The sequence below is a fragment of the Bartonella sp. AA78NXGY genome (assembly GCF_042197005.1).
In the GTDB taxonomy this organism is placed as follows: domain Bacteria; phylum Pseudomonadota; class Alphaproteobacteria; order Rhizobiales; family Rhizobiaceae; genus Bartonella.
Window position 1 is genome coordinate 1 of the sequence record NZ_JBHIRI010000001.1, and the last position, 329,990, is coordinate 329,990.

Annotated in this window: 238 protein-coding genes, 5 tRNA genes and 5 pseudogenes; 114 read left to right on the forward strand and 134 right to left on the reverse strand. The window is 37.4% G+C overall.

Annotation, left to right across the window (positions count from 1 at the left end):
• The first annotated feature begins 145 nt into the window (after positions 1-145).
• The 6 genes from ACFINL_RS00005 to ACFINL_RS00030 all read left to right on the forward strand — a co-directional run bounded on the left by ACFINL_RS00005 (position 146) and on the right by ACFINL_RS00030 (position 5,443).
• The gene (locus ACFINL_RS00005) at positions 146-289 is read left to right on the forward strand and encodes a TrwH protein (protein WP_273790050.1); all 144 of its coding nucleotides are present in this window, start codon (positions 146-148) and stop codon (positions 287-289) included.
• Positions 286-987, forward strand: coding sequence for a virB8 family protein (locus tag ACFINL_RS00010; protein WP_375606007.1), 702 nt, complete (start codon positions 286-288; stop codon positions 985-987). Before ACFINL_RS00005 ends, ACFINL_RS00010 begins: the two co-directional genes overlap by 4 nt.
• Positions 988-1,000: 13 nt before the next feature.
• Positions 1,001-1,807 (forward strand): P-type conjugative transfer protein VirB9, encoded by an 807-nt coding sequence (gene virB9 / locus ACFINL_RS00015; protein WP_375606008.1) that lies wholly within the window; start codon positions 1,001-1,003, stop codon positions 1,805-1,807.
• Positions 1,807-2,964, forward strand: a complete 1,158-nt coding sequence (gene virB10, locus ACFINL_RS00020) for a type IV secretion system protein VirB10 (protein ID WP_375606219.1) — start codon at positions 1,807-1,809, stop codon at positions 2,962-2,964. Before virB9 ends, virB10 begins: the two co-directional genes overlap by 1 nt.
• On the forward strand, positions 2,939-4,000 hold the full coding sequence (virB11, locus tag ACFINL_RS00025) for a P-type DNA transfer ATPase VirB11 (protein WP_375612249.1): 1,062 nt from the start codon (positions 2,939-2,941) through the stop codon (positions 3,998-4,000). Before virB10 ends, virB11 begins: the two co-directional genes overlap by 26 nt.
• Positions 4,001-5,167: 1,167 nt before the next feature.
• Complete coding sequence (locus ACFINL_RS00030) at positions 5,168-5,443, forward strand: hypothetical protein (RefSeq protein WP_375612248.1); 276 nt, start codon at positions 5,168-5,170, stop codon at positions 5,441-5,443.
• A 1,893-nt stretch (positions 5,444-7,336) separates the two neighbouring features.
• Here ACFINL_RS00030 and ACFINL_RS00035 read toward each other — a convergent pair.
• The 7 genes from ACFINL_RS00035 to rimM all read right to left on the reverse strand — a co-directional run bounded on the left by ACFINL_RS00035 (position 7,337) and on the right by rimM (position 13,474).
• The gene (locus ACFINL_RS00035) at positions 7,337-8,116 is read right to left on the reverse strand and encodes a succinate dehydrogenase iron-sulfur subunit (RefSeq protein WP_005774220.1); all 780 of its coding nucleotides are present in this window, start codon (positions 8,114-8,116) and stop codon (positions 7,337-7,339) included.
• A gap of 14 nt (positions 8,117-8,130) precedes the next feature.
• Positions 8,131-9,975, reverse strand: coding sequence for a succinate dehydrogenase flavoprotein subunit (sdhA, locus tag ACFINL_RS00040; protein WP_375620955.1), 1,845 nt, complete (start codon positions 9,973-9,975; stop codon positions 8,131-8,133).
• Between the two features lie 6 nt (positions 9,976-9,981).
• Complete coding sequence (gene sdhD, locus ACFINL_RS00045; RefSeq protein WP_375612246.1) at positions 9,982-10,368, reverse strand: succinate dehydrogenase, hydrophobic membrane anchor protein; 387 nt, start codon at positions 10,366-10,368, stop codon at positions 9,982-9,984.
• Positions 10,369-10,386: 18 nt separating this feature from the next.
• Positions 10,387-10,788, reverse strand: coding sequence for a succinate dehydrogenase, cytochrome b556 subunit (sdhC, locus tag ACFINL_RS00050; RefSeq protein WP_375606014.1), 402 nt, complete (start codon positions 10,786-10,788; stop codon positions 10,387-10,389).
• Between the two features lie 495 nt (positions 10,789-11,283).
• Entirely contained in the window at positions 11,284-11,724 is a 441-nt protein-coding gene (gene rplS / locus ACFINL_RS00055) for a 50S ribosomal protein L19 (protein WP_375612245.1), read from the reverse strand.
• Between the two features lie 209 nt (positions 11,725-11,933).
• On the reverse strand, positions 11,934-12,632 hold the full coding sequence (trmD, locus tag ACFINL_RS00060; protein ID WP_375612244.1) for a tRNA (guanosine(37)-N1)-methyltransferase TrmD: 699 nt from the start codon (positions 12,630-12,632) through the stop codon (positions 11,934-11,936).
• 284 nt (positions 12,633-12,916) lie between these two features.
• The gene (gene rimM / locus ACFINL_RS00065; RefSeq protein ID WP_375612243.1) at positions 12,917-13,474 is read right to left on the reverse strand and encodes a ribosome maturation factor RimM; all 558 of its coding nucleotides are present in this window, start codon (positions 13,472-13,474) and stop codon (positions 12,917-12,919) included.
• A 132-nt stretch (positions 13,475-13,606) separates the two neighbouring features.
• Between rimM and ACFINL_RS00070 the strand changes: the two genes are divergently transcribed.
• Together ACFINL_RS00070 and ACFINL_RS00075 are read left to right on the forward strand one after the other, a co-directional pair.
• Positions 13,607-14,428 carry a SapC family protein gene (locus ACFINL_RS00070; protein WP_375612242.1) on the forward strand — a complete coding sequence of 274 codons (822 nt, stop codon included), beginning with the start codon at positions 13,607-13,609 and terminating at the stop codon, positions 14,426-14,428.
• Positions 14,429-14,431: 3 nt separating this feature from the next.
• A complete protein-coding gene (locus ACFINL_RS00075) occupies positions 14,432-15,400 on the forward strand; it encodes a tyrosine recombinase XerC (RefSeq protein WP_375648813.1) in 969 nt (322 codons plus the stop codon).
• Positions 15,401-15,418: 18 nt separating this feature from the next.
• On the opposite strand, the gene ACFINL_RS00080 is transcribed toward ACFINL_RS00075, so the two are convergent.
• Entirely contained in the window at positions 15,419-15,691 is a 273-nt protein-coding gene (locus ACFINL_RS00080; protein WP_375612716.1) for a BolA family protein, read from the reverse strand.
• A gap of 124 nt (positions 15,692-15,815) precedes the next feature.
• On the opposite strand from ACFINL_RS00080, the gene ACFINL_RS00085 reads away from it, so the two are divergent.
• The 3 genes from ACFINL_RS00085 to cobT all read left to right on the forward strand — a co-directional run bounded on the left by ACFINL_RS00085 (position 15,816) and on the right by cobT (position 19,529).
• On the forward strand, positions 15,816-16,436 hold the full coding sequence (locus ACFINL_RS00085) for a J domain-containing protein (protein WP_375612239.1): 621 nt from the start codon (positions 15,816-15,818) through the stop codon (positions 16,434-16,436).
• Positions 16,437-16,638: 202 nt separating this feature from the next.
• The gene (gene cobS / locus ACFINL_RS00090; RefSeq protein WP_375612717.1) at positions 16,639-17,619 is read left to right on the forward strand and encodes a cobaltochelatase subunit CobS; all 981 of its coding nucleotides are present in this window, start codon (positions 16,639-16,641) and stop codon (positions 17,617-17,619) included.
• Positions 17,620-17,633: 14 nt separating this feature from the next.
• The gene (gene cobT / locus ACFINL_RS00095; protein WP_375648819.1) at positions 17,634-19,529 is read left to right on the forward strand and encodes a cobaltochelatase subunit CobT; all 1,896 of its coding nucleotides are present in this window, start codon (positions 17,634-17,636) and stop codon (positions 19,527-19,529) included.
• A 49-nt stretch (positions 19,530-19,578) separates the two neighbouring features.
• Here the strand turns inward: cobT and ACFINL_RS00100 are convergent.
• The 3 genes and pseudogenes from ACFINL_RS00100 to rpmB form a co-directional block, all read right to left on the reverse strand.
• A pseudogene (locus tag ACFINL_RS00100) lies at positions 19,579-19,725 on the reverse strand (HaeIII family restriction endonuclease); the annotation flags it as partial.
• A 1,162-nt stretch (positions 19,726-20,887) separates the two neighbouring features.
• Positions 20,888-21,571 carry a VUT family protein gene (locus ACFINL_RS00105; protein WP_375612236.1) on the reverse strand — a complete coding sequence of 228 codons (684 nt, stop codon included), beginning with the start codon at positions 21,569-21,571 and terminating at the stop codon, positions 20,888-20,890.
• Between the two features lie 120 nt (positions 21,572-21,691).
• Positions 21,692-22,009, reverse strand: coding sequence for a 50S ribosomal protein L28 (gene rpmB / locus ACFINL_RS00110; protein ID WP_375648827.1), 318 nt, complete (start codon positions 22,007-22,009; stop codon positions 21,692-21,694).
• A 296-nt stretch (positions 22,010-22,305) separates the two neighbouring features.
• Here rpmB and ACFINL_RS00115 point away from each other — a divergent pair, with 296 nt between their 5' ends.
• The 3 genes from ACFINL_RS00115 to ACFINL_RS00125 all read left to right on the forward strand — a co-directional run bounded on the left by ACFINL_RS00115 (position 22,306) and on the right by ACFINL_RS00125 (position 25,844).
• The gene (locus ACFINL_RS00115) at positions 22,306-23,088 is read left to right on the forward strand and encodes an SURF1 family protein (RefSeq protein ID WP_375648834.1); all 783 of its coding nucleotides are present in this window, start codon (positions 22,306-22,308) and stop codon (positions 23,086-23,088) included.
• Between the two features lie 620 nt (positions 23,089-23,708).
• Positions 23,709-25,328: a bifunctional phosphoribosylaminoimidazolecarboxamide formyltransferase/IMP cyclohydrolase gene (gene purH, locus ACFINL_RS00120; protein ID WP_375638442.1), complete on the forward strand. Its 1,620-nt coding sequence runs from the start codon at positions 23,709-23,711 to the stop codon at positions 25,326-25,328.
• Positions 25,329-25,691: 363 nt separating this feature from the next.
• The gene (locus ACFINL_RS00125) at positions 25,692-25,844 is read left to right on the forward strand and encodes a DUF1127 domain-containing protein (protein ID WP_375612232.1); all 153 of its coding nucleotides are present in this window, start codon (positions 25,692-25,694) and stop codon (positions 25,842-25,844) included.
• A 926-nt stretch (positions 25,845-26,770) separates the two neighbouring features.
• On the opposite strand, the gene ACFINL_RS00130 is transcribed toward ACFINL_RS00125, so the two are convergent.
• The 3 genes from ACFINL_RS00130 to htpX form a co-directional block, all read right to left on the reverse strand.
• On the reverse strand, positions 26,771-28,516 hold the full coding sequence (locus ACFINL_RS00130) for a heparinase II/III family protein (RefSeq protein WP_375612721.1): 1,746 nt from the start codon (positions 28,514-28,516) through the stop codon (positions 26,771-26,773).
• A 64-nt stretch (positions 28,517-28,580) separates the two neighbouring features.
• Positions 28,581-29,945, reverse strand: coding sequence for an RsmB/NOP family class I SAM-dependent RNA methyltransferase (locus ACFINL_RS00135; RefSeq protein WP_375648839.1), 1,365 nt, complete (start codon positions 29,943-29,945; stop codon positions 28,581-28,583).
• 47 nt (positions 29,946-29,992) lie between these two features.
• Positions 29,993-31,039, reverse strand: a complete 1,047-nt coding sequence (htpX, locus tag ACFINL_RS00140; protein WP_375612229.1) for a zinc metalloprotease HtpX — start codon at positions 31,037-31,039, stop codon at positions 29,993-29,995.
• Positions 31,040-31,122: 83 nt separating this feature from the next.
• On the opposite strand from htpX, the gene ACFINL_RS00145 reads away from it, so the two are divergent.
• Positions 31,123-31,338: a DUF1674 domain-containing protein gene (locus tag ACFINL_RS00145; RefSeq protein WP_375612228.1), complete on the forward strand. Its 216-nt coding sequence runs from the start codon at positions 31,123-31,125 to the stop codon at positions 31,336-31,338.
• 135 nt (positions 31,339-31,473) lie between these two features.
• Here ACFINL_RS00145 and rpsP read toward each other — a convergent pair whose 3' ends face one another.
• From rpsP to ACFINL_RS00165, 4 genes and pseudogenes are all read right to left on the reverse strand, one after another.
• Positions 31,474-31,848, reverse strand: coding sequence for a 30S ribosomal protein S16 (gene rpsP, locus ACFINL_RS00150; protein ID WP_375612227.1), 375 nt, complete (start codon positions 31,846-31,848; stop codon positions 31,474-31,476).
• Positions 31,849-31,864: 16 nt separating this feature from the next.
• Positions 31,865-32,193 (reverse strand): annotated as a pseudogene (locus ACFINL_RS00155) (chorismate mutase).
• A gap of 24 nt (positions 32,194-32,217) precedes the next feature.
• Positions 32,218-33,786, reverse strand: coding sequence for a signal recognition particle protein (ffh, locus tag ACFINL_RS00160; protein ID WP_375612251.1), 1,569 nt, complete (start codon positions 33,784-33,786; stop codon positions 32,218-32,220).
• Between the two features lie 230 nt (positions 33,787-34,016).
• Positions 34,017-34,673, reverse strand: coding sequence for a carbonic anhydrase (locus ACFINL_RS00165; protein WP_375612226.1), 657 nt, complete (start codon positions 34,671-34,673; stop codon positions 34,017-34,019).
• 266 nt (positions 34,674-34,939) lie between these two features.
• On the opposite strand from ACFINL_RS00165, the gene ACFINL_RS00170 reads away from it, so the two are divergent.
• Positions 34,940-39,649, forward strand: coding sequence for an NAD-glutamate dehydrogenase (locus ACFINL_RS00170; protein ID WP_375648844.1), 4,710 nt, complete (start codon positions 34,940-34,942; stop codon positions 39,647-39,649).
• 883 nt (positions 39,650-40,532) lie between these two features.
• On the opposite strand, the gene ACFINL_RS00175 is transcribed toward ACFINL_RS00170, so the two are convergent.
• The 4 genes from ACFINL_RS00175 to ACFINL_RS00190 all read right to left on the reverse strand — a co-directional run bounded on the left by ACFINL_RS00175 (position 40,533) and on the right by ACFINL_RS00190 (position 45,968).
• Complete coding sequence (locus ACFINL_RS00175) at positions 40,533-41,636, reverse strand: DUF2125 domain-containing protein (RefSeq protein ID WP_375649248.1); 1,104 nt, start codon at positions 41,634-41,636, stop codon at positions 40,533-40,535.
• 682 nt (positions 41,637-42,318) lie between these two features.
• Positions 42,319-43,065, reverse strand: coding sequence for a glutamine amidotransferase (locus ACFINL_RS00180; RefSeq protein WP_375606037.1), 747 nt, complete (start codon positions 43,063-43,065; stop codon positions 42,319-42,321).
• Between the two features lie 147 nt (positions 43,066-43,212).
• Positions 43,213-44,772, reverse strand: coding sequence for a heme biosynthesis protein HemY (locus ACFINL_RS00185; RefSeq protein ID WP_375642816.1), 1,560 nt, complete (start codon positions 44,770-44,772; stop codon positions 43,213-43,215).
• 11 nt (positions 44,773-44,783) lie between these two features.
• Positions 44,784-45,968: a hypothetical protein gene (locus ACFINL_RS00190; protein WP_375648847.1), complete on the reverse strand. Its 1,185-nt coding sequence runs from the start codon at positions 45,966-45,968 to the stop codon at positions 44,784-44,786.
• A 307-nt stretch (positions 45,969-46,275) separates the two neighbouring features.
• On the opposite strand from ACFINL_RS00190, the gene tsaD reads away from it, so the two are divergent.
• From tsaD to ACFINL_RS00205, 3 genes are all read left to right on the forward strand, one after another.
• A complete protein-coding gene (gene tsaD, locus ACFINL_RS00195) occupies positions 46,276-47,370 on the forward strand; it encodes a tRNA (adenosine(37)-N6)-threonylcarbamoyltransferase complex transferase subunit TsaD (protein ID WP_375645297.1) in 1,095 nt (364 codons plus the stop codon).
• 695 nt (positions 47,371-48,065) lie between these two features.
• Positions 48,066-48,500: an EVE domain-containing protein gene (locus ACFINL_RS00200; RefSeq protein WP_375620936.1), complete on the forward strand. Its 435-nt coding sequence runs from the start codon at positions 48,066-48,068 to the stop codon at positions 48,498-48,500.
• A 904-nt stretch (positions 48,501-49,404) separates the two neighbouring features.
• Positions 49,405-50,085, forward strand: a complete 681-nt coding sequence (locus ACFINL_RS00205) for a response regulator transcription factor (RefSeq protein ID WP_375648850.1) — start codon at positions 49,405-49,407, stop codon at positions 50,083-50,085.
• Positions 50,086-50,985: 900 nt separating this feature from the next.
• On the opposite strand, the gene ACFINL_RS00210 is transcribed toward ACFINL_RS00205, so the two are convergent.
• From ACFINL_RS00210 to argH, 5 genes are all read right to left on the reverse strand, one after another.
• Positions 50,986-51,756, reverse strand: a complete 771-nt coding sequence (locus ACFINL_RS00210) for a class I SAM-dependent methyltransferase (protein WP_375612730.1) — start codon at positions 51,754-51,756, stop codon at positions 50,986-50,988.
• Positions 51,757-51,978: 222 nt separating this feature from the next.
• Positions 51,979-54,408, reverse strand: coding sequence for a TIGR02302 family protein (locus ACFINL_RS00215; RefSeq protein WP_375628587.1), 2,430 nt, complete (start codon positions 54,406-54,408; stop codon positions 51,979-51,981).
• A gap of 126 nt (positions 54,409-54,534) precedes the next feature.
• Positions 54,535-55,815 carry a diaminopimelate decarboxylase gene (gene lysA, locus ACFINL_RS00220; RefSeq protein ID WP_375648862.1) on the reverse strand — a complete coding sequence of 427 codons (1,281 nt, stop codon included), beginning with the start codon at positions 55,813-55,815 and terminating at the stop codon, positions 54,535-54,537.
• A gap of 8 nt (positions 55,816-55,823) precedes the next feature.
• Positions 55,824-56,003 (reverse strand): LPS translocon maturation chaperone LptM, encoded by a 180-nt coding sequence (locus tag ACFINL_RS00225; RefSeq protein WP_375612216.1) that lies wholly within the window; start codon positions 56,001-56,003, stop codon positions 55,824-55,826.
• Between the two features lie 51 nt (positions 56,004-56,054).
• Complete coding sequence (gene argH / locus ACFINL_RS00230; protein WP_375612215.1) at positions 56,055-57,455, reverse strand: argininosuccinate lyase; 1,401 nt, start codon at positions 57,453-57,455, stop codon at positions 56,055-56,057.
• Between the two features lie 32 nt (positions 57,456-57,487).
• On the opposite strand from argH, the gene ACFINL_RS00235 reads away from it, so the two are divergent.
• Positions 57,488-58,183, forward strand: a complete 696-nt coding sequence (locus ACFINL_RS00235) for a TlpA disulfide reductase family protein (protein WP_375612214.1) — start codon at positions 57,488-57,490, stop codon at positions 58,181-58,183.
• A gap of 2 nt (positions 58,184-58,185) precedes the next feature.
• Here the strand turns inward: ACFINL_RS00235 and ACFINL_RS00240 are convergent, their stop codons facing one another.
• From ACFINL_RS00240 to ACFINL_RS00270, 7 genes are all read right to left on the reverse strand, one after another.
• On the reverse strand, positions 58,186-58,662 hold the full coding sequence (locus ACFINL_RS00240) for a YaiI/YqxD family protein (protein ID WP_273790302.1): 477 nt from the start codon (positions 58,660-58,662) through the stop codon (positions 58,186-58,188).
• 30 nt (positions 58,663-58,692) lie between these two features.
• Entirely contained in the window at positions 58,693-59,547 is an 855-nt protein-coding gene (locus tag ACFINL_RS00245) for a YihY/virulence factor BrkB family protein (RefSeq protein WP_375612213.1), read from the reverse strand.
• A 411-nt stretch (positions 59,548-59,958) separates the two neighbouring features.
• Positions 59,959-60,888: a prephenate/arogenate dehydrogenase family protein gene (locus ACFINL_RS00250; protein WP_375612212.1), complete on the reverse strand. Its 930-nt coding sequence runs from the start codon at positions 60,886-60,888 to the stop codon at positions 59,959-59,961.
• A gap of 1,956 nt (positions 60,889-62,844) precedes the next feature.
• Positions 62,845-63,885, reverse strand: a complete 1,041-nt coding sequence (gene holA / locus ACFINL_RS00255; RefSeq protein ID WP_375648870.1) for a DNA polymerase III subunit delta — start codon at positions 63,883-63,885, stop codon at positions 62,845-62,847.
• 4 nt (positions 63,886-63,889) lie between these two features.
• Complete coding sequence (locus tag ACFINL_RS00260) at positions 63,890-64,684, reverse strand: ABC transporter ATP-binding protein (RefSeq protein ID WP_273790094.1); 795 nt, start codon at positions 64,682-64,684, stop codon at positions 63,890-63,892.
• Positions 64,677-65,573, reverse strand: coding sequence for an ABC transporter permease (locus ACFINL_RS00265; RefSeq protein ID WP_375612210.1), 897 nt, complete (start codon positions 65,571-65,573; stop codon positions 64,677-64,679). The genes ACFINL_RS00260 and ACFINL_RS00265 overlap by 8 nt, the downstream gene beginning before the upstream one ends.
• Positions 65,574-65,636: 63 nt before the next feature.
• Positions 65,637-66,614 (reverse strand): ABC transporter substrate-binding protein, encoded by a 978-nt coding sequence (locus ACFINL_RS00270; protein WP_375620923.1) that lies wholly within the window; start codon positions 66,612-66,614, stop codon positions 65,637-65,639.
• 186 nt (positions 66,615-66,800) lie between these two features.
• Here ACFINL_RS00270 and ACFINL_RS00275 point away from each other — a divergent pair.
• Positions 66,801-66,875 (forward strand) — tRNA-Gly (locus ACFINL_RS00275).
• Between the two features lie 1,664 nt (positions 66,876-68,539).
• On the opposite strand, the gene thiD is transcribed toward ACFINL_RS00275, so the two are convergent.
• A complete protein-coding gene (gene thiD / locus ACFINL_RS00280; protein ID WP_375648877.1) occupies positions 68,540-69,394 on the reverse strand; it encodes a bifunctional hydroxymethylpyrimidine kinase/phosphomethylpyrimidine kinase in 855 nt (284 codons plus the stop codon).
• A 128-nt stretch (positions 69,395-69,522) separates the two neighbouring features.
• Between thiD and ACFINL_RS00285 the strand changes: the two genes are divergently transcribed.
• The 3 genes from ACFINL_RS00285 (at position 69,523) to ACFINL_RS00295 (ending at position 73,586) form a co-directional block, all read left to right on the forward strand.
• A complete protein-coding gene (locus ACFINL_RS00285; RefSeq protein WP_375611308.1) occupies positions 69,523-70,329 on the forward strand; it encodes a lysophospholipid acyltransferase family protein in 807 nt (268 codons plus the stop codon).
• A gap of 692 nt (positions 70,330-71,021) precedes the next feature.
• Positions 71,022-72,119, forward strand: coding sequence for a D-alanyl-D-alanine carboxypeptidase family protein (locus ACFINL_RS00290; protein ID WP_375611309.1), 1,098 nt, complete (start codon positions 71,022-71,024; stop codon positions 72,117-72,119).
• Positions 72,120-72,524: 405 nt separating this feature from the next.
• Positions 72,525-73,586 (forward strand): CobW family GTP-binding protein, encoded by a 1,062-nt coding sequence (locus ACFINL_RS00295; RefSeq protein ID WP_375648883.1) that lies wholly within the window; start codon positions 72,525-72,527, stop codon positions 73,584-73,586.
• A gap of 892 nt (positions 73,587-74,478) precedes the next feature.
• Here ACFINL_RS00295 and ACFINL_RS00300 read toward each other — a convergent pair.
• The 3 genes from ACFINL_RS00300 to ACFINL_RS00310 form a co-directional block, all read right to left on the reverse strand.
• Positions 74,479-75,228 (reverse strand): L,D-transpeptidase family protein, encoded by a 750-nt coding sequence (locus ACFINL_RS00300; protein ID WP_375611311.1) that lies wholly within the window; start codon positions 75,226-75,228, stop codon positions 74,479-74,481.
• 40 nt (positions 75,229-75,268) lie between these two features.
• A complete protein-coding gene (locus ACFINL_RS00305) occupies positions 75,269-76,225 on the reverse strand; it encodes an acetyl-CoA carboxylase carboxyltransferase subunit alpha (protein ID WP_375611312.1) in 957 nt (318 codons plus the stop codon).
• Between the two features lie 78 nt (positions 76,226-76,303).
• Positions 76,304-77,242, reverse strand: a complete 939-nt coding sequence (locus ACFINL_RS00310; RefSeq protein WP_375611313.1) for a site-specific tyrosine recombinase XerD — start codon at positions 77,240-77,242, stop codon at positions 76,304-76,306.
• A gap of 260 nt (positions 77,243-77,502) precedes the next feature.
• On the opposite strand from ACFINL_RS00310, the gene ACFINL_RS00315 reads away from it, so the two are divergent.
• From ACFINL_RS00315 to ACFINL_RS00330, 4 genes are all read left to right on the forward strand, one after another.
• The gene (locus ACFINL_RS00315) at positions 77,503-78,135 is read left to right on the forward strand and encodes a shikimate kinase (protein ID WP_375611463.1); all 633 of its coding nucleotides are present in this window, start codon (positions 77,503-77,505) and stop codon (positions 78,133-78,135) included.
• The gene (gene aroB, locus ACFINL_RS00320; protein WP_375611314.1) at positions 78,110-79,243 is read left to right on the forward strand and encodes a 3-dehydroquinate synthase; all 1,134 of its coding nucleotides are present in this window, start codon (positions 78,110-78,112) and stop codon (positions 79,241-79,243) included. Before ACFINL_RS00315 ends, aroB begins: the two co-directional genes overlap by 26 nt.
• A gap of 416 nt (positions 79,244-79,659) precedes the next feature.
• The gene (locus tag ACFINL_RS00325) at positions 79,660-80,055 is read left to right on the forward strand and encodes an MliC family protein (protein WP_375611315.1); all 396 of its coding nucleotides are present in this window, start codon (positions 79,660-79,662) and stop codon (positions 80,053-80,055) included.
• A gap of 17 nt (positions 80,056-80,072) precedes the next feature.
• Positions 80,073-80,465: an MliC family protein gene (locus tag ACFINL_RS00330; RefSeq protein WP_375611316.1), complete on the forward strand. Its 393-nt coding sequence runs from the start codon at positions 80,073-80,075 to the stop codon at positions 80,463-80,465.
• Between the two features lie 16 nt (positions 80,466-80,481).
• Here ACFINL_RS00330 and mnhG read toward each other — a convergent pair whose 3' ends face one another.
• From mnhG to ACFINL_RS00365, 7 genes are all read right to left on the reverse strand, one after another.
• Positions 80,482-80,892, reverse strand: coding sequence for a monovalent cation/H(+) antiporter subunit G (mnhG, locus tag ACFINL_RS00335; protein WP_375648889.1), 411 nt, complete (start codon positions 80,890-80,892; stop codon positions 80,482-80,484).
• Entirely contained in the window at positions 80,889-81,170 is a 282-nt protein-coding gene (locus tag ACFINL_RS00340) for a K+/H+ antiporter subunit F (protein WP_375606068.1), read from the reverse strand. The genes mnhG and ACFINL_RS00340 overlap by 4 nt, the downstream gene beginning before the upstream one ends.
• Complete coding sequence (locus tag ACFINL_RS00345; protein WP_375629083.1) at positions 81,167-81,652, reverse strand: Na+/H+ antiporter subunit E; 486 nt, start codon at positions 81,650-81,652, stop codon at positions 81,167-81,169. The genes ACFINL_RS00340 and ACFINL_RS00345 overlap by 4 nt, the downstream gene beginning before the upstream one ends.
• Complete coding sequence (locus tag ACFINL_RS00350) at positions 81,649-83,271, reverse strand: monovalent cation/H+ antiporter subunit D (protein ID WP_375648896.1); 1,623 nt, start codon at positions 83,269-83,271, stop codon at positions 81,649-81,651. Before ACFINL_RS00350 ends, ACFINL_RS00345 begins: the two co-directional genes overlap by 4 nt.
• The gene (locus ACFINL_RS00355; RefSeq protein ID WP_273790150.1) at positions 83,271-83,612 is read right to left on the reverse strand and encodes a Na+/H+ antiporter subunit C; all 342 of its coding nucleotides are present in this window, start codon (positions 83,610-83,612) and stop codon (positions 83,271-83,273) included. Before ACFINL_RS00355 ends, ACFINL_RS00350 begins: the two co-directional genes overlap by 1 nt.
• Positions 83,612-86,533: a monovalent cation/H+ antiporter subunit A gene (locus ACFINL_RS00360; protein ID WP_375639901.1), complete on the reverse strand. Its 2,922-nt coding sequence runs from the start codon at positions 86,531-86,533 to the stop codon at positions 83,612-83,614. The genes ACFINL_RS00355 and ACFINL_RS00360 overlap by 1 nt, the downstream gene beginning before the upstream one ends.
• Positions 86,534-86,761: 228 nt before the next feature.
• Positions 86,762-87,259 carry a BA14K family protein gene (locus tag ACFINL_RS00365; RefSeq protein WP_375648902.1) on the reverse strand — a complete coding sequence of 166 codons (498 nt, stop codon included), beginning with the start codon at positions 87,257-87,259 and terminating at the stop codon, positions 86,762-86,764.
• Positions 87,260-87,426: 167 nt separating this feature from the next.
• Between ACFINL_RS00365 and ACFINL_RS00370 the strand changes: the two genes are divergently transcribed.
• Positions 87,427-88,524 carry a carboxynorspermidine decarboxylase gene (locus tag ACFINL_RS00370; protein WP_375620959.1) on the forward strand — a complete coding sequence of 366 codons (1,098 nt, stop codon included), beginning with the start codon at positions 87,427-87,429 and terminating at the stop codon, positions 88,522-88,524.
• A gap of 54 nt (positions 88,525-88,578) precedes the next feature.
• Positions 88,579-89,817 carry a saccharopine dehydrogenase NADP-binding domain-containing protein gene (locus tag ACFINL_RS00375; protein WP_375648908.1) on the forward strand — a complete coding sequence of 413 codons (1,239 nt, stop codon included), beginning with the start codon at positions 88,579-88,581 and terminating at the stop codon, positions 89,815-89,817.
• 1,131 nt (positions 89,818-90,948) lie between these two features.
• Here ACFINL_RS00375 and lpdA read toward each other — a convergent pair.
• From lpdA to ACFINL_RS00415, 8 genes are all read right to left on the reverse strand, one after another.
• Complete coding sequence (gene lpdA, locus ACFINL_RS00380) at positions 90,949-92,355, reverse strand: dihydrolipoyl dehydrogenase (RefSeq protein WP_375648914.1); 1,407 nt, start codon at positions 92,353-92,355, stop codon at positions 90,949-90,951.
• Positions 92,356-92,386: 31 nt separating this feature from the next.
• Positions 92,387-93,598, reverse strand: a complete 1,212-nt coding sequence (gene odhB, locus ACFINL_RS00385; RefSeq protein WP_375611324.1) for a 2-oxoglutarate dehydrogenase complex dihydrolipoyllysine-residue succinyltransferase — start codon at positions 93,596-93,598, stop codon at positions 92,387-92,389.
• A gap of 32 nt (positions 93,599-93,630) precedes the next feature.
• Complete coding sequence (locus ACFINL_RS00390) at positions 93,631-96,630, reverse strand: 2-oxoglutarate dehydrogenase E1 component (protein WP_375648920.1); 3,000 nt, start codon at positions 96,628-96,630, stop codon at positions 93,631-93,633.
• Between the two features lie 163 nt (positions 96,631-96,793).
• Entirely contained in the window at positions 96,794-97,696 is a 903-nt protein-coding gene (gene sucD / locus ACFINL_RS00395) for a succinate--CoA ligase subunit alpha (RefSeq protein ID WP_375648926.1), read from the reverse strand.
• A 3-nt stretch (positions 97,697-97,699) separates the two neighbouring features.
• Positions 97,700-98,896 carry an ADP-forming succinate--CoA ligase subunit beta gene (gene sucC / locus ACFINL_RS00400; RefSeq protein WP_375612755.1) on the reverse strand — a complete coding sequence of 399 codons (1,197 nt, stop codon included), beginning with the start codon at positions 98,894-98,896 and terminating at the stop codon, positions 97,700-97,702.
• A gap of 86 nt (positions 98,897-98,982) precedes the next feature.
• Entirely contained in the window at positions 98,983-99,945 is a 963-nt protein-coding gene (gene mdh, locus ACFINL_RS00405) for a malate dehydrogenase (protein WP_375611328.1), read from the reverse strand.
• Positions 99,946-100,234: 289 nt separating this feature from the next.
• Complete coding sequence (gene zapE, locus ACFINL_RS00410) at positions 100,235-101,434, reverse strand: cell division protein ZapE (RefSeq protein WP_375648931.1); 1,200 nt, start codon at positions 101,432-101,434, stop codon at positions 100,235-100,237.
• Positions 101,435-101,532: 98 nt separating this feature from the next.
• Positions 101,533-102,078: an AprI/Inh family metalloprotease inhibitor gene (locus ACFINL_RS00415; RefSeq protein WP_375620904.1), complete on the reverse strand. Its 546-nt coding sequence runs from the start codon at positions 102,076-102,078 to the stop codon at positions 101,533-101,535.
• 225 nt (positions 102,079-102,303) lie between these two features.
• On the opposite strand from ACFINL_RS00415, the gene dapF reads away from it, so the two are divergent.
• From dapF to ACFINL_RS00450, 7 genes are all read left to right on the forward strand, one after another.
• Entirely contained in the window at positions 102,304-103,155 is an 852-nt protein-coding gene (gene dapF / locus ACFINL_RS00420) for a diaminopimelate epimerase (RefSeq protein WP_375611331.1), read from the forward strand.
• Positions 103,155-104,438, forward strand: a complete 1,284-nt coding sequence (gene mtaB / locus ACFINL_RS00425; RefSeq protein WP_375648937.1) for a tRNA (N(6)-L-threonylcarbamoyladenosine(37)-C(2))-methylthiotransferase MtaB — start codon at positions 103,155-103,157, stop codon at positions 104,436-104,438. The genes dapF and mtaB overlap by 1 nt, the downstream gene beginning before the upstream one ends.
• Before the next feature lie 14 nt (positions 104,439-104,452).
• Positions 104,453-105,706 (forward strand): signal recognition particle-docking protein FtsY, encoded by a 1,254-nt coding sequence (gene ftsY / locus ACFINL_RS00430; RefSeq protein ID WP_375611333.1) that lies wholly within the window; start codon positions 104,453-104,455, stop codon positions 105,704-105,706.
• A complete protein-coding gene (locus ACFINL_RS00435; protein ID WP_375639861.1) occupies positions 105,703-106,389 on the forward strand; it encodes a septation protein A in 687 nt (228 codons plus the stop codon). Before ftsY ends, ACFINL_RS00435 begins: the two co-directional genes overlap by 4 nt.
• A 62-nt stretch (positions 106,390-106,451) precedes the next feature.
• Complete coding sequence (gene gloB / locus ACFINL_RS00440; protein ID WP_375629105.1) at positions 106,452-107,213, forward strand: hydroxyacylglutathione hydrolase; 762 nt, start codon at positions 106,452-106,454, stop codon at positions 107,211-107,213.
• A 2-nt stretch (positions 107,214-107,215) separates the two neighbouring features.
• Positions 107,216-107,713: a hypothetical protein gene (locus ACFINL_RS00445; protein WP_375620898.1), complete on the forward strand. Its 498-nt coding sequence runs from the start codon at positions 107,216-107,218 to the stop codon at positions 107,711-107,713.
• A gap of 195 nt (positions 107,714-107,908) precedes the next feature.
• Entirely contained in the window at positions 107,909-108,376 is a 468-nt protein-coding gene (locus tag ACFINL_RS00450; RefSeq protein ID WP_375648941.1) for a hypothetical protein, read from the forward strand.
• 23 nt (positions 108,377-108,399) lie between these two features.
• Here ACFINL_RS00450 and ACFINL_RS00455 read toward each other — a convergent pair whose 3' ends face one another.
• The 6 genes from ACFINL_RS00455 to rho form a co-directional block, all read right to left on the reverse strand.
• Complete coding sequence (locus ACFINL_RS00455) at positions 108,400-109,296, reverse strand: ParB/RepB/Spo0J family partition protein (RefSeq protein WP_375639853.1); 897 nt, start codon at positions 109,294-109,296, stop codon at positions 108,400-108,402.
• 41 nt (positions 109,297-109,337) lie between these two features.
• Positions 109,338-110,135: a ParA family protein gene (locus ACFINL_RS00460; RefSeq protein ID WP_273790170.1), complete on the reverse strand. Its 798-nt coding sequence runs from the start codon at positions 110,133-110,135 to the stop codon at positions 109,338-109,340.
• A gap of 6 nt (positions 110,136-110,141) precedes the next feature.
• Positions 110,142-110,789, reverse strand: a complete 648-nt coding sequence (gene rsmG, locus ACFINL_RS00465) for a 16S rRNA (guanine(527)-N(7))-methyltransferase RsmG (RefSeq protein ID WP_375639849.1) — start codon at positions 110,787-110,789, stop codon at positions 110,142-110,144.
• A complete protein-coding gene (gene mnmG, locus ACFINL_RS00470; protein ID WP_375639846.1) occupies positions 110,789-112,657 on the reverse strand; it encodes a tRNA uridine-5-carboxymethylaminomethyl(34) synthesis enzyme MnmG in 1,869 nt (622 codons plus the stop codon). The genes rsmG and mnmG overlap by 1 nt, the downstream gene beginning before the upstream one ends.
• 106 nt (positions 112,658-112,763) lie before the next feature.
• Complete coding sequence (gene mnmE / locus ACFINL_RS00475; RefSeq protein ID WP_375611341.1) at positions 112,764-114,071, reverse strand: tRNA uridine-5-carboxymethylaminomethyl(34) synthesis GTPase MnmE; 1,308 nt, start codon at positions 114,069-114,071, stop codon at positions 112,764-112,766.
• A gap of 31 nt (positions 114,072-114,102) precedes the next feature.
• Complete coding sequence (gene rho / locus ACFINL_RS00480) at positions 114,103-115,368, reverse strand: transcription termination factor Rho (RefSeq protein ID WP_015857121.1); 1,266 nt, start codon at positions 115,366-115,368, stop codon at positions 114,103-114,105.
• 552 nt (positions 115,369-115,920) lie between these two features.
• Here rho and ACFINL_RS00485 point away from each other — a divergent pair.
• From ACFINL_RS00485 to polA, 6 genes are all read left to right on the forward strand, one after another.
• Positions 115,921-116,760 (forward strand): pyruvate, water dikinase regulatory protein, encoded by an 840-nt coding sequence (locus tag ACFINL_RS00485; RefSeq protein ID WP_375612767.1) that lies wholly within the window; start codon positions 115,921-115,923, stop codon positions 116,758-116,760.
• On the forward strand, positions 116,757-117,353 hold the full coding sequence (locus tag ACFINL_RS00490) for a Maf family nucleotide pyrophosphatase (RefSeq protein WP_375611343.1): 597 nt from the start codon (positions 116,757-116,759) through the stop codon (positions 117,351-117,353). Before ACFINL_RS00485 ends, ACFINL_RS00490 begins: the two co-directional genes overlap by 4 nt.
• The gene (locus tag ACFINL_RS00495; RefSeq protein WP_375648947.1) at positions 117,346-118,218 is read left to right on the forward strand and encodes a shikimate dehydrogenase; all 873 of its coding nucleotides are present in this window, start codon (positions 117,346-117,348) and stop codon (positions 118,216-118,218) included. Before ACFINL_RS00490 ends, ACFINL_RS00495 begins: the two co-directional genes overlap by 8 nt.
• Complete coding sequence (gene coaE / locus ACFINL_RS00500) at positions 118,215-118,802, forward strand: dephospho-CoA kinase (RefSeq protein ID WP_375612770.1); 588 nt, start codon at positions 118,215-118,217, stop codon at positions 118,800-118,802. The genes ACFINL_RS00495 and coaE overlap by 4 nt, the downstream gene beginning before the upstream one ends.
• Positions 118,803-118,806: 4 nt before the next feature.
• Positions 118,807-119,514, forward strand: coding sequence for a DNA polymerase III subunit epsilon (dnaQ, locus tag ACFINL_RS00505; protein ID WP_375629128.1), 708 nt, complete (start codon positions 118,807-118,809; stop codon positions 119,512-119,514).
• 299 nt (positions 119,515-119,813) lie between these two features.
• On the forward strand, positions 119,814-122,741 hold the full coding sequence (polA, locus tag ACFINL_RS00510; protein ID WP_375648952.1) for a DNA polymerase I: 2,928 nt from the start codon (positions 119,814-119,816) through the stop codon (positions 122,739-122,741).
• Between the two features lie 5 nt (positions 122,742-122,746).
• Here polA and ACFINL_RS00515 read toward each other — a convergent pair whose 3' ends face one another.
• The 7 genes from ACFINL_RS00515 to ihfB all read right to left on the reverse strand — a co-directional run bounded on the left by ACFINL_RS00515 (position 122,747) and on the right by ihfB (position 128,658).
• Positions 122,747-123,610: an endonuclease/exonuclease/phosphatase family protein gene (locus ACFINL_RS00515; protein ID WP_375620887.1), complete on the reverse strand. Its 864-nt coding sequence runs from the start codon at positions 123,608-123,610 to the stop codon at positions 122,747-122,749.
• A 112-nt stretch (positions 123,611-123,722) separates the two neighbouring features.
• A complete protein-coding gene (locus tag ACFINL_RS00520; RefSeq protein ID WP_375611347.1) occupies positions 123,723-124,496 on the reverse strand; it encodes a Bax inhibitor-1/YccA family protein in 774 nt (257 codons plus the stop codon).
• A 1,121-nt stretch (positions 124,497-125,617) separates the two neighbouring features.
• A complete protein-coding gene (lspA, locus tag ACFINL_RS00525; protein WP_375611348.1) occupies positions 125,618-126,121 on the reverse strand; it encodes a signal peptidase II in 504 nt (167 codons plus the stop codon).
• On the reverse strand, positions 126,111-126,965 hold the full coding sequence (locus ACFINL_RS00530) for a TrmH family RNA methyltransferase (protein ID WP_375648959.1): 855 nt from the start codon (positions 126,963-126,965) through the stop codon (positions 126,111-126,113). The genes lspA and ACFINL_RS00530 overlap by 11 nt, the downstream gene beginning before the upstream one ends.
• A 2-nt stretch (positions 126,966-126,967) precedes the next feature.
• Positions 126,968-127,900: a class I SAM-dependent methyltransferase gene (locus tag ACFINL_RS00535; protein WP_375611350.1), complete on the reverse strand. Its 933-nt coding sequence runs from the start codon at positions 127,898-127,900 to the stop codon at positions 126,968-126,970.
• A 175-nt stretch (positions 127,901-128,075) separates the two neighbouring features.
• Positions 128,076-128,372, reverse strand: coding sequence for a lipopolysaccharide assembly protein LapA domain-containing protein (locus tag ACFINL_RS00540; RefSeq protein WP_273790185.1), 297 nt, complete (start codon positions 128,370-128,372; stop codon positions 128,076-128,078).
• Between the two features lie 7 nt (positions 128,373-128,379).
• On the reverse strand, positions 128,380-128,658 hold the full coding sequence (gene ihfB / locus ACFINL_RS00545; RefSeq protein WP_273790186.1) for an integration host factor subunit beta: 279 nt from the start codon (positions 128,656-128,658) through the stop codon (positions 128,380-128,382).
• Between the two features lie 183 nt (positions 128,659-128,841).
• On the opposite strand from ihfB, the gene lptC reads away from it, so the two are divergent.
• The 6 genes from lptC to rlmN all read left to right on the forward strand — a co-directional run bounded on the left by lptC (position 128,842) and on the right by rlmN (position 135,999).
• Entirely contained in the window at positions 128,842-129,486 is a 645-nt protein-coding gene (gene lptC / locus ACFINL_RS00550; protein WP_375648967.1) for an LPS export ABC transporter periplasmic protein LptC, read from the forward strand.
• Positions 129,487-129,562: 76 nt separating this feature from the next.
• Complete coding sequence (locus tag ACFINL_RS00555) at positions 129,563-130,162, forward strand: LptA/OstA family protein (protein WP_375612778.1); 600 nt, start codon at positions 129,563-129,565, stop codon at positions 130,160-130,162.
• Positions 130,163-130,168: 6 nt separating this feature from the next.
• On the forward strand, positions 130,169-130,963 hold the full coding sequence (lptB, locus tag ACFINL_RS00560; RefSeq protein ID WP_012754448.1) for an LPS export ABC transporter ATP-binding protein: 795 nt from the start codon (positions 130,169-130,171) through the stop codon (positions 130,961-130,963).
• A 913-nt stretch (positions 130,964-131,876) separates the two neighbouring features.
• Positions 131,877-132,341, forward strand: coding sequence for a PTS IIA-like nitrogen regulatory protein PtsN (ptsN, locus tag ACFINL_RS00565; protein ID WP_375611353.1), 465 nt, complete (start codon positions 131,877-131,879; stop codon positions 132,339-132,341).
• A 1,886-nt stretch (positions 132,342-134,227) separates the two neighbouring features.
• Positions 134,228-134,731, forward strand: coding sequence for an invasion associated locus B family protein (locus ACFINL_RS00570; protein WP_375611465.1), 504 nt, complete (start codon positions 134,228-134,230; stop codon positions 134,729-134,731).
• Between the two features lie 41 nt (positions 134,732-134,772).
• Positions 134,773-135,999 (forward strand): 23S rRNA (adenine(2503)-C(2))-methyltransferase RlmN, encoded by a 1,227-nt coding sequence (gene rlmN, locus ACFINL_RS00575; protein WP_375648971.1) that lies wholly within the window; start codon positions 134,773-134,775, stop codon positions 135,997-135,999.
• 787 nt (positions 136,000-136,786) lie between these two features.
• On the opposite strand, the gene ACFINL_RS00580 is transcribed toward rlmN, so the two are convergent.
• Positions 136,787-137,428, reverse strand: coding sequence for a LysE family translocator (locus ACFINL_RS00580; RefSeq protein ID WP_375645381.1), 642 nt, complete (start codon positions 137,426-137,428; stop codon positions 136,787-136,789).
• A gap of 170 nt (positions 137,429-137,598) precedes the next feature.
• Between ACFINL_RS00580 and ACFINL_RS00585 the strand changes: the two genes are divergently transcribed.
• From ACFINL_RS00585 to trxA, 6 genes are all read left to right on the forward strand, one after another.
• Positions 137,599-138,837, forward strand: a complete 1,239-nt coding sequence (locus ACFINL_RS00585; RefSeq protein ID WP_375648977.1) for an argininosuccinate synthase — start codon at positions 137,599-137,601, stop codon at positions 138,835-138,837.
• A 374-nt stretch (positions 138,838-139,211) separates the two neighbouring features.
• Positions 139,212-140,873, forward strand: a complete 1,662-nt coding sequence (locus tag ACFINL_RS00590) for a lysine--tRNA ligase (protein WP_375620882.1) — start codon at positions 139,212-139,214, stop codon at positions 140,871-140,873.
• On the forward strand, positions 140,873-142,447 hold the full coding sequence (locus ACFINL_RS00595) for a peptide chain release factor 3 (protein ID WP_375638149.1): 1,575 nt from the start codon (positions 140,873-140,875) through the stop codon (positions 142,445-142,447). Before ACFINL_RS00590 ends, ACFINL_RS00595 begins: the two co-directional genes overlap by 1 nt.
• Positions 142,448-142,833: 386 nt before the next feature.
• Entirely contained in the window at positions 142,834-145,956 is a 3,123-nt protein-coding gene (gene addB / locus ACFINL_RS00600; RefSeq protein WP_375648982.1) for a double-strand break repair protein AddB, read from the forward strand.
• A complete protein-coding gene (gene addA / locus ACFINL_RS00605) occupies positions 145,953-149,429 on the forward strand; it encodes a double-strand break repair helicase AddA (RefSeq protein WP_375648988.1) in 3,477 nt (1,158 codons plus the stop codon). Before addB ends, addA begins: the two co-directional genes overlap by 4 nt.
• 177 nt (positions 149,430-149,606) lie before the next feature.
• Complete coding sequence (gene trxA / locus ACFINL_RS00610) at positions 149,607-149,930, forward strand: thioredoxin (RefSeq protein ID WP_273790200.1); 324 nt, start codon at positions 149,607-149,609, stop codon at positions 149,928-149,930.
• Between the two features lie 680 nt (positions 149,931-150,610).
• Here trxA and tsaE read toward each other — a convergent pair.
• The 11 genes from tsaE to gyrB all read right to left on the reverse strand — a co-directional run bounded on the left by tsaE (position 150,611) and on the right by gyrB (position 169,037).
• Positions 150,611-151,081 (reverse strand): tRNA (adenosine(37)-N6)-threonylcarbamoyltransferase complex ATPase subunit type 1 TsaE, encoded by a 471-nt coding sequence (gene tsaE / locus ACFINL_RS00615; RefSeq protein WP_375612787.1) that lies wholly within the window; start codon positions 151,079-151,081, stop codon positions 150,611-150,613.
• Between the two features lie 51 nt (positions 151,082-151,132).
• Complete coding sequence (locus ACFINL_RS00620) at positions 151,133-153,598, reverse strand: ATP-binding protein (protein WP_375628512.1); 2,466 nt, start codon at positions 153,596-153,598, stop codon at positions 151,133-151,135.
• 34 nt (positions 153,599-153,632) lie between these two features.
• Positions 153,633-155,030, reverse strand: coding sequence for an adenosylhomocysteinase (gene ahcY, locus ACFINL_RS00625; protein ID WP_375648996.1), 1,398 nt, complete (start codon positions 155,028-155,030; stop codon positions 153,633-153,635).
• Between the two features lie 713 nt (positions 155,031-155,743).
• A complete protein-coding gene (locus ACFINL_RS00630) occupies positions 155,744-156,742 on the reverse strand; it encodes a complex I NDUFA9 subunit family protein (RefSeq protein ID WP_375649002.1) in 999 nt (332 codons plus the stop codon).
• Between the two features lie 44 nt (positions 156,743-156,786).
• Positions 156,787-158,106, reverse strand: a complete 1,320-nt coding sequence (locus ACFINL_RS00635; RefSeq protein WP_375611365.1) for a bifunctional folylpolyglutamate synthase/dihydrofolate synthase — start codon at positions 158,104-158,106, stop codon at positions 156,787-156,789.
• 4 nt (positions 158,107-158,110) lie between these two features.
• Entirely contained in the window at positions 158,111-159,031 is a 921-nt protein-coding gene (gene accD, locus ACFINL_RS00640) for an acetyl-CoA carboxylase, carboxyltransferase subunit beta (RefSeq protein ID WP_375611366.1), read from the reverse strand.
• A 986-nt stretch (positions 159,032-160,017) separates the two neighbouring features.
• A complete protein-coding gene (locus ACFINL_RS00645; RefSeq protein ID WP_375611367.1) occupies positions 160,018-160,737 on the reverse strand; it encodes a sulfate transporter family protein in 720 nt (239 codons plus the stop codon).
• A gap of 1,887 nt (positions 160,738-162,624) precedes the next feature.
• Positions 162,625-164,046: a bifunctional phosphopantothenoylcysteine decarboxylase/phosphopantothenate--cysteine ligase CoaBC gene (coaBC, locus tag ACFINL_RS00650; RefSeq protein WP_375612794.1), complete on the reverse strand. Its 1,422-nt coding sequence runs from the start codon at positions 164,044-164,046 to the stop codon at positions 162,625-162,627.
• A 68-nt stretch (positions 164,047-164,114) separates the two neighbouring features.
• Positions 164,115-165,701: a 2-polyprenylphenol 6-hydroxylase gene (gene ubiB / locus ACFINL_RS00655; protein ID WP_375608982.1), complete on the reverse strand. Its 1,587-nt coding sequence runs from the start codon at positions 165,699-165,701 to the stop codon at positions 164,115-164,117.
• 2 nt (positions 165,702-165,703) lie between these two features.
• A complete protein-coding gene (gene ubiE / locus ACFINL_RS00660; protein ID WP_375612796.1) occupies positions 165,704-166,486 on the reverse strand; it encodes a bifunctional demethylmenaquinone methyltransferase/2-methoxy-6-polyprenyl-1,4-benzoquinol methylase UbiE in 783 nt (260 codons plus the stop codon).
• Between the two features lie 118 nt (positions 166,487-166,604).
• Positions 166,605-169,037: a DNA topoisomerase (ATP-hydrolyzing) subunit B gene (gene gyrB, locus ACFINL_RS00665; protein ID WP_375611371.1), complete on the reverse strand. Its 2,433-nt coding sequence runs from the start codon at positions 169,035-169,037 to the stop codon at positions 166,605-166,607.
• A 1,229-nt stretch (positions 169,038-170,266) separates the two neighbouring features.
• On the opposite strand from gyrB, the gene ACFINL_RS00670 reads away from it, so the two are divergent.
• A complete protein-coding gene (locus tag ACFINL_RS00670) occupies positions 170,267-171,178 on the forward strand; it encodes a transporter substrate-binding domain-containing protein (RefSeq protein ID WP_375649007.1) in 912 nt (303 codons plus the stop codon).
• 4 nt (positions 171,179-171,182) lie between these two features.
• On the opposite strand, the gene ACFINL_RS00675 is transcribed toward ACFINL_RS00670, so the two are convergent.
• On the reverse strand, positions 171,183-172,715 hold the full coding sequence (locus ACFINL_RS00675) for a YifB family Mg chelatase-like AAA ATPase (protein ID WP_375611373.1): 1,533 nt from the start codon (positions 172,713-172,715) through the stop codon (positions 171,183-171,185).
• Between the two features lie 408 nt (positions 172,716-173,123).
• On the opposite strand from ACFINL_RS00675, the gene ACFINL_RS00680 reads away from it, so the two are divergent.
• Both ACFINL_RS00680 and ACFINL_RS00685 read left to right on the forward strand, forming a co-directional pair.
• Complete coding sequence (locus ACFINL_RS00680; protein ID WP_375611374.1) at positions 173,124-175,088, forward strand: autotransporter assembly complex family protein; 1,965 nt, start codon at positions 173,124-173,126, stop codon at positions 175,086-175,088.
• Positions 175,088-179,746, forward strand: coding sequence for a translocation/assembly module TamB domain-containing protein (locus tag ACFINL_RS00685; RefSeq protein ID WP_375649012.1), 4,659 nt, complete (start codon positions 175,088-175,090; stop codon positions 179,744-179,746). Before ACFINL_RS00680 ends, ACFINL_RS00685 begins: the two co-directional genes overlap by 1 nt.
• A 1,436-nt stretch (positions 179,747-181,182) precedes the next feature.
• On the opposite strand, the gene ACFINL_RS00690 is transcribed toward ACFINL_RS00685, so the two are convergent.
• The 3 genes from ACFINL_RS00690 to infC all read right to left on the reverse strand — a co-directional run bounded on the left by ACFINL_RS00690 (position 181,183) and on the right by infC (position 184,063).
• On the reverse strand, positions 181,183-182,949 hold the full coding sequence (locus ACFINL_RS00690) for an ABC transporter ATP-binding protein (RefSeq protein ID WP_375649017.1): 1,767 nt from the start codon (positions 182,947-182,949) through the stop codon (positions 181,183-181,185).
• 64 nt (positions 182,950-183,013) lie between these two features.
• Complete coding sequence (locus ACFINL_RS00695; protein WP_375649024.1) at positions 183,014-183,199, reverse strand: hypothetical protein; 186 nt, start codon at positions 183,197-183,199, stop codon at positions 183,014-183,016.
• Positions 183,200-183,544: 345 nt separating this feature from the next.
• On the reverse strand, positions 183,545-184,063 hold the full coding sequence (infC, locus tag ACFINL_RS00700) for a translation initiation factor IF-3 (protein ID WP_375649031.1): 519 nt from the start codon (positions 184,061-184,063) through the stop codon (positions 183,545-183,547).
• 196 nt (positions 184,064-184,259) lie between these two features.
• Here infC and ACFINL_RS00705 point away from each other — a divergent pair, with 196 nt between their 5' ends.
• The 3 genes from ACFINL_RS00705 to dapE all read left to right on the forward strand — a co-directional run bounded on the left by ACFINL_RS00705 (position 184,260) and on the right by dapE (position 187,212).
• Entirely contained in the window at positions 184,260-185,039 is a 780-nt protein-coding gene (locus ACFINL_RS00705) for an alpha/beta hydrolase (RefSeq protein WP_375611378.1), read from the forward strand.
• Between the two features lie 31 nt (positions 185,040-185,070).
• Positions 185,071-185,817 carry a M48 family metallopeptidase gene (locus tag ACFINL_RS00710; protein WP_375649039.1) on the forward strand — a complete coding sequence of 249 codons (747 nt, stop codon included), beginning with the start codon at positions 185,071-185,073 and terminating at the stop codon, positions 185,815-185,817.
• 222 nt (positions 185,818-186,039) lie between these two features.
• Positions 186,040-187,212, forward strand: coding sequence for a succinyl-diaminopimelate desuccinylase (gene dapE, locus ACFINL_RS00715; RefSeq protein ID WP_375649046.1), 1,173 nt, complete (start codon positions 186,040-186,042; stop codon positions 187,210-187,212).
• 1,604 nt (positions 187,213-188,816) lie between these two features.
• On the opposite strand, the gene hemW is transcribed toward dapE, so the two are convergent.
• Entirely contained in the window at positions 188,817-190,016 is a 1,200-nt protein-coding gene (hemW, locus tag ACFINL_RS00720) for a radical SAM family heme chaperone HemW (protein ID WP_375611381.1), read from the reverse strand.
• Positions 190,013-190,660: an RdgB/HAM1 family non-canonical purine NTP pyrophosphatase gene (gene rdgB / locus ACFINL_RS00725; RefSeq protein WP_375649055.1), complete on the reverse strand. Its 648-nt coding sequence runs from the start codon at positions 190,658-190,660 to the stop codon at positions 190,013-190,015. The genes hemW and rdgB overlap by 4 nt, the downstream gene beginning before the upstream one ends.
• Before the next feature lie 512 nt (positions 190,661-191,172).
• Here rdgB and hrcA point away from each other — a divergent pair.
• Complete coding sequence (gene hrcA, locus ACFINL_RS00730; protein WP_273790224.1) at positions 191,173-192,243, forward strand: heat-inducible transcriptional repressor HrcA; 1,071 nt, start codon at positions 191,173-191,175, stop codon at positions 192,241-192,243.
• Between the two features lie 124 nt (positions 192,244-192,367).
• Positions 192,368-193,030, forward strand: coding sequence for a nucleotide exchange factor GrpE (grpE, locus tag ACFINL_RS00735; RefSeq protein WP_375611384.1), 663 nt, complete (start codon positions 192,368-192,370; stop codon positions 193,028-193,030).
• A 106-nt stretch (positions 193,031-193,136) separates the two neighbouring features.
• On the opposite strand, the gene thpR is transcribed toward grpE, so the two are convergent.
• From thpR to ACFINL_RS00765, 6 genes are all read right to left on the reverse strand, one after another.
• Positions 193,137-193,676, reverse strand: coding sequence for an RNA 2',3'-cyclic phosphodiesterase (thpR, locus tag ACFINL_RS00740; RefSeq protein WP_375611385.1), 540 nt, complete (start codon positions 193,674-193,676; stop codon positions 193,137-193,139).
• A 626-nt stretch (positions 193,677-194,302) separates the two neighbouring features.
• A complete protein-coding gene (locus ACFINL_RS00745) occupies positions 194,303-194,596 on the reverse strand; it encodes an HPr family phosphocarrier protein (RefSeq protein ID WP_012754483.1) in 294 nt (97 codons plus the stop codon).
• 17 nt (positions 194,597-194,613) lie between these two features.
• Positions 194,614-195,012 carry a PTS sugar transporter subunit IIA gene (locus ACFINL_RS00750; protein WP_375611386.1) on the reverse strand — a complete coding sequence of 133 codons (399 nt, stop codon included), beginning with the start codon at positions 195,010-195,012 and terminating at the stop codon, positions 194,614-194,616.
• Positions 195,013-195,148: 136 nt separating this feature from the next.
• Positions 195,149-195,613 (reverse strand): HPr kinase/phosphatase C-terminal domain-containing protein, encoded by a 465-nt coding sequence (locus tag ACFINL_RS00755; RefSeq protein ID WP_375611387.1) that lies wholly within the window; start codon positions 195,611-195,613, stop codon positions 195,149-195,151.
• Between the two features lie 23 nt (positions 195,614-195,636).
• Positions 195,637-197,421 (reverse strand): stimulus-sensing domain-containing protein, encoded by a 1,785-nt coding sequence (locus tag ACFINL_RS00760; protein WP_375649062.1) that lies wholly within the window; start codon positions 197,419-197,421, stop codon positions 195,637-195,639.
• Between the two features lie 39 nt (positions 197,422-197,460).
• A complete protein-coding gene (locus tag ACFINL_RS00765; RefSeq protein WP_005774392.1) occupies positions 197,461-198,183 on the reverse strand; it encodes a response regulator transcription factor in 723 nt (240 codons plus the stop codon).
• A gap of 386 nt (positions 198,184-198,569) precedes the next feature.
• Between ACFINL_RS00765 and lysM the strand changes: the two genes are divergently transcribed.
• The gene (gene lysM, locus ACFINL_RS00770; protein ID WP_375611389.1) at positions 198,570-199,025 is read left to right on the forward strand and encodes a peptidoglycan-binding protein LysM; all 456 of its coding nucleotides are present in this window, start codon (positions 198,570-198,572) and stop codon (positions 199,023-199,025) included.
• 110 nt (positions 199,026-199,135) lie between these two features.
• Here lysM and ACFINL_RS00775 read toward each other — a convergent pair whose 3' ends face one another.
• Positions 199,136-199,690 carry a copper chaperone PCu(A)C gene (locus ACFINL_RS00775; protein WP_375611390.1) on the reverse strand — a complete coding sequence of 185 codons (555 nt, stop codon included), beginning with the start codon at positions 199,688-199,690 and terminating at the stop codon, positions 199,136-199,138.
• A gap of 959 nt (positions 199,691-200,649) precedes the next feature.
• Here ACFINL_RS00775 and dnaK point away from each other — a divergent pair.
• From dnaK to ACFINL_RS00795, 4 genes are all read left to right on the forward strand, one after another.
• On the forward strand, positions 200,650-202,542 hold the full coding sequence (gene dnaK / locus ACFINL_RS00780) for a molecular chaperone DnaK (RefSeq protein ID WP_273790233.1): 1,893 nt from the start codon (positions 200,650-200,652) through the stop codon (positions 202,540-202,542).
• 158 nt (positions 202,543-202,700) lie between these two features.
• Positions 202,701-203,843, forward strand: coding sequence for a molecular chaperone DnaJ (gene dnaJ / locus ACFINL_RS00785; RefSeq protein ID WP_375611466.1), 1,143 nt, complete (start codon positions 202,701-202,703; stop codon positions 203,841-203,843).
• 1,720 nt (positions 203,844-205,563) lie between these two features.
• On the forward strand, positions 205,564-206,469 hold the full coding sequence (gene argB, locus ACFINL_RS00790) for an acetylglutamate kinase (RefSeq protein WP_375611391.1): 906 nt from the start codon (positions 205,564-205,566) through the stop codon (positions 206,467-206,469).
• Positions 206,470-206,501: 32 nt separating this feature from the next.
• Positions 206,502-207,416 carry a DMT family transporter gene (locus ACFINL_RS00795; RefSeq protein ID WP_273790236.1) on the forward strand — a complete coding sequence of 305 codons (915 nt, stop codon included), beginning with the start codon at positions 206,502-206,504 and terminating at the stop codon, positions 207,414-207,416.
• Between the two features lie 280 nt (positions 207,417-207,696).
• On the opposite strand, the gene ACFINL_RS00800 is transcribed toward ACFINL_RS00795, so the two are convergent.
• The gene (locus ACFINL_RS00800; protein WP_375638156.1) at positions 207,697-207,852 is read right to left on the reverse strand and encodes a hypothetical protein; all 156 of its coding nucleotides are present in this window, start codon (positions 207,850-207,852) and stop codon (positions 207,697-207,699) included.
• 1,020 nt (positions 207,853-208,872) lie between these two features.
• Between ACFINL_RS00800 and lepA the strand changes: the two genes are divergently transcribed.
• Positions 208,873-210,678 (forward strand): translation elongation factor 4, encoded by a 1,806-nt coding sequence (gene lepA, locus ACFINL_RS00805; protein ID WP_375649257.1) that lies wholly within the window; start codon positions 208,873-208,875, stop codon positions 210,676-210,678.
• A 574-nt stretch (positions 210,679-211,252) separates the two neighbouring features.
• Here lepA and dapD read toward each other — a convergent pair.
• A complete protein-coding gene (gene dapD, locus ACFINL_RS00810; protein ID WP_375611393.1) occupies positions 211,253-212,101 on the reverse strand; it encodes a 2,3,4,5-tetrahydropyridine-2,6-dicarboxylate N-succinyltransferase in 849 nt (282 codons plus the stop codon).
• A 106-nt stretch (positions 212,102-212,207) separates the two neighbouring features.
• On the opposite strand from dapD, the gene ACFINL_RS00815 reads away from it, so the two are divergent.
• Entirely contained in the window at positions 212,208-213,071 is an 864-nt protein-coding gene (locus tag ACFINL_RS00815) for an LOG family protein (RefSeq protein ID WP_375611394.1), read from the forward strand.
• Positions 213,072-213,103: 32 nt separating this feature from the next.
• Here the strand turns inward: ACFINL_RS00815 and truA are convergent, their stop codons facing one another.
• From truA to def, 3 genes are read right to left on the reverse strand one after another with little or no spacing between them, the layout of a single operon-like run.
• Positions 213,104-213,847 carry a tRNA pseudouridine(38-40) synthase TruA gene (gene truA, locus ACFINL_RS00820; protein ID WP_375611395.1) on the reverse strand — a complete coding sequence of 248 codons (744 nt, stop codon included), beginning with the start codon at positions 213,845-213,847 and terminating at the stop codon, positions 213,104-213,106.
• Position 213,848: 1 nt separating this feature from the next.
• Positions 213,849-214,778: a methionyl-tRNA formyltransferase gene (gene fmt, locus ACFINL_RS00825; RefSeq protein WP_375649075.1), complete on the reverse strand. Its 930-nt coding sequence runs from the start codon at positions 214,776-214,778 to the stop codon at positions 213,849-213,851.
• Positions 214,778-215,314 (reverse strand): peptide deformylase, encoded by a 537-nt coding sequence (gene def / locus ACFINL_RS00830; RefSeq protein ID WP_375649083.1) that lies wholly within the window; start codon positions 215,312-215,314, stop codon positions 214,778-214,780. Before def ends, fmt begins: the two co-directional genes overlap by 1 nt.
• A 90-nt stretch (positions 215,315-215,404) precedes the next feature.
• Here def and ACFINL_RS00835 point away from each other — a divergent pair, with 90 nt between their 5' ends.
• Both ACFINL_RS00835 and ACFINL_RS00840 read left to right on the forward strand, forming a co-directional pair.
• Positions 215,405-216,586 (forward strand): DNA recombination protein RmuC, encoded by a 1,182-nt coding sequence (locus ACFINL_RS00835; protein ID WP_375649091.1) that lies wholly within the window; start codon positions 215,405-215,407, stop codon positions 216,584-216,586.
• A gap of 111 nt (positions 216,587-216,697) precedes the next feature.
• Complete coding sequence (locus ACFINL_RS00840) at positions 216,698-217,285, forward strand: hypothetical protein (RefSeq protein ID WP_375611399.1); 588 nt, start codon at positions 216,698-216,700, stop codon at positions 217,283-217,285.
• 1,599 nt (positions 217,286-218,884) lie between these two features.
• On the opposite strand, the gene ACFINL_RS00845 is transcribed toward ACFINL_RS00840, so the two are convergent.
• Both ACFINL_RS00845 and ACFINL_RS00850 read right to left on the reverse strand, forming a co-directional pair.
• Positions 218,885-218,960 (reverse strand) — tRNA-Ala (locus ACFINL_RS00845).
• 117 nt (positions 218,961-219,077) lie between these two features.
• Positions 219,078-219,455, reverse strand: coding sequence for a TIGR02300 family protein (locus ACFINL_RS00850; protein WP_375649096.1), 378 nt, complete (start codon positions 219,453-219,455; stop codon positions 219,078-219,080).
• Between the two features lie 187 nt (positions 219,456-219,642).
• Here ACFINL_RS00850 and aroA point away from each other — a divergent pair, with 187 nt between their 5' ends.
• The 5 genes from aroA to pncB all read left to right on the forward strand — a co-directional run bounded on the left by aroA (position 219,643) and on the right by pncB (position 233,681).
• Positions 219,643-220,971, forward strand: coding sequence for a 3-phosphoshikimate 1-carboxyvinyltransferase (aroA, locus tag ACFINL_RS00855; RefSeq protein WP_375649101.1), 1,329 nt, complete (start codon positions 219,643-219,645; stop codon positions 220,969-220,971).
• Entirely contained in the window at positions 220,968-221,615 is a 648-nt protein-coding gene (gene cmk / locus ACFINL_RS00860) for a (d)CMP kinase (RefSeq protein ID WP_375611402.1), read from the forward strand. The genes aroA and cmk overlap by 4 nt, the downstream gene beginning before the upstream one ends.
• A gap of 131 nt (positions 221,616-221,746) precedes the next feature.
• Positions 221,747-223,447 carry a 30S ribosomal protein S1 gene (gene rpsA, locus ACFINL_RS00865; RefSeq protein ID WP_026500132.1) on the forward strand — a complete coding sequence of 567 codons (1,701 nt, stop codon included), beginning with the start codon at positions 221,747-221,749 and terminating at the stop codon, positions 223,445-223,447.
• Positions 223,448-223,673: 226 nt separating this feature from the next.
• Positions 223,674-232,244, forward strand: a complete 8,571-nt coding sequence (locus ACFINL_RS00870; protein ID WP_375649107.1) for a GH36-type glycosyl hydrolase domain-containing protein — start codon at positions 223,674-223,676, stop codon at positions 232,242-232,244.
• A gap of 132 nt (positions 232,245-232,376) precedes the next feature.
• The gene (gene pncB / locus ACFINL_RS00875; RefSeq protein ID WP_375649113.1) at positions 232,377-233,681 is read left to right on the forward strand and encodes a nicotinate phosphoribosyltransferase; all 1,305 of its coding nucleotides are present in this window, start codon (positions 232,377-232,379) and stop codon (positions 233,679-233,681) included.
• Between the two features lie 1,465 nt (positions 233,682-235,146).
• Here pncB and ACFINL_RS00880 read toward each other — a convergent pair.
• The 10 genes from ACFINL_RS00880 to nth all read right to left on the reverse strand — a co-directional run bounded on the left by ACFINL_RS00880 (position 235,147) and on the right by nth (position 244,892).
• Positions 235,147-235,533 carry a YbaN family protein gene (locus ACFINL_RS00880; protein WP_375611405.1) on the reverse strand — a complete coding sequence of 129 codons (387 nt, stop codon included), beginning with the start codon at positions 235,531-235,533 and terminating at the stop codon, positions 235,147-235,149.
• Between the two features lie 409 nt (positions 235,534-235,942).
• Complete coding sequence (locus ACFINL_RS00885; protein ID WP_273790250.1) at positions 235,943-236,848, reverse strand: metal ABC transporter permease; 906 nt, start codon at positions 236,846-236,848, stop codon at positions 235,943-235,945.
• Positions 236,845-237,711, reverse strand: coding sequence for a metal ABC transporter permease (locus ACFINL_RS00890; RefSeq protein WP_375611406.1), 867 nt, complete (start codon positions 237,709-237,711; stop codon positions 236,845-236,847). The genes ACFINL_RS00885 and ACFINL_RS00890 overlap by 4 nt, the downstream gene beginning before the upstream one ends.
• Entirely contained in the window at positions 237,708-238,538 is an 831-nt protein-coding gene (locus tag ACFINL_RS00895; RefSeq protein ID WP_375638161.1) for a manganese/iron ABC transporter ATP-binding protein, read from the reverse strand. The genes ACFINL_RS00890 and ACFINL_RS00895 overlap by 4 nt, the downstream gene beginning before the upstream one ends.
• Entirely contained in the window at positions 238,535-239,443 is a 909-nt protein-coding gene (locus ACFINL_RS00900) for a metal ABC transporter substrate-binding protein (protein ID WP_375611408.1), read from the reverse strand. The genes ACFINL_RS00895 and ACFINL_RS00900 overlap by 4 nt, the downstream gene beginning before the upstream one ends.
• Before the next feature lie 290 nt (positions 239,444-239,733).
• Positions 239,734-242,148 (reverse strand): phenylalanine--tRNA ligase subunit beta, encoded by a 2,415-nt coding sequence (pheT, locus tag ACFINL_RS00905; RefSeq protein WP_375649122.1) that lies wholly within the window; start codon positions 242,146-242,148, stop codon positions 239,734-239,736.
• Between the two features lie 32 nt (positions 242,149-242,180).
• The gene (gene pheS, locus ACFINL_RS00910; RefSeq protein ID WP_375611410.1) at positions 242,181-243,263 is read right to left on the reverse strand and encodes a phenylalanine--tRNA ligase subunit alpha; all 1,083 of its coding nucleotides are present in this window, start codon (positions 243,261-243,263) and stop codon (positions 242,181-242,183) included.
• 94 nt (positions 243,264-243,357) lie between these two features.
• Positions 243,358-243,759, reverse strand: coding sequence for a 50S ribosomal protein L20 (rplT, locus tag ACFINL_RS00915; protein ID WP_012754515.1), 402 nt, complete (start codon positions 243,757-243,759; stop codon positions 243,358-243,360).
• Between the two features lie 33 nt (positions 243,760-243,792).
• Complete coding sequence (gene rpmI, locus ACFINL_RS00920; protein ID WP_183193590.1) at positions 243,793-243,996, reverse strand: 50S ribosomal protein L35; 204 nt, start codon at positions 243,994-243,996, stop codon at positions 243,793-243,795.
• A 155-nt stretch (positions 243,997-244,151) separates the two neighbouring features.
• A complete protein-coding gene (gene nth, locus ACFINL_RS00925; protein ID WP_375611411.1) occupies positions 244,152-244,892 on the reverse strand; it encodes an endonuclease III in 741 nt (246 codons plus the stop codon).
• A 120-nt stretch (positions 244,893-245,012) separates the two neighbouring features.
• Between nth and ACFINL_RS00930 the strand changes: the two genes are divergently transcribed.
• The 3 genes from ACFINL_RS00930 (at position 245,013) to ilvD (ending at position 248,532) form a co-directional block, all read left to right on the forward strand.
• Positions 245,013-245,444 carry an Hsp20 family protein gene (locus ACFINL_RS00930; RefSeq protein ID WP_375612819.1) on the forward strand — a complete coding sequence of 144 codons (432 nt, stop codon included), beginning with the start codon at positions 245,013-245,015 and terminating at the stop codon, positions 245,442-245,444.
• Between the two features lie 26 nt (positions 245,445-245,470).
• A complete protein-coding gene (locus ACFINL_RS00935; protein WP_012754519.1) occupies positions 245,471-245,722 on the forward strand; it encodes a DUF1150 domain-containing protein in 252 nt (83 codons plus the stop codon).
• A 971-nt stretch (positions 245,723-246,693) separates the two neighbouring features.
• Positions 246,694-248,532 carry a dihydroxy-acid dehydratase gene (gene ilvD / locus ACFINL_RS00940; RefSeq protein ID WP_375611414.1) on the forward strand — a complete coding sequence of 613 codons (1,839 nt, stop codon included), beginning with the start codon at positions 246,694-246,696 and terminating at the stop codon, positions 248,530-248,532.
• Between the two features lie 1,030 nt (positions 248,533-249,562).
• Here the strand turns inward: ilvD and mutS are convergent.
• The gene (gene mutS, locus ACFINL_RS00945) at positions 249,563-252,307 is read right to left on the reverse strand and encodes a DNA mismatch repair protein MutS (protein ID WP_375649126.1); all 2,745 of its coding nucleotides are present in this window, start codon (positions 252,305-252,307) and stop codon (positions 249,563-249,565) included.
• A gap of 195 nt (positions 252,308-252,502) precedes the next feature.
• On the opposite strand from mutS, the gene ACFINL_RS00950 reads away from it, so the two are divergent.
• Complete coding sequence (locus ACFINL_RS00950) at positions 252,503-254,803, forward strand: NADP-dependent malic enzyme (protein ID WP_375649129.1); 2,301 nt, start codon at positions 252,503-252,505, stop codon at positions 254,801-254,803.
• Between the two features lie 67 nt (positions 254,804-254,870).
• On the opposite strand, the gene secB is transcribed toward ACFINL_RS00950, so the two are convergent.
• Entirely contained in the window at positions 254,871-255,347 is a 477-nt protein-coding gene (gene secB, locus ACFINL_RS00955) for a protein-export chaperone SecB (RefSeq protein ID WP_375611417.1), read from the reverse strand.
• A gap of 142 nt (positions 255,348-255,489) precedes the next feature.
• On the reverse strand, positions 255,490-255,984 hold the full coding sequence (locus ACFINL_RS00960; RefSeq protein WP_375612822.1) for an FxsA family protein: 495 nt from the start codon (positions 255,982-255,984) through the stop codon (positions 255,490-255,492).
• Between the two features lie 174 nt (positions 255,985-256,158).
• Here ACFINL_RS00960 and ACFINL_RS00965 point away from each other — a divergent pair, with 174 nt between their 5' ends.
• Together ACFINL_RS00965 and ACFINL_RS00970 are read left to right on the forward strand one after the other, a co-directional pair.
• Positions 256,159-256,851 (forward strand): Tim44/TimA family putative adaptor protein, encoded by a 693-nt coding sequence (locus tag ACFINL_RS00965; RefSeq protein ID WP_375612823.1) that lies wholly within the window; start codon positions 256,159-256,161, stop codon positions 256,849-256,851.
• A 52-nt stretch (positions 256,852-256,903) separates the two neighbouring features.
• Positions 256,904-257,494, forward strand: coding sequence for a Smr/MutS family protein (locus tag ACFINL_RS00970; protein ID WP_375611420.1), 591 nt, complete (start codon positions 256,904-256,906; stop codon positions 257,492-257,494).
• Positions 257,495-257,629: 135 nt separating this feature from the next.
• On the opposite strand, the pseudogene ACFINL_RS00975 reads toward ACFINL_RS00970, so the two are convergent.
• Together ACFINL_RS00975 and ACFINL_RS00980 are read right to left on the reverse strand one after the other, a co-directional pair.
• Positions 257,630-257,878, reverse strand: a pseudogene (locus ACFINL_RS00975) (Arm DNA-binding domain-containing protein); the annotation flags it as partial.
• A 529-nt stretch (positions 257,879-258,407) separates the two neighbouring features.
• A complete protein-coding gene (locus ACFINL_RS00980) occupies positions 258,408-258,944 on the reverse strand; it encodes a GcrA family cell cycle regulator (RefSeq protein ID WP_375628448.1) in 537 nt (178 codons plus the stop codon).
• 492 nt (positions 258,945-259,436) lie between these two features.
• Here ACFINL_RS00980 and ACFINL_RS00985 point away from each other — a divergent pair, with 492 nt between their 5' ends.
• From ACFINL_RS00985 to ACFINL_RS00995, 3 genes are read left to right on the forward strand one after another with little or no spacing between them, the layout of a single operon-like run.
• Positions 259,437-260,651, forward strand: coding sequence for an aspartate aminotransferase family protein (locus tag ACFINL_RS00985; RefSeq protein WP_375638179.1), 1,215 nt, complete (start codon positions 259,437-259,439; stop codon positions 260,649-260,651).
• Positions 260,648-261,583, forward strand: a complete 936-nt coding sequence (gene argF / locus ACFINL_RS00990) for an ornithine carbamoyltransferase (protein WP_375649142.1) — start codon at positions 260,648-260,650, stop codon at positions 261,581-261,583. The genes ACFINL_RS00985 and argF overlap by 4 nt, the downstream gene beginning before the upstream one ends.
• Before the next feature lie 36 nt (positions 261,584-261,619).
• Entirely contained in the window at positions 261,620-262,600 is a 981-nt protein-coding gene (locus tag ACFINL_RS00995; RefSeq protein ID WP_375649145.1) for an Hsp33 family molecular chaperone, read from the forward strand.
• Between the two features lie 706 nt (positions 262,601-263,306).
• On the opposite strand, the gene ACFINL_RS01000 is transcribed toward ACFINL_RS00995, so the two are convergent.
• From ACFINL_RS01000 to ccmA, 5 genes are read right to left on the reverse strand one after another with little or no spacing between them, the layout of a single operon-like run.
• Positions 263,307-263,900, reverse strand: coding sequence for a DsbE family thiol:disulfide interchange protein (locus tag ACFINL_RS01000; RefSeq protein WP_375620841.1), 594 nt, complete (start codon positions 263,898-263,900; stop codon positions 263,307-263,309).
• The gene (locus ACFINL_RS01005; RefSeq protein WP_375612828.1) at positions 263,875-264,126 is read right to left on the reverse strand and encodes a hypothetical protein; all 252 of its coding nucleotides are present in this window, start codon (positions 264,124-264,126) and stop codon (positions 263,875-263,877) included. The genes ACFINL_RS01000 and ACFINL_RS01005 overlap by 26 nt, the downstream gene beginning before the upstream one ends.
• On the reverse strand, positions 264,114-264,893 hold the full coding sequence (locus ACFINL_RS01010) for a heme ABC transporter permease (RefSeq protein WP_375611426.1): 780 nt from the start codon (positions 264,891-264,893) through the stop codon (positions 264,114-264,116). Before ACFINL_RS01010 ends, ACFINL_RS01005 begins: the two co-directional genes overlap by 13 nt.
• 46 nt (positions 264,894-264,939) lie before the next feature.
• Positions 264,940-265,605, reverse strand: a complete 666-nt coding sequence (gene ccmB, locus ACFINL_RS01015) for a heme exporter protein CcmB (protein WP_375611427.1) — start codon at positions 265,603-265,605, stop codon at positions 264,940-264,942.
• Positions 265,606-265,616: 11 nt separating this feature from the next.
• Positions 265,617-266,228: a heme ABC exporter ATP-binding protein CcmA gene (ccmA, locus tag ACFINL_RS01020; protein WP_375611428.1), complete on the reverse strand. Its 612-nt coding sequence runs from the start codon at positions 266,226-266,228 to the stop codon at positions 265,617-265,619.
• Positions 266,229-266,523: 295 nt separating this feature from the next.
• Between ccmA and acnA the strand changes: the two genes are divergently transcribed.
• The 11 genes from acnA to gpsA all read left to right on the forward strand — a co-directional run bounded on the left by acnA (position 266,524) and on the right by gpsA (position 281,027).
• Positions 266,524-269,211, forward strand: a complete 2,688-nt coding sequence (acnA, locus tag ACFINL_RS01025) for an aconitate hydratase AcnA (RefSeq protein WP_375649150.1) — start codon at positions 266,524-266,526, stop codon at positions 269,209-269,211.
• A gap of 237 nt (positions 269,212-269,448) precedes the next feature.
• Positions 269,449-269,715: a 30S ribosomal protein S20 gene (gene rpsT / locus ACFINL_RS01030; protein ID WP_273790272.1), complete on the forward strand. Its 267-nt coding sequence runs from the start codon at positions 269,449-269,451 to the stop codon at positions 269,713-269,715.
• Positions 269,716-270,416: 701 nt separating this feature from the next.
• A complete protein-coding gene (gene dnaA, locus ACFINL_RS01035; protein ID WP_375649156.1) occupies positions 270,417-271,988 on the forward strand; it encodes a chromosomal replication initiator protein DnaA in 1,572 nt (523 codons plus the stop codon).
• Positions 271,989-272,174: 186 nt separating this feature from the next.
• Complete coding sequence (gene dnaN, locus ACFINL_RS01040) at positions 272,175-273,296, forward strand: DNA polymerase III subunit beta (protein WP_375606188.1); 1,122 nt, start codon at positions 272,175-272,177, stop codon at positions 273,294-273,296.
• A gap of 20 nt (positions 273,297-273,316) precedes the next feature.
• Complete coding sequence (recF, locus tag ACFINL_RS01045) at positions 273,317-274,450, forward strand: DNA replication/repair protein RecF (RefSeq protein WP_375611469.1); 1,134 nt, start codon at positions 273,317-273,319, stop codon at positions 274,448-274,450.
• Between the two features lie 54 nt (positions 274,451-274,504).
• Positions 274,505-274,957 (forward strand): type II 3-dehydroquinate dehydratase, encoded by a 453-nt coding sequence (gene aroQ, locus ACFINL_RS01050; protein WP_375611431.1) that lies wholly within the window; start codon positions 274,505-274,507, stop codon positions 274,955-274,957.
• A gap of 130 nt (positions 274,958-275,087) precedes the next feature.
• The gene (gene cyoA / locus ACFINL_RS01055) at positions 275,088-276,059 is read left to right on the forward strand and encodes a ubiquinol oxidase subunit II (protein WP_375611432.1); all 972 of its coding nucleotides are present in this window, start codon (positions 275,088-275,090) and stop codon (positions 276,057-276,059) included.
• Between the two features lie 76 nt (positions 276,060-276,135).
• Positions 276,136-278,154, forward strand: a complete 2,019-nt coding sequence (gene cyoB / locus ACFINL_RS01060; RefSeq protein WP_375649162.1) for a cytochrome o ubiquinol oxidase subunit I — start codon at positions 276,136-276,138, stop codon at positions 278,152-278,154.
• Positions 278,151-278,819 carry a cytochrome (ubi)quinol oxidase subunit III gene (locus tag ACFINL_RS01065; RefSeq protein ID WP_375649169.1) on the forward strand — a complete coding sequence of 223 codons (669 nt, stop codon included), beginning with the start codon at positions 278,151-278,153 and terminating at the stop codon, positions 278,817-278,819. The genes cyoB and ACFINL_RS01065 overlap by 4 nt, the downstream gene beginning before the upstream one ends.
• Complete coding sequence (gene cyoD / locus ACFINL_RS01070; RefSeq protein WP_375649176.1) at positions 278,819-279,787, forward strand: cytochrome o ubiquinol oxidase subunit IV; 969 nt, start codon at positions 278,819-278,821, stop codon at positions 279,785-279,787. Before ACFINL_RS01065 ends, cyoD begins: the two co-directional genes overlap by 1 nt.
• A gap of 232 nt (positions 279,788-280,019) precedes the next feature.
• Positions 280,020-281,027, forward strand: a complete 1,008-nt coding sequence (gpsA, locus tag ACFINL_RS01075) for an NAD(P)H-dependent glycerol-3-phosphate dehydrogenase (protein WP_375629261.1) — start codon at positions 280,020-280,022, stop codon at positions 281,025-281,027.
• Positions 281,028-282,965: 1,938 nt separating this feature from the next.
• Here the strand turns inward: gpsA and fabI are convergent.
• From fabI to fabA, 3 genes are read right to left on the reverse strand one after another with little or no spacing between them, the layout of a single operon-like run.
• On the reverse strand, positions 282,966-283,784 hold the full coding sequence (gene fabI, locus ACFINL_RS01080) for an enoyl-ACP reductase FabI (protein ID WP_375611437.1): 819 nt from the start codon (positions 283,782-283,784) through the stop codon (positions 282,966-282,968).
• A 48-nt stretch (positions 283,785-283,832) separates the two neighbouring features.
• Positions 283,833-285,053 (reverse strand): beta-ketoacyl-ACP synthase I, encoded by a 1,221-nt coding sequence (gene fabB, locus ACFINL_RS01085; RefSeq protein WP_375649182.1) that lies wholly within the window; start codon positions 285,051-285,053, stop codon positions 283,833-283,835.
• A 57-nt stretch (positions 285,054-285,110) separates the two neighbouring features.
• Positions 285,111-285,620: a 3-hydroxyacyl-[acyl-carrier-protein] dehydratase FabA gene (gene fabA / locus ACFINL_RS01090; protein ID WP_375637191.1), complete on the reverse strand. Its 510-nt coding sequence runs from the start codon at positions 285,618-285,620 to the stop codon at positions 285,111-285,113.
• A gap of 233 nt (positions 285,621-285,853) precedes the next feature.
• Here fabA and irrA point away from each other — a divergent pair, with 233 nt between their 5' ends.
• Positions 285,854-286,366: an iron response transcriptional regulator IrrA gene (gene irrA, locus ACFINL_RS01095; protein WP_375611439.1), complete on the forward strand. Its 513-nt coding sequence runs from the start codon at positions 285,854-285,856 to the stop codon at positions 286,364-286,366.
• Between the two features lie 46 nt (positions 286,367-286,412).
• Here irrA and ACFINL_RS01100 read toward each other — a convergent pair whose 3' ends face one another.
• From ACFINL_RS01100 to ACFINL_RS01115, 4 genes are all read right to left on the reverse strand, one after another.
• Complete coding sequence (locus tag ACFINL_RS01100) at positions 286,413-286,979, reverse strand: SH3 domain-containing protein (RefSeq protein WP_375611440.1); 567 nt, start codon at positions 286,977-286,979, stop codon at positions 286,413-286,415.
• A gap of 1,470 nt (positions 286,980-288,449) precedes the next feature.
• Positions 288,450-288,683, reverse strand: coding sequence for a 30S ribosomal protein S21 (rpsU, locus tag ACFINL_RS01105; protein WP_012754552.1), 234 nt, complete (start codon positions 288,681-288,683; stop codon positions 288,450-288,452).
• A gap of 188 nt (positions 288,684-288,871) precedes the next feature.
• Positions 288,872-290,545, reverse strand: coding sequence for a formate--tetrahydrofolate ligase (locus tag ACFINL_RS01110; protein WP_375611441.1), 1,674 nt, complete (start codon positions 290,543-290,545; stop codon positions 288,872-288,874).
• A gap of 756 nt (positions 290,546-291,301) precedes the next feature.
• Positions 291,302-291,378, reverse strand: a tRNA-Arg gene (locus ACFINL_RS01115).
• 368 nt (positions 291,379-291,746) lie between these two features.
• Between ACFINL_RS01115 and ACFINL_RS01120 the strand changes: the two genes are divergently transcribed.
• The 3 genes from ACFINL_RS01120 (at position 291,747) to pgi (ending at position 297,871) form a co-directional block, all read left to right on the forward strand.
• Complete coding sequence (locus ACFINL_RS01120) at positions 291,747-292,886, forward strand: efflux RND transporter periplasmic adaptor subunit (protein ID WP_375611442.1); 1,140 nt, start codon at positions 291,747-291,749, stop codon at positions 292,884-292,886.
• Positions 292,883-296,017: an efflux RND transporter permease subunit gene (locus tag ACFINL_RS01125; RefSeq protein ID WP_375649193.1), complete on the forward strand. Its 3,135-nt coding sequence runs from the start codon at positions 292,883-292,885 to the stop codon at positions 296,015-296,017. The genes ACFINL_RS01120 and ACFINL_RS01125 overlap by 4 nt, the downstream gene beginning before the upstream one ends.
• A 189-nt stretch (positions 296,018-296,206) precedes the next feature.
• On the forward strand, positions 296,207-297,871 hold the full coding sequence (pgi, locus tag ACFINL_RS01130) for a glucose-6-phosphate isomerase (RefSeq protein WP_375611444.1): 1,665 nt from the start codon (positions 296,207-296,209) through the stop codon (positions 297,869-297,871).
• A gap of 341 nt (positions 297,872-298,212) precedes the next feature.
• Here the strand turns inward: pgi and ACFINL_RS01135 are convergent.
• A tRNA-Ser gene (locus ACFINL_RS01135) sits at positions 298,213-298,302 on the reverse strand.
• A 285-nt stretch (positions 298,303-298,587) separates the two neighbouring features.
• Here ACFINL_RS01135 and rplU point away from each other — a divergent pair.
• The 4 genes from rplU (at position 298,588) to ACFINL_RS01155 (ending at position 304,630) form a co-directional block, all read left to right on the forward strand.
• Entirely contained in the window at positions 298,588-299,067 is a 480-nt protein-coding gene (rplU, locus tag ACFINL_RS01140; RefSeq protein ID WP_375649200.1) for a 50S ribosomal protein L21, read from the forward strand.
• 12 nt (positions 299,068-299,079) lie between these two features.
• The gene (gene rpmA / locus ACFINL_RS01145) at positions 299,080-299,349 is read left to right on the forward strand and encodes a 50S ribosomal protein L27 (RefSeq protein WP_273723965.1); all 270 of its coding nucleotides are present in this window, start codon (positions 299,080-299,082) and stop codon (positions 299,347-299,349) included.
• A 1,403-nt stretch (positions 299,350-300,752) separates the two neighbouring features.
• Positions 300,753-303,284 (forward strand): phosphoenolpyruvate--protein phosphotransferase, encoded by a 2,532-nt coding sequence (gene ptsP / locus ACFINL_RS01150; RefSeq protein WP_375620828.1) that lies wholly within the window; start codon positions 300,753-300,755, stop codon positions 303,282-303,284.
• A 1,256-nt stretch (positions 303,285-304,540) separates the two neighbouring features.
• Positions 304,541-304,630 (forward strand) — tRNA-Ser (locus tag ACFINL_RS01155).
• 475 nt (positions 304,631-305,105) lie between these two features.
• On the opposite strand, the gene ACFINL_RS01160 is transcribed toward ACFINL_RS01155, so the two are convergent.
• The 6 genes and pseudogenes from ACFINL_RS01160 to ACFINL_RS01185 all read right to left on the reverse strand — a co-directional run bounded on the left by ACFINL_RS01160 (position 305,106) and on the right by ACFINL_RS01185 (position 309,223).
• Positions 305,106-305,453, reverse strand: coding sequence for a hypothetical protein (locus ACFINL_RS01160; RefSeq protein ID WP_375611447.1), 348 nt, complete (start codon positions 305,451-305,453; stop codon positions 305,106-305,108).
• A complete protein-coding gene (locus ACFINL_RS01165; protein WP_375649206.1) occupies positions 305,450-306,325 on the reverse strand; it encodes an MFS transporter in 876 nt (291 codons plus the stop codon). Before ACFINL_RS01165 ends, ACFINL_RS01160 begins: the two co-directional genes overlap by 4 nt.
• 365 nt (positions 306,326-306,690) lie before the next feature.
• Complete coding sequence (locus tag ACFINL_RS01170) at positions 306,691-306,861, reverse strand: hypothetical protein (protein WP_375611449.1); 171 nt, start codon at positions 306,859-306,861, stop codon at positions 306,691-306,693.
• A 1,796-nt stretch (positions 306,862-308,657) separates the two neighbouring features.
• A pseudogene (locus ACFINL_RS01175) lies at positions 308,658-308,831 on the reverse strand (YqcI/YcgG family protein); the annotation flags it as partial.
• Between the two features lie 76 nt (positions 308,832-308,907).
• Entirely contained in the window at positions 308,908-308,997 is a 90-nt protein-coding gene (locus ACFINL_RS01180) for a YqcI/YcgG family protein (RefSeq protein ID WP_375611451.1), read from the reverse strand.
• Complete coding sequence (locus ACFINL_RS01185) at positions 308,963-309,223, reverse strand: hypothetical protein (protein WP_375611452.1); 261 nt, start codon at positions 309,221-309,223, stop codon at positions 308,963-308,965. Before ACFINL_RS01185 ends, ACFINL_RS01180 begins: the two co-directional genes overlap by 35 nt.
• A gap of 848 nt (positions 309,224-310,071) precedes the next feature.
• Between ACFINL_RS01185 and ACFINL_RS01190 the strand changes: the two genes are divergently transcribed.
• Positions 310,072-311,283, forward strand: a complete 1,212-nt coding sequence (locus ACFINL_RS01190) for an MFS transporter (protein WP_375649212.1) — start codon at positions 310,072-310,074, stop codon at positions 311,281-311,283.
• A 318-nt stretch (positions 311,284-311,601) separates the two neighbouring features.
• Here the strand turns inward: ACFINL_RS01190 and ACFINL_RS01195 are convergent, their stop codons facing one another.
• Together ACFINL_RS01195 and ACFINL_RS01200 are read right to left on the reverse strand one after the other, a co-directional pair.
• A complete protein-coding gene (locus ACFINL_RS01195) occupies positions 311,602-311,871 on the reverse strand; it encodes a hypothetical protein (protein ID WP_012754562.1) in 270 nt (89 codons plus the stop codon).
• 2 nt (positions 311,872-311,873) lie between these two features.
• Positions 311,874-312,320, reverse strand: a complete 447-nt coding sequence (locus ACFINL_RS01200; protein ID WP_375611456.1) for a hypothetical protein — start codon at positions 312,318-312,320, stop codon at positions 311,874-311,876.
• A 129-nt stretch (positions 312,321-312,449) separates the two neighbouring features.
• On the opposite strand from ACFINL_RS01200, the gene ACFINL_RS01205 reads away from it, so the two are divergent.
• From ACFINL_RS01205 to ACFINL_RS01240, 8 genes and pseudogenes are all read left to right on the forward strand, one after another.
• Positions 312,450-312,575, forward strand: coding sequence for a hypothetical protein (locus ACFINL_RS01205; protein ID WP_375649220.1), 126 nt, complete (start codon positions 312,450-312,452; stop codon positions 312,573-312,575).
• 239 nt (positions 312,576-312,814) lie between these two features.
• A complete protein-coding gene (locus tag ACFINL_RS01210; RefSeq protein ID WP_375611471.1) occupies positions 312,815-313,321 on the forward strand; it encodes a helix-turn-helix domain-containing protein in 507 nt (168 codons plus the stop codon).
• Between the two features lie 1,067 nt (positions 313,322-314,388).
• The gene (locus tag ACFINL_RS01215; RefSeq protein WP_375649229.1) at positions 314,389-320,706 is read left to right on the forward strand and encodes a Vomp family autotransporter; all 6,318 of its coding nucleotides are present in this window, start codon (positions 314,389-314,391) and stop codon (positions 320,704-320,706) included.
• Positions 320,707-321,338: 632 nt separating this feature from the next.
• Positions 321,339-326,834: a YadA-like family protein gene (locus ACFINL_RS01220; RefSeq protein ID WP_375649237.1), complete on the forward strand. Its 5,496-nt coding sequence runs from the start codon at positions 321,339-321,341 to the stop codon at positions 326,832-326,834.
• A gap of 489 nt (positions 326,835-327,323) precedes the next feature.
• Positions 327,324-327,533, forward strand: a complete 210-nt coding sequence (locus ACFINL_RS01225; RefSeq protein ID WP_375649240.1) for a hypothetical protein — start codon at positions 327,324-327,326, stop codon at positions 327,531-327,533.
• On the forward strand, positions 327,520-327,819 hold the full coding sequence (locus tag ACFINL_RS01230) for a hypothetical protein (protein WP_375649243.1): 300 nt from the start codon (positions 327,520-327,522) through the stop codon (positions 327,817-327,819). The genes ACFINL_RS01225 and ACFINL_RS01230 overlap by 14 nt, the downstream gene beginning before the upstream one ends.
• Positions 327,820-327,823: 4 nt before the next feature.
• Complete coding sequence (locus ACFINL_RS01235) at positions 327,824-328,126, forward strand: hypothetical protein (RefSeq protein WP_375611461.1); 303 nt, start codon at positions 327,824-327,826, stop codon at positions 328,124-328,126.
• A 426-nt stretch (positions 328,127-328,552) separates the two neighbouring features.
• Positions 328,553-329,990: pseudogene (locus ACFINL_RS01240) on the forward strand (hypothetical protein); the annotation flags it as partial.

A 329,990-nucleotide genomic window follows, 5' to 3' on the forward strand; every position in this document is an offset into this window, starting at 1 on the left:
TGAAATTGAGCTATTTTCATAAATTAAAAAATGAAATTAAGAAAAGATAAATTATCGTAAACTATACACTTTACTTTAGTGTCAAAATTATAATAATGACAACAAATATCAGAATGTGTATAACAGTAAAAAGAGTCATGTTAAAATGAAGTCGATCATACTTATAATTTTGATTGCAAACCTTTTATCGGCTTGTGCATTAGCACCAAAGCTAAAACAGCCCAATGATAGAAACCGCGTGCCTATTAATAAAACAATCCCTGCCGAAATCAAGCGAGGAGACAGATGAAAACAAAACAAGCAAAACCAGTGAAAGCCGAACAACTTAGAAGTTATTATGAAGAAAGCCGTGGCTTAGAACGTGATCTTATCAATGAATTTATAAGGTCGCGCAGAACGGCATGGCGTGTTGCGAGTACTGTGGGTCTTTTTGGCTTATTCGGTATGATATGTGGAGTTGTTGGATTTTCTCAACCAGCTCCAACTCCCTTAGTATTGCGCGTTGATAATACGACGGGTGCAGTTGATGTTATCTCAATCATGCGTGAACACGAAGAAAGCTATGGTGAAGTTGTAGATAGATATTGGCTAAACCAATATGTACTTAACCGCGAAACTTACGACTACGATACTATTCAACTGAACTATGACACAACAGCACTTTTAAGTGCGGCATCTGTTCAACAAGAATATTATAAAATCTATGATGGAGAAAATGCACGGGACAAAGTGCTTTCCAACAAAGCACGTATTACAGTTAAAGTACGATCAATCCAGCCTAATGGACTCGGTCAAGCAACTGTACGTTTTACGACTCAGCAACTTGACAGCAACGGTGCTGCTACTGGACCAAAACAGCACCAAATTGCAACAATTGGTTACACCTATGTTGGTGCACCCATGAAATCATCTGATCGATTGCTTAACCCCCTTGGTTTTCAAGTAACAAGTTACCGTTCTGACCCAGAAATACTGTTGAATGATTAAGGAATTGATTGTTATGAAAAAACTTGCGTTCGTTGTTCTATTGTCTTCGTTTTCTTCTCTTTATACGGTACCTGTGCAGGCGCTCAAAAGTCCATCAAATTCACAATATGATCATCGCATTCGCTATATAACATATAACGAAGCCGATGTGGTTCAAATTGAAACAGTTCTTGGTGTGGCAACACATATTATTCTTGAAGAAGGTGAACAGTACATAACTCATGCCTTTGGCGATTCTGAAGCCTATGCCTTTGCTCATAAAGGGCGGCATATTTTTATTAAACCAAAAGCAGAACTTGCCAATACCAATCTCATCGTTGTAACCGACAAACGGAGTTATAAATTCCGACTACAATTTCGGAATGACCGTGCGGGATCAACATATGAATTGGCTTTCCATTATCCCGATTCAAACGATGAAAAGTCAGAAGAAAACAATCGGCGCCTTGCGATTGAACGTGGTTTTCACCAAAGCGTCAACGGCTATAATCTCAGTTATACCATGAGTGGTCACCAAGATATTGCTCCGATAAATGCTTGGGACAATGGGCGTATTACTTACTTTAAATTTCCCGCTAACATGGATATGCCATCGATTTATGTCGTAGATGCTGAAGGTAATGAAAGCTTAATACCACGCACCGTTATCGGCAGTTCTAATGATATTATCGCCGTTCATAAGGTCAATCCTAAATGGCTTATACGGCTTGGTAAACGCGCTCTAGCTGTTTTTAATGAAGCCTATGACCCCAATGGCGTACCAAACACAACAGGGACAGTATCTTCGGTGGTTTATCGTATCAATAAAGGAGGAAAATGATGTTTGACAATAAGGAAGGAGAGGGAAAAGGTACAAAACTGGACAACGTCGAACAAAAACATATTGAAGGTACCTATGGAGGGTCCGAACTAGGTTCTGAACGTCGTCCAACAATTCCAGGTACCCGTGCATTGTTAATGGTAGGACTTATTGTCATAGTAGCGATACCGATTGCCTTGACTTGGAAAGCTTTTAAAATGCGTAATACCGTGGAGGTTGAGGAAGAAAAACCACAACAAATAGTACAGCAAATTATACCAAACTATGTCCCTCGGATTATAGAAGAGCCAAAGATTGTAGAAGAAGCAGAAAAATCAACACAAACAGAAGATTCAAACTTGGATATTCCACCGGCATTGAGTAAACTTCTTCAAACAGCCATTCCTCCACATATGCTCCAAGATTCTGAAGAATTAGCACGCAAACGTATGCTCAGTTCTAGCCTTAACAACGGTGGTAGCGAAGGATCTACAGATACAAATAATAAAGCATCGAATAATGATAGAGGTAATGGCGTATTATTTGATAACCTTCAGCCCGTGCGTTTAGGTCAATCACATGCGATGCAACTTCGTAACCGTGACTTTTTGATTACACAAGGAACGCAAATAGATTGTACGTTAGAAACAAAAATCATTACATCACAACCCGGAATGACGACGTGTCATTTAACACGCGATATTTATTCCACGAGTGGACGTGTTGTTTTGCTTGACCGTGGTTCTAAAGTTGTTGGTTTTTACCAAAGTGGCATACAACAAGGACAAACGCGCGTGTTTGTGCAATGGTTACGCATTGAAACGCCTTCTGGTGTTGTTGTCAATCTTGACTCACCAGGCACAGGTCCTCTGGGTGAAGCGGGTATTGGTGGCTGGGTTGACAGACATTTTTGGGAACGATTTGGTAGTGCAATTATGGTAAGCATTATCGGTGATTTAGGAGAATGGGTAAGAGGAAAAGTTGGTAAAAGCAGCAAAGAAAATAAAGATAACTCACAAAATAAAGGAGCTCAGAATGCTGAATCTATAGCAATCGATGTTCTTCAAAATTCCATCAATATCACACCAACACTTTACAAAAACCAAGGCGAACGAGTAAATATTTTTGTTGCTCGTGATCTGGATTTCAGCGATGTCTACAGTCTCGTCACACGTTAACCCGATACAAAAAGATCAAGCAGTTTTTCAGCTTCTGCAACCGCTTGATTGTTTTTTAGAAGATCCCACGATCACTGAATTATCGATTTGCCGCCCCTGTGAAGTATGGACGAAAAGCTTTAAGGGTTGGCAACTACACAGCGTACCAGAGTTAACAACCACTTTTTTGCAAACGCTTATTACAGCTATTATCGTTTATAACGGTATGGCTCCCAGAAGTATTAATTATGTGCTCTTGCCTGGTGGACAACGTGGTACAATTATACAAACACCAGCTGTTGTTGATGGTGCTCTTTCCTTTGTAATTCGTAAACATTCTCTCATAGTTAAAACGTTAGAAGAACTCAAAGAAGAAGGGGCATTTGACGATTTTTCTGATGTAAGTTTTAATAAGCCTTCAGCAAAAGAAGCCAATAACTTGTTATCGAGGCAGGACTTCACACGGTTGGAACCATTTGAAGTTCAACTCTTACAAAGTAAACGTGAGGGAAAAATTCTTGAATTTTTGGAAGAATGCGTCCTTCACAAACGCAACATTATTATTGCAGGCAAAACAGGATCTGGTAAAACAACATTTGCTCGCTCTTTAATTGAAAAGGTCCCTGTAGAGGAGCGTATTATCACAATTGAAGATGTTCATGAGCTTTTTCTACCCAATCATCCCAATCATGTACATATGATTTATGGTAACAATGTAGGCCGTGTTTCAGCTGAAGAATGCCTAGATGCGTGTATGCGTCAGTCGCCTGACAGAATTTTTCTCGCTGAATTGCGAGGCAATGAAGCATGGGAATATCTCAATTCGCTCAACACTGGTCATCCCGGATCGATTACAACAACGCATGCTAACAGCGCTTTGCAGACATTTGAGCGATGTGCCACCTTGATTAAAAGATCAGAAATTGGCCGGCAACTCGAGTTAGAAATGATAAAAATCGTTCTCTATACAACAGTTGACGTAGTGTTGTTCTTTAAAGATAGAAAACTCTCTGAAGTCTTTTACGACCCGATTTTTGCTAAATCAAAAATCGCTTAAGGGGAGCTTCCTCTCTCGGTAATATGAAGCAAACAAAAATAGCCGTAACTAATTGTTACGGCTATTTATTTAACTTTTCCTATTCTCTTTGCTTCTCCAATGGATTTTCTACACTCTTCATGAAGAAAAAAAGAAAAAAGTTAATAGACAACAACTCTACGAGAAAACAAAATTATACATAAGGCTCTCTTTATTCTCTTGCCTTTGATCATTCTTTCCATTTACCTTTTGAAAAAGTATCTTTGATGCAAAAAAGAAAAAATAGCTGCAAAATAAATATTTAAACAAAAGAAAAGAATAAATTTTGATTCGCCTATCAATGAAAGCTTCGTAAAATAGGTACTTTCGATCATCACAAATAATTATCGTCATCAAGACCAAAACTTATCGTTTAAAAATTCTAAGCACTATTTTCAAGTGATTAATAAATATGTTTTTTAACCAAACAATCTCCAAATACGGAAAACCTCATACGAAATAAATTATCATTTCGATTTAGCATCCATAAACCACGTTCTATTTGGTAATAAAAAGTATAGTGGTATATAGACGTCTTCTTCGGACGAAGAAAGATTCTTAACCTCCAGTTGTTCGTAAACAACCAAATTTCTCTTAAGAAAGCTTTGCTAACCATATCACGTGGCTTATGTCCCTCTCCTAAAGACGATATCCATAGATTCCATAAGGTAAGCTCTACTCTGAATATTCCTGCTCTCTTCTCTGCACCACAAAAAGCAAAAATTCCTAAAAGAACAGATCTACAATCACTCTTCTTAAGATGCATCACATTGTCTTATAAAGAGTGTTCATTATTTTGCGTGTTGGATAAAAGATCTTAGTACCGTAGGATTCTCTCATTTCAAAGCTGTTTATTAACCAAAACCATGTCTCTTGCACATTATAAGTAAATAAAGCCGTATAGAATGAAACTGTACAAAAAAGCACTAAAAATGCCTTTTATAAACCATCCAAAATGCCAAAAATTGTCACAACATTGGGAGTTTGCAAAGTGTCTAATGGCGCCCAACTTGCTCTTTTATGAAGTGTAAAAATGGAGATGCTCTATAAATTTTATATTATTCATCGGGGCTTTACCATTATACCATCCACGAGCTCTGTAGTGAAATAAGCTTAGGCACCTTAAAGAAAGGTTTCTTAAAAACAAGCTTGCAAATTGACAAGCAAAGTGTATTTGGCTCGGGGCGTTCTGTTTTACATAAGGGTTTTGATCTTATTAAAGAACGAGAGAAACAAAAGCGTGAAGCAATGCGTAATCTCTATTATTTAAAAGACATTACTCTAGATGCTTTTGAAAGTCGTAAAGCAGAATTAAAAAATGATGCTAAAAATGGAAACTGGTTTGCACCTTTACAGCTTCATATTCTCCTCAAATTAGGCGGCTGTATAGCAACTTTCAAAGATTACGCCAACAGAGATACATAATACTCTTAACTCCCATTTGATAAGTAAAAGCTGCAACAGCAAAAGCTCTTTTAGAAAAACAACGCCATAAAGTCATTAATAAACCGGCAATGAATTGGAGAAATGTTCCAGATTTTTATCAAACACTCTGCAAAGCAACAATAATGATACAACTGGCTTTGCATCTGCTTATTCTTACAGGTGTTCGTACCCATCTCTTGCATCAATTCGTGAAGATCAGATTGAAGAGGATATATGAACAATTCTTGGCTCGAGAATACGAACGGTCTGCGTGATACTACAGGAGATTTCACATGCCATTATGATCACAAATATTAAAAATTTTAAAATAAGCACGCTTGTTTTTTCGCAATGATTTCTGTTTTCTGTAACCGGTCGTAGTCCTTATTAATGTGAAGTTCCTATCACAATATATAAGAGAGATTAGACTAAAAACCTGTCCACGTAGATTTCGCTCTAGTTTACGTAATTGGCTAACAGACTCCACCTATCACACCTCAAAGGACGAAGCCTCTTAACACGCCACTGATCTGCAAACAATCCGCCCCCTCACCTAGCAGATTTCACCTTCTAACCACTCTAATTACCACATCCTAAATAAGATAGTGTTTTACAGCACAACAGAATAAATACCAAAACAATGGCTGATTATACCGTTAATACTTGGACACCTCTCTTTCATGTTAAGAAATATCTTTTATGCTAAAAAATAAAATAAAAAACACTTTTACTGCTTAAATAACTTTCTTCAGCATATATACAAGAAAAAATGAAATCCCCTAACATAATAAATAAGACCTAAATCTAGAAATCTCTATTTTTTATAGATAAAAACATATAAAATAAAAACCCACGAAACTCATAAAAATACAACATGTTTTCTTTGATGATTGAATTCATTCAACTCAAACGAACCTATAAACATCCCTTGTACCACATTCGCAACACGTGTTCTTAGAATTCTCACTAGCCTTTTCTAAATTTTTAGAAAAAACTATAAATTTGATATTTTTTAAAAACGTCTTATTTGCTCTTTAGTGAATTTAAATCTATGATGTTACAATATTTTTAAATTACTACCCCCTTAACTATATAATCTATCTCTACAATAGAGAAGGATTTTACGTTCTCCATTTTTTGAGAACTATAAATTTTGTTTTTTAATGCGATTAACAATCCAATCTTTAAAATAAAAAATATGACCTTTAAATATATAGTGATATTATCAAAAATTCCTAATCCTTGAATATTAGCAATGTTTTCGATATTACAATAAATGTGTCGTAAAATGACGAATTGTCATAATGATCACTCCTTTGTATTTCATTTAGATAATTTACATGCGTTATAATATTTGTATCAGCATTTATTTTTGTGCTATATTTATACAGAGTAATCATTTTTTATAAAAAATGATTACTTAAATCTGCATCAAAGTATAAATTATGATGCGAATTTAATAAAAATAAAAACACATGGCATATTGATTTTATTGTTTTTACATAGAACGCTATTTAAAGTATAGTTTACTCGAAAGACTAATGCCTTTTTAAAGGCAATAATAACTATACTAACCGCCTCATAGAAGCCAATAAATTTTTAGAGATTAAGCCTCAAAGAGGCACAAAAACATGCACAATTTTCTATTTTTCTTTTTACTGTTCGTTAATCGGTCAAATTTCAAAGATAATATTCAACTATGAGTTTTCTGCTCAGCCATTGCAAGGATTGCTTCTACAAGGATTGCTTAATTTTTTAGGGATTACTTCACTTTTAGAATGATTATAGCTACTGCACCCTCATAAGCAGCCGATCTTCTTTTAGAGATTTAATTGCTAAAAGGAGATACAATTTTTTCCACCTTACGCTTTATTTTGATCAATCAGTAAATTTTCAAAGGCGGCGTTCAACCATGAGTTTTTTAATTTCAGCAATCGCTTTCGCTGGATTTAATCCCTTTGGACAAGTTTGCGCACAATTCATAATCGTATGGCAACGATAAAGGCGGAAAGGATCTTCTAAATTATCAAGACGTTCACCACACATCTCATCACGTGAATCCGCAATCCAGCGATAAGCTTGAAGCAAAACAGCGGGCCCCAAATAACGATCACCGTTCCACCAATAACTTGGACATGAAGTCTGACAACACGCACACAAAATACATTCATAAAGGCCATCGATTTTTTGGCGATCGGAGTGACTTTGTAACCATTCTTTTGCAGGTTCAGGAGAAACTGTTTGCAACCAAGGCTCAATGACTCGGTGTTGTGCATAAAAACGCTTTAAATCAGGAACCAAATCTTTAACAACCGGCATGGAAGGCAACGGATAGACCTTAATGGGATGTTTTACATCATCCATCCCTTTGGTACAAGCTAATGTATTGGTTCCATCAATATTCATCGCACATGAACCACAGATGCCTTCACGGCATGATCGACGAAGTGTCAAAGTTGGATCAATATGGTTTTTAATAAACAAAAGCCCATCAAGAATCATAGGACCACAAGCAGAACGATCCACATAATAAGTATCTAAATGAGGATTTTCCTCATCATCAGGCGACCAACGATACACGTGAAATTCCGTCAGCTTTGTAGCACCTTCAGGTTTAGGCCAAACCTTTCCCGGTTTTACTTGAGAATTTTTGGGAAGCTTAATTTGTACCATATTTCATTCTCCCCTTAATAAACCCGTTTTTTAGGTGCAATGCGCTTTAAATCGATCCCACCATCAGCTTCAGATGTTAACGGGTCCACATGGACAGGTCGATATGATAATGTCACCTTACCCTCTTTTGACAAATGTGAAATCGTATGTTTACGCCAGTTTTTATCATCACGCTCTGGATAATCTTCACGAGCGTGAGCGCCACGGCTTTCTGAACGTGCTTCGGCAGAATGAACAGTCATGATTGCATTCGCCATAAGATTTTCAAGCTCTAATGTTTCAACCAAATCAGAATTCCATATCAGAGAACGATCTGTGACTTTGAGATCCGACAATTCCCCCCAGATTTTATTCATCCGTTGACATCCCTGTTTCAAAGAATCTTCTGTACGGAAGACTGCTGCGTCTTCTTGCATCGTGCGTTGCATTTTTTCACGCAATACAGCTGTTGGTATTGCCCCTTGTGCAAAACGTAAACGATCAAAACGCGCTATAATTTCGTCAACAGCTTCTTCATTGATGGGTGGAATTTCTGCATTCCGATCAATAACTTCACCCGCGCGAATGGCAGCAGCACGACCAAACACCACAAGATCAATTAATGAATTTGACCCCAAGCGGTTAGCTCCATGAACAGAAGCACATCCTGCTTCTCCTACCGCCATCAGCCCTGGTTGAATACGATCAGGCGAATCAGCCGTTGGATTGAGAACTTCCCCGTAGTAATTGGTAGGAATCCCACCCATATTATAATGAACCGTTGGCAAGATGGGGATAGGCTCTTTTGTTACATCCACCCCTGCAAATATCCGTGCTGATTCTGAAATCCCTGGTAACCGCTCATGCAAGATTGCAGGATCAATATGATTGAGAACCAAATGAATATGATCCTTCTTAGGTCCAACGCCACGCCCTTCACGAATTTCAAGTGTGATACAACGCGAAACCAAGTCACGTGAAGCCAAATCCTTAAAGGAAGGTGCATAACGCTCCATAAAGCGTTCACCTTCAGAATTGATTAAATAGCCTCCTTCACCACGAGCTCCTTCTGTAATTAAGCAGCCAGAACCGTAAATCCCTGTCGGATGGAATTGCACAAACTCCATATCCTGAAGTGGCAATCCAGCACGTGCGATCATTCCACCACCATCACCCGTACAGGTATGCGCCGATGTCGCAGAAAAATAAGCGCGTCCATAACCACCGGTTGCAAGAACAACCATTTTGGCAGAAAAACGATGTATTGTACCATCATCGAGATTCCATGCCACAACCCCCGTACAAACCCCATCCGTCATGATGAGATCGAGTGCAAAATATTCAATAAAAAATTGCGCATTATGCTTTAAGCTTTGTCCATAAAGCGTATGCAAAATGGCATGGCCTGTACGGTCAGCTGCTGCGCAAGTACGCTGAACAGGCGGACCTTCACCAAATTGTGTCGTATGTCCACCAAAAGGACGCTGATAAATTTTGCCTTCTTGCGTTCGCGAAAAAGGAACGCCATAATGTTCTAATTCATACACAGCAGCAGGAGCATTACGCACCAAATATTCCATTGCATCGGTATCGCCCAACCAATCAGAACCTTTCACGGTATCATATAAATGCCACTGCCAATTGTCAGGTCCCATATTTGAAAGCGATGCAGCAATTCCCCCTTGTGCTGCAACCGTATGTGAGCGCGTTGGAAAAACCTTCGTAATACAAGCTGTCTTTAATCCTTGTTCTGCCATACCCAGTGTCGCACGTAATCCTGCACCACCTGCCCCAACAACAACAACATCAAATTTATGATCTACAGTGCGATAAGGGGCGTTACCTGCTTTAGCACCCAGAGATGATCCTGTACCCGCCATACTTGTTTAACCCCCTAATGCAATTTTCAAAAGAGAAAAAATAATGATACCACCTATGAGAAAACAAAATAAAATATTTAACGTCAAAAAGAATATCCGAAAACCTTCACGTGGAATATAATCTTCAATCACTACCTGCATACCAAGTTTCATATGATAAAGGACCGAAAAAGTCATCAATCCCATCAAAATAGCAACAATAGGATGTGCAAGTCTTGCACGCACAATACTATAATCCTTTCCCACAAGCGAAAGAATAAGAACAATAAAAAATATCAAAAGTGGTAGATTGATAAACCCCGTCAAACGTTCTAGCCAAAAATGCTCTGTTCCTTCATGAGCACTGCCACGCCCCCGTACTTTTCCAAGTTCCGTTCGAAAATCTTTTTTCATGTCTCTTTTCACCCCCAGCTAAACAACGGTATATCCAATAATCCAAATCGCAAAAGTAACAATAAGAGAAATAAACACTGTCGCCCAAGCAGTGACTGTTGCCTTTTCTTTTGCCAAAAGGCAAGGCTTCAGATCCCAAACAATGTGGCGAACACCACCAACCATGTGATGAACCCCTGCCAAAGTATAAAGAAACAAAATACACAATCCAAACCAAGAACTATAAATTTCGTAAACTGTTCTAAATGTCTCCTCGCCACACGCAATAGCAATTAACCAAACAGCAAGAAAAACCGTTCCAACATAAAGTGCCATACCCGTAATGCGGTGTGCAATGGACATGGCCATAGTAATTGTCCAACGATAAATACTTATATGAGGGGAACGAGGGCGCTCTTTTATCCTAGTTGTCTCTATCATAAAATATCCTGACCTGGTTTATCATAAAATATCCTGACCTGGTTTTTGCAACCGCAATGAACGAGAAAGTTCGCGCAAAACGACTAAACATACTCTCTCGTTTTTACTTGTTTGGCATCTCAAGATACCGATATTACAGGTCGGTTGTCTCAAATAACGGATTAAAGGTCACGCATAAAAAAACCGATTACTCCCTGGATATGATCCGCAAAACTCGCCTTAATCTAATACACTTTTATCTTCACGTCAAAGGTCTAAAATCTTTTCCAAATATAAACAGACATTTTTTCAGATTAAACTTATCCTTTTGAGTATTCACGATATACGCAATAGTCTCTTAAACTGCACCCATAATTAAGAATAAAAAGAGGAAAAATTGATAGATTGAACATTTTTATGTCCACTCCAAGCCTTTTAAAAGGCAAAACGAATCAAGAAAGACACAAATAAGCGGCATAAAAGCCGCTTTTGCATAAAGTTTAACCGATATAATCTTTACTCAGAAACTTGCTTTTCAACATCTGTGCTGACAGATGCTGCTTCTACTTTCTCAACAACCTTTTCAGCTTTTTTCCGATAATCTCTCTTTTCAGCTATACGTGCAGCTTTACCTCTCAAGCCACGTAGATAATAGAGTTTTGCACGGCGCACTTTACCACGGCGCACCAGCTCAACACCTTCAATCAAAGGAGAATAAACAGGAAATACCCTCTCCACCCCTTCACCATAAGAAATCTTGCGTACTGTAAAGGTCTCATTCAACCCACCGCCTGAACGCGCAATACAGACACCTTCATAAGCCTGAACACGCGTCCGTGTACCTTCTGTCACACGCACCATAACACGGACTGTATCTCCTGGCTGAAATGCTGGAAATTGGCGCTTTTCTTCAATTTTTGCACATTGTTCAGCTTCAAGCTGTGCGATAATATTCATTTCTTTTATCCTTCATGTTCTTTATCGAACAGTCAGAGCGCTCAACTCTTACCAAAAAAGCCTTTATTAAGAATAAGGAGCTCTTTAGGCTATGTCTTACACAGGAGCGAATACACCATTCCTTCATTTTAATTTTGGAACTACAGAAAACCTTTTATAAAAAACTCTCTAAAAAGAGAGCCATGCAATACACCACCTTATCATATGAATCAAGTTTTCTGATGATTTTTATTATAACGCGCATAAAGATCAGGGCGACGTTGACGTGTTAACAATTCGGCTTGGCTTTGACGCCAATCTGCGATCGCTTTGTGATGACCTGAGAGCAATACAGGCGGAATACCCCGCCCTTCGAAAAGAGAAGGGCGGGTATATTGCGGATGTTCCAGCAAGTCATTTTCAAAACTTTCACACCTTGCAGAAGCTGCATTCCCCATCACTCCAGGCAGAAGACGTATAATAGCATCTAAGATAACCAATGCAGCTGTTTCACCCCCTGAAAGAATATAATCACCAATAGAGACTTCTTCTAGTTCTCGTGCCTCTATGACTCGCTCATCAACCCCTTCAAAACGTCCACAAACTAACGTTACACCCGTATCACGAGCCAAGCTATGCGCGTAAGCTTGGTCAAAAGGACGCCCACGTGGACTCATCAACAATCTTGGCGAATCCTGTGGACAGCAGTCAAGAGCAGCCGCCAATACATCCGCCCGCATTACCATACCAGCTCCCCCACCAGCAGGTTTATCATCAACGCTATGGTGTTTGTCTAAAGCAAAATCCCTAATCTGTACCGTCTCCAGTGACCAAATTCCACGCTCTAAAGCTTGCCCTGCTAAAGAATACCCTAAAAAACCAGGAAACATTTCAGGATAAAGGGTTAAAACGCGCGCCTGAAATTTCATTTTATTTCTTATCCTTATTTTCTTAAACAGACTCTTAATAGCAAAAATAGCACAAACAAGACTTTTAACGCTATAGCGTTAATCTGAGTCTTCTTGATCTGCGCCATATTCAATACGATCCTTCTAAATACTTGCACTAAAAAAGACTCTAAAAATTCAGGACTATTTCGAGATAAAGTGCTTACAATATCTGCTCAAAAGAGCATTTTTAATATTTTCACACATTCCACTTTTTATTGACGAAATTCATCTGTTGTTTTTTACCTTCATCTTTATTTTTAGATTCAAGCTATTTCCTTTTTCTCATTGTCTCCCCCATCAATTAAACCAGCGGCCATGGGATCAACAACAAGAAAACCAGAATCCATACAAATTTCTGGTACCGCCGCCTTACTAAAGGGAATAAGAACTCTTTTACCTGTATTCAAACGTATTTCAAGCAAATCACCAGCCCCGAAATTAAAAAAACCACACACTTCACCTAAGATTTTCCCCCCACAATCTTGGACACACAAGCCTATTAAATCGACTTGATAAAACTCATCCTCCATCAAATCATCAATTAATTGATCACGCGTCACATAAAGGCGAATCCCTTTTAAAGACTCAGCCGCATTACGATTTTCTACCCCTTTAAAACGTACAATCGCCTTATTTTTTTGTATGCGAAGAGTTACAATTTCATAAGAACGCCCCATATCATCATAAAGAGTGCTGTAAAACTTGAAACGCTGTGGCTCAGCACTTAGAATTTTAACAAAAACATCTCCTTTTATACCATGAGGCATACCAATAATGGCAAGATAGACTTTATTTTTAAGCTTTTCTTTATTATACTTCATGCAAAAATATTATCTCTCAAAAATGAACCCTTCAATCTTATAGTTTTCTATTCAATCTTGTTGCCATATGAGACAATCTTCTAAAAGACCTTTCTTGGTAACAAAAAACAAATTAATAAAGGAGAAAGTCTTATGGCAAATATTATGCTATTTTACAAAGATATCACACCAATCAACAAAATTTCCCATAAAAATCTAAAATTTGCTCCTCCAACTGATATGTCTTTTGCCAAGGATACTCATTGGGTTCCTTTAGCAAGTACTGAATATTTTCAAGCAGCGCTAGACTATCCTATTTTATTTATGTGCGCCGAAGATGAACAAAAAAAACGGCACTACACATCCGCAGCTCTTGTCGGTCTTTCTAATGACGAAAATGACTATATCGCTTCTGATAAAAGTTGGAAAAACAATACTTATGTTCCAGCTTTTGTCCGTCGCTATCCTTTTGTTTTGGCACAAATTAGCAATGAAAAAGAACTTTCTGTCTGCTTTGATCAACAGTCCGGTATGTTTAATGAAGTTGCAGGAACAGAACTTTTTAATTCCGATGGCTCTATTTCTCCTTTTATGGAAGAACGTATTCGCTTTCTTGAAAGTTTTAAAATCGCTATGGAGAAAACCTCTGAGTTTATTGATGCTCTTGTAGAAATGGATCTTCTAAGCCAAAAATCCATCAATGTGAAAAACGATAAAGGTCTCTCAGCGCAATTGGAACATTTTTGGGTTGTTGATGAAGAAAAATTGAATAAATTATCAGCAAGCCAACTTGCCAAACTTCATAAAAATGGCTTTTTAGGATTAATTTTTGCGCATTTGATGTCAACACACAATCTTGTGAAAATACTCTCTCTCAAAGGTGAAAAGCAACTTATCAATCGTGAAGAGCAACCCCAAAACAAGAATGGTCATTCTAACGATGAAAAATCTAAAAAGAAAGAAACTCTCAACTAGATAATGCCCATCAAAAACGACAAGAGAAAAGATGAAAATATTCCTCTCATTCCAGCAGACCATGCAATTTTAAAAGCAAGGAAAAATTGGTTAGAGTGTCTTACCCAAACACGTCGTATGTCAGCACAAACAGTGCAAGCCTATGAACGTGATACGCGCCAATTTTTGTCTTTTCTCTGTCAACACTTAAGCCATACACCAACCCTTACAGATCTTTCTCATTTACGCATCAGTGACTTGCGTGCTTATCTTGCTTATCGGCGTACAAACAATGTAAGTGCGCGCTCTTTAAGCCGAGGGGTGGCAGGCATCCGTTCTTTTTTCAAATACTTATCACGTGAAGGAATCGTCAATGTTCCCGCGGCTCAACTTATCCGAAGCCCTAAACACCCCAAATTGCTCCCAAAACCTTTAGCGATAAAATCAGCACTTCACATAGTCAAACAAGAAAATCAACTGGAAAATGAACCTTGGATTAGCGCTCGTAATGCTGCTGTCCTCATGCTTCTTTATGGCTGTGGAATGCGAATATCAGAAGCCTTAAGCCTCACACCAGAACAATTTTCTGATCCTAAAAAAACAAGTTTATTTATAACAGGAAAAGGCGGCAAAACACGCCTTGTTCCTCTCATCAAAATTGTTTACGAAGCTGTACAAAATTATCTCAAATGTTGCCCATATCCTTTAGTGGATAACCAACCCATATTTCGCGGGGCGCGAGGCGGTCCCCTACAGCCCGCCATTATTCAGAAAACTGTACGCAACTTACGAACAAGCCTTGGTTTACCAGAAACTGCAACGCCTCATACACTGCGCCATTCTTTTGCCACCCATCTTTTATCACGGGGGGGAGATTTGCGCACGATTCAAGAACTTCTTGGGCACGCTAGTCTTTCCACCACACAAATCTATACCCACGTCGATACAGACCATTTGTTAAAAATCTATCAAAAGGCCCATCCCCGTTCCTAAAAACGTCTCATCAAAAAATTAGAGTGTTTCAACCTCAAGTGCCAAAGCATGAACACAAGTAGCTAACTCTTCTTGTAAAACTTTATAAATCGCTCGATGTATTTCTACGCGTGTCATATTAGAAAAAGAAGAAGATAAAATTTTCACTCGAAAATGTGTTTCTCCTTTACCATCAAAAGCATGTTCATTATGAGGATGCCCCTCATGAAGATGACTTTCGTTAATCACTTCAAGCTTTTGCGGATGAAAAGCATCCTGAAGCTTTCTCTGAATTATTGTTTCTATAAACATTTTTCATTCCTCAAACAAAATGAACGTGCAAAAATACACCTTTTTCATAATAGAATAAGTGTGAAAACAAATTTTTCAAAAGTCAATTCTTGTAAAATTAATCAATTTTGCATAAACCAATAATATGACAATAACATCTAAATTATTCGATTCAATTCGCATAAGCTCAAATAAAAAACAAAAAGCTGAGCCAGAAGCACAACAGTGTCAGTGGGAAGGTTGTGAAAAAACAGGGTCCCATAAAGCACCAGCAGGTCGAAATCACGAAGGACAATATTTATATTTTTGTATTGAACACGTACGCGCCTATAATAAAAATTTTAATTACTTCTCTGGTCTTAGCAATAAAGATATCGCAAAATTTCAAAAGGATGCTCTCACAGGACATCGTCCGACATGGCCTACAGATCTGAGCAATGGTACATCGAAAAAAACAGCCGCGAATTATGCAAAGATTCGCTCTGGAACAGCTGCCTATCAAAATCGCATGCGCGATCCCTTCACGCTTTTTACTGGGCAGCATTCAAACAATAAGTTCTCACGAAAATTAAAGCCCTTAGAAGCAAAAGCTTTTGATACACTGGGACTACAGGCAAACGCTTCAGCAGAAGACATCAAAATGAAATATAAAGAGTTGGTAAAAAAGCACCATCCTGATTCCAATGGTGGTAATCGTGCTTCAGAAGAGCGCTTTCGTGATGTTTTACATGCTTACAATTTGCTAAAAAAGTCTGGTTTGTGCTGAAAACATGCGCTTATATGAGTCTATTTTCATTTAGACCATCATTATTTGCGCAAAATGTTACTTTTTTTGCAAAACATTATAGAATACGTAAAAAAATCTTTCTTCAATATCTAAGGCTCTCATTATAGAGCATTGCATAAATACTTTAACTCTTGTATCGTTTCTAATGAATAAATAGCGTCCTCTCCCTTCCAGAAACATAATGACAAATCTTACCGTTGAAAATTTGCCCGATATTACACTTTGTGCTCGCGATCTATTTCATATTGAAACAGATCTGAAAGTCCCTGCTTTTAGCACAAAAAGTCCCCATGTTCCTGATATCGATCCTGATTATCTTTTTGATCAGCAAACAACTTTAGCGATTCTCGCAGGTTTTACCTTTAACCGCCGTGTAATGGTTTCTGGCTATCACGGTACAGGGAAATCAACGCATATTGAACAAGTTGCTGCACGTCTTAACTGGCCTTGTCTTCGCATTAATCTCGATAGTCATGTAAGTCGTATCGATCTTGTAGGAAAAGATGCTATCGTTTTAAAAGATGGCTTACAAATCACTGAATTTAAAGAGGGCATTTTGCCATGGGCTTATCAAAATAATATTGCTCTTGTTTTCGACGAATATGATGCAGGGCGTCCCGATGTTATGTTTGTCATCCAACGCGTTCTTGAAACCTCTGGAAAACTAAGCTTACTTGATCAAAGCCGTGTCATCTCTCCACACCCAGCATTTCGTCTTTTTGCAACGGCAAACACCATTGGTCTTGGTGATACAACCGGTCTCTATCATGGTACCCAACAGATCAATCAAGCTCAAATGGACCGCTGGTCTATTGTTACGATACTCAATTATTTACCCCATGATAAAGAGGTTAATATCATTTGTTCAAAGGTCAAATCTTTTCAAACGGCTGAGGGAAAAAAGACAATTTCACAAATGGTTCATGTTGCTGATATGGTACGCCAATCTTTTATCAATGGAGATCTTTCAACTGTCATGAGTCCACGTACCGTCATTACTTGGGCAGAAAATACAACAATTTTTCAAGATGTCGGCTTTGCCTTCCGATTAACCTTTCTCAATAAATGTGATGAACTCGAACGTGCCACTGTTGCAGAATTTTATCAACGCGCCTTTGGACAAGAGCTTCCCGAATCACTCATTCATGGTGTTTCGCCTTAAGGAATCTGTCACTCATGGCTACCGATATTGGCGACAACAAAAATCCGGCAAAAGATTCTTCCAACAACACTCTTAATGCTGAAGCTTTTAAAAAAGCACTTTCCGCCTGTATGCGTGCGATTGCAGGCACAAACAACCTTGAAGTTTCCTTTAGTCATAACCGACCATCTTTAAGCGAAAGTTGCGCGCGTTTACCAGAATTACCTCAATACGCAACGAATAAAGACATCACTATTACCCGCGGACTAGGTGATTCCATGGCTCTGCGCAAAGCATGGCATGACAACCGCATTCACATGCAATTTTCTCCACTAGAATCAGAAGCACGTGCTGTCTTTGATGCCCTCGAACAAACACGTGTTGAAGCAATTGGTACTTTAGCCATGGAGGGACTTGCAAAAAATCTTGATGTCATGCTCGCCGATAAATACAAAAGAGCCCATTATCATAAAATTAGCAACCAAAGTGAAGCCCCCATCCAAGAAGCGATTGCACTTTTATTGCGTGAAAAAATAACAAAGCGCGCAGCTCCAAGAGAAGCGGGTTCTGTCTTAGAATTGTGGCGTAAAGAACTCGAACAAAAAGCAGCATCACAACTCAATGAACTCCCACATCATATTTACAACCAACAAGCTTTTGCACAGATTGTTCGCCAAATGCTTGTTACACTCAAAATGACAGTGCAACAAGCTGAAGCTTCTAACAGTGAAAACAATAAAAAATTAAAAAATGCGTATGAACCTCAAGACCAAAGAGAAGAAGAGAGTAAAAACAAAAAACACGCTCAAAGTGAAGAACAAACCAGCACTGAACAAGAAAGTGATGTGCAAGATGATGGAAAAACACAAGCGACACAATCAAACAACAATGATCAAGCTGACGGCGAGCAAAAAAATGGACCTTGGCAAGAAAAGCCGAGCAAACCCAAACACCTTTTTTCTGATTCGGAACAAATGCAAAGACTTGGCAATTATAAAATCTTCACCCGTCAATTTGATGAAATTTTGGAAGCAACAGATTTTTGTTCTGAAAACGAGTTAGATCACTTACGCCGTTATCTTGATAAGCAAATCAATCATCTGCAAAACATCGTTGGACGTTTAGCAAACCGTCTCCAGCGCCGCTTGATGGCGCAACAAAATCGCAACTGGAACTTTGACCTTGAAGAAGGATATCTTGATACAACACGGCTTCCACGTCTAATTATTGACCCCATGCAACCCCTTTCTTTTAAAATGGAAAGCAACACCCAATTTCGGGACACAGTTGTTTCACTCCTCATTGATAATTCTGGCTCAATGCGCGGACGCCCCATTAGCGTTGCTGCAAGTTGTGCTGATATTTTGGCACAAACTCTTGAACGTTGTGGTGTCAAAGTTGAAATTTTAGGTTTTACCACCAAAACTTGGAAAGGGGGAAAATCGCGCGAACAATGGCTTACCCAAAACAAACTCCATAATCCTGGACGCCTCAATGATTTATGCCATATCATCTATAAAAGTGCTGATACTCCATGGCGTCGCGCACGACGCAATTTAGGTTTAATGATGCAAGAAGGATTATTAAAAGAAAATATCGACGGAGAAGCTTTGATTTGGGCTCATCAACGCCTTTTATCACGGCGTGAACAACGTCGCATCCTCATGGTCATTTCTGATGGTGCTCCTGTTGACGATTCGACACTATCGGTCAACTCCAGCAATTATTTAGAAAAACACTTACGCGCAGTGATTCAAGAAATCCAAACACACTCCCCTATCGAACTCATTGCCATTGGAATTGGTCATGACGTCACACGTTATTATCAACGTGCTGTAACAATTATGAATGCTGAAGAACTCGCCGACGCCATAACAAAACAATTAGAAATACTTTTTAGTGATAAAAGAACTCATATTCATAAGAAATGAACCTGCCTTGAATTAGCAACGATTACATTTTAAAAAATTATCTCTATCATTAAACCATCGGAATTTGATGGCTAACAACCTGAGAAGATAATCCCACAAATTGAATATCGAATTTTAAAGAAGCTTCTACTTTACTGGATGCATTATGAGCTCTAAAAGAAATGCTCCAACCATCTTCAAAAATTGTAATGAGTTTGTTTTTACTTTCTGGTTATATTGCGACTGATAAAGTTTTGCTTAGAACTTTCCATTTACGACCATATCCCAGAGTACCATTCAAATTCAAAGACTGAATAATCACCCATTTTTGTCTCGATCTTGTGTTATTTCATTATATTGAAATACACGTATATAGAAAAATATCTCCACTAGACATAGCTCTAAAATGCTGCTCTCACAGAAAATATAATGCCTAAACTTCCACCTTCAGTAATACAAAAAGATAAAAGTTGTATTTATTATACGCAAAAAAAGAGGATATTTTAAACACTAAGAATTTCTTTATAAAAGAATCGGCATAAATGGATTCATAGCAATTTTTCGGCAAAAATCGCTAAAGCAAGAGAAAGCCAACCTGTCCCCTAACCTTCCCAAAACAGTACTCACCACGGGTGATCTAACAACATAAGCTCCCATCTCATGGATAAAAGAAGAAATCTTTACTCTCATAAAATATAAGAAAAACACGAAAAAAAATATTACTTCATTCACGAAAAAGAACACACCATTATATATCTTATCCGCACTCCTACATTCTTCCTTGCTTCCAAGCTTATTTCACAACAGCGCCCATATATGGCATAATGCAAAATCCAGAATCATCCTTTACTTTACAAGCTACAAGCCAAAAGCAGAATCCTACTTTCAAGTTTCCAATGTTTTTAAGATAAATCAATATACTTTCAGCGCCTAATATTGCACTTTTATTGCATTAAAGCTCTTCATAAGAAGTATTTCTTTCTCAAATGACGTTGTCCGCACGCCAATTCCTCTTATAACATAGGCAAGCAAATGATTTTTATTAACTCAATATAAGAGTATTTAAAACGCGTAAAATTTTATGATATTGGGCTCTTTCACTCAAATGAAAAATATAAGTTATCATTTTAAATCAATCTATTAATAAACATCAGTTGCAATTTCTGTCACATTGAATCATTTGTAAAAGCATATTTAGCCCCTTCTCAAACAAATGACTTTATCTTTTCCTCACAAGAGAATTTTGAAATAAAAAAGCGTTTTGTGTTGGAGTTCTTACTTAAGTTGGTAAATGATAAAGTATCCATTATAACTAACGTGTCACACCAAGCATAGCGTACAATTTTCTTGGCTTCAGGAAAACAAAAAGACAAAAATCCTTATTTGTGACAAACAAAAGAGGAATCATCTTTTGAATGACATTGATAAAGAGGAAGCTTTACGATGTTAAGAATTGTCCCATAAGGAATCAACATCAACAGACTCATAATAATTTTTACCGAAAAATCACCAAAAGCAAGCGATAGCCAAACTGGCATGCCTATCCCTCCCAAAACAGTACTCTCCACCAGTGAACTATCTGCATACCCTGTTATCTTATCAAAAACAGCAAACGAGCTAGAAAAAGCAAGAGCAAAAAACAGCACTGTATCCAAAGCTGAACCAACCAACGCTGCTGCTAAAGGTGCTTTCCACCATGTTTTACGTCGCAAAGGAGTAAAAACCACAATATCAAGGAGTTGCCCAAATAAAAATGCAAAACTAGAAGCAAGTGCAAGCCGTGGTGTCGCCAATATCCAAGAAACAAAGACACCCGTAAAAAAACCAGCATAAACCACACGCCGCGCAGCAGATGGACCATAAAAACGATTGGTCAAATCATTGATTAGAAAAGCAAATGGATAGGTAAAAGCCCCGTAAGTCAACAGCTCATTCAAATCAAACCAATAGACAGGATATTGAACTAAAATATTAGAAGCCGTGACAGCAAGGCACATTGCAAAAATAGAAAAAACAACATACCTTTTCTTTTGCTGTTCTAATAAAAGACCGCTTGAAGACATTTTTTTTAACCTGGGATATGGAACCAATAAAATGAAACGATCAACCTGCAAAAAACTTAACTTCTAGAACAGAAAACCGAAATCAAAGCGTTAATAAACCAAAAAGAATGGCGCTAACAATTATGCTGCCTGTTCAGCCTTTTGCTCACCTTCTTGCTCAGCTTTTTTCTTAATGATTTGGCGTTTTAGCAAACGCGCACGTTGCGACAACTCTTTATCATCTGCTTTGACTAAAAAACCATCAAGACCACCGCGGTGCTCAACAGAACGCAATGCATTTGCTGAAATACGCAAGCGATAACTTTGCTGTAACACCTCTGAAATCAATGTCACATTGCAAAGATTTGGTAAAAAACGACGCCGAGTCTTATTATTCGCATGGCTAACATTATTACCATACAGAACCGTCTTCCCTGTCAATTCACATGCACGAGACATAAACTTCACCCTTAAACTCTAAGAAACTTTCAAATCCCCATACCCAAAGGACACAATGAACGCAAAACACGCGCAATGCAACCTTGAACGGGCATCATTGGGAAGTTTCTTTCTAATAGGGGGTCGACAACAAAAGGTCAAGTCTTTTATAAAACCTTTTTCATCTCTTGTTGGCTCATTTTTCATCTTTTTCCTCAATAAGGCGTGCAAATTCTGCCAAAAAGCGTACAAAATGTTTCTTTTAATATATACCATGTTAGAATAAAAGCCTATTGTCCCGAAAGGAAGCACAAATCATGAGCAAAAAAGCCCCCCCCATGACAAAGCTTCAGGGAAATTCTTGCCGTTTTTCTTCTTTTTTATTTGGAACTTTATGTATTTGTTTTTTTCTTCTCTTCAGTGCATTAGGTATATGGCAAGTACAACGGTTAAACTGGAAAACAAATCTTATCACCAGTGCTAATCAGCGCATTCATTTACCCCCCATAAAAGCCCCTCCAAAAAATCAATGGTCAGATGTTACTTTTGAAAAATATGAATATCAACCTGTTATTATCACAGGAAAATTTTTAACAGATAAAAATATTTTAGTCACTGCTGCCGCTCAAAATACTACAGGCTATTGGGTTTTGACTCCTTTACAAACTGCTGATAATACACTGATCTTTATCAACCGTGGCTTTATCCCCATGGATGAACGTAACAATTTTCAAAACACAGAGCAATCACATACAAATGCCTTATCTCAGCAAAATTCTACCACAGACACAGAACAAACAACGATTATAGGTTTATTACGCATGAGTGAAAAAAATGGATTTTTCCCGCGTAAAAATAATCCTGACAAAAATTTATGGTATACGCGCGATCTCCCCGCTATGGCACAAAAACTTGGTTTGTCCACTGTTGCCCCTTATTTCATTGATGCCAGAAAAACATCTCCACAAGCAAAACTTCCCGTCGTTGGTCTTACGATTATCCATTTTCGAAATAATCATCTCGTTTATGCAATCACGTGGTTTATTTTAGCTGCTGGTGTGTTAGGAGGTTTTCTTTTTCTGCTACGGCAAAAAAACTAAAAAAATACCTCTTCCATCTCAAGTAACAAAAATTTTTAGAATCTTGAAAACTGATAAAGAGAATAAAATCTACCAACTTGCGCCTTTGTTAAATTAAAGATCACAGGCATACAATGAACTTTATACCATCCACAAAAGATTTACGCGACACTCTTAAAAAACATTGTCATAAACGCTTTTGAAAAACATAAAGTCAAATTTAAAAATAATAGGAAAGATGAGCACTCATTTTTGCCTTTATAATTTTATATTCTTGCTTCATTAGATTGTTTCCCATTTCAGAGATTACTCCAATTTATATACGCAATACTTTCGCCTTCATCTAGTATAAAGGCTAATATAGCAGAGAACATACGGATGCATTTTTTGTTTCAAAACTGCTATGAAGATGAGATATTGAGTTATAAGCAACAAAAAAATATTTAATGTCTCAATGAGACTTTTATACCTATCACCACACCTCAAATGAGAGGTTTTTACAGGATAATAGAAAAAGGTGAACATCCTATATTCTAAAAAGACAGTTTATCCTTTCAGTGTATTTTGCTAAAGGCTTATGCTATAAACGTATAAGCGTGTTTTACTAGAATTTTAACTCTTTCATTTTTAAGGCTTCTGTTATGGGTGTTGTTGCCAAAAATTTTCCCATACCTGATCTTCATCGGGTTCGTCGTGTTCTCTTTTCTGTGTCTGATAAAACGGGTGTGGTTGCTTTTGCACAAGCCCTTCATGCTACTTACAATGTTGAATTAATTTCAACAGGAGGAACAGCAAAAACCCTCATAGCAGCTGGTTTACCCGTAAAAGATGTTGCTGAAGTTACCGGATTTCCTGAAATAATGGATGGGCGTGTAAAAACACTCCATCCTTTGATTCATGGTGCTTTGTTAGGGGTAAGAGAAGATCCTAACCATAGGGAAGCTATGGAAAAGAACAGCATTCATGGAATTGATCTTTTAGTGGTGAATCTTTACCCTTTTGAAGAGACGATCCTTTCGGGAGCTGATGGGCAAACGACTCTTGAAAATATTGATATCGGTGGACCGGCGATGATTCGCGCCGCGGCAAAAAATTATGCTTATACCGGTGTTGTAACAGCGATAAAAGATTATGATTCGATTCTAGCTGAATTAAAGCAGCATAATGGATGTTTAAGCTTATCTATGCGTCATCAGCTAGCAATGCGCGCTTATGCACACACCGCTGCCTATGATACGGCAATAGCATCGTGGTTTGCACGGGATTTAAAAATTGAAACTCCATCATGGCAGAGTTTTTCCGGTCATCTTGAAAGTGTTATGCGCTATGGGGAAAATCCACATCAACAGGCAGCATTTTATCGCAATAATGAAAAACGTTTTGGTATTGCAACAGCAAAACTTTTACAAGGCAAAGCGCTTTCTTATAACAATCTGAATGATACAGATGCAGCCTTTGAACTTGTGGCAGAATTTGATCCGCAAAAAACCGCTGCTGTCGCTCTTATTAAACATGCCAATCCTTGTGGTGTTGCGGAAGGAGAAAATTTGAAAGACGCTTATTTGAAAGCTCTTATGTGTGATAATGTATCGGCATTTGGTGGAATTGTTGCTTTAAATCAAACCCTTGATGAGGAATGTGCTGAAGAAATTGTTAAAATTTTCACAGAAGTGATTATTGCTCCGGATGCCACAATGGCGGCACGTGAAATTATTGCCAAGAAAAAAAATCTTCGTTTGCTCATTACAGGTGGAGTTCCTGATCCACGCTGTGGAGGACTTCTTGCGAAAACACTTGCAGGAGGTATTTTAGTGCAATCACGTGATAACGTGGTAGTCGATGATCTTAAATTGCAAGTAGTGACAAAGCGGGCACCAACTCAAGATGAAATGCGTGATCTTCAATTTGCTTTTCGTGTAGCAAAGCACGTTAAATCAAATGCTATTGTGTACGCGAAAAATAGTGCAACAGTTGGAATTGGAGCCGGACAAATGAGCCGCATCGATTCAGCAAAAATTGCTGCAAGTAAAGCAGCAGAAAGTGCGCAAAGAGCAGGCTTAACAGAAACTCTCACAAAAGGATCTGTTGTTGCATCAGATGCATTTTTTCCTTTTGCTGATGGTTTATTAGCAGCAGCTGAAGCAGGAGCAACAGCAGTTATTCAACCAGGAGGCTCCATGCGTGATGAAGAAGTTATCGCCGCTGCTGATGCACAGGGGTTAGCGATGGTTTTTACAGGAACACGTCACTTCCGCCATTAATAATTTTGCTGCTTTTCTTTTCGTATGAGACAAATGTTTCAAGGAATTTTTCATAATTATCGTATGACTATTGATAACTGTTGAAATGGAAGCAGTTATTCAATCCAAAGAAGCTACACGTGAAGAAGTTTATCACCGCAGAAATGCACATAATTTAGCCAATGCACATAATTTAGCCATTGGTTAGGGATAAGATGTTCTTGTTGATATTTTTAATGGTTACCCTTTCGCATGAGAAAAATGTTAAAGGGACATTATCTTGTATGTAGATGCATACCTGCTATGATATTATAACACAACTCTTTTTAGTAATATACTCTATTCTTAAACTAAAGAGTGTAATGAAAAGTTTGAGTAGAGGATATGAATATTCTACGTTTTTATAGTAATTGGCGCCGTTATCGTCGAACCGTTAATGCGTTAAGTCGTCTTTCAACATATGAACTCAACGATCTTGGAATTTGTCGAGGTGATATTGATTCAATTGCACGACGTTATTCGCGTAGATCTTTATGAAAGTTGTTTGAGATATTTGAGAGAATGCTTTGCTATGAAAAAGCGCGCATTTTGTGGTTTGTTATTATAACTTCATTTTTAGTATAATAACAAAGAGCAGAAGAGTTATTTTTCTCGGCCATTGTTATGTATTGTTTCTCGAATTTTCAATGCTTCTGTGATGTACAACATTTGATTTGTAATAATAATTTAGTGTTATTCATATTAAATTAGAACCCCGAATACCGTAAGATTCTCTCATTTCAAATCTGTGTATGTTGAATCAACAAAAACCATTCGCCTGCACGTTACAAGCGGGGAGAGCTGTATGGATAAAAGCTATTAAGAAAAGGCTAAAAATGCCTCTTATGAACCATCTCTAGTGCCAAGAACTGTTACAAACATTGGGCACTGATAAATAGTGTGATAGTGCCAAACTGCTCCTTCATAAGCATAAAGATGGGGGGTGCTTAATGGATTTACCGTTATACCCATCACGGGCATCGTCGCAAAATAGGCTTGGAAGCATTAAGGGATTTTTCTTTAAAATAAGTCCGTGAATATACAATACAATAGCGCTCTGTTTTTCGTGAAGAGCGTAATCCTATTAATGCAACTCTCTCAGAGAGAAATATTGATCCCAACAGCACACTTAAAAACTTATAGAAGATAAGCAACGGCTTAATTTTCTCTCCATATCTTTAAAGGATCAAAATCCTTAACTAGTACTCATCTGTCAACAATGGTCTTTCAAAAAACCTTTTTTCTGGAGCCAATCCCTTTTAGCATCACCTCATGAGATTCTATGAGCAAACCTTGCCTAAAAACATCCAACCCATACTCTAACAAAACTCTTCATGTATAAAATTGATATGATCTTCAAATTTTGAGAATATTACCACAATAAACAATAATGTTTTGCGACACGCAAAATAAAACGCAATATACTATGGGTTGGAACAATGTTCTAATTTTTTATCAAACGCTTTACGGATAAAACGCCAACGAACTTTTTCCTGAAATGCAGGACGAAAATATAAAACAATCTGTTGTGTCCGTTGTGGACCTGTTAATTCTGCAAAATCAATCGAATCTTCAAGACAAATATCTGCGTCAGGCGATATAAAATACCATATTTGTTCACTCTTCACGTTCTCGTTCTTTACGGCTAAACACACACGTTTGCCATCATAGTTAACTTCAACTTGTGGATGAAGATGAAACCGAACAGCAACATAATTTTGTTCATTTTGCACACTTTTGTGTCTCTTTCTCCCTTTATTTGGCATAAAAAAGCGATCAAAACCTTCGATCGTATCTCCATTTGTCGCCAAAATAAGACCACGCTCATGAATAAGATTAAAGGGTCGCACATAACCATTATGACTCGCAATAAAACCTGTCTTCTCTGAATCCTCTATACGGCACACTTGAACATCTGTTGGTCCATCAAACAAAAATGGCGCGCCATTTTTCTTTTTATGATAAAAAGCACCCACTGAACAATCATTAAGCGTAGCTGTTGAATGTGCTGCAGTAACACGCCCTAAATGTCGATACTCTTCCCGCCCATCAGGATTAACACCGGCATTGATAATAAAACGGTGCCCTTGTGAAGACATTTCAAAAGACAAACACCCCGAACAAGCCTGCTGTGCTACAGAGCGAGGTGGAAACTTTCCTGTATCTGCAAGTACTGTTGTCTGATTGGCTTTTAAGCGCTGAAATCCTGAATAACGGGCATAACTAAAAGGATGTCCTCCTGTTTCATCAAGCTCCAAAAGTGATGATAATCGTTCCGATACAAGGGGACCAACCCCATTAAAATGGGCCAACGTTTGATCCTCATGGATAAAGAATCGTAAAGCTGGCAACATACGCTCAACAGAATCAATCAAAATACGGGGTGCTGTTTCATTGCTACGCATAAAAAGATGCCGTAACGACAATAAATCCGATAACAAATTCAGCAAAATAACAGGACTACGGGAAATATGCCCACCATCAACTAGGATTTGACGGGAAAGCTCCTCTATAAGTGTGGTTTGTACCTTTTTTTTCACTGCCGCTGAAACAGGCAAAGCAAGAGATGCGAATGTCAAAGCCACTGCTGCTTGTAAACGTTGATCATTGTGCTCCATACTACAAACTGTTACGCGCAAATAACGAAATTGCAAACCAAGTGCACGTAAAAAGCGTTTTTCAAACCGTTCACTTGCCCCTTCTAACAACATTTTCGAATGACAAATCCATGAAATCAAGCGCCGCGCCACAACAGGATCACTCCAAGCAAGCCCTTTTACCTTCTTACCAGCATGGTCAAACCAGTCTTCTAAAAGAGAGCGTGCATGTGCAGAAGCTAAATCACTTCCTGCTGCCTCCATATGGCGCAACCAATGAAAATCATGTAGAGCCGCTTCCCATTCTAGCGTTGGTGGAACCAATGAAAACGGCGAAACAGCACCAGAATGAACAATGTGACCAGCAAAAGCAAAACGACCATGATAAAATTCATGCGCCATCATCGGATCAGCTACATGCAAATCCATGGGATGCGCTAAAATTTTATGAGGACGAAACCCTGAAAATCGCCAACGAAACAATGGTCCAACCCATAAACGCCGCATAACATTCTGTATCGTATCGATACAGGCTGCCACTTTTACCTGAGGAGCTTTTACCGCAACCGCCAAAATTTCATCTCCATTTATGCTGAATCAAATACAATTTCGACCATTTTTGTAAATGAAGCGTTAATTAAGCAATTTTTCGTAAGCGCGCAGCGAAAAAACCATCCATTCCTAAAAATACGGTTTTCTCAGCATCAAAATTTTTATGACAAAAATCCGCAGGCGTTGTCCGTAACATCCCCCCACAAAGCAAATGTTCCAGTGCTCCCATTTCCTCTGGATAAATAGGGTCTAAAACAATGTCATTGCGTGTCGATAAAATTTTCTCAATAAGATGTTCACCTTCTTCTCTTGCCAATGAACAATTGGAAAAAACAATCCGCCCCCCCTCCTTCACCAAAGAAATTGCTGCGACAAGCAAATCATATTGCAACGCCGCTAACTTGACGATATTTTCCCTCGATTTCGTCCATAAAATATCCGGATGACGACGGATTGTTCCTGTAGAAGAACAAGGAGCATCAAGAAGAACCACATCAAAAAGCTGTGTGGGATAGAAATTTCTCACATCGCCCTGCCAAATGTGAACTGAAAAATGAAGCCGTTCCATATTTTCTTTTAAACGCTTTATGCGGTTAGCAGAAAGCTCAATTGCAGTCACCTCAGCCCCTTGCAAAGCCAATTGTGCTGTTTTTCCTCCAGGGCTCGCACAAAGATCAGCAACGCGTTTACCCTCAATATTCCCAAGTAAACAAGCAGGCAAAGCTGCTGCAAAATCTTGGACCCACCAAGACCCTTCACGATAGCCTGGTAAATCAGAAACAGAACACTCCAGACGCTTCAATCGAACAGAACCATTGGGCAATACCACACCGCCAAGCCTTTCAGCCCATCCACCACTATCAGATTTCACTGTCAAATCGAAAGGAGGTTCCACACTTTGAATTGCGATAATCTTATGCGCCTTTTCTGTTCCATAAGCTGACACTAAAAGCTGTCCAAACCACGCTGGAACACCTTCAATGGTAGAAACTTGTTGACGTAAAGGCTCTGCCTCACGTGCAACATTGCGCAAAAGAGCATTCACCACCCCTGAAAAACGGCGCATTCGAGGATCAAGTTTCGCCACACGCACAGCTAAATCAATAGCCGCATGATCGGGAATATCAAGATAAAGAATTTGTGCAACACTGATATGCAAAAGATGCTGAAGTGAAAGTGCTTGTGAAGGCAAAGGACGCGCCAAAAAGCGTGAGAGAGCCACCATAATCTGCCCTCGATGACGCAATGAAGCTGTTAAAATAGCCCGACATAACAAACGATCTCGTTGTGAAAGCTTCAAATATTGTGGATGTCCGTGTTCATTATCCGTCAAACCAGACAGAGGCGTGTACTTATCAATTACCGCCCCCAAAAGACGTACACACACCTGCCGAACAGCTAATCCTAGAACATTTTTTTCAGACACATGCCCCGCTTTTTTGTGTTTCAAAACACCACCTTTATATCACAGTTTTCTCAAAATCTCCCTCAATAACTCTATGAACGAGATCTTTTTGAATTTTCATAACGAAGCCAAGAAGGACGTTTTGTAACACGCTGAAAAGAACTGTTTTCTTGTTCACCTAATACATGAGCCTGACCACTATGAAAATCTGCATAATTCATCCCGCTGCTTTTTTCATGTATAGCGTCTTCTTTATTCCATCCCACACTTTTGGTAAGAGCCCCTTTCATCTCTTCTGCTTGCCGATAAAGAGCAGCAATACGATTTGCAGTTGCTGGATGTGTCGAAAAAAGACTATCCGCTCCCTCACCGCTCAAAGGATTAATAATAAACAGATGCGCGGTTGCTGGATTATGCTCTGCTTCTTCATTATATACCCCATGCGCCCCATCAGCAATTTTACGCAATGCCGAAGCCAACCATAAAGGATTACCACATATTTCAGCCCCTCTCCGATCCGCAGCATATTCCCGTGTACGGCTAATCGCCATTTGCACCAGCATCGCTGCAAAAGGCGCCACGAGCAATGCAATAAATCCTCCAATTGCCCCAGCGCCATGAGAATCTTCTGAAGAGTTACGCTGTCCTCCCATAAAGAAAGCAAAATTACCAAGCATTGAAATTGCCCCTGCAATCGTTGCGGTTAGAGTCATTGTTAACGTATCACGATGCTCAATATGTGCGAGCTCATGCGCCATAACGCCGGCAATTTCCTCAGCGCTTAACCGCTCTAACAACCCAGTACTTGCAGCAACAGCTGCATTTTGCGGATTACGTCCCGTTGCAAAAGCATTTGGCTGTGCATTCTCAATAACATAAATTTTTGGTTGAGGAAGAGAAGCTTTTTTAGCTAAATCGCTTACAATCTTATAATAAACTGGTGCTGAATGCTGATCAACTTCACGCGCCCCGTACATGCGTAAAACGATTTTATCTGAATTCCAATAAGAAAAAAAGTTTAAACCACTTGCCATTAAAAGAGCAATGACCATGCCACCACCCCCTCCAACAAGATAACCAACTCCCATAAAGAGAGCAGTTAAAAAAGCCAAAAGCATAGCTGTACGCATTATATTCATTACTCAAAAAACTCCATGATAAAAGTCAATCAATACTATATGATGGTGTTTTCTTTCTGCTTCTTCAATGGAATAGGTGTAAAATGAATAAAAAAGATGAGAAAACAAGCAAAAAAAATGCAACTGACGTTAAACAGCAATCTCTTTCTCCCGCAGCACAACGCGCTCTCCAAGAAGCTGAAGAAAGACGAAAACACGCAGCAAAAAAAGAACAACCTTTAGAAAATGGTGGACGCGGCGGCAAGGACCCTTCCCGCTATGGAGATTGGGAAATTAAAGGCCGCGCCATTGATTTTTAAAACCATTGATTTAAAAAAACCAACGCGATTTAAACAAGCAGCTTTTTAAAGAAGATCCGTTTTTGATAGACAAAAACGGATAATATTTATTTTTCTAAAGCTTTTAAAAACACGTTGATTAAACAACCATGCTTCTTATGCTGTAGCAGATTCTGCTTCAGCCGCTGCAGCTGCTTCTTCTGCCGCTTGCTTTGCTGCTGCTATACGTTCTTGTGCTTTTTTACCCGGTTCACCTTTATGTGGATTATTACGAGTTGGACGCTTTTTCAAGCCAGCTGCATCTAAAAACCGTAAAACGCGATCTGTTGGTTGAGCCCCTTGCCCAAGCCAATATTGGATACGTTCTTCATTAAGTTTCACCCTCGGTCCATCTTTAGGCAACATTGGATCCCATGCACCAACACGTTCAAGAAACCGCCCATCGCGCGGACTACGAACATCTGCAACGACGATATGATAGTAAGGACGTTTTTTTGAACCTCCACGGGACAAACGAATTTTCAATGCCATATTTTATCTCCTATTGTCAGCTCTGGCTTTCGTTTAAATTGACTTTTTTGTTTTTTGCTCTTCAGCAATAACTTCATGATGACTCACAACTTCTTTAATAATAAATTTTAAAAATCTTTCAGCAAAATCAGGATCAAGATGACTATCTATAGCCAATTGCCGCAAACGCGCTACCTGATATTGCTCACGCAGAGGATCTACTTTAGGCAAATCATAACGGGCTTTTAAGCGCCCAACAGCTTTCGTACAACGAAACCGCTCTGCTAAGATATGAATCAAGGTTGCATCAAAATTATCAATGGATGCTCGTAAATGTGCCAATTCGTTTAATACTGTTTCCTGCATTATATTCCTTTCCCTCTTTACATCTTATTTTTTCTTAGGATGCTGAGGAAAATTTCCCCCATCGACAATGCCATTGGAAAGACCAGGAAATGTAGGTCCACGCTTAGGAAGTCCGGGCAAGAGCTTCCCTCCATTACCATTTTCAATTTGCTTTTGAAGCATTGAGAATTGCTTTGGATCCAATCCCGACAAATCCGGTATAGCTGGAGAATCCCCTCCCAAGTTTCCCATACCACCAAAACCCATTTTGGAACCAAGGCCTCCCAACATTTTTCCCATAAAACCACTTTTTCCTTTACCACCCATGGCTTTCATCATATCAGCCATTTGGCGATACATCTTCAAAAGTTTATTAATATCAGCCGCTGTCGTACCAGACCCCTTAGCAATTCGTTGTTTGCGGCTATGTTTTAAAAGCTCTGGATTCGCCCGCTCTTTGGGTGTCATAGATGAAATAATGGCCAATTGACGATCAAACAAACGATCATCAAACCCCGCAGCCGCAATCTGCTCTTTGACCTTCCCCATTCCTGGCAACATGCCCATAATACCGCCCATTCCACCCAGTTTTTTCATTTTCTGCAACTGTTCTGCAAGATCATTCAGATCAAATTTTCCGGCTTGCATTTTTTTTGCAAAAGCAGCAGCTTTCTCGTGATCCATTGTTTCAGCAGCTTTTTCAACCAAAGAAACAATATCCCCCATTCCGAGAATACGATCAGCAATACGACTGGGATGAAATTCTTCTAAAGCATCTATTTTTTCACCAGTTCCAATTGCTTTAATTGGTTTACCTGTAACAGCACGCATAGAAAGAGCAGCGCCACCACGCCCATCACTATCCATCCGTGTTAAAATAATCCCCGTAATCCCGACACGCTCATCAAAAGAACGAGCAAGATGAACGGCATCTTGCCCCGTCAAACTATCAGCCACCAACATAATCTCATGAGGAAGGGAACATGCTTTAATTTCAGCCAATTCGAGCATCAAAGCTTCATCAATATGATTACGTCCTGCTGTGTCAAGAAGAAGCACGTCATAACCACCCAATTTAGCAGCCTGTACGGCACGTGATGCAATATCAACGGGCAGCTGACCCGCAATAATAGGCAAGCTTGCAAGTTTTGCCTGTTCTCCCAATTGGCGCAATTGCTCCTGTGCAGCGGGACGGCGTGTATCTAATGACGCCATGAGAACTTTTTTATTGTGCTTATCAGTAAAACGTTTTGCAAGCTTTGCTGTTGTGGTTGTTTTTCCCGAACCTTGCAAACCAGTCATCATGATAACAACTGGAGCTGGTGCATTTAAATCACTCAGAACGCTTTCACTTCCAAGAATATGAACCAATTCATCATGAACAATTTTAACCACCATTTGGCCTGGTTTAATTGATTTAACGATTTCGGCCCCAACAGCTTTTTCCCGAACTCTATCGGTAAAAGAGCGCACAACATCAAGAGCAACATCAGCTTCCAATAAAGCGCGACGAATTTCACGCAGCGCCTCTACAACATCCTGATCCGATAAAGCGCCACGTCCCGTCAAATGAGACAGGATAGAACCAAGTCGCTCTTGCAAGGATTCAAACATCATTTACCTCATTGTTGCATAACAAACAAACCAAAATAGCATCCGAGAACGCATCGCGCCGTCGGATGTTGACCTCTGAGATCTCTTTATACCCTTAAACTGGGGTCTCAGTCGGTGGCTCCAAGTTAATTTTGTCACTGAAAGCTTGCTCCTTCAAACAATAAAACCCCAGCTTTGTCAAGTTTTATCATAAAATATCTTTTTATACGAAGAAATAAAAACAACAAATACTATACTTCAAAACTTTCAACTTCAACACGCATAAAACAACCTGTTTCCTGTTCCATGCTCCATAATTTTCCGCTAGAGATATCAAACCAAACACCATGCAATGTCAAAAAACCTTGATCTTTGCGAAGCTTTATCCACGGAAACGTCTCTAAATTTCTCAACGAATGGCGAATAGAAAGCTGCTCTAATGCCGTCTGTTTTTCTGGCCAAGACAGCGACTTATTATTCAAAACGATTTCTGCTGCTGGTGCTAAGAGACTTATCCATTGACCGATAAAATCATTTGATAATAAAGATTTATATGTCTCATTAAGAGCAGTACGAATGCCTCCACAATGGGCATGACCAAAAACGACAATATGTCTCACCTCAAGCAATTGCACAGCATATTCAAGAGCTGCTGATGTTGCGTGATATTGGTCATCAGGAGAAAAAGGAGGAACCACATTCGCCACGTTGCGCAGGGTGAAAATTTCCCCTGGCTTAGCATCAAAAATCATTTCTGGTACTGCACGCGAATCACAACAAGCAATGACCAAAACTTCAGGTTTCTGCCCCTCAATCGCCAATTGCTGATAATCTGCTATTTTATATAAAAAATGATTGTTTATAAAGTTTTGGTAACCACTTAAAAGTCTTTCTGGTAAATGCGCCATTCTCTCTTTACTTTTGCTTCTTTTTTTACTTTCATTTTGTATATTTTAAAAAACAAACTATTAACATACAAAAATACTAAAAGTGCCCTTTCCTTGAAGCAAAATATTTCTTTAAAGTACAAAATATTACTAAAAAATAGCAAAAACAAACTCATTCTTTCCAAATAAAGAGCTATTTTCTTTAGAAAGAAGGTGTTACAGTATATAAAAAATATAATGGTCTGCTTTTAATAAAGACCCCTTAAGAGCAAAAAGGGAGAGTGAATGTGTTGCAACAAAAAAAAACAGAGACAAAAAACACCCAAGATAAAATAGAACAAATCCTTTTTGCCCAAACCGATAAAGAAGATATTGCTTATTATGAAAATGAAGAACTTCAAAAAGCCACAGCCATCGCGGTAAAAGCTTTTAATCTCCATCAGACGGGAAAAAATACCATCTGCTTTGAGCAAAATTTAACCCGCAGTAACAGACCTATAACCGTTATCACGCTTGTCAATGATAACAAACCCTTCCTTCTGGATTCTATTTTAAATGTTTTTAATCAACACAAAAACCATATCTATTTGATTGCACACCCCATTATTGATTGTGCTTCTGGAAAACGCATCAGTCTGATGCAAATTCACATCGAGTCATTAAACAAACAGCAAATACAAAAACTTGAAAATGAACTCACCTTAGTTCTTGAACAGGTTAATGCTGCTGTACAAGACTGGAAACCCATGCTTGAAGAAGTTGAAAAGCAGATTCATGCCTACCAAATAAATCTTCCCCCACACTACAAACAAGAAGGCGAAAAAGCTATTGAATTTCTTCACTGGCTAATGGACGATAATTTCATTTTCCTTGGTATGCGCACTTACAACTTCATCAAAGACCAAAAACCCCTAAAATCCTTTACAGCCAGTAATATTGAACTTGGTATACTCACGGATGCTTCTATTCATATTGTTGACGATAAAAGTATGAAAGAACCTCCTCAAGAAGTTTTATCCTTCATGGAAAGCGATAATCTGTTTATCGTGACAAAAGCGAACAGCCGCTCCAAAATTCACCGTTCTGTTTGGCTCGATTATATTGGTCTTAAAATCTTTGATAAAGAAAACCAACTCTGTGGAGAATTACGCATTGTAGGGCTTTTTACCTCCTCAGCTTATACACGTTCTATTTTGCAAATTCCTTTCTTAAAAGAAAAAGCCCGAACTATTATTCAACGTCTTGGACACAATCACGCCGATTATTCAGGTAAAGCACTCATCAGTGCTTTAGAAACCTATCCAAGAGATGAAATGTTTCGCTCTGATGTTGATACATTGACAGAAAACACTAAGCTTATTCTACAATTAGATGAGCGCCCACGTTTACGGGTTCTTGCCCACACTGATTCTTTTGGACGCTTTGTTTCTATCCTTGTCTACGTACCGCGTGACCAATATAGCAGCAGCCTGCGTGAAAAAGTTGGCGAACATTTTGTTGAGCTTTATAAAGGTGACTTTTTTGAATCTTATCCGCTATTTTTGGAAAGCCCCCTTATACGTGTCTATTATATCATCCATCGCAAAGGAAACGAAACTGTTCCCCTTCATGAGCGCTCCACACTTGAACAACATGTACGTTCGATTGCACGAAGTTGGGAAGACAGGGTTCAAGCCATCGCTCTTAACAAGAAAATAACAGAGCAACAAACACGTCTAGCCAGTGAATTCCCCAACAGCTATCGTGATTTATTTTCAGCTGAAGACGCTATTAACGATGCCGGACATATTCTAAGTCTTCATGATGAAAAGCCCCTTTTCGTGATCTTTTATCACGCACAAAACAAAGAAAAACAGTGCATTTCTCTTCGGCTTTTTCACCGCCATGAAGCACTTGCCCTTTCCAAACGTGTACCACTCCTTGAAAATATGGGGTTTCGCGTTATTGCTGAACAAACCCTTGAATTACCAGATGGCAATGGGCGCTCTGTGTATCTTCATGATATGCAGCTAGAAAGTACTTTCCAACGCTGTATCAATTTTGAAAAAGACGGTCAAAAACACGCCGAAACCTTTGAAGCCATTTGGGCACAAAATGCTGATAATGACGGCTTTAATGCTCTCACCCAAACAGCTGAGCTTGATTGGCATGAAATTGTTATTTTGCGCCATTATGGGCGCTATCTCCAACAAGCTGGAATTCCTTATTCGCAAGATCGCGTTGCCCAAACTTTAAATGCTTATCCTGACATTACCCAAGATCTTTATGCTTTATTTCATTTAAAATTTCATCAAAGCCATACAGAAAAAGAACGAAAAAAAAACCAACAAGTTATTCAAAAGCGCATTGAAGAAAAATTACGGAAAGTCTCTGGTTTAGACGATGATCTCATTTTACGCCGTTATTGTAACCTTATCGAGGCGAGTTTACGAACGAATGCCTTTACGACTCTTCCTGATGGAAGTCCACGGCGTATTTTAGCCACCAAATTAAATCCACGCCAGATTGAAGGTTTGCCTGAACCGCGCCCTTACCGAGAAATTTTTGTTTATGGACCAGAAGTTGAAGGGGTCCATTTGCGTTTTGGACCTATCGCTCGTGGCGGCATTCGTTGGTCTGACCGTGCATTAGATTACCGCACCGAAGTGCTTAGCTTAGTCAAAGCCCAACAAGTTAAAAATGCGGTTATCGTTCCTGCAGGTGCAAAAGGTGGATTCTATCCCCATCGGCTTCCCCAAACAAATGACCGTGCTGTCATCATAGAAGCAGCACGACAAGCTTATACAGACTTTATAACAGCTTTGCTCTCCATTACAGACAATCTGATTAACGGCAAAATAAGTTCTCCCCACAATGTCATCTGTCATGATGACCCTGATCCCTATTTTGTTGTTGCAGCGGACAAAGGAACAGCAACTTTTTCTGATACAGCCAACGCCATCAGCCAAGCAAACCACTTTTGGCTTGATGATGCTTTTGCCTCTGGAGGTTCAGCAGGTTACGACCACAAAGACATTGGTATTACAGCTAAAGGTGCATGGGAAGCCGTCAAAAGACATTTTAGAGAGTCATTTAATCACGATATTCAAACAACGCCCTTCACCTGTGTCGGTGTTGGCGATATGTCTGGTGATGTCTTTGGCAATGGAATGCTGCTTTCCAAACAAACAAAATTGATTGCCGCTTTTGATCACCGCGATATCTTTATTGATCCAGATCCGAACATAGACGAAAGCTATGCAGAGCGTACGCGTCTCTTCAGACTACCTCGCTCAAGCTGGCAGGATTACGATAAAACCAAATTATCAAAGGGCGGTGGTATCTTCTCACGAAAAGAAAAAACCATTACCCTCTCACCTGAAGCAGCACAAGCCATTGGTTTCGAAAAACAAACAGGAACACCCTTTGAAATTATCTCTGCTCTTCTCAAAGCCCCTGTTGATCTTTTATGGTTCGGTGGCATTGGTACTTATATCCGTGCTGCAACAGAAAATGATGCCCAAGTAGGTGATCGCGCAAATGATGCAATACGCATTACCGGAGAACAAGTGCGTGCAAAAATTATTGGTGAAGGAGCTAATCTTGGTGTTACACAACGTGGACGGATTGAATATGTCTTAAATGGTGGTCGATGCAATACGGATGCCATTGACAATTCTGCTGGTGTGAATTGTTCTGATATTGAGGTCAATCTCAAAATTGTTCTTGCATCAGCACTACGTGCCAAAACGTTAACTCGCGAAGAACGCAATAAGCTCTTGAAAAAAATGACGCCTCAAGTCGAGCAACTCGTCTTGCGCAACAATTATCTACAACCTCTTGCGCTTTCTTTGGCGGAAAACCAGAGCACTGCTGATTTGCCCTATCAAATACGCTTTATGCACGACTTGGAACAAAAAAAGCTTCTAGATCGCAGAGTTGAAATACTCCCTGATGAGCAAATTTTACGACAAAGAACAACCCAAGGCAAAGGTCTTCTCCGTCCAGAACTCGCCGTTATTTTTGCCTATGCTAAATTGACCTTAAAAGAAGAAATTGCTAATAGCCCCATTGTTGATGATCACTATTTCAATACAGCCTTGCTGAACTATTTTCCAACCCAAATTCAAGAAAATTTTAAGAAGGAAGTTATTAACCATCAATTGCGTCGTAATATTATCGCAACGCTGATTGCCAACGATATTGTAAATCGTGGAGGCCCCACTTTTGTTAATAGACTACATGATGCAACAGAACAAAAGACTGAAAATATTATTCGCGTTTTCATTGCCATCCGCGATGGTTTCGAAATTCCTCAATTGTCTGAGCAAATTGATAAGCTTGATAATAAAATACTCGGTCTTGTCCAAAATAAATTCTACGCAACAATGACCCCAATGCTCTTTGAAACAACCAATTGGGGTTTGCACAACATAGATCTCTCACGTCCATTAGAAGAAATTGTAAAAACAATAAAACAAGCCCGTAGCGTTATTGAAAAAGAGCTTATGCATTCTCACGGCAACGATATTAAGCAAAAGATTGAAGAAAAAGCATTACACTACAGCGAAGAGGGAGCACCAAAAGCATTAGCGAAACAATTAGCTCTCTTGGAAGCTGCTTCAACAATCTGTGATATTTCTTTGATTGCAAAACAAAGCAACAGTGATCTTATTAAAACCGCAGAGATCTACTTTTCACTTGCGCAAATCATTCGTATAAACCGCATTAACGAAGCAAGTCGTATAATTCCTGTAGTAGATTATTATGATAGTATGGCTTTAAGCCAAGCCAAAGAAAATGTTTCTGAAAGCTTTCGGCAAATCGTTATGAAAATCCTCAAAAATTATGGAAAGAAAAAAGATCCTTTTGACACTTGGAAAAAAACAGAAGAAGATCATATTCACAACATTACAAACCGCATTAGCGCCCTTATTGAAAATGATCTCAATATTTCTCGTTTTACTTTTGCAGCAGGATTGATTTCTCAACTTCAAAATATTGGCTTTCAAACCTAAAGAAAATACAAAACGACCCTCTCAATCTCCCGTTCTATCCCACCACCACAACAAACCAACTAAGACAGAGCAGAAGTTTGCATTTTAGACATAACACCAAAAATAAAAATCTCGCTATTTATCACAATAGAATTGTTTGCAACAATTTCAAAAAAACAACAGGATTGATTTCTCACCCTAAAAACATAAACTTTCAGACTTAAAAGCAGTAAAGAAAGGACTAAAAATGCCCCTCATAAACCGCCTCAAGTGCCAAAAGCTGCAGTAAGATTGAGAATTAGCAAATATAAGCAAATATAATATGATGATGTTTTCCCCTAGCTTGTTACTCCGTAACCGAAAAGATGATGGTGCTTAATGGCTTTATCCTTATACCATTCACAGGCGACATCGTGAAATAGGAAGCACTGAGAAATATTTTTTTAACAAATGCGTAAAATCGAATAAAAAATGACAGTAAAGATGGATGTTGATTTTCCCCTTTACAACTTCATATCTTCCTACAACTAGGCTATTTACTTGTTTTAAGAGGTTACACCCAAACAGATATATGCAATATGCTCATTCCATATATAAAGACAAAGGTTCCTAAAAAGAACCACACCACCTGTATAAAAAGGCAATTCAGCATACTTTAAAATACCACTTTTCCATACAAACACTGTTACTATATGTAGTTTGACATAAGATTTTGTACTAAGTGAAAAGAGGTTGGACGAGTTAGGAGTAGGTGGTAATTTTTTATTTTTATAGCTATTTTTTTACCATTAAATACGCATTTTGTTAAAATAAATTTTTAACACTCTAAAATTGCAAAAAAGTGTGAAAATCAGAAAAAGTCGAAATTTGGTAGTAAAGATGAAAAAAGGCTTCGGTACAATACCTAAAGTGGAGCAAGACGACCAAGTTTTAAAAAGCCTAATTTTACCCACCCATTGTTAATGAGCAAGGAAAGAACGGGAGCGCCATCCGCATTTTTAGGCAAAGCACCCAAAATAAAAAATAACGCTTGAAGATTATTGGCTTGCGCGGGAAATAAGCGCTGCAGAGTGTCAAGAAGCTTCATAGACTGAATAAGGACAAGTTCAAATTTTGCTGTCAAATATCCTTCATCATCAAAAGAAAAAGGTCCACTAATACGCACTGCACCACCTGTATGAAAAGTCAATTCACCTTGCTTTAAAAGTCCACTTTTTCCATACAGTCGCTGTTTCCAATTTTTTTCTTCATCTTCAGACAAAAAAGAAATGTCATTTAAAATCCATTTCAAATTGCCATCAATTTTAGGAATATCAACAAAAGAAGATTTTAAAAAAGAAGAAGCATCAAAACCGTCAAAAGTTATATGTCCCGATAAATCATTCTTTTCATGTTTTAGATCAAAACGCAAAAATTCTGCCGTTATTTTTGGGGAAGCTTCTTTTGGCTCTAACGGCTGAATAATCACGTTATGCGTATTTTGCAAAGATGCCGGATCTTCAATATTTTCTTGTGTCGTTTTTTTATCTATCGTTTGTGCTCTTAATGCTTCTTGAAGCTTTTGATCTTCAGGGGAAGAGGAAAAAGATGAAATCTCAAGCCCTTCAGCTATAAACTTCAATGTTTTACCCGTTTTCCAATAAGGCTCTGTTTCAATCACCAAATTGCGCCAATGCGATACTATGGGAGTTTTTCCGGAAAAAACAATTAATGCAGGAGAATGAACATTAAACTCGACCAAATGAGGTGCGTAAATTGGTGCACCAGCTGTCAAACGCCCCGTCGATAAAGAAAACCCATGTAAAGGCCAAGAAAATTGAAACTTGTCACAAACAACACCGACACGTAAAGGATAACCATCCTTGTGCACATTCTCACATACCGCCGCCATATTATGGGAAGATACTTTTGTGAATATATCAGAAACATAGTCTTCTATTTTACGTGAAAAAAAAAACCAGAGTGCGCTATAAATAAATATCAGAGCAAGACAAAAGAGCCCACAAATTAAATAACTCAAAGAAAAACTTTTTTGTGATGATGGTATTTGAAAGGATTTAGACAATATTCAAACTTTCTTTATCTCTTAACTTCCTCCCCACCCTAAAAAGGATAAAGATTCCCAACCACGTTCAGTTTATACACAATCCAACTTCTTAATCGACCGGATTTTATCTACTGATCACTTCAAGAAGTCCCTATACATCGTTCTAAAGTACAGTATCTCATAAGCTCAATAAACAAGATTTTCTTAAAAAAAAACCCATTACACCCTTTAACAAAAAACACCTCATGTGTAAAGTTTTACATAGATTTTCTACCTCTAGCTTAAACCATACTGTTTTACAGCACAACAAAAATGATAATGAATAGTGTTTCTTAACGATAAAGCCATTGAGCCCCCCATCTTTACGCTTATGGAGACCCCAAAGCCAGCACCATCATTATATTTGGCTAGCCCCCAAATGTTGCGACAGCCCTTGGCACTTAAGACAGTTCATAAGAAGCATTTTTAGTCTTTTCTTATACAGTTTTGCCCACACGCCAGCCCTCCTTGTGACATGCAAACAAGAGGTTTTTATTGAGTCAACATACACAGGTTTGGAATGAGAAAACCTTACTATATTCAGGATTCTCATTCAATATACAAAACCGTGAATTACCTATATAAATCAATTTGTTGTCAACAATCACACAAGTACGGGCGGTGTACAAAAAATCTGGTGTAATGCGCTTTCAAACCATTGGCTCAAAGCTCGATCATAGATTAAACGACCTTTCAAATGTGCACAAGCAGGTTGAGCACCTTTTTCAGTCAATTTATGTGCCGAACGCACGACCAAACGCCGCATCATAGCGCGTGTAAATTCAGCATGGAACTGCAAGCCCCATGCATTGTTTCCATAACGAAAAGCTTGTGTAGGATATGTATTCCCTGTTGCCAAAAGCATTGCCTCTTTCGGTAAATCATAAATACCTTCATCATGGAAATGGTAGACCATCTCTGGCCAATTCATCAATTCCTTCCCTTGTGGGGTTGCTTCTAGTGGATACCAGCCGACTTCAACAGTCCCATCACTTCTTGTACCAACGCGCCCCCCTAGATTTCGCGCTAACATTTGTGCTCCAAGACAAATACCCAAAAAAGGCTTATTTTCCTTTAGTGATAACGAAATCCAATCAATTTCCTCACCAATATAGGCTTCGCTGTCATTCACACTCATCGGTCCCCCTAAAATAACAACGCCGGCATAATGCTCTAATGTATCAGGGAGTTTTTGTCCAAAAATAGGACGATAAATATCAAGAACAAAACCATTTTGTTGTAAAAATTTTCCCAACCGACCAGTATAGGTAGAGCGCCGATGAATAACGACAGCAATCCTTGGTTTGTTATTTTTTTGTTTTTTATCAAGACATCTCTGATTTAAAAACATTTTTTAACCAATCACCTCTGCTACCAAGCAAAACTTTATTTTTAAAGCATAAGAGAATAATTTTATTGGACAAGACTAACGATATTTTTTCTTCTAGGTCAATTGTTTCTTCTGAGAAAACATTCGTATTATCAACATTGGTGCAATTTAAAATAAACGAAATTTTTTCCTCGATAAAGATGTTTCTTCTTCTGTTTTAACCCCTGGATCATCAACATTTAAGTGAGTTTGACTGAACATTTTTACATCTTTTTCTTTTATATCTTGTTTCTCCACCTGCACATTATGCAAAAGAGAATCATCTACAGGTGTTAATTTTTCAAGCTTCTTATCTCCAACATCATCACTTTTTCCCATAACATACTCTTTGTCTTGCCTTTTCGACACAATATTGTCCGCCTCTAATGTGAGAGAAGGCATACAAGGAGGCGCCTTCCATTCAAAACAGCCCAAACGTCCACTGATTGGAGAAACCACTGACCAAGAAGAAAAAATGGCCCCATCACACATCCACACTGGATCACGTTCAGCACGAAGTGCTAAAGAAAGCCATTGACGCACAGCACCTTGATTGTTTCCCTGTGCCTCTTCAATATCTGCCAACAATAAATAAACACTTTCCCGTGGATGACATTGTAATGCTTTTTGTGCCTTCTCTCTTGCTAATGCTGTTTCACCAGCATCCAAAGCTGCTTTAGCAATAAGGAAAGCCGACTCAAATGCATCTTTATTATAAGAAGCAAGTGTCTTAGCCCTTTTCAATCGCCCAATGGCTCCTTCTTCTCTTTCAAGATAAAGCGCTCCCAAGTCAGGATGAGGCTCCTTTTGCCAAGCCGCTATAATCATTTTATCCGCTTTACGCGTTTCGTTTAATTTATAAAGAATATCAGCAGCAATAACTATTATTGGAACAAAATCAGGCGCCAATTTATGGGCTTTCAAAATAGCTTCACGTGCTTGTACAGGATGTGTATCAAACAAAGAAAGTGCCTGCCCACTTAGTAGTAAAACCTGTATATGCTGCCGCTCTGGAATCGCGCGAATAGAACGCGGGAGAGCTTTTTGCGTTCTTTCAAAAATAGTAAGTGCCTTATCCCATTTACCCTCAGTACTTAACCGATCAAGCACCGCCTGATGCGCCCATAAAAGTGCTGGCGATAAAGTCAGTGCCTCTTCAGCATATTGTTGCGCTGCCTCATAAGCTTTACTCTTCATTGCTTCACGAAACAAACCATAAAGTCCAACCAGTTTTGTCGGATCTTCCTTTCTCATCTCTTCATAAAGACCGATGGCGCGAACAGAGTCATTTTGTAAAGACAAGGTTTGCGCTTGTAAGAGTTTTACCAATGGCTCTTGTTTCCCTGCAAGATATTTAGCAACACGTGCTTCCATTTTTTGCGCAACCATACTATCACCAGCAAAAGTTGCAAGAATCCCCTTTGAAAGAGCTTCGTAACCACGCTTTTGATGGCGTTTATAAAAATAATTGGAAAGAGCATTCGGTATGGAAAAAAAGAAAGACAATAACCACCATAAAAGCACCAGCGTTACAAAAAATAAAATAAGCACACTTAACACTGTAAGAAATGAAGCAGAAAATCTGAAATGCAAAAATGTGAGAACAAAAATACCATTGTGATTAGCAACCCACGTGAAAGCTAAACCGAGGATACAAACAACAAAAATATAAATAAAAACACGTATCATCTTGGGCCTATTTACATCTTTGTTGCTTTAAAAGATCCTTGTTGCACAGACAATAACAATTGCTGCAACAACTGTTGAATAGCAATATGTCTTTCAAGCTGCTTAACAAAATCCATTGAAACATCTTTTGCACTTTGGGGCAATGATTGCCATTCGCTCAAAGCCTTTTCGTAATCACCAGCTTGAATGGCAACTTCCATGCGTGCCGCAATAGCCCCCAGCGTTGTCCCTTCAACATTTCCAATCGGTCGCGAAACAATGAGCCCTTTTATCCACGCTAAAATTCGGTCAAAAAAACCAGCATCTGACGCAACAAGATTTTGCGTACCAACAATTGCATCAGCAACATGAGCAAAATCAACTGAAAGTTGTGCTGAACTTGGAAGACCCACAGTAGCTGTTTTTTGCAACACATCAAGTCCATTAATCGAAGGCGATAATTGCCGCAACAGCTTTAATTCATTATTATAAGATCCACCACGCTCTACAGCATTTTTTAATGAACTAATTGCAGTAAAGAGCGCGGTATCTATTTCTTTTTTCTCACTATTTTTAACAGCAGTTTCTTCCTGTAGTGCTTCTAACTGTTGTTTTAACGCAGCAAGATCATTTGCATTGCTCTGCCCAACAGACAAAGCCGTCTCTATCTCTTTCGACTTTCTAACAAAAGTTTGTACAGTTTCTTCAAGAGCTTTTACTTTTTCCTCTAAAATCGCAAAAGCTTTTTTGCTTTCTTCTTTCGATAGTTCATCATTTTTCGTTGTTTTAAACTGTTGTGATGAAAAAGAAGAAAACTCTGTTTTTAACGTATCAATTTCTTGAAAGACCCGCCTCAATTGTTCCTTTGTGTCTTCACCTTGACTTTTTGCGGCTTCAGCAATCTGCAAAGCTTTTTCTCCTCTAGCAGAATTTTCCACAAAAGGAGAAGGAAAAAAACCAGCCCATTGAAGCCCCATAAAAATTCCCAAAGCAATGAATCCCCCCAAAATCCCAGAAAGGGATAAGAAAAGCCAAGTTGTACTAGAGATACTTTTATCCTGACCTTGCATATTCTGTTCTTCTCGCGCTTGAGATTCTACAGAATTATGGATTTTTTCCTCTGAATCATGGGGAACAGCTTCATGTTCAATAACTGGTTTCTTACGGCGCGTACCAGCATAATGTGGTTTAACTTTTGGTTTTGAAGAATCGACCATCTCTGTCACTTTTCGTGCACACTTTTTTTAATGATAAAATAATAAAATGAAAAAAGTTTTAAAAACGCAGCTTTTCTCAATAATATTTACAAGTATCGCCTTTAATAGACAAGTTTTTAAAAAACATTTGCATTTTATACTCGAAAATACAGCTTTATTTTTTAATCAACGATATCATAAAATTCAAAGAAAATGCCAAAACACATATTTTTCATAGAAAAAACAATTCTAAGAGAAATACTTTGCATCTTTTTCTGTTCATGGTACGCACGCAGGAAAGAAGCTTCAATATAAGGTTTTGTTTAAAATGCGTCTGCTGGGAATAGAAACAAGTTGTGATGAAACGGCAGCGGCTGTCATTGAATATAACAACGAATCAAACAGCCAAATTCTTTCCAATGTTGTTTGGAGTCAAATTGATCACCATGCACCTTACGGCGGTGTTGTTCCTGAAATTGCTGCTCGTGCCCATGTTGAAGTTCTTGATCATTTAATTCTGCAAGCACTAACAGAAGCAAACACAAAATTAAAAGATATTGATGGCATTGCAGCCACCAGTGGGCCTGGTTTGATAGGAGGATTGTTGGTAGGCGTTATGAGCGCAAAAGCACTCTCTCTTGCCACTGGCAAACCATTTATTGCGGTAAATCACTTAGAGGGACATGCTTTAACAGCCGTGTTAACGCACAACGTCAGCTTTCCTTATTTATTACTTTTAGTTTCAGGAGGTCATACACAAACAATCATTGTTCATGGAGTAGGCAACTATCAACGTTTAGGAACCACTATTGATGATGCATTAGGAGAAGCCTTTGATAAAACAGCAAAACTTTTAGGTCTTCCTTATCCTGGTGGACCAGCACTTGAAAAAGCAGCTTTATTTGGTGATAAAAATCGCATCCCTCTTCCACGACCTTTAAAAGGTGAAAAACGGTTAGACTTTTCTTTTTCAGGACTCAAAACTGCTGTTCGACAAGCCGCAACAGCCATAGCTCCCCTTACAGAAAATGATATTGCTGACATTGCCGCAAGTTTTCAAGCCGCCGTGACTGATACGGTACGTGATCGTGTTCACCTCGCTTTACAACACTTTGCCCACCAATATCCTCTCTCTCATGATCAAGAAAAGCATTCTCCTGCTTTAGTTGTTGCGGGCGGTGTTGCCGCAAACCAAGCCATTCGCTCTACGTTGCAAGAACTTGCCCGTCAACATGGTTTTGAATTTATAGCCCCTCCTCTTTCCTTGTGTACCGATAATGCTGCAATGATTGCTTTTGCCGGTGCACAAAAACTCGTACGAGGAGAAACAAGCTCTCTTGACATTGCACCCCGCTCACGCTGGCCATTAGATGAAAAAGCCCCGCCCTTGATCGGGATGGGACGCCGTGGAACAAAAGCATAATAAAATTGACGTCCTACACACACCTTAAAGAACGAAGATTTCTACTCAATCCGGTCTATAGATAGTCCGAATTCTCTATCGAGCAGATTCCACCTGCTTCCCACTCACACAATTCACTTAACCCAAAGATCGACACGTAAACCTAAATATTCACCACACATTCTTAAAAACTTCATGTTTCAAAAAACTGCCTTATATCATTACACTTCAAATGACGGTATTTTACAGCATAATAAGACGCACTCTATCCCACAAAGCATAGATATGAATGCCATTCGTTGACCTCATCATCTTTGACCATTTATTCGTTTCATTGTCATTGTAATTTTAAAGCTTTTTAGAACCAATTTTCTTGCTAAATTCTCTCCAACGCAATGCTCCAATGATCCTATAGTAACTACATTTCAAACAGCAGCTGAAAAGATGATTAAGCTTCCACATGGCTGAGCAATTTTAAGTCTATTAACTTCGATACACTGATATATTTTTCTGCTACAAGATAAGCAAAATACCTTTATACAACATGAAATATCAATGGAGCGCATTTTTCTATATACAAGTTATTTTGAAATAAGAAAAAACAGATAATGCCCGTTCTTTACTCCATTTTAAAAATCACCCTTGATGATATTACAAAGATACTTATAAAAATTGGACATGACGAATGCATAACAATCTATGAAAAAGGTGAACACATGGCTTATTGGCTTTTTAAATCTGAACCCCATAAATGGTCATGGGAGATGCAAAAGAAAAAAGGAGCTGATGGCGAACAATGGGATGGTGTACGCAATTATCAAGCCCGTAACAATATGCGCGCTATGAAATATGGTGATAAAGGTTTTTTTTATCATTCAAATAAAGGTTTAGAAATTGTAGGAATTGTAGAAATATGTGCTGAAGCGCACCCTGATTCTACAAGCTCTGATCCACGCTGGGAATGTGTGGACATCCGTGCACTTTGTGACATGCCAACACCTGTTTCATTAAAACAAATTAAAGCTAATCCCAAACTAGCAAATATGGCGCTGGTCAAAGCCAGCCGCTTATCAGTGCAACCCGTGACAGAAGATGAATGGAAAGAAGTCTGTTTGATGGGCAACCTTAAGAGGGAAATGCTTTTATCTTAAAACAATAATTTTTATTCATTAACTCATATAAAAAGATGCTTCATAGCGCAGAAGAATAAGCACAACACCTCCTTCTGTTGAGGTATTCTCATGCTAAATGCATAAATATGATATTTTTTTGTCATTTTTTATCCTGCACTCTTTCTCAATACAGTCTCCTTCCAAATTACACAAAAAACCTCTTTATGATGCATCTTTTCGGCATTGCTAAAAGCAAGGCTTACTCAACAATTATAATAAGCAACACCATGAACATAACACACAGCCCCTTCGCACACAAATGCAACGAAAAAACAAAACTGAACGTGGATAAAAAACAATAAAAATGATCGTGAAATTCTCCTAAACAGTGCATATGTGCTAGGTGTTGCACAATTCTCTTCACACTTAAAAAACGCATCATATTGCGTGTTTATTGTTTTGCATGTTGGACGAGTGCGCCTCATACCGCAGGATTCTCTCATTCCCAACCTGTTTTATATTGAATCAATCAAAAGCTATTTGCTTGCACATTCTAAGCGGAGAAAGTCCCATATAGATAAAAAACGTGAAAGAAAGGACTAAAAATTCCTCCTATGAATCGTCTCAAGTGCCAAGGACTGTCCGCAACACCCACGAGCTGGCAAAGTGAATGATAGTGGCAGCTTGTTTCTCCATAAGCGTAAAGATGATGACACTCAATAGCTAAAACACCTTCTAGAACATAAAAAACGCTTCCAACCAATACGTAAAATACCCTGCAGACGGAATACCTTCTTTTCAGCAAGCAACCATTAGAAATTATAAAAGTTTATTTTTTAGAAGCGCTCTTTTTTAATTTTCCTCTTTTAATTTTTCTTGCATGAAATCTTATTTTTCATGAAACTATATCAATCAGTGCATCAACATGCCTATAAGGAAAAAAATGAACCACTATACTCTTTTAATCGTTGAAGACGATGATCTACGCCCCATTTTAGTAGAACAATTGCAAATGCATCAAGAATTTAAAATTTCCCAAGCAAAAACAGCAGAAGCGGGAATGAGAATAATCCAAAAAGAAAATATTGATCTCACTATTTTGGGATTTCAACTTCCTGATCTTGATGGCTACAAAGCCGTTAAACAATTACGCACCCAAGGATTTCGTGCCCCCATTATCATGATAATAAATTATGATACAGACTGTGATAATATTTTAGATCTTGAAACAGGCGCCAATGATTATGTAATAAAACCCTTTCGCTTTGCGGTGTTATTGGCGAGAATTCGAGCACAGTTGCGCCAATATGAACAAAATGAAGACGCAACCTTTCATATTGGTCCCTATACTTTTAAACTAAGACAAAAACTTCTTCTTGATCAATGCAACAATAAAATCTGTCTCACAGAAAAAGAAGCAGCGATCCTTAAATGTCTCTATCATGCCAATGATAAAATTGTCAGCCGTGAAACATTGTTAGAACAAGTTTGGGGATATAATGAAAATATTGTCACCCATACTTTAGAAACCCATATCTATCGTTTGCGACAAAAAATCGAAAACGATCCCTCCAATGCACAAATTCTCATGACAGATCAAAATGGTTATCGTTTAAATCTTTAATTCGAGATTTACTGTTTCAAAAATAATTTTAATATCCTAAATGAAAACAAAAACGAGATAAAAAAACTTCGCATATAATAATTCGAATGCTATTACATAGAACTTACTCTTATGACAAAAGATATAACATTATGAATAAAAAACGAAATATTCCAACATGAGAACCAGAAACAAAAATGCTTTCAAACCTCACAATATACTTTGTAACTTCTGTTTCACATGCTTTTGTTCTTTCTAAAGTTTTTAATATGTTTCGCATATAAATAATCGTGATATCTTTTAGCAACATTCTTGATCATAACTATCATCTTTAGATGAGTGCTATTTATAATTATTTTTTTCAGAAAAACCGCTCCACGCATTGCTTTATCTCACATTCACTAACCTAACTTGAGAGATGTTTTTTATCTTTATAGTTTTCCTCTATTCTTTATGACTTTATCTCCTCTTAAGAGGTTATATAATTCATGATATAACGCTAAATGTTTATCCTAACGATAAAGCCACTGGGCACCACCATCTTTACGCTTATAAAAGAACAAGCCAGCACCATCACACTTATGTTAGATCTTGATGTTGCAGAGGAGCCCTTGATACTTGAGATGGTTTATAAGAAGCATTGTAATCCTTCCTTGTACAGTTTTTACCACCATAAACCATATTATGTAAGATCTCTTGGACTCTGCTATTTTTACGTTTACGAAGATACCAGCATTTTTTTCTTTTAAAATGTTTCCACTATTCATGAAATATGGTTCGGTATATAGATACTTGAGATTTTTATTCACATACCAATTCCACATATTAATGTACAAAAGAATATTTTTTAATTGTAAATGCAAAAAATTGAAATAAGAGAATGCCTCTATATTTGCGATTCTTATGACAATGACAAAATGATTAATTATCTTTATAAATTAAAATATTTCTTGTCTGTGGTGATAAAGCAGGAATAAAAATACGTCGCGACTGACGACGCTGTACGAGCAAACCCTGATAAACACGTTTTTGTGCCTGACACATTAAGAGTCCACCAAAATAAGGCAAAAGATAGCGAGCAAATGGCTCGTAAAAAAATGAGAGCAACCGCGAAAAATACCCCGTAGAGGGCATATAGTGTACAATTTCTTGTATTGGTCCAGAAACAAAATTTGTTTTTTCGAACAAACGAGTAATTTGTTGCCGACTATAGGGTTCGCCATAACCAAAGGGCGTAGTAATATTGCGCGCCCAAAAGCCAGAGCGATTAGGTACAATAACGATCAAGTGGCCATTGGGTGCTAAAACACGCCATATTTCATTCAACGTTTCAAATGAATTTTCTGTATATTCTAATGCATGTACCAATAAAATACAGTCAACTGACGCATCCGGAAGCGGCAAATCTTCTTCAAAAACAAGCGCTGTAGCAACTTGCTCAGAACAAGGCCAAGGCGAAACACCCTGAGAAGCTGGCATAAAAGCAAAACATTGTTGGGCACGTTCACGCAATGTAGAAAGATAAGGAAGTGCATAACCCAATCCCATAATCCGTTTATCCGTAAGATCAGGCCACCATAAATTCAATTGGTCACACAGCGTTTTTTGCACACGCAGTCCAAGTGCAGAAGCATAAAAATCTTTCAGCGTAACGATATCCAACTCAACATACCATGTAGAAACAAATTTCAAACATTACAGATTTTCATATACCAAACCTATATGGACTTCTGCTTTTTTTCCGCAATAGCGAACATTTCAATATTGCATATTTTAAACTTAAATGATTAAAAAATCAGTACAATAGGATGATTATTGCCTTACAAGCACTTTAATCATTTTTTTGGAGATAAACCCCATAGAGGTTCTTCATATACTGTTTTTGACATCAATTAAGAAAAAAGCCAACACTGGTTAATTAAAATGAAGCAATCTTTCAAGATAGTTTTTTTCTTCTTCTGAAAGATGCTCTTTACCAAGACGTTTGCGAATTTCATCCAAAATCTGCCGCGTACGCATTTGATCACTTTCTTGTGGTAGTGCCTCGCCTTCTTGTTCTTCATCTGTTGTTGAAGAAAGTGGACGTCCTAACGGATCTTTAGGACCAAAATCAGCATTTTGATCATCTCCCGTTTCTTTAAGTGTTTCGCGCATTTTTTTCAAAACATTTTGTGCACCTTGCCTCAAAGATTCCAAAGCATCAGACTGATTTTGTATAGATACCTGATGATTTCCATTATCAAGAGCATTTTCCGCAGAATTCATTTTTTCTTCTGCCCTTTTCAACGCCCCCCCTGTTTCAAATCCTTGTTCTGATAATTCTTTTTCTAATGTTGATAATTCAGATTGCAATTCAGCTTGACGTTTTTTTAAAGATTTTTTTTGTGTTTCCGGTACATTTTCTCCGCGTTTTTGTTCCATCTCTAACTGATGTGTTTCATTGAGAATTTCTTGCTGACGACGCATTAAATCTCCAAGCTGGTCCATCTTTTCTTTCATTTGTGCAGATTGGCTTTTTTCTCCCTCATTTTGATTGCCTTTTTGCACATGCAAATGATCAAGCGTCTGTTCAACTTCCGCCAAGAGTTGTTCAGCTGCTAAAGAAGAGCCCGTTTTAGCCATTTCCTCAATTAAATTTAGCTTTTCTTGTAATGTAGATTCAGAAAGATTAGGACTTTTTGAGCTTTTAGAATTTTTAGAAACTTGACTATCCGGTGCTTTTTCAGCCAAAGCACGAATATACTCATCCATAGCTTGACGTAAATCTGCCATAAGCCGTTCAATTTCTGCCGCTGAAGCACCGTAACGCAATGCATCACGTAAAGCAGCTTGTGCTTGTTTTAACTTTTTTTGCACGGATTCAAGCTGATTATCTTCAATACCCAAAGCAATTTGCCATAAATAATCCACCACATCGCGCAAATCCTCGTCTGTTTGTGCTAAAGAAAGTCTTGTCCACGCACTTTGTAGAACAATAAAATGCGATGCATTTTGCAACCCCTTTTCTGGACGCACAAGCAAAGCAGAAAGCATATCCAATACACGCTCTTTCACAGAAGCATCAAGAGCTAATAGACGACGCAATTCAACCACTGCGCGTGCAACAGGATTCGAAAAAACACGCTGTGGTAATATCATAACAAAAGTTTTGCTACGCCCTTTCTGCCCCGCACCATCTTCTGCCACCAAAGTAATTTTGACTTGCGAACCTGCCCATGGATGCGCTGATATATCCTGCACCATTCGCATTTTCCCCTTTCCACCACGCGGAAGAAGAAGTTCTATTTCCGGAGCATTATAAAGAGAAGAAGCACTTTTATTCTGAGGAAGAAAAGGCTCTATTTCAACAAAAGCCTTTGTCACACCATAATCATCATCCACCACATATCGTAACTCCAATGATCCCGTTAAAATCCTCCCTGGTTTTTCCAACCAATGAATTGTTGGACGCGTGTCCTTAATTATCTGCAAATGCCATTGCTGTTTTTTACGACGTGATGATACAAATAAATTTATTGGATGCTTTAAATGTGTTTCAAAATGAACAATTGGATCATTCAAAGCTGTTTGTTCCGTTTTCTCTGAAAACGAAACTTCCCTCCCATCTTCTACAGACTTTGCTTTTACTGTAATGCCAGCCCCATTGACAACACGCACAACAACATTACTCCCTTCAGGGATTTCTAGTTGTGTTTTCTCATCTTTTGTCAAATAAATCGGTGCCACACCGGTATAAGCAGGTGGTGTTACCCAAGCATCAATCCGCATGAGTTTTTCATCAACGATAGGACGAAAATCAAAGGCATCAGCCAAACGCCCCCCTTGTGAACCAAAAGAAAAACTAAAAGCGCACACAAAAAGAAGAGCACACAAAGCCCTCAAAGCCAAAGGATCATAATCCGCATTATTAAGAGAGATAAATCCAGTTTTTAAATGGTATAATTGCTTTGCCATTCGGCGTTGATGTTCACGCCAAATAACAGCACTAAAATCTTCATCATTTTCAGAACATAAACGATCTGTCTGAATATTCAAAGGCTGGTGTCTAAGATCATTGACGCGTTCAAGGCGGCAATTTACTTCCCGCATTGTGGGAAACCGAAAACGAATAAGAAAAAATAAACTCGCCCCAGCACAAATAAGTATAACCCCAAGTAAGAGCAAATGTGACCAATAGCCCAAAATACCAAAAAGTCCCAACCAGCTAAACGAACAAAAGAGACTAAGAACGAGGAAAAATGGCAACAACCGTACCCACATCCGTTCAAATGAAAGGATCCCCCACATCAAAATGCGCACACACAAAAGCTTCATTGCAAAACCTTTGATGTTTTTATTTTTCATAAACAAGCATTTATCCCCTTTTATCGTGGTGCATTAAGATCATAAACCCCATACAAGACAATTTCTAGAAAATAAATTGTTTCATCAAAGTTTAGTAAAAATAAGACCCAAAATATTTAATAATGCTCAATCTAATTTGGGCTCAATCCAATCTGGAATATGATCACAGCCTATCAATTGTGCATAATCAAGGCGTGGACGAATGACTGCATAACGTGTATCCTGAACCAAAACTTCCGGCACCAAAAGTCGACTATTATAAGTGCTTGCCATCACTGCGCCATAAGCCCCTGCTCCTGTTAACATCAAAACATCACCCGCTTTCAACACTGGCAAAGAACGTTCCAAACCTAAATAATCACCAGTTTCACAAATAGGACCGACAATATCAGCATTAATCAGAAGGGCATCTACTGGTGTTTTTTTCACTGGCATTACATTTTGCCACGCATCATAAAGCGTTGGACGCATGAAATCATTCATCGCCGCATCAACAATAACAAAATTTCGTCCTTCCCCCTTTTTAAAATACACAACCGATGTCACCAACACACCGGCTTCACCAACAATACTACGCCCAGGTTCTAGGATAATATTGATCCCTAAAGGCGCAATATGTTTCTTTACCAGTGCTGCATACTCAAAAGGAGAAGGTACTGGATGCTTCTCATAACCATAAGGAATACCAAGCCCGCCCCCAATATCGATATGGGTTATCGCATAACCATTATTCCATAATTGACGCACAAAATCTGCAACAATAACAAATGCATCTTCAAACGGTTTTAAATCACAAATTTGACTGCCAATATGGAGATCAACACCACACACATGAAGACCAGGCAATTGAGCTGCTTTTTTATATACATCACCCGCCAAAGACAGTGGAATACCAAATTTATTCTCAGACTTACCTGTTGTAATTTTCTTGTGAGTCTTAGCATCCACATCAGGATTAATGCGTAAAGAAATACGAGCCGTTTTTGAAAGCGCAGCAGCCCGCGCCGATAATTGTTCAAGTTCTGGCTCTGATTCAACGTTAAAACAATAAATATCTTGTGCAAGAGCAAAATCTATTTCTCTCACTGTTTTACCAACACCAGAATAAACAATATTCTGCGCAGGAATACCAACAGCAAGAGCACGCCGTAATTCCCCTTCTGAGACCACATCAGCTCCCGCTCCATTGTTAGCTAAAAGTTGTAAAACTGCTTGATTGGAATTCGCTTTAACCGCATAAGCAATTAAACTCGGCATATCATGAAATGCATTCTGATAATCTTTAAAATGTGCAACGATTGCGCTAGCTGAATAACAATAAAAAGGTGTTCCAACTTCCCGCGCAAGTTCCAAAAGAGAAAGACCTTCAGCGTGAAGCACACCCTGATGATAAGAAAAAAAACGCATAAAAATCCCTATTGTATTAACCGATCAAGAATAAAAGGTTTATCTGTTTTGCCTTGAGAAACAAAAGTTCCTTGTGAAGAATTCACTCCTGTTGAAGGAGGTAACTCTAATGACCCTTTACGCCCACACCCAACGATACCCAAGCCCCCCAAAAGGACAATCATCAACCCCTTTAATATAATTTTCATCTGTCCTCTTTCCTCATCTCGATTTCTTTTTTACCTTTAAAATACAATCACTCAAGCGCTCACGAGACGCTTTTTCCAATACGCAATTTGCCGAAGAACCTCTGAAGGCGCTGTTCCCCCAAAGCTTTTACGACTTTCAACAGATTTTTCAACGGTCAAAACATCAAAAAGTGTTGCATTGATATCAGGACAAATTGCTTGAAGTTCATCTAATGATAAATCATGAAGGCGACACTGTTTTTTTTCTGCCAATGCCACAGCACACCCTGTGATGTGATGTGCTTTGCGAAAAGGAATCCCTAAATTGCGTACAAGCCAATCCGCAAAATCTGTAGCTGTTGCATACCCTAAATCCGCTGCTTGTTTCATGGCTTTTTTATTCACTTTCAAATCAGCAATCATCCCTGTCATTGCTGCTAGTGATAATTCCAAACTCAAAGCCCCATCAAACACATATTCCTTATCTTCTTGCATATCCTTTGAATAAGCAAGCGGTAATCCTTTCATCACCGTTAACAATCCCATAAGTGCACCATTCAATCGACCTGCTTTCGCTCGTACTAACTCTGCCGCATCAGGATTTCTCTTTTGTGGCATAATAGATGAACCCGTTGAAAAAGCATCTGATAAATGAATAAAACAAAACTGTTCACTTGACCAAAGAATTATTTCTTCTGCTAAACGTGAAAGATGTGTTGCACAAAGAGCGCCAGCGCTTAAAAATTCCAATGCAAAGTCACGATCTGAAACACTATCAATTGAATTGCGTGTAGGTTCCCGAAAGCCTAGCGCTTTTGCTGTCATAAAACGGTCAATTGGAAAGCCTGTCCCCGCTAAAGCAGCCGCCCCTAAAGGCGATTCATTCATTCGCTCAAGAGCATCACGCATCCGCGATAAATCTCGACCAAACATTTCAACATAAGCCATCATATAATGACCCAATGTTACAGGTTGAGCCAATTGTAAATGCGTAAAGCCTGGCATAAAGGTATCAACATGTTGTTCTGCGCGAATAAGTAATTGCTCTATCAATCCTTTTAAAGCTTGTGCTATCTTTTGCGTTGCTTCACATACCCACAAGCGAAAATCAACAGCAACTTGATCATTGCGTGAACGCGCCGTATGCAAACGCCCAGCTACAGGACCTATCAATTCGCTCAGCCGCGCTTCAATATTCATATGAATATCTTCAAGCTTTCGTGAAAAAACAAATTTACCGTCTTCAATTTCTTGGCGAATAAGTTTCAAACCATGAACAATTTTTTCATAATCTGATTGTGAAATGATTTTCGTTTGCGCTAACATAGCCACATGAGAAAGAGAACCTTCAATATCTTGTCGATAAAGTTTTTGATCAAAATCAATAGAAGCATTAATTTCTTCCATAATTGCAGCAGGAGCTGCCGCAAACCGACCACCCCACATTTGGTTCTTTAACTTCTCATCTGTCATATTCTGAAAATACCCATCCAAAGGACAAAATTATGATTTTTCAAATTTTCATCAGCGAAAAAAACAATAAAAAAAGGCAACTCTCCCTTGCATTCTTTATCATTGCATTGAGTTTATACGCAACCATAAACTACGATACCAAAAGAGAGTTTTTTCTTTTCAATTTCATTTCAGTAGCACAAGCACAAGAAATAAATACTGATAAAGCACGAGCAGAAAAAATGATGGCGATACGAAAAGCAGCAAAAGGCTTTTTTAGCCACATACGATTTGCTGATACGCCCTCAGATATGAATAAACTCTCTTTCAAGGATATTCTAGGAAAAGAGCACACACTCAGCGAATTTACTGGAAAACCAATGCTGGTCAATCTATGGGCTATTTGGTGTGCACCTTGCCGCACAGAAATGCCTGAACTTGCGCAATTAAAACGTGAATTAGGTGGAGAAAACTTTGATGTCATAGCTATTAATATCGATAAAACTGCTTCTCCTGAAAAAATTCAGCAATTTTTACAGAATATTCATTCAGATAATTTGCTTTACTATCGCGATGAAACAATGGATATTTTCAACAATGTTAGAAAACAGGGGCTCGCTTTAGGACTCCCCATTACATTGCTCATTGATAAAGAGGGATATCTCATTGCTTCTTTCAATGGTGCAGCTCCGTGGGCCAATGACGATGCCAAAGCACTTATAAAAGCAGTCATTAAAGAAGCCCTATAACTTTAATAACCGCGTCTTTTTAAACGTTGTATAACAAGATCCAGTGCTGACAAAAAAGCAGAACGGTCTTTACGAGAAAAAGGACGGGGACCACCTATTATACTGCCCTGTCCACGCAAATCTTCCATCAAATTGCGCATCGCCAAAGCCTGACCAATTGAATTTACATCAAAAATACGCCCCGTTGGCGAAAGACAAAACCCCCCAGCTTGCACAACCCGTGCTGCTAAAGGAATATCACTGGTAATAACGATACTTGCCTCATGCACATGTTCTACAATCCAATCATCAGCACCATTGAATTCACCAGCAACGACCACTCTTTCAATGAGTGCTTCATCTGGAAGGGACAAAGAACGATTTGCCACAACAAATGTCTTAAGCTGATAACGATTCATCACACGATAAACTTCATCTTTTACAGGACAAGCATCCGCATCAATCAACAAAGTGATAGCAGGCTTTATTGGGATATTCATACCTTAGCTTTCAAGCAATAATAAACTCTTTCATTCATCTGAATGTTGCAAATCCTTGCGATAAAACATTATCGCCGCGTTTATTTCTCCTCCCAAAATAAAAATTGCACTCAATATGTAGAGAAAAATAATAGCAACCATAATAGATGCCAACCCTGCATAGGTAGAAATATAATCAAACATCGTTAAATATTGCGCAAAAGCGATAGAAGCCATAAACCATATAAACATTGTCACCACTATTCCTGGTAAAATATCTATAATTTTCCGCCGCCCTGCTGGAAGCCATTTATGAACAATCAAAAGACTGATAAACAAAATAACGATTGCAACTGTATAACGCCATACACGAATAACAGCAATATATTCAGTCATAAAAAAAGAATGATTTTGCATAATTTTGATCAACAAAGGCGCCAGAATCAATAAAAAACTAATCACAACAAGACCAACAGCTCCAAGGATTACAAAAAACAGACTTTGAAAACGACAAAATAACAAACTCCGTCGATCAGTAACACGGTAAGCTTTATTTAAAGCCGTACGCAAAGCCTCTATCCCATTAGAAGCAAAATAAGCCGTTCCAATGACAGAAAGCGTCAACACACCTCCTCGATGAATGGTTAAAACATTAACAATTTCCTGAGATAAAGGCTCTGCAATAACATCAGGCAATAACTGCACCAGTGCTTTAATTTTCTGCGGTGTATAGGTAAAAGCACCTAGAAAACGAGCAAACGATGTTCCAAAAATAAAAAAAGGGAAAAATGCTAAAAGCCCCGATAGCGCAACATGGCTTGCAAAAGCACTCCCACTATCACGCCAATAATGACTTACTGCGTCACCAAAAATACGATAGCTATACCAAAAGATATTTTTTAACAAAACTCAATACTTTCTGGTAAAACTCTTCCTCAGTCTATTTCAAGTTTTATAAAAATCATCAAAACTCTGCAAATAAACATTTTGCAATGTTGCAATATAAAGGTTAATAATCAATACGGTCAAGCCCGACTTTATACGAAAACAAAAACAATAACCCACTCTATGAAGTTCTACAACGACCTCATTTTTTTGTTACTTCTACAGATCAGTAACCTCTTCTGTACATCATATGCCCTATAGAGAGCTAAGGCAAGATGATCGTGCACACATAAAACCTTTTAAAGTCATGATTATCTGTATCGGAGCAATCGCCCCTCCTTTTTATTGCAATCTATGACTGAAGAAAGAAAAAACTTCTTATTGATTTCTAGAAAAAACCAACGAAATTCAACAAAACCCCCTTGCTTTTATTCACCCTTTTTTAGAAACACTCTGACGTCCAAAATCAGGAGCATCAATTTCCTGGCCAGCATCAATAATATTGCGACGCACAGCACGCGTACGTGTAAAAAAGTTAAACAGTGTCTCACCATCTCCTAAATGAATTGCACGTTCTAAAAAAGCAAGCCCTTCACTAAAACGACCCAACATTTCTAAAATAGCATCTTTATTATGCAAACAAATATCTCGCCACATAACGGGATCAGAAGAGGCCAAACGCGTAAAATCACGAAAACCAGAAGCGGAATAAGCAATCACTTCCGAATTTGTTACTTTTTCTAAATCACTCGCTGTCCCAACAGTATTATACGCAATCAAATGGGGTAAATGTGAAACAATAGCCAAAACAAGATCATGATGCTTAGGTTCCATCTTTTCGACACGCGCACCACAAGCTTCCCAAAACGCTGTTAATTGTGCGACCGCAGCAGCATCGCTATCCGCAAAAGGCGTTAAAATACACCAACGATTCATAAATAAATCAGCAAAACCAGCATCCGGTCCTGAATATTCCGTTCCAGCAATTGGATGCCCTGGAATAAAATGAACCGTTTTGGGCAATAAAGGTGCCATTTCCGCAATAACCAACGCTTTCGTAGAACCAACATCACTCACAATCGCTCCAAGTTTTAAATGATCACGAATGGTTTTTGCCACTTCTGCACTAGCCCCAACAGGAACAGAAAGAATAACCAAATCTGCTCCTTCAACAGCTTTTGCATTATCTGTCGTATAAAAATCCCCAAGCTCCAATTCACGCGCTCTTTTCAGGGTTTCTGGACGACGTGTTGCAATAGAAATCTGAGCCGCAAGATTTTTCTTTTTAATCACTCTTGCTAAAGAAGACCCAATCAGACCGATCCCAATGAGTGCTATTTTTTCAAACTGAATATGGAGCATCTTTCACCTTCAAAGATTCTTTGCAAATGGCAATAAAGACAATTGTAAAATCACAATTTTCTTGTTTGTTTGTTCAAGAGTTATGCGTAAAACATTAAAAAATGACAACTAGGGAATAAAGAATAACGCAGTTTACCAATTATCACCTGCGCAAGCTGACAACAGATCACTTTACCTAGAAAACACATAAAAAATAAATGACGAGAAATCTAACATCACGCTCTAAAACTCCCTCTTAATTACTGATCAAAGCGCATCACCGGAACAAAATAAAATGCACTCTCAATTAGGATAACAACGACTCTACATAAAATCTCATCAGTTTACTTTATCTTACTAATTTACTCACAAAAAAACACATCAAAAGCGTAAGCGGACACTAACTCTTCTCCAATTATCCCGATACGTTCATTAATTTGTACATTAGACCTATATAAAAACGTATTACGCCTCCACCTACAACATCAACATGAGTTTCGCGAATATTGAAAACACCGTAAAACAACGCATACCAAAAGATACCATTAAAAACATTTTCCTCTCCCGATTCCGGATACCATAAATCAAATAAATATGAGAAAAACACGCCCTCTCAATAAAGAAAAAGTTTGATAACAAAAACACTGAACATCCCTTTAATGGAATCACAACCCTCGCGTAAAATAGAACGCCCTCAACAGAATAGATTTGGATTACAAATTCATGCGTTTGTTTTAAAAAGGCATCTCGCTCCCCAGCCTATCTCACGACAATGTTCGTAAATGTTATAACTATAAATCCATTAAGCACGACCCTCTTTACACTTAATAAAACACTATCATTATATTTTCCTGCCCCCAATGTTGCAAAAAACCTTGGAATTTGAGAGCATTCATAAGAGGCATTTTTAGTGCTTTCTTGTACAGTTTTTATCCACACGCCCCCCACTTATGACGTGCAAAAGACATTGTTCTGATTGATTTAATATGAAAAATAATAAATTATTAATAATAAACGATGACTAGCTCTGTTTATGAGACACATTCATTGCTAAGATAATCATCTCTGTATCAAACATAAAAGTTTCCCCATAGGTGCTGTGGTTTTCATCATAATCTATTTTGACTTTCTTCTCATCCCATGAAGATTCTTAATTCATACTGATCTGCAAACAATTCATTTTCTTGTCTAAAAGATTCCTCTGGCTCACTATTTTAAGTGATTCAATTAATCTATAATACATTGATTTATAAAAATAATACTTTTTTTCAATTTGAATCATAACTTCGAATACTGTAAAATTCTTCCATCACAAACCCTCTTATCAATTAAAATCTCTTGGCTACACGTCACAAGAAGACATGTGAGAAAAAATGATGAAAAACGCTCTCTAATGCTAAAAACTGTAGTAACATTAGAGGCTAGCAAAGTATATAATGAGTGTCGACTTGCGCTTTTATTAAGCATAAAGATAGAGTTGCTCTATGGATTTTATATTCTTCACAAGGAACTTTACTTCTACACCATTCATAAACACCGCCGCGAAATAGATATGACGCGCATTGAAAAATATTTCTAAGAAAGCGTATGAATCTACCATACAAGTGTCTTCTGTTGTTTGAGATACTCTGTTTTACATGGGGGTGTTACTCCATTAAGACTCTATGAACCAACCTAATATTCACCAAATACCCACACAAAAAAACATCGAACACATAAAATTTGATATGGGCCTCGTATCACTACCCTAAAAACAGTATTTTACGACACAACAAAATAATAAAACTGTTTCAAAATGGCCTTTTGAAAATAAACTATTTCTTTTGAAGAAAAATTTCTATCAAGCTTTCAAGCTCCTAAAATGCATCCTCAAAAATACAAGTTCCACCAACCTCTACTTGATAGCATAACAGTTTTAATTACTGAAAATACCTCTGTGGTATACCAAAAATAAAAAATCATTATATTTCTAGGCTGTTAAGCTGCCATCTGGCGTCGTGCAATAATTGTAAGCCCTAACAAAACTTGACGAATGATAGCTTCGCCCAAAAGTGGATTTTTACGACTGTCTAAAACAGCACTCTGAATTCTTTCCATTGCATAAGAAATTTGTTCTAACTTCCAATATTTTAAAGCTTGTTCAACGATCTTTTTCCGTTGAAAAAAAATGGGAGGGCGTGCCTGAGAAACCACCGTAAAAGGTGAATTTCCTTCAACCTCTACCTGATAACGCAATAGCTGTAATTGCTGAAAATGCCTTTGAGCTGTACTCAAAATTAAAAAAAGTGCCCCCTGCACTGCTGCATGTCGGTTAAAATGCGCTTCAAAGCCTGATATATCGCCCAATAAAAGAGCATCAATGACTTCATCTTGAGAAAGAGCACTGACATCGCTTACAACAGCTTTCACATCTTCAAGAGTAATATGAACATTTGCAGCGTAAAGACAAAGCTTTTCTAATTCACCTCGTGATACAAGGCGATCCGCCCCTAAACATTCATGCAACCATCTACGTGCATCTAAAGAAAGAGTCTTCTTAAACTGTCCTAAAACCTCATCAATCAAACCGTCAAGAGACCGCATATCATCGGCAAAACAGGGTAAAGCCATCGCTTTTGATGCTGTTTCAACAGCATTGCGCAACCCTGTTCCTTTTTTTAAATCCCCTGCCTCAATGAGAATAAAACAAGCTTCTGGTGGTTTCTCAATTAAAAGTTTTAAGGCAGCAAGAAAACCTTTTTGGTTAGCAGCATTAGAGATCCATATCAAACGATCTCCCCCAAAAAGCGATAACGTACGCGCTTCATTTTCTAAACGTGCAGGATCTTTATCAATTTCAGCAGCATCCAAACGAATTGTCGAAAATGGATCTTCTATTGCTACCCGTGTAAGTTTTGCAAAACATTGTGCACGCTCACAAATAAGACCACGATCTGGCCCATAAATGAGAACAATAGGAAAAGCACGTGAAAAACGCATTAGAAACTGATCAACTTCATGTGCTTTTTTCTGAGCCACACTATTAATCCATTAACAGTTCATCATCATCAAGAACTTCCCCGCGAACTTTCTGAAACATGCCAATTAAATCATTGACATTCAAGCCCTTACGCTCTTCATGACAGACATCCAAAATCACTTTTCCACCATGCAACATCAAGGTGCGATCGCCATAATCAAGAGCCTGACGCATAGAATGAGTCACCATGATAGTCGTTAATTTTTTCTCTTCAACGATTTTTTCAGTCAACCGCATCACAAAATCAGCCATTCCAGGATCAAGTGCTGAGGTATGTTCATCAAGCAATAAAACATCCGCATGTGCTAACGTTGCCATCACAAGACAAACTGCTTGGCGTTGCCCACCTGATAAACTATCCATAGGATTATGAATATACGCTTCAAGACCAATGCCTAATTGAGCAATTTTCTCTCGAAAAAATTGCCGTTTCTCATAATTTAACGCCGCACGCAAACCACGACGACTTCCTCGAAGAGCAGCAAGAGCCAAATTTTCTTCAATTGTTAAAGAACCACAACTTCCCTCTAACGAATCTTGAAAAACACAAGCAATTTTTCCAGCGCGTTCACTGACTGATTGCCTAGAAACATTTTGTCCATTGATAACCACTTTCCCTGTTGAAGGAAGCGTTGCACCCGCTAAAACACTGAGCAAAGTTGATTTACCAGCACCATTTGAACCAATAACCGTAACAAAACTACCCTGATCAATTTTCAGGTTAATATCAATTAAAGCCTGTTTTTCCAAAGGTGTTTGCGGTTTAAATGTGACCCCAACATGAAAAAACTCAATCACGTTTATGCCTCCTCCAATAGCGTGGCACAATAAGGGTTAAAATAACCAACAGTGAAGTAATCAACTGAAGATCTGTCGACGTATCAATACCAATGCCATTTGCTTCAAATGCAAATTGCACCGCCACACGATAAAGCACAGACCCTACAATACAGCTGATTATAATCCAAAAAATATTGCGCGTACGAAAGAGAGTTTCACCGATAATCACGGCTGCCAATCCAAAAACAATTGTTCCAATTCCACCGGTAATATCTGTTGCAATCGCAGTTTGAATATAAAGAGAACCACCAAGTGCCACACACGCATTGGAAAGCCCCATTCCAAAATATATCAATGCTGATGTATGAACACCTTGCGCCGTCGCCATGCGTGGATTAGCTCCCATTGCACGCATAGCAAGACCAATTTCACTTTCCAAAAAGCGCCAAATCAAAAACGCCATAACGAGCAACACAATACCAACGAAAAGAGGACGCACAAAAATATCAGACAAACCAAACAGATTATAAAAGGGCGTTAACGCCGTATCAGCAAGAGCTAAATTAACATTAGACCCTCCCATAATTCCCATAATACGAAGATTAACCGTATAAAGTGCCGACATTGTTAAAATAGAAGCTAAAAGATTCAAAATGCCAAAACGCAAATTCAACATAGCTGTTAATAAACCAGCCACCATACCTGCACAAAAAGCGCATGCCATAGCTGTCCATGCATTGAAACCCAAGAGAATCAAAACACCACAGACACAGGATCCAAGAAGAAACGATCCATCAACCGTTAAATCAGGAAAATCTAAAACCCGAAATGAAAGATAAACCCCTATAGCAACAAACGCATAAATAAGGCCTAATTCCACAGCACCAGAAAACGCAAATATATTCATGTAAAGACAATCCCCATGAAAACTTAACGTATTTTTATTGTATCAACACTCTATCAATAAAAGTTATTGAATCACTTTTGTTGCACGATCAATAACTGCCTGCGGAATAATAATCCCTGCTTTTTGGGCTGCTTTCAAATCAATTCGAATGTCATTATTAGCCGCCTGCACAACATCAATATCACCAGGCTTTTCACCCTTTAGAATACGCACAACCAATTTCCCAGCATCAACCCCTACATCATAGAAATTCACACCTTGCGTCATAAAAGGCCCACGCCCGATAGTATTAGCATCAACAGTAAATACAGGCATATTGGCTTCCTCTGAGACCTTTATTGCACCTTCTAAAACAGATAAAATCGTATTATCAGCAGGAACAAAAATAATATCGACCTTACCGATTAAAGCGCGTGTTGCTGCCTGAACATCTGAAGGCTTTGGTGCCGATGAGGGAATAATTTCAATTCCAGCTTTTTTTGCTACATCCTTTAACGTTTTAAGTGTCGAAACAGAATTTGCCTCAGAAGCATTATAAAGATAACCAATTTTTTTCAAATCTGGTTTTACTTCTTGTAAAAGTCTAACACTTTCTGCAACATCTATACGATCAGAACTCCCCGTCATATTACCGCCAGGTTTGGTAAGTGAAGAAACGATTTTAGCTCCGATAGGATCAGAAATTGCTGCAAAGACGATAGGAATTGTTTTTGTTGCCGCAAGCATCGTTTGTGCTGAAGGCGTGGTAATTGCTACAATAACATCGGGTTTATCACCAACAAATTTACGTGCAATTTGCGTTGCTGTTGAAATATTACCCTGCGCTGATAAAAAGGTAAGTTGAAAATTTTCACCTTGCTTATAACCATTTGCTGCAAGCACATCTTCCACACCTTTACGAACAGCATCCGCAGCAGGATGGACCATAATTTGCGTTATTGCAACTTTAACGTGTTTAACTTGGTCATCGGCCTTTGCAACACTGTTCATCATAAAAACAGTTGCAATGATAATCCCTAATATATTTATTCTCTTCAACATTATATTCCACCCCTCTCCATGCAAAAATTAAAAAAGGAATAATTTATTACTGAAGAATTTTCTAAAATCAATCTTTATTTCATTTTATTTAAACATGGACAAAATAAATCAAACTAAAATGATATTTTTTTGTTGCAATTCGTAGAAGCCTACGCCATACAGACAAGATATATATCGAATCGGTAAGCGGGTGTAGCTCAGGGGTAGAGCACAACCTTGCCAAGGTTGGGGTCGTGGGTTCGAATCCCATCGCCCGCTCCATTGAATTTTGTATTTATTCGTTCTTGTATGGAGTTATAGTGTAGCTTGCCAGCGGTTTTTGTATATTTTGCCACTGTAGCTTGCCAGCAGGTTTTGTATATTTTGCCACTAGGTTTTGTACCAATTTATTTTTTTCAAAGAGTTTTTAAGGGGTTCTCAAAGGGTCTTCAAAGACCTTTCAAAGATCATTTAAAGGTCTTTTATGTGTATTGTTTCTTTTTCTATATCGCAGTCGATGATGAAAAATCTCTCACGCTAATTGTAATTATTTTCAAACGAAATAACTGTTTTCACCTATTATTTAGAGTAAATTAAGTTTTTGGGATTTCTGGCACATCATTTGATAATCCTCTTTCTTGAACAAATTCTTATCCAGAATAATCTTCAATACAAAAATAAATTAATAACTTGGTTTATAAAGATAATTTATAATTATTCATATTGAGCAAGCGTCTAAAATATCATAGGATTATCTCATTTCAAATCTCTATACATTAAAATCACTCACAATCATCTGCTCATGCATAACAGGAAAAATTGAGGCATCAATAAAATTCACTTGAAGAAAGGAATAAAAACTCTTCTTCTGAACACTCTGAAATACCAAAGATTATCGCAAAATTGGGAGCTAAAATAGTATAGGGGAGTACCCCTTTCACCTTGAAAACGTAAAAATGGGAAGCATAATAGCTTTATACACTTCATAGAGGCTTTAGACCATTCACGAACGTTATTATAAAATGGATATGACACACTTTGAGAGAAATCTCTTTAAAATAGACATGTGAATTAACAATATAAATGCATTCTATTTTACATGAGGAGCATAACTTCAAATCAAGATAAGGTAACATAAAGTATTGAAACCATCATAGCGCACAATAAAATCAGACCATTTTAAATATTTAATGGTAGCCTCTGCTAAACAACAGAATGAAAATTCAATTTTGAAAAGATTAAACCATATGCTACAGGTCTATTGAAACTCCGATTGTGTAATCGACTACCTTCTCGCTAAAACTTAATCACTATAAATATAAAAACCTTAAAGTCCGCTCTAAATTCGTAAAAGTTTCTAGATCTTGCTGTATTAAATGTTGAAACTCCTCATGGCTACTCATCTGAAACGCCAATAATTTCATAAAGCAGTTCCATAAAAAAGGATAATGACGTTGTAATATCCGAAAAAAATTTACCACATCACCTGAAAGATCATTGATAATTCCATCAGGAAGTATCAATTTCTATTTAGAAAACCCTATCCATGCCGACAAAAACTATGTAAATGTTAGATATATAATAATTTTGATGACGATTTTGGCTCATCCTGTTTTGCCACCAATATAAGAAACAGCGAATATAGTGGATCCGCTAGTTTTAATATCGCCTTGTAAAAGGTTTTTCCCTCTACTCTTTTTGCTATCAAATCCTGATTTTACAATTCCTTGCTCTCTTTTTTATACTCAAAATTGCCTCTGAAACAGGATAGATTAATCGTAAAAAATATATAAAAGAAACAAATTATAACATTTTTTCTTATCCTTCTTAATACAAAATAACTGTTAAGCTACAATGCGCTAACACTTATCAGTCACAAGTCCAAAACTTCATATAATGACGAAACAAATTCATAGAGTGAAGATTTTTCACTATCAACCGTTGTATTAATCTTTCCATAATGCATAAAAATGATGAAGCGGCCCTCGCCCTTTCCCTACTTTTAAAGCATCTGAGGCAGTTAAAGCGCCATGCAAATAATCTTTTGCTTGTTTAACAGCGCAATCCAAAGGTTGAGTAGGTAACAGAGCTGCAATGGCAGCAGAAATGGTACACCCTGTCCCATGATCATGAGTGGTTGAAAGACGAGAAGCTTCAAGTATAAAAAGGTTTTCACAATCACAATAAAGATCTGGACTAGAACAATCGTAATTTTCTGTACTATTTTTGGTCAGCGTATTCAAATGTCCCCCTTTTAACAAAACTGCATGACACCCTAGCGCCAAGAGTCGTGGAGCATATTGATACATAGTCTCTAAAGACCATCGCACTTCACATCCCAATAACAATGCAGCTTCAGGCAAATTTGGCGTGATCAAAGTTGACATCGGCACAAGAACATCACGCATAATTTCAATTGCATCAGACTTTAAAAGAACATCACCACTTTTTGCAACCATAACCGGATCAAAAACAATGAAACGCGCTTTATGATAAGCAAGACGTTCTGCAATAACCTGTGCAATCTGAGCATTTGCAACCATACCAATTTTAACGGCATCAACATGAATATCCTCAAAAACAGAATCAATTTGATCTGCAACAAAAGAAGCATCTAATGCCTGAAAAGAACGCACACCCTGAGTATTTTGTGCAACAACAGCTGTAACCACACTCATACCATAAGTTTTCATAGCTGAAAAAACCTTCAAATCCGCCTGCATTCCAGCGCCACCAGAAGGATCTGTTCCCGCAATAGATAAAATCCGTGGAATAAAAAGTTTATCTTTTTGTAATTCCATCAACCTCTTTCCTTCTGTTTTTAAATATCGGAAAATGAGTTACCGAAAAATAGATGCTTGAAAAAATATAAAGAAGATGTTTTCTCACGTGAATTATATTATATACGAAGTCTTCTTATAGATATAAAATGGAAAATGTAGTGCTTATCCTTCGTTCTATTCTTTTTACGTTCGCTTTTTATACATCAACTTTCATACAAATGATTCTTTACGCTCCCGTTTATTTTTTAATGCCCCGCAAAAAGGCATGGATTGTTCCTAAAACATGGGCGCGCGTTACACTCTTTTTGCAAAAATACATCGCAGGCACAAGTTATGAGATTGAAGGTTTAGAAAATCTTCCCAAAGGACCCTATATCATTGCTCCAAAGCATCAATCGGCTTGGGAAACTTTCAGTCTTGTTCCTTATTTTGATGATCCCACTCTCATTTTAAAACGTGAATTGATGTGGATTCCATTGTTTGGCTGGTATATGGCAAAAACGCAAATTATCCCCATTAACCGCACAACACCCATCAAAGCCTTAAAAATGATTATACAAAAAGCAAAAGAGAAAGTAAAACAAGGGCGCCAAATCTTGATTTTTCCCGAAGGAACACGCCGACAACCCGGTCAAGAACCAGATTATAAGTCAGGAATTGTCGCGCTCTATAATGAATTAGGACTTCAAGTTGTTCCTATTGCACATAATGCGGGTTTATATTGGCCACGCAATAATTTTCGCCGCTATCCCGGAACAATTCGTGTCCGTATTCTTCCCCCGATAGAGGCTGGTTTAAGCAAACGTGATTTTCTAGATCAACTTGTCCAAAAAACTGAAAAAGCGTGTGATGAACTGCTTCTCTTAGCAGCTCAAGACCCTACCCCTCCTCCTATGCCACCATACGCTGTTCAGAAACTTCAAAAACTAAATCAACATGAAACAATGCACTGATTGATAAGAATAATGCATAACTTTGTATATTGAGCGGAGTATAGGGAACAAAAATATAAGAAAGATACTTCAAACTTTCTAATTTAAAATTGTAAAACACTTGTACATGATAAGAAATGATCAATGTGTAAATTTTTTTGAAAAAGAATTCTTCCTCTCTTTAAAATCATTTAAATAACATACATCTCATTGATTTATAACGATGTTTTAGCGTTATTCAACTTGAATGAGAACCCTGAACACCGTAAGATTTTCTCATTTCAAATCTATTCTAGGTTGAATCAATTAGAATCATTTTCTTACACATTACAAGCGGGGATATCTGTGTGAATAAAACGATACAAGAAAAGATTAAAATGCTTTTTACGAACCGTCTCAAGTGCCAAGGGCTATCCTAACAGGAGAGCAAGAAAAATGCATGATTATGCAGATTCATTCCTTTCTGAGAAATTCAATTCCTCCAAGAACCTGAAATCTTGTACAATCTTCATTATTTAAAAAGTATTTCTTGAGATACTTAAGTCATCAAACCAAATTCAAGGGGAAAATAAAAATGAGAATTGGTTTTTATCCCACAGACACAACGGATACAGCAATTAACCATCTTTCCTTCCTATCCTAGACTTAAATGCTTTGTGTGCTACATTAAAACAATTCTAAATAACGAATAAGAGGGAACTAGATTTAAATTAATGCGACGTCTCTTCTATAATTTATTTTTTTCTGTGATTTTGAGTTTATCCAGCGCTGTTGCTCTAGCGCAGCCTTTTATTTCTGTTGATGTTACAACGAGGCGTATCTTAAAACATAATCAAGCTTTTGAGCGTTGGTATCCTGCTTCCTTGACAAAATTAATGACCGCTTATGTTATTTTTCGTGCCATGAGCCGAGGGGAAGTTTCACCAAACAAACATATCACCATCAGCGAATACGCCGCAAAAGCTCCCTCATATCGTTCAGGCTATAAAGCTGGTTCTGTACTCACACTTGATACAGCCTTAAGTATCACCATGGTTAAATCTACCAATGATTTAGCCATTGCCATGAGTGAAGCTGTTGCGGGTTCACAGAAAGATTTTGTACGTAAAATGAATAGCGAAGCTAAACGTTTAGGCATGTTTGGCACCCATTTTGCGAACGCAAGTGGTTTACCAGATCCTCAAAACTACTCCACGGCACGCGATATTGCTCTTTTAGCCGTTCAAATACGTCGAGAATTTCCACAATATGCTCATTATTTTTCTATTCCAGCCATTGATTTTGGTAATAATCGAAAAATCCAACATAACTCAAACAACCTCATTGGCCGTTTTTATGGGATAGACGGTATGAAAACAGGCTTTATTTGTGCCTCTGGTTTTAATCTTGTTGCCTCAGCCACCCGCAATAAACGTACAATTATTGCTGTCATTCTAGGTGCTAACAACATAAGTGAAAGAGAAGAAAAAGCTGCACAACTTCTTGAAATAGGATTTTTGCACCAAGGAAGCCCCCAATTAACACTAGCAACATTAAAACCTTATGGGAGCAACATAACACAAGCCAACAATATGAGACAACAAACATGCACACCTGAAGCCATAAAAATGCATGCAAATTCATATGATGATCAAGGAAATATTATTCTCACCTCACCTTTTATCACTGCTCCACCTTCTTTTTCTCATCCTTTATCAGTACACCTCATTCGTACGCCACAAACACCTAAAATGACAGTAAAACCACTAAGAAAACCCTATATTCCGTATAAAAGGCACGCAAACCATTCTATAAAAAGCCATAAATCATAATCTACAATTAATTATAATACTTTGATTTATAATCATAATTAATTATTTTGTACCTTATGTCAAAACCACAAGTATTGTAAGATTCTCTCATTTCAAATCTGTATTTGTTGAATCAATAAAACCAGTCTCTTGCGCGCCACAAGGTGGATGAACATGTAGATAAAATAATTAAAACAAGGAATAAAAATCCTTCCTATAAGTCCTTTCAAGAACCAAGAATTATCATAACATTGACGCTAAAAGTGTATAATATACCCACGTGCACCTACCTTTATAAGCGTAAAGATAGTGGTACAATGGATTTCATGGGGGATTAACCATTATATCCCTCACGGACATCATTATAAATTGCTTAGACATACTGAGATATATTTTTTAAAAACAAAACTATGATTGATGATTAACATGAAAATAAAGCGCATCCCTCTCACGCTTATTACGGGTTTTTTAGGCTCTGGCAAAACAACTTTGCTCAACCGTATGCTACAAGACCCTCTTCTAACAGAATGTGCTGTTATCATCAATGAATTCGGCGAAATCAGTATTGACCACCTTCTGGTTGAAAAAACGACAGAAGGAATTATTGAGCTTGCCAATGGTTGCTTATGCTGTAATTTACGCAGTGATCTCATCGACACATTAATTGATTTAATAAATCGCGTTCAGACAGGACAGATCAAACAACTCCATCATATTATCATTGAAACCACAGGGATGGCTGATCCCGCCCCTATTTTACAAATACTTTTAAGCCACCCATTGTTTATTCAAACATTGTCCATAAATGCTGTTCTTGCAACATTTGATACATTAAGTCCACTTTCCATATGTAAGCGCTATCCTGAAATATATAAACAATTAATATTTGCTGATAAAATCATTCTCACCAAAACAGATCTTAGAGACCCACAAACGCTTTCAGATGCACTCCTTAGCACACTTAAAACAATGAATCCTACAGCACAAATCATTGACGCCCATTCTAAAGATTTCTGTTCAAATCTATTAATAAATAACACATTATGGGATGAAAAAGTAGAAAATACAAAACTTAAACAAAATCTTACGACTACCCCACATGATCATACCCCCCATAAAACCATTCGTACCTTTTCACTAAACTGTGAGGGTCCTGTTGATTACGCCACAATTGAAGCTTTTTTAGATCTCCTACAAGAGCGTTATGGTACAAAATTATTACGTATTAAAGCAATTATCGCATTGCGTGATGACCCTTATCGCCCACTTGTATTACATGGCGTACAAACATTTTTTCATCCTCCCATAAGATTGCCGGCATGGCCAAAAGGAATAAAACAAACACGTTTTGTCATCATTGCCGATGGTGTTGAAAAAGACGCAATACAAAAGCTCCTCAATGCTTTTTTTAATAAACCAGCAATAGATACTGCAGACAAAACAGCTCTCTTAGAAAATCCTCTGATCATTCCAGGAATAAAATTTTAATTTTTTCTCCCCTTCAATGATATAATATTAAATTCATTGGCACCACCATCTTTATGCTTTTAAAGAAGCAAACCGGCACCATTACACACTTTGCTAATTCCCAATGTTGAAACAAGCCCTTGGTACTTGAGACGGTTTGTAAAAAGCATTTTAGTCTTTCTTGCACAGTTTCACCCACGCGGTTATCCCCGCTTGTAACGTGCAAGAAAATGGTTTTAATTTATTCAACATGGAACGGCTTTGAAATGAGAGAATCTTATGGTATTCAGGGTTCTAATTTAACTTGAATAACACTAAATTATCATTATAAATAAAATTGTTATGATAAAAAATTTAATATCCATCAATCTGCAAACAGATTGTTTTCTCTCTAAATGCGCTTCATCTGCAAACCACTTCATGTGATTCATTTCACAGACAGATTGACCAAATTCTTGGTTCTAAAATATTCTGCTCAACTCTATATTTATTCAAGCTAATTGAAATCAAAATCCCTGTTAAGAAAAAAACCAAAATCAGACAGAGGCAATATCGCATTTTAAAATATGTGAATGTGTCTTATATAACAGCACGACAAGACAATATTTTACAGCATAAAAGAATAAAACTCTTTGAAAGAAATAAAAAGAGAGGTGCATTTTATGTTAACTTACTCTTCACTAAAAACGAAGATTGACACCAGTGCCTATGTGCAAACAATCCAACTTCTTTGAGAAAATTCCTCTTGGCTTCCCACTTCATATGATTTACTTACATTAAGGCTCTATGAAAAAACTCTGCACTTTAAGACTATTGACCACTCACTTAAACACCTTGTGTGCAAAGTTTTTGCATATCCTGTATCGCCATTATTAAGTGATAGTGTTTACGGTGCTGTAAGATACAATAACACTTACTGCATTAGAGAAACTGAATTTTTATCAATATCGCGATTAAAAACGTAACGTTTTTCATAAACCTCAACAGTTGGAGGTTGACGATTTTTTTCAAAAAAATCATAACCTTTCTTAAGCATAACCCAGAATTGATAATGAGGATTCTTGCTATGACGTGACATATTATCCTCGGTCATGCGGAAAGGAAAAGCCTGCAACTGAAACTCTCTTTGTCCTCCTTTAAAAGCATCCCGTGCAAACGCATAAATCTGAGCCATGTTCTTATCACTCATAGAATAACAACCTGCGGAAAAGCAAGAACCATGCACCATAAGATTGCTTCCTGTGCGACCATTTTCCTGATCATAAAGGTTAGGAAATCCTATATTAAAAGAGAGATAATATTTTGAATAAGGATTCATTTGGTTTGCGCTAATAGTATAAAAACCCTCTGGTGTCTGAAGATCCCCTTCTTTATATTTAGGTCCAAGCTTACCAGACCATTTGCAAATGCCATAGCGAGCAACCAAGATAAAAGGTCCTGAACGAGATTGCTTCCAAACTTCAGCAAGATTTTCTTCCTTAAAAAACCGCATCATAATCGGTGCATAGGGATCTATATCATACAGAACCATTCTATTTTTGATTTCTTGCGGCAACGGCTGCTCAACTTTAGCGCGAATAGAGGCTGGTAATCTTCCTTCACATGCTGTCAATAGTCCCATTACAAACAACACACACACAGCAAGGAATCTGCTAAATGTCATCGAATAAAACTCCAATCCAACACCCCTCACAAAAAATAACCTATGTTAGAGATCGACCAATTTGAAGGTATTTTTCCCTTCGCTCTTGTTTAAGCACTTGACCATCTTTTCCAGCCATAGCTTTTAAAGCCTCTGAAATAACATCACCCGTTGCATCAATGACAATCTCTTTGCCACGATGCGCTCCCCCTAAAGGTTCCGAAATAATGCCATCAATAATCTTTAAGCGATACAAATCTTGAGCGGTAATACGCATATTCATTGCAGCATCTTTTGCACGAGCTGGATCACGCCATAAGATAGAAGCTGCTCCTTCTGGTGAAATAACAGAGTAAATTGCGTGCTCCAACATATAAACTTTGTTGGCAGCCGCGATTGCTATCGCCCCTCCAGAACCGCCTTCTCCAATAACAACAGAAACCACAGGAACTTTCAAACGCAAAGTTGTAGCTGTTGATTGAGCAATTGCTTCCGCTTGCCCACGTTCTTCAGCGCTTACCCCAGGATAAGCACCTGCTGTATCAATAAAAGTGAGGAGTGGCAAACCAAAGCGGTCAGCCATTTCCATAATACGTACAGCTTTACGATAGCCTTCTGGACGCGCAGAACCAAAATTATAGCGCAAACGTGTTTGCGTATCGTGACCTTTCTCTTGACCAATATAAGCAACGGCCTCACCTTTAAAGCGTGCAAACCCCGCTTGAATAGCCTCATCTTCAGCAAACTTTCGATCTCCGGCCAAAGGCGTAACGTCACTCAATAGGCGTTTAGAATAGTCCATAAAATGGGGACGATCCGGATGACGAGCGACTTGTGTTTTTTGCCACGGCGATAATTTTTTATAAATATCGCGCAACGCTGTTTGGGAACGCGTTTCAAGACGAGCAATCTCGTCACTCATATCAAGACTGCCTTTTTCCTGAGAAATTTTTTTTAATTCAAGAATTTTCCCATCAAGATCAGCAACTGGTTTTTCAAAATCAAGATAATTATACATTTGTGTCAACTCATTCAGTGTCACTTATACACTTATAATTTGCTTTATAAAGTCTTTTTCAAAAACATCACCTTTTCTTTAACGAGCCTTTTGCTCATCGGCAAGTGGATGATGCTCATTGACTAAACGATAAAGTCCCTCTTCCAACACATGGGTATAAATCTGAGTGGTAGCAATATCAGAATGACCTAACAAATGTTGAACGGCACGCAAATCAGCACCATTTTGCAAAAGATGACTAGCAAAAGCATGACGCAACACATGGGGAGAAAAGCTATCACTTCCTATCCCTGCTCTTCTAGCGAGATTTTTCAACTCTCGTGCAACGACTTGACGAGCAATATATCCTGTCTCGGAATGCGCAGGAAAAAGATAAGAACTCGTAGCGTCCTTTCCCTGATCACGCAAATTTAACCACTGTGAAAGAACTTGGCATGCTTTTTTTGATAACAGCACCATTCGTTCTTTTTTGCCCTTACCACGAACCAAAACGCTGTATTCATTCCTTCGAACAGACTGAACCGGCAGACTCACCAACTCACTAATACGTAACCCTGTTGCATAAAGCATTTCAATCAATAGCTGAAGACGCAGTGCACGGAAATAACCTTTGGACCCATAGTCTGCTTGATTGACTTCTAACTCCGCAAAATCAAGCAATTTTATCACTGCATCTTCACTCATGATTTTGGGCAAAGGACGCCTCTGACGAGGTGCATCAATATCATGAGAGGGATCATCTGCTCTCAACCCTTCAGCATAAAGGAATTGATAAAACTGACGCAAAGTTGATAAACGGCGCGCTTGCGACGATGCCGCAAAACCAAAAGTATGCATAAGTGACAAAAGAGTAATTAAATCTTCTTTTTGTGCTGAAAAAAGCGAAACAGAGTGTGAAGACAATTCGTCTTGTGCCCACTGCAAATCATGCTGATAAGCCGCAAGCGTATGAGACGAAGCCCCTCTCTCCGCACTCATCATCTCAAGAAAATGATCTATCACAGCACCACTTTTCATTTCATTGATTCGCTTCCGTAGAAAGATTCCATGAATCCAAGGGAACATCAATGTACATATCCACAGTTACTGGTTCAACCCAAACCACAAGAGCACCCATTATAATGAAAAGAACAGAAAGCAAAATGAAAAGAATCATCAAAAATCTAGTCAATGTTGGCATAAGACAATAACCTACCCAAAAATATTCTATCTCGTATTATGCCTCACAAAGATTAACAGGAATTGACTTTAAGATGGATAAATGCCGAAATAAAGTTATGAAAAGCAATCGACAAAAACGCGTCCCCATAACACAAATAAAGAATCAGCTCTTATCGTCCCTTGATAAAAGAGCACTTGTCCTTGTTGGTCTTATGGGGGCAGGCAAATCAGTGATCGGAAAACGCGTCGCCACCATGCTTCGTTTACCTTTTTATGATTCTGACCAAGAAATTGAAAAAGCTGCACAAATGACAATCACGGAACTCTTTGAAATTTATGGTGAATCCGAATTTCGTGCTCTTGAACAGCGTGTTATTCTAAACCTCATGAAAAAAAGTCCCCTTGTTTTAGCAACAGGTGGTGGTGCCTACATAAATGAAAATATCCGAAAAGCCATTCACAAAAATGGTATATCCATATGGCTAAAAGTCGATCTTGATATCCTCATGCAACGTGTCTCAAAGCACCCAACACGTCCCCTGCTTCAAACAGCCAATCCTAAAGAAACCATGCAAAAACTCATGGAACAGCGTTATCCTATCTATGCAAAGGCAAACTTAACAATTAACAGTCATAAAGAAAGCCGTCATACCGTAGCACAAAATGTTATACGATCCGTACAGCACTACCTATACACAGAAATTAACAATAGGGATAACCAGCATGCAAACCAAAACCGTCACTGTTAAACTGGACAAACACTGTTACGATATCATCATTGGTCCGGGTCTGATTACACAAGCTACTTCACAAATTAAACATGCTCTTAATAAAAAAGATCCTCATCAAACGCGCTTGGCACTTGTTACAGATACAAATGTTGCTTCCCTTCATTTGGAGATATTGCAAGCAGAATTAACAAAAAATAAAATTCATACTGTCCCTATTATTGTAGAAGCGGGAGAACAATCAAAATCATTTTCAACCCTGCAAGTTGTTATCGATCAAATTCTTGCTGCACGCTTAGAAAGAGGCGACTGTGTTATTGCTTTTGGCGGTGGTGTCATTGGTGATCTAGCAGGATTTGCGGCAAGTATAATCCGCCGTGGCATGAACTTCATTCAAATGCCCACAACGCTTCTTGCACAAATTGATTCTTCTGTTGGTGGAAAAACGGGAATCAATAGCCAATATGGCAAAAATCTTATTGGTGCCTTTTATCAACCACAATGCGTTATTGCTGACACGTGTCTTCTTGATACCCTGCCACCGCGTGAATTTCGCGCTGGCTACGCAGAAATAGTAAAATACGGTCTCATTAACCAACCTGACTTTTTTGAGTGGCTTGAAAAAAATGGGCAGAAAATTTTCTCTAATGGCCCTATGCGAACAGAGGCCATTGTTCGCTCATGCCAATTTAAAGCTGCCATTGTAGCACGTGATGAGTACGAAACGGGAGAGCGCGCACTCTTAAATCTCGGCCATACATTTGGACACATGCTTGAAACAGCAACCGCTTATGACTCCAACCGTTTAATCCATGGCGAAAGTGTAGCAATTGGGATAATTCTAGCTCATCAATTCTCTGCTCAATTAAATTTAATAAGCCCCACGCTTACACAACGCATTGAAGCGCACTTCAAATCTATAGGATTGCCTACACAATTAAAGGATATCCCAGGGTCTCTACCAGATGCTGAAACTTTAATGACTCTCATTGCCCAAGATAAAAAAGTTTCGCAAAACAATTTGACTTTCATATTAACACGCGGACTTGGCCAATCATTTATTGCAAAAAATGTTTCACCAGATGCAGTTTTATCCTTTTTGGAACAAAAATTAACAGAAATTCGTTAATTCATATTGAATATAATTGATTCGTTTTTATACTTCTATTAAAGATTAAATATGATGATGTCTGCGTAGCTCAGTAGGATAGAGCACAGGATTCCTAAAGAAATTGGGCACTTTGAGGAGAAATCCTCAAAGTGAATCTGCTCAAATTCGGGGAAAGCTTCATGGGCGACTATATGCCAATCCCGAGCCAAGTCTCTTTTCAAATGAGAGAAAGGTGTAGAGACTGAACGGGCAGCACCTAAAGAGCAAAAGCTTCAAGGTGAAGAGACAGTCCAGACCACAAACAGCCGATAAGGCTGGCGGTGAAAATCGAAGTGGTATGAATCCTGGGGTCGCAGGTTCGAATCCTGCCGTAGACACCATCGTATCAGTCAAATTATTCTTTGTGCACAATATTAGGAATATAGGGAAGCATCATGAAAAAAACTTTGCACATTTTAGGATTTTTCACCGCTTTAAGTTTATCACTCTTCAGCTCAAACAATAGCTTAGCTGGTTCTTTAATCATTGAAGTACCAGACAATCCAGAGCCCAAAACAGAGACCATTACCTATCAGTGTGAAACTGGAGCAGGTAAAGAGCGCATTGAGGCAGTCTATCTTAATGCTGATAATATTTCGTTGGTTGATTTCAAATGGAACGGTGACCGTGTCATTGCTGCTAATGTCATCGCGGCAACAGGAGCAAAATTTGCAGGAGCTCAGTATATCTGGTGGGAGAAGAACAAAGAAGTCACGCTTTATGACCTTGCTCAGGATCCAGAAGAAAAAAAACCTATCCTCTGTAAAGATGAGTCAACATTATTATTTTAAATAACACGGGAAATATTATGAAAAAAATTTCTTTTACTAAACAATTTTTCATTACTCTAAGTGTGCTCCTCCTCGGTTCAATTAATGCATTAGCAAGTTCTTTAGTCATTGAAGTACCAGATGATCCAGAACCAACAACAGAGACCGTCTCCTATCAATGCGATATGGGAACAAGCAAAGAGTATGTTGAAGCAACTTATTATAATGCTGGCAATATTGCGCTTGTTGATTTAAAATGGAACGGTAAGCGCATCGTTGGTTCTAATGTAATTGCCGCTTCTGGAGGAAAATATGTGGGTGGACAATACATTTGGTGGATAACTAAAAATGAAGCCATATTTTACGATCTTATTAATGATCCAAAAGAAGAAAAGCCCATCCACTGTGTAGAAGAAAAAAGCACAGAATAAGGAAGATTCTTACATTTCAAGAACCGCGCTGGCTCTCATCTCGTGATGTTCCTTCTGATGTGGGTAGCTTTTCCTCCGTTTGGTGTAATAAAAGAGCCAGCGGTTTTTCTGATTGTTTTTCTGAATGATGTCGATAAGCTGCTGTATGTGAAAGCAACATAGAAGCTACCGGTGCTGTTAAAAACAAAAAAAACATCAGCAACACTTCATGAAAAACAAAATAATGGTCCACAAATATTGAATGAAGAAATGAAGAAATAAGAATACTACCAACGCCCCAACTCGTACATACTGAAAGCATATGCAAACGCTTATAAAAATTGGAAAAACGCACCAAACCTATCGTTGCGATCAATGTCAATCCAGACCCTAATATTAAGAAAACTGTGATAGCAATAGCAACCACAAGCGATATATCATCTTTCATTCAATAATCTCCCCCCGCATAAGAAATTTCGCCAAAGCGATGCTTGAGACAGATCCCAACAATCCAATAATGAGAGCTGCGACAAAATAAGTGGTTGTTCCTGAACGAATATCGAATGTAAGAAACAAAAGAATAGTGGTTATATAAAGGGCATCCAAACCAACAATTCTATCCTGCGCCCGTGGACCACGAATCAACCGAAACAGCGCGAAAATCACCGCTAAACTTAAAAAAAACTGTGAAAAGAAAAGCCCCCAATAAAGAATCACCATACTCATAAAAAAATCTCCAAAAGCAATTGCTCATACCGTTGTTTGATCAACTGTTTGTAATCATATCCATTTTTTAAATTTAAGACATGAAGCAAAAGTTCACCCTTTTTACTATTATAGGCAACCCAAGCAGTTCCAGGGGTTGCCGAAAGGATGCATGCTAAAATAGCCAAAGCAGTGCGATTATGAAGCAGAAGAGGTACTACAATAAAACCAGATTTCTGCTCTCGAGACCTTTTTGTTAAAACAAACCAAGCCACCGAAACATTTGAGAATATAGAATCTATAAATACTCGAAAAACGAGACGAAAAACCGCACTCCAGCTTTTAATAACAACCTTCTCCGGCTCCAGAAGCCGTATCATCCAACCACAAAACAAAGCGGTTAAAATCCCTAAAAGCAATTGCCCTAAACTAAAACCATTTAAAATAAGCCACATAAGGACAATGACACCACTGAAAAAAGGGGAAGGACAAAAACAATTCATTTACTTATCTCCCTATTTTCGAGAGAAAAATCCGTTAAAACGCTCCCAATATAGTTTTGAGGTTCATACAAAGTCTTAGCAGTTTCAGACATATAATGACTAACAGGACTGGCTACAATTGTTATAAGAAAACACAAAGCAAGGAGAACGGCAATAGGCGCAAATTCTATCACTTGCACACGAGGAATACGCCCTTCAAGAGAAACCCAAAAAGTTCGGATACCCGTTCGTGTCAATGCAATCAAAGCCGCAAAACCAGAGAGAGTGACAAAAACTACAAAAAGCCAATCTTGGTAAACCGGAAGAGAAGCAGAAAAATCCTCTCTACTGTGGTTTAAAATTGCCATGAACATCATAAATTTAGCAACAAAACCAGAAAAAGGCGGCAATCCAATAATCAAAATGGCACAGATACCAAAACAAGCTCCAAGAATTGCCAAGGTTACTGGAAAATAGATGCCAACTTCATCTTCTTCCTCCTCTTCATCGTCACCATACACCTCCATTGTGACAGCAAGAACATTAGCAGCCACATCTTGACAGCGTTCTACCAACTCTACCAAAAGAAAAAAAGCTCCCAGTGCTAAAGTTGAAGAAACAATATAAAAAAGTGCGCCTGCTGTCAGTGCTGCATTGCCTATCCCGATCGCAGCCAACAATGTGCCAGAAGAGACAAGAACGCTATAAGCTGCCAAACGCACCAAAACTTGGCTCGCCAATACTCCAATAAAACCAATAATCATAGTGGCAAGCCCACCATAAAACAAAACTGTATGACTAAAATGGTTAAAATATTCACTTTCAGGACCAAACCATAGCAACGTTAAACGTAAAATAATATAAATACCAACCTTGCTCAAAAGTGCAAAAGAAGCTCCAACAGGCGCTGCTGCTGCACTGTAAGTTGGCACCAACCAAAAATTAAGCGGCCACATACCCGCTTTAAGCAAAAAAGCAATACCTAAAAGTGCAACACCTATTTCGAACAAAACAATATCTGTAGAAGATATATATTTTATTTTAACAGCCAAATCGGCCATATTAAGAGTACCAACGACTCCATAAATGAGCGCTATACCAACTAAAAAAAATAATGAAGCAACAAGATTAACCACAACATAATGCAACCCTGCACGCACGCGTGTCTGACCAGAACCATGCAAAGCAAGCCCATAGGAAGCCGTTAACATAACTTCAAAAAACACAAATAAATTAAATAAATCGCCAGTCAAAAAAGCACCATTTATCCCCACCATAAAAAATTGCATTAGTGACTGAAAATGAGAACCAGCTTTGTACCAATGAGCCCGCGCAAAAACCAACACGCTAGTCACCAACAAGCTGGAAAGTAAAAGCATCATAGCGCTTAAGCGATCAAGGACTAAAACAATTCCAAAAGAAGACGGCCAATTACCAAGTCGATAAACATCGCAAGCCGGTGCTATTTCAAGAGTACGTATAATCAATAAAATGGCAGTAACGACCAACAGTCCCGCAGAAGAAAGACTGATGAATGATTTAAGTCTTGCACGACGTTCATCATAAAAAAGAAGAAGTGCTCCAGTGATTAACGGCAAAAGAATAGGCAAAATAAGGAGATGATGCACTCCTATTTCCATTATTGCACCTCACGTCCATCAACGTGATCAGAACCCGTTAAACCACGTGAAACCAACAAGATAACTAAAAATAAAGCTGTTGTTGCAAAACCAATCACAATCGCAGTTAAAACCAAGGCTTGTGGAAGAGGATCGACATAATTAGCTGGATTAATAACAGTGGTAGGATCAACAATTGGAGCAGCATTACTACGCGGTCTACTCATTGAAAATATAAAAAGATTAACACCATAGGAGATCAAGGACAAACCAAGAATGACTTGAAAAGTACGTGGACGCAAAACAAGCCAAATACCTGATCCGACAAAAACACCGATACCCAAAGAAAGAACAATTTCCATTAATTTTCCTTCTCTTTTAAAATAGGTTTCTTACCGATTCGGTAACTCCGAATTGACTGGTGTGCAAGTGCAATTAAAATGAGAACAGTTGCTCCTAACACAAGAGAAAGCACACCAAAATCAAACAAAAAAGCAGATGCCATGGGAACTTTCCCAATTAACGGAAGATGAATATATCGAAAAAAGGATGTTAAAAAAGGATATCCAAAAAACCAAGAGCCCATCCCCGTTACGACTGACAATAATAAACCAAAGCCTATCCAACGCAAAGGTAAAACTCTCAAATGCGTTTCCACCCACCGAATATCGCGTGCAAGATATTGTAAAATAAATCCTATAGCCAAAGTAATACCACCGACAAATCCACCTCCTGGCAGATCATGCCCTCGCATGAATAAATAAATAGCAAAAGCGATAATAATTGGAAAGAGCCAACCCATAATAACAGCAGGAACAGCTAAATAATTCAATACTGTATCTCCCACATTTCGATTAGGCTGTGCTATATCAAAGGCTTTCTGGATACGTTGTTGAAAAGGCGCATCAATACTCTCAGGCGCAGGACGAAAACGTCGTAAGAGTGCAAAAACAGTAAGGGAAACAACACCCAAAACCACAATTTCTCCCATAGTATCAAAACCACGGAAATCAACCAATAACACATTCACAACATTGCGACCACCAGCATCTGAGTAAGCATGCGTTAGAAAAAAATCAGAAATCGTTGTACCTTGGGGACGTGTCATCACTGCAAAAGAAAGCCATGCTACACCAGCACCTCCTACAAGGGATATGATGAAATCACGGAAACGACGCAAGCGAACCCAAAAATGAACAGCAGCTGGCCCAGGGTCATGCAAACGTTTAGGCAACCACCGTAAACCAAGCAATAATAAAACGACTGTAACAACCTCAACAACCAATTGTGTTATTGCTAAATCAGGAGCAGAAAGCCATAAAAAGGTTGCACAAGTCATCAAACCAGCTCCCCCTAAAAGCATAAGTGAAGCAAGACGATGAAACTTTGCTCGCCAAGCAACTAAAAGCGCACATAATCCGCCAACCAGCCAAAGAGCGAGAAAAGGAATATCAAGTGGAAAAAGCGGTAATGTCCCCACTGGAATGAAACCATCGCACCAAAGTAAAAGACCAACAAAGGCAAAACAGACCCAAAAAATCCAATGCAATTGGATCTGCAAACGGCGTGTTGACAAAGCAGACTCCACCGCACGGGCCCATTTCCAAGAAATAATTACGAGAATGCGTTCAAAAATACGCGGTCCTTTTAAGTGACGGAAAAAAGGAGCCCCATCATCACAGGATAAAAAATAACGATGCCCAACAGCATAGAGCAATCCGCCCCCTAATAATGCAACAAAGCTCATCACTAATGGAGTGTTAAACCCATGCCAAACAGCCAAACTATAAGGAATTGTCATTGGTCCTAAAACAGACACGACCGCATTATCTAAAATAGGTCCTATTGTTAAATTAGGAAAAATACCAACCGCTAAACAAATAAACACCAAAAGCTCCATTGGTAAACGCATGAAATGCGGTGGTTCATGGGGAGTCTTGGGTAAATTGTCAGGCTTTGGTCCTAAAAAAACGCCATGAATAAAGCGTATAGAATAGGTCACACTAAACAGACTAGCTAGCGTTGCCACATAAGGCGCAATCCAATCGAGCCATGATTCCATATGCGTTTCAACAGCTTCAGCAAAAAACATCTCTTTCGATAAAAAACCATTCAACAAAGGAACCCCAGCCATCGCTGCACTCGCAACTAAAGCAAGAGTTGCTGTGATAGGCATAGAACGATAAAGCCCTGACAGTTTACGCATATCACGTGTTCCCGTCTCGTGATCAATAATGCCAGCAGCCATAAATAAAGAAGCTTTAAAAGTAGCATGATTGGCCATATGAAAGATCGCCGCAACACATGCAAGTGGACTACCAAGACTTAAAAGTGTTGTAATTAATCCAAGATGACTAATAGTCGAGTAAGCAAGCAGTCCTTTCAAGTCTTGCTGAAACATGGAAAAATAGGCACCTAGAAGAAGAGTTGAGAGTCCTGAAAAGCCAACCAGCCAAAACCAAGATTCTGTTCCAGAGAGCACAGGCCATAAACGAACAAGCAAAAACAATCCCGCTTTTACCATTGTTGCCGAATGCAAATAAGCCGATACGGGAGTTGGAGCAGCCATCGCGTTAGGTAGCCAAAAATGAAAGGGAAATTGCGCGCTTTTTGTTAACCCTCCCAATAAAATACAAATAAGGATAGGACTATAAAGAGAACTTGACCGGATCATATCTCCAGACTGTAGCACCTTATCCAAATCAAAACTGCCAACAGTATACCCAATCAATAAAACTCCAATAAAAAGAGCAAAGCCGCCAAAACCTGTGATCGTTAGAGCCATACGCGCACCCTCACGCGCACTTGCATTATGGTACCAATAGCCGATCAGCAAAAAAGAAAAAATACTGGTAAGTTCCCAGAAAACAACCAAAAAGACGAGATTACCTGATAAAACTATTCCTATCATTGATCCCATAAAGGCCAAAAAAAAGGAAAAAAAACGCGGTACAGAATCCGCTGGATCTATGTAATAACGTGAATAAATGACAACAAGCAGCCCAATCCCTGTAATAAGCAAGCAAAAAAGCCACGACAAACCATCTATGCGGAGAATCAAATCGCTTCCCCATTCTGGAAGCCAAGAAATATCTAAACGCACTATGTGGTTTCCGCGAACTTCCGGATAAAGCATTATTGCAAAAATAAGACAGAAAAGTGCGACAACCCCAGCAAACCACGCTTCATTATTTTTTGCTGTCGAACGAAAAAAGCCAATGACAGCACTTCCACCAAAGGGAAGCAAAACGAGCAATACCAACATTGCTTCCCGTGTTGTCATTCTTTAAACTCCATTTTACCTTAATATTTTGTCATCGACAAAACAAAAACTTATATTCTCACCCCCATTCCACACTTAATGATAATAAGATTTAATAAAACTTAAAAGCATTTAAAATTTTTAAAAAAACAATGCTTGCATGAAAATACTGCGCACCACACAAGTCTTCTCTTTATTGTAAGAACAATAACGCTCACGACAAGAAGCAATTAAAATTTTATTTAATTTCTATCCTTTAAAAAAGCGTGATAAACACTGCCTACGCCCCCCATGAAAAGGCTGAAAACTATTATCATTTTTATTATAAGAGCGATAACGCGCAAGGCAAGATTCAATATGTTGTTTAAGCATCCATGGCTCTTTTTTTTCTAATTTTTCCGAAGAAGACATTAAAAACACTTTTTTAGCATCTGGTACAACTTTTAATGATGCGCCTTTTGTGCTTAAGTGCGGTGATGTAATAAATGCCACTTCAGGATACCACCAATTATCACTGTATTTACGATAACCACGCCGATAATGACGATAACCTTTAAAACCATTAAGTTCTCTACGCCCCGTAAAAATCAAAGGCACCGAAATATCTTGGAGAGAGGTCTGAGTAACCAGTTTGGCTTTAGCATCACTCCTATTTTGCCCCCAATTAACAAGAGTGGTTGTTATAATGAAAAAACTGCTAACAAATACAAAAGCTAAAGCATAATATAATTTTTTTTTCATACTCATAACAAAAAACTCAACATAATAAACAACAGTAATTACAGAAAGCCTTTCTCTTGCTGGACAGAAACAGATTCTTTTCTTAAGATTCTTTTTTCTTGAGACATTCTGTTACTCTTTGTACTAAACGTTGATCTTGGTAATAAGATCCTACAAAAAAGAATGAATAAATGATGATAAAAACCCCCTACTATCTTATAGACAAATCGAAACTCATCAAAAACATGCAAACAATTTCTCGTTTACGGGAAATGTCCGGAGCTAAAATTTTACTTGCTTTGAAATGTTTTGCCACATGGAGTGTTTTTGATTTAATGTCTGAGTTCATGGATGGAACCACATCATCATCCCTTTATGAACTGCGTTTAGGAAGAGAAAAATTTGGCAAAGAAACCCATGCTTATTCAGTGGCTTGGGCAGATGATGAAATTGATGAGGCCTGTGGTTATGCAGATAAAATCATCTTTAATTCCATCCAACAGCTTCAACGCTTTTCTGATGCAACAAAAACCATTCAAAGAGGTTTAAGGTTAAACCCAGGAATGAGCGCATCAAATTTTGATCTTGCCAACCCCTCTCGCCCTTTTAGCCGCTTAGGAGAAACAAACCAAAGCGCTATCAAAGAAGTTCTGCCTCTTATCAACGGATTGATGATCCATAACAATTGTGAAAATGCTGATTTTAATCTTTTTAACCAAATGCTTGGGTATATGGAAGAAAAATTTGCAGAACTTTTTTCTGCTGTTGACTGGATAAGCCTTGGCGGTGGAATCCATTTTACGGCTGAAAATTATCCTCTAGAAGCTTTCGCAAAACGCTTAAAACAATTTTCTAAAACTCATGGTGTCACTCTTTTTCTAGAACCAGGAGAAGCTGCTATTACCAAAAGCACCACTTTAGAAGTCAGTGTTCTTGACACATTGTATAATGAAAAGAATCTAGCCATCGTTGATAGCTCAATTGAAGCACATATGCTTGATCTTCTCATTTATCGTGAGAATGCCAAATTAGAACCCAATCAAGGTCCACACGAAATTATGATTTGTGGAAAGTCTTGTCTTGCCGGCGATATTTTTGGAACATTTCAATTTCAAAAACCTCTTAAAATAGGCGATAGACTGTCTTTTCAGGATGCAGCAGGTTATACAATGGTCAAGAAAAACTGGTTTAATGGCGTTACAATGCCTGCTATTGTTCTCAAAGAGTGCGATGGTACATTAACACTTCAACGCCAATTCAGCTATAACGACTATCAGGAAAGCCTTTCATAAAGATAAACCATAAAAAACGTCATACAACAGTATTAAAAAGGAGATGGACCTACAATGAAAAAAAATGTTCTCATTATTGGTGCCGGAGGTGTTGCACAAGTTGTTGCGCATAAATGCGCTCAAAACAACGATATTCTTGGTGAAATTCATATTGCTTCACGAACACTCAAAAAATGTGAGGCCATCATTGCTTCTATTAAAGAAAAAAACACAATGAAAGAACAGGGTGTTTTCAAAAGCCATTCGCTCAATGCCATGAATGTAGAAGAAACTATAAAGCTCATCCAAAAGACCAAATGCGAAATTGTCATTAATGTTGGTTCTGCCTTTCTTAATATGTCTGTTCTTTCAGCTTGTATTGAAACCAAATGCGCTTATATCGATACCGCAATTCATGAAGACCCATTGAAAATTTGTGAAACACCTCCTTGGTATGGCAATTATGAATGGCCTCGACGTCAAGAATGTGAAAAAGCTGGTATAACCGCTATTTTAGGAGCAGGTTTTGACCCAGGTGTAGTGAATTCTTATGCTGCATTAGCGCGCGATGATTATTTTGATAAAATCACAGATATTGATATTATTGATATTAATGCCGGAAATCATGGGCGTTGGTTTGCTACAAATTTTGATCCAGAAATTAACTTCCGTGAATTTACAGGACAAGTATGGTCATGGCAAAATAAAAAATGGACTTCCAATAAAATGTTTGAAATCAGCCATGAATGGGATCTTCCCGTTGTGGGAAAACAAAAAGCCTATATGACAGGACATGATGAAATTCATTCACTTTCCAAAAATCTTGATGTAGAGAATGTCCGTTTCTGGATGGGATTTAGTGATCGTTATATCACTGTTTTTACGGTTCTAAAAAACCTCGGACTCTTATCCGAACAACCAATTAAAACGGCAGAAGGTCAAGAAGTTGTGCCCTTGAAAGTCGTGAAGGCCGTCTTACCCGACCCTTCCTCTCTCGCCCCAGACTACACAGGAAAAACCTGTATCGGAGATCTTATTAAAGGCGAAAAAGATGGAAACTCGAGAGAAATTTTTATCTATAATATAGCCGATCACAAACAAGCTTTTCATGAAACTGGGGCACAAGGCATTTCCTATACAGCTGGCGTACCAGCAGCCGCAACAGCTCTTCTTATTGCCACAGGCGAATGGGATGTTAAAACTATGGTCAATGTAGAAGAATTACCACCCCACCCTTTCCTTAAATATCTTGATCATATGGGGCTTCCCACTTTTATAAGAGAACAACAAGAGGATAAAAAATTACAATTTTAATACCTATAGAAAGCATATAGTTGATTTTTTAAGTTATCACAAAACTGCCCAATGAAAACAAACTTAATATTCTCGTGTAATTATGGTTTTCAAAAAAATTTTAGCTATTCGTTATATTTTGGCAACATTGCGATTTCTTAACAACCCTAAAGAAGAGACATAGCATCTTTTTAAGACATAGCGAGCAATGATCAAGAAAAACAGAGAAGAAAAAACTAATTTAATCACACTGTATAACTTGTCATTATCATCAAAAAGATAGTGTCATAAACAAAAGATATAAAAATACCGCTCTTTTAAAGAAGAGCGGTATTTTGTAGAATATTCAATTCCTCCCCTCTTCATCTTAAATGACAAAGATCCTTAACCTACACCAATCATTAAACAATTCAATTTCTTCGGGTGAATGAATTCCTCTTGGCTTCCCTTTTCATATGATTCATCATCATATATAACATGTTGATTCATAACGCTGAATACTGTAAAATTCTCTTAATCACAAACTCTCTCACATTGAAGCAATTAAAATCTTTTGTCTGCGCATCACAAACAAAGCGAGCGTGTGAGGTAAAATGATAAAAGAACAGAATAAAAATTCTCTTATGAAAACTCTCAAATAATTAAAAGCTTTAGCAATATTGAGAACTGAAAAAGTGTATTATCAATGTCAGCGTGTACTTCTACTAAACATAAAGATGATGGTGCACAATAGGTCTTATAACAGTTTGAATGAATTTCATATATTTCAAGAGAAACTTTACAGCTATACCATTCACGAGCACCATTGCGAAGTAGATTTGGGCATTTTGAGAGATGTCTTCTTAACACAAAGCACGCAGATAGGCTCAGAATCCTATCTTAAATATTTTATAACAGTATAAAAACTACCCCATATATAAAACTTTACATAGACTAAACACCACCGCTCTAAACGATAGTGCACAACAGAATAATCAATCAAAACTGCACAACAGATATCTAAAACAGTAATTATCGAAAAGCATACAACAAACGGAACACTTCAATACAATTGGTTATATTCTTTTTTAAAGTTTTAAAATGTTGTTGCATGCTTCACAAATATTTTCTGCCCCCCCCCGTACTTTTTAAAATTTACTTTTTAAAAGCTTTTTAAATATGAAGTGGTTTAGCAAATGTTGCCAAAGCTGCCTCACGCACAGCTTCTGATAAGGTAGGATGTGCATGGCAACAACGTCCCAGATCTTCTGATGAACCACCAAATTCCATTAAAACTGCAATTTCATGGATCATTTCACCAGCACCAAATCCAAGAATATGCCCCCCTAATACCCGATCTGTTTTTTTATCAGAAAGGATTTTAACAAACCCATCACTCTTTTGCATTGCACGTGCACGACCATTGGCCATAAAAGGAAATTTGCCAACATTATATTCAATGCCAGCAGTTTTTAGATCTTCTTCTGTCCTTCCTACACTCGCAATTTCCGGCTGTGTATAAACAACACTAGGAATAACATCAAAATTAACATGCCCTTTTTGACCTGCCAAAATTTCTGCCACAGCAACGCCTTCTTCCTCTGCTTTATGTGCTAGCATTGGCCCTTTTACAACATCACCAATCGCATAAATTCCTGGAACATTCGTCTGCCAATGAGCATCAATTGCAATAAATCCGCGTTCATCTAACTGAATACCAACCTCTTGTAAGCCAAGCCCCTCTGTATAAGGAGAACGTCCAGTAGCAATAAGCACAACATCAGCCTCTAAAGTTTCAGATTCACCACCTTTGACAGATTCAAAGCTCACCTGAGCAGTTGAGCCAGATTGTGTAACAGCTGTCACCTTAGCACCCGTTTTATATTCAATCCCCTGTTTTTCCATTAATTTCTGAAATTGCCGTGAAACTTCACCATCCATTGAGCCCAAAACTTTATTAAGATACTCAACAATGGTCACCTTAGCACCTAAACGGCTCCAAACTGATCCAAGTTCTGAACCAATGACACCAGCACCTACTACAATCATATGCGTTGGTACTTTTTCAAGTGAAAGAGCTCCCGTAGAAGAAACAATAGTCTTTTCATCAATTTCAACATTCACCCCTGGAATGCCTGAACTCTCTGAACCGGTAGCAATAATAATATTTTTTGTCTCAATTGTTTGTTTATTACCATCTCTGGCAACAACTTCCACATGACCCGCATTCAAAATTTTGGCTGTCCCAAAAAAAGTATCAACTTTATTTTTTTTCATCAAAAAAGAAACACCACTCGTATTGGCTGTCACCACAGCTTTCTTATGAACCATCATTTGTTCAAGATTAAGTTTAGATTTACCAATAGAAATACCAAGCGTTTCAAAACCATGCTGGGTTTCAGAAAACACTTCTGAAGCATGCAACAACGCTTTAGAAGGAATACAACCAACGTTGAGACATGTTCCTCCTAATGTTGTACGCTTTTCAATAATTGCTACTTTAAGTCCCAGTTGCGCCGCTTTTATTGCTGCTACATAACCACCTGGACCCGCTCCGATCACAGCCACATCATAAGACATCCGTTTCTCCTTTCATCCTGAAAACTGTATTTTACAAATCAAGAACAAGGCGTTCCGGATCTTCTAAGCTTTCCTTAACACGCACAAGGAAAGTCACAGCTTCTTGCCCATCCACAATACGGTGATCATAAGAAAGCGCTAAATACATCATGGGGCGGATCACAACTTGACCCTCAACAACCATTGCTCGCTCTTTAATCGCATGCATTCCCAAAATACCAGATTGTGGTGCATTCAAAATCGGTGTTGACATCAACGATCCATACACACCACCATTGGTAATGGTAAAAGTTCCGCCCTGCATATCAGAAACGGCTAATTTTCCATCACGCGCAAGACGCCCCAAACGACCAATCTCTTTTTCAATCTCTGCCAATGACATTTGATCTGCATCTCGCACCACTGGAACAACAAGCCCTTTATCCGTTCCAACAGCAATTCCAACATTGACATAGTTTTTATAAACAATATCTGTCCCATCAATCTCTGCATTAACAGCAGGAAGTTCTTTTAATGCATGACAAACAGCCTTGGTAAAAAAACCCATAAAACCAAGCTTAACGCCATGTTTCTTTTCAAAAAGATCCTTATAACGCTTGCGCAAATCCATCACCGCTGACATATCAACCTCATTAAATGTGGTTAACATTGCTGCTACATTTTGTGCATCTTTAAGACGGCGAGCAATTGTTTGACGCAATTTCGTCATACGAACCCGCTCTTCACGTGTTTCTTGGACAGGAGGTGCCGAAGAACTCGCCGCAGAAGAAGAGGGTGTAGGGGCATTTGTACTTTGTTTTAATCCACCAAGAACATCTTCTTTAAGAATTTGTCCACGTTTTCCAGAACCTGAAATATCGCTTTTTGCAACATTATTTTCAGCCATCAATTTTGCTGCTGAAGGAGAAGGAGGCATTGCACTGCTCAAAGCAGGCTTCTCCGATTCAGATGAAGCCGCTGGAACAAGTGTAGCAGAAGGTGAAAGTGATTGGGAGATACCAGCTTCTCCAGCTTTCACCACTCCTAAAAGAGCATTTACTTCAACCGTATCGCCTTCTTTTGCAATGATTTCAGATAATTTCCCAGCAACAGGAGAAGGAACTTCAACGGTTACCTTATCAGTTTCTAATTCAACCAAAGGCTCATCCATAGCGACAGCTTCGCCAAGTTTTTTAAACCATTTGCCAACCGTTGCTTCGGTAACCGATTCGCCCAAAGTAGGAACACGAATTTCAGTAGTCATAATATTTTTCCATACATCAGAGTAGTAATAAATTAAGAACCTAACGCGTCTTTAAGAAACGCAGCCAGTTGTTCAAGGTGTTTCACCATCAACCCAGAGGCCGGTGACGCACTCGCGGGACGTCCTGCATAACGAGCACGTGAATATTGCGCATTAATATGCGTCAAAACCCATTCCAAATAAGGCTCAATAAATGACCAAGCCCCCATGTTTTTTGGTTCCTCTTGGCACCAAAAAACTTCCGCCTGCAAAAAGCGCGATAACACATTCACCAAAACTTTTGCAGGGAAAGGATAAAGCTGTTCAACACGAAGGAGGTAAACATCATCAATACCCCTTTTTTCACGTTCCTCATAAAGATCGTAATAAACCTTACCAGTACAAAGAACGACACGACGAATCTTATTATCTTTTTGCAACTTAATGACAGAATCTTTGAGACATTCTGCATCATCACGCAACACACGACAGAAACTTGTTTCTGGCCCCATTTCATTGAGAAGAGAAACAGCTCGCTTATGACGTAAAAGTGATTTCGGTGTCATCAAAATCAATGGCTTCCGGAAATCACGCTTAATTTGTCGACGCAAAATATGAAAATAATTTGCAGGGGTTGTACAATTAGCAACCTGCATATTATCTTCCGCACAAAGTTGAAGAAACCGTTCTAAACGTGCAGAAGAATGCTCCGGCCCTTGCCCTTCAAAACCATGAGGCAATAAACACACAAGACCAGACATACGAAGCCACTTACGCTCTGCAGATGAAATAAATTGATCAAAAATGACCTGTGCACCATTAGAGAAATCACCAAATTGTGCTTCCCAAAGTGTTAATCCTCGTGGTTCAGCAAGAGAATATCCATATTCAAAACCAAGAACAGCTTCTTCAGAAAGCATAGAATTAACAACGTCATAAAGCGCTTGCCCCTTTTGTAAATGATTCAAAGGAATATAACGCGCCTCATTTTCTTGGTCATAAAGAACTGAATGACGTTGTGAAAAAGTTCCCCGTTCAACATCTTCACCGGAAAGACGAACCGGTGCTCCTTCCAAACAAAGTGAACCAAAAGCTAAAGCTTCAGCAGTTGCCCAGTCAACACCCTCACCGGTTTCAAAAATTTTAGCACGATTATTTAAAAAACGTTGAATGGTTTTGTGAACGTGAAAATCTGCCGGAATTTCAACAATTTTCTGACCAATTTCCTTTAAAGTTTTTAATTCAACACCAGTTGTTCTAGAATGCTGCTCATCAGAACTACTAAAAGCTTTGAGTCCCGTCCAGCTTCCATCAAGCCAATCAGCCTTATTAGGTTTATAAGAAGCACTTGCTTCAAGTTCACCTTCAAGCTTATCGCGCCATAATTTTTTTTGTTGCTCAATTTCTTCTGAAGTAACCATTCCTTCTGCTACTAATTGGTCACTATAAAGTTGAAGTGTTGTTTTATGATTACGTATTGCTTTATACATAAGCGGCTGCGTAAAGGAAGGTTCATCACCTTCATTATGCCCATAACGGCGATAACAAAACATATCAATAACCACTGGTTTATGGAAAATTTGGCGAAACTCTGTTGCTATTTTGGCAACAAAAACAACTGCCTCAGGATCATCACCATTCACATGGAAAATTGGTGCGTCAATCATTTTTGCGACATCTGATGGATAAGGCGAAGAACGTGAAAAACGTGGAGATGTTGTAAAACCAATCTGGTTATTGATAATAACATGAAGTGAGCCTGCAACACGATAACCTTTAAGACCTGAAAGACCAAAAGTTTCTTGGATAACGCCTTGTCCTGCAAAAGCGGCATCACCATGAATAAGCAATGGCATCACTTTTGAACGCTCACTTAATGGGAGTAAATCAGTATGCGCAGGTCCCATAAGTTGATCTTGTTTAGCACGTGCTTTTCCCATAACAACCGGATCAACAATCTCAAGATGAGATGGATTGGCCAACAGTGATAAATGAACTTTTTTACCATCAAAGTCCAGATCAGCGGTAGTTCCCAAATGATATTTGACATCACCGGATCCCTCCACATCATCAGGCTTGTAAGATCCCCCTTTGAATTCATGAAAAATAGCTCTATGCGGTTTGGCAAGAACTTGTGAAAGAACATTTAAACGACCACGATGTGCCATTCCTAAAATAACTTCCCTAACCCCCAAAGCACTACCACATTTGATAATCTGTTCAAGAGCGGGAATCAGCGCCTCACCCCCATCGAGTCCAAAACGCTTTGTACCTTTATATTTAGTGTCTAAAAACTGTTCGAATCCCTCTGCCTGAATAAGCTTATTCAGAATAGCTTTCTTGTCTTGTTGTGTGAAAGAATTTTTTTTATCTCGCCCTTCAATACGTTCTTGAAGCCATACTTTCTGAACCGGATCAGAAACATGCATATACTCCACACCGATTGTTGAACAATAGGTACGATTCAGAATCTCAAGCATTTGCGGAATAGTTGCATATTCCAACCCTAAAACATTATCAATAAAAATGGGACGCTCGTAATCAGCTGGAGTAAAACCATAAGCTTCTGGAGAAAGTTCCTTATAATCTTCTTGTTTTTCGGCCAATTGAAGAGGGTCAAGCTGCGCATGAAGATGTCCCCGTTCTCGAAACGCACGAATCATCATAATTGCATGAACGGAATCACGTGTTGCACGAATAATATCTTGTTTACTGGAAGTTTTTCCCTTTTGTGCAGCACCTGTTATTGCTTTTTCCTTTAATTTATCGCCAAGATATTTTTCAAGAGAAGACCAATCACCATCAAGAGCAGAAACCAATTCACCCTCTGCTTTTAATGGCCAATGATCACGCTGCCATGTTGCTCCTTCAGCATTTTTAAGAACATCTTCTTTATTATCATGAAGTCCTTCAAAAAAAGCACGCCACTGTGAATCAACACTGGTAGGATCTTTTTCATATTGAGCATAAAGTTGATCTATATAATCCGCATTCCCACCATAAAGAAATGATGTCTGTGCAAAAAGGCTATTTATTTCGTCCTGCCTTGCCATATACTTCTCCGGAACATTTATTCCGTCTCCTTATATCTCTTTTTGACCTTTAAATGCTTACAAACAAGCAGTGATTCGAACATTCAAAAAAGTTTTACCTTTTTATACTCAAGCTTTTTCACCTGAATCTAAGAACCTTTTCTTATTCAGGTGAAACTTTCTTTTAGCCTTTCAAAACTGACATCAAAGTCTTACCTATCTGTGATGGCGAAGAAGACACACGAATCCCAGCTGATTCCATTGCCGCAATTTTATCTTCTGCTCCACCTTTACCACCAGAAATAACAGCACCAGCATGTCCCATTGTACGTCCTAGAGGAGCCGTACGGCCAGCAATAAAGCCAACAACTGGCTTTTTACGACCTTTTCTTGCTTCATCTTGCAAAAACTGTGCTGCTTCTTCTTCAGCAGAACCACCAATCTCACCAATCATAACAATAGACTCGGTTTCATCATCCGCTAAAAACATTTCCAACACATCAATAAATTCAGTGCCCTTAACAGGATCGCCACCAATCCCTATAGCAGTCGTTTGTCCGAGACCTTCCTGACTCGTTTGAAAAACGGCTTCATAAGTTAAAGTTCCCGACCTCGAGACAACCCCAACAGAACCTTTTCTAAAAATAGAACCAGGCATAATACCAATTTTACATTCATTTGGTGTAAGAATACCGGGACAATTAGGACCAATAAGACGAGACTTTGAGTTTTCTAATCGCGCCTTCACTTTAACCATATCCATAACGGGAATACCTTCCGTAATACAGATAATTAAACGAATTTCAGCTTCAATAGCCTCTATAATAGCTGCCGCAGCCCCTACAGGAGGAACATAAATAACGGAAGCATCCGCGCCTGTTTTTTCTTTTGCTTCTGCAACATTAGCAAAGATAGGAAGAGTTTCACCTTTTGAACCTTCCCATGTTTCTCCACCCTTTTTAGGATTAACGCCACCAACCATTTGCGTACCATGATAAGCAAGCGCCTGTTCTGTATGAAATGTTCCTGTTTTTCCTGTAAGCCCTTGAACTAGAACTTTTGTCTCTTTATTCACAAGAATCGACATAGCTTAAGCTCCCTTCACGGCTGCAACAATTTTTTGGGCAGCATCATCTAAATCATCAGCAGGAATAACATTCAAACCACTCTCATTAATAATTGCTTTACCCTGCTCAACATTAGTGCCTTCAAGACGAACAACCAAGGGAACTTTTAAACCAACCTCACGAACAGCAGCAACCACACCTTCAGCAATGACATCACAACGCATAATACCACCAAAAATGTTAACCAAAATGCCCTTAACATTTGGATCGGCCGTAATAATCTTAAAAGCAGCTGTCACCTTTTCTTTTGATGCTCCACCACCAACATCCAAAAAATTCGCTGGCTCTGCTCCATAAAGCTTAATGATATCCATTGTTGCCATAGCAAGCCCAGCACCATTAACCATGCAACCAATCGTACCCTCAAGAGCAACATAAGCAAGATCATGCTTTGATGCTTCTATTTCCTTTGGATCCTCCTCTGAAAGATCGCGCAATTCTAAAATATCTGGATGACGAAACAGAGCATTATTATCAAAAGAAACTTTCGCATCAAGAACACGCAAATGACCATCTTTCATCACAATAAGCGGATTGATTTCTAAAAGGCTCATATCTTTTTCACAAAATGCCTTATAGAGAATCGGAAAAAGTTTTTCACCATCTTCTCGCGCACTACTTTGTAGTTTCAACGCATCACAAAGTCTTGCACAATCAGCAGAAGTAACACCCTCTACAGCATCAATGGGAAGCGTGAATATTTTTTCTGGTGTCTCTTCAGCAACCGTTTCAATATCCATTCCACCTTCTGTTGAAACAACAAAAGCAATTCGACCAACGCTACGATCAACCAAAAGTGAAAGATAAAGCTCCCGTTCAATATCGGCACCATCCTCAATGTAAAGGCGGTTGACCTGCTTACCTTCTGGACCAGTTTGTTTGGTTACCAAAGTTTTTCCAAGCATTTCTTGAACATTTGCAACAACTTCTTCAACAGATTGTGCAAGCCGAACACCACCCTTTGCATCAGGACCAAGTTCTTTAAACTTACCCTTACCACGACCACCAGCGTGTATCTGACTTTTAACCACATAGAGAGGTCCGGGCAATTTTTCCGCCCATTTTTCAGCTTGCTCTACAGAATAAACAGCGACACCATTTGCAATTGGTGCTCCATATTCATGAAGCAGACGTTTGGCCTGATACTCATGGATATTCATGCATTTGTCCTTTTCTTTTATGGATCTTATTAATCCTAAAGTTTTAATATTCTATACTTATTTTAATGAATTAAACCTTGTTCAATTTACTTGAGACTAGGTACAAGAGCAATACAAGCTTCACAAAGCTTTTTAACCGCATTTACTGAATGATCAAAAGCACCTCTTTCTTCCTTATCAAGATCAATTTCAATGACTCGTTCAACACCACCTGCACCAAGTACAACAGGAACACCAACATAGGTATCATTAACACCATATTCTCCTGAAAGATAAGCTGCAACAGGCACAACACGCTTAGTGTCCTTTAGATAAGCCTCAGCCATAGAAACAGCAGAAGCTGCTGGTGCATAATAAGCAGAACCTGTTTTTAACAAACCAACAATTTCTGCACCGCCATCACGGGTACGCTGGATAATTTGATCAATTCTTTCCTGTGTTGTCCAGCCCATCTTTACAAGATCAGGCAAAGAAATACCACCAACCGTTGAATAACGCACGAGAGGAACCATTGTATCACCGTGGCCCCCTAAAACAAACGCTGTCACATCTTTAATAGAGACCTTAAATTCTTCAGATAAGAAATGACGAAAACGCGCTGAATCAAGAACACCAGCCATCCCAACCACTTTATGTGTAGGGAGACCTGAAAATTTCTGCAATGCCCACACCATCGCATCAAGGGGATTGGTAATACAAATAACAAACGCTGAAGAAGCGTATTTTTTAATTCCAGCTCCAACTTGTTCCATAACCTTTAAATTAATGCCCAAAAGTTCATCACGGCTCATACCAGGTTTTCGCGCAACGCCTGCTGTTACAATAACAACATCAGCACCTTCAATTGCTTCATAAGCATTAGCACCTTTTAGACTGATATCAAAACCATCAACGGGAGAAGATTCGGCTATATCTAGAGCCTTACCTTGTGGCACACCTTCTGTAATATCAAATAAGACCACATCAGCAAGCTCTTTAAGCCCAATAATATGTGCTAAAGTACCACCAATCATACCTGAACCAATGAGAGCTATTTTTTTCCGTGCCATTTTATTTTTTCCTAACTTTTAGATAATTCAGCGCACACCCAATCAACGTCCGTATACTGAATATTTTTGACTTCAACCATATTCAAACAATATCATAAAAAGGAGTAAAGAAATGAAATTTACAAATTTATCTCCTTACAGAAACAACAACCCTCCGCTGAAACAACTATTAGAAAATTATCACGATGTATCGATAAAGTGAATTTAAAAAAAATACAACAGAATTATTATATTTCTTTAATTTCAAAAAGTTATTGTTTTGACAGTTTACGTAAAGGTAAAAGTATAATCAATGCTTCTTCTTCAAAAGAAAATGTTCTTCCCAAAGTTTTAAATAATCGTAGCTTTGCATTTCGAAAAGACGTGATTGTGTTCTTTGAAATTCAAATGTTTCCGTAATCTGCGCATGCCCTTTATACAAATCCCCTATCCCTGCGGCTGCCGACATAAACAACCGTATATGCCGCTCATAAAGAATATCAATAAGCAAAATAAACCGTTTTGTTTCATTGCGACATGTATCATCCATGACCGGTACATTATCAATAAAAATCGTATGATAATGCTCTCCTAATAACAAATATTCAGCCGCGGCCAAAGGCTTTGCACATAAATCCCCATAATCAAAACGAGCACATCCTGCACCAAAGCGCGGAATAGGAATAAAGCGCCCTTTTATAGAAAGCTCATCAGACATCTCCTTATGTCCTTGCAATACAAGTGCCCATGCTTGATCCATATATTCATTTGCTTGGACCCCCAACGGCGATACATACATCTGTTGTAGATTTGATTTTTCAAGGCGATAATCTGTTTTTGCATCAAGATTAACAACACGAACATATGCTTTCAAAACTTGAATAAAAGGCAAAAAGAGCTCACGATTCAAACCGTTACAATAAAGGTTATCCGGCGCCACATTTGAAGTCGCAATAAAGAAAATTCCTTTATCAAACAGAGCAGAAATAAGCCGCCCCAATACCATAGCATCAGCAATATCCGTTACACTAAACTCATCAAAACAAAGTACTTTTGCTTCTCGTACAAGATCTTCAGCAACAGCTAAAATAGGATTATCTTGTTTAAATTTTGTACACCCAGATGCTTGACGATAAGAATTAATACGCTCATGCACATCAGCCATAAAATCATTAAAATGGGCACGCTTTTTATGACCTTTAGGCAAACAAGAAAAGAACAAATCCATCAGCATGGTTTTGCCCCGTCCTACTTCACCATAAATATACAGTCCCTGAAAAAAACCTGCTTCATCTCCTTGTTTTACAACGCAAGAAATATTTTGTTTTTTCCTTTTAAATATTCTGTTAAAGAAAGAGCAAAATATCCAAGGCAAAGAATGAGAGATATTTTGTTCCGCAATTTTTTTTAATAAATGATCAAAATATTCTGTTATAGCTAATTGAGCGGGATCAAAACAAACCTCTCCTTTAGCGACAAGCTCCTTATAACGTGTTGAAACGAGAATCATCCAAAAAGCCTTTTTCAAACTGATCTCAATGAAAAATACAAATACTTTTCAAGAATCTGTCCGTCTAGTTTAGTTTATCATAAACGATCAAAAATGATTTAACGACTTAAAATAACGGGATGATCATCAAGTGTACGTCCCTCAAAACGATCAACATTTGAAGAATAAAGAACGAGGATAACACGTCCAGAGTTATTATAAAAATATAATCTTTTTCCTTTAACAGCCCACGATCTCACTTGGGAAGCAATTCCTGGACAGTGTAAAGGACCAGCACGGTACCCTTGTCCAAACTTTGTTTGTGGAGTTGCAATCCGGCAAACTTTTCCTCCCATAGAAAGATTCCATACCCCAGCAACACTTGCAGGAAATAAATCAGTGGCATTACTTGGCAATTCGAGACTAGCCATTCGTCCATCGCTCTGAGAATCTCCTTTTTCATACATCGGAGCATTTGCATCTTCAGATATCGACGAAGAAGTAGACGACAGATCAGACGCTTCTAATATTGTCATTTGTTGAGATGGATAAAAAACTTCTAATGCGTTACCATCGTCATTACCATCAAACCGTGTTGTTGAACATCCCCCTAAAAACATTACAGTTGATAGTGCAACGAAAAACGAAACTTTTGAAAACGCCATGTCTGTACTCTCTCCCACGACAATAAATAAGTTCACAAAAAAATTAAGCGAATATTTGTTATAGTTACAAAGATAAATTAACAAATTAAAAAAAACAGGTTAAAATCACTTATTTTAAAAGAAATAATTTATGTACCCAATTTTATATTTATTAAACACTAGAAATTTATAATATTTTCAGTCATATATCTTTTTATAAGTAATCATTAGAAATAGAGAAGTTTCATGAAAACGCCATTTAGCAAAATGGACGGTCTTGGAAATCAAATTATTGTTGTTGATATGCGTGAAAGCACATACGCTCTTACACCACAAGCAATCCTTGCTTTGTCGGCAGATCCTGAAATGCATTTTGATCAAATCATGGCTATCCACACACCAACCCAGAAAAAAACCGACTTCCGCATAGAAATATGGAATGCCGACGGATCAATGGCTAAAGCTTGTGGCAATGGTACCCGCTGTGTCATCGCATGGCTTAAAGATCACAATTTTGGTGAAAAATTTCATTTAGAAACTCCCGCTGGAATTATTGAAGGAAAATACCAAACCGATAATCTCATTTCTGTTGATATGGGATGCCCAAATTTCAGTGCAAAAGAGATGCCTGTTTCACGTGAAATAGTTGATACCAATCACGTAGAAATTATGGCTGGTCCCCTAAAAGACGCTTGTCTCATATCCATTGGCAATCTCCATGCTATCTTTTTTGTTGAAAATGATATTCAACATATTCCATTAGAAAAATATGGGCCAAAACTTGAACATGATCCCCTGTTTCCCGAACGGTGCAATATTTCCATTGCTTGCATAACGTCAAAGAAAAGTCTAAATTTACGTACATGGGAGCGAGGGGCAGGATTAACACAAGCATGTGGGAGTGCTGCTTGTGCAAGTGCAGTGGCCGCTTATCGTCGTGGACTTACAGAGCGCCATGTTGATGTAAATTTACCAAAGGGAACACTTAATATTTTTTACCGAGAAGACGATCATATTATCATGACAGGACCAATTAAATATCACTTTAGTGGTTTTTTAAGCCCTTTAACAGGGTGCTACAAAAAGGATCACTCCTGATGGCAATAGAAATTGTAACTTTTGGTTGTCGACTTAATAGCTACGAATCGGAAATCATTCGCAAAGAAAGTACTTCTTCAGGGCTAGATCAACTTAAAGATGGTGCTATTATCTTTAATACCTGTGCTGTCACTGCCGAAGCCGTACGACAAGCAAAACAAGCTATCCGCAAAGCAAGACGTGAAAATCCTCATGCGCGTATCATTGTAACAGGGTGTGCAGCCCAAACAGAAGCACAAAATTTTGCCTCAATGACAGAAGTAGATCTTGTTTTAGGAAACGAAGATAAACTTCACGCTCATTCTTATCGTCAACTTCCTGATTTTGGTATTAATCATTCTGAAAAGATGCATATCAATGACATTATGGAAGTACAAAAAATTGCTCCACATATGGTCAGTGCAATGCAAGAGCGCACCCGCGCTTTTGTACAGGTACAAAACGGATGCGATCACCGCTGTACATTTTGCATTATTCCTTATGGACGAGGACCATCTCGTTCAGTTCCCATGGGTGCTGTCATAGAACAAATTAAAAAGCTGCTAGGTGGGGGTATCCAAGAAGTGGTCCTTACAGGTGTTGACCTTACAAGTTATGGCCACGATCTTCCTGGAAAAGCTACTCTAGGAAAATTAACTTCAGCTATTTTGCATCATGTCCCTGACTTAGCCCGATTACGCCTCTCATCTATTGACTCTATTGAAGCAGACGAAGAACTCATAAATCTTTTAGCTTATGAAACAAGAATCATGCCCTATTTGCATTTATCTTTGCAAGCAGGTGATAATATGATTTTAAAACGGATGAAACGGCGTCATCTGCGCGAACATGCCATTCAATTTTGCCAAGAGTTGCGTGCCAAACGTTCTACAATGGTTTATGGTGCCGACTTAATTGCTGGTTTTCCTACAGAAACAGAAGAGATGTTTCAAAATAGTCTTTCCTTAATCAAAGATTGTAATTTAACCCATCTCCATGTCTTTCCCTTTAGTCCAAGAGAAGGAACACCTGCCGCACGTATGCCACAAATCAACCGTAAAATAATTAAGCTGCGTGCTGAAAAATTGCGTAAAGTAGGTGATATGGCTTACAAAAAGCATCTTGCTCATTTACAAAACAGTCTACAAACAATTCTCGTTGAAAAAGATGAAATCGGACGAACAGAAGATTATACTCTTGTACAAGTTAAAGGTGCAAAAGCAGGAACAATTGTTCAAGCCCTTATCGTTGATCATGATGGCGATAAATTGATTGCTGTCCCTCCAAAATTAAACGCTGCTTGAGCAGGAGAATTCTTATGACTAAATCTTTTATAAAAAAAATATTCTCTTTTAACAAATCTCAAGAGCAAGAAATTGAACAACAGATTTCTATTCCTGATAAAAGCGATATAATAGAAGAAAATAAAGACAAAAATGAAAAGACAAAAAATAATCAAATCTCTATAAACACAGAAAAAGAAGAACAAACAAAAAATCCAGAGTCAATACTTACAAAATATGATGAAAAATCTCCATTTCTAGAATCCCATTCTGATAAAATTCCCTTTTCTGGTAAAATTATTGTCACAGACAACATCCGTGAAAAAAAGAATGAAGAAATTTTATCTGAACCTTCTGTTGAACAAAAAAAAACAGCGTGGTTTGGGCGCCTTAAAAAAGGCCTATCCCTTTCTTCACAACGCCTAAGCGGATCAATTGGCGATCTCTTTGTTAAAAGAAAACTTGATGAAGATACATTGCAAGAGCTCGAAGATATTCTTATCCAAGCTGACATAGGTGTAGAGACGGCAACACGCATCACAAATACTTTAGCTTCCAGTCGTTACGGAAAAAACCTCTCCCCAGATGATATTCATACTATTGTAGCTGATGAGGTCAAAAAAGTTCTGGAACCTGTTGCAATACCATTAGAACTTGATCTCAGCCATAAACCTCATGTTATTTTGCTGGTAGGTGTAAATGGCACTGGAAAAACGACAACTATTGGAAAACTTTCAGCCAAATTAACAGAAGGGGGATTAAAAGTTATGCTGGCAGCAGGTGATACTTTCCGAGCCGCTGCTATTGAGCAACTACACATTTGGGGTGAACGTACCAATTCTCCTGTTATTTCGACAAAATTGGGTGCAGATGCCGCCAGCTTAGCATTTGATGCTTATGAAAAAGCAAAAAAAACAAACAGTGATGTATTAATTATTGATACAGCAGGGCGTTTACAAAATAAATCTGAATTAATGGATGAGTTGGCAAAAATTATTCGTGTTTTAAAAAAACACACCCCCCAAGCACCCCACACAATCCTTCAAACTCTTGATGCAACAACCGGACAAAATGCACTCAACCAAGTGGACATTTTCCGTGATATTGCTGGTGTTAATGGTTTAGTTATGACAAAGCTAGATGGGACTGCACGAGGAGGAATTCTTGTCGCTATCGCAGCAAAATATAAATTACCCGTTTATTTTATCGGTATAGGAGAAGATATTGAAGACCTTCAACCCTTTTCTGCTTCTGACTTTGCCGAAACTATTGCAGGAAAACACGCATGAAACAGCCTTTATCTAATCTTAATTTACACAATAATTCTGAAAAAAAGATGAATAACAATAAAAAAAATTCTCTCTCACCAACACTTAAGTTTCTTTTGGAAATGGGTCCATTGGTTGCCTTCTTTTTTGCCAATTATAAGGGAGAATGGCTGATAAAAAACATTGGATTTTTTCAAAATTTTAGTAAGCCTATTTTCCCTGCAACAGCTATTTTTATGGTGGCTATTATTATTTCCCTAAGCTTATCATGGATCCTTGCAAGACAAATTCCTATTATGCCTCTTATTTCAGGAATATTTGTTTTAGTTTTTGGCTTTCTAACTCTCTGGCTTCATAATGAAACTTTCATAAAAATGAAACCAACAATCATTAATAGCTTATTTGCTTTTATACTTTTTGGTGGGATGTTTTTTAAAAAACCACTTTTACGTTATGCTCTTGATTCTACCTTAAAACTTGATGATTTAGGTTGGCAAAAACTTACCTATCGTTGGGCGTTTTTTTTCATTTTTCTTGCCATTTTGAATGAAATAATTTGGCGTAATTTTAGCGATAATTTCTGGACAAGTTTCAAAGTATTTGGCGTCATGCCTATAACAGTCCTTTTCATGCTTACCCAAATGCCTATAATTATAAAACATTCAAAAGGACTTTTTACAGAAGAGGACAAATCTGATTCTTAAAAAAATCATCACTACCGATTATTTTATAGATTCATCGCCAAACACTGTTCGGGAGAAAAAATATGTTGATTGAACAGTTTATTTGTCGAGAAAACAATTTCGGTGTACTCCTTCATGATGAAAAAAGTGGTATGACAGCTGCAATAGATGCTCCTGAAGGCAAAGCGATTCACAACGCCTTAAAGCGCCACAATTGGACACTTAACACTATTTTTGTAACTCATCATCATCACGACCATGTAGAAGCCCTATCAGAATTAAAACAAGTTTACAACACTACGGTTATCGGACCAGAAGCAGAAAAAGAAAAGATTGATCATCTTGATAAAACACTTCAACCTGATGAAAGTTTTTCTTTTGGCTCACACCTTCTTTTAGCTCTTTCAACACCTGGTCATACTCTAGGCGCATTATCTTACTATTTTCCTGAAAATAATTTACTCTTTGCTGGAGATACACTTTTTTCATTGGGCTGTGGACGTCTTTTCGAAGGAACACCAGCACAAATGCTGAATTCTTTAAAAAAACTTCGTAAACTTCCTGATGAAACACTTCTTTATTGTGGACATGAATATACAAAAAATAACGCTCTTTTCGCACTAACAATTGACCCACATAATAAAAAACTCCACCAAAGAATAGAGGAAGTTTTTTTGCTACGTGCAAAAAACGCTATGACTTTACCAGTAACCTTAGGGCAAGAAAAAGCCACCAATCCCTTTCTCCGCTGGGATGATAGTGTATTGCGAAGAAACCTTGTAATGGAAGAAGAAACAGATGAAGAAGTTTTTGCTGAAATTCGAAGAAGAAAGGATAATTTTTAACCATGCTTAAGTTCGTATTACGTTTGTTCCTCCTTTTTCTTTTCGTGATACATATTCAACTAACAAGGGCAGAGGAAAAGGAAACAGATAATTCTTCTCTTATATCATCTCTCATTGCAAATTATCCCTTAACAGAAGATTTTCTTTTAAAGCTGGAAAAAATTGAAAAAGAATGTAAAAACTTACTTCCAGAAACAAAAAATAATCTTATAACTTATGATTCTAGTATCCACTCTAGTATTGAAAATTACACTACCTATATTTCTAGTAAACCAAAACTTGTAAATATTTTAAAAGAAAATAATATAACACCGAAAGATTTTGCTTCAGGAACCTTAGCTCTTAAAGAAATATCAACGCTTCTCATATTTGTACCTGAAAAGGAATATTCTACTGAGAAAAATACTATATTTCTAAACAATCTTGAATTTGTTAAAAAACATTTTTTTAAAGCGACAATTCTTTTAGATAGCTGCGAAAAACTCATTTTGAGCAACTAATCAGCTATGACACATTAAAAATATCATCCCATTAATCTAATAAAAAAGTCCGTGCATTAAAAATCACCGTGTTTTTATCATTCCTAATAATTGTGTTTATTTCGACTATATTTAACAAATGTTTTTATAAAAATAAAGAATAACAGACGAAAAAATATTTATTGAAATTCAAAAAAGAAAGGATAATTTTTAGTCATGTTTAAACTTCTTTTGTGCTTTTTCTTCATTTTTCCTTTTGCATCATACGCTCAAGAAAAAAAACAAGAAATAGATGATCTTTCTTTTATACCGCCTTTCATTGCAAATTATCCCTTAACAGAAGATCTTCTTTTAAAGCTGGAAAAAATCAAAATAGAATGTAAAAATTTATCTTCAGAAACAGAACAAATAAATAAAAAAAGTGACTTCAATACTTATAATGATAATATTGAAAAATACGCTGCCTATATTTCTAATAATCCAAAACTTGTGAATATTTTAAAAGAAAATAATATAACACCGAAAGAGTTTGTTATTGCTCACCTAGCACTTCAAGCGACATTGTATGTACTTACTGATGAAGAAAATTCTACTTATGAAAAAAACTTTTTACCTTCAAGCAATATAGAATTTGCTAAAGAGCATATGTATAGAATAATAAAAATTTTAAAAGATAACTGTTAAAAAAATCTTTTTAGAACAATTGATTAACTTTGTAAACGCCGACAAATTTCATCTAATTGTTCTAATGAAGAGTAATGTATTTTTAAATCTCCACCTTTTTTACCATGTCGAATAATAACTTTCATTCCTATCACATCTGCAAGTAATTTTTCTAAAGATTTTGTTTCAGCATCTTTCTCCGTATTGGTACGCTTTTTAGTTTTAGGATTAGCTTGCTCATATGCAAGTATTTCTGTTTGACGTACTGAAAGCCCTTCACGAATAATTTTCTCAGCTAAATTTTGTGGATCATCAACGGTTATAAGACAACGTGCATGACCTGCAGAAAGTTGTCCATCAGTTAAGAATTGTTGTACTTTTTCTGGAAGTTTTAACAAACGAAGCGTATTTGCAACATGACTACGACTTTTTCCTATAACTTGCGCTAAATCTACTTGCGTATAATCATGTTCATTTAGAAGCATCTCATATCCCTTTGCTTCTTCGATAGGATTAAGATCTGCACGTTGAACATTTTCAATAATTGCCAATTCCAAAGCCGTTTTATCGTCCACATCACGAATAATAACGGGTAATTGACTTAAATTTGCACGTTGTGCTGCACGCCAGCGCCGTTCACCCGCAATCAATTCAAACCGATGAGGATGATCTCTTAAAGGCCTCACAATAACCGGTTGAACCACACCGTGTTGACGAATTGATTGTGTCAAATTATCAAGCTCTGTTTCAGTAAAATGACGCCGAGGATTGTGAGGATTACATGAAATAGATTCAATAGAAATAAATTGCTCAGAAAGACTACCGGATTCATTTAATTTATCAAAGCTTGATGAACGTGCAATATTGTTGTTTAAATTGATATCTCCAATCAATGCCGCTAATCCACGTCCTAGTCTTTTTTTTGATAGATCATCGTTCATAATTTTGCTCTTTGAGTTTTCTTACAAAAAATTTTACATTTTTAAGCAGCAGCACGTGCTTGTTTTTCACGTTGAATCATTTCTGATGCTAGACGCAAATAAGCTTGGCTCCCAGCACATTTAAGATCATAAAGCAATACAGGTTTGCCAAAAGAAGGCGCTTCTGATACTCTTACATTTCGTGGAATAACAGTACGATAAACTTTATCTCCCATAAAAGAGCGTACATCTTCAACAACTTGATTTGAAAGGTTATTACGTCCATCATACATTGTTAAAACAATACCTTGGATCTCTAAAGATGGATTAAGTACGGATCGCACTTGTTTTACTGTTTCAAGTAATTGACTTAAACCTTCAAGTGCTAAAAATTCACACTGCATAGGCACTAAAACAGAATCCGCAGCCCCCATAGCATTAAGTGTTAAAAGATTAAGGGAGGGAGGACAATCAATTAAAATATAATTGAATTTTTTTTCCATTTCCGGATCATCATAGAGAGCTTTACGTAAGCGTTGTATGCGATCTTTTGATGAAGAAATTTCCATTTCCACACCTAAGAGATCAAGTGTAGAAGGAACTATATAAAGATTGGGTACGGCTGTTTTTAAAGCCGCCTGTGTAATTGAAACGCCCGAAACCAAAACATCATAAGAAGATAAAGGACGGCTATTACGATCAATCCCTAAACCTGTACTAGCATTACCTTGTGGATCAACATCCATAATAAGGACATTTTCACCAATAGCCGCTAAAGCTGTAGCAAGATTAATTGCTGTGGTTGTTTTTCCGACTCCACCCTTTTGGTTTGCAATAGCGATAATTCGTGTTTCGCTCATTTTGCTCTACCCTCTATATGATCGAATATGAGAAATTTCCAAAATAACAGAATTTTCATCAACTTTACTTTTATGTTTTAACAGATCAAAGTGCCAATTGGCAGAGGCATTTTTTATTTCTGTAGCGTAATCCCGACCTTTTTGCAAAAGAGCTATTGTTTTTTCTGTTAATAAAGGAAAAATGAGTTGTAAAAGAGTATCAAGCGGCGCTAATCCCCGTGCTGTTATAATATCAGATATGGGAATTTTTTGATATATATCTTCAATTCTAGCGTGATAAACCGTTGCTGGAAGATTAAGTTGAGCAATAACTGTTCGCAAAAAAGCAACTTTTTTCCCATTACTTTCAACAAGATTAATATGTCCTGATTTTTTTTCTTTCAAAAAGATAGCAATCACAATTGCAGGAAAACCTCCTCCTGATCCTAAATCACACCAATGTAAAGAATGAGCATACAAAGGAAAAATTTGTGCTGAATCTAGAATATGTCGTGTCCATAGATCTGGTATAGTTGTAGCAGATATCAAATTAATATGTGCATTCCACTGAAGTATTAAAGACTCAAACTGAATTAAATTTTCCATCGTTTCACGTGAAACAGAAGGAACAATATTTAATAATTGTTGATATTTTTTTTCTGTAGAAAAATTCATTAAGCTGTTTTAGCCTTTTCACGTCGTTGACGTTGAATATGTGTAATAATAAGCGATAACGCGGCGGGTGTCATGCCATCAATTTTTTGTGCATCAGCAATTGAACGCGGCGACACTTCTTGAATTTTTGATTTAAGTTCATTTGAAAGACCTGAAATTGCCTGAACATCGAGAGAAGAAGGAATTTCTAAACGCTCATCTCTCTGAAGAGAGGCAATATCTTGTGCTTGTTTATCTAAATAAACCGCATATTGTGCTTCAATTTCTAAAGATTCTGCTGTTTTAGAATCAATTGTTTTTAATTGTGGCCAAAAATCTGAAAGACGCTCTAAGGTCATATGAGGATAAGCAAGAAAATCATAAGCCGAACGCCGAATTCCATCATGATTAACATGTAATCCATGAGCAGAAGCTTCATTGGGTGTTAAAAAAAGATTTTGACATATTGATCGTGCTTGATCAAGCCGTTGTTGTTTTTTCTGATAACATTCCCAACGTATTTTACTCACAATACCCCATTTTTGTGCCAAAGGTGTTAAACGCGTATCAGCATTATCAGATCGTAAAGATAAACGAAATTCAGCACGTGATGTAAACATCCTATAAGGTTCACAAACACCACGTGAAACCAAATCATCAATCATAACACCAATATAAGCAGTAGAACGACTTATAAGTATTTCATCTAATTTACCTACTTTACGTGCAGCATTTAATCCAGCTAAAAGTCCTTGTGCTGCTGCTTCTTCATATCCTGTTGTACCATTAATTTGGCCTGCTAAGAACAAACCCGGTAAAGAACGTAATTCTAAGTTTCTCGTTAATTGTTGTGGATTAACAAAATCATATTCAATAGCATAACCAGGTTGCAAAACTATAGCATTTTCCAATCCTTCAATGGTTTTCAATAGAGAAATTTGTACATCTTCAGGAAGAGAAGTAGAAAGACCATTTGGATAAACAGTATCATCATTTAATCCCTCTGGTTCCAGAAAGATCTGATGTCCATCACGTTCTCCAAATTTAACAATTTTATCTTCAACAGAAGGACAATAACGTGGTCCTAACCCTTCAATATTTCCAGAATATAAAGCAGAGCGATAAATATTCTCGCGAATAATTTGATGTGTTTTCTCATTTGTACGTGTTATTGCACATTCAATTTGTGGTTGTTCAATTTTCTCTGTTAAAAGAGAAAAGGGTATGGGATTTTCATCTGCTTGTTGTTTTTGGAGAGCTTCCCAAGCAATTGTTTTTTTACTCAAACGAGCAGGGGTTCCTGTTTTTAATCGTCCAAGTTTTATATGATATTTTTTCAAATGTTCAGCAAGTTTTACACTTGACTGATCTCCCATACGACCAGCAGCCCATGTTTTATTACCAATATGAATAAAGCCATTTAAAAACGTACCTGTTGTTAAAACAACAGCACCAGAAAAAATTGTTCCTTGTTTTTTTAAAATAACACCTGATACACAATTATCTTTAACAACCAGATCAATAACTTCATCCTCAATAAGAGTAAGATTTTCTTGTTCTTTTAATAATTTTTGAATTGCTTTTTTATAAAGTTGTCTATCTGCCTGTGTCCGTGGTCCTCTTACTGCCGGTCCTTTACGTCTATTAAGTAGTCTAAACTGAATTCCAGCAGCATCCGCTGCTCTTCCCATAAGACCATCTAACGCATCTATTTCACGAACTAGATGCCCTTTTCCAAGTCCACCAATAGCAGGATTACACGACATTGTTCCCAGTGCTGATATTTTATGTGTAACAAGCGCTGTTTTGGCTCCTACACGTGCTGAAGCTGAAGCCGCTTCACAGCCAGCATGACCACCACCAACAATAACAACATCATATGATTGCATTTAATTCATTCCGTAGAAAATATTCTAAGGTTTCACGTGAAACAGGATATAAAATACATAATCTTTATAATCTGTCTATGAAATAATCAATGTTTCACGTGAATCATTATTTACCAACACAAAATTCTGAAAAAATAATATCAAGCAAATCTTCAACATCAATATCTCCTGTAATTTTCCCAAGAAAATCACTTGCACAACGGAGATGTTCTGCACGTAAACTGAGATCAAGGGAATGATAATTAAGAGAAAATTCAATCTCTTTAACAGCCTCCTTTAATAATTGAAGTTGCCTTTTACGTGCTGGAACAATATTTCCAATTTCAGAAGCACGATGATGACAAAATAATTCAAGTTCTTTTATAAAATAATCAAAATTTAAACCAGTTAATGCGGAAAATTGTATAGACCAACGCTGATCATTTTTTTCATAAAGATCAAGCTTATTGCCAACACACCATATTTCAGCCGATGTTTCTGGTAAATCAACTTGCTTAGGATTTCCTATATCATAAACCAAAATAACCAAATCAGCTTCCCTAACATGCTGTTTAGCAATTTCTATTCCCATCTGTTCTATTTTATTTTCTGTTTTTCTAAAACCAGCAGTATCGGTTAAAAAAACAGGTAAACCACCAAGAATAATTCTCATTTCTAAAGCATCACGGGTTGTTCCTGCTTCTTCCGTTACAATAGCAACAGATCTTCCTGAAAGACGATTCATAATGCTTGATTTTCCAGAATTTGGAGCACCAGCAATAACAATTTTTAATCCATCACGTAAAATACTCGCACGTTCTCCTTTAGTAATATATTCCCGAATAGAAGTACAAAGATCCTGAACATCTTTCCAAACTTTATCAGATATTGCGTTGGGAATATCTGCTTCATCAACAAAATCAAGTTCTGCCTCAATAAAAGCACGCGCCTTCATAAGCTTATGACGCCAATCACGATAAAGCGTCGTTAAATGTCCACTTGTACCCATAACAGCTAAACGCCGTTGGCTTTCCGTTTCTGCTTCTATTAAATCAGCAAGACCTTCTGCTTGAACAAGATCTAATTTTCCTTCCATAAAAGCACGACGTGAAAATTCACCTGCTTCTGCAATACGGCATCCAGAAAATGTCGACAATTCATCGAGAAAACGATTAACGACTGCTTTTCCTCCATGTAAATGGAATTCTGCACAATCTTCCCCCGTAAAACTATGAGGAGCAGGAAAAAAAACAGTTAAACCAGAATCTAAAAAACTACCATCACGAGCAGTAAGATTTCCATAATGCATAAAACGTGCTTTAGGTAAACGACCACAAAGCGTTTTAACTATATCCACAACATGAGGACCAGAAAGCCGAATGACTGCAACCCCTGAAGGTAACAATCCACTCGAAACAGCAAAGATTGTATCCACAGGTTTTATCCTAATAAAAACTTTAATGACTCTACGTATTCATTGAATCAAAAAATTCACTATTATTTTTTGTTTGCTTTAATTTATCAATCAAAAATTCAATTGCATCTGTTACATTCATAGATGCTAAAATACGACGAAGAACAAAAATTTTGTGTAAATCTTGTCGTTCTACCAGAAGTTCTTCCTTACGCGTTCCTGACTTTAAAATATCCATAGCAGGGAAAATACGTTTATCAGCAACTTTTCGATCAAGAACAATTTCCGAATTACCTGTTCCTTTAAATTCTTCAAAAATAACCTCATCCATACGACTTCCTGTATCAATCAAAGCCGTTGCAATAATGGTTAAAGATCCGCCTTCTTCAATATTACGTGCTGCACCAAAAAAACGCTTTGGACGCTGGAGGGCATTTGCATCCACACCACCTGTTAAAACTTTACCTGAAGAAGGAACAACTGTATTATATGCACGCCCAAGACGTGTAATAGAATCGAGAAGAATAACAACATCACGCCCATATTCAACAAGACGTTTGGCTTTTTCAATAACCATTTCTGCCACTTGTACGTGACGTATTGCAGGTTCATCAAAAGTAGAAGAAACCACTTCTCCTTTTACTGAACGCTGCATATCAGTAACTTCTTCTGGTCGTTCATCAATTAAAAGAACAATGAGATAACATTCAGGATGATTAGTGGTAATAGAATGAGCAATATTTTGAAGTAAAACTGTTTTTCCCGTCCGAGGAGGAGCTACAATTAACCCTCTTTGTCCTTTTCCCAATGGAGATATCAAATCAATCACGCGTGATGACATATCTTTCTCTGTAGGATCTTGTATTTCCATTTGGAAACGTTCATTTGAATAAAGAGGAGTAAGATTATCAAAGTGGATTTTATAACGAATCTTTTCAGGTTTTTCGAAATTAATTGTATTAATTTTAAGGAGAGCAAAATAACGTTCTCCCTCTTTTGGACTGCGTATGGGACCTTCAATTGTATCGCCTGTTTTTAAAGAAAACGACTGTATTTGTGCAGGTGAAAGATAAATATCATCAGGACCAGGAAGATAATTAGCATCAGCAGATCTCAAAAATCCAAATCCGTCTTGTAAAACTTCAACAACACCTTCTCCTATAATTTCAACGTCTTGTAGAGCAAGTTTTTTCAAGATAGCAAACATTAATTCTTGTTTGCGCATAAGGGAGGCATTTTCAACTTCTAATGTTTCAGCAAAAGAAACAAGCTCAACGGGATTTTTGCTTTTAAGTTCTTGTAGTTTCATTTTTTGCATGAAATATGCTCTTTGTAATTAAGGAGAAGATTGTTCTAAATAATTTATGGAAATTTATGAGTGAAATATTATTAAGAAAAAATATCCTACACTCAATTTTTTTAATCTGCAAGTACCATTTATATGAAATTTGTTCCTGTAATATTAAGTAATTATATGAAAAACTTGAAAAAATATAAAATCCAAATAGTATTTAATTATTTTAATAACAAAAATGTGAGTTAGTATTATAGCATTAATAAAATGCTATTCAAAAGTATTTTTTACAGAAATTTATATTAATAAATTTATATTAAAGAAAGGATTATTCTTATTTATAACTGTGTTTAGTGTGGATTATTATTTATCCTCAATTTTATCCACAAAAGGAACTGAAAAAAGAATAAAAATATCACTATCTTAAAGATATTATCCCCTCTTTTTTTATAAGAGGGATTAAATTATCACAAGCATTTAATTTGTGCATAAAAAAGGAGAATTTTTCATAAATTTTAGTTTTATAAAAAACGGTGAGGATATATACACATGTCTTAACAAGGAGTTAAAATTTTTGTGACAAAAGAAAAAAAATTCTTTCATTTACACATGCTTTCTGATGCAACAGGAGAAACATTAATTTCTGTTGGAAGAGCTGTAGCATCGCAATATGCAATGATTCAGGCAACAGAGCATATCTATCCTATGATTCGTAATAGAATACAGTTACAGAAAGCTCTTGATGAAATACAACAAGAGCCAGGTATTGTTCTTTACACAATGATTGATGAAGAACTTAAACTACTCCTTCAAAAAAAATGCAAAAAAATAGAAGTTCCCTGTATTGATATATTGCATCCTGTTTTAAATGCTTTTCAGTCTTACCTTGGAATGCCAACACATTTACGTGCGAGCGCACAACATGATCTTAATGCAGATTATTTTCGCCGTATTGAGGCACTGGATTTTACAATAGAGCATGATGATGGACAGTCTTCCAGTAGCTTATCCGAAGCAGATGTGATCCTTGTGGGAATTTCAAGAACCTCTAAAACACCAACAAGCATCTATTTAGCAAATCGCGGAATCAAAACGGCTAATGTTCCTCTTATTCCAGGAATTGATTTGCCAGAATCTCTTTTAGAGGTAAAAAATTCTTTAATTATTGGTTTAATTGCTTCAGCTGAAAGAATCTCACATATTCGTCAAAATAGAGATTTAGGAGAAGGTTTTGCTCTTGATAATTATACTAATCGTATCAACATAGCTGAAGAATTAATCCATGCAAAACGCATTTGCGAACGTTTTGGTTGGCCTATTATTGATGTCACAAGACGTTCTATTGAAGAAACTGCTGCTGCAATATTTGAACTGTTATCACGATTTCGTGAAGGAAATGAGAGAAAATTCTCATGAACGCAGATACTTTAATATTAGCATCTCTTAGTTTTTATCGTGCAAAATTATTAAAAAAAGCAGGCTTAAATTTTTCCATTGAAGGAGCTTCTTTTGATGAAAGAGAAGTAGAAAAAAAAGCAAAAGAAAAAACACCTAAAGAACTCAGCTGTTTTCTTGCGAGCGCAAAAGCAAAAAATGTTTCAGATCGTTTTCCTGATGCTTTCGTTATTGGTTGTGATCAAGTTCTTGATTTTGAAGGTCAAGTTTTTCACAAAGCAACAAATATTAAAGAAGCACATCAACGTTTATGTGAATTATCAGGAAAAACCCATTCTCTTCATAGTGCGGTAGCTTTATTTAAAAATGGTCAAAAAATTTGGGTTGAAGCTTTTAGTGCACATATGTCTGTTCGTTTACTCTCATCAGAATTTATTGAACGTTATTTAGCACGCGTAGGAAAAGATGTTTTAAACAGCGTGGGAGTATATCAAATTGAAGGAGAAGGAATTCATCTCTTTGAAAAAATTGAAGGAGATTTTTTTACCATTGTTGGTTTACCTTTGCTGCCTCTACTCATAAAACTGCGCCACTTAGGAATTATTGATGGTTGACTTAACAATAAAAAAAACAAATTATCCGCGTGCTTTTGTTGTTGGTTCTCCAATTCATCATTCAAAATCGCCAAGAATTCACAATTTTTGGCTTAAACAATATGGTTTACAAGGAGAATATCTTGCACAAGAAGTAACATCTGAAGAGTTCAGTCATTTTATTGCGTCTTTACAAAAAATAGGCTTTTGTGGAGGAAATGTTACTTTGCCTTATAAACAGGAAGCTTTTCGTTTAGCAGATTATAAAGATGAGAGAGCAACAATGATTGGTGCTGTTAATACACTTTGGTATGAAGGAGATAAGCTTTGTGCCACGAATAGTGATGCCTATGGTTTTAGCGCTAATCTTGATGATTTTGCATCTGATTGGGGAGGGGAAACAGCTCTTGTTTTTGGAGCAGGTGGTGCCGCACGCGCTATCATATATGCCTTAAAAAGACGCGGATTTGAACAGATTTATTTAATTAACCGTACAAAACAACGTGCTGATAATTTAGCTCAGCATTTTGGAAAAATCATTAAAGTTTACGATTGGCATAAAATCCATGAAATACTTCATCAAGCTGATTTGATTGTTAATACAACCTCTATTGGCATAAAAAGTCCAGAAGAAAAAAGTGATTCTTTTTTTTGCGATTTTCATAAAGCAAAAAAAACGGCATTAGTAACAGATATTATTTATACACCATTGATAACTCCTTTTTTACAACAGGCAAAGGCTTGTGATCTCAAGACGGTTGATGGACTTGGGATGCTTCTACATCAGGCTGTTATAGGGTTTGAACAGTGGTTCGGAATAAGACCACAGGTAACAAAAGCGTTACGGACAGCTATTTTAGAGGATATGAGTGAAAAAAGAGAATGAAGATCATAGGATTAACGGGATCAATTGCTATGGGAAAATCAACAGTTGCTGATTTTTTCAAGCAAGCGGGTATTTCTGTTTTTAGTGCTGATGAAGCAGTACAACAGCTTTATAAAAGTGAGCCAGCTTTGTCATTCATAGAGCGTATTTTTCCTGGTGTGGTTGAAAACGGAGAAGTTAACCGTTTGAAACTTTCTGAAATTTTGATTGATGATAAAGAAAAATTACAAACATTAGAAAAAATAATTCATCCTTTGGTGCAAGAAAAAGAAAGGGAATTTATTGATATAGCGCGTGAACAAGGGAAAAAATTAGTTATTCTTGATATTCCACTTCTGTTTGAAAAAAATGGTGAAAGTCGTGTGGATAGCGTTATTGTTGTTTCTGCTCCACCAGAAATACAAAAAGAACGTGTAATGATTCGCCAAGGTATGAATGAGAAAAAATTTGCCTTTATCAACGCTCAACAAATGCCAGATGAAAAAAAACGAGAACGCGCTGATTTTATTATTGATACAGGGAAAGATTTAGAGAATACACGTCAACAGGTTTTTGATGTGATAAAAAAATTGCTAAAGAATTAAAATTATGCGTGAAATTATTTTTGATACAGAAACAACAGGTTTAGATAAAGAGAAAGATCGCATAATCGAAATTGGTTGTGTAGAAATGGTTGATCGTTATCTCACAGGACGCCAATTTCATGTTTATTTAAACCCTGAAGGCGTTATTATTCCTGATGAAGTTGTAGCAATTCACGGATTAACCAATGAACGCTTGAAAAACGAGAAAAGTTTTAGTGATATTGTTGATGAATTTTTGGAATTTATCAAAGACGCGACAATGATTGCGCATAATGCGAGTTTTGATATTGGTTTTATTAATGCAGAATTAAAACGCGTCAACAAACCGCTTATCAGTGTTGATAATATTCTTGATACATTGGCTATGGCGCGGCGTAAATTTCCTATGGGTCCTAATTCTCTTGATATTTTATGCAAACGTTTTGGAATTGATAACAGCCATCGTGTTCTTCATGGTGCTTTGCTTGATGCAGAGATTCTAGCCGATGTTTATATTGAGCTCATCGGTGGAAAGCAAGGTGTATTGGGTTTTGATAACAGAAGGGGTATTGATGAACATATCCAGAACGATAAAGATACATCTTATGCCGTTAAAATTCGCCCGCAGGCTTTACCTTCAAGATTGAGTATGCAAGAAAAAAAGTTACACGCTGATTTTATCTACAAAATGGGTGAAAAAGCTCTGTGGAATAACTTCAAAATTCATGAATAACATCATCTTTTATCTAAAAGAGTCACGATTGAAATTAAAGAATATCGATGTCAAAAAAAACGGTCGTTGTGGGGAGGGGAACACCACAACGACCCTGTCGCTACATCGTACCTCAGCTATCATAGGAGGAGCAAAATGAAAGCTATTAATCCTGTAACAGCAAAGAAAAGCTCTAGGTACTTAATATAAAGTGCAACGACTTCACATCTTATGAAGAGAAAAAATGGCTTTTTAGAGGCAAAGTGAAAAAATATATAAGGGTAATTTGTTTTTTTAGCTGAAATGGAGAAAAAATTGTCATGAAAGCAACAGATCATCTTTTTTTGGTTGACGGATCAGGCTATATTTTTCGTGCTTATTATGCTTTGCCGCCTTTAAAACGTAAAAAGGATGGACTTCCTGTAGGAGCAGTAGCTGGTTTTTGCAATATGTTATGGAAATTACTTTGTGATGCTCGTAATACAGCTACGGGTGTTGTTCCAACACATTTTGCTGTTATTTTTGATTATTCATCTGATACTTTTCGGAAACAAATTTATCCTGAATATAAAGCGAATCGCGTTGAACCTCCTGAAGATCTAATTCCTCAATTCGCGCTAATACGCCAAGCAACGAAGGCTTTTAATTTGCCTTGTATTGAAAAGGAAGGCTTTGAAGCGGATGATTTAATTGCTACCTATGCAAAGTTGGCAACAAAGGTTGGGGCAAAAACAACCATTATTTCTTCTGATAAGGATCTTATGCAACTCGTAAATACGCATGTATCTTTGTATGATGGAATGAAAGATAAGCATATAGGTATCTCAGAAGTTATAGAAAAATGGGGTGTTGCGCCTGAAAAAATGATTGATTTACAAGCATTAATTGGAGATTCAACGGATAATGTACCGGGTATTCCAAGCATTGGTCCAAAAACTGCAGCTCAGTTGTTAAATGAATTTGGTTCTCTTGATCTTTTATTGCAAAACGTAACAGAAATTAAACAAACAAAACGACGTGAAAACATTCAAGCTTATAGAGAACAAGTTAAAATATCTCGTGAACTTGTCAGGCTTAAAACAGATGTTCCTATAGATAATGATTTAGATGATTTTATTTTGGAGCCACAAGATGGTCCACGTTTAATTGCTTTTTTGAAAGCGATGGAGTTTTCAACATTAACGCGTCGCGTGGCAGAGGCAACAACATGCGATGCAGCTGTTATTGACGCACTTGATATAGATGTTGAATGGGAAAAACTAAGCCCTAGGAATGATTCTGATATCAGGCATGATTCTGATATCAAGAATACTGAGCGCGCATCCCTTCATAATTTTTCTGAAAATTCTCCACAAGTTTTTGCACAAGAACGTAAAGATCAAGCGCTGACTCAAAAAATTACAAGAGATGCTTATACAACAATTCTTGATGAGGAAATTTTAAAAGACTGGTTATCACAAGCACAAGAGCAGGGTTTTTTCGCTTTTGATACTAAAACAACATCTCTTGATCCGATGCAAGCAAAGCTTGTTGGTTTTTCACTCGCATTACAGCCGGAAAAAGCAGCTTATATACCTCTTGAACATTTTGATGAAGGAGAAGAGGACCTTTTGAGGGGCGGGCGCATTGCTTCACAGATTGGGGCTCGAAAAGCTTTAGCACTTTTAAAACCGATATTAGAAGATTCAGCGGTGTTAAAAATTGGTCATAATATAAAATATGATTGGTTGGTGATGAAGCAATACGACATTATGATAAGCTCTTTTGACGATACCATGCTTTTATCATATGCTTTTGATGCTGGAATGTTAACCCATAATATGGATGATTTGTCTGAACGTTGGCTTGAGCATAAACCAATTGCCTATAAAGATTTAACGCATAACGGGAAAAAAATTACTTCTTTTGCACAAGTAGATTTAAAACAAGCAACCCTTTATGCGGCGGAAGATGCTGATATAAAGCTACGTCTTTGGCAAGTATTGAAACCGCAACTTGTTGCTCGTGGAATGACAAAAATTTATGAGCGTCTTGATCGACCTCTTGTAGAAGTTCTTGCAAGAATGGAAGAACGGGGGATTCTTATTGATCGGCAGATTTTATTGCGTCTTTCAGGAGAGTTGGCACAAGCTGCTTTGATTCTAGAAGAGGAAATTTACAAACAAGCTGATGAAAAGTTTAATCTTGCTTCGCCAAAGCAATTAGGGGATATCCTTTTTGGCAAAATGGGATTGCCTGGAGGCGCTAAAACAAAGGGTGGACAATGGTCAACTTCTGCACAGACCTTAGAAGAGTTGGCTGCTGAAGGTCATATTTTACCGCGTAAAATTATTGAGTGGCGTCAACTTTCAAAGCTAAAATCTACCTATACAGATGCCTTGCCTTCTTATATTTTTTCAAAAACAGGGCGAGTTCACACGAATTATTCTTTGGCAATAACATCAACAGGTCGGTTATCATCATCAGAGCCAAATTTGCAAAATATTCCAGTGCGAACTGCTGAAGGACGTAAAATTCGAACAGCTTTTATTGCTCCCAAAGGACATGTGTTACTTTCTGCTGATTATAGTCAGATTGAGTTGCGCATTCTTGCACATATTGCGGATATAAAAGCATTAAAAGAAGCTTTTGCTAAAGGGCATGATATTCACGCTATAACGGCATCACAAATGTTTGGTGTTGCGATAGAAGGAATGCATTCAGATATACGACGGCGTGCAAAAGCGATTAATTTTGGTATTATTTATGGTATTTCAGCTTTTGGATTAGCCAATCAGTTGGGAATTTCACGCCAAGAAGCGGGTCGTTATATTCAACTGTATTTTGAAAGATTTCCAGGAATTAAAGATTATATGGAGAAGACCAAAATCTTTGCACGTGAAAATGGTTATGTAGAAACAATTTTTGGACGTCGTATCCATTATCCAGAAATAAAAGCAAAGAATGTAAAAATTCGTTCTCTTAATGAGCGGGCAGCTATCAATGCTCCAATTCAAGGTTCTGCAGCCGATATTATTCGCCGCGCTATGATACATATGGAAGATGCTTTAAAAGCAGAAAAACTATCAGCAAAAATGTTGCTGCAAGTTCATGATGAACTGATTTTTGAAGTACCAGAAGAAGAAAGTAAAAAAACCATGACTGTTGTTAAAAATGTTATGGAAAATGCTACAATACCGGTTTTATCTTTATCTGTCCCGCTTGAAGTAAAAGTTATGACGGCTCAAAATTGGGATAAGGCACATTAATTTTTTTATTTATTTTTAAGAATATTGATTGCGTTGGAAAGATTAAGATAGGCTTTGATAGGCAAATGATCTGAAGCAATGCGTGCAAGTGGTGAATAATGATTTTCAATACTTGTTACCAATTGGTGGGGAAAAGAAAAAACTCTATCAAGGGCTAACAAAGGAAAACGAGAGGGAAAGCTTGGTACAACTTCAAAAGTGCTATCAAAATAGGGAAAAAAATGATTTAAAGATGAGCCTTTTCCCATTCGCCATTCATTAAAATCTCCTATGAGGAGTGTAGGCATAAGGGGGCGTTTTTGGAAAATTTCAAGGAGCATTTTTGTTTGTTGTTTACGAGAGTAACGTAATAATCCAAAATGAGCCGCAATAATACGAATAGGTCCTGCTGCCATTTCCAACTCTACAATTACAGCCCCACGTGGTTCAATACTAGGAAGAGTGACTTGTAAAGTATCACGTACATATCCCTTTCGCAAAAAAAGAGCATTCCCATGCCAACCATGGCCATGAGGTGACATAGTATTAAGAGGTACAGGAATCAAACCGGTTTCAGCTTTTAATAGCTGAAGATTAATCAAACCGATGCGTTCCCCAAAACGTTTATCTGCTTCTTGAAGAGCAAGGATATCAACTTGTAATTCAGTAATAACACGGACAATTCTTGTAGGATTAAAAACTTTATCAACACCTACACATTTATGCACATTATAGGAAGCAACGGTCAGATCATAATTACTATTTTGATTGACAATGTTTGATTGATGATGAGAGCGGCTATGAATTGTATTTAAAAAGGAGCTATGGAGTTTTTGTTGGATAAAACCGGTAAACCAAGGGAATTTTTGCTTATAAGGGATTTTTGTCATTTTGCGAAAAGAATAGTTTCTAAGAAGCAGAGGGTAAAGATTTACACTAAAAACAAAAGAACCTTGTTTCTAAAAGAAACAAGGTTCTTTAATTAAGTAATGATTTTTGCAATCAATCACGGTTTGAGCCAAGAAACTGTAGCAAGAAGACAAACATATTGATGAAATCAAGATAAAGATTCAGCGCGCCCATAATAACTTTACGTCCTCTGGTATCGCTTTCATCTCCTTCATAATACATCAACTTAATGCTCTGGGTGTCGTAGGCTGTTAAACCAGCAAAGATAAAAACACCAATCACAGAGATAGCAAACTGCAAAGCGCTTGATCCAAGAAAAATGTTCACAATCATGGAAAGCAACAAGCCGATCAATCCAATGAATAAGAATGAACCGATTGCTGTGAGATCACGCTTTGTTGTGTATCCATAAAGTGAAAGAGCTCCAAAAGTTGCGGCGGAAATGACAAAGGTTTGCACAACACTTTCTGTCGTATAGCGCAAAACGATTGAAGACAGTGAAAGACCAACCAGAGCAGCATAACCAAAAAAGAGACTACGAGCAGCATTTGTGCTCAATGTATTAATTTTAAAACTGAGAAATAAGACTGCTATGAGTGGTGCAAACATAACAATATAAGAGAATGGCGATGTATAAAATGTTACTCCAAATGGTGTTAGATAAACACTGCTATTGATTTGAGCTGCTGCTTGGCTCATATCTGTTGTCGTTGCTAATGATACAATTGCATAAGCGGCAGCAGCTGTAATAAGCAAACCAATGGCCATTGCATTGTAGACACCCAACATATAGTCGCGTAATCCCTGATCAATTGATGCATCGGCATGAGAAGCAGGTGCCGAACGTAAATCTTTAAAATTAGCCATAATATAAAATCCTTTAGCATATGTTCTGTCAGGTATAGGGCTTTAAAGGTGTCTCTGTCATTACACAGATAAGCTTGGTATAAGCCTTAATTGGGCAAATACAAAAACCCTTAAGAATCACTGACAGAATTCCAGCATATATGCTCTTATTATGGAGATTTATTTAAAAATTACAAGAGATTTATATGAAGAAGGAACCTTACAAATTGGTAAGGAAATAGTTCATTTTAATAAAAAATATTTCCATTTTTTGCCATATTTTTGCAAGATAAAAAGACTATACTTAAAAACTTTTCTATTTTCACAGAAACTATGTAATACAATCCCTTATAAAATATTCACTATTTTTGCGTTTATGAGAAGAGCGGCAAGTATCATCACACTATTTCAACCTCCAATATTGCATCTGTTTTGCACGGTTATAAGAGCTATTGAATTGGATTTTTTATAATATATTGATGTATAATGATAAATTGTCTTTTTGAATGCTAAATGATACTCCGAATATCGCAAGATTCTCTGGTTGAAAATCTGTTCATATTAAATCAATCAAGATTATTGACTTGCTTGTGTCTTGCAAGAGATATGGTTTTAATGGATTCAACATGAACAGATTCCAAATAAAAGGGATTTAGAATAGTAAGGGCTTTTATTCAATATGAAAAACGGTAATTTATATTTATAATCAATATGTTGCTTTAACAAGACACTATTGAAAATAGTTGAAAAAATGTTTTTTATTAAACAATATATAAAATAAAAAAGGAGAGTTTTTAAACGAAGCACTTAAGAAAGGCTCTGTAAAATCGATATCTGTAAAAACTAAAAAACATACGAAAAGCAATTGTTCTAATCAAATAAACAGAACTTCGAATGCTGTGAAATGTCTCATCAAAAATTGTGATGTAGGACACATGGATAAAAAATATTGATTCTATTTGAGTTCATTTCTTTTGCACTAACTAAGTGTAGAAATGTAAAGTTGAAAAGAAAGTAAGATCTTATAGTCCCATGAAGAGAAACACGTGAAATGACGAGCAACAAGAATTGATTAAGAGAAATCAATGCGTAATCAGACTTGTGATGGTCAATAATCTCTGTTTTCTAAGGCACTGAACATATCAGTGAGAAGATGTACTATTGGAATGACGCCTTGCTTTCATCCAAGTACGCAATTCTTCAATAAGGATGGCAATAACACCGAGAGTGATAAAACTATCTGCAAGGTTGAAAATAGCAAAATAAAAAATATCATCAATATGAAAAAGTATATAATCAGTGACATGATGAAAGCGAATACGATCAATGAGATTGCCGATGGCTCCCCCAATAATAAGAATAAGGCCAAAGCGCATTAAAGACTTATTATATTCAGTATTTTTCCATAACCATAGAAGAAAGATAATCACAATGATCGTGATGGCGATGATTCCCCACTGAGAAAAGGAAGAAAAAAACGAAAATGCAATGCCAGAATTGCGCACATGATAAAGGGAAAGAAAAGGAATAAGCGAAATTTCTGTTCCTAAAGGCATATTGTGCATAACCCAGTATTTGACAGCTTGATCAAGTACTACTGTAAAAGCCAAGCCCAAGAGAAGAAAAGGGAGTGATTTACGAATCATGTTTTTCCTCACATGGTTCAAGTATTAAATAGGGGCGACGGATTTCATAAAGCATAACAGCTGTTGCTACAGCTAGATTAAGCGAGTCTGCTCGTCCGCTTTGTGGAATACGCGTAAGTTTATCACACCGATTCGTAAGAAGATCTGATAATCCCTGTTTTTCATTCCCCATTAAAAGGATAATAGGGCCATTTTTGAAGTCAAGTGTGCGATAATCCAGAGAACCTTTGAGGTGTGTTCCAACAATCATACCTTTAAAGTGAGAAGACCAGTTTAAAAAGCCGTTTTCATCAAAACGATAAAGTGGTACAGAGAAAATAGATCCCATGGTTGCGCGGACTGTTTCAGGCGAGAAAGGGTCTGTTGTCTCGCCAATTAAAATAACACCTTTAGCACCTACAGCATCAGCGGTTCGAATAATGGTACCAAGGTTTCCAGGATCACGTACACGATCAAGCGCGATGTAAACATCTTTAATCTGCCTTTTTATCATTTCAAAAGAGTGCCATTTTTGCTTGAAAATACCAATAACTGTTTGTGGATTATCGCGTCGGGTAAGTGATTCCATAACCTTTTGTGAGGCTTTAATAACAAAACCACCGTTGGCTACAGCACGTGCGGCAGTATTTTCGATAGTAGCATTACCGATTTCACTTTTAGAAAAAATAAGCGTCTGTATTGTCCAGCCAAGATTGAGAGCATCAATGACCAATTTCAATCCTTCTGCCATGAAAAGACCTTCTCTATTACGGTTTTTCTTTTGGCTAAGTGCTTTAAGATTTTTTATGATGGGGTTGCTAAGAGAGGTAATTTCTTTCACTCTACCAGTTTTGGGTCTACACATATTCAAGCAATCCAACGGCTAAAAAGAGAAGTAGAAAGAGCACGTCCTGCAACTTCTTCACGCAAAATGAGTTCTCCTGATTCGACCGTACCACCAAGATTTACAAATGCATCACGCATTAAAGCATGAAGTGCAAAGAAGGAAGCACGAATAGAATAAGCTGTAAGGACAACAGAGAGCGGTTTATCAGAGAGAAGTTTACGACAATTTGTGATCATGGCGGGTAAATGATCAAACAGTTGCCAAATTTCACCATGGGGTCCACGCCCATAAGCAGGGGGATCAAGAAGAATCATATCATAGCTTTTTTTACGACGCAGTTCACGCTCGACAAATTTCATAGCATCATCGCAAATCCAGCGAATAGAATGATCTGGTAATCCTGCTCTTTCTTGATTAGCTTTTGCCCACGCAATGGCTTTTTTAGAAGCATCAACATGGGTAACATTCGCACCCGCTCGTGCTCCAATCAAAGAGGCAATACCTGTATAGCCAAAAAGATTCAACAATTTTATAGGGCGTTCGGCTTTAACAATTTGTTCTTCCATAGAGCGCCAATGGGCATCTTGTTCAGGAAAAACCCCCACATGACGAAAGGAAGTAAAACGGCCTAGAAAAGACAATCCATTCCAAGCAAGAACCCATGTTTCATCAAGTGGCTTTTTAGGAAAATGCCAACGCCCAACCCCTTCTTCATCAAGGTTTCCTGTGAAAATAGCATCAACATCAGCCCATTGTTTTTGTGGTAAAGCGGGTTTCCATAGTGCTTGACCTTCTGGTCGAATAATGCGGTAAGCTCCATAACGTTCTAATTTTTGTCCATGACCAGAATCAATGAGAGCATAGTTTTCGCTTATACCCGTTTCTAAAATAAGGGGCAGCTTTTCCTGCGGATATCTATTGTTATGGGAGAATTGAAAGCATTGTGCAGGCATGTTTTGTATCACGGTATATGAGGTATAAAAATATATTATAAAGCTCTTAAATGTTTCGTAAAAGTGCAAAAAAGCTAAAGTCAATTAAAACAATGTATAAAAAAAAAGAAAAAGAGCACTTTTAACTCTGTACTGAATATAGAATACAGAGAGAAAAGATTTCATTTAAATACCATTACACCAAATTTGTGATAGATGTTTTCAATTTTTCAATCTCGGCTTTACTTTTTTTGAGAGCTTTTTTGTATTTGTGATAGGAAAACCAACTGATCAGATTTCCTAATAAAATACCAAAACCAAAGAAGATAAAGAGCCATATAAAGAGGGGAGCATGATAAGTAAAACTTTCAGGATTTGCTCGAAAAGGATCAAGGGTTAACGGAACCATTTGACGATTAGCCACGATAAAAACAATCAAAACCGCTGCGAGAATCACACCGATACTTGTTAGAAGAATACGTTTAATAATCATAAGTTTCTCACTGATTAAGACGGTCGCGTAAATCCTTGCCAGTTTTAAAAAAAGGAATCCACTTTTCTTCAACAGAAACGGCTTCACCTGTTCGTGGATTACGTCCATTACGGGCTGAACGGCTTTTTACAGAAAAAGCTCCAAATCCACGAAGTTCAACGCGATTGCCATTTGCAAGTGCTGTTGCAATTTCCTCAAAAATAGCGTTTACAATATTCTCCACATCCCGTTGAAAAAGATGCGGGTTATGACGAGCGATAATTTGCACAAGCTCTGATTTTACCACAATAGCCTCACTTTCACACAAAAAAATTTTGTAATTGTGCACTCCATGCATATTACAATATATAAACGGATAAAAGCAAAATAAAATCAAGAAAAAACAAATTGCAAGAAACAAAATTTGAAAATACCTTCTATAAAGGGTATACAGATTAAAAATGCGGAGGATTTAAGAGATCAGGAGAGTATGTCCGTACACAATCATTATAAAGCCTTTTCAACGCAATCATCTTTTGGAGATGTTTTAAAAAAAGCATCCCGTCATTCGCGTCGCATTAGCATATTAAAAATTTTTTTACCTATCTTAGCGTTGATTTCAGCGCTGGTTTTTTGCTGGTTTACGTTTTTCTTGGTTCCCGTTACTTCTGATTCTATGCCTTTGAATAATGGAGAAAGTGGCGTGATGAATTTGACGATGCTCAATCCAAAATTAGAAGGGTATACGCGTGCTCATGAACCTTATTGGCTTAAAGCAGAAAAGGCATTTCAAGATCATACCCACGCTGGAATGATTGGGTTGCAAAACATTACAGCTAGAGCATTTATGGGCCAACAAAGACAGATTTTTCTCGCAGCACAAGGGGGGGTTTACGATAACATTAATGGTTTTTTACAGTTGGACAAGCCATTCACCATTATGACGAATGATGGGATGATGGTACAATTTATGTCAGCTAGTATTAACTTATCCGAGGGACAGTTAAAAACAGATCAACGTGTTAATATTCAGCAAGCCGGTTTTCATCTTGCCGCAAACGCCTTACAAATTCGAGAAAAAGGAAAAAACATGTATTTCCATGGTGGTGTGCATTTAGTGCTTCAAAAGCAATAACGCAATATCAATACAAATCTTTAAAGGATATTTATAAAGAGAAGTATGTGTATATACAAACAAAAGAATTGAAATAATGAAATCGTACAAAAGATGGATAGGTGTGATGTTGGCTTTTAGCATGGGAATGTTAGGAGAAGGAGCAGTTTTAGGATATGCTGAAGTGGCCCATTTTGGAATAAGTCTATCAAGCGATAAAGAACCGGTAGAACTTCATGCAGATTCTTTGGAAATACGTGATAAAGAAGGGATAGCGCTTTTTAAGGGTGATGTTTCAGTGGTACAAGGTGAACGTCTTTTAAAAACGGCAGAATTAGTTGTTTACTACGATAAAGCATATAAAGAAATTGATAAAAACAAGGAAGATACAAAGGCATCATCTGTTTCTTTATTTGGTTCGTCGAGTATACAAAAAATGGAAGCTTTGGGAAAAGTTTATATAAAAATTGCTACTCAAGTTGCTACGGGTGATAAAGGCGTTTTTGATGGAAAGTCAAAAATGATGAGTTTGACAGGGAATCATGTTGTGTTAACTGATGGTGACAATGTGGCAACGGGGTGCAAACTAACGGCAAATATGGAAAGCGGAAAGGCTTTTTTAGAAGGTTGTGAGACGCCTAAGAAAAAAGGTCGTGTTTCTATTATTTTAAAACAAAATCAAAAGAATGGCCATTAAGATTTCATGTTTGGAATCAAAAGAAAAAAACAGACCGATAGGTATAATCTTGAAAGTGAAGCTTCAAAAAATCCCTTAAAAGGGACCTTGATTGCCAGTAATTTGATTAAAGTTTATCGAGGAAGACGAACTGTTAATGGTGTTTCTTTTGGCATTCGTACGGGAGAAGCCGTTGGCATTTTAGGGCCCAATGGGGCAGGTAAAACAACTTGTTTTTATATGGTGACAGGGCTTATAAAATCTGATGGAGGATCCATTAAAATTGATGGATTTGATATTACGCATCTTCCGATGTATCGACGTGCGCGTTTAGGTATTGGATATCTTCCACAGGAAGCGTCTATTTTTCGTGGTCTTTCAGTAGAAAATAACATTAAAGCTGTTTTAGAGGTCGTTGAAAAAGATCGCCTTAAACAACGTGAAGAGTTAGATAGCCTTTTACATGAATTTAAAATTGATCATTTACGTAAAATGTCTGCACTTTCGTTATCTGGAGGTGAACGTCGGCGACTTGAAATTGCGCGCGCTTTAGCTTCTCGTCCCCATTTTATGTTACTTGATGAACCATTTGCAGGAATTGATCCTATCGCTATTTTCGATATTCAACAACTTATTCGTCATTTAACGAGGCGTGGCATTGGTGTTTTAATAACGGATCATAATGTGCGTGAGACATTAGGGCTTGTCGATCGCGCTTATATTATTCATACAGGGCGGGTGTTAGTTCACGGTTGTCCTAACGATATTATCAACAACGTTGATGTACGCAGAATTTATTTGGGAAATCAGTTTTCTCTTTGATTTTACAGCTTTCACGAGTTTCCATTTAAGTTTAACCAAACATTATTACTGAAAATTTCCTTATTTATGCCAAAACTTCTTTTATGACTATAACCTTAATGTTGTTATTGAGTGGTGAAAAAGGCTTCATCATTAGAGGTTAGTTTGTTGTTTTATAAGTTTAGCTTACTCATAATTGTATCATAGATAAAGATATCACTAGATTAACGTGATAATGAGTGATAAACGAAGCTCTCAATAAATGCGTGTGTTATTGAAAGGTAAGAGATATTTATCATATTTTTCTCTGTCGAATCAAAAAATATATCGATGATGCTGTTTTAGGTATTTTAATGGGAGCACCGGTTTATATATTGCGGTTATTCAATAGGAGTTGTCGTATTTTATTGGTTTATATCGCCTATTTGAAAATAGGAGCTTGGCTACAGATATCAGGCTAAATCTATAAATCTTTTAAAATAATCATTAAATTTCTAAAAATCTTTATATTCTTGTTATAAGTCGATGTTCAAGCTATACAGTAATTTTCAAAGTAAAGGTCCATTTTGCTCAGTATGCTTTTCATCTTAATTTAAGGGCTCATTTTTAAAGAAAGAAAAACTTTGATGGCGGATTATACATCAAACTCTTATGACAAGTTTAATAAATTTATGAATAATGGCCTTTTCTAGAGTCGTAAGGAAATTAACTTTATGAACAACTTCATTTCCTTGGTTTCTCATGCCGTTAATGATGATCCGAATACTATTTATTATTGTTTTAGAAGTGATATGAGATGTATTGAGCCATCACCTATTATAAATTGAAAAGTAAAAACACATGCGATGTTGCGAAAAGTGAAAGAACATTAAGTATCTATAGCGTTTATAGGTTTATTGATGAGCATTTTAGCGTGTAAGAGGAAAATTAAAGTATGAATTTGAGTGAGTTAATAGCACCGGAAGCGATCATTCCGGCTCTTAAGGCTAATTCGAAAAAACAGGTTCTGCAAATTTTAGCCGAAAAAGCTTCCAAGCTAACAGGTCTTAGTGAGCATGTGATTTTTGATGTTGTTTTACAACGCGAGAAGCTTGGTTCAACGGGTTTGGGTGGAGGTATTGCGATTCCTCATGGAAAATTACCTGATATTAATCGGATCATTGGTATATTTGCACGTCTTGAAAGTCCTGTTGATTTTGAAGCTCTTGACGACGAACCTATAGATCTCGTTTTTCTCCTTTTAGCACCTGAAAATGCTGGTGCAGATCACTTAAAAGCTTTATCACAGATCGCACGTGTTTTGCGTCACACTGATGTTGTACAAAAGTTGCGCAGTACGCATAATGCCAATGCGCTTTATGCTTTATTGATTCAAACTTCAGAATCAAATGCAGCTTAAAAGTTATTATGAGCGTATAAATTGCGAGGTATGCACTACAGAGCGTAGGAAATAATATAATTTGCATCTTAAGACTAATAACAAAAGGTTATGTCATGAGATTTAAGAAAATTACTTCTAATTGAACCTTCTTTTTAAAGAGCAACCAACAAAAACGAAGGGCTTTTCCTTTCTTGTTCTCGTATATTAAAGCATCTAATTATTATGTTCGTGGATTCTTTTATCCTGTTATACTGTAAAAACACTATCATTTGAGATATGGTGAGATAAATTCTGTAAGTCTTCTTAATATATTAAGTGCTTTTAGAGTGCGTGGTAAATATTTTTAAACAGGACTTGTCTGTAGAGCCTTTAGTTAAGTGAATCACATGAGTGGGAAGAAAAGAGGAGATTGCTCGACAAGAATCCAAACTTTTTCAGTCCAGATTGGATTAAGAATCTTCGTCCTTTGAAAGCGGGAAAGAAATCAACAGAAAAGTTTATTTGTGCATTGAATTTTTTTGTAAGTTGAGTTTGAGTGTTTAGGGATAATATTTTAATGCTCAAGAAGAAATAAGAGATATATTGTATCTTCAGTATAGCAAGATATTGATTTTAAATATAATTCACTATTTCGCATGTTAGATGAGAGATCCGAATATTGTAAAATTCTCTCATTCCAAACTTGCTTATGTTGAATCAATCAAAACCATTTCCTTGCACGTTGTAAACGGAATTAGCGTGTGGATAAAAACTGTACAAGAAAGGGGTAAAAATGCTTCCTATGAATCGTCTCAAGTATCGAGAGTTGTAGCAAAACATTGGGAGCTGGAAAATAGTGTTATGGTGCCAGCTTTCTTCTTCACAAGTGGAGAGATCAACTATTTTATAGATATGATTTAGATGTCTGCTGTTGTATAGAGCTCATGCTAAAGAACAATTTTGTACGGTAAGAATGAAAATTATACCTTTAGGTTGGGTGAAAGAGTTTTTATGCATAGGAAGATTTATTTAAGTGTCTTTAATTGATTAAAATATTTCTTAAAAAACGGTAATGTTAGAACTGCTATAGAAAAAAGTTTTATATTTCTTTTTATAAATTACTTAGAAATAAGATAAGGAGACTTTCCCAAAGAATTCTTAAGAAGTTTTTTATAACAGAAAGAAAAATATCGTCTAATACATTAAAATAATACGATTAAGCTATTATAAGCTACTAAAATCATTTTAGAAATTAATAATTGGAGATGAAATATATAGGGAAATAAGATCAAAAGAAACAAAATTGTATGTGATTATTGAGATAGAATCTAAATTCTTTATGTTTTATTATTAATATCTTGATAATATTTTATTATTTTTACAAGGTCTTTTGAAGATTGAGAAAAAGTGTTATCGGGACGATATTGAATACGAAATATGAATGCACTATAATGAGTAAAAGATGGAGTATTCTGCGAACATAAATGTATTGAATGCATAAAGTCGAGAAGTGATATTCGTAAGGCGATTAAGCTTTTTTGCGGGGAGTCTGGGGTGTATTTTCAAAATTTTGCATCAGATTGCTTGTGATATAAAGAGTATGGTTTATTTCTTAACAGAGTGATGGTATATTTTCATCTCGTTTTGAAGTTCTATAGCTTAAAGAAATCGTTTTTTATACAAAAACGAAATAAGTAGCGCAAAATGAAGATATTATTTTTTAATGTGGTTATTGAATAAGAAGTTTATGTTTTGGTAACGATTAAAAGGTCACAATGAAACGTAGAAATCTATTTTGATTAGTGTGAAAATATTTCGCTTATTGAAGGAATTAGGACAATAACACATGAATATCGAGGAGTTTTTGTTGAATTTTTCCAATGAAGAAAATCTTGTTAGAGACTAAAGAAGTGAGCTAAATGAAGATGTTTGAAAAGACTGTTATTGCTGCATCTGTAATGGTTCTTGTTACAGCGGGAGTGGCATATGCACAAACGCCAAGCCGTTTAAATCAATTTGAAGCGTGGGGAGCCTATTCTTATAAATCGCCCAAAAATACGATTTGCTATGTGTTATCGGTACCTTTGAAGGCTCTTCCAACGACAGTTAATCATGGTGATAACTTTTTCTTGGTTACCAAGCGTTCTCATTCACCTATTTCGTTTGAACCGCAGTTTATGGCTGGTTATACCCTTCAAGAAGGGTCGAGAGTGACAGTGACCATTGGAGGTAAGGACTTTGATTTTTTCACAAAAGATTCCTCAGCTTGGCTGGCGTCATCAGAGCTAGAAAAGCAGCTTGTTTCTGCTATGCGTGCTGGAAGCAATATGACAGTGCAAGCGATATCAAAACGAGGAACGCATACCACTTATACTTATTCCTTAAAAGGGGTCACTGCTGCATTAAATGCAGCTCAAAAGTGCCATTAAGGTTTCGATAACTCTAAAATAGTGATGTGAATTGGAAAGCAATGGCCATTTCCTATGACCTTAGACCAGTTAGTTCATGTTTTGCACGAAAAACAGATAATGTGGTCGTGAAGGAGAGTTCTAAGCTCTCTTTAATTGGTTTGTCGCAAGATGAAATGATGCAAGCTTTAAAGACAGTTGGTGTACCAGAGCATCAAACGCGTATGCGTGTGCGTCAGCTTTGGCATTGGCTTTATGTGCGTGGTGTTTCAAATTTTGATGAGATGCTGAATATTTCTAAAGCAATGCAAGAAACACTTAAGTGTCATTTCTCCATTGCGCGCCCAGAAATTGTTGGAGAACAAATATCAAAAGATGGTACGCGTAAATGGCTCTTACGTTTTCCTGCACGTGGAGCTGGAAGGCCTGTTGAAATTGAAACGGTTTATATCCCTGAAGAAGGACGTGGTACTTTATGTCTTTCATCGCAAGTAGGGTGTACGTTAACCTGCTCTTTTTGTCATACGGGAACGCAGATACTTGTTCGTAATCTGACCGCAGAAGAAATTTTGGCACAATTATTGGTTGCACGTGATTGTTTGGGTGATTTTCCTGATAAGAATACCCCTGATGGAGCAATTGTTCCCATTGAAGGACGAAAAATTACCAATATTGTTATGATGGGAATGGGAGAACCTCTTTATAATTTTGAAGCTGTTAAAAAAGCTTTATTGATTGCCTCTGATGGCGATGGACTTTCTTTATCAAAACGTCGAATTACGCTTTCAACTAGTGGAGTTGTTCCTGGAATTATCCGAACTGGAGAAGAAATTGGTGTTATGTTAGCAATTTCACTCCACGCAGTACACGATACACTAAGGGATATGCTTGTTCCCATTAATAAAAAATATCCGCTTGCTTTACTAATAGAGGCTTGCCGTAATTATCCTGGTCTTTCCAATGCAAAACGAATCACATTTGAATATGTTATGCTGAAAGATATCAATGATAGTTTAGATGATGCTAAGCGATTGATTCAGTTATTGAAAGGGATTCCTGCTAAGATTAATTTAATCCCTTTTAATCCGTGGCTAGGGAGTAATTATCAATGTTCTGATTGGGAGCAAATCGAGCGTTTTGCTGATGTCGTTAATCAAGCGGGCTATGCTTCTCCTATTCGGATACCGCGTGGACGCGATATTTTAGCTGCATGTGGACAGCTTAAATCAGCTTCAGAGCGCTTACGTAAATCTGAACGTTTACGACTTGAAAATGCCATTGGTCATTAGGTAACGCAATTTTCAGCGATATCGAGGCCTATACTTTTTTGTTTGTAATTTAATATCCAAACTTCATGCGATGGCATATGTGAGACAGAGATTAAGATGGATAAGTGCTAGACGAACAGTTTCAGCGTTTATATGCTAAATGGGGTAAGAGATTGTCTATAGTCTGTTTACATAATCTCTGAAATAAGAAGGAAACCTAATTTAGAGGGAATATGAGGTCTTAAGGATTATAACTAATTTCTACCTTATTATCATACTCGTTAATTCGGTTTTATGTCTTTTAAAAGCATCTACGGTAATATCTTTTAAAAAGTGGAGATTGTGCAGTGCCTCATGCTTTTGTTTATTATTTTCTTAAATAAGATCACGCTTCACAAGCAAAACAGAGGATCTAAAATATAAATACCATTGAGTTATCCATTGATATGTTTTTTAAGTATCCCTTAGTGCACTCTTCATATCACGATAATGCTTGAGGAGTATAACAAAAAGCTTCTGTAAATGTATTGTACTCCTACACCTTTATGTTTAATAAAGGTGTAAATTGGTACCACCATTCTATTTTTCAGCTCCCAATGTTGTAACAGCTTTTAGTACTTGAGATGGTTTATAAGAGGTGTTTTTATTCTTTTCTTAGATAGTTTTTATCCATACGAAAACTCCAGCTTCTCTTGTGATGTACAAAGTAAAGGTATTGTTTTATTCAAAATAAACAGGTTTGAAATGAAAAAATCTTATAATATTTGTTTTGTTATTTAAATTAAAAGCGATACATTACACTTATAAATCAATGTTTTGTAATGATAAGGAGATGGAGGGCAAAGCTGGTAAAAGTACCAGCAATAAGCCAGTCGAGAAAGCGAATATAAAGAGGGTTCTTTTTGAGAGTTTTGGTAAGTTTATGCGCTGTAAAAACGATTGCAATTGTAATGGGGAAAGAAATAGGGATATAAGAGAGTCCTAAAAAGAGCAATTTTTGTGTTGCCATAGGATCATTCGCATTGATAAATTGTGGTAAGAATGTCGCGTTAAAGAGTATAACTTTAGGATTGAGAAGATTAATCCCAATACCAGCAAGATAGTTACGTTTAGCGCTTTGAGATTTAGAAGATGTCTGTTCAAAGGAAAAAGTGGGGTTTCTCCGTAAAGCTTGAAAGGAAAACCATAAAAGATAAAAGGCGCCAACAATTTTCAGAAGAACAAAAGTATGTGGGGCAGCAAAAATAAGCGCTGATAAGCCAAGTGCTACAGCCGTAACCTGAATGGCAAACCCTGTTGCACTACCCAAGGCGCACATAATTCCAGCTTTTTTGCTTTGTGTAATGGTTCGCCCTACAGAAAGCATCATATCTGGTCCTGGAATAAGTGCTAAAATCAACGATGCTAAAGCAAATTGTACAACAATAGACCACTCCGGTAGAAATGACACGTAAATCTCCTTTTATTTTTAAGCAGTGTTCACTATTTATACTTTGAGGCGCCTTTATTTACGCTTTTTGCGTCTTTTTAATGTTGCTTAAAAAGAATTTATTTTTATATTTCTTGCATCGTTTTGATTTTTGGGTAGAAATAAAAAAGTAGCTCATATAGAACGTTAAAATGAAAAAGTGGCAAAATATTAGAAAAGTTGTTTTGGCTTATTCAGGTGGATTGGATACGTCAATTATTCTTAAATGGTTGCAAAGTGCGCTAGGTGTTGAAGTTGTAACTTTTACAGCAGATTTGGGGCAGGGAGAAGAGCTAGAACTTGCTCGTCGTAAAGCTGAAATGCTAGGTGGTGTTAAAGAAATCTACATTGAAGATTTGCGTGAAGAATTTGTGCGTGATTTTGTGTTTCCGATGTTTCGAGCCAATACCGTTTATGAGGGGACTTATCTTTTAGGAACATCAATTGCACGTCCACTTATTTCAAAACGCCTTATTGAAATTGCTGAGGAAACAGGGGCCGATGCCATTGCTCATGGAGCAACAGGAAAAGGCAATGATCAGGTACGCTTTGAGCTTTCCGCTTATGCGCTTAATCCTGATATAAAGATTATTGCTCCATGGCGTGATTGGGATTTTAAGAGTCGGACAGATCTCTTTGAATTTGCTCGTATTCATCAAATTCCTGTAGAAAAGGATAAGCAAGGTGAAGCGCCTTTTTCAGTGGATGCAAATTTATTGCATTCTTCATCAGAAGGAAAGATTTTAGAAGATCCAGCACTTCCTGCTCCTGAATATGTCCATATGCGTACTCTTTCGCCGGAAGATGCTCCAGATCAAGCAACCAGAATTACTCTTGGCTTTAAAAAAGGCGATGCTGTTTCAATCAATGGAAAAAATTTATCTCCTGCAACTTTACTTGCAGAATTAAATCATTATGGGCGCGATAATGGTATTGGTCGGTTAGATTTGGTAGAAAATCGCTTTGTGGGTATGAAATCGCGGGGTATTTATGAAACACCAGGTGGAACCATTCTTTTGACGGCTCACAGAGCTATAGAATCTTTAACGTTAGATCGTGGCGCAGCTCATTTAAAAGATGAATTGATGCCACGTTATGCAGAACTCATTTATTATGGATTTTGGTTTTCGCCGGAACGTAAGATGTTGCAGGCAGCTATTGATTTATCTCAAGAACATGTTGAAGGTGAAGTCACGTTAAAGCTTTATAAGGGGAATGTAATTGTTGAAGGGCGCCAAAGTAAAAAATCACTTTATTCCAGTGAGTTAGTAACTTTCGAGGATGATCAAGGTGTTTATGATCAAAGAGATGCAACTGGTTTTATTAAATTAAATGCTCTACGTTTGCGTACATTAGCAATGCGTCATCAAGGTGATAAAGAAAAGAAATAGAAAATTACGGTGACAAGTGTAATATGGATTAGTGCTTTTGTATGAAATGCCTAGTTTAAGCATTTTTCTGTCGGTTTTTACCGTTCTTTCGTTCAATACTAGAAGCTTATCTTCTGCGCTAATAAATATAATAAGCAAAACCCATGATAATAATAGCAAATGAAGGCTTCGATAATCAAAACAGGTCAATTTTGATTTATAATATTGAATGTTTTTGATTTTTATCAGAACAAAATATGTTTATAACGAGGGCGGTTTTTGTATAGTGACTTAAGAGTATAAAGAAATTTTCATCTTTTTGCTTGCTATTATTGACGAATAAATTCAAGAACCATACACCCTATTTTGAAAGAGTGTAATTTTTAGGATAAATAATGATGCGTGATCAGTGTGATACCCTCAACCTTACGCCTGAATTAAAAGATGCAGCTTCTCAATCGAGAACTTGGCCATTTGAAGAAGCACGTAAGATTATCAAACGGTATGAAAAAACGGGTTATCCAGACAGTGTGATATTTGAAACAGGTTATGGCCCTTCTGGTTTACCGCATATTGGAACTTTTGGGGAAGTTGCACGTACAACCATGGTGCGTCATGCATTTCATATTCTCACGGAGAATAAAGTAAAAACAAAATTACTTTGTTTTTCTGATGATATGGATGGTTTGCGCAAGGTTCCTGAGAATGTGCCTGATCGCGAGAGGATGGAACATTATCTTGGTCAACCGTTGAGCCGTGTACCCGACCCTTTTGGAGATGATTATCCTTCTTTTGGAGCGGCAAATAATGCGCGGTTACGGGCTTTCCTTGATCGTTTTGGTTTTGATTATGAATTTGCAAGTGCTACGGATTATTACAATTCCGGTCGTTTTGATGAAACACTTTTGAAAATCCTTGCCTGTTATGACAAGGTTATGGCAATTATTTTACCAACATTAGGTGAAGAACGGCAAGCGACCTATTCACTCTTTCTACCGATTTCTCCCTTTTCTGGAAAAGTATTACAGGTACCGATGATTGCGCGTAATGTTGAAAAAGGGACTGTCACTTATATTGAACCTGAAACAGGAGAAACCATAGAAACAGAGGTTACGGGGGGCAAAGTTAAGTGTCAGTGGAAGGTAGATTGGGCAATGCGTTGGACAGCACTTAGCATTGATTATGAAATGGCCGGAAAAGACCTTATCGATTCCACAAATCTTTCTTCTAAAATTTGTAAAGTATTAGGTGGAACCCCCCCAGAAGGATTCAACTATGAGCTCTTTTTAGATGAGAAAGGGCAGAAAATTTCCAAATCCAAGGGAAATGGCTTAACCATTGATGAATGGCTTACTTATGCCCCAACAGAGAGTTTAGGGCTTTATATGTTTTCAAAACCTAAAACAGCAAAAAGGCTTTATTTTGATGTTATTCCTAAAGCTGTAGATGAATATTATGCTCATCTTTCTGCTTATGGTCGTCAAAAATGGCAAGAACGGCTCAGTAATCCTGTATGGCATATTCATAATGGTTGTCCACCGCAGGTTGATTTGCCTGTATCCTTTGCGATGCTTTTAAATTTGGTAAGTGCTTCAAATGCAGAGAATGCAGAAGTTCTTTGGGGTTTTATTTCTCGTTACGCTAAAGAAGCAAATGCACAAACTTATCCAGAACTTGATCAATTGGTGAAGTTTGCCATTAAATATTTTGATGTTTTTGTTAAACCAAACAAGAAATTTCGTATACCAGATGATAGCGAACGAGCAACATTAGCACAAATTGATGAAAAATTAGCTCATTTACCTGAAACTGTTGATGGCAACATATTACAAAATATGCTTCTTGATGTTGCAAGGTTAACGGAACGCTATCAAGATCATAGCAAAAAAAGCCCTGAAGGTGGGCCTGGTGTTTCTAATGTTTTTTTTCAAATGTTGTATGAAGTCCTTCTTGGACAAGAGCGAGGTCCACGATGGGGATCATTTATAGCGCTTTATGGGATTAATGAAATGCGTGCACTGATTGCTGAAACACTTGCACGTCCTGTGGAGGAATAATGGAACGAAGAGTGCAGGAAGTAAAGCGACGCCGTACATTTGCAATTATTGCTCACCCAGATGCGGGGAAAACAACATTAACAGAAAAGCTTTTATTGTTTGGTGGTGCTATTCAACTTGCAGGAGAAGTAAAAGCCAAAAAAGATCGTATTCAAACCCGTTCTGATTGGATGAATATTGAGCGTGATCGTGGTATTTCCGTTGTGACTTCGGTGATGACGTTTGAATATGAAAATCATATTTTTAATCTCCTAGATACTCCAGGACATGAGGACTTTGCGGATGATACGTATCGCACTCTCACAGCTGTTGATAGTGCTATCATGGTATTGGATGGGGCACGCGGAATTGAGCCAAGAACACTGAAATTGTTTGAAGTATGTCGGATGCGGGATATTCCTATTGTTACTTTTATCAATAAAATGGATCGTGAGGCACGTGATCCTATAGAGCTTTTAGATGAAATTGAAGAAAAGCTTGCTCTTGATACCGCCCCCATAACATGGCCCATTGGGTCGGGTAAAGATTTTGTCGGGACCTATGACCTTCATCATAACCGTTTTCGCCAAAAAGATGATGAGATAACACAGCGGATCGTTTCAAATCCCAGTGAGGTTGTCCATTTACTTCCCCAATATCAACGTTCCACTTTTCTTGAAGGAGTAGAACTCGCTCAAAGTGTTTGCAAGAATTTTGATCTTCAAGCTTTCCGTGAAGGTCATATGACACCGGTTTATTTTGGTTCAGCTTTGCGAAATTTTGGTGTTCGTGATTTGATCAATGCGCTTATAGATTTTGGTCAAAGTCCTCGTGATCAAAGTGCAGATCAGCGCAATGTCATAGCAACTGAACCTAAAATGACGGGATTTGTTTTTAAAATTCAAGCGAATATGGACCCTAATCATCGTGATCGTATTGCATTTTTTCGGGTATGTTCTGGAACACTTGAACGTGGTATGAAAACAAAGTTGGTTCGAACAGGAAAACCGATGACACTTTCGGCTCCACAATTTTTCTTTGCGCGTTCGCGCCAAATTGCTGATCAAGCCTATGCTGGTGATATCGTAGGGATCCCTAATCATGGAACATTGCGTATCGGCGATACTTTGACTGAAGGAGAAGATATCCTCTTTAAGGGAGTACCAAATTTTGCACCAGAGATTTTGCGTCGTGTTTGTTTAGGCGATCCAATGAAAGCAAAAAAGCTCAAAGAAGCTTTGCAACAAATGGCTGAAGAAGGGGTTGTACAATTGTTTATTCCTGATGATGGGTCGCCTTCTCTCATTGGTGTTATTGGTGCTTTGCAAATTGATGTCTTAAAAGAACGATTAAAAATAGAATATTCTTTGCCAGTGAATTTTGAGTCTGCGCGCTTTAATTTATGCCGTTGGATTTCAGCGCAGAGCAAAGATGAGTTGCAAAAGTTTCTCAGCAATCACCGCTCTGCTATTGCGTATGATTTAGAAGGTGATCCAGTTTTTTTAGCGGAGAACCATTTTTCATTAAATTATGAAGCAGAAAGAGCTCCTAAAATAAAATTTTCTGCTTTTAAAGATTATCAAGTACGCTCTTAAAATAAAGAAGAATTTTTTATGTAACAATTTGGTTGATAATGATTTTTCATATTGAGTTGGGGATCTGAATATTGTTATTTTTTCTGAAAACAAAAGGAGTATGTAAAGAACACTTTCAGATTGCACTGTATAAAGAATACGGTAAATTTATTTTATAATATTCAATAAGTTATAATATATTTGTAATTGTAACGTCTTTTAAAATTTTGATATATTTTTTCACAATAGCTTAAGACAAGGTCATATATTTCAGTATTTTGAATGTCAGCTAAAAATCTCCTGTATAAATAGAGCTTTTCAGTTTTTTCTTGTATGAAAATTGTATACAGTCAAAATAAAGCAAATAATCAATAAGATGAAATTTGTTATTCCCAATATGAGATCATATGACTTATAAACCACGTGTCTTTTCTATATCTTCTGGAATGGCTTTTTTGCCTCACTTTGTTGAGGCACTGCTCTCCGGTACCCTTATTGATAATTTCGCTCCCAATGGAGACATTCAAACTGCTCTTGCCGATAGCTTTATTTATGTTCCGACACGTCGTGCTGCTCGCGCTTTACGTTTAGCCTTTGTTGAAAGAAGCGATACACAATCAACTTTCTTACCAACCATTCGTGCTCTAGGAGATGTCGATGAAGACAGTTTCCTTTTTGTTGAAAATCATACCAGCACTCTGAATCCACCCATTGGAAAAAGTGAACGCTTACTGCTTTTAGCGCGCCTTATTCGCCCATGGCGTGAAAATTTACCTGCGCATCTGCGTGCCATGTTTGGTACAGAAGATGTACTTATTCCGGCTCATAGTGCTGATGCAATTTGGCTTGCTCAGGATTTAGCGCATTTGATGGACGAAATTGAAACAGAAGGAGCAGATTGGTCGAAACTTAAAGATATTGCACCTGATATGGTCGCTGAATGGTGGCAAATAACGCTCGACTTTCTGACTATTGTTACGCAAAATTGGCCACAAATCTTGACCGAAAGGCAACGAAGCAATCCCGCGGAATGGCGTAATCAAGCACTCACAATGCATGCAGAGACTTTGCGATGCACGCAGCCTGATAAACCTATCATTGCTGCTGGTGTGTCAGGTTCTATGCCCGCAGTTTCTCATCTTTTAAAGGTTATAGCTTCTCTGCCCAAAGGGGCTGTTGTTCTTCCTGGCCTTGATCTTCATATGGATGAAGAACAATGGAATGCACTAAGCACAAGCAATAAAGAAAAAACAGCTTGTGATTTTTTTGATCCTGCAGAAAATGTTTTTAGCCATCCTCAATATCATTTAAAAAAACTTCTAACTCTCATGGAGTGTCAACGTCATCATGTTTGCGAAATTGGCCAACAAAGTATAACAAAGAAAAAACGAATGGCTCTTTTATCAGAAGCACTCCGACCTGCTTCTACAACAGATAAATGGATACAAATTATCCGTGATGATTATGAAAATCTTTGTGCAGATTGGTCATTTATTGAAGCTATAAATGAACGTGAAGAAGCTCTCGCTATAGCTGTTACCTTACGCAAAGCTATTGAAGAACCTCAAAAAACTGCAGCCCTTATTACAAATGACCGTAATTTAGCACGCCGTGTTGCTGTGGAATTACAGCGATTTGGAATTGAAGCAAATGATTCAGGCGGAATACCACTTGCACAAACATTGCCTGTAACTCTCTTACGACTTATCTTAGAAAATGTATTGCAACCTGATGATCCCATTGCTTTTCTTTCTCTTCTTAAACATCCCCTTACAACACTCCAACAAAATCGTCATCGTTTACGGGAAATGGCAGAAAATTTTGAACTTTTTGTTCTTCGAGGGAATACAGGGCGTATTAATCTTTGCGAATGTGATCAATTTCTTGAAAAATGGATTGAAACATCTTTTCATAATAGTTCTGAAAATAACACCCTTGATCAGCAGAAATGTGAAGAAGCACGTCTCTTTTGTCATCTTTTAAAAAAAGCTGTTGAGCCTTTAACGTCTCTTATGAAACAAGAGAAAGAATGCACCATCAATGAGGCTGCAATAGCAACTGTTGAGGTTTTTGAAAATTTTGGTCGCAATGAGGATAATTCTCTTGCACATCTTTATCAACATGAAGCAGGACAAGCCTTATCAAATTTTTTGCGTGAATTGGTCAGTGATCAATCGGGATTAACATTTCATCTTTGTGAATGGCCCGCTATGTTTTCTGCCATAATAGCAACCCGTTCCGTCGCACCTTCGCCTGGAGGACATCCACGTTTATTCATCTGGGGTACTTTGGAATCGCGTTTGCAAACGGTTGATACAGTGGTCATTGGTGGTCTTAATGAAGGATCATGGCCGATATCAACCCGAAATGATGCTTTTTTATCGCGACCGATGAAAATGATGTTAACTCTGGAACCACCAGAACAGCGTATTGGTCTTTCCGCGCATGATTTTCAATGGGCGATGGGAATGGATAAAGTGGTGATGAGCCGAGCACTACGAGTTGATCATGTTCCTTCTCTCCCTTCACGCTGGCTACAACGCTTAGAAACTGTCGTAGGACAACAAGTTTGGAAACAAATCCGTGCACGAGGTGAAAAGATACGCCATTGGGCAAAGATGCTTGACAATACGGACATGTCTGCTTGTGCAACACGCCCTTACCCTGTGCCACCCATTGCAGTGCGTCCACGTCATTTTTCCATCACCGAAATAACAACGTTACGCCATGACCCTTATGCCATTTATGCTAAAAAAATCTTAAGGCTCAAACCACTTAAAGCCCTTATTCATGACCTTGGTGCTTCTGAACGCGGAACACTTTATCACGCTATTCTTGCAGATTTTTGCACACAAATAAAAAATCTAAATGCTGCAAATGCATTAGATGTGTTGCTCGCTATTGGACGTAAAGAATTTGATAAGTTTAATTTGCCTGCTGATGTTGAAACAATCTGGTGGAATACATTTGAAAATCTTGCTCCCTTTATTTTGCAATGGGAACAAAGTCTAGAACCCCGAATACGACATTCGGAAGTGGAATCGCAAAAAATACCCATAGGTACAACAGGGGTAACTCTTTCAGGACGTGCTGATCGTATTGATATATTGCCAAACAAAACGGTTGAAATACTTGATTTTAAAACGAGTACACCCCCTTCATCAAAACAGGTTCGCGAATTATTATTTCCACAATTAGCATTGGAAACCGCTCTATTAATGAGAGGAGCTTTTACAGATTTTCAAAATCTGTCCCCCTCAAAACTATTTTATATTCCTCTTAATGGAAAAGGTAAGATTACTCCTCAATTAATTCTTTCAGAAAAAGCGGAAAAAGATCACCAAAATGTTATTAATCTTGGTGAAAGGGCGTGGGAACATCTTATCGCGTTAATGGAGTATTATCAAAATCCACAACAAGGCTATCTTTCACACGCAGTCCCTATGTTAAAACAATATGAAAGTGACTATGATCATCTGGCACGCTTATGGGAATGGTCAAATGGATTTCATAAAGGAGATCAATCATGACTCTTTTTTCTATTCCTGAAGCAGCCCTTGATGCACAAGCAACAGCAACACATCCAAAAACACATGTATGGGTTTCTGCAAATGCAGGATCTGGAAAAACCCATGTTCTAACCGAACGCGTTATTCGTTTGCTTTTAAACGGTACTTCTCCAGCACGTATTTTATGCCTTACTTACACGAGAGCCGCCGCCGCTGTTATGCAATCGCGGATTTTTCGCACACTCTCCAGCTGGAATGAACTCGATGATGCACAGCTTAAAGAAATCTTATCGAAGTTTGAAAACAAACCTATCAGTGCAACAAAAATAACCTATGCGCGCCAACTCTTTGCTCGTGCTTTAGAAACACCTGGTGGTTTGAAAATACAGACTATTCACGCATTTTGCGAATCTCTCTTGCATCAATTTATGCTAGAAGCCAATATTGCTGGACATTTTGAACTCATAGATGATATCAACCGCAAGAAATTACTACAAGAAGCCCGCTGCCAACTTTTAAAGCATCATGATATACAACCCGCTCTAAAACAGCTGCTTAAGGTTATCAGTGAACATACTTTTAACCAATTGCTGTATGAAGCAGCTGAAAAGCAACATAAACTGTCTGATTTTTTGTCTTCTCTTCTGTCTGAAAATGGAGAAGAGAAATTGCGGGCGCTGTTTAATTTAGCACCTGATGATACAAATCAGCAATTACTAGAAAAAATTCAACAGACTGCTCGTCTTCCTCTTTATGCTCTTAACCATTGTGAAACCCATGGGAATAAAAACACTAAGAGTATCATTGAAAAACTTCCCCAATTAGAAACTGCTTGTGATGAAGAAACTATCATTGATATTGTTTCAAATATTTATTTTACAACAGAAGGTAAACCTCGTAATTTTGCACTTATATCGTCTAAAAAATCAGATGAAATTTGGCCTTTTATTCAACAATTGATTAAAGATAAACAAAGCAAGCTTTCTGTTCTTTTAGAAAAATATCACTGTGCAAAAGTTGCCACCCTCAATATGGCTGCTTTTCAGCTTTGTGCCCTTTATCTCAAAATTTATGCAAATTTAAAAAAAGCCAATGGTTTTTTAAACTTTGATGATCTCATTGAGCGCACACTCCATTTGTTACAGCGCAAAGGTGCAAGCCAATGGGTGCACTATAAACTTGATAAGGGTCTTGATCATATTTTGCTTGATGAAGCACAAGATACGAACCCTGATCAATGGAAAATTATTCAACTTTTAGCGCAAGAATTTTTTACAGGTCATAGTCAACGTGACAATATACGTACTCTTTTCGCTGTTGGAGATGAAAAACAGTCTATTTATTCCTTTCAGGGCGCTGCACCAGAAAATTTTGCTGCAAATGGCAAAATTATTCAAAAAAAAGCACAACAAGCAAAGCAGAAATTTGAAAAAATACAATTGAATTACTCTTTTCGCTCCACAGCCGATGTTCTTAAAAGTGTGGATCTTGTCTTTGAAACACCAGAGAATTATAAAGGGCTTTCAGCAGAAAATACAAAAACCATACACGAAGCTATCCGTACTCACAGTCCAGGTGAAGTTATTTTATGGGATGCCATTTCTAAAGAAAAAGACGAATTTCCTGATGATTGGCATGTAACTGTTGATCATTTAGATATACCAGCAGTACGTTTGGCAGAAAAAGTTGCTGAAACGATTGCAGGCTGGTTACACAAAGGAGAAATGCTTCCAGCAAAAGGGCGGTTATTGCGTGCTAGTGATATTATGGTTTTGGTTCGTAAGCGTGATCAATTTGCCCTAGCGCTTTCTCGTGCCCTTAAACAACGCAATATACCCGTCGCTGGTGCAGACCGTTTACAGCTTATAAAACATATGAGTGTGCGTGATTTAATGGCACTCGGACGTTTTGTTTTGCAACCACAAGACGATTTGTCTCTTGCTTGTGTTTTAAAAAGTCCACTCTTTGCGCTTAGCGAAGAGGAACTTTATCAACTTGCCGCTCACCGTACAGGCTCCCTTTGGAAAAGCCTTTGTGAACAGGCATCGTCGCATATTCCTTTTAAAGATACTTTTGAAAGCTTGAGTCAATATCGTACTTTAGTGGATAAAATACCAGTCTTCGAATTCTATAGTCATATCTTAAATGATGATAAGGGACGACAAAAAATTTTAGCGCGCTTAGGCTCGGAAGCCAATGATGTGCTTGATGCTTTTATGGACTACACACTCGCGATTCAAAAAACGGGGTTACCAGGATTACAAGCTTTTTTGGAAACATTAAGTGTCAGTGAACCAGAAATTAAACGTGAGTTTGACCAAAATCATGAAGAAATTCGCATCATGACTGTTCACGCCGCAAAAGGACTGGAGGCTGCTGTTGTATTTTTAGTTGATCCCGGTAGTGCGATTTGGCATCCCCAGCATTCACCTCACTTGCTTGAAGTTCCCTTGAACAATGCATATTTGAGTGACCAACAAGCTTTTATCTGGCGCCCTAATGCAGAATTCGATACAATGCCTTCTAAACAAGCAATTTTGCGTTTAAAAGAGCGTGCTGAAGAGGAGTATAGGCGCCTTCTTTATGTAGGAATGACACGCGCTGAAGATCGCTTGTTTGTTTGCGGGTATAAAGGTCCGAAAACGCCATCTCATACATGGTTACAACTGGTAAAGAGAGCTCTCGAACCACATGCGGTAGCTATAAAAGGTCCTGCGGGAGATATTGCAGCTTGGCGTTATTGCATTACACCGCCTTCTTCTACTTCTATAAACCAAAAAATTTCTTCCGTTGAGTGCCAAACACTTCCACCTCTACCAGACTTTTTCTCCCATAAAGTACCAGCAGAACCAGTGTTACCAAAACCGTTAAAACCGTCAGTGGCGAGCCTTTCCATTGAAGCTGATACAGAGCTGTCCTCAAGTCCAAAACAGCTTACCACTTCACCTGTTTTAGGAGCCATGAACACAAACAGAGCTTTTTCCATTGAATATGGTAATCTCGTTCACCGATTGTTACAGTATTTACCCGATTGTCCCCCACAAAAACGTCGAGATTATGCTCGAAACTATCTCAATATCAAAGCCTCTCATTGGCATGAGAGCCAAAGAGAAGATGCTCTTTGCCATATTTGGAAAATATTAGATCATGTTTATCTCAAACCCCTTTTCTCTGAGCATTCACGTGCTGAGGTCTCCTTAATGGGTATTGTGAAAATTCGTGGAAAAGAACAAGCAATCTCTGGTCAAATTGACCGTCTCTACATCACGCAAAACAGCGTTATCTTTGCAGATTTTAAAACAGGAACCCCGCCAGAAAATGAAGCTGCTATTGCTTCTCATCATTGGTTGCAAATGGCTCTTTATCGAAAGTTATTGCAAGCTATTCATCCCGATAAAGATATACAGGCTCTGCTTATCTACAGTAAAGAAGCCAAAATTTTTAAACTTCCTCCAGAAAAACTTGAGGCATTTCTTAGTGAAGTTGCCTTATAAGTTACTCTTTTCCTTGCAAAGCATTTTTACATTTTATTTACTTTCATAAAATCGCTCAAACAAACACAACGCACAATCCCTAGTGTAAAAAAGTCCTTTAATAATTTATCTTTGCAATAACTTGATATGAATTGTTATTATACCAATCTATAAAAGGTGAATATAAAGGATAAATCAATGACGTGTATAAAAGTTGATAAGGACAATTTCGAAAGTGAAGTTCTAACTTCTTCCACCCCTGTTGTGGTTGATTTTTGGGCAGAATGGTGTGGCCCTTGCAAAGTGATTGCTCCAATGTTGGATGAAATTTCAATAGAAATGCAAAATCAAGTTAAAATTGCTAAGGTAAATATTGATGAAAATCCGGAACTGGCTACCCAATACGGAGTACGTTCTATCCCTACATTATTAATGTTTAAAAATGGAAATATTTCATCGAATATGGTTGGCGCTACCTCTAAAGGACGTCTTTCTGAATGGATAAAAGATGGGCTTAGTTAATTCCACGTATAATTACTATAAAGGAGAGAAATTTTGTCTCTCCTTTTGACTTTTTTAAAATATTCTTTTTTGCATTATGTTATAATGAAAAGACAATAAAAATCAAAATTTTAAATGAATTTAAGAATTCGTGCTTTTATGCATGATTCAATTGGCCATTTTTTATAAAAAATTGCTTTGTATGAAGAATATATGCAATTCTTTCCTTATAGGCGCGTTAAAAATATTGGGTGAATGATAATTTCATTAAAGGTATTTCTTCTTAGATAAGACTATTGAGATAGATAGTGTTTTCAACACATAAAGGGAGATTTTAAGCAAAAACTTTGCAAATTACTTTTCTGAAGCTCACAATTTTTAAGCAGAAAGAGACAAGCAATTCACTACAGGTTATATAATGCTCTTCTAAAGGGTTATCACTTCAATTTAAAATTCTCTTATACTATTCTCTAAAATCAAAATTGTAGGTATCAGATTCTCTAAAATAAATTGATGAATTTCTATAAATTAACGGCTGTCCTTTGCAATTTATGTCATTGTTATATAAAAGAGTCATCATTTCGTTTCATCTTCCATGGTTGGTGCCTCCATGAAGCCTTCTTTATGTTGTCTATCATCTCAGATTTCATAGGTAGTACTGAGGTATTATCAAATTAAAAAATGATGATGTTCATGTTTTTTTAAAATGTACGAATTGTAAAAGACTGTTGCAAACATTCAATGGAATGTTGCGCTGATCTAACTGTTACATGACGCCCATGTTCTTTATAGTGTAAGGTGAGTGCAAAAGTGGCGAGTTCTAAAAGAGCTGTATTTCTTTCTGGCCATTCAACAAGTAAAATATTTTTCTCACGAGCTTCATGAAGCCCTAATTCATCAATTTCTTCTGCCATAGAAAGGCGATAAAGATCAGCATGAATAATTTCAAACTTTGGAAGTTGATAGCTTTGCACAAGAGTAAAAGTAGGGCTTGGAACATCCATAGTGTTATCGTTCGCAAGTGTTTGAATGATTGTACGTGCAATGGTTGATTTTCCAGTTCCAAGATCTCCTTGCAGCGTTACAAGATCTCCTGGCTTTAAAGAAAGAGCTAAATTTTGTGCAAAAAGCTTTGTTGCCTCTTCATTTTCAAGAAAAAAACTAAAATTCATTAAAAGTTCCATGAAATGGATGAAAAATTTTTGTTATCATAAAGGTTAAAATTAAAAAATCGTATCTCCTTTGGAGAGTGGGAAAAAACATTTAACTGTTGTTCCTTTTCCAGAACCGGTAAGAATTTCAACATGTCCACCGTGTAGTTCAACGAAACTTTTTACAAGGGAAAGGCCAAGACCCGCTCCCGCACGCCCACCATGGTGTGAATGGGAAGAAAAACGTTTAAAAATACGATCAAGAACGTCTTCTGGGATGTCAGAGCCCTGATTGTGAACGCTAAAGACAATGTTATCATCTTGTTCATCGACGCAAAATTCAATAGTACTCGCCTCCGTTGCAAAATTAATAGCATTACTCAGTACATTCACAAAAATTTGATGCAAGCGCTTTTCATCAGCAGAAATAGAATTTAAGGAAGGAGAAATTTGTTGTAAAAGCGTAATATGCCGTCCATTAAGGCGATCTTCTACACGTGCTACTGCTTGTATCATAGCATCTGCAATATTAACCGATTTTATGTCCAACTCCATAATGCCTGCATCAAGGGTAGCAAGATCAAGAATATCGTTAACAATATTTAAAAGAGTTCCTGATTCTGAATGAATATGCCCAAGATATTCTTGTTGACGTTTATTGATAGAGCCGAAAATTTGATCACGTAAAATATCGGAAAATCCAATAATATTGGTGAGAGGTGTACGCAATTCATAGGAAACATGTTGGACAAATTCATTACGCAAACGATCAGCACTTTCTAATGCTTCATTTCTTTCTTGAAGAGCACGTGCAACATGGACTGTATCTGTAACATTCACAAAAGTAAGCATTGTTTGTCCATCGGGAAGAGGAACCAGAGTATAGTCAATAATCATATCATTTTTAAGATCTATACGACCTGAATATGTTTCACGTTTTTCAGCAAAACCGGTAATGAATTTGGTAAATTGATCCCATTCTTGTCCTAAGGTTAAGGCTGAACAATGGCTTTGTAACTGTGTAATATGGGTCCCTTCTACCAGTAAATTATAAGGAAGAGACCACAATTTCGACAAGGCAGGATTCGATAAACGAAGGCGTCCATCAGTACCAAAAACAACCACGCCTTCGGAAAGTTTATCAAGTGTTTCACCTTGTATTTTAATAAGTGTATTATAACGGCGTTCAAGATCAATTTTTTCTGTAAGGTTTTCGTAAAGCCAAGTGACACCTCCTTGTGGATGAGGGTTCGAGATAACACGCACCGTACGCCCATCTGGAAGATTCCAAATTTGTTGGTTCGATTCTGTTTGTCGATAGGCTTTAAAAAGTTCTTCTTTCCATGCGCGCCAATCGGGGTGTTCAGCAATGAGCCCTTTTTCACGTAGACGTTCAAGAAATAATGTATGGCTTGGTTCACTTTCTAAAAAGGAAGTCTCCAACGGCCATAAAATTTTAAAAGCATGATTACAGAATTTTAATTTTTGGTTTGTATCAAAAATAGCTACAGCTGTTGAAATTTGGTCAAGTGTTTCACAATGGCTTTGAAGAACATAACTTAATTCATGAGCAAGATTTTCATATGCGCTGTCATCACGCGCAAAAGCTGCCATCCCTTCGGCTGTTGTAATACGTGTGAGATGAAAACGATGTCGTTCTCCATCAATAACTGTGTGAACATGTTCTTGAAAAATTGTTTCTATTTCATCTGTTTTGCGTTGTGTATTTTCATTGAAAAGATCCCCCACTTCATCACTGCCTTCACGAAAATCTGTCATTTCTCTAAAGGCGCGATTGATAAAACAAACTTTTCCTTCACAATCTTTTATCCATACGGGCTCTTGAATAAGATCAAGAAGATTACGCTGCATTCTCAATTCAGTAAGAAGGCGGGCGATATCTTTCTGTAAACGAGCATTTTCACTCTGTTGTTTTGAGATATCTTGAAAGCGAGCAATAGCGACTGTTCCTGCGATGACTCCTGTAACTTGTAGCGGTACATTGTTTGTGGTGGTGATAGAAAGATCAAAAGGGTGACATTTACAACGTAGTTGAGTCAATGCATAATCAAGTTCTCGCAGAGAATTTTCTTCAACCCAGAGCTCAAAACGCTGAAAATCTTTCTGGTCGATTCCTATTTTTTGCAATGCAGAAAGGGCACCAACGACACGGGGTAAGGTTGTTGGATTTTCCCAAATAAGAAGGAATTGCTCGGTTTCTTCCAGAAGCCATTCATAATATTTAAGTTTTTCAGAAAAATTTGCCTGAATTATCTTCAAAGGCTTCTGTGCAGTTTTTTTTGCACGCATAATAACAGCTAGGCACGTGAGAAGTGAAGCACAAGAAATTCCTCCACACAGCGCTAAAAGCAGCCATGGACCATTCGGCAAAGTGAAGAAAAATGGTAAATAACCTTCCAATGACTGAGCAAAAGCGCATGTTGGAGAAAAAAAGAAAAAAAGGCAAAATATATACGTATAGATTCGGATCTCTTTTTGAGCTTTTTCTTTGGGGTTATAGTCACCAAAGCTGAGCACGGCATCTTTCCCTTTTTTAACCCAAGGAAACGTATTAGTAACGATAATGGTTTGGTTTATAAGGTCCTTGTGGTGAGACTCCAATATAAGCGGCTTGTTCTTCTGATAAAACACTTAATTTTATTCCTAACCGATCCAGATGTAGACGTGCAACCTTTTCATCAAGATGTTTAGGCAAAACAGTGACTTCATTTGTATAGTGTTCTGAACGGGTAAAAAGTTCAATTTGCGCTAAAACTTGATTAGTAAACGAGGCTGACATGACAAAAGAAGGATGCCCAGTCGCATTCCCGAGGTTTAACAAACGCCCTTCAGAGAGCAAAATGATGCGTTTTCCATCGGGAAAGGTGATCATATCAACTTGTGGTTTAATATTTGTCCATGGCAAATTTCTAAGGGCAGCGACTTGGATTTCGTTATCAAAATGACCAATATTTCCAAGAATACACATATCCTTTACTTGTCGCATATGATCTAAACGAACAACATCTTTATTGCCTGTTGTCGTGATGATAATATCAGCACTGGAAGCAGCATCATCCAAATTAACAACTTCATAGCCATCCATAGCGGCTTGAAGAGCGCAGATAGGATCAATTTCTGTTACTTTAACACGAGCCCCAGCACCAGAAAGAGATGCTGCTGAACCTTTTCCTACATCACCATAACCACAGACAATGGCAGTTTTACCAGCGATCATCACATCTGTTCCACGTCGAATACCATCGACCAATGATTCTTTACATCCATATTTATTATCAAACTTTGATTTAGTGACGCTATCATTAACATTAATAGCAGGAAAAGGTAGAAGTCCTTCTTTTTGTAACTGATAAAGACGGTTTACACCTGTTGTGGTTTCTTCGCTTACACCTTTAATTGCTGCGCGCTGTCGTGTAAAAAAACCTAGCGTTGCATCCATACGCTTTTGTATTTGTTTGAAAAAAATTTCTTCTTCTTCTGTTTTGGGATGCGATAAAATATCTTTATTTTGTTCTGCACGACTTCCCATTAAAATATAGTTTGTGGCGTCAGCTCCATCATCTAAAATAAGATTGGAAGGATTACCATCTGGCCATTGGAAGATTGCATCTATATAAGTCCAATATTCTTCCAATGTTTCACCCTTAACGGCAAATACAGGAATGCCAGTTGCGGCGATAGCTGCTGCTGCATGGTCTTGCGTAGAAAAAATATTGCTAGAGCTCCATCGTATATCGGCGCCAATCGCTTTTAATGTTTCAATTAAAACAGCTGTCTGAATTGTCATGTGCAATGAGCCAGAAATACGCGCTCCGCGCAAAGGTTGGCTGGAAGAAAACTCCTTACGACAAGCCATCAAACCAGGCATTTCAGTTTCAGCAATATTAAGTTCTTTACGACCATAAGCGGCAAGTGCAATATCTTTGACAACAAAATCTTGAGCTGCCATTCTTCATTCCTTTAAAATAAGTTTTTCCAAGACGGTAGGAGAAATTAAAAAAAAATGCAAGACAAGAAGAGGACTTCTCTATGTGAAAAAGCTCTTTTAAAATCTCCATAAATTTGTGCAACAAATATGCATTTACGGATCTGAGTAGTGATGTTACTAACAGAATAAGAGATCTTCATGATAAGTCTTATTATATAAACAAAACTCTATCCTTTTCACGTAACTTTAAAGCTTTTAAAAATCTCTAGAGGGAATACCTTTTAAATAATAAAAATGGTGCATTGCTTCACAGTTTTTATATCGATTTTTTATGGGATAATATCGAAAGTAGTATACCCATATTCTACTCACTTATGCGGTTGTTGAAAAAGGAAGTATTACTTTAATCTCATTATTAAGCTTTTTAGCAAAATAATATAATGCAAAGCCATAGGCTATCATGTTTATGAATAGGCAATTCAGAATCGGTTCTTTAGGATTCCAATGTTGCATCTGCTCTTGGATAAAGACAGTTTATAAGAAGTGCTTTTCTCTTGTTTTCAACGATTTTTATCAAAAGATTATAGATATACGATTAAACATTTTTTGTGATACTGAATAGAGTATTTAAAATGTAAAAACATCACTCTATTGAACACTCTGATTTTAAAACTGCTAACAACGAGCGATGAATTATAAATCAAATAATTAACTCAGTTTTAGAAGAATTTATTCTAAACGAATAGGTTTTGGGAAAATTGACCATGTGGACGAAATCGCCAAAGATAACTTGGCAAGAATGCTGCCATTGCTCTGGGGGTAATTCCCACACCTTCTAGAGTATATCCATTCTCTATAGCTTCTTTAGAAACAATGTTATCCATTTGCAAAAAACGTATCTGATTGGCTGTTACGAGTGTTGGTACAAAAGGCAATTTACCGACTGTTCCCAAAATTCCTCCAATCAATAGACCAGCAGAAAGGGGCATGGATAGGATTGTTTTTTTACGGTGAATAATTTTGAGTATATTTTCAAGAGTATTTTGGAAGGTGATAATCTGGGGACCACCAAGATCATAATTTTTTCCCCAAGCAACTTGTCCATCTAAAGCGCGCGCGATAAACTCAGCAACATCACCAACATACACGGGTTGCAATTTGCTTTTCCCACCTCCAAAAAGAGGCATAATTGGTAAAAAACGTGACAAATCTGCCAAGGTGTTAAAGAAACAGTCCTCTGGTCCAAAGATAACGGATGGACGGATAATAATTGCTTGAGGATGCTTGTTATGAATGATTTGTTCACCCATAAACTTAACACGTGCATAAAGACATGAAGCATTCTCGTTAGCCACAAGTGTTGACATATAGATTAGCGGAATACCAGTTTCTGCTGTTAATTCAGCAACATTGTAAACACCATCAATTTGTGTTTTTTTAAAATTCGATTGATTTGCTTGTTTTAAGCTACCAGGCAAAAACACTGCCGCATCAGCTCCAAGCAATGCGCGTGCAACAGAAGCACGATGCTTGATATCTGTTTTAAGCATTTGGGTTTGTCCTACTTCTCCTATTTGGAGCATGTAATAAGCTTTTTGTGGACAACGAACAGCGATACGAACGCGATATCCCCGCTTAGTCAAAGTTTCAACGACATGTCGTCCTACAAAACCGGATCCGCCAAAAACAGTAATGAGTTTAGGATGTTGATAAAGTGCACAATCAAGTTGCATGATTAAAAAGTCTATCTTTCAAAGCTTTAAAAATAGCTAATTATCTAGCACGGTGGTGTTTTATTGTCACGCAAAATATCACCCGCAAGATAAAGAGAACCACTAATAAGGACAATAGCCTCTTTATATTCCATTTTAATTTTATGCAAAGCATCTTGTAGGTGCGCTTTTGGGGCAGCAGGGATTCCTACTTTTTGGGCTGATTCAGCTAAGTCTGTTGGAGAGATACTGGCATTATTGTCAAGCAGCGGTATCGTATATACTTTATCGACAAGGTTAGCTAAAGGACGAAAATAACCGACAGCATCTTTGGTATTAAGCATGCCAGCAATCATAATAATGGGGCGATCTGTTTTTTTTCTCCATTGTGTAAGTTCTGCCGCAATAACTTTTCCTGCAGCAGGATTGTGACCACCATCTAACCATAAATCAATATCAGGAGATAGTTGATCAACCAAAAGTCCTTGGGTAAGATGCTGCATTCGTGCGGGCCAATAAATATTTTTTAAAGCGTCATTTATGGTTTGTTCTGAAAGTTGAAAACCCGCTTGATAAACTGCTTCAAGAGATGCACCAGCATTGGCAACTTGGTGGTCTCCAATAAGGTTAGGAAGGGGAAGATCCATGAGACCTTGATTGTTTTGAAAAACCATACGTCCATGTTCTTTATAACTTTGATAATCTTGATCAAAGAGAGCATAAAATGCTTTATTTTTATTAGCAAGGGGTATTAAAGTAGCAAGAGTTTCTTCATAATTTTGCTTCCCAATGACTACAGGAACGTTTGGTTTGATAATCCCTCCTTTTTGAAAAGCGATTTGAGCAATTGTATTTCCAAGAAAGCTCTCATGATCATAATCAATGGGCATAATAAGCGATACAGCTGGTTTGTTAACGACATTGGTAGCATCAAAACGTCCTCCCAATCCAACTTCTAAAATGACAACATCAGCTGGATGTATACTAAACAACATAAAGGCAGCGGCTGTAAAAATTTCAAAAATAGTAATCGGCTCTTGACGATTTACTTTTATAATTTCACGGATTGTCTCAGCCAATTGGTTTTCTGTAACAAGTTGACCACCTCCTTTTTGACCTAACCGGCAGCGTTCATTCCAGTTGACGAGATGAGGTGAGCTATAAACATGAACGCGGTATCCTGCATTTTCCAAAAGAGCACGGCAAATTGCTGAAGCAGATCCTTTGCCATTTGTTCCAGCGATGTGAATAACAGGGGCAAGTTTTAAATGTGGGTTACCAAGACGCTCTAAAAGGTGAACAATACGCTCTAAGGAAAGATCAAATTTTTTCGGATAATTTTTTAGTAAATCATCCACCACCCTTTGTATTTGACTTTGTTGCATAAACTTAAGCTGCTTTTGTCCTAGAAAGCGATGTTTGAGAGTCTGTTGGGGATGGATCGGAAGGGTTAAAAACAGCAGGGCGTTTCATCATCAAGCGTAAAATACGCGCAATTGTTGTTTTCATTTCTAAACGCGATACAACCATATCAATCATACCATGTTCAAGCAGATATTCACTACTTTGAAAACCTTCTGGTAGGGTTTCGCGTATAGTTTGTTGAATCACACGTGGACCAGCAAAACCAATCATAGCGCCAGGCTCGGCAATGTGAATATCACCAAGCATGGCGTAAGAAGCAGTAACACCACCGGTGGTTGGATTAGTCAGCACAACAATATAGGGAAGCTTTGCTTCTTTCAACATTTCAATCGCTACTGTTGTACGGGGCATTTGCATCAACGAGAGTGTTCCTTCTTGCATGCGTGCACCACCAGAAGCAGCAAAAAGAACCAGCGGACGCCTTTCAGCAATGGCAGTATCAAAAGCTTTGATAATAGCTTCTCCTGAAGCCATACCAAGTGATCCACCCATAAAGGCGAAATCTTGAACAGTTGCAATAATTGGCAAACCCTCAATCGTACCACGTGCACTTAAAATATTGTCATCAACCCCAAGTTTAGAACGATAATCTTTTAACCGGTCAATATAGCGTTTTTCGTCACGAAATTTTAAAGGATCTGTTACAACTTTTGGATTTTCAAGAGCTGTATAAACACCATCATCAAAAAAATGCATGAGACGATTTTTAGCACTGATACGCATATGATGACCAGAATTGGGAGCTACAAATTGATTAGCTTCCAGATCTTTATGGAAGACCATTTCACCACTGGTAGGATCTTTAATCCATAGATTTTCTGGAATTTCACGGCGCCCCAATATAGAGTTAATTTTAGGACGAACATAATTTGTAATCCAGTTCATCTTTATAACCTTCCTTTAAATATTGTGCATCTTTTGCATGATTTGAAAGAATATAGAACTTAAGCAGTCACATTTGCTTTACCGGTTGAACAAAGGAGTCTATTTAATACTTTTATCAGTGTACGTATAGCTTGTTTTTTAATTTTTAATTTTTCCCATATTATAACAATCATATGCATCATGAAGAGTATTCCCTATAATAAATTTCTCATAAGTTTTAAGAACTTACATGTTTGTATTTTTTACTTTGGTGTTAAAATTTACTCCTTGCGATGGTTAACAAACGCCTTATTTTTTAATAAAAATGAATATCCAATTAATCATTCGTATCAACAGTTTTGAAGAAAAGAAACCTTATAATATAAGGCGCTAACAAGGCTAAAATAATCCATTAAAGATAATGAATACAATAACGCTATATTAGCGAAACGCTAACATCAGAGCAAGATTTTTTTCAAAAGGTTTCTTTAAAGCGCACGCTTTTTACAATTAAAATAGAATACGCTCAAAATACCATTATATTACTCATTTACGTGCTTGTTTTACACAGATATCTTTCAATAATTTCCAAAACTCTCTTATGAAGAATATACACTCTCCATGAATGGTATAAAAGACATTATGCTATCCGTTTTTACTGAAATAGAAGGTACAAAGCGGCACCATCATACTCTTTTTCAGTTTTCAATACGACGATAATGTTTGCATTAAGAGGATTCATATAAAGATATTTCACGCCTTTTTGAAAGTACTTTTATCCGCACACCACCTCCGTTTATGATATATTAACAAACGATTTCAATTGATCCAATATGAATAGGATTAAAATGAGAAACCCTCATAATATTTAGGTTTTTCACTCATGTTGTGAAACGATAAGTTATCATTATAAATCAATATATTGCTTTAATAAAAGATAAAGCATAAAATTTTATATTATGCTTTCTTTGGCTGGCAAGTTTTATTAACCTTAAAGTCAAGGAACACTATTTTTGTGTAATGCGTGCTATGGTCTTTTGGGAAAGCATTTTGTGTAAATGTGTCATAAAGGCGGCGGCAAAAAGCGGTGTTGCTAGATTAATAATAGGAATCGAAACAAAAAGCGCTATCAATAATCCTGCGCCAAAAACTGTTGTGTAATGAGTATGTAAAAAAGCACGCGCATTTTGCTCTGTTCGAAAACGGTAAGCCGCAAACAAGAAATATTCATGACCGAGCAAATAACCATTAATAAGATAAAAAGCAATTAAATTAATACCTGGTATGAAGAATAAAATAAAAGCAATTCCATTACCAAGAAGGCTTAAAATAACAAATTTAAAGGAAATGATAAGAGAACGCTGAAACGGCAAGGCTTGTCCAATAGGCTCGTTTGGGTAATCCTCCTTTTCAATGATTTCAGCAGCAGAGTCAATGAAAAAACCACCAATCATAGCTGTGATGGGTGCAATCAAAAAAGCCAACAAAAGAGCCAACCCAAGATTAAAGATGATAAGCATGCTAAAACCAATCCATCCCGCCCAACTAGGGAGTCCAGGAAGAAATTGAGCAATCCAGGGCCAAAAGTAAGACACAAAAAGTTGGTGCACACATAACCATAAAATGGTGAGAATGAAAAAAGTAACCCCCAATGCTTTCAGTATCATAATACGATATTGCGAGGTCAGAAGACGTTGTAAAGCACGATAAGCAGCAGTAAAAATCATAGATTAATAAACTAAGGAAAGAAGCAAAAAAAACAAGAAATATATTTAAAGTATGTACAGTGTAATTTTTTCTTTCTTTGAATTACAAGATTTTTTTCAAGAACATTATAAAAAACGGTTAAGGTTTCTTTGTTAAAAATAAAGTTTGAATAAATAGAAATTTTGATTTTTAAAAACAAAGAAGAATTTAAAAAGTAGCTGTTGTAGAAGAAATTTTTAGTATTTTTGTACATAGTGTAGATTATTGCGTTTATATGATATATGTAAAAAATTAAGGAATAAGAACTATTTGGGAGAAAAGTTGTTTATTTCTATTTATTCAGTAGAGTTATCTAACTTCGTTTATCTAAATGTTTAATTGTTTTGCACAATTCCTAAAATTCTGTACTTTTCTACTATTTGGCGGCATGCTTTTGCCTCTCGCTTTCAAAAAAATATTGAGTTCAATGGAATAGGGGTAACGTAGTAGCTCCGTAGATATTCTAATTTTGGGCAACAGAATGATTAATATGATAGAAGTGGAAAAAATAAGCTTAGGCGATTGACTGTCAGATCCCATAGAAGAGCAGTTTTTTGAGAAGAAGCAAAGAAAGGGAGAAACCACGGATGCTTAAAAATGATGAGATTTTGAATTTTAAAAGCCATAAGTGCAATGAAGTAAGCATTCATTGAAGCACTTTTCATACAAGTGGTGCACTGTATCAAATAATTTTTAGATAATAACACCACTAATTTATCGAAGAGAATTGATCATTTTCAACTTGAATAAAATCCCAAATATAGAAATATTCTTTAATTTCAAAGACTCTATTCAACATCAAAAAATTATTTACGTACACATTATAGGCGAGACCAATGTATGGATACAAAGCTTTCGATAAAGGAATAAAAATGCTTCTCATGAAACATCACAATGTGAAGATATCATGGATAAAATTCTAGTCTTTGTGGTCTTGGTATTCTGGAGAGAGGACACAGACATTTAATCTTAAAGACCGATCACTGAGGAAAATAATAAAGGCTTCAGTTTCATAAACTTATAGACAGTGGTACAATGAATTTTGTCTACATTCTTTATGAGCGTCAGCATGAAGTATGCTTAAAATTGCATTGAGATGTTATAATATTATTGATTTATACATTATTTTTCATAGCGAATAAGAGCTCAAAATAAAGTTGTCATATTTTCTCATTAGCTGCTCTCATCATGAAACAATCAAAATCATTTATTTGCATATCATAAATATGACCAATATGTGGATAAAAACATTGAAGAAAGAAAATGCTTTTTATAAATTTTATCCATTACAAGAGCTTTGTCAAAATTGATGGTAGCCAAAGTGAATGATAGCTTGTTTTTTTATAAGCTGGCGAGACAGTGGTGCAATAGATCCTGCTTTTATGAAGGCTAGGGTGAGATAGGATTTTTTAAAAAAACATTTCCCAACGCTCATCACACCCATTTCGCAACAGCGTTTGTGAATGGTATATGGGTAAAGCTCTCGTGAATAATATAAAACTTATAGGGCATCACTAACTTTACGCTTAATAAAAAGAGCACGCTGGCACCATCATCCTCAGTGTTGTCCGAGACAAGCCCTTGGTTCTTGAGACGGTCCATTATAAGCGCTTTTAGTTCTTTCTGAAACGTTTTGTATTCATACAGTTATCCTTGTTTACAACGTGCAAGAAAATGATTTTTATTGATTCAACATGAGAGAGATTAGGAATGAGAGAATCTTATGATATCTGGGATTCTAATTTAATATGAACAATGCGATATTATCATTATAAACCAGAAATATTATATACTAATTGAGATGGATAGACACATATTGTCAGTTCTATTTTATAAGGTGTTTTAATATCAACGCGTTTGAAGAGTTCTTATTTGCAAAGGGGTATATTTTCCTCATGAGGAGTAGGTGTTTTGGGGGCAAGAAATGATACAATCACATTTGCTAATTTTTGCGCTACGTGTTGTTTACTCATATGGGGCCATTGTTCAACTTTTTTTCTACTTACGAGATAAACTTGATTTGTATCAGCACCCATGACACTTGTACCATCTAGTTGAAGAGAAATATCATTAGCAAGAATGAAATCAGCTCCTTTTTCAACACATTTTTTTTGCGCATTGGCAATGATATCACATGTTTCAGCAGCAAAACCAATGACCAATGAGGGGCGGTTTGGAGCGTGTCCAATCGTTGCTAAAATGTCAGGATTTTCAACCATATGAAGGGATGGTGGTATTTTATGAGCATTCTTTTTAATTTTGTGTAAAGACTGCGTTTGACTGCGCCAGTCACAAACAGCGGCAACAAAGATAGCACCATCAGCAGGCAATGCGGTTTGAACGGCTTGTAACATCTGTTGTGCTGTTTCAACATGAATGGTTTTTACTTCTTGTGGGTCTGCAAGATTAACAGGTCCACAAATAAGTGTTACTTTTGCACCCAAATGCGCAAGAGCGGTTGCGATGGCATGGCCTTGTTTACCTGAAGACCGATTAGCAATATAACGCACTGGATCAATTGGTTCATGGGTAGGGCCAGAGGTAACGATGAAATGGCGGTCAGAGAGAGGTTTTTCATGCACATTCAAAATAGTCTCTATGGTAGCGACAATAGTTAAAGGTTCGCTCATGCGTCCATATCCTATCTCGTCACGTTCAGCCATATTTCCGATTTCTGGTCCGATGATATGAACGCCATCTGCGCGCAGTTGTGCAACATTGCGAATAGTGGCAGGATGCGCCCACATGGACGGATTCATGGCGGGTGCAATTAAGAGTGGACAGCGTGCCGCTAAAAGAATGCAATCAGTCAGATCATCTCCTATGCCATTGGCTATTTTTGCAATGCGATTGGCTGTAGCAGGGGCTAAAATAATCAGGTCAGCATTACGTGCTAAACGGATATGTCCGATATCGTGTTCTTCTTCGCGTGAAAATAAATCAGTATATACAGTACCACCGCTTAAAGCTTCAGCGGCTAAAGGCGTAATAAACTTTTGCGCTGCTTTTGTCATTACAACTTTTAAATGTGCTCCACGTTCTTGTAAACGGCGAATCAAATCAAGTGCTTTATAGGATGCAATACTTCCACCAATAATAAGAAGGAGAGATTTTGATTTCAATGATTGCATTTCAACAGCGCTAGTATGAAGGGGTTGTGTGGTGAGAGGAGTGGGATTGCTTAAAAGGCGTCGGACTTCTTCTTCCATAGAAATACCATTTTGCGCGGCGCGTATGCGTAAAGCTTCTTTGGTTTCAGGAGACAGGTTACGAATGGTAATACTGGCCATAAAATACCTCCAAGAAATAAAATGATTGCAATGATTTCATTGTTGATATTTTTAGCATATTAAGGAGATTAGAAAAGATGAAAAAAGTAAAAAGTAAGACAAGCGCAACAAAGTGCAATGATAAAAAGACTATAACGACCATAACGGTTTCTATGACTTTGTTCCACAGCAAGTTGTTTGAGGGTAGCAGGAGAAAGATTAAAACCTGTTTTTCTCATTTGATTGAAATCTTCTTCTATCCGTTGGAAATTTTGAACCAATTGTGGTGTTTTGCGTGCCAGCGAAAGGAGAGCTTGTGCTCCTTCACTAAAGTCTTTTGCAACGCCTACGGGTCCTAAATTTTTACTAATCCATTCTTTGACAACGGGTTCAGAAGCTTTCCACATATTAAAAGTGGGGTCTAATGTGCGGGCAACGCCTTCCACAACAACCATCGTTTTTTGCAACAATAAAAGTTCAGGTCGCGTTTGCATGTCAAATAATTCAGTGACTTCAAACAATAAAGTGAGCAATTTAGCCATGGAAATGCTTTGTGCTGATTGTCCGTGAATTGGTTCGCCAATAGCGCGGTTGGCTTGCGCAAAGCTTTCGATATTATGGTGTGAAGGAACATAACCTGCCTCAAAATGGGCGCGTGCAACCCGATGGTAATCGCGGGTAATAAAGCCATAAAGAATTTCAGCAAGGAAATGCTTTTCTTTTTTACCAAGCCTTCCTGTAATGCCTAGGTCAACAGCAACAATACATCCTTTTTCATCTACAAATAAATTACCAGGATGCATATCGGCGTGAAAAAAACCATCACGCAGTGTATGACGAAGAAAAGATTGAATAAGCGTAATAGCAAGCGCCTTCAAATCAAATCCTGCTTCTTTGAGTTTGGAAGTTTCGGATATTCTTATACCATCAATCCATTCCATTGTAAGAACATTACGTCCTGTCCGTTCCCAGTCAATACGTGGAACCCGAAAGCCTGTATCATGTTGAATATTTTCAGCCATTTCAGATATAGCTGCTGCTTCTAAGCGTAAATCCATTTCAAGTCGTGTTGTTTGTGCTAAAGTATCCACCACACAAACAGGACGAAGCCTTCGAGAGGCAGGGATATAGCGCTCTTGTAAATGAGCAATGAGATAGAATCCTCTAAGATCTTTAGAAAAACGTGCTCTGATATTGGGACGAATAACTTTTACAGCACATTTTTTCTTATGGCCAGTTTCATCACTGTATTCAGCTGGATGAACTTGAGCAATAGAAGCGGCGGCAATGGGGGGATAAAAATTTACGAATAAATCATCAATAGAGCGACCAAGAGAACTTTCAATTTGAGCAATAGCGGCAGTGCAAGAAAATGTTTGGACACGATCTTGTAGCTGTGACAAATCTTCCGCAATATCACGCCCAACAATATCAGGTCTTGTGGCAAGAAATTGACCAAGTTTTATGTAAGAGGGTCCAAGCTTATTAATGGCATATGAAATATTTTCAGATCGCTGTTTCTTTTTTGTTTTGCGTCGTGCTAATGCACTCGCTATACGATGACATAGCGCTGGAAATCCTTGAAGATCATCATGAGGAAGAGCACTTAAAACACCTTCACGTGTTAAAACCCATCCTGCACGCATCAATTGAAAGTAAGGGGAAATTTGCACCATTTTTAAATTTTCCAACCTGAATGCAGCGCTGCAATCGCACCGGTGAGATTGCGGTACGATACCCGCGAAAACCCCGCATGCTTGATCATATGGGAAAAATCATCTTGCTTAGGAAATTTGCGGATAGATTCAACCAAATAACGATAAGCATCGCCATCATTTGCGATAAATTGACCTAGCTTAGGGATAGCATGGAAAGACCAAAGATCATAAATTTTATCGAGCCAAGGCATCTCGACATTTGAAAATTCTAAACATAAGAAACGTCCACCGAGCTTTAAAACACGAAAAGCTTCTCTAAGAGCTTGATCAATATGAGGAACATTGCGAATTCCAAAAGCAATCGTGTAAGCGTCAAAGCTTTGATCTTCAAAAGGTAGATTTTCTGCATTGGCTTCAACAAAATCAATCAGAGGGGCAAGACCATTTTTTTGTGCGCGTTTTTTGCCAACGCTGAGCATTGAGCCATTAATATCAAGCACTGTAGCATGGGCTTTTTGGCGTGAAGCATTAAGAATACGAAAAGCAATATCACCTGTACCGCCAGCGACATCAAGAACTTTCCAATGAGAAAGTGCTGGTGGGGAAAGCCAAGCAATCATGGAATTTTTCCACACACGGTGTAGCCCTAAGGATAAGATATCATTCATCTTGTCATAATTTTCAGCAACAGAATGAAACACACCATCCACCATGGATTGTTTTTGTGTTTCATCTACTATTGTAAAACCAAAAGAGTGCTCCATGCCACCCTTGGTTCCTACACGTTCTGTTTCAATTGCCATGTATATGATCTTCCTTATTTTTCTTTTATCGTAAATGAAATAGAGAGGGAATGTTCAACTACGAAAAAACAACGTATAAAACTACGACGTTTACACAGCCAAAAACAGAAGAGTACCTTTAGATATCAAGATTGGCAACGCTTAAGGCATTGTCTTGAATAAAAATACGTCTAGGTTCAACTTCATCACCCATGAGACGAGAAAAGAGTGAATCTGCATCGGTTGCATCATTAATCTTTACTTGTAAAAGAGAACGTGCATTGGGATCAAGCGTTGTTTCCCAAAGTTGTTCAGCATTCATTTCCCCAAGACCTTTATAACGTTGAAGAGTAACACCTTTTTTACCGTTTGTAAAAATGCTCTCTAAAAGGCTCATAGGACCAAAAATACGCTCTGTTTTATCTTTGCGACGTAAAAGAACAGGAGGATGATATATGTCGATAAAATTTTGAGAAATGCGATCAATTTGGCGTGCGTCAGTTGAATTTATAAGTCCCACATCAAGCGTAACAACATCTTTAACACCACGCAAAATACGCTCAAAACATAAACTTCCATCTGCTGTATATTGTCCACTCCAACCTTGTTCCATATCATCAGCAATCAGATTAAGACGGTGTGCTGTAGTATCTGCTATTTTTTGCGCTTTTTCTTGTGTTGCAAAGACTTCAAGATTAAAAGCGCCAGCAATTGCTGCTTGTTCAACAATATTACGGTCATAACGGGTATGAAGACCATTTAAAAGTTGACGTAATATACGAGCATCTTTAGCGAGTTGATACAAATCAGCCCCTGCACGAACTTCTCCCGTTGAAAGCTCAAGCGTTGTTTCTTCTAATCCAGTATCGATCAAGAATTCTTCAAACGCTGCTTCATTTTTAATATATTGGGAAGATTTTCCACGCGATACTTTATAAAGAGGAGGCTGAGCAATATAAAGATGTCCACGTTCAATCAACTCGGGCATTTGTCTAAAAAAGAAAGTGAGCAGCAGAGTACGAATATGGGCTCCATCAACGTCCGCATCCGTCATGATAATAATCTTATGATAACGTAATTTATCCGGCGAAAATTCATCCTTACCGATAGACGTTCCAAGAGCTGTAATAAGTGTTCCAATCATATCAGATGAGAGCATGCGGTCGAAACGTGCTCGTTCAACATTGAGGATTTTACCACGAAGGGGTAAAATTGCTTGATTTTGACGTGAGCGCCCACTTTTTGCTGAACCGCCAGCCGAATCCCCCTCGACAATAAAGATTTCTGATTTTGCGGGATCTCGTTCTTGGCAATCGGCAAGCTTTCCTGGTAGAGAAGTGATATCAAGCGCCCCTTTTCGTCTTGTGAGTTCACGTGCTTTGCGTGCTGCTTCACGTGCTGTTGCAGCTTCTACCACTTTACTAATGAGAAGTTTTGCTTCATGAGGATGTTCTTCCAGCCATATTGAAAGACCTTCATTGACCAAACTTTCAACAATAGGGCGCACTTCAGAAGAGACTAACTTATCCTTTGTTTGTGAAGAAAATTTTGGATCAGGAACTTTGACAGAAAGAATAGCTGTTAATCCTTCACGGCAGTCATCACCGGTTAAGTTCACTTTTTCTTTTTTAGCAATACCTGAAGATTCAGCATAGCCATTAATTTGGCGTGTAAGGGCACTTCTGAAACCTATCAAATGCGTTCCACCGTCACGCTGAGGGATATTATTGGTAAAACACAAGACCTTCTCATGATAGGAATCATTCCACCACAGGGCAACATCAACGCTCATACCATCCTTTTCACTTGCAATATAAATAGGAGTATCAAGCAGAGCTTTTTTTGATTGATCAATATATTTCACAAACTCTATTAATCCACCTTCATAATGCAATTCAACGGATTTAATATCAGCATGACGCTCGTCAACAAGAAGAATATAAACCCCAGAATTTAGAAAAGCTAATTCCCGTAAACGACGCTCTAAAGTTTCAAAATCAAACTCAACCATAGTAAAGGTTTCAGAGCTTGGTAAAAATCTAATTTCTGTTCCACTTTCTTGATCGCAATCGCCAACAACTTTTAATGGAGCATCAGCTACCCCGTGGGTAAATGATATTTCATGAATTTTACCATTGCGTTTGATTTGCAATTTAAGCCAAACGGATAATGCATTCACAACAGAGACGCCAACACCGTGTAATCCGCCTGAAACTTTATAAGAGTTTTGATCAAACTTTCCACCGGCATGAAGCTGTGTCATAATAACTTCAGCGGCAGAAATACCTTCTGTTGGATGGATATCTGTCGGAATTCCACGTCCATTATCACGAACAGAACAAGAACCATCAGCATGGAGTGTGACGTTTACAAGAGTTGCATGACCGGCTAAAGCTTCATCGATAGCATTGTCTACAACTTCATAGACCATATGGTGTAACCCCGATCCATCATCAGTGTCACCGATATACATACCAGGACGTTTGCGTACAGCATCAAGACCTTTGAGAACTTTGATAGAAGCGGCATCATAGTTATTGCTTTGTGCTGGTGAGGTTATTTCATCACTCATAAGTTAGTCCATTCCTGTGTTCAATTTACAATATTTTATCCGCTTTTTTTAAAGCTCAATGTTCTGATCAGTTATTTATGGAATAACCACATTAAATATTTACCGTATATCGGATCTAGATTCAATATCTGTCGATATATAATGGAGAGAATGATAAAATGATAGTGTACTGCTATGCTGTAAAACACTAGGGCGGTGATATAAGGCGAATAAACACTTATGACTTATACAAAAAGCTGTTTCATAAACGATGCTATTTACTTTGTTTATTTTTGCATATGCGTAATGTTTCAGAATTAGTTATGCATTTTTGTGTTACACTAATAAAGGTCTCACTTGTTTTATCCATAAATCAATTTTTCAATCCTAATTCTACCATATATTTAAAACAAAGGTTGCGAGCTCTCTAAGCAGTTCAAACTTTTGTATGTTAGATTGAGGCGAAAATATTGTGTATATTGGTTTGTGTCATCTTTAAAATGTGAAAAAAGCTTCATTTGAGGAAAATATAAATGCGTAAATGTAAAAACACGTTTCCACGATCATCTTTTATATTCAACTTTACAATTTAAAAAAACGTCTACGGTGATGTTTTTGAATAATGAGGGTAATGACGAATTATCTTACGCTTTTGTTTCTTGCATTCTCGTGAGGTTGCATCGCTCATTCAAAACAAAACGCCATTGTACTGTTTATTCACGCGCTTTTTTAAGGAGCATCTCTCAATGTTCCCAAACTCATTTTACAACGATGTTTGAATAGTATAACGCAAAATACCCTGTGAATACTACAAGATTTATGTCCCCCATCTTTCCCATCGTGACAATAAAGTGCAAATCAGAATCATCATTTTATTTTTCAGCTCTTAAATGTTGATGCAACCTTAATGTTGAGAAAACCCTCGGCATTTGAGGGGTATTTTTACTCTTTTCTTCAATAGTATCTATATACTTCCCAAGTTGTGATACGCAAGGAAATGGTCTTAATATTTTAAGATACGCAATAAAGTATATACAGCTTATTTCTTATATTAAAAAATTAAATCGCTTTTCTCTAAAATTACTTTTTATATATTCATTTTGGAAAATTAACATCAGAAATCTAAGCATTTTCAATGGTTTCAAAAATAGCAAGAATTTTATTTATTAAACGCCAGATATTTTGGTGAAGTGCGTTAGATAATAGTTAAGAAGTGTTGCATCTTAGTTTTGAAAAATGGGGGAGAGATTTTGAAAATAAAAAAATCTATATATGTGAAACATCTTCAATTGCGTTTACAGTACTTTTTATTCAATAATCCATACAATATTTTTATTCGTATTTTATTTGTAGCGGGGGGGGTTCTATTTTCCTCTTACGCAGAAGCTGAAAGGTTGCCTTCTTTTTTTGATTCGCATGAACATTTGGTACAACCTGATACAACGGATATCTTTCGTTTGCGTTTTGTAACAACTTTTGATTTTCCTCCTTTTAATTTTATTGATCAATCGGGGTATCTTGCAGGTTATAATATCGATTTATTGCGTGCTATTTGCTCAAAATTAAAATTAGAGAAGCTTTGTGAAATAGAAGTGATTCCTTGGAAAGAGCTTTTAGAACATGTTAAAAATGGTGGTGCAGAAGTCATTATTGCGGGTTTAAAAGAAACAAGTAAAACCCAGCAAGATCTTGTTTTTACAAAGTCATATTTGCGCTTTCCAGCGCGATTTGTTGCTTCTCGACGTTTAAATCTCGATGAGCCAATAAGCGATCAATTGATACATTTAACCAGTGGTGTTTTGTCTAAAAGTGTTCACGAAAAACTCTTTCAATATTATTTTCCTAAAGCCAAATGGCAAGGGTTTAAAAAGAGAGAAGAGCTCTATAAAGCATTACAAGAGCGTAAAATTGACCTTATTTTTGATGATGGATTTGCTTTATCATTATGGTTCAAAAAACAAAAATCTGTTGATTGCTGCCATTTTGTTGGGGGGGCATATATGGCGCCACAGTTATTGGGGCAAGGAATGCAGCTTGCTGTTGCAAAAAAGAATGAAAAATTGGTTGATATACTCAATTATGCGCTGAAATCTCTAGAAGAGGATGGTAAACTTACAGAACTTTATTTGCGTTATTTTCCAATAAGTTTTTTTGATGAGTAGTTTTTTAATTAAGGGCTGTTAATCTTTCTGCGCCTAGTCGATAGGAAATAGCTTCTGCGAGATGATAGCGTGAAAGAGTATCTGATCCGTCAAGATCAGCAATTGTGCGTGCAACTTTGAGAATGCGATGATAAGCGCGTGCGGAGAGGTGCATTTTTTCACTCACATCTCGTAAGAGTATGGTCGCACTTTTATCAGGAATGGCAATCTGTTCTATAATTTTGGCAGGGCAATCGCCATTGGTACGAATATGATCAAACCCCATTGTTGAAAAACGTTTAGCTTGAATGGTACGGCACCGTGCGACGCGTTTGGCAACGTCGCAGCTTTTTTCTGATTGTTCTGGTTGCATAAGGTCCATAGCCGTCAAAGCAGGGACATCAATCCGTAAATCAATTCGGTCAAGCAGAGGACCAGAAATACGGGACTGATAATCGATTTGACAGCGTATCCCTTTAGGGCAAACATGGTCTTTTTCGCCTGCCATACCACAACGGCAAGGATTCATTGCGGCAATAAGTTGGAAGCGAGCAGGATAGCTAATATGGTGATTAGCGCGGGCGATAACTGACTCCCCACTTTCTAAAGGTTGACGAAGAGAATCAAGAACCTGTGGAGAAAATTCAGGCAATTCATCAAGGAATAACACACCATTATGAGCAAGGGAGACCTCTCCCGGTCGTCCTTTAAGCCCTCCACCAATCATTGCGGCCATGGAAGCAGAATGATGTGGGGAACGAAAGGGACAATGAAGTGAAATGGTATTATGAACCGTTTCTCCTGTAATAGAAGCAATCAGAGAGACATCTAAAAGCTCACGGCTATCAAGAGGTGGCAAAATGGAAGGTAAGCGTTGCGCTAGCATAGATTTTCCAGCACCAGGGGGACCTACAAACAAAAGGTTATGGCGTCCAGCAGCACAAACTTCTAAGGCACGTTTGGCTGTTTTTTGTCCTTTGATTTCGCAAAGATCTGGAAGTTCAGTTTCGATAGTATATTGGCGCGGTTGTGGACGTTTTTGAATTTGGGTTCCTTTGAAATGGTTGACTATAGTGAGCAGAGTCTCTGGGGCAAGAATATTTATTTCTGCATTTGCCCATGCTGCTTCAGGTCCACATTGGAAGGGACAAATCAGTCCTTTATCGAGTGATAAAGCTGTCATGGCAGCTGGTAAAACACCATTAACGGCGGTAAGTGAACCATCCAGTGATAATTCTCCTAAAATGACATAGTCTTGAGCTACTTCGGGAGGGAGGATTCCCATAGCAAGCATTAAGCCTACGGCGATTGGCAAATCATAATGCGATCCCTCTTTAGGCAAATCAGCTGGTGCAAGATTAATCGTAATTCGTTTAGTAGGCATAGAAAGTCCACAAGCGTGGAGGGCTGCTTGTACACGTTCACGGCTTTCTGCAACTGCTTTATCAGCTAATCCAACAATAGCCATTCCTATTTTACCAGACGAAATCATAACCTGTACATCGACAGGGACTGCTTCTAGACCGCGAAAAGCAACAGTTGTAATACGTGCGATCATTTATTTATTTTCCCCCTTTAGACTTGGTAGAGACAATCATATCTATTTATAAAAATCAAGAAGCATCTCTATAGCTTTTTTTATAGAGAGAACTATATACGTGGGCAGTTTTTTAGCATTCCCATGGAAAGTCATTTGTACAAATTTAACCATGATGATATGGGACGCAATAAAACATTTATAATAAGCTAAATAAATATGTTAAGAAAAAAAGAATGAGGCTGTTCGTGTTATACAACAGTGCAAAATTTTATGAAAATATAAGGGGAGGATAACGTTATGTATCGCAGAGTGTTATTTGATGTGATAAAACGTGTAAAATGTGCAAAGTAATTATATTTACCTTTCTTATTTTTATATTATTTAAAGCGTAGTAGATGCAAAGTGTATTATAAGGTATCTGATTTTATGGTATACCAGACAAGAATTTTGTTAAAATCAGGGACTGTGCGCTGTGTATTTATAGGCTTGTGTTTTACTTTTTCTTTTCCACAGCCACTTGCTGCATTTGATTTTTTCGGCATCCCTTTTTTTGGTCAAAAGAAAACAAATTCTTCTTCACATTATACCAAAAGTACAGAGAAATTTTATAAAGTTGATGTTGTTGCACCGCCAGGTGCACCATTAGAAGGTATAAAAATAGTTAAATCTGTTTCTTCTCTTGTTGCTGATAAAGAGAAAGCATCCGCCAGTTCTTCTGGTTTGCTCGCCAAGGCGCGTTCAGATTATCGAGCAATTCTTTCTGCTCTTTATGCTGATGGACGCTATGGTGGTGTTATTAGTATTAAAATTAATGGCTTAGAAGTCGCTGATTTAAGTCCGGTAACTCAACTTCCAGCACAATCGAATATCGTTATTACAATTAATGCTGGTCCACAATATGTTTTTAGTATTGCCAATATTGATAAAGTAGCTCCGTTTGAAAAACGTAAAGCGCATAAAATGCCCACAATTGAAGAATTGGGCTATAAATTTGGGGCTATTGCTAAATCTGAAACCATTTTGAAAGCAGAAAAATGGGCGATAGAAGGATGGCGGCAACAAGGTTATGCTAAAGCTAAAATTATGAAGAGTGAGGTCGTGGCTGACCATGCTGCGTTGCGTGTTGAAGGACGGATTGTTGTTGCTCCTGGACAAAAGGCTTATTATGGTCCTTTAAGTGTGCGTAATATAAGTAAGAAACCACGTGTAGATTCAGCTTATATCGCGTGGATGACCGGATTGAAACCAGGGCAGATATACGATTCTGATGCGTTAGCTAAGGCAAATGAACGTCTTGCGCGCCTTGGTGTTTTTCGTGCTATCAATATACGTGAGGCTGATACTATTAATCTAGATGGTAGTTTACCGCTTGCACTTGTTGTACAAGAACGTAAACCGCGTCGTTTTGGTGTAGGCGGTAGCTATTCAACTTTAGACGGTGCTGGTTTTGAGACTTATTGGATGCATAACAATCTTTTGGGTCATGCAGAGACTCTTAAAATTGAAACAAAAATAAGTGGTGTTGGTAGCAATAAAAAGCAATCATATAATTTTAAAAATTTTGATTATCTTTTCGGTGCTACATTTGTAAAGCCCGGTGTACTCACGCCAGATACAGATTTCAGGTCAGAATTAAAAATACAACAAGATGTTTTAGAAAATTATACGACAAAAGCCATCAAAGGAAAATTAGGTATTACGCATATTTTTAATGGTAATCTATCGGGACAGGCTGCTGTAGAAGTTTCAAATGGTTATTCACGTGATATCTATTTTGGGAGCCGTAATTTTACAACAATCGGTTTCCCTAGCGGTTTGATTTACGATAGTCGTAATAATAAGTTTAATGCAACAAAAGGTTTATATGGTGAAGTTTTCATTGAGCCTTTTTATGAGATGCGTTTTAGCAACTTTGTTGCAAAAGTAACAGCAGAAGGTCGTTCTTATTGGGCGTTGGATGAAGGGGATCGTTTTGTTGTTGCTGCGCGGGCAAAGCTTGGTACAATTCTTGGGAATGATACAGCACAAGTACCCGCAAATACGCTTTTTTTTGCTGGTGGTGGGGGCTCTGTTCGTGGTTATGCTTACCGTAATATTGGTATCAAAACAGAAAATGATGGGGTTGTTGGTGGACGGGCGCTTATTGAGGGGTCAGCAGAATTGCGTGTTTCTTTAAATGATAAAATAGGGTTTGTCAGTTTTCTTGATGGAGGTTTAGTAGGGAAAAAGGCGAATTTTGATTTTTCTCAAAAAATTAAATGGGGAGCCGGTATAGGAGGTCGTTATATGACGGGTCTTGGTCCTTTACGCGTTGATTTAGCCTTTCCTTTAAAGAGAGAGAAGGGTGACCCTCGCATTGGTTTTTATGTGGGTATAGGGCAAGCATTTTAATGAAAAAAGGTGTACGTTTATCAGCTTTCTTCTTTGTATTTTTGTTTTTTGGGGTGGGTGGTTTTGTTTTTGCGCAAAGAGGAGACATTCTTCCCTCTAGCGAAATGAAAACAGATGATCGCTCATGGTTTGTTTCTTTAATTGAACGAAAGCTTTCAGCGCCTAATCGTCAAGTTCGTTTACACAATATGCAAGGGACACTGTCTTCTCAAACATCAATTGATACTATTACTGTCAGTGATAAAAAAGGGGTTTGGCTTAAAATTACCAATGCTAAAATGGATTGGAATCGTCTAGCGTTGCTGAGAGGGCGGATGGATATTAACCAGCTTTCGGCAGAACAGGTTACATTTTTACGCAAACCGCAAGGCAATTCTTCTTTTGTTTCTTCCCTTGAGACTGGTAAATTCTCTTTACCAAAATTACCGCTTGCTCTTTCTATCAATACGCTTACAGCTCAACATGTGACATTTGAACAGAATCTTTTTGGTTTTTCTGCTGATATGTCCTTAAAAGGCAATTTCACCTTGGCTGGTGGTAATTTTGATGTCGATATAGCGGCGCATCGTTTAGATGCACCGGGTTCTTTTTCTGTTCTCACCAAGATATCTGATAGTAATCGTACAGCTCAAATTGATATTTCTGCTAACGAACCACAAAATGGTATTTTGGCGAATATTTTTAACATTGAACAACGTCCAGCATTAAGTCTCGTCGTGAAAGGTGATGGTACTTTTGATGATTTGGTTATCAAACTTTCTTTAGAGTCCGATCATCATTCTATTTTAGATGGTAATGTTATTCTTGCAAGTGTTCCAGAAGGACAGAGTTTTTCTACGAAATTAGAGGGAACACTGAGCCCTTTAATACCTGTTCAATATCGTAGTCTCTTCGAATCTGATATAACATTAAAAGCAAAGGCAAGAAGAACAAAAGAAGGTGTGACACACCTTGATCAGATGGTTATTCAGAACAAAGCAATGAATGTTATAGCCAATGCTGAAATAACCGCTGATGGATTCTTGCGACGGCTTTTTGTTGATGGCAAAATGGCTCTTGATAACGAAAAGGAGTCTATTCATTTACCTATATCAGAAGTGCCAAAACCTGCGAATACTCTTGCTTTGAACATTGACTATGGTCGCGAAGGTCAACAATCTTGGAATGGGCGGTTGGTTGTAAATCATTTAAGCAATAAAAATATTTATATTCGCGATGCAATTTTTGATATGGGAGGAGTAAGCGAAAATCTTGATAATGCAGCTTCTCGTCATGTTGGTGTTCAGGTTAAAGGGACGCTTCAAGGGGTTAAAAAGATTAAGGGAGCGTTAGTAGAAAATTTAAGCCAAGCGGTTCATGTGCATTTAGATACGGATATTGTTTCGAACAAACCAATTTTGATTCATGATCTGAGTGTTACGGCTCAGGGTTTTTCTTCTTGGTTAAAAGGGACAATGGAGAATTTTGTTTTTAAAGGCGATCTCGGTTTAAAAGCTCAAACATTAACTCCTTTGGAAGTGTTCAGTAAACAATCACTTTCTGGTAATGCAGATATTAAAGCCAAAGGAACGATCAGTTTATTGAGTGGCATTTTTGATCTCCAATTATCAGGAATGGCTGACGATATGAAAATAGGCGTGCAGTCTTTTGATCGTTTATTCAAAGGAAATACTACTCTTTCAGGTGGCACTGCTCGAAATACAAAGGGCTTCACTTTACGTCATTTTAATTTGAAAAATCAATATACAAATATAGAGGCTAATGGTTATTTTTCAGATGAAAGCGCTAAAATGGATCTATCTGCTCAAATATCTGATTTGTCCAAATTAGACTCAAAGATAAGCGGTGCACTTACAATTCAAAGTACGGCGAGAGGGCGCAATAGCCATATAAAACTAAATACGCGTGCCCATATTTCTGAAGCATTAATTGTAGGGAAGAAACTTCAAAACACAACATTTAACATAGATGCATTTGTAGATAATACAGCACCAGTTACTTCTTTAACAGGGGTGGTAAAGGGTGAAGGAATTTTTGCTAAGAAACCTTTGCATTTATCGGCCTCTTTTGAAGATTCTCATAAAATTCGAAAACTTGAAAATATCGATATTAGAGGGGGAAGTGCAAAAATAACGGGTGATCTTTCTCAACAACTTGGCGGTTTTTTGAAAGGAGCGCTGCATATTGATGCCGATGATATTTCCGTACTTTCAGCGTTATTTTTGCAGGATGGTAGTGGAAAAGTAAAAGGAGATTTTATTTTTGATGAACAAAATGGCAGACAAAAAACCAATGTGAAGGCGCATGTTAACCATTTGAATTTTTCCAAGAATAAAATAAAAAAATTGGCAATAGATGCTGACATATTCGATCCTTTTGGCATGACTCAGTTTGAAGGAGTTATCAATGCAGAACATATTCAAACACCTTTGGTAATGGTCAATCGTTTAAATGCTCACGCTGATAGGAATAATGGACAAACGGTTTTTACTGTCCAGGCGATGTTGCATGATACTCTCAATGCAAGGCTTTCTGGTCGTTTAATGGTTGAGGAACTTCCAGAAAGTATAAAACGAGAAGTGCAAATTGAAGCTGTGGACTTAAAACAACATACTTTTCATGCAACATTGCCGAAGCCATCTATAATTTCTTTTGATAAAGATGGAATGACAATCAATGAATTAGGAATTGCAATAAATGGGGGCAACATCATCTTAGCAGGAAATATTCAAGATACCCTGAATTTACAACTTACAATGAATGCCCTTCCTGCTACTTTAGTCAATTTGTGGAAATCCGATCTTGGTGCAGCAGGGAGTGTAACAGGGCAGGTTATGATTCGTGGTCATTTAAAAAAACCTGATATAACTTACGATATAAAAGGTGAGGGACTGACAACCGTTGCTTTTCAAGATAAAAAAATTATGCCTTTTTCTCTTTCTGCTACGGGAAACACTGTAGATCAAAATCTTACTTTGAATGCAAATTTAACAGGAGAAGGAGTACAAGCACAAGCTCAGGGGCGTGTATCTCTAGAGAAAAATGCGCTTGATCTTCATATTAATTTGCAAAATTTATCTGCACGTTTGGCGAATGGTTTTATTGCAGGACAAGCGCTTGATGGGACAGTGATAGGTAAAGTTGATATTGGTGGAACAATGAAGGATCCATCTGCTCATTTTGAGCTTTCTAGTCAAAATTTAACCGCTATGACGCATAAAGGACCGATGTCAATCAATATAAATGCTCGTGGTTCTTATAAAAAATCGACATTTCATATTGAAAATATGATAGCTACTGGAGATAAAGGATTAGATCTTTCCATCCATGGGCCTGTATCTCTTAATGGTTCAGAGGCAAAATTAAACGTTAAAGGGATAATGCCTCTTGATTTTGTTAATCTCTTATTAGCTAAGCGTGGTGCACATATAACGGGTACAGCAAGAATTGATACAGCTCTTAATGGGTCATTATCAAAGCCACAATTAATAGGAAATATTTCTATAGGCGACGGTAGCTTTTTTGATTCACAAACAAATGTAGGATTAAATAATATAACGATTGAAGGCAAATTGAAAGGTGATCATATCCTTATAGAAAAAGCTTCAGCTTCTTCGTTTGAGGGGGGAGGAATTTCTGCTTCAGGTCGTATCTCTAATGGTCTAGAGACAGATTTGATATTTCATCTTGATAATGCCAATTATAATGATGGTTCTATGATTCTGGCAACATTATCAGGTGAGATGACAATGACAGGTCATTTTTTAAATAGTCTTGTTCTTGGTGGTGATATCATCGTTGAAAAAGCTGAAGTTTTTGTTCCTGATCATTTTAAAAATGCCAAGTTTCTTGATGTTAGAAATAAGAATTTAACTAAATCGATTCAAACAACACTTGAACGTGCTGATGTTAAGAACACGAACAAAAGCAAAAGCCGTATAGTTACACAAGAATCTTCATCTGTCGTGCTATCAAATATGCGTATTACAGCACGCAATCAATTTTTTGTACGCGGAAAAGGCTTAGATGCTGAACTGGGAGGACGCATTAATCTAGCAGGTCCATTGAATGATGTGCATCCAGTTGGTGAATTTAGAATGATTCGTGGACGTTTTGATATCTTGTCGCAACGTCTTAATTTTGATCAAGGACAAGCGAGTTTTAGTGGTAATCTTAATCCTACGGTTTATTTTGTAACCAACAATAACAGTGGTGATATTCGCGTCACTGTAACTGTAAGTGGGACGGTTGATAATCTTGATATTAATTTTTCATCACAACCAAATTTGCCTCAGGATGAGATTTTGGCGCGTTTGATTTTTAAACGCTCTCTTAATGAATTATCACCATTTCAGATTGCTCAACTTGCAGCAGCAGCGGCTGATCTTGCAGGTAGTTCTAATACATCTTTGTTGAATACTTTACGAACTAAAATTGGACTTGATGATCTTGATGTTATCGTTAATGAGAAAGGGAATACAGGCTTACGTATTGGACGCTACATACACAATAATATTTATTTGGGCTTTGAAGCAGGGTCTGATGGAACGACGAAAGGGACAATTAATTTAGATATTTCGCGTCATCTCAAAGCTAAAGGTGCCATAGGAAATGAACAAAATTCTAGTATAGGTCTCTTTTATGAAAGAGATTATTAAAGATTGAATTTTAAAAAAACAATTTCTTTGTTTTTTGTCTCTCATTTCTAAATCTGAGGAAGGAGGCATAGACTAGAAATCCTATAAAAGAAGAAGCTTTTTGTTGAGGCGTGAAGAGATATATCTGAAATATTTGATTTTTGTTATGCTATTCTCTAAAGGGACAAAATCTTCACGAAAGATAGTATGTTATTTTGCTGCTATATATTTATTTTAGAGAAATACCTTACCTTGTTTTCAAGCCCATATCGTGCTGTTGCCTAAAGAATGTAGTGTGTGCAATATATTGATTTATAAAGATAATTTATTGTTATTCAACTTGAATTAGAACTTTGAATATCGTACGAATCTCTTTCGTATTGAATCAATCAAAATCATTCGGCTTGTATGCTACAAGCGGAGAATCCTGTGTGGATAAAACTATTAAGAAATAACTAAAAATGCCTCTTATGAATCATCTCGAGAGCTAAGAGCTGTCGCAACATTAGGGACTGGCAGAATAGTGTGAGTGGTGTCGGCTTGTTACTCCATAAGCGTAAAGATAGAGGGGGTTAATGGATTTATCGTTATACAATTCACGAATGTTATTGCGAATGGGCTTAGGGAAGACTTTGAGAGAGGTCTCTTTAAAACAAGTACGTGAATTTGCAACACAATGGCATTCTGTTTTTACGTGAAGGACATGATTCCATTAAAGACCGTCAAAAACGTGAGGCAAGCAGAGAATTCATAAGATATCGATTTTATTGTCAAACGCATTTAAAGCAATATTTTTTAATAATAAAAATTACCTATTATTTTAGATTTTGTTTATTGTGTCTGGAATAAGATCACTTTTCTTATAACGAATAGCTCCCCAAACAGAATACTCCAAAATATAACATTATTGTGTTGCAAGTTTATGTACTTGTTTTAAAGGAACATTTCTCAGTGTGCGCTTGAGTCTATTTCATAAGATTGCTTGTGAAATGGTATAAAGTATCTCTTATGAATGGTATAAAATCTACACTACCGTTATTAATAAAGGTATAAGTATTTACTAAAGCTATAAGCCGGCATTATCATTCTATTTTCCAGCTTTTCATGTTGCTGACAATCTTTTCACTTGAAAGTGTAAAGGTATTTTTATTGCTTATCTTAAGAGTTTTTATGCATATACCAATATCTCTTATGACGTACAACAAGCGCTTTTAATTGATTCATCATAAATATAAAGAAAATTTGCAATAAGCAAATTACATCTTATCTTTTGTATTCAACAAAATAGCGAGTAAAGTTTTCATCTAAATCCAAGAATTTTATTTTCAATAAACCATAAATTCTTTACCACTTCTTGATTGAAGTAATGCTTTTTCTTGATAACAAGTCTTTTTTTATAAATGGAGCATTACCTTCTATCCATTTTTTATTTCAAATCTTATTTAAGGATCTAGAAATTAGGGGGTATGTTTTTTGAACTGGATATTATGAAGTTTTTTATAAAACCCATGTTCTTTTGCTAGCAATTCTTTTTGAGTACCTTGTTCAATCAGTTGTCCATTTTGTATGACCACAATTTTGTGAGCACGAGCAATCGTTGAAAGGCGATGAGCAATAATGATCGTTGTGCGTCCTTTAGTAAGGTGGTGAATGGCTTCATTAATTTGTGCTTCGGTGTGTGAATCGAGCGCACTTGTTGCTTCATCAAGAATCAGAATTTCACTATCGTGAATCATTGCTCTAGCGATAGCGAGTCGTTGTTTTTGCCCCCCTGAAAGATTACAGCCATTATCACCTATCTGTGTATCATAACCATTTGGCAAACTCATAATAAAGTCATGAGCATTTGCTGCTTTTGCTGCTTCGATAATTTCGTCATCACTAGCCCCTTCTTTTCCAAGCCCGATATTATATTTAACAGTTCCTTGAAAGAGAAAAGTATCCTGTCCTACATAGGCCATCAGGTTTCTCAGAGAGCGAAATGTTGTGTAGCGAATGTCTTGATCATTAATCAATATGCGTCCTTTTGTGGGGTCATAGAGGCGCATAATAAGGTTGATAAGGGTTGATTTTCCCGAACCGGATGGTCCCACCAATGCTGTCATTTTTCCGGCTTCTATTTCTAGGTTGATGTCTTTCAATATCATTTTGTTATTAGTGTATGCAAAAGAAACATGTTCGAAACGAATAGTTCCTTGCGTTTTATTCAGATCTTTAGCTTCTTTATGTTCTACAACTGTAAGGGGACAATCGAGTATTTCAAACATCGTACGGATATTGACCAAGCCAGATTCAATTTTAACACGTACATTTGCTAGTCTTTTTGCGGGTTCATAAGCTAAAAGTAAAGCAACAATAAAGGACATAAATTCACCTTGAACACCTGCGCGTTGGGTTGCAAGATAACCGGAAAAACAAATAATACCTGCAATGGCAACACCCGTGAGTGTTTCCATAATTGGATTGGTAATAGCTTCGAGTGTTGCAATATTATTTGTTTGTTTTTCAACATCACAAATGGCTTTGTCCATTCTTTTCTTCATGACTTCTTCTAGTGAAAAAGCCTTAATGACTCGAATACCAACAGCAGTTTCCTGTACGATTTTTATAATTTCACCAAGTGAAAGGAGCTCTTTTTCCATAAGGCGGCGAACGCGTTTTAAAGCCATTCGAACGCCTAAAAAAGCTAGTGGTCCTACGATTAAAGTAATGGCAACTAATATAAAGTTTTGAATAAACATGACAAGCAACAAACCACTAACGGAAAGCAAATCACGTACAAAAGTTGTGATAATAGTATCAATTATATTACGTACGGCTGTCGCGTTATGAGTTACGCGAACAAGAAGATCAGATGAAGTGTTATTATGATAAAAAGAGACTCCTTGTTCCATAAGTCGGGCAAAAATTTTGCGTTGTTGTTCAGCAATGATACTATTGCCTGCTTTGTTTAGAAAATAAGTTTGGGAAAAAGTTGCAACTCCTTTGAGAATAAAGATAAAAGCAATGATGCTAGAAATCAAAACGATCATAGGAAAATTTTGCGCATCAATAATCTGATTAACAACATCACGCATCATCCATGCACTAGTTGCAGTTGTACCAGAAATGATGATCATTGAGAAAATAGCTGCACTGTACCAACGCGCATGTTTATGAAAATTTTCTCGCAAAAGACGGATAATAAGATGTTTATCAAAAGAGGAAATTTGTTTTTTAGCCATGAAGAGTTTCTATATTCTCTCATTATTTTATGCAAGATTGAAACACTCTTAATTAAAAAGCCCCTTAATCTTTTTTACAAAAATAGCTTTTTCTTTCAAGGTTCATTACATCAATTTCACGACGGTGAGAGTGAAGAATGTAGTGCAAAGTTTCTGTAAAAGGTATAACGAAAATTCGTTGTTCATCATTATTTTTAGTTTTCAATAAAAGATACCGGTGAGTTTCACTATTGTATTTACCAATTTCCATATTGTGATAGCCTTTGGCACTTGAAATGGCTCACAAAAAACATTTCTGCTTTTTTAATAATTTTTATGTATCATCTCCATTTGTGATGTGTAAGCAAACAATTTTGCCGCATTGCATGATAAAAGAGCTTGAAATAAGAAGACCTTACGATGTTTGAGCTTTCTCATTAATATGCAAAATAACGAATTCTTCTTATAAATCGGTCAAGCATTATTAAACTTTTAAAAGGATTTATACACATTTATAAAACCTTAAAAGCACCACAAAAATTCTATGTGGTGCTTCTAAATAATACTATACACATCATTTTGATGCGTTGCATGCGAATATTATTCCAATGCAAAACTATTTAGGTGCTATCACCATCATCATTTGCCGGCCTTCAAGCTTTGGCTCCAATTCGATTTTGGCAATTTCACTTGTATCTTCTTTCACACGCTGAAGAAGCTTTAATCCAAGATCTTGGTGAGCCATCTCACGACCACGAAAACGCAAAGTAATCTTTACTTTATCACCATGATCAATAAAGCGATGAACAGCCTTGAGTTTGACTCCATAATCATGGACATCAACATTTGGGCGCATCTTAATCTCTTTGATTTCGATGACTTTTTGCTTCTTACGTGTTTCAGCAGCTTTTTTTTGGGTTTGATATTTTAATTTTCCCAAATCGATGATTTTACATACAGGTGGCTCCGCATTTGGTACAATTTCAACCAAATCAAGTCCCGCATCTGCAGCCATAGCAAGAGCTTCTTGTGTCGCAACAACTCCCTGATGTTGTCCCTCAACATTGATAAGCTGAACATAAGGTACCCGAATATCCTGATTTGAACGTGGTCCGTCTTTTTGGGTAGGTGTCATTTTAAACGGTTTACGAATGGTTTATGCTCCTTAAATTTTGATTCAACTACAGTTAATTTAATATACAATTATGTACCTAAAAACAACTATAATTCGTGTTATTTTCATTATTTGATTTATTACTTTTTGGAATGATTTAGATTATAAAAGTTTTTCTCTTAATTTAAAGAAATTGTTTTATAGAGGATAAAAAATCATGGATCAAAATATTTCTTGTCAGTTTTTTTCATTTGAGAACACCGCACTTGCAGTACGCTATCGCAAGGGGCGCCAATCTCCAGGTTTGGTTTGGCTTCCTGGCTATCAATCCGATATGTTAGGAAGTAAGGCAACGTTAGTTGATCAGTTTGCTCAGAAGAATGATTTGTCTTGTTTACGTTTTGATTATTCTGGACATGGAGAATCTGAAGGTGATTTTTTTCAAGGAACAATTTCGCGTTGGGTTAAGGAAAGTTTAGCGACTTTTGAAACCTATTGTGAGGGTCCACAAATTTTGATTGGTTCCTCTATGGGGGGGTGGATTGCGCTAAGGCTTGCAATGATGCTAGCACAGAAAAATAAGAAGCTTGCTGGCATGATATTGATTGCTCCAGCACCTGATTTTACACAAACATTGGTGGAACCAAAATTAGGCCCAGAAGAATGGAAGATTTTGGAGGAGAAAGGCTATATTGAACGACCTGCAGTTGATGATACAGAGCCAATGCCCTTTACAAAAACATTGATTGAAGATGGGCGCGAAAATTGTGTGATGAAAGGATGCATTGATGTTGGATGTCCAGTCCATATTCTACAAGGGATGGAAGATGAAGATATCCCCTATCAGCATACATTGACTTTACTTGATCATTTACCTCTCCATGATGTAACATTGACACTTGTTCGTGATGCGGATCATCGCTTTTCTCGTCCACAAGATTTAGATTGCCTTGAAACAGTATTGAGATCTTTTATTAATCAGATTAATGCAAAGTAAGGGGTACATTTATTGATGAAGATAAAAATATATGAGCATTTCTAAACAGCATTTTATTTTTTCTGAGCGCTCTGTACCTGTACGGGTGCGGGAAAATAAGTATGCGCGCCGTCTTACCTTACGTATTGATGCCAGAAGTCAGGAGATTTGTGTAACAACACCACCAGCAATAAATCTCTATGCGGTTGAAAATTTTATTGAAAAGCATCGATCTTGGATTGAGGCACGTCTTGCTCATGTACAAATCTCTCATAAAAATGCTTATCTCAAAGAGGGGGCGACAATTCCCTTATTGGGTGTTTCTCATACCATAAAGCATAGAGAGGGACGTGGGGTAACAGAAATCATTACAGCAGATGCGGAGCAAGGGCCTGAAATTATTGTTTATGGTCAATTAGAATATCTCCCAAGACGCATTGCTGACGTTTTGAAAAAACAAGCGGCGCTTATTATAACGCCTTTGGTGGCACATTATGCTCATCAGGTAGAGCGTAAAGTCAAATCCATTTGTTATAAAGATACGAGAAGTCGTTGGGGATCTTGTTCAATAGATAAGCGTCTTTCTTTTTCTTGGCGCCTTGTTATGGCACCAAAAGAAGTTGTGGAATATGTTGTTGCTCATGAAGTTGCTCATCTTGTTGAAATGAATCACGGACCAAGATTTTGGGCTCTTTGTGAAGAGCTATGTCCTGATAGTAAAACGTACCGTGCTTGGTTGAAGGAAAATGCCCATAGATTGCAAGCAATTAATTTTGATTCATATAATTTAGAGGCGTAAAAAACTTTCAAATGAAGGCAACATTTAACGGAACTTTTTGTTGAGTGTTTTGTTGTGTGTGTGCTTGCTCATTTATAATGAGGAAGCCATTGAAGCTCTCAGCACGATTGTTCTCCCCTGCTTGGTTTGCTGAGTGTCTTCAATGTTTTTTCTTTATCTTTTTTGTAATTCAGCGTAATAACCTTAAGTTCCGATGACTTATAAAAAATGGGAAGGTTTTTTATGTCTGTTCTTACAGATCCACTTCAGCTATTACAGGCACTTATTCGTTGTCCTTCTGTTACACCTCATGAAGCAGGGGCTTTATCAACTTTGGAACAATTTTTGAAAAAAATGGGATTTCACGTCGATCGCCCTGTTTTTACGGATAAAAATACAGATAATGTTGAAAATCTTTATGCAAAAATGGGAAATGAAGGACCCCATCTTATGTTTGCGGGTCATACAGATGTCGTACCACCAGGTGCATTGGAAGATTGGACTTATTCACCTTTTGAAGCTGTCATAGATCAGGGGAAATTATATGGGCGGGGTGCTGTTGATATGAAGGGCGGAATCGCTTGTTTTATTGCGGCGCTAGCGCGAGTTCTTGAGAAACGACCCATTAAAGGAATGGTAAGTTTTTTGATTACCGGTGATGAAGAGGGACCTGCTGTTAATGGTACCGTCAAACTTCTCAAATGGGCAGAAAAAAAAGGCGAAAAATGGACTGCGGCTCTTGTGGGGGAACCAACAAGTGTAAAGACTGTTGGGGATGTCATCAAAATCGGTCGCCGCGGATCGATTTCTGGTATCATTACCGTGAAGGGTCGTCAAGGTCATGTTGCTTTTCCAGAGCGGGCTGCTAATCCCTTGCCTTTGGCAAGTAAGCTTATTCAAGCATTGACACAAATCGTCTTAGATAAAGGGACAGAGAATTTTCAACCCAGTAATCTAGAGCTAACAAGCATCGATACCGGTAATTTAGCGGTCAATGTTATCCCAGCGCAGACAACAGTTCATTTTAATATACGCTACAATGATCTTTGGACAAAAGAAACACTGATGAAGGAAATTGAAAAGCGTCTTGCTTTGGTGCAATCAAAAAACAATGGTGACCAATATCCCTCTTATCAGCTTGAATGGATTCCAAGTTTAGGAGATGTTTTTTTGACCAAAAATGATAAACTCATTCAAACTTTATCCAATGCTATTAAAAGTGTAACAGGGAATATACCAGAATGTTCCACTTCTGGTGGTACTTCAGATGCGCGATTTATTAAGGATTATTGCCCAGTGATTGAATTTGGCTTACCAGGGCAAACGATGCATATGGTAGATGAGTGTGTAGCCCTTGATGCAATGGAAACACTTACTACTATTTATGAGCGTTTTATTATTGAATTTTTTGCATAAAGAAAAGGTTGCTGGTTCAAAAATACCTTTATCTTGTTGTGCCATAAGATATTGCCATTTATGGTGTGGTGATACGAGACTCGTAAGACTTAATATATTAAGTAGTCTTAGAGTAAGTAATGAATATTCTTAAGTTGGGATTCTTGCCTGTAGAGTCTTTAAGTTAAGTGAATTACATAATTGAAAAGCCAAAAGAGACCTGCTTGAAGAAGCAGAACTGTTTAGACCATATTGGATTGAAAATATTCGTTCTTTAAGGTGTAGAAAGGCGGTGCAATCATATATGGAAAACAATGAATATTATATCATCATTGTGTAGTGACAGGTTGAAGCCATGAAGACACACAAAAACATGCTGCTATTGTAAAAAGTTCGTACAACATAAATGCGCTCATTCACAGCTCATGTTTTAATATGGTTTCTGAGCTCTCACAAAAGGCACTTCTTGTTCCAATTAGACTCTCTTAGAATAAAGACTATAGGAAAAGCGCTTTAAGTTTATTTTATTTCATATATTTTGCTCTGCTTTTTTTGTCCCCAAGAACTTCCGTTGCAATATCATTACGAGATAGAAGGTGAGGTTATTTAATCAGCTTTAATATTGGTTATGATAAAGGTACACAGAAATTCTTTTGTAGCATCACGTTGACTTCTTTAGCCAAGGATTGTCCTAGTATTATTCTCAATTTTTTAATTAAATAACTTTAAAGGACGCGTATAGACACTTATAAGCATATACGCATACAAGTAAGATCATATGAGATTAACATCGTTTCACTCGCTAACAAAGCAATACCGATTCATATTTAGTATATTTGTCATTTGAGTGCATTATTTGTTTAGTAAAGCTCATGATGTTGCTGTTACCTATAAATTAATACCGATCATACGGCTGCGTATCTCAAATAAATATTGGTTCAGTATTTTTTGCGATAACAGCTTTTACATGCCAGAATAGGATAAAAGCATTGTGTATATCTATTTTTTATAATCTCTGAAACAGACATACAACCACAACCTGATTGAGGGGAAATATAAAGGTATAAAGGTGAAAATCAGCGTTCTTTTTTACTTTCTCTTTTATTCAGCTTTACGGTTTTCAAAATTATCTAGAGTAATATCTTTTTAAATAATCAGAAATTGATGCATGGTTTCATGTTTATTTCTCTGGTTCTTTTAATGGTGGCACGATTTCATAAAGAAAAAATACATTATCGTATTATGCATTCACGTACTTGTTTTAAAGAAATTTTCTCAATGTTTGTCACATTTGTGCTACTACGGTGCTTATGAATGTTGTAATATAAAATCTATAATGCCTCCCCATCTTTATGTTTATGAAAAATAAAGTTAGAGCACCATACACTTTCTAGCTCAAAATATTGCAATAGCTTTTAGCACTTAAGAGTGTTCATAAGAGGCCTTTTTACTCCTTTTTTATGGTTTTTATCCACATGCTTCTCTATTTTTAAGGTGTAAGCAAATGGCGATAACTAACTTGCTATAAATAGTTTTGAAATGAGAGAATCTCACGATATTCTAATCTCACCTTTGCTGTGAAAAATGATAATTATGATTAAAATAAGTATGTTGTTATAAAAACTTTAGTTTGCGAGTTGGCTGATGATGTGATCAAGAACAATACGTCCTTTGGTTGTTGCTTTTAAGCGTTGGTTATCCACCATTTCTATCAATTCTTGGTGTTGTAAATCGATCAGTTTTTCCATTGGGATACGTTTAGGGCTTAAGGTTTCATAGCGTATAAGTTCTAAGCCTTCGCAAAGGCGTAATCCCATAAGGAGCATTTCATTTGCCTGTTGTTCAGTGGTTAAATGTTCCGTTTCAATACAGCCATGTCCTGTTGTTTCTACCAAATTAAGCCACTGTTCGGGATGCTTTTCATTTATTGTGACATAACGTTCGCGGTTTTCAAGGTGTGATGACAATGTTTTTGAACAGAAAGAGGAATGATTCGATGCGTGCTCAATGAAACGTCCATGTGCTCCTGGACCAAAGCCTGCATATTGGTGATAACGCCAATAAAGAAGATTGTGTGCTGATTCGGCACCGGGCATTGCATGGTTTGAGATTTCATAGGCAGGAAGTCCATGTAGTGCCGTTATTTCTTGAGTAAGATGATACAGATCTGCTGCTAGCTCTGATGGGGGAAGGATAAGTCTTCCTGCATCATGAAGCCGTTTAAAGGCGGTTCCTTCTTCGATCGTCAATTGATAAAGAGAAAGATGGTCCGCTGCTAAATCAATTGCTTGTACAAGTTCAGATTTCCATTGTTCAAGGGTTTGTTCGGGGCGGGCATAAATGAGATCAAAGGATAAACGTGGAAAAATTTGTCGTGCTAAAGCAATGGCACAAAGAGCTTGTTCCACATTATGGAGTCGGCCAAGTTTGCGCAATGCTTTATCATTGAGCGCTTGTATTCCTAGAGATAAGCGATTAACACCTGCCGCACGGTATCCACGAAAGCGCTCTGCTTCCACACTGGATGGATTGGCTTCTAATGTAATTTCAACTTTATCATCGACTACCCATTTTTTTGCAAGTGCTTGCAATAGGGCATCGACAGTCTGTGGCTCCATAAGAGAGGGGGTTCCTCCACCAATAAAAATACTTGTAATATGGCGTGGGCCTATTTTGTGGTATTGCGTTTCTATTTCGCGCTTAAAGGCGGTGACAAAACGTGGTTGATCAACACCATGGATGCGAACATGCGAATTAAAGTCACAATAAGGACATTTAGCTACACAAAAGGGCCAATGAATGTAAATGCCAAAAGGTTCATTCATGAGAATGCTAAAAGGTTTTCTGCCAAAAGTTTGAAAGCACGTGCGCGATGTGAAAGAGGGGGAAGATCATTACGTTTCCAGTTGTGTTTTTGTTCTGTTGACATTTCTCCAAAGGTATTTTCACATCCATCTGGTAAAAAAATAGGATCAAAACCAAAGCCTTTGTCTCCTCGTGGAGGCCAAATGAACGTTCCTTCAACGCATCCGCGGAAGTAATCTGCATGAGTATCAGGCCATGCAATGCAAATGACGGATATAAAACGGCATTTCCGTTGACTTTTTTCTCGTGCTCCGACTTTTTGGAGTTCATTTTCTATTTTTTTCATAGCTTTTGGAAAATTACGTGTACCATCGGTTTGAATTGCCCAATCAGCGGTATAAACGCCTGGCGCACCTTCCAATGCATCTACCTCTAAGCCTGAATCATCAGAGAGCGCAGGAAGTCCTGTTTTTTTTGCTGCTGAAAAAGCTTTAATATAAGCATTTTCTTCAAATGTTTTTCCCGTTTCTTTTGGTTCTGGCAAGCCTAGTTCTTTTGCCGATTGTATTATTAAACCGAAAGGCGTAATTAAAGTAGTGATTTCATGCAATTTTCCGGTGTTATGTGTAGCAATGACAAGTTTTTTATCTGCTATGCTTCTCATATAGATTTCTCCAAAAATGAAAGGGGAATTATTTTTGTGCTAAAAACGGTTTAAATGCTCATACACACACATTCTGCTTAATTTCACATAATATGATTATTTTACACGTTTTATGATATTTTATTCCAATAAAATTTTTTATCTTGCACGAAGATAACCTTGCAAAGATAGGAAAGACATGTCTTTTTTATGATAGCATTTTATGGTAAACTTCCAATTTTCTGCTTGCTCTAAAGGGTGAAATTTTCTATTTACAGCGATTTTTAATCAAGCTAGATTCTCTTGACAAATCCCTACAGCAGACCACTTTACAGATCAATTCTTAATCTTAAATATTTCTCACACACTCTAACAAAAATATTTCCTGCGTAATTTATCAAGCATTACTCTGAAAGGTAGCATTTTACAGCTCAATAGGATAATATGTTTTTATACTACTTTAGACTATTTGACCAAACCTTGGCAAAACTTATATAAGAGATGAGGATTTTAAAAGTAGTGAAACAATTGTGATGAAGCACAAAACTATTGATAATGAACTAAAATATCTTGATGAACGTTCGCGTGATATTTTTCGCCATATTGTTGAAGCTTATCTTAATGATGGTGAACCTGTAGGATCACGTAATCTTTCGCGGCTTTTACAACAGACATTATCGCCTGCGACGATTCGCAATGTGATGAGTGATCTTGAACATCTCGGTTTGATTTATGCACCACATGTTTCTGCGGGTCGAATGCCAACACAATCAGGTTTACGCTTTTTTGTTGATGCATTTATGGAAGCGGGTGATTTGCCAAACGAAGAGCGAGAAAATATTGAAATGCAAGTCAAAGAGGCTGGTCATGCACAATCGGTTGAACATTTTCTTGTTCAAGCAAGCCGAGTTCTTTCAGATCTTTCACGTGGGGCAGGGCTTGTTTTAGCAACAAAACAAGAAGGAACATTGAAACATATTGAATTTGTGCGCCTTGATAGGGAGCACGCTCTTGCCGTTTTGGTGACTCAACAAGGTGAAGTTGAAAATCGTATTGTTCATTTACCAGAAGGGGTTACCCATGCACAATTGACGGAAGCAACGAATTTTCTCAATGCCCATATTCAAGGGCGTACATTGAGTGAAGCTAAAGGGGAAATTGCCCGCTTATGCGCAGAAACAAGGGCCGCACTTGATGATTTATCACATCATCTTGTTGAAACGGGATTAGCTCTTTGGGGAGGAGAAGATGCTGATCATAAAATACACCTCATTGTTCGCGGGCGTAGCAATTTACTTGAAGATGTGAAAGCAGAAGAAGATTTAGAACGGTTACGCCATTTGTTTGATGATCTTGAAACGCGCGAGAGTATGGCACAGCTTCTCGATTTAACGGATGAAGGTTCTGGGGTTAGAATTTTTATTGGTTCAGAAAATAAGTTATTTTCACTTTCTGGTTCTTCTTTAGTTGTAGCACCTTATCGAGATTCACAACAAAGAGTCATTGGTGCTTTAGGTGTTATTGGTCCTACACGGCTTAATTATGCAAGGATTGTGCCCATGGTTGATTATACAGCTCAACTTGTGTCACAGTTATTGCGTTAAAACGATGCAAGTAAGTATTTGTACTATAAAAGCTCATTGTATTATATACATCGCTACCCCTTGATTTTTGTCTGTAGAATTTCGATATCGAGAATAACGAATCTTATGAAGGAATAAAATTTTTATGTCTGATGAAAAAAACAAATTTACTGACGCTTCATTTGAAAATTGTGATTTAAAAAATCCAGCTGATCGTAATACACTTAAACAGGCAGCCGATGAATTTTTAAAAACACATAAAACAGAGGAACACGAAGTCGTTGAAACAGAAAGCAATGAGGTTAGTGATCTTTTAGCGTCTTTGCAGGATGAAAATAAAGAACTGAAAGATCAGCTTTTACGTCTTGTTGCAGATATGGAAAATCTTCGACGCCGTACTATGCGAGATGTGGCGGATGCAAGAGCTTATTCCATTGCTAATTTTGCACGGGATATGTTATCGGTTTCTGACAATCTCAATCGTGCTTTGGAAGCTATTCCAGAAGGTGCACGGGAGAGTGATGCTGGTTTGAAATCATTGGCAGAAGGCGTTGAAATGACTGAACGTGCCATGATGGCAGCATTAGAACGTCATGGGGTGCAAAAAATTCATCCAGAGGGGCAAAAATTTGATCCTCACTTTCATCAAGCGATGTTTGAAATTCCCAATGCTGATGTTCCAGATAATACTGTTCAACAAGTGGTTCAGGCAGGTTATATTATCGGGGAAAGGGTACTACGTCCAGCTATAGTGGGTGTAGCTAAAGGAGGAGCAAAAGAAGCTTCTGTTGAAGCTGATTCGGCTTAAAACACATCAATAATAAATCTCCAACATAAAATGCAGTATTCCCTGCAATTACACATATATGAAGTCTTTTCTTAAAGGGTTTTTAAAGGGTGTTATAAACACCCTTTTATCTTTGAAGCGCCCAACTTCCTTTTACAATATAGGGAGCCTTATTTAAGGGAGAGGCCGATAACAATAAAACAAAATGATCAACTTCAAAAGGAGGGACAAAAAAATCATCTTGAAAAGATAGATAAGAAGAAAGATCTTTAAGATTAATATCAAATATTCGTGCAAGAGTGATATGCGGAATAAACAGTCTTTCATCAGGCTTTAACTCTAATTTATTCCGAATATATTGCATCTTTTCATGTAAAAGAGTAAGCTTTTCACAAGGTTCAATGCGAACCACAAGAGAATGAGGAGCATTTTCTGAACCAAAAACTTCAAAACCTTTTATCTGTAGCGTAAAAGAAGGAAGTTCTATAGTGTTAAAGGTATGCATAATTTCATCTGCTAAGGAGCTTTCAACTTCGCCAAAAAAAGATAAGGTGACATGAAAATTTTGCGGGTTGATCCATTGCGCTTTTGGTAAGCCATTTTGCAATGATACGAGGGCTTTTGTTGTTTGTTGAGGAATCTGAAGAGCACTAAATAGACGACCCATGATATTATCTCCTTATAATGAAAGATGCTATCCCAAGCGCAATATAGATAATAAGGGCGGGGCACGTACCACAGAAAACAAGGCAATAGTATAGAAAAAGAATGTCTAAAAAATGCTTACTATAATTATGGTCGTACAAAGCTTATTCGTTTTAAGAAAATGGTTATGATATTGATAAGAATTGCGTTTTCAGGATCTGTATCACAATGATGTGCAATGGAAGATTACTTGTGTATTATAAAGGCTACAAAGTTAGCAGAAAATAAGAAAAGTTGATAGATTTTTGATGTGCGAAATTATTTTGACATTTATCTTTAGCCTAAAATAAAGCATACTTTAATACAAGGTAAAGAGTTCTCTTTTCTGTAAAAATTTAATTATATGATTAAGTCGGGGAATAGCCATAATACGCAAAACTATTCAAATTGGTCAAATAATGTTAGGAAAGGAAGAAAAAAATCGAGCATAACAAAATTACTATAAGCTTTTACATTTATGATAATTATGCCAATCTATAATGGATATGAATATTGGTATAAAAGCGGGAAGAGAAATTAAAATTCAAAATAATGATGGAAAGTTCCTATTTTCTAAGAATTATCATCTTTGTTTATGATGAAAAAGCACTAGTTTTCCTCTCCAAAGTTGTTATTGATGAGCTTTTCAAGAGCATTAAGAGCATCTGTTGCTTCTGGTCCTGAAACACGAATGGTGAGGTTGCAACCGGATGAAGCCGCTAGCATCATAAGTCCCATAATTGATGATCCGCCAACAATTTTCCCGTCCTTTTCAACTTCAACAGTAACATTAAAATTGTCAACAGTTTGTACAAATTTTGCAGAAGCACGTGCATGCAACCCACGTTTATTACAGATATTGAAATGACGACTTATACATGGGAGGGTATCTTTGGAAAACATTGGTATTTTATTATCCGCTATAAAATCATACTTGGTACATTAATATATTTACGCCCTGCTTCTTGTGCTATTCTTAACGCGTCTGATAATGAAATATCAGGACATTTGCGAATAGAAATCAGTTTAATAAGCATGGGCAAATTAACACCCGCAATCATTTCAACGCGTCCTTTTTCAATAGCAGGAATAGCTATATTTGATGGTGTTCCACCGAACACATCTGTTAATATGATGACGCCATGATCCGTATCTGTATCGGTTACTGCGGCTATAATATCACCTCGGCGCTGATCTATATCGTCATCGGGATAAACGCATATTGTTGCGAACTTTTCTTGTACTCCAACAACATGTTCCACGGCATGTAAAAATTCGACAGCCAGCTCACCGTGCGTTACAAGCACGAGTCCAATCATTTACGCAAACTCCTGTTAACTAATAAGACCCAACCATAGTTGGTGGGAAAGACATTGTACAAGGCTTTATCTTGCTGCCAAGAAAAATTTGCAAAAAAAAGGCAAAAATTGTGATTTTTTTATCTTTAGAAAAAAATTAGACAGATTTTTGCCATATTTTTCTAAACAAAAATGCTTCAATAGCTTGACAAATGGCTGTACAATCGGCTTCACGAAGAGAGGGAAGTTTTAAAAGAGGAATGTGCAAATTTTCAAATTGAAAAGTTTTATTTGTGGAAAAACGTTCATATTCCGGACCGAGAAAAATAACACAATCGATAGTTGTGTGCTTTTCAAATTCTATCATATAAAGACCAACGCCACGAATCTCGATGCCGCCCTCTAAATTATCAGGAGTGTATCCGTGAAGCTTTCCATTTTCCGCACGCAACATTGTATAATCATCACTGATAAGCTTCGCTTCACGTTTTGACCACTCAGCGCGGTCAAGCAAAGAAAGGGTGATGGTTGATTTTCCTGATCCGGATGGACCTATAATTAACAGCCCCTTGCCGCCTAGTTGAAGGCAATTTGCGTGGAGTATTTCACATTTTGTTTTCATGTTTTTTACTTTGGATAAAAGATTTATTTAGCAAGCGGAAGCATAATAGTAAAACGTGCACCAGTTTTACACTTCCCAAGTGTAGGATCAATAATATTTTCGGCTGTAATTGTTCCATTATGAGCCTCGATGATTTGCCGACTAATAGAAAGGCCAAGTCCAGAGTTTTGTCCAAAAGCATCTTCATTTGGTCGATCTGTGTAAAAACGTTCAAAAATGCGTTCAATATTTTCTGAACGAATACCTGGGCCATTATCTTCAATGGTTAAAATAAGGGTTGAAGCATGGCTTTTCATAGTAATGCAAATTTTGCCACGATTCCGAGGAATAAAAGAACGCGCATTTTCAAGAAGATTTGAAATCACTTGTCCTAAACGAAGTTCATGTCCCAATACAAGATAAGCTTTTCCATAAGGACGTGGGACAATATTAAGGCTTATATCAATAGTTTGCGTATTACGATACACTTCCTGAACAGCATGAACAAGACTTTCCAAAAGCGGTGTCATATCAACAATCTCTGCGGTTTCTCGTGCAAGCTCTGCATCGAGTCGCGATGCATCAGAAATATCTGTAATCAACCGATCAAGGCGGCGCACATCATGTTGAATAATTTCCAGCAATTTTTCTTGTGCTTCTTCATTTTTAGCCAGAGGGAGCGTTTCAACAGCACTGCGTAGGGAGGTGAGAGGATTTTTTAATTCGTGGCTTACATCAGCAGCAAAACGTTCAATGGCTTCAATACGCATATAAAGGGCATTGGTCATATCACGAATAGAAGTTGAAAGGTGACCAATTTCATCTTCACGCATTGAAAAATCAGGAATTTCTACACGCTGATTATTGCCATTACGCACTCGATTAGCCGAGGCAGATAATTTACTTAATGGATGGGCAATCGTATGGGCCAAAAAGAGAGAAAGAACCAAAAGTACGCTACCTACAACGGCAAAAACTTTAAAGATAACCAGTCTTTCGCCTTTTACAATGTTATCAATATCGGAACCAGTGGTTGAAAGAAGAAGAGCTCCAACCACTGCGCGATAGCGTTGAACAGGAACGGCAACAGAAACAATTAATTGCCCTTGTCTGTTGCGTCTTTTAGCCGTAGCAAGAGATCCGTTTAATGCGCGGTACACTTCTGGATAAGCAATACCACTGGTTTTTGTTTGTTCTCTGTCAAGAGCAATACCTTTGCCATAAAATGCGCTTGAATACCATGAAGTAAGGCGATCCCACATGTTTTGTTCTGTTTTAAGTGGGGGTAAATCATAACTAAAAACTTCTCCACTAGAATAAAGAACGCGCGAATCAAGAAGGAGAGTAGCATCACGATCATAGATACGTGCTCTTGTCGTTTTAGGTGTAATAAGACGCCGTAAAAGAGGGGCAACTTGCTCAGGGTTAATAGGAAAATCCCAAGAATCGGTTGATTGAGGAGCGGGTGTAACGCTTTCACCAGTCTGTAACTCTAAGAGTTTTTGAGGGTCAATGAGGATAGAATTTGTATCTACTGTTGCAGAAGCAGCAATAGCCCCAGCAATAATTTTTCCTTGGGTACATAAACTTTTGATTTTTGCTTCAATTAAACCATCGCGAAATTGGTTAAGGTATAAAATGCCTGTAACTAAAACGGCAAGAGCAGCAATGTTTAATATAACAATGCGACGTGTGAGGCTGGAAAAAAGCAATTGTCTAAAGAGACGTTGTGTTCGAAGATGCAAACGAGCGAACATAAGAAATGGCGTTGAGGATGTACCATTAACGGTTGTTTTTTGTAAAGTTTCCAGTTGAGAATTGTCTGTCATCGATTTGATTGCCATTCAAATTTTTGCGACAAAGTAGTTTTATACCTCGTGGAAACGATAACCTACACCATAAAGTGTTTCAATCATTGCAAAATCATCATCCACTTGTTTAAACTTTTTACGCAGACGTTTAATGTGACTATCAATGGTGCGATCATCTACGTAGACTTGATCACTATAAGCAGCATCCATTAAAGCATCACGACTTTTTACAACTCCTGGTCTTTGTGCTAAGGTTTGCAGAATCAAAAATTCCGTAACGGTTAAAATAACAGGTTTATCTTTCCATGTACAGGTGTGGCGTTCTTGATCCATCACAAGATCTCCGCGTTTGAGAGAAGAGGTGGAAGAAGTTCCTGTAGAAAGCGGTTGGTTACGTGCATTAGAACGGCGTAAAATAGCTTTCACGCGTTCAATAAGAAGACGTTGGGAGAAAGGTTTAGTAATAAAATCATCAGCTCCCATTTTGAGACCAAATAATTCATCAATTTCATCATCTTTAGAGGTAAGAAAAATAACTGGAAGATCAGATTTTTGACGCAAACGACGCAAAAGTTCCATCCCATCCATTCGGGGCATTTTAATATCAAAAATAGCTAAGTGTGGAGGGTGAAGTGTGAGACCCTTGAGTGCAGATGCTCCATCTGTATAGCTTTCAACCCGATATCCTTCTGTCTCAAGCGCAAAAGATAAAGATGTCAAAATATTGCGATCATCATCAACAAGTACAATCGTTTGCGTGATTGTTGGTGTATCTTTCATGGTTTCTTAGACCTTTCTATTGCTGTGGTAGCAAATTACCCACACTTATTTATATGGGAGTTCATATTTTTTTTGCAAAACAAATATGATACAAATTGTAGCAAAGTAAAAAACCTTTTGTCATTACTGTAAAATCTTGTTTTGCTTTCATAATTTATAATGTTTCTACGTCTATTAAGATCCCTTCATTTGAGAGAAAATTTTTATAAAGGCTTTTTTTATCAAGGTTTATTACAAAGTTTATTATTGTATTTGTCTCATAATTGAACAGATGTAGTTTTGATTGTTGAAGTTTAGAAAATCTGCCTATGTGTTTTAAGAGCAAAGAAAAGAATGTGGCAATATATGCACAAAAATTTGTTTCTGCTACACGAAAGGAGGTCGTAATGGGATTTTTTAATTTTATTAAAACTGTAGGGGAAAAGTTAGGTATTGGGGACCATGAACCAAAAGAAAAGGATTTTAAGAGAGCATTTGATCATTTTCAACTCGGTACAGAAAAAGTCAATATTCAAGTTGAAGACGGTAAAGCTATTTTAAGCGGTGAAGTTCCAGATAGGGAAACACTTGAAAAAGCACTGCTGGTTGTTGGCAATTCACAAGGTATCTCTTCTGTAGATGTTAATCAATTAAAGGTTATAGATACAACGCCTAGAAAAACTTCTCGCTTTTATGAGGTTAAATCTGGTGATAATCTTTGGAAAATTGCTGAAGAGGTTTATGGAAAAGGGCAAGGTAATAAAAACACATTTATTTTTGAAGCCAATAAGCCAATGCTAAAATCTCCCGATAAAATTTATCCTGGACAAGTTTTACGTATTCCTGAAATTGACCATAGTTAATTCATCAAAGGGGATAATTTTTTACTGATGGCATTAAACAAAAAATAAAGAAGCGTAAAAAATTTCACGCTTCTTCATTTTATAAAGTGTGTATTTATAATAAAAGGAGCTTAGTGAACAGGAGAGGATTTAGAAGGTGATGGTACTTTCATAGCGTTTACAGAGAAATCAACATCAATGGTTCCTGCTTTCTCAAATGTTAATTTTGCGCTAATTTTATCACCTAACTTAAATGGTTGTGAAAGCCCCATGAACATAATATGATCACCGCCAGGCTTAAGCGTGATTTCGCCATTTCCCGGAATTTCAATGCCATTGTGCATTTTTTCCATTTTCATAATATCATTAACGACAGCCATAGAGTGTATCTCTGTTGTTTTTACTCCGTTTGTGGAAATAGAAACCAAACGGTCTGGGGTATTACTGTGATTGATAATGTAGAGATAACCGCTACCAACTCTTATACCTCTAGGTGTTTCGCGTGTCCAAGGATTGAGAATTTCTATGTCGCCAAGTTTATATTGCTGAGCACCTGCTGGCAGGGTTATACCAGCAAAGAGAAGAGCACACACGATATTTATGATAACCTTTTTGTATGGATATTGTGTATGTATTATATTCTTAAAGATGAGATTTGTTATTTTTTTAATAATAGATGTCATCATTGATTTACCCTCCTTCATAAGATTCACACTTTGAATATTTTTATTTTAGCAGAGCTTTTATTTAAAATAAAAGAAAGAAATGCTAAAATGAAATTGATTTGAATATAAAAATCATAGAATTCTTGAAATTTAAAAGAAGACAGTAAGATTTACAATGACAACACACCTCTTAACGCTTCCGTGTTCATCTCATAAATAGTATTTGCAAATGGTATAAAATCTATGATGCACTACTATTTTACTTAATGAAGATATAATACAGAACAATCATCAACTACTTTACCAATTTTAATATTATGACAGCTCTTGGCATTTTAAAGCGTTTATACAGAGGTATTTTTATATATTTTCAAAGTTCAAAATTATACAGTTAAGAAAAAACGCTTTAGATGAATTTAAAGCACAGATTTCAAATAGCCGCAAACAATGAGACCGTTAGAAGGAGAATTTTTGAAAGGAGATCGATAGATAATACCTTTACTGATATGAGCATTAGATATGATGACTATTTTAGTCCAAGGAAAATTTATAATATTTGTGATATAAATTATTCGCCTTTTAAAAAGCTTTTACGTGAGTATGATTTTATCAATGATGAGAAGATCAAGAGCGAGAGTGCAATCATTCTTTTATTTTTTAATTTTTATAGAAAGATATATTTTTTGAGAATTGCAAGAAAAATATATTATGCTCTCAAGTCTCTCATAAATATGGTATTTATGGGTCATTAGAGTGCCTATTTTAAAATAAATTTTTTATTTTGGAGATGTTTCTCTCATTATTCTCTTGTAGCAATAAAAGCCTGTTCTTATATACGAGGCAGCAAGGCTTGTTGCGACTTGCAGTTTATTATTATTTATATTGCTTGAAGCAATATACGGGCTTTAGGTGTTATGAGGAGCTATCTTAAAAAGATGCTTTATGAAGGTTGAGGTAGCTTGCTGAATGGAGATTATAATATGGCAAAAGTAATTGGTATTGATTTGGGGACAACGAACTCTTGTGTGGCTGTTATGGATGGCAAAAACGCAAAAGTTATTGAAAACTCAGAAGGAGCGCGAACAACACCTTCCGTTGTTGCCTTTACTGATGGGGGGGAGCGGCTTGTTGGGCAGCCTGCTAAACGGCAGGCGGTGACAAATCCTGAAGGGACAGTTTTTGCAGTTAAACGTTTGATAGGGCGCCGTTTTGATGACCCTATGGTTGAAAAAGATAAAGCGCTTGTTCCTTATAAAATTGTTAAAGGTGACAATGGTGATGCATGGGTTGAAGAGGCGGGAAAGAAATATTCTCCGTCACAAATTTCAGCTATGATTTTGCAAAAGATGAAGGAAACAGCAGAATCTTATCTTGGTGAAAAAGTTGAACAAGCCGTTATTACGGTTCCTGCTTATTTTAATGATGCGCAACGTCAAGCCACGAAAGATGCAGGTAAAATTGCTGGACTTGAAGTTTTACGGATTATTAATGAGCCAACTGCTGCTGCTTTAGCTTATGGTTTGGACAAAAAAGACGGAAAGACAATAGCTGTTTACGACCTTGGTGGTGGTACATTTGATATTTCAGTCCTTGAAATTGGAGATGGCGTTTTTGAAGTTAAATCAACCAATGGGGATACGTTTTTAGGGGGTGAAGACTTTGATATGCGCTTGGTCGGTTATTTTGCAGATGAATTCAAAAAAGAGCAAGGAATTGATCTGAAAAATGATAAACTCGCTTTACAGCGCTTAAAAGAAGCGGCAGAAAAAGCAAAAATTGAGCTTTCTTCGTCACAGCAAACAGAAATCAATTTACCATTTATCACGGCAGATCAATCCGGTCCCAAGCACTTAACAATGAAATTGACTCGGGCAAAATTTGAATCTCTGGTTGATGATTTAGTGCAGCGTACCATCGAGCCTTGTAAAGCTGCGTTGAAAGATGCTGGATTAAAGGCTGGTGAAATTGACGAAGTTGTTTTAGTGGGTGGTATGACACGTATGCCCAAGATTCAGCAAGTTGTGCAGAGCTTTTTTGGCAAGGATCCCCACAAAGGCGTTAATCCTGATGAAGTGGTCGCAATGGGTGCTGCCATCCAAGGAGGTGTATTGCAAGGCGATGTCAAAGATGTATTGTTGCTAGATGTAACACCTTTATCTTTGGGTATTGAAACCTTGGGTGGGGTTTTCACACGCCTTATTGAGCGCAATACCACTATCCCGACGAAAAAATCGCAAGTTTTTTCGACAGCTGATGATAACCAGAGTGCTGTGACGATTCGTGTTTTTCAAGGTGAACGGGAAATGGCAAGTGATAATAAGTTATTGGCTCAATTTGATCTTGTTGGTATTCCTCCAGCCCCACGTGGTATACCTCAAATTGAAGTTACTTTTGATATCGATGCGAATGGTATTGTTAATGTTTCAGCCAAAGATAAGGGAACAGGTAAAGAGCATCAAATTCGTATTCAGGCATCAGGTGGTTTAAGTGATGCTGATATTGAAAAAATGGTAAAGGATGCAGAAGAGCACGCGGCTGAGGATAAAAAACGCCGTGAAGGTGTTGAAGCTAGAAATCAAGCGGAGGCTCTTATTCATTCAACTGAAAAGTCGCTCAATGAATATGGCGATAAAGTATCAGCTGAAGAAAAGGGACAGATTGAAACAGCAATATCTGATTTGAAATCTGCGCTTGAAGGCAGTGATACGGAAGAAGTAACAACAAAGATGCAAAAATTAGCAGAAGTCAGTATGAAGCTTGGACAGGCTATGTACGAAGCCTCACAAGCAGCGAGCGCTGACACTGAAACAGAGGCAAAGAATGATGATGTTGTTGATGCTGATTTTGAAGAAGTTAATGATAAGAAGAAATAGTGTCAGCATATGTGTTGATTAATTGATAAACCCGGCCTTTGAAATATAAGGCTGGGCTTTATTATTTGAGATAAGTTGCAACTTTGTTGCTAAAAATATAAATTAAAAGCAATATTATCCATAAAGATGGATGACAGAAAAATTATCAGGAATACATGATGAAGGTTGACTATTATGAAATTCTTGGCGTGACTCGCGAATGTGATGATAAAAAGTTGAAATCTGCTTTTCGTAAGTTGGCAATGCAATATCATCCTGATCGCAACGCGGGGGATAAAGAGGCAGAGCGAAAATTCAAAGAAATTGGCGAAGCCTATGAAGTTCTTAAAGATCCCCAGAAGCGTGCTGCTTATGATCGATTTGGCCATGCGGCCTTTGAAAATAGCGGTGGTCAAGGGGGAGCAAATCCCTTTGGTGGTTTTGCTGCTGGTGGTGGATTTGCGGATATTTTCGAAGACTTTTTTGGTGAGATTATGGGAGGGACACACCGTAAGCGTGGTGATAGTCGCGAACGTGGCGCAGATTTGAGTTATAATATGGAAGTGACTTTAGAAGAAGCATTTTCAGGAAAAACTGCAGAAATTAATATTCCCAGTTCCGTTACGTGTGATGTTTGTGAAGGATCAGGAGCGAGAAAAGGCTCTAAGCCGCAAGTTTGTGGAACATGTCATGGATCTGGTCGTGTGCGTGCTGCACAGGGGTTCTTTTCTATTGAGCGGACATGTCCTACATGTCATGGACGTGGTGAAACTATTACGGATCCATGCCCCAAATGTCAGGGGACACGGCGTATAGAGAAAAAACGTTCATTAAGCGTAAATGTTCCAGCTGGTATTGAAGATGGAACGCGTATTCGCCTTTCTGGTGAGGGTGATGCTGGTATTCGTGGTGGCCCCAATGGTGATCTTTATATTTTCCTTTCCATTAAACCGCATGAGTTTTTTCAGCGAGAAGGAGCAGATCTTCACTGTCGCGTTCCTATTTCAATGGTAACAGCTGCTTTAGGAGGAGAGTTTGAAGTTTCCGACCTTGATGGTGTTAAAGCACGCGTTAAGATTCCAGAAGGGACACAAAATGGACGTCAATTCCGCCTTAGAGGCAAAGGTATGCCCATGTTGCGCCGTCAGCAAGCAAGGGGTGATCTTTACATCCATATCACGATTGAGACACCGCAGAAATTAACGCAGGAACAACGTGAATTGTTGCAAAAATTTGAGAAACTCTCAAATCATGAAAATTCACCGCAATCACATGGTTTTTTTTCACGTATGAAAGAATTTTTTGAAAATATTTCTGGTTAAAATTATGTGAATGTTCTCAGAATAATTAGAGAGAACTGTGGGAAAGTTATTTTCATTAAGCTTTCTATTGTCTCATTATCTTTGAAAAGCATTTTTTCTTGAAAAGAAAAGAGAGAGACAGCTAATTTAGGATAAACTCCTGCTGCTGATAGTTTTTATATTTCATGAGTTTTATGGATAAGTCTTATTTTTGAGTGTCTATGACATTTTAAAAAGGGCTTATCCATATAAGAACGCAATTGAGTGATTGATAATAAATATTGCCAGTGTCATGATAACTGCCTTTATGCATTCAGTATTTTTGGTGTTTATTTTTTCACTCAAAATTTCTTTTTAAAGGCTCTATAATAAAACTATAAAATAGGTAGCGGCTTGCCAAGAAACGCTAAATAAGCTGTTAGGCAATCCATCTTTTTCAAATAAAGTATCAACTTCTTATAACCGATTTTATTTTTGGCATTTTTCATAGTTTTAATCACTGCTTCCTTTAAAATAAGGGTTATTTTGTTCGGAATAGCTTTTACATGCCTCATCTTAGCTTTTAGCAGTAATCATGTCTTTTTAGATGCGGATTTAGTTTTGTATTTCTGATGTCATAAACAGTTTTTCCAGATAATAAAAACGCTATAATCAAGTTTATTTTGTTCCAAAGAAATTGTGGAATGAGATAATGTGTGTTGAATGCTAAAGAAGACATAACAAAACACTTTTCGATATATCTCTCTTGTGGGGAAACAGATTCGATGGAATTCACTTAATTGAATTTATTGGCATAATAAAAAGTTGGTGGGAAGATAGAGGAAGTTACCTTTAAAAAGAAAAAATAAATACAATAAAAAATAGCACAATATGCTTAGAAAACAGCACGATATATTGTTGAAATTGATTGGTGATATGGAAAGAGAAATTTACGAAATGAATCTTTTTTCATAAAATAACATAATTAAAAGAATTAAAAATTCTACAAAACATTGAATAATTCAAGCATGTATCGCTATGCAGAAAGAAAAACTTAATGACCGATCATGAAAAATGAGAAGTTTTATAAAACCTTACGAAGAGAGTAATCTAAACAATTAAATGCTTTTACGAAGATGCTTCTGAAGAGTTATCGAAATAAAGTCACAATATATGATAATTTTGCAAAGCCTTTTTTCGATTTTACGATATAAAAAGATAAATTATGATTATAAATCAACTTATTATGATTCTCCATGAGGAGCGTTCAATTGACATTTCCTCATGTTTAATGATTGAGAAAAAGTCAAATTTTTAAAACCAAAGTTATAGTTTATTGGGATAAGCTATAAAGCAGTTGAGTGATTTCTTATCTTGGGAATATGTTAATTTTATTATTATAAGAAACTTTATTTTTATCTTACAAAATCAATGGTTGTATATATTCCTATTCATTGTTAAGTATCCATAGGGATAAACTAATGAGTTGAATGTACGGCTTAGCTTCAAAATTTTGCTTTTCAATTTTATATATAAGATCATAAAATAATGACATTTTTTTACGTCTATTTTGTTTAATTTTTCGCTGTCAATTTTTAAAGGAAGTTTTTTGTATTTCATTTTGCTATTCCTTTTTCGTAATTTAGAGGAAAATTGACGATTTTCAGGGGAGGGGGTGGATAGAGTAAAGTTTGGTTTTATTGTTTTCACTTTTCCTAAATTTCATTAAGAGATGGTAAAAAGTGATGAGGAGGCTCTATTGATGGATGATGCTAAAAACGGTGATGTAGATGTTTTGGAAAAACAAGCAGCATTTTTATCGTCTGCTTTACCTTATATGCAAAAATATGAAAATGAAACGGTCGTGGTAAAATATGGCGGCCATGCTATGGGTGATCCTGCTTTGGGACGAGCATTTGCGCGTGATATTGCTCTATTAAAGCAATCGGGGATCAATCCTGTTGTTGTTCATGGTGGTGGGCCTCAAATTGCTGAAATTTTAATGAAAATGGGGATTGAATCACGATTTGAAAACGGACTACGGGTAACCGATGAGCGGATCGTTGAAGTGGTTGAAATGGTTTTAGCGGGTTCCATAAATAAAGAAATTGTTGCTCTCATCAATGCTGAGGGTGAATGGGCAATAGGATTATGCGGCAAGGATGGCAATATGGTTTTTGCCGAAAAGGCTTATAAAACTGTCATTGATCCTGATTCGCATATTGAACGTGTTTTAGATTTGGGGTTTGTTGGTGAGCCTGTTGAAGTTGACCGCACATTGCTAGATCTTTTAGCATCTTCTGAAATGATACCAGTTCTTGCTCCTGTAGCTCCAGGACGCGATGGTAAAACTTATAATATCAATGCTGATATTTTTGCTGGAGCTATTGCTGGTGCATTAGAGGCTAAACGCCTTTTATTTCTCACTGATGTTCCTGGTGTTTTGGATAAACAAGGTAAACTTTTAAAAGAATTGACAGTTTCTGAAGCTGAGAAATTTATTAAAAATGGGACAATTTCAGGAGGCATGATTCCAAAAGTAGAGACTTGCATAAAAGCCCTTCAAAATGGTGTGGAAGGTGTTGTCATTTTAAATGGTAAAACTCCTCATTCTGTTTTACTAGAGCTGTTTACCGAACAGGGAGTTGGAACGCTTATTGTTTCATAAATTGTGGGGAAAATTGGAAGAGAAAGTTTTTCATGGTGAATCTAAAACAGTTTAAATATCCTTTATTAAGTAAGCCAGAATTGGCAATATTTACTGCGACAATATTGTGGGGCGTTACATTTTTAGTCATTCACATTGCGGTACGCTATAGTGGTCCTCTGTTTTTTGTTGGATTTCGTTTTATTGTTGCATCTCTTATATGTGGGGTAATTTTTTGGCGCTCTATAAAAGGTATAACTGTTTATGAAGTTTTCGCTGGGATGGCGATAGGTTTAGCCATGTTTTTTGGTTATGCTTTTCAAGCAGCTGGACTTCAAACAATTATTAGTAGTCAGTCAGCTTTTATCACAGCGCTTTATGTACCGATGGTTCCAATCTTGCAATGGATTGTTTTTAAAAAACCTCCCCGTTTAGCTTGTTGGATTGGTATTATTTTCGCTTTTATTGGGCTTGTATTTATTTCAGGACAAAAGCCGGGAAATTTTGATTTTTCAAAAGGCGAAATTTTAACTTTGTTAGGCGCTTTAGCGATTGCTGGAGAAGTCATACTCATCGGAATTTTTGCGAACAAGGTTGATAGTCGGCGTGTAACCATTATTCAGTTATTTTTTAGTGGTTTTTTTTCATTTGCTTGTATGCCTTTGATGGGTGAAAGCATCCCTGAATTTTCGTGGGTGTGGTTTAATATTGGTATAGGATTGGCATTAATGAGTGCCATCATTCAATTAGCTATGAATTGGGCACAAAAGTCTATTTCCCCTACGCGTGCGACACTCATTTACGCAGGTGAACCGGTATGGGCTGGTATTGTTGGGCGTTTGGCTGGAGAACATTTATCTCCCTTAGCTTTATTGGGCGGTTTGCTTATTCTGATTGGGATCATTGTGGCTGAATTACAACCTTCACAATGGCGTAAAAAAAATAAAGCAATTAAAAAAATTGATTAGCTATACATTTTTTTATTATGATTTTATTGCATGAGATTTTTGCTTGTAGAGTTTTCCTTTTTGGAGCTTTTTTAATATTAAGATGATTAAGAAGTTCTATAAATTATTCCAGTTTTTGCATACCAAATTGGAGAAATAGTATACTTCTATCTGTTTGTCAGATTTCTAAACTGGGCAGACAATCTTCATTGAGCCAAAACATGAGGTGATATAAAGTTAAAAATTAACGCTCATCTTTACGATCATTTTTAAATTCGGCTTTAACAACTTTCAAAAACATCTACGGTAGTGTTTTTGAATAATGAAAATTACGCACTGTCGCACGTTGTTTCTTTTGTCCTTTAATAGAGTTACGCTTCTCACGCAAAATAGAACGCCCACAGTACCGCCCATAACGTTGTACATTAAAGCGTTTTTTTAAAGATAGTTTTCTCAATATACATCATATTCATTGACGGTCTGCATGAAGTATAGAAAAACCACAGAGCATCATCATTTTACTTAAAATAAAAGGCACGAGCATTTTCTTTATCTGTTCTCAATATTACGATAGCTTTTGGCATTTGAAAGAGAGAGGTATTTTTACTCATTTCTTAAACGTTTTTATCCATACACTAGCTCTGTTTTATAATGGGGGAGCAAAAAATTTATTGATTCATTATGAGAAGATTTAAAATGAGAGAAGCTCGCGATATTCAGAGCTTTAATTTAAATTGCAAAACAATAAACGATCATTATAAATCAATGCGTTATCCAATGAATCGAAGAGGATTTGTGTGTTTTATATTTAATGAAGGAAGGGAGGAGTTGTATAAAAAGGACATAAAAACTTTGTTCAATAAAGCCTATTTCTAAAGTTTTAAAAATTAAGAAGAAACACCCTCGATATTCATATTATTGTATATAAGATTGCTAAAAAAGCAGATTATTGCGTACAAATAAAAAAGCATTTCTTGCGAATTTTATTGCAAGCCTAAGTGATATACACGCCCATCATATAAATATGATAATACATTGATTTATAATTATAATACAGCATTACTCACATTCAATTATGACCCTGAATACTGTAAAACTTTCTCACTTCAAATCATTTTCATGTTAAATCAATCCAAATCACTTTCTTACACATCACAAGTGGGTGGGGGCATGTGGGTAAAGACTGTACAAGAAAGGCATATCCCTTATAAACTTTTTCAAGTGTAAAGGATCGTCGCAATATTGGAGATTGGCAAAGTGTGTGATGGTGCTAGCTTACTACAGCATATGAGTTATCAAATAAGATGTGAAAGGATCATTTTAGCACCCTTGGATTTAATTTAGCAAACAAAAGCCTCATTTTTTAGGCTATAAAAAGTTGTGTTTTGAGAAGCTTTTTAGGTTTATATTCTTTTGATAGAAGCCGGAGCATAATTGGTCTTTGCGTTTTGTATTATTCTTTGCTAAATCGCCTTATATGACAATAGATCGTAATTATATTCGTAATTTTTCCATAGTGGCGCATATTGATCACGGCAAATCCACTTTAGCTGATCGTTTGATTCAAATAACAGGTGGGCTTGATACACGTGAGATGAAAGAACAAGTACTCGATTCCATGGATATTGAGCGTGAACGTGGAATTACTATTAAAGCACAGACGGTACGTTTACACTATAAGGCAAAGAATGGTGAAACCTATATTTTAAATCTTATGGATACACCAGGTCATGTGGATTTTGCTTATGAGGTTTCGCGTTCACTGGCAGCTTGTGAAGGTTCTCTGTTGGTGGTGGATGCAAGCCAAGGCGTAGAGGCGCAGACGTTAGCAAATGTTTATCAAGCCATTGATAATTCCCATGAGTTGGTTGTTGTTCTCAATAAAGTTGATCTTCCAGCAGCAGAACCTGAGCGTGTTAAAGAACAAATTGAAGATGTGATAGGCATTGATACATCTCAAGCAGTAGAAATATCAGCAAAAACAGGTTTGGGTGTTCCTGATGTTCTGGAGGCAATTGTTGCACAATTACCACCTCCACATACAGGCGATGTTGCAAATCCCTTGAAAGCAATGTTGGTTGATAGCTGGTATGACGCATATCTTGGTGTCATTGTTTTGGTACGGGTGATAGATGGTATTTTAAAAAAAGGCCAAACCATTCGTATGATGGGTACAGGTGCAAAATATCCAGTTGAGCGCGTTGGGGTTTTTACACCTAAAATGGTACAGGTTGATGAATTAGGACCAGGCGAGATTGGTTTTATCACTGCTTCTATCAAAGAGGTAGCAGATACACGGGTTGGGGATACGATTACTGAAGAGCGTCGTCCTTGTGAAAATGCTTTGTCTGGTTTTAAGCCGGCGCAACCGGTTGTCTTTTGTGGACTTTTTCCAATTGATGCTGCTGATTTTGATGATTTGCGTGCAGCCATGGGCAAATTACGCTTAAATGATGCGAGTTTTTCTTTTGAAATGGAAACGTCTGCGGCTTTGGGATTTGGTTTTCGCTGTGGTTTTTTGGGACTTCTGCATCTTGAAATTATTCAAGAGCGATTAGAGCGTGAGTTTAATTTGGATTTAATTGCGACAGCACCTTCAGTTGTTTATCGCATGAATATGAATGATGGTTCTGTTAAAGAGTTGCACAATCCAGCGGATATGCCTGATGTGGTTAAAATTTCTTCCATAGAAGAACCATGGATTCGAGCGACAATCATGACTCCTGATAATTATCTTGGTTCAATTTTAGAGCTATGCCAAGAGCGGCGTGGGGTACAGGTTGGTTTGTCCTATGTTGGAACCCGTGCTATGGTAACGTATGATTTACCACTGAATGAAGTTGTTTTTGATTTTTATGATCGGCTAAAATCGATTTCAAAGGGTTATGCTTCTTTTGATTATCAAATGACAGATTATGCAGAAGGTGATTTAGTTAAAATGTCTATTTTGGTGAATGGAGAGCCTATTGATGCATTATCGATGCTTGTTCACCGCACGATTGCAGAAAAGCGCGGGCGTTCAATGTGTGAAAAACTGAAAGATCTTATTCCTCAGCATATGTTTCAGATTCCAGTTCAAGCGGCTATTGGTGGTAAAGTTATAGCGCGCGAAACGATTCGTGCTTTGCGTAAAGATGTAACAGCGAAATGTTACGGGGGTGATGTTACGCGTAAGCGCAAACTTTTGGAAAAGCAAAAAGAAGGCAAAAAGCGGATGCGCCAATTTGGAAAAGTAGAAATTCCACAATCGGCATTTATTCAAGCGCTCAAAATGAACAAATAATGAAAAAAGGGGTATTTTCTCTCATTGATTGCGCTTTTGCTTTTGTCGATTGGTTCAGGTGTTTAAAGAACACTTTTAAATAGAATTGCGTCGTGCTTCATGTTCTTGTGTATTGCATAATGGTATCACTTTCTCACGTAAAACAGAATGCTTTAAACAAAATACATTTATGTTGCATATTGGCGTGCTCGTTTTCGTAAATCATCACTCAATACATCAAACTCCATTTCACAACGGGGGCTATGAAAAATATAACGTAAAATACACTGTGAATGATATAAAATCCATTTGGCATTACCGCTTTTACGCGTCAGAAAGGTGCAAAGCGCACCTATCATACTCTTTTTCAGCTCAAAATATTATGACAGTCCTTATCACTTGAGAGAATTCATTAAAGGTATTTCACTCTTTTCTTGAAGTGTTTCTTACCCACATACCAACTGTGTTTGTAACGAGCAAGGAAATGATAGTGATTGATTCACTATGAAAGGATTTGAAATGAGAGAATCCTTGTATTCGAGGTTATTATTCAAGTTAAAAAACGATGAAATATTATTATGAATTAATCTTGTGTCTAAGAACGTAAAAGATCATTAATAGATGTTTTTTCTCGTGTTTTTTGATCAACGCGTTTTACAATAACAGCACAATAAAGGTTTGGGCCTGCTTCACCATTTGGTAAAGGTTTTCCGGGGAGAGAACCTGGTACAACCACTGAATAGGCTGGTACTTCACCAATAAAAATTTCACCTGTTGTACGGTCAATAATCTTTGTTGATTTTCCAATAAAGACTCCCATTCCCAAAACAGCACCTTCACGGATAATACAGCCTTCAACAATTTCAGAGCGAGCACCGATAAAGCAATGATCTTCAATGATTGTTGGATTTGCTTGCAGTGGTTCTAAAACACCTCCAATACCAACACCGCCAGAAAGATGGACATGTTTACCAATTTGTGCACAAGAACCAACGGTGGTCCATGTATCAACCATTGTGCCCTCATCGATAAAAGCACCAAGATTGACAAAGGATGGCATCAATATAACATTGGGTGCAATGTAAGCAGAATGACGTACAATGGCTCCAGGAACGGAACGGAAATCAGCACTTTTAAAATCTGCCTCTTGCCAACCAGAGAATTTTGAAGGAACTTTATCCCACCAATGTGTCCCATTGATTCCACCAGTAATAATTTGCATAGGATTAAGCCGAAAAGAGAGTAAAACCGCTTTTTTCAACCATTGATGAACATGCCATTGTCCATTTTTTTGTCGTTCTGCAACACGGATTTCACCTTTATCAAGAAGGTTCAATGCATGTTCAACACTCTCACGTATTTCGCCTTTTGTGGTAGTATCGATAGAATCGCGATCGTCAAAAGCTTGTTCGATAATAATTTCAAGTTGTGTGATATGGGTCATGACGAGAGTTCCGTTAAACAAGTTGAAAGCTTCAAGATTTATTCTCTATGAACTACGCGAAGAAATGTGTTCAGTCAATAAAACGATGAGGAAGTAGGACAGGTGCATGAAAAAAAGCTGTAAAGAAAAAAGAAAAAGGGAGCAAGAAAACTGGACGCCACTTCTCCATACGAAGGATGCTCTACAACAGATCCATAAAGTCTCTAATTCAGCACAGGTGCGTTCGTCTACTTATCGTTTAGCCTATATCGATCAAGATTTTATGATGCGTCCAGAGCTGCGTTCACAACGTATTAGTCTTGAATTTTTAAAGCCGGAAATAACCCTTAAAGAATATGATATTCAATCAACAGTTGTTTTGTTTGGTGGTGCGCGTATTCCTGAACCTGGGCAAGCAGCGTGGGCTGCAAAAAATGAAATACAAAAGAAAAATTTGCATGCTATGTCACATTATTACGATGAAGCAAGAGAGTTTGCGCGTTTGTGCTCACTCTATTCTGCTACGACACAATATCGTGAATTTGTGGTTGTTACGGGGGGCGGACCAGGAATCATGGAGGCGGGAAATCGTGGTGCTTGTGATGTTGGTGCCCCAACGATTGGCTTGAATATTATTTTACCACATGAGCAAGAGCCTAATTCGTATGTGTCGCCGCATTTATGTTTCAATTTTCATTATTTGGGGATGCGCAAAATGCATTTTTTAGTACGAGCGAAAGCCCTAGCCATTTTTCCAGGAGGATTTGGGACTCTGGATGAACTGTTTGAGACATTAACTTTAGTACAGACGGGGCGTATGAAACAGGTACCGATTTTATTGTTTGGCAAAGAATTTTGGAGCAATACTGTCAATTTTGAGTATCTGTCTGCACAAGGCACAATTTCTCCTACTGATATTAATTTTGTGAAATTTGTTAATACAGCAGCAGAAGCTTTTGAAGAAATTCGTTCTTTTTATAAATTGCCTTAACGACTTTTCAGATGCTCACTCTTGAAGGATCATTAATACTCTACTTTGGTTAAATAAAGTCCTGAGGGGGGGGCAACAACACCACAACGTTTACGATCTTTAGCATGAAGAGCTGTTTCGAGATCTTGAGCTGTCCAACGTCCAATACCCACTTCCATGAGGCTTCCTGCGAATGAACGGATTTGATGATGAAGAAAAGAACGAGCTTGTGCATAAAGGAAAATTTCTTCACCTTCTCTTTGAATATCGAGGCGTTCAAGGGTGCGAATAGGGCTTTTGGCTTGGCAATGTGCTGAACGGAAAGTTGTAAAATCATGTTGTCCTACAAGCTTTTGCGCAGCTTCATGCATGGCTTCAGCATTAAGAGGCTTTGGCAACCACCATACGCGTTTGGCATTTAAAGCTGGTGGAGAGCGACGATTAAGTATTTTAAAAAGATAATGACGTTTGGTTGCGGAAAATCGTGCATCAAAGTCATCAGGGGCATTTTCTACATTTAAGATTGAAATCGCTTCTCCCTGTTTACGTAAAAGAGCATTGAGCGCGTCACGCACAGTATGGGGGGGCCAGTTTTTTATGAAATCAACATGGGCAACTTGTCCCGTAGCATGTACGCCCGCATCGGTTCTTCCTGCTGTTGTTATGGTCAATTGTTGTCCACTAAAGCAAAAAATTGCTTGTTCAAGAGCTCCTTGTATCGTGTGAAGTTTTGCTTGACGCTGCCAACCAGCATAATTTGAACCATCATATTCAAGAGTGAGTTTAAAACGTGGCATCTTAAAAAACAGCAGAAATATGAGCACCTCGCAAAAAGGTTGCGCACTCAAGAATTTTACCGCCAGATCTTTGGAGAGAGGTTATTTCTATCCGTCCTTGCCCACAATGGATAATCAAAGAATCTGGTTCTATCCGTCCAATTTCAAGAGAAGGACCTGTCGTTAAGCGACTATCAAGAATTTTTACACGTTCTTCTCGTCCACCGATATTCATGTTGCACCAGCAACTAGGAGAGGGAGAGAGCGCGCGAATATGCCTATGAATAAACTCTGCAGGTTTTGTCCAATCAATGCGGGTTTCTTCTTTTCTAATTTTGGCTGCATAGGTGATGCCTTCCTCTGATTGTGGGGTCAGTTTAAGTTGTCCTTTTTCAAGAGTTGATAAAGTCTCTACCATAAGTTCTGCGCCAATATGTGAAAGTCTGTTTGAAAGCTCAGCAGTGGTGGTGTTATCAGTAATGGGGATGGAGCGAGAAAGAGCGATAGGCCCCGTATCAAGTCCTTCATCCATTTTCATGATCATGATACCTGTTTCTTTATCACCAGCCATAATTGCTCGTTGAATAGGCGCAGCACCACGCCAACGTGGTAAGAGTGAAGCGTGGGCATTAAAACAACCAAAACGCGGTGCTTCGAGAATAGCTTTAGGTAAAAGGAGTCCATAAGCCACCACAATAGCAGCATCAACAGAAAGTGCTGCAAATTGCTCCTGTTGTTCGATTGTTTTGAGTGTTTGAGGCGTGAAGACAGGAATGGATTTTTCTTTTGCTACGGTGTGAACAGCGGAGGGGATTAATTTCAGCCCTCGACGTCCTGATGGACGAGGGGGTTGACTATAAACAGCAACAACATCATGACCTGCATCCAATAAAGCATGTAAAATAGGAACAGCAAAATCTGGTGTTCCCATAAAACTTAATCGTAAAGCCATTACAAAACTGCTTCCTGCATGTTTTTTTCTTTTGCACGTTTTTTAAATTTTCGTATCACCATATCGCGTTTGATCTTTGAAATGTAATCAATAAAAAGGCGCCCATCTAAATGATCAATTTCATGCTGTAAGCAAGTTGCTAAGAGATCGTCTGCTTCAATTTCTGTTTGTTTTCCTTCACGGTTCTGATAGCGAACACGAAGGCGTTTAGGACGTTCAACCTCTGCAAAATAATCAGGAATAGAAAGACAGCCTTCTTTGTAAATATTACGCTCATCTGAAAGCCATAAAATTTCAGGGTTGATAATAACAAGTGGTTTTTTCTGCTCATCTTCAGAATTTCCAGAGACATCTATAACCAACATACGTAGCGGTATACCAATTTGAATAGCAGCAAGACCAACGCCCTTAGAATTATACATGGTTTCCAACATGTCATCCGCAAGTTTTTGGAGAGCTGAATCGACCTGCTCAACAGGTTTGGACACTTCCCGTAAAATCGGATCAGGTAAAGTAACTAAAGATCTCATTGGCATAAGTAGAGATTAATCAATGGTTTGTTATTGGTCAATATTGAATAACGGATTCTTGCGTTTTTTTACAATAAGAGCGTTATATTACAATTTATGTTTGATTCGTTTTTTTCCATATTCGCTGGTGATTTTTTTTCTAAACTAATGCTTTTGCTTTTATTTATACTTGTCTGTTTGGCATTTTTTATGTTGATACATTCTCATCGAAAAAAAGCATTTTTGGAAAATGAAATTGCTGAACGCGCACGTGAGGCACAAATGCAGATGGCTACCTTGTTGAAAACACAAGCTGAAATGCAAGGACGAATGCAAACGATGGCGGAAATTTTTGGTCAACGGCAGGCTGAATTGAATAAATCACTCAGTGAGCAACTCAATGGGATGACAACAAGCTTAGGCCAAACACTTCAGGTACAAACCAAATCCACTTATGAAAATTTGAATCGTTTGCAAGAGCGTTTAGCAGTGATTGATGCAGCACAAAATAATATTCAATCGCTTACGGGACAAGTTGTTCAGTTGCAGTCCATTTTAAGTAATAAGCAGACGCGTGGTACTTTCGGTCAAGGGCGGATGGAAGCAATTATTGCCGATGCCTTACCAACAAACGCTTATGCTTTTCAGGCTGTTCTTTCCAATGGAAAGCGCCCAGATTGTCTCATTCATATGCCCAATAAAGCTCCTTCTCTTGTTGTTGATGCTAAATTTCCTCTGGAAGCTTGGAATGCTATGCGTAAGGCAGAATCAGCGCAAGAGCGTCAAGAGGCAGAACGCCAATTTCGTACCGATATGGAAGTCCATATTCGTGATATTGCACAAAAATATTTGATTCCTGGAGAAACCCATGACACTGCTTTCCTTTTTGTGCCATCTGAATCGATTTTCGCAACAATTTATGAGGATTTTGAGGCATTGGTACAAAAATCCAATAGAGCCCATGTGATTATTGTTTCACCATCTTTGTTGATGCTCTCTGTCCAAGTGGTACAAACCATTATGAAAGATGCGCGGATGCGTGAACAAGCGCATTTAATTCAATCAGAAGTAGCAAAATTGATGGAAGATTTTGGACGAATGGATACGCGTGTTCGCGCACTACAGAAGCACTTTCATAAAGCAAGTGAAGATATAGAGGGAATTTTGATATCGTCTTCCAAAATCATGAAACGGGCAAATCGCATTGAAACTGTCGAATTAAAAGAAAATTACTCTGAACCAACAAAAATGACAACATTGGCTCAGTCGCAAACATTGCGTTTTGCTGATGAGGAATAAAGCAAAGCAAGCTTCTTAAATATTACAAGTTAGATCATGTTCTTTATTGATTGGTAATCATTTTTTAGTATCTCTATCTTGTTTTATTTCTTAAACGAGAGGAATAGGAATATGCGACACCTTTTGTTTTTAGGGGCACTGGTGTTTTTGCTAGAGGGATGCGCAACAACCACTCCCATCCACACAAATAATGCTTGTGCTATTTTAGCACAAAAAAATGGTTTTTTTGACAATTGGGGTAAGGTGTCTCAAAGAGCGGAAATGCGCTATGGAATTCCTATGCCTATTATTCTTGCAACCATTAAGATGGAATCGAGCTTTCGTCACAATGCACGTCCTCCACGCAAAAAACTACTTGGTTTTATTCCATGGAAGCGTCGGTCGACAGCTTATGGTTATGCTCAAGCGCTTGATAGTACATGGGCAATGTATCTTCGCTCTACAGGAAAGTCTTTTGCATGGCGTACGAATTTCGCAGATGCTGCTGATTTTGTTGCTTGGTATCATCGCCAAAGTGTTCAACGCAATGGGGTGAGGTTTGATGATGCATATAGCCTTTATTTAAATTATCATATGGGGCATGGTGCTTATGCACGTAGTGGTGGGCATGTCAGTGCTGCGCTTTCACAGACAGCACAGCGCATGGCAAGGATATCGAGGCTCTATGAACAGCAATTAAAAAGATGTGGATGGCATTAGGGAAGATTTTTGAAAATCTCAATCAGGGAATTGATGGGATAAAATTATTCGAAAGCAAAATTCCACATGATATGATAAAATAGTGTCGTTTTTCCGATCGTTCAATGAAATAAATTGTTATTTTTTAGAATAAACTCAAGCAACAGAAAGTTTTTGCAATACACAATATATTTGAAGATACTCTCGACATTTTTACCTCCTTTGTTAAAAAAATTTATAATAGAAACTATCTTCTATTTAGCGCTGGCATTTCGCATTGGGCTAAGTACTAGAGGTTATTGAAGAAAAATTTTAAAATATAATATCATTTTTTATTTTCATTATGCGTATTACTGGCTGATTATTATATGAATATTTTCTTTGTTAAGCGTATAAAATAGCAATTAAAACAAATGCAATTCGGGCATCATAAAAAGGGTAAAATATTCAATATAAAAAAACGAGAAATGCATTAAACGAAAAAACGTTATTTTGTATAAAGAGGGCGCTACAGTCTTCAAAAGAACTAGGTGTATTTAGTATTGTATGAAATAAAACATATTCGTCCATCCAGTCCATCTTAATTGAAAAAAGTTATCTTATTGTATTGTAAAAACACTCCCGTTTATAGGATGATAAGGTATATGCAACTTTATACACAATGAATATTCAGGGTAGGGAATATTCAGAGAAAGATTTGTAACGCCTATGAAGTAACAAGTCAGTCTCCAATGTTGTGATAGCTTTTGCATTTGAGAATATTTATGAGAAGCATTTTTATTCTTTTTCTTAAATGGTTTAAGCATATTGATTTATAAAGATAATATATCGTTATTTATATTAAAGTAAGAATCTCGAATGGCGTAGGGTTTTATCGTTTCAGATCTCTTGAGGTTGAATCAATAAAACCATTGGCTTGCACATAACAAGCACAATGGGTATGTGGATAAAAACTGTGAAAGAAAAGACTAAAAATGTTTTTTTATGAACATACATTCTCAAATGTAAGAATTATCCGTAACATTGGGAATTAGCACATATAATGATAGCACCACTTTGCTCTTACACCTCGACCTTGTTTATGACGTGCAAGGAAAAAATTAATTGATTCAATATATTATTTAAGCGTTAATATACCTTAGTATTGAGCAGGTATACGCTACTCAAGGTGGGTATTTTTTAATTGGTAGAACATCTGATCAGGCTAAAAATACTCGAAAAAAGTTCTGATTCGCAATAATTGAGAAGTATATTTTAATATTTTATTCTCTACTCTTTGTTTAAGTACTTCATATCTTTAAAAAAGATACCGGTAACCAACATATTATGATATTTGTGGAAATATTGTGGTAAAGGAAATTCAAATTTTGTCCTTTAAGACAAGGCGCAGGTTAAACAGCTCATTTTCTATTTCTGTGCAAAGCATAAAAAATTATCTACTTTCACGGTTGCGACAGTAAATTTTATAATCCAACAAATGATTAAAAATGTATTATAATATCATTAAGATGCAAGGAACAGGCGCTATTGGAATGATAATTAAATAGCACATAAACCTTTTAAATTGATGCACACATCTTTTATTATAATTGATTCCCTTGATAGAACAGTTGGTCTTTTTGGTGGAGCTAAGCGGGATCGAACCGCTGACCTCTTGCATGCCATGCAAGCGCTCTCCCAGCTGAGCTATAGCCCCTATAAAAACAAATTGTCCCAAAAAGACAGTATACAATTCCAGCTTTTCTAGAACGATCAAAATTGAAGATCAAGAAGAATTTACATTCAATAGAAAAGATGTACTCTTTTACTTCTTTTAAGCATCGTCATCATTAGAAACACCGCCTCCGAGAATATCAGTAACGTCATCATCTTCATCGTCACCATCATGAGACAAAAATGTATCATCATCACCAAGATCTACATCACTATCTTCTAAATCAGGAAGATCGTCATCTTTAGAATCCACATCATCATCTTCAAGAAGCATAAAAGCAGATTTTTCAAGTGCTGTATCAAGCTCTTCAGTATCAACTTCTTCTTCATTATTTGCTTCCGCTGCTGCAACTTCAAAGTAAGAACGCGGATAAGAAATCCCTGTATAGGGCGACACAATAGGATCGCGATTTAGATCGTAAAATTTTTTTCCTGTTTCTGGATCAACACGTTTAGTTCCAAGTTCTTGTTTTGCCATAAACCGTGCCTCTTTGATTAACTATTATTCCATTAAAAGATAAATTTTATGGTGCTTAATCGAAAAATAATACCTTTGTCAAAGATAAATACACTGTTCCACAGTGATTTTTTCATGACGTCTTTTAAAGCATGTGCTAAAGGATGCACAATTTCATAAAAGTTAGATAGAATTAAATAGAATTTCCATGCAAAAAGCAATCCCTATAACCACCTATAAATCGAGTAGTCTCTCTGGAAAAATTCAAATACCAGGAGATAAATCAATCTCTCATCGCTCTCTTATATTGGGAGGATTAGCAAGTGGTGAGACATATATTCATGGATTACTTGAAAGCGCTGATGTACTCAATACAGCTGCTGCTATGCAAGCTATGGGTGCCTGTATTATTAAAAAAGAAGACTTTTGGATCATACGAGGAACAGGGAATGGTTGCCTTTTAGCTGCACAAAAACCTTTAGACTTTGGAAACGCTGGAACAGGTGCTCGTTTGGTTATGGGAATGGTTGGTCCGTATCATATGAAAACAACCTTTATTGGTGATGCTTCTCTCTCTAAACGTCCAATGGGACGTATCCTTGATCCACTGCGTCTCATGGGGGTTGAAATTGAGGCAACGCGCGACGATCACCTTCCTTTAACGCTTTATGGTCCGAAAATGGCTAATCCGATTCGTTACCGTGTTCCAATAGCTTCCTCCCAAATTAAATCAGCAATCCTGCTTGCTGGACTCAATACCGCCGGCACTACAACTGTTATTGAACCAGTTCTGACACGAGATCATACGGAAAAAATGTTAAAAGCATTCGGTGCGCAACTTGAAATAGAAAAAGATAACGAAGGTGCGCGTTTGATTCATCTTAATGGTCAACCCCATCTTACTGGACAAACGATTCATATTCCGGGTGATCCTTCTTCTGCTGCTTTTCCAATTATCGCAGCCCTTCTTATAGAAGACTCTGATATCACCATTGAAAATGTTTTGATAAATAACTCTCGAATAGGACTTATCGAAACATTGTGGGAAATGGGTGCTCAAATTGAATTTTTGAACCGACGTCAAACAGGTGGAGAGGATGTTGCTGATCTACGGATAAAATCATCGGTCCTTAGAGGCGTTACGGTGCCCAAAGAACGTGCTCCATCGATGATTGATGAATATCCTGCTTTGGCAGTAGCAGCAGCCTTTGCAGAAGGTAAAACAGTTATGCTAGGAATTGAAGAATTGCGTGTAAAAGAATCAGATCGACTGTCTGCTGTTGCTCAAGGATTAAAAATTAATTGCGTAGACTGTGAAGAAGGTCAAGATTTTCTTGTTGTTTATGGGAACGGTTCTACCAAAGGTTTGGGCGGTGGACATGTCTCCACACATCTTGATCATCGAATTGCTATGTGTTTTCTCATTTTTGGGCTTGTGTCAGAAAAACCTGTTACCATTGATGATAAACGAATGATCGCTACGAGCTTTCCAGAATTTATTCCTTTTATAAAACAACTTGGGGGAAAAATCGTTTGAAGCCTTTTGTTATCGCCATTGATGGACCTGCTGCCTCAGGCAAAGGAACCTTAGCACGCAAAATTGCTGCACATTATCGCCTTCGTCATCTCGATACTGGTCTTACTTATCGTAGTGTTGCTCATACGCTTTTACAACAAAATTTAGCTCTTAATGATGAAAAAAATGCTATTATTTATGCTAAAGAACTTGATTTTAATACCTTAAATCCTTCTCTTCTTTCTTCTCATGAACTTGGTGAAGCGGCTTCAAAAATAGCAATTAACCCTGCTGTACGCAAAATTCTTGTCGAAAAACAACGCAACTTTGCTAAAGTTTTGCCCGGCTGTGTGCTTGATGGGCGTGATATCGGAACGATTGTTTGTCCTGATGCCGATATCAAGTTTTATATTCTAGCCAATGTTCAAACACGCGCCAAACGCCGCTACCAAGAGATTTTAAAAAAAGGTGTTCAAGCAAATTATCATGAAATCCTAGCTCAACTTGAACAGCGCGACAGTCGCGATATAACGCGCAAACAAAGTCCACTAAAACCAGCAAAAAACGCCCACTTGCTTGATACGTCAGAATTGAGTATAGAAGCAACATTTGAAATTGCATGCAGTTTTGTTGATCCAATCATAAAAATGCATATAATTGGATAAATTCGTTAAGGTAACTTCCAGCCTAGCGCTAACTTTTTTCCTTTATTCAAGGAAAAGGCTAGGGAGTTACTCATGTTAACACTAACCTAGCGCTCATACCTTATAATACAAGGTATATATTAGGAGTTCTTATGTCACAATACAATCCCACAACAGCGGATTTTGAAGCCCTTTTAACAGAATCTTTTCAAACTAATGATCTTAATGAAGGATCTGTTGTTAAAGGTCGTGTTATTGCAATCGAAAAAGACATGGCCATTATTGATGCTGGTCTTAAAGTCGAAGGACGTATTCCTCTCAAAGAATTTGGAGCTAAAGCAAAAGATGGTTCTTTGCAAGTTGGCGATGAAGTTGAGGTTTACATTGAACGCATTGAAAATGCGATGGGTGAAGCTGTTTTATCGCGTGAAAAAGCACGGCGCGAAGAAAGTTGGGTCCGTTTGGAGGAAAAATTCAATGCTGGTGCACGCGTTGATGGAGTGATCTTTAGCCAAGTAAAAGGTGGTTTTACAGTTGATCTTGATGGTGCCGTTGCTTTCTTGCCTCGCAGCCAAGTTGATATTCGTCCCATTCGTGATGTTTCACCCCTCATGCATAATTCACAGTCCTTTGAAATTTTGAAGATGGATCGTCGTCGTGGCAATATTGTGGTCTCACGCCGCACTGTTTTAGAAGAAAGTCGCGCTGAGCAACGTTCAGAAATCGTACAAAATCTTGAAGAAAATCAAATCGTTGAAGGTGTGGTGAAAAATATTACAGATTATGGTGCCTTTGTTGATCTTGGTGGGATTGATGGTCTCTTGCACGTTACAGATATGGCATGGCGGCGTGTTAATCACCCATCTGAAGTGCTCACAATTGGCCAAACGATTAAAGTGCAGATTATTCGCATTAATCAAGATACGCACCGCATTTCTCTTGGAATGAAACAGCTTGAAAGTGATCCTTGGGAAAGCATCAGTGTCCGGTATCCGATTGGTAAAAAAATTACGGGTGCTGTTACCAACATTACTGATTACGGTGGTTTTGTTGAAATTGAACCAGGAATCGAAGGGCTGATCCATGTTTCTGAAATGAGCTGGACAAAGAAAAATGTTCATCCTGGAAAAATTCTGTCTACATCACAAGAAGTAGAAGTGGTTGTTCTTGAGATTGATCCTTCTAAACGGCGTATTTCTCTTGGCTTAAAACAAACATTTGAAAATCCATGGGAAGCTTTTGCCAATAAATTTCCTGTCAATTCGCAAATTGAAGGAGAGGTTAAAAATAAAACAGAATTTGGTCTGTTTATTGGGCTTGAAGGCGATGTTGACGGTATGGTTCATTTGTCTGATCTTGATTGGAACCGTCCTGGTGAACAAGTTATTGATACTTATAATAAAGGCGATATCGTTAAAGCTGTGGTTCTTGATGTTGACATTGAAAAAGAGCGCATTTCTCTTGGAATTAAGCAGCTTTCCAGCGATAAAGTTGGAGAAGCAGCTGCTTCTGGCGAATTGCGAAAAGGTGCAGTTGTAACATGCGAAGTGATTGCTGTTAACGACAATGACATTGGTGTGAAATTGATTGACCACAACCTTGAGACAACCATTCGGCGTGCTGATCTTGCGCGTGATCGTGATGAGCAACGTCCTGAGCGTTTCGCAATTGGGCAAAAGGTTGATGCTCGCATCACAGCATTTGATAAAAAAACACGTAAAATTTCAGTATCGATTAAAGCTTTAGAAATTGCAGAGGAAAAAGAAGCTGTTGCACAATATGGTTCTACAGATTCAGGTGCTTCTCTTGGTGATATTCTGGGTGCAGCTTTGAAAAAACAAGAACAAGATTAATCATCAATCATTAAAGTTGGTTTTATTATTAAGGTCACTCATTAGGAGTGACCTTTTTATTTTATAAAAAAATTGTCTGCTTATTTTTAAATTATTGAAACAAAAATTATAAATGCTTGCAAATAAAAACAAAAAGTTTGTTTTTTGTCTAACAACGGTTCACTATTCAGATAAAATGCTTAAAATTTAAATAAAAAACAATGTAATTGAATAACAATGGGACACTATGACGTGCATAATACCTTTCATAAAGTGCTTTTTTTCTCAAAAAGAGAAAAAAGATCATTTTATTAATACGGATTTTCCTCTTCGTGCAATTTATAAGGTACAGGAAGATCTTTATAACTTAGGGCATGATATAGCTTCTGGTAAAGAAATTTTACTCCCTGAATATGAAGGAGTAGGAGATTTTCGCAAGAGATTGAATGAAAATGCTAAACTTATTCTTCATGCCTTTCATACCAGTGATTTTGCTGCTCGAAATGATGAAACCATCGCACCATCTGCTCAATGGCTCATTGATAATCATTACACCATTGATAAAACCATACAAAAGCTACGTCGTAATCTACCCAAGTCCTTCATAAAGCAACTTCCTCTTTCTACACACAAAGCCGGAATACCACGAATTTTTGCTTTAACTTGGCTTTATATTGCGCATACCGATAGCAGCTTTTCACAAGAAACACTCACTGCTATGACCAACGGATTTCAAGAAGTTTGTGCGCTCACAATTGGTGAATTGTGGGCTCTTCCTTCAGTTATGCAAATGCTGCTCATTGAAAATGTCCGTCGTCTTTCAGTACGTATCGAAAAAGCGCGACATATGCGCCATCTTGCTAGTCAAGTAGCTGATAAAATTTCTCTTGTAGAAAATAAAACAAATCTACATTCTCTTTTTACGCAGTATAAACCATTTACTGTTGATCCAACTTTTTCAGCACATTTATTCTATCGCCTGCGCAGTGCATCTGTCGATTCAACCGTAGCATTAACTTGGCTTGAAAAGCAATTGAAAAGCCAAGGCAGTAGCTTAGAGATTGCAACAGCTGATGAACATACCCGACAAGCAGCAGATGGTGTGACCATGGGTAATATTATCTGTTCTCTTAAAGCTATAGATGATGTTGATTGGACAGCATGGTTTGAAACAGTGAGTTGTGTCGATTCTATTTTGCGTAAAAATAGTGATTTTTCTGAAATTGATGCTCACTCACGCAATATTTATCGACAAGTCATTGAAAAAGTTTCTCGCTTTTCGCCTCTTAGTGAACTGGAAGTTGCACATAAAGTTGTAGAAATGGCAAATTCCACTTCTAAAGATATGCCTCATCATTCTTGTGTGGGGTGGTACCTTGTTGATGATGGTCGTGGCATATTTGAAAAGGCTTGTGGGTATATTCCGCCCTTTCTCATAAAATGGACACGCGCTTCCTGTTGCTCAAAATTGAGAGTCATCGCCGTTCCTGTCTCTCTTCTGACGCTTGCTCTTTTGCTGGTAATTTACGCCCTTTTACAGCTATCTGGCATGACACAATGGATGTCTTTTTGCTTTACTGGATTGGCGCTTTTTCCTGCTATCGATGCTGCTTTTGCTTTATTTAACACTGTTGTTTCGTGGTTTGTCCCATCAAAACAACTCATTGGTTATGAATATAAAGAAGGTATTCCAAAACATGCACGGACAATGGTTGTTGTACCTACTTTGATGACATCACGCGCTGACATTGATGAACAAGTGCGCAATCTTGAAGTGCACTATCTTTCCAATCCTAAAGGTGCCATTCATTTTGCACTCATTACAGATTGGGTGGATGCTCCATTGAGAGAAACGCAAGATGATCTTGATTTATTGCACTATGCGCAAAAGAGTATTGATAAACTCAATAGTCGTTATCATCGTGATGAACTTCCGCTTTTCTTCCTTTTACATCGCCGACGCCTTTATAATACAAGCGAAAAATGTTGGATGGGATGGGAACGAAAGCGAGGAAAACTTCATGAACTTAATCGGCTCTTAAGAGGCGATAAAAATACAAGCTTTTATCCTCCCAATCCACATCTTCCTATGGATTGCCGTTTTGTTATGACGCTGGATTGTGATACACGTCTTACTCCAGAGAGCGTCGCGAAACTTGTTGGAAAGCTTAACCATCCACTCAATTATCCCGTTTTTGATCCACAAAGTGGAAAGGTTGTAAAGGGCTATAGCATTTTACAACCACGCATTATTCCTTCTCTTACAACAGGAAAAAAAACATCAATTCTCCAACGGGTTTTTTCTATAAACCGTGGCATTGATCCTTATGTTTTTGCTGTTTCTGATACTTATCAAGATCTTTTAGGAGAAGGCACCTTTATCGGTAAAGGTCTTTATAATATTGATGCATTTGAACAAGCGCTTGATGGCAAAATTAAAGAAAATACTATTCTTAGCCATGATCTCTTAGAGGGAGGTTATGCTCGTACTGCTCTGGTAAGTAGCATAGAAGTCATTGAAGACTATCCAACCGCTTACAATATTGATGTTATGCGTTATCATCGTTGGGTCCGCGGTGATTGGCAGCTTTTGCCTTATCTTTTTCCCCACCGTCAAATAAGTTCCGTGACGCGTTGGAAAATGCAGGATAATTTACGTCGTTCTCTCACGCCACTTATGTGGTTAATCGCAGCATTTGCAGGATGGGCTTTTTTGTCTTTAAAGAGTGCAATCGTCTGGCAACTATTCTTGTTGTTTAGCTCCTTCATTTCACCCATTCTATGTGTATTAAAAACGCTTGTCTCATCCAATATAGATCATTCTTTGCGTGGACATTTTCAATTAATTTGGAACAAAATTGCTCTTACAAGCGCTGATATATTTCTTAAAACGACGTTTCTTGCTCATTCGGCGTATTTTATGACCGATGCGATTATTCGTACACTCTATCGTATGACGATTTCAAAACAGCATCTTCTTGAATGGAAAACTTCTGCCGCAACAAAATCAATACCCAATAGTTTGCGTTTCTATGTTTTTACAATGGCACCAGCATCGCTTATTGGTATTCTTACTATAGCACTCCCTCTTTTTTCTGATAGTTTTGCAAGCTTGGTTGCTTTGCCTTTTGGGATAGCATGGTTTTTTTCACCCTTCATTGCTTGGATTGTGAGTCAACCTTCAACCTTTCAAGATAGCCTTGATCTTTCTTCAAAAGATGAAAAAAAACTCCGTTCTATTGCACGGCGGACATGGCTTTATTATGCAACCTTTGTCAATGCACAAAACAACTATTTGCCTCCCGATAATTTTCAAGAAGATCCTGAACCTCTTGTTGCTCAACGTACATCGCCTACGAATATTGGGGTTTATCTCCTTTCTATTATTGCAGCACGTGATTTTGGCTGGATTGGTTTTGAAGAGACCATCACCCGTATTGAATGTACATTACGCTCTCTTACAAAAATGGAAAAGTTTCGTGGTCATCTCTATAATTGGTATGAAACGGATACACTCAGGCCTCTTTTACCTACTTATGTATCAACCGTTGATTCAGGAAATCTTGCCGGTCATTTGGTAACACTCTCTTCTGCTTTAAGTGAATGGGCTGAAAAACCGCCTCTTTTTTTCCAAAGTGATCGAGAAGGCTTATCGGATGTTCTTGCTATTCTTGAAGAAACTGTCAGAGAAATTCCAGATCATCAACCCAGTTTACGCTCTTTACGCCAAAAAATCGAAGAAAACATCACTCGTTTTCATGACTCTGTCTTCACTTTTTTAGAACAAGAAAATACGGTCCCTTCTCACATCATAGATCTTTCACTTGCAGCCCACGATATTGTGCACTTAGTCGGTGAACTTGACCACAAAATTCAAACGATAGAATCTGCTGGTGCGCTTTCTTGGGCTAAATGCCTTATCGACACCTGTAACGCTCATCATAATGATGCGACTGCTCATTGTGATACTGAAAAATTAAGTAAAAAACTAAACAGGCTGGCTATAATGGCACGGCAAATAGCCTTTGATATGAAATTTGACTTTTTAGAACAGCCTAAACGGCATCTCTTATCCATAGGATATCGTGTTCAAGAAAACAAACTCGATGAAAATTGTTATGACCTACTTGCTTCAGAAGCACGTCTTGCAAGCTTTTTTGCCATCGCAAAAGGAGATATAAAACTTAAACATTGGTTTCGTCTTGGTCGACTTCTCGTACCCATAGGTGGGAAAGGTGCACTCCTATCATGGTCTGGATCAATGTTTGAATATCTTATGCCATCTCTCGTAATGCATGAACCTTTAGGATCTCTCCTAGATCAAACAAATCGATTGATTATTCGTTGTCAAATACAATATGCCCATAAACGGGAATTGCCATGGGGTATTTCAGAAGCCGCATTTAATGCTCGCGATCATTTAATGAATTACCAATACGCTCATTTTGGTGTTCCAAACCTCGGACTCCAACGTGGTCTTTCACGCAATGCTGTCATTGCTCCCTATGCCAGCCTTCTAGCGGCACAATATGCTCCTGCTTGCGCTGTCGCTAATTTAAAACGACTCCGTGATCTTGGAGCTTTAGGAACATATGGTTATTATGACTCTGTTGATTTTACTCCAACACGTGTGAAAACAGGGGAAAAATACGCCATTGTATGCAATTATTATGCGCATCATCATGGCATGTCTATTCTTGCTCTTAACAATGTTATTTTTCAAGGGCGAATGCGTGATCGTTTTCACCGTGATCCCGTTATTGAAGCAACACAATTGCTCTTACAGGAAAGAGCGCCTCATCTCATTCCTATTATTCATACCAAAGCTGTTAATCGTATGCGCAATAAGTCTCAAGCATTTGACGCAGCCCCTTTGCGCATTATTACAAACCCGTTACTCAAACCACGAGCAACTTTACTTTTGTCTAATGGCTTTTATTCTACCATGTTAACAGCGAACGGTTCTGGTTACAGTCGTTGGCACGATTATGCGATTACGCGCTTTATTCCTGATGCAACAGAAGATCAACAAGGTACTTTATTCTTCTTACGTGATACGCATAGTGGACGGTGGTGGTCTGTTACTGGTGAGCCAACACGTGTTATTGAAGAAGACGCTGTCAGCATTTTTACAGATGAAAAGGCTGAATATACAAAAATGGTTGATGGTATTAAATCAACACTTGAATGTCTTATTACATCTGAAGGATGTGGCGAAGGGAGACGTATTCAACTGATGAATACGACAAATAAAGACCGACTCATTGAAGTGACTTCTTATGGTGAATTAGCACTTGCCACGATGGATACAGACCAAGTTCATCCTGTTTTTTCCCGTATGTTTATAGAGACAGAAATTACTGAAGAAGGTAAAACAATTTTTGCCAAAAGGCGCAAACGCTCGCCTAGTGACCCTGAAATCTATGTTGCTCATTTTGTTTCTAGTACAACAGATATTCTCCAAGAGACAGAAGCTGAAACAGATCGCTCTCTGTTTATTGGTCGGGGGCGATCCATTCATCGTCCTGCTGCATTTGACCAAAATGCTCGTTTCAGTAACAGTCAAGGTTGTGTTCTTGACCCTGTTATGTCATTGCGATGCCGTATAAAAATTCCAGCCCATGAAAAAGCAGAACTTATTTTTTGGACTTTTGCTGCTCATACAAAAGAAGCGCTAAATAATCATATTAAACATTATCGACAACCTGATATGTTTCAAAAAGAACTTTCAATGGCATGGACGCGCTCACAAGTCGCACTGTATCAGAGCGGAACCCAGCTTAAAGAAGCTATTGTCTATCAAAAATATGCAACACCACTTATTTATCCAGAAAGAACGTGGCGTCTTCCTTCTGAAATATTAGCAAAAACGCTAGGAAAACAGTCTAATCTTTGGCCCATGTCTATCTCAGGAGACAATCCACTCTGTCTTCTTAGATTAAATAACGAGGGAAATATAACTGTACTGCGCGAGCTCCTTAAAGCACATGAATATTGGCGTATGCGTGGACTCATTGTTGATTTGGTCATTCTTAATGAACAAACATTTTCTTATATACAAAGTACACAACGCGCTCTTGAGTGGGGCTGTGAATCTTATTATCACCACACGCAAAAAGCAGATGAACGCCAACATATTTTCATGCTTCGACGCGATCAAATGAGTGAACAGAGTTTTAAAACGCTTCTTGCATCAGCGCGTATCGTTCTTGATGCCCAAAATGGCTCTTTATCTGAACAACTTAAACGACTTGATGAGAATGATTTTAATCTCACAGTTCGTAAAAATTATCAAGAACCTTATGATCAATTAGACTTGCCAAGATATAACGAAGGACAGCAATTTACAACACAAACTGAACAAAATCTTTTTTCTTCCATTGGTCTTATTAGCCAACAAAAACCATCCTCTTTTCTCCCAAATGGAGAAGATCTAAGATATTGGAATGGTTACGGTGGTTTTAATCAGCACAATCATTATGTAATACGTCTTCATGGACGTACCACTACACCGCATCCGTGGATTAATGTCATTGCTAATCACAGATTTGGTTTTCATGTCTCTGCTGAAGGTGCAATTTTTACTTGGGCTAACAATAGCCGCGATTATCAACTAACTCCTTGGGCGAATGATCCAACGTCTAACCGACCAGGAGAAGCTCTTTATCTGGTTGATCGCCAGTCTTTAAAACGTTTCTCACCCGTTTCTACTGTTGAATGTGACGAAAATATTGTCTATGAGGCGTGTCATGGGTTTGGATTCTCAACTTTTAAATCAACACATTCAGAAATCGCATTAGAATTGACTCATACACTTGATCCCGAAAAACCTATTCGCTTTTCACGTCTTATCCTTACGAATGAAGGGAAAAAACCACGCAGTTTACGCCTTTATAATTATGTTGAATGGGTTTTGGGAAATGTCCGTACAAAATATGCCCCCTTTATTGTTTCCTCTTATGAGACCAGATGGGGTGCACATTTTATTCAAAATCCCTATCACATCGAGAAATCTCAACAAGTTACATTTTTATCAGCGTCCGAAATGCCAACCAGCACTACGACCAATCGCGCTGAATTTATTGGTGCAACGGGAACCGTAACACGTCCAAATGCGATCCGTAAAGCCGCTGCTCTTTCGAATACCATTGAAGCAGGATGTGATCCTTGTTCAGCATTCGCCTATGATATTGATCTTCAACCAGGGCAAACAAAAGAAATCATCTTCTATCTTGGCAGTGCTGAAAATAGGCAAGAAGCTGAAAAATTACTCAATCAAGTACGTGCAAGTGATTTTGAAATTCAGCTCACAAAACAAAAACAGCAATGGAGTGATTTTGTTTCTCCTTTCCAAGTCAAAACACCTGATGCTTCTTTTAATCTTATGGTCAACCATTGGCTTCCTTATCAAATCTACGCATGCCGCATCATGGCACGCGCAGGCTTTTACCAAGCGAGTGGTGCATTTGGTTTTCGTGACCAGTTACAAGATAGCTTGTCTTTGTTATTGCTGGAACCACAATTAGCACGTGAACAATTGTTAAATGCAGCAGCGCACCAATTTCTTGAAGGTGATGTGCAACATTGGTGGTTGCCTGACACAAATGCTGGTGTTCGTACATACATTTCTGATGATATCGTTTGGCTTGCATATGCAACAGCTCTTTATGTCACTACCACTGGTGATGACGCTTTTCTTGATACGCTCATTCCTTTTATTGAAGGTGATGTTCTCAAAAGTGGGCAACAGGATGCTTATTTTCAACCCACCCAATCCCCAAAGGTTGCAACAGTTTATGAACATTGTGTTTTAGCTTTAGACCTTGCCATTAAACGCTGCGGACCACATGGTCTCCCTCTTATTTTAGGTGGGGATTGGAATGATGGCATGAATTTGGTCGGTGTGGAAGGAAAAGGCGAAAGCATTTGGTTAGGATGGTTTCTTGGGTACACATTACAAGCATTTATCTCTTTAGCCAAAAAACGTGCTGACAATAGCCATATGCAAATATGGAGTACGTACCTTGAACATTTAACAAAATGCCTAGAGAAAAATGGTTGGGATGGTGCTTGGTATCGACGTGGTTATTTTGATGATGGAACACCTCTTGGCTCTAAAATCAATGATGAATGTCAAATTGATACCATTGCTCAATCTTGGGCTATCATTTCTCAAATGGCATCGCCTGAACGTCAAAAACAAGCAATGACATCAATGTTGGAACATCTCTATGATAAAAAAGGCGGACTCATTCGCCTTTTTTGGCCGCCTTTTGATAAAAGTACGCTCGAGCCTGGTTATATAAAAGGTTATCCTCCAGGAATTCGAGAAAATGGTGGTCAATACACGCATGGTGCCATTTGGAGTATTTTTGCGTTGGCTGAAATGGAACAAAACGATAAAGCTTATGCTTTATTTTCTATGATAAACCCAATTACCCATGGACAAGATCCTGAAATTTATCGTGTTGAACCTTATGTAATGGTCGCAGATATTTATGCTGTTGAACCACGATGTGGTCAAGGCGGTTGGACTTGGTATACAGGTTCAGCCGGTTGGTTTTATCGCGCCGCAACACAAGCTATTCTTGGAATACAGCGTCAGGGAGACCTATTATTTTTGCAGCCACATTTACCCTCTATTTGGCCAAAATATGAAGCAACAATGAAGTTTTATGATGCCGTTTATAGCATTAAAGTAAAATGGGGACCTAAAAATATGCTCTATGTTAATAGCAAAGAATATACCGAAGTTCATACAGGGATAAAGTTACAAAAAACAGGTCAGCATGAAATTATGCGTATTGTCAAATCTTAAAGATGAAAGATGGAAAAAGAGAGTAGGCTTTTTATTCTTGCCCAAAACTGTAGAGTTGTTATATTGCACCGTCTATATTAGCCGTGTTGGTGCATAATATTTTAGATTTTATGAAAATGAAAGAAAAAGGTTATGAATCATCCGGATATTGCTAGACGTGTTTACAATCACACTTGGAAGCTTGATCCCATTATTCGCTCACTTCTTGATACGGATTTTTATAAGTTTCTTATGGTGCAGATGATTTGGGGGTTATACCCTAATGTTAATGTTACTTTTTCCCTCATAAATCGCTCTAAAACAATACGTCTTGCCGATGATATTGATGAGAGTGAATTACGTGCTCAACTTGATCATGCTCTTAGTTTGCGCTTTACAAAAAAAGAAATGATCTGGCTTGCTGGTAATACATTTTATGGACGCAAACAAATTTTTGAACCGGATTTTCTTCAGTGGCTTGAGAATTTTCAACTCCCAGAATATGAACTCACCCGCAAAGATGGCCAATATATCCTTCATTTTCATGGACCCTGGGCCCATAGTTCCATGTGGGAAATTCCTGCCCTTGCTATTATTAGTGAATTACGTTCACGTGCTGCTCTCAAAAAACTAGATCGTTTTGCTCTTGATGTACTTTATGCGCGTGCTAAAGCAAAAATGTGGAGTAAAGTTGAACGTCTCAAAAAATTGCCTGATATTAAAATATCTGACTTTGGGACAAGGCGCCGCCATTCTTTTTTATGGCAGCGCTGGTGTGTGGAAGCATTAAAAGAAGGTATTGGTCATTCTTTTACTGGAACTTCTAATGTTCTTCTTGCCATGGATACGGATTTAGAAGCTCTTGGAACCAATGCACACGAATTGCCTATGGTTATTGCGGCTCTCAGCAACAACGATGATGAATTACGCAGAGCTCCGTATCAAGTCTTGCAAGATTGGAATCGTTATTATGGTGGAAATCTTCTCATTGTTTTACCTGATACCTTTGGTACAGAAGAATTTTTACGCAATGCACCAGATTGGGTCGCTGATTGGACGGGTTTCAGACCCGATAGTGCGCCTCCTATTGAAGGTGGTGAACGTATTATTCAATGGTGGAAAGAAAAAGGAAAAGATCCACGCAAAAAACTTTTAATTTTTTCTGATGCTCTTGATGTCAATACAATTGAAAAAACCTATCATCATTTCCATGGTAAAGTGCGCATGAGTTTTGGATGGGGCACGGATCTTACCAATGATTTTACAGGCTGTGCACCTCAGGAAATCGAAACTCTTGATGCTCTTTCCCTTGTTTGTAAGGTGACCTATGCCAATGGTCGACCAGCCGTAAAACTTTCAGATAATCCTGAAAAAACGATCGGTGATTCAAAAGAAGTACAACGTTATCTCAATTTTTTTGGTAATAAAAAGCGAATTGCTAGACCTATAAAGACATAGTTTCCGGTTCTTTAAAACAAGTATATTGATCCATCATATTGTTTATAAGATTGATTTTTGTCCTACTCTAAGGACGAGGATTCTTAACCTTTGCTGGTCTGTAAACAGTTCGGCTGTTTTTGAGCAGATTCTACTTGGCCTACCACGCATACGCTTCACTTACATAAGGCGCGATAGATAAGACTTAAAAATATTTACGACGCATTAAAAAAATACTTAACGTGCCAAGGAAGTTTAGCCAAGGAGATTTTCTCATTTTAACCCTGTTAAATCAAGCACACTCATCTCCTTGCATGTATGAAGGTTTTCAAGTTCTAAGGGTTATTGTTGTAGTTTGACAGTAGGTTTTATACTAAGTGGGAAGAGGTTGGATTAAGTAGGAATACGTGGTAATTTGTTGTTTTTATGTACAATTTTGACCATTCAATGCGCGTTTTATCAAAATAGATTTTGACACCTAAAATTGCAAAAATTACCGAAAATCAGAAAAAAGTGCGTTTCCATAAGTAAAAATGAGAAAAGGCTTTCAAAACCCTTTGAGAACATCTTTAAACTCTTTGAAAAAAATAAATTGGTACAAAATCTAGTGTCAAAATATACAAAACCAGATGACAAGCTATAATTGTAGCATTAGGAATTACTAAGGCAAAATTGGAGGATGACAAATAGCATGGTGACTATTGGTGTGCATTTTGAAAGGCAAGGATGATGGTGCTCAAATAGATTTTATACATGTTACAGGAGATTTTACTTTATCCATGTATAGTCTGCTATTATGAAATGAGTAAAGCGTTGAGAAATGTTTCATTAAAAATAAATGTGTAAATAACATGATTTGGGAGACCTTTTGTTTTACGTGAGGGGCATGACTTCATTAAAAAACAGAGAATGCAATAATATTTTTATTTCGAATAAGCTTTATACAAAGACAGAGAAATTATTTATTCGCATATTATAATAAGAATGCGTGTATATATAAAACCATTTGAAAAACTCTGTTGTTTCTTATGAATTATTCTTAAGTTAATAACAGATGTAACATTAAAGATTGATATAATAGACCGGCTTCTTAACTGTATAAGTATAAAAATGATGGTGTTTAGTAAGCTTTGTATTATATCCTCATTAAGAGATATGAAAACAAACGAAATGTCTTTTAGAAAGAAATGACTATCATATCAATGACTTTTTAATGATGTATATGTAGAGATTCATACAAACATGCTTTACAAAAATAATGACTCTCTTCCATGAATGTGATTTATCATTGTTTACCAAGTGAGAACATTTTGAGTGTTCATAAAAATTATTTCACAAATATATTATTAATTAATTGCGTTCAAAAAGCTTGCTATTTCATATGCATTTTGGAAATGGAGAGCTTATATTCAAAACTTAAAAGTTCTCATAGTTTTTACAAATAAGTTGAAGCTAAAAAGAGTATCCCATAAAGCCTTTTTTATCATTAGGAAGATGGACGTGTTACAATATAAATGGCAATCAGCAATAATATAACCGCAACAAGTAAAGAAATCCACAAAGGAGGGTGTAGCATTACAAAAAAGGATAAAAATCCTCCTGTCATACTCATCATTGCAAAAACTTTAACGAATGGAGAGATTGCTTTTTTTTCTTCCCATCGCTTAATAGGGGGACCAAAAATACGATGATTATTCAACCATTGATGAAAACGTGGAGAAGAACGCGTAAAACACCATGAGGCAACCAATAAAAAAGGCACAGTTGGCATAATAGGTAATACGACACCGATAATACCTAATATAACCATCGCCCACCCTGCTATATAATAACAGATACGTAAAGGGTGCGATATCTTCAAATCTTTTTTCATTTTCTCGTACTATTTTCCTCTACGCAAAACCCTATACAAAAACATTGTATCTGTTTTTTTCTGTTTACATGTCTGAGTGCACAATTACGCTCTACCCCTTCATGCGTAAGTGTCTTTGCTGTTATAAGTTCCTTGAAAATACCGAATAGCTTACACAATATTATAATCATTTTAAATGATTTCAAGAAAAGAGGAGAGATTTTAGAAAAACAAAAAAATAAAAAGGCTGCAGAAGAAATCAATGCAGCCTCTTAATTAAGAATGCAGTGTTGGGGGGGGAGAAAATTTACTGCATTCACCTGCTAGATATTAGGAGGAAAAATAATCTAGCACTCGGGACTCTAATTAAAATAAAAATGAGAAACAATATATAAAAATGCATGGCTGATATGCATGAATTTTAACACTTTCAAGTCTCTTGAACTGTGTTTCGACGAAAGAAAATCATCATGAAAATAGCCATAAAAATCAACGTCAAGATCAACACAATTGTGGAAGCAGAATCAGAGCCGATAAATAAGCTGAGATAAATCCCTAAAAAACCAGAAAAAGCTGCAACAAGTATCGCGATCATTAACATAAAAGAAAACCGCTTTGTGACAAGATAGGCAATTGCTCCTGGTGCTATCAGTAAAGAAATAACGAGCACGATGCCGACAGCTTTCAAAGCTGCAACAATTGTAAGAGAAATCATCGTTAGAAGGGTATAGTGGAGTAGAGATATTGGTAACCCCATTGCACGTCCTTGAACTGTGTCAAAAATATACAGCATAAAGTCGCGCCATTTTGCTGCTAAAATAAAAGTGACAACAGCAGAAATGATTGCCGTCTGCGTTATATCAAGCCAGTTAACACCCAAGAGATTACCAAATAGAATATGATTCAAATCTAAGCTACTATAAATAGACGTGGCTAAAACAAGCCCCAAACCAAACATTGAAGAAAAGACCACACCCATCACCGTGTCCTGTTTGATACGGCTATTGCTCCCTAAAAAACCCGTTAATAGTGCACACACCATTCCTGCAACAAAAGCACCGCAAGTAATCAAAGTCATTGTAATATTCTCTGGACGCATATGCTGAAACCAAGCAAATGGCAAAGAAGTTAAAAATGCGATTACCCATGGTGTTGTCATATAACCAACAACAACACCTGGAAAAACTGCATGAGAAATGGCATCGCCTAACAGCGCCCATCCTTTCAAAATAAGAAAACAGGAAAGCATCGCCATGGGAATAGAAAGAATCATGACAATAAGCATACCCTTAAGCATAAAAGAAAACTGAAATGGAAGCAGTAATTGATCAATCATGATAATATTACACCCTTTTTTGCCGCATTTATGCGTAAGCGCGCAGCAATAAACCCATGTTTAGGAGCAAAAATAAAAGCCAAAACAAATAAAGATGCTTGAAAAAGCACTACAACCCCCCCCGTTTGTGCATTCAAAAAATAACTCACATAAACACCCAAGACACTTGTGAAGGTTCCAATTACAACTGCAATAACCAAGATGTTCACGAAACGATCACTTAAAAGATAGGCCGTTGCCCCAGGTGTCACAACAAGACAAATGACTAAGAATGCTCCAACGGTTTGCATCGCAGCAACAGTACAAGCGGCAAGCAATGTGAAAAAGAGAATCTTTAAAAATTTTACATTTAATCCAATGGCATGCGCATGCGTTTCATCAAATAATGACACAAGAAGATCTTTCCATTTCAAAAGCAATATAAGCAACGAAACAAAGCCGATAAAAGCCAATTGTAGAATATCTGTTGAACTCACTGCTAAAATATTTCCCAAAACAATCGTATCAATATTAACAGCCATTGGTTTTAATGATTTGAGAAACAACCCAAAGGCAAAAAAGGAAGAAAAAATGAGCCCAATAATGGTATCTTCTTTAAGCTTTGTCCGGTGGTTAAAAAAGAGCATTGCTGCTGCTGCAAGACCACCAGAAAAAAAAGCGCCGAGTGAAAAAGGTAACCCTAAAAGGTAAGCTCCTGCTACACCAGGAACAATCGAATGGGAAAGTGCATCACCAATCAATGACCAACCTTTTAACATCAAAAAAGCTGAAAGAAAGGCACAAACACACCCAACTAACCCAGAAACCCACATTGCATTCACCATATATTGATAGCTCAGTGGCTCAAGCAACCAAGAAATCATGCAACGTGCTCCACTCTTTCAATATCTTCACAAACGCTAGACTGCTTTCTTCCCATGAAAACATCATTTTTTTTTGTGGTTTGAAGATCAAAAATATGGTGATGCAAAGACCCTCCAAAAGTTTTCTCCAGATTTTCCTTTGTAAAGATTTTTTCTGTTAACCCAGAAGCTAAAACAGTCCCTTTTATTAAAACTGTATGATCACAAAATTCGCGAACAGAACCCAAATTGTGAGTTGAAACCAAGATCACTGCTCCTTCTTTACGGAGATCTTGTAACAAAGCAATGATTTTATCTTCTGTTGTAACGTCAACCCCTGTAAACGGCTCATCTAATAAAATAGCTTTTGCTTTCTGTGCAAGCGCGCGCGCTAGGAAAACACGCTTTTTCTGTCCACCAGAAAGTTCTCCAATTTGGCGCTTGGCAAAAGCCAACATATCAACGCGTTCTAAGGCAATACGAACGGCCTCATAATCTTGTGTACGGGCATAGCGAAAGAAATTCATATGACCGTACCGCCCCATCAATACAACATCTTCAACCAAGACAGGAAAATTCCAATCAACATCTTCACTTTGAGGAACATAAGCAATAAGATTTTTTTTCAAAGCTATATCAACGGGCAAATCAAACATACGAATTTTTCCCTTTGAGGGGCGTACAAACCCCATAATCGCTTTAAATAACGTTGACTTACCGGATCCATTAACACCAACCAATGCCGTAATAGAACCCTTTGGACTTTCAAAATTCACTTCGCGTAAAGCTGTATGTCCATTACGATATGTTACCGTTACTCCTTGGGCAAAAATTCCACATTCCGTCATTGGTTTTTTACTCCCTCTACTAAAGCATTGCTAATACGCCCACTCGTGACACGTAATAAATCAATATAAGTGGGTACCTCACCATTTTTCTCACTTAAAGAATCAACATAAAGAACACCACCGTATTTAGCTCCTGTTTCTCTGGCAACCTGCTTAGCAGGCGCAGGGGAAATAGTGCTTTCAGAAAAAACTGCATGAATATTGTATTTGCGAACCATATCAATAACATGCTTGACCTGCTGTGGTGTTCCTTGTTGGTCAGCATTGATGGGCCATAAATAAAGTTCTTTTAGATCAAAATCACGCGCCAAATAGCTAAAAGCCCCCTCACTAGTCACAAGCCAACGTTTATCTTGCGGTACAGCTTCTAATTCAGCCCTAATTGGATCAATCGTTGCACGAATTTTCTGTTTATAAATTTCAGCATTCTGTTTATAAATTTCAGCATGTTCAGGATCATATTTTACAAAAGCATCGCGAATATTATCAACGTAAATCAAAGCAGAGGTCGGTGACATCCACGCATGAGGATTGGGTTTACCGCTAAAGGGGCCCTCACCAATTTTAATGGGTACAATACCTTTTGAAACAACAACACTTGGAACATCCTTGATATTTTGAAAAAACTTTTCAAACCAAAGCTCTAACTCTAAACCATTCCACAATACAAGGTTAGCTCCCTGAGCACGCATAAGATCGCGTGGGGTGGGTTGGTATTCATGAATTTCCGCACCTGGTTTTGTAATGGATTCAACATCAGCGGCATCACCTGCTACATTGCGTGCCATATCAGCAATGATAGTGAATGTCGTAACAGCTTTAAATTTACCAGCACACAAAGCAAAATTGGGTGTAAAAAAAATAACACTTCCAAAAACTATGGTGAAAAACGTTCTTACGTTCATTGATTCTCTCTTTCCTTTATATGCCTTCTTTTTATTGCAAATAATTTGCATTATCATTTAGCAATAGCAGTTATCTTTTACATTTGCAATGAAGGATTAAGAGAAAAAATAACTTTTCAAGATGTTTAAAAACAGTTTTTTCATATTGAAAAAACTGATGATTTAAGCAGCTTGTTTTGGTAATAAAATCCCCTTTCAAGAAGCTCTATAGCTCTTGAGTGCTAAACAAAAAGGGAGTACTCAAACAAGCTCCCACTTCATGTAAAATATCTCATAAAAAATGAGAATACTCAGTAGCGCAAATATGCACCTGTCATTTTGGTAACATTATCCACGATTTTTGAGGCAAGCTTTTCTAAATCTTCATCTGTTAGAGTCCGTTCTATGGGCTGAATAGTTACTTCAATTGCGACAGATTTTTTATCTTCACCAAAGCTTAAATCTTCAAAAATATCAAAAACCTGCACTGAATGAATAAGTTTTTTATCGGCTCCACTTGCCGCCCGAATAATAAGAGAAGAGGCAACAGTTTTATCCGCTATAAAGGCAAAATCACGCCGCACCATTTGAAAAGGTGAGAGTTTCAAAGGAGGACGGCTTTTGGTTGTTTTTTTCTTTGATTCTGGAATTCGATCTAGAAAAATTTCAAAGCCGCATAAAGGGCCACTGACATCTAACTTTTCTAATGTAGCAGGATGAAAAACACCAAAAAAACCAAGAATAATCTTTGATCCAAGTTTTATGACACCTGAACGACCAGGATGATACCAATCCGGTGCTCCAACTTCAATTTGCACTTTCCCAACATCCATATCGCATGCTTCTAAAATAGCTAAAGCATCTGCTTTGGCATCAAAAACATCAACGACGGTTGCATTTCCATTCCAAAAACGCCCAGCCCCTTTAAATTGCTCTGTTCCGCGACGAATTCCACTAACAACACGGTGTTGTTTATCAGGGGTGTCGCCCTCATAAATACTTGAAACTTCAAACAAAGCAAGATCGGAAAAACCACGATCAGCATTTCTTTGTGCCGCCATAATCAAGCCAGGTAAAAGGGAAGGACGCATCATTGACATATCAGCAGCAATAGGATTAACTAATTTAAGCTCTTCTTGACCTCCTCCAAAAGCAAGAGCTTGATTTTCAGAAATAAAAGACCATGTCACCGCTTCTTTCATACCACGTTGCACTAGAGCCAAACGTGTAGCACGTGAACGAATTTGTGCGCATGTTAAAATTTGATCTTTTCCTTCTGCAAAGTTTTCCAAAGGAATAGGTTTAATTTTATCTAACCCATAAATTCTCATAACCTCTTCCACCAAATCGGCTTTACCCATAATATCAGGGCGCCATGATGGTACTTTTACCGTAACGACTTCTCCTTTTCCTTCAACAAAAAATCCAAGTTTTGTTAAAATAGAGATGACTTTTTCAGGTTCTATTTCCAAATTTGTTAAACGTTTAATTTCAGAAAAAGGAAAAGCGATCTGTTTGATTTCTTGTTGCTGATAGCCAACGATCTTCTTTTTAGATACTTCACCACCACAAAGACGTAAGACCAATTCTGTTGCAATCTCAAGTCCTGTTTCTATAAAAGCCGGGTCAACACCTCGTTCAAATCGATAACGTGCATCACTAATAAGACCTAATGCTCTTCCTGTTTGTGCAATGCTTCGCGCATCCCAAAGCGCCGATTCAATAATAATGCGATGTGTTGTTTCATCACAACTCGTTCTTTCACCGCCCATGATACCGGCAATCGAAACAACCCCCTCGTCATCTGCAATGACACAATTCTTAGGGCCCAGATGATAGATTTTTCCGTTCAGTGCTTGAAGCTGCTCTCCTTCACGCGCGCAACGTACACACAAATTACCTTTAATTTTATCTGCATCAAAAACATGGAGCGGACGACCAAGGTCAAAACTGATGTAATTGGTCATATCAACAAGCGCATTAATCGGTCTCAGACCAATTGCATTCAAACGCTGTTGCATCCACTGTGGTGATGCACCATTTTGAACATTGCGCACTTCACGCCAAGCAAAACCTAAACATAATGATGAATCTTGCGAAAAATCTAATGAAACATCGAGAGGTGTTTCAAAGGAAGGATCAAATTTTGACAAGGATAATTCTTTTAATTTTCCCATTCCAGCGGCAGCAAGATCACGTGCAATACCACGAACACCTGTGCAATCGGAACGATTAGGGGTCAAACCAATATCAATAACCGGATCATCTAAACCAGCATAAGCTGCAAATGAACCTCCAATAGGTGCATCTTCTGGAAGTTCAATAATCCCATCATGCTCATTTGATAATTCAAGCTCCGCTTGTGAACACATCATCCCAAAACTTTCAACACCTCGGATTTTTCCTACAGATAATGTTACATCAAGTCCTAGAATATAAGTGCCTGGTAGTGCCAGAACACCAACAAGACCTGCGCGTGCATTTGGTGCTCCACAGACAACTTGAACAGGTGTGGAAGTCCCTGTATCGACTGATAAAATTTGAAGTTTATCTGCATCAGGATGCTTTATTGCTGTTAAAACTTTTGCAATCACAAAACCTTTTAAAGAAGACCGATCATCAACGTAATCAACCTCAAGACCTATAGCGGTTAATTTTTCACAAATTTCATTCAAAGATGCATTTGTTTCTAAGTGATCTTTTAACCAGGACAATGTAAACTTCATTTTAAAACCTCACATGAAAGCGATGACTAAGATCACACATTTCTATTAGGAAAAAAAGCAGGCATATCAAAGCAACGAAAGCCATAATGGTCTAACCAACGCAGGTCAGCGTCAAAAAAAGCCCGCAAATCAGGCATACCGTATTTCAACATGGCAATACGATCAATGCCCATGCCCCATGCAAAACCTTGATATTCATCTGGATCTAAACCAACATTTTTCAACACCTGGGGATGCACCATTCCGCATCCTAAAATTTCCAACCAATCCTGCCCTTCTCCGAACTTTACTTCTGAACCAGAACGATCACATTGAATATCTACCTCCATAGATGGTTCGGTAAAAGGGAAAAAAGAGGGACGAAAACGCATTTTTACAGAGGGAACTTCAAAAAATGCTTTACAAAAAGTTTCATGCAGCCACATCATATGTGCAATGGTGGAGGTTTTATCAATGACAAGACCCTCGACCTGATGGAACATGGGAGAATGTGTTGCATCCGAATCCATGCGGTAAGTTTTTCCAGGAATAATGATTCGTATCGGTGCTTTTTGTTTTTCTAGTGTGCGAATTTGTACGGGTGATGTATGGGTTCGCAATAATTTTCGTTCTCCCATTTTATCAACATCAAAAAAGAAGGTATCATGCATTTCACGCGCTGGATGCCCTTCAGGAAAATTCAATGCTGTAAAATTATAATAATCTGTTTCAATATCAGGTCCCTCTGCAAGAGAAAAACCCAACTTTGTATAAATGGCAATAATTTCCTCAATCACTTGTGAAATAGGATGAATGCGTCCCCGTTCTATAGGTGAAGAGCGAACAGGCAAGGTAACATCAACTGTTTCACGAGAAAGACGGACATCCATTGCCTGTCTTTTCAGAAGATCACGCTTTTGTGCCCATAATTCTAAAATGCGATTTTTTAATCCATTAAGAACTGGTCCAACTTTATGGCGCTCGCCAGCATCCATTTTTCCTAATTCTTTTAATTTTTCAGAGATACTACCTTTTTTACCCAATGCTGCAATACGCACTTCTTCAAGTGCTTGTTCATCACCTGCTGCCTCTAAGGCTAAACAAATTTCTTGTTCTAGACGCTCAATATCATTCATATTTTTGCCTATTTTTTAATAAAGAAAAACCCGCACTCGCAATAGCCAGCACGGGACCTCGAATAAATGAATGCTTTAAGAGAACACGACTGGCTTATTTGACAGCGCCTTCGAAAGCATTAGGTGTCGTATCTTTTAAATATTCTAAAGCTTTTTTTGCCGAAGCAACTAAAGCAGAAAATGCTTCTGCCTCATGGATTGCTATATCTGAAAGAACCTTACGATCAACCTCAATACCGGCTTTTGATAAGCCATCAATAAAACGTCCATAAGTTAAACCTTCTGCGCGAACAGCCGCATTAATTCTCTGAATCCACAAAGCACGGAAAGTACGTTTCCTATTTTTGCGGTCACGATAAGCGTATTGCTTTGAACGATCAACCGCTGCTTTAGCTGCACGAATGGTATTTTTACGACGACCGTAAAAACCTTCAGCCTGTTTAAGAACTTTTTTGTGCTTAGCGTGTGCTGTCACACCTCTTTTCACACGAGCCATATTATAATCTCCTCAAAATCAAAAGCGTAAGGTTTAAATACCATTCGGCAAATAATGCTGAATGACTTTTTTAGCATCTTGTTCACACAAAACCATTGTTCCACGTGCATCGCGAATAAATTTATTCGAACGCTTAATCATGCCGTGGCGCTTACCGGCAGCTGCTACTTTAATTTTGCCTGACGCAGTGATTTTAAACCGCTTTTTAGCGGATGATTTGGTCTTCATCTTGGGCATTTTGCTACTCCGTACATTAATTTATTCAATCAAACATTTTATTCACTCAAGCGGACCAACGCTTGAACAAGCATTTAAACAGCCACGGCATGCCCTGCCGGGCGGCTCTTAAAGACGTTTTCATAAGCTAGTATACACAAAATAGCAAGACCGTATTACAAAAAAATCGGCGCTCCATTGCCGTGAAGCTCAACCAAAGGTGCTGGAATTGCATTTGTTTTGATGGCTGCTTTACATAAATCGGCAATAATGCATTGCGTACATTGTGGTTTACGGGCTTGACAAATATAGCGACCATGTAAAATCAGCCAATGATGCGCATGGCGAATATAATGAACCGGTATAATCTTTAATAATTTTTTCTCAACAATTTCTGGTGTTTTTCCAGGCGCCAAACCAAGACGATTGCTTAAGCGAAAAATATGTGTATCTACTGCCAATGTAGGCTGACCAAAAGCAACATTCAAGACCACATTAGCCGTTTTGCGCCCCACTCCAGGAAGGGCCATGAGTGCTTCACGCGTATCGGGTACTTGACCGCCATAATAATCAATTAAACAGTTGCAAAGCGCATAAACATTACGTGCTTTTGCACGCCAAAGGCCAATTGAACGGATATGATTTGCTATTTCTTCTTCCCCTAATGCAACCATTTTTTCCGGTTGATCAGCAAGGCAAAATAATTCTTTTGTCGCTTTATTAACGCTTACATCTGTCGCTTGAGCCGAAAGCACAACGGCAACTAAAAGTGTAAAAGTATTTATGTAGTTAAGATCACTCTTAGGTGTTGGGCGTTGCACAGAAAAACGGCGAAATATTTCCGCAATTTCATCTTTATTATACAATATACTAGATAAATTTCGCACCTTTGATAATTTTATGTTACTTTGAGGCATTGAACTCTCTTAAATCTTCTCTCTTGAAGTTATCATTCACGCTCGCCATATGAGAGGAGTGCAGCGAACACTTTTATAGAGTTTGGTCAAGTAAAGCCGTTTTAAAGAGGATACTCATGAATGACACATGTGACGCCTTTCTCCAATCCTTTTCTTTTAGGGTTTGAAACCGTAGAAAAAATATTGCAACGTATCGGTAAAGCTGATGAGGCTTACCCAGCCTATAATATTGAACGTTTGCATAAAAGTGATGATGCAAATCATATCCGGATAACTTTGGCTGTTGCTGGATTTAAGATTAACCATCTTAATATTTTACTCGATGATAATCAATTGGTTATTCATGGTAAACAAACAGACAACCAAAATCATCAATATTTATATCGCGGTATAGCTGCGCGACAATTCCAGCGAACCTTTGTTCTCGCGGAAGGGATGCATGTTACAAATGCAGAGTTGAAAAATGGTCTTTTATCAATTAATCTGTATCAACCAAAATTAAAAAAAGAAATAAAACAGATTCCAATTAAAGTCAGTAGTGGTGAGTCATAAAAGTTAAGGCGTAAAGGAACAGTGAAATGGGAGAACACAAACAAAACTTGTCGTTTCAGAACACATCCTACTCTGATGCGGGACAGATTGCCTATTTAAAAAAAGTTTGTACAGATGATCTGGCTAAAAACTTTCCAGATCTTCCACCAATGACCCCAGGCATTACGATATGGGCTCTCTTTGGTGAAACAGGTTATCCTATCATTTTATCCGATGAGCGTTCTATCGCCCTTGCTGGAGCCAATGAGCATGAACTACAAATTGTAACTCTGCACTAGATTACCTTACGAGAAAAAGCTGTACTCTTTATAAATTCTATCTGTTTTTTCGTAAAGGGTGTAATGTGAGTTATAATTATATTAAGTATTGATTTATATTCATAATTAATTTTTTACAACTGGAATGAGAGTCCCGAATATCATAAGGTTCTCTCATTTGAGATCTTCTTATATTGAAACAATTAAAGTCACTTGCTTGATGTCATAAGCAGGGAGAGCCATGTGGATAAAAACACTTGAAGAAAGGAATAAAAATATCTCTTTTTAATTGTCTCAATTACCAAGGACGTTCACGATATGGGGATAAAAAAATGTATGATGGTGTCAGTTTTCTTCTTCATAAGTGTGAAGATGTCCCTTATAGATTTATATTATTCACGGGGGCTGTTATACCATTCATAGGCGCTATCGTGAAATGGGCTCGAGTGCATTGAAAGATGTCTCTTTAAAATGAGTATAAAGGCTATACAAGTGTATTTTGTTTGGTGTGTTTTGTTCTTCCTGAGGGGAGTAGCTCTATTGAAGAGTGTAAAAACAAAAGCATGAGATAATGCGTCATCATTATTTAAAAGATATTTTTATGAATGCGTTTGAAAGGTGTAAAGCTGAATTATAAGGAGATGATAGATTTTTATCACGATTTCTTTATATTCTTTCCAATTCCAGAAATTACGCAAACAGATAGATGCAATATGCTAACCAAATCTGGCATACAAAAATCTGGAACAGTTCGTGTTATACTGAAGCGTTTTGATATTTATCTCAAACGTGGACTTGCACAGGGATTAGATGTTGACTAACAGGTAATAAAAAACAAAGGCTTTATGAAAAAGTTTATGCAGAGCTTTTAATTTTGTGCTTCAAATGCCGCAGTACAAGGTATTTTTCTCTTTTGAATATTAAAGCTCTTGTTTTTATAATGAAGTTACAGCACAACAAGCAAAATGGAATTATTTGAGGGGAAAAAAATAATGCCTTCTTACCGTTCAAGAATATCAACCCACGGGCGTAATATGGCAGGAGCCCGCGGACTTTGGCGTGCAACAGGGATGAAAGATACTGATTTTGGTAAACCCATTATTGCGATTGCGAATTCTTTTACACAATTTGTACCAGGGCATGTTCATTTAAAAGATCTTGGGCAATTAGTCGCACAACAGATAGCAGTTGCCGGTGGTGTTGCGAAAGAATTTAATACCATTGCTGTAGATGATGGAATTGCGATGGGGCACGATGGAATGCTCTATTCGTTGCCCTCACGTGAAATCATTGCTGATTCTGTAGAGTATATGGTTAATGCACACTGTGCAGATGCACTTGTTTGTATTTCTAATTGTGACAAAATTACACCTGGTATGTTAATGGCTGCTTTACGGTTGAATATTCCGACAATCTTTGTTTCAGGCGGTCCTATGGAAGCAGGTAAGATTAAATGGAAGGATCAAGATCTAACGGTTGATTTGGTCGATGCCATGGTTGCAGCAGCTTCAGAACAAAATTCAGAAGAAGAAGTTGCTGAAATGGAGCGTGCTGCTTGTCCTACATGTGGTTCTTGTTCAGGAATGTTTACGGCCAATTCTATGAATTGCTTAACGGAAGCATTGGGGCTTTCTCTTCCCGGAAATGGATCAATGTTAGCAACACATGCAGATCGACGAATGCTTTTTGAAGAAGCTGGAAAACAGATTGTTGCATTGGTTAAACGTTATTATGAAGAAGATGATGAAACAGTTTTGCCGCGCTCTATTGCTTCACGCAAGGCTTTTGAAAATGCAATGACCGTTGATATTGCCATGGGGGGATCAACCAATACAGTACTGCATCTTTTAGCTGCAGCGCAAGAAGGTGAGGTGGATTTTACCATGACGGATATTGATCATCTTTCACGTTGTGTTCCTGTTTTATGTAAGGTTGCTCCTGCTGTTGCAAATGTACATATGGAAGATGTTCATCGCGCTGGTGGTATTATGGGGCTTTTAGGTGAACTGGATGCGGCAGGACTCATTGATACATCAACTTATACGGTTCACGCAAAAACAATGAAAGAAGCTCTTTACCGCTGGGATGTAAAGCAAACTAATGAGCCAACAGTTCATGCATTTTATCGTGCCGCTCCAGGTGGTATTCCAACACAGACAGCTTTTAGTCAATCTTGTCGCTATGAGACCCTTGACCTTGATCGTGAAAAAGGTGTGATTCGCGATAGGGAACACGCATATTCACAAGATGGAGGATTGGCAGTTCTTTATGGGAATCTTGCAAAAGATGGCTGCATTGTAAAAACAGCAGGCGTTGATCAATCAATTTTAACTTTTAAAGGTCCGGCAAGAATTTTTGAAAGCCAAGATTCAGCTGTTTCAGCTATATTAACTGATAAGATTAAAACAGGTGAAATTGTTTTAATCCGTTATGAAGGCCCACGTGGTGGACCTGGAATGCAAGAAATGCTTTATCCAACGAGTTATCTCAAATCTAAAGGATTAGGCAAGGTTTGTGCACTTGTTACAGATGGACGTTTTTCAGGTGGAAGTTCAGGGCTCTCAATAGGACATATTTCACCAGAAGCTGCTGAAGGAGGAGAAATTGCGTTGGTGGAAGAGGGGGATATCATAGAAATTGATATTCCAAATCGTAGAATTCATATGTTGGTGGATGACGTTGAGATGAAGCAGCGCCGTTCTAAGATGGAAGCAAAAGGAAAAGGCGCTTGGCAACCGATTGAGAAGCGTCAGCGTAAAGTTTCAAAGGCTCTCAAAGCCTATGCAGCGATGACCACATCTGCTGCAAAGGGTGCAGTACGTAATATTTGATGAGTTGAATAGAGATAGTGCTCTGATTTTTTGCATCTTTTGCACGATATTCTAAGCTAATTATTTTATGAGTTTATGAACTTATCAGAATATTTCGAGTCATGATGAGTATGATTAAAAAGCTATCAATACAACTAAAAACTGCGGTAGATTGCTTATTTTAGCAGCTATGTAAGACAGATACAGTATAATTACTTTTCATATCATATTCCAATCTTATATGAGATTATGATTTCTTATTACTCATAATTTATGAAAGATATTTATTGTACTGGTGGCATTATCTTGTTGTACCGTAAAACACTGTCATTTAGAGCTGTGATATACGGCATCTTCCTTAAATATTAAGTGTGTTTTTAGTGTGTGGTGAATATTCTTAGACTTGTTTGTAAAGCTTTGAGTTTAAGAGAAGCACATGATTAGGAAGTCAAGGAAAATCCGTTAGAAGCTGGACTATTTGCAGACTTTATTCGAATGAAAATCCTTATCCATTAAGGTGTGGGAAGGAGTTGAAGGATGTTTATGAAAATAAAGTACAGCTGTGATATATCTGATTATATGTTTCATATGAAAACAGTAAAAGAGCTCTTTATAACTTAAAATGTGAAGAAAATACGAGACCCATTATCTATGAATTTATTATGCAAAATGGGATGGCATTCCAACACCAACAGCTTTAAACTAGAAATGTTGCTATGATAACAATAATATCGATCGTGAAAAAGCATAATTCACTAAATATGGCGTATTTGCAAGGTGGAGGAGATTTCATGACAATCTTTACAAAAAACGACTATCTTGTAAAAATAGTCGATCTTGACCAATTTTTTGTATAAGAGCCAATATTAATCTAAGGGAATATGAAATATAATGCATAGGGTTTTGCCTATAGGCAATTACACTTATCAAAATATATTATGTAGAAAAGCGATGGGAATACGATAAATAACTGTTTATGCTGTGGTATATCAAAAATGGTTACGTTATCTCCTATTAAGAAGGTTTTTTAATAAAAAATAACATCTGTTTTCTATAAAGGGTTACTCTTTTCAAGCTGTTTGAGGTGGTAAATTGCTTCTAAAGCTTGTTTAGGAGAGAGTTCATCGGGATGAATATTTTTTAAAGCTTCGTGAAGTATACAATGTTTGTTTTTTGCTTCATTGACGGGAGATGTTGCTTTAAGAGAAAAGAGTGGTAAATCATCAATGAGTTTATGTCCTTTTCCAGCCATTTCGCCTTGTTCTAATTGATGGAGTACATCTGTTGCTCGTGTAATAACGGCTGGGGGAAGTCCAGCAAGCTTTGCGACTTGTACACCATAGGAACGGTCAGCGGCTCCTGGTGTGACCTCATGAAGAAAAACTACATCACCATCCCAATTTTTGACTTTCATGGTTACATTATGCAGTCTGTCAAGTTTTTCGGTAAGTGCAGTCATTTCATGAAAATGGGTAGCAAGAATAGCACGACAATGGTTAACTTCATGGAGATATTCAACAGCAGCCCAAGCAATAGAAAGTCCATCAAAGGTTGATGTTCCACGTCCTATTTCATCAAGAATAACAAGGGAATGGTGGCTAGCATGATTGAGAATCGTTGCTGTTTCAACCATTTCCATCATAAAGGTTGAGCGCCCTCGTGCAAGATCATCGGAAGCCCCAACGCGACTAAATAGGCGATCAACGACACCAATATGTGCTGAAGTTGCTGGAACGAAGGACCCCATTTGCGCCATAATAGCAATAAGAGCATTTTGCCGCAAAAAAGTTGATTTTCCTCCCATATTAGGCCCTGTCAACAGCCAGATTGCTGCATATTGCTGATTTTCTTGCACAGAGAGATCACAATTATTGGCAATAAAAGGTTCTGCTGCTTGTTTGCGGAGTGCTTGCTCAACGACAGGATGGCGTCCTGCTGTAATGCGAAAGGTAAGTGAAAGATCAATTTTAGGGCGGCAATATCCTTGTTCTTCAGCAAGATATGCTAAAGCGACAGAGACATCTAAAATAGCAAGTGCTTCAGAGGCTTTACGAATAAAATCAACTTGTTCGGTAATTTCATGAACGAGAATATCAAAAATCTCTAGTTCAAGTGTCAATGCGTGATTGGCAGCATGGGCAATACGGCTTTCAAGGTCAGCGAGCTCTGTTGTCGTAAAACGCATAGCGTTTGCCATTGTTTGCCGATGAATAAAACGTGCTTTAGCTTGTGGATTATTTGTAAGGGAAGATGCTTGTGTGCTGGTTACTTCAATGAAATAACCTAGAATATTATTATGCTTTATTTTAAGCGTCTTAATATCTGTTTCTTGGGCATATTGCGCTTGAAGTTCAGCAATGACACGGCGAGATTCATCACGTAAAGCACGCATTTCATCGAGCTCTTTATGATAATTAGAACGAATAAAACCACCATCACGTTTAAGGAGTGGGAGATCATCAGCTAATGCTTGTTCTAAATGAAAGTATAACGCTGTGGGTAATTTTGAGAACACCTGTTGTACATCACTTATTTCTTGAGGCAGAAGCTCATTATCAAGAAGTTGATGCAATTCACGAATGATTTCAAAGCCACGCTGGATTGTCGCCATATCACGGGGACCTCCTCGTCCAAGAGCCAAACGTGAAACGGCGCGGGGCATATCTGGTCCCCCCTTTAAAATAAGCTTTATCGCTTCTGCAAGAGAAGGATTACGTAGAAAAAAATCGATAGAATCCAAACGCGTATCAATAGCTGAAGGAGTGGTGAGGGGAGCAATAAGGCGGTCAATAAGAAGGCGTGATCCTCCTCCTGTTACAGTGCGATCAATAGCTTTTAATAAACTTCCATCCCGTTGACCTGATGTCGTACGAATAAGTTCAAGGCTTAGTCTGGTTGCGGCATCAATAAAAAGAGTCGCACTTTCATTTTGGCGCTCAGGCTGCATGAGGGGAGGGCGATGCGTGATTTGTGTTTTTTCGATATAACGAATAGCAGCTACAATTGCAGAGAGTTCACAGCGTGAATAATCGGCAACGCCTTCAAGAGTTGAGAGTTTAAAATAATTGCAAATATCGCGTTCAGCGGTGAGTGCATCAAAGAGACAAGCAGGTTGAGGTGAAACGATACGATCAAGAACACTAAAAAGTGACTTGTGAGATTTATCATGAAAAAATGAATCAGAAACAATGATTTCTTGTGGATCCACACGCATAATATCTGCTAAAAGTTTTTCTTGGCGGCTCTCTGTTACACGAAATATGCCTGTTGAGATATCAATCCAAGAAAGAGCAAATTCCTCTCCATCGCTAGTTTTTATACGGGAAAGTGTCATCAAATAATTTGCGCGTGTTGGATCAAGGAGTTTTTCTTCTGTTATTGTTCCAGGTGTTACAAGACGAACAACATCACGCCGAACAACAGATTTTGAGCCACGTTTTTTTGCTTCAGCAGGATCTTCTATTTGTTCACAAACAGCAACTCGGTAACCACAAGCAATCAGTTTTTGTAAATAATCATCTGCAGCATGAACGGGAACACCACACATAGGAATATCTTGTCCTAAATGTTTTCCGCGTGCTGTGAGTGTGATTCCTAAAGCCTGAGCAGCTTCAATCGCATCATTAAAAAATAATTCATAAAAATCCCCCATTCGGTAAAAGAGAAGGGAATCATGATGGACGGCTTTGATTTCTATGTACTGCTCCATCATAGGTGTAAGACGTTCTTGAGAGGAAGCAGATGGGGAGGCAGGCTGTGGAATTAAATTATTTTTATGATTGTTTTTTTTATCCATTTGTACGAGGCCTGTTTCCTTTAAGTGAAGTTTTTACTCTTTTTTGTTTACTTCAATATCTATTTATCTCTAAATTGCAACGCATCATCAGATTTGCTAAGGCAAGAATAGCGATTTCTAATATATGAATCAAATTTAATGACTATACGCATTATCAAGCAAAATTTACACTGTTTTTGGAGAAAATAAAGTGAGATGAAAAAGAGCGAGCAGGATCAGAAAATGTCTCAAACTGTTTACAGTGCGAGCGAAAGAGAAGCTCTAGATTTTCATAGTCGTGGTCGACCAGGAAAGCTTGAGATTATTGCAACAAAGTCTATGGCAACACAGCATGATTTAGCACTTGCTTATTCACCAGGTGTTGCCGTTCCAGTTAAGGCAATTGCTCAAAATCCAGCGCTAGCTTATGATTATACAGCAAAAGGTAATCTTGTTGCTGTTATTTCAAATGGAACCGCTATTTTAGGGTTAGGCAATTTAGGTGCACTTGCCTCTAAGCCGGTCATGGAAGGCAAAGCAGTGCTGTTTAAGCGTTTTGCGGATATTGATTCCATTGATTTAGAAATTGATATAAATGATACGGAAAGTTTTATCAATTTGGTGCGTCATTTAGAACCTTCTTTTGGTGGAATCAATCTTGAAGACATTAAGGCACCTGAGTGCTTTATGATTGAAAGCCGCCTACGCGAGGTGATGAATATTCCTGTTTTTCACGATGATCAACATGGTACAGCGATTATTGTTGCTGCGGGTGTTCTCAATGCTTTGACTTTAACAGGGCGCGATATGCAAAATACGCGGTTAGTCTGTAATGGTGCTGGTTCTGCTGGGATTGCTTGTATTGAACTGATTAAAGCAATGGGCTTTCGTTCTGAAAATATCATATTATGTGATACAAAGGGTGTGGTCTATGAAGGTCGTAAAGAGGGAATGAATCAGTGGAAATCTGCGCATGCTATTCAAACGGATAAACGTACGCTTATGGAAGCAATGGAAGGAGCAGATATATTTTTCGGGGTTTCTGCTAAAGGTGCTCTTACCCCTGAAATGGTAAAATCCATGGCGCCGCAGCCGATCATTTTTGCTATGGCCAATCCCGATCCAGAAATTACACCGGAAGAGGTTATGCAAGTGCGTCATGATGCCATTGTCGCAACAGGGCGTTCCGATTATCCAAATCAGATTAATAATGTTCTCTGTTTTCCTTATATATTTCGTGGTGCGCTTGATGTGCGTGCAACAGTTATTAATGAAGACATGAAGATTGCTGCGGCAAGGGCTCTTGCCGATTTAGCGCATGAGGAAGTACCTGACAGCGTTGCAGAAGCTTATCGTGGAAAGCGATTAAAATTTGGTCCTAATTATATCATTCCCGTTCCTTTTGATCCGCGTTTATTTACGGTTGTTTCAATAGCGGTAGCAAAAGCAGCAATGGAAAGCGGTGTTGCGCAAAAGAACATAGATGATTTAGAGGCCTATGAGCGCGATTTGAATGCGAGACGTGATCCTACTTCCTCGATGATGCGTAGGGTTTATAACCATGTTCGTCAAGCGCCAAAACAAATTGTTTTTGCAGAAGGTGAAGAAGAACAAGTTATGCGGGCAGCCGTTTCTTATGTTCATCAAAAATTAGGACAAGCGATTTTGGTTGGTCGGGAAGAGCAAATAAGAGAAGCAGCTGTTATCGCTGGAATTGATTTGGAGCGTGAAGGTATTTCTATTATAAATGCCAAGCTTTCTTGCCGTACAGATGCTTATGCGAATTATCTTTATAAAAAGATGCAGCGTCAAGGCTGGCTGTTGCGTGACTGTCATCGTCGTATCAATAATGATCGCAATTATTTTGCTGCGTGTATGGTGGCACTAGGAGATGCTGATGCAATGGTTACAGGGGTGACACGCAATTATGAAACAGCGTTGATCGATATACGTCGGGCAATTGATGAAAAACCAAAAGAACGATTGATTGGTATTTCAATGGCCATTTGCCGTGGCCGAACTGTGTTTATTGCCGATACAGCTGTTTATGAAAATCCTAATGCTGAAGAATTTGCTGATATAGCGGAACAAACAGCTTCGTTTGTACGTGGATTTGGGTATCAACCACGGGTAGCATTTTTAGCATTTTCTACGTTTGGCTACATGAAAGGGCAGACGACGCAGCAAATTCAGGATGCAATTAATATTTTGCACGAACGCAAGGTTGATTTTGAGTTTGATGGAGAAATAAGCGCTGATGTGGCGCTCAATTCCAAATTGATGCAGCAATATCCATTTATGGGATTAACGGAGCCTGCTAACATTTTGGTTATGCCTGGATATCACGCATCTTCCATTGCAAGCAAAATGTTACAAGAACTCGGTGAAGCAACTATCATTGGTCCTATTTTAATTGGATTGGAAAAATCTGTCCAAATTGTACCGTTTAGTGGGAGCGATACAGATGTTGTCAATATTGCAATGCTTGCGGCTTATCATGCCGCAAAAGTCGTCTAAAGGAAAAAAGCCCCTAATATACCAATAATATATCAAGGGGCTTTTTGATAGCAAAAAAATAAATTTTTTAAGAGGGCTGTATTTGATTGTCTTTTTGCTCTTCAGAAAGACGCTTTTGGAAGAGTGCTGCAAAATCAATAGGATCAATCCACAAAGGTGGAAAACCACCACTTTGAGTAGCATCAGATATAATTTGGCGAGCAAATGGAAATAAAAGACGGGGACATTCAATAAAGACCAGTGGCATAACATGTTCTTGTGGAATGTTTTTAAGGTGGAAAACACCACCGTAAATAAGTTCTACATGAAATAAGGTTTCAGTTTCATCATTGGCTTTGACGGAGAGAGACAAAACGACATCATAATTGTCATCACCAATTGGGTTAGCATTGACGTTAATATTGATATCAATTTGTGGTGATTTTTCACGTGCACGTAATGAACGAGGAGCACCAGGGTTTTCGAATGATAAATCTTTTAAATATTGAGTTAATACAGCAAAAACCGGCTCTCCACCACTGTTATTCATTTCATCTTCGGCCATACGACAAACCTCTTCCATTATAATATGTATATTTATTTTAGATCTAAAGACCAGATTGGTTATCACGCCTTGCAAAAGGTTGCAAGAAATGCGCTCTTTATCTTGAATATTTTTTTAGTTTGTTACAGATTTTTTAGGTATTTCAATGGTTATCATCATTTTTGCGCCATGGAGATTCTGTCGTATCATGAATTGTGTAATCTTCTGCTTTTAGATCAATTATTTTTTCAGAGTCATTTTTTCTTTTAGTATTGGGATTCATTTTGTTTTTTAATGATGCAAAGAAATGCCAAGCAACAGAGCGAATTGGTTTAATAAGAAGTAATATTCCCAAAAGGTCAGTTACAAAGCCGGGAAGAATAAGTAAAATTGCACTAAACATGATGAAAGCATCATTAATAATATTATTCTCTAATGTGCGTCCTTGGATAAGTTCATTTTGTATATTTTTTAAGAGGCTAATCCCTTGAATTCGCAATAAAACAACCCCAACTATGGTTGTGAGAATAACCAAGCTCAAGGTTGCCAAAATACCAATTTCTTGACCAACAAAGATAAAACCAGCAATCTCGATTAAAAGAATGCAAAGAAAGATAACAACAAAAAAACGAGGATTTATAGAATAAAGTTTTATCACATGAAAGTTTCCTTCTAGATGAGTAGGGGGAGAAATTCTTAAGAGAACTCCGTTTAAATACAAAATCTATAAAAATATTTGAATGATAAGATTCCTTATTTTACATATTTATTGATAAATGGTATTGACTGCAATGTTTATTAGAGACTTAAGCTTTGGAGATTGACAGCGCCTATGGAATTTGACGTTATACTTGTCATAGCTCTTGTTGTTATGGTTGTTATTTTTGTGCAACTCCGTAATGTATTAGGGAAACGAATTGGGTTTGAAAAGCCACCCTTTGATCCTTATTCACGACGTTCTAAAAAACAAGTTGAAGCAGAAACGGCTGATAATATTGTTTCGTTCCCTCATCAGAAAAATTCACAAAAAGACGACTTTAGTGAAATTGATAAAATTTCACCGGAGGGAAGTGTTTTGAATAAAAATTTGCGGGAATTTCATAGAATTGATCCTCATTTTTCTCCTCAACTTTTTATAAAAGGTGCACAAATTGCGTATGAAATGATTGTAACAGCTTTTGCCAAAGGTGATCGCAATCAACTTAAAAGCTTGCTTTGTCAGGATGTTTTTGAGAGCTTTTGTATGGCTATTGAGCAACGAGAAAAAAATAAAGAAAGAATAGAATTCACTTTTGTTGGAATTAATAAGGCCGAATTTGTTGCGGCGGCAATACAAGAAAAAGATGAACTTTTAACGATACGTATTGTCAGTGAGATGATTTCTGTTACTTATAATGAACAGGGCGAGCGTATAGACGGTGATCCTGATGCTATTGTAGAAATCAGGGATATTTGGACTTTTGTTCGCAATAGTTTATCGTCAGATCCCAACTGGAAGCTTTTTGCTACAGAAAATGAAAATTAAAATACTTTTTGTTTTTCTTCCATAAGCATTCAATGATTTATGAGAAATTAAAATGTCCTCAAGTAAATGGAGACAAAAAAGAGATTTATTGGCTTCACAAGATCGTCTTTTATGGGAGATGGTTTGTCGTACGATAACACCGCTTCACGGTAAGATGCTCTCTTCTGCTTCAGAAACTATTGCAAATATTAATGATAAAAAACAGCCTGTAACTCAAATCTCCTCATTGTCTCAGGAAAATCAACAACCCTCGACAATTATTAAAAGAGAAAAGAGGTCAGTTACACAAGCACAAAAGATTCATTTTTTTGATCATGTTGCATATCGTAAAATTTCCCAAGGTCGTTGTCCTCTTGAGGCGCGTCTTGATCTCCATGGTTATATGCAGGAAGAAGCTTATTTTTTCTTAAAAAAATTTCTACAGTCCTCTCAGCAGAGAGGATTGCGTTATGTCCTTGTGATTACAGGAAAAGGACGATCCGTTGGGAGCGATGGAGCTTTGTATAGATTTGTTCCGTATTGGTTATCAACACCAGCTTTTCGATATTATGTCCACGCGTTTGAGCAAGCAGCGCGTCAGCATGGCGGAGAAGGTGCGCTTTATGTTTGGTTGCGCCGTTTTGTGTCGGGAGAAGGAAAGTGATGTTATTGTGGTCGCTCTAGATTTTATATTTATTTATACTTATAATTTATTGTTTTTGTATATTTCGTAAGAGCCTTGAATACAATATTCCCTTCTTTATAATTTTTTATAAAAAATTATAAAGATATTATTTTACATTCTACGTATTGCTTCACGCTTTTGTTTATCGCATTCTTTAACGGGGCACATCCCTCACGCAAAACAGAATGACATTGAATTGCATGTATTCACAGGCTTGTTTTAAAGAAACATCTCTCAACGCTCCCAAGCCTATTTTGCGACGGCATCCGTGAAGAGTATAATGATAAATCCATGAAGCACCCCCTATCTTTATACTTAATAAAAGGGCAATCTGGCATCATCGTACACTTTGCCATCTCCCAATGTTGCAACAACCCTTTAAGTCCTTGGCACTTGAAAGCATTTATAAGAGGCATGCCTTTCTTTAAGTGTTTTTAACTCTCCACAGTTCTCATCTCGCTCGTGACGCCCAAACAAAAGATTTTGATTGATTCAATATAAGAGGACTTAAAATGAGAGAGATATAAATGGATCTCATTCAGGTTGCAAAGCGATAAATTATTTTTATAAACCACAGCATTACTCTATGTAAATACACGAAGAATAAAAACATGAGAAATTGAGAAACTAGCTTATTCAAAAGATGTCACTATGGATAGTGTTAAAAGCAGTACAACTAAATTAAAGAAAATTATGAAAATAAACAGGAATATAACTTTACAACACACAGCTGCGCAATAGCACCAAAGGATAGAGTTTCGTTGAATAGTTTCATGAAGAAATTTTTTCATTTATTAAAAGCTCCATTAAATTTCTTTCTCATAATAATTCGATAATTAAAATTTAATAGCGAAGCGCAGAAGGCGTAGAATACGAGATTCAATTGAGGATATTACACTCTTATCCGACGTCTTTCAGATATTGGTTGAAATGCTAGCTTAGCATGAAAGGCACAATAAGGGCTGTTTTCATCAGAATCTGCACCACAAAAATGAAAATCTGCTGATAATGGATCGCCAACCGGCCATCTACATGTATTTTCACTCAATTGTAGAAGATTAAGTTGACGTGATATAGGCACAACTACATTGGATTTTGTGGACATATCAACTTCTTTTACATCTTCCACTACAAATTCTGTCTTTAAAGCGGTTTCTTCAATACTTACAGCTGATGTGTTTATTGGCGATACCGTGGATGTGTTGCGACGCACACGTGGAGATGATGGATTGCTGCTTCCCACGGGAGTTTTTTGCGCACGCGTGCTTCCTTGTGCTGTCTTACCACGTCCTGGTAACTTTAATCGATGTACTTTGCCGATGACTGCATTTCTGCTGACCCCACCTAATTGAGCAGCAATTTGACTTGCACTTAACCCTTCACTCCAAAGCTTTTTAAGAAGCTCAACGCGTTCACATGTCCAACCCATACCAGCACTCCATTCCGATTACGTCACTAAGATGCTCTCCCCCGTTGCATCTTCAAATGTTTAAATAATGTTTTCATTACGCTGAATGAAAGAACCTTACACTCTACGTGAGCATAAAAAAATCATCCAACCTGTGGATTTACAAATCAAAACACATCATCTTGCTTATTATATTGTAAATTACAATATGCACTCACTCTATGACAAGAGTCTTTACCTCTTAAAGAGTTTATTTAGAATGTTTTCCCCAACTTGCAAATCAATTATAGGTTAAACTTTCACTTTTGTTTAAGGCTTTTTCCCAAAATGCTTATTTGTAGAACCTTCATTGACTTTTTTTCAATTGGTGTAATGATCTATTCTATAGGTGTAATCACTAATCGTAATGAAATGTTGAAAGCACCGTAACGAAATATACCATGCTGTTTTATTTGTAGTGTTGCTTTGTATATATATATATATTGAAAAGACTAAAATATAAAGGGAATTATGATGGATGCCGTCTCTATACAACCACTTTATGAATGCTTCGCAAGACGAAATTTGCATTTTGAACAGGGGCATGGTGTATGGCTTATTTCCGATAAAGGAGACCATTATCTTGATTTCACATCTGGCATTGCTGTTAATGCATTAGGATATTCACATCCAAAATTGGTTGATACGCTCAAGATACAAGCTGAAAAACTTTGGCATGTTTCTAATATTTTTCAATCTCCTGAACAAGCATCTTTTGCCACGCGGCTTTGTGCAAATAGTTTTGCGGATAAGGTTTTTTTCTGCAATTCAGGCACTGAAGCATTGGAGTGCGCATTCAAAACGGCACGTCATTATTACTATGCTACTGGTCATTCAGCACGCATTGAAATAATTACTTTTGAAGGGGCATTTCATGGACGTACACTTGCTGCACTTGCTGCGACTGGGCATGAAAAGTATCTTGAAGGCTTTGGACCTAAAGCTGGTGGATTTATTCAAGTACCTTTTTGTGATGAAATCGCTTTGCGTAACGCTATTAATAAAAATACCGCCGCTATTCTTATTGAACCTATTCAAGGAGAAGGAGGAATACGAACGGTTTCTCATGAATATTTAAGGTTTTTGCGTAAAATATGCGATGATAATGGTCTGTTGTTGATTTTGGATGAAGTGCAAACGGGCATGGGACGAACAGGAAAGCTTTTTGCTTATGAATGGAGTGATGTCACGCCTGATATTCTTACCCTCGCAAAAGGACTAGGAGGTGGATTTCCATTGGGCGCTTGCCTTGCAACGGATAAAGTTGCAAAAAGTATGATACTTGGAACGCATGGATCAACCTTTGGAGGAAATTTGCTTGGAATGGCTGTAGGAAATAGTATTCTTGATGTTTTGTTAGAGCCAAGTTTTCTCATCCATGTTCAGCGCATGGGTGATAAACTAAAAAGTGGGCTTTTGCACATTCTCAATATCTATCCTGATATTATCTGCGCAGTTCAGGGGATGGGGCTTATGTTGGGTATTCAGTGTATTGTACCTTCAAATCTTGTCGTTAATGCTTTGGAAAATGAATATCTCTTAAGCGTTGCAGCCAACAACAACGTTGTGCGCTTATTGCCTCCTCTTATCATTAGGGAAGAAGAAATAGATGAAAGTTTACATCGTATTGAAAAAGCAATAGCGTATCTTTCACAAGTAAACAAAGAAAGACAAATATCACACACATGACAAATGCTCTTCGTCATTTCACGGACTTATCCATTTTAACGCCAGCAATAGCACGTGCACTGATCGATTATGCAAAGATCCTTAAAGCATCTTTTAAAGCAGGAAAAGGTTCAAAACCTTTTATAGGTAAAACACTTGCGATGATTTTTGAAAAACCATCCACACGAACCCGTATTTCATTCGATATCAGTATGCGCCAGCTTGGCGGAGATACAATCATGCTCACGGGTTCAGAGATGCAACTTGGTCATAGTGAAACCATAGCTGATACGGCGCGCGTTTTATCCCGTTTTGTGGATATCGTGATATTGCGAACAACGAAACACCAACGTATGCTCGAATTGGCACAATATGCACAAATTCCTGTCATTAATGCCCTTACAGATGATACACATCCTTGCCAAATTCTAGCAGATATCTTAACCTATGAGGAGCATCGGGGGCCAATTGCTAGCAAAATATTTGCGTGGATGGGGGATGGTAATAATGTGCTTCATTCCTTAATTGAAGCTGCAGCTCTTTTTGGTTTTCATTTGCGTATTGCCACACCAAAGGGCAGTGAACCACAGGAACAATTTGTACATTGGGCACGTGAGCGGGGAGCACATCTTATGCTAACCCATGATCCCCAAAAAGCGGCTCAAGATGCTGATTGTATTATGACCGATACATGGGTCTCCATGGGACAAGAATTTCGTGCTCGCAGTCGTTCTATTTTTCAGCCTTATCAAGTCAATGAATCTCTCATGAAATTAGCAAAACCTGATGCTCTTTTTATGCATTGTCTTCCTGCTCATCGTGGTGAAGAAGTGGTTGATTCTGTGATTGATGGACCGCACTCCGTTGTTTTCGATGAGGCTGAAAATCGTCTTCATGCTCAAAAAGCAATTCTTTCTTGGTGTTTACAAGATGCGTTTTTCTCTCCACAATAGCCTCCCTACAACAAATTATATAAAAAAGGCAAAGCTATGAGTGAACAAGCTAAAGATGAAGCCTCTCTCAACAACAACTTCTTGCATGAAGATGATAGTGTTATTCCCTTTCAAGTTGAAGAACTTGATATCCGTGGACGTGCCGTACAACTTGGGGAAACTTTAAATTCTATTCTTAACAGACATCAATACCCTGAACCGGTTTCTTATCTTCTAGCAGAAGCTTTACTTTTAACGGTTCTGCTTGGAACTTCTCTAAAACTTACGGGAAAATTTATTTTACAAACTCATTCCGATGGACCAGTTAATATGTTGGTGTGCGATTTTTCGCCTCCTTCCAGTTTACGTGGATACGCTCGTTTTGATAAGGAACAGCTTAAACAAGCCATAGACAATAATCAAATCTCTTCAGAAATACTTTTAGGAAAAGGCACTTTAGCTTTCACAATTGATCAAGGTCCCCATATGCAACCTTATCAAGGGATAGTGGCATTAGATGGATCAAATTTACAAGAAGCTTCTCGTATTTATTTTGATCAATCAGAACAAATTCCTACCGATATCCGTTTGGCTGTTGCTATATTAATTAATCGTGACCAACAAGGAAAACCGCAGAAAAGCTGGCGAGCTGGAGGTATTTTGACCCAACTTTTGCCCCAATCATCGTCTCATCACAAGCGAGAAAAAACGAAAACTCATATCCAATTGGATAACCAATGGCAGGAAGCTAAAATACTCATGAAAACGATTGAAAGTTCAGAATTAACGGATCCCCAGGTCGGTAGTAAACAGCTCTTGTTCCGTCTTTTTCATGAACAAGGTGTTAGAGTTTTTAACCCTTTTTCTCTTGTTGATCAATGTTCTTGTTCACACGAAAAAATTAAAGGAATCCTAGAAGGCTTTTCTATTGATGAACGCAATAAAATGGTTCAAAATAAATATATTTCAGTTACATGTGAATTTTGCTCAAAAATGTATCGTTTTACAGCGCAAGAATTTTTGGAAGAAAAAACATAATCAAACATTTTTCATTAAAAAATGATGATTGCAACAAAAGCCTATTTTATTTGCGTCATAAAAGTTTACGCATAAGCTCATATGAACTTCTAGAATATTTCTTTCTTTAGCTTTTTTCGATGTATGCCAATGATCTTTCTTTTGCAATCAGTATTAATATCATACAGTACCTTCAATATATTGATTTATAATAGTAATTTATCGTTTTGCATGTTGAATGAGAGTCCAGAATATTGTAAAGTTCTCTCATGGCAAATCTCTTTTATATTGCATCAATTAAAATCACTTGCTTGCACGTTACAAGCAGAGCTGGCGTGGGGGTAAAACACGAAAAAAGGTGTAAAAATCCTTCTGAATCGTCTCAAGTGCCAAGGCTATGTCGTAATACCCCAGAGCTGGCAAAATGTGTGGTGATAATAGCTTGCTATTTATATTAAGCGTAAAAATGGTGGTGCTCTATAAAACGGCATACATAGCGTGGTAAAACTGGATGTTTTTACTTACAAGTCTGCATTATTATATTTTTCAACTTAAAATATTGCCAATTATTTTCATATTTAGATGATTCATAAAAAGTATTTTTAGCCTTTTCTTAAACATTTTTTTAATTCAACATAAAGAAATTTGAAAAAATCTCATAGTATTCGGTGTTTTCATTTAATAGATAAAAATGGTAAAAATTATTTAAAATCAATATGTCGATATTTTATTTGTCTTCTGTCATAATCGCTTGTTCAATTTTTGGTAGAATTTTTTTTTGATAAATTTGCCATGTTAAGGGACCAGCATGTTTGGCAATAATAATACTCTCTTTATTCAAGAGAAAGGTTTCTGGTGGTCCATACACCCCCCAGTCAATAGCTGTATATCCTGAAACATCAAAGCCAATAAATTTAAAAGGATTACCAAAACTGTTTAAAAAGCGCAGGGCGTTTGTTTTATTGTCTTTGTAATTAATACCAATCAGATCAAAACGTTTATCTTGTGCAATTTGCATAAGAATAGGATGCTCTTCGCGACAGGGCAAACACCAAGAGCCCCAAAAATTGACCAATGTAACACGTCCTTTAAACTGTTTTGAATTGAGATAACTTTCTTTATCAAGAAGAGGAAGATGAATATTGGGAGCAGGTTTTTCAGCCAATGCGTTTGGGAGAAGAGAAGAATCTTGAAGGTGTTTTTTATCCATAAAGTTGAAAAAAAACATCATGAGAAGAAGAAAAAGCACAAATGGTCCAAAAAAAACAAGCAGAACAGGTAAAGATATATTTTTTTTAAGTTTTAGAGGGATGTTTTTCATTATACTTTTCTTTTTGGGACAGCTCTTTTTTGTTTAGCTGTTGGAGAATTTTTTTTTGGTATAGGGCTTTGCAAAGAATATATCCAATAAGACATAAGAGGGATATTGCAGAAAGCACATAGCTTAAAACAACAATTTGCTCGTGTTTAAGGGTGCTCAGGAAAAAATCAATTTTCTGAGATAGATTTCCTAAAAGTCCGCCGTGGATGCCATTTAGGTCGAGCATGATGAAGCGTCCTGTTGTTGTGCACGACGGGATTTTTTAATCTGAAGTATTCGGATATAATGACGATTGATTTCATTTCGCATAGCCATCAAATAAAGAGCAATAAACATAAAGATGAAACAAAAGAGCATTGTTATAAGGGGCCATAACATAGCATTGTCGATTGTTGATCCTCCAGCACGTAACAATGATGCTGGTTGATGCAATGTATTCCACCAATTAACGGAAAATTTAATAACAGGGATATTAACAAATCCAACAAGTGTAAGAATTGCAGTAGCACGAGCGGCTTTTACTTGGTTGTCAAAAGCACGCCCAAGCAGGATAATGGAGAGATAGATAAAAAGCAGAATTAAAACTGATGTTAATCGTGCATCCCAGACCCACCATGTTCCCCATGTAGGTCGCCCCCAAAGCGCTCCTGTCATGAGAGCCAAGGCGGTAAAAATTGCCCCAATAGGCGCTCCACATTTAAGTGCTACATCAGCAAGATGATATTTCCAAATCAGATTTCCTAAAGCCGCTGCACTCATCGTTACATAGCAGAATGTAGACAACCACGCAAAGGGTACATGAAGGTACATAATCTTAACAGTAATGCCTTGTTGATAGTCATCAGGGGAATGCATCACTAGAATAAGCCCTAAGATAAGGAAACACAATGTTATGCCGGCCAACCAAGGTAAGACGACTCTGCTTATTTTCATGAAAAGGGTGAAACTTGCAGGGAGTAACCTGATTTTATATGTACGAGATAGTTTATTCATAAAATTCATAATAGGCAGAGTTTTGCTATGCGGCAATCATCTTTTATTATTCTGATAAAAGTTTAAGCGTTATCGCAGCAACAAAAGAGCTAAAGAGACTCAAAAGAAGTGAAAAAGCGCTGAGAAGAGCTAGAGAAGTGAGAAAAGAGGTATTTGGGTTTATTGGGGCTGTAGCAGCGGAAACACCAAAAATCATAATTGGAATGATCCACGGCAAGATAATGATAAAAATAAGCAAAGTACTGTGCAACAATGAGGTTGCGAGTGCAGCGCCTATAGCACCAATAAAAATAATAGCTGGTGTTCCGCATAAAAGGGTAAGTATTGTTGTAAAAGTTATTACTACATCTAAATGGAGCATGAGGGCTAAAATAGGTGTGGCAAAAATAAGAGGAAGCATTGTTCCTACCCAATGGGCAAGACATTTTGTAAAGACAATTAGTGTAAAACTTTGTCTTTTTCCTGAAAGGATAAATTGGTCGAGATTACCATCATCGCGATCGATTTGGAAAAGTTTGTTCAGATTGAGGAGCCCTGCAAGAAGGGCCCCAAACCACAATATACCTGGTCCTATTTGTGCAAGAGTTTTGGGATCTGGTCCAATGGCAAAGGGGGTTATGACAACAACAGCGATAAAAAACAATAATCCTGTTAGTGAAGTGGCTTGTAGCGCTAATAATAGTTTAAGATCACGCCAGAACAGTGCTTTCATTTTATTCTCTCCTAGAGAGGTAAAAATTTTTCCAGAGCGATTTTATGGTTTTCTGGAATGCCTATGGAATTATGAGTTGCAGCGATAATCATACCACCTTGATTGAGATGACGCTGGAAAATACGAGCAAGGAGTTTTTGAGCATGGTTATCAAGCCCAGATATTGGTTCATCTAAAATCCAAAGAGGACGATAGGAGAGCAAAAGGCGCGCAATAGCTACGCGTCTTTGTTGTCCAGTTGACAGAGCGTTAAAGGGTAAATGTTCAAGGTTAGAAAGACCAATATCGGCAAGAGCTTCATGCGCAAAACGTAAATGTTGACCGTAAAAATCTGCCCAAAATTGCAAATTATCAATGACAGATAAGAGAGGTTTCATAGCATTTTGAGGACCAAGATAATGACAAGCAGTTGCAACAGGGTATATTTGATCATGGTCTTTAAGTATTATATGACCTTCAGCAGCTTCAAGAAGACCGACAATGATTCGGAGTAATGTAGACTTTCCGATACCATTAGGACCGGTGATTGTCATAAGTTGCTGTGAAAATAAACAAAAAGAAAGACCTTGAAACAGAATTTCCTCGTTTCTGTAAGCGGCTAAATCTTTTCCTGATAACACCATGTGATTGCCTATTTTGTTTTTATTTTCATATTCTTTATTGCATTATAGAATAAAAAACACATTTTTTATGCAATTGTACCTAGAATAGTTCTAGAAATAGTTCTATAAGGGATACCTTACATCAATATCTGGTGTAAAATGGTTTCTGGCGCTGATTTCCGCATTATGCCTAGAGGGTGGAGGGGGAAATGGATGGCGGAGGTAATTGCGTCTGCGCTCAAGCTGCGACCTTGACTCGTAGTTTGTGTTGTTCATTCCTGGAAATTGGGTGGTTATAGTATGAGGGTGGACAGTCATGACTCAAATTGATAGCTTTAATTGTCGTAGAGTATTAAATGTTGGTGGCAAAGAATATACTTATTATAGCTTGATTGAAGCGGAGAAGAACGGACTTGAAGGTGTTTCTCGTTTACCATTTTCGATGAAAGTTATTCTCGAAAATTTATTGCGATTCGAAGATGGTCGCACAGTTAAAAAAGAGGATATCTTCAATGTTGCTAAGTGGTTAAACGACAAAGGGAGCGCTGGGGCAGAAATTGCGTACCGTCCTGCACGTGTTCTTATGCAGGATTTTACAGGTGTTCCAGCAGTTGTTGATCTTTCTGCAATGCGTGATGCTATGGTTAAACTTGGTGGTAACGCTGAAAAAATCAATCCTCTCATTCCCGTTGATCTCATCATTGATCACTCAGTTATTGTTGATGCTTTTGGCAATTCCATGGCTTTTAAGGAAAACGTTGAGTATGAATATGAACGCAATGGTGAACGCTACCGTTTCCTTAAATGGGGGCAACAAGCCTTTCAAAATTTTCGCGTTGTTCCTCCAGGAACAGGGATTTGTCATCAGGTTAACTTAGAATATTTAGCACAATGTGTATGGATGAAGAATGAAGAGGGCTGTGAGACGATTTATCCTGACACCTGTGTGGGAACTGATTCGCATACGACTATGGTAAATGGTTTAGGGGTTTTAGGTTGGGGTGTTGGTGGTATTGAAGCAGAAGCAGCAATGTTAGGCCAACCTGTTTCTATGTTGTTACCTGAAGTGATTGGTTTTCGTCTAACAGGTAAACTTAAGGAAGGTGTAACAGCCACCGATCTCGTATTAACGGTGACCCAAATGCTACGTCGGAAGGGTGTTGTCGGTAAATTTGTTGAGTTTTTTGGTCCTGGTTTGGAGCATATGACGCTTGCTGATCGGGCAACGATTGGAAATATGGCACCTGAATATGGAGCAACGTGTGGTTTTTTCCCAATTGATAAGGAGACAGTGCGTTATCTCAATATGACAGGGCGTGATGAAAATCGGATTGCCTTAGTGGAGGCTTACACCAAAGCACAAGGGATGTGGCATGATGAAATGGTGGCTCATCCCATTTTTAGTGATACAATTGAATTAGATATGGGAACCGTTGTCCCTTCTATGGCTGGTCCTAAACGTCCTGAAGGACGTATTGCATTGGAAAACGTTGGACAGGGTTTTGAGAAGGCATTGGTCGAAGACTATAAGAAGACTTCTGGACAAGATAAACGTTATCAGGTCGAGGGTGAAGAATATACGCTTGGTCACGGTGATGTGGTGATCGCTGCGATTACGTCGTGTACGAATACATCGAATCCAAGTGTTCTTATTGCAGCGGGCCTTTTGGCACGAAATGCTGTGGCAAAGGGTCTCAAGAGCAAACCATGGGTAAAAACTTCTCTTGCACCTGGTTCACAAGTCGTTGAAGCTTACCTTCAAAATTCGGGTCTGCAAAAAGATTTAGATGCATTAGGATTTAACTTAGTAGGATTTGGGTGCACAACATGTATTGGGAATTCTGGTCCTTTGCATCCAGCTATTTCCAAAACGATTAATGACAATGGTATAATTGCATCTGCAGTTCTTTCAGGAAATCGTAATTTTGAAGGGCGTGTTTCCCCTGATGTGCAAGCGAATTATTTAGCGTCACCACCGTTAGTTGTTGCACATGCGCTCATCGGGACGGTGTGTAAAGATTTAACTAAGGAGCCTCTTGGTGAAGATACAAATGGCCACCCCATTTATTTGAGAGATATTTGGCCAACTTCTCAAGAAATACAGGAATTTATCGAAAAAAATGTCACGCGTAAGGTTTTTGCCGAAAAGTATGCAGATGTTTTTAAGGGAGATGAAAATTGGCAAAAAGTTCAGATTCCTACGGGTTCTACCTATTCTTGGGATGAGCAATCCACCTATGTACGCAATCCACCTTATTTCGATGATATGCAGAAAACACCTGATATCTTACCAGATATTAGAGATGCACGGATTTTAGGTTTATTTGGTGATAAAATCACAACGGATCATATTTCTCCTGCTGGTTCTATTAAAGCAGCTTCTCCTGCCGGAAAATATTTAATGAATCATGGTGTTAAAGTGGCTGATTTTAATCAGTATGGAACGCGTCGTGGGAATCATGAAGTTATGGTACGTGGGACCTTTGCCAATATTCGCATTCGTAATTTCATGTTAGGGGAAAATGGTCGAGAAGGAGGTTATACGGTTCATTATCCGTCAGCGGTAGAACAAACCATTTACGATGCAGCAATGGCGTATAAACAAGAAGGTATTCCACTCGTTGTTTTTGCAGGTATTGAATATGGTAATGGATCATCCCGCGATTGGGCTGCCAAGGGGACCAATCTTCTTGGTGTCAAAGCAGTGATTGTGCAGTCTTTTGAAAGGATTCATCGCTCTAATCTTGTTGGTATGGGCGTTGTCCCTTTTGTCTTTGAGGAGGGGCTAAGTTGGAAATCTTTAGGCTTAAAGGGAGATGAACAGGTGACAATTGAAGGGATTCATAACTTGAAACCTCGTCAAAAGACTGTAGCGAAAATTACTTTTTCTGATGGTACGGTAAAAACTGTTCCATTATTATGCCGTGTTGATACTGAAGATGAGCTAGATTATTTGCATCATGGTGGAATTTTGCAATATGTCTTGCGTAAGTTAGCCGTTTAAATTCTTTTGTTTGTTAAGGAATATCTATTATTAAGCTATAAAGTTGCGGATCAAAGAGTTTGGCTTCGTTTTTTTATGGCTATCTTTGAAAATCTAATTGACGTTAGCTTTAGGATTGCGCTATAACCCACACGGTTATAGGCAGCTTTATAGTTTTGCTTGAGTTGGATTTATTTATATTGGTAGAGTTGTTATTGAGACTCATTTTACCAAGGTGTTGAAAGAGAGATTATATTTATGGCGAATACACCTTCTGCTCGAAAAGCGGTGCGCAAGGTTGCGGCGCGCACACAGGTTAATAAGGCCCGCCGTTCACGCGTTCGTACTTTTATACGTAAGTTTGATGACGCTTTAGCGGGTGGCGATAAGGCATCTGCAGAGATTGCTTTTAAGAATTTTGAGCCTGAAATTATGCGTGCAGTTTCTAAAGGGGTTTTTCATAAAAATGCTGCTGCGAGGAAAGTATCACGTTTAGCTAAACGTTTGAAGGCTCTCAGCGTTTAAGCTTTTCTCCTTTAATTGAGAACAAAGCCAGTATCCATGAGGATGCTGGCTTTTTGTTTATTATTTCAAAAAGTTTCTATTAAAAATAAGAATCGATAATGATTCTCCACTTGAAAAAGGAGAGAAAGTTTATAAGAGGAGGTATGGTTATCCACAAGCTTTGTGGATTTGTACAGAGTCTTTTTTGTCAAGCATTTTATTTTTTTTTTTAAATCTGAAGAGATTCTTTAATTATTGGTAAATTTAGAGAAAAAAAATGAATTGAATCAATATTTTTTTCAGTCCTCATTAATATAAGCATTTTTTTTGGGTTTTTTGATTTTATTTTGACCTCTTGCATTTTACCTCTGCTGTTTTGTATGGTTCTTATGAAGACTAAGAAGCATGAAGGGGTCACATCAGCGCATTATTCTGTATTTTGTTGAATACAAGATGTTTTGATTTAGGCTTTTCGAAATTTTTGTGTTGGAGAGGTTTTCTGACGGTTTTTTAGTTTTCTTAATGGATATGTTTACCATTTTAGAAGGGTGGGTCATATCATGAGTGCAAGTAAATCTTATTGGTCATCTTTGTTAGTAGGGTTGTGATGAGGCTATCCTAGGGGAGGGTGAGTAATCTTATTTGGGGTAGGGCGTTTTGCCTTCGCTAGATTTATTTTAGTTGTTTGGCAGGACAAAATTTTATTTTTATCAGGATGGAAGATGGTGGATAAATTGAACTCTAAAGCTAGTTCCTTTAAAAGGGTTTCGGTAAATATCCTGTCGGCAGAGAACATAATAAAGAATAGGATGACGGAAAGTGATGAGAACGTTTGTAGAAATGCTTCTATAGGGCATTCTATTGTTTCAGAGGAGGAAAGTGCGGCGGCTTTTATACGTGTTATGGCGCAATTAAAGGTGCAGGTTGGTGTTGAGGCTTATACCAGTTGGTTTGGACGTGTGAAGCTTGCTGAATATAGTCATACTCTTGTAAAGCTTTCTGTTCCTACTGCTTTTTTACGTTCATGGATTAATAATCACTATGGTTCTCTTTTGACTCATTTATGGAAACAAGAGAATTCAGCAATTCTTCGTGTTGAAGTTATTGTTCGTGGTATGGAACGCGTTTCAAGAGATGTCGTTTGTAAAAGAAGTGTTCCTCCTGTTGTGCTAGAGGAGCAGGCGACTTCATCTTTTGTTGAAAGTTGCACAGAGCATTCAGTTAAGAATTCTCAAACGGGAGTTTTTGGATCTCCACTTGATTCTCGCTATACTTTTGAAAGTTTTGTTGAGGGGGCTTCTAATCGTGTTGCTTTAGCAGCTGCGCGTTCCATTGCAGAGGGGCATAAAAGTGCCTTACGTTTTAATCCTCTTTTTATTCACGCATCTGTTGGCTTAGGAAAAACACATTTGCTTCAAGCGATTGCTGCTTCTGCATTGAAGCGTTTAACGTCTGCGCGCGTTATTTATTTAACTGCTGAATATTTTATGTGGCGTTTTGCAACAGCTATTCGTGATAATGATGCTCTTTCTTTTAAAGAACAGCTTCGTGATATCGACCTTTTGATTATTGATGATATGCAGTTTTTGCAGGGTAAGTCGATACAACATGAGTTTTGCCATTTGCTTAATATGTTACTTGATAGTGCAAAACAGGTTGTTGTCGCTGCAGATCGTCCACCAGCAGAATTAGAATCGCTTGATCTTCGCGTTCGCTCTCGTCTTCAGGGAGGGGTAGCTCTTGAAATTGAAGCGCCAGATTATGAAATGCGTTTGCAAATGTTGCGCCAGCGGTTGAAGGTGGCACAACAAGATGATGGCATGGTATCAATTTCTGATGATATCTTGGAATATATTGCGAAAACGGTTTTAGGGTCGGGGCGTGATATTGAAGGTGCGTTTAATCAGCTCTTGTTTCGTCAATCTTTTGAGTCTGATTTATCTTTAGAGCGGATTGATGAATTATTAGGTCATTTGACACGTCCTGGTGAACCTAAGCGTATTCGGATTGAAGAAATTCAGCGTACGGTAGCACGCCATTATAATGTTTCTAAACAGGACTTGTTATCTAATCGTCGAACACGTACGGTTGTGAAGCCACGGCAAGTTGCAATGTATTTAGCAAAAGTATTAACTCCTCGCTCATTACCAGAAATTGGGCGCCGTTTTGGTGGGCGTGATCATACAACAGTTTTACACGCTGTGCGTAAAATTGAAGATTTGGTTTGTGGTGATCAGACCTTGGCTAAGGAACTTGAGTTGCTTAAGCGGTTGATTGGAGAACAGGCTGTATAGTGTTTATCGTTTCTTTCTTTGGAGAGACTTTAAAGAATTTAATGAAAAGATTTATTTTTTCTTATGCAGGAGTGACTTGCCATTTTAAGAGAGGTTTAATAAACTCTAGCAGGCGATTCTCTAAAGGGATCTATTCTTTAGTTCTAAGGAATTCTTATAGTTTTTAGTAAATCATACGGGGCTTTTATGCGTATTACAGTTGATCGCAGTCAATTTCTCAAGTCTCTTGGTCGGGTTCACCGTGTGGTAGAGCGCCGTAATACTGTTCCTATTTTATCGAATGTGTTGATTGATGCAGAAAATGGCCGTGTACAGTTAAAAGCAACAGACCTTGATTTAGAGGTTATGGAATCTTTTGCAGTTAATGTTAAACAAGCTGGAGCAACAACTGTTCCGGCACATTTGCTCTATGATATCATTCGAAAACTTCCTGATAGCAATGAAGTTGTATTATCCCTCGATGAGAATCAAGCAGGTACAATGTCCGTTGTTTCGGGTTGTGCACATTTTCAGCTTCAATGTCTTCCGAAGGCAGACTTTCCAGAGTCGCTTCCTGGGCAATTTGGTTATCGTTTTTCTTTATCGGCATCAGGCTTAAAACATTTACTTGATTGTACACAATTTGCCATTTCTACTGAAGAAACCCGTTATTATCTTAATGGTATTTATTTCCATATTATTAATGATGGTGTTTTGAAATTGCGTTTGGTTGCAACTGATGGTCATCGTTTGGCACAAGTTGAGATGGAAGCTCCTTCGGGAGTTGAGGGAATGCCTGGTGTTATTGTTCCCCGTAAAGCTGTAGGAGAATTGCAAAAACTTCTTTCAGAAGAAAATGATAGCGATGTATGTATAGAGCTTTCGGAGACAAAAATTCGTTTTTCTATAGGCTCTGTGATTTTTACATCAAAATTAATTGATGGAACATTTCCAGATTATCAACGTGTTATCCCTCTTGGAAATGATAAAGAATTAATTGTTAATAGGCAGGACTTTTCTTCTGCAGTTGATCGTGTTTCAACGATTTCAAGTGATCGGGGGCGTGCAGTTAAATTAACGATTGAGCATGGACAGTTAAGGCTTGTTGTTAATAGCCCAGATTCGGGCAGTGCAGAAGATCAATTATCAGTAACTTATGCATCTGAACCGCTTGAGATAGGATTTAATTCACGTTATCTTTTGGATATTGCTGGGCAGCTTTCAAGTGATGAGATGGTTTTTATGTTGGCTGAGGCTGGAGCACCAGCTCTGATTCGTGATAATGATGATGCGGATGTGCTCTATGTACTGATGCCTATTCGCGTTTAGGGGCCGTTGTTTTGCAATGCATGGCCAGTCATGTGCACAAAGTGGCAGTGAGGCAGCTGAAGCTTTTACGTTATCGCAATTATTCTTTTTTCAATATTCATTTTTCTGGTCAGCATGTGGTTTTTACTGGCCATAATGGTGCTGGTAAGACGAATCTTTTAGAGGCGTTATCTTTTCTTTCTCCTGGTCGTGGTTTGCGGCGTGCTGTTTATTCTGACGTTAGTTTTGTAGATGGTGGTGGTGGAGGATTTGTTGTATTTGCGCGTCTTGAATGCGCTCTTTATGGTGAAGTAAAGATTGGTACAGCTTTTGAGGTTAGCGATAACAGTCGAAAGGTCCATATTAATGGTGTGAATGAGTCGAGTGATTGCCTAACAGATTATTGTCATATTAGTGTCCTAACACCGTCTATGGATGGTCTTTTTACAGGTCCTTCACTTGAGCGCCGTAGTTTTTTGGACCGTATGGTTTTGGCGATTGATCCCTTGCATAGGCGCCGCATAGCCGATTATGATAGAGCTATGCGCGCACGTAATCGTTTGTTTTTAGATGGAAATGAAGATTGTGCTTGGTTTGATGCTTTAGAAAAGCAAATGGCAGAATTGGCGACAGCTATTTCTGCGGCGCGTGTTGATGTTATTCGTCTTTTAAATGACATGTTTACACAAATGCCCTCACAGATACCTTTTCCACGAGCTTTTTTGCAAATTGATGGTTTTTTAGAAACAGCTCTTAGTGAAATATCAGCAACTGAAGTTGAAGAACAATTTTGTGATCGATTGCGGCATAATCGCGCAATGGATCGTGCTGCTGGTCGGACGTTAGAAGGACCACATCGTGCAGATTTGCAGGTTTTTTATGCTGATAAAAATAGAGCAGCAACATCTTGTTCAACAGGTGAACAAAAAGCGCTGCTAACAGGTTTAGTTTTGTGTCATGCACGTCTAACAGGTATGATGTCGGAAAGATCTCCTATTCTTCTTCTTGATGAAATGGCTGCCCATCTTGATTCGCATCGACGTGCTGCTCTATTTGATATTCTTGATGATTTAGCTGTACAAACATTTATGACAGGAACAGATCGTCTTTTATTTGATGACTTAAAAGGACGCGCAGAATTCTTTGAGATTAAGGATGGAGCTTTATTGCCGTAAAAACATGCTAAATATTTTTTTAATAAGTGATAGGTCTGAAAGAAAAGGCTTGCTATGTCAGAGATAATAACGATTTTAAATGGTCCTAATTTAAATTTTCTAGGTCAACGTGAGCCAGAAATTTATGGAACTGAAACTCTAGAAGATATTGAAAAAAGATGCAGAGAATGGGCAAAAAAAAATGATATTATAATAAATTTTTATCAAAGTAACTATGAAGGGCAATTAGTGGCATGGATACAAGAAGCAATAGAGGCAAGTTCTGGATTGATCATTAACCCAGCGGCTTACAGTCATACATCTGTTGCACTTCTTGATGCCCTAAAAATGTTTTCAGGGCCGAAAGTAGAAGTTCATTTATCTCATATTTATCAGCGTGAAGCTTTTCGTCACCATTCTTATACATCTGCAGGTGTAGACGCTATTATAACTGGGTGTGGAGGTGATGGATATCGGTTTGCACTTGAGTATATTGCAAAACAATTAAGCAAAACAATTAAATTGTGATAGGTAAAGAGTAAGCGTTTAATAAGAGTAATATAGGCATTTTATTCTCTTGATAATTATTTTCAAATCTGTACAATGTGAGGTATATATTTATGACAGTTTTTAGTGCGTATGACGGGGGTAAATAGAGATGAAAAGCTTTGTTAGACAATTAGAAATGCTTGTGATTTTAGGGGGAGCACTGCTTTTGTCTGGTTGTAAAATTGATGTTATGCAGCCATCAGGTTATGTTGCACGTCAACAGCTCATTTTGATCGTTGTTTGTGTGGTGGTGATGCTTTGTATTGTTATCCCAGTTATGGTGAGTGTGGTATTTTTAGCTATAAAATATCGTGCATCGAATATGAAAGCGGACTATTCTCCTGATTGGGCACATTCAAATAAAATTGAAGCATTGATGTGGGGTATTCCAGTTGTAATTGTAATGGTTTTAGGTTCATTAACAGCTTATTATACCTATAAGCTTGAACCTACAAATCCTCTTCCAGTGGAAGTTGTAGGTGAAGGAAAGCCATTACAGATTGATGCTGTTGCTCTTGATTGGAAATGGCTTTTTATTTATCCTGAATACGGTGTTGCATCGATTAATGAGATTTATGCGCCTGAAGGACGTCAAGTTTTATTGCAATTGACGTCAGAGAATTCTGTCAATGCTTTTTGGGTTCCCAAATTGGGTACAGTTCTTTACGCTATGCCGCAGATGAATGCTAAGTTGCATTTGGTCGCTGAAGAGCAAGGAGTATTCAAAGGAGCCTCAGCAAATTATAGTGGTGATGGTTTTTCGGGTATGCGGTTTAAGTGGCATTCTGTGTCTTTGCAGGATTTTGAGGATTGGATTGTAAAAGCTCGGGCTAATGGTCGAGTACTTGATCGTTCATCTTATCGTCAACTTTCTATTGCGCCTCGTATGGGTGATATTGCTGCGAAGGAAAAAGATGCTGAAGTTCGTTATTTTGCACCTGTTGAGAAGCGGCTTTACTATCGTGTTGTTAATCGATGTGTCGATGAAAAGACGGTATGTAATGAAGATTTAATGAAACGTGCTGCTGCTCAGACGCTATGGGGTGCACTATGTTCAGTATTTGATCCTGATGTTATTTAACAGAGTCAATAAAGTAAAGAGCCCTTTTAACAAAGGTTTCTTTTAAACTTGAATTTCATTTGAAATGGGTTGAGAAATGTTTGGAAGACTTACAGATCCTACGGCAGGTGCTTTTCATGCGCTTGCACATGAACCGATCGTTTTGTATACATGTATTGCGATTGTTTTGGTTGGTTTAATTGCTGTTATTGCTCTAACAGCACTTGGGTGGTGGGGGATTCTATGGCGAAATTGGATTACAACGGTTGACCATAAACGCATAGGTATTATGTACATCGTTCTTGGAATTATTATGCTTGTTCGCGGTTTTGCGGACGCACTTATGATGCGAACGCATCAAGCTTTAGCTCTTGGGAGTGAAACAGCAGGTTATTTGCCCCCTGAGCATTTTGATCAAATTTTTTCGGCGCATGGTACGATCATGATTTTTTTCATGGCCACGCCTATTTTATTTGGTCTTTTTAATTATCTTATACCACTTCAAATTGGTGCACGTGATGTTGCTTTTCCCTTTGCAAATAATCTAGGTTTTTGGATTACGGCTGCAGGGGCGATATTGATTAACATATCTCTAGGTGTTGGGAATTTTGGTCGTGGTGGTTGGTTGATGTATCCACCTTTTACAGAATTGCAAACGAGTCCAGATACAGGGGTAGATTATTATTTATGGTCACTTCAGCTTTCTGGTATTGCAACAACAATGGGATCAGTGAATTTTATTGCAACGATGATTAAAATGCGTGCTCCTGGAATGACAATGATGAGAATGCCTATTTTTTGTTGGAGTGCTTTTGTCAGCAATGTTCTTATTGTAGTCATTTATCCTGTTTTGGCTGTAGCATTTGCACTCTTGGCATGTGATCGTTATTTGAACATGAATTTCTTTACCAATGTTGGTGGCGGAAATCCGATGGTATGGATTAACTATGTTTGGGTTTTTGGTCATCCTGAGGTTTATGTTTTGGTTGTTCCTGCTTTTGGAATTGTTTCTGAAGTTGTATCAACTTTTTCTTCAAAACGCCTCTTTGGTTATACTTCAATGATATGGGCCATGTTGGTTATTTTGATTCTTTCGCTTCTTGTTTGGGGCCATCATTTCTTCACAATGGGTGGGGGTGAAGCTGTAAATACCTTCTTTAGTATTGCTACGATGATTATTGCAGTTCCAACCGGTGTAAAAGTTTTTAATTGGCTGCTTACGATGTATAGAGGTCGGATTCGCTTTGAGCCTCCTATGCTTTGGTGCATGGGTATGATCTTTACATTTGTTGGTGGTGGATTAACAGGTGTTTTATTATCTATTGTTCCTGCTGATTGGCAGTTTCATAATTCGCTCTTTTTGATAGCACATTTCCATCATACAATTATTGGAGGTGTGGTTTTTGCGTACTTAGCAGGGATTGCATTTTGGTTTCCAAAAGTTTTTGGTTATAAACCAAATCGCATACTAGGTATTACATCTTTTTGGTGTTGGTTTATTGGTTTTTACCTTGCCTTTTTCCCCGTTTATGCGCTTGGTTTAATGGGGGCGACGCGTCGTTTGCAGCATTACATGGAACCTAGTTGGCAGCCGATGTTTATTATTGCTGCATTGGGTGCTTGTATTATCTTACTTGGTATCCTTTGTTTTGTGCTACAGGTTGTTTTGGCGATTTGGTACGGTATTAAGCATAAAGGGCACTTACCGGTAACATTAAATGATTCTTGGGGTGATGCACGTACACTTGAATGGTTTACCTCTTCACCGCCTCCTTCTTATAATTTTGCCCTCCTTCCAAAGATACAGTCTGATGATGCTTATTGGAATATGAAGAAAAGTGGTTATCAACGGCCGACAAGTGGATTTACAAAAATTCATATGCCATCGAATACATCGGCTGGAATTATTGCTGGCTTCTTCTCATTAGTTGTTGGTTTTGCGCTTGTTTGGCATATTTGGTGGCTTGTTGCGGTTGGACTGGTTGGTTTTATTGCAACGCTTGTGTGTCATTCATTAACAGGTGATCATCATGGTTACTATATTCCAGCTGAAGAAGTGCAAAAAACTGAAGATGCCTTTACGGCTGTTCTTAAAGAACAAGGAGTGACAGTATGAGTGCTGTAACAATGAATAACGCGAGTACTATAGATGAACTTCACCACGATAGTAGCTCGGTAATGACGTTTGGTTTTTGGGTCTATATTCTTTCAGACTTAATCCTTTTTTCGACACTGTTTTCAAGTTTTGCTGTATTTTCTGCTTCTTATGGTGGTGGTAAAGCGGGCAGTGAGTTTATAGATTTAAAGTTTGTTTTGGTTGAGACTGCTTTCTTGTTGTTTTCGTCCGTCACTTATGGCTTTGCAATGGTACAAGCACATAAAAATAACATCAGTGGTGTGCGTTTATGGATGGCTATTACCTTTGGATTGGGGTGTTGCTTCATTGGTATGGAACTTTACGAATTTCATGAACTTTTGAGTGAGGTTTTTTATTTTGATCCAAATGCTTATGCGGGTATTGATCCTGTAACAGGTTTACAGCTTTTTGGACGGGAAATTCTCTCTGCTTATTGGTCAGCATTTTTTGCCTTGGTTGGCACCCATGGACTTCACGTAAGTGTTGGCCTTCTTTGGATGGTTGTGATGTTTTTTCATCTTCGTCGTAATGGCTTGGATCAGAACAATAAAACACGTTTAGCATGTCTTTCCATTTTTTGGCATTTACTTGATATTGTATGGATTGGTGTTTTCACCATGGTTTATCTATTAGGAGCGTTGTGATGAGCGTGCAAAATGAAACACATGGTCCCAGTACTGGTTCCTATTTGGTTGGTTTTATTCTGGCTGTATTTTTCACTTTGGGTTCTTTTATTCCTGTGATGTATGGAATGATGGAAAGTTGGGCAGTTAGTACAAAGGTTGCGTATCTTATTGGGATGGCGATTATTCAGATTATAGTACAAATTGTTTTCTTTTTGCACTTGAATTCTGGTCCAGACGCCAAGTGGAATTTAAGCGCGTTGTGGTTTGCTGCTATTTGCGTTTTTGTTATTATTGGGGGAACTTGGTGGGCTATTTCTCATTTGAATTATAATATGATGGGTGGTTCAGGACGTGTTATTGAACCGGAAATATCAAGTAGAGATGATTCTTCAGTGTCTGAGCAGTTATCAAACAAAGATATATCCGTAAGAAAACAGCCAGAAAAGATACAGGGCTCAGAGGTTTCGATGGAGCAAGGTGCAAGTACGCAAACTCCTGTAGATCAAGCACCTGGTTCAGAAATGCCTATGGGGCAGGGTCTAAGTACGCAAACTCCTGTAGATCAAGCACCTGGTTCAGAAATGCCCATGGGGCAGGGTCTAGGTACGCAAACTCCTGTAGATCAAGCACCTGGTTCAGAAATGCCTATGGGGCAGGGTCTAAGTACGCAAACTCCTGTAGATCAAGCACCTGGTTCAGAAATGCCCATGGGGCAGGGTCTAGGTACGCAAACTCCTGTAGATCAAGCACCTGGTTCAGAAATGCCTATGGGGCAGGGTCTAAGTACGCAAACTCCTGTAGATCAAGCACCTGGTTCAGAAATGCCTATGGGGCAGGGTCTAAGTACGCAAACTCCTGTAGATCAAGCACCTGGTTCAGAAATGCCCATGGGGCAGGGTCTAAGTACGCAAACTCCTGTAGATCAAGCACCTGGTTCAGAAATGCCCATGGAGCAAGATCCAAATACGCAGTTTCCTGTGGAGTAGTTGTTAGAAATATCTACGGAGCTGATGCGGCATGTATCAGCTTCGTAGAAGAAATTTGTAGGATATAAAGCAGTAGATAAGTACAAGATATCAGTGGAATGAGTATCATTATTTTGAATATACTTTTAATTTTAAAGAGAAAGTCCGTGGGGTATTTAGTATAGCATTAAAATTATTTGTAATAATAATATGCAATTGAAATCAAAAATTTAGAGAATAATCAGAAAATTTAATGAAAACCGTTGCAATGACAGTTATAGGTGCTGGTTCTTTTGGTACTGCATTAGCGATAGCTCTTGCCCGTAATGGTCATAATGTTTTACTTTGGGGATATAGTCCTCAACATATCAAAGAATTACAGGAACAACGTTGTAATCAAGTATATTTACCCGATGTTCGATTTCCTGAAAATTTATTACTTGAAGCTTCCCTTGAAACTGCAATAACGGCAAGTCACAATATATTAATCGCTGTTCCAAGCCATGTATTTCATCAAGTTTTGTATAATATTCAGCCTTATTTAGATCAGCATTCACGCGTTATCTGGGCTACAAAAGGTTTAGAACATGGTACTGGACGTTTCTTACAAGAGGTTGCTCGTGAGATTTTAGGTGAAAAAATTCCTTTAGCTGTTTTTTCTGGACCAACTTTTGCTCAAGAACTAGCTATTGGTTGGCCTACTGCAATGACGATAGCAGCTTCTGATGTTGAGTTTGGTAAAGAATTGCAGCAACTTTTTCATTGTGACAAAAGTTTTAGAGTTTATAAAAGTTCAGATATGATTGGTGTTCAATTAGGGGGGGCAGTCAAAAATGTTATTGCTATTGGTGCAGGAATATCAGATGGCATAGGTTTTGGGGCAAATGCACGAATAGCTCTTATCACACGAGGACTAGCTGAAATCAGTCGTTTAGGGGGGGCTATGGGTGCTGAGCTTTCCACATTTATGGGAATGACAGGCTTAGGTGATCTGGTTTTGACATGTACTGATAATCAGTCGCGTAATCGCCGTTTTGGAATACTTCTTGGTAAAGGAATAGATATAAAAGAAGCAGAAAAACAAATTGGTCAGGTTGTGGAAGGATACTTAAATACCAAGGAAGTATATACGTTGGCGCAGCGTATTGGGGTAGAAATGCCCATTGTAGAACAAATTTATCAAATTCTCTATTGTGGTAAAAATATAACTGAAGCGGCAAACACATTACTAAGCCGCGCTCTCAAGGACGAAATTCAATGATATCCTGTTTTTTAATAATTCCAATCGTAAAAAATAGAAACATGCTATGATAGACATATAAAATAGATTTTATTGATGGTTGTATAAGGCAGTCATATTCCAGAAAATTATAGATTCATATCATTCGATTCTTTATGAAACATGGCTGAAATATAAAAGTTTTGGCTTTTGTCTAAGAGCTATCTCTTTGAAGATAAATTGTCGTTTCCACTTATACGTGTTTATGTAATGTAATGAACAAGATATTTTTATTGTCTCTTAAATTCATCTCACAATGATATTTGCAAACAGAATAATACAAGACTCATTAGGTAGAAGCATCTTATTTATGTAACGTATAAGCTAAGAATATCGGGGCAGGGATATTGCGAATCTCTGTTTTTGTAATTCTTTAAAACAAGAAGACAATCTAATTTGGGAAGAAGATGAAATTTTAAAGCTGAAAATCTGTTCCCATTTCTACAATCATTTTTAAATTCAGTTTTACGCTATCTAAAGCAATATCTTTTAAATAATAGAGATTATCTCACACCTTTATTTTCTCATTTTCTAATGAAAGCATTTCTCTGATGTGTCAGGTAAAATAGAATGCCCAAAAAAACACGATTGCTGTTGTATATTCATGTTCTTGTTTTAAAGAGACCTCTCTCTTAAAACTTCCAAGTCCACTTCGCGACGGTGACCGTGAATAGTATAACGATAAAGCCATTGTGCACATCCCCATCTTTACGTTTATGAAGGAGGAAGCCGAGCATCATTACTCCCCAATGTTGAAACAGCTCTTGGCACTTGAAGCTGTTCAGTAGAGATATTTAAGCCTTTTATTTTCTCACATGTCAATTCTGTTTTTTATATGCAAGAAATGATTTTTGGAATTATAACTTTGAAAGTCTAAGATTGAGAAAATGTTATTGTACTTGTTTGTGACTGTCAGTTAAACTAAAAAATAATGTGATTATAAAGATAAGAAATTGATTTATATAAATAATTCATTTTATTTTTGTATTGAGTTAATTAAAAATATGTGTTTGCTTGTCACAAGCGGGTTAGTACGTGGATAAAAATTATTAAAGATACTTCTAATGAATCATCTCAAGTATCAAGGGTTGTTTCAATATTAGAACATGGCAAGTAAAATGATGGTGTCGGTTTGTCATCTGTATAAACATTAAAATGGTGGTAAAAAAAGGATTTTATATACTTCACAGGGATTTTTTATACGTTTTACAGGTACCATTGTGAAATGGAATGGCATGCATTGAGAGATATCTTAAAAAAATGCATGAAGGAGCAACAGCTATAGTGTTTTTGGGTGTTCTATTTTACCTGACATATCAGAGAAACGCTTTCATTAAAGAACGAGAAAAATAAAGGTGTGAGGTAAAGAGTAATCTCCATTATTAAAAAAACATTGATGTAGATGCTTTTAAAATCGTAAAGTCTCATTAAAGAATAATAGTAAAATTAACGATTGATTTCTTTACGCCTTCATATTCTTCCTAAATTAGATTGTATTTGCGTTTCAAGAATAAATCAAACGGTAGAAATATTTTTTTTCAATTTGCTACACAAAAGCTGAAACTAAAGATTTTAATAATTCTCTAATCTCTGTCTCAAACTGCGGTGGCATGAGGGTTGGATATTGATTTATAAGCAATGGCAAAAGCGTATACTTTAGTAAGGTAAATGACGTCATAAAACACAAACTTTATCAACCATGAATTGAAGAAATACTCCGGCTTTTTATAAAATATTTTGCGAAACAAGGCATCGTACATCTGGTTTTGTATTCACTTATTCTTACAAACATTTGCACATATTCCTTACGTCATATTATTATAAGTCAATACACTATTATATAGCTGAGAAAGTACTCAATACCCGATTAAAGCACTATGCACATGATTGATTTTCTTTTTTAGTGCAATGAAATAAATTTTATTCTTCTTGGGAATCGTCACTTTTTTTCAGTTCTTCAAGTATTGGCATAGACATGATGTTATAGCCTGAATCAACATAATGGATTTCACCTGTAACACCTGATGACAAGTCAGAGAGTAGATAAAGAGCAGATTTTCCAATTTCATGAATATCTACGGTACGACGTAATGGGGCATTACGGCGTTGATGTGAAAATATTGCCCGTGCAGCTGCAATACCATTACCTGCTAAAGTTCTAACAGGACCAGCGGAAATCGCATTGACACGAATATTTTGAGGACCAAAGTCCGCTGCTAAATAACGTACCATAGCTTCTAAAGCTGCTTTAGCAACACCCATGATGTTATAATTAGGCACAACTTGCTGTGAAGCACCATAGGTAAGAGTTAAAAGTGCTCCTCCATTCGGCATAAGCTTACCCGCGCGCTGGGCAATTTCAGTAAAGGAATAAGCTGAAATAACCATCGTGCGTTGAAAGTTTTCACGTGTTGTAACATCAACGTAACGCCCTTTTAGCTGAGTTTTATCTGAAAAACCAATGGCATGGACAATAAAATCAATTGTTTTCCATTCTTTTTCAAGTTGCTCAAAGACGTAATCAATATTTTCACTTTTTTCAACGTCACACTCTAGCACTAATTTGCAGCCAAGTTTATCTGCTAGGGGATGAACACGTTTTCCAAAAGCATTTCCTTGATAAGTCAACGCTAATTCCGCTCCTGCTTGTGCGAGCTGACAGGCAATGCCCCAAGCAATTGAATGGTCATTCGCAATTCCCATAATAAGGCCGCGTTTGCCCTCCATCAAACCTTTCATATTATTCTCCGTAAGACCGTACTTTTTTCAATTACTAAGAGCTTTTGTTTATACATAACGTTGGAAAACAAGCGTTGCATTGGTACCGCCAAAGCCAAAAGTATTCGACAATACGGTATTCAGTTGTTGATGATCACGTCGTTCACGAACGATTGGCATATCAGCAAAAGCTGGATCAAGTTCTTCAATATGGGCACTTTCACAAATAAAATTATGATTCATCATTAACAATGTATAGATTGCTTCGTGAACACCTGCTGCTCCCAAGGAATGTCCTGTTAGAGACTTGGTAGCGGAAATGGGGGGGCATTGATCACCTGCTCCAAAGACACGACGGATAGCTTCTATCTCAGGAGGATCACCAACAGGAGTTGCTGTCGCATGGGGATTGATATAATCAATTTTATTATTGATTGTTGCAAGAGCCATGCGCATGCACCGCTCTGCTCCCTCTCCTGATGGGGCAACCATATCATGTCCATCGGATGTCGCACCGTATCCAACGATTTCTCCGTAGATTTTTGCACCACGTGCTTTAGCAAGTTCTAAATCTTCAAGGACTAAAACGCCAGCCCCTCCAGCAATGACAAAACCATCACGATTAACATCATAAGCACGTGAAGCTTTGTGAGGGGTGTCATTATATCTGCTGGACATAGCACCCATGGCATCGAATAAAACAGATAGTGTCCAATCCAAATCTTCACAGCCTCCGGCAAAGATGCGCTTCTGTTTACCATATTGAATCATTTCGTAAGCATTACCAATACAATGATTGGAGGTAGCACAAGCTGAAGAGATTGAATAATTGATCCCCTTTATTTTAAAGAAAGTTGCTAATGTTGCAGATGCTGTAGAACTCATCGCTTTAGGGACAACAAAAGGTCCAACACGTTTTGGGCCTTTTTGGCGTGTAATGTCAGCAGCTTCTACGATTGAATGTGTTGAAGCACCTCCAGAACCCATAATAATACCCGTGTGTTCGTTCGATACTTCATGCGGTTCTAGACCCGCATCAGCAATTGCTTGATCCATGGCGATATGATTCCATGCTGTTCCACGCCCATGAAAACGTAGAGCACGTCGATCTACGAGTTCTTCTATATTAATATCGGGCTTGCCATAAACTCTGCTACGAAAGCCTAATTCAGCATATTGAGGTGCGTAAGAAATTCCGGATTTTGCTTCACGTAAATTGGTTAAAACAGCTCCAGGGTTATTTCCAATTGCGGAGACAATTCCCATTCCGGTTACAACAACTCGACGCATTCATACCTCCTCGTTCCATACAGAATAGTGAAAAGTTCTTTCTGACGGAAATAACGTTCAATCTTCTTTGAATAAAGCAACGCGTAAATCGTTCGCCTTATAAATAGTCTCTCCATCTGCTTTTAGCCACCCATCAGCTATTCCTAAGACTAAATTTCCACGTCGAATACGCTTAAAATCTATTTCATATTCAAGAATTTTGGTTTGTGGAGTTACCATCCCTGATAACTTTACTTCACCTGTTGATATTGCTCTTCCTTTACCTAGTTCGCCTAGCCAACCAAGAAAAAAACCTGTTAATTGCCACATACCATCCAGTCCGAGACATCCTGGCATGACGGGATCGCCTATAAAGTGACAATTAAAGAACCACATGTCTGGTGTAATGTCAAATTCGGCGCGAACCATTCCTTTATCGTATTTACCATCAGTTTCACTAATTTGAGTGATTCGATGAATCATCAACATTGGCGGTGCTGGCAATTGCGCATTACCTCTACCAAACATTTCGCCGCGAGCGCAGCTTAGAAGCTCTTCATATGTGTAGCGAGACTTTTGTTCAGCCATTGTTACTCCATTTATTTGCATATATCTTTAATTTCTGCGCTTTTCCCAACCTACTTTTAGAGCAAATTTTAAAGAGAGGGAAATGATTTTATATCATTTTTAATGACAAAAGCCTTTTTTTATGTATTCTACATAGGTAATTATTTAAAAATGGAATACAAGATTACACCATACTATTCCCATTTTTTTGTATTTTGATCTTATTTAGCAGGAATGTATTTGGGTTTGTAATTATGTCAGTGAGTGCAGACAATTTAGATATGAATGAAGAGCAGCAGTTCACAAAAGAGTGTGGAAAAATTGTGCAATATTATTCCATTTCTATGTTAGAAAAACGTTTGCGTCAAAATGGTCTGCGTCCAACACGTCAGCGGTTGGAACTTGCACATATGATTTTTTCTCAAGGAAATCGTCATATTACTGCTGAAGAGCTCTATGAGGAAGCGATGAAGGCAGGTGTACCTGTATCTTTAGCAACGGTTTATAATACGCTTCATCAATTTACGGAAGCGGGATTATTACGGATTATTGCCGTAGAAGGCTCAAAAACTTGGTTTGATACAAATACCTCTGATCACTACCATTTTTATATAGAAGGTGAAAATCGTATTCTTGATATTCCTTACAATTTGGAAGAATCTCCCATTATTAGAAATTTGCCTAAGCCACCAGAAGGTATGGAAATTTCACATGTTGATTTAATCGTGCGATTGAAACCAAAAAATCAATCTTGTGATAGGCAGTGAGGATATTCAATGAGGAATAAAAATTAAACTTGTTGAGTTTGATTATTCACCAGCCTTTTACTTTTACTTTTTCATCAGGATAGATTCCCCATAACTGGGGTTGTTGAAGCCATCCGCGTGTATTATTAATGTTTAATTCGCACCATTGTCCATCACATTGGCGGATATTACCAATGACATTAGGTTCTACTTCTGCCACAAGTTCTGCGTTGTCGGTGGGATTTTTTCGTAGCATTAGTCTTTTAGTTTTATCTTTTTGCCATGGAATAGTTATAGCAGTTCGCTTTCCCGATAAAAGCGATTGATACACCCACCCCTCATCGCCTTCGGCATCACGAATTTTGCGCCATTGATCATATTCTTGAATGATTTCAATAGGTAAGCCCTTCTTTTTGTAGGTGAAAATGATAGAATAGTTGCTTCCTGGTCCGACGCGTACATTAACGCTGGTGGGTTTAATCGAAGCAAATCGCGGAAGTGGTAAACCACTGGGCCCTAAATTTTGATTAAATGTTTGTGCATGCAACAAATGAGGTGAAACTAATACAATGACTGTTGCTATTAAGATACATGATGCGAGTATTGAAACGCGAAACAAACGAGAATTTTGCACACCGAACTCCTTTATTTCATCATATATTGGAAATTTAAAATCTGAAAGATAAGACTGGAAACTGATAAAAAGTATGACACACTGCTCGTTAAAGAGATCTAAACGATGAGAAAATTGCTACAAAAATATCAAAATAAGGAAAACAAAAGCTTGTATCTCTTTTCTGGGTTTATTTTTCGAAATAAAAATATAGGTATACATATTATGAACAAAAAACTGTTCAGTGAAGGGGTTATTGTATAGCTTGAAAAGAAATTTTAAATGAACCAAATAATACGATGAATGAAACATTTAAGCGTAAAAATATGAGCAACATTATAGAGTAGATTGATATATGAAGGGCTAACAGAACACTTTTTCGTGATAATCCATTTTATAAAATTTGCTATAATCTTATGCCATGATAATGCTTATCCGTATTAGTAGATAAGCTGGCTCCATTGTTCTATTTACCAGCTTTCAATGTTATGCAGTTCCTATTATTTATGGTGTTCATAGGAAGCCTTTTTGTTTTTTCTTAAATAGCTTTTATTCTATTTGCGTACGAATCCCGCTTATGATGTACAAGAAAATAATCTTCATTGATTCAATATGAGAAGGTGTTGAGAAATTTTATGTTATTAAGAATTATTACTTAATATGAAAAATGATTACTTATAATAACAAATCTCCGCGTTAAAAACTTTAACTCGTTATTTAAATTTTAAAAACATTTCCATCAAAAATGGTAATAAAAGGCACATTCATCCATATTAAAAAACAGTGTTTTCTCTGTTTATTATCAATTTTCTTTTCTCTAACTCAGTATAGAAGAAAGTTGAATGAAATAGAAAGGCTTATTCGATACACTGATGAGGGTAATTACATAAGTGATGAATAGAAGAATTTTATCAAGAAAAAAGAATCTGTAGTGCAGTGGTTGAAATTCGTCATCCTTTAGAGAGACAGAATCAAGGGATATAAAAGTTATGGAATTATATCGTTTTGTTACATAACTGAAGGTAAAGAGGATTATGCATTTAATATCATATACTTACACACAATCGCATATGGCGATAGTTGTTTTTGTTTTGTAAAAAGACCTAGGATGATCGAAAGATGTAGAATATTTAATGACAAAAAAGAAATTCATCATGAAATTTATACATAAGAAGCGGTTATTTAAGAGATATCCAGAAGGAAAAAATTATAGCGAGAAGTGATAATAAAACATCCCGCACTCAATTTACATAGGAAAAAGTCGCTTAAATATCTAAAGTGTAGTTTGTTATCTATTTTTTGAAATATAAGAGTGAAATAAAAACCACCTCTATGATAGAAACCTTATTATTTTCAAATAACTAACATATTAGATAACATTGTATATAAAAAAATACACACACGCAATTCATCGCAATCGCCTATGAAGATAAAATTCTCTAGTAGCTTACTATCTATTGCTTATGCAATTATATAATATCATAAAGTATATTACTTTACTGCAACAGTTCGTCCGTTACTAACAAAACCTTCTCTTTGTGCACGCTTACGAGCAAGCTTACGTGTACGACGAATAGCTTCAGCTTTTTCACGAGCACGCTTCTCAGATGGCTTCTCATAATAACTACGCATTTTCATTTCACGGAAGATACCTTCACGCTGCATCTTTTTTTTCAACGCACGGAGCGCTTGGTCAACATTATTATCACGAACGAGTACTTGCACTATCTATCCTGCTTTTTTCAGTGTCATAAATGATAGGAAAAAACCTACGTCCTTTTAAAGGCATATCCAAAAGGACAGGCACTTATATCATATAAATGAGACATTTGTCTATATCGCTTTTTAAAATTCTATTTTTTTTACAATAAAAACGCTTTTTATAATGAATGATAGAATTTACGGTTATAAATTTATGAAAGTCCTTGTATTTGATCATTTTCGTCAAGATGAATTTTTTCAGCCGTGGGATAATGGGGTAGTCCCGGCATGGTCATAACATCTCCACAAATGACAACAATAAAACCGGCTCCCGCACAGAGACGAACTTCTCGTATGGGAATTTCAAAATCAACAGGAGCTCCGTATTGCTTGGGATCAGAAGAAAAAGAATAAGGTGTTTTGGCCATACAAATAGGGTAGACGCCAAAACCTTCTTTTTCCCAAGTTTCAAGTTGTTTGAGAATAGGGGCTGAGATGATGGCGCCACGTCCACCGTATAGCTTTGTTATAATACAATTAATTTTTTGAACGAGTGGAATATCATCTTGATAGAGAACTTTAAAATCAGAATCGTGCTTTTCAATCAAGGTAACGAGTTCTTGTGCAAGTTCTATAGCGCCTTTTCCACCTTGTTCCCAATGCTTACAGATAATAGCTTTGTGTCCAGTTGTTGCAACTATTTTTTGTAATGTTTTTATTTCAGCATCGCTATCGCTGTCAAAATGATTGATAGCCACAACACAAGGAATACCGTAGTGCTTCATATTTTTTATGTGTCGTAAAAGATTGGCAGCTCCTTTTTCTAAAGCGGTGATATTTTCTTCTGTCAGGTTATTTTTATCCAGACCACCATTCATTTTTAATGCACGAATAGTTGCGACGATCACTGTAGCATTTGGTACAATACCTGCTTGCCTACATTTGATATTGAAGAACTTTTCTGCTCCAAGATCTGCTCCAAACCCTGCTTCTGTGACAACATAATCAGCAAGTTTTAAAGCAGTTTTTGTTGCTATAACTGAATTGCAACCATGAGCAATGTTGGCAAAAGGTCCTCCATGAACGAGAACAGGATTATTTTCAATTGTCTGTACGAGATTGGGTTGTATAGCATCTTTGAGAAGAACTGCCATTGCACCTTCCGCATTGAGATCAGCAACGGTGATGGGCGTTTTATCATAACGATAAGCAACAATAATTTTTTTGAGTCTTTGTGTAAGGTTTTCTAAATTTTCAGAGAGACAAAGAAGCGCCATAATTTCTGATGCAACAGTAATATCAAAACCTGTTTGACGTGGAAAACCATTTGTTATGCCCCCCAATGAAATGACAATATCGCGCAATACACGGTCATTCATATCAAGAACGCGTTTCCAAACAATGCGACGTGGATCAATGTTTAGAGTATTTCCCCAATAAAGATGATTATCTATCATTGCGGCAAGAAGATTATGAGCAGATGTAATAGCATGAAAATCACCGGTAAAATGTAAATTAAGGTCATCCATTGGAATGACTTGCGCATAACCACCACCAGCAGCACCACCTTTTACACCAAAACAGGGACCTAAAGATGGTTCTCTCAAGGTAGCTATTGTTTTTTTACCAATAAGATTAAGAGCATCACTTAGTCCAACTGTTGTTGTTGTTTTGCCTTCTCCCGCAGGTGTGGGATTGATAGCTGTGACAAGGATAAGTTTACCATCTGGATTTTTATTAAGCGATTTTATGTATTCAGAAGAAATTTTAGCTTTATCATGACCATAGGGAATGAGATTTTCATGTGAAATACCAATTTTTTGTGCAATTTCAATAATATGTTGCTTTTTAGCAGTGCGAGCAATTTCAATATCAGTTTTAGGCATGGAAAAATTCTTTAAATTCAGCTTTTATTAATGTTTGAGATCTGTACTCCATGGATTAATTAGAAAAATTCATAGAGAACAGAAAAATATTAAGATATCATAGAAATCGATGATATGCCATGCAAGAGATAATGCTAAAGAAGCACAAGAAGAGTTTTATTGTTTTTTAGGAAAAAGAATCTTTTTGCTTTTAAGCAGTAAAAATACGTTTAATTCAATTAAAAATATTGCGAAAAGAAGCTTTGGTTTGCAACAAATGCTGATGACATTAATGGATACCATAAGTGTTTCATAGTAGTACGTTTGAGAAGTAGTTTATTTATTCTTTCCAACAACACACTGAAAAAGTTTCACATGGTGGTAAACCGGAATTTATGGCGGCACATCTGAAGTCCCTCTTAAGATGGGACTGCTAGGAATAAAATATCCAGAAACATCCAGTTATGGAACAATTAGAAATAAGCACGTAAAAAATTACCTAACTGAGTAGAGAGTATAATCCGGAAGAGACCAAAAACAAGCGCATAGATTGAAAAAAGAAAACAACAACATACGCTACTCATGCAATCGCTACGATTATAAGCTAATAAAAGCACCTTAGAGCTGAATTGAAGGACTCATAACATCTTATTCTAGCAAAATGGCTAAAGAAACGACTCACAACAGAATGAAATAACAAAATACAAAGATAGGTAAAAATAAATCACAAAATAAAGAATTTAGAAAGTCTGACTTTATAAGTAAGATATTGATAGATGGCGCACCCGAAGAGATTCGAACTCCTGACCCCCAGATTCGTAGTCTGGTGCTCTATCCAGCTGAGCTACGGGTGCATACATTTCAATTTTTTACATTGTCTAAGACAAAGGGTTCCTAATCGTTTCATTAAAGAAATGCAAGTGAAACTTGAGTCGTCATAAAAAAAATCTCTCTTTTTTTATGATATATTTTAAAAAAGGATATAATATATTATGGCTTCAGTTGGTTTTGATATGAACATTTTTTTGTCATGACCATACAAAGCAATATGAACGATAGTTAACTTGACGTTTTAATCTATGAAAGATAGTCAAGCAGAGATGAGATGTGTTTTTTGCGGTGGGGATAAGATATACACACCCGCTGTTGGGTTTTTGTGTAAAACGCCGATATTACTGTTGAAAACTATTTCAGATGAACATGACACAGCAAGGGCGGATGTATGGCGTTATTAAAAAAGAGCTTTCCATTAGTGTTTTTAATCGTTGTTTTAACGGTTACTTATTGGGCTGGAAAAAAGAGTGCAGACCAACCCATTTCTATGGTGGATAAAACAAGAGTATCGGATAAAGCTTCAAATGAAAAAATGGGAAGGCCACCGGTAAAGGTTGTCGTTGATCTTGTAAAAATTCAAGATTTTTATGAACAACTTAACGTTCTTGGGAGTGGACAAGCACTTGCAGAAGTCGAGCTTACCCCTTTATCTCCAGGTGTTATTGATAAGCTTTTTGTGTCAGCGGGTACAAAAGTACAAGTAGGTGATGTGATTGCAAAGCTTGATTCTAAAAAAGAGGAAATAGCGGCTGCAAAAGCAAAAGTACAACGTGATAATAATGCGTTAACGCTTTCGCGTATTCTTAAGTTACGTGCCAGCAATACAGCAACGGAAGTTCAAGAAATTACAGCACGCTTAGAGTTGGATAACGCAAATTTAGTTTTGCGTAATGCTGAATTAGATCTCGATCGGCGAACAATTCGTGCACCGATTCCTGGAGTTGTTGGTATTTTGCCCGTTGATGCAGGGAATAACGTGACCCTTAATACTGTAATAGGCCGTATTGAGAATAGAGAACGTATTTTGGTCGATATATGGGCCCCTGAACGGTATGTGTCGCGCATCCATAAAGGAGATGAGGTAACGGCAACGTTAATCGCGCAGCCAGATAGATCTTTTGTTGGTCATATTTATGCGATTGATAATATCGTTGATCCAGAAAGTCGCACACTTCATGCTCAGGTTGAAATCAATAATGAAAAAGATACGCTCATGTCTGGTATGTCTTTTTCTGTTGCCTTGCAATTTCATGGTGGTTCTTTTCCTGTCGTTAATCCTCTTGCAGTTCAATGGAATAGTAAAGGGTCATTCGTTTGGCGTGTGAGAGAAGGGAAAGTAGAGGCTATACCCGTATCAATTATTCAGCATAAAGCAGATCAAGTTTTCGTAAAAGCACCCCTAGAAAATGGTGATCAAGTTGTCATTCAAGGAGTACAAATGCTTTATCCAGGAAGTAAAGTAATGATTGATGACCCAAAGTCTCATCAACAGCAATTACCAGTAGTTTACGGAACGGATATACAATGAGCCAAGAATTGAGCACAAAACAGCCGATGTCACAGGTCGAGCAAGGTGGTCTCATTACCTTATTTATTCGCAGACCGGTTTTTACTTTTGTTTTAAATGCTATGATCATCATTGCAGGATTTGCAGCATGGTTAAATGTTGATGTAAGAGAATTACCCGATGTTGATACTCCCGTAACAACGATTGTGACGGTGTTTTCAGGTGCGTCGGCAGAAACAATTGATCGTGAAGTTACAAAAATTATAGAAGATGCTGTTTCTCGTGTTTCAGGTGTTAAGACGATTTCTTCAACGTCTTCTTTTGGGCGCTCCCGTGTGCAGATTAATTTTAATGTTGGTGTTGATTTGAATGTTGCAGCATCTGATATTCGTGATGCTCTCTCCCGTATTACCTATTCTTTACCGAAAGATGCGGATTCGCCTTTGATTATTAAAGCAGATTCGAATGCTGCTGCCATGATGTATTTGGTTGTGACGTCACCAACAATGAGTGTTGATGATTTAACCACGATTGTAAACGATCAGATTGTTGATGCAATTTCTGCTGTTGATGGTGTTGGTGATGTACAGGTCGATAGTGCTCGCACAAAGATTTTTCAGATTGATATAGATCAAGCAAAACTTGCCAGTTATGGATTAACTGTAGCAGATATTTCACGTGTTCTTGCTGATATGACAACGGATGTGCCAGTAGGATCATTACGCAATTCTAAACAAACTTTAGTTGTGCGTGCTACTGCACGTTTAACAACACCAGAATCTTTTGAACAAGTTGTTTTAAAGCCTCGTGTGCATCTTGGTGATGTTGCGCATGTTACTTTATCGCCGGATATAGAAACGGTTATTCTTCGTATTAATGGAAAGACAGGTATTGGATTAGGGATTGTGCGTAAAGCACAATCCAACACTCTTAATATTTCTGAAGGTGTGAGAGCCGTTGTTGATAATCTCAAAAGTATTGTTCCTTCTTCTGTAAATATAGACGTTATTAATGACGATGCAATTTTTATTAAAAGCGCTCTTCATGAGGTTGAAGTTGCGTTGGTTATTGCTATTTTGAGTGTTATCTTAGTCATTTTTCTTTTTCTCAGAGACATTCGTGCAACACTGATACCTGCTGTATCTCTTCCTGTCGCTTTGATTGGTACCATTGCAGCTATTTATCTTGTAGGATTTTCATTGAATATTCTCACATTTTTAGGACTTGTTTTAGCAACAGGGCTTGTTGTGGATGATGCTATTGTTGTTCTTGAGAATATTGTTCGGTGGCGCAACATGGGTTTAGGGTCTAGGGCTGCGGCGGTGATAGGAACACGTGAAGTATTTTTTGCTGTTTTAGCAACAACATTGACTTTAGTGGCTGTGTTTGTTCCTATTTCCTTTCTTCCTGGGCAAGTTGGAGGTCTTTTTAGAGAATTTGGTTTTGTTTTGGCAATTTCTATTTTGCTTTCTTCAGTTGTTGCCTTAACGCTTTGTCCCATGTTGGCTTCGCGTTTTCTCAAAGAACATATTGAGGAGAAAGAGGAAGAGTCCCATCATTTTGCTTTTTTATATAAATTAGGTACTTTTTTTCATAAGGCATATACTTACAGTTTGCATAAGTGTTTAGAAAAGCCTTGGGCTGTTGTTTTTGCTTCACTTATTTTTGCGGGTCTTTGTGTTGGAGGCTATACGAAGCTACAACAGGAATTAACGCCAGCAGAAGACAGAGCTGTGATCTTTTTGGTTATTAATGGACCACAAGGTATTTCAACACAATATTTGAACGAGCAAATAGAGCAAATTGAAGCAAGTCTACAGCCATTACGTGATGCAGGGGAGATTGCTAACAGTTACTCTATTGCGGGTGCTGGCGGTTCACCCAATACTGCTTTTTTAATTTTATTGCTTTCATCTTGGGATAAACGTTTACGGAGTCAGCAAGAAATCGTGAAAGATATTAATGAAAAAGTTAAACAGTTTCCCGCAGTTTTTGTGTTTGCTGCGCAGGGAAATTCTTTGGGTGTGAGAGGAACTGGGCAAGGATTACAGTTTGCAATTCTTGGCAATGATTATGCAACATTACAACCCATTGCTGATAAGCTGGTGAGTACTTTACAAGATGATCCGCGTTTTATTCGCCCACGCCTTACTGTTGATGCAACACAACCGCAATTTTTCATTGAAATCAACCGAAAAAAAGCCTCCGATTTAGGGATTGATATCACCAATTTGGGCGATACATTACAAGCAATGTTGGATGGTAAAAAGATTGGTTCTATTAACGTGGATGATCATTCTTACGATGTTAAATTGATGTCGCGTAAAAATTCTATGAAGAGTCCTAATGATTTAGAAAACATTTTTTTAAAGACCAAAGACAATCGATATGTTCCTTTATCGGTTATTGCGCGTTTACATGAAAAAGCTATCTCTCCCCAATTAAAACGGGAAAAACGCATGAGTGCTGTTATTTTAAGCGCAAATCTTGCTCCGGGTATTGCTTTAGGGGAAGCTTACCAAACGGTACAGAAAATTGCTTCTCCTTTGTTATCGAAAGGGACCTATGTAGTTCCCTTAGGGGAAGCTGAAACACTTAATGAAACATCCTCCAGTTTTATGATTGTTTTTGGCATTGCCTTTTTGATTATTTTATTGATTTTGGCTGCTCAGTTTGAAAGCTTTATTTCAGGATTTATTATCATGGCCACTGTCCCATTAGGGATTGGTTGTGCTGTAATTGCTATGCTATTGAGTGGTGTGAGTCTGAATATTTACAGCCAAATTGGATTAATTTTGTTAATTGGTGTTATGGCAAAAAATGGTATTCTTATTGTTGAATTTGCAGATCAATTACGTGATCAGGGAAGAAGCGTGCGTGAAGCCGTAGAAGAAGCAGCAAACATTCGCCTTCGTCCAGTTTGTATGACAATGATTTGTGCCATTTTAGGAGGTATTCCTTTGGTTTTAGCCAAAGGTGCTGGCGCAGAGGCGCGTATAGCTTTAGGTTGGGTTATCGTGGGTGGCTTAGGTTTAGCAACTATTTTTACGCTTTATGTCACACCGGTTGTTTATCTTTTTTTAGGGCGTTTTATAAGACCAAAAGCAGAAGAAGATTTACGTTTAACAAAAGAACTCAATCAAGTTAAATGACGTATATGATAGAAAAGATTTGAAAGTTTATTCTTGTAAAAATATCATTTTCGGATCTTATCCTTTTATTTTGTATATTCTTTCATTTTTATGTGAGCAGTAAAAATAGCGAGCAATAAAGGAGGTGTTTTCTGCTTTGTTATTGTTTGGGCATAGATTTCATTATCAATAACCGTATAGGATAAGCTTATGGGAGATAGCTTTTCGATTCGAAATGAAATGGCTTTTGAAGCCACATTAAAAGCTTTAAGAAACCATGCTGCAAAGGATGGGGTCTATGATATTCGTCGGCATTTTGTAGAAGATGAACAGCGTTTTTCCCATTTTTCTCTCAGACTTGATGATCTTCTTTTCGATTTTTCAAAATGTGGTGTGACATTTAAAACATTGCAACTTCTAGATGATTTAGCGGTCGCAGCAGATGTGTTAGGCCGGCGTGATGCAATGTTTTCTGGTAAGGCGATTAATACAACTGAAAAACGCTCAGTTCTTCATATTGCATTACGTTTACCTGCTGATGAAATTTTCATGTTGGATGGTCATAATCTTATTCGCGATATTCAAGACGTCCTTGACGATATGGAAAGATTTTCTGAAAAGGTGCGTGATGGAAGCTATAAGGGAAGCAGTGGCGAGAGAATAAGTGATATTGTCAATATTGGTATTGGTGGTTCTGATCTTGGTCCTGCAATGGTCACGTATGCTTTAAAACCTTATCATGATGGTCCACAGTGTCATTTTGTTTCGAATGCTGACAGTGCCCATATTTCTGATACTCTCTCTATTTTGAATCCAGCAACAACGCTGTTTGTCATTGCTTCTAAAACTTTTACAACGGCTGAAACAATGGTCAATGCTCAAGTTGCACGTCAGTGGATTTGTTCACATTTAGGAGAAGAAGCCGTTTGTACGCATTTTGTTGCTGTTTCAAGTGCGCTTGATAAAGTGGCAGAATTTGGCATAGATTCCACAAGAGTTTTTAAATTTTGGAATTGGGTTGGAGGACGTTATTCAATTTGGTCAGCCATTGGACTTGTTGTTATGTTTGCAGTAGGTGGTGGAAATTTTCGCCAATTTCTCAATGGTGCTTTGCAAATGGATCAACATTTTAAAACTATGTCTTTGCATAAAAATATTCCTATTCGTTTTGCTCTTTTAGGATTCTGGCATCGTGTTATTTGTGGTTATTCATCACGTTCGATCATTCCTTATGCACAGCGTTTAATACATTTTCCAGCTTATTTACAACAGCTTGATATGGAATCAAATGGTAAGCAAGTCTCGCTGGATGGAAAACCATTAAGTTTTTCAAGTGGTCCAATTGTTTGGGGGGATTCAGGAACAAATAGTCAACATGCTTTTTTTCAGCTTCTGCATCAAGGAACAGATATTATTCCTGTAGAATTTATTTTATTTATAAAAGGGCATGAGAAAAAATTACATTCTATGTATGAGATGTTGCTAGCAAACGGTTTAGCACAATCAAAAGCCTTGATGAAGGGGCGTAGTCTTGAAGATGCTCGGCATATCTTGATAAAAAATGGAGTTGATGAGGGTGAAGCAGACCATTTAGCACGTCATAGAAGTTTTAAAGGAAACCGTCCCAGCATTACGCTGGTTCAAGATTCATTAACACCTTTTGCACTCGGTCGTCTTATTGCGCTTTATGAACATCGCACTTTTGTTGAAGGGATTTTAATGAATATTAATTCATTTGATCAATGGGGTGTTGAACTTGGTAAAGAATTAGCAAACGAGTTACTACCAATTCTTCGTGGAGAAAGTAAAGCGGATAATCGTGATAGTTCAACATTAGGGTTGCTAGCACATATTCAAGCAAGACGTGCAAAATAAATATAATTTTACAGTAGGTTTTGTACTAACTAAGCAAAAGTAGAATGAGAGAGAAATATGAGATAATTCTTTAATTTTACTATGCCTTCTCTTATTATCTGGATTAGATTTATGTAACAGAAAATCAAAAAAGTGCAAAAATTGTAAAAATGAGAATTTATTCGCAAAAACGATAAAGACCTTTGAGAGGTCTTTGAAGACCCTTTGAGCCCCCCCTTAAAATCCTTCGAAAAAAATAAATTGGTACAAAACCTAGTGGCAAAATATACAAAACCCGCTGGCAAGCTACAACCGGAAAGCTAGGATTAAAGACAGTTTTAATAATATCGCTTTATAAACTGTGGCGGAGAGAGAGGGATTTGAACCCCCGATAGAGTTGCCCCTATGCCGCATTTCGAGTGCGGTGCTTTCAACCACTCAGCCATCTCTCCATAATAAAGTGAAACAAAAATCGGCACTATTTGAGTGTATAAGGGGTAGATAACCTTCAATTGTTTTTGGTACAACCTTTTTTTCTTTTTTATGGGACTTTATTGACAGAGAATAGAAATTCCTTCATATATACAAAATATAAGCGTGGGGAAATCTGCGCATATTTGTGTTGAAGAAGGTTTTATCCTTCTTTGGGATCTATTACGACTGATAAAAAGCAGCCTATTTTCCCTTATTTCAAGGCAGAAATTAAATAAGAGCTGGAGTGAACGGAAGGATAAAAAATGTTCGCAGTCATTAAAACTGGTGGTAAGCAATACCGCATTGTTGCTAATCAAGTGGTAAAAGTTGAAAAAGTTAGTGGAAATGCGGGTGATGTGGTTGAATTCAATGACATATTAATGGTTGGGCAAGAAGGTAATGCGGTTATTGGTACCCCTGTCGTTGCTGATGCATTGGTGACAGCTGAGATTTTAGAACAGGCACGTGGGCGCAAGGTTATCGCATTTAAGAAGCGCCGTCGTCAAAATTCTAAACGCACGCGTGGCCATCGTCAAGAATTTACGAGGCTTCGTGTTTTAGAAATTTTAATGGGTGGTTCAAAACCTAAAAAAGTTGCTGCGAAATCTATAAAAGAAGAAGAAACTACACCAAAAGAAACAAAAGCTGCTGCTTCTGTTGAGAAGACGGCTAAAAAAACGGTTGAAAAAAAGACTGCGTCGCAGAAGAGAGCATCTGTAGCATCAAAGAGTAAGAAAGATTAAAGGAGAGCGTCTATGGCACATAAAAAAGCTGGTGGTTCCTCGCGTAATGGTCGTGATTCAGAATCGAAACGTCTAGGCGTTAAAAAATTTGGTGGTGAAACCGTTATTGCCGGAAATATTATTATTCGCCAGCGTGGTACACGTTGGCATCCTGGAAACAATGTCGGCATTGGAAAAGACCATACGCTTTTTGCATTATCAAATGGAAAGGTTTCTTTTCAACGCAAAGCGGGTAATCGTTCCTATGTTTCAGTCATTCCTATGGTGGAGGCAGCAGAGTAATCTGTAACACTCTCTAGCCATCAACGGGATTTCATTGAATTGTAGTTGTGGTTTTATAAGTATTCAAAGGGAAAGATGAGATTCATCTTTCCCTTTTTGCGTTGGTACTATAATAAATGTAGAAGATAAAAAGGTAGAATCGGGGAAATGGCTTTTCTCAATGAGGGAAAAAGTTTGTGCGCTGTTATGTTAGTATTTAAGTACTGAACATATTGATATTATGATAGAGTTTGTTGATAAGTTTCTGTATAATAATCAGTGAGGAGAGACTTTCTTTTTATGTATGAAGAAGCGTCGAGTAATTTCTTATAAGAGAAGCAGTTTGTTTTCAGAAAATTATGAGAAATTTAATGAGAGCATTATTGATGTAATCATTTTGATAAAGATGGATCTTTTTATCGGCATTGTGGTATTGATGAGTTGTCATACTGTTTTTAGGTGGTAGTGTGGGTAGGTGGGGCTATTCATTTAAAAAGACATAGGGATAAAAAATCCATAAGAAGGTAGTCAAAACTACTTTGAAAGTGACGTGCATTAAGGAATTTTCGGTAAATCGAGAGTGAAATTATATTTTTAAGGAGTACGGTGTTTAAAGATATAAAAATAACCAACTTGCAATCAGCGCCCTTCAAGAATATTTTTTCTGATTTCACTATTATTGTGTATTGTTGAAAATAGACAAGCATAAGAGCTAGGGTTAAGGCAATCATTGCTTTTCATTTTTTACTTTATTTATCTTATTTGTAGAGTTTTTCTTGATTTTAGTAGTTGGTGATGGTGCTTGGGGGGGGATGTCGTACTTTGCAAATGTGCGACAGAGGGCATTGTGTATTTGCGATATTGATTGAAGTAAAGGTGTAGCTTAAAATATATAAATATTATATATCGAGAGTTTGATATCATAAGATGGGTAGCACGGAATTTTAAAGATGATAAGTTGCATGGAGCAATTTGTAATTATGTAATGAACTTATAAAGAGGGATAATAGGTTAAATAAACTTTGAGGAATCAATTAAAATATTAGCTGAAGTTACGGATGATTGGGAAGGATGCTTTCTTGTAGGGAGAATAGTGAAAAGTTATGTTGGATAACTTAGGATAATGAGAGCATTTTGAAAGCATAGTTTTTCAGGTGATTAGTGCTGTAAAAAACGGGGTTTTGTCTTTGTAAAGTAAAAGAGTAAGAGGCGGACTTGTTTATGATGGTTTTAAGCACTTAGGTGGATAATAATATCTAATTGTTTTATCGGTTATATTGAGGTATTTAAGCACCTCACTTAGCTATATTCTGTAAATATAAAGAGAGCTGTGGTGGTATTTATAGCTTGTATTTTGGGAAATGCAGCTTTGAAAAGGAATGTATCAGAGATATTGGTGTTCAAATGTGAGGCAATTTGAATTCATGATGAGATATGAGAAAGCAGAAGCAATGAATGTAGATTTTACTGATGGTGAAATCTTGTCTATAAGATCTGTACAACTTGCAGCTGCTTTTGATCATAAAAATGATGCAATTTATGCTGCTGCTGAATTGCTTGTGCAGGTTGGTGCAGTTGATAAGTGTTATCTGGCAAGTATGCTTGCACGTGAAGAAACAACCAATACTTGGCTTGGAAATGGTATAGCCATTCCTCATGGTATGGCTGAAAATCGTGATTTAATTATCAAGGATGCTGTTGCTGTTATACAGGTGCCTGCTGGTGTTGAGTGGCAGGATGGCAAGAAAGCATATTTGGTTATTGCCATTGCAGCGTGTCCAGATCGCTATAGAGAAATTTGTAAAAAATTGACGTCTCTTTTATTTGATAAAAAACAGCTTGAAGTACTTGCAACAACTATGGACAAACAGCAAATTGTTACAACTTTGTTTGACCAAGAGATGAAGATAGAAAAAACTTTTATTGGTGACCTTTCGGTGTGTCAGGAATGGACTTTAGATTATCCAAGTGGTCTTCATGCACGACCAGCTTCTCTATGGGTTGATTTTGCGAAAAAGGCTCAAAACTCTATCAGAGTTCGCCATGGTCAATATACCGTTGAAATGAAAAATTTGGTTGGTTTATTGCAATTAGGAGCAAAAAACGGTGATGTTCTGATTTTTTCTACAGATGCTGCAGAAGGAGCACAACTTCTCAATGATGCCATTGCTATTGCAAAAAAAGTGAGTATTAGTGAAAAATGTCTGATGAGAGCAATGGAATCTCAAACAAAGGCTTTTCATGGTTGGTATCCACGCTCTATGCAAAAAGGCATTTCTGGTGTTGGAGCGAGTTCAGGATTAGCATTTGGTAAGATTTTTGTTTTAAGGCAAAATGATATTTCCATAATAGATCAGCCAATTGATTTTGCAGCTGGTGCAGCATGTCTTGAAAATGCTCTTACAAAAACAAAACATAAAATGGCATCTGTGATTTCTGATATTACAGTGCGTATGGGAGCAGATTCTGCTGCGATTTTTTCTGCGCAAATGGTTTTGCTTGAAGATGAAAATTTAATAGCTCAAGCTTGTCGTTTTATAGCGGAAGGTCATGGTGTCGCTTGGTCTTGGGATAGAGCGGTTCGTCAATTTTCAGATATGTTTTTTAAGGTAGATAATCCTTTGTTAGCAGCACGTGCTGTTAATTTAGTTGATGTTGGTCGACGTGTTTTAGGTGAAATCAATCCATCCTATAGATCGTTCTTTTTAAATGATATTCCACATGGTGTAATTCTGGTTACAAATGACCTTTCTCCTTCTGATGTAGCACAACTTGATTGTACAAGGGTAAAAGGATTAGCAACAGCATGGGGAGGTCCATTATCTCATACAGCTATTTTGGCGCGTACTCTTGGTATTCCAATGGTTGTTGCTGCAGGTGATGATATTTTAGCAATTCAGTCTGATATTCAGGCTATTATTGATGGCGATAACGGGTTTATTTACCTTAATCCTACGCTTGAAGACGTTGAAGATGCTCAAAGGCATATTGATACTGTTGCGCAAAAACGTGTCAGTGAAATAAATGCATGTAGATTACCAGCGCAAACGACAGATGGTCAAAGAATTCGTATCATGGCTAATGTCAACTACGCAAATCAGGTTCCTGTTGCGCTTGATTTAGGGGCTGAAGGTGTTGGACTCATGCGCACGGAATTTTTGTTTTTAGAGAATCCATATATTCCGGATGAAGAGCTACAATTTAATATATATCGGGCGATGATTACAGCTGTAGGAGATAAGCCATTAATTATTCGTGCACTTGATATTGGTGGAGATAAACAGGTTACGCATTTACATTTATCTAAAGAGGACAATCCTTTTTTAGGTGTTCGAGGAACGCGGCTTTTGTTACGTCGACGTGATCTTTTGGTGCCTCAATTACGTGCTTTATATCGAGCGGCAAAAGAGGGTGGAGATCTATGGATTGTGTTTCCGATGGTCATGTCTGTTTCAGAGATTGTCGCTATAAAAAAGATTGCAGAGGAAATCCGCAACGATGTTGATGCACCAAAATTAAAACTTGGTATTATGATCGAAGTTCCAGCAGCGGCCATTATGGCAGATGTATTAAGCGCCCATGTTGATTTTTTTTCAATTGGAACCAATGACCTAACACAGTATACAATGGCTGTTGATCGGCAAAATCCGTACCTTGTGTCTGAAGCTGATAGCCTTGATCCAGCAGTTTTGCGTATGATTTATCAGACTATTCAGGGAGCTGCACAACATAAGTGTTGGGTTAGTGTATGTGGTGGTATGGCTGGAGATCCTTTTGGTGCAATGATTTTGACTGGATTGGGAATTAATGAGCTTTCTATGATATCTTGCGATATTTCTCCAGTAAAGGCGTGTTTACAGACTCATAGTTTTGAAGATATGAAAATTTTAGCACAAAAAGCATTACAATGTGAAACTGCACGAGCTGTACGTGCTCTAAGCAAGGATATAAGGTAATAAAGAACATTAAGGGGAAAGAACGAGCTCATTTTGCAGACTAATCAGATCTTTAGTGCTGTAAAACATTCATACAGTATATTAATTTATAATGGTAATTTATCGTTTTACATAATGAGAACCCTGAATATTGTAGGGTTTTTTCGTTTTAAATTTCTCTATATTTAATTAATAAAAATTACTCTTTCATACATTACAAGGAGGAGTAATGTATGGATAAAAACACTCTAAGAAAGAATAAATTCCTTTTATGCATTCTCTCAAATAGCAATAGATATTGTAACATTAGGCGAAAAATAGCGTGATAGTACTTGGCTTTTACTTTTTATTTAAGGAAAGATGATGTTATCCAATAGATTTTATACCATTCATAGATACCGTATGAGGTAGATGTGGCAAGCTTTAAGAGATGTTTTTTTACAAACGTGTGGATGGGAAAGAAAATAGTATTTTTAGAGTATTCTGTTTTGTGATGAGACCATATCACGCTTAAAGAATGCGATAATCAAAAGTATGAAGTAATACGTAATTTTTTTAAATAATGGAGACTACTTTAGATATTTTGAAAACTGTAAAGCTGAATTTAAAAATATATGGTAAAAATGAAAACAGGTTTGCATTTTTATGATTTTGTATTTGATCAAAATGAGACTATTTTTTCATTTTAGAAAATAAAATATATTCATACATATTAAATTAAAAATGCAAAGTTTTTTCTGAATTTTATTTTCTTTAGTATCAACTAAATATAGAAGTGTGAAATTGAATAGAGGATTTAGAATAGGGCTTATTATGTAATCCTATGAAAGAGAAAACTGATACCATCACACTATTTTACAGCTCTCAATGTTGCAAAAATTCGTGCTATTTAAGAAAATGCATAAGAGCCGCTTATCCTCTCTTAAAATGTTCTTCCCCCACATACCATCCCTTCCTATGACGTATAAGTAAGTGATTTTAATTATTTGGTTGTGTAAAACTATGGGCTTTATGCTAATTTTAAGAGAAGTATTTTTTTTGTGAAGCAGAAAGTGCGTAAATGAGCATGAAAGTTTATAACTGGTGACAATCTTTTTATTCTCATTATTGTATTCTACAAACCTATCCACGAAAAAAGTTTTTTCTTAAAAAGAAGGGATGTGCTTGTTATTCAACAGATAAAAGCTCTTACTTTAATAAATGAATTTGTTTTTTGGGTTTTGAATGTGTAGTTTAGACTTGCACGTTATTTCTTTCTGGGTATAGTGCGAACTTCTGGAGAGGTGGCCGAGTGGTTGAAGGCGCACGCCTGGAACGCGTGTATATGGGAAACCATATCGAGGGTTCGAATCCCTCTCTCTCCGCCATTAATTTAAAACGAACTTTCATATGCTTGATATGACATAGTTTAAAAAGCTCAGCATTTGCAGGATTTTTTATTGTTTGCAATTCACCAGTTCGCGTCGATCTATGCTTATCATTATGTACACCTAGAAATTGCTGTTGAATTTCCATGAATTTTATACTTTTTAAGCTCCTCTCCTCTCGATCTTGAGATAACCTGATCTAGTATAAACGATCTTTTCAAATATCATCACAGGATTTTTGCCATTATCACTAACTTCTGGTAGAGCTTTTAGAATTAATGGTGATCATAGTGCTATTTGCAATTTCGTTGATTAACGCGCTAAATGCGTTTTATCCCACATGAGAGGTAACGAATACCTCAGCTTTTCTCACGCAATGTGTTTATTTAAAATTAATGTCATGAATATTTGTACAAAATTTTTATCTATACGATAATCAAAAAAAGGCTGACGTAATATAATAATTGAACATCATTCATGCGGCGCTTTCTTTTATCTCTAAGCTTTGTATGTAAATAGATAGTCCGTGCAAAATAAATAAAGGGGCGCAAAAGCCTATAAATACACACAGGACGTATAATATAGAAAATGAAAAAAATTTTCCTGCATATAAAAGTACAATAGAGAATAAAGCTGTTATGATGCGTACACTGGCATCGCCTGCCAAAATCACCTCGGCTAAATTTTCACTAGGTGTGATAGCTTGTCCAATTGTTATTCCCGATACCCTAAAATAAAATTGCCCAATACCTAATAAAAATCCCATAATATAAAGGGAATATTGAGTAAAATTTAAATATAAAACAAAAGAGATTGCGATCACGGCAAAAGCCGGTGCCCCCATACAAAAAAACGAATTAAAGATGGAAATTTCCGTAAATAATAAGATAAGATAAGACCATTGATCACAAAACCCAGTGCTGACAAAGCAAAAATAGAATTTTGAATGGCTGTAAATTTTATATTATCTGATGTTATAGAAGCAAGAACAAGTGGCAATAAAACAATAGGCCCCGTATAGAGAGAATTATTCAAAATACGATTAATCGTTAAAAAACGCAACGCAGAAATCCGCCAAAGGCACCTGAACCCAACTCCATAAGCTTTTTGAGATGGCTTTTTTAATAGCTCTTTTGCTCTGTTTAGTTGTTGTATAGACTTTATACGAAACCATAAGCAGGCATTCAAAAGATAGATAAATACAATAAAGGCTATGGCTATTTTGTGCCCCAAATGCGCAATTATAAAATATATAAGCAATGGGGATATAATAACAAAAAACTGACAGCAACTAGTGTAAAATGCAAAAATTCCAGCTTTTTGTTTGGGAGCTGGAATCAGCTGATTCAAGGCACTATTGTTATTTGGGTTATCAGCCCCCATCAAGAGAGCAAGTAAAAAAAATACAAATAAAATAAGTACTGGATTGTTCATAAATAATAAGAAAGACAATAAACAAGCGCCAATAATTTGACTATAAAACCCAATTATAAAGCCTTGATAGTGCGCCAACACGTTTCCCAAACATAAGCCAGAAATTCCAATTGCGATTAAATTAACGACATTTAAAGTAGCAGACGCTTCTCCCGTTGTATCTTGGAATTGTAACAAAGAAAGGCCAATAGATAATACACCACTAGCACAAAAACTCGTCAAACAACCAATCACAATCATAAGAAAAACAGAATTATGCAATAGCCTCCTCCCTCTTAAACAGAGACTCAAGCCATTTTATGATTTTCTCCATTGTCGAATATGGTTCGGTACTAAATTCCAGTTTTTCATAAAAGTTTAGTTCAAATGCGTTATAGGCACTTATTTTTTGAAAGTCATCTGTCAGCATGAATTCTATACTTGGCAACGTTGTACCCATAGATTGAGACAAATAATAGGAAATTACTTTCCAATACATATAGGTACACTCTCTTGCCAAATAATTTTCCAAGGCATATTTCAAGTGACAACCACTTAAAATATATTTCGGACAATGGTGCAACGGATAATAAATACAAATAGCACCGGCTTCATGTCCCAGACAAGAAGAAATATTAATATTTTTATCATTTCATAATATTATAAAAACGCTCAGTGAGCAGATCTTCCAAATTTAGTCTAGTCACAACAAGATTGGTTGCTAATTTTTGAGAAACATGAGACCAAGCCAATCTTACTACTAAAGTTCCAATAACCTTTAAGTCAGATTCTGGATAAGCTTTTTTTAAATTTTCCACCCATATGTCTCTGTGACATATAATAATTGGCTCATCTCGTCTGAATGAACAAGATGTAATTCTAAACCAATATTATCACAAAGTTTTGAGCTCTTGAATTCTCCGTATCCTAATCTGGTATTCTTAAATCATCATAGGAACTAAGAATTTTTAAGTATTCCAACTTTTATTAAACTTTGTAACAATCTATTAGAATCTCCCCTTCACTGACTTCGACAATTATTTTCTCACCACTACAAGAACAAAAAATTATCTTTGAATTTGCTTACTTTTAGAAAGAAAAATGAGCAATACTTTTCCTTAACTAAAAGAAACACGCTCTATACCTTTTTCTTTATGATTATCAAAAAACTATCCCGTTACAATTAACCATCAATTATTAGAATAATATTCTGCGTTTAGCCTAATAAACTGTTATAATCAATGTTTTTCTCTGTTCTAAAAATCAGTGCTTTTCATTCTAGAGATACTCGTAATTGCTGTAAAATCTTTCCCAAATAACACGATCACCCTGAGAAGTTTTATACATACACACTACATTATACGGAATGCTATGTATTTTTTAACTTACTCAACTAACAAACATCTTTTAATGGACAAAATAAATCACGAAATTTCTGTGCTGTCACAATTCGAAAAACAATCATATATCTCCCTCCAATGATAGACGATGTCATTAGAAGAAAGCTTTAATGATATTGGTAGAATAAATTAACCAGAAAAAATTGCAGCGTTGATGGAATAAATTCTATTTTATACCTTGTAATTCTATCTAAATTTTAATCATTTTTGTTAAAGGTTCTTATGCAATTTTTTCTACATTCAGCATCATTTTACCACTTGTTGGCAACAAAAGATTAATAGCTAAATTCACCTATGTCATAATAGTTCTTTTTTGGGTAAAATAGGACATCTTCAATTTCGATATATAAATATTTTAATTCTTTAATATATTCTCTTCACATGCTTTAGATTAACAACACAACAAAACCCAAAATAAAAATATTTATTTTACTTAAGTTATTGAATATTATTTAAAAAGTATGGAAATAAAGTGATGCAAGAGTTAAAAATTATTTAAAAATTCAAATCCATCTACATTTTAGAGCCATCACGCATGGTAATAGCAGTTTTCATTAGGTATACTAAATATGCTTGATAACTTTTCTGCTTCATGCTTGTAGGGAATTTCAGATAGAGATAATACCAGAATCCATTCGTGAATGCTCGACAATAAAGCTGTAAACAAAATTATTTCCTTTTTGTTTAATCCGTTAAGCTTGATCCATTTTTTATTCCTAAAGAATAACGTTCTATTTTGTACTGTAAAATGCGGTTTCTGAAAAGTTTCTACGTTGGTTTGGGTAGAGGACGTAAATTTCATAGCCTTATTTTCCGCAGAATCTATGGGCGCATTATGGGAAGCAGGAGTAAAAGAATAAAATCCTGTATGAGAAAGAATCCATTAAAGAGCGTGCGGTTACCCATCTCTAATATCTCCAATAGTGAGATTTTCTGTAGCAATTGCATATATGCATCCTACATCTGCCGCAATTGATTTGTGCCTTGTATTGGCAGGTAGATGTATAATATCTCCTAGTGTACAGGTTATATGTTTTTCGCTATAGAAAAAATCTAACTCTCCCTCTATAATTAAGAGAGTTTCATCGACCTAGTGAATATGCCAATCGTGTATTTTTTTTGGAAAATCTCTTTGTATCTCTATTGATCCTTGCTCTGGAAGCATCATTTTGAATATATCATGGATATTTTTATTTAATTTAATTTTAGAAAATTTAGTCATTATCGTGCTCCATTATATGATATGGGCAAGGTGGGGATTCAATATTATTATCTTGCAGGAAGTATTGCGTCCATTCTCTATTTTGGGGGGCGCCATATTTTCCTAAAAAAGGAGATTTTGTGATAATATCAAAAGGTTCAAGCTTTTTTCCTACAACGAGAATGCATTTTTTGCTTTTTGTTCTGTAGAGAGAAGATCAGAAAAAACCCACCTAGGCTGGAAAGTTAACATAAATATAGAACTTACTTAATTCTGTTTATATAAGACGGGGTATTGTAAACTATGAATATAGGTTCGCTATGAAAGCAGAACTCCCATAGACGATTGTACATATTTTTTGTATATACTTAGGTCATTCTCGGTTGTCAAAATCTCGCAAGTTTTTAAGCATAGATCAGAATTTTTCTCTATAAACTTCGATACTTTGTATGGGGCCGGCTCCTCGAATGTAACAAAAGATGTGTTTTTTCCAAAACTTTTATAATTATCGCAATAAGTTATCAGGTCTTCCATCATATTTTTTGCGGTCAACTTATTGTAGAACCCAAATCTAAGCATATTTTTTGAGTATCCATTTACACCGAATAGGCAGAAAAGGCCTAATTGTGTTATTCATGGTTGCATTGAATTCTTTAAAAATGACTTGCTTCCATTTTTAATACTTGTCTATATTTTCAATTGACTGCGCTTCTGAATTCATGTTTTCCTCCCAATTGCTGTATTTTATAAGAAATTGCTACGAATAATCCTCTCCAAAGCTGATAATTCATCATCAAATACGACATCATATAGATAAGTTTTTTTGATTATGAATAAAATCATTTATTAATCAATTTATCCACGATAAATCCTCCTTTATGTATTCTTACTCTAAATCTGAAACTTTAGAGATGTGATTGCAATAATTTAACTGCTCAGGAAAAATATCACGTTATATATTTTAATTAGAAAACTAACTGTAATGGGCTTGTTTTAAAAGATTTAGAGAAGGGGAGTAGAAAAATTAGCAATATTTATTGTGAGGATAATAGTATGTTTATTCTTTTAGAGACGAAGTGTGGTGATAGAAGAACGACATGGAGGAATATACTCGAGCATATTTTAGTGCACAGAATAATAAGGACAATAATGTGAGTGAAGCTTCCATACCGTAAAATTGTTTCACAGATGTATAAAGGTGTAGCTTCTGAATAAAACGCACATAAAATATTAATTTTGTTTTTGTCCATAAATGTTCCGTTTTCATAGAAGAATTAATCATAAAACAGCACAAAGATTGTAAAAGCCTCAAAAAAGAAATTTTGCTTTCTTAAATTTAATGATCTAAAATAAAAATTGTAAGAATGCCTGTTTTTAAACAGGATGTATCATGCATATCGACTGGTATTCATTTTAGAGGATAATTTATGTTCACTTCAAATTTGAAGGAACGCATTGCTTTATTTGAAAATAGAACTTTTCTCTATTTTACTTTGAGCGGCTTATTTGCTACATTTGGAAGTGGACTAAATTATATTACATTGTCATGGATTGCTTACAATCAGACGGGCTCAATCCGTGGTGTAGCGTTGATGATGCTTTTTCTTTGGACGCCTGGCATTATTTTTGCGCCTATTTTTGGCATATTGGCAGATAAATATAACCGTAAAACGCAGATTATTATTTCAAATCTTGTGAGAGGTTTGGTAATCGTGGGCTGGGTAATGCTTTGGCATTTTGGTATAGAAATTGAATTGATGGTCTTATCTGCTCTTTTGGGTATTTTTATTCCTTTTTATATGCCATCAGCTATTTCTTTAATTCAAAGTATTGTGCTGAAGGAACAGCTCATCAATGCAAATGCAACCATCGATATGGTTTATGAACTTGGCACTATCGTAGGTATGGGCTTAAGTGGATTTATACTGTCCTATGCAGGAACAAAAGGAACTCTTCTAATAGGTGGTATATTCTTTATCATTGCTGGTTTATTTAATTTTGCAATGAAGGTACCTAAAAACCGAAGATCTAAAAAACAAAACCAGCAAAATTGGTGGGAAAATTATACAGCATCCCTTCATTATTTTAAACAGAATCCGGCTCTTTTTGTACCTTATATAAGCCAGATGATTATTATGACTCTTTTGATGACCATTCCTGTTATTCTCGTTCCTTATATACAAGAGGTTTTACATGCGGATAACAGGACCTTTGCAATATTTGAGGTGCTTTATTCTATGGGTGTATTGACAGGTGCGTTTTTTTCACCACTTCTTTGTAAAGTTTTATCTATCAGGAAAACATTAGCCATTTTATTAGCTTTTATGGCTATTGGCCTCGCTATTTTATCTGTTAATACACACAATTTTGTTGTTTTTCCTGTTTACTTTATGATTGGATTTGGACTTTCGAGTTGGGCTCTTTCGATTTCTTTATCACAACTCTCTTGTGATCCTGAATACCAAGGAAGATTGCAGGCAAGTTTTAATGGTATCTCTGGATGCTTGATCCTCGGAGTCTATCTCATTATGGCAAGCGATAACAGTAGCATATCACCTCAATCGATATATTTTTTTCAAAGCATTGTTGCGTTTGTTGGAATACTCATAGTGCTGTTTTATAAACATGAAAAACAATAAATTACATTTAAGTGTGGACAACATACGCTATTTTATAAATATTTACGCTGCAGTACATTTCACATTTTTCTTTTAAAGGAGAGTTGAGAAAATGTAAAAGTTGGTGCTTAATGAACAAAGCATAAATTGATGTATGCTAGAGAATACTCTCTATTTTTTGATAATGATCTAAAAGAATTGATGCGTTTCTTTAATTCATCTCACTGTTGTTAAGAAGACGAAAACGTAACACTTTAAATCTTCTTGAAAGTTTTTTTTTAAGCGTAGTAGAAAGTAAAGCGATGAGGGAATATCGTATTACATGGGGAGAGTATTATATTATTTTTGTTTTTCAAAATCCATATGAAAAATTGTATCAATTTCATCTTCATTGGAATGAGTATTTCTACGACGATGCAAGGTTTGCACAATCTCTTTTTTTAAAACAGCATCTGTTTCACTTAAACGGTGAATACTGAGTTCCAATTCAAGAGATAACGCCAAATCCACGCACAGTTTAAGCTCTTCTCCAATGTCGAAACCGCGTTGATAGTCGTCATAAAGACCAACCAGTGTATCAGATAATTCTTTATCGCATAAAGAGGTCATGCTTAATTCCTCAACGTTGCGGGTTTCCATGCAGCTTTTTTAAGTATCACTCCACTATCATCACTTAAAATTGCCATGTATACGAACCTCATGGTTTTGTCAATTTTCTGCAAAATACGCGCTTTTAAATCAAAGCCTATTAAAGATTTTATTACTCCAAGATTTTGAAGCGCCCAATTGTAAATATGGATGGCAATGTGTTTACTATAGAATTTATAGCATTTAAAATACATTGCCAAAAGGCTTTTAATATGCGTAGAGGAAGAGTATTCTGACGATAAACCAAACACCCTGAAATCTCTATTGCCAGTTACAGCTAAATCAGTGCCATTAATATATAAAATAAGCAAACAGGGTTTGTAAACGTCTAACTTTTTAATAACGAGTGATAATCTCGTTTTTTGTAGAATACCAATTATTTTGCCTATTTTATATTGATTTTTAGACATTGATAAACTTTTTACCTTATAAAAACCTATGGGAAATGCATTTGCATATTTTTGTAATAAGATTTCAGTGGTATATTGCACAGCATGAAATGAAGAGAATCGTATTAGGCTTTTTGCTTTTGAAAGAATATGACTGCAACTTTTGAGAAAGCAGTTGGCAAGAATTGGCTTGGCATGCAAACTGATAGAGTTGGCAGTGGCGCATTTAGTTTTTTCATTGGCCTGTGTCCAAATGTTTTTGACTCTGGAAAATAACCTCTGATAGGCTTGAGTTTTTTCGAGGTTATATTACAGGGGCGCAGCTCAGAAAAATACCACGGCGATTGCATTTTTTGTAATTGTCATAATTTTCGCTCCTGCTTGAATGGATGCTGTAACATCCGTTTTTGTGGGGTTATGTATGTGATAACTGCTCTTTTTAAGGGGCAGTAATGATAGATATAAATCAATATAGTTATTTAGTCAACAATTATATTGATTTTGGAGTGTTTTTTTTGGCTCGTCCGGAAGCAAAACCTAAAACTGAGTTGGCAAAACGTTTTCGTGAAGTGCGTCACGCTCTTGGTTTTACAGAGCGTAAGCAGTTTGCTGAACATCTTGGTATCACTGCTGGCTCTATAGGAACTTATGAAATTGGTATAAGTGAGCCTACAGCCTCTGCGCTCTCCAAATATCAAGAAATTTGTGGTGTTTCATTAGATTGGCTAGTAACGGGAAATGGCGAGATGTTTTCAGATATGGCAAAGGCAAAAGCAGCTGGTTTTAAACCGCAAGCGATACCTGTTGGGCTGATGAAAAAGCTTGGACATTTAGCTTATACGACCTATCATGATGCAAAAATAACACTTTCTCCTGAAGATGTTGCGGAATTAGCAGCAGAGCTTTATGGAAGATTGCAAGAGCTTATTCAAAACCTCAATGATATAGAAGAAGTCGAAGCCACTTTGCCACTTTTAAAATTACATTTAAAGCGTAAAATCGAAACTGAAAAGCACATCTAGAAATTTCATAAGATACGAATGAACAGCCTTTAAAAAAATAAAACTTTTTTGATTTTCTGCTGTATAACCAAGTTTGGAATGTGAAGATCTCACGATCTTCGAGTCTCTTATTCGATCTGAAAAACGAGAAACTATCATTATAAATCAATAGACTGTTCTGATTAAAAATAAAACGGTTCATAAAAAGAACGACGGGTAGCAATACAAACAAAATTTCTACAAAAAGAAGCTAATATAGCATCATTCCTGAAATATTTGTTGGTTGAAGAAAAGATACGGACAACAGTGAAAATACAGTGGGTTCTGTGAGAGGAAAGAGTTTAGAAAACAGCTTCTTTTCGGTTTGTGATATTAAAAAATTTATACAATAGTGAAAATACAATGACGATGTTTTGTTCCTATAGAAGGGTAACAGATATATAAGAGAGAAGAACGAAAGACTATTTATAGGCGCGCTTTTGTCTTTTTATGAAGATGATAAGATGAGCACGTTAAAACTTTTTACAGAGCGTGCATCATTATATTTAAGACAGATTTCTTTCAAAGAGATGTATAGTATATTGAAACAGTTTACCTCGCAACAAAAAGTGAGATTATGATGATAATCATTATCTATTACATTGTGCGATAAGTTAAAAAAATCATAAATTTGTGCTTATAAGAACAGCTAATTTATTGAGAAGTATTTTTACAAATTTATAAAAAATTATTTTTACGCTCTTGCCATTCTTCTGATGCGCTTTATTTGAAAAGTAGAATTGCTCTTTAGTGAAACTATTTTTGTTAAGAGATAAATCGCAGTGTTTTTGAATGGAGATTACGGTATATTTTCAAAGTCTTGTGTTTTTATTTATTTTTTAGCTTGAATCCCTCTAGCTAAAAGGGTTGGGGACTTTTCTAGATTCGATGTTGTTGCAGAGATTTTAGGTCGATGCCGGATAAGTATCGGTATCGTAGGGGGGAGTTTTGTCTTGATTTATTGGTTTTTGAAGTGCGCAAACTAAGGGTTTTGCCATGTGTGTTTTCGCGCGTTGTGATGATGTTGAACTCTGTAGGAGGAGATTCTTATGAAAAAAAAATATTCCACACCAAATTTAATTAAAGTTGTCTCTCTTAGTACGGTAATGGCCACACTCTTATCGAGTGTTTCTCCTGTTTTTGCTGCTAATCTTGCGATAGTAGGAGGGACGAGTCAAAGTACACCTGGTACTGGTGTTGCATATCCACATGGTAGTCATGGTAGTGTTGTTTTTGCTGGTGATGATGATTTCTGTGGTGTAGACAACGTTATTGGTCGTGGCGGCAAACAACAACAAGGAATTGCTGATAATCAACGAATAACCGCACAAGAACAATATGAGCGATTTATTGGTGAGAAAGTTTTTGGAGGTCGTAGTCCTTACGGCACGACCACTGAAAAGGTTACTTGGCAAGGCGCTGGGATTCTAACCAACAATGCTACTTATATGGGAACAAACACTAGTGGTATCATTAATGCTATGCCTGAGGCTTATGGTGTTTATTCTTTTGCAACGGGTTGTGGATCTGCAGCGACGGGTAATTATTCAACCGTATTTGGTGCAGGTGCGACAGCAAAGGCAGGGGGTGCACAAGCTTTTGGTGTTTCCGCACTTGCAAGTGGTATAGCAAGTGTTGCTATGGGTGTAGGCTCAGAAGCATCGGGCAAATCTTCAGTTTCTATTGGAGGGCTTGCAACTGCATTAGGTACAAATAGCATTGCTTTAGGTACAAAGGTAAAGGCAGAAAAGAGTTATACGATTGCTATAGGTACAGATGCTGAAGCTAAAGCTTCAGGTGCTATTGCAATAGGGGGCAGGCGCTCTGACAGAACCGAAGAAAATGATCCTAACAGAAAAGTAATCGCGAATGCTGAAAATGCGATTGCTATAGGTACGCAAGCTTATGCTGAAAAAGAAGATTCGGTTGCCATTGGTGTAAATTCGCAAGTGCTTGTTAAAGATGGTGTTGCTGTAGGTGGTGGGGCTATCTCTGATAGAGACAAGAATGTTGCTGGTTATGATCCTGTAACAGGTAAAGGGACAACAAAAACCAGTATAGCATGGAAGAGCACCACAGGCGCTTTTAGCGTTGGTGAAGTTGGTGGTATTGGTAAGGGTACGCTAACACGACAAATTACAGGGGTTGCAGCTGGAAGTGAAGATACCGATGCGGTAAACGTGGCGCAACTAAAAGCTATGAAAGATATCATAGCAGGGGGAGGGGGGTGGAAACTTTCTGCTAACGATACCGATCCGACAGATGTGAATTCAGGCAATACCGTAGATTTTTCAGTGAAAAGTGAAAAAGAAGCGGGAAAAGACAACTTAAAGATTGCAAAAAACACTGCAGATAATAAGCATAAAATTGAATTTACTTTAAATGATCATCTTAAATTGACGCAAGTCACCACAGGCCAAAGCACGATGAGTGATGATGGCTTTTTTGTTAACGGTGAAAGCGGTTCACGCATGACTGTAGACGGCTTTTTTATTAATGGTAATGATGGTCCAAGCATGACTATTGATGGTATTGATGCAGCCAAGCAAAAGATCACAAACGTAGCAGATGGGTCTGAACCTAACGATGCAGTGAATTATAAACAGTTGCAAGAGGTGAAAAACGCGAACAAAACGAGTTGGCAGCTTGCTGTTAACGGTGGAAATGCTACGGCTATTGGTCCAAATGGTACAGTAAATTTTCAGTCAGTTGACAATAAAGGTACAAAAAATATCAAGATCGAAAAAGATAATGATCACAATGTCACATTTGATCTAGCTGATGATATTCAGGTAATGACTGTCACAGCAGGAGACAGCATTATGGATGCTGCTGGCTTTAGATTTGACGGTGATGAGGGGCCGAGCATAACTGTTAATGGTATTCATGCTGGTGATAAAACGATTAAAGGAGTAGCGGCAGGGGAAGAAGATACTGATGCTGTAAATTATAAGCAGTTGACAGAGGTAAGAACACTTGCTGAAGCAGGCTGGAAACTTTCTGTTGATGGGAACAATGCTACAGATGTTAAAGCTGGGAGTACAGTAGATCTTGTTGCGGATGCGGGTGAGGACGGAAGCAAAAATATAAAAATTGCAAAAGACAGTAATAAAGTTACATTTTCTTTGAATGATAACCTTAAGCTTACGAGTGTCACGACAGGCAACAGCATTATGAGTGATGAGGGCTTTAAGTTTATTGATGGTAATGGACCAAGCATAACTTTGAATGGTATTAATGCTGGTGATAAAAAAATTACAGGAGTAGCTAAGGCAGAAGGCAATACTGATGCTGTAAATTATGAACAGCTGAAAGAGGTAAGGACACTTGCAGAAAATGGCTGGAAACTTTCTGTTGATGGTAACAATGCTACAGATGTTAAAGCTGGGAGTACAGTAGATTTTGTTGCTGGTGAAAATGAAGATGGTAGCAAAAATATAAAAATTGCAAAAGACAGTAATAAAGTTACATTTTCTTTGAATGATACTCTTAAGCTCACGAGTGTCACGACAGGCAACAGCATTATGAGCAACGATGGCTTTAAGTTTGTTGATGGTGGTCCAAGCATAACTATGAAAGGTATTGATGCTGGTGGCAAAAAGATTACAAAAGTGAAAGCTGGTACTGATGATACTGATGCAGTAAATTATAAACAGCTGAAAGACTTTACAGCGGGGATGGAAACGGGCTGGAAACTTGCTGTTGAAGATGAAGAAGCTACAGATGTTGAAGCAGGAAGTACAGTAAAGTTTGTTGCAGTTAAGCATAAAGACGATGATAATAATGAGAGTGAGAACACAAATATAAAAATTACCAAAGGTGATAACAATGAAGTAAAGTTTGATTTAAACGAATATATTAAAGTTGGTCGTGTAGAAACAGGGGACAGCAGAATGAGTAATGCCGGTTTCATGATCAAAGATGGCCCAAGAATGACCAAGGGTGGTATTCATGCCGCCAATACAAAAATTACAGGAGTCGCAGATGGTAGCAATGAGCATGATGCTGTTAATCTTTCACAATTATATAAAATGAAGTTTGAGATAGAAGACAATAGTCTTGTTAAATGGAGTAAAAGTAAAAAAAATATTACCATTGGTGCTGAAAAAGAAGGTATCGAAATCAATATTGCGAACTCTGAAGGCAGAGATCGAATTATTTCTGGCGTTGCAGTTGGAAAAGTCAGTTCCGATTCAACAGAAGCAATAAATGGCCATCAACTGTTTAATTATATTACTAATATAGTGGATTTTTTTGGTGGTAAGGAGACAGATATACTTAATGGTATCAAACCAACTTTTATGGTTCAGAATACAAAACACGACAATGTAACGGATGCTTTCGCTGCTGTTGATACTTCTATCACAGATATTTATAGTCAGATTAATAATGTAACAGAAAATAGTCTTGTTAAATGGAAAGAAGATCAGAAGCTTATCACTATTGGTGCTGAAAAAGGCGGTACGAAAATTGATATTACAGGTACTGAGGGAGAGCGAACCATTGCAGGTGTAAAAAATGGTGAAATTTCCAAAGACTCCATGGAAGCTGTAAATGGTAGTCAAATTAATACAATAGCTGGAGATGTTGCAAAATTCTTTGGTGGTGGTACTTCATTTGAAAATGGTGTTTTTGTTGGACCACAGTATAATTTATCTACCGTTTCTGCAGATGGTAAGGTAGAACAGAAAACCTTTGAAAATGTTGGTGATGCTTTGACTGGGCTTGATGCGAATGTCAAAAATGTGAATAGTCGTTTAACACATGTAGTCAATAATTTTACTGAGGAAATTCAGGGTCTCTCTAAAGATGCTTTATTGTGGAGCAGTTCTGAGAGTGCATTTGTTGCACTTCATGAAAAAGATGGACAGAAGACAGATAGTAAGATTAAGTTCCTTGCGGATGGCGATATTTCAGGAGATTCAACAGATGCAATAAATGGTTCTCAACTTTATAAGATGGGCGATAAGATTGCGAATTATTTTGGCGGTGGTGCTAAATATGAGAATGGAGAATGGACGGGGCCTGTATTCAAAGTTTCTCGTAACGATCCTGATGGTAATATTGTTGAGAATAGGTATACGAATGTTGCTGATGCTTTTGAAGGTGTCGATAGTTCTATTACGGATATCTATAATCAGATTAACAATGTAACAGAAAATAGCCTTGTAAAGCAGGAGGGAGAAGATGGTCTTATTACTGTGGGTAAAGCAACCGGTGGTACTGAAATCAGCCTTGTAAATAAAGATAAGCAAGAAAGAACACTTTCCGGTGTAAAAGATGGAGAACTTTCTCGAACATCTACTGAAGCAGTAAATGGTTCACAACTTTTTGCTACGAATGAGAAGGTTACAACTGTTACTGATAATCTTAAAACAGTCGCTCAAAATACATCGAAATATTTTGGGGGTAGTACAGATGTACTGAATGGTGTAGAACCAGCTTTCCTTATTCAGGGGAAGACCTATCATAATGTTACGGAAGCGTTTACAGGTGTTAATACTTCTATCACACATATTGATAATAAGATTTCCGATGTGGTAAAAAATAGTCTTGTTAAGCAAGATGGAGGTGCATCAGGTATTATTACTATTGGTAAAGATACCGCTGGTACTGAGATCAATATTGCAGGTGTTGGTGGTTCAGGACGTAAAATTTCTGGCGTGCGGGAGGCAGAAAATGGTGATGAAGCTGTTAACAAAGACCAACTTGATAAAAGCATAAATAAGATTTCTAAAGATATTGAGACAGTAACTGCTGCTGCGGTTCTCTATGATAAGAATGACGATAATAGTGTTAATTATGGTAGTGTAACTTTGGGCGGCGATAAGAACAACGGACCAGTTGCTCTTCATAACGTAAAAGATGGTAGCATTTCTGAAAATTCCAACGATGCAATCAATGGTAGTCAGATTAATAAAATATCAGCAGATATTGCAAAGTTTTTTGGTGGTGGTGCAAAGTTCATTAACGGTGCTTTTGAAGGGCTGAAATATACTTTATCCGCTATTGTAGGTGGTGAAGTAGGGAAGGCTAATTTTTACAATGTTGGTGATGCTTTAACAGGTCTTGATAAAAATGTTCAAGATGTGAATCAACGCTTAACGAATGTATCCAATGAGTTTAACCAGAAAATTGAAGATTTCTCTAAAGATGCTTTACTGTGGGATGATGAGGAAGAAGCATTTGTGGCACGTCATGAAAAAGATGGTAAGAAAACAAACAGCAAATTGAAGTATCTTTTAGATGGTGAGATTGCTCAAGGTTCAACAGATGCCATTACGGGCAACCAACTTTATTCCATGAATAACCAACTTGCAAATTATTTCGGTGGCGGTGCCAAATATGAGAATGGCAAATGGACAGATCCTACTTTTAAGATTGTTCAAGTCAATGCTGATGGTACGACTGTTGAGACAGAGCATCATAATGTCGCTGATGCTTTTGGTGACGTCAATAAAAATATGTCAAATATTAATAACCGTATTGATGATGTCATCAACAAGGTCGATTCAGATGCTTTAAAGTGGAATGATAAAGAAAAAGCCTATGATGCTGGTCGCGATGGAAAGCCGAATAAAATTATCAATGTAGCTGATGGTAAAGTTGAAAAAGGCTCGAAAGATGCCGTCAATGGTGGGCAACTTTGGGAAACCAATGAACGTGTCACTGGTGTCGAAAAAGATGTGAAGCATCTTACCAACAGAGTTGATACCATTTCCAATACGATTGCTGATATTGGTGATACAGTTATCAATATTGATGCCAAAGTTGATAACATCAATAATAGAGTTGACGGCATTGAAGAGGATGCTGTTCGTTATGATAGAGATGAAAACGGCAAAAAAACCAATAAAATCACATTAGCGGGGGGGGATGCCAGTGAACCTGTTCTGATTGATAATGTAGCTGATGGTAAAATTGAAAAAGGCTCGAAAGAGGCTGTAAATGGTGGTCAACTTCATGATTATACTAAAGAACAGATGAAGATTATTCTTGATGAATCCAAGCAGTATACAGATCAACGGGTTAATAATATTGTGATTGATGCGATTGATGATGCTGTTGATCGGGCTAAGCAATATACAGATATGAAGTTTGATATTTTAAACTATAGTATTGAGAGTGTGAAAAAAGAGGCAAGACAAGCAGCGGCTATTGGTCTTGCAGTGTCTAACTTACGCTACAATGATACACCTGGAAAATTAAGCGTTGGATTTGGTACTGGTTTATGGCGTAGTCAGTCTGCATTTGCCTTTGGTGCAGGTTACACCTCAGAAAATGGAAAATACCGCTCTAACATATCCGCAACAACTTCTGGAGGTCACTGGGGTGTAGGTGCGGGATTCAATATGACATTGAATTGATAATAAACAAAATACATAAAAATTCCTTTTCACCCCTGTCTCATGAGGCAGGGGTGAATTGTTGTTACGTATGTAAAAAAATATATATAAATTGATAAGCGCTAACGATAAATACAGGTTTAAAAAACAGAAAAACCGGACGCTTTCAACAAAATGAACCTCTTATTTCAAAATAAGATAATGAGTTTTTTCATAAATTATAAGTTTATTATTTTCTTCTTTAATTTTTAAATCTGAAAAATCTGTAGCACTCTACAGATAAAAAAACCTTTTGCTCTCTACAAATCTATTAAAAAGCTTTCTACTAAGACAAAAATCTCCATTCAAATGTATTTCAACTTTACTGGAAGAAGCTATAAAACAATATGCTAAATTAACTCTACCCCTTGCAAAAAACAACCAATAAGTTTAAAGGTTAAAAAAAACCAATCACCACAAAAAAATTTACTTTCTTAGGAAATGTAAAAGAGCAAAACGCATTAACCATAAAACCTAAAACACAACTTCTCTATCTTTTCAGTCAGGTACTAAATTTTTGAATACGTTTAGAAAAACCAATTTTAGGGGACCTAATAGCGTTTAAATGTGTCTTTTTTGTGTTTATAGTTATTTCTTTCATTGGGGAGTTCATTATGAAAAAATTATATACAAAATTAGCAGGGAGCAATTTAAAATTTTCTCGTTTTCCTTTTATTAAAGTCCTATCCTTGACTTCAATAGCGGCACTTTTAGCCAGTATTTCCCCTGTTTTTTCGAATGATTTGGATTCTTCTAGTTCATCACAGGAAAATTATTTAACAGCGCTGAATGTTGCTTTGACATCCAAGGTAAGTGCTGCTGATGACTATGAAAATTTTTTAACCAAAACTCTTACTGGTGTAAGTGATTATAGTCCTATAGTGAATGTTTTGGCAGAAACCAGCGATTCGATACGTTCAATTGATATGAATGCTGGAAGTAAAAAAATAACAAGAGCAGCTTTAACTCCAAGAGTTGTAAAGGGAGATCAGATAACTAGCAGTCAGGATTTGGGTAATCCTCTTATTTATGGTGAACGAGCTCAGGGAGAAGCGCATGATGCTATTGTTTTCGGGCAGGTAGCGCAGACGAAGGCTGACCAAGGGGTTGCTATCGGCTTAACTGCTTTAGCTGGTAGTAGTAGAAATACTAAAAATAGCATTGCAATCGGCTCTTCTCTAACCGATAGTTCTGATGAAAAAGAGAGAACAGTTTCATTTGGTGATTATAGTAAGGGTATAACCAGACAAATTACAGGCGTAGCAGCTGGTTCTAATGTTACCGATGCAGTGAACCTTAGACAGTTGCAGGACTTAGAACAAGTTGTAAGACAAAACGGTTGGAAATTCTCTGTTGGAGATAAAAATGCTACAACCGTTCTTATGGATAGCGCGGTAGATTTTTCCGCAGGAAGTAGCAACCTAAATATTACAAAGGGCGAAGATAACAATAAAGTAAAATTTGATCTGGCTCAAGACATTACGTTAACAAGCTTAAAAGCAGGTACAAATACCTTCGATGCCACGGGCTTAGTAATTACTGATGGTCCGAAAATAACCACCGGTGGTATTGATGCTGGAAATAAAAAGGTAATGGGCGTTACATCTGGTGATCTTAGTGCAGATTCACAAGAGGCGGCAAATGGTAGTCAGTTGAATGTTGTAGCTACCCATATAGCTGGATATTTAGGCGGTGGTGTTAAATTTACGAATGGTCAATGGGATAATCCAGAGTTCAAAATTAAAACTTTAAATCCTGAGACGAATGAGATGGAAGAAGAAAGTTTTCCAAATGTAGCCAAAGCCTTTGAGGGTGTGGGTAAGTCTTATGTAAATCTTCACAATGAGATTAAAAAAGCTGCCGATGATAGTGTCTTTAAATGGCACGCCGAAACGGAGAGCATTACAATTGCTGCCAGTGAGGGAAAAGGTGGGCAAGAAAGTATTGCTATAGGTAAGCTTTCAAGTGCAACTGCTAACAATGGTATTGCATTAGGTGGTTCTGCAAATGTATCTGGTGAAAATAGTATTGCATTAGGTGGTTTTGCAAATGCATCTGGTGAAAATAGTATTGCATTAGGTGGACTTTCAGCTGCAACAGCTAAAAATAGTATGGCATTAGGTTCAAATGTACAAGTACTTCCTGAGGGTGGTGTTGCTGTGGGTTATAAATCTGTTTCTCGTAACTCAGTGTCCGCAGTTGGCTATGATCCTTCCATAGGGAGCCAGTCAACGGATGATGGTGTGATATGGAAGAGCACTCAAGGAGCTTTTAGTGTTGGTGATACTCCGAATAAGATAACACGACAGCTTACAGGTGTGGCAGCGGGTTATGCAGACACTGATGCCGTCAACATTGCACAGCTGAAAAAATTAAGAGAATTTGTAGCACAAGGGTGGACACTTTCTCTTAATGATAAGGCTGTTTCAAACTTTCAGCCGGGTGATATATTAAATTTGGTTTCTGGAAGCAAAAACTTTGAGATTAAAAATAGTGATACAACAGACAATAAAGACAAAAAAATAACATTTGATTTGGCACAAGATGTCACATTGAACAGTGTAAAATTAAAAGACATCACTTTAGATAAAACGGGCTTAACTATTGAAAATGGTCCCAAAGTAATAGCGGATGGTATTGATGCTGCAGGTAAAAAAATAACAGGTCTTGCAGGTGGAGATCTTAGCACAAATTCGACAGATGCCGTTAATGGTGGTCAGCTTCATACAATTACTGGGGATTTATCAAAAATTTTAGGTGGAGATGTATCCTTTGATGGAAAAAACTTTAAAGTACCAAGGTATAAATTATCGAATATTGATAAAAAAGGTGAAGTAACAGATAAATCTCATACCGATGTTGGTTCTGCCTTTAAAGGACTTGATGATAATATCAAGAATGTGAATGCTCGTATAAAGGAATTTGAAAATGACCTCTCTTCGAATAGTTTAAATTGGGATGGCAGTGTAGGTGATGATGGTGCCTACAATGCTGCTCATGGTGAGAAGGATGCGAGCAAGATTGTTAATGTTGCTGATGGTAAGGTAGAGAAAGATTCGCACGAAACTATAACAGGTTCCCAGCTTTATGCACTGGGCAACAAAGTTGCAGAATATTTTGGCGGCGATGCTACGTATGAGAATGGCGTATTGAACAAACCAACCTTCAAACTCAAAGTTTTCAACTTAGAGAGCAATGAAATTGAAGTTGAAGAAAAAACCTACAATAATGTAGCGGAAGCCTTTGACGGAATTGATAAGAATTTCCAGAGTGTGAATAAGAATGTGCAGAACATCGTTAATGATTTTAATGACAAAGTCACGAATATCAAAGAATCTGTCCAAGGCGATGCTCTGTTGTGGGATGGTAAAGAACAATCCTTTGTAGCCAAGCATGGGGAAAAAGATGGAGAAAAGGAAAACAGCAAGATCACATCACTTGCCGCTGGTTCTATAATATCAGCTTCGAGTGATGCGATTAATGGCGATCAGCTTCATGCAATCACTGAGGATTTATCAAAAATTTTAGGTGGAGATGTATCCTTTGATGGCAAAAACTTTAAAGTACCAGAGTATAAATTATCGAATATTGATGAAAAAGGTGTTGTAACAGATAAACCGCATACCGATGTTGGTTCTGCCTTTAAAGGACTTGATGACAATATCAAGAATGTGAATGCTCGCATTAAGGAAGTCTCAGAAGGAGTTGCACAAGATTCTTTATCTTGGAGCGATGCTGACAAAGCTTTTGTTGCCCAGCATGGGGAAGGTGATGACAGAAAGGCAAGTAAAATCACATCGCTTGCTGTAGGAGATATTACGAAAGAATCGATGGATGCCGTAAATGGTTCTCAACTTTATTCACTGGGCGATAAGGTTGCAAAATATTTTTCTGATGACGCTGAATATAAGGATGGGGAATTGAAAGTTCCTGATTTTAAGCTCAAAATTATCAATGATGATGGCACTGAAGCTGAATCAAGCTATAAGAATGTATCAGATGCATTTTCAGGTGTGGGTAAACTTTTCACAAAGGTTCAAACTGCGATCAGCGATGTAATCAGTAATTTGCTTGTTACGAAAAATGAAGGTATTATCAACATTGGTAAAGGAGTAGAAGGTAGTGAAATCAATATCGCAAACAAGGGTGGTAAGGATCGAACTCTTTCTGGTGTAAAGGCAGCAGAAAAAGCCAATGAAGCTGTGAATAAAGAGCAATTTGATAAAGGTTTGAAGGATCTTTCTGATACCCTTCTGTCGGATAGTTCTTCTGTTGTTCTTTACGATAAAACAACAGATAATCAAACTGATTATACAAATGTAACTTTTGGGAAAGGGAAGGATGCTACACCTGTTGCGCTCCATAATGTAGCCGCCGGATCGATTGCGGAAAACTCAACGGATGTTATCAATGGAGGACAAGTTCACATTCTTTCAATGGATATAGCAAAATTGTTGGGTGGAGATGCTGAATTTAAGGATGGTGCTTTTAAAGGGCCAACTTATAATTTATCTAGTATTGATAAAGGTGGTGAAGTAACAGATAAACCGCATACCGATGTTGGTTCTGCCTTTAAAGGGCTTGATGACAATATCAAGAATGTGAACGCTCGCATTAAGGAGGTCTCAGAGGGAGTTGCACAAGATTCTTTATCTTGGAGCGATGGTGACAAAGCTTTTGTCGCTCTGCATGGGAAAGGTGATGACAGAAAAGCAAGCAAGATCACATCACTTGCGGCTGGCTCTATAGTATCAGGCTCGAGTGATGCGGTTAATGGTGGACAGATTTATGATCTGAATCAATCGCTAGCAAAGTATTTTGGTGGTGATGCTAAGTATGATGGTGATGGCTGGGTCCTTCCAGGTTTCAAGATAATGACTTTCCAAGAAGATGGAAGCTTTGTAGAGGAGGATTATGATAGCATTGCAGCCGCGTTTGCCGGTGTAAATAAGGTTTTCAAGAATCTTCATAATGAGATTTCAGACAACATTGAGCAAAATGCGTTGTTGTGGAGTGATGATGCAGGTGCGTTTGTAGCACAGCATGAGGAAGAAGGTAAAAAGGAAAACAGCAAGATCACGTTCCTTGCGAAAGGAAAGATATCAGAAGATTCGACTGATGCGATTAATGGTGGTCAGATTTATACTCTTCAACAGACATTTGCCTCATATTTTGGTGGAGGAGCTGGTTATGATAAGGAAGGAAACTGGCAAGGACCAAAATTCACCGTTCAGGTCTTTAATAAGGATGGTACGAAAGGTGATAAAGAGGAGCGTAATAATGTCTCTGAAGCATTTGATGTTGTTAATGACAGCATGAGCACTATCAACGATCGTATAAAAGAAGTTGAAAAAGGTACCTCTTCGAATAGTCTGAATTGGAATGAAGAAAAAGGAAGCTATGATGCATCTCATGTTGATGCTCAGGGTGTTAAGAGTCCAAGTAAGATTATCAATGTAGAGGATGGCAAGGTAGACAGAGATTCAAAAGAAGCTGTGAATGGAGGACAGCTTTGGGAAACTCAGCAAATGATTACAGATCAGGTCAAGGATATTGAAAATAAAGTTACGGAGGGATCTGTACAATACGATAAAGATAAAAAAACGGGCAAAAAGACCAATAAAGTTACATTAGTTGGTGGAGATGACAGTTCTCCAGTATTAATAGCCAATGTAGCCGATGGAAAGATTGAAAAGGATTCGAAAGAAGCGGTTAATGGCGGTCAATTAAAAGATAAGATGGATTTTGTGCTTGAAAATGCCAATAAGTATACGGATGAGCAAGTTTCTCATCTTGTAAAAGATGGAGTTAGTGAGGCTAATTCGTATACGGATATGAAGTTTTCGACATTAAGTTATGCTGTTGAGGATGTTCGAAAAGAGGCAAGACAAGCAGCAGCTGTTGGTTTAGCGGTAGCTGGTTTACGCTATAGTGATATTCCTGGAAAATTAACAATCGCATTTGGTAGTGGTTTATGGCGTAGTCAATCTGCTTTTGCTTTTGGTGCAGGTTATACTTCAGAGAACGGTGATATTGGTTCCAACTTGTCAATTACCACTTCTGGAGGTCACTGGGGTATAAGTACAGGGGTTAATGTGATACTCAACTAATAAACGACTAAATCCATAAAATTGATTTGCCTTTTTCTTAATTGAAGAAAAGGGCAAATTTTTTACTTTCTTCCAGAGTTCTCTAAAGCTATTCTAAATGTATAAAACACCCGTAATTATATAAAATCCGAATATAAAAAGCCTATGACAACTTTTTTTGAGAATAAAAGACCTTAATGGTAAAGATTTAAAAAATTGATTGCTATTATTTTGATTTATTAAAATGCTTCAAGAAATGTAAATACGAATATACCCTTTATTAAAAGAAGACAGTTTTAGCTTTTATTTTCGTATAGTTTTAAACGTATGCTTTATAATGCAACGATCTACAGATATGCAACGTACTCCAAACACAAGTATTGCTTTAGGGTAGTGGAGCGCAAACGGAAAAAGAATGAAGCGTTTCTGTAGGCAATATGGCTTACGCTTTAGAGAAAAGCAGTATCGCAATAGGTAGTGAATATAATAAGAAGAGCGAATACGGGGAAAATGATTATACAACTTGCGAAGAGTGATTATTCAACAGTAGTGGGAGCTATTTCTAAAGCTTTAGAATATGGTTCGATTTCACTTGGTCATTCCGTGCTATATGCATTTGCTCAAGAAGCTATTTCTATGGGCTTCTATTCAAAAGCAAATGGGGTTGGAAGTATCGCTTTAGGTTCTTATTCTAAAGTGACGGTTGATGGGGGCTATTGAGAACAACTCTGTGTCCGGTAGGGCTGATGGCGTTTTTGGGTATACGTCTCTTCTGAAAGGACCGGCTAAAAACACTGAATTTCAATGGAAAAGTACGAAATTTGCAGTAAGTATTGGTGTTCCTAGTAAAAACATAACGCGACAAATTATAGGTGTAGCAGCTGGTAGCAAACCTGCCGATGCAGTGAACCTTAGACAGTTGCAGGATTTAGAAGAAGTCGTAAGAAAAAAAGGTTGGAAACTGTCTATTTCTGGTGAGGCAGCTAAAGATATGGGTGCTAGATAGTACAATGAATTTTTCATCTGGAGGAAGTAACTTCAGGGTTAAAAGAGATAAGGACGATGAAAATAAGCTCATATTTGGTTTGGCTAATGATATAGCATTGAAAAGCATAACATTAGGAGAGAAAAGAAAAGTCGATGCAACAGGCTTAGTAATTACTGATGTCCCGCAAATAACCACCGGTAATATTAATGCGGCAAGTAAAAAAGTAACAAATGTTGCAGAAGGAACTAGCAATACTGATGCAGTGAATTTTTCACAACTGAAGGGAATAAAAGAACAAGTAGCAGTGAGTATTTTTGTAAAATAGGATACAGCAACGAGACACATTACCATGAGTAAGGATATAGATGGGGCATTTTAGTAAAAAGCTTTCATAAATCCTCTAATGAAATAAAAGAGCTTATTCACGAAAAATAAACTGATGCCTAAGCGGATGATCAATAGGCACAAAAATTATACCTTTTTCAAAGAGATCAAAGCTAAAAACGACACACAACCTTTGATAGAAAAATGAAATCCATTCTAATATTAAGTATTTTTTTACCTTCCTCAAATTGACTTTCACGAACCTACCCCTAATTACCCTCTAAAGGCGTTGCAGAAACAACAGCTTACGTCTTAATTTTATTTATGTCCTAAAAAACGCTGTAAAAGCAGGAACACGCAAGGGAAATAAGAAAGCTCTAGAACACACCTTTTTTGTGTTTTTAATCTATTGTTATGAGGGGGTATTATGAAAAAATATTCAACACCAAATTTGATTAAAGCTGTTTCATTGGGAACAGTTATAGCGGCGCTCTTGTCGAGTGTTTCTCCTGTGGTTGCTGCAAATCTTGCGATAACAGGTGATAAATTTCAAAGTACAAGTGGTCCTAGCGTGTCTTATCAATACGCTAGCCATGGCAGTATTGTATTAGCTGGCGATAGGGATTACTGTGGTGTGTTTAATGTTGTTGATCGTGGTGGAAGCAATCAAGGTACTAATAACCAAATCACTGCAGAGGAACTATATGAAAGAGTTTCTATGAATAAAGAGATTAATGGCAAGCGTCCTTTTAACTGGGCGAAGGTTCAGCTTAATTGGGTTGATGATGGTCTGACCGGTAAGGGGGGATATATGGGAAAAGCAACCGGTGGTCTTTCAAATGTTCTGCCTGAAGCTTATGGTGTGTATTCTTTTGCAACTGGGTGTGGATCTTCCGCAACGGGGCATTATTCAACAGCATTTGGAGCGGCTGCAACTGCAAAGTTTGGGGGATCACAAGCTTTTGGTATTGCTGCACTTGCAGGTGGACAAGCAAGTATTGCTATAGGGGTTGCGTCTGAAGCAGTAGCAAGCAATACGATTGCTATTGGTGGGCGTGCAAAAGCAAAAGGCGTTGATAGTATTGCATTCGGTAACAAATCACTTGCAGGTGGACAAAAAGCAATTGCTATAGGTTATGGTGCTCAAGCTCAAACAGATCTTTCGATAGCGATTGGTTCAGATGCAAGAGCGACTGAGCATAAGGGTGTTGCTCTTGGGAGCGAGTCTGTGGCTGATGTTGCTGCTGGCGCTATCGGGTATAATTCTTTAACTAAAGGCCCTTCAGATTCTGACGACATGATATGGGCGAGTACGCTAGGTGCAGTGAGTGTTGGTGATGCTAAATCAAAAAAAACGCGCCAGATTGTAGGAGTGGCAGCTGGTAGTGGCGACACTGATGCCGTTAATGTTGCACAGTTAAAATCATTACAAAAATACGTAGACCAAGGTTGGACACTATCTGTTGGAGGTAAAAATGCTAAAGCTGTTGGTGTACAAGATACTGTAGATTTGTCGGCTGCAAGCGACAACCTTAAGATTACAAAAGGTGAGGAAAACAATAATGTAACATTTGATCTAGCTAATAATATTACAGTGGAACGAGTTACCGCTGGGAGAAGCTCTATCAGTGATGATGGCATTTTGTTTGCTGATGGGGCTAAAATAACTGTGGATGGTATTGATGCTGGCAATAAGCAGATTACAGGAGTGGCAGCTGGGGAAGAACCTGATGATGCAGTGAATTTTGCGCAGTTGGAGCAGGTTAATCGGGACGTTGCAAGTGTAAGTCAAAATACATCACAATATTTTGGTGGTGGTGCAGATGTATCTAATGGTAAAGCACCAACTTACACAATTCAGGGTA

What these genes read in the sequence shown, in the direction of transcription:
- ACFINL_RS00005 (WP_273790050.1), top strand. Translation starts at nt 146, where the DNA reads ATGAAGTCGATCATACTTATAATTTTGATTGCAAACCTTTTATCGGCT.
- ACFINL_RS00010 (WP_375606007.1), top strand. Translation starts at nt 286, where the DNA reads ATGAAAACAAAACAAGCAAAACCAGTGAAAGCCGAACAACTTAGAAGT.
- virB9 (WP_375606008.1), top strand. Translation starts at nt 1,001, where the DNA reads ATGAAAAAACTTGCGTTCGTTGTTCTATTGTCTTCGTTTTCTTCTCTT.
- virB10 (WP_375606219.1), top strand. Translation starts at nt 1,807, where the DNA reads ATGTTTGACAATAAGGAAGGAGAGGGAAAAGGTACAAAACTGGACAAC.
- virB11 (WP_375612249.1), top strand. Translation starts at nt 2,939, where the DNA reads ATGTCTACAGTCTCGTCACACGTTAACCCGATACAAAAAGATCAAGCA.
- ACFINL_RS00035 (WP_005774220.1), bottom strand. Translation starts at nt 8,116, where the DNA reads ATGGTACAAATTAAGCTTCCCAAAAATTCTCAAGTAAAACCGGGAAAG.
- sdhA (WP_375620955.1), bottom strand. Translation starts at nt 9,975, where the DNA reads ATGGCGGGTACAGGATCATCTCTGGGTGCTAAAGCAGGTAACGCCCCT.
- sdhD (WP_375612246.1), bottom strand. Translation starts at nt 10,368, where the DNA reads ATGAAAAAAGATTTTCGAACGGAACTTGGAAAAGTACGGGGGCGTGGC.
- sdhC (WP_375606014.1), bottom strand. Translation starts at nt 10,788, where the DNA reads ATGATAGAGACAACTAGGATAAAAGAGCGCCCTCGTTCCCCTCATATA.
- rplS (WP_375612245.1), bottom strand. Translation starts at nt 11,724, where the DNA reads ATGAATATTATCGCACAGCTTGAAGCTGAACAATGTGCAAAAATTGAA.
- trmD (WP_375612244.1), bottom strand. Translation starts at nt 12,632, where the DNA reads ATGAAATTTCAGGCGCGCGTTTTAACCCTTTATCCTGAAATGTTTCCT.
- rimM (WP_375612243.1), bottom strand. Translation starts at nt 13,474, where the DNA reads ATGAAGTATAATAAAGAAAAGCTTAAAAATAAAGTCTATCTTGCCATT.
- ACFINL_RS00070 (WP_375612242.1), top strand. Translation starts at nt 13,607, where the DNA reads ATGGCAAATATTATGCTATTTTACAAAGATATCACACCAATCAACAAA.
- ACFINL_RS00075 (WP_375648813.1), top strand. Translation starts at nt 14,432, where the DNA reads ATGCCCATCAAAAACGACAAGAGAAAAGATGAAAATATTCCTCTCATT.
- ACFINL_RS00080 (WP_375612716.1), bottom strand. Translation starts at nt 15,691, where the DNA reads ATGTTTATAGAAACAATAATTCAGAGAAAGCTTCAGGATGCTTTTCAT.
- ACFINL_RS00085 (WP_375612239.1), top strand. Translation starts at nt 15,816, where the DNA reads ATGACAATAACATCTAAATTATTCGATTCAATTCGCATAAGCTCAAAT.
- cobS (WP_375612717.1), top strand. Translation starts at nt 16,639, where the DNA reads ATGACAAATCTTACCGTTGAAAATTTGCCCGATATTACACTTTGTGCT.
- cobT (WP_375648819.1), top strand. Translation starts at nt 17,634, where the DNA reads ATGGCTACCGATATTGGCGACAACAAAAATCCGGCAAAAGATTCTTCC.
- ACFINL_RS00105 (WP_375612236.1), bottom strand. Translation starts at nt 21,571, where the DNA reads ATGTCTTCAAGCGGTCTTTTATTAGAACAGCAAAAGAAAAGGTATGTT.
- rpmB (WP_375648827.1), bottom strand. Translation starts at nt 22,009, where the DNA reads ATGTCTCGTGCATGTGAATTGACAGGGAAGACGGTTCTGTATGGTAAT.
- ACFINL_RS00115 (WP_375648834.1), top strand. Translation starts at nt 22,306, where the DNA reads ATGAGCAAAAAAGCCCCCCCCATGACAAAGCTTCAGGGAAATTCTTGC.
- purH (WP_375638442.1), top strand. Translation starts at nt 23,709, where the DNA reads ATGGGTGTTGTTGCCAAAAATTTTCCCATACCTGATCTTCATCGGGTT.
- ACFINL_RS00125 (WP_375612232.1), top strand. Translation starts at nt 25,692, where the DNA reads ATGAATATTCTACGTTTTTATAGTAATTGGCGCCGTTATCGTCGAACC.
- htpX (WP_375612229.1), bottom strand. Translation starts at nt 31,039, where the DNA reads ATGAATATAATGCGTACAGCTATGCTTTTGGCTTTTTTAACTGCTCTC.
- ACFINL_RS00145 (WP_375612228.1), top strand. Translation starts at nt 31,123, where the DNA reads ATGAATAAAAAAGATGAGAAAACAAGCAAAAAAAATGCAACTGACGTT.
- rpsP (WP_375612227.1), bottom strand. Translation starts at nt 31,848, where the DNA reads ATGGCATTGAAAATTCGTTTGTCCCGTGGAGGTTCAAAAAAACGTCCT.
- ffh (WP_375612251.1), bottom strand. Translation starts at nt 33,786, where the DNA reads ATGTTTGAATCCTTGCAAGAGCGACTTGGTTCTATCCTGTCTCATTTG.
- ACFINL_RS00165 (WP_375612226.1), bottom strand. Translation starts at nt 34,673, where the DNA reads ATGGCGCATTTACCAGAAAGACTTTTAAGTGGTTACCAAAACTTTATA.
- ACFINL_RS00180 (WP_375606037.1), bottom strand. Translation starts at nt 43,065, where the DNA reads ATGTTTTTAAATCAGAGATGTCTTGATAAAAAACAAAAAAATAACAAA.
- ACFINL_RS00185 (WP_375642816.1), bottom strand. Translation starts at nt 44,772, where the DNA reads ATGATACGTGTTTTTATTTATATTTTTGTTGTTTGTATCCTCGGTTTA.
- ACFINL_RS00190 (WP_375648847.1), bottom strand. Translation starts at nt 45,968, where the DNA reads ATGGTCGATTCTTCAAAACCAAAAGTTAAACCACATTATGCTGGTACG.
- tsaD (WP_375645297.1), top strand. Translation starts at nt 46,276, where the DNA reads ATGCGTCTGCTGGGAATAGAAACAAGTTGTGATGAAACGGCAGCGGCT.
- ACFINL_RS00200 (WP_375620936.1), top strand. Translation starts at nt 48,066, where the DNA reads ATGGCTTATTGGCTTTTTAAATCTGAACCCCATAAATGGTCATGGGAG.
- ACFINL_RS00205 (WP_375648850.1), top strand. Translation starts at nt 49,405, where the DNA reads ATGAACCACTATACTCTTTTAATCGTTGAAGACGATGATCTACGCCCC.
- ACFINL_RS00215 (WP_375628587.1), bottom strand. Translation starts at nt 54,408, where the DNA reads ATGAAAAATAAAAACATCAAAGGTTTTGCAATGAAGCTTTTGTGTGTG.
- lysA (WP_375648862.1), bottom strand. Translation starts at nt 55,815, where the DNA reads ATGCGTTTTTTTTCTTATCATCAGGGTGTGCTTCACGCTGAAGGTCTT.
- ACFINL_RS00225 (WP_375612216.1), bottom strand. Translation starts at nt 56,003, where the DNA reads ATGAAAATTATATTAAAGGGGTTGATGATTGTCCTTTTGGGGGGCTTG.
- argH (WP_375612215.1), bottom strand. Translation starts at nt 57,455, where the DNA reads ATGACAGATGAGAAGTTAAAGAACCAAATGTGGGGTGGTCGGTTTGCG.
- ACFINL_RS00235 (WP_375612214.1), top strand. Translation starts at nt 57,488, where the DNA reads ATGATTTTTCAAATTTTCATCAGCGAAAAAAACAATAAAAAAAGGCAA.
- ACFINL_RS00240 (WP_273790302.1), bottom strand. Translation starts at nt 58,662, where the DNA reads ATGAATATCCCAATAAAGCCTGCTATCACTTTGTTGATTGATGCGGAT.
- ACFINL_RS00250 (WP_375612212.1), bottom strand. Translation starts at nt 60,888, where the DNA reads ATGCTCCATATTCAGTTTGAAAAAATAGCACTCATTGGGATCGGTCTG.
- ACFINL_RS00265 (WP_375612210.1), bottom strand. Translation starts at nt 65,573, where the DNA reads ATGAATATATTTGCGTTTTCTGGTGCTGTGGAATTAGGCCTTATTTAT.
- ACFINL_RS00270 (WP_375620923.1), bottom strand. Translation starts at nt 66,614, where the DNA reads ATGTTGAAGAGAATAAATATATTAGGGATTATCATTGCAACTGTTTTT.
- thiD (WP_375648877.1), bottom strand. Translation starts at nt 69,394, where the DNA reads ATGGAATTACAAAAAGATAAACTTTTTATTCCACGGATTTTATCTATT.
- ACFINL_RS00285 (WP_375611308.1), top strand. Translation starts at nt 69,523, where the DNA reads ATGGAAAATGTAGTGCTTATCCTTCGTTCTATTCTTTTTACGTTCGCT.
- ACFINL_RS00290 (WP_375611309.1), top strand. Translation starts at nt 71,022, where the DNA reads ATGCGACGTCTCTTCTATAATTTATTTTTTTCTGTGATTTTGAGTTTA.
- ACFINL_RS00295 (WP_375648883.1), top strand. Translation starts at nt 72,525, where the DNA reads ATGAAAATAAAGCGCATCCCTCTCACGCTTATTACGGGTTTTTTAGGC.
- ACFINL_RS00300 (WP_375611311.1), bottom strand. Translation starts at nt 75,228, where the DNA reads ATGACATTTAGCAGATTCCTTGCTGTGTGTGTGTTGTTTGTAATGGGA.
- ACFINL_RS00305 (WP_375611312.1), bottom strand. Translation starts at nt 76,225, where the DNA reads ATGTATAATTATCTTGATTTTGAAAAACCAGTTGCTGATCTTGATGGG.
- ACFINL_RS00310 (WP_375611313.1), bottom strand. Translation starts at nt 77,242, where the DNA reads ATGAAAAGTGGTGCTGTGATAGATCATTTTCTTGAGATGATGAGTGCG.
- ACFINL_RS00315 (WP_375611463.1), top strand. Translation starts at nt 77,503, where the DNA reads ATGAAAAGCAATCGACAAAAACGCGTCCCCATAACACAAATAAAGAAT.
- aroB (WP_375611314.1), top strand. Translation starts at nt 78,110, where the DNA reads ATGCAAACCAAAACCGTCACTGTTAAACTGGACAAACACTGTTACGAT.
- ACFINL_RS00325 (WP_375611315.1), top strand. Translation starts at nt 79,660, where the DNA reads ATGAAAAAAACTTTGCACATTTTAGGATTTTTCACCGCTTTAAGTTTA.
- ACFINL_RS00330 (WP_375611316.1), top strand. Translation starts at nt 80,073, where the DNA reads ATGAAAAAAATTTCTTTTACTAAACAATTTTTCATTACTCTAAGTGTG.
- mnhG (WP_375648889.1), bottom strand. Translation starts at nt 80,892, where the DNA reads ATGAAAGATGATATATCGCTTGTGGTTGCTATTGCTATCACAGTTTTC.
- ACFINL_RS00340 (WP_375606068.1), bottom strand. Translation starts at nt 81,170, where the DNA reads ATGAGTATGGTGATTCTTTATTGGGGGCTTTTCTTTTCACAGTTTTTT.
- ACFINL_RS00345 (WP_375629083.1), bottom strand. Translation starts at nt 81,652, where the DNA reads ATGAATTGTTTTTGTCCTTCCCCTTTTTTCAGTGGTGTCATTGTCCTT.
- ACFINL_RS00350 (WP_375648896.1), bottom strand. Translation starts at nt 83,271, where the DNA reads ATGGAAATAGGAGTGCATCATCTCCTTATTTTGCCTATTCTTTTGCCG.
- ACFINL_RS00355 (WP_273790150.1), bottom strand. Translation starts at nt 83,612, where the DNA reads ATGGAAATTGTTCTTTCTTTGGGTATCGGTGTTTTTGTCGGATCAGGT.
- ACFINL_RS00360 (WP_375639901.1), bottom strand. Translation starts at nt 86,533, where the DNA reads ATGACAACACGGGAAGCAATGTTGGTATTGCTCGTTTTGCTTCCCTTT.
- ACFINL_RS00365 (WP_375648902.1), bottom strand. Translation starts at nt 87,259, where the DNA reads ATGAGTATGAAAAAAAAATTATATTATGCTTTAGCTTTTGTATTTGTT.
- ACFINL_RS00370 (WP_375620959.1), top strand. Translation starts at nt 87,427, where the DNA reads ATGATAAAAACCCCCTACTATCTTATAGACAAATCGAAACTCATCAAA.
- ACFINL_RS00375 (WP_375648908.1), top strand. Translation starts at nt 88,579, where the DNA reads ATGAAAAAAAATGTTCTCATTATTGGTGCCGGAGGTGTTGCACAAGTT.
- lpdA (WP_375648914.1), bottom strand. Translation starts at nt 92,355, where the DNA reads ATGTCTTATGATGTGGCTGTGATCGGAGCGGGTCCAGGTGGTTATGTA.
- odhB (WP_375611324.1), bottom strand. Translation starts at nt 93,598, where the DNA reads ATGACTACTGAAATTCGTGTTCCTACTTTGGGCGAATCGGTTACCGAA.
- ACFINL_RS00390 (WP_375648920.1), bottom strand. Translation starts at nt 96,630, where the DNA reads ATGGCAAGGCAGGACGAAATAAATAGCCTTTTTGCACAGACATCATTT.
- sucD (WP_375648926.1), bottom strand. Translation starts at nt 97,696, where the DNA reads ATGTCGATTCTTGTGAATAAAGAGACAAAAGTTCTAGTTCAAGGGCTT.
- sucC (WP_375612755.1), bottom strand. Translation starts at nt 98,896, where the DNA reads ATGAATATCCATGAGTATCAGGCCAAACGTCTGCTTCATGAATATGGA.
- mdh (WP_375611328.1), bottom strand. Translation starts at nt 99,945, where the DNA reads ATGGCACGGAAAAAAATAGCTCTCATTGGTTCAGGTATGATTGGTGGT.
- zapE (WP_375648931.1), bottom strand. Translation starts at nt 101,434, where the DNA reads ATGATTCTCGTTTCAACACGTTATAAGGAGCTTGTCGCTAAAGGAGAG.
- ACFINL_RS00415 (WP_375620904.1), bottom strand. Translation starts at nt 102,078, where the DNA reads ATGGCGTTTTCAAAAGTTTCGTTTTTCGTTGCACTATCAACTGTAATG.
- dapF (WP_375611331.1), top strand. Translation starts at nt 102,304, where the DNA reads ATGAAAACGCCATTTAGCAAAATGGACGGTCTTGGAAATCAAATTATT.
- mtaB (WP_375648937.1), top strand. Translation starts at nt 103,155, where the DNA reads ATGGCAATAGAAATTGTAACTTTTGGTTGTCGACTTAATAGCTACGAA.
- ftsY (WP_375611333.1), top strand. Translation starts at nt 104,453, where the DNA reads ATGACTAAATCTTTTATAAAAAAAATATTCTCTTTTAACAAATCTCAA.
- ACFINL_RS00435 (WP_375639861.1), top strand. Translation starts at nt 105,703, where the DNA reads ATGAAACAGCCTTTATCTAATCTTAATTTACACAATAATTCTGAAAAA.
- gloB (WP_375629105.1), top strand. Translation starts at nt 106,452, where the DNA reads ATGTTGATTGAACAGTTTATTTGTCGAGAAAACAATTTCGGTGTACTC.
- ACFINL_RS00445 (WP_375620898.1), top strand. Translation starts at nt 107,216, where the DNA reads ATGCTTAAGTTCGTATTACGTTTGTTCCTCCTTTTTCTTTTCGTGATA.
- ACFINL_RS00450 (WP_375648941.1), top strand. Translation starts at nt 107,909, where the DNA reads ATGTTTAAACTTCTTTTGTGCTTTTTCTTCATTTTTCCTTTTGCATCA.
- ACFINL_RS00455 (WP_375639853.1), bottom strand. Translation starts at nt 109,296, where the DNA reads ATGAACGATGATCTATCAAAAAAAAGACTAGGACGTGGATTAGCGGCA.
- ACFINL_RS00460 (WP_273790170.1), bottom strand. Translation starts at nt 110,135, where the DNA reads ATGAGCGAAACACGAATTATCGCTATTGCAAACCAAAAGGGTGGAGTC.
- rsmG (WP_375639849.1), bottom strand. Translation starts at nt 110,789, where the DNA reads ATGAATTTTTCTACAGAAAAAAAATATCAACAATTATTAAATATTGTT.
- mnmG (WP_375639846.1), bottom strand. Translation starts at nt 112,657, where the DNA reads ATGCAATCATATGATGTTGTTATTGTTGGTGGTGGTCATGCTGGCTGT.
- rho (WP_015857121.1), bottom strand. Translation starts at nt 115,368, where the DNA reads ATGCAAAAAATGAAACTACAAGAACTTAAAAGCAAAAATCCCGTTGAG.
- ACFINL_RS00490 (WP_375611343.1), top strand. Translation starts at nt 116,757, where the DNA reads ATGAACGCAGATACTTTAATATTAGCATCTCTTAGTTTTTATCGTGCA.
- ACFINL_RS00495 (WP_375648947.1), top strand. Translation starts at nt 117,346, where the DNA reads ATGGTTGACTTAACAATAAAAAAAACAAATTATCCGCGTGCTTTTGTT.
- coaE (WP_375612770.1), top strand. Translation starts at nt 118,215, where the DNA reads ATGAAGATCATAGGATTAACGGGATCAATTGCTATGGGAAAATCAACA.
- dnaQ (WP_375629128.1), top strand. Translation starts at nt 118,807, where the DNA reads ATGCGTGAAATTATTTTTGATACAGAAACAACAGGTTTAGATAAAGAG.
- polA (WP_375648952.1), top strand. Translation starts at nt 119,814, where the DNA reads ATGAAAGCAACAGATCATCTTTTTTTGGTTGACGGATCAGGCTATATT.
- ACFINL_RS00515 (WP_375620887.1), bottom strand. Translation starts at nt 123,610, where the DNA reads ATGACAAAAATCCCTTATAAGCAAAAATTCCCTTGGTTTACCGGTTTT.
- ACFINL_RS00520 (WP_375611347.1), bottom strand. Translation starts at nt 124,496, where the DNA reads ATGGCTAATTTTAAAGATTTACGTTCGGCACCTGCTTCTCATGCCGAT.
- lspA (WP_375611348.1), bottom strand. Translation starts at nt 126,121, where the DNA reads ATGATTCGTAAATCACTCCCTTTTCTTCTCTTGGGCTTGGCTTTTACA.
- ACFINL_RS00530 (WP_375648959.1), bottom strand. Translation starts at nt 126,965, where the DNA reads ATGTGTAGACCCAAAACTGGTAGAGTGAAAGAAATTACCTCTCTTAGC.
- ACFINL_RS00535 (WP_375611350.1), bottom strand. Translation starts at nt 127,900, where the DNA reads ATGCCTGCACAATGCTTTCAATTCTCCCATAACAATAGATATCCGCAG.
- ACFINL_RS00540 (WP_273790185.1), bottom strand. Translation starts at nt 128,372, where the DNA reads ATGATTATTAAACGTATTCTTCTAACAAGTATCGGTGTGATTCTCGCA.
- lptC (WP_375648967.1), top strand. Translation starts at nt 128,842, where the DNA reads ATGTCCGTACACAATCATTATAAAGCCTTTTCAACGCAATCATCTTTT.
- ACFINL_RS00555 (WP_375612778.1), top strand. Translation starts at nt 129,563, where the DNA reads ATGAAATCGTACAAAAGATGGATAGGTGTGATGTTGGCTTTTAGCATG.
- lptB (WP_012754448.1), top strand. Translation starts at nt 130,169, where the DNA reads ATGTTTGGAATCAAAAGAAAAAAACAGACCGATAGGTATAATCTTGAA.
- ptsN (WP_375611353.1), top strand. Translation starts at nt 131,877, where the DNA reads ATGAATTTGAGTGAGTTAATAGCACCGGAAGCGATCATTCCGGCTCTT.
- ACFINL_RS00570 (WP_375611465.1), top strand. Translation starts at nt 134,228, where the DNA reads ATGTTTGAAAAGACTGTTATTGCTGCATCTGTAATGGTTCTTGTTACA.
- rlmN (WP_375648971.1), top strand. Translation starts at nt 134,773, where the DNA reads ATGGCCATTTCCTATGACCTTAGACCAGTTAGTTCATGTTTTGCACGA.
- ACFINL_RS00585 (WP_375648977.1), top strand. Translation starts at nt 137,599, where the DNA reads ATGAAAAAGTGGCAAAATATTAGAAAAGTTGTTTTGGCTTATTCAGGT.
- ACFINL_RS00590 (WP_375620882.1), top strand. Translation starts at nt 139,212, where the DNA reads ATGATGCGTGATCAGTGTGATACCCTCAACCTTACGCCTGAATTAAAA.
- ACFINL_RS00595 (WP_375638149.1), top strand. Translation starts at nt 140,873, where the DNA reads ATGGAACGAAGAGTGCAGGAAGTAAAGCGACGCCGTACATTTGCAATT.
- addB (WP_375648982.1), top strand. Translation starts at nt 142,834, where the DNA reads ATGACTTATAAACCACGTGTCTTTTCTATATCTTCTGGAATGGCTTTT.
- addA (WP_375648988.1), top strand. Translation starts at nt 145,953, where the DNA reads ATGACTCTTTTTTCTATTCCTGAAGCAGCCCTTGATGCACAAGCAACA.
- trxA (WP_273790200.1), top strand. Translation starts at nt 149,607, where the DNA reads ATGACGTGTATAAAAGTTGATAAGGACAATTTCGAAAGTGAAGTTCTA.
- tsaE (WP_375612787.1), bottom strand. Translation starts at nt 151,081, where the DNA reads ATGAATTTTAGTTTTTTTCTTGAAAATGAAGAGGCAACAAAGCTTTTT.
- ahcY (WP_375648996.1), bottom strand. Translation starts at nt 155,030, where the DNA reads ATGGCAGCTCAAGATTTTGTTGTCAAAGATATTGCACTTGCCGCTTAT.
- ACFINL_RS00630 (WP_375649002.1), bottom strand. Translation starts at nt 156,742, where the DNA reads ATGCAACTTGATTGTGCACTTTATCAACATCCTAAACTCATTACTGTT.
- ACFINL_RS00635 (WP_375611365.1), bottom strand. Translation starts at nt 158,106, where the DNA reads ATGCAACAAAGTCAAATACAAAGGGTGGTGGATGATTTACTAAAAAAT.
- accD (WP_375611366.1), bottom strand. Translation starts at nt 159,031, where the DNA reads ATGAACTGGATTACAAATTATGTTCGTCCTAAAATTAACTCTATATTG.
- ACFINL_RS00645 (WP_375611367.1), bottom strand. Translation starts at nt 160,737, where the DNA reads ATGATTTTTACTGCTGCTTATCGTGCTTTACAACGTCTTCTGACCTCG.
- coaBC (WP_375612794.1), bottom strand. Translation starts at nt 164,046, where the DNA reads ATGGCCAGTATTACCATTCGTAACCTGTCTCCTGAAACCAAAGAAGCT.
- ubiB (WP_375608982.1), bottom strand. Translation starts at nt 165,701, where the DNA reads ATGGTGCAAATTTCCCCTTACTTTCAATTGATGCGTGCAGGATGGGTT.
- ubiE (WP_375612796.1), bottom strand. Translation starts at nt 166,486, where the DNA reads ATGGCAATTGAAACAGAACGTGTAGGAACCAAGGGTGGCATGGAGCAC.
- gyrB (WP_375611371.1), bottom strand. Translation starts at nt 169,037, where the DNA reads ATGAGTGATGAAATAACCTCACCAGCACAAAGCAATAACTATGATGCC.
- ACFINL_RS00675 (WP_375611373.1), bottom strand. Translation starts at nt 172,715, where the DNA reads ATGATCGCACGTATTACAACTGTTGCTTTTCGCGGTCTAGAAGCAGTC.
- ACFINL_RS00680 (WP_375611374.1), top strand. Translation starts at nt 173,124, where the DNA reads ATGGTATACCAGACAAGAATTTTGTTAAAATCAGGGACTGTGCGCTGT.
- ACFINL_RS00685 (WP_375649012.1), top strand. Translation starts at nt 175,088, where the DNA reads ATGAAAAAAGGTGTACGTTTATCAGCTTTCTTCTTTGTATTTTTGTTT.
- ACFINL_RS00690 (WP_375649017.1), bottom strand. Translation starts at nt 182,949, where the DNA reads ATGGCTAAAAAACAAATTTCCTCTTTTGATAAACATCTTATTATCCGT.
- ACFINL_RS00695 (WP_375649024.1), bottom strand. Translation starts at nt 183,199, where the DNA reads ATGGAAATTGGTAAATACAATAGTGAAACTCACCGGTATCTTTTATTG.
- infC (WP_375649031.1), bottom strand. Translation starts at nt 184,063, where the DNA reads ATGACACCTACCCAAAAAGACGGACCACGTTCAAATCAGGATATTCGG.
- ACFINL_RS00705 (WP_375611378.1), top strand. Translation starts at nt 184,260, where the DNA reads ATGGATCAAAATATTTCTTGTCAGTTTTTTTCATTTGAGAACACCGCA.
- ACFINL_RS00710 (WP_375649039.1), top strand. Translation starts at nt 185,071, where the DNA reads ATGAGCATTTCTAAACAGCATTTTATTTTTTCTGAGCGCTCTGTACCT.
- dapE (WP_375649046.1), top strand. Translation starts at nt 186,040, where the DNA reads ATGTCTGTTCTTACAGATCCACTTCAGCTATTACAGGCACTTATTCGT.
- hemW (WP_375611381.1), bottom strand. Translation starts at nt 190,016, where the DNA reads ATGAATGAACCTTTTGGCATTTACATTCATTGGCCCTTTTGTGTAGCT.
- rdgB (WP_375649055.1), bottom strand. Translation starts at nt 190,660, where the DNA reads ATGAGAAGCATAGCAGATAAAAAACTTGTCATTGCTACACATAACACC.
- hrcA (WP_273790224.1), top strand. Translation starts at nt 191,173, where the DNA reads ATGAAGCACAAAACTATTGATAATGAACTAAAATATCTTGATGAACGT.
- grpE (WP_375611384.1), top strand. Translation starts at nt 192,368, where the DNA reads ATGTCTGATGAAAAAAACAAATTTACTGACGCTTCATTTGAAAATTGT.
- thpR (WP_375611385.1), bottom strand. Translation starts at nt 193,676, where the DNA reads ATGGGTCGTCTATTTAGTGCTCTTCAGATTCCTCAACAAACAACAAAA.
- ACFINL_RS00745 (WP_012754483.1), bottom strand. Translation starts at nt 194,596, where the DNA reads ATGTTTTCCAAAGATACCCTCCCATGTATAAGTCGTCATTTCAATATC.
- ACFINL_RS00750 (WP_375611386.1), bottom strand. Translation starts at nt 195,012, where the DNA reads ATGATTGGACTCGTGCTTGTAACGCACGGTGAGCTGGCTGTCGAATTT.
- ACFINL_RS00755 (WP_375611387.1), bottom strand. Translation starts at nt 195,613, where the DNA reads ATGAAAACAAAATGTGAAATACTCCACGCAAATTGCCTTCAACTAGGC.
- ACFINL_RS00760 (WP_375649062.1), bottom strand. Translation starts at nt 197,421, where the DNA reads ATGACAGACAATTCTCAACTGGAAACTTTACAAAAAACAACCGTTAAT.
- ACFINL_RS00765 (WP_005774392.1), bottom strand. Translation starts at nt 198,183, where the DNA reads ATGAAAGATACACCAACAATCACGCAAACGATTGTACTTGTTGATGAT.
- lysM (WP_375611389.1), top strand. Translation starts at nt 198,570, where the DNA reads ATGGGATTTTTTAATTTTATTAAAACTGTAGGGGAAAAGTTAGGTATT.
- ACFINL_RS00775 (WP_375611390.1), bottom strand. Translation starts at nt 199,690, where the DNA reads ATGATGACATCTATTATTAAAAAAATAACAAATCTCATCTTTAAGAAT.
- dnaK (WP_273790233.1), top strand. Translation starts at nt 200,650, where the DNA reads ATGGCAAAAGTAATTGGTATTGATTTGGGGACAACGAACTCTTGTGTG.
- dnaJ (WP_375611466.1), top strand. Translation starts at nt 202,701, where the DNA reads ATGAAGGTTGACTATTATGAAATTCTTGGCGTGACTCGCGAATGTGAT.
- argB (WP_375611391.1), top strand. Translation starts at nt 205,564, where the DNA reads ATGGATGATGCTAAAAACGGTGATGTAGATGTTTTGGAAAAACAAGCA.
- ACFINL_RS00795 (WP_273790236.1), top strand. Translation starts at nt 206,502, where the DNA reads ATGGTGAATCTAAAACAGTTTAAATATCCTTTATTAAGTAAGCCAGAA.
- lepA (WP_375649257.1), top strand. Translation starts at nt 208,873, where the DNA reads ATGACAATAGATCGTAATTATATTCGTAATTTTTCCATAGTGGCGCAT.
- dapD (WP_375611393.1), bottom strand. Translation starts at nt 212,101, where the DNA reads ATGACCCATATCACACAACTTGAAATTATTATCGAACAAGCTTTTGAC.
- ACFINL_RS00815 (WP_375611394.1), top strand. Translation starts at nt 212,208, where the DNA reads ATGAAAAAAAGCTGTAAAGAAAAAAGAAAAAGGGAGCAAGAAAACTGG.
- truA (WP_375611395.1), bottom strand. Translation starts at nt 213,847, where the DNA reads ATGCCACGTTTTAAACTCACTCTTGAATATGATGGTTCAAATTATGCT.
- fmt (WP_375649075.1), bottom strand. Translation starts at nt 214,778, where the DNA reads ATGGCTTTACGATTAAGTTTTATGGGAACACCAGATTTTGCTGTTCCT.
- def (WP_375649083.1), bottom strand. Translation starts at nt 215,314, where the DNA reads ATGCCAATGAGATCTTTAGTTACTTTACCTGATCCGATTTTACGGGAA.
- ACFINL_RS00835 (WP_375649091.1), top strand. Translation starts at nt 215,405, where the DNA reads ATGTTTGATTCGTTTTTTTCCATATTCGCTGGTGATTTTTTTTCTAAA.
- ACFINL_RS00840 (WP_375611399.1), top strand. Translation starts at nt 216,698, where the DNA reads ATGCGACACCTTTTGTTTTTAGGGGCACTGGTGTTTTTGCTAGAGGGA.
- ACFINL_RS00850 (WP_375649096.1), bottom strand. Translation starts at nt 219,455, where the DNA reads ATGGCAAAACAAGAACTTGGAACTAAACGTGTTGATCCAGAAACAGGA.
- aroA (WP_375649101.1), top strand. Translation starts at nt 219,643, where the DNA reads ATGCAAAAAGCAATCCCTATAACCACCTATAAATCGAGTAGTCTCTCT.
- rpsA (WP_026500132.1), top strand. Translation starts at nt 221,747, where the DNA reads ATGTCACAATACAATCCCACAACAGCGGATTTTGAAGCCCTTTTAACA.
- ACFINL_RS00870 (WP_375649107.1), top strand. Translation starts at nt 223,674, where the DNA reads ATGACGTGCATAATACCTTTCATAAAGTGCTTTTTTTCTCAAAAAGAG.
- pncB (WP_375649113.1), top strand. Translation starts at nt 232,377, where the DNA reads ATGAATCATCCGGATATTGCTAGACGTGTTTACAATCACACTTGGAAG.
- ACFINL_RS00880 (WP_375611405.1), bottom strand. Translation starts at nt 235,533, where the DNA reads ATGAAAAAAGATTTGAAGATATCGCACCCTTTACGTATCTGTTATTAT.
- ACFINL_RS00885 (WP_273790250.1), bottom strand. Translation starts at nt 236,848, where the DNA reads ATGATTGATCAATTACTGCTTCCATTTCAGTTTTCTTTTATGCTTAAG.
- ACFINL_RS00890 (WP_375611406.1), bottom strand. Translation starts at nt 237,711, where the DNA reads ATGATTTCTTGGTTGCTTGAGCCACTGAGCTATCAATATATGGTGAAT.
- ACFINL_RS00895 (WP_375638161.1), bottom strand. Translation starts at nt 238,538, where the DNA reads ATGACGGAATGTGGAATTTTTGCCCAAGGAGTAACGGTAACATATCGT.
- ACFINL_RS00900 (WP_375611408.1), bottom strand. Translation starts at nt 239,443, where the DNA reads ATGAACGTAAGAACGTTTTTCACCATAGTTTTTGGAAGTGTTATTTTT.
- pheT (WP_375649122.1), bottom strand. Translation starts at nt 242,148, where the DNA reads ATGAAGTTTACATTGTCCTGGTTAAAAGATCACTTAGAAACAAATGCA.
- pheS (WP_375611410.1), bottom strand. Translation starts at nt 243,263, where the DNA reads ATGAATGATATTGAGCGTCTAGAACAAGAAATTTGTTTAGCCTTAGAG.
- rplT (WP_012754515.1), bottom strand. Translation starts at nt 243,759, where the DNA reads ATGGCTCGTGTGAAAAGAGGTGTGACAGCACACGCTAAGCACAAAAAA.
- rpmI (WP_183193590.1), bottom strand. Translation starts at nt 243,996, where the DNA reads ATGCCCAAGATGAAGACCAAATCATCCGCTAAAAAGCGGTTTAAAATC.
- nth (WP_375611411.1), bottom strand. Translation starts at nt 244,892, where the DNA reads ATGCCTCAAAGTAACATAAAATTATCAAAGGTGCGAAATTTATCTAGT.
- ACFINL_RS00930 (WP_375612819.1), top strand. Translation starts at nt 245,013, where the DNA reads ATGACACATGTGACGCCTTTCTCCAATCCTTTTCTTTTAGGGTTTGAA.
- ACFINL_RS00935 (WP_012754519.1), top strand. Translation starts at nt 245,471, where the DNA reads ATGGGAGAACACAAACAAAACTTGTCGTTTCAGAACACATCCTACTCT.
- ilvD (WP_375611414.1), top strand. Translation starts at nt 246,694, where the DNA reads ATGCCTTCTTACCGTTCAAGAATATCAACCCACGGGCGTAATATGGCA.
- mutS (WP_375649126.1), bottom strand. Translation starts at nt 252,307, where the DNA reads ATGGATAAAAAAAACAATCATAAAAATAATTTAATTCCACAGCCTGCC.
- ACFINL_RS00950 (WP_375649129.1), top strand. Translation starts at nt 252,503, where the DNA reads ATGAAAAAGAGCGAGCAGGATCAGAAAATGTCTCAAACTGTTTACAGT.
- secB (WP_375611417.1), bottom strand. Translation starts at nt 255,347, where the DNA reads ATGGCCGAAGATGAAATGAATAACAGTGGTGGAGAGCCGGTTTTTGCT.
- ACFINL_RS00965 (WP_375612823.1), top strand. Translation starts at nt 256,159, where the DNA reads ATGGAATTTGACGTTATACTTGTCATAGCTCTTGTTGTTATGGTTGTT.
- ACFINL_RS00970 (WP_375611420.1), top strand. Translation starts at nt 256,904, where the DNA reads ATGTCCTCAAGTAAATGGAGACAAAAAAGAGATTTATTGGCTTCACAA.
- ACFINL_RS00980 (WP_375628448.1), bottom strand. Translation starts at nt 258,944, where the DNA reads ATGGGTTGGACATGTGAACGCGTTGAGCTTCTTAAAAAGCTTTGGAGT.
- ACFINL_RS00985 (WP_375638179.1), top strand. Translation starts at nt 259,437, where the DNA reads ATGGATGCCGTCTCTATACAACCACTTTATGAATGCTTCGCAAGACGA.
- argF (WP_375649142.1), top strand. Translation starts at nt 260,648, where the DNA reads ATGACAAATGCTCTTCGTCATTTCACGGACTTATCCATTTTAACGCCA.
- ACFINL_RS00995 (WP_375649145.1), top strand. Translation starts at nt 261,620, where the DNA reads ATGAGTGAACAAGCTAAAGATGAAGCCTCTCTCAACAACAACTTCTTG.
- ACFINL_RS01000 (WP_375620841.1), bottom strand. Translation starts at nt 263,900, where the DNA reads ATGAAAAACATCCCTCTAAAACTTAAAAAAAATATATCTTTACCTGTT.
- ACFINL_RS01005 (WP_375612828.1), bottom strand. Translation starts at nt 264,126, where the DNA reads ATGCTCGACCTAAATGGCATCCACGGCGGACTTTTAGGAAATCTATCT.
- ACFINL_RS01010 (WP_375611426.1), bottom strand. Translation starts at nt 264,893, where the DNA reads ATGAATAAACTATCTCGTACATATAAAATCAGGTTACTCCCTGCAAGT.
- ccmB (WP_375611427.1), bottom strand. Translation starts at nt 265,605, where the DNA reads ATGAAAGCACTGTTCTGGCGTGATCTTAAACTATTATTAGCGCTACAA.
- ccmA (WP_375611428.1), bottom strand. Translation starts at nt 266,228, where the DNA reads ATGGTGTTATCAGGAAAAGATTTAGCCGCTTACAGAAACGAGGAAATT.
- acnA (WP_375649150.1), top strand. Translation starts at nt 266,524, where the DNA reads ATGACTCAAATTGATAGCTTTAATTGTCGTAGAGTATTAAATGTTGGT.
- rpsT (WP_273790272.1), top strand. Translation starts at nt 269,449, where the DNA reads ATGGCGAATACACCTTCTGCTCGAAAAGCGGTGCGCAAGGTTGCGGCG.
- dnaA (WP_375649156.1), top strand. Translation starts at nt 270,417, where the DNA reads ATGGTGGATAAATTGAACTCTAAAGCTAGTTCCTTTAAAAGGGTTTCG.
- dnaN (WP_375606188.1), top strand. Translation starts at nt 272,175, where the DNA reads ATGCGTATTACAGTTGATCGCAGTCAATTTCTCAAGTCTCTTGGTCGG.
- recF (WP_375611469.1), top strand. Translation starts at nt 273,317, where the DNA reads ATGGCCAGTCATGTGCACAAAGTGGCAGTGAGGCAGCTGAAGCTTTTA.
- aroQ (WP_375611431.1), top strand. Translation starts at nt 274,505, where the DNA reads ATGTCAGAGATAATAACGATTTTAAATGGTCCTAATTTAAATTTTCTA.
- cyoA (WP_375611432.1), top strand. Translation starts at nt 275,088, where the DNA reads ATGAAAAGCTTTGTTAGACAATTAGAAATGCTTGTGATTTTAGGGGGA.
- cyoB (WP_375649162.1), top strand. Translation starts at nt 276,136, where the DNA reads ATGTTTGGAAGACTTACAGATCCTACGGCAGGTGCTTTTCATGCGCTT.
- ACFINL_RS01065 (WP_375649169.1), top strand. Translation starts at nt 278,151, where the DNA reads ATGAGTGCTGTAACAATGAATAACGCGAGTACTATAGATGAACTTCAC.
- cyoD (WP_375649176.1), top strand. Translation starts at nt 278,819, where the DNA reads ATGAGCGTGCAAAATGAAACACATGGTCCCAGTACTGGTTCCTATTTG.
- gpsA (WP_375629261.1), top strand. Translation starts at nt 280,020, where the DNA reads ATGAAAACCGTTGCAATGACAGTTATAGGTGCTGGTTCTTTTGGTACT.
- fabI (WP_375611437.1), bottom strand. Translation starts at nt 283,784, where the DNA reads ATGAAAGGTTTGATGGAGGGCAAACGCGGCCTTATTATGGGAATTGCG.
- fabB (WP_375649182.1), bottom strand. Translation starts at nt 285,053, where the DNA reads ATGCGTCGAGTTGTTGTAACCGGAATGGGAATTGTCTCCGCAATTGGA.
- fabA (WP_375637191.1), bottom strand. Translation starts at nt 285,620, where the DNA reads ATGGCTGAACAAAAGTCTCGCTACACATATGAAGAGCTTCTAAGCTGC.
- irrA (WP_375611439.1), top strand. Translation starts at nt 285,854, where the DNA reads ATGTCAGTGAGTGCAGACAATTTAGATATGAATGAAGAGCAGCAGTTC.
- ACFINL_RS01110 (WP_375611441.1), bottom strand. Translation starts at nt 290,545, where the DNA reads ATGCCTAAAACTGATATTGAAATTGCTCGCACTGCTAAAAAGCAACAT.
- ACFINL_RS01120 (WP_375611442.1), top strand. Translation starts at nt 291,747, where the DNA reads ATGGCGTTATTAAAAAAGAGCTTTCCATTAGTGTTTTTAATCGTTGTT.
- ACFINL_RS01125 (WP_375649193.1), top strand. Translation starts at nt 292,883, where the DNA reads ATGAGCCAAGAATTGAGCACAAAACAGCCGATGTCACAGGTCGAGCAA.
- pgi (WP_375611444.1), top strand. Translation starts at nt 296,207, where the DNA reads ATGGGAGATAGCTTTTCGATTCGAAATGAAATGGCTTTTGAAGCCACA.
- rplU (WP_375649200.1), top strand. Translation starts at nt 298,588, where the DNA reads ATGTTCGCAGTCATTAAAACTGGTGGTAAGCAATACCGCATTGTTGCT.
- rpmA (WP_273723965.1), top strand. Translation starts at nt 299,080, where the DNA reads ATGGCACATAAAAAAGCTGGTGGTTCCTCGCGTAATGGTCGTGATTCA.
- ptsP (WP_375620828.1), top strand. Translation starts at nt 300,753, where the DNA reads ATGATGAGATATGAGAAAGCAGAAGCAATGAATGTAGATTTTACTGAT.
- ACFINL_RS01180 (WP_375611451.1), bottom strand. Translation starts at nt 308,997, where the DNA reads ATGTACAATCGTCTATGGGAGTTCTGCTTTCATAGCGAACCTATATTC.
- ACFINL_RS01185 (WP_375611452.1), bottom strand. Translation starts at nt 309,223, where the DNA reads ATGCTTAGATTTGGGTTCTACAATAAGTTGACCGCAAAAAATATGATG.
- ACFINL_RS01190 (WP_375649212.1), top strand. Translation starts at nt 310,072, where the DNA reads ATGTTCACTTCAAATTTGAAGGAACGCATTGCTTTATTTGAAAATAGA.
- ACFINL_RS01195 (WP_012754562.1), bottom strand. Translation starts at nt 311,871, where the DNA reads ATGACCTCTTTATGCGATAAAGAATTATCTGATACACTGGTTGGTCTT.
- ACFINL_RS01200 (WP_375611456.1), bottom strand. Translation starts at nt 312,320, where the DNA reads ATGTCTAAAAATCAATATAAAATAGGCAAAATAATTGGTATTCTACAA.
- ACFINL_RS01205 (WP_375649220.1), top strand. Translation starts at nt 312,450, where the DNA reads ATGACTGCAACTTTTGAGAAAGCAGTTGGCAAGAATTGGCTTGGCATG.
- ACFINL_RS01215 (WP_375649229.1), top strand. Translation starts at nt 314,389, where the DNA reads ATGAAAAAAAAATATTCCACACCAAATTTAATTAAAGTTGTCTCTCTT.
- ACFINL_RS01220 (WP_375649237.1), top strand. Translation starts at nt 321,339, where the DNA reads ATGAAAAAATTATATACAAAATTAGCAGGGAGCAATTTAAAATTTTCT.
- ACFINL_RS01225 (WP_375649240.1), top strand. Translation starts at nt 327,324, where the DNA reads ATGATTATACAACTTGCGAAGAGTGATTATTCAACAGTAGTGGGAGCT.
- ACFINL_RS01230 (WP_375649243.1), top strand. Translation starts at nt 327,520, where the DNA reads ATGGGGGCTATTGAGAACAACTCTGTGTCCGGTAGGGCTGATGGCGTT.
- ACFINL_RS01235 (WP_375611461.1), top strand. Translation starts at nt 327,824, where the DNA reads ATGAATTTTTCATCTGGAGGAAGTAACTTCAGGGTTAAAAGAGATAAG.